This is a genomic window from Microbacterium maritypicum (genome assembly GCF_041529975.1).
GTDB lineage: Bacteria > Actinomycetota > Actinomycetes > Actinomycetales > Microbacteriaceae > Microbacterium.
Genome location: NZ_CP168030.1, coordinates 2,817,277 through 3,270,333 on the forward strand (window position 1 = coordinate 2,817,277; position 453,057 = coordinate 3,270,333).

425 protein-coding genes, 4 tRNA genes, 1 other RNA gene, 2 pseudogenes and 1 riboswitch (2 of these 433 cut by a window edge) are annotated in these 453,057 nt (G+C 68.5%); of the genes and pseudogenes, 159 read left to right on the top strand and 273 right to left on the bottom strand.

All coding sequences use genetic code 11. From position 1 onward, the window contains the following. The 8 genes from ACCO44_RS13700 to ACCO44_RS13735 form a co-directional block, all read right to left on the bottom strand. Nucleotides 1–43: transfer RNA gene (locus ACCO44_RS13700), tRNA-Gln, on the bottom strand (it extends 29 nt beyond the left edge of the window). Between the two features lie 98 nt (nt 44–141). Continuing rightward, nucleotides 142–1,647 (bottom strand): glutamate--tRNA ligase, encoded by a 1,506-nt coding sequence (gene gltX / locus ACCO44_RS13705; protein WP_372466947.1) that lies wholly within the window; start codon nt 1,645–1,647, stop codon nt 142–144. Nucleotides 1,648–1,700: 53 nt separating this feature from the next. Continuing rightward, entirely contained in the window at nt 1,701–2,390 is a 690-nt protein-coding gene (locus ACCO44_RS13710) for a class I SAM-dependent methyltransferase (protein ID WP_258133985.1), read from the bottom strand. Nucleotides 2,391–2,461: 71 nt separating this feature from the next. Next, on the bottom strand, nt 2,462–3,721 hold the full coding sequence (locus tag ACCO44_RS13715; RefSeq protein ID WP_372466948.1) for an MFS transporter: 1,260 nt from the start codon (nt 3,719–3,721) through the stop codon (nt 2,462–2,464). Then, complete coding sequence (locus ACCO44_RS13720) at nt 3,718–4,494, bottom strand: fumarylacetoacetate hydrolase family protein (RefSeq protein ID WP_029263565.1); 777 nt, start codon at nt 4,492–4,494, stop codon at nt 3,718–3,720. The genes ACCO44_RS13715 and ACCO44_RS13720 overlap by 4 nt, the downstream gene beginning before the upstream one ends. A gap of 29 nt (nt 4,495–4,523) precedes the next feature. Continuing rightward, nucleotides 4,524–5,624 (bottom strand): branched-chain amino acid aminotransferase, encoded by a 1,101-nt coding sequence (locus ACCO44_RS13725; RefSeq protein WP_029263566.1) that lies wholly within the window; start codon nt 5,622–5,624, stop codon nt 4,524–4,526. A 60-nt stretch (nt 5,625–5,684) separates the two neighbouring features. Beyond that, complete coding sequence (locus ACCO44_RS13730; protein WP_372466950.1) at nt 5,685–6,728, bottom strand: 3-isopropylmalate dehydrogenase; 1,044 nt, start codon at nt 6,726–6,728, stop codon at nt 5,685–5,687. A gap of 79 nt (nt 6,729–6,807) precedes the next feature. After that, entirely contained in the window at nt 6,808–8,343 is a 1,536-nt protein-coding gene (locus tag ACCO44_RS13735) for an MFS transporter (RefSeq protein WP_105709822.1), read from the bottom strand. Nucleotides 8,344–8,438: 95 nt separating this feature from the next. On the opposite strand from ACCO44_RS13735, the gene ACCO44_RS13740 reads away from it, so the two are divergent. Further along, nucleotides 8,439–8,981 (top strand): TetR/AcrR family transcriptional regulator, encoded by a 543-nt coding sequence (locus ACCO44_RS13740; protein ID WP_262000838.1) that lies wholly within the window; start codon nt 8,439–8,441, stop codon nt 8,979–8,981. Nucleotides 8,982–9,045: 64 nt separating this feature from the next. Here the strand turns inward: ACCO44_RS13740 and serA are convergent, their stop codons facing one another. From serA to ACCO44_RS13755, 3 genes are all read right to left on the bottom strand, one after another. Further along, on the bottom strand, nt 9,046–10,650 hold the full coding sequence (gene serA, locus ACCO44_RS13745) for a phosphoglycerate dehydrogenase (protein WP_372466951.1): 1,605 nt from the start codon (nt 10,648–10,650) through the stop codon (nt 9,046–9,048). A gap of 123 nt (nt 10,651–10,773) precedes the next feature. Then, nucleotides 10,774–11,109 (bottom strand): hypothetical protein, encoded by a 336-nt coding sequence (locus tag ACCO44_RS13750; RefSeq protein ID WP_029263571.1) that lies wholly within the window; start codon nt 11,107–11,109, stop codon nt 10,774–10,776. After that, nucleotides 11,106–11,570, bottom strand: coding sequence for a hypothetical protein (locus ACCO44_RS13755; protein WP_372466953.1), 465 nt, complete (start codon nt 11,568–11,570; stop codon nt 11,106–11,108). The genes ACCO44_RS13750 and ACCO44_RS13755 overlap by 4 nt, the downstream gene beginning before the upstream one ends. Nucleotides 11,571–11,655: 85 nt before the next feature. Between ACCO44_RS13755 and ACCO44_RS13760 the strand changes: the two genes are divergently transcribed. Next, nucleotides 11,656–12,597: a hypothetical protein gene (locus ACCO44_RS13760; protein ID WP_029263573.1), complete on the top strand. Its 942-nt coding sequence runs from the start codon at nt 11,656–11,658 to the stop codon at nt 12,595–12,597. A 13-nt stretch (nt 12,598–12,610) separates the two neighbouring features. On the opposite strand, the gene ACCO44_RS13765 is transcribed toward ACCO44_RS13760, so the two are convergent. Beyond that, nucleotides 12,611–13,273 (bottom strand): GntR family transcriptional regulator, encoded by a 663-nt coding sequence (locus tag ACCO44_RS13765; RefSeq protein ID WP_105709819.1) that lies wholly within the window; start codon nt 13,271–13,273, stop codon nt 12,611–12,613. A gap of 73 nt (nt 13,274–13,346) precedes the next feature. Here ACCO44_RS13765 and ACCO44_RS13770 point away from each other — a divergent pair, with 73 nt between their 5' ends. Continuing rightward, nucleotides 13,347–16,181, top strand: a complete 2,835-nt coding sequence (locus tag ACCO44_RS13770) for an FAD-binding and (Fe-S)-binding domain-containing protein (RefSeq protein ID WP_372466955.1) — start codon at nt 13,347–13,349, stop codon at nt 16,179–16,181. 85 nt (nt 16,182–16,266) lie between these two features. On the opposite strand, the gene ilvC is transcribed toward ACCO44_RS13770, so the two are convergent. The 7 genes from ilvC to ACCO44_RS13805 all read right to left on the bottom strand — a co-directional run bounded on the left by ilvC (nt 16,267) and on the right by ACCO44_RS13805 (nt 25,056). After that, nucleotides 16,267–17,295 carry a ketol-acid reductoisomerase gene (gene ilvC, locus ACCO44_RS13775; protein ID WP_029263576.1) on the bottom strand — a complete coding sequence of 343 codons (1,029 nt, stop codon included), beginning with the start codon at nt 17,293–17,295 and terminating at the stop codon, nt 16,267–16,269. Between the two features lie 80 nt (nt 17,296–17,375). Further along, entirely contained in the window at nt 17,376–17,885 is a 510-nt protein-coding gene (gene ilvN / locus ACCO44_RS13780) for an acetolactate synthase small subunit (protein ID WP_029263577.1), read from the bottom strand. A 3-nt stretch (nt 17,886–17,888) separates the two neighbouring features. Beyond that, nucleotides 17,889–19,691 carry an acetolactate synthase large subunit gene (locus ACCO44_RS13785; protein WP_372466957.1) on the bottom strand — a complete coding sequence of 601 codons (1,803 nt, stop codon included), beginning with the start codon at nt 19,689–19,691 and terminating at the stop codon, nt 17,889–17,891. 51 nt (nt 19,692–19,742) lie between these two features. After that, a complete protein-coding gene (gene ilvD, locus ACCO44_RS13790) occupies nt 19,743–21,461 on the bottom strand; it encodes a dihydroxy-acid dehydratase (protein ID WP_215066707.1) in 1,719 nt (572 codons plus the stop codon). Between the two features lie 9 nt (nt 21,462–21,470). After that, nucleotides 21,471–22,268 carry a trehalose-phosphatase gene (gene otsB, locus ACCO44_RS13795; protein ID WP_372466959.1) on the bottom strand — a complete coding sequence of 266 codons (798 nt, stop codon included), beginning with the start codon at nt 22,266–22,268 and terminating at the stop codon, nt 21,471–21,473. Nucleotides 22,269–22,320: 52 nt separating this feature from the next. Then, nucleotides 22,321–23,727 (bottom strand): trehalose-6-phosphate synthase, encoded by a 1,407-nt coding sequence (locus tag ACCO44_RS13800; RefSeq protein WP_372466962.1) that lies wholly within the window; start codon nt 23,725–23,727, stop codon nt 22,321–22,323. Between the two features lie 66 nt (nt 23,728–23,793). Next, nucleotides 23,794–25,056, bottom strand: a complete 1,263-nt coding sequence (locus tag ACCO44_RS13805; protein WP_372466964.1) for an MFS transporter — start codon at nt 25,054–25,056, stop codon at nt 23,794–23,796. Nucleotides 25,057–25,283: 227 nt separating this feature from the next. Here ACCO44_RS13805 and ACCO44_RS13810 point away from each other — a divergent pair, with 227 nt between their 5' ends. Next, on the top strand, nt 25,284–26,489 hold the full coding sequence (locus tag ACCO44_RS13810; protein WP_372466965.1) for a PLP-dependent aminotransferase family protein: 1,206 nt from the start codon (nt 25,284–25,286) through the stop codon (nt 26,487–26,489). Nucleotides 26,490–26,498: 9 nt separating this feature from the next. Beyond that, nucleotides 26,499–26,798 (top strand): hypothetical protein, encoded by a 300-nt coding sequence (locus ACCO44_RS13815; RefSeq protein ID WP_029263584.1) that lies wholly within the window; start codon nt 26,499–26,501, stop codon nt 26,796–26,798. A gap of 24 nt (nt 26,799–26,822) precedes the next feature. Here ACCO44_RS13815 and ACCO44_RS13820 read toward each other — a convergent pair whose 3' ends face one another. The 3 genes from ACCO44_RS13820 to ACCO44_RS13830 are packed head-to-tail and all read right to left on the bottom strand — an operon-like array spanning nt 26,823 to nt 29,443. After that, nucleotides 26,823–28,007, bottom strand: a complete 1,185-nt coding sequence (locus ACCO44_RS13820; RefSeq protein ID WP_372466967.1) for an acetyl-CoA C-acetyltransferase — start codon at nt 28,005–28,007, stop codon at nt 26,823–26,825. After that, nucleotides 28,000–28,668 carry a CoA transferase subunit B gene (locus ACCO44_RS13825; RefSeq protein WP_181156190.1) on the bottom strand — a complete coding sequence of 223 codons (669 nt, stop codon included), beginning with the start codon at nt 28,666–28,668 and terminating at the stop codon, nt 28,000–28,002. The genes ACCO44_RS13820 and ACCO44_RS13825 overlap by 8 nt, the downstream gene beginning before the upstream one ends. A 1-nt stretch (nt 28,669) precedes the next feature. Then, nucleotides 28,670–29,443, bottom strand: a complete 774-nt coding sequence (locus ACCO44_RS13830; RefSeq protein ID WP_029263587.1) for a CoA transferase subunit A — start codon at nt 29,441–29,443, stop codon at nt 28,670–28,672. Between the two features lie 105 nt (nt 29,444–29,548). Here ACCO44_RS13830 and ACCO44_RS13835 point away from each other — a divergent pair, with 105 nt between their 5' ends. From ACCO44_RS13835 to ACCO44_RS13850, 4 genes are all read left to right on the top strand, one after another. After that, the gene (locus ACCO44_RS13835) at nt 29,549–30,337 is read left to right on the top strand and encodes an IclR family transcriptional regulator (protein WP_105709813.1); all 789 of its coding nucleotides are present in this window, start codon (nt 29,549–29,551) and stop codon (nt 30,335–30,337) included. Between the two features lie 36 nt (nt 30,338–30,373). Further along, a complete protein-coding gene (locus tag ACCO44_RS13840) occupies nt 30,374–30,811 on the top strand; it encodes a MarR family winged helix-turn-helix transcriptional regulator (protein WP_372466970.1) in 438 nt (145 codons plus the stop codon). Continuing rightward, on the top strand, nt 30,808–32,037 hold the full coding sequence (locus ACCO44_RS13845) for an MFS transporter (protein ID WP_372466971.1): 1,230 nt from the start codon (nt 30,808–30,810) through the stop codon (nt 32,035–32,037). The genes ACCO44_RS13840 and ACCO44_RS13845 overlap by 4 nt, the downstream gene beginning before the upstream one ends. Nucleotides 32,038–32,112: 75 nt before the next feature. Further along, a complete protein-coding gene (locus ACCO44_RS13850; protein WP_372466972.1) occupies nt 32,113–32,595 on the top strand; it encodes a YbaK/EbsC family protein in 483 nt (160 codons plus the stop codon). A 112-nt stretch (nt 32,596–32,707) separates the two neighbouring features. On the opposite strand, the gene ACCO44_RS13855 is transcribed toward ACCO44_RS13850, so the two are convergent. Further along, the gene (locus ACCO44_RS13855; protein WP_372466973.1) at nt 32,708–34,261 is read right to left on the bottom strand and encodes an Ig-like domain-containing protein; all 1,554 of its coding nucleotides are present in this window, start codon (nt 34,259–34,261) and stop codon (nt 32,708–32,710) included. 255 nt (nt 34,262–34,516) lie between these two features. Then, nucleotides 34,517–34,589, bottom strand: a tRNA-Lys gene (locus ACCO44_RS13860). A gap of 154 nt (nt 34,590–34,743) precedes the next feature. On the opposite strand from ACCO44_RS13860, the gene ACCO44_RS13865 reads away from it, so the two are divergent. Beyond that, complete coding sequence (locus tag ACCO44_RS13865; RefSeq protein WP_372466975.1) at nt 34,744–35,541, top strand: inositol monophosphatase; 798 nt, start codon at nt 34,744–34,746, stop codon at nt 35,539–35,541. A gap of 20 nt (nt 35,542–35,561) precedes the next feature. Next, nucleotides 35,562–36,128, top strand: coding sequence for a hypothetical protein (locus tag ACCO44_RS13870; protein ID WP_372466977.1), 567 nt, complete (start codon nt 35,562–35,564; stop codon nt 36,126–36,128). 24 nt (nt 36,129–36,152) lie between these two features. Here ACCO44_RS13870 and ACCO44_RS13875 read toward each other — a convergent pair whose 3' ends face one another. Continuing rightward, a complete protein-coding gene (locus ACCO44_RS13875; protein WP_372466978.1) occupies nt 36,153–39,014 on the bottom strand; it encodes an HAD-IC family P-type ATPase in 2,862 nt (953 codons plus the stop codon). A gap of 136 nt (nt 39,015–39,150) precedes the next feature. Here ACCO44_RS13875 and ACCO44_RS13880 point away from each other — a divergent pair, with 136 nt between their 5' ends. Then, the gene (locus ACCO44_RS13880; RefSeq protein ID WP_372466981.1) at nt 39,151–39,750 is read left to right on the top strand and encodes a hypothetical protein; all 600 of its coding nucleotides are present in this window, start codon (nt 39,151–39,153) and stop codon (nt 39,748–39,750) included. Nucleotides 39,751–39,826: 76 nt separating this feature from the next. On the opposite strand, the gene ssrA is transcribed toward ACCO44_RS13880, so the two are convergent. After that, nucleotides 39,827–40,196, bottom strand: a transfer-messenger RNA (tmRNA) gene (ssrA, locus tag ACCO44_RS13885). A 141-nt stretch (nt 40,197–40,337) separates the two neighbouring features. Between ssrA and ACCO44_RS13890 the strand changes: the two genes are divergently transcribed. Continuing rightward, nucleotides 40,338–41,003, top strand: coding sequence for an SIMPL domain-containing protein (locus ACCO44_RS13890; RefSeq protein ID WP_372466983.1), 666 nt, complete (start codon nt 40,338–40,340; stop codon nt 41,001–41,003). A 6-nt stretch (nt 41,004–41,009) separates the two neighbouring features. Here the strand turns inward: ACCO44_RS13890 and hflX are convergent. Continuing rightward, nucleotides 41,010–42,296: pseudogene (gene hflX / locus ACCO44_RS13895) on the bottom strand (GTPase HflX); the annotation flags it as partial. A gap of 295 nt (nt 42,297–42,591) precedes the next feature. Between hflX and ACCO44_RS13900 the strand changes: the two are divergent. After that, nucleotides 42,592–43,239 (top strand): class I SAM-dependent methyltransferase, encoded by a 648-nt coding sequence (locus tag ACCO44_RS13900; protein ID WP_029263599.1) that lies wholly within the window; start codon nt 42,592–42,594, stop codon nt 43,237–43,239. Between the two features lie 54 nt (nt 43,240–43,293). Here the strand turns inward: ACCO44_RS13900 and dapF are convergent, their stop codons facing one another. The 17 genes from dapF to ACCO44_RS13985 all read right to left on the bottom strand — a co-directional run bounded on the left by dapF (nt 43,294) and on the right by ACCO44_RS13985 (nt 59,418). Continuing rightward, nucleotides 43,294–44,166, bottom strand: a complete 873-nt coding sequence (gene dapF / locus ACCO44_RS13905) for a diaminopimelate epimerase (protein ID WP_372466984.1) — start codon at nt 44,164–44,166, stop codon at nt 43,294–43,296. A gap of 72 nt (nt 44,167–44,238) precedes the next feature. Continuing rightward, on the bottom strand, nt 44,239–44,778 hold the full coding sequence (locus tag ACCO44_RS13910; RefSeq protein WP_105709802.1) for a dihydrofolate reductase family protein: 540 nt from the start codon (nt 44,776–44,778) through the stop codon (nt 44,239–44,241). A 56-nt stretch (nt 44,779–44,834) separates the two neighbouring features. After that, nucleotides 44,835–45,746: a tRNA (adenosine(37)-N6)-dimethylallyltransferase MiaA gene (gene miaA, locus ACCO44_RS13915; RefSeq protein WP_372466985.1), complete on the bottom strand. Its 912-nt coding sequence runs from the start codon at nt 45,744–45,746 to the stop codon at nt 44,835–44,837. Next, on the bottom strand, nt 45,743–47,290 hold the full coding sequence (gene miaB / locus ACCO44_RS13920) for a tRNA (N6-isopentenyl adenosine(37)-C2)-methylthiotransferase MiaB (RefSeq protein WP_372466987.1): 1,548 nt from the start codon (nt 47,288–47,290) through the stop codon (nt 45,743–45,745). Before miaB ends, miaA begins: the two co-directional genes overlap by 4 nt. Nucleotides 47,291–47,339: 49 nt before the next feature. Continuing rightward, a complete protein-coding gene (locus ACCO44_RS13925; RefSeq protein ID WP_372466988.1) occupies nt 47,340–47,735 on the bottom strand; it encodes a regulatory protein RecX in 396 nt (131 codons plus the stop codon). 461 nt (nt 47,736–48,196) lie between these two features. After that, nucleotides 48,197–49,246 carry a recombinase RecA gene (gene recA, locus ACCO44_RS13930; RefSeq protein ID WP_029263605.1) on the bottom strand — a complete coding sequence of 350 codons (1,050 nt, stop codon included), beginning with the start codon at nt 49,244–49,246 and terminating at the stop codon, nt 48,197–48,199. A gap of 267 nt (nt 49,247–49,513) precedes the next feature. After that, nucleotides 49,514–49,738 (bottom strand): DUF3046 domain-containing protein, encoded by a 225-nt coding sequence (locus ACCO44_RS13935; RefSeq protein WP_081859941.1) that lies wholly within the window; start codon nt 49,736–49,738, stop codon nt 49,514–49,516. Between the two features lie 20 nt (nt 49,739–49,758). Further along, on the bottom strand, nt 49,759–50,067 hold the full coding sequence (locus tag ACCO44_RS13940; protein WP_026049981.1) for a helix-turn-helix domain-containing protein: 309 nt from the start codon (nt 50,065–50,067) through the stop codon (nt 49,759–49,761). 141 nt (nt 50,068–50,208) lie between these two features. Continuing rightward, on the bottom strand, nt 50,209–50,697 hold the full coding sequence (locus tag ACCO44_RS13945) for a CinA family protein (protein WP_372466989.1): 489 nt from the start codon (nt 50,695–50,697) through the stop codon (nt 50,209–50,211). Next, nucleotides 50,694–51,272 carry a CDP-diacylglycerol--glycerol-3-phosphate 3-phosphatidyltransferase gene (pgsA, locus tag ACCO44_RS13950; protein ID WP_105709797.1) on the bottom strand — a complete coding sequence of 193 codons (579 nt, stop codon included), beginning with the start codon at nt 51,270–51,272 and terminating at the stop codon, nt 50,694–50,696. The genes ACCO44_RS13945 and pgsA overlap by 4 nt, the downstream gene beginning before the upstream one ends. Further along, a complete protein-coding gene (locus ACCO44_RS13955) occupies nt 51,272–53,983 on the bottom strand; it encodes a DNA translocase FtsK (RefSeq protein WP_372466990.1) in 2,712 nt (903 codons plus the stop codon). Before ACCO44_RS13955 ends, pgsA begins: the two co-directional genes overlap by 1 nt. Before the next feature lie 73 nt (nt 53,984–54,056). Beyond that, nucleotides 54,057–54,551, bottom strand: a complete 495-nt coding sequence (locus tag ACCO44_RS13960; RefSeq protein ID WP_372466992.1) for an N-acetyltransferase family protein — start codon at nt 54,549–54,551, stop codon at nt 54,057–54,059. A 64-nt stretch (nt 54,552–54,615) separates the two neighbouring features. Next, on the bottom strand, nt 54,616–56,292 hold the full coding sequence (locus tag ACCO44_RS13965; protein ID WP_105709794.1) for a ribonuclease J: 1,677 nt from the start codon (nt 56,290–56,292) through the stop codon (nt 54,616–54,618). Nucleotides 56,293–56,345: 53 nt separating this feature from the next. Then, nucleotides 56,346–57,323 (bottom strand): 4-hydroxy-tetrahydrodipicolinate synthase, encoded by a 978-nt coding sequence (gene dapA, locus ACCO44_RS13970; protein WP_029263611.1) that lies wholly within the window; start codon nt 57,321–57,323, stop codon nt 56,346–56,348. Nucleotides 57,324–57,374: 51 nt separating this feature from the next. Then, entirely contained in the window at nt 57,375–58,136 is a 762-nt protein-coding gene (locus ACCO44_RS13975) for an SDR family NAD(P)-dependent oxidoreductase (protein WP_372466994.1), read from the bottom strand. Beyond that, nucleotides 58,136–58,612, bottom strand: coding sequence for a dihydrofolate reductase (locus ACCO44_RS13980; RefSeq protein ID WP_029263613.1), 477 nt, complete (start codon nt 58,610–58,612; stop codon nt 58,136–58,138). The genes ACCO44_RS13975 and ACCO44_RS13980 overlap by 1 nt, the downstream gene beginning before the upstream one ends. Next, nucleotides 58,609–59,418 (bottom strand): thymidylate synthase, encoded by an 810-nt coding sequence (locus tag ACCO44_RS13985; RefSeq protein WP_105709791.1) that lies wholly within the window; start codon nt 59,416–59,418, stop codon nt 58,609–58,611. Before ACCO44_RS13985 ends, ACCO44_RS13980 begins: the two co-directional genes overlap by 4 nt. Before the next feature lie 118 nt (nt 59,419–59,536). Here ACCO44_RS13985 and ACCO44_RS13990 point away from each other — a divergent pair, with 118 nt between their 5' ends. The 3 genes from ACCO44_RS13990 (at nt 59,537) to ACCO44_RS14000 (ending at nt 61,058) form a co-directional block, all read left to right on the top strand. Further along, nucleotides 59,537–59,950: a thioredoxin family protein gene (locus ACCO44_RS13990; protein ID WP_262000814.1), complete on the top strand. Its 414-nt coding sequence runs from the start codon at nt 59,537–59,539 to the stop codon at nt 59,948–59,950. 21 nt (nt 59,951–59,971) lie between these two features. Next, nucleotides 59,972–60,547, top strand: coding sequence for a DUF4395 domain-containing protein (locus ACCO44_RS13995; RefSeq protein WP_372466997.1), 576 nt, complete (start codon nt 59,972–59,974; stop codon nt 60,545–60,547). 85 nt (nt 60,548–60,632) lie between these two features. Continuing rightward, a complete protein-coding gene (locus tag ACCO44_RS14000; protein WP_029263617.1) occupies nt 60,633–61,058 on the top strand; it encodes an OsmC family peroxiredoxin in 426 nt (141 codons plus the stop codon). Between the two features lie 15 nt (nt 61,059–61,073). Here the strand turns inward: ACCO44_RS14000 and ACCO44_RS14005 are convergent, their stop codons facing one another. From ACCO44_RS14005 to ACCO44_RS14025, 5 genes are all read right to left on the bottom strand, one after another. Continuing rightward, a complete protein-coding gene (locus tag ACCO44_RS14005) occupies nt 61,074–61,508 on the bottom strand; it encodes a hypothetical protein (protein WP_372469410.1) in 435 nt (144 codons plus the stop codon). After that, entirely contained in the window at nt 61,508–62,248 is a 741-nt protein-coding gene (dapB, locus tag ACCO44_RS14010; RefSeq protein ID WP_372466998.1) for a 4-hydroxy-tetrahydrodipicolinate reductase, read from the bottom strand. The genes ACCO44_RS14005 and dapB overlap by 1 nt, the downstream gene beginning before the upstream one ends. Nucleotides 62,249–62,326: 78 nt before the next feature. Beyond that, complete coding sequence (locus ACCO44_RS14015; protein ID WP_029263620.1) at nt 62,327–62,929, bottom strand: histidine phosphatase family protein; 603 nt, start codon at nt 62,927–62,929, stop codon at nt 62,327–62,329. Between the two features lie 69 nt (nt 62,930–62,998). Next, nucleotides 62,999–64,024: an aldo/keto reductase gene (locus ACCO44_RS14020; protein WP_105709785.1), complete on the bottom strand. Its 1,026-nt coding sequence runs from the start codon at nt 64,022–64,024 to the stop codon at nt 62,999–63,001. Between the two features lie 219 nt (nt 64,025–64,243). After that, complete coding sequence (locus ACCO44_RS14025; RefSeq protein WP_029263622.1) at nt 64,244–66,520, bottom strand: polyribonucleotide nucleotidyltransferase; 2,277 nt, start codon at nt 66,518–66,520, stop codon at nt 64,244–64,246. 361 nt (nt 66,521–66,881) lie between these two features. Between ACCO44_RS14025 and ACCO44_RS14030 the strand changes: the two genes are divergently transcribed. After that, entirely contained in the window at nt 66,882–68,192 is a 1,311-nt protein-coding gene (locus ACCO44_RS14030; protein ID WP_372467000.1) for a UDP-glucose/GDP-mannose dehydrogenase family protein, read from the top strand. A gap of 58 nt (nt 68,193–68,250) precedes the next feature. Here ACCO44_RS14030 and ACCO44_RS14035 read toward each other — a convergent pair whose 3' ends face one another. Then, nucleotides 68,251–70,152: a GDSL-type esterase/lipase family protein gene (locus ACCO44_RS14035; RefSeq protein ID WP_372467001.1), complete on the bottom strand. Its 1,902-nt coding sequence runs from the start codon at nt 70,150–70,152 to the stop codon at nt 68,251–68,253. A 179-nt stretch (nt 70,153–70,331) separates the two neighbouring features. Between ACCO44_RS14035 and ACCO44_RS14040 the strand changes: the two genes are divergently transcribed. Together ACCO44_RS14040 and ACCO44_RS14045 are read left to right on the top strand one after the other, a co-directional pair. Next, nucleotides 70,332–70,916 carry a DedA family protein gene (locus ACCO44_RS14040; RefSeq protein ID WP_372467003.1) on the top strand — a complete coding sequence of 195 codons (585 nt, stop codon included), beginning with the start codon at nt 70,332–70,334 and terminating at the stop codon, nt 70,914–70,916. A gap of 31 nt (nt 70,917–70,947) precedes the next feature. Continuing rightward, nucleotides 70,948–71,124 carry a DUF5302 domain-containing protein gene (locus ACCO44_RS14045; protein ID WP_017830923.1) on the top strand — a complete coding sequence of 59 codons (177 nt, stop codon included), beginning with the start codon at nt 70,948–70,950 and terminating at the stop codon, nt 71,122–71,124. 54 nt (nt 71,125–71,178) lie between these two features. On the opposite strand, the gene ACCO44_RS14050 is transcribed toward ACCO44_RS14045, so the two are convergent. Beyond that, nucleotides 71,179–72,618, bottom strand: a complete 1,440-nt coding sequence (locus ACCO44_RS14050) for a cation:dicarboxylate symporter family transporter (protein WP_372467004.1) — start codon at nt 72,616–72,618, stop codon at nt 71,179–71,181. A gap of 145 nt (nt 72,619–72,763) precedes the next feature. On the opposite strand from ACCO44_RS14050, the gene ACCO44_RS14055 reads away from it, so the two are divergent. After that, on the top strand, nt 72,764–74,053 hold the full coding sequence (locus ACCO44_RS14055; RefSeq protein ID WP_372467005.1) for an ATP-binding protein: 1,290 nt from the start codon (nt 72,764–72,766) through the stop codon (nt 74,051–74,053). After that, nucleotides 74,050–74,754 (top strand): response regulator, encoded by a 705-nt coding sequence (locus tag ACCO44_RS14060; RefSeq protein WP_372467006.1) that lies wholly within the window; start codon nt 74,050–74,052, stop codon nt 74,752–74,754. Before ACCO44_RS14055 ends, ACCO44_RS14060 begins: the two co-directional genes overlap by 4 nt. Before the next feature lie 58 nt (nt 74,755–74,812). Here ACCO44_RS14060 and ACCO44_RS14065 read toward each other — a convergent pair whose 3' ends face one another. Next, entirely contained in the window at nt 74,813–75,457 is a 645-nt protein-coding gene (locus ACCO44_RS14065; RefSeq protein ID WP_029263629.1) for an FMN reductase, read from the bottom strand. A gap of 1 nt (nt 75,458) precedes the next feature. Continuing rightward, nucleotides 75,459–76,685: an LLM class flavin-dependent oxidoreductase gene (locus ACCO44_RS14070; protein ID WP_372467007.1), complete on the bottom strand. Its 1,227-nt coding sequence runs from the start codon at nt 76,683–76,685 to the stop codon at nt 75,459–75,461. A gap of 111 nt (nt 76,686–76,796) precedes the next feature. Between ACCO44_RS14070 and ACCO44_RS14075 the strand changes: the two genes are divergently transcribed. Continuing rightward, nucleotides 76,797–77,939 (top strand): acyltransferase family protein, encoded by a 1,143-nt coding sequence (locus ACCO44_RS14075; protein ID WP_372467008.1) that lies wholly within the window; start codon nt 76,797–76,799, stop codon nt 77,937–77,939. Continuing rightward, nucleotides 77,936–78,814, top strand: a complete 879-nt coding sequence (locus tag ACCO44_RS14080; protein WP_372467010.1) for a serine hydrolase domain-containing protein — start codon at nt 77,936–77,938, stop codon at nt 78,812–78,814. Before ACCO44_RS14075 ends, ACCO44_RS14080 begins: the two co-directional genes overlap by 4 nt. A gap of 6 nt (nt 78,815–78,820) precedes the next feature. Here the strand turns inward: ACCO44_RS14080 and efeB are convergent, their stop codons facing one another. Genes efeB through efeU form a run of 3 tightly spaced genes read right to left on the bottom strand, consistent with a single transcriptional unit; the run spans nt 78,821 to nt 82,337 of the window. After that, nucleotides 78,821–80,125 (bottom strand): iron uptake transporter deferrochelatase/peroxidase subunit, encoded by a 1,305-nt coding sequence (gene efeB, locus ACCO44_RS14085; protein WP_372467011.1) that lies wholly within the window; start codon nt 80,123–80,125, stop codon nt 78,821–78,823. Nucleotides 80,126–80,163: 38 nt separating this feature from the next. Then, the gene (efeO, locus tag ACCO44_RS14090; RefSeq protein ID WP_372467012.1) at nt 80,164–81,396 is read right to left on the bottom strand and encodes an iron uptake system protein EfeO; all 1,233 of its coding nucleotides are present in this window, start codon (nt 81,394–81,396) and stop codon (nt 80,164–80,166) included. Then, on the bottom strand, nt 81,393–82,337 hold the full coding sequence (gene efeU / locus ACCO44_RS14095; protein WP_029263635.1) for an iron uptake transporter permease EfeU: 945 nt from the start codon (nt 82,335–82,337) through the stop codon (nt 81,393–81,395). The genes efeO and efeU overlap by 4 nt, the downstream gene beginning before the upstream one ends. Before the next feature lie 169 nt (nt 82,338–82,506). Between efeU and ACCO44_RS14100 the strand changes: the two genes are divergently transcribed. Continuing rightward, complete coding sequence (locus ACCO44_RS14100) at nt 82,507–83,511, top strand: isopenicillin N synthase family oxygenase (RefSeq protein WP_105709777.1); 1,005 nt, start codon at nt 82,507–82,509, stop codon at nt 83,509–83,511. An 8-nt stretch (nt 83,512–83,519) separates the two neighbouring features. Here ACCO44_RS14100 and ACCO44_RS14105 read toward each other — a convergent pair whose 3' ends face one another. The 4 genes from ACCO44_RS14105 to ACCO44_RS14120 form a co-directional block, all read right to left on the bottom strand. Continuing rightward, complete coding sequence (locus tag ACCO44_RS14105) at nt 83,520–83,849, bottom strand: transcriptional regulator (RefSeq protein ID WP_029263637.1); 330 nt, start codon at nt 83,847–83,849, stop codon at nt 83,520–83,522. Continuing rightward, the gene (locus ACCO44_RS14110; RefSeq protein WP_372467014.1) at nt 83,842–84,711 is read right to left on the bottom strand and encodes a hypothetical protein; all 870 of its coding nucleotides are present in this window, start codon (nt 84,709–84,711) and stop codon (nt 83,842–83,844) included. The genes ACCO44_RS14105 and ACCO44_RS14110 overlap by 8 nt, the downstream gene beginning before the upstream one ends. A 76-nt stretch (nt 84,712–84,787) precedes the next feature. Then, a complete protein-coding gene (locus ACCO44_RS14115) occupies nt 84,788–85,453 on the bottom strand; it encodes a GntR family transcriptional regulator (RefSeq protein WP_372467016.1) in 666 nt (221 codons plus the stop codon). Nucleotides 85,454–85,472: 19 nt separating this feature from the next. Continuing rightward, nucleotides 85,473–86,939 carry a chlorohydrolase family protein gene (locus tag ACCO44_RS14120; protein ID WP_372467017.1) on the bottom strand — a complete coding sequence of 489 codons (1,467 nt, stop codon included), beginning with the start codon at nt 86,937–86,939 and terminating at the stop codon, nt 85,473–85,475. 181 nt (nt 86,940–87,120) lie between these two features. Between ACCO44_RS14120 and ACCO44_RS14125 the strand changes: the two genes are divergently transcribed. The 7 genes from ACCO44_RS14125 to ACCO44_RS14155 all read left to right on the top strand — a co-directional run bounded on the left by ACCO44_RS14125 (nt 87,121) and on the right by ACCO44_RS14155 (nt 95,416). Beyond that, the gene (locus ACCO44_RS14125) at nt 87,121–88,134 is read left to right on the top strand and encodes an ABC transporter permease (protein ID WP_231481743.1); all 1,014 of its coding nucleotides are present in this window, start codon (nt 87,121–87,123) and stop codon (nt 88,132–88,134) included. A 46-nt stretch (nt 88,135–88,180) separates the two neighbouring features. Next, nucleotides 88,181–89,905, top strand: a complete 1,725-nt coding sequence (locus ACCO44_RS14130) for an ABC transporter substrate-binding protein (RefSeq protein ID WP_262000800.1) — start codon at nt 88,181–88,183, stop codon at nt 89,903–89,905. 69 nt (nt 89,906–89,974) lie between these two features. Next, the gene (locus ACCO44_RS14135; protein ID WP_372467019.1) at nt 89,975–90,973 is read left to right on the top strand and encodes an ABC transporter permease; all 999 of its coding nucleotides are present in this window, start codon (nt 89,975–89,977) and stop codon (nt 90,971–90,973) included. Further along, nucleotides 90,973–91,995, top strand: a complete 1,023-nt coding sequence (locus ACCO44_RS14140) for an ABC transporter ATP-binding protein (protein WP_105709773.1) — start codon at nt 90,973–90,975, stop codon at nt 91,993–91,995. The genes ACCO44_RS14135 and ACCO44_RS14140 overlap by 1 nt, the downstream gene beginning before the upstream one ends. Further along, on the top strand, nt 91,992–93,023 hold the full coding sequence (locus ACCO44_RS14145; RefSeq protein ID WP_262000797.1) for an ABC transporter ATP-binding protein: 1,032 nt from the start codon (nt 91,992–91,994) through the stop codon (nt 93,021–93,023). The genes ACCO44_RS14140 and ACCO44_RS14145 overlap by 4 nt, the downstream gene beginning before the upstream one ends. Further along, on the top strand, nt 93,010–94,218 hold the full coding sequence (locus ACCO44_RS14150; protein ID WP_105709771.1) for an amidohydrolase: 1,209 nt from the start codon (nt 93,010–93,012) through the stop codon (nt 94,216–94,218). The genes ACCO44_RS14145 and ACCO44_RS14150 overlap by 14 nt, the downstream gene beginning before the upstream one ends. Beyond that, the gene (locus ACCO44_RS14155; protein WP_372467020.1) at nt 94,202–95,416 is read left to right on the top strand and encodes an MFS transporter; all 1,215 of its coding nucleotides are present in this window, start codon (nt 94,202–94,204) and stop codon (nt 95,414–95,416) included. Before ACCO44_RS14150 ends, ACCO44_RS14155 begins: the two co-directional genes overlap by 17 nt. A gap of 73 nt (nt 95,417–95,489) precedes the next feature. Here ACCO44_RS14155 and rpsO read toward each other — a convergent pair whose 3' ends face one another. Beyond that, entirely contained in the window at nt 95,490–95,759 is a 270-nt protein-coding gene (gene rpsO, locus ACCO44_RS14160) for a 30S ribosomal protein S15 (protein WP_005048780.1), read from the bottom strand. A 185-nt stretch (nt 95,760–95,944) separates the two neighbouring features. Here rpsO and ACCO44_RS14165 point away from each other — a divergent pair, with 185 nt between their 5' ends. Continuing rightward, on the top strand, nt 95,945–97,237 hold the full coding sequence (locus tag ACCO44_RS14165; protein ID WP_105709769.1) for an MFS transporter: 1,293 nt from the start codon (nt 95,945–95,947) through the stop codon (nt 97,235–97,237). A 33-nt stretch (nt 97,238–97,270) separates the two neighbouring features. On the opposite strand, the gene ACCO44_RS14170 is transcribed toward ACCO44_RS14165, so the two are convergent. The 4 genes from ACCO44_RS14170 to ACCO44_RS14185 form a co-directional block, all read right to left on the bottom strand. Beyond that, nucleotides 97,271–97,825 carry a YceI family protein gene (locus tag ACCO44_RS14170; RefSeq protein WP_262000794.1) on the bottom strand — a complete coding sequence of 185 codons (555 nt, stop codon included), beginning with the start codon at nt 97,823–97,825 and terminating at the stop codon, nt 97,271–97,273. A 181-nt stretch (nt 97,826–98,006) separates the two neighbouring features. Beyond that, nucleotides 98,007–98,375 (bottom strand): FKBP-type peptidyl-prolyl cis-trans isomerase, encoded by a 369-nt coding sequence (locus tag ACCO44_RS14175; protein WP_029263650.1) that lies wholly within the window; start codon nt 98,373–98,375, stop codon nt 98,007–98,009. A 207-nt stretch (nt 98,376–98,582) separates the two neighbouring features. After that, on the bottom strand, nt 98,583–99,263 hold the full coding sequence (locus ACCO44_RS14180) for an alpha/beta fold hydrolase (protein ID WP_372467021.1): 681 nt from the start codon (nt 99,261–99,263) through the stop codon (nt 98,583–98,585). Between the two features lie 39 nt (nt 99,264–99,302). Further along, a complete protein-coding gene (locus ACCO44_RS14185) occupies nt 99,303–100,532 on the bottom strand; it encodes a PrsW family intramembrane metalloprotease (protein WP_372467023.1) in 1,230 nt (409 codons plus the stop codon). A gap of 89 nt (nt 100,533–100,621) precedes the next feature. On the opposite strand from ACCO44_RS14185, the gene ACCO44_RS14190 reads away from it, so the two are divergent. Beyond that, a complete protein-coding gene (locus ACCO44_RS14190; RefSeq protein ID WP_372467025.1) occupies nt 100,622–101,491 on the top strand; it encodes a fumarylacetoacetate hydrolase family protein in 870 nt (289 codons plus the stop codon). Between the two features lie 68 nt (nt 101,492–101,559). On the opposite strand, the gene ACCO44_RS14195 is transcribed toward ACCO44_RS14190, so the two are convergent. From ACCO44_RS14195 to ACCO44_RS14210, 4 genes are all read right to left on the bottom strand, one after another. Further along, a complete protein-coding gene (locus tag ACCO44_RS14195) occupies nt 101,560–103,020 on the bottom strand; it encodes an aspartate ammonia-lyase (RefSeq protein WP_372467026.1) in 1,461 nt (486 codons plus the stop codon). Between the two features lie 61 nt (nt 103,021–103,081). Further along, a complete protein-coding gene (locus ACCO44_RS14200; RefSeq protein ID WP_262000791.1) occupies nt 103,082–104,002 on the bottom strand; it encodes a phosphodiesterase in 921 nt (306 codons plus the stop codon). A 53-nt stretch (nt 104,003–104,055) separates the two neighbouring features. Continuing rightward, nucleotides 104,056–104,391: a hypothetical protein gene (locus ACCO44_RS14205; RefSeq protein WP_029263656.1), complete on the bottom strand. Its 336-nt coding sequence runs from the start codon at nt 104,389–104,391 to the stop codon at nt 104,056–104,058. Continuing rightward, nucleotides 104,388–105,767 carry an inorganic phosphate transporter gene (locus tag ACCO44_RS14210; protein WP_105709764.1) on the bottom strand — a complete coding sequence of 460 codons (1,380 nt, stop codon included), beginning with the start codon at nt 105,765–105,767 and terminating at the stop codon, nt 104,388–104,390. The genes ACCO44_RS14205 and ACCO44_RS14210 overlap by 4 nt, the downstream gene beginning before the upstream one ends. Before the next feature lie 156 nt (nt 105,768–105,923). Between ACCO44_RS14210 and ACCO44_RS14215 the strand changes: the two genes are divergently transcribed. After that, nucleotides 105,924–108,023 (top strand): S9 family peptidase, encoded by a 2,100-nt coding sequence (locus ACCO44_RS14215; RefSeq protein ID WP_372467028.1) that lies wholly within the window; start codon nt 105,924–105,926, stop codon nt 108,021–108,023. A 54-nt stretch (nt 108,024–108,077) separates the two neighbouring features. On the opposite strand, the gene ACCO44_RS14220 is transcribed toward ACCO44_RS14215, so the two are convergent. The 6 genes from ACCO44_RS14220 to truB form a co-directional block, all read right to left on the bottom strand. Next, on the bottom strand, nt 108,078–109,106 hold the full coding sequence (locus ACCO44_RS14220) for a 6-phosphofructokinase (protein WP_029263659.1): 1,029 nt from the start codon (nt 109,104–109,106) through the stop codon (nt 108,078–108,080). A gap of 202 nt (nt 109,107–109,308) precedes the next feature. Next, nucleotides 109,309–111,453 carry a DEAD/DEAH box helicase gene (locus tag ACCO44_RS14225; protein ID WP_029263660.1) on the bottom strand — a complete coding sequence of 715 codons (2,145 nt, stop codon included), beginning with the start codon at nt 111,451–111,453 and terminating at the stop codon, nt 109,309–109,311. A gap of 234 nt (nt 111,454–111,687) precedes the next feature. Next, complete coding sequence (locus tag ACCO44_RS14230) at nt 111,688–112,641, bottom strand: bifunctional riboflavin kinase/FAD synthetase (protein WP_372467030.1); 954 nt, start codon at nt 112,639–112,641, stop codon at nt 111,688–111,690. Then, nucleotides 112,638–113,075, bottom strand: a complete 438-nt coding sequence (locus ACCO44_RS14235) for a hypothetical protein (protein ID WP_258133965.1) — start codon at nt 113,073–113,075, stop codon at nt 112,638–112,640. The genes ACCO44_RS14230 and ACCO44_RS14235 overlap by 4 nt, the downstream gene beginning before the upstream one ends. Nucleotides 113,076–113,132: 57 nt before the next feature. Beyond that, nucleotides 113,133–113,501, bottom strand: coding sequence for a hypothetical protein (locus ACCO44_RS14240; protein WP_105709759.1), 369 nt, complete (start codon nt 113,499–113,501; stop codon nt 113,133–113,135). Next, a complete protein-coding gene (gene truB, locus ACCO44_RS14245) occupies nt 113,498–114,391 on the bottom strand; it encodes a tRNA pseudouridine(55) synthase TruB (protein ID WP_105709758.1) in 894 nt (297 codons plus the stop codon). Before truB ends, ACCO44_RS14240 begins: the two co-directional genes overlap by 4 nt. Before the next feature lie 108 nt (nt 114,392–114,499). Here truB and ACCO44_RS14250 point away from each other — a divergent pair, with 108 nt between their 5' ends. Continuing rightward, nucleotides 114,500–115,396: an A/G-specific adenine glycosylase gene (locus ACCO44_RS14250; RefSeq protein WP_372467033.1), complete on the top strand. Its 897-nt coding sequence runs from the start codon at nt 114,500–114,502 to the stop codon at nt 115,394–115,396. Between the two features lie 5 nt (nt 115,397–115,401). On the opposite strand, the gene ACCO44_RS14255 is transcribed toward ACCO44_RS14250, so the two are convergent. The 5 genes from ACCO44_RS14255 to nusA all read right to left on the bottom strand — a co-directional run bounded on the left by ACCO44_RS14255 (nt 115,402) and on the right by nusA (nt 122,305). Next, nucleotides 115,402–117,528 carry a response regulator transcription factor gene (locus tag ACCO44_RS14255; protein WP_372467034.1) on the bottom strand — a complete coding sequence of 709 codons (2,127 nt, stop codon included), beginning with the start codon at nt 117,526–117,528 and terminating at the stop codon, nt 115,402–115,404. Nucleotides 117,529–117,639: 111 nt separating this feature from the next. Continuing rightward, nucleotides 117,640–118,065, bottom strand: coding sequence for a 30S ribosome-binding factor RbfA (gene rbfA / locus ACCO44_RS14260; RefSeq protein WP_105709755.1), 426 nt, complete (start codon nt 118,063–118,065; stop codon nt 117,640–117,642). Nucleotides 118,066–118,159: 94 nt separating this feature from the next. After that, entirely contained in the window at nt 118,160–120,910 is a 2,751-nt protein-coding gene (gene infB, locus ACCO44_RS14265; RefSeq protein WP_262000787.1) for a translation initiation factor IF-2, read from the bottom strand. Between the two features lie 94 nt (nt 120,911–121,004). Next, nucleotides 121,005–121,259: a YlxR family protein gene (locus ACCO44_RS14270; protein WP_105709753.1), complete on the bottom strand. Its 255-nt coding sequence runs from the start codon at nt 121,257–121,259 to the stop codon at nt 121,005–121,007. A 62-nt stretch (nt 121,260–121,321) separates the two neighbouring features. Further along, complete coding sequence (gene nusA / locus ACCO44_RS14275) at nt 121,322–122,305, bottom strand: transcription termination factor NusA (RefSeq protein ID WP_029263669.1); 984 nt, start codon at nt 122,303–122,305, stop codon at nt 121,322–121,324. 127 nt (nt 122,306–122,432) lie between these two features. On the opposite strand from nusA, the gene ACCO44_RS14280 reads away from it, so the two are divergent. Next, nucleotides 122,433–123,788: a flavin monoamine oxidase family protein gene (locus ACCO44_RS14280; RefSeq protein ID WP_372467036.1), complete on the top strand. Its 1,356-nt coding sequence runs from the start codon at nt 122,433–122,435 to the stop codon at nt 123,786–123,788. Here ACCO44_RS14280 and ACCO44_RS14285 read toward each other — a convergent pair. Then, nucleotides 123,757–124,797, bottom strand: a complete 1,041-nt coding sequence (locus tag ACCO44_RS14285; RefSeq protein WP_262000784.1) for a TIGR00730 family Rossman fold protein — start codon at nt 124,795–124,797, stop codon at nt 123,757–123,759. The genes ACCO44_RS14280 and ACCO44_RS14285 overlap by 32 nt on opposite strands. Before the next feature lie 143 nt (nt 124,798–124,940). On the opposite strand from ACCO44_RS14285, the gene ACCO44_RS14290 reads away from it, so the two are divergent. Continuing rightward, nucleotides 124,941–125,444: a pyridoxamine 5'-phosphate oxidase family protein gene (locus tag ACCO44_RS14290; RefSeq protein WP_372467037.1), complete on the top strand. Its 504-nt coding sequence runs from the start codon at nt 124,941–124,943 to the stop codon at nt 125,442–125,444. Between the two features lie 18 nt (nt 125,445–125,462). Here ACCO44_RS14290 and ACCO44_RS14295 read toward each other — a convergent pair whose 3' ends face one another. The 3 genes from ACCO44_RS14295 to ACCO44_RS14305 are packed head-to-tail and all read right to left on the bottom strand — an operon-like array spanning nt 125,463 to nt 129,137. Further along, nucleotides 125,463–127,220 (bottom strand): proline--tRNA ligase, encoded by a 1,758-nt coding sequence (locus ACCO44_RS14295; protein WP_372467039.1) that lies wholly within the window; start codon nt 127,218–127,220, stop codon nt 125,463–125,465. Between the two features lie 42 nt (nt 127,221–127,262). Next, nucleotides 127,263–128,033, bottom strand: a complete 771-nt coding sequence (locus ACCO44_RS14300; RefSeq protein ID WP_029263674.1) for an isocitrate lyase/phosphoenolpyruvate mutase family protein — start codon at nt 128,031–128,033, stop codon at nt 127,263–127,265. A 48-nt stretch (nt 128,034–128,081) separates the two neighbouring features. Next, a complete protein-coding gene (locus ACCO44_RS14305; protein ID WP_372467041.1) occupies nt 128,082–129,137 on the bottom strand; it encodes a zinc-dependent alcohol dehydrogenase family protein in 1,056 nt (351 codons plus the stop codon). A gap of 108 nt (nt 129,138–129,245) precedes the next feature. Between ACCO44_RS14305 and ACCO44_RS14310 the strand changes: the two genes are divergently transcribed. After that, nucleotides 129,246–130,661: an RNB domain-containing ribonuclease gene (locus ACCO44_RS14310; protein WP_372467042.1), complete on the top strand. Its 1,416-nt coding sequence runs from the start codon at nt 129,246–129,248 to the stop codon at nt 130,659–130,661. A gap of 58 nt (nt 130,662–130,719) precedes the next feature. Here the strand turns inward: ACCO44_RS14310 and ACCO44_RS14315 are convergent, their stop codons facing one another. Together ACCO44_RS14315 and ispG are read right to left on the bottom strand one after the other, a co-directional pair. Beyond that, on the bottom strand, nt 130,720–131,586 hold the full coding sequence (locus tag ACCO44_RS14315) for a hypothetical protein (protein ID WP_372467045.1): 867 nt from the start codon (nt 131,584–131,586) through the stop codon (nt 130,720–130,722). Between the two features lie 15 nt (nt 131,587–131,601). Continuing rightward, on the bottom strand, nt 131,602–132,753 hold the full coding sequence (gene ispG / locus ACCO44_RS14320; protein WP_181156187.1) for a flavodoxin-dependent (E)-4-hydroxy-3-methylbut-2-enyl-diphosphate synthase: 1,152 nt from the start codon (nt 132,751–132,753) through the stop codon (nt 131,602–131,604). Nucleotides 132,754–132,813: 60 nt separating this feature from the next. On the opposite strand from ispG, the gene ACCO44_RS14325 reads away from it, so the two are divergent. Both ACCO44_RS14325 and ACCO44_RS14330 read left to right on the top strand, forming a co-directional pair. After that, nucleotides 132,814–133,440, top strand: a complete 627-nt coding sequence (locus tag ACCO44_RS14325) for a pyroglutamyl-peptidase I (protein ID WP_372467047.1) — start codon at nt 132,814–132,816, stop codon at nt 133,438–133,440. Nucleotides 133,441–133,611: 171 nt separating this feature from the next. Next, entirely contained in the window at nt 133,612–135,495 is a 1,884-nt protein-coding gene (locus ACCO44_RS14330) for a chorismate-binding protein (protein WP_372467048.1), read from the top strand. Nucleotides 135,496–135,499: 4 nt separating this feature from the next. Here ACCO44_RS14330 and ACCO44_RS14335 read toward each other — a convergent pair whose 3' ends face one another. The 4 genes from ACCO44_RS14335 to ACCO44_RS14350 all read right to left on the bottom strand — a co-directional run bounded on the left by ACCO44_RS14335 (nt 135,500) and on the right by ACCO44_RS14350 (nt 140,587). Then, complete coding sequence (locus tag ACCO44_RS14335; RefSeq protein WP_372467050.1) at nt 135,500–138,235, bottom strand: DUF4135 domain-containing protein; 2,736 nt, start codon at nt 138,233–138,235, stop codon at nt 135,500–135,502. A gap of 6 nt (nt 138,236–138,241) precedes the next feature. Further along, nucleotides 138,242–138,535 carry a hypothetical protein gene (locus tag ACCO44_RS14340; protein WP_029263682.1) on the bottom strand — a complete coding sequence of 98 codons (294 nt, stop codon included), beginning with the start codon at nt 138,533–138,535 and terminating at the stop codon, nt 138,242–138,244. A gap of 81 nt (nt 138,536–138,616) precedes the next feature. Further along, nucleotides 138,617–139,153 (bottom strand): GNAT family N-acetyltransferase, encoded by a 537-nt coding sequence (locus tag ACCO44_RS14345; protein WP_372467052.1) that lies wholly within the window; start codon nt 139,151–139,153, stop codon nt 138,617–138,619. Nucleotides 139,154–139,273: 120 nt separating this feature from the next. Beyond that, the gene (locus ACCO44_RS14350; protein ID WP_029263684.1) at nt 139,274–140,587 is read right to left on the bottom strand and encodes an RIP metalloprotease; all 1,314 of its coding nucleotides are present in this window, start codon (nt 140,585–140,587) and stop codon (nt 139,274–139,276) included. A 65-nt stretch (nt 140,588–140,652) separates the two neighbouring features. Here ACCO44_RS14350 and ACCO44_RS14355 point away from each other — a divergent pair, with 65 nt between their 5' ends. The 3 genes from ACCO44_RS14355 to ACCO44_RS14365 all read left to right on the top strand — a co-directional run bounded on the left by ACCO44_RS14355 (nt 140,653) and on the right by ACCO44_RS14365 (nt 143,752). Further along, a complete protein-coding gene (locus tag ACCO44_RS14355; RefSeq protein WP_372467056.1) occupies nt 140,653–141,237 on the top strand; it encodes a hypothetical protein in 585 nt (194 codons plus the stop codon). 124 nt (nt 141,238–141,361) lie between these two features. Then, a complete protein-coding gene (locus ACCO44_RS14360; RefSeq protein ID WP_372467058.1) occupies nt 141,362–142,036 on the top strand; it encodes a YcnI family protein in 675 nt (224 codons plus the stop codon). Between the two features lie 93 nt (nt 142,037–142,129). After that, nucleotides 142,130–143,752, top strand: a complete 1,623-nt coding sequence (locus ACCO44_RS14365) for a Mur ligase family protein (protein WP_372467060.1) — start codon at nt 142,130–142,132, stop codon at nt 143,750–143,752. A gap of 39 nt (nt 143,753–143,791) precedes the next feature. Here ACCO44_RS14365 and dxr read toward each other — a convergent pair whose 3' ends face one another. Together dxr and ACCO44_RS14375 are read right to left on the bottom strand one after the other, a co-directional pair. Beyond that, nucleotides 143,792–144,874 (bottom strand): 1-deoxy-D-xylulose-5-phosphate reductoisomerase, encoded by a 1,083-nt coding sequence (gene dxr / locus ACCO44_RS14370; protein ID WP_372467062.1) that lies wholly within the window; start codon nt 144,872–144,874, stop codon nt 143,792–143,794. A 37-nt stretch (nt 144,875–144,911) separates the two neighbouring features. Continuing rightward, a complete protein-coding gene (locus tag ACCO44_RS14375; RefSeq protein ID WP_105709739.1) occupies nt 144,912–145,868 on the bottom strand; it encodes an FKBP-type peptidyl-prolyl cis-trans isomerase in 957 nt (318 codons plus the stop codon). A gap of 123 nt (nt 145,869–145,991) precedes the next feature. On the opposite strand from ACCO44_RS14375, the gene ACCO44_RS14380 reads away from it, so the two are divergent. Continuing rightward, nucleotides 145,992–146,792, top strand: coding sequence for a lysophospholipid acyltransferase family protein (locus tag ACCO44_RS14380; RefSeq protein WP_372467064.1), 801 nt, complete (start codon nt 145,992–145,994; stop codon nt 146,790–146,792). 18 nt (nt 146,793–146,810) lie between these two features. Here the strand turns inward: ACCO44_RS14380 and ACCO44_RS14385 are convergent, their stop codons facing one another. Continuing rightward, nucleotides 146,811–147,302, bottom strand: coding sequence for an OsmC family protein (locus ACCO44_RS14385; protein WP_105709738.1), 492 nt, complete (start codon nt 147,300–147,302; stop codon nt 146,811–146,813). 67 nt (nt 147,303–147,369) lie between these two features. Here ACCO44_RS14385 and ACCO44_RS14390 point away from each other — a divergent pair, with 67 nt between their 5' ends. Next, complete coding sequence (locus ACCO44_RS14390) at nt 147,370–148,365, top strand: asparaginase (RefSeq protein WP_372467066.1); 996 nt, start codon at nt 147,370–147,372, stop codon at nt 148,363–148,365. Between the two features lie 50 nt (nt 148,366–148,415). On the opposite strand, the gene ACCO44_RS14395 is transcribed toward ACCO44_RS14390, so the two are convergent. The 17 genes from ACCO44_RS14395 to prmC form a co-directional block, all read right to left on the bottom strand. Beyond that, a complete protein-coding gene (locus ACCO44_RS14395; RefSeq protein ID WP_372467067.1) occupies nt 148,416–151,154 on the bottom strand; it encodes an FtsK/SpoIIIE domain-containing protein in 2,739 nt (912 codons plus the stop codon). A gap of 57 nt (nt 151,155–151,211) precedes the next feature. Further along, complete coding sequence (locus ACCO44_RS14400) at nt 151,212–152,009, bottom strand: PP2C family serine/threonine-protein phosphatase (RefSeq protein WP_262000765.1); 798 nt, start codon at nt 152,007–152,009, stop codon at nt 151,212–151,214. Between the two features lie 81 nt (nt 152,010–152,090). Continuing rightward, nucleotides 152,091–153,074 (bottom strand): aldo/keto reductase, encoded by a 984-nt coding sequence (locus ACCO44_RS14405; protein WP_262000764.1) that lies wholly within the window; start codon nt 153,072–153,074, stop codon nt 152,091–152,093. 89 nt (nt 153,075–153,163) lie between these two features. Continuing rightward, entirely contained in the window at nt 153,164–153,970 is an 807-nt protein-coding gene (locus ACCO44_RS14410) for a large exoprotein (RefSeq protein WP_372467069.1), read from the bottom strand. 113 nt (nt 153,971–154,083) lie between these two features. Further along, entirely contained in the window at nt 154,084–154,830 is a 747-nt protein-coding gene (locus ACCO44_RS14415) for a YaaA family protein (protein ID WP_372467070.1), read from the bottom strand. Between the two features lie 75 nt (nt 154,831–154,905). Beyond that, on the bottom strand, nt 154,906–155,166 hold the full coding sequence (locus ACCO44_RS14420; RefSeq protein WP_017830988.1) for a F0F1 ATP synthase subunit epsilon: 261 nt from the start codon (nt 155,164–155,166) through the stop codon (nt 154,906–154,908). 2 nt (nt 155,167–155,168) lie between these two features. Next, nucleotides 155,169–156,623: a F0F1 ATP synthase subunit beta gene (gene atpD, locus ACCO44_RS14425; protein ID WP_017830989.1), complete on the bottom strand. Its 1,455-nt coding sequence runs from the start codon at nt 156,621–156,623 to the stop codon at nt 155,169–155,171. A gap of 21 nt (nt 156,624–156,644) precedes the next feature. Continuing rightward, the gene (locus ACCO44_RS14430) at nt 156,645–157,541 is read right to left on the bottom strand and encodes a F0F1 ATP synthase subunit gamma (RefSeq protein ID WP_029261860.1); all 897 of its coding nucleotides are present in this window, start codon (nt 157,539–157,541) and stop codon (nt 156,645–156,647) included. Between the two features lie 19 nt (nt 157,542–157,560). Next, nucleotides 157,561–159,201: a F0F1 ATP synthase subunit alpha gene (gene atpA, locus ACCO44_RS14435; protein WP_029261861.1), complete on the bottom strand. Its 1,641-nt coding sequence runs from the start codon at nt 159,199–159,201 to the stop codon at nt 157,561–157,563. 47 nt (nt 159,202–159,248) lie between these two features. Further along, nucleotides 159,249–160,040: a F0F1 ATP synthase subunit delta gene (locus ACCO44_RS14440; RefSeq protein ID WP_029261862.1), complete on the bottom strand. Its 792-nt coding sequence runs from the start codon at nt 160,038–160,040 to the stop codon at nt 159,249–159,251. Beyond that, entirely contained in the window at nt 160,040–160,594 is a 555-nt protein-coding gene (locus ACCO44_RS14445) for a F0F1 ATP synthase subunit B (RefSeq protein ID WP_029261863.1), read from the bottom strand. The genes ACCO44_RS14440 and ACCO44_RS14445 overlap by 1 nt, the downstream gene beginning before the upstream one ends. A 27-nt stretch (nt 160,595–160,621) precedes the next feature. Then, nucleotides 160,622–160,858 carry an ATP synthase F0 subunit C gene (atpE, locus tag ACCO44_RS14450; RefSeq protein WP_017830994.1) on the bottom strand — a complete coding sequence of 79 codons (237 nt, stop codon included), beginning with the start codon at nt 160,856–160,858 and terminating at the stop codon, nt 160,622–160,624. Between the two features lie 43 nt (nt 160,859–160,901). After that, on the bottom strand, nt 160,902–161,621 hold the full coding sequence (gene atpB, locus ACCO44_RS14455) for a F0F1 ATP synthase subunit A (RefSeq protein ID WP_258134098.1): 720 nt from the start codon (nt 161,619–161,621) through the stop codon (nt 160,902–160,904). Nucleotides 161,622–161,830: 209 nt separating this feature from the next. Beyond that, nucleotides 161,831–162,349 (bottom strand): hypothetical protein, encoded by a 519-nt coding sequence (locus tag ACCO44_RS14460; protein ID WP_029261865.1) that lies wholly within the window; start codon nt 162,347–162,349, stop codon nt 161,831–161,833. Next, nucleotides 162,349–163,518, bottom strand: coding sequence for an MraY family glycosyltransferase (locus ACCO44_RS14465; protein WP_029261866.1), 1,170 nt, complete (start codon nt 163,516–163,518; stop codon nt 162,349–162,351). Before ACCO44_RS14465 ends, ACCO44_RS14460 begins: the two co-directional genes overlap by 1 nt. Continuing rightward, nucleotides 163,515–164,246, bottom strand: a complete 732-nt coding sequence (locus ACCO44_RS14470) for an L-threonylcarbamoyladenylate synthase (RefSeq protein ID WP_372467071.1) — start codon at nt 164,244–164,246, stop codon at nt 163,515–163,517. The genes ACCO44_RS14465 and ACCO44_RS14470 overlap by 4 nt, the downstream gene beginning before the upstream one ends. Nucleotides 164,247–164,298: 52 nt before the next feature. Next, the gene (prmC, locus tag ACCO44_RS14475) at nt 164,299–165,159 is read right to left on the bottom strand and encodes a peptide chain release factor N(5)-glutamine methyltransferase (RefSeq protein WP_372467072.1); all 861 of its coding nucleotides are present in this window, start codon (nt 165,157–165,159) and stop codon (nt 164,299–164,301) included. 100 nt (nt 165,160–165,259) lie between these two features. Between prmC and cysK the strand changes: the two genes are divergently transcribed. Together cysK and epsC are read left to right on the top strand one after the other, a co-directional pair. Continuing rightward, nucleotides 165,260–166,198, top strand: a complete 939-nt coding sequence (gene cysK / locus ACCO44_RS14480; RefSeq protein ID WP_029261869.1) for a cysteine synthase A — start codon at nt 165,260–165,262, stop codon at nt 166,196–166,198. A 7-nt stretch (nt 166,199–166,205) separates the two neighbouring features. Further along, complete coding sequence (gene epsC, locus ACCO44_RS14485) at nt 166,206–166,775, top strand: serine O-acetyltransferase EpsC (protein WP_029261870.1); 570 nt, start codon at nt 166,206–166,208, stop codon at nt 166,773–166,775. Nucleotides 166,776–166,796: 21 nt separating this feature from the next. Here epsC and ACCO44_RS14490 read toward each other — a convergent pair whose 3' ends face one another. The 6 genes from ACCO44_RS14490 to lysA form a co-directional block, all read right to left on the bottom strand. Then, nucleotides 166,797–167,204, bottom strand: a complete 408-nt coding sequence (locus ACCO44_RS14490; RefSeq protein WP_029261871.1) for a phage holin family protein — start codon at nt 167,202–167,204, stop codon at nt 166,797–166,799. 28 nt (nt 167,205–167,232) lie between these two features. Continuing rightward, nucleotides 167,233–168,312, bottom strand: coding sequence for a peptide chain release factor 1 (prfA, locus tag ACCO44_RS14495; RefSeq protein ID WP_029261872.1), 1,080 nt, complete (start codon nt 168,310–168,312; stop codon nt 167,233–167,235). 11 nt (nt 168,313–168,323) lie between these two features. After that, nucleotides 168,324–170,342 (bottom strand): transcription termination factor Rho, encoded by a 2,019-nt coding sequence (rho, locus tag ACCO44_RS14500; RefSeq protein WP_372467073.1) that lies wholly within the window; start codon nt 170,340–170,342, stop codon nt 168,324–168,326. 164 nt (nt 170,343–170,506) lie between these two features. Next, on the bottom strand, nt 170,507–171,469 hold the full coding sequence (gene thrB / locus ACCO44_RS14505) for a homoserine kinase (protein WP_372467074.1): 963 nt from the start codon (nt 171,467–171,469) through the stop codon (nt 170,507–170,509). Nucleotides 171,470–171,471: 2 nt separating this feature from the next. After that, a complete protein-coding gene (locus ACCO44_RS14510; RefSeq protein ID WP_105709726.1) occupies nt 171,472–172,776 on the bottom strand; it encodes a homoserine dehydrogenase in 1,305 nt (434 codons plus the stop codon). Between the two features lie 21 nt (nt 172,777–172,797). Continuing rightward, nucleotides 172,798–174,216: a diaminopimelate decarboxylase gene (lysA, locus tag ACCO44_RS14515; RefSeq protein WP_372467076.1), complete on the bottom strand. Its 1,419-nt coding sequence runs from the start codon at nt 174,214–174,216 to the stop codon at nt 172,798–172,800. Between the two features lie 148 nt (nt 174,217–174,364). Here lysA and ACCO44_RS14520 point away from each other — a divergent pair, with 148 nt between their 5' ends. Genes ACCO44_RS14520 through ACCO44_RS14535 form a run of 4 tightly spaced genes read left to right on the top strand, consistent with a single transcriptional unit; the run spans nt 174,365 to nt 177,663 of the window. Beyond that, nucleotides 174,365–175,411: a YihY/virulence factor BrkB family protein gene (locus ACCO44_RS14520; protein WP_372467078.1), complete on the top strand. Its 1,047-nt coding sequence runs from the start codon at nt 174,365–174,367 to the stop codon at nt 175,409–175,411. A 56-nt stretch (nt 175,412–175,467) separates the two neighbouring features. Next, nucleotides 175,468–176,367, top strand: a complete 900-nt coding sequence (locus tag ACCO44_RS14525; protein ID WP_372467079.1) for an alpha/beta fold hydrolase — start codon at nt 175,468–175,470, stop codon at nt 176,365–176,367. Further along, complete coding sequence (locus ACCO44_RS14530; RefSeq protein WP_262000760.1) at nt 176,345–176,929, top strand: TetR/AcrR family transcriptional regulator; 585 nt, start codon at nt 176,345–176,347, stop codon at nt 176,927–176,929. The genes ACCO44_RS14525 and ACCO44_RS14530 overlap by 23 nt, the downstream gene beginning before the upstream one ends. Then, nucleotides 176,926–177,663 carry an alpha/beta fold hydrolase gene (locus ACCO44_RS14535; protein ID WP_372467082.1) on the top strand — a complete coding sequence of 246 codons (738 nt, stop codon included), beginning with the start codon at nt 176,926–176,928 and terminating at the stop codon, nt 177,661–177,663. The genes ACCO44_RS14530 and ACCO44_RS14535 overlap by 4 nt, the downstream gene beginning before the upstream one ends. A gap of 19 nt (nt 177,664–177,682) precedes the next feature. On the opposite strand, the gene ACCO44_RS14540 is transcribed toward ACCO44_RS14535, so the two are convergent. Next, nucleotides 177,683–178,531 (bottom strand): DUF2993 domain-containing protein, encoded by an 849-nt coding sequence (locus ACCO44_RS14540; protein ID WP_372467083.1) that lies wholly within the window; start codon nt 178,529–178,531, stop codon nt 177,683–177,685. Between the two features lie 40 nt (nt 178,532–178,571). Continuing rightward, nucleotides 178,572–180,236: an arginine--tRNA ligase gene (argS, locus tag ACCO44_RS14545; RefSeq protein ID WP_372467085.1), complete on the bottom strand. Its 1,665-nt coding sequence runs from the start codon at nt 180,234–180,236 to the stop codon at nt 178,572–178,574. A gap of 92 nt (nt 180,237–180,328) precedes the next feature. On the opposite strand from argS, the gene ACCO44_RS14550 reads away from it, so the two are divergent. Then, the gene (locus ACCO44_RS14550; RefSeq protein WP_262000756.1) at nt 180,329–181,144 is read left to right on the top strand and encodes an SGNH/GDSL hydrolase family protein; all 816 of its coding nucleotides are present in this window, start codon (nt 180,329–180,331) and stop codon (nt 181,142–181,144) included. A gap of 16 nt (nt 181,145–181,160) precedes the next feature. Next, nucleotides 181,161–181,233: transfer RNA gene (locus tag ACCO44_RS14555), tRNA-Arg, on the top strand. 101 nt (nt 181,234–181,334) lie between these two features. Here the strand turns inward: ACCO44_RS14555 and ACCO44_RS14560 are convergent. The 3 genes from ACCO44_RS14560 to ACCO44_RS14570 all read right to left on the bottom strand — a co-directional run bounded on the left by ACCO44_RS14560 (nt 181,335) and on the right by ACCO44_RS14570 (nt 182,452). Continuing rightward, nucleotides 181,335–181,634, bottom strand: a complete 300-nt coding sequence (locus ACCO44_RS14560) for a DUF2188 domain-containing protein (protein WP_081860039.1) — start codon at nt 181,632–181,634, stop codon at nt 181,335–181,337. Beyond that, entirely contained in the window at nt 181,634–181,966 is a 333-nt protein-coding gene (locus ACCO44_RS14565; protein ID WP_105709719.1) for a sugar ABC transporter ATPase, read from the bottom strand. The genes ACCO44_RS14560 and ACCO44_RS14565 overlap by 1 nt, the downstream gene beginning before the upstream one ends. A gap of 141 nt (nt 181,967–182,107) precedes the next feature. Then, on the bottom strand, nt 182,108–182,452 hold the full coding sequence (locus ACCO44_RS14570) for a hypothetical protein (RefSeq protein WP_372467088.1): 345 nt from the start codon (nt 182,450–182,452) through the stop codon (nt 182,108–182,110). A gap of 277 nt (nt 182,453–182,729) precedes the next feature. On the opposite strand from ACCO44_RS14570, the gene ACCO44_RS14575 reads away from it, so the two are divergent. Then, the gene (locus tag ACCO44_RS14575) at nt 182,730–183,683 is read left to right on the top strand and encodes an HAD family hydrolase (RefSeq protein WP_372467090.1); all 954 of its coding nucleotides are present in this window, start codon (nt 182,730–182,732) and stop codon (nt 183,681–183,683) included. Between the two features lie 58 nt (nt 183,684–183,741). On the opposite strand, the gene ACCO44_RS14580 is transcribed toward ACCO44_RS14575, so the two are convergent. The 3 genes from ACCO44_RS14580 to ACCO44_RS14590 are packed head-to-tail and all read right to left on the bottom strand — an operon-like array spanning nt 183,742 to nt 185,968. Continuing rightward, nucleotides 183,742–185,127: a hypothetical protein gene (locus tag ACCO44_RS14580; RefSeq protein ID WP_105709716.1), complete on the bottom strand. Its 1,386-nt coding sequence runs from the start codon at nt 185,125–185,127 to the stop codon at nt 183,742–183,744. A gap of 57 nt (nt 185,128–185,184) precedes the next feature. Next, nucleotides 185,185–185,532 carry an SHOCT domain-containing protein gene (locus ACCO44_RS14585; protein WP_029261889.1) on the bottom strand — a complete coding sequence of 116 codons (348 nt, stop codon included), beginning with the start codon at nt 185,530–185,532 and terminating at the stop codon, nt 185,185–185,187. Nucleotide 185,533: 1 nt separating this feature from the next. Then, the gene (locus tag ACCO44_RS14590) at nt 185,534–185,968 is read right to left on the bottom strand and encodes a DUF6325 family protein (protein ID WP_372467092.1); all 435 of its coding nucleotides are present in this window, start codon (nt 185,966–185,968) and stop codon (nt 185,534–185,536) included. A gap of 226 nt (nt 185,969–186,194) precedes the next feature. Between ACCO44_RS14590 and ACCO44_RS14595 the strand changes: the two genes are divergently transcribed. Together ACCO44_RS14595 and ACCO44_RS14600 are read left to right on the top strand one after the other, a co-directional pair. Then, entirely contained in the window at nt 186,195–186,581 is a 387-nt protein-coding gene (locus ACCO44_RS14595) for an SHOCT domain-containing protein (protein WP_029261891.1), read from the top strand. A 4-nt stretch (nt 186,582–186,585) separates the two neighbouring features. Continuing rightward, a complete protein-coding gene (locus ACCO44_RS14600; protein ID WP_136025836.1) occupies nt 186,586–187,029 on the top strand; it encodes a DUF6325 family protein in 444 nt (147 codons plus the stop codon). Between the two features lie 31 nt (nt 187,030–187,060). Here the strand turns inward: ACCO44_RS14600 and ACCO44_RS14605 are convergent, their stop codons facing one another. After that, nucleotides 187,061–189,517 carry a LuxR C-terminal-related transcriptional regulator gene (locus ACCO44_RS14605; RefSeq protein WP_372467094.1) on the bottom strand — a complete coding sequence of 819 codons (2,457 nt, stop codon included), beginning with the start codon at nt 189,515–189,517 and terminating at the stop codon, nt 187,061–187,063. A gap of 148 nt (nt 189,518–189,665) precedes the next feature. Then, a complete protein-coding gene (locus ACCO44_RS14610) occupies nt 189,666–190,733 on the bottom strand; it encodes a DUF998 domain-containing protein (protein ID WP_262000750.1) in 1,068 nt (355 codons plus the stop codon). 157 nt (nt 190,734–190,890) lie between these two features. Here ACCO44_RS14610 and ACCO44_RS14615 point away from each other — a divergent pair, with 157 nt between their 5' ends. The 5 genes from ACCO44_RS14615 (at nt 190,891) to ACCO44_RS14635 (ending at nt 196,264) form a co-directional block, all read left to right on the top strand. Continuing rightward, nucleotides 190,891–191,805: a mechanosensitive ion channel family protein gene (locus ACCO44_RS14615; protein ID WP_372467095.1), complete on the top strand. Its 915-nt coding sequence runs from the start codon at nt 190,891–190,893 to the stop codon at nt 191,803–191,805. 71 nt (nt 191,806–191,876) lie between these two features. Further along, entirely contained in the window at nt 191,877–193,022 is a 1,146-nt protein-coding gene (locus ACCO44_RS14620) for an AI-2E family transporter (RefSeq protein ID WP_372467096.1), read from the top strand. Nucleotides 193,023–193,148: 126 nt separating this feature from the next. Further along, nucleotides 193,149–194,828 (top strand): SulP family inorganic anion transporter, encoded by a 1,680-nt coding sequence (locus tag ACCO44_RS14625; protein ID WP_372467097.1) that lies wholly within the window; start codon nt 193,149–193,151, stop codon nt 194,826–194,828. Then, a complete protein-coding gene (locus ACCO44_RS14630) occupies nt 194,828–195,499 on the top strand; it encodes a GAP family protein (RefSeq protein WP_372467100.1) in 672 nt (223 codons plus the stop codon). Before ACCO44_RS14625 ends, ACCO44_RS14630 begins: the two co-directional genes overlap by 1 nt. 48 nt (nt 195,500–195,547) lie before the next feature. Next, nucleotides 195,548–196,264, top strand: a complete 717-nt coding sequence (locus ACCO44_RS14635) for a GAP family protein (protein WP_372467101.1) — start codon at nt 195,548–195,550, stop codon at nt 196,262–196,264. A 21-nt stretch (nt 196,265–196,285) separates the two neighbouring features. Here the strand turns inward: ACCO44_RS14635 and ACCO44_RS14640 are convergent, their stop codons facing one another. The 3 genes from ACCO44_RS14640 to ACCO44_RS14650 all read right to left on the bottom strand — a co-directional run bounded on the left by ACCO44_RS14640 (nt 196,286) and on the right by ACCO44_RS14650 (nt 201,750). Then, nucleotides 196,286–198,877, bottom strand: a complete 2,592-nt coding sequence (locus ACCO44_RS14640) for a LuxR C-terminal-related transcriptional regulator (protein ID WP_372467102.1) — start codon at nt 198,875–198,877, stop codon at nt 196,286–196,288. Nucleotides 198,878–198,975: 98 nt separating this feature from the next. Continuing rightward, nucleotides 198,976–199,956 carry an FUSC family protein gene (locus tag ACCO44_RS14645; protein ID WP_231481856.1) on the bottom strand — a complete coding sequence of 327 codons (981 nt, stop codon included), beginning with the start codon at nt 199,954–199,956 and terminating at the stop codon, nt 198,976–198,978. A 120-nt stretch (nt 199,957–200,076) separates the two neighbouring features. Further along, nucleotides 200,077–201,750, bottom strand: a complete 1,674-nt coding sequence (locus ACCO44_RS14650) for a SulP family inorganic anion transporter (protein WP_372467103.1) — start codon at nt 201,748–201,750, stop codon at nt 200,077–200,079. A 153-nt stretch (nt 201,751–201,903) separates the two neighbouring features. Between ACCO44_RS14650 and ACCO44_RS14655 the strand changes: the two genes are divergently transcribed. The 3 genes from ACCO44_RS14655 to ACCO44_RS14665 are packed head-to-tail and all read left to right on the top strand — an operon-like array spanning nt 201,904 to nt 203,832. Next, nucleotides 201,904–202,371, top strand: coding sequence for a MarR family winged helix-turn-helix transcriptional regulator (locus ACCO44_RS14655; protein ID WP_372467104.1), 468 nt, complete (start codon nt 201,904–201,906; stop codon nt 202,369–202,371). A 26-nt stretch (nt 202,372–202,397) separates the two neighbouring features. Next, nucleotides 202,398–203,375, top strand: a complete 978-nt coding sequence (locus ACCO44_RS14660; RefSeq protein ID WP_372467105.1) for a zinc-binding dehydrogenase — start codon at nt 202,398–202,400, stop codon at nt 203,373–203,375. 55 nt (nt 203,376–203,430) lie between these two features. After that, nucleotides 203,431–203,832, top strand: a complete 402-nt coding sequence (locus ACCO44_RS14665) for a RidA family protein (RefSeq protein WP_372467106.1) — start codon at nt 203,431–203,433, stop codon at nt 203,830–203,832. 37 nt (nt 203,833–203,869) lie between these two features. Here ACCO44_RS14665 and ACCO44_RS14670 read toward each other — a convergent pair whose 3' ends face one another. From ACCO44_RS14670 to ACCO44_RS14690, 5 genes are all read right to left on the bottom strand, one after another. After that, a complete protein-coding gene (locus ACCO44_RS14670) occupies nt 203,870–204,946 on the bottom strand; it encodes a DNA polymerase IV (protein ID WP_372467108.1) in 1,077 nt (358 codons plus the stop codon). 64 nt (nt 204,947–205,010) lie between these two features. Then, a complete protein-coding gene (locus ACCO44_RS14675) occupies nt 205,011–205,403 on the bottom strand; it encodes a DUF1304 domain-containing protein (RefSeq protein WP_105709705.1) in 393 nt (130 codons plus the stop codon). Between the two features lie 12 nt (nt 205,404–205,415). Beyond that, nucleotides 205,416–206,306 (bottom strand): CPBP family intramembrane glutamic endopeptidase, encoded by an 891-nt coding sequence (locus ACCO44_RS14680; RefSeq protein ID WP_029261907.1) that lies wholly within the window; start codon nt 206,304–206,306, stop codon nt 205,416–205,418. After that, nucleotides 206,303–207,028 carry a tRNA (guanosine(46)-N7)-methyltransferase TrmB gene (gene trmB, locus ACCO44_RS14685; RefSeq protein WP_372467109.1) on the bottom strand — a complete coding sequence of 242 codons (726 nt, stop codon included), beginning with the start codon at nt 207,026–207,028 and terminating at the stop codon, nt 206,303–206,305. The genes ACCO44_RS14680 and trmB overlap by 4 nt, the downstream gene beginning before the upstream one ends. 53 nt (nt 207,029–207,081) lie before the next feature. Continuing rightward, complete coding sequence (locus tag ACCO44_RS14690) at nt 207,082–207,921, bottom strand: DUF3097 domain-containing protein (RefSeq protein ID WP_372467110.1); 840 nt, start codon at nt 207,919–207,921, stop codon at nt 207,082–207,084. Nucleotides 207,922–208,043: 122 nt separating this feature from the next. On the opposite strand from ACCO44_RS14690, the gene ACCO44_RS14695 reads away from it, so the two are divergent. The 4 genes from ACCO44_RS14695 to ACCO44_RS14710 all read left to right on the top strand — a co-directional run bounded on the left by ACCO44_RS14695 (nt 208,044) and on the right by ACCO44_RS14710 (nt 212,197). After that, nucleotides 208,044–210,086, top strand: coding sequence for a TPM domain-containing protein (locus ACCO44_RS14695; protein WP_372467111.1), 2,043 nt, complete (start codon nt 208,044–208,046; stop codon nt 210,084–210,086). 58 nt (nt 210,087–210,144) lie between these two features. After that, nucleotides 210,145–210,888, top strand: a complete 744-nt coding sequence (locus ACCO44_RS14700; protein ID WP_029261911.1) for a PspA/IM30 family protein — start codon at nt 210,145–210,147, stop codon at nt 210,886–210,888. A gap of 65 nt (nt 210,889–210,953) precedes the next feature. After that, nucleotides 210,954–211,757: an arginase family protein gene (locus ACCO44_RS14705; RefSeq protein ID WP_372467113.1), complete on the top strand. Its 804-nt coding sequence runs from the start codon at nt 210,954–210,956 to the stop codon at nt 211,755–211,757. Further along, on the top strand, nt 211,754–212,197 hold the full coding sequence (locus ACCO44_RS14710) for a hypothetical protein (RefSeq protein WP_029261913.1): 444 nt from the start codon (nt 211,754–211,756) through the stop codon (nt 212,195–212,197). Before ACCO44_RS14705 ends, ACCO44_RS14710 begins: the two co-directional genes overlap by 4 nt. Nucleotides 212,198–212,213: 16 nt before the next feature. Here the strand turns inward: ACCO44_RS14710 and ACCO44_RS14715 are convergent, their stop codons facing one another. The 3 genes from ACCO44_RS14715 to ACCO44_RS14725 all read right to left on the bottom strand — a co-directional run bounded on the left by ACCO44_RS14715 (nt 212,214) and on the right by ACCO44_RS14725 (nt 213,945). After that, entirely contained in the window at nt 212,214–212,684 is a 471-nt protein-coding gene (locus ACCO44_RS14715) for an SIP domain-containing protein (RefSeq protein ID WP_262000743.1), read from the bottom strand. 74 nt (nt 212,685–212,758) lie between these two features. After that, the gene (locus ACCO44_RS14720) at nt 212,759–213,469 is read right to left on the bottom strand and encodes a tyrosine-protein phosphatase (protein WP_029261915.1); all 711 of its coding nucleotides are present in this window, start codon (nt 213,467–213,469) and stop codon (nt 212,759–212,761) included. Then, nucleotides 213,469–213,945 (bottom strand): carboxymuconolactone decarboxylase family protein, encoded by a 477-nt coding sequence (locus ACCO44_RS14725; RefSeq protein WP_029261916.1) that lies wholly within the window; start codon nt 213,943–213,945, stop codon nt 213,469–213,471. The genes ACCO44_RS14720 and ACCO44_RS14725 overlap by 1 nt, the downstream gene beginning before the upstream one ends. A 171-nt stretch (nt 213,946–214,116) precedes the next feature. On the opposite strand from ACCO44_RS14725, the gene ACCO44_RS14730 reads away from it, so the two are divergent. From ACCO44_RS14730 to ACCO44_RS14755, 6 genes are all read left to right on the top strand, one after another. After that, nucleotides 214,117–215,043 carry an alpha/beta fold hydrolase gene (locus ACCO44_RS14730; RefSeq protein WP_372469411.1) on the top strand — a complete coding sequence of 309 codons (927 nt, stop codon included), beginning with the start codon at nt 214,117–214,119 and terminating at the stop codon, nt 215,041–215,043. A 92-nt stretch (nt 215,044–215,135) separates the two neighbouring features. Continuing rightward, nucleotides 215,136–216,656, top strand: coding sequence for an ABC transporter substrate-binding protein (locus tag ACCO44_RS14735; protein ID WP_372467114.1), 1,521 nt, complete (start codon nt 215,136–215,138; stop codon nt 216,654–216,656). A 17-nt stretch (nt 216,657–216,673) separates the two neighbouring features. Continuing rightward, nucleotides 216,674–217,624 carry an ABC transporter permease gene (locus tag ACCO44_RS14740; protein WP_029261919.1) on the top strand — a complete coding sequence of 317 codons (951 nt, stop codon included), beginning with the start codon at nt 216,674–216,676 and terminating at the stop codon, nt 217,622–217,624. Continuing rightward, nucleotides 217,621–218,490: an ABC transporter permease gene (locus ACCO44_RS14745; RefSeq protein WP_105709698.1), complete on the top strand. Its 870-nt coding sequence runs from the start codon at nt 217,621–217,623 to the stop codon at nt 218,488–218,490. The genes ACCO44_RS14740 and ACCO44_RS14745 overlap by 4 nt, the downstream gene beginning before the upstream one ends. Beyond that, nucleotides 218,487–219,278 (top strand): ABC transporter ATP-binding protein, encoded by a 792-nt coding sequence (locus ACCO44_RS14750; protein ID WP_105709697.1) that lies wholly within the window; start codon nt 218,487–218,489, stop codon nt 219,276–219,278. The genes ACCO44_RS14745 and ACCO44_RS14750 overlap by 4 nt, the downstream gene beginning before the upstream one ends. Then, on the top strand, nt 219,275–220,084 hold the full coding sequence (locus ACCO44_RS14755) for an ABC transporter ATP-binding protein (RefSeq protein WP_372467116.1): 810 nt from the start codon (nt 219,275–219,277) through the stop codon (nt 220,082–220,084). Before ACCO44_RS14750 ends, ACCO44_RS14755 begins: the two co-directional genes overlap by 4 nt. 25 nt (nt 220,085–220,109) lie before the next feature. On the opposite strand, the gene ACCO44_RS14760 is transcribed toward ACCO44_RS14755, so the two are convergent. The 5 genes from ACCO44_RS14760 to ACCO44_RS14780 form a co-directional block, all read right to left on the bottom strand. After that, nucleotides 220,110–220,721, bottom strand: a complete 612-nt coding sequence (locus ACCO44_RS14760; protein ID WP_262000737.1) for a GNAT family N-acetyltransferase — start codon at nt 220,719–220,721, stop codon at nt 220,110–220,112. A gap of 71 nt (nt 220,722–220,792) precedes the next feature. Then, nucleotides 220,793–221,182 carry a hypothetical protein gene (locus tag ACCO44_RS14765; RefSeq protein ID WP_372467118.1) on the bottom strand — a complete coding sequence of 130 codons (390 nt, stop codon included), beginning with the start codon at nt 221,180–221,182 and terminating at the stop codon, nt 220,793–220,795. Next, nucleotides 221,170–221,853, bottom strand: a complete 684-nt coding sequence (locus tag ACCO44_RS14770) for a hypothetical protein (protein WP_372467119.1) — start codon at nt 221,851–221,853, stop codon at nt 221,170–221,172. The genes ACCO44_RS14765 and ACCO44_RS14770 overlap by 13 nt, the downstream gene beginning before the upstream one ends. 166 nt (nt 221,854–222,019) lie before the next feature. Then, complete coding sequence (locus ACCO44_RS14775) at nt 222,020–222,739, bottom strand: uracil-DNA glycosylase (protein WP_262000734.1); 720 nt, start codon at nt 222,737–222,739, stop codon at nt 222,020–222,022. 2 nt (nt 222,740–222,741) lie between these two features. Beyond that, the gene (locus ACCO44_RS14780) at nt 222,742–223,524 is read right to left on the bottom strand and encodes an SDR family oxidoreductase (protein ID WP_372467120.1); all 783 of its coding nucleotides are present in this window, start codon (nt 223,522–223,524) and stop codon (nt 222,742–222,744) included. A 196-nt stretch (nt 223,525–223,720) separates the two neighbouring features. On the opposite strand from ACCO44_RS14780, the gene ACCO44_RS14785 reads away from it, so the two are divergent. The 3 genes from ACCO44_RS14785 to ACCO44_RS14795 all read left to right on the top strand — a co-directional run bounded on the left by ACCO44_RS14785 (nt 223,721) and on the right by ACCO44_RS14795 (nt 227,415). Continuing rightward, entirely contained in the window at nt 223,721–225,043 is a 1,323-nt protein-coding gene (locus ACCO44_RS14785; protein ID WP_372467122.1) for a bifunctional o-acetylhomoserine/o-acetylserine sulfhydrylase, read from the top strand. A gap of 135 nt (nt 225,044–225,178) precedes the next feature. Beyond that, nucleotides 225,179–226,111, top strand: a complete 933-nt coding sequence (locus ACCO44_RS14790) for an endonuclease/exonuclease/phosphatase family protein (RefSeq protein WP_372467123.1) — start codon at nt 225,179–225,181, stop codon at nt 226,109–226,111. Nucleotides 226,112–226,209: 98 nt separating this feature from the next. Next, nucleotides 226,210–227,415 carry a homoserine O-acetyltransferase gene (locus ACCO44_RS14795; RefSeq protein ID WP_372467124.1) on the top strand — a complete coding sequence of 402 codons (1,206 nt, stop codon included), beginning with the start codon at nt 226,210–226,212 and terminating at the stop codon, nt 227,413–227,415. A 10-nt stretch (nt 227,416–227,425) separates the two neighbouring features. Here the strand turns inward: ACCO44_RS14795 and ACCO44_RS14800 are convergent, their stop codons facing one another. The 6 genes from ACCO44_RS14800 to ACCO44_RS14825 are packed head-to-tail and all read right to left on the bottom strand — an operon-like array spanning nt 227,426 to nt 232,163. Further along, complete coding sequence (locus tag ACCO44_RS14800) at nt 227,426–228,037, bottom strand: NUDIX domain-containing protein (protein WP_262000729.1); 612 nt, start codon at nt 228,035–228,037, stop codon at nt 227,426–227,428. 9 nt (nt 228,038–228,046) lie between these two features. Next, on the bottom strand, nt 228,047–229,276 hold the full coding sequence (locus tag ACCO44_RS14805; RefSeq protein ID WP_372467126.1) for an MFS transporter: 1,230 nt from the start codon (nt 229,274–229,276) through the stop codon (nt 228,047–228,049). 9 nt (nt 229,277–229,285) lie between these two features. Then, on the bottom strand, nt 229,286–229,762 hold the full coding sequence (locus tag ACCO44_RS14810; RefSeq protein WP_372467128.1) for a GNAT family N-acetyltransferase: 477 nt from the start codon (nt 229,760–229,762) through the stop codon (nt 229,286–229,288). Continuing rightward, entirely contained in the window at nt 229,755–230,084 is a 330-nt protein-coding gene (locus tag ACCO44_RS14815; RefSeq protein ID WP_262000726.1) for a thiamine-binding protein, read from the bottom strand. The genes ACCO44_RS14810 and ACCO44_RS14815 overlap by 8 nt, the downstream gene beginning before the upstream one ends. 4 nt (nt 230,085–230,088) lie before the next feature. Continuing rightward, on the bottom strand, nt 230,089–231,324 hold the full coding sequence (locus tag ACCO44_RS14820) for a hypothetical protein (protein WP_372467130.1): 1,236 nt from the start codon (nt 231,322–231,324) through the stop codon (nt 230,089–230,091). Then, the gene (locus ACCO44_RS14825) at nt 231,321–232,163 is read right to left on the bottom strand and encodes an NAD(P)H-hydrate dehydratase (protein ID WP_372467132.1); all 843 of its coding nucleotides are present in this window, start codon (nt 232,161–232,163) and stop codon (nt 231,321–231,323) included. The genes ACCO44_RS14820 and ACCO44_RS14825 overlap by 4 nt, the downstream gene beginning before the upstream one ends. A 56-nt stretch (nt 232,164–232,219) precedes the next feature. Between ACCO44_RS14825 and ACCO44_RS14830 the strand changes: the two genes are divergently transcribed. Next, entirely contained in the window at nt 232,220–233,287 is a 1,068-nt protein-coding gene (locus ACCO44_RS14830) for an NADH:flavin oxidoreductase/NADH oxidase (protein ID WP_372467134.1), read from the top strand. A gap of 66 nt (nt 233,288–233,353) precedes the next feature. Here the strand turns inward: ACCO44_RS14830 and ACCO44_RS14835 are convergent, their stop codons facing one another. From ACCO44_RS14835 to ACCO44_RS14845, 3 genes are all read right to left on the bottom strand, one after another. After that, complete coding sequence (locus ACCO44_RS14835) at nt 233,354–234,415, bottom strand: hemolysin family protein (RefSeq protein WP_029261939.1); 1,062 nt, start codon at nt 234,413–234,415, stop codon at nt 233,354–233,356. After that, nucleotides 234,412–235,728: a hemolysin family protein gene (locus ACCO44_RS14840; protein WP_029261940.1), complete on the bottom strand. Its 1,317-nt coding sequence runs from the start codon at nt 235,726–235,728 to the stop codon at nt 234,412–234,414. Before ACCO44_RS14840 ends, ACCO44_RS14835 begins: the two co-directional genes overlap by 4 nt. Nucleotides 235,729–235,840: 112 nt before the next feature. Then, nucleotides 235,841–237,295: a GuaB1 family IMP dehydrogenase-related protein gene (locus ACCO44_RS14845; RefSeq protein ID WP_105709683.1), complete on the bottom strand. Its 1,455-nt coding sequence runs from the start codon at nt 237,293–237,295 to the stop codon at nt 235,841–235,843. Between the two features lie 161 nt (nt 237,296–237,456). Between ACCO44_RS14845 and ACCO44_RS14850 the strand changes: the two genes are divergently transcribed. Next, entirely contained in the window at nt 237,457–241,131 is a 3,675-nt protein-coding gene (locus ACCO44_RS14850) for a multifunctional oxoglutarate decarboxylase/oxoglutarate dehydrogenase thiamine pyrophosphate-binding subunit/dihydrolipoyllysine-residue succinyltransferase subunit (protein ID WP_372467137.1), read from the top strand. Between the two features lie 57 nt (nt 241,132–241,188). On the opposite strand, the gene ACCO44_RS14855 is transcribed toward ACCO44_RS14850, so the two are convergent. Genes ACCO44_RS14855 through ACCO44_RS14865 form a run of 3 tightly spaced genes read right to left on the bottom strand, consistent with a single transcriptional unit; the run spans nt 241,189 to nt 243,431 of the window. Then, on the bottom strand, nt 241,189–242,493 hold the full coding sequence (locus tag ACCO44_RS14855) for a GNAT family N-acetyltransferase (protein ID WP_372467139.1): 1,305 nt from the start codon (nt 242,491–242,493) through the stop codon (nt 241,189–241,191). 33 nt (nt 242,494–242,526) lie between these two features. After that, entirely contained in the window at nt 242,527–242,772 is a 246-nt protein-coding gene (locus tag ACCO44_RS14860) for a zf-HC2 domain-containing protein (RefSeq protein ID WP_029261944.1), read from the bottom strand. Continuing rightward, on the bottom strand, nt 242,769–243,431 hold the full coding sequence (locus tag ACCO44_RS14865) for a sigma-70 family RNA polymerase sigma factor (RefSeq protein WP_029261945.1): 663 nt from the start codon (nt 243,429–243,431) through the stop codon (nt 242,769–242,771). Before ACCO44_RS14865 ends, ACCO44_RS14860 begins: the two co-directional genes overlap by 4 nt. A 70-nt stretch (nt 243,432–243,501) precedes the next feature. Here ACCO44_RS14865 and aroA point away from each other — a divergent pair, with 70 nt between their 5' ends. Genes aroA through bcp form a run of 3 tightly spaced genes read left to right on the top strand, consistent with a single transcriptional unit; the run spans nt 243,502 to nt 246,374 of the window. After that, nucleotides 243,502–244,818 carry a 3-phosphoshikimate 1-carboxyvinyltransferase gene (gene aroA, locus ACCO44_RS14870; protein ID WP_029261946.1) on the top strand — a complete coding sequence of 439 codons (1,317 nt, stop codon included), beginning with the start codon at nt 243,502–243,504 and terminating at the stop codon, nt 244,816–244,818. 2 nt (nt 244,819–244,820) lie between these two features. After that, nucleotides 244,821–245,891, top strand: a complete 1,071-nt coding sequence (gene rsgA / locus ACCO44_RS14875) for a ribosome small subunit-dependent GTPase A (RefSeq protein ID WP_262001220.1) — start codon at nt 244,821–244,823, stop codon at nt 245,889–245,891. A 9-nt stretch (nt 245,892–245,900) separates the two neighbouring features. Then, the gene (gene bcp / locus ACCO44_RS14880) at nt 245,901–246,374 is read left to right on the top strand and encodes a thioredoxin-dependent thiol peroxidase (protein ID WP_105709680.1); all 474 of its coding nucleotides are present in this window, start codon (nt 245,901–245,903) and stop codon (nt 246,372–246,374) included. Nucleotides 246,375–246,412: 38 nt separating this feature from the next. Here the strand turns inward: bcp and ACCO44_RS14885 are convergent, their stop codons facing one another. Beyond that, entirely contained in the window at nt 246,413–246,799 is a 387-nt protein-coding gene (locus ACCO44_RS14885; RefSeq protein WP_372467140.1) for a hypothetical protein, read from the bottom strand. 230 nt (nt 246,800–247,029) lie between these two features. On the opposite strand from ACCO44_RS14885, the gene ACCO44_RS14890 reads away from it, so the two are divergent. After that, the gene (locus ACCO44_RS14890; RefSeq protein ID WP_017203224.1) at nt 247,030–247,278 is read left to right on the top strand and encodes a WhiB family transcriptional regulator; all 249 of its coding nucleotides are present in this window, start codon (nt 247,030–247,032) and stop codon (nt 247,276–247,278) included. Nucleotides 247,279–247,342: 64 nt separating this feature from the next. Here ACCO44_RS14890 and ACCO44_RS14895 read toward each other — a convergent pair whose 3' ends face one another. Continuing rightward, nucleotides 247,343–248,827, bottom strand: coding sequence for a sensor histidine kinase (locus ACCO44_RS14895; protein ID WP_372467141.1), 1,485 nt, complete (start codon nt 248,825–248,827; stop codon nt 247,343–247,345). 24 nt (nt 248,828–248,851) lie between these two features. Then, nucleotides 248,852–249,238, bottom strand: coding sequence for an Rv3235 family protein (locus ACCO44_RS14900; protein ID WP_029261951.1), 387 nt, complete (start codon nt 249,236–249,238; stop codon nt 248,852–248,854). 130 nt (nt 249,239–249,368) lie between these two features. On the opposite strand from ACCO44_RS14900, the gene ACCO44_RS14905 reads away from it, so the two are divergent. After that, on the top strand, nt 249,369–249,992 hold the full coding sequence (locus ACCO44_RS14905; RefSeq protein ID WP_372467143.1) for a hypothetical protein: 624 nt from the start codon (nt 249,369–249,371) through the stop codon (nt 249,990–249,992). Here the strand turns inward: ACCO44_RS14905 and ACCO44_RS14910 are convergent. After that, nucleotides 249,980–250,258, bottom strand: coding sequence for a helix-turn-helix domain-containing protein (locus tag ACCO44_RS14910; protein ID WP_029261953.1), 279 nt, complete (start codon nt 250,256–250,258; stop codon nt 249,980–249,982). The genes ACCO44_RS14905 and ACCO44_RS14910 overlap by 13 nt on opposite strands. A gap of 97 nt (nt 250,259–250,355) precedes the next feature. On the opposite strand from ACCO44_RS14910, the gene ACCO44_RS14915 reads away from it, so the two are divergent. Beyond that, complete coding sequence (locus ACCO44_RS14915; protein WP_105709677.1) at nt 250,356–250,976, top strand: SAF domain-containing protein; 621 nt, start codon at nt 250,356–250,358, stop codon at nt 250,974–250,976. Continuing rightward, nucleotides 250,973–252,220 (top strand): P-loop NTPase, encoded by a 1,248-nt coding sequence (locus ACCO44_RS14920; protein WP_262000717.1) that lies wholly within the window; start codon nt 250,973–250,975, stop codon nt 252,218–252,220. The genes ACCO44_RS14915 and ACCO44_RS14920 overlap by 4 nt, the downstream gene beginning before the upstream one ends. Here ACCO44_RS14920 and ACCO44_RS14925 read toward each other — a convergent pair. Next, nucleotides 252,144–253,370, bottom strand: a complete 1,227-nt coding sequence (locus ACCO44_RS14925) for a pyridoxal phosphate-dependent aminotransferase (protein WP_372467145.1) — start codon at nt 253,368–253,370, stop codon at nt 252,144–252,146. The two genes, ACCO44_RS14920 and ACCO44_RS14925, sit on opposite strands and share 77 nt — an antisense overlap. A 70-nt stretch (nt 253,371–253,440) precedes the next feature. Then, entirely contained in the window at nt 253,441–256,242 is a 2,802-nt protein-coding gene (gene secA, locus ACCO44_RS14930; protein ID WP_105710317.1) for a preprotein translocase subunit SecA, read from the bottom strand. Between the two features lie 188 nt (nt 256,243–256,430). Here secA and ACCO44_RS14935 point away from each other — a divergent pair, with 188 nt between their 5' ends. The 4 genes from ACCO44_RS14935 (at nt 256,431) to ACCO44_RS14950 (ending at nt 262,012) form a co-directional block, all read left to right on the top strand. Beyond that, the gene (locus tag ACCO44_RS14935; protein WP_029261958.1) at nt 256,431–257,051 is read left to right on the top strand and encodes a PadR family transcriptional regulator; all 621 of its coding nucleotides are present in this window, start codon (nt 256,431–256,433) and stop codon (nt 257,049–257,051) included. Next, nucleotides 257,048–257,773: an ABC transporter ATP-binding protein gene (locus tag ACCO44_RS14940; protein WP_372467149.1), complete on the top strand. Its 726-nt coding sequence runs from the start codon at nt 257,048–257,050 to the stop codon at nt 257,771–257,773. Before ACCO44_RS14935 ends, ACCO44_RS14940 begins: the two co-directional genes overlap by 4 nt. Further along, nucleotides 257,770–260,610, top strand: a complete 2,841-nt coding sequence (locus ACCO44_RS14945; protein WP_372467151.1) for an FtsX-like permease family protein — start codon at nt 257,770–257,772, stop codon at nt 260,608–260,610. The genes ACCO44_RS14940 and ACCO44_RS14945 overlap by 4 nt, the downstream gene beginning before the upstream one ends. A gap of 76 nt (nt 260,611–260,686) precedes the next feature. Then, a complete protein-coding gene (locus ACCO44_RS14950) occupies nt 260,687–262,012 on the top strand; it encodes a hypothetical protein (protein WP_105709673.1) in 1,326 nt (441 codons plus the stop codon). Nucleotides 262,013–262,084: 72 nt separating this feature from the next. Here the strand turns inward: ACCO44_RS14950 and hpf are convergent, their stop codons facing one another. The 5 genes from hpf to mtrA all read right to left on the bottom strand — a co-directional run bounded on the left by hpf (nt 262,085) and on the right by mtrA (nt 267,698). Further along, nucleotides 262,085–262,741, bottom strand: coding sequence for a ribosome hibernation-promoting factor, HPF/YfiA family (hpf, locus tag ACCO44_RS14955; RefSeq protein ID WP_029261962.1), 657 nt, complete (start codon nt 262,739–262,741; stop codon nt 262,085–262,087). A 135-nt stretch (nt 262,742–262,876) separates the two neighbouring features. After that, complete coding sequence (locus ACCO44_RS14960; RefSeq protein WP_105709672.1) at nt 262,877–263,521, bottom strand: ComF family protein; 645 nt, start codon at nt 263,519–263,521, stop codon at nt 262,877–262,879. A gap of 91 nt (nt 263,522–263,612) precedes the next feature. Then, a complete protein-coding gene (locus ACCO44_RS14965) occupies nt 263,613–265,331 on the bottom strand; it encodes a GerMN domain-containing protein (RefSeq protein ID WP_029261964.1) in 1,719 nt (572 codons plus the stop codon). After that, complete coding sequence (mtrB, locus tag ACCO44_RS14970; RefSeq protein ID WP_372467154.1) at nt 265,328–267,010, bottom strand: MtrAB system histidine kinase MtrB; 1,683 nt, start codon at nt 267,008–267,010, stop codon at nt 265,328–265,330. The genes ACCO44_RS14965 and mtrB overlap by 4 nt, the downstream gene beginning before the upstream one ends. A gap of 7 nt (nt 267,011–267,017) precedes the next feature. Next, on the bottom strand, nt 267,018–267,698 hold the full coding sequence (mtrA, locus tag ACCO44_RS14975) for an MtrAB system response regulator MtrA (protein WP_029261966.1): 681 nt from the start codon (nt 267,696–267,698) through the stop codon (nt 267,018–267,020). A 106-nt stretch (nt 267,699–267,804) separates the two neighbouring features. On the opposite strand from mtrA, the gene ACCO44_RS14980 reads away from it, so the two are divergent. From ACCO44_RS14980 to ACCO44_RS15000, 5 genes are read left to right on the top strand one after another with little or no spacing between them, the layout of a single operon-like run. Next, on the top strand, nt 267,805–269,184 hold the full coding sequence (locus ACCO44_RS14980; RefSeq protein WP_372467156.1) for a hypothetical protein: 1,380 nt from the start codon (nt 267,805–267,807) through the stop codon (nt 269,182–269,184). After that, nucleotides 269,181–269,822 (top strand): DUF4129 domain-containing protein, encoded by a 642-nt coding sequence (locus ACCO44_RS14985; protein WP_372467158.1) that lies wholly within the window; start codon nt 269,181–269,183, stop codon nt 269,820–269,822. Before ACCO44_RS14980 ends, ACCO44_RS14985 begins: the two co-directional genes overlap by 4 nt. Continuing rightward, a complete protein-coding gene (locus ACCO44_RS14990) occupies nt 269,819–271,024 on the top strand; it encodes a DUF4350 domain-containing protein (RefSeq protein ID WP_105709670.1) in 1,206 nt (401 codons plus the stop codon). The genes ACCO44_RS14985 and ACCO44_RS14990 overlap by 4 nt, the downstream gene beginning before the upstream one ends. A 44-nt stretch (nt 271,025–271,068) precedes the next feature. Continuing rightward, nucleotides 271,069–271,992: an AAA family ATPase gene (locus ACCO44_RS14995; RefSeq protein WP_372469412.1), complete on the top strand. Its 924-nt coding sequence runs from the start codon at nt 271,069–271,071 to the stop codon at nt 271,990–271,992. Then, entirely contained in the window at nt 271,993–273,300 is a 1,308-nt protein-coding gene (locus ACCO44_RS15000; RefSeq protein WP_372467159.1) for a DUF58 domain-containing protein, read from the top strand. A gap of 27 nt (nt 273,301–273,327) precedes the next feature. Here the strand turns inward: ACCO44_RS15000 and ACCO44_RS15005 are convergent, their stop codons facing one another. After that, complete coding sequence (locus ACCO44_RS15005; RefSeq protein WP_105709667.1) at nt 273,328–274,320, bottom strand: stage II sporulation protein M; 993 nt, start codon at nt 274,318–274,320, stop codon at nt 273,328–273,330. 16 nt (nt 274,321–274,336) lie between these two features. Between ACCO44_RS15005 and ACCO44_RS15010 the strand changes: the two genes are divergently transcribed. Beyond that, nucleotides 274,337–275,146, top strand: coding sequence for an RDD family protein (locus ACCO44_RS15010; protein ID WP_372467160.1), 810 nt, complete (start codon nt 274,337–274,339; stop codon nt 275,144–275,146). A gap of 33 nt (nt 275,147–275,179) precedes the next feature. On the opposite strand, the gene ahcY is transcribed toward ACCO44_RS15010, so the two are convergent. The 5 genes from ahcY to ACCO44_RS15035 all read right to left on the bottom strand — a co-directional run bounded on the left by ahcY (nt 275,180) and on the right by ACCO44_RS15035 (nt 279,913). Next, nucleotides 275,180–276,625: an adenosylhomocysteinase gene (gene ahcY, locus ACCO44_RS15015; RefSeq protein WP_372467162.1), complete on the bottom strand. Its 1,446-nt coding sequence runs from the start codon at nt 276,623–276,625 to the stop codon at nt 275,180–275,182. Nucleotides 276,626–276,667: 42 nt separating this feature from the next. Next, nucleotides 276,668–277,882 carry an ABC transporter permease gene (locus ACCO44_RS15020; RefSeq protein WP_262000706.1) on the bottom strand — a complete coding sequence of 405 codons (1,215 nt, stop codon included), beginning with the start codon at nt 277,880–277,882 and terminating at the stop codon, nt 276,668–276,670. Then, nucleotides 277,879–278,682: an ABC transporter ATP-binding protein gene (locus tag ACCO44_RS15025; RefSeq protein WP_081859840.1), complete on the bottom strand. Its 804-nt coding sequence runs from the start codon at nt 278,680–278,682 to the stop codon at nt 277,879–277,881. Before ACCO44_RS15025 ends, ACCO44_RS15020 begins: the two co-directional genes overlap by 4 nt. After that, nucleotides 278,679–279,605: an efflux RND transporter periplasmic adaptor subunit gene (locus tag ACCO44_RS15030; RefSeq protein WP_029261977.1), complete on the bottom strand. Its 927-nt coding sequence runs from the start codon at nt 279,603–279,605 to the stop codon at nt 278,679–278,681. Before ACCO44_RS15030 ends, ACCO44_RS15025 begins: the two co-directional genes overlap by 4 nt. A gap of 101 nt (nt 279,606–279,706) precedes the next feature. Then, a complete protein-coding gene (locus ACCO44_RS15035; RefSeq protein ID WP_029261978.1) occupies nt 279,707–279,913 on the bottom strand; it encodes a DUF3499 family protein in 207 nt (68 codons plus the stop codon). A gap of 77 nt (nt 279,914–279,990) precedes the next feature. Between ACCO44_RS15035 and ACCO44_RS15040 the strand changes: the two genes are divergently transcribed. Then, nucleotides 279,991–280,419 carry a hypothetical protein gene (locus ACCO44_RS15040; protein ID WP_231481666.1) on the top strand — a complete coding sequence of 143 codons (429 nt, stop codon included), beginning with the start codon at nt 279,991–279,993 and terminating at the stop codon, nt 280,417–280,419. Between the two features lie 30 nt (nt 280,420–280,449). Here ACCO44_RS15040 and ACCO44_RS15045 read toward each other — a convergent pair whose 3' ends face one another. The 4 genes from ACCO44_RS15045 to manA all read right to left on the bottom strand — a co-directional run bounded on the left by ACCO44_RS15045 (nt 280,450) and on the right by manA (nt 286,592). After that, nucleotides 280,450–281,832 carry a DUF5719 family protein gene (locus ACCO44_RS15045; RefSeq protein ID WP_372467164.1) on the bottom strand — a complete coding sequence of 461 codons (1,383 nt, stop codon included), beginning with the start codon at nt 281,830–281,832 and terminating at the stop codon, nt 280,450–280,452. Further along, nucleotides 281,829–284,858 (bottom strand): glycosyltransferase, encoded by a 3,030-nt coding sequence (locus ACCO44_RS15050; protein ID WP_372467166.1) that lies wholly within the window; start codon nt 284,856–284,858, stop codon nt 281,829–281,831. The genes ACCO44_RS15045 and ACCO44_RS15050 overlap by 4 nt, the downstream gene beginning before the upstream one ends. 120 nt (nt 284,859–284,978) lie before the next feature. After that, nucleotides 284,979–285,299 carry a WhiB family transcriptional regulator gene (locus tag ACCO44_RS15055; RefSeq protein WP_081859873.1) on the bottom strand — a complete coding sequence of 107 codons (321 nt, stop codon included), beginning with the start codon at nt 285,297–285,299 and terminating at the stop codon, nt 284,979–284,981. Nucleotides 285,300–285,461: 162 nt separating this feature from the next. Next, nucleotides 285,462–286,592: a mannose-6-phosphate isomerase, class I gene (manA, locus tag ACCO44_RS15060; protein ID WP_262000702.1), complete on the bottom strand. Its 1,131-nt coding sequence runs from the start codon at nt 286,590–286,592 to the stop codon at nt 285,462–285,464. 68 nt (nt 286,593–286,660) lie between these two features. Here manA and ACCO44_RS15065 point away from each other — a divergent pair, with 68 nt between their 5' ends. Together ACCO44_RS15065 and ACCO44_RS15070 are read left to right on the top strand one after the other, a co-directional pair. Further along, on the top strand, nt 286,661–288,076 hold the full coding sequence (locus ACCO44_RS15065; RefSeq protein WP_372467169.1) for an O-antigen ligase family protein: 1,416 nt from the start codon (nt 286,661–286,663) through the stop codon (nt 288,074–288,076). Beyond that, the gene (locus ACCO44_RS15070) at nt 288,073–289,371 is read left to right on the top strand and encodes an O-antigen ligase (protein ID WP_029261985.1); all 1,299 of its coding nucleotides are present in this window, start codon (nt 288,073–288,075) and stop codon (nt 289,369–289,371) included. The genes ACCO44_RS15065 and ACCO44_RS15070 overlap by 4 nt, the downstream gene beginning before the upstream one ends. Nucleotides 289,372–289,410: 39 nt before the next feature. Here the strand turns inward: ACCO44_RS15070 and galE are convergent, their stop codons facing one another. Continuing rightward, the gene (gene galE / locus ACCO44_RS15075; RefSeq protein ID WP_029261986.1) at nt 289,411–290,400 is read right to left on the bottom strand and encodes a UDP-glucose 4-epimerase GalE; all 990 of its coding nucleotides are present in this window, start codon (nt 290,398–290,400) and stop codon (nt 289,411–289,413) included. A gap of 148 nt (nt 290,401–290,548) precedes the next feature. Between galE and ACCO44_RS15080 the strand changes: the two genes are divergently transcribed. The 3 genes from ACCO44_RS15080 to ACCO44_RS15090 are packed head-to-tail and all read left to right on the top strand — an operon-like array spanning nt 290,549 to nt 294,035. Beyond that, complete coding sequence (locus tag ACCO44_RS15080; protein ID WP_372467172.1) at nt 290,549–292,459, top strand: glycosyltransferase; 1,911 nt, start codon at nt 290,549–290,551, stop codon at nt 292,457–292,459. Then, nucleotides 292,456–293,418: a glycosyltransferase gene (locus ACCO44_RS15085; RefSeq protein WP_372467174.1), complete on the top strand. Its 963-nt coding sequence runs from the start codon at nt 292,456–292,458 to the stop codon at nt 293,416–293,418. Before ACCO44_RS15080 ends, ACCO44_RS15085 begins: the two co-directional genes overlap by 4 nt. 2 nt (nt 293,419–293,420) lie before the next feature. Beyond that, entirely contained in the window at nt 293,421–294,035 is a 615-nt protein-coding gene (locus ACCO44_RS15090) for a hypothetical protein (protein ID WP_372467176.1), read from the top strand. A 35-nt stretch (nt 294,036–294,070) separates the two neighbouring features. Here ACCO44_RS15090 and ACCO44_RS15095 read toward each other — a convergent pair whose 3' ends face one another. The 3 genes from ACCO44_RS15095 to glf are packed head-to-tail and all read right to left on the bottom strand — an operon-like array spanning nt 294,071 to nt 296,743. Then, complete coding sequence (locus ACCO44_RS15095) at nt 294,071–294,805, bottom strand: ABC transporter ATP-binding protein (protein WP_029261990.1); 735 nt, start codon at nt 294,803–294,805, stop codon at nt 294,071–294,073. Further along, nucleotides 294,805–295,596, bottom strand: a complete 792-nt coding sequence (locus ACCO44_RS15100; protein WP_372467178.1) for an ABC transporter permease — start codon at nt 295,594–295,596, stop codon at nt 294,805–294,807. The genes ACCO44_RS15095 and ACCO44_RS15100 overlap by 1 nt, the downstream gene beginning before the upstream one ends. A 10-nt stretch (nt 295,597–295,606) precedes the next feature. After that, nucleotides 295,607–296,743, bottom strand: coding sequence for a UDP-galactopyranose mutase (gene glf / locus ACCO44_RS15105; RefSeq protein ID WP_029261992.1), 1,137 nt, complete (start codon nt 296,741–296,743; stop codon nt 295,607–295,609). Nucleotides 296,744–296,804: 61 nt separating this feature from the next. On the opposite strand from glf, the gene ACCO44_RS15110 reads away from it, so the two are divergent. From ACCO44_RS15110 to ACCO44_RS15120, 3 genes and pseudogenes are all read left to right on the top strand, one after another. Then, a complete protein-coding gene (locus ACCO44_RS15110) occupies nt 296,805–297,233 on the top strand; it encodes a GtrA family protein (RefSeq protein WP_372467181.1) in 429 nt (142 codons plus the stop codon). A 70-nt stretch (nt 297,234–297,303) separates the two neighbouring features. Then, a pseudogene (locus ACCO44_RS15115) lies at nt 297,304–297,543 on the top strand (glycosyltransferase); the annotation flags it as partial. A gap of 70 nt (nt 297,544–297,613) precedes the next feature. Further along, nucleotides 297,614–298,192, top strand: coding sequence for a hypothetical protein (locus ACCO44_RS15120; RefSeq protein ID WP_372469456.1), 579 nt, complete (start codon nt 297,614–297,616; stop codon nt 298,190–298,192). Between the two features lie 48 nt (nt 298,193–298,240). On the opposite strand, the gene ACCO44_RS15125 is transcribed toward ACCO44_RS15120, so the two are convergent. Together ACCO44_RS15125 and ACCO44_RS15130 are read right to left on the bottom strand one after the other, a co-directional pair. Beyond that, on the bottom strand, nt 298,241–299,536 hold the full coding sequence (locus tag ACCO44_RS15125) for a nucleotide sugar dehydrogenase (RefSeq protein WP_029261995.1): 1,296 nt from the start codon (nt 299,534–299,536) through the stop codon (nt 298,241–298,243). A 51-nt stretch (nt 299,537–299,587) separates the two neighbouring features. Further along, entirely contained in the window at nt 299,588–300,661 is a 1,074-nt protein-coding gene (locus ACCO44_RS15130) for an acyltransferase (RefSeq protein WP_372467183.1), read from the bottom strand. Nucleotides 300,662–300,745: 84 nt separating this feature from the next. Between ACCO44_RS15130 and ACCO44_RS15135 the strand changes: the two genes are divergently transcribed. Further along, nucleotides 300,746–302,020, top strand: a complete 1,275-nt coding sequence (locus ACCO44_RS15135) for an ArnT family glycosyltransferase (RefSeq protein WP_372467184.1) — start codon at nt 300,746–300,748, stop codon at nt 302,018–302,020. Here the strand turns inward: ACCO44_RS15135 and wecB are convergent. Genes wecB through ACCO44_RS15190 form a run of 11 tightly spaced genes read right to left on the bottom strand, consistent with a single transcriptional unit; the run spans nt 301,966 to nt 314,393 of the window. Then, nucleotides 301,966–303,027 (bottom strand): non-hydrolyzing UDP-N-acetylglucosamine 2-epimerase, encoded by a 1,062-nt coding sequence (gene wecB, locus ACCO44_RS15140; RefSeq protein ID WP_372467185.1) that lies wholly within the window; start codon nt 303,025–303,027, stop codon nt 301,966–301,968. The two genes, ACCO44_RS15135 and wecB, sit on opposite strands and share 55 nt — an antisense overlap. Before the next feature lie 9 nt (nt 303,028–303,036). After that, nucleotides 303,037–304,131: a glycosyltransferase family A protein gene (locus ACCO44_RS15145; protein ID WP_372467187.1), complete on the bottom strand. Its 1,095-nt coding sequence runs from the start codon at nt 304,129–304,131 to the stop codon at nt 303,037–303,039. Next, nucleotides 304,128–305,243, bottom strand: a complete 1,116-nt coding sequence (locus tag ACCO44_RS15150; RefSeq protein ID WP_372467188.1) for a glycosyltransferase family 1 protein — start codon at nt 305,241–305,243, stop codon at nt 304,128–304,130. The genes ACCO44_RS15145 and ACCO44_RS15150 overlap by 4 nt, the downstream gene beginning before the upstream one ends. Next, entirely contained in the window at nt 305,240–306,301 is a 1,062-nt protein-coding gene (locus tag ACCO44_RS15155; RefSeq protein ID WP_372467189.1) for a glycosyltransferase family 4 protein, read from the bottom strand. The genes ACCO44_RS15150 and ACCO44_RS15155 overlap by 4 nt, the downstream gene beginning before the upstream one ends. 1 nt (nt 306,302) lies before the next feature. Then, nucleotides 306,303–307,436 carry a hypothetical protein gene (locus ACCO44_RS15160; protein WP_029262002.1) on the bottom strand — a complete coding sequence of 378 codons (1,134 nt, stop codon included), beginning with the start codon at nt 307,434–307,436 and terminating at the stop codon, nt 306,303–306,305. Continuing rightward, nucleotides 307,429–309,225, bottom strand: a complete 1,797-nt coding sequence (locus ACCO44_RS15165) for an ABC transporter ATP-binding protein (protein ID WP_372467191.1) — start codon at nt 309,223–309,225, stop codon at nt 307,429–307,431. The genes ACCO44_RS15160 and ACCO44_RS15165 overlap by 8 nt, the downstream gene beginning before the upstream one ends. Continuing rightward, nucleotides 309,222–310,430 (bottom strand): glycosyltransferase, encoded by a 1,209-nt coding sequence (locus ACCO44_RS15170; RefSeq protein ID WP_372467193.1) that lies wholly within the window; start codon nt 310,428–310,430, stop codon nt 309,222–309,224. The genes ACCO44_RS15165 and ACCO44_RS15170 overlap by 4 nt, the downstream gene beginning before the upstream one ends. Nucleotides 310,431–310,479: 49 nt before the next feature. Next, nucleotides 310,480–311,466, bottom strand: a complete 987-nt coding sequence (locus tag ACCO44_RS15175; protein ID WP_197021044.1) for a Gfo/Idh/MocA family protein — start codon at nt 311,464–311,466, stop codon at nt 310,480–310,482. Next, the gene (locus ACCO44_RS15180; RefSeq protein WP_372467195.1) at nt 311,463–312,560 is read right to left on the bottom strand and encodes a DegT/DnrJ/EryC1/StrS family aminotransferase; all 1,098 of its coding nucleotides are present in this window, start codon (nt 312,558–312,560) and stop codon (nt 311,463–311,465) included. Before ACCO44_RS15180 ends, ACCO44_RS15175 begins: the two co-directional genes overlap by 4 nt. Next, nucleotides 312,557–313,168 (bottom strand): DapH/DapD/GlmU-related protein, encoded by a 612-nt coding sequence (locus tag ACCO44_RS15185; protein WP_372467197.1) that lies wholly within the window; start codon nt 313,166–313,168, stop codon nt 312,557–312,559. Before ACCO44_RS15185 ends, ACCO44_RS15180 begins: the two co-directional genes overlap by 4 nt. A 46-nt stretch (nt 313,169–313,214) precedes the next feature. Beyond that, complete coding sequence (locus tag ACCO44_RS15190) at nt 313,215–314,393, bottom strand: glycosyltransferase (protein ID WP_372467199.1); 1,179 nt, start codon at nt 314,391–314,393, stop codon at nt 313,215–313,217. Between the two features lie 57 nt (nt 314,394–314,450). On the opposite strand from ACCO44_RS15190, the gene ACCO44_RS15195 reads away from it, so the two are divergent. Beyond that, nucleotides 314,451–315,149 carry a glycosyltransferase family 2 protein gene (locus ACCO44_RS15195; protein WP_029262009.1) on the top strand — a complete coding sequence of 233 codons (699 nt, stop codon included), beginning with the start codon at nt 314,451–314,453 and terminating at the stop codon, nt 315,147–315,149. A gap of 3 nt (nt 315,150–315,152) precedes the next feature. Further along, the gene (locus ACCO44_RS15200; RefSeq protein ID WP_029262010.1) at nt 315,153–315,506 is read left to right on the top strand and encodes a DUF2304 domain-containing protein; all 354 of its coding nucleotides are present in this window, start codon (nt 315,153–315,155) and stop codon (nt 315,504–315,506) included. On the opposite strand, the gene ACCO44_RS15205 is transcribed toward ACCO44_RS15200, so the two are convergent. The 5 genes from ACCO44_RS15205 to ACCO44_RS15225 form a co-directional block, all read right to left on the bottom strand. Further along, the gene (locus ACCO44_RS15205; protein ID WP_372467201.1) at nt 315,490–317,379 is read right to left on the bottom strand and encodes a DUF6541 family protein; all 1,890 of its coding nucleotides are present in this window, start codon (nt 317,377–317,379) and stop codon (nt 315,490–315,492) included. The genes ACCO44_RS15200 and ACCO44_RS15205 overlap by 17 nt on opposite strands. Further along, on the bottom strand, nt 317,376–318,113 hold the full coding sequence (locus tag ACCO44_RS15210) for an ABC transporter ATP-binding protein (protein WP_372467203.1): 738 nt from the start codon (nt 318,111–318,113) through the stop codon (nt 317,376–317,378). The genes ACCO44_RS15205 and ACCO44_RS15210 overlap by 4 nt, the downstream gene beginning before the upstream one ends. Then, nucleotides 318,110–319,048, bottom strand: coding sequence for an ABC transporter permease (locus ACCO44_RS15215; protein WP_231481684.1), 939 nt, complete (start codon nt 319,046–319,048; stop codon nt 318,110–318,112). The genes ACCO44_RS15210 and ACCO44_RS15215 overlap by 4 nt, the downstream gene beginning before the upstream one ends. 81 nt (nt 319,049–319,129) lie before the next feature. After that, entirely contained in the window at nt 319,130–321,202 is a 2,073-nt protein-coding gene (locus tag ACCO44_RS15220; RefSeq protein ID WP_081859871.1) for a cell wall-binding repeat-containing protein, read from the bottom strand. Between the two features lie 100 nt (nt 321,203–321,302). Continuing rightward, nucleotides 321,303–322,376 (bottom strand): glycosyltransferase, encoded by a 1,074-nt coding sequence (locus ACCO44_RS15225; RefSeq protein ID WP_372467204.1) that lies wholly within the window; start codon nt 322,374–322,376, stop codon nt 321,303–321,305. Nucleotides 322,377–322,498: 122 nt separating this feature from the next. On the opposite strand from ACCO44_RS15225, the gene ACCO44_RS15230 reads away from it, so the two are divergent. Continuing rightward, nucleotides 322,499–324,262 carry a DUF4012 domain-containing protein gene (locus tag ACCO44_RS15230; RefSeq protein WP_372467206.1) on the top strand — a complete coding sequence of 588 codons (1,764 nt, stop codon included), beginning with the start codon at nt 322,499–322,501 and terminating at the stop codon, nt 324,260–324,262. Between the two features lie 143 nt (nt 324,263–324,405). Continuing rightward, nucleotides 324,406–324,993 carry a hypothetical protein gene (locus ACCO44_RS15235; RefSeq protein ID WP_372467208.1) on the top strand — a complete coding sequence of 196 codons (588 nt, stop codon included), beginning with the start codon at nt 324,406–324,408 and terminating at the stop codon, nt 324,991–324,993. A 204-nt stretch (nt 324,994–325,197) separates the two neighbouring features. Here the strand turns inward: ACCO44_RS15235 and ACCO44_RS15240 are convergent, their stop codons facing one another. From ACCO44_RS15240 to ACCO44_RS15265, 6 genes are all read right to left on the bottom strand, one after another. Continuing rightward, nucleotides 325,198–326,565 (bottom strand): LCP family protein, encoded by a 1,368-nt coding sequence (locus tag ACCO44_RS15240; protein WP_372467209.1) that lies wholly within the window; start codon nt 326,563–326,565, stop codon nt 325,198–325,200. A gap of 83 nt (nt 326,566–326,648) precedes the next feature. After that, nucleotides 326,649–327,116: a 5-(carboxyamino)imidazole ribonucleotide mutase gene (gene purE / locus ACCO44_RS15245; protein ID WP_372469414.1), complete on the bottom strand. Its 468-nt coding sequence runs from the start codon at nt 327,114–327,116 to the stop codon at nt 326,649–326,651. 144 nt (nt 327,117–327,260) lie between these two features. Next, nucleotides 327,261–328,385 carry a 5-(carboxyamino)imidazole ribonucleotide synthase gene (locus ACCO44_RS15250; protein ID WP_372467210.1) on the bottom strand — a complete coding sequence of 375 codons (1,125 nt, stop codon included), beginning with the start codon at nt 328,383–328,385 and terminating at the stop codon, nt 327,261–327,263. A 104-nt stretch (nt 328,386–328,489) separates the two neighbouring features. Beyond that, entirely contained in the window at nt 328,490–329,008 is a 519-nt protein-coding gene (locus ACCO44_RS15255; RefSeq protein ID WP_081859874.1) for a PH domain-containing protein, read from the bottom strand. Between the two features lie 86 nt (nt 329,009–329,094). Then, the gene (locus tag ACCO44_RS15260) at nt 329,095–329,871 is read right to left on the bottom strand and encodes a biotin--[acetyl-CoA-carboxylase] ligase (RefSeq protein ID WP_372467212.1); all 777 of its coding nucleotides are present in this window, start codon (nt 329,869–329,871) and stop codon (nt 329,095–329,097) included. Beyond that, nucleotides 329,868–331,151 carry a CDP-glycerol glycerophosphotransferase family protein gene (locus ACCO44_RS15265; protein WP_372467213.1) on the bottom strand — a complete coding sequence of 428 codons (1,284 nt, stop codon included), beginning with the start codon at nt 331,149–331,151 and terminating at the stop codon, nt 329,868–329,870. Before ACCO44_RS15265 ends, ACCO44_RS15260 begins: the two co-directional genes overlap by 4 nt. A gap of 169 nt (nt 331,152–331,320) precedes the next feature. Here ACCO44_RS15265 and ACCO44_RS15270 point away from each other — a divergent pair, with 169 nt between their 5' ends. Beyond that, the gene (locus tag ACCO44_RS15270) at nt 331,321–332,346 is read left to right on the top strand and encodes a glycosyltransferase family 2 protein (RefSeq protein WP_372469415.1); all 1,026 of its coding nucleotides are present in this window, start codon (nt 331,321–331,323) and stop codon (nt 332,344–332,346) included. A gap of 27 nt (nt 332,347–332,373) precedes the next feature. On the opposite strand, the gene ACCO44_RS15275 is transcribed toward ACCO44_RS15270, so the two are convergent. From ACCO44_RS15275 to ACCO44_RS15285, 3 genes are read right to left on the bottom strand one after another with little or no spacing between them, the layout of a single operon-like run. Beyond that, complete coding sequence (locus tag ACCO44_RS15275; RefSeq protein WP_372467214.1) at nt 332,374–333,810, bottom strand: CDP-glycerol glycerophosphotransferase family protein; 1,437 nt, start codon at nt 333,808–333,810, stop codon at nt 332,374–332,376. Next, nucleotides 333,807–335,060 carry a CDP-glycerol glycerophosphotransferase family protein gene (locus ACCO44_RS15280; RefSeq protein WP_372467216.1) on the bottom strand — a complete coding sequence of 418 codons (1,254 nt, stop codon included), beginning with the start codon at nt 335,058–335,060 and terminating at the stop codon, nt 333,807–333,809. Before ACCO44_RS15280 ends, ACCO44_RS15275 begins: the two co-directional genes overlap by 4 nt. Before the next feature lie 48 nt (nt 335,061–335,108). Next, a complete protein-coding gene (locus ACCO44_RS15285) occupies nt 335,109–336,692 on the bottom strand; it encodes a S1C family serine protease (protein ID WP_372467218.1) in 1,584 nt (527 codons plus the stop codon). A 98-nt stretch (nt 336,693–336,790) separates the two neighbouring features. On the opposite strand from ACCO44_RS15285, the gene ACCO44_RS15290 reads away from it, so the two are divergent. After that, a complete protein-coding gene (locus tag ACCO44_RS15290) occupies nt 336,791–337,993 on the top strand; it encodes an aminotransferase class I/II-fold pyridoxal phosphate-dependent enzyme (RefSeq protein WP_372467219.1) in 1,203 nt (400 codons plus the stop codon). A 30-nt stretch (nt 337,994–338,023) separates the two neighbouring features. Here the strand turns inward: ACCO44_RS15290 and ACCO44_RS15295 are convergent, their stop codons facing one another. Next, nucleotides 338,024–338,833 carry a carbon-nitrogen hydrolase family protein gene (locus tag ACCO44_RS15295; RefSeq protein ID WP_372467221.1) on the bottom strand — a complete coding sequence of 270 codons (810 nt, stop codon included), beginning with the start codon at nt 338,831–338,833 and terminating at the stop codon, nt 338,024–338,026. A 94-nt stretch (nt 338,834–338,927) separates the two neighbouring features. Between ACCO44_RS15295 and ACCO44_RS15300 the strand changes: the two genes are divergently transcribed. Continuing rightward, nucleotides 338,928–339,001 (top strand) — tRNA-Met (locus ACCO44_RS15300). Nucleotides 339,002–339,188: 187 nt separating this feature from the next. Here the strand turns inward: ACCO44_RS15300 and ACCO44_RS15305 are convergent. Further along, nucleotides 339,189–342,098 (bottom strand): UPF0182 family protein, encoded by a 2,910-nt coding sequence (locus ACCO44_RS15305; protein WP_105709616.1) that lies wholly within the window; start codon nt 342,096–342,098, stop codon nt 339,189–339,191. A 76-nt stretch (nt 342,099–342,174) separates the two neighbouring features. Beyond that, on the bottom strand, nt 342,175–343,266 hold the full coding sequence (locus ACCO44_RS15310) for a PDZ domain-containing protein (RefSeq protein WP_262000659.1): 1,092 nt from the start codon (nt 343,264–343,266) through the stop codon (nt 342,175–342,177). A 117-nt stretch (nt 343,267–343,383) separates the two neighbouring features. Between ACCO44_RS15310 and ACCO44_RS15315 the strand changes: the two genes are divergently transcribed. Next, a complete protein-coding gene (locus tag ACCO44_RS15315; RefSeq protein ID WP_372467223.1) occupies nt 343,384–344,793 on the top strand; it encodes a zinc-dependent metalloprotease in 1,410 nt (469 codons plus the stop codon). Between the two features lie 260 nt (nt 344,794–345,053). Here ACCO44_RS15315 and ACCO44_RS15320 read toward each other — a convergent pair whose 3' ends face one another. The 3 genes from ACCO44_RS15320 to nudC are packed head-to-tail and all read right to left on the bottom strand — an operon-like array spanning nt 345,054 to nt 348,224. After that, nucleotides 345,054–345,668 (bottom strand): hypothetical protein, encoded by a 615-nt coding sequence (locus tag ACCO44_RS15320; RefSeq protein ID WP_372467224.1) that lies wholly within the window; start codon nt 345,666–345,668, stop codon nt 345,054–345,056. Then, entirely contained in the window at nt 345,625–347,346 is a 1,722-nt protein-coding gene (locus ACCO44_RS15325) for an ATP-dependent helicase (protein ID WP_372467226.1), read from the bottom strand. The genes ACCO44_RS15320 and ACCO44_RS15325 overlap by 44 nt, the downstream gene beginning before the upstream one ends. Beyond that, complete coding sequence (gene nudC, locus ACCO44_RS15330) at nt 347,343–348,224, bottom strand: NAD(+) diphosphatase (RefSeq protein ID WP_372467228.1); 882 nt, start codon at nt 348,222–348,224, stop codon at nt 347,343–347,345. The genes ACCO44_RS15325 and nudC overlap by 4 nt, the downstream gene beginning before the upstream one ends. A 97-nt stretch (nt 348,225–348,321) precedes the next feature. Here nudC and ACCO44_RS15335 point away from each other — a divergent pair, with 97 nt between their 5' ends. Further along, on the top strand, nt 348,322–349,653 hold the full coding sequence (locus ACCO44_RS15335) for a hypothetical protein (RefSeq protein WP_372467230.1): 1,332 nt from the start codon (nt 348,322–348,324) through the stop codon (nt 349,651–349,653). Here the strand turns inward: ACCO44_RS15335 and ACCO44_RS15340 are convergent. Together ACCO44_RS15340 and ACCO44_RS15345 are read right to left on the bottom strand one after the other, a co-directional pair. Next, entirely contained in the window at nt 349,599–353,093 is a 3,495-nt protein-coding gene (locus ACCO44_RS15340; protein ID WP_372467232.1) for a UvrD-helicase domain-containing protein, read from the bottom strand. The two genes, ACCO44_RS15335 and ACCO44_RS15340, sit on opposite strands and share 55 nt — an antisense overlap. Next, complete coding sequence (locus tag ACCO44_RS15345; RefSeq protein ID WP_372467234.1) at nt 353,090–356,311, bottom strand: ATP-dependent helicase; 3,222 nt, start codon at nt 356,309–356,311, stop codon at nt 353,090–353,092. The genes ACCO44_RS15340 and ACCO44_RS15345 overlap by 4 nt, the downstream gene beginning before the upstream one ends. Before the next feature lie 140 nt (nt 356,312–356,451). On the opposite strand from ACCO44_RS15345, the gene ACCO44_RS15350 reads away from it, so the two are divergent. Further along, nucleotides 356,452–356,676 (top strand): DUF3107 domain-containing protein, encoded by a 225-nt coding sequence (locus tag ACCO44_RS15350; protein ID WP_029262039.1) that lies wholly within the window; start codon nt 356,452–356,454, stop codon nt 356,674–356,676. A gap of 7 nt (nt 356,677–356,683) precedes the next feature. Beyond that, nucleotides 356,684–356,971: a hypothetical protein gene (locus ACCO44_RS15355; RefSeq protein WP_105709608.1), complete on the top strand. Its 288-nt coding sequence runs from the start codon at nt 356,684–356,686 to the stop codon at nt 356,969–356,971. Nucleotides 356,972–356,998: 27 nt separating this feature from the next. Here the strand turns inward: ACCO44_RS15355 and ACCO44_RS15360 are convergent, their stop codons facing one another. Continuing rightward, nucleotides 356,999–357,712 (bottom strand): ferritin-like fold-containing protein, encoded by a 714-nt coding sequence (locus tag ACCO44_RS15360; RefSeq protein ID WP_105709607.1) that lies wholly within the window; start codon nt 357,710–357,712, stop codon nt 356,999–357,001. Between the two features lie 196 nt (nt 357,713–357,908). Here ACCO44_RS15360 and ACCO44_RS15365 point away from each other — a divergent pair, with 196 nt between their 5' ends. Further along, nucleotides 357,909–359,429, top strand: coding sequence for a DEAD/DEAH box helicase (locus ACCO44_RS15365; RefSeq protein WP_372467236.1), 1,521 nt, complete (start codon nt 357,909–357,911; stop codon nt 359,427–359,429). 76 nt (nt 359,430–359,505) lie between these two features. Here ACCO44_RS15365 and ACCO44_RS15370 read toward each other — a convergent pair whose 3' ends face one another. Together ACCO44_RS15370 and ACCO44_RS15375 are read right to left on the bottom strand one after the other, a co-directional pair. Then, nucleotides 359,506–360,393 carry a DUF817 domain-containing protein gene (locus ACCO44_RS15370; protein WP_029262043.1) on the bottom strand — a complete coding sequence of 296 codons (888 nt, stop codon included), beginning with the start codon at nt 360,391–360,393 and terminating at the stop codon, nt 359,506–359,508. Nucleotides 360,394–360,456: 63 nt separating this feature from the next. Further along, nucleotides 360,457–361,329 (bottom strand): PHP domain-containing protein, encoded by an 873-nt coding sequence (locus ACCO44_RS15375; RefSeq protein WP_372467238.1) that lies wholly within the window; start codon nt 361,327–361,329, stop codon nt 360,457–360,459. 99 nt (nt 361,330–361,428) lie between these two features. Between ACCO44_RS15375 and ACCO44_RS15380 the strand changes: the two genes are divergently transcribed. Further along, nucleotides 361,429–362,451 (top strand): endonuclease/exonuclease/phosphatase family protein, encoded by a 1,023-nt coding sequence (locus ACCO44_RS15380; protein WP_029262045.1) that lies wholly within the window; start codon nt 361,429–361,431, stop codon nt 362,449–362,451. Between the two features lie 37 nt (nt 362,452–362,488). Beyond that, nucleotides 362,489–363,910: an aminopeptidase P family protein gene (locus ACCO44_RS15385; protein ID WP_262000653.1), complete on the top strand. Its 1,422-nt coding sequence runs from the start codon at nt 362,489–362,491 to the stop codon at nt 363,908–363,910. A 24-nt stretch (nt 363,911–363,934) separates the two neighbouring features. Here the strand turns inward: ACCO44_RS15385 and ACCO44_RS15390 are convergent, their stop codons facing one another. The 3 genes from ACCO44_RS15390 to ACCO44_RS15400 all read right to left on the bottom strand — a co-directional run bounded on the left by ACCO44_RS15390 (nt 363,935) and on the right by ACCO44_RS15400 (nt 366,140). After that, nucleotides 363,935–364,585, bottom strand: a complete 651-nt coding sequence (locus tag ACCO44_RS15390; protein WP_372467240.1) for an alpha/beta family hydrolase — start codon at nt 364,583–364,585, stop codon at nt 363,935–363,937. Continuing rightward, a complete protein-coding gene (locus ACCO44_RS15395; protein WP_372467243.1) occupies nt 364,585–365,082 on the bottom strand; it encodes a DUF4870 domain-containing protein in 498 nt (165 codons plus the stop codon). The genes ACCO44_RS15390 and ACCO44_RS15395 overlap by 1 nt, the downstream gene beginning before the upstream one ends. Nucleotides 365,083–365,399: 317 nt before the next feature. Next, complete coding sequence (locus ACCO44_RS15400) at nt 365,400–366,140, bottom strand: general stress protein (protein ID WP_372467245.1); 741 nt, start codon at nt 366,138–366,140, stop codon at nt 365,400–365,402. An 85-nt stretch (nt 366,141–366,225) separates the two neighbouring features. Here ACCO44_RS15400 and ACCO44_RS15405 point away from each other — a divergent pair, with 85 nt between their 5' ends. The 3 genes from ACCO44_RS15405 to ACCO44_RS15415 are packed head-to-tail and all read left to right on the top strand — an operon-like array spanning nt 366,226 to nt 369,124. Continuing rightward, the gene (locus ACCO44_RS15405; protein WP_029273778.1) at nt 366,226–367,494 is read left to right on the top strand and encodes a magnesium transporter MgtE N-terminal domain-containing protein; all 1,269 of its coding nucleotides are present in this window, start codon (nt 366,226–366,228) and stop codon (nt 367,492–367,494) included. Continuing rightward, complete coding sequence (locus ACCO44_RS15410) at nt 367,494–368,006, top strand: DUF1003 domain-containing protein (protein WP_372467247.1); 513 nt, start codon at nt 367,494–367,496, stop codon at nt 368,004–368,006. The genes ACCO44_RS15405 and ACCO44_RS15410 overlap by 1 nt, the downstream gene beginning before the upstream one ends. Continuing rightward, complete coding sequence (locus tag ACCO44_RS15415; protein ID WP_029262052.1) at nt 368,003–369,124, top strand: Mrp/NBP35 family ATP-binding protein; 1,122 nt, start codon at nt 368,003–368,005, stop codon at nt 369,122–369,124. The genes ACCO44_RS15410 and ACCO44_RS15415 overlap by 4 nt, the downstream gene beginning before the upstream one ends. A gap of 11 nt (nt 369,125–369,135) precedes the next feature. Here the strand turns inward: ACCO44_RS15415 and ACCO44_RS15420 are convergent, their stop codons facing one another. Next, on the bottom strand, nt 369,136–369,777 hold the full coding sequence (locus ACCO44_RS15420) for a hypothetical protein (RefSeq protein ID WP_029262053.1): 642 nt from the start codon (nt 369,775–369,777) through the stop codon (nt 369,136–369,138). Next, on the bottom strand, nt 369,774–370,151 hold the full coding sequence (locus ACCO44_RS15425; RefSeq protein WP_029262054.1) for a twin-arginine translocase TatA/TatE family subunit: 378 nt from the start codon (nt 370,149–370,151) through the stop codon (nt 369,774–369,776). Before ACCO44_RS15425 ends, ACCO44_RS15420 begins: the two co-directional genes overlap by 4 nt. 90 nt (nt 370,152–370,241) lie before the next feature. Here ACCO44_RS15425 and ACCO44_RS15430 point away from each other — a divergent pair, with 90 nt between their 5' ends. After that, nucleotides 370,242–370,880, top strand: a complete 639-nt coding sequence (locus ACCO44_RS15430) for an O-methyltransferase (RefSeq protein WP_029262055.1) — start codon at nt 370,242–370,244, stop codon at nt 370,878–370,880. A gap of 96 nt (nt 370,881–370,976) precedes the next feature. Here ACCO44_RS15430 and ACCO44_RS15435 read toward each other — a convergent pair whose 3' ends face one another. The 3 genes from ACCO44_RS15435 to dapE all read right to left on the bottom strand — a co-directional run bounded on the left by ACCO44_RS15435 (nt 370,977) and on the right by dapE (nt 373,517). Further along, nucleotides 370,977–371,150: a DUF3117 domain-containing protein gene (locus ACCO44_RS15435; RefSeq protein WP_017203323.1), complete on the bottom strand. Its 174-nt coding sequence runs from the start codon at nt 371,148–371,150 to the stop codon at nt 370,977–370,979. A 94-nt stretch (nt 371,151–371,244) separates the two neighbouring features. After that, nucleotides 371,245–372,462, bottom strand: a complete 1,218-nt coding sequence (locus ACCO44_RS15440) for a hypothetical protein (protein WP_372467251.1) — start codon at nt 372,460–372,462, stop codon at nt 371,245–371,247. After that, nucleotides 372,444–373,517 (bottom strand): succinyl-diaminopimelate desuccinylase, encoded by a 1,074-nt coding sequence (dapE, locus tag ACCO44_RS15445; RefSeq protein ID WP_105709596.1) that lies wholly within the window; start codon nt 373,515–373,517, stop codon nt 372,444–372,446. The genes ACCO44_RS15440 and dapE overlap by 19 nt, the downstream gene beginning before the upstream one ends. A 65-nt stretch (nt 373,518–373,582) precedes the next feature. On the opposite strand from dapE, the gene dapD reads away from it, so the two are divergent. Both dapD and ACCO44_RS15455 read left to right on the top strand, forming a co-directional pair. Beyond that, a complete protein-coding gene (dapD, locus tag ACCO44_RS15450) occupies nt 373,583–374,530 on the top strand; it encodes a 2,3,4,5-tetrahydropyridine-2,6-dicarboxylate N-succinyltransferase (protein ID WP_372467253.1) in 948 nt (315 codons plus the stop codon). Nucleotides 374,531–374,811: 281 nt separating this feature from the next. Beyond that, nucleotides 374,812–376,215, top strand: a complete 1,404-nt coding sequence (locus tag ACCO44_RS15455; protein WP_372467255.1) for a DEAD/DEAH box helicase — start codon at nt 374,812–374,814, stop codon at nt 376,213–376,215. Between the two features lie 70 nt (nt 376,216–376,285). On the opposite strand, the gene ACCO44_RS15460 is transcribed toward ACCO44_RS15455, so the two are convergent. The 6 genes from ACCO44_RS15460 to ACCO44_RS15485 all read right to left on the bottom strand — a co-directional run bounded on the left by ACCO44_RS15460 (nt 376,286) and on the right by ACCO44_RS15485 (nt 380,702). Continuing rightward, nucleotides 376,286–377,575 (bottom strand): citrate synthase, encoded by a 1,290-nt coding sequence (locus ACCO44_RS15460; protein WP_081859847.1) that lies wholly within the window; start codon nt 377,573–377,575, stop codon nt 376,286–376,288. Nucleotides 377,576–377,765: 190 nt separating this feature from the next. Then, nucleotides 377,766–378,878 (bottom strand): succinyldiaminopimelate transaminase, encoded by a 1,113-nt coding sequence (dapC, locus tag ACCO44_RS15465; RefSeq protein WP_372467258.1) that lies wholly within the window; start codon nt 378,876–378,878, stop codon nt 377,766–377,768. Nucleotides 378,879–378,887: 9 nt separating this feature from the next. Beyond that, entirely contained in the window at nt 378,888–379,208 is a 321-nt protein-coding gene (gene fdxA, locus ACCO44_RS15470) for a ferredoxin (RefSeq protein WP_046013877.1), read from the bottom strand. Between the two features lie 9 nt (nt 379,209–379,217). Beyond that, on the bottom strand, nt 379,218–379,628 hold the full coding sequence (locus tag ACCO44_RS15475) for a hypothetical protein (RefSeq protein ID WP_029262902.1): 411 nt from the start codon (nt 379,626–379,628) through the stop codon (nt 379,218–379,220). A 40-nt stretch (nt 379,629–379,668) separates the two neighbouring features. Beyond that, nucleotides 379,669–379,983 carry an AzlD domain-containing protein gene (locus ACCO44_RS15480; RefSeq protein ID WP_029262903.1) on the bottom strand — a complete coding sequence of 105 codons (315 nt, stop codon included), beginning with the start codon at nt 379,981–379,983 and terminating at the stop codon, nt 379,669–379,671. Then, nucleotides 379,980–380,702, bottom strand: a complete 723-nt coding sequence (locus ACCO44_RS15485; protein WP_372467259.1) for an AzlC family ABC transporter permease — start codon at nt 380,700–380,702, stop codon at nt 379,980–379,982. The genes ACCO44_RS15480 and ACCO44_RS15485 overlap by 4 nt, the downstream gene beginning before the upstream one ends. Before the next feature lie 104 nt (nt 380,703–380,806). On the opposite strand from ACCO44_RS15485, the gene ACCO44_RS15490 reads away from it, so the two are divergent. After that, nucleotides 380,807–381,355, top strand: coding sequence for a helix-turn-helix domain-containing protein (locus ACCO44_RS15490; protein ID WP_372467260.1), 549 nt, complete (start codon nt 380,807–380,809; stop codon nt 381,353–381,355). Between the two features lie 47 nt (nt 381,356–381,402). Here ACCO44_RS15490 and ACCO44_RS15495 read toward each other — a convergent pair whose 3' ends face one another. Then, nucleotides 381,403–382,308: a phospholipase gene (locus ACCO44_RS15495; RefSeq protein WP_262000643.1), complete on the bottom strand. Its 906-nt coding sequence runs from the start codon at nt 382,306–382,308 to the stop codon at nt 381,403–381,405. A 183-nt stretch (nt 382,309–382,491) separates the two neighbouring features. Further along, nucleotides 382,492–384,405, bottom strand: coding sequence for a translational GTPase TypA (typA, locus tag ACCO44_RS15500; RefSeq protein WP_029262907.1), 1,914 nt, complete (start codon nt 384,403–384,405; stop codon nt 382,492–382,494). A gap of 101 nt (nt 384,406–384,506) precedes the next feature. Between typA and ACCO44_RS15505 the strand changes: the two genes are divergently transcribed. After that, nucleotides 384,507–385,313 carry a CPBP family intramembrane glutamic endopeptidase gene (locus ACCO44_RS15505; protein ID WP_029262908.1) on the top strand — a complete coding sequence of 269 codons (807 nt, stop codon included), beginning with the start codon at nt 384,507–384,509 and terminating at the stop codon, nt 385,311–385,313. Between the two features lie 15 nt (nt 385,314–385,328). Here the strand turns inward: ACCO44_RS15505 and ACCO44_RS15510 are convergent, their stop codons facing one another. From ACCO44_RS15510 to ACCO44_RS15570, 13 genes are all read right to left on the bottom strand, one after another. Then, nucleotides 385,329–385,898, bottom strand: coding sequence for a PH domain-containing protein (locus tag ACCO44_RS15510; protein WP_372467261.1), 570 nt, complete (start codon nt 385,896–385,898; stop codon nt 385,329–385,331). Between the two features lie 2 nt (nt 385,899–385,900). Further along, entirely contained in the window at nt 385,901–387,625 is a 1,725-nt protein-coding gene (locus tag ACCO44_RS15515; protein WP_262000641.1) for an ABC transporter ATP-binding protein, read from the bottom strand. Beyond that, nucleotides 387,622–388,575 (bottom strand): ABC transporter permease, encoded by a 954-nt coding sequence (locus ACCO44_RS15520; RefSeq protein ID WP_029262911.1) that lies wholly within the window; start codon nt 388,573–388,575, stop codon nt 387,622–387,624. The genes ACCO44_RS15515 and ACCO44_RS15520 overlap by 4 nt, the downstream gene beginning before the upstream one ends. After that, the gene (locus tag ACCO44_RS15525; RefSeq protein WP_029262912.1) at nt 388,565–389,494 is read right to left on the bottom strand and encodes an ABC transporter permease; all 930 of its coding nucleotides are present in this window, start codon (nt 389,492–389,494) and stop codon (nt 388,565–388,567) included. Before ACCO44_RS15525 ends, ACCO44_RS15520 begins: the two co-directional genes overlap by 11 nt. A 79-nt stretch (nt 389,495–389,573) precedes the next feature. Next, a complete protein-coding gene (locus ACCO44_RS15530; protein ID WP_029262913.1) occupies nt 389,574–391,199 on the bottom strand; it encodes an ABC transporter substrate-binding protein in 1,626 nt (541 codons plus the stop codon). A gap of 215 nt (nt 391,200–391,414) precedes the next feature. Further along, nucleotides 391,415–394,267, bottom strand: a complete 2,853-nt coding sequence (gene gcvP / locus ACCO44_RS15535) for an aminomethyl-transferring glycine dehydrogenase (RefSeq protein ID WP_372469416.1) — start codon at nt 394,265–394,267, stop codon at nt 391,415–391,417. Nucleotides 394,268–394,328: 61 nt separating this feature from the next. Continuing rightward, entirely contained in the window at nt 394,329–394,706 is a 378-nt protein-coding gene (gene gcvH, locus ACCO44_RS15540; RefSeq protein ID WP_372467262.1) for a glycine cleavage system protein GcvH, read from the bottom strand. Next, a complete protein-coding gene (locus ACCO44_RS15545; protein ID WP_372467263.1) occupies nt 394,703–395,902 on the bottom strand; it encodes a glycine cleavage system aminomethyltransferase GcvT in 1,200 nt (399 codons plus the stop codon). The genes gcvH and ACCO44_RS15545 overlap by 4 nt, the downstream gene beginning before the upstream one ends. A gap of 154 nt (nt 395,903–396,056) precedes the next feature. Beyond that, nucleotides 396,057–396,151: riboswitch (glycine riboswitch) on the bottom strand. A 138-nt stretch (nt 396,152–396,289) separates the two neighbouring features. After that, nucleotides 396,290–397,159 carry an ABC transporter ATP-binding protein gene (locus tag ACCO44_RS15550; protein ID WP_372467264.1) on the bottom strand — a complete coding sequence of 290 codons (870 nt, stop codon included), beginning with the start codon at nt 397,157–397,159 and terminating at the stop codon, nt 396,290–396,292. Next, on the bottom strand, nt 397,156–398,007 hold the full coding sequence (locus ACCO44_RS15555; RefSeq protein ID WP_029262918.1) for an ABC transporter ATP-binding protein: 852 nt from the start codon (nt 398,005–398,007) through the stop codon (nt 397,156–397,158). Before ACCO44_RS15555 ends, ACCO44_RS15550 begins: the two co-directional genes overlap by 4 nt. Further along, complete coding sequence (locus ACCO44_RS15560) at nt 398,004–398,990, bottom strand: ABC transporter permease (protein WP_105709582.1); 987 nt, start codon at nt 398,988–398,990, stop codon at nt 398,004–398,006. Before ACCO44_RS15560 ends, ACCO44_RS15555 begins: the two co-directional genes overlap by 4 nt. Next, nucleotides 398,983–399,978 (bottom strand): ABC transporter permease, encoded by a 996-nt coding sequence (locus ACCO44_RS15565; RefSeq protein WP_105709581.1) that lies wholly within the window; start codon nt 399,976–399,978, stop codon nt 398,983–398,985. Before ACCO44_RS15565 ends, ACCO44_RS15560 begins: the two co-directional genes overlap by 8 nt. A 40-nt stretch (nt 399,979–400,018) precedes the next feature. After that, on the bottom strand, nt 400,019–401,707 hold the full coding sequence (locus ACCO44_RS15570; RefSeq protein WP_105709580.1) for an ABC transporter substrate-binding protein: 1,689 nt from the start codon (nt 401,705–401,707) through the stop codon (nt 400,019–400,021). Nucleotides 401,708–401,978: 271 nt separating this feature from the next. On the opposite strand from ACCO44_RS15570, the gene ACCO44_RS15575 reads away from it, so the two are divergent. The 7 genes from ACCO44_RS15575 to ACCO44_RS15605 are packed head-to-tail and all read left to right on the top strand — an operon-like array spanning nt 401,979 to nt 409,323. Then, entirely contained in the window at nt 401,979–402,695 is a 717-nt protein-coding gene (locus tag ACCO44_RS15575; RefSeq protein ID WP_372467266.1) for an NUDIX domain-containing protein, read from the top strand. Next, a complete protein-coding gene (nadA, locus tag ACCO44_RS15580; RefSeq protein ID WP_372467267.1) occupies nt 402,692–404,029 on the top strand; it encodes a quinolinate synthase NadA in 1,338 nt (445 codons plus the stop codon). The genes ACCO44_RS15575 and nadA overlap by 4 nt, the downstream gene beginning before the upstream one ends. Next, nucleotides 404,026–405,552, top strand: a complete 1,527-nt coding sequence (gene nadB, locus ACCO44_RS15585) for an L-aspartate oxidase (RefSeq protein ID WP_372467269.1) — start codon at nt 404,026–404,028, stop codon at nt 405,550–405,552. The genes nadA and nadB overlap by 4 nt, the downstream gene beginning before the upstream one ends. After that, nucleotides 405,552–406,403 carry a carboxylating nicotinate-nucleotide diphosphorylase gene (nadC, locus tag ACCO44_RS15590; protein ID WP_372467270.1) on the top strand — a complete coding sequence of 284 codons (852 nt, stop codon included), beginning with the start codon at nt 405,552–405,554 and terminating at the stop codon, nt 406,401–406,403. Before nadB ends, nadC begins: the two co-directional genes overlap by 1 nt. A 4-nt stretch (nt 406,404–406,407) precedes the next feature. Continuing rightward, nucleotides 406,408–407,544: a cysteine desulfurase family protein gene (locus tag ACCO44_RS15595; RefSeq protein WP_372467272.1), complete on the top strand. Its 1,137-nt coding sequence runs from the start codon at nt 406,408–406,410 to the stop codon at nt 407,542–407,544. Between the two features lie 22 nt (nt 407,545–407,566). Further along, nucleotides 407,567–408,514, top strand: coding sequence for a glycosyltransferase family 2 protein (locus ACCO44_RS15600; protein WP_372467273.1), 948 nt, complete (start codon nt 407,567–407,569; stop codon nt 408,512–408,514). 35 nt (nt 408,515–408,549) lie between these two features. Then, entirely contained in the window at nt 408,550–409,323 is a 774-nt protein-coding gene (locus ACCO44_RS15605) for an SDR family NAD(P)-dependent oxidoreductase (RefSeq protein ID WP_372467274.1), read from the top strand. A gap of 13 nt (nt 409,324–409,336) precedes the next feature. On the opposite strand, the gene ACCO44_RS15610 is transcribed toward ACCO44_RS15605, so the two are convergent. Continuing rightward, nucleotides 409,337–411,385, bottom strand: coding sequence for an ABC transporter ATP-binding protein (locus ACCO44_RS15610; protein ID WP_029262929.1), 2,049 nt, complete (start codon nt 411,383–411,385; stop codon nt 409,337–409,339). Between the two features lie 167 nt (nt 411,386–411,552). Here ACCO44_RS15610 and ACCO44_RS15615 point away from each other — a divergent pair, with 167 nt between their 5' ends. After that, nucleotides 411,553–413,031 carry an MDR family MFS transporter gene (locus tag ACCO44_RS15615; protein WP_029262930.1) on the top strand — a complete coding sequence of 493 codons (1,479 nt, stop codon included), beginning with the start codon at nt 411,553–411,555 and terminating at the stop codon, nt 413,029–413,031. Between the two features lie 33 nt (nt 413,032–413,064). On the opposite strand, the gene ACCO44_RS15620 is transcribed toward ACCO44_RS15615, so the two are convergent. Continuing rightward, entirely contained in the window at nt 413,065–413,211 is a 147-nt protein-coding gene (locus ACCO44_RS15620) for a hypothetical protein (RefSeq protein ID WP_167381615.1), read from the bottom strand. A gap of 95 nt (nt 413,212–413,306) precedes the next feature. Between ACCO44_RS15620 and ACCO44_RS15625 the strand changes: the two genes are divergently transcribed. Continuing rightward, nucleotides 413,307–413,900 carry a 1-acyl-sn-glycerol-3-phosphate acyltransferase gene (locus ACCO44_RS15625; protein WP_029262931.1) on the top strand — a complete coding sequence of 198 codons (594 nt, stop codon included), beginning with the start codon at nt 413,307–413,309 and terminating at the stop codon, nt 413,898–413,900. Nucleotides 413,901–413,922: 22 nt separating this feature from the next. Here ACCO44_RS15625 and ACCO44_RS15630 read toward each other — a convergent pair whose 3' ends face one another. Next, a complete protein-coding gene (locus tag ACCO44_RS15630; RefSeq protein ID WP_029262932.1) occupies nt 413,923–414,129 on the bottom strand; it encodes a hypothetical protein in 207 nt (68 codons plus the stop codon). A gap of 69 nt (nt 414,130–414,198) precedes the next feature. Between ACCO44_RS15630 and ACCO44_RS15635 the strand changes: the two genes are divergently transcribed. Continuing rightward, a complete protein-coding gene (locus ACCO44_RS15635; RefSeq protein WP_029262933.1) occupies nt 414,199–414,726 on the top strand; it encodes a DUF6328 family protein in 528 nt (175 codons plus the stop codon). Nucleotides 414,727–414,752: 26 nt separating this feature from the next. On the opposite strand, the gene ACCO44_RS15640 is transcribed toward ACCO44_RS15635, so the two are convergent. Beyond that, on the bottom strand, nt 414,753–415,295 hold the full coding sequence (locus ACCO44_RS15640) for a Dps family protein (RefSeq protein ID WP_029262934.1): 543 nt from the start codon (nt 415,293–415,295) through the stop codon (nt 414,753–414,755). Between the two features lie 129 nt (nt 415,296–415,424). Between ACCO44_RS15640 and ACCO44_RS15645 the strand changes: the two genes are divergently transcribed. The 4 genes from ACCO44_RS15645 (at nt 415,425) to ACCO44_RS15660 (ending at nt 417,524) form a co-directional block, all read left to right on the top strand. Further along, nucleotides 415,425–415,916 carry a GNAT family N-acetyltransferase gene (locus ACCO44_RS15645; protein ID WP_372467276.1) on the top strand — a complete coding sequence of 164 codons (492 nt, stop codon included), beginning with the start codon at nt 415,425–415,427 and terminating at the stop codon, nt 415,914–415,916. A 107-nt stretch (nt 415,917–416,023) separates the two neighbouring features. After that, complete coding sequence (locus tag ACCO44_RS15650) at nt 416,024–416,323, top strand: Fe-S cluster assembly protein HesB (protein ID WP_029262936.1); 300 nt, start codon at nt 416,024–416,026, stop codon at nt 416,321–416,323. 134 nt (nt 416,324–416,457) lie between these two features. Continuing rightward, entirely contained in the window at nt 416,458–417,114 is a 657-nt protein-coding gene (locus ACCO44_RS15655; protein ID WP_372467279.1) for a hypothetical protein, read from the top strand. A 65-nt stretch (nt 417,115–417,179) separates the two neighbouring features. Next, the gene (locus ACCO44_RS15660; protein ID WP_372467282.1) at nt 417,180–417,524 is read left to right on the top strand and encodes a LysR family transcriptional regulator; all 345 of its coding nucleotides are present in this window, start codon (nt 417,180–417,182) and stop codon (nt 417,522–417,524) included. Between the two features lie 4 nt (nt 417,525–417,528). On the opposite strand, the gene ACCO44_RS15665 is transcribed toward ACCO44_RS15660, so the two are convergent. The 4 genes from ACCO44_RS15665 to ACCO44_RS15680 form a co-directional block, all read right to left on the bottom strand. Then, on the bottom strand, nt 417,529–418,104 hold the full coding sequence (locus ACCO44_RS15665; protein WP_105709567.1) for an alpha/beta fold hydrolase: 576 nt from the start codon (nt 418,102–418,104) through the stop codon (nt 417,529–417,531). Between the two features lie 157 nt (nt 418,105–418,261). Next, nucleotides 418,262–418,816 carry a GNAT family N-acetyltransferase gene (locus ACCO44_RS15670; RefSeq protein WP_372467286.1) on the bottom strand — a complete coding sequence of 185 codons (555 nt, stop codon included), beginning with the start codon at nt 418,814–418,816 and terminating at the stop codon, nt 418,262–418,264. Then, entirely contained in the window at nt 418,813–420,474 is a 1,662-nt protein-coding gene (locus tag ACCO44_RS15675; protein WP_372467288.1) for an ABC-F family ATP-binding cassette domain-containing protein, read from the bottom strand. Before ACCO44_RS15675 ends, ACCO44_RS15670 begins: the two co-directional genes overlap by 4 nt. After that, nucleotides 420,471–420,878 (bottom strand): hypothetical protein, encoded by a 408-nt coding sequence (locus ACCO44_RS15680; RefSeq protein WP_372467290.1) that lies wholly within the window; start codon nt 420,876–420,878, stop codon nt 420,471–420,473. Before ACCO44_RS15680 ends, ACCO44_RS15675 begins: the two co-directional genes overlap by 4 nt. A 258-nt stretch (nt 420,879–421,136) precedes the next feature. Between ACCO44_RS15680 and ACCO44_RS15685 the strand changes: the two genes are divergently transcribed. The 3 genes from ACCO44_RS15685 to ACCO44_RS15695 all read left to right on the top strand — a co-directional run bounded on the left by ACCO44_RS15685 (nt 421,137) and on the right by ACCO44_RS15695 (nt 422,796). After that, nucleotides 421,137–421,493, top strand: coding sequence for a PadR family transcriptional regulator (locus tag ACCO44_RS15685; protein WP_372467292.1), 357 nt, complete (start codon nt 421,137–421,139; stop codon nt 421,491–421,493). A 26-nt stretch (nt 421,494–421,519) separates the two neighbouring features. Continuing rightward, nucleotides 421,520–422,296, top strand: coding sequence for a hypothetical protein (locus tag ACCO44_RS15690; protein ID WP_372467294.1), 777 nt, complete (start codon nt 421,520–421,522; stop codon nt 422,294–422,296). 107 nt (nt 422,297–422,403) lie between these two features. Beyond that, on the top strand, nt 422,404–422,796 hold the full coding sequence (locus ACCO44_RS15695) for a hypothetical protein (protein ID WP_372467296.1): 393 nt from the start codon (nt 422,404–422,406) through the stop codon (nt 422,794–422,796). A gap of 264 nt (nt 422,797–423,060) precedes the next feature. Here the strand turns inward: ACCO44_RS15695 and ACCO44_RS15700 are convergent, their stop codons facing one another. The 4 genes from ACCO44_RS15700 to ACCO44_RS15715 form a co-directional block, all read right to left on the bottom strand. After that, nucleotides 423,061–423,591 carry a VOC family protein gene (locus ACCO44_RS15700; protein WP_372467298.1) on the bottom strand — a complete coding sequence of 177 codons (531 nt, stop codon included), beginning with the start codon at nt 423,589–423,591 and terminating at the stop codon, nt 423,061–423,063. Between the two features lie 81 nt (nt 423,592–423,672). Further along, entirely contained in the window at nt 423,673–424,341 is a 669-nt protein-coding gene (locus ACCO44_RS15705; protein WP_231481820.1) for a helix-turn-helix domain-containing protein, read from the bottom strand. Between the two features lie 189 nt (nt 424,342–424,530). Then, entirely contained in the window at nt 424,531–425,604 is a 1,074-nt protein-coding gene (gene ychF, locus ACCO44_RS15710; RefSeq protein WP_029262948.1) for a redox-regulated ATPase YchF, read from the bottom strand. A gap of 52 nt (nt 425,605–425,656) precedes the next feature. Then, the gene (locus ACCO44_RS15715) at nt 425,657–426,397 is read right to left on the bottom strand and encodes a class I SAM-dependent methyltransferase (RefSeq protein WP_372467301.1); all 741 of its coding nucleotides are present in this window, start codon (nt 426,395–426,397) and stop codon (nt 425,657–425,659) included. A gap of 59 nt (nt 426,398–426,456) precedes the next feature. On the opposite strand from ACCO44_RS15715, the gene ACCO44_RS15720 reads away from it, so the two are divergent. Both ACCO44_RS15720 and ACCO44_RS15725 read left to right on the top strand, forming a co-directional pair. Further along, nucleotides 426,457–427,050 (top strand): exonuclease domain-containing protein, encoded by a 594-nt coding sequence (locus ACCO44_RS15720; protein WP_029262950.1) that lies wholly within the window; start codon nt 426,457–426,459, stop codon nt 427,048–427,050. A 64-nt stretch (nt 427,051–427,114) separates the two neighbouring features. Further along, nucleotides 427,115–428,401: a DNA recombination protein RmuC gene (locus ACCO44_RS15725; RefSeq protein WP_372467303.1), complete on the top strand. Its 1,287-nt coding sequence runs from the start codon at nt 427,115–427,117 to the stop codon at nt 428,399–428,401. An 81-nt stretch (nt 428,402–428,482) separates the two neighbouring features. Here ACCO44_RS15725 and ACCO44_RS15730 read toward each other — a convergent pair whose 3' ends face one another. Next, nucleotides 428,483–428,773, bottom strand: coding sequence for a hypothetical protein (locus tag ACCO44_RS15730; RefSeq protein WP_262000620.1), 291 nt, complete (start codon nt 428,771–428,773; stop codon nt 428,483–428,485). A 177-nt stretch (nt 428,774–428,950) separates the two neighbouring features. Continuing rightward, nucleotides 428,951–429,937 (bottom strand): class II fructose-bisphosphatase, encoded by a 987-nt coding sequence (glpX, locus tag ACCO44_RS15735; protein WP_029262953.1) that lies wholly within the window; start codon nt 429,935–429,937, stop codon nt 428,951–428,953. A 185-nt stretch (nt 429,938–430,122) separates the two neighbouring features. Between glpX and fbaA the strand changes: the two genes are divergently transcribed. After that, nucleotides 430,123–431,151, top strand: coding sequence for a class II fructose-bisphosphate aldolase (fbaA, locus tag ACCO44_RS15740; protein ID WP_105709556.1), 1,029 nt, complete (start codon nt 430,123–430,125; stop codon nt 431,149–431,151). Between the two features lie 99 nt (nt 431,152–431,250). Here the strand turns inward: fbaA and ACCO44_RS15745 are convergent, their stop codons facing one another. From ACCO44_RS15745 to ACCO44_RS15760, 4 genes are all read right to left on the bottom strand, one after another. Beyond that, nucleotides 431,251–432,516, bottom strand: a complete 1,266-nt coding sequence (locus ACCO44_RS15745; protein ID WP_105709555.1) for a hypothetical protein — start codon at nt 432,514–432,516, stop codon at nt 431,251–431,253. A 25-nt stretch (nt 432,517–432,541) separates the two neighbouring features. Next, entirely contained in the window at nt 432,542–433,075 is a 534-nt protein-coding gene (locus ACCO44_RS15750) for a DUF6264 family protein (RefSeq protein ID WP_372467307.1), read from the bottom strand. 234 nt (nt 433,076–433,309) lie between these two features. Further along, nucleotides 433,310–434,101 carry an IclR family transcriptional regulator gene (locus tag ACCO44_RS15755; RefSeq protein ID WP_372467309.1) on the bottom strand — a complete coding sequence of 264 codons (792 nt, stop codon included), beginning with the start codon at nt 434,099–434,101 and terminating at the stop codon, nt 433,310–433,312. Between the two features lie 2 nt (nt 434,102–434,103). Then, complete coding sequence (locus ACCO44_RS15760; protein ID WP_181156177.1) at nt 434,104–435,183, bottom strand: 4-hydroxy-3-methylbut-2-enyl diphosphate reductase; 1,080 nt, start codon at nt 435,181–435,183, stop codon at nt 434,104–434,106. Between the two features lie 64 nt (nt 435,184–435,247). On the opposite strand from ACCO44_RS15760, the gene xseA reads away from it, so the two are divergent. From xseA to ACCO44_RS15785, 5 genes are read left to right on the top strand one after another with little or no spacing between them, the layout of a single operon-like run. After that, the gene (gene xseA, locus ACCO44_RS15765; protein ID WP_372467310.1) at nt 435,248–436,525 is read left to right on the top strand and encodes an exodeoxyribonuclease VII large subunit; all 1,278 of its coding nucleotides are present in this window, start codon (nt 435,248–435,250) and stop codon (nt 436,523–436,525) included. Nucleotides 436,526–436,561: 36 nt separating this feature from the next. Next, a complete protein-coding gene (locus ACCO44_RS15770) occupies nt 436,562–436,804 on the top strand; it encodes an exodeoxyribonuclease VII small subunit (RefSeq protein WP_372467313.1) in 243 nt (80 codons plus the stop codon). Further along, nucleotides 436,801–437,445 carry a DUF4245 domain-containing protein gene (locus ACCO44_RS15775; RefSeq protein WP_262000617.1) on the top strand — a complete coding sequence of 215 codons (645 nt, stop codon included), beginning with the start codon at nt 436,801–436,803 and terminating at the stop codon, nt 437,443–437,445. The genes ACCO44_RS15770 and ACCO44_RS15775 overlap by 4 nt, the downstream gene beginning before the upstream one ends. After that, nucleotides 437,442–438,125: a carbonic anhydrase gene (locus ACCO44_RS15780; RefSeq protein WP_262000616.1), complete on the top strand. Its 684-nt coding sequence runs from the start codon at nt 437,442–437,444 to the stop codon at nt 438,123–438,125. Before ACCO44_RS15775 ends, ACCO44_RS15780 begins: the two co-directional genes overlap by 4 nt. Next, the gene (locus ACCO44_RS15785) at nt 438,122–439,543 is read left to right on the top strand and encodes an aspartate ammonia-lyase (RefSeq protein WP_105709551.1); all 1,422 of its coding nucleotides are present in this window, start codon (nt 438,122–438,124) and stop codon (nt 439,541–439,543) included. The genes ACCO44_RS15780 and ACCO44_RS15785 overlap by 4 nt, the downstream gene beginning before the upstream one ends. 147 nt (nt 439,544–439,690) lie before the next feature. On the opposite strand, the gene ACCO44_RS15790 is transcribed toward ACCO44_RS15785, so the two are convergent. The 4 genes from ACCO44_RS15790 to ACCO44_RS15805 form a co-directional block, all read right to left on the bottom strand. Continuing rightward, on the bottom strand, nt 439,691–440,185 hold the full coding sequence (locus tag ACCO44_RS15790) for an endonuclease domain-containing protein (RefSeq protein WP_258133898.1): 495 nt from the start codon (nt 440,183–440,185) through the stop codon (nt 439,691–439,693). A gap of 610 nt (nt 440,186–440,795) precedes the next feature. Beyond that, entirely contained in the window at nt 440,796–442,181 is a 1,386-nt protein-coding gene (locus ACCO44_RS15795) for a PhoH family protein (RefSeq protein ID WP_029262965.1), read from the bottom strand. A 158-nt stretch (nt 442,182–442,339) separates the two neighbouring features. Next, complete coding sequence (locus ACCO44_RS15800) at nt 442,340–443,470, bottom strand: aminotransferase class V-fold PLP-dependent enzyme (RefSeq protein WP_372467316.1); 1,131 nt, start codon at nt 443,468–443,470, stop codon at nt 442,340–442,342. A 40-nt stretch (nt 443,471–443,510) separates the two neighbouring features. After that, on the bottom strand, nt 443,511–444,290 hold the full coding sequence (locus ACCO44_RS15805; RefSeq protein ID WP_029262967.1) for an isoprenyl transferase: 780 nt from the start codon (nt 444,288–444,290) through the stop codon (nt 443,511–443,513). Between the two features lie 98 nt (nt 444,291–444,388). Here ACCO44_RS15805 and ACCO44_RS15810 point away from each other — a divergent pair, with 98 nt between their 5' ends. Beyond that, nucleotides 444,389–445,120 (top strand): hemolysin III family protein, encoded by a 732-nt coding sequence (locus ACCO44_RS15810; RefSeq protein ID WP_029262968.1) that lies wholly within the window; start codon nt 444,389–444,391, stop codon nt 445,118–445,120. 46 nt (nt 445,121–445,166) lie between these two features. On the opposite strand, the gene ACCO44_RS15815 is transcribed toward ACCO44_RS15810, so the two are convergent. Continuing rightward, nucleotides 445,167–445,472 (bottom strand): hypothetical protein, encoded by a 306-nt coding sequence (locus ACCO44_RS15815; RefSeq protein ID WP_029262969.1) that lies wholly within the window; start codon nt 445,470–445,472, stop codon nt 445,167–445,169. Between the two features lie 68 nt (nt 445,473–445,540). Here ACCO44_RS15815 and ACCO44_RS15820 point away from each other — a divergent pair, with 68 nt between their 5' ends. Both ACCO44_RS15820 and greA read left to right on the top strand, forming a co-directional pair. Further along, nucleotides 445,541–445,927 (top strand): DUF4307 domain-containing protein, encoded by a 387-nt coding sequence (locus tag ACCO44_RS15820; RefSeq protein ID WP_372467318.1) that lies wholly within the window; start codon nt 445,541–445,543, stop codon nt 445,925–445,927. 96 nt (nt 445,928–446,023) lie between these two features. After that, on the top strand, nt 446,024–446,512 hold the full coding sequence (gene greA / locus ACCO44_RS15825) for a transcription elongation factor GreA (protein ID WP_029262971.1): 489 nt from the start codon (nt 446,024–446,026) through the stop codon (nt 446,510–446,512). 65 nt (nt 446,513–446,577) lie between these two features. Here greA and ilvA read toward each other — a convergent pair whose 3' ends face one another. Next, nucleotides 446,578–447,807 carry a threonine ammonia-lyase gene (gene ilvA, locus ACCO44_RS15830; protein WP_029262972.1) on the bottom strand — a complete coding sequence of 410 codons (1,230 nt, stop codon included), beginning with the start codon at nt 447,805–447,807 and terminating at the stop codon, nt 446,578–446,580. Beyond that, on the bottom strand, nt 447,804–449,000 hold the full coding sequence (locus ACCO44_RS15835) for an AI-2E family transporter (RefSeq protein WP_029262973.1): 1,197 nt from the start codon (nt 448,998–449,000) through the stop codon (nt 447,804–447,806). Before ACCO44_RS15835 ends, ilvA begins: the two co-directional genes overlap by 4 nt. 88 nt (nt 449,001–449,088) lie before the next feature. Here ACCO44_RS15835 and ACCO44_RS15840 point away from each other — a divergent pair, with 88 nt between their 5' ends. Further along, nucleotides 449,089–450,345 carry a winged helix-turn-helix domain-containing protein gene (locus ACCO44_RS15840; protein WP_105709549.1) on the top strand — a complete coding sequence of 419 codons (1,257 nt, stop codon included), beginning with the start codon at nt 449,089–449,091 and terminating at the stop codon, nt 450,343–450,345. After that, on the top strand, nt 450,342–451,262 hold the full coding sequence (locus ACCO44_RS15845; protein WP_372467321.1) for a hypothetical protein: 921 nt from the start codon (nt 450,342–450,344) through the stop codon (nt 451,260–451,262). The genes ACCO44_RS15840 and ACCO44_RS15845 overlap by 4 nt, the downstream gene beginning before the upstream one ends. Before the next feature lie 27 nt (nt 451,263–451,289). Here the strand turns inward: ACCO44_RS15845 and ACCO44_RS15850 are convergent, their stop codons facing one another. Next, nucleotides 451,290–451,856, bottom strand: a complete 567-nt coding sequence (locus tag ACCO44_RS15850; RefSeq protein ID WP_029262976.1) for a LemA family protein — start codon at nt 451,854–451,856, stop codon at nt 451,290–451,292. A gap of 93 nt (nt 451,857–451,949) precedes the next feature. Then, a protein-coding gene (locus tag ACCO44_RS15855) for a D-arabinono-1,4-lactone oxidase (protein ID WP_372467323.1) crosses the window boundary here: on the bottom strand, nt 451,950–453,057 show its 3' portion. Its footprint extends 206 nt past the window's final position; 1,108 of the gene's 1,314 nt are visible here — the last part of the coding sequence; the start codon falls outside the window, past its right edge; the stop codon is at nt 451,950–451,952.

A 453,057-nucleotide genomic window follows, 5' to 3' on the forward strand; every position in this document is an offset into this window, starting at 1 on the left:
ACGGAACCAGAAACCGCCGTGTTGCCAATTACACCATACCCCAAGGGCGAAACCGGAGCCTCGCACCGAGATTCAAGCTTACCCGAGCGACGGCGGAACACCAAAACCACCGGTGCGCACCGCCGCTCGGGCGCGTCGCGCTCAGCTCGCGAGGAATGCCGAGAGCGACCGCAGACGACGCAGGGACTCATCCTTGCCGAGCAGCTCCATCGACTCGAACAGCGGCGGCGAGATCCGACGGCCGGTGATGGCGACCCGCGGCGGCCCGTAAGCGATCCGCGGCTTGAGCTCCAGCTTCTCGATGAGCGCCGTGGCCAGCGCTTCCTGGATCTTCTCGGGCACGAAATCATCCACGGGCTCGAGGGCGCTGACGCACGCGTCGAGGACCTCGGCAGCATTCGCCGGCAGACCCTTGAGCGCGTCTTCGGCGTAGGAGACCTCGTCCTCGAACAGGAACCCGACCATGCCGGGGACCTCGCCCAGCAGCTGTACGCGCTCCTGCACGAGCGGTGCGACCCGGAAGGCCATCACGAGCTGCTCGTGCGTGGGCTCGTCGAAGAGGCCGGCCGCCGCGAGATACGGGATCGTCCGCTCGGCGAAGTCCTTCTCCCCCAGCATCCGGATGTGGTCGCCGTTGATCGATTCGGCCTTCTTCTGGTCGAAGCGTGCCGGGTTCGGATTGACGTTCTCGATGTCGAACGCCGCGGTGAACTCGTCGAGCGAGAACACGTCGCGGTCCGGACCGATCGACCACCCGAGCAGCGCCAGGTAGTTCAACAGCCCCTCGGGGATGAAGCCGCGGTCGCGGTGCAGGAACAGGTCGGCCTGCGGGTCGCGCTTGGAGAGCTTCTTGTTGCCGGTCTCGCCCAGCACGAGCGGCATGTGCGCGAAGCGCGGCACGAAGGTCGTGACACCGGCGTCGATCAGCGCCGCATACAGCGAGAGCTGGCGCGCGGTGGAGGGCATGAGGTCTTCGCCGCGCAGGACGTGGGTGATGCCCATGAGCGCGTCGTCGACAGGGTTCACGAACGTGTACAGCGGCACGCCGTTCGGCCGCACGACCACGAAGTCGGGGAACGAACCCGCGGGGAACGTGACCTCGCCGCGGATGAGGTCGACGTAGGTGACGTCCTCGTCCGGCACGCGCAGGCGCAGGGCGGGCTGGCGGCCCTCGGCGCGGAACGCCGCCTTCTGCTCGTCGGTGAGGTCGCGGTCGAAGTTGTCGTAGCCGAGCTGCTTGGCGCGGCCTGCGGCCTCGTTGCGCGCGTCGATCTCCTCCGCCGTCGAGTAGCTCTCGTACAGCGCCCCGGTGGCGATGAGCTTGTCGATCACCGCACGGTAGATGTCGTGGCGCTCGGACTGCCGATACGGAGCGTGGGGTCCGCCGACCTCGACACCCTCGTCCCAGTCGATCTTGAGCCAGGTGAGCGCATCGACGAGCTGACGGAAGCTCTCCTCGCTGTCGCGGGCGGCATCGGTGTCCTCGATGCGGAACACCATCTTCCCGCCGTTGTGGCGTGCGTACGCCCAGTTGTAGAGCGCCGTGCGGACCATGCCGACGTGCGGCAGCCCGGTCGGCGATGGGCAGAAGCGGACGCGGACGTCGGCACCACTGACAGTCGTGGTGAGGGGGTGAGGGGTAGCCATAGCCCTTCGATTCTACGGGGACGAGGTCGTCTCCGCTGGCGGGCGGTGGGCGTTCAGGCGTCCGTCGCCACGGCTATCGCCGCCCGGTGCTCGAGGGGCAGAACGCCACCTCTCCGCCGCTGCTCGACGACGAAGTCGAAGGCCGCGCGGAAACGTCGCCGATCGCCCGCATCCAGTCCGGCGTATAGGGCGCCCGCACCGGCGACGCCTCCTTCGACCGATGCCCAGAGCGCCTCGGGTCGCGCGTTCCAGGCCCACTCATGCTCCGCGACGGCGACATGGCCCAGGCCCGCCTCCCTCAGCATCCGTGCGAAACCCTCGGGCGTCCGCTCGAAGTCCTCCGCAGCCGGAAGCCTCGCGCCCGCGAACGGCTTCAGCCCGGCACGTCCCGTGATCTCGGCCCAGAGCCAGGAGGGCGACAGCGTCCAGGTGGTCGCGATGACGATGCCGCGACTCACCCGGCGCAGTTCGGCGGCCGATTCGCGTGGCGAGGCGACGTGATTCAGCACGAAGTTCGCGACGACGACGTCGAAGGTGCCGTCGGCGAACGGAAGATCGGGCAGTGCACCGTCGACCGGCTCGATCGCAGGATGCCGCCGCCGCGAGACGGCGCGCATCGACGCCTCCGGTTCGCAGGCGGTGACATCCCATCCGCCCACCGACCACGTTTCGGCGAGTGTGCCGTCGCCGGCACCGACATCGAGCAGGTTGCGGTCGCCAGGCGTGCCCAGCGCGTCACGCATCACGGGGAAGGTCCCTGCGCACAGGTCCGCGTACGAGACGGCGTATGCCTCCCCGACCCCGGCCCAGTCCTTCATCGGGTGCCGGAGCGAGCCAGCGGAGACAGGGCGACGATCGCGATCACCAGGATGAACGCGGCCACACCGAGCCCCGCGTACTGGAAGTTCGCCAGAACGACCCCGGCCAGTACCGATCCGGCTGCCGCCGAGAGGCTCATCAGCGAGTCGCTGCGGCCCTGCCGGCGGGTGCGCAGCTCCGGTGCGGACGCCTCGGTGAGCAGTGCGGCACCGGCGACCGTCGCCGCACTCCAGCCCAGCCCCAGCAGGATGAGCGCGACCATCACGCCCCAGGCCTCCGTGCCCGTGAACACGGCGAACGCCAGCGCACCGGCGAGCAGCACCTGACCCAACAGCACCACGCGCAGACGCCCCCAGCGATCGGCGAGCACGCCGAACACGGGCGACAGAGCGTACATGCCGCCGACGTGCAAAGCGATCGTGATGCCGACGAGCGCGGACACATCGGCCGGAGTGGCTGCCATGCCCTGCGCGCCATGTGCCATGTGCGAGAGGTGCACCGGCGTCATCGCCATCACGGACGCCATCACCACGTGGGATCCGGCGACCGCGAAGATCGCGTAGCGCGCTACACGAGGGCGGTCGAGCACCACGGCCCCGGTCGTCGCCGCCGCCACCTTCGCGAGACGCTGCGCAGCGAGCAGCGGATCGGGGCGGAGGGCTACGAGGTACAGCACCAGAGCCGCACACTGCGCGACGAACGAGAACAGATATGAGCCGGTCTGCGGCGGCATGCCGACCGCCTGCCCCACGATCTCTCCGGGACCGAGGAGTAAGGGCCCGGCGACCCCGCCGATGGTCGTCGACCAGACGACGATCGAGAGATCACGGCCGCGATGCTGAGGTGCTGCCAGATCCGTGGCCGCGAACCGGGACTGCAGGTTGCCCGCGTTGCCGGCGCCGATCATCAGGATGCCCGCCAGCAGCAGGGGGAAGACCCGCACAGAGGCGGCGAGGATGACGACAGCGATGCCGACCAGCGCGAACAGGTTGCCGAGGGTGAGTGCCCGACGCCGCCCGACGCGCGCGGCGAGACGCGCGAGCGGAATGGCGCACGCCGCCGCTCCCAACGTGACCGACGCCGTCGCCAGGCCGGAGAGCGCATCGTTCCCCGAGATGTCCGCCGCCAGAAGAGCGCCGAGCGACACCGTGGCGCCGAAGGCGATGCCGCCCAGCACCTGCCCGAAGGACAGCACCAGTACGGTCCGCCGCTGGACGGTCGCCTGCTGCGTCGCCGTCAGGGCGACATCGCTCATGGTGCGGGTACGGCGTCGCGCACGCTGTTGCGCAGGATGCCCAGTCCCGAGATCTCGACCTCGACCACGTCGCCGGCCTCGAACGTGCCGACACCGGCCGGCGTCCCCGTCATGATCACGTCTCCGGGCAGCAGGGTGAACACGGCGGAGGCGTACTCGATGATCGCCGGCACGGAGTGGATCATGTCGGTCAGAGGTGCATGCTGCCGCACCTCTCCGTTCACGCGGGTCTCGATGGTGGCGTTCGCCGGGTCGAAATCGGTCTCGATGACCGGCCCGAGGGGGCAGAACGTGTCGAAGCCCTTCGCACGCGACCACTGGCCGTCCTTGCGCTGCAGGTCACGCGCGGTCACGTCGTTCCCGATCGTGTAGCCCAGCACGTAGTCGAGCGCGTTCTCGGCCTTCACGTTCTTCGCGATCTTGCCGATCACCACGACGAGCTCACCCTCGTACTCGGTGCGCTCGGAGAGGGTCGGACGCACGATCGCGTCGCCGGGGCCGATCACCGAGGTGTTGGGCTTCAGGAAGAGCAGCGGCTCCTCGGGAGCCACTCCCCCCATCTCGGCGGCGTGGTCGTGGTAGTTCTTGCCGACGCAGACGACCTTCGACCGCGGGATCACCGGGGCGAGCAGCGCAGCATCCGCGAGCGGTACACGCGCGCCGGTGGTCTCGTACCCGGTGAACATCGGGTCTCCGGCGAGCACCACGAGCTCGCGCTCGTCGATGATCCCGTACATGATGGCTTCGTCGTGGCTGAACCGGGCGATCTTCATGGATCCAGCCTACCGAGCGCTCCCGCGGCTCAGGCGTCGAGACGCAGGAGCCAGCCGTGCTTGTCTTCGCGGCGACCGTACTGGATGTCGGTGAGCTCCTCACGCAGCGAGAGGGCGAGCTCGCCCAGCGGCTGCGGCTCGTCGAACCCGTCGCCGACCAGCGCACCGATCGGAGTGACGACTGCCGCGGTGCCGCAGGCGAACACCTCGACGATGTCTCCGGAAGCCACGCCTTCACGCCACTCGTCGATCGAGATCGGACGCTTCTCGACCGTGTAGCCGCGGTCCTCCGCGAGCTGCAGCAGCGAGTCGCGCGTGATGCCCTCGAGGATGCTGTCCGACTCCGGTGTCACCACCCGGCCGTCCTTGAAGACGAAGACGACGTTCATGCCGCCGAGCTCTTCGACGTCGCGCTTCTCGTTGAGGAAGACCACCTGGTCGCAGCCCTTCGCGCTGGCCTCGCTCTGTGCGAGCAGGCTGGAGGCATAGTTGCCGCCGGTCTTCGCCTTGCCCGTGCCGCCCTTGCCGGCGCGAGCGTACTCCTCGGAGAGCCAGATGCGCACCGGCTTGACGCCGCCGGTGAAGTAGGCGCCCGCAGGGCTGGCGATCACGTAGTAGGCGACCTTCTGGGCGGCGCGGACGCCGAGGAAGGCCTCCTTGGCGAACATGAAGGGCCGCAGGTAGAGGCTCTGGTCCGCCCCGGTCGGCACCCAGCGGCCGTCGACGGCGATGAGCTCGCGCAGCGACTGGATGAAGTACTCGGTCGGCAGCTCCGGCAGCGCGAGTCGGCGGGCGCTGGCCTGCAGGCGCGCGGCGTTGCGGTCGGGACGGAACGTGTGGATCGAGCCGTCGGCGTGACGATAGGCCTTGATGCCCTCGAAGATCTCCTGCGCGTAGTGCAGGACGGATGCGGCGGGGTCCAGCGGAATCGGACCGTACGGCTGCACGCGCGGGCGGTGCCACCCGCCCTTGGCGGACCAGCAGATGTCGACCATGTGATCGGTGAAGACCACGCCGAAGCCCGGATTCTCCAGCGCCTCGGCGAGACGGTCGGGTGACACAGCGTTCAGGTTCTTCATGACGAGGAACTCCAGGGGAGCCACGGTCGCCTCGGCATCGATGGTCGTCATCTCATCATCCATTCCTCGTGGGTGGGCGCATCGTCGCGCCCGTTCAGCCTACGCCTGCAGTCAGAGGCGCGCAGTGATCGCGGAGCCGATCTCCGCCGTCGTTCGTGCCGCCGTGCGTGCGGCGATGTCGGCCTCGACCGCCGCGCTCACGCGTGCGGATTCCTCTGCGAGGCCGAGGTGGTCGAGCAGCAGTGCGATCGAGAGGATCGCCGCGGTCGGATCGGCCTTCTGCTGGCCCGCGATGTCGGGCGCCGAACCGTGCACGGGCTCGAACATCGAGGGAAACGCGCCGTCGGGGTTGATGTTCCCCGATGCCGCGAGTCCGATACCGCCGGTCACGGCTCCCGCGAGGTCGGTGAGGATGTCGCCGAACAGGTTGTCGGTGACGATCACGTCGAAGCGCGAGGGGTCGGTGACCAGGAAGATCGTGGCCGCGTCGACATGCAGATAGTCGACGGTCACGTCGGGGTGCTCGGCGGCGACCTCGTTGACGACACGCTGCCAGATGGCTCCTGCGTGCACGAGCACGTTCGTCTTGTGCACGAGAGTCAGCTTCTTGCGGCGGCGCTCGGCGAGATCGAAGGCGTAGCGCACGACGCGCTCCACACCGAAGGCCGTGTTCACCGAGGTCTCGTTCGCGACCTCCTGCGGCGTGCCCTTGCGGATCGCGCCGCCGTTGCCGACGTAGGGGCCTTCCGTGCCCTCACGGACCACGACGAAGTCGATCTCACCCGGATCCGTCAGGGGACCGGGTGCGCCCGTGAAGAGCTTCGACGGCCGCAGGTTCACGTAGTGGTCGAGGGTGAAGCGCAGCTTCAGCAGCAGCCCCCGCTCGATGTTCGCATCCTTCAGACGCGGCTCGCCCGGCGTGCCTCCGACCGCACCGAGCAGGATCGCATCGTTCGCGGCGATCGATGCGAGGTCGTCGTCGGTGAGGGTGTCGCCGGTCTCGAGGAAGCGCCCGGCACCCAGCGAGAAACGGGTCTTGTCGAAGACCACGCCGCTTTCAGCGGTGACGGCGTCGAGCACCTTCTCCGCCTCGGCGATGACCTCGGGACCGATGCCGTCACCGGGGATGACGGCCAGCTTCACGACACGCGACATGAGACTCCTTGCGCACTGCACGGGGATGGACCGGCCGGGCCCGACGGGGTCGAGCGGGCCGGTCCTCCCAGCGTACTGGTCAGTGCGAGGGGGCTTTGCGCAGTGTGACGGCCGCGATGACACCGGCGAGGACCACGAGGGCAGCGCCGATCAGCGACGTCACCATCACACCGGAGCCGAACGCGGCAGCAGCCGCATCCCACAGCGCTGTCCCGAGCTGCTCCGGAAGCGCCTGCGCCGCGGTGTAGGCGCCGGCGAGGGTCTCCCCCGCCGCGTGCGCCACATCGGCCGGCAGCCCTTCGGGCAGCACGAGCGCGCCGCGGTAGAACGCGGTGATGATGCCACCCAACACCGCGGTGCCGAGCACGGCGCCGAGTTCGTACGCTGTCTCGGAGACGGCACTCGCGGCGCCGGCCTTCGCCGCGGGGGCACTGGAGAGGATCAGCTCGTTCGAGATCGTCTCCGCCGCCCCGATGCCGATGCCGAGCACGACGAAGGCGATGACGAGGGGAAGCACTCCGTGCGCGTGGGTCGTGAATGCCACGATCAGGTAGCCCGCCACCGAGAACGCGAGTCCGACCGGGATCACGATGTGCGGCGGCACGCGGCGCGAGACGGGCACGACCGAGAGGCCGGCGACGATCATCGCGAGCATGCCGGGGACGAGTGCCAAGCCCGCCATCATCGGCGACAGCCCGAGCACCAGTTGCAGGTGCTGCGACACGAAGTAGAGGAAGCCGACGAGCGCGACGACGCTGAGCAGGTTCACCAGGATCGCCCCGGAGAATGAGCCTCGCCGGAACAGCGCCATGTCGAGCATCGGCGACCGGGAGCGCAGCTGGCGACGGACGAACAGGTACCCCATGCCGAAGCCGAGCAGAGCCCATGCGCCGGCCGTGAGGCTCGGCCCGTCGACGGCCAGCGACTTGATCGCGTAGACGACGGGGATCATGGTCGCCATCGAGAGCGCGATGCTGATCAGGTCGATGCGGCCCGGGTTCGGGTCGCGGCTCTCCGGGACGAGCAGCGGTGCCGCGATCAGGAGCGGGATGAGCACGGGGACGGCGATGAGGAACACCGATCCCCAGGCGAAGTGCTCGAGGAGGAATCCGCCCACGATGGGTCCGAGGGCGGAACCGGCGGAGAACGCCGAGGCCCACACCGCGATCGCCATGCGGCGCTGGTCGCGGTTCTGGAAGATCGAGCGCAGCAGCGAGAGGGTCGACGGCATCAGCATGGCGCCGAAGAAACCGAGGAGCGCGCGGGCGGCGATGAGCAGCCCGGCCGTCGGCGCGAAGGCGGCGAGAGCCGACACGGCGGCGAAGCCGGTCGCACCGATCAGCAGCATCTTCCGGCGGCCGAAGCGGTCGCCCAGCGTGCCCATCGTCACCAGGAGCCCGGCCAGCACCAGGGGGTACACGTCGATGATCCACAGCTGCTCGGCCCCGGTGGGGGCGAGCGCGATGGAGATCTCCGGGAGCGCGAAGCTCAGCACCGTGTTGTCCACCGACACCAGCAGCACCGGCAGCATGAGGACGACGAGCGCCGCCCAGCCACGGGCTCCGACGCGGGGAGCATCCGTCTCTGTCGTCGGGATCGACGCAGTACGGGTCATGGAACACCTCTCACAGTTTCGGCGGTATCGTTAGTGAACCGTCCGGATGGTATAGTAACAGAATTCCCGCCGCTCCCCTGTGCAGAGGATCCACGATGCCCCGACCTCCCCTCGCCCGCGAGAAGGTGCTCGACGCCTTCGAAGCGATCCTCATCGAAGACGGCGAACGCGCAGCCACGCTCGACGCCACGGCCAAGGCTGCAGGGGTGTCCAAAGGCGGACTCCTCTACCACTTCGGCTCGAAGGACGACCTCGAAGCCGGACTGATGGAGCGCCTCGACAACCTCACGACACTCGACCTGGAACGGATGTCGTCCGCTGAGGAAGGCCCCGTCGCGTACTACGTGCGCACATCGGTGATGGAGGACGACGCACTCGACCGCGCACTCATCGCCGCGACCCGACTCGCGCAGGGCGGATCCGTGCCGGCAGCCGACATGCTCCGCGACACGCGGCGACGGTGGGCCGAGACGATCCGTCCGCACGTGCGCGACACGGCGAGTCTCGACCTGGTGATGCTGGTCAGCGACGGGCTCTACTTCAACAACTCGCTCGACGTGCACGGGCCCGAGCGCCTGGTCCCCCGCAGCGACGAGCTCGCCGAGCTGATCGCGCTGGTCCTGAAGGCGACGGCCTGACCGCACCGACCCACGCAAGAGGGCGGGAGCATCACGCTCCCGCCCTCTTGTCTGCAGCCGTCGATCAGACCTCGGTGATCTCGATCTGACGGAACAGGTCGGCGTCGATGGCGGCGCGCACGTCGTCGAGCAGCTCGTCGGACACCGGGGAGTCCAGCGTCAAAACGCTGAGCGCCTGTGCACCGGCCGCCTCGCGGGCGATCTGCATGCCGGCGATGTTGATGCCCGCCTCGCCGAACTTCTGACCGTAGACCGCGACGATGCCGGGACGGTCGGTGTACAGCATGACGACGTGGTGCTTCTCGATCGGCAGCTCGAGCGCGTGATCGTTGATGCCGATCAGCTTCTCGGCCTGCTTCGGGCCCGTGAGCGTGCCGGACACCGACAGCTGGGACCCGTCCGACAGCGCGCCGGCGAGCGTGATCACGTTGCGGTACTCATCGCTCACGTCGTCTTTGAGCAGGCGCACGGCGATGCCGCGCTGGTCGGCGAGGAGCGGCGCGTTGACGTAGGAGACGGTCTCGCTGACGATGTTCGTGAAGACGCCCTTGAGAGCGGCGAGCTTGAGCACGCTCACGTCATAGTCGTTGAGCTCACCGTGCACCTCGACATCGAGGCTCGTGAGCGGCGAGGTCGCCAGCGACGCGAAGATCTGACCGAGCTTCTCGACCAGCGAGATGCCGGGGCGCACGTACGGGTCGATGACACCGCCGGCGACGTTGACCGCGTCGGGCACCAGGTCGCCGCCGAGCGCGAGACGCACGGATCGGGCGACCGAGACGCCGGCCTTCTCCTGCGCCTCCTCGGTGCTCGCACCGAGGTGCGGGGTGACGACGACGTTGGGAAGATCGAGCAGCGGACGAGCGGTGCCACCCTCTGCGGGGGGCTCGGAGGTGAAGACGTCGAGGCCCGCACCGGCGATCTCTCCCGCGACGAGGGCGGCGTGCAGCGCCTCCTCGTCGATCAGGCCGCCGCGCGCGACGTTGACGACGAACGCTGTCGGCTTCATGGCCTTGAACTGCTCGGCACCGATCATGCCGGTGGTCTCCGGCGTCTTCGGCATGTGGATCGTGAGGAAGTCCGACTCGGCGACGAGCTCATCGAGCGAGAGGAGTTGCACGCCGAGCTGCTGGGCGCGCGCCGAGGTGACGTAGGGGTCGTAGGCGACGACACGCATGTCGAAAGCGGCAAGGCGCGCGGCGACGAGCGCACCGATGCGACCGAGGCCGACGATGCCGACCGTCTTCTCGAAGAGTTCGGCTCCCGTGAAGGAGCTGCGCTTCCAGGCGCCTGCGGAGAGCGAGGCGTGCGCGGCCGGAATGCGGCGGGCGAGGCTCAGGATGTGGCCGACCGTGAGCTCGGCGGCGGAGACGATGTTGGAGGTCGGCGCATTGACGACCATGACGCCGGCAGCCGTGGCCGCCTTGATGTCGACGTTGTCGAGGCCGACTCCGGCACGGGCGACGACCTTGAGCTTCGGCGCGTGGGTGAGCGCTTCCTCATCGATGCGGGTCGCCGAGCGGACCAGCACGGCATCGGCATCCGCCAGCGCCGCGAACAGCGCCTCACGGTCGGTGCCGTCGACGTTGCGGACGTCGAAGTCGGGGCCGAGGGCCTCGATGGTGGCGGGAGAGAGTACTTCGGCGATGAGCACGACGGGCTTCGGCACAGTGGATCCTTCGGGGCAGCGCGGCAGGCGGGAGTGGCCGATGCGCCGCACACCATGGGGGCGCGATCGCGTCAACTCTACCCGAGCGCTCGAGGCCCTCCGTGCCGTGTGACCGCGTGCGACTCAGGCGCTCGGCATCGTGAGGCTGAGCGCGATGAGGCTCATCCAGAAGACCGCGACGATGCCGAGTCCCGCGAGGAACACCAGGGAGAGCTCTCCGACATTGCGTCGTCGACCGATCACGAACGCGAACGCGAAGACGATGGCGGGAAAGGCGACGCCGAACAGGAGTGTCGCCCATCCCCCTCCGGTCAATCCGGTCTGCGCCATCGTGATCAGGTGTGCGACGGCGTTCCACACCGCGTAGGCGTAGAACAGCCCTGCCAGCCCGATGACGAGTCCGACGAGCCAGCGGGGCGAGCCCGCCGAGACCTGCTGAGGAGCGGAAGACGCACTCACGATCCGATCACCCCCACGGTGACGAAGGGCCAGGGAACGAGGAGGACCACGCCCGCGAGCAGCACGGCGACGCGGATCCATGCGGCCCTCCCCCGGGTCAGGACCCAGGTCGCGAGGAACCACAGCGCGGGCGCGGCGATCGCCAGCACGAACCACGGCAGGAACATGGCGTCGTCGACGAGGAACGAGGCCAGCGGCTTGAGTCGCAGTCCGCCGACGATCCAACCGATCGTGTAGAGGAGATAGACGCCGCCGACGACCCCGAGGATCAGCAGCATCATGGTGCTCATGCTCGCCGGCTCGTCGGGCGCAGCGGGAGTGACGGTGCCGTCATCCTCGACCGTCCCCACCTCTTCGCTGCCCCTGCCCACGGCGTTCCAGCCGTGCGGAAGGGCGCGATCCTGCGGCGCCGCGGCGTCGTCGCCCTCCCAGCTGAGGGCGTCGTCGGAATCGGAAGTCATCTCCCCAGAGTAGGACACCCGGTCCACTATGCTCGGGGTTGCCTTGAGCCGGTATGGCGGGCACCGGAGGGAAAAGGGGAGCACCGTGGCCGACAGCGACAACAAGAACGCCGACGTCGAGCGGCCTGCGGCGAGCAGCACGAACACCGAGCCGCCCGCCGGATGGGTCCCCACTCCCGAGGCGAAAGCGAAGGCCACCCGCTTCCGCTGGATCGCCGCCGTGCTCTGGGCCATCGCGATCATCGGCGAAGCCGTCGGCATCTTCTGGCTGCTGCGCCAGCGCGTCTACGTCGGCGAGGACGGACAGCTCCTCCGCAACCCCGACACCGGACTGCTCGAGGAGCACGGCGTCACGGCGACGTTCCCGCAGTGGGCGTTCATCGCACTCCTCGTGCTGCTCGTCGTGATCGCCGCACTCTCAATCACCGGGTCCGTGCTCTGGAAGAAGGCGAATCGCCTCGACCCCGCGCGGAAGTCCGACAAGACACGGTTCTTCGTGCAGAACCAGCTCGGCGCGATCATCGCGATCGTCGCCTTCCTCCCCCTCGTCATCCTGATCTTCCTCAACAAGGACATGGACAAGGGCCAGAAGACGACGGCCGGCATCGTCGGAGTAGCCCTCGCGGCTCTCGCCGTCGTCCTCGGCGTCGACTTCGCTCCGCCGTCGGTCGAGCAGTACACGGCCGATCAGTCCGCCGTGATCCAGCTGCTCGGCAAGGACGAGGTCGTGTGGGTCGAGGGCGGCAAGGTGTACCACGTCTGCGATGAGGTCTCCGCGATCCAGACCGGCAGCGAGATCATCACCGGCACGACGGCACAGGCCGTGGAAGCGGGCAAGAACCGGCTGACGCTGCAGTTCGCCTCCGAGCTGCGTGCCTGCGACCTTCCCGTTCCCGAGAACGACGAGGAGATCACCGAGGCGCTGCGAGCGATCCAGGCGGGGCAGGTGGACACCGTCCTCCCCGCGCCGGAATGGGCGGATTCCACGGAAGCGCCCATCGTCGTCGACGAGGCCCCGGCCGAGTGACGATCTCCGGTCGCTAGTCGGCGTCGAGCGCTTCGACGAGCCTCTCCTCGGCCGAAGAGAGATGCGCCTCGAGGAGGGCGGCCGCACGCTCGCCCTCTCCGGACTCGACCGCGTCGAGGATGTCGGCGTGCTGGGCAGCGATCACCGCAGCGTCGAGCAGGCGGCGGCCCTGCACCTGCGCCATGCACAGTCGCACCTCGTCGAGGACGCTGCGGTACATGCGACCGGTCCGCTCGCTCTGGAGGGCGTCGATGAGCGCGGTGTGGAAGCGCAGATCGGGGCCGACAGTCGCCGGGTCGGGGCCGGCCGGCATCGCGAGGATCTCGGCGTTGGCGTCGCGGGCAGCATCCGGAACGGTCCTGGTCACGGCGAGTTCGCGCAGCGCCGCGCTCTCCAGCCGTGTCCTCGTGCGGTAGACGTCGCGCACGGTCTCGGAGTCGATCCCGACGACGCGGGCGCTTCGATGCGCGGTGCGCACCAGGAGTCCGGTGGCGACGAGCTGTTCGATGGCTGCTTTCGCACTCGGCCTGGCCACCCCGAACGTCTGCGAGACGGCTGACTCCGTGAGCGGCGTGCCGGAGCCGATCTCGCCGCGGAGGATGCGTCCGCGCAGCTGAGCGGTGACGGCGTCGACCACGCCGACGATGCCGAGCGGCGCGTCCGAGCTCATGGTCATCCGGTCAGTCTAACGAAACGCCCCGCCGTCGGTACACTTGTCAGACAATCTTTCGACGGAGCAGAGGAGCACCGTGCCGACCACACTCGCCGAACCGCTGGATCCCGCACTGCTGGGCCCCACGACCGAGGTGCACTCCCGGTCCATCGACCGCTTCGCCCGGGCACACGACGCTTCGCACTACCTGCTCATCCCGGATGCGGTGCTCTCCCCCGCGGATGCCGAGGGCGTCGCCCGTGCGTTCGGCGCCGTGCGTGCGGCGGGACGCACGATGACCTTCCGCTCCGGCGGGACGAGCCTGTCGGGGCAGAGCGTCAGCGGCGACATCCTCGTCGACACGCGCAGCCACTTCCGCGACATCCGCGTGGAGGACGACGGCGCATTCGTCCGCGTCGGTCCCGGAGCCACGGTTCGCCAGGTCAACACCCGGCTGACACGCCACCGCCGCAAGCTCGGGCCCGACCCGGCGAGTGAGATCGCCTGCACGATCGGCGGGGTCGTGGCGAACAACTCCAGCGGCATGGCCTGCGGCATCACCGAGAACTCGTACCAGACCATCGAATCGATGACGATCGTGCTCCCGAGCGGGACGATCCTCGACACCGGACGACCCGACGCGAACGAGCTGCTGCGCGCCGCGGAACCGGCGATCGTCGACGGGCTCCTGGCCCTGCGCGCACGGTTGCTCGCCTCGCCGGAGCATGTCGACTTCCTCCGGCAGCAGTTCTCGATGAAGAACACCATGGGCTACGGCCTCAACGCCCTGCTCGACTTCGACGATCCGGTGCGCATCCTCGAGCACCTCATCATCGGGTCCGAGGGCACCCTCGCGTTCGTCGCCGAGGCACGGTTCCGCACGATCGAGGTTCGTCCGGCGATCGCCACCGGTCTGCTCGTGTTCGAGACGCTGTCGGCCGCCATGACCGCACTCCCCGACCTCACGCGTCTCGGCCTCGCGACGATCGAGCTGATGGATGCCGCATCGCTGCGCGTGGCACAGGGTCTGAGCGATGTCCCGGCGGCGATCGCGGCGATCGACGTCCAGGGGCATGCGGCCCTGCTCGTGGAAGTCCACGCCTCCGATGCTGCGTCCCTCACGGAGTCGAGCGCCGCCGCCCAGGTGCATTTCGAGGCCCTGCCGCTGGCCGTGGCGCCTCGACTCACGACGGACGCCGCCGAGCGGGCCGCGCTGTGGCATGTGCGCAAGGGTCTCTACACGGCGGTGGCGGGTGCGCGCCCCTCCGGCACGACCGCTCTGCTCGAAGACATCGTCGTCCCTGTCCCCCGCCTGCTCGCGACCTGTGAGCGACTGATCGAACTGTTCGCCGAGCACGGCTACGAGGGCTCGGTCATCTTCGGTCATGCGAAGGACGGGAACGTCCATTTCCTGCTCAACGAGCGCTTCGACGACGCCGACAGCATCGCCCGCTACCGCCGGTTCACGGACGACCTGGTCGACCTCGTGCTGTCCCAGCAGGGTTCGCTGAAGGCCGAGCACGGAACCGGTCGCATCATGGCGCCGTTCGTGCGCCGCCAGTACGGCGACGAGCTGACCGACATGATGTGGGAGATCAAGGGCCTGCTCGATCCCGACGGCATCCTCAACCCCGGCGTCGTCCTCTCCGACGACCCCGACTCGTACCTGCACGACCTCAAGCGCGTTCCCACGGTCGAGAACGAGGTCGACCGCTGCGTCGAGTGCGGATACTGCGAGCCGACGTGTCCGAGCAAGAGCATCACGCTCACCCCGCGTCAGCGCATCGTGATCCGCCGCGACATGGCCTGGGCCGAAGAGCAGGGCGACACCGAGCTGCTGCGCGATCTGCAGAAGGACTACGACTACGACGGCGTGCAGACCTGCGCCGTCGACGGCATGTGCGGCGTGGCGTGCCCGGTCGACATCAACACCGGCGACCTGGTTCGTCGGCTGCGGGCCGAGCAGTCGAACGCCGTCGAGGGTGCCCTCTGGGGCACGGCGGCCAAGCACTGGAGCACGGTCACCCGGGCCGGCGGCATCGCCCTCACGGTCGCGGACGCGCTCCCGGCTCCTCTCGTCCGCGGAGTGACCCGGGTGGGACGCGCCGTTCTGGGCGCCGACACACTCCCGCTCTACGCCGCGGGACTTCCCCGCGGCGGGTCGAAGCCTCCGCTCCCCGCAGCCCCGAGCGATGCGCAGGTCGTGTTCTTCGGCGCGTGCATCGGCACGATGTTCGGCGCGGAGGGCGAAGGCCAGGGATCGAGGGACGCGCTGCGCGAGCTGTTGGAACGCGCCGGCATCCCCATCGTGATCCCTGAGGAGAACGGCGGCCTCTGCTGCGGCACGCCCTGGAAGTCCAAGGGCCACCTCGACGGTTACCGGCTCATGTCCGACCGGGTGCTGGATTCCCTCTGGGAGGCGAGCCGCCAGGGCGAGCTCCCCGTGGTGTGCGACGCCGCATCCTGCACAGAGGGCCTCGATGTGATGCTCGCGCAGTCCGTGGCGAAGAGTCCGAAGTACGCCGGGCTCCGGATCGAGGATGCGACGACGTACGTCGCCCGAGAGGTGCTGCCGCGGTTGACCGTGTCCGCGAAGCTTCCGACCGTGGCCGTACACCCGACGTGCTCGACGACCGCCCTCGGGGCGACGGGGGCTCTGACCGCGATCGCGGCCGCCGTCGCCGACGACGTTTTCATCCCGGAGGGCTGGGGCTGCTGCGCCTTCGCCGGTGACCGTGGGATGCTGCATCCGGAACTCACCGCCAGTGCGACCGCACAGGAATCCGCGGAGATCGCGGCCGCGGAGGAGGAGCGCGGCGGCTTCGATGCGTTCGTGTCAGCCAACCGCACGTGCGAGATCGGGATGACCAGGGCCACCGGCCGCTCCTACCGGCACGTGATCGAGATCCTCGAGGAACTCACCCGGGCCTGACCCGCCGGGATGAAGACGAAAGAACGGGCGCCCCCCCCCCGAGGGGGCGCCCGTTCTTCTTGACTCAGGTCAGGCTGGACTCAGGTCAGCGCGCAGCGCTGCCGTCGACGTAGTCCTCGTCCTGCTGCTTCCAGGCGAAGAGCGAACGCAGCTCCTTGCCGGTGACCTCGATGGGGTGTTGCTCCTCCTTGGCGCGCAGCGCGAGGAACTCCTCGGCCCCGTTGTCCTGGTCGTCGATGAAGCGCTTCGCGAAGGCGCCCGACTGGATGTCGGCCAGCACGCCCTGCATGCTCTCCTTGACGCGCTCGTCGATGACGCGCGGGCCCGAGACGTAGTCGCCGAACTCGGCGGTGTCGGAGATCGACCAGCGCTGCTTGGCGATGCCACCCTCCCACATCAGGTCGACGATGAGCTTGAGCTCGTGCAGCACCTCGAAGTAGGCGATCTGCGGCTGGTAGCCGGCCTCGGTCAGCGTCTCGAAGCCCGCCTGCACGAGGTGGCTCACGCCACCGCAGAGCACGGCCTGCTCGCCGAACAGGTCGGTCTCGGTCTCTTCGGTGAAGGTCGTCTTGATGACGCCGGCGCGGGTGCCGCCGATGGCCTTCGCGTACGAGAGGGCGAGGTCCCAGGCGTGACCCGATGCGTCGCGCTCGACGGCGATGATGTCCGGGATGCCACGGCCGGCGACGAACTCGCGACGGACCGTGTGGCCCGGAGCCTTCGGAGCGACGAGGATCACGTCGACACCCTCGGGGGCGTCGATGTAGCCGAAGCGGATGTTGAAGCCGTGTGCGAAGGCGAGCGTCTTGCCGGCCGTGAGGTTCGGCGCGATGGACTCGCTGTAGATGATGCGCTGGTGCTGGTCCGGCGCGAGGATCATGATGACATCGGCCCACTCGGTGGCCTCGGCGACGGTCTTCACGGGGAAGCCGGCCTCTTCGGCCTTCGCGGCGGACTTGGAGCCCTCCTTCAGTGCGATGGCGACCTCGACGCCCGAGTCGCGCAGGTTCTGCGCGTGGGCGTGGCCCTGCGAGCCGTAGCCGACGATCGCGACCTTCTTGCCCTGGATCAGGGACAGGTCTGCGTCGGCGTCGTAGAAGATCTCGGTGCTCACTGTGTGTTTCTCCTTGTTCTTTGCGTTTCGTCGGGATTCGCGCGCTCCAGGAGCGGCGAAGACTGTGTTGCTCGGGATGGTCAGCCGCGCAGGACGCGTTCGGTGATGCTCTTACCGCCGCGCCCGATGGCGAGAAGACCCGACTGCGCGATCTCCTTGATGCCGAAGGGCTCCAGTGCACGGAGCATGGCGTCGACCTTGCCCTTGTCGCCGGTCACCTCGATCACGAGCGCATCCGAGGCGTAATCCACCACCGACGCGCGGAAGAGGTTCACGACCTCGATCACGTTCGAGCGCGTGGCGTTGTCGGTGCGCACCTTCACGAGCATGTGCTCGCGCTGGACCGACGTCGAGAAATCGAGCTCGACGATCTTGATCACGTTGATCAGCTTGTTGAGCTGCTTCGTGACCTGCTCGAGCGGCAGCTCCTCGACGTCGACGACGACCGTGATGCGGGAGATACCGGGCACCTCGGTCACGCCGACGGCGAGGGAGTCGATGTTGAAGCCGCGACGGGCGAACAGCCCGGCGACGCGGGTGAGGAGTCCTGGGGTGTTCTCCACCAGCAGGCTCAGCACGTGAGTCGACATGGATCAGTCCTCCTGGTCGAAGTCGGGCGCGTGCTCGCGGGCGTACTGGACGTAGCTGTTGCTGACGCCCTGCGGGACCATCGGCCACACCATGGAGTCGGCGCTCACGACGAAGTCGATCACCACGGGGCGGTCGTTCGTCTCGAGCGCGAGCTGGATGGCGGCATCCACCTCTTCCTCCTTCTCCACGCGGATCGCCAGGCAGCCGTACGCCTCGGCGAGCTTCACGAAGTCGGGGATTCGGACCGTGCCGTGCCCGGTGTTGAGGTCGGTGTTCGAGTGGCGGCCGTCGTAGAACAGCGTCTGCCACTGGCGCACCATGCCCAGCGAGGAGTTGTTGATGATCGCGACCTTGATCGGGATGTTGTTGATGGTGCAGGTCGCGAGCTCCTGATTGGTCATCTGGAAGCAGCCGTCGCCGTCGATCGCCCAGACGTGACGCTCCGGCTCTGCGACCTTCGCACCCATCGCCGCGGGCACCGAGTAGCCCATGGTGCCGGCACCGCCGGAGTTCAGCCAGGCGTTGGGGCGCTCGTACTTGATGAACTGCGCCGCCCACATCTGATGCTGGCCGACACCCGAGGCGAAGACGCCCTCGGGACCGGTGAGCTCGCCGATGCGCTGGATCACGTACTGCGGAGCGAGGAGCCCGTCGGTCGTCGGCGCGTAGCCGAGCGGGAACTCGGTGCGGAGGCCATCGAGGTACGACCACCACTCCTCGATGTCGGGCTTCGCGCTGGCGGTGGCACCGCGGAACGCGGCATCCAGATCGGTCAGCACGTCGCGGACATCTCCCACGATCGGCACATCCGCGGTGCGGATCTTCGAGATCTCCGCGGGGTCGATGTCCACGTGCACGACCTTGGCGTTCGGGGCGAAGAGCGCCGCCTTGCCCGTCACGCGGTCGTCGAACCGTGCGCCGAGCGAGACGAGGAGGTCGGCCTCCTGGAGCGCCAGCACGGCGGGAACCGTGCCGTGCATGCCCGGCATGCCGAGGTGCTGCGGGTGCGAGTCAGGGAACGCGCCACGGGCCATCAGCGTGGTGACGACCGGCGCTCCCGTGGATTCCGCGAGCTCGAGGAGCTCGGCCGACGCCTTGCCGCGGATCACTCCGCCGCCCACGTACAGCACCGGCTTCTTGGCCTCGGCGAGCAGGGTGGCTGCGGCCTGGATCTGCTTGCCGTGCGCCTTGGTCACCGGGCGGTAGCCGGGGAGATCGATCTTGGGCGGCCACACGAACGGCGCCGTCGCCTGCTGCGCATCCTTCGTGATGTCGACCAGCACGGGACCCGGACGACCGGTGCCGGCGATCTCATACGCCGCGGCGATCGCGCCCGGGATGTCGGCCGCGTCCTTCACCAGGAACGAGTGCTTGGTGATCGGCATCGTGATGCCCACGATGTCTGCTTCCTGGAACGCATCGGTCCCCATCAGCGTCGAGAACACCTGACCGGTGATGGCCAGCATCGGCACCGAGTCCATGTAGGCGTCGGCGATCGCGGTCACGAGGTTCGTCGCGCCGGGGCCGGAGGTCGCGATGCACACGCCCACCTTGCCCGAAGCCGACGCATAGCCCTCGGCCGCGTGGCCGGCCCCCTGCTCGTGCCGCACCAGGATGTGGCGCAGATCCTTGGCATCCATCAGCGGGTCGTACACGGGGAGGATCGCTCCGCCGGGCAGGCCGAAGACATCGGTGACACCGAGCAGCTCGAGCGAGCGGACGACGGCCTCGGCGCCGGTGATCTCCGGGGCAGAGGATTGACGGGCGGGCGGCCTCGGCACAGCCGGGGCGGAGTCAGCAGTCATGACTTTCCTTCTGATGATCTGTGGAGGACACCGGATGCCGGAGCGTCCGGGTCAGCCGGTGGTCGCTCCCTCGGCGGCGGACCGCACGAGGCGCGAGTACTTGGCAAGAACGCCTCGGGTGTAGCGCGGGGGAAGCGGCTCCCAGCCAGAACGGCGGGAGGCGAGCTCTGCGTCGTCGACGAGTAGATCGAGAGAGCGAGCTGCGATATCGACCCGTATCAGATCACCATCGCGCACGAAGGCGATGGGACCTGCGTCCACCGCTTCGGGTGCTATGTGGCCGATGCACAGGCCGGTTGTGCCGCCTGAGAATCGTCCGTCCGTCAAGAGTAGTACATCTTTTCCGAGTCCCGCGCCCTTGATGGCCGCGGTGATGGCGAGCATCTCGCGCATACCCGGTCCGCCCTTGGGGCCCTCGTAGCGGATGACGATGACGGTACCGGGCTCGATCTCGCCCTCCGCGACGGCGTCCATGGCGGCGCGCTCGCGCTCGAACACGCGGGCGGGGCCCTCGAACACGGCGGCGTCGAAGCCGGCCGTCTTGACGACGGCGCCCTCAGGAGCCAGCGAACCGTGCAGGATCGTGAGTCCGCCGGTCGCGTGGATCGGGTTGTCGAACGTGTGGATGACCTCGCCGTCGATCGGCTGCGGGTCGAGATCGGCGAGGTTCTCGGCGAGCGTCTTGCCCGTGACCGTGAGTGCGTCACCGTGCAGGAGGCCCTCGTCGAGCATCGCCTTCATGATCACGGGGATGCCGCCGTGACGGTCGACGTCGTTCATGACGTACTTGCCGAACGGCTTCATGTCGGCGACGTGGGGAACCTTGTCGCCGATGCGGTTGAAGTCGTGCAGGCTCAGGTCGACGTCGGCCTCGCGAGCGATCGCCAGCAGGTGGAGCACCACGTTCGTGGAGCCGCCGAGCGCCATCGCCAGGGCGATCGCGTTCTCGAACGCCTCCTTGGTGAGGATGTCGCGCGTCGTGATGCCCTGGCGGAGCAGGTTCACGACGGCCTCGCCCGAGCGGTGGGCGAAGTAGTCGCGCCGACGGTCCGCGGCGGGCGGTGCGGCCGAACCGGGGAGGCTGAGACCGAGTGCCTCGGCGACGGACGCCATCGTGTTGGCGGTGTACATACCACCACAGGCCCCCTCACCCGGTGCGATCGCGCACTCGATGCGCTTGAGGTCCTCTTCGCTCATGAGACCGGCACGGCAGGCGCCGACCGCCTCGAACGAGTCGATGATCGTGACGTCCTTCTCGGTGCCGTCGGAGAGCTTGACCCACCCCGGCGCGATCGAGCCGGCATAGAGGAAGACGCTCGACAGGTCGAGGCGGGCGCTCGCCATGAGCATGCCCGGGATCGACTTGTCGCAGCCGGCGAGCAGGACGGAGCCGTCGAGGCGTTCGGCCATCATCACGGTCTCGACGGAGTCCGCGATGACCTCACGGGACACCAACGAGAAGTGCATCCCCTCGTGACCCATCGAGATGCCGTCCGAGACGGAGATCGTGCCGAACTGCAGCGGGTAGCCGCCCCCGGAGTGCACACCCTCCTTGGCGCCCTGCGCGAGCCGATCGAGGCTCAGGTTGCAGGGAGTGATCTCGTTCCAGCTGGACGCGATGCCGATCTGCGGTTTGTCCCAGTCGGCGTCCCCCATCCCGACGGCACGGAGCATGCCTCGGGAGGTCGTGGCCTCGATGCCGTCGGTGACGACGCGGCTGCGGGGCTTGATGTCGATGGGCGCGCTATTGGAGGGATCATGCGAGGACATGACGGAAGTCTATTGCTGCGCAGAGGTGCGGGCGTCCGCGAGCGCCTCCAGAAGCGCGGCGATCTGTTGTGGAGTGTCCACACGAAGCACCGCGGCGCTCTCCCCCGGACCGACGCGCACGCCGAGGTCGCCCTCGCCGAGCACGCGCATCGCATCCTCGTCGGTCACATCGTCACCGGCGAACAGGATTCCGGTGGCGTCGAAGCGCTCACGAAGCGCCGTCATGGCCGCGTCCTTGCCCTCTGCACGCGAGGAGAACTCCAGCACGCGGTGTCCGGCCCGACGTCGCCAGTGCGGGAAGCGCTCGGCGACGAGAGCGTCGATCTCGGCGAAGACGCGCTCCTCGGTCTCGCGGTCCGCGCGGCGGGTGTGCACGCCCATGCCGAAGGTCTTGGGTTCGAACTCGGCACCTTCGAAGCGCTCGATGATCGGCTTCGCGGCTGCCCACAGCTCTTCACGCGAGCCGTCCTCGGTGACGTCGCCCGCGATCTCGGCATCTCCCTCACCCGGGAACCAGTACTGCGCGCCGTGGGAACCCGCGAGGGCGATGGCGGAGTCGTCGGTGTGTTCGGTGATGACCCGCAGATCGTGCATGCTGCGTCCGGAGACGTACGCCACGACGGTGTCGGGAAGCGACGCGAGCCGCTCCACCTGGATCGCGACCTCGGGAAGCGCGCGCGCAGCCATCGGGTCAGGCACGAGAGGCGAGGCGGTGCCGTCGAAGTCGAGGGCAACGACCAGGCGCGGCGTCGCCGCCAGGGCACTCAGGTCGTCATCGGCGGTTCCGGGGATCCAGGGGCGCGTCACAGGTTCTCCAATCGCAGGGGGTTCTTTCCCAGTATCGCGGCCCCGCGGGTGCTCAGCGTCCGCGCACCTCGGACAGCGCGGCGAGGAACGAGGAGGACCAGGCGTTCACATCATTGTCCAGCACACGACGGCGCAGTGATCTCATGCGCCGACCCTGCTCGGCCGGGGGCATCTCCACCGCGGTCATGATCGCGTCCTTGAGCCCTTCGATGTCGTGCGGGTTGACCCGCACCGCCTGCCGGAGCTCGTCCGCCGCCCCGGTGAACTCACTGAGCACGAGGACGCCGCGATCGTCCACGCGACTGGCGACGTACTCCTTGGCGACGAGGTTCATGCCGTCGCGAAGTGCGGTCACCAGCATCACGTCGGCAGCCAGGTAGAGCGCGACCATCTCCTCGCGTGGATAGCCCTGGTGCAGATACCGGATGGCGGAGTGGCCCATCGTGTCCGTGTCGCCGTTGATGCGGCTCACGGCGAGCTCGATCTCGTCACGCAGATGGACGTACGCGTCGACGCGCTCCCGGCTCGGACTCGCGACCTGCACGAGCGTGACGTCTTCGACGTTGAGTCGCCCTTCCGCGAGCAGCTCCCCGTAGGCCTTGATGCGGTGGCGGATGCCCTTGGTGTAGTCGAGTCGATCGACGCCGAGCAGGATGCGCTTCGGGTTGCCGAGGCTCGCCCGGATCTCGGCGGCACGCGCGCGAATGTCTTCGCGGGCCGCGAGCTCGAGGTAGGGCGTCGTGTCGATGGAGATCGGGAATGCCCGGGCCAGTGCCGTGCGGGTCCCCTCCCCATCGGGGACCGAGACGTTCGGTCCCTTGACGTCGTAGCGGAGCCGGCGCCGCACCGCCGTGAGGAAGTACGTGGCGTCCTGAGCACGCTGGAAGCCGATGACGTCGGCGCCGAGCAGCCCGCGCAGCACCTGATCGCGCCACGGCAGCTGGGCGTAGAGGCCGTGAGCCGGGAACGGGATGTGGTGGAAATAGCCGATCGTCACGTCCGGACGCAGTTCGCGCACCATCTGCGGGACGAGCTGCAGCTGGTAGTCGTGCACCCAGACGGTGCCCTCCTTCGCCACAGCGGCGGCGGCTGCTTCCGCGAACCGGCGGTTGACCCGGACGTATGCGTCCCACCATTCGCGGTGGTACTGCGGCGGCGCGATCACGTCGTGGTAGAGCGGCCAGATCGTGTCGTTGGCGAAGCCCTCGTAGTACTCCGCGACCTCCTGCGCACTCAGTGCGACCGGCACCAGCTCGATACCACCGGCTTCGAACGGCGTGAGCTCGACGTCGGCCTGCCCTGCCCAGCCCACCCAGGCCCCGCGCACGTTGCGCATCATCGGCTCGAGGGCGGCCACGAGCCCACCAGGAGACGTGCGCCAGACTTCCTCGCCGTCAGGTCCCTCCACCCGGTCGACCGGCAGGCGGTTGGCGACGACGACGAAATCTGCGGCGGTCAAGGGGGACTCCTCACATCAGCGGTGAAATCAAACCTACCCAGGATCGCGGAATACCGTCGCCGGAGGTCAGGCCGTCACCGACGATCGTGTACGCCGCTCGCTGCTGAGCGCCCAGTTCGCCACTCCCGCGCCGAAGGCGATGAATGCCGCGATCATCGGGAGCAGGAGCGCGGCGGACGTTCCGACGTTCTCGGCGATCTCGCCGGCCACGGCCGCGCCGATCGACTGCCCGACCACGACGCCGGAGCCCAGCATCGTCATGACCGTCGCCGAGCGACCACGCGGGCTGCGGGCGGCCCCGAAGCTGTACTGCGTGACCAGGGTGGGTCCGATGCCGATTCCCATGATCGCCAGCGCGAGCATCATCGTGCCCGGCGAGTCGACGAATCCGAGCAGGAGCGTTCCGGCGAGCAGGATGCCGGCGAAGATGAGCCACCGTGCGCGCATCGAGAACGACGGAGGAAGCCAGGCGACGCCCAACGCGAGCACCGCCGACCCGACGCCCATCACGCCGTAGAGCAGCCCGGCCTGCTCGGGTGCACCGCGGTCAGCCATGAACGACGTCAGCGAGGTGAGCATCGTCCCGAAGAAGATCCCCACGCCGAGAATGCCGAGGACGACGATGAGCAGCTGCGGCCGGAACAGCTCCGAGACCGCTGACGGGGCTCTGCCATCCGCGTCGCGGTCCTGCGACACGTGACGTCCGCTGGGGTGCAGCGCGAACGCGCCGACGAAGACGACGGTGAGCACGGCGGCGCCCACCAGCGGAGCCCAGGGAGCGAACGCGGACGCCAGGATGCCGACCAGGAACGGCCCGAAGACGAACACGGTCTCATCCGCCGCGGACTCGTAGGCCATCGTCCCGGAGACGGTCTTCGCGCGACGCGCCTCCGGCATTCGATCGGCGATGATCGTGACCAGACGTGAGCGCGAGAGCGGCGCGACCTGCGGTGCCGTGGCGCCGATCCCGACCGCCGCCAACAGCACGAAGCCGTCGGCCGCTTCCCCGTAGACCACGAAGGTGAAGAGCAGGAGCATCGCGCCGTTGGCCAGCGCGAGCACGACCAGGACCACCCGCTGGCCGAACCGGTCGGCGGCGGCGCCGAGAAGGGGTCCGAAGCACGCCGTTCCCAGACCGACGGCGGCCGAGGTGAGCCCACCCAGCGAGAGCGAGCCGCGGGCCGAGACGACGACGGTCAGGACGCCGACGACCATCATGGCGAACGGAAGTCGCGCGATGAAGGCGATGAGGAAGTAGGGGAATCCGGCGAGACGGAGAAGGCTCGGGCTCGGCTCGGTGATCTGCGGGGGTGCTGATGCGTGTGTCATGGCTCTCGCGCGTCGAAGACGCGATGTCGGGTGCCGCCGCTGTCCGCCGGGGATGCCGACGGCCGGTAGATACACGGTTTGTGCGGCCGCGGGCGAGCCGCGACGACCCCAGGATAGCGGATGGTCCCGGGAGGTGCCCGAGAGATGAGCGTTTCGGGACGGGTCTATCCTGGGCGACACCGCCGCACCGCTGTCCCCGCACTCACTCCTCCGAGGAAGAACCTCCGTTGACCACTGCCCCGCATGCCGCTGCCGCCGCACTCACCCTCCCTCCGCGTTCCCAGCGCGCAGGAAACGCCAAGACCTCGCCGGTGCGCGACCTTCTCGCGCTGACCGAGCGCCCGAAGGTCATCTCGTTCGCCGGCGGTCTCCCCGCGCCCGAGCTGTTCGACGTCGCCGGCATCCGGGCGGCGTTCGACGCGGTCCTCGACTCCCCCTCTGTGCTCCAGTACTCCACGTCCGAGGGAGACGCCCGGCTCCGGGAGGAAGTCGCCCGGCGCTACTCGGCGGACGGATTGCCCACCGCGGCATCCGACCTCATCATCACGACGGGTTCGCAGCAGGGGCTCGGCCTGATCTCGACGACGCTTCTCGACCCCGGCGACACGATCCTGGTCGAGGAACCGTGCTACCTCGCGGCCCTGCAGACCTTCGCGCTGGCCGGGGCGCGGGTCATCGGCGTCCCCTATGACGGCGACGAGCTGGATCTCGAAGCGCTGGACAGGCTCGCCGCCGAGCACAGCCCGAAGTTCTTCTACACGGTCCCCACTTTCCAGAATCCCACCGGCCGCACGCACGGGCTCGATGCCCGCCGGCACATCGCCGCCATCGCACAGCGGCGGGGATTCCGCATCATCGAGGACGAGCCCTACCGCCAACTGCGGTACTCGGGTGAGGCCCTCCCCTCGCTGGCCGAGCTCGCACCGGCGCACGTGATCAGCCTCGGCAGCTTTTCGAAGGTGATCGCGCCGGGGCTGCGCATCGGATGGATCCGCACGACTCCTGATATCCGCCCCGCCGTGACGATCGCGAAGCAGGCCGCCGACCTCCACACCTCCACCATCGACCAGGCAGCAGCCGCCCATTACCTCCTGTCGGGTCGCGGCGAACCCGCGCTCACGCGCATCCGCGAGGCGTACTCCGCCCGGCGCGACGCGATGCTCGACGCCCTACCCACCGTTCTGCCGACCGGCAGCACCTGGAACCATCCCGACGGCGGCATGTTCGTCTGGGCACGGCTGCCTGAGGGGATGGATGCCGCCGAGTCGCTCGGGCGCGCCCTGGCCCACGATGTCGCCTACGTACCCGGGGTCTCGTTCTACTCCGGAACGCCCGATCGGCGGACGCTCCGCCTGTCGTTCACGACCTACGCCCCTGACAGGATCAGGGAGGGCTTGTCAAGGCTCGGGACGACCTGGGGCACGGGAAGGTAGCGTGGGGGCATGCGCTACCTCTTCAGCACCGGACTCGTCGCTGCGATCTCTGCAGGAGTCTCGCTGTTACGCGGCACCCGCGAGCAGCCGATCACCTGGCGCTCCCTGCTGTCCTGGCTGAGCTGGGGCATCACGATGGCGCTCGCCGTCGGTGCAGTGATCGACATGAACCGCGAACGACGCGGTGTGCTCGTCGATGCCGACTCGCCGCAGTCGGTCAAGAAGGCGAAGAAGGCCCAGCGACTCCAGTTCCGCTCGCAGAAGGCACTCGCCGACACGCAGGATCACGCCAAGGACGCACGGCACTGACACCGCGCGCCCCGAGCGCATCGTTCACCGTGTGAGGATCAACGCCTCGCCCTGACCGCCGCCGCCGCACAGGCCGACCGCGGCGGTTCCGCCACCGCGACGCACGAGCTCGTGCACCGCGTGCACCACGAGTCGGTTGCCGGATGCACCGATCGGGTGTCCGATCGCGATCCCTCCGCCGTGGATGTTCACGATGTCCTCGTCCAGCCCGAGCTCGACCTGTGAGCGGGCCACGACCGCGCCGAATGCTTCGTTGATCTCCACCAGATCGAGATCCGAGGGTGCGATCCCCTGCTTCTCGCACGCACGCTCGATCGCACGCGCCGGCTGCGCCTGCAGGGAATTATCCGGGCCGGCCGTCTGACCGCTGGCGCCGACGGTGGCGAGCACCGACCAGCCCTTGGCCGCGGCCGTGCGTCGCGCGGTGACGACCACGGCCGATGCGCCGTCGGAGATCTGAGACGAGTTCCCCGCGGTGATCGATCCGCCCTCCGCGAAGGCCGCCCGCAGCGCACCGAGGGTCTCGACCGTCGTGTCGGGGCGCACCCCTTCATCCTTCGTCACGCGAACCGGCTCACCCCGGCGCTGTGGCACGTCGACGGCGACGATCTCGGCCTCGAACACTCCCGTTTCCTGGGCAGCGGCCGCGCGTTGGTGAGAGAGCGCGGCGACACGGTCCTGCGCCTCTCGGGTGAGCTCATATCGCGCGTTGTGGCGCTCCGTCGACGCGCCCATGCTCTCGCGGTCGTAGGCGTCGGTCAGACCGTCGTAGGCCATGTGATCGAGCACCTCGACGCTGCCGTACGCCCAGCCGTCGCGCGAGCCCATCAGCATGTGCGGTGCCCGCGTCATCGACTCCATCCCGGCGGCGACCACCACCTCGGCGTCGCCGGTGTGGATCATCCGAGCGGCGTCGATGATCGCGGTCAATCCCGACAGGCAGACCTTGTTCACGGAGTGGGCGGGCACGTCCCAGCCGATCCCGGCACCGATCGCCGCCTGCCGAGCGGCGTTCTGACCCGAGCCCGCCGCCAGCACCTGTCCGACGATCACCGCGTGGACGTCACCCGGATCGATGGCGCCCTGCTCCAGCGCGCCTCTGATGGCGAAAGAGCCGAGCTGAGGAGCGGTGAAGGCCGCCAGCTGCCCCTTCAGTCGCCCCTGCGGTGTGCGAGCAGCGGCGACGATGACGATGTCGTTGTCATTCATGATGCGAGGTCCTTTCGTGGAGGAGATCCGGATGGATCGTGAGCGCCGGCTCGGTCGCGGCGATGACCTCGTCCACGCTGACTCCCGGGGCCGTCTCGACGAGCGTCAGCCCCTCGGGCGTGACGTCGATCACGGCCAGGTCCGTGATGATCCGGTCGACCACTCCGCGACCCGTCAGCGGCAGCGAGCACTCGTCCACGATCTTGGCCGATCCGTCCCTGGCCACGTGCTCCATCAGCACGATCACCCGAGCAGCACCGTGCACGAGATCCATTGCCCCGCCGGGGCCCTTCACCATCTTGCCCGGGATCATCCAGTTCGCGAGATCCCCGCTCGTCGAGACCTGCATCGCGCCGAGGATCGCGGCATCGATCTTGCCGCCGCGGATCATCCCGAAGCTGGTGGCCGAGTCGAAGAACGCCGCACCGGGCAGGGTCGTGACCGTCTCTTTACCCGCGTTGATGAGGTCGGGGTCCACGGCGTCTTCGTGCGGGTAGGGCCCGACGCCGAGAATCCCGTTCTCGGATTGGAGCACCACCGTGACGTCGCTCGGCACGTGGTTGGGCACGAGCGTCGGCAACCCGATTCCGAGATTGACGTAGGAACCGTCCTCCAGCTCGGCTGCCGCGCGGGCCGCCATCTGGTCTCGTGTGAGTGCCATCTCAGGCTCCTTCCACGGCGACGGTGCGCCGCTCGATGCGCTTGGGGATGTCCGTGCCCACCTCGACGATGCGATGCACGAAGACGCCGGGAAGGTGGATGCTGTCCGGATCGAGCTCACCCGGCTCCACGAGCTGTTCGACCTGAGCGATGCAGGTGCGTCCGGCCATCGCGGCCAGCGGGTTGAAGTTGCGCGCCGCCTTGTTGAAGACGAGGTTTCCGTGGCGATCGCCGCGGGAAGCGTGCACGAGGGAGAAGTCCGTGGTGATCGCCTCCTCGAGCACGAAGTCCGCCGGCGAGCCATCGACCTCGAATGTTCGGACGTCCTTCACCGGGGAGGCGACGGCGATCGTGCCGTCCGCGTTGTATCGGCGGGGCAGCCCTCCTTCTGCGACCTGGGTGCCCACACCCGTCTGCGTGTAGAAGGCCGCGATCCCCGATCCACCGGCCCGCAGCTTCTCGGCCAGCGTTCCCTGGGGAGTGAGTTCGAGCTCGAGTTCGCCGCTCAGGAATTGGCGCTCGAACTCCTTGTTCTCCCCCACGTACGACGATGTCATCTTGCGGATGCGCTGCGCGGCGAGCAGCACCCCGAGTCCCCAGTCGTCCACGCCGCAGTTGTTGCTCACGACGCTGAGATCTTTCGTGCCCTGGGCCAGCAGAGCTTCGATGAGCGCGATCGGGTTACCGGACAGCCCGAACCCGCCGACCGCCAACGAGGCTCCGTCGGGAATGTCGGACACGGCGTGCGCTGCCGAGTCCCATTGCTTGTCGATCACGTCTGCTCCTTCGAATTCGTGCCTCACTCCAGCATCCGCTCTTCGGCCCCCGACGCAACGATCACGTCTTGCGATGTGGTCAGATACGGAGGTAGCGTCCACGATATGGAATCCACGGCCCGCTCCATCCCTGGCGCGCAGGCCATCGCTCGCGCGGCTCGTCTGCTCCGATTGGTGACCGCCGCCGGCGCGGAGGGCGCCAGCCTCCAGGACCTCGCCCGGGGCGCTGAGCTGTCACGCTCGACCACGCATCGCCTCCTCAGCGCGCTCAAGCTCGAGGGGCTCGTCGACCGCGACGCGGACAGCACCCGGTGGATGCCCGGCCCCGAGCTGTTCCTCATGGGTTCGGTCGCCGCTGCGCGCTACGACGTGACCACCCTGGCGCGGGACATCGTCCGGTCACTGGCGGTCAAGACCGAGGAGAGCGCGTTCTTCTCGGTGCGACGAGCGGACGAGACGGTGTGTCTGCTTCGCGAGGAAGGATCCTTCCCCATCCGCTCCTTCGTCTTGAGCGAGGGCGTGAGGTTCCCCCTCGGCGTCGCGAGCGCGGGTCTCGCGATCCTGGCCTTCCTCCCTGACCATGATGTGGACGCATATCTGGAGCGGCATCCCGACCTCGAGAGCGCATGGGGGCCGACACACCGGCCGCGCGCGCTGCGCACCCGATTGGCAGAGACCAAGGAACGCGGATACGCCGTCAACCCGGGCCTGATCGTCGAGGGCAGCTGGGGAATCGGCGCCGCCGTCTTCGATCGATCCGGGCGCCCGGAGTGGGCCCTCAGTCTGACCGGTGTCGAGTTCCGCTTCGGCCCGGATCGTATGGCGGAACTCGGTCGCACCCTGCTGGCGCACGCCCATCAGCTCTCCGCGAGGATAGCCAACGCCCGGCGCTGACCCTCCATACATACCATCCGATATATACTCTTTGGTATGAATCGCACGGACGTCATAGCTTCGCTGGTGCTCTCCGGCTACGCCCTGGGTCGCATAGCGGCGCAGGACGCCGGCAACGACGCGCCCGCCGCGCAGTGGCGGGTGCTGAGTCTCCTCGAGCAGGAGGGTGCCAGGCGCGTAGGCGAACTGGCCGCCGCTGCGCGCACCACCCAACCCGGCATGACCCGCCTCCTCGGCCTGCTGGAGCGCGAGGGGCTCGTGCTCCGCTCCCCCGACCCGGACGATTCGCGAGCGACTGTCGTCGACATCACCCCTCGGGGAACCGCCGCCGTCGCGGCCTGGCGCGCGGAGTTCCGCGAGATCCTCGCGCCGCGGTTCGCCGCCCTGAAGGACGACGACTGGTCCGCTCTCACCCGCGCGGCGGAGATCCTCGCCGCGCACACCGCCACGGAACGAACAGGAGAATCTCGGTGAACACCACCGCCACCCCCTCGGTGTGGAAGCAGCCGGCGCAGGTCTGGGCCGTCGCCTTCGCCTGCGTCGTCGCCTTCATGGGAATCGGGCTCGTCGATCCGATCCTCCCCGCGATCGCGGAGTCGCTTCAGGCGTCACCGGTGGAGACCGAACTGCTCTTCACCAGCTACCTGCTGGTGACCGGCCTCGCGATGCTGGTGACCAGCTGGATCTCCAGCCGCATCGGCGCCAAGGCAACGCTGCTCATCGGGCTCGCACTCATCGTCGTCTTCGCACTCTTGTGTGCTCTGAGCGGCAGCGTCGACGCCGTCATCGGCTTCCGTGCCGGCTGGGGTCTCGGCAATGCGCTGTTCATCTCGACAGCCCTCGCGACGATCGTCGGGTCGGCGTCCGGCGGCAGCAGCGCCGCGATCATCCTGTACGAGGCCGCGCTCGGCCTCGGCATCGCGGTCGGACCGCTGCTCGGTGGCATCCTCGGAGAGCAGAGCTGGCGCGGCCCGTTCTTCGGGGTCGTCGCGCTGATGGCGATCGCTTTCGTCGCCGTACTCGTACTGTTGCGTGGGCCGGGCGAGAAGCGGGTCCCGGTGCCCTTCTCGGCCCCCTTCACGGCCCTCCGTCGCCCCGCGCTCGCCATCCTCGCGGTCGCCGCACTGTTCTACAACATCGGCTTCTTCGTGCTGCTGGCGTTCTCGCCGTTCCCCTTGGGCTTCGGCGCGATGGGGATCGGATTCACGTTCTTCGGTTGGGGTGTCGCACTCGCGGTCACGAGCGTCTGGGTGGCACCGGTGCTGATGCGCCGCATGCCGCGCACGCGGATCATCCTCGTGGTCCTTCCTCTGCTGGCGCTCGACCTCGTCGCCGCCGGGCTCGTCGTCGGGAACGCGGCCGCCCTCGTCACCTGTATCGTCATCGGCGGTCTGCTACTCGGCGTGATGAACACCGTGCTGACCGAAGCGGTCATGGAGGCCACGGACCTCCCCCGGTCCGTGGCCTCCTCCGCCTATTCCGCGGTGCGCTTCCTCGGCGGCGCGATGGCTCCCCCGATCGCAGCGCTGCTGTGGCACGCATTCAACGCGACCGTGCCGTACCTGTTCGCGGCGGCGTCTGTCCTCATCGCAGCGCTGACGGTGTTCCTCGGGCGGCGCGTGCTCGCGCACATCGACGACGAGCCGGACGACGCCGCCGCTGAGGATGCCGCGGCGATCCTCGTGGGCGACGCCGCCTGAGTCGCGATGTCGGTGTCGGATCGGTCGGTGACGCCCGACCCGGCACCGACACTGGCCTCCCGATATCGTGGGGCGATGAGCGAAGAGACGCCCCTACCCGAGCGCAGCAGAGTCGTGCAGCAGCATCTTTCGGCCGCCGGAGTCGACACCACCATCCGCGTCCTGCCGGATTCCGCGCGCACTGCGGCCGCCGCAGCCGCGGCGATCGGGTGCGACGTCGCCGCGATCGCGAACAGCCTCGTGTTCATCGCTGACGGAGAGCCGGTTCTCGTCATGACCAGCGGTGGCCACCGCGCGGACCTCGCCGTACTCACCGCGAGCATCGGTGCGCGGGAAGTGTCGATGGCGCCGGCCTCCGTCGTCCGCGCGGCGACGGGCCAGGCCATCGGCGGCGTCGCACCGGCCGGGCATCCGGCGCCGCTGCGCACCTTCCTCGACGACGCGCTCCAGGAACATGACGAGCTGTGGGCCGCAGCCGGCCACCCACACACCGTCATGCCGCTCACGTTCGACCAGCTGCGCCTCATCACCGGGGGCACGGTCATCGCCGTGGCTTGAGATTGCCTTGAACTTCCCGGAGGGCGGTCTCCTGCCGCGTGACGCTCCACGCACGCGGCGGGGTCGAGACCGCGAAGCAGGTGCTCCGACGACCTCGACCCCGATGCAAGGATCAGTCCTGGGGCTCGCGCCGTCGAGCGCGCACGGCAGCCAGAGTGGTCAGCGCGATGCCGAGCAGAAGCGCGGCGCCGGCGCCCCAGAGCATGACCGCCGGCACATCGCCACCGGTCGTGGCGAGGGAATCGCCGGTCAACGGCAGCTCCATCGGAGGCGTCACATCGGTCGGCGGCGTCACGGGCGTCTCCGGCGTGGGAGGCGTGGTCGGCGGGACCACCGGCGGCTTCTCCGTCGCGGTGTTGGTGAGCGTGATCGCGAGGGTCGAACCCCCGTAGACGGTGATCTGTGCCCCGCCGTCCGCGGTCGCGCGCACTCCGGTGCCCGAGAACACCGGTGTGCCCCATTCGATGCCGTCGATGGCCGGCGGGGTGAGCTCCTCGAGCGTGACGACGGTGCCGGCGGGGAGGCGCACAGGAGCGGTCGCCGCTCCCGCGGTCACCACGACGGTCTTCTCCACCACCGGGTCGCCGTAGCTGTAGCGGACCGTGTACTCGGCGTTGGCCGGCACATCCGTCACTCCGGAGCCGCCCACAGCCTTGGTCAAGGTGAACGCACCGGTGGCGGTTCCGTCTCCGGTGCCGCCACCCGTGACCTGCCAGACCTCTCGGTCCTGCAGCACCACTCCGTTGACATTGGCGACATTGCTGAATGAGGTCCCGTCCGCCTGAGTGCTCGGTACCGTGAGGTACTTGACGAAGTACGTCCGTGCGGGATCGATCGCACCCGGGATCTCGAGGTGGAACGCCGTGCCGCCCTCGTTCCAGGCACCGGTCCAGTTCGTGATCGTCCGGTAGTCCTGCTGGTCTGCGTCGGTGCTCCAGACCGCGAGCTGGCCGTCTTGGTTGTGATGCTCTGCGACTTCACCGTTCGGCGCGGTCAGCACATCGTCGACGACGATCGACTCGACGCCGGGAAAACTCGCGCCCGGAAGCTCGAGCTGCCACGCGATGCTGCCGTCGTCCGTCTGCCATGACACCTTCTGAGGCTCCGTGGGCAGAGGCGGAAGAGGCGTGATCCCACCGCCCGGGATGTCGACGCGCGTGGTCTTGCCGTCGACGACGAACTCCACGGTCGTCTCTGAGGTCTGCTCGTCGGCGCTGGCCAGGAACCACAGCGAACCGTTGACGCCCGTGCGTCCGTTCACGTAGTCGGTGAGGGTGCAGGTCACCACCGGTGCCGCGTCGCTGCTGACGGCGCATTCGGCCACGATCTCCGTCGGGTCCTCGGTCGAGGGGACCGAGAATGTCAGGCCGGTTCGGGCGAACTCACGCGGAAGCGTGAACCCGAACGTCTCGCCGCCGAGAGCGCCATCCGGCACCGACCAGTCCGCGTCTACGCGCACCTGATCGAACTGCGCCAGAGTCTCATCGCCGTCCACGGTGGTCACCGTGATCGACGCAGGATCGATGGCCGCAGGATGGTCGTACTCGGCAGCGATGGCTGCGCCGGCCCCCACGCCCGTGACCACAGCGGTGAGTGCCGCCGCAGCGGCGGCGACGAACGTGATGGATGCGCGGCGCGATCGCGCGCGCCGATTACTTCTGTACACGGTGTTCCCCAGTTTCTTGTCGAAGCCTCACCGCCTCGGCCGTGCTGCTGCGCAGCGACGCATCCGATGGCGGTGACGCGGTTGTCCCCGTGTGAGAGACGGCCTCGACGAGAGCCCATTACGCGGTACACCGGCATTCTCTGCAAGCCCTCAGAAACCCGGACTTCGCGGGCCTGTCCGGATCGATAAGCGGACCGCGTGCACAAGAAAGCAGAAAAGCCCCAGAAACTGGCGAGAGTTTCTGAGGCTGTTCCGTGCACCCCCTCGGACTTGAACCGAGAACCCACTGATTAAGAGTCAGTTGCTCTGCCGATTGAGCTAGAGGTGCGTGGCCCGGGATAACCCCGACCGAGGAATTACATTACCAGCCGACCGCCCCCATGCGAAATCGAGGTGGGCCCGGGCGTGCCGGTGCCCGTCGCACTCGGAAACATGGCCGTTCGGCCCTCAGCGCCCGTTGTTCCGCCGACTATCCTGGGAGCGTGACCGCCTCCCCTCACGCCGATGACCTGCGCAGCGATCTCCTCCTCGCGCTCCGCCTCGCCGACGCCGCCGACGCCCAGTCGCTCCCGCGGTTCGATGCGGCCGACCTGGAGATCTCCACCAAGGCCGACAAGTCGCACGTGACCGACGCCGACCTCGCGACGGAGCGTGCGATCCGCACCATCCTCGAGACCGAGCGACCCGACGACGGGATCTTCGGCGAGGAGTTCGGCGCGCAGGGCGGGACGCATCGCCAGTGGATCATCGACCCCATCGACGGCACGGCGAACTTCCTCCGCGGCGTTCCCTTGTGGGGCACGATGATCGCTCTCGCGATCGATGGCGTCCCCCAGGTCGGTGTCGTCAGCATGCCCGCACTGGGTAGGCGCTGGTGGGGAGCCGCCGGCGAAGGCTCCTGGACCGCGACCGACGGCGAGCCCCGCCGACTCCAGGTCTCCACCGTGTCATCGCTCGACGATGCCAGTGTGAGCTTCCAGAGCATCGCGCAGTGGTCCGACGCGGGACGGCTCGACTCCCTGCTCCGAGTCGCGGCACGCGTCTGGCGCGATCGCGCCTACGGCGACGTGTACTCCTACATGCTTCTCGCCGAAGGGCGAATCGACATGGTCGCCGAATTCGATGTCAAGGAATACGACATCGCCGCGGCCGTGCCGATCATCCGGGAGGCCGGCGGGCGGATGACCGCCGCCGACGGCGCCGAGACGATATCGGCGCGCTCGACACTCGCCACCAACGGCACGCTCCACGATGAGTTCCTGAAGCTCATGCACGACTGATCCGAACCACGAGGCACAGGATGACCCTCCGCATCATCTCCGCCGCCGCAGGCGCCCTGGTGCTTCTCGTCGCCCTGACGGCGTGCGGAGCACCTGCGGGGCCGCAGGCCTCACGCACATCGGATGCGGTCCGCCCGAGCCCGGCTCCGAGCCCCGAGCCGGTGAGCTCCAGCGTCCCGGAGACTCCCGGCGAGCTCACGTGTGAATCCATGATCTCGGCGGGAACGGTTTCCGTGTTCACGGATATGGGATGGACCGCGCAGTCGAAGGAGTTCGTCGTCGGCGGGGTGGCGCTGACCGACGGGCTGCTGTGCTTCTGGGCCGACTACAGCGTCGCGTCCGACCACGGTCAGCTCTATGGCTGGGCATCTCTGAGTTCTGAGGACGCCGCGCAGGCCCAGTCCGGCCTGCTCTCCGAGGGGTGGAAGCGCGAGGACGGCCCGGACGGGGTGTACTTCACGGAGGATCCGCGATACGCGATGGGACTCGATGAAGACGGGTACGGGATGACGTATCTGTTCGGCGACGGATGGGTGCGCTTCGCGGACACGCGTCAGGGGCTGATCCTCATCGAGTGGACCGGCTGAGCGCCGCTCGAGCTCGCGACATCGCTACGGCGCCGTACTCCCCATCGAACTCTCCAGGACGGGCCGGAAACCCCGGGCGACCGGTGGTGTCCAGAGCAGGACGACGATGAGGGCGGCGGCCACGGCAGTGACGGCTGCTCCCCAGTCCCACCGGTCTCCGAAGACGAGCACGATTGCACTGAGTGCGAGCACGACCCCGAGGAAGAGCGTGAGCAACAGCCGCGAGAGCCCGCTCCCCCGGCGGATACCGGCGGCGACCGCGAACACCAGGAGACCGAACAGCGCGATGGCCGCGCCCGCGAGCGAGAACGCGGAGGCGCTCACGTCCGGGTCGTAGCGCCCGAGGAAGACCAGGATGCCGAAGCCCGTGGCGAGGATTCCGAACACGTACGAGAGCACGGCGACCGTCGTCGTGATGACGGCCGCCAGCCCACGCTCGGTACCGCTGCCCTGCTCGGGCGCCTGTGCACGCGCCGTCGTGGGCTCCTCTCTCAGGACGAGCCGACGATGCACGATGCGCACCAGTTCGATCGCCGCGATCATCACGACCGTGATCCCGGTGAGCGCGATCGCGAGGTCTTCCCCCGGATCGACGAGGACGAAGAACTGTCGCGCGAGGGGAAGCGAGAACACGGCGATGAGCAGGATGAACATCGCACCCACGACCAGCACCTTGAAGCGGTTGAGGGGGCGGGCGAGCACGGCCAGCACCCAGATGCCGACGACGGCGAGGATGACGGTCGCTCCGGTGCGCAGCTGCTCCTCGTGCGCCTCGAGACCGCGCGCGACGAAGGTGAACCACGTGAGGCCGAGCGCGACGATGATCCCCGAGGGAATGGCGAAGCTCAACGATCGCCGGAGGAATCCGGGCACATAACGCGCCGCGTTGGGCATCAGCGCGAGGAAGAACGCCGGGATGCCGATGGTGAGACCGTCGGTGATGGAGAGCTGGCGCGGGAGGAACGGGAACTCCAGCACGAACAACCCGAAGATGATCGCGAGAAGTGTGGCGTACACGGTCTTGTTCAGGAAGAGCATCGATACGCGTTCGATGTTCGCGATGACCTGACGCCCCTCCGCGACGACATCGGGCAGGTGCGAGAACTGCCCGTCGAGCAGCACCAATCGCGCCACCGCCTTCGTGGCGGGCGATCCCGTGTTCATGGCGATACCGATGTCGGCGGCCTTGATCGCGAGGGCGTCGTTGACCCCGTCACCGGTCATCGCCACGGTGTGCCCGCGACTCTGCAGGGCCGCGACCATGCGCTTCTTCTGCTCGGGTGAGACGCGTCCGAACACCAAGTTGGTTTCGAGCACGTCTGCGAGTTCGGCGTCATCATCGGGAAGGCGACGTGCGTCGAAGCCCTCCGCGACGTCCACTCCCACCTCTCGCGCGATCGCCGCGACCGTGCGCGGGTTGTCGCCCGAGATGATCCGTATGCCCACATCCTGCCGCGCGAAGTACTCGAGCGTCTGGGCGGCGTCGGGGCGCACCTGCTCCCGGAAGGTGAGGACGATGGCCGCGACCACACCATCCGGAAGCCGCTCGGAATCGACATCCGCCTCGGACAACGCCGATTCCGCGTAGCCGAGGACCAACGTGCGTCGGCCGGTCTCTGCGAGCGCGGTGACCGTGCGCCCGAGTTCGGTCTCGTCGGATGTCGCGGCATCGCCGAACACCATCTCCGGCGCACCCATCACCCAGGTCCCGGCGACCTGTTCGAAGGAGACTGCGCTCCACTTGCGTGCGGAGGAGAAGGGGATGTATTCCGCGACCGCGAGCGGGGACCCGGCCGGATACACCGCTCGCATCGATCGCGCCGTGGCATTCGCATCCGGAGAGGCGGCATACCAGCCCAGCGCCGCCGCTGCCGCCTCCGCACGCTCCGACGTGAGCCCGGAGAGTCCGTGCGCTTCGTCGAACCCTATCTCCCCCACGGTGAGGGTGCCGGTCTTGTCGAGACATACGACGTCGACCCGGGCGAGCCCCTCGACCGCGGGCAGCTCATTCACCAGAACCTGCCTGCGTGCCAGTTTCGACGCACCGACGGCGAAGGCGATGCTCGTCATGAGCACCAGCCCGAGCGGGATCATCGCCGTCAGCGCGGCGATCGTGTTCACGACGGCCTGCACCCAGGCGCCGCTGGAGAACACGGTGGCGTACCCGCCCGTGACGATGATCTGCGCGTTCAGGACGAGCAGCCCCACCGGTCCGATCACCCAGCTCACCCACTTCAGGACCCGGTTGACCGACGAGCGGAGCTCGCTGGAGACGAGCGAGAAACGCTTCGCTTCGCCCGCGAAGTGGTTGGCGTACGAGTCGGCGCCCACACGGGTCGCTTGCGCGGTTCCCTCCCCGGCGACGACCACCGCGCCCGAAAGCGCCTCGTCGCCCGGCTGCTTCTCCACCGGGTCGGACTCGCCCGTGAGCATCGACTCATCGATCTGCAGCCCGCGCGCCGTGAGTACTCTGGCGTCGGCCGGCACCTGCTCGCCGGCGCGCAGGACCAGCACGTCGTCGAGGACGACCTCGGTGGGGGCGATCTCCGCCTCCGCAGCTTCCCTGAGCACCAGAGCGCGCGGTGCGTTCATCAGTGCCAGGCGGTCGAGAGCCGACTTCGCTCGGAACTCCTGAACACAGCCGATGATGGCGTTCGCGAAGGCGGCGAGCCCGAAGAGCGCATCCTGCCACCGCCCGACCAGGAAGAGGATGAAGAAACACGCGAAGACGATGCCGTTGAACAGCGTGAAGACGTTCGCCCGCACGATGCTCCACGCGCTGCGGCTCGTGTCCGCCACGAAGGCGTTCGTCTTCCCGGTCGCGACGCGTTCGGCCACCTCCGCTCGGGTGAGACCGGTCGCGACAGTTTCGGGGGTCGATTCCACAGACCTCAATATAGGTCCCCGTCGGAACCAGCGGGTGCCGTTCGCGCCTCCCCGGCCGCTTGCCTCTGCTACTCTCTTGCTCGCTCCGAGGCCCTTCTGCTGTCGGACCGCTTCACCTCTCCCCGAAGGATGCTCCGTGCCCGACGAACGCCCTCTCCCTGCGCGTCCCACGATCTCTCGCCGCACCGTCATCGGCGCGGCGGCGTGGTCGGTCCCCGTGATCGCCCTCACGGCAGCCACACCGGCCCACGCGGCGAGCGGAGGCGCGATCGACGCAACCGGCGTGGTCCTCGCCTTCACGGGCCCGCAGTGGAGTTCCGAGTTCACCCTGAGCGGTCAGCTCGCCCTTTCGCCGGCGCCCGCCGCTCCTACACAGGTCACAGCGACCATCTCCTGGCAGGGCACCGGTGCCAACTCCGGCGCACAGGGGCTCTACCTCTACGACGGAGGTTCTCCCTCCCAAGATGGAGGCATCAGCGGGTGGACACTCCTGCAGGGCGCTGCAGACGACCAGCTGTACAGCGTGTTCGTCTTCAGCACCGTCATCGCGGCAGGCACTCTGACGGTGCCGACCGTTTCGACCTATCTCGCCGACCCTGAGGCGGCATTCATGTTCGGCGCGGAGACACCGAACGGAGGGACCTCCTTCTGGGACGGCATCATCACGATCCGGTTCTCGGCAGCGGGATACGCGGATGCTGTGCTGACGGTGCCCTATACGCAGACGGTGGAGTGACACGCCGTTCCCGCACACGAAAAAGCCCCGTGACCTCCTGGAAGGAGAGCACGGGGCTTCTTCTGTGACAACGGCTTGGTGGAGCTGGGGGGAATCGAACCCCCGTCCAACGCTGAGTCTCCACGCCTTCTCCGGGCGCAGTCTGTGAAGACGTTCTACTCGGCTCCGACCTTTGTCACAGACACCTAAGTCGACGAGCCCAGCCTGGGAAGAGTCCCACGTGACGTCCAGACGCCATCACGCAGCAAGATTCCTAAATGACGCCAGGATCCGTATCGGAATCACATACGGCCTGACGGACTATCGGGCTCGCTTATGCAGCGAGGGCGAAGTCGTTGCGCTTGGTTTCGGCAACTATTTTTTTGCAGAGAGCGTTAACGAGATAACTCTGCATCCTCGGCCCGCTTCTCGTGGATTCACAGGCGCTGTCGAAACCGATCAGCCCCGTGGTCCTTCTCTCGAAGGAGCCGCTGTCACACTATGGAATTACCATCCCGGGCGACGAACACCCGAGCATCACAGACTACAACGTTCACGGGCCATTCGCCATTCCGCAGGCGCCCGGAGCGCTGGCGTAGAGTCAGCGCATGAGCGAAGTCACCGTCACAGTCCGCGGCGAACACGAGGCGCGTGTCGCGCCGGAGCGCGCCACCATCCGGGTCAGCGTGCGGGCGGAGGGTTCCGAGCGCACGACCGTCGTCGAGCACGTGATGCGTTTGGCCGAGCCCGTACGCGGCAGCATCGCGGAGCGGGCAGAGGAGGGCAGCGTCGTCGACTGGACCAGCAAACGACTCTCCGTGCGAGCCGAGCGACCCTGGAACAACGACGGCAAGCGCCTCGCACCCGTCTTCTACGCGAGCATCGACTTCACTGCGACATTCGCAGAGGCATCGGAACTCTCGATATGGGTCTCGGACATCTCGCCCTGGGACGGCGTCGAGGTGGGCTGGGTCGATTGGCACCTCACCCGCGTGACACGAACGCAGATCGAGCGGGAGGTGGCCGCCGAGGCCGTCAGCGTCGCCGTCACCCGCGCCAAGGCATATGCGGGGGCTCTCGGTCTCGACGAGGTCACGCCGCTCGAGATCGCCGATGTCGGTCTCATCTCGAGCGGGCAGCCGATGCCGGGTGCGCCCATGATGAAGGCTCGCGGAGGCGTGGCATTCGCCGCAGATGCAGCCCCGGCCATGGAATACGAGCCGGAGGAGATCGTCATCTCCGCGACGGTCGAGGCGCGCTTCCTCGCCCGGTGAGCCGGGTCAGTTGACGACGGTGAAGGGAGCGAGTTCTGCCGCGAGGCGCTCGGACACCCTCGCGTGCACGGCGGTGCCGGCCTCTCGATGCTCCACTTCGAGGAGCATCCCCGTCTCATGGATGGCCGCCACGAGGTCGCCGCGGTCATACGGGATCACCGCGTGAACCTCGATCGCAGGCTTCGGGAGTGCTTCCTCGATGACGGCACGGAGTTCGGCGATTCCCTCACCGGAGCGTGACGACACGAAGTGCGCGTGCGGCTGGAGACCGCGGAGCACCAGGCGTTCGTCGTCGTCGATCAGATCTGCCTTGTTGAAGACGACGATCTCGGGCAGGTCACGCACTCCGACATCGCCGAGGACATCGCGTACCGTCTGCAGCTGACCGGCCGGGTCGGGGTGCGACGCATCGACGACGTGGAGCACCACGTCAGCCTCTCCGACCTCTTCCAGGGTCGAACGGAAAGCCTCGACGAGCTGATGCGGGAGATTGCGGACAAAGCCGACGGTGTCGGTCAGCGTGTAGACACGGCCGTCTTCGGTCTCAGATCGGCGCACGGTCGCGTCCAGCGTCGCGAAGAGGGCGTTCTCGACCAGGACGCCGGCACTGGTGAGCGCATTGAGCAGACTCGACTTGCCCGCGTTGGTGTAGCCGGCGATCGCCACCGAGGGGATGGTGTTGCGTTTGCGCTCCGCACGCTTCGCTTCACGAGCCGGTCCGAAGTCACGGATCTGCCGACGCAGGAGCGCCATCTTGGTGCGGATCCGCCGCCGATCGAGCTCGATCTTGGTCTCACCGGGACCACGGGACCCCATGCCCGCACCACCGGCGCCGACCTGGCCACCGGCTTGTCGGCTCATGGAGTCGCCCCACCCGCGAAGACGAGGGAGCAGATACTCGAGCTGAGCGAGCTCGACCTGCGCCTTGCCCTCCCTGCTCTTCGCGTGCTGGCTGAATATGTCGAGGATCACGGTGGTGCGGTCGATGACCTTCACCTTGACGACGTCCTCGAGCGCGCGTCGCTGGCTCGGCGCGAGTTCGGTGTCGGCGATGACCGTGTCGGCTCCGACCGCGGCGACGATGTCCTTGAGCTCCTGCGCCTTGCCGCGCCCGAGATACGTGGCAGCATCCGGGTGCGGGCGACGCTGCAGAACGCCATCGAGCACGACGGCACCCGCGGTCTCGGCCAGTGCGGCGAGCTCACGCAGCGAGTTCTCGGCATCCTCCTGCGCACCCTGCGGGTAGACACCGACGAGGACGACGTTCTCCAGGCGAAGCTGGCGGTACTCGACCTCGGTGACGTCCTCGAGCTCGGTCGAGAGTCCACCGACACGGCGAAGAGCGTGACGGTCTTCGAGATCCCATTGCGCCCCGTCCGTGCTGGCGTGCGCGGCGGTCGACTCGTCTTGCAGCGCCTGCGCTGCTCCGAACACGTGGACGTCGGAGCGCTTCTCTGCGTTCGCGAGCACGCGATCGACCGTGTCGTCGCCGTTGGAGGGTGTCGTGGTATCCGTCATCCGTTCCTTGTCTCTGGGGGTTTTGTAGCGAGCCTTAACCTTAGCCCGCGCTGTCCGGTACGCTCACCGTATGGGGTCAGACCACTACTTCACTGCGGCCCCGGCAAGCCCCGAGAATCTGCGCAGGATCCGTGTATCACTCGCAGGCCGAGAGCTGGAAGTCACCACCGCCGGTGGCGTCTTCAGCCCGGATCGGTTGGATGCCGGCACCGCAGTGCTCCTCGCCAACATGCCCCCGGTTCCCCCGGGAGGCAATCTTCTCGACCTCGGCAGCGGCTGGGGCCCCGTCAGCATCTCGATGGCCCTCGCCGCTCCACATGCCACGGTCTGGGCCGTCGATGTGAATGAGCGTGCCCTTGATCTCGTGCGCCGCAACGCCGCGTCCCTCGGGCTCACCAATATCAACGCATCGCTGCCCGACGATGTTCCCGAGCACGTCTCGTTCCGCACCATCCGCTCGAATCCGCCGATCCGCGTGGGCAAGAACGAACTGCACGGACTGTTGGAGAGGTGGATACCGCGGCTCGACGAACGCAGCGACGCCTGGCTCGTCGTGCAGCGCAATCTCGGAGCCGACTCGCTGCAGCGCTGGATCGGCTCGACGTTCCAGCCGGGATACAGCGTCTTCCGCACCGCGACCGGCAAGGGCTATCGCATCCTCAAGGTACGCAAGCACGGGACGCCGCCGACCGAGCCGATCGCGCTGTCCGGACTCTGACCGCGTCGATGCAGAGCGACCACGCCGACCGACGACGGCGTCGTACGGCTTCGGTCAGAGCAGCTCGATCTCTCCGCTGAAGACGAGTTGAGCGGGACCGGACAGGGCGACGTGCTCGCCGTCTTCTGCCGGGAACATCCGCACTCCGAGTGTTCCTCCCGGCACCTCGACCTGCCAATTGTTCGGGGCATTCTCCCCCGCCCAGTACCGCACGGCGAGTGCGGTGGCAGCCACACCGGTACCGCAGCTGAGGGTCTCACCGACGCCGCGCTCGAACACACGCATGCGGACGTGCCCGACTCCGTCGCGCACCAACGGCTCACCCGGAACGACGAACTCGACGTTCGCGCCGGCCGGCAGAATGGGATCGAGTTCCGGCGCACGGTGCAGCTCGAGCAAGGCGAGCTCATGTTCGGAGGCGATCGCCACGATCACGTGAGGGTTGCCGACGTCGATTCCGAGACCGGGACGCGTGACCGGGAGGCCGTCGACGCGCACCAGCGGGTCGTCGCCGGACAGCTTCCACCGGCCGAGGTCGACCTGGTATCCCGTCGCGCTGCGCGTCACGTCGCGCACACCGGCACGGGTACCGATCGGCAGTGTCGCTCCCGGTTCAATGGTCGCAAGCCCCGCGCGCACGAGATAGTGAGCGAAGACCCGGATGCCGTTGCCGCACATCTCGGCGATCGATCCGTCGGCGTTGCGATAGTCCATGAACCACTCGGCCGCCGGCTCCTCGGCCAGAGCCGCTGCTCCCTCAGCGATCGCCGACGAGCGCACGACGCGGAGGATGCCGTCGGCACCGATTCCGAAGTGGCGGTCGCACAGCACGGCGACCTGCTCGACCGTCAGATCGAGCGCCCCGTCGGGGTCGGCGATGATGATGAAGTCGTTGCCCGTGCCGTGACCCTTGGTGAATGCGACCATGCTCCCCAGTCTAGAGAGCGCAGCCATACGGCGAAGACGCCGGGCACCTCCTCCGCAGAACGTTCTACGAAGTCACTTCGCGGCTCCGGCCGAGACGACCGAGTATCGACCGCAGAGGAAGTTGCGGTTTCGCGCGACCTCGAGAAGCTCCAGGTCGAGCCGCCGCGGAAGGAGTGGGGCGCCGGAGCCCAGCGTCACCGGCGCGTACTGGACCCACACCTCATCCAGAAGACCTGCGTCCGCGAACTGACCCGCGAGATCTCCCCCACCGACGATCCAGATGTCCTGACCCGCGACGGCAGCGAGCATCTCGGCGTGCACGCTGCGCACGTCGTCATGCGTCAGCCGCACATCGGCACCCTCCGGGAGCGAGATCTCGCGGTGCGTGAACACCCAGGTGGGCTGACTGTAGCCCCATCGTCCTTCTTCGTGTCGCATCACCCACTCGTACGTCGACGAACCCATCGCCAGCGCGCCGATGTTCTTCTCGAAGGCGTTGTAGCCCATCGGCCCGTCGGGGTCGACGTCTTGGGTCAGCAGCCAGTCGAGCGAATGCTCGTCTGTCGCGATGAATCCGTCGAGGCTGGATGCGGTGAAGAAGTGGGTGGCCATGCACCGAGCCTCGCACCTGCCTCCGACATCGCGACGGTCGATCGCGGCGCGCTGGCTCACTCAGCCAGGAGTGCCCCCACGTCCGCCGGAGCATCCCACCACTCCAGGTCGGGATACCGCTTGAACCACGACACCTGTCGACGGGCGTAGCGGCGTGTGAGCGCCTGCGTCTCGGCGATGGCTTCCGCCGCAGTGAGGGTGCCATCGAGCTGGCCCAGCGCCTGCGCGTACCCGATCGCTCTGGAGGCAGTGGCACCCCGCTCGAGGCCCATCTGCCTCAGTGCAGCGACTTCGGTCAGTATCCCGGCCTCCCACATCCGCTCGACGCGATCATCCAGGCGGGAGACCAGCTGGGAGCGTTCGACGTGCAGGCCGATCAGCCTCGTGCGCTGCTGCCACAGCACGGGCTTCTCCGGCAGTGACGCGCCGTGGGTACTGCTCCCCTGCGCGAGCACCTCGAGGGCGCGGATGACCCGTCGGCTGTTGCGCGGGTCGACCTTCGCCGCTGCTGCCGGGTCCGCCGACCGGAGCCGATCGAGGAGAACGTCCAGCCCGTGCGACTCCAGCTCTGCTTCCAGCCCTGCACGGATCTCGGGGTCTCTCGGTGGAAAGTGGAACTCGTAAACGACGCTCGAGACATAGAGGCCCGAACCGCCGACCAGGATCGCATCGCCTCCGCGTCGGTGGATCGCGCCGACCGCCTCTCGCGCTACGGGCTGGTACCAGGCGACGGCCGCGTCCTGATCCACTTCACGAACGTCGAAGAGGTGATGCGGGATTCCGCGTCGGTCGGCGACAGGGAGCTTCGCCGTGCCGATGTCCATCCCACGATAGAGCTGCATGGCGTCGGCGTTCACGATCTCGGCCGGGTTGCCGCGGGCACGGAGAGCCTCCGCCAGATCGAGCGCGAGGTCACTCTTCCCGGTTCCTGTGGCTCCGACTATCGCCCAGAGGCGCGGTTCGCTCACACTCCGACGCGAAGGGTGGGCAGACCGAGGGATACGGCGCGCGGGCCGCCGTCGGACGCCGGAGTCGGGACCGCGCACGATTCCGCCTGCGAGCGATCCCAGGCGTCACCCCCGCGCGTTCTACGGATGCGCAGCGGCGCTCCGGTCGGATCGTCGGCAAGCAGGTGGAAGGGGGCCGCATGGGTGACGCTGACCGTGACGATGTCGCCGGGCCGCGGGAGGTCCGAGCCGGCGGTGACCTCGAAGTGCACCAGACGATTGTCTTCGGCACGGCCGGTCAGCCGGTGCGTCTCGGCGTCTTTCTTGCCTTCGCCCGTCGAGACGAGAACCTCGACCTGGCATCCGACCTGCTTCTGGTTCTCCTCCAGCGAGATTCGCTCCTGGAGTGCGATCAGGCGGTTGTACCGTTCCTGGACGATCTCCTTCGGAACCTGATCCTCCATCGTCGCGGCGGGCGTGCCCTCGCGGATCGAGTACTGGAAGGTGAAGGCTCCGGAGAAGCGGGATTGCTCGACGACGCGCATCGTGTCTTCGAAGTCTTCGTCGGTCTCCCCCGGGAAACCGACGATGATGTCGGTCGTGATCGAGGCATTCGGGATGCGCGCGCGGACACGATCGAGGATCCCGAGGAAACGCTCACTCCGGTACGACCGCCGCATCGCTTTGAGGATGCGATCGCTGCCGGACTGCAGCGGCATGTGCAACTGCGGCATCACGCTCGGGGTCTCGGCCATGGCGTCGATCACGTCGTCGGTGAACGCCGCAGGGTGCGGACTCGTGAAACGGATGCGCTCCAGTCCCTCGATTTCGCCGGCCGCGCGCAGCAGCTTTCCGAACGCCTGTCGGTCGCCGAACTCGACGCCGTACGAATTCACGTTCTGGCCGAGGAGAGTGACCTCGATGGCGCCGTCTTCGACGAGGAGGCGGATCTCGTTGAGGATGTCGCCGGGACGCCGGTCCTTCTCCTTGCCACGCAGACTCGGGACGATGCAGAACGTGCACGTGTTGTTGCAGCCGACCGAGATCGACACCCATCCGCTGTGCGCCGAGTCGCGCTTCGTCGGAAGCGTCGACGGGAACACCTCGAGCGACTCGAGGATCTCCAGCTCCGCATCGCCGTTGTGACGTGCACGCTCCAGCAGCCCGGGCAGCGACCCCATGTTGTGCGTGCCGAACACGACGTCCACCCAGGGCGCCTTGTCGAGAACTGCCTGCTTGTCCATCTGGGCCAGGCAGCCGCCGACCGCGATCTGCATACCTTCTTTACGACGCTTGACGGAGGCGAGATGTCCGAGGGTGCCGTAGAGCTTTCCGGCGGCGTTGTCGCGCACCGCGCAGGTGTTGATGATCACCACGTCAGCCTCGGCGCCGTCGAGTGCACGGACGTAGCCGGCGCTTTCCAGCGATCCGGAGAGCCGTTCGGAGTCGTGCACGTTCATCTGGCACCCGAAAGTACGAACCTCGTACGATCGCTGGCGTCCGTCTTCGTCGACGGCTGCGGACGAGGCGCTGATGATCGTCGGTTCGCTGCGCGGAATAGTCATGATCAAACCATTCTACGAGCCGTGCGGATGCGGTTGCTGCGTCGCTTGCTCAGTCCGAATCGACGAATCGGACGCCCGAGCTCGACGCACTCGGGCCAGTCTCCCGCAGTGCCTGCTTGGCCGCCTTCATCGCGACGGACCCGTTGTAGCCACGGCGAGAGAGCTGCCCCACCAGACGCCGAAGGGCGGTGTCGTTGTCGAGTCGGCCCAACGAACGTGCCTTGGTGCGGGCGAATTCGAGGGCCCGCTCATCGTCATCATCCGGCAATTCGTCGAGTGCAGCGTCGATCACGTCGCGAGGAATACCCCGTTGAGCGAGTGCGCGCGACAGAGCGACCCTCCCCTGTCCCTTCCGCTCGACCCCCGATGTCACCAGAACACCGGCAAGAGCGGCATCGTCGAGGTAGCCACGACGGCAGAAGTCGTCGATCACGTCGTCGATCACAGCGTTATCGAGCCCGTGCCCCCTCAGCGCCTGACGCGCTTCGGAGACCGAGAGAGATCGAGTCCGTAGCTTTCTCACGAGGGACTCCTCGGCCGCCGTGCGGATCTCGTCGAGCTCTCCCGGCTCCTCAGCAATTCCCTGCGCGACGGGTGGGATCCCGAGCGCGTGAAGTCTCGGCGCGGTCTTCGATGCTTCCGACCCAGCTCGGGCTGATGCCCCACGGGCGGGATGACGGTCGCTGGGAGCGCCGAACTCGGCCCGGCTTTCAGCGCGAGAGGTGCGCTCTCGCGCATCCCATGTGGACCGCCACTGGCCTGCGTCACCGGGGCCCGCGGAAGCGTCGTCTGAGAGGTCATCGCCGCCAGGAGCGACAGCAAGCGGCTCGGCCTTCTTCACGGCGCGTCCGAAGAGCGGAATGATGGGGGCGATCCGGTCGGGATCGCCCCCACGAGTGTCACTCATCAGGCCGGACGACGCTCAGCGAGCTCGTCTGCTGCAGCAGGCACGGCGGCTGGTCCGCCGATGCCGAGCTTCTGCTTGATCTGCGTCTCGATCGCCAGCGCGATGTCGGGGTTGTTGAGCAGGAAAGTCCGTGCGTTCTCCTTGCCCTGACCCAGCTGGTCGCCATCGTAGGTGTACCACGAGCCCGACTTCTTCACGATGGCGTGTTCGACGCCGAAGTCGATCAGGCTGCCCTCGCGAGAGATACCGACACCGTAGAGGATGTCGAACTCCGCCTGCTTGAAGGGCGGGGCCATCTTGTTCTTCACGACCTTGACCCTGGTGCGGTTTCCTACCGCGTCGGTGCCGTCCTTCAGCGTCTCGATACGGCGGATGTCCATGCGGACAGAGGCGTAGAACTTCAGCGCCTTACCACCGGCGGTGGTCTCGGGTGATCCGAAGAAGACACCGATCTTCTCGCGGAGCTGGTTGATGAAGATCATGGTCGTGTTCGTCTGGCTCAGACCACCGGTGAGCTTGCGCAGCGCCTGCGACATGAGTCGTGCCTGCAGGCCCACGTGCGAGTCACCCATCTCGCCCTCGATCTCCGCACGAGGCACGAGCGCCGCGACGGAGTCGATGACGATGAGGTCGATGGCACCGGAACGCACGAGCATGTCGGCGATCTCGAGCGCCTGCTCGCCGGTGTCGGGCTGAGAGACGAGAAGCGCGTCGATATCGACACCGAGCTTCGCCGCGTAGTCGGGGTCGAGCGCGTGCTCGGCATCGATGAAGGCTGCGATGCCACCGCCACGCTGCGCGTTCGCGATCGCGTGCAGCGTCAGCGTCGTCTTACCCGAGGACTCAGGTCCGTAGATCTCGACGATGCGGCCACGCGGGAGACCTCCGACGCCAAGGGCGACGTCGAGGGCGATGGAGCCGGTGGGGATGACGGCCACGGGGGCGCGCTCATCACTACCCAGCCGCATGACCGAGCCCTTTCCGAACTGACGATCGATCTGGGCGAGTGCGGTCTCGAGGGACTTCTCGCGGTCGGCGGGTGATGGCATGGTCTGCTCCTTCTGCGCGCGTGGTGCCGCCTGTAGGCTGTCGCGGCTCTCCCGGTTGGGAGGAACTCTCCGACAAGGCGTAATGGCTCTTCGGCTTGTTTCCACCGTAGGAGAGGCCACCGACATCGACGCCGAGAGCTCGCATACCGTGGAGAACAGATTCCCTGAACCACTTGTGCAGAAGACTACGCCCGCTTCGAACAGATCTTCGACGACACGCCGATCATCGCAGGCCGTGTCCCGTAACCTGCGGACACCCTCCAGGGTTCAACGCCCTCGCGGCTCCTGCCGTCCGACGCCGTGCCGACGGTTCTCCGGAACATCCATCTCTGCGCAGAGCGCCAACCAGATCTCCCGCGGCGGCGTGCCGTCCTCCAGAGCTTCGAGCGCCGTACGGCCACGCAAGGCTGAAAGCCCGAGGTCGTTCACCAATGACGAGGCTCGCGCCTGGAACTCGGTGTCGACGGCGCGAAGGAACTCGCTACGACGCATCGCTCACCCGCATGCGAAGCTCAGTGCAGCGAGAGCTGAGGCTCGACCGACGCGACGAGGTCGTCCGGAACGACATCCGGGAAGACCTGAATGCCCTCGAGTACAGAGATGCGGTCCCCGACCTCACGCATGATCGTCGAGATGGGCACGTCGAGAGCATCGGCGACGGATGCGAGGATCTCGCTCGACGCCTCCTTCTGGCCCCGCTCGACCTCACTGAGGTAGCCGAGCGCCACCGACGCTTTGCTTGCGACCTGCCGGAGCGTGCGCCCCTTCTGCAGGCGGAAGTCCCTCAGCACATCGCCGATTTCCTGTCGTACAAGAATCATCGGAACCTCCTCCCCATGTGATCGTTCGAGGTCTCCCCCGATGAGACAGCCAGTCTAGTACTCCTGACCTGCCCGAAATCTACCCCTGCACTCTGTGGTTTGAATGTGAGCACATCGGTAATAACCGACATCGGACCGTCACTATTCCTGGACGAACTCGAGCAACGTTTGGAGAGCCGCCACCACCGTCAGAGCGCGGATCGAATCACGGTCACCCTGCAGGTGCAGCGCCTTCGTCGACGAGCCGTCGGGCGTCACGATCCCGACGTGCACCGTTCCCACCGGCTGGCCGTCGGGGGAATCCGGGCCGGCGATGCCGGTCGTCGAGACCCCGACGTCAGCCGGGACTCCGTCTACGTTCACGACGCGGCGCACGCCGTCTGCCATCTGCAAGGCGACCTGCGGGTGGACCGGCCCGTGAGTAGCGAGGAGCTCGGCATCCACACCGAGGACCGTCGCCTTGACCGGGGTCGCATAGGCCACCACACCACCGAGCAAGACCGCGGAAGCCCCCGGAACCGACACGATCTCGGCGCACAGCGCGCCGCCCGTGAGCGACTCGGCGACGCCCAGAGTCCAACCGCGGCGTGTCAGAGCCGACAGCAGTGCGGCGGCGCCCGCGTCGCTCATGCCTGCTTCTGGCGCGATCCGCGTGCCTGCGCGACGATGTAGTCGATCCCGCTCGCCACCGTGAGCACGAGGACAATGACCATCAGGATGAAGGTGATCAGCGTCCAGGCATCGAGGCCGATGAGGACGTGTAGGGGAAGCAACGCCCACCCGAGTGCGACCCCCTGGAACGCCGTCTTGATCTTGCCCATCCAGGCAGCCGCGACCACATGCTCGCTCGCGACCATGAGACGGTGGATCGTGATCCCCCACTCACGGATGAGGATGATCGCGACGATCCACCAGCTGACCTCACCGAGGATGGCGAGGCCGATGAAGCCCGCTCCGGTGAGCATCTTGTCGGCGATCGGGTCCCAGAGTTTGCCGAAGTCACTGACGATGTCGTACTTGCGTGCGAGGTAACCGTCGACCCAGTCGGTGGAGATCCCGACGATGAAGATGATGGCGGCCGCCCAGCGGAGGCCGGGCTCGGGGAGTCCGTAGGTGCCACCGAACAGCAGCAGGACGAAGAAGATGACCGCCAGCGGGATGCGCGCGACGGTGATGGCGTTGGGCAGCTGCCGAGGAATCGTCATCAGTCGCGCCCCGTCAGGCCCCAGGCGTCTTCGTCGCCGCCGTCGGCCTCCACCTCGGGGAGTCCTTCATACTGGGCGGCGATCGGATCATGCGGCTGAGGCATCGGCGGAACCGGAGGGGCTGCCGGAGCCGGGGAGGCCGCCGGAGCATCGTCTCCGCGCAGCTTCGCCATCACCTGTGGGAGCTGCTCGGCCGTGGCCAGCACGTCGCGGGCCTTCGACCCCTCGGAGGGTCCGACGATCTCACGGGACTCCAGAAGGTCCATCAGGCGACCCGCCTTGGCGAAGCCGACACGCAGCTTGCGCTGGAGCATCGATGTGGAGCCGAACTGCGATGAGACGATGAGCTCGGCTGCGGCGAGCAGAAGCTCCAGGTCATCGCCGATGTCTTCGTCGACTTCCTTCTTCTTCGTCGGCTCCATCGCCTCCTGCACATCGGGTCGGTAGTCCGGCCGAGCCTGACGGGTGACGTGCTTGACGACGGCGTCGATCTCCTTCTCATCGACCCACGCACCCTGCAGACGGAACGGCTTCGACGATCCCATCGGCGAGAACAGCGCGTCGCCCTGCCCGATCAGCTTGTCGGCCCCGGGGCTGTCCAGGATGACGCGGCTGTCGGTGACGCTCGTGACAGCGAAGGCGAGACGGGACGGCACGTTGGCCTTGATGAGACCGGTGACCACGTCGACGCTGGGGCGCTGCGTGGCGAGGACCAGGTGGATACCCGAAGCTCGCGCGAGCTGCGTGATGCGGACGATCGAGTCCTCCACGTCACGAGGCGCGACCATCATCAGGTCGGCCAGCTCGTCGACCACGACGAGGAGGTACGGGTACGGCTTGAGAACTCGCTCGCTGCCCACAGGGAGTTCGACTTCGCCGGCGCGCACGGCGCGGTTGAAGTCATCGATGTGACGGAAGCCGAACGACGCGAGGTCGTCGTACCGCATGTCCATCTCCTTCACGACCCACTGCAGCGCCTCGGCCGCCTTCTTCGGGTTCGTGATGATGGGCGTGATGAGGTGCGGGACGCCGGCGTAGCTGGTGAGCTCGACGCGTTTCGGGTCGATCAGGACCATACGCACGTCAGCGGGGCGAGCGCGCATCAGCAGGCTCGTGATCATGGAGTTCACGAAGCTCGACTTACCGGAACCGGTGGAACCGGCCACCAGGAGGTGCGGCATCTTCGCGAGGTTCGCGATGACGATGTTGCCACCGACGTCTTTGCCGACGCCGATGGTCATCGGGTGCGTGCTCTTCTGCGCGGCCGGCGACCGGAGGACGTCGCCGAGCGCGACCATCTCCTTGTCGGCGTTCGGGATCTCGATGCCGATCGCGCTCTTGCCGGGGATCGGCGAGAGGATGCGGACGTCGTTCGACGCCACGGCGTAGGCGAAGTTGTTGCTCAGCTGCAGGATCTTCTCGACCTTGACGCCGTGACCGACCTCGACCTCGTACTGCGTGACCGTCGGCCCGCGCGAGAAGCCGGTGACCTTCGCGTCGACCTTGAACTGCGTCAGCACGCTGGTGATCTGCTCGATCACCTTGTCGGTGGCCTCGGAACGAAGAACCGGCGGCGGGCCTTCGACGAGGAGGCCCGGAGAGGGCAGGATGTACGGCGTGACGGGGGCCTGAGGTCCGCGGTCGCCCGGGCCCTCAGTACCGAACCCGTCGAGCCCCGGAAGCTCCGGCACCTCGCCGGTGTCGGAGGAGTCATCGAGAAGCGCCGTCGTCTGCTGCTCGGCAAGCGAATCGGCGACCGACCTGACGTCGGATAGCACCTCGGTCGCGGCGTCGTAGGGATTCTCGACGACGACCGCCTGGTCGTAGGCCGGAGTCGGATCGGAGGTCGTGAGCAATGCGGTGATGTCATCCGAGCCGAGGGTGCCCTCGTCAGGGTCCTCTTCACGGCCGGTCTTGTTGCGACGCCACCAGGGCAGCACATCGGGGTCGTCGACCTTGTCGGCGTCGTCGATCGCCGCCGCGTCCTTGGCGGGCTTCTCCGGACGCTCGGCGTCGAACATCCAGGCGTAGAGATCACCGAGACGGGAACCGATGCGGTTCGGCGGCGTCTTGGTGAGGATCAGGATGCTGAGTGCGGCCAGCAACGCGAGCACGACGTACGCAGGGATATTCGTGAGGTAAGTCAGCGGCTGCCCTACCAACCACCCGAGCAACCCGCCCCCCGTGTTCAACGCCGTGATGTTCGGCTGGGGCTGTGGTTGTCCACCGGCGACATGGCAAAAACCTGCCAGGGAGATCACGAACAGGCCGAAACCGAAGCCGATGCGTCCGTTGTCGTGAACCGACGCGGGGTGACGGAACAGCCAACCGGCCAGCACCAGCAGAAGCAGTGGCATGATGAACGCCACTCTGCCGACGAGCAGCCCCACCGAGTAGGCACTGATGTTCTCGGCCGCTTCGTTGCCGATGAAGACCCACTCGTTCACGGCGCCGAGAGCCGCGAGCAGCACGAGGAGGAACGGGAAGCCGTCGCGGCGGTCGTCCTTCTCCAGCGCCTCAGGCCCGAAGGCGCGGAAGAGCCCGCCGACGCCGTGGGCAAGTCCGATCCAGGCCTGGACTGCAACCGGAGGCTTGTCTGCCTCGTCGATGTACTTCTTGGGAGCGGGCTGGGCCTTGGTAGCCGTCTGCCGCTTGGGGCGCGACGGCGCGCTTGTCGACGCGCGCTCTGTCTTCGTGGTGCTCCTGGCCATGCTCTCACGTTACGACCAACGGCCGACATCTCCGCGTAATGACGCGGCATTCCACCGATCCTCGCGACGCCGACTACCGGGTCCGACGCGCCATGGTTTCGCGCGACTCTCCTTCCGCCACGAGGGCGAACCCCTCGGCGCGATACAGATTGCGGGCGAAGTTGTCGCGTTCGACGCTCAGGCTGATCCGCGCATGCCCCTGCGTACCGGCGAGCTCGATGACACCGCGCAGGAGAGCGCGTCCGACACCGCGTGCACGCCAGAGCGGATGCACGCCGATGATCAGCTCCGGAACGGCGACGCCGACGAAGCCGAACCCCGGCGCATTCTGCGGGAGCACGCGATACCAGGCCGCACCCACGGGCACCTCGTGTGCACCGGTGGCCACCAGCCCGTCATCGGCCATGCGCTTCCACCCCGCGAGATAGCGCCGATGGTCGGCAGAGTTCAACACCTCATGCCGCGGACGCACTCCCCCGGCGCGCCAGCTCGCCGCCTCGACGAGCATGTCGCCGAGGAACATCGCATCAGTCTGCGCCGCCCTGCGAAGGGCAAAGCCGCTGTCCATGCCGCGAGCATAGAACCGGGGTGTTACGCCGGGATGACGGCCGACCGTGAATACCGAGCGACCGTCACGCCTCGATGACGAGCGGGACGATCATCGGACGACGGCGGAGTCGCTGGTTGACCCAGCGCCCGATCGTGCGTCGCACGACCTGAGACAGCGAGTGGGTGTCGCGCACCCCGTTGCCGGCCGCCTCCTTGAGCGCCGCGACGATCTTCGGCGCGACGTCATCGAACACGGAGTCATCTTCGGCCACACCACGCGCGTGGATCTCAGGACCGGAGATGATGCGGCCGGTCGCGGCATCCACGACGACGATCACCGAGATGAAGCCCTCCTCGGCGAGGATGCGTCGATCCTTGAGGTCGGCATCGGTGATCGCTCCGACCGAAGAGCCGTCCACGTAGACGAATCCGAGATCCAGCTGGCCGACGACGCTCGCCACGCCGTCCTTGAGATCGATCACGGTGCCGTTCGAGGCGATGATCGTATTCGACTCCGGGACGCCGGTGTCCTGCGCGAGCTTGGCGTTCGCGATGAGATGGCGGTACTCGCCGTGCACCGGAAGGACGTTCTTGGGCTTCAGGATGTTGTAGCAGTAGATCAGCTCGCCGGCGGCGGCATGCCCGGAGACGTGAACCTTCGCGTTGGCCTTGTGCACGACGTTGGCGCCGAGCTTGGTCAGCCCGTCGATCACGCGGTAGACGGCGTTCTCGTTGCCCGGGATGAGGCTGGAGGCGAGGATGACGGTGTCGCCCTCGCTGATCTCGATCGCGTGGTCCATGTTCGCCATGCGGCTCAACACCGCCATCGGCTCACCCTGCGACCCGGTCGACATGTAGACGATCTGCTCGTCCGGGAGGTCGCGCGCCTTCTTGAAGTCGATGAGGACCCCGTCCGGCACCTTCAGGTAGCCGAGCTGCTCGGCGATGGTCATGTTCCGCACCATGCTGCGGCCGAGGAAGGCGACGCGGCGTCCGTTGGCGTACGCCGCGTCGATGACCTGCTGCACGCGGTGGACGTGGCTGGAGAAGCTCGCGACGATGACGCGGCGCGGCGCCTTGGCGATGACCTGGTCGAGAACCGGGCCGATGGAGCGCTCGGTGGGAGTGAAGCCGGGGACGTCGGCATTCGTCGAGTCCACGAGGAACAGGTCGACGCCCTCCTCGCCGAGGCGGGCGAACGCACGCAGGTCGGTGATGCGGCCGTCGAGCGGCAGCTGATCCATCTTGAAGTCACCGGTGGCGAGCACCATGCCGGCCGGCGTCCGGATGGCGACGGCCAGCGCGTCAGGGATCGAGTGGTTGACTGCGACGAACTCGAGATCGAAGGGTCCGACACGTTCCTGCTCGCCCTCCTTCACGGTGAGGGTGAAGGCCTTGATGCGATGCTCCTTGAGCTTCGCTTCGACCAGCGCGAGCGTGAGGCCCGAACCGATCAGCGGGATGTCGCTCTTCAGACGCAGCAGATACGGAACGGCGCCGATGTGGTCCTCGTGGCCGTGAGTCAGTACGACACCGACGATGTCGTCGAGGCGATCGCGGATCGGCTCGAAGTCGGGCAGGATCAGGTCGACGCCCGGCTGGTGCTCCTCAGGGAAGAGCACGCCGCAGTCGACGATCAGGATCTTGCCGTCGTACTCGAAGGCCGTCATGTTGCGACCGATCTCGCCGAGACCACCGATCGGGATGACCCGCAACGTCCCTTCAGCGAGAGGGGCCGGTTCTACCAGGGGAATGGACATGCTGTCTCCTCAGTCGGACACTCCGCGCGTCCGTTCGTTCGTGGGGACGCGACTCAACGCGTCGTGCCGTGCACCTTCGGCAGGGCACCACCCGCAGCCGCATTGCGGTCGGGGCGGAAGTTCGAGAAGTCGGCTCCGGGAACGTTCTTGACGAGGTCGAGCTCATCCTCGATGAGCGCGGCCTCCCATTCCTCGGGACCGACCAGGGGCAGCCGCACGCGCGGGCTCGAGATACGTCCGAGCCCGTGCAGGATGTACTTGGCGGCGACGGTTCCTGGGACGTGCGTCATGACAGCGCGCACGAGCGGCTCGAGCCGCTTGTGCTCGGCTGTCGCCGTCGCCAGGTCGCCCGCGTTCACGGCGTCGATGATCGTCCGGTACGGCGCCGCCGCGACGTTCGCCGTCACGCCGATGAGCCCGGTGGCGCCGATCGCGAGGTGCGGCAGCACGTTCGCATCGTCGCCGGAAAAGTACATCAGGTCGGTCTGGTTGAGCACGCGGCTCACCTCGGAGAAGTCGCCCTTGGCGTCCTTCACCGCGAGAATGTTCGGGTGCTTCGCGAGGCGCAGGATCGTCTCGTACTTGATCGGCACTCCGGTACGGCCCGGGATGTCGTAGAGGATCACCGGGAGGTCGGTCGCGTCGGCGACCAGACGGAAGTGCGTGAGGATGCCGGCCTGCGTCGGCTTGTTGTAGTACGGCGTGACGATCATGATGCCGTCGGCGCCGGCCTTCTCGCTGGCCTTGTAGAGCTCGATGGCGTGCGCGGTCTCGTTGGATCCACCGCCCGTGATGATCTTGGCGCGACCTGCCGAGACGGACTTGCCTACCTCGACGAGCTTGAGCTTCTCGGGGTCCGTCAGGGTCGAGGTCTCGCCGGTCGTTCCCGTCACGACGATGCCGTCCGCTCCCGCGGTGATCACGTCATCGATGTGCTTCTCGACGGCGGGCCAATCGACTTCGCCGTCGGCCGTCATCGGAGTGACGAGCGCGACGAGAACCTGTCCGAAAGGGTTGCCCGAGTGCGTCATAGACCCAGCGTATCGGTTCGGGTCGCGGTCATGCGGACGCGGTGACGCTCCTCAGACACGGCCGCGTCGCGCGACGCCCGAGGTCAGCGAACTCGGCAGCACACGCGTCAACGCCACGATCGCCTTGTACCGCAGCGACGGAATGGACACGGATTTGCCACGGGCTGCATCGCGCAATCCCGTGCGGACCACGTCGCGGGCGTTCAACCACATGAAGCCGGGCACGCCCTCCTCGCCCACGGCGAGGCCCATCCGCTCGTGGAACGAGGTGTGCGTGAATCCGGGGCAGAGGGCGGTGACGCTCACCCCGTCGCGCGCATACTCCGCGTTCGCCCATCGACTGAAACCGATCAACCAGGACTTGCACGCGGAATAGGTGGAGCGCGAGATGAAGCCGGCGACGGAGGCCACGTTGATGATGCGCCCGCCTCGTCCGCGCATGGACTGCAGAGCGGCGTGCATGAGACGCATCGACGCCTCGACGTGCACCCGGAGGTGTCGGACCTCGTCGTCAATGTCGTTGTCGGCGAAGCGGAGGGGCAGCCCGAATCCGGCGTTGTTCACGAGCAGGTCGACCGGGTCGGCGGTGTCACGCAGCCGTGCGGCGACACTCTCGACCCCCGCAGCATCCGCCAGATCGGCGGGGAGCACCTCGACGGCGACCCCGTACTCACCGCGCAGCTCGGTCGCCAGCTGCTCCAGCGCATCCGCGGAACGCGCGACGAGGATGAGGTCGGCGCGACGGCGGGCGAGCTGGCGGGCGAACTCTGCGCCCAGTCCGGCACTTGCTCCGGTGATCAAAGCGGTGGGCATCAGCGCTCGTATCCGAGGAAGCGGTAGCGGATGCCGGTGCGGGAGGTCTGCCACTCCCCCTCGTCGACGAGTCGCCACCCGGTCTTGGCCGGCGCGTACGCGTCGCCGTCGACATCGAGATCGAGCTCGGTGACTTCGAGCCGGTCGGCGTCGCCGATCACCTGACGGAAGATCTCCGCGCCGCCGATGATCCACACCCGGTCCAGGCCGCGGACGGCTTCAGCGACGGTGGCGGCGCGGCGGGCACCCTCCTCCGACCAGTCCTGCTGGCGGGTCACCACGATGTTGTCACGGCCGGCCAGCGGACGGAATCGTTCAGGGAGCGAGTCCCAGGTCTTGCGCCCCATCACCACCGGCGTCCCGAGCGTGACGTCCTTGAAGTGCGCCAGGTCTTCGGGCACGTGCCAGGGCATGCCCCCCTCGGCGCCGATCACGCCGCCGTGGGCTTCGGCCCAGATGAGCCCGACCCAGGTCATACCGCCACCGCCGCGCGGATCGGCGCGTGATGCTGATAGTCCTCCACCACGAAGTCCTCGTACCGGTAGTCGAGGATCGACTCGGGCTTGCGCGCGAATCGGAGCGTCGGGGATTCGAACGGCTCACGGCTCAGCTGCTCGCGCACCTGCTCGACGTGGTTGTCGTAGACGTGGCAGTCGCCGCCCGTCCATACGAAGTCACCGGGCTCGAGCCCCACCTGCTGCGCGATCATCATCGTGAGCAGGGCGTAGGAGGCGATGTTGAACGGCACCCCGAGGAACATGTCGGCGCTGCGCTGATACAGCTGGCACGAGAGCTTGCCGTCGGCGACGTAGAACTGAAAGAGCGCGTGACAGGGAGCGAGTGCCATGTCGGGGATGTCAGCCGGGTTCCACGCCGAAACGATGAGCCTGCGCGAATCGGGCGAACGCCGGATCTGCTCGATCACCTCGGAGAGCTGGTCGATGCTGCCGCCGTCAGGCGTCGGCCACGACCGCCACTGCACACCGTAGACCGGCCCGAGGTCGCCGGACTCGTCCGCCCACTCGTCCCAGATCGTGACGCCGTTCTCCCGCAACCAGCCGACGTTGGAGTCGCCCTGCAGGAACCACAGCAGCTCGTAGGCGATGGATTTGAAGTGCACGCGCTTCGTGGTGATGAGCGGGAAGCCCTTCGACAGGTCGAAACGGATCTGTCGACCGAAGACACTCGTGGTCCCGGTGCCCGTCCGATCCGACTTGTGCGTGCCGGTCTCCAGGACATCGCGGAGCAGGTCTTCGTAGGGCGTCGGGACGGCTGCACTCATGACAGCCACGATACCTTCCCAGCCCCGGGCACGGGCGGAGCCACCGCGTTGGGGCCGGGGTTCGTCATGCTCGGAAACATCGGCATCGGCACCCCGACGGAGCACGTACTCTCGACACATGTCGCCCGCTCTCGCCCTCGGAGTCGCCGTGGCGCTCCTCGCGCTCGCGACGATCATCGGCATCGTCCTGCGACGTCGAGACGGACGGCGACGCGATGGCGGGACGCTTCGATTCGACCCCGCGGATGTCGTGTCGGCGGAACTCGGCTCGCGCGCCACCCTCGTGCAGTTCAGCACCGAGATGTGCGCGCGGTGCCCGCAGGTCCGTCGCCTGCTGCACGACTACGCGTCCGGTCATGATGGGCTCGCGCACGTCGAGGTGGACCTGACCCATCGCCCCGATCTCTCCGCGCGCTACCGGGTGCTGCAGACGCCGACGACGTTCCTGGTCGACGGTTCCGGCGCGGTCCGCGCACGATTCCACGGGGTTCCCCACCCGCACGCCCTCACAGAAGCCGTCGCCGCCGTCTGAGGCGCGAAGACCGGAGCAGACATGAGCACTCCCGAAGGCATCGATCCCCGTGGTCCGCGCTTCGCCGCCACGATCACCGCGTTGCTCCTCCTGGTGGCGACGTTCCTGGCATTGATCGGGATATCGACGGAATCCGCGAGTGCGGGCTCATTCGGCTGGTTCGCCTATCAGCCGCTCGCGGATTCCACGTTCGTCCCCGGTGGTTTGGTGATCTCATCATCGACACCCGCCCAACGCGCGCTCGACCCGGGCTTCCTGCTCACGGTCATGATCGCCCTCCTGTTCCTGTGGGGTGTCGTCTCGCCCCGGACCACGCCGTGGAGCGTCGTCTTCCGCGCGCTCGTCCGCCCGCGACTCTCACCGCCGACCGAGCTCGAGGACCCGCGCCCGCCCCGGTTCTCCCAGGGCGTGGGGCTGTTCGTCGTCGGCATCGGTCTCGTCCTGCATCTCCTCGGCGTCCCGTGGGCGCTCCCGATCGCCACGGCAGCCGCCTTCATCGCCGCATTCCTGAACGCCGCCTTCGCCTTCTGCCTCGGTTGCCAGCTCTACCTCCTGCTCCAGCGCGCCGGCATCATCGGGCGCCCCGCCGCCGCCTGATTCCTGTTCCGTCCCGCCGGGCCCCTCGGTAGGCTGGCCGCTACGTGACCCGCACACCGAGCGGGTCCCGAGAAGCGGAGGAATCATGCCCGTCACCAGCGAAGCCGCCAGCACCTGGACCGGATCGCTCATGGAGGGATCGGGCACGGTCGCGTTCTCGTCGTCGAACCTCGGCACCTTCCCGATCAACTGGAAGGCGCGCAGCGAAGGCAGCGACACCACGACCACGCCGGAGGAGCTCATCGCGGCGGCCCACGCTTCGTGCTTCAGCATGGCGCTCTCCCATGCGCTCGCGGAGAACGGCACCCCGCCGGAGCGTGTCAACACGACGGCCTCGGTCACCTTCAAGCCGGGCGTCGGCATCACGGGCAGCCACCTGAACGTGAACGCGACGGTACCGAACCTGACGCCCGAGGCGTTCCAGGAGATCGCGGCGGGCGCGAAGACCGGCTGCCCGGTGTCGCAGGCTCTCGCCGGCATCGAGATCACTCTCGAGGCGACTCTCGCCTGAGGGACGACGCGGGGGTCAGCGCCGCGAGAGGCGGATCGCCTCGCGGATGCTGGCCCTGGCATCCTTCCGGCGCCCGGCGGCGTCCTGCACGACGCCCAGTCGGTAGCGCGCACGCCAGTCACCGCCGGCTGCGTCGGCCTCGGCGGCGTATCGCGCGATGAGCGGATCCGCGTCGGCGCGAGCGATGCGACCGCTCGGCGTCAGCTCCGTCTCCACCGGAGGCATCCCGCCTTCCGCATCGAGCAGACGTCCGAGGCGGTCCGCACCGAAGCCGAACATCATCTCGCGAACCAGCGCCCAGGCCCCGATCGGAGCAAGCACCAGCAGTGTGACACCCATGCCGATGGACACCGGAGAGCCGACCGAGATGAACATCACGGCCAGCCAGATCGCGACGGCGAGATAGACGAGCAGCGCCGCGGCCATCAGGCCGACGCCGATCCGCGACATCACGAGCGGATGCCGATGTCGATCATGTTCTCCAGGCCGACGATTACACCGGTGGCCTGAACCGCGAACGGCACGGCGAGCCGGATCCCCGGCGCATAGGCGAGCGCCGAGTCGGTGGTGTCATGCGTGAACGTCAGCGACTCGCCGGGGCCGGAAAGGATGACCTCCTGCTTGGCGACAACTCCGGGCCGCCGCAACGAGTGGATCGGCACGCTGCCGACCTGCTGCCCCCGCGCACGCTGATCCGCATGCGGAGCGCTGACAGGGCCCTGCTCCGCGCGGGCCGCCGCGATCAGCTCGGCGGTGCGCACAGCCGTGCCGCTCGGCGAATCGATCTTGGTCTCGCGGTGCGCTTCGATGATCTCGGCGGAGCCGAAGAACGGGGCGGCGGCCGCAGCCAGTGCCGACCCGAGCACTGAGCCGAGCGAGAAGTTCGGGATGAACACCGCGCCGGTGCCGGCAGCCTCGACGAGCGGACGCACGAGGGCGATCCGTTCCGAAGACCACCCGGAAGTCGCGACGAGGACGTTGATGCCCCGTTCGACAGCGGCGCGGACGACCTCGATGCTGACCTGGGGCGTCGAGGCATCGACGACGAGATCGGCCCCGTCGAGCTCGGAGAGATCACTCGACGAGGTCAACACGCGGCTCACCTCGAAGCCCTCGAGCTCATCGATCACCGCACCGATGATCGTGCCGAGCTTCCCGGTTCCGCCGACGAGGGCTACCTGCGTGGTCATGCGTCCAGTCTATTTCGCGGGACGCGGTCCGTCCGGGGGCGCGCGGGGGGTGCTCCGCCGTTCTGGAAACGAGAGTTCTCAGACGAGAAGCGCGTCGGGGATTCCCGTTCGCAGCTCCACCGGAAGATGCCCGGTGTCGTTGTGCGTGAGAAGCGTCCACGGCCGCCCCTGCTTCTGCGCGATGACGGTCAGACCGCAGTGGGACTGGTTCAACGTCATCCATCGCCACTCCGGCGCCGCGAGCACTTCGCGCACGAACCACGAGATCACGAAGTTGTGTGTGATCAGCACCTCATGCACCTCCCCGGTCTTGCGCACGAGGAACTCCTCGACCGCATCCGACATCTGCGCGCGCCCCGCTTCGATCTCGGCTTCGGTGACCGAGCCGAAGAACGGCTCGAACACCGCGGGAGTCTCTTCGGTCATCCCGGTGGGGACGCAATCGAAGAGCAGCGCGGTGGGCTCAGGATCGACCGACGGCAGACGAGCAGCGATCGCTCGAGCCGTCTCGTTCGCGCGGAGCAACGGCGAATGCCATACCGCGTCGAGCGGAAGCCCGGACAGTCGGTCGGCGATCAGCTCGGCCTGACGCTGCCCTCGGGGAGAAAGGGGTCCGTCGGCGAGACCATGCTCCGCATCCTGATGTTCACCATGTCTGACCAGATATATGTAGTGCGTCACAACTCGCTCGCTTCATCGCCAGCATCCGCCGGGCCTTGATCCCACCCTATGTCACGGGTGGGACGATGCTCAGTTGCCGGCCCGGGTCAGCTCGGCGAGGTGGCTCCGCGACAGCGAGACACCCGCGCCCTGCATGAGTTCATCGACATGTTCCGTCGCGAACGTGTTCACGATCGGTGCCGCGATCGTGCGCTGAGCGAGCAGCCAGGCGATCGAGACCGCAGCCACGGGGACCGCCAACTCTTCGGCCACCTGGTCGAGTGCGCGCAGGATCTTGATACCCCGCCGGTTCAGGTGCCCGCGCAACTGCTCGCCGCGCACGCCGCGCGAGGTCAGCGCCTTATTACGGTGGCGCCCCGAGAGGAACCCGTGTTCGAGGGCGTGAGACGGCGTCACCGCGAGGTTCTGCGCACCGGCGACGAGGCGCAGGTCGCCCTCGAACGGCTGGCGACGGATGAGGTTGTACGGCGCATCGATCACCTGGATGCGCGGGTATCCGGCCGAGGCGAGGATGCGTGCCTCGACCAGTCGCTCCGGTGACAGGCCGAAGGCGCCGACGGCACCGACCTTCCCCGCGTCCGACAGCCATTCGACGGTCGCCAGGGTGTCTTCGAGATTGGTCGTGGCATCGAGCGTCGCGTCGAGGTAGAGGACGTCGATGCGCTCGACCCCGAGCCGTGTGAGCGACCCCTCCACCGCACGTACGAGGTTGACCGAGCCCAGCCCCGGATTGTCGGCGTGGGCACCGATGCGCACGCTCAGCACCGCGTGATCGCGCCGACCGCGCGACCGCAACCACTGGCCGATGATGTGCTCGCTGCGCCCGCCGGAGAATCCGTCGGCAGTATGGATGGCGTTACCGCCGAACTCCATGTAGCGATCGAGGATTCCGTGGCTGGTCTCGAGATCGACGTTCCAGCCGAACTCGGCGGCGCCCAGCATCAGCGGGAAGGTCTCGTAGCCGGTCTCGCCGAGCGGGACGCGGATGGTCTCCCCTATTCCCGGTCCGACGATGGGGATCGGTGCGGACGGATGCTCGGCGTGCTGCTGGGCGCGATCGGCCGACGCTCCTGCGCCTACGCTGAACAACCGCATACTCTCTCACCCCCGCGTCGATCGGTGCGTGCCGACCTGCGTACCTGCTGGATCTGCACCCCCCGGTGCGTACTTCGAGGGTAAGCGAATTCATCGAACGCCCTGACCAATCCGGGGAACGGCGCGGAAACGGCCGATAACGATTTGGTCACACCGGATACGACGGAACCCGGGCCCATCCACGACGGACGGACCCGGGTTCCGGTTCGATCTCTGCGCTTACTCGGCGGCCGCGTCTTCGGCGGGCGCTGCCTCAGCGGCGGCAGCATCGTCGAGAACGGGCTCGAGCGAAAGCTTGCCGCGGTCGTCGATCTTCGTGATCTTGACGAGGATCTTCTGACCGACCGACAGCACGTCGTCGACGTTCTCCACACGCTTGCCACCGGCGAGCTTGCGCACCTCGGTGACGTGCAGCAGGCCGTCCTTGCCCGGGAGCAGCGAGATGAACGCACCGAAGGTGGCGATCTTCACGACGGTGCCGAGGAACTGCTCCCCGATCTCCGGGTTGGTGGGGTTGGCGATCGCGTTGACCTGGGCGCGAGCGGCCTCGGCCGCGGGTCCGTCGGTCGCACCGATGTAGACGGTGCCGTCCTCTTCGATGGAGATCTGCGCGCCGGTCTCGTCCTGGATCGCGTTGATCGTCTTGCCCTTCGGGCCGATCAGCTCACCGATCTTGTCGACCGGGATCTGCACGCTGATGACGCGCGGCGCGGTGGGAGCCATCTCGTCAGGTGCGTCGATCGCAGCGTTCAGGACGTTGAGGATCGTGAGGCGAGCCTCGCGAGCCTGCGTCAGCGCGCCCGTGAGCACCGACGTCGGGATGCCGTCGAGCTTCGTGTCGAGCTGGATCGCCGTGACGAAGTCACTCGTTCCCGCGACCTTGAAGTCCATGTCACCGAGAGCGTCTTCCGCGCCGAGGATGTCGGTCAGCGCCGCGTAGCGGGTCTCACCGTTGACCTCGTCGGAGACGAGACCCATCGCGATACCGGCGACGGGGGCGCGCAACGGCACACCCGCGTTCAGCAGCGACAGGGTCGACGCGCACACGGAGCCCATCGACGTCGAGCCGTTGGAGCTCAGCGCCTCGGACACCTGACGGATCGCGTACGGGAACTCCTCGCGGCTCGGCAGCACCGGCACGAGCGCGCGCTCGGCGAGGAAGCCGTGCCCGATCTCGCGACGCTTCGGCGAACCGACACGGCCGGTCTCACCGGTCGAGTAGGGCGGGAAGTTGTAGTGGTGCATGTAGCGCTTGCTCGTGACCGGTGACAGCGAGTCGATCTGCTGCTCCATCTTGAGCATGTTCAGCGTGGTGACACCCAGGATCTGAGTCTCGCCGCGCTGGAAGACCGCGGAGCCGTGCACGCGCGGGATGACCTGCACCTCGGCGTCGAGCGGGCGGATGTCCGCGAGCCCACGGCCGTCGATGCGAGCGCCCTCGGTGAGGATGCGACCACGGACGATCTTCTTGGTGACCGACTTGTACGCCGCGGAGAACTCGAGCGGAGCCGCAGCCGGGAGCGAACCCGCCTCGGTGGCCTCGATGAGCTCGGCCTTGACGCGGTCCTTGATCGCGTCGTCAGCGGTCTGACGCTCGACCTTGTCGGCGATCTGGTAGACACCGACGAGCTCGTCGTAGGAGCGGCCGGCGACGAAGTCGTAGACCTCCTGGCTGTACGCCGGGAAGACCGGGTAGACGCCCGGCTCCTTCGATGCGGTCGCAGCGAGCTCGGCCTGAGCCTTGACGAGCTGAGCGATGAACGGCTTCGAGGCCTCGAGGCCCTGGGCCACGACCTCTTCGTTCGGCTTCGTGGCGCCGGCCTTGATCAGGTTCCAGCTGCCCTCGGTCGCCTCGGCCTCGACCATCATGATGGCGACGTCTTCCGTGCCATCGGCCTTGGTGACGACACGACCGGCGACGATCAGGTCGAACACGGCCTCCGAGACCTGCTCAGCGGTCGGGAACGCGACCCACTGGTCGTCGTTCTGGCCGTTGCCCGGGATGAACGCGAGGCGCACACCGGCGACGGGGCCGGAGAACGGAAGACCCGAGATCTGCGTGGACGCCGACGCGGCGTTGATCGCGAGAGCGTCGTAGAACTCGCCCGGAGCGATCGACATGACGGTGATGACGACCTGGACCTCGTTGCGCAGGCCGTCGACGAACGACGGGCGCAGCGGACGGTCGATCAGACGGCAGACGAGGATCGCCTCCGTGGAGGGACGGCCCTCGCGACGGAAGAACGAGCCGGGGATCTTGCCGGCAGCGTAGGAGCGCTCCTCGACGTCGACCGTCAGCGGGAAGAAGTCGAAGCCCTCGCGCGGGTGCTTGCCTGCGCTGGTGGCCGAGAGGAGCATGGTCTCGCCGTCGAGGTACGCGGCGACTGCGCCCTGAGCCTGCTGCGCGAGGCGGCCGGTCTCGAAGCGGATGGTGCGGGTGCCGAAGCGGCCGTTGTCGAGAACGGCCTCGGTGGCGGTGATTTCAGGACCTTCCAAGAGGTCTCTCCTTCTTTGTTTAGACTCGCGAGTCCATGTGACGCGCGAGCGTGTTCAAAGGAGCGGAACGGAAGGGTTCGGGCGCGCGGGCATTCCCGCGAATGTCGCCTGCGCTGGCCACCAGTAGAAAGCCACCCGACATGTCCTGCCGAGGAACCCACCACAGGGGACCAGCTTCTCCGCCGCTCGCTCCATGAGTCGATATTCGATTGTGCGGTTGACACACGTCAACCTCATCCACCCTACCAGCGGACTCCGCAAAACCCACGTCGCCGCAGCGGCGCGGAGTGGACAGGCACCGGCCACGGAACGTTCACCGCGCGGATGCCACACCGTGGCGGAAGTCCGTTGTGCTGTCTCCATGCGCATGTCAGTGATCGGCTGCGGGTACCTCGGTGCCGTGCACGCCGCAGCCATGGCCTCGATCGGACACGACGTCATCGGCATCGACGTCGACGAACGGAAGGTGGCCGCACTCGACGCAGGATCCGCACCGTTCTTCGAACCGCAGCTGACGGAGCTGCTCGCCGAGGGACGAGCATCCGGTCGGCTCCGGTTCAGCAGCCGGATGGCGGATGCCGCGGGCGCGCAGGTGCACTTCCTCGCAGTGGGAACCCCGCAGATCCCCGGCGGTCACGCGGCCGACCTCCGCTACGTCGATGCGGCGATCGACGGGCTGCTCCCCCATCTCCGCCGCGGCGACGTGATCGCGGGGAAATCGACCGTGCCGGTGGGCACCGCCGCACGGCTCGCTGCGCGCGTCATCGACTCGGGCGCGACCGTGGTGTGGAACCCCGAGTTCCTTCGCGAGGGGTGGGCCGTGCACGACACGCTGACACCGGACCGGCTCGTGGTCGGCGCCGAGACGGACTCCGCGGGCACACGCGCCGTGGCGGTGCTGCGCCAGGTCTACGCGGCGGCCGTCGCGGCCGGGACGCCCTTCCTGGTCACCGACCTCGCCACGGCGGAACTGGTGAAGGGCGCCGCGAACGCCTTTCTCGCGACCAAGATCTCGTTCATCAACGCGATGGCGGAGATCGCCGAGGCCTCCGGCGCCGACGTGGCGCTGCTCGCCGACGCTCTCGGCCACGACTCGCGGATCGGTCGGCGCTACCTCGGCGCCGGCATCGGCTTCGGCGGCGGCTGCCTGCCGAAGGACATCCGGGCATTCGCCGCCCGTGCGGAAGAGCTGGGTCGCGGCGAAGCGGTCGGGTTCCTCCACGAGGTGGACGCGATCAACCTCCGGCGCCGCGAACGGGCGGTCCGGCTCGTCGTGGACGCATTGGGCGGGCTCGTGTTCGGACGTCGGATCGCTGTACTCGGTGCCGCGTTCAAGCCGTTCAGCGACGACATCCGCGACAGCCCCGCCCTCGACGTCGCCGTTCGGCTGCGTGGGCTCGGCGCAGACGTCGTCGTGACCGACCCCGCCGCTCTCGACAACGCCGCTGCCGCGCACCCGCAGCTGGGCTATGCGCGACACCGCGATGATGCTCTTCGGGAAGCCGATGCGGTCGTGATCGTGACCGAGTGGGACGAGTACCGTCGCGATCTCTCCCCCACGCACGCCGGCGGTCTGGTCCGCGGACGGATCATCATCGACGGACGCAACTGCCTCGATGCGGCGGCCTGGCGTGCAGCGGGCTGGCAGTATCACGGCATGGGGCGGCGCTGACCGCCTCCGCACGTCGGCGGTGGCTCGACGAGTCGACGCGTGCGCTGCGCCGAGCGGATCAGCCGATGTTCGCCCACCGCGCCGCGGACGAGCGCCCGAGATAGACGTAGTCCTCATGCTTCGCCACACGACCATCGCCCGCCGCGCGACCGTGCAGGCGGCGCCAGACCCAGGGAAGGGCGTGTCGCCGCCACCACGCGCCCGCACCGATCGGCTCGTGCTCGTGCAGGGCGGCATCGAGGATACCCAGCGCATCCGCATCGGGAACACCCAGAATCTCGGCCGCTCGATACGCCAGGAGACGATGGCCCCGGCTGCTCAGATGCACCAGATCCTCACCCCAGTTCGGTCGCTCGGCCAGTGCCGGATGCAGGTCCGTGTCGATCAGGATCGCTCCCGTCCGCGCCGCGATCCCCGTCAACGCCGTCGCGAACGCCGCGAAGCGCCGCGTGTAGACGGCAGCCGCCCGACGATCCGGGAGGAACGGGGTGACCAACAGCACATCCGCTCCGATCGCCCGCAGCCGCACGACAGCGTGCTCCACCTCCGCGGCGAGCGCTGCGACGTCGACACGATGCTTCACGAGATCGTTCGCGCCGATGAGGATCGAGACGAGGTCAGGATGCAGTTCGAGCGCGCGGTCCACCTGCCATCCGGACACATCGCGCACACGTTTCGACCTGATCGCGAGGTTCGCGTAGTGGAGCCCGCCCCGCGCGGCCAGCAGCAGCGCGAGCCGATCGGCCCACCCACGCAGGCCCCCATCCGGGGCGGGATCGCACAGGCCCTCGGTGAGCGAATCCCCCAGGGCGACGAAGCGGCGCCAGCGACGCGCGGTCACCGGCGGCGGGGAATCGGGCCGGGTGACGCGGCGAGCGCGGGAGGCCGCATCCACCCGCTGCAGCAGACGCGCCTCCTCGAAGTGCCCGAGCAGCTGATCGCACACGCTCGTCCAGCTGCGACTCTGCACCGCGTCATGACCGGCTTTTCCGAACGCCCGTCGCTTTCTCGCGTCGCCTGCCAGATCGGCCACTCGCATCCGCAGGTCGCCGAGGTCTCCTGGGCGGTACAGCCAGCCGTCGACACCCATGCGAACGAGATCGAGGGGCCCGCCGCGGCCGGTCGCGATCACCGGGACCCCGCTGGCGTGGGCCTCCTGCAGGGTCTGCCCGAACGTCTCGCTCTCCCCGGGGTGCACGAAGACGTCGAACGACGCCATGGCCGCGGCGAGCGCAGACCCGTCGAGGTGGCCGAGGAACACGGCATCCGGGAGCAGCCCCTCCAACCGTGCTCTGCTGGGTCCGTCTCCGACGATCACCAGGCGCGCACCCGGGAGGTCGCGGAGCGCGGCGAGGTCCTCGACCTGCTTCTCCGGGGCGAGGCGGCCGACGTATCCGATCACGATCTCGGCACCCCACGCGGCGCGCAGTCCGGGATTGCGACGAGACGGTCGGAAGCGTTCCGCGTCGACTCCCCTCCCCCAGTGGCGTACACGATCCACCCCGAGTGCGGCGAGCTGCTGAGCGGAGTCCGCAGACGGAGCGAGCGTCATGGTCGCGCGTCGATGCAGGCGCGCGATGTGCGTCTGGGCGATGCCCGTGGCCGCGGCCACCCGGTAGCGCTCCGTGTAGGCCGCCACGTCGGTCTGGTAGGCGGCGACGCTGGCGACCCCGATCCGCTCGGCGGAGAGCACCCCCCGCCAACCGAGCGCGAACGGCGAGGCGAGGTGCACGACATCCGGCTGGAAACGCCGCAGGGACGCGGCGATGCGCGGAGCGCCCGACGTGCCGACCCTGACGTTGTGGTACCCCGGAAGAGCGAGGCTCGGGATCGCTTCGATCGACACCCCATGCACCTCCCCGGGGATCCCGACTGCGGCGGGGGCGATCACGTGGGCATCGTGGCCGTGTTGCTCGAGGTGACGCAGGATCTGCAGCACCGACCCGGTGACACCGTTCATGTGGGGAAGGAAGGACTCCGTGACGATCGCTACTCTCACAGCCTCAGGATGACCGAGCGTCGCGGGCGCACGCCTCGGAAACGGCCCGCAGCACCGGATGTTCACCGGATGCTGGACGGCGGGTCACCGGCTATGCGCTCTTTGGTTCCCGTTCACTCTCTGCAGGCACAGTGGGAGACGTGACGACGGATCTGCTCGCCGAATCCCTCACCGGGCCGTGGAGCCTGGCGCTGATGGGCCTGCTCGTGCTCGGGGACGCCTTCTTCGTCGTCGTGCCGGGTGAGATCGCGGTGACCGCGCTCGGAGCGCTGGCGGTGACCACCGGAGCCCCGCCGCTCTGGGCGGTCGTCGTCTGCGCCGCGGCAGCCGCGACCGTGGGAGACGCCTGCTGCTATCTCGTCGGCCGGACCGTCGGCGTCGATCGGTGGCGGTGGATGAGGGCGCCTCGGGTGCAGCAGGCATTGGGTTGGGCACGGCACCGGTTGGACACGGGGACGGCCACCGTGCTCTTCACGGCCCGATTCGTGCCCTTCGCCCGGCTGGCGATCAACCTCGTGGCCGGGGCGTCGCGCATCCATCCGCCTCGCTACCTCGCTCTGGTCGCACTGGCCGCGACCGGTTGGGCGCTCTACCAGGCGGCAGTGGGCGCCACGATCGCCGCCATCCTGCCGGGCGGGCCGGTGATCGCCGTTCCGGTGTCGATCGTCGTCGCGCTGGGGCTGGGCGTGCTGCTCGATCGCCTCAGTCGGCGCACGGGAGGGTGACCTGCCGCAGCCGGTGCTCTAGGCTCGGGGCATGAGCACCGAAGAAGGCGCCTCCTCCTCTGAGGAGATGAAGCGCAAGTTCAAGGAAGCGCTCGAGAAGAAGAACGCGCACCACCGGCAGGGCGAGGCGCACCTGGATGGCGACTCCGCCGTGCACAGTGCGAACGCCCCGCAGACCCGGCGCGAGTTCCGACGCAAGAGCGGTTGACCGCGCGGATGCGGGAGCCCGTTCATCCGGACTCCCGCATCCCTCACCCGCTCGTCAGCTGCGTTCGGCTCGCGCCCTGGCCCGCTCCTCCTTCGCCGCCATCTCCGTCACTGCCGCCTCCCGCAGTTCCTGCACATCCGCGCCCTGCGGTGCATCCGCATTCCCGTGCGCGTCGACGCCGTCGAGCAGTGACTCGTCGAAGGGGAGTTCGCCGCTCAGCACCCGTCGCACGCGGTCGCGGTCGATCTGCTTCGTCCAGGTACCGATCAGGAGGGTCGCGACGGCGTTGCCGGTGAAGTTCGTCAGAGCTCGTCCCTCCGACATGAAGCGGTCGATGCCGACGATCACGCCCACCCCGTCGACGAGGTCGGGGCGATACGCCTGCAGACCCCCGGCGAGTGTCGCCAGCCCCGCACCGGTCACTCCGGCAGCCCCCTTGCTGGCGATGATCATGAACACGAGCAGGCCGATCTGTTCGCCGATCGACATCGGCTGCCCCATCCCCGTGGCGATGAACAGCGATGCCATCGTCAGGTAGATCGCCGTTCCGTCGAGGTTGAACGAGTACCCGGTGGGCACCGTGATGCCGACGACGGGCTTGGAGACGCCGACGAACTCCATCTTCGCGATCAGGCGAGGGAGGGCGGATTCCGACGAGGACGTGCCGACGATGAGCAGGTACTCCCGCGCGAGGTACTTCATGAGAGCGAAGATGTTCACCCGCGTCACCGCCCACAGCATCACACCGAGGATCACGACGATGAACAGGATGCACGTGATGTAGAACGCGACCATCAGCGTCCCGAGACTCCAGATCGCCGCCACACCGGTCTTGCCCACCACCGCGGCGATCGCTCCGAACGCGCCGATCGGTGCGAGCCAGAGGATCATCCCGAGGATGCGGAAGACGAGCTTCTGCAGCTGCTTGACCGCCTCCATGATGGGGGCGCCGCGCTCGCCGAGTCCCTGCAGCGCGAAACCGACGAGCAGTGCGATGAACAGCACCTGCAGCACGCTCTCCCCCGTGAAGGCCGAGAAGAAAGTGGTCGGGATGATGCCGAGGATGAACTCCTGCGTCGTCTTGGCCTCTGCCTCGACCACGTCATAGGTCGAAGACGCCATATCGAGGCCCGCGCCCGGGTGGATGATGTTCCCGACGACGAGTCCGATCGCCAGCGCGAACGTCGACATCACCATGAAGTAGAGGAGCGCGAGTCCGCCGATCTTGCCGACCGTGGCCGCTTTGGCGATGGAACCGACGCCCACGACGATCGTGCAGAAGATGATCGGGGCGATCATCATCTTGATCAGGGCGACGAAGCCGGTGCCCAGCGCTTCGAACCCTCGGCCCACCTCCGGCCAGATGAGCCCGACCGCCGCGCCGAGCACGACGGCGATCAGCACGGACACATACAGCCAGGTGTGCCGGTCCCACGCGTGCTTCCCTCGTCGCCAGTTGAACTTCGGCAGTGCGAATCCCGTTGTGAGCGCCACGGCTTCCTCCTCGATCGTCGACGTCGTCGTCCGAATGGCGGCTTCTGCACCGCCGATCGGTTCCCACGGTGATCCACCTCCCGCCGCAGCGCGAGTTGTGGTCGTATTGGTCACGGCACCTGACCATCGACGATCGGAGCAGGCGATGGCGCCCACCTCCCGCGCCCGCAGCACCGCCTCGCGCGTCTTCGTCGTGCTGCTCGTCGCGGCCGTCGTGATCGGCGCTCTCGTGGCGGTCTTCCTCGTCGCCGAGGCGCAGCGATCGATCCGTGCCGAGGCCGAGCGGGTGACGGCGGCCACAGCAGTCGCGTTCGCCTCCTCCCCACTCGTCGTCGACGGTCTGCGTTCGAGCGAACACGCCGCGGCCACCCGGGAGCTCGAGCCCTACTCGTTGGAAGTGATCGCCGGCGCCGGGCTCGACTTCATCACCGTCATGACCCTGGACGGCACGCGGATCACCCACCCCGACGACGACCAGATCGGCGGGATCTACCTCGGCACGATCCCCTCGACATCCCGGACGCTGACGGAGGAGTTCACCGGGACCCTCGGTCCCTCGATCCGGACGATCGCGCCGGTCACGACGCCGGACGGAGACCTGATCGGCTGGGTCGCCGCCGGGGTGACGACCGAGTCAATCACGGACACCCTGATCCGCCGCCTGCCTCTCACTCTCGGCATCACGATCGGGCTCATCGCACTCGGCGTCGGTCTGGCAGTCATCGCCCGGCGTGTGACCCGACGCATCGCCGGCGACCTCCCTCCCGGCCAGCTCCGCGACGCGGTGTCGTCGTACGAGTCGATCCGCACGCTGGGCGAGGCTCTGCGCGCGCAGACGCACGAGCACGGGAACCGGATGCACGCCGCGGTCGCGCTGCTCGAGCTCGGGCGCCGCGACGAGGCGATCGAGATCCTCACGGAGACGTCACGACAGAGCCAGTCGCTCGTGGATCAGGTGACCGCGCGGGGTCACGGCGATCCCGCCGTCGGTGCCCTCCTCCTCGGCAAGGCCTCGCAGGCCAAGGAGCGCGGCATCGACTGGCGGGTGCACATCGAGCCCGATACGCCCCGCACACCGCTGTCGCCCGTCGACGCCGTCTCCGTGCTGGGCAACCTCGTGGACAACGCCATGGACGCCGCCGCCGACTCCGACTCCGAAGATCGGTGGGTGCGGGTGTCGCTGCATCCGAGTGACGACGGCGGAATCGTGCTCGAGGTGTCGGACAGTGGTCCCGGCGTACCACCACTCCTCCAGGAGCGGATCTTCGATCAGGGCTACTCCACGAAGCCCGCCGATGGGAACGGCCGCGGTATCGGACTGGCGCTCGTGCGCTCCGTGGTCACGAGTGCCGGCGGTTCGGTGACGGTGAGTGACGACCCCACGATGTTCCGCGTCGTCCTCCCCCGCGCTCAGTCTCGGAGGCCGCCGACATGATCCGTACGCTGATCGTCGACGACGATGCCCTGACCCTCGAACTGCACCGGGACTACGTGGCCCGGCTCGATGGATTCACCGTCGCCGGGGAATGCAGCAGTGCCCGCGCAGCGGTGCACGCCGTGCTGAAGAACCCCGGTGCCGACGCGTTCGACCTCGTTCTCCTCGACATCACCATGCCGGACGGCTCCGGGATCGATGTGCTGCGCAGCCTTCGTGCGCGCGCCGCCGCCACGGATGTGATCGCGATCACCGGCGTGCGCGATGCCGAGAGCGTCCGACAGATGGCGGCGCTCGGAGTGCACCAGTACCTCGTCAAGCCGTTCCCGTTCTCGGTGTTCCGAGAGCGCATGGAGCAGTATCGCGTTCATCGGGAGCAGGCGCGGTCGACCAGGGGCCAGGCCACGCAGGCGGAGATCGACGCGCTGCTCGGCCGTGCGACCGGAGCGATCCCGCTGCCCAAAGGTCTGTCCGCGAGCTCGCTGAACGACGTTTCGATGGCACTGCGCGCGAACGGACCGCTGTCCGCGCGCGAAGCCGCCGATCGCCTCGGGCTCTCGCGGGTCGCGACCCGGCGCTACCTGGAGCATCTGACCGCCGAGGGGGTCGCGCTCCGCACCGCACGTCGCGGCGCACGAGGTCGCCCCGAAACCGAGTATGCCTGGAGACAGGGAGCGGACGGAGGAGAGGAGGGGGGATGAACGCGCCGCGCGCCCTTCTCGGGCGTGCGGCGCGTTTCGACGGTCAAGGGGAAGCGGATCACTCCCCCGCGAGGCCCCCGAGCATGTGCCCGAAGGAGCGTCCTTCGCCCAGGTACGTCGCCGGGTCGTAGGGGTCCGCGACCGTGGCCGCTTCCTTCCGCGCGATCGTGTCCGCGAGTTCCCGTGCGCCCTTCTCGACGCGCTTCGCGAGCGGGGCGACGTCGTCACCCGAGTCACCCCAGTCGCTCGACGCCGCGAACACGCCCGTCGAGACGGTATCGGCGTGCAGGTAGGCGAACAGCGGACGGATCGCGTAGTCGATCGCCAGCGAGTGCCGCGCGGTTCCCGCGTTCGCGCCGATCAGGACCGGCTTCCCGGTGAGCGCATCCGGGTCCAGCACGTCGATGAACGACTTGAACAGTCCCGAGTAGCTCGTGGAGAAGATCGGTGTGACGGCGATGAGCGCGTCGGCGGAGACCACCGTGTTGATCGCGGTTTCGAGCGCCTGCGGTGCGAACCCCGTGAGCATGTTGTTCGTGATGTCGTGCGCATAGTCGCGCAGCTCGATCACGTCGACGGTGGCCGCGATGTCGCGCTCCGCGAGGGCCTTCACGGTCTCGGCGGCCAGTCGATCCGCGAGCATCCTGGTCGACGACGGGTTGGAGAGCCCTGCCGCGACGACGGCGATACGACGCGTGGTCATGTCAGGCCTCCTTCCGGCCGAGCCCGAATGCTGCACCGGCGGGTGCCGGGCTGTCCTGGTACGGCGAGTCGCCGGTGAGGTTGTCACCGCGGTTCGCGCCGGGGCGGGCCTGACGGGTCGGCCCGTCACCGAACTCCGCGGCCACGCGTGCGGCGTGGGTCGGTGCGTCGGGGACGGAGGACGGGCGGTCTTTCGCCAGCTCCTTGCGCAGCACCGGCACGACCTCGGAGCCGAGGATGTCGAGCTGCTCCAGCACCGTCTTCAGCGGGAGTCCCGCGTGGTCGATGAGGAAGAGCTGGCGCTGGTAGTCGCCGTAGTGCTCGCGCATGCCGGCGTAGCGATCGATGACCTGCTGCGGCGAACCCACCGTCAGCGGCGTCATCTCGGTGAAGTCCTCCATGCTCGGACCGTGACCGTACACCGGCGCGTTGTCGAAGTACGGACGGAACTGGTTCACCGCGTCCTGCGACTTGGCCGCCATGAACACCTGACCGCCGAGGCCGACGATCGCCTGCTCCCTGGTGCCGTGACCGTAGTGCTCGAAGCGCTGGCGGTACAGCTCGATGAGGCGCTGGTAGTGCTCCTTCGGCCAGAAGATGTTGTTCGCGAAGAACCCGTCGCCGTAGTAGGCGGCCTGCTCCGCGATCTCCGGGGTCCGGATGGAGCCGTGCCACACGAAGGGGGCGATGCCGTCGAGAGGTCGCGGCGTCGAGGTGAAGCCCTGCAGCGGGGTGCGGAACTTCCCTTCCCAGTCGACGACGTCCTCACGCCACAGCTTGTGCAGCAGCGCGTAGTTCTCGATCGCGAGCGGGAGACCCTGGCGGATGTCCTGCCCGAACCAGGGGTACACGGGTCCGGTGTTGCCGCGGCCGAGCATGAGGTCCATGCGCCCGTCGGACACGTGCTGCAGCATCGCGTACTCCTCGGCGATGCGCACGGGGTCGTTCGTGGTGATGAGCGTCGTCGAGGTCGAGACGATGAGGCGCTCGGTCTGCGCGGCCAGTGCCGCCAGGAAAGTGGTGGGGCTGGACGACCAGAAAGGCGGGTTGTGGTGCTCACCGATCGCGAAGACGTCGAGTCCGACCTCTTCGGCGTGCACGGCGATCGCCGTGGTCGCCTTGATGCGCTCCTGCTCGCTGGGGGTGATGCCCGTGGTGGAATCGCGGGTGATGTCGCTGACCGACATGATGCCGAACTGCATCGCCTGCGCGCCTGACTGCTCGCTCATGATTGCTCCGTGTTCTCCGAACCGGATGACTCGCACCCGTTTCTATTCATTTGAATGTATATGTGTCAACGCGCTCACAGCAACTTTATTCCCGGGCTGTAGCCTCGAAAGATGAGCAGTACCGGGGCGGACATCGCAGGGCCCACCACAGGATCTCTCCCGCGAAAGCGACGGCGCGTGCCGTTCTGGGACAACGCGCGGTACATCTGCATCGTCCTCGTCGTGCTCGGGCATGCGATCCAGCGACTCATCTACGACTCGGACATCGCTTTCGCCTTCTACCTGGCGCTGTACGCGTTCCACATGCCGGCGTTCGCGATCATCTCCGGCTACTTCTCCAAGTCGGGCACTCCCACCAAGACGCAGATGGCGCGAGTGATCACCGACATCATCCTCCCCTACGTGATCTTCGAGACGCTGTGGACCCTCACCAAGTGGCTCGTCGAGGGTGAGGCGACACCGAACTTCACGAAGCCGAGCTGGACCCTGTGGTTCCTGCTCGCGCTCGGAATCTTCCGACTGGTGCTCCCCTATCTCGCGCTGCTCCGCTGGCCGCTGCTGTGGACCGTCGTGATCTCGATCGGCTCCGGCTACCTCCCCAACGTCGACAGCACGTTCTCGCTGTCCCGCACTCTCGGGCTCCTGCCGTTCTTCGCGCTCGGCTGGTGGCTGCGCGAGCACGACATCGTCGATCGGCTCCGACTGCTCGACTTCCGCCCCTGGTGGATCCGGGTGGCGGCAGTGGCGGTCTTCGCGGGGGTCGGCTGGGCCGCCTGGAACTGGCTGCCGCTCTGGCAGGCCGTGGATCTGCGCCACTGGCTGTTCTACGAGGACTCCTACTCCGACCTGGTCGGCGAGCAGTGGTGGGCCGGTGCGATCCGTATCGCCCTGATGCTGCTGGCGGTCTTGCTGTGCGCCGCCTTCTTCGCCCTGATCCCGCGCGGTTCGTACTGGTGGACCACGTTCGGCCAGTACACGATGTATGTTTACCTCCTCCACTCGTTCGTGCTCTACCCGTTCCGCGAGACCGGCGTGCTGCGCGACCTCGAGCCCACATGGATCTGGTTGCCGCTGGTGACGGCGCTCTCCGTGGTCGTCGCGCTGCTCCTGGCCACCAAACCCGTGCGTCGGGTGTTCCGACCCCTGGTCGAGCCGCGTCCGCGCTGGCTCTTCACCGACCCGGCCCTCACGTCACGCGAAGGACGTCGAAACGATCCGACCGGATCCCGACGACCGCGGACCGACCCGCGATGACCGTCGCCGAGGCCGTCCGCGACCGCATCGTCGAGGCGGTCGCGGCTGCGGGCTTCGACGCGCACGGACTCCACGTCCGAATCGGAGCCGATGAGGCGGAGCACCGCTGGACGCCCGATGTGCGCGAGGACGTGCACTCGGTCGCCAAGGGCGTGTGCGTGCTCGCGGCCGCGATCGCCGCCGATGAGGGCGCGATCTCCTTCGATATGCCCGTGACCGTCTACCTGCCCGACTTCGAGCTCGGCGAGGGCGTCGAACAGGTCACCCTGCGTCATCTGCTCACGATGTCGAGCGGCATCGACCTTCCCTGGTCCGAGACGCTCATGACGGACTGGCCGGACCTCGCCCGCGAGTTCCTGCGTCGGCCATCGCGCGGACGCGTGTTCCAGTACTCGAACGCCAGCACCTACACCGCCATGACGGCGCTCTCCGCGCGGGTCGGCGATGTGGGCGACTACCTGGATGCCCGACTCTTCCGCGCGCTCGGCATCGATGATGTGGAGTGGGCGCGCAGCCCGAACGGACGCATCGAAGCGGGTGGCGGACTTGCGCTGCGAACGATCGAGATGGCGCGGATCGGTCTGCTGATCCGCGACCGCGGACGGTGGCAGGGCATGCAGCTGGCGTCGTCGGGATGGATCGACGCCATGCACGAGAACGGGGTCGTCGCCGGCCCGAACCCCGGCTACGACCGCTACGCCCTCGCCGGCTGGGGTGGCCCCGGCCGCGGATGGCGGCTGCACGGCGCGCACGGCCAGCTGCTGATCTTCCTCGACGACGCGGTCGTGACCATCACCGCTGCCGATCACTTCGGTGCGGACGAGATGGCTGCCACGGTGGTCGACATCCTCGAGACCGCCCGACGCGTGGTCTGAGCCCGCTCAGGCGAACAGCTGCGCGCCCACGTAGGACCCCGGGGTCGCACCCCTCGGCACGGCCCAGATCCCCGAGCCGACGTGGCGGATGTATTCGTTCATCAGGTCGGTCGACAGCCGCCGCTGCAGCGAGATGAACTGCGCGGGGTCACGCTGATACGACAGGAAGAAGAGTCCGGCGTCGAGGCGTCCGAGCTCGTTGTTGCCGTCGACGTAGTTATAGCCGCGACGCAGGATCCGCACACCGTCGTTCTGCTCGGGATGCGCCAGGCTCACGTGGCTGTTGGCGTCGATGGCCTTGCCGTGGAAGTCGGGCGCCGTGAACTCGTCCCCTCCCGAGAGGGGCGCGCCCTCCCCCTTGTCCCGGCCGATGATCGCATCCTGCTCCGACAACCGCACACGGTCCCACGTCTCGATCAGCATCGCGATCTTGCGCGCGACGAGGTACGAGCCTCCGGCGAGCCAGGCGGGCTCGTCCTGCTCGGACACCCAGACGTGGTCCGCGAGCGCCTCGGTGTCGTCGGCGAGGATGTTGGCGGTGCCGTCCTTGAAGCCGAAGAGGTTCCGGGGCGTCGCCTGCGCGGCGGTCGTGCGCGACGTCTTGCCGAATCCCAGCTGCGACCAGCGCAGGCGGGCGCGGCCGAAGGCGATGCGGCTGAGGTTGCGGATCGCGTGCACCGCGACCTGCGGGTCATCGGCGCAGGCCTGGATGCAGAGATCTCCGTGGGACGCCTGCGGGTCGAGATCGTCGCCGAGGAACGCCGGGAGGCGTTCGAGGCCGGCCGGGCGCTGCGCGGCGATGCCGTAGCGGTCGCCGTCTTCGTTCTCGAAGAGGCCGGGTCCGAACCCGAAGGTGATCGTGAGGCCGGCCGCGGGGAGCCCCAATGCCTCGCCGGTGTCATCCGGCGGTGCCTCCGCCGGTCCGCCGACCGCTCCGCTCGCGCTGACCTCCAGCCCCTGCGACATGCGGGACGCGGCGTATGACCAGTCCTGCAAAAGGGAGATCAGGTCATCGCGGTCGCTGCGTGGCATCATGTCGAAGCTCGCGAAGTGCAGATGATCCTGCACCGGTGTGGTGATGCCCGCCTGGTGCGCACCGAAGAACTCGTAGGCGGAATGCGCGTCCTCCGCTGCGCGCGCACGTCCCAGCGCCACACCCCCGGCGAGGCCCGCGCCGGCGCCGACCGCAAGCCCTGCCACGCCACCGCCGATGGCGAGGCCGAGGAGTCCGCGTCTGCTCAGCCCGCCCGGAGCGGAGACGTCACCCGTCGATGAGGTTTCGGGCGAGGCCCCCGCTTCTGGTTCGTTCACGTCCGTGATGGTATCCGTTCGATTCCGCTCGACGCTGATCAGTCGAGGACGGTGCTGGTGAGCTGCGAGAGCGGCTCGGCCAGCGCGTTGATCAGGTCGGTGAACTCGCGCTTGTCGTCCTCGGTCAGCTGTGCGTAGGCGACGAAGCCGTCGGACAGCGAACCGTGGGCGGCGAGGGACTCCTCGAGGGTTGCGTAGCCGCCCTCGATCTCGTCGACGAGGGCCTCACCGTCGTCGCCCTGAGCCGCAGCGAAGTCCTGCACGAGGGAGAACGCCATCTTCGAGCCTTCGACGTTCGCCGCGAAGTCGTAGAGGTCCGTGCCCGACCACCAGTCCTCCTCGCCCGAGATCTTTCCGGTGGCGACCTCGTCGAGCAGCGCGATGGAGCCGTTCGAGATGCCTCCGATGCCCTGATCGTCGAGAGCCGTCGTGAAGTCGTCGGAGTGCACGTAGTCGTAGAGCTCCTGCACGTCGGCGAGCAGCAGGTCGCCGAAGTCGGCCCGCTCTGCCGGCGTCGACGGAGTCCAGTCCTGCCAGGCCGGGGTCTCGCCGTCGGCGTTCAGCGCGTCCTGCGCCGGCACCCACAGGTCCTTCTCGATGCGGTGGAAGCCCGTCCAATCCAGGCCCTCAGCAACGGCGTCGACCTCGCGATAGTCGATGCGCGGGTCGAGATCCCCGAGCGCCTCGGCGACCGGCTCGATGCGCTCGTAGAACGCGCGGGTCAGCGGGAACTGCGCGCGGGCGGTCTCGTCGTCGCCCGACTCGTAGGCTGCGACGAACTCCTCGACGGCCGGGACGAGCTGACCGACCTGGTCCTTGACGAACGCGGCGTAGAGATCGACCGCCTGCTGCTTCTGCTCGGCATCGGGCCCGTCGACCGCGACGCGATCGCCGGTGACGGTGAAGGCCGCCTTGCCGACGCCGTCGCCGAGCATCCCGGGCTTGCACAGCGTGAAGTAGTCGCCGGGCTGTGCGACGACCGTCAGAGTGCGGGACGCTGCCGGCGCGATGTTCTCGACCTCGCCGACGATGCGCAGACCGTCCTCGGCCAGCAGATAGAACTCCGAGACCTGGTCCGTGTCGTTCTTGACGTCGAAGGTCAGCGTCCCGCTCTTCGCGGTGGCCGCCGACACGGCGCAGTCGCCGGCGGTCGACGAGACGTCGAAGGCGGCGTCGGCGGCGACGTCGCTCTTCGCGACGCAACCGCTCAGGACGAGTGCTACGGCGCCCGCGGCGGCCAATGCCCCCAGGACACGGTGAGAGGTGGTCATGCTGCTCCTTGTGGTGAGAGAGAGGTCGTGTCGGATTCGGGTTCGGCCGAAGCGCGAGGCTTCGGCGTACGGCGCGAGCGGAGACCGCGGACGTACAGCGAACCGACGATGAGGATGTAGAGAGTCCAGGCGGAGACCTGCAACCAGGTCATCGCGGGCATGAAGCCGACCGTGGCCTGCAGCACCGCGGCCAGCGGACCGCTCGGGGCGATGGCCGACGACACATCGAACGCCCAACCGAACGGGAAAGCCGCCCACCCGATCGCGACCGCCCCGGTCGTGGGATCGAGCGGCGCCGCGGCCGTGAACGGGCCCGGCAGGGCGCCCGCCTCCTGCAGATCCATCAGCGCATAGGCGAGCACGCCGGCGGCGACGATGACCAGGAAGCCGCCGGTCCACGCGAAGAAGCGGCGGAGATCGAGCTTCACGGCTCCGCGGGAGATGAGCCAGCCGATGATCACGGCGGCGGCGAGTCCGAGCAGAGCGCCGAGCAGAGCGGACGGCGCATCGCCGAACGCCTGCACCATCGACCACAGAAGGAGTGTCGTCTCGATGCCCTCCCGCGCGACGGACACGAAGCCGATTGCGACGAGCGCCCAGAGGCCGCCGACCGTGAGCGCGCGATCGAGGCCGCCCTCGAGCGTCGCCTTCATGGTGCGTCCGGCACGCTGCATCCAGAAGATCATCCACGTGACCATCGCGACGGCGAGCAGCGAGAGCCCGCCGCCGATCAGCTCCTGCGCCTTGAAAGTGAGCTCGTAGGCGCCGAAGGTGAGCACTGCGCCGATACCGAGTGCGAGGGCGATCGCGAGGCCGACGCCCGCCCACATCTTCGGCAGGGCGTCCTTCCGGCCGAGGCGGCGGAGGTAGGCGACGAGGATGCCGACGACGAGCGCGGCTTCCAGGCCTTCACGGAGGCCGATGAGAAAAGTGGCGAGCACGGAGACGATTTCTGTTGCGACGACTGAGGTAAGGCAGCCCTTACCTACGAGACTCTAGCATTGCAGCGGAGTCTTGCCGGAACACTGTCGCCACCGGCAGACGAGGCCCCGGCGGTAACGCGGCGCAACAGTGGCCCTCCCGCTCGGAAAGCCGACATACCCTCGGTCCATGGCTGAACTCTCGCTCCCGATCCTCGACCTGTCCCAGCTCGACGAAGGCCCGGACGCTGCGGCTCGTTTCCGCGACGATCTCCGGGCGGCGACGCACGACGTCGGCTTCTTCTATCTCACGGGCACGGGCATCTCCCCCGAGCTGGAAGCACGGCTGCACCGTGCTGCCCTCGACTTCTTCGCCCTCCCGGAGGAGGACAAGCTCGCGATCGAGAACGTGAACAGCCCGCACTTCCGCGGCTATACCCGCATCGGCGGAGAGCGCACCCAGGGTCAGGTGGACTGGCGCGAGCAGATCGACATCGGGCCCGAGCGCGAACCCGTGGACGGCGGCCCCGCGTTCAACCGCCTCATCGGCCCGAATCTGTGGCCGGCGGCGCAGCCGGAACTGCAGGAGATCGTCACCGAATGGCACGAGACGCTGTCCGACGTCGCCCGGCGGTTGCTGCGGGAATGGGCGCAGACGCTCGGAGCCGACGAGACCTACTTCGACGATCACTTCGGTGAGCCCTCGACACTGATCAAGATCGTCCGCTACCCGGGAACACACGAGCCCGAGCCCCAGCAGGGCGTCGGCGCGCACAAGGACTCGGGCGTCCTCACGCTCCTCTGGGTCGAACCGGGCAAGGGCGGCCTGCAGGTCGAGCGCGACGGAGCCTGGGTCGACGCTCCCCCGGTGCCCGGTGCCTTCGTCGTGAACATCGGCGAGCTGCTCGAGTACGCCACCGGCGGCTACCTCAAGGCGACGAACCACCGGGTCGTGTCACCGAAGGCCCCGAACGACCGGATCTCGATCCCGTTCTTCTTCAACCCCGCCCTCGACAAGCGCCTCCCGCTGATCGAGCTTCCGCCCGAGCTGGCGGCCGAGGCGAACGGCGTCACGAAGGACCCGAGCAACCCGATCCACGCGCTCTACGGCGAGAACGCCCTCAAGTCACGCCTGCGCGCCCACCCCGACGTCGCGGCGATCCACCACGCGGACCTCGTGGATGCCACCGCCTGAGCCCACGCTCACAGGGCCTGCCCACCTCCGAGGGCGACGATCTCACGTAGCGCCTGGAGGTGTGCGGCGAAGGCGTCGCGCCCCGTCTTGGTCGAACGCACCCACGTGCGCGAGCGGCCACCGACGTTCGCCTTGCGCGCGAACACGTAGTCGGCAGCCTGCAGGTGCGTGATGGCCTTGCTCAGGGGTGAGTCACCGCACTGGAGGACATCCCGAAGCGTCGCGAAGTCGAGTTCCATCCCATCCCCCAGCGCCGCCATGAGGGAGAACCGGATGGGCGAGGCGAAATTATCATCCAGCTGGGTGCGTGGGTGAGGCCTGGAGGCCGGCTCAGCCACGGCTCGCCCGGCCGGGGACGAAGGACACGAGGGCGAAGAGCAGGATCACGACGACACCTCCGAGAACACCCGCGAGCCCCCGGTTCCCGAAGGACTCGCCCGCGAGAGTGAGCCCGACGGGGACGCACGCCGCGACGAAGAACATCGCCACATGCGGCCAACGCCAGGCGGCTCCGATGGCCGGGAGCCCCAGCGGGGTGTTGAAGGCCACGATCCACGCGAGGAGCGTCATCATCACCAGCAACGAGATCACGCTCCGGAGGACATCGTCGGGGGATCCCGCCAGCATGGTGAGTACGCCGACAGTGATACCGACAAGCACGGTTCCCCACCGCAGGGGCGCCGGCAGCGGGACCCGAGCAGGACGCGGACGACGCGGGTCCCGTGACGCGCGAAGGAGCTGCACCGCCCCGTGGCCGCCGATGCCCAGCAGGACCATACCGGCGGGGATCAGCACCGTACCGGCGGGGAGCGCGGTGTCCAACGCCACGAGTCCGAACACCACGAGGGCAGCGGCCAGCAGCACCCCTCCACCCAGGATGACCGGCCACCGCGAGCGAGTCATGCGCCACTGCATCCCGTTGCACTGAGCCATGCCGCTCGCGAGCTGCCCCCACACCAGGAAGGTGAACAGGATCGCCTGCGAGGCGATCACGTCGTCGTTCCGGAGGACGAGCGCGAATGCGACGAGGTACGCCGCAGTGACCGCCGCATTGAGGATCTGGAGCCAGGCGAGCGCGCGTCGGTCGATCGCGCGGTCGCGGCGCCCCGCCACCGCGTCAGCGGCAGCCAGATACTGCTGCGCGAGATCGGCATCCGGCGGGACGAGCGCGTCCTGACCGGGGATGGACTTCTGCTCCACGATGGACCTCCCTGACTTTCCATCCGGAAAGTTCACTACTTTCCTATCGGAAAGCGAGGGAGGGGTCAACCCGTCGTCACCAGTCGAGTGCCTGCGCGAGGGCTTCGATGATGGGTTCGCGCCCCTGATCGATGTGCGCATAGGCCTGCGCCGCCGCCACCTCGCCGCGCCCGGCGACGATGGCGTCGAGCAGTTGCCGGTGCTCCACCGCGTGCTCCTGCTCCCGTGTGGCGTGCGTGATGCCGAAGATCCACTGCATCCGGCCGAGCATGGGCCGCAGACTGCGTTCGAGGATGCGGTTGCCGGAGAGACGGACGATCTCGAGGTGGAACCCGAGGTTGGACTCCCCCAGCTCGGCCGTGTCCCCCGGCGCGAGCGCACGCTCGAGGAGTTCGCGCAACCGATCCGTACTCGCCGCTCCCGAGTGGACACGTTGCGCCGCATGCCGCGTCGCATAGGGCTCGATGCACAGCCGCGCGTCGTACAGCTCCTCGACGTCGGCCCTCGTCACCGGCGTGACACTCGCCCCCTTGTTGCGTGTCGTGACGACGAACCCGTCCGTCTCCAGCCGCTGGAGCGCCTGCCGGACGGGCACACGGGACACCTCGAACCGCTCCGACAGATCCCGCTCCTTCAGCCAGGACCCCGGGGTGAGCTCTCCGACGATGATCCGGCGCAGCACACCGCGATAGACCCGCTCGGCGAGGGCGGATCCGTCGGTGATCAGGCTGTCGGAACTCATCGCGGAACCTCTCGGGGCATCAGGCATGACGGGGGAAGACCGGAGGGAAGAGTTCGTCGGTCGTTCCGCTCCGATGGTCGCGCCCAGTGTAGGCGTTCCGCATCTGCCCGAAGAGGATCTGCGTATCGTCGCGGATCGCGTCGAGGTCGATTCCGTCGATCTTCCCGTCACGCATGACGACCCGGCCGGCGACCATCGTCAGGCACGCATCGCGCGCCGTGCCGTTCAGCACGAGTGTGCGCAGCGGGTCGTCGATGGCGCCCATCCGCACGTCGTCCAGCCGGAACGCCGTCAGATCAGCCTGGGCACCGACGGCGATCTTGCCGAGGTCCGGGCGATGGAGCGCCTTCGCCCCGCCGAGCGTCGCCGCATCGACGTATCCGGCGAGGTCGCCGGCAGCGAGACTGCCGTTCTGCACCTTCGCGACCGACACCCCGGTGTCGATGCCCCGGATGAGATCGGGCGGGAACGAATCCGTACCGAGGGCGATGTTCACCCCGGCATCGCGATAACGCTGGAACGTCTCGAGTTCGGAGCCGTAGCGGGCATTGGTCAGCGGGCAGTGCACGATCGACACCCCCGCGTCGACCAGACGTGCGAGGTCGCCGCGGTCTTCCCCGTGCACCCGCGGGTTCACGTCGAGGAACACGCCGTGCGGCACGATGAGGCGATCGTTCAGAAGGCCCGCCCTCTCGATGAGCTCTAGTGGAGTGCAGCCGTGGGCATCGAGGATGAGCTCGCGCTCGACCTCCCCCTGCAGCGCGTGCAGCCGGACGATCGCTCCGCGCTCCGCCGCCGCCGCCCCCGTCGCCGCGAGTAGCTCGGGAGTCAGCGTCTCGATGCGGCAGGGCAGGAAGACGGGCGTGAGCAGCGGCTCGCCGCGCGCGGCCAGCTCGTCATGGAACCGGATGGCGTCGGCGAGCCCGACCTCACCCTCCTCCGGCGCGAACCGCACCCGGCGTTCACCCGACGCCGTCACGACGTTCACGCCCGAGCGGTAGGAGGGACCGAGGAATCCGCGCAGCCCGAGAGCGCGCGAGAACGCCGCCATCCGGTGAAGGTCGCCCGCCGATTCGGCCCAGACCGAATGCACCTCCGAGGCGATCGGCATGTAGGAGGTGATGCCGTGCAGCGCGAGCTGCACCAGCGCGATCTCCCGGATCCGTGCACGCTCATCCTCGTCGAAGACATGCCGCCGACGGTCGAAGTAGTCCTCCGACCACTGCAGTCGGGCCGCCTGCTCACGAGTACCCCAAGCGTCCAAGATCAAGTGGTCGATGTCGGTGAGCGCGTCCAGGTCGATGAGCCCGGGCATCAGCAGGCTCTCCCCGAGTTCCAGGCGCTCATCGACGCCCGAGGGAGCCTGGTCAGCCGGGCCGGCGAAGACGATCAGGTCGTCCTCGACGACCACGGCCCCCTGCCGGAGTTCCCGGTGGGAGGTGCCGTCGAACACCAGCACGTGGTCGGCGGTGAGAAGTGTGCGCATGAGAGCCCCGATGATCTGAGATGCGATTTGGTATCCAAAAACTATCTCACGCGCTTCTGCTCTTCAAGATGTCCCCCCACAAGTACGCAGAAATCACACCGCTCTGGAATTTGGTATCCCAACCTCGTTCCCGCTGGTATACAATTCTGAGCACCCGTTCCCCGGCCCATCAAGGAAGATCGTGACCGACACCCAGACGCTGACCCCGAAGACGGAGGCGCTGCCCACCGCGCCGCCGAAGATCGCGACCGGACGCTCGCTCCTCGGGACGGCGTGGCTGCGCATCCGCCGCAGCCCCATCGCCCTCGTCTCCTTCGGGGTCGTCGTGGCGATCGTGCTCTTCGCCCTCCTCGCCCCCGTGCTGGTCGCGATCGAGGGGCAGGATCCGTTCACCACGAACACCGGCCCTGAGGTCCTCGACAACTTCAACACCCCCGGCCTGCCGCTCCCCGCCTACATGTACCCGTCCGTGGAGCACTGGCTCGGCGTCGAACCGGGACTCGGACGCGACATCTTCGCCCGCATCGCCTACGGGGCTCAGGTCTCGTTGCTGATCGCCCTGCTCTCGACGCTGGTCTCGGTCGTCCTGGGAACCGTGCTCGGGGCTGCGGCCGGCTACTTCGGCGGCAAGGTCGACATGGTCATCAGCCGCATCATCGACCTCTTCCTCGCCTTCCCGCACCTGCTCCTGGTGCTCTCGCTCACCCCGATCCTGCAATCCCGGCTGCGCGACACGCCCCTCGGCCAGGGCAGCTTCGTCCCCATCGCCTCCCTCGTGCTGATCCTCGGGTTCTTCGGCTGGGCGTACCTGGCCAGAGTCGTGCGCGGCCAGGTGCTCAGCATCCGCGAGCAGGAGTACATCGAGGCGGCGAAGTCCTACGGGGCCTCGCACCGGACCATCATCTTCCGTCAGGTCATCCCGAACGTGCTCGGGGTCGTCCTCGTCTACGCGACCATGATGATCCCCGCGAACATCTCCGCCGAAGCCGCACTGTCGTTCCTCGGCGTCGGCGTGAAGGACCCGACGCCGTCCTGGGGGCAGATGCTCAACGCCGCTCAGGCGGGCAACTGGTACCTCAGCGACCCCTGGTTCCTCATCGTGCCCGGCACCGCGCTCATCATCACCGTGCTCGCCTTCAACCTGCTCGGCGACGCCGTGCGCGACGCGCTCGATCCCAAGGCCTCCCGCAGCTGACCTTCCCTCCCCCGAACACCCGACCCCCATCGAAAGAGAACGCGTCATGAGACACCGCAGTCCCCTGCTCGCCGCTGCGACCGTGGCCATCGCCCTGGTCGTCACCGGTTGCACCAGCGTCACCGCACAGAACGGGCAATCCGCCCCCACCGGCTCGAAGGACCCGTATGCCGCGCACATCGTGCAGCCGGGCTTCGACGAGGCCGGCGGCAACGTCAACGTCCTGATGTCGAGCGACTTCATGACGCTCGACCCGGGCAACAGCAACTATGTGCAGACCGCGAACGTCGGCCAGCTCTACTACCGCACGCTGACGATGGCGAAGGAGACCGCCGGAGAGCCGCCCACGATCGTCGGCGACCTCGCGACCGATACCGGCACCGCCTCGGAAGACGGCCTCACCTGGACGTACACCCTCAAAGACGGTCTGAAGTACGAGGACGGTACGCCCATCACCGCCGCCGATGTGAAGTACGGCATCGCCCGCACGTTCGCGCGCGACGTCTTCACCCAGGCACCGCAGGAGTTGAACTCCGCTCTCGATGCCGATGACTACAAGGGTCCGTACTCGGGCGGCGGCGATCTGACAGCCGTCGAGACCCCCGACGACAAGACCGTGATCTTCCATCTGAAGCAGCCGAACCCCGACTTCGCCGCACTCGTGTCGCGCTCGAACACGGCGCCGGTCCCGCAGGCGAAGGACACGATGCTCGATTACACGAACCACCCGATCTCTTCGGGCCCGTACATGATCTCCAGCTACGACCGCGGCCGGGAGCTGAAGCTCGTGCGCAACCCCTCCTGGGATCCCGCGACCGACGAGAACCGCACCGCCCTCCCGGACACGTTCACGTTCTCGCTGTCCACCGCGCAGGCGACCATCAGCCAGCAGCTGATCTCGGATGCCGACCCGACCGCGATCACGCTCGACTCGAACGGAGCCCTCCAGGCCTCGGACACGTCACGCCTGACCGAGTCGTCCGTCGCCGACCGCACCGCCTCCGGATTGCTCGGCTGCACCGATGTGCTCAACTTCAACACCGAGACCATCACCGACCCCGACGTGCGCCACGCGCTCGCCCTGGCGATGGACCGTGCGGCGATCCAGGTGCAGTACGGCGGTGCGCGCTTCGGCAAGCTCACCAACTCGTACCTGAACGACTCGCAGGTCGGGTACGTCGCCGAGACCACCGACCTCGACATCGACGGCGCCCCGCAGCTCGACGCCGCCAAGAAGCTGCTCGAGGGCAAGGACGTCCCCGCCTCGCTCACCTACGGCTACTCGAACGCGATCGACCGGTACAAGAACCTGGGCACCGTGCTCCAGCAGAACTTCACCGAGCTCGGCATCGACCTGCAGCTCGTGCCGATCCCCGCCGCGAACTACTACACGGTGCTCGCCAGCGACGAGATGCCCGACATCGCCCGCGCCGGCTGGTGCGGCGGTGCGGCCTCCGGCTCCACCCGGACCACGGTCGACCCCAACATCGGCCCGAGCCTCGACGGAACGACATACGGCTTCAGCAACATCTCGCGCTTCTACGACGAGAAGCTCTCCGGTGACATGTACGAGCTGCGCAACACCAACGGCACCTCCGAAGAGCTGAACACGCGCTGGGCCGAGCTCTACAACGAGGCCATGGAGTCGTACCCGCTCGTGCCGCTCATCCGCACCTTCACCAACAGCGTCGTCGGTTCGAAGATCCACAACGCCCAGGTGGGGTACTTCTTCGGAAGCATCGATCTGTCCACCATCGGCGTCGAGCAGTAACGGCCGACACGACACCTCCGGAAAGGACGGGGCCGACCGCTCGATCGGTCGGCCCCGTACGGGACAGCAATGTTCGGATTCATCATCCGCCGCATGACCGCGCTGGTCATCCTCCTGCTCGTCGTGAGCTTCGTGACGTTCGCCCTGTTCCAGATCGGCCCCGCAGACCCTGCGGCGGCCGCCTGCGGCCAGGAGTGCACCCCTGAACGCATCGACCAGGCGCGCGTCGCCCTGGGCATGGACAAGCCGTTCCTGGTGCAGTACTTCACGTACCTCAGTGGATTCTTCGGCGAACGGCTCATCGGAGCCCCGGGCGCCGAGCAGGTCTGCGCCTGGCCCTGCCTGGGCAAGTCGTTCCAGACCAACGAGAACGTCACCGACGTCATCGTCCGGGCGCTCCCGTACACGATCTCCATCGCGGTCGGCGCTGTCGTGCTGTGGACCGTGATCGGCGTCGGCCTCGGCCTGCTCGCAGCCCTCCGCAAGGGCAGGGCGACGGACAAGATCATCGTCGGTGCCGCATCCGTGGGCGTCTCGCTCCCCGTCCCCGTCACCGGACTCCTGCTCCTCCTCGTGTTCGTGAGCGCGCTGCACTGGCTGCCGTTCACGAGCAATCAGATCTCGTCCCCGTTCGGCCCCACCGGACCCGGGGCGTGGTTCACGAACTACCTGCTCCCCTGGGTCGCGCTGGCCATCCTGTTCAGCGCGCAGTACATCCGCATCACGCGGAACAACATGATCGAGACCTTCGGCGAGGACTACATGCGCACCGCGCGGGCGAAGGGTCTGAGCCCCGGACGGATCACGACCCACGGGGTCCGTGCCGGCATCACTCCGATCATCACGATGCTGGGCCTGGACATCGGCGCCCTGCTCGGCGGTGCCGTCCTGACCGAGCAGATCTTCTCGGTGCCCGGTCTCGGGTTCACGGCGGTGCGGGCAGCCACCTCGGGAGACCTCCCGGTCACCATGGCGATCACGATGCTCGCCGCCTTCTTCATCATCACCGCGAACGTCATCGTCGACCTCGTGTACGCGAGCGTCGACCCGAGAGTGAGAGTCAACTGATGACCACGCCGATCCTCGACATCCGCGATCTGCGGGTGACCTTTCCCACCGACGACGGTCTGGTGCACGCCGTGAACGGCATGGACCTCGTCGTGCAGCGCGGAGAGACCGTCGGCATCGTCGGCGAATCCGGTTCGGGAAAGACCGTGACCAGCCAGACCCTGATGGGGCTCCTCAAAGGGACCAGCGCGAAGGTCACCGGACGAGTGCTCTTCGACGGCACCGATCTGGTACCGCTCAGCGAGAGCGAGATGCGGCCATACCGCGGTCGCAAGATCGGGATGATCTTCCAGGATCCGCTCTCGGCGATGCACCCCTTCTACACGGTGGGTCGGCAGATCGCCGAGGCGTATCGCGTGCACAACAGGGTGAGCGCGAAGGCCGCGAAGGCCCAGGCGATCGAGATGCTGAACCGCGTCGGCATCCCCGATCCGGTCGCACGGTACGACTCTTACCCGCACGAGTTCTCCGGCGGTATGCGGCAGCGGGCGATGATCGCGATGGCCCTCATCTGCGAACCGGAGCTGCTCATCGCCGACGAGCCCACCACGGCGCTCGATGTCACGGTGCAGGCGCAGATCCTCGACCTGATCGGATCGCTCCAGGCGGAGACCGGTTCCGCCGTGATCTTCGTCACGCACGATCTGGGCGTCGTCGCCGAGGTCTGCAAACGCGTCGTCGTCATGTACGGCGGCCAGTGCGTGGAAGAGGCCGGCGTGCACGACCTGTTCTTCCGGACCGCGCACCCCTATGCCCGGGGCCTGCTCGCATCGATGCCCTCGATGGTCGACGAAGCCGGACGCCTCACGCCCATCCCCGGCTTCCCGCCGTCGCTGCTCGACCTCCCGCAGGGGTGCCTCTTCGCCGATCGCTGCCCCGTCGCGGCCCTCGTGCCGGACGACAGATGCCGCACCGAGCGCCCCGGACTCACCCTCGTCGGCTCGGACCACCGCGCACGCTGTCACCTCGCGGAAGTCGACATCCAGACATCCGCGCTCGACCTGCAGGAGGTAGCCCGATGAGCGAGCCGCTGCTGAGCGTCGAGAACCTCGCCAAGCATTTCAGCGTCAGCAAGGGATTCCTGCGCGGGTCCTCGCAGGTGAAAGCGGTGGACGGGGTCTCCTTCACACTCGAACGCGGATCGACGCTGGGGCTGGTCGGCGAATCCGGCTGCGGCAAGTCCACCACCGGACGTCTGCTGATGCGTCTGCTCACCCCCACGTCGGGGCGGATCCTGCTGGACGGCGCCGACGTGTCCCAGCTCCGCGGGTCAGACCTGCAGCAGTTCCGGCGCCGCGTGCAGATGGTGTTCCAGAACCCTTCATCGTCGCTGAACCCGCGGCAGAGCGTCGGCGCGGCGATCGCGGCTCCCCTGCAGGCCCAGGGAATCTCCCCCCAGGAGGGCATGAAGAACCGGGTCGCGGCTCTGATGGACAGGGTGGGGCTGCGGCCGGAGCACTACAACAGGTTCCCCCACGAGTTCTCGGGCGGACAGAAGCAGCGCGTCGGCATCGCCAGGGCACTCGCGTTGGAACCCGACATCCTGGTCTGCGACGAGCCGGTGTCGGCTCTCGACGTCTCGGTGCAGGCGCAGGTCATCAACCTGCTGCAGGACATCCAGGCCGACACCGGCATCTCCTACGTGTTCATCGCGCACGATCTGTCCGTCGTCAAGCACTTCGCCGACGAGGTCGCCGTGATGTACCTCGGGCGCATCATGGAGCACGGCACCAGGGATGCCGTGTTCGGCGCCCCGCAGCACCCGTACACGCAGTCGCTGCTGTCCTCCGTTCCGAGCCCCGATCCCACCGCCGACCGCAGTCGACGGATCCGTCTCGTCGGAGACCTCCCCCACCCGTCGAACCCGCCCAGCGGCTGCGTGTTCCGCACGCGATGCCCCGTGCTCCCGCTCCTCGACGAGGAACGGCGTCGGCAGTGCGTGGAGCAGGTTCCCACCGGCGATGCCGCGTGCCATCATCTGGCTGAAGCCGCCGACCTCGCGTCGCGGCTCGGCGCCCCCGAAGAAAGGAAAGTCCATGCTGATTCGTGACGTGCGCCCCTGGGGCGGCTCCGCCTCCGATGTCCTGATCGAGGACGGTCGCATCACCCGGATCCTCCCCCATGAGGCGACGCCGGCGTCCGGTGATGACGTCGACGGACGTGGGCGGCTTCTGCTGCCCTCCTTCAGCGATGTCCACGTGCACCTGGATTCGACCCGGATCGGACTGCCGTTCCGTGAGCACACCGGTGCTCCCGGGGTCTGGGGCATGATGATGAACGACCGCGAGAACTGGCGCAACGCCGAGATCGACCTTCCCACGCGGGTGGCCGGCACCCTCGAACGCATGATCGCGCGGGGCACGACCCGCGTCCGCTCCTACGCGCAGGTCGACGTCGACTGCAAGCTCGAGAAGTTCGACGCGGTGATCGCGGCGAAGGAGAAGTTCGCCGCGCACGCCGACGTCCAGGTCATGACCTTCCCCCAGGCCGGCATCCTCCGCGAGGAGGGCACGGTCGCGTACCTGGAGGAGTCTCTCAAGCAGGGAGCGGACGTGATCGGCGGCATCGACCCGTCGCAGCTCGACCGCGACCCCGCCAAGCACCTCGACATCGTTTTCGGTCTCGCCGAGAAGTACCAGGTCGAGGTCGACATCCACCTGCACGAGCCCGGAGCGCTCGGTGTGTTCAGCACCGAGCTCGTGATGGAGCGCACACGCGCACTCGGCATGCAGGGCAAAGTCACGATGTCACACGCCTACGAACTCGGTTCTGTGAACGAGGCCACGAGCCGTCGTCTGATCGAGGAGTTCGCCGAGCTGGACATCTCGATGGCGACGGTGGCCCCCTCGACCAGCAATCACCTGTCCCTGGTGCAGCTCGTCGAAGCGGGCGTGCGGATCGGACTCGGTCAGGACGGCCAGCGCGACTACTGGAGCCCCTATGGCAACACCGACATGCTCGACCGCACCTGGCAGTTGGCCTTCACCAACGGTTTCCGTCGCGACGACCACATCGAGATGGCGCTCGCGGTCGCGACGATGGGTGGGGCGAGCATCATGTCCTCCACCTCACCGCGCCTCACGGGGGTCGAGGACCGACCCGGCCTGGCCGTCGGAGACCGGGCCGACCTGGTCCTGGTCGATGGCGAGACGCCCACCAGCGCGGTGATGGACCGGGGAACCGACCGACTCGTCATCCACGACGGCCGCGTGGTCGCCGACGGCCTTCGTGTCCTCGCGCTCTGAGCGTCGAGGCAGCGAGTTCCGCGATCGCGCCGTCGGGCTCGGCGCAGCTCTGCTGATCGGGCTCAACCTGCGCCCGGCGATCACCTCGGTCGCCGCCCTGCTCGAGCCGACGAGGGCGGCGTTCGACCTCGCACCGGTGCAGCTGAACCTCCTGGCGACGCTGCCGGTGATCGCCTTCGGCATCAGTGCACCGGTCGGGCCGCTGCTCGCCCGCCGCCTCGGTGTGACCAGGGCGCTGATCTGGACCATGGTGGCGCTCGCGGGGTCGCTCGCACTGCGGGTCGTCGTTCCCGGGGGCATGCTCCCGGGAACTTTCCTCGCCGGGGTGTCGATCATGGCTGCGGGGACCTTGCTTCCGCAGTACCTGAAGTCCCTTCGGGCGGGCGGTCTCTGGATCGGCCTGAGCAGCATGTCGTTCAGCGCGGGGGCCGCGCTCGGAGCGGGACTCGCCGTGCCGCTGAGCACGGCGGTCGGCGGGCCCGCGGTGGCGCTCGGGCTCTGGGCCGTGCCCGCTCTGACCGCCGCGGGCGCCATGGTCGGTGTGGCGCTGCGCTCGGAAGCTCCCCCACCGCCGTCGTCTCGGATGGCGCTGCCCCGGTCGGCTCGACCGACCGTCGCGCTGATCACCGCGATGTTCGGCCTCCAGGCGATGCTCTTCTTCGCGGTGGCCTCGTGGCTCCCCCGCATCCTCGGAGATCGCGGTGTGGACGCGCAGACCGCCGGCTGGCTGCTCGCGCTGACCAGCGTCGCGGGCCTCGTGCCGACGCTCGTCGCGCCGATCCTCGCTCGACGTCGCCGCGTTCTGCGGTTGTTCGGTCCGGGCCTGGGCATCGTGATGCTGGCGGCGTTCGTCTGGCTCGCTTCCGGCGACGAGTCGTACATCGCGATCACGGTCGTGCTCGGTGCCGTGCAGAGCGCGACGTTCGGACTCTCCCTCGCACTCATCGTGATGCTCGCCGCCGACGAGGCCTCGGCGGGCCTGCTGTCGGCTATCGCGCAGGGCGTCGGCTACGCGTTCGCCGGCGCGGGGAGCCTCCTCGTCGGCGTCCTCCACGACCTCACCGGCGGCTGGACGGCGAGCCTCGTGTTCATGATCGTGTGTGCCGCGGCGCTCGCCCTCGTCGTGGGGTTCGTGATCCGCTGCCGCCCGGTCGACCTGCAGGCACCGTCGGAGGTGCCTGCACTCCCCCGAGCATGACGAAGGCCGCCCCACACCGTGGGGCGGCCTTCTCAAGAATGTTCTGCGCGATTGAACGCAGGATCGCCTTGCTTTATCGACGCAGGCCGAGACGCTCGATGAGCGACCGGTAGCGGTTGATGTCGATGTCCTGCAGGTAACCCAGCAGGCGACGGCGCTGACCGACGAGCAGGAACAGACCACGACGCGAGTGGTGGTCGTGCTTGTGCTCCTTGAGGTGCTCGGTGAGGTCCTTGATGCGCTGCGTCAGCATTGCGACCTGCACCTCGGGGGATCCGGTGTCACCGGGGTGCGTCGCGTACTCTTCGATGATCGCCTTCTTGACGTCTGCTTCCAGTGCCATAGATTCGATCCCCTCTCTGCTTGTTGCGCGGCGCCCGACGCCTGATGCGAGGGCTCTCTTTATCCGCGGCCGATCGAACGGCAACCTGAAGAGTCTACCAGCCGAGGACACCCTCGCGTGACAACCGCGAGGGGCCGCTCGACCGGCGTCAACTAGGCTCGAACGGTGCAGAAGAAGATCGACGAGTGAGCGGCCGACGCGGTCACCTCATCGACCTCACCCCCCTGAAGACCAGTCCCGCCTTCGCGCGGATGTGGATCGGATCGACGCTCGCGGGCATCGGCGGTCAGTTGACGATCGTCACCGTGATGCTGCATGTGTTCGTGCTGACCGGGAGCACATTCGCCGTGTCCATGATCGCGGTCGCCGGACTCATCCCGATGATCCTCGCCGGCCTGTACGGCGGGATGCTCGCGGACGCATTCGACCGGCGCAGGGTGGCCCTGATCGCGGCGACCATCACGTTCGCCTCGACCGCACTGCTCGCCGCGCTCACGTGGACCGGCACCGAGACCATCTGGTGGCTGTATGCACTCAGCATGATCAACTCCGCCGCGAACTCGGTCGGCATGGCCACGCGCACGGCGATCGTGCCGCGCCTCATCCCCCGCGAGCAGCTGGCGGCGGCATCCGCACTCAACGGCGTCGCATTCGGGCTCACCGTCATGGCCGGCCCCGCGCTGGCGGGCCTGCTCGTGGCCCTCACCGGCTACGGCTGGACCTACACGATCGACGTCGTACTGATGCTGTCGATGTTCCTCGGCCTGTGGACGCTTCCGGTACTGCGCCCTGAGGGCGAGATCGTGCGCCCCGGCCTGGAATCGCTCGTCGACGGCTGGCGCTTCCTGCGCAAGGCGGGCAACATCCGGATGCAGTACATCATCGACATCATCGCGATGACGTTCGGCCAACCCCTCGTCCTCTTCCCCGCCCTCGGCACCGTGCTCCTGGGCGGCGGCGCCGTGACGACCGGAATCCTCACGGCGGCCGTCGCCGTCGGAACCTTCGCGTCGAGCCTGTTCTCCGGGCGCGTCGTCCAGTATCGGTGGCATGGCCGCGGCATCGCGCGGGCCGTCGAAGCGTACGGCGCTTCGATCCTCCTCTTCGGCCTGGTGCTGCTGATCGGGGCGTTCTCTCCGCCCGCCGGCGAGGATGCCCCGAACATCGGCCTGATCGTCGCCGCCTGCGTGGCACTCGCGCTCTCCGGGGCCTCCGACAATGTCAGCTCGATCTACCGCAACACGATGATGCAGGCGGCGGTTCCCGACGCGATGCGCGGTCGCTTGCAGGGACTCTTCGTGGTGGTCGTCGCCGGCGGCCCGCGCGTCGGAGCCCTGTACGCCGGGACTCTCGCCACGCTGACCACCCTGTGGTTCCCGCCGCTGCTCGGCGGCGTCCTGGTGATCGCCCTCGTCGCGATGCTCTCGCGCCGCAACCGCCGATTCCACGACTACGACGCAGAGAACCCCGAGCCCTGACGGACCCGGGGTTCGAGGAACTGCGTGACGGCGTCAGTCCTGCTGCAGCGCGCCCTGCAGGTCGAGGCTGATCGTGATGTCCTTGCCCACGAGCACGCCACCGGTCTCGAGTGCGGCGTTCCACGTGAGACCGAAGTCCTCGCGGTTGATCACGGCCTTGGCAGAAGCGCCCGCCTTGTAGTTGCCGTACGGGTCGGTGCCGAATCCGCCGAAGTCGAGCTCGAAGCTGACCGGCTTGGTGACGCCGCGGATCGTGAGGTCACCGTCGACGAACAGCTCGTCGCCCTTGACGCGCGCGCCGGTGGACACGAACTCCATCGTCGGGAAGTTCTCGGTGTCGAAGAAGTCGGCGGAGCGCAGGTGGGCGTCGCGACCCTCGTCGTTCGTGTCGACCGAGGTGACGTCGACAGAAGCCTCGACCTTGGCCTCGAGCGGGTTCTCGGGGGCGATCAAGGTCGCGCTCTTGACGCCGAAGGTGCCGCGCACCTTGGAGATCATCATGTGGCGGACGCTGAACGTCACCTCGCTGTGCGAGGGGTCGAGCACCCAGGTGCCGGGACGGTAGCCGGGAATGTCGATGCTGGTCATGGTTTCTCCTCCGGAGACATCGGCCGCTGATGCGGCTTCGGACAGGGGCCGCGTTCACCGCGACCTCTGTGACAACTTACATTCATTCGCATATATTCCCCTGAATGCGTATGTTCTTCCGATATACAACAGAGACGCCCCTCCTCCGAGGAGGAAGGGCGTCTCGGCGTACGGGTCGGGCTCAGCCGACAGCGACGAGATCGATGATGAAGATCAGCGTCTTTCCGGAGAGGAAGTGGCCGCCACCGACCGGGCCGTAGGCCAGGTGAGGCGGGATGATCAGCTCACGGCGTCCGCCGACCTTCATGCCGGGGATGCCGTCCTGCCAGCCCTGGATCAGGCCGCGCAGCGGGAACTGGATGGTCTCGCCGCGACCCCAGGACGAGTCGAACTCCTCGCCGGAGTCGAACTCGACGCCGGCGTAGTGCACGGTCACGGTGTCGCCGGGCTTCGCCTCGGCGCCGTCACCCTCGATGATGTCGCGGATGACGAGCTCCGCGGGAGCGGGGGCGCTGGGGGCATCGAACTCAGGCTTTGTGCGATCAGTCATGCCTCCATCAAACCCGAGCCCGCGGGAGGGGTCAACGCGATCGCACCTGCTCACAGCGAACACTTCGACGGGCGCAGCGGCAACAGCCTCTTGACACCCTCCACGGTCGGGTGCACCCTGATTACAGATCAACTCAGCGCCCGGGAGACTCGCAGGCATCGCCGCAGCACCGGGCGCTGAGTCTTGCCACCGCGGGGTCTCCGGGCGTCAATCGAGGTAGCCGACGAGCATCTCCGCGATCTCCGTCGGCCTGCTGAGCATGGCGCAGTGTCCGCCGGGGACCTCGTCGGCGACCACCCCGAGACGCTCTCGGGCGAGGTCGCGGAGGAAGCGCGGCGGGAAGAAGCGATCGTCCGCGAACACGATGACCCGCGTCGGCACATCGGGCCAGACCTTCAGCGGCCACGGGACCTCCATCGCCGCCGAGGACGGATGTGCGCGCTCCTGCCGCAGTGCTTCGTCCGCCAGCTCTCGCGGCACGCCGTTGTAGAAACTCACGTAGGGGTCCTCGTTACCCGTCAGTCCGCCATCGATCGCCGCCTGGGCCTCGGCGGCGGCGAGATAGCCCGACTCGGACCACCACCGCTCCGGCGGCTCACCGGGCGCCGGGATCATCCCCGCGGCCAGCACGAGGAGATCGGCCGACAGTCGCTCGGCGACCAGAGGCGCAGTGAAGGCTCCGAACGAGTGGCCGAGCACGACGACATCGCGTCGTGGCCCCACCTCTGCCACCACGGCGTCCGCGTAGTCCTCCAGAGTGAGGGAATCGTCACCGGCGGGGAGATCGGGGGCGAAGACCTCGTGTCCGCGCGCCACGAGTTCTGCGGCGACCAGATGCCAAGACCACCCGACATCTCCCCCGCCGTGGATCAGGACGAACGTGCTCATCGCGACCGCCTCCTCACAACGAGTATCCCGATGTCGGGCTCAATACGCCAGCAGTGCGGCCCTGGCGGCGCGGGTACGGATCAGCAGCGCACGCTCATCCTCGACGGCGAGCGGATCGCGCCCCGTGATCGCCCGCTGACGGACCGCGGCCAGCGCGGTCGCGTCCTTGATGAACTCGCGCATGATCGGACGCCGGTCACCCCGAAGACCGCGCGCCCAGTTGAGACCCGCCTTGCGTCCGCTCGATGTGGCGAGCATCGTGACCTCTTCGGGCGTGAACCACCCCGCGTTCGCGTACTCGGCGAGGCGCGCACGCGTGAGGCGCGCCTCTTCGCGACGGAGAGCGACGATTCCGAGGATGAAGCCCACGAAGAGCGGCACCTGCAGGGTGAAGTACAGTCCGAAGAAGTCGGCGAAGGTCGCGGACCCGTTCCAGAGTGCGTGCAGGAGGACCGCTCCGAGCATTCCCAGCAGGCCCGCACCGATCGCGGAGCTCGCCGATCCGTGTCGCCGCGCGACCAGACCGATCGCGAAGCCGGTCACCGCCGTGAACATGGCGTGTGCGAACGGGGACAGGATCGCGCGCACGGCGAAGGTGACGGTGAGCTGCTCGCCACCACCCTCGATCAGGCTGACCGCGAAGTACTGGATGTTCTCGGTGAAGGCGAACCCCGCGCCGACGAGTGCTCCGTACACGACACCGTCCACCGGACCGTCGAAGGCGCGACGGGCGAGCAGGAAGATGAGGAAGACCCCGAGTCCCTTCCAGAACTCCTCGACGATCGGCGCCTGCACCACCGCCGTGAAGGCATCGGAGGTGATGCCGAGCAGGATCGTCAGCCCCACGTCGACGAGCAGAGAGAGCCCCGCAGCCGCCAGTGCGCCCCAAGCGATCGCGAAGAACACCAGGCGCTTCGGCTCCGGTTCCCAGCGGTCGATCATCCGGACGCCGAGGAACACCACGGTCAGCGGGATGAGGGCGAGCACCAAACCGACGACGGAGGCGAAGACACCGAGCGCCCACCCGAAGTAGCCGACCAGGGCGAGCAGCAGGAAGCCCAGGAAACCGAAGAGCCAGAGCGAGATCGTGCGCCCCTTGCGCGTCGGCACCGGCAGCGCGGGCAGCGACTCGGCCGGCGACGGCGCGACCGGAGCAGGCGGTGTGTACGGTGTCGGCTGGGCCAGACGCGAGGCATAGGCCGGCTGTCGCGGGGGTGGCGGCATGTACGGCGAGGGCTGCTGCGGCGGCGGGGGTCCTCCGAAACTCATAGCCAAAGCTTATTGGGAACAAGAGAGACGCCTCGGGTATGGCTGAGTCCTCCACCCGCTCGTCGCCCGGCAGCCGGTAGCGTAGAACCATGCGGTTCGCTCACCTGCGCCGTCCTGACTCCCCGCGCACGGTTCTCGCCGTGGTGCAGGACTCGGACGCCATCCTCGTCTCTGATCTCCTGAACGACGCCCCTGCCACGCTGCAGCACCTGATCGAGGGAGGGGACCCTCTCCTCGAGCGACTGCGCGCCGCGCTGGACGCCGCAGACGCGGAGCGCCATCCGCTCGGTGACTGGACGTTCTCCTCTGCCGTGATCGCTCCCCCGGCCGTGCTCGCCGTCGGCCTCAACTATGCGGCGCACTCCAGCGAGCTGGGCTTGAAGACCGATGCGGCACCGACCGTGTTCACGCTGTGGCCGAATTCGCTCACCGGACACGAACAGACCACCTCCTGGCCGCGATCCCTCAGCGAGGCCGTCGACTACGAGGCCGAGCTCGGCGTGCTCATCGGAACCCCCGCCAAGGACGTCAGCGAGGCGGATGCTCTCTCGCATGTCTGGGGCTACACCGTGGTGAACGACATCACCGCCAGGAACATCCAGTTCTCCGAGGCACAGTGGTCGCGATGCAAGTCGTTCGACGGATTCACCCCGACCGGACCGTTCGCGGTGACCGCGGATGAGATCTCCGACCCGCAGGATCTGCATATCTGGGCGGTCGTGGACGGCCACACGGTTCAGGACGCCAGCACGGACCAGATGGTGCGCTCCGTCGCCAAGCTGATCGCGCACCTCTCGCAGTCACTCACGCTGCTGCCCGGAACCCTCATCTCGACGGGCAGCCCCGGTGGCGCCGGGTATTCGCGGGATCCACAGATCTTCCTGCGCGACCACTCCACCGTGACCGTCGGCATCGACGGCATCGGCGAGCTCACGACGCACTGCCGCATCACCGACTGAGCAGCTCGACGCACGAAGAGGGGGATGGATGCCGCGGCATCCATCCCCCTCTTGTCTTGGCGGGTGGGTCAGACCTCGATGCGGTCCTCCGGCGAGATCACCGGGATCGCCGCGGTGATCGTCTCGAGCCCGGACAGCCGAGCGGGCGAGAGCTGCTTGACGACCTCGTCGCGCGACATCAGACCGGCCTCGACGACCAGGTCCGCGACGCTCCGGTTCGTCAGGAGAGCGGTCTTCGCGAGCGCCGCAGCGGCCGCGTATCCGATGAAGGGCGTCAGGGCGGTGATGACGCCGACCGATGCGCCGACCATCGCGCCGAGACGATCGCGGTTGGCGGTGATGCCGTCGACACAGTTGACGCGCAGCGTCCACATCGCCTGGCGCATCCACGTGATCGACTGGAAGATCGAATGCGCGATGACCGGCTCGAACGCGTTCAGCTGGAGCTGCCCCGCCTCGGCGGCCATGGTCACCGTCATGTCGGCGCCCGCGACGGCGAACGCGACCTGATTGACGACCTCGGGGATGACCGGGTTCACCTTGCCGGGCATGATGCTGGATCCGGCCTGCATCGCGGGCAGGTTGATCTCGCCCAAGCCCGCCTGCGGGCCGGACGAGAGCAGCCGGAGGTCGTTGCAGATCTTCGACAGCTTCATCGCGTTGCGCTTGAGCGTCGAGGAGAACGACATGAACGAGCCGGTGTCGCTGGTGGCCTCGACGAGGTCACCGGCCGTTCGCAGGTCGAGCTGCGTGATCTCTCGCAGGTGCTTGAGCACGGCGGGGGCGTAACCGGGGTGCGTGGTGATGCCGGTGCCGATCGCCGTGGCACCCATGTTGATCTCGAACATGAGCGAGGCGTTCTCGGTCAGCCGCGTGTGGTCGTAGCCGAGAGTCGTGGCGAAGCCGTTGAACTCCTGGCCGAGCGTCATCGGCACGGCGTCCTGCAGCTGGGTGCGACCGACCTTCAGCACGTCGTGGAACTCGCGGGACTTGCCGAGGAACGACAGTCGCAGCAGGTCGAGCTCTTCGAGCAGCGAGCGCAGCGTCAGTGACAGGCCGATCTTCACGGCGGTCGGGTAGACGTCGTTGGTGGACTGGCTGCGGTTGGTGTGATCGATCGGCGACAGGAAGGCGTAATCGCCCTTCTCGCGGCCGGCCAACTCCAGCGCGATGTTGGTGATGACCTCGTTCGCGTTCATGTTCGTCGAGGTACCCGCGCCACCCTGGATGACGCCCACCGTGAACTGCTCGTGGAACTCGCCGTCGATGACGCGCTGCGCGGCACGGTCGATCAGGTCGGCGCGCTCGTGGTCCAGTACCCCGATCTCGCGGTTCGCCCGCGCACTCGCCTGCTTGACCATCGCCAGCCCGACCACGAGGTCCGGATAGACCGAGATGGGCCGTTTCGAGATCGGGAAGTTCGCGTCGGCGCGGGAAGTATGAATCCCCCAGTACGCGTCGACGGGAATCTCCATGCTCCCGAGCGAATCGGTCTCGGTGCGGGTCGGGGTAGGCGCGGCAGAAGCCATGTCACATCCTCGTGGGTCGTGGCGGGTGAGAAGGGTGGGGGATGCTCTCAGTCTACGCCGCTCACCGGCCGGGCTTGCGGGAGAACGCCTCGAGTCGCTGCTCCGGTGTGAGCGCCGCCATCCGCTCGAGCCAGTCCGCGGAGAAGTAGTCCCCGGTCGCGGCCTGCGTCACCGGCACCACCGTGTGCGTGATCGTCTCCGGGTACACGTGCACGAGCTGGAAGGCCTGGGCCGCGTCCATGCCGTTCACCTCGGCCGACGGACGCGCCACGTTCATCGTGTAGCAGGTGGCCGACGAGACACTCACCGGGACGCCGGCGAAGGTGCCCTGCGACGAGTAGTGCAGGTGACCGGCGAGGATGCCACGGACATCGGTTCCGCGGATGACCTCCGCGAGCTCATCCTGATGCCGAAGCTCCAGGATGTCGAAGAGCGGCAGATGGCTCGGGAGCGGTGGATGGTGCATCGCGAGCAGGGTGCCGTGCGGAGCGGGATCCGCGAGCACGTCGGCGAGCCAGGACAGCTGTTCTTCGTCGAGGTCGCCGTGATGCCAGCCGGGAACGCTGGTGTCGAGAGCGATGAGGCGAAGCCCGGCGAGGTCCCAGACACCCGTCACCGGATCCTCCGTCGGCTCCGCATCGAGGAGTCCTGCGCGCAGTGCCGGGCGTTCGTCGTGGTTGCCCGCGACCCAGATGAGCGGAGCGCCCAGCTCGTCCGCCACCGGCTCGACGGCAGCCCTCAGCCGGCGATAAGCGTCGGGCTCACCCAGATCGGCGAGGTCGCCCGTGACGACGATCGCCGACGGATGCGGATGCACGGATCTGATCGCATCGAGCGTTCGGGCGAAATTGGCCTCGACGTCGTACTTCCCACCGAGCCGCGCTCCCCCTGCGAGGAAGTGCGGATCACTCACGTGGATCAGCACGTGGCTTGCGGGGTCATGTCGACCGAAGGCGTACGCGTTTCCGGTTCCTGCGGACATGCCAACAGCCTAGGCCTCGACCCTGCGTCGGCATTCGACCTGCCGGCGTCGGGTCAGTGCCCGATGACGAGGAGCAGGATGCCGGCGACCACGGCCGCGGCGCACAGCGCGAAGCATCCGTACGCACCGAAGAGCGCAACCCGCTTCTGCCCCTCGGTGAGCGGGCTCTTCCGCGCCGCCTTCGCCGCCTGCTTCTCGGCGCGCTTCATCTCCTTCTCGGAGATCACGGTGATCGCATCCGTGAACTCGGCGGGGCTCACCACCGGGGCCCGACCGCTGCGCACCAGCAGACGAAGACCGAGGGCGTAGAAGGTGACGATGGCCGCCGCGCCGATCAGTGCTGCGAGGAACACCTGGAGGAACGCGATCCAGTCGATGACGACGTTCATTCCGAGTCCCCGTTCCGGTTCGCGTCCGAGTTCTTCGATGAGGAGGCGGATTTGGCACCCTTGACGCTCGCCTTGGCCTGAGCCTTCTTCTTCGCCTTGGCCTCCGCGTCCTTCTTCGCCTGGGCCTTCACCTTCTCACGGGCCTCGGCACGGGCCTTCGCCTCGGCCTTGGCCAGCTCGATACGCTGCTGACGACGCGTCGGCGGCGGCGTGTCCGGGAGCTCGATGGCCATCCCGGATTCGGCGACGTCACTCATGGCGTTCGCGGATGTGACGGCGTTGCGGCGCGAACGCATGAACAGTCCGAGGATGATCACGACGGCGATGACAGCGTCGATCGCCACGCCCCAGTTGCCGAGCCAGACGACGAGAAGCGCCGCCAGAGCGCCCACGGCTCCCGCTGCGGGAAGCGTGAGCAGCCAGCCGACGCCGATACGACCCGCCGTCCGCCAGCGGACCGTGGAGCCTCGGCGACCGAGGCCGGAGCCGATCACGGAGCCCGAGGCCACCTGCGTGGTCGAGAGCGCGAAGCCGAGCGCACTGGAGGCCAGGATCGTCGCTGCCGTCGAGCTCTCCGCCGCGAAGCCCTGCGCGGGCTTCACATCGGTGAGCCCCTTGCCGAGGGTGCGGATGATTCGCCAGCCACCGAGATACGTGCCGAGCGCGATCGTGAAGGCGCAGGCGACGATCACCCAGAGCTGCGGTTCGTGGTGCACGCCGGACTGCCAGCCGATGGTGATCAGAGCGAGGGTGATGACACCCATCGTCTTCTGCGCGTCGTTGGTGCCGTGCGCGAGTGCGACCAGCGAGGACGTGAAGATCTGCCCCCAGCGGAAACCGTCGCGACCGTCGGGCTTGCCGTCATAACGTCGCGTGATCGAGTAGGCGATCTTCGTCGCCGCGAAGGCGATGAGCCCCGCGGTGACGGGGGCGATGAGCGCAGGGAGCACGATCTTCGAGAGCACCATGCCGAAGTCGATGCCGCCGAGCCCCGCACCGACCAGGGTCGCGCCGATCAGGCCGCCGAACAGCGCGTGCGATGAGCTCGACGGAAGGCCCAGGAGCCAGGTCAGCATGTTCCAGGTGATGGCGCCGATCAGGCCCGCGAAGATCAGGGACAGGAAGAGGTCCGCCCCCGCGGAGATGATCGCGTCTTCGCGGATGATGCCGCCGGAGATCGTCTTGGAGACCTCGGTGGACAGGAATGCACCCACCAGGTTCAAGACGGCGGCGAGGAGGACGGCGGTCTTGGGCTTGAGCGCACCGGTGGCGATCGGCGTCGCCATGGCATTCGCCGTGTCGTGAAAGCCGTTGGTGAAGTCGAAGAAGAGTGCCAGCGCGATGACAAGCACGACGATGAGGGCTGCGGTTTCCACCGTTCGCTTTCGGTCGTTTGAGGAAGAAGGAGATGTCGACGTGATCGACGTGACGAACGAAGAGTTCACCGTGGGTTTGACTTCCGTTAACCGGCCCCGCTAAATCCTCCCACCCTCCCCCGTGCCGGTCAACTCGACCTGGGATAGCGTGGGACGGTGACTGACGCTCCCCTCGCTGCCCGCCGCTCCACGCTCCGCACGCACCACGGTGACACATTCGACGACCCGTACGAGTGGATGCGGGCGAAGGACTCCGCCGAGGTCATCGCGCACCTCGAGGCGGAGAACGCCCACACCGACGACGAGACGGCGCACCTGGCCGACCTGCGCGAGCGCCTCTTCGAGGAGATCAAGAGTCGCGTGCAGGAGACCGATCTGTCCGTTCCCACCCGGCGCGGAGACTGGTGGTACTACAGCCGCACCGAAGAGGGCGCCCAGTACGGCATCCACTGCCGGGCCGCCGCGGAGCACGACGACTGGACTCCCCCGAGGCTCGAGGCCGGCGTGCCGGTTCCCGGCGAGGTCGTGCTGCTCGACGGGAACGTCGAGGCCGAGGGGCACGAGTTCTTCTCGCTCGGGGCGTTCGACACCTCGGACGACGCGACGAAGCTGCTCTGGTCGACCGACTTCGAAGGCGACGAGCTGTACACGGTGCACGTGCGCGACCTCGTCTCTGGCGAGACCCTCGACGACGAGATCCCGAACACCGGCGGCGCCTTCTTCACCCCGGACGGCACCGGCGTCCTCTACACGACCCGAGATGAAGCCTGGCGGCCCGACACCCTGTGGCTGCACCGCCTCGGCACACCGGTCGCGGACGATGTCCAGCTGTTCCACGAACCCGACGAGAAGTTCTGGCTCGGCGCCGGGATCACCCGCAGCCGCCGGTACCTCGTCATCGGCGTCGGTTCGAGCATCACGAGCGAGGAGTACCTCGTCGATCTGACCGGCGACCTCACCGCGACGCCTCGCCTGGTGTGGCCGCGCCGCGAAGGAGTGGAGTACTCCATCGATCACGCCGTGGTGGACGGCGAGGACAGGCTCTTCATCCTGCACAACGACGGAGCCCTCGACTTCGAACTCGTCTCGGTGGCGGCGTCCGACCCTCAGGGCGAACGGCGCCGGGTCGTCGCCCACGAGGCGGGAAGGCGTCTGCTCGGCATGGATGCGTTCCGCGACTTCGCAACGGTCGAGTACCGCAGCGAGGGACTCGAGCGCGTCGGGCTTCTCGACTACACCACGAACACCGTCGACGAGATCCCCTTCGACGAGCCGCTGTACTCCGCCGGAGTGAGCGGGAACCCGGAGTGGCACTCCCCCTTCCTGCGACTCGGATACACGTCGTTCGTCACGCCCGGCACGGTGTACGACCTCGACCTGTCGAACCGCGAGCTGGTGCTGCGCAAGCAGGTCACCGTACTCGGCGGCTACGACCCGGACGAGTACGGCCAGCGGCGCGAATGGGCGACGGCGTCCGATGGGGTGCGCGTGCCGATCTCCCTCGTGTGGAAGCGCTCATTCGGCGAGCCCGGTGCGGGAGCACGCCCCGTGCATCTCTACGGCTATGGTTCCTACGAGCATTCGATCGACCCCGGGTTCTCGGTCGCGCGACTCTCCGAGCTCGATCGCGGCGTGATCTTCGCGGTCGCTCACGTGCGCGGCGGCGGCGAGATGGGCCGCCAGTGGTACGAAGACGGGAAGCTGCTCAGCAAGCGCAACACCTTCACGGACTTCGTCTCCTGCGGTGAGCACCTGGTCGCGACCGGTGTCACCACGCCGAGCCGACTGGTCGCCGAGGGCGGCAGCGCGGGCGGACTGCTGATGGGCGCCGTCGCCAACCTCGCCCCCGAACTCTTCGCCGGAATCCTCGCCGGAGTTCCGTTCGTCGACGCTCTGACGACGATCCTCGACCCGTCGCTGCCCCTCACCGTGATCGAGTGGGACGAATGGGGCGATCCTCTCCACGACGCCGACGTCTACGAGTACATGAAGTCGTACTCGCCGTACGAGAACGTCCGCGACGGCGTCCAGTACCCCCGCATCCTCGCGGTGACATCACTCAATGACACCCGCGTGCTCTACGTGGAGCCGGCGAAGTGGGTCGCACGTCTGCGCGAGGCCGGTGCCTCCGACGTGCTCCTCAAGTGCGAGATGGTCGCCGGGCACGGCGGCGTGAGCGGCCGCTACAACTCATGGCGGGAGCGCGCCTTCGAGCTCGCCTGGATGCTCGACACCCTCGGCCTCGCCGAGGCCTGAGACGCGACGACGAAGCCCGCCCGTTCGAACGGGCGGGCTCGTCGAGCGGAAGTCTCAGCCGAAGAGTGCGGCGGCCTCGTCGTAGCGGTAGCGCGGGACCGTGTTCAGCTCGCCCAGCGCATCGGCGAACGGCACCCGGACGATGTCGGTGCCCTGCATCGCCACCATCTGGCCCCAGGCTCCGTCGACGAGCGCGTCCGCGGCATGGAGGCCGAGTCGCGTCGCGAGGACCCTGTCGAACGCCGACGGGGAACCACCGCGCTGGATGTGGCCGAGGATCGTGGCGCGCGTCTCGATACCCGTGATGCGCTCGATCTCGGGAGCGAGCAGATCGCCGATGCCACCGAGCCGCGGCCGGTTGAAGGCGTCGAGCCCCTTGTCGCTGTATGCCTCGTCCATTCCGAGGAGCTTGAAGCCTTCGGAGACGACGACCAGGGGCGCGCGGCCGCGGTCGTGGGCGCTGGTCACGAGCTCGGTGATGTCGTCGATCGACATCGGCACCTCGGGGATGCAGATCACGTGGGCGCCGGCGGCCATACCGGCGTGCAGGGCGATCCAGCCGACGTGGCGTCCCATGACCTCGGCGACCATGCACCGCTGGTGGGAGTCGCCCGTGGTGCGAAGCCTGTCCATCGCATCCGTGGCGATGTTCACCGCCGTGTCGAAGCCGAACGAGTAGTCCGTCGCCTGCAGGTCGTTGTCGATCGTCTTGGGGACGCCGATGACCTTGATGCCGTCCTTCGCGAGACGGTCGGCCGCGGCGAGAGTGCCTTCGCCGCCGATCGCGATGATGCCGTCGATCTTGTGCCCGTAGAGGGTCTTGGCGATGTTCTCCGCTCCCCCGCGCTCGCCCTCGTAGGGGTTCGTGCGGCTGGTGCCGAGGATCGTGCCGCCGACCTTGGACAGGCCCTTCACCTCGTGGCGCGTGAGCGGCATGAAGTCTCCGTCGACCAGCCCCCGCCATCCGTCACGGATGCCGACGAACTCCAGGTCGTACGTGGTGGTGCCCTTGAGCACGATGCCGCGGATGACCGCGTTGAGTCCGGGGCAGTCGCCGCCGCTCGTCAGGATGCCGATCTTCATGCTGGTGCCTTCAGACGTTCGGGAGATGGGGGAAAGAGGCGACGCTGCCTTCGATCGACACTAGCGCCCCACGTACCCGGGCGCCATTCGAAGCCGACGAAAACCGTTGATCTTGACACCACAATCCGCCGATATCGACGAACTTCTTGATCCCGAACGTCGAAGAGGCGAAACCGACGTTAAGAACCGGAGTTCTTCACTCTTATGCCGCGCCCAGAGCCTGCCGCAGCAGGTGCATGAGAGCCGCCAGCTGCACGGGTTCTGCGGCCGACTCCTCGACGGCCTCGCCGTCGAGCGCGCGTGCCGCGAGGCCTTGTTTCTGATCGATCAGCTCAGCGATCTTGGTGTCGATCGTGTGCGCGGCGATGATCCGCCACGCCGTGACCGGCTCGTCCTGACCGATGCGGTGCACGCGGTCGATCGCCTGAGTCTGTTCGGCCGCCGTCCAGGACAGCTCTGCGAGGACGACGTTCGACGCCGCCTGCAGGTTCAGGCCGACGCCGGCCGCGGTGAGCGAGCAGACCGCGATCCCCACGGAAGGGTCGCTGTTGAAGTCGTCGATCGCCTGCTGGCGAGTCGTCGAGGTCTGGTCTCCGCGGATCGACACCGACCGGATGCCCACGGCGGCGAAGTGGGCCTCCGCACGGTCCATCACGTCGATGTGCTTCGCGAAGAAGACGACCTTGCCGACAGACCGCTGCAACTGCGCTGCATAGTCCGCCGCGAGCTGCGCCTTGGCCTGGCCGATTCGGCGGACCATCGTGAAGACGTTGTCTCCTCCGGTGCCCGCAGCCTTCGACTCCTCGAGCTCGTTCTGGGCGACGAGGCGGACGATGTCCTCGTCGATCTCCCCGGGCGCCAGTCCACGGTCTCCGCGGGCCTCGATGATGCGACGGTACCGAGCCGCGAGCCGCTCGCCGAGTTCGCGTTCGGCCTGGCGGATGCTCCGTCCGAACTCGTCGTCGAGCTGCACCGGCAGATCGGCGATCAGCTTGTCCGGCAGATCGGCGGCGACGTCCTTCTTCTTGCGTCGCACGATGCCCATCGAGATGACGGCGTCGCGTGCCTCGGGGTAGAACGCCTTGTCGGCCGGGGTGAACCCCGTGGCGTCGAGCTTCTCCATCAGCTCGGGGCCGGGCTTCTCGCCCGTGGTCCACCCCAGGAAGCGCCAGATCGCGTCGAAGTCCTCGACGTCGTTGATCAGCGGCGTGCCGGTGAGGGCGAGCATCAGGGGATCATGCCCCGGCGTGCGCTCACGCACCTGAGCAGCCAGCGAGAGGACGTTCTGGGAGCGCTGCGAAGAGAGGTTCTTGATGAAGTGCGCCTCGTCGACGACCATTCCGCGCAGACCGATCGAGGCCAGCCACGACATGTGCCGATCGAGGATCTCGTAGTTCACGATGAACACGTCGGCGAACGCGTCGATGTCGGTGCCGTCGCCCTGGATGACCGTGGCGCGGCGCTGCGGCGTCCACCGCTCGACCTCGCGCGCCCAGTTCATCTTCACGACGTTGGGCACGACGACGAGCAGCGGGTACGCACCGGCCACCGAGGCGGCCAGCACCGACTGCGCCGTCTTGCCGAGGCCGGGCTCGTCTGCCAGGAGGAAGCTGCGGTGACCCGCCTTCACCGCCTCCAGGAACCGCGACTGATGCACCATGACCTCGAGGCCCTTGGGCGAGATGTGGTCGTACTCCGGCGCCGGCGGCAGATCCATCGACGCAGCGGATCCGCCGGCTCCGGTCTCGAACGCCTTGTACAGCGGGCCCATGAGCTCCCAGCCGTCGAGGCGACGGCGCGGGGTCGCAGCCGGACGCGGCGTGAGATCCGGAGCGAGGAACGGGTTCGCCAGCTGCCGCGACTCGACCGAAGGAGGCGTGACCTGTCGCTCGGCGATCGCCGCGGGAACCGTGGAGATCTGAACGGGTGCGGCATCGGCGATGATCAGCTCCTCGGGAGCGAGCTCCGCTCCCGACTCGAGAAGCCAGTCGCGTCGCATGCGCTTGGCGACCGGCGACGTCGCCTGGTCGGCCTCGAGCAGCTGGATGAGCGACGTGTCGCGCGCGGCAGTCTTGGCGAGGATGGTGGCCACACCGTCGAGGCGCTTCAGCAGCTCAGCGCGTGCCGGGTCACCGATCTCGGCGTCCGCCTTCACTCTGGCGCGCTCCTCGCGCACCAGGAACGCGATCACCTGGAACTTCACCCGGTTCGTCGGGCCGAGCTTCCCGCGCTGCGACTTCGCCTCGATCTCGCGCACCTTGCGCGCCAGGATCGGGATGAGGGGTGCCTCATCGTCGCGACGGGACGTCTTCTTGCGCCGCGTGGCGGCGGTTGCCGTAGTCGGCATGCTCCTCCTGAGCGTGAAGGCTCCGGCTTCCCCATGAAGCCCTGAACCGTTCTCGTTGTCCGCGTGTGGCGTGAGCCAGGACCGTACGAACAGTGGGTCGTCTTCCCGTCGAAGCACGCGAGAAGCGTGAGAATCGGCGGGAGCCGACTCCATTCTATGTCATCGGACGGTCGTCCTGCAGATCGCCCACGCCGAGTCGTCGGACGACGACCGGGAAGTACCGTGGCAGGGCGATTATGCGGATGTGATGCCGAGAGCCCGAGCAGCGTCCGTGACGTCCGCACCCATCTGCTCCATCAGCTTCTCGATGCCCTCGAAGGCGACCATGCCCCGCAGTCTCGCCACGAACTCGACCGTGACATCGTGTCCGTACAGGTCGAGCCCGGTCTCCCCCAGCACGTGCGCCTCGACCTGACGTACGAGCACGTCGTCGAAGGTCGGATTCGTGCCCACCGAGATCGCGGACGGATGACGGATGCCGGTGTCGTGGTCGACGAGCCACCCGGCATACACCCCGTCGGCGGGGACGAAGGCGTCGACGATGGTCGAGAGGTTGGCTGTGGGGAACCCCAGCTCCCGCCCGCGCTTGAGGCCGTGGACGACCTCGCCGCGGACGTCGGGATAGCGCCCGAGCACCGTGGCGGCCGAAGCGACGTCCCCCTCCATCAGCAGCTCTCGGATCCAGCTGGACGAGACGCGGCGAGGGGAACCGGGAAGATACACATCGTCGACGACCTCGACGGAGAAGCCGTAGCGAGGGCCGAGTTCGCGTAGCAGCTCGGGCGTGCCCGCGCCTCGGTGCCCGAAGCGGAAGTCCTGACCGACCAGGACGGTCGACACCTGCAGCGCACCGACGAGGATGTCGACGACGAAGTCCTCCGCGCTGCGGGCGGCCATCTCCTCGTCGAATGTGAGCACGAGTGTCGCGTCGAGCCCGAGGCCGCCCAACAGCTCGAGCTTGCGCTCGACCGTGACGACGTTCTCGGGACAGCGATCCGGCCGGATGACTGCCAGCGGATTGCGGTCGAAGGTCACGGCGACCGCGCGGCTCCCGGTGGCGGCGGCGGCTTCCTTCAGCCGTTCGATGACCGCACGATGACCGGCGTGGACACCATCGAACTTGCCGATGGCGACGGCGCTCGGGCCGAATCCGCCGGAAACCTCCTCCGGGCTGCGGAAGACGATCACGCGTGCACCTCGGCCGGAATCGCGGCGTCCACGGGGCGGTGCGTGCGCAGCCACCAGATTCCGAACACCGGGAGGACCAGCGGGATGAACAGGTAACCGCGCCCGAACAGCGACCACACCGTCTCGTGCTGGAACAGCGCCGGCATCAGGATGCTCAGCAGTCCCACCACGAGGACACCGGTGAGCTCGAAGACGATAGCGACCCAGGCGACGGTGTACCACCCACGACGACGGGCCAGGACGAGCGCGAGTGTCGCGAGGATGTAGACGACCGCAGCGAGTGCGGAGAGGGAGTACGCCAGCGGTGCCTCGTCGAATCGGCGGACGATCTGCACGAAGCTGCGGCCTGTGGCGGCCAGCGCCATGACGGCGTAGACGATCACGAGGACGCGACCGATTCCGGTCATCCGAGTGGAGGGGGCGGTGGAGCTCATAGCGCATTCCATCCTAGAGCCGCGGGAGGGCACCGGACTCCGCCACGACCCCTCACGTCACGCGATCTGGACGGTCCAGATGACCTGCATGCGCCACAGCATGATCGCGATCGCGAGCGCGGCCACACCCAGGATCACCGTGCTCCACCGGCTGCGCTCCATGAGCGCCCACAGTACGGCTCCGATGGGCAGGAGCACCGCCGACACCAGGTAGACCCAGTACTCGAGCAAGTCCCCCGTCGGCGGGTTGCCGGCGAGCGGTGCGACGATCGCGACGATCACCTGGACGACGAGCAGCACCTCCACGAGCGCGAGCGCCCCGACGCTGATGTCGCTCGGTCGCCGACCACTCAGTCCGGCGACGATGCAGAAGATCCCGGCAGCGACGGCGACTGCGATCTGCGCGATCGTGAGCCACAGGATCATCGGTCGCCCTCCGGCATGTTCATGGCGCTCTTCAGATCTGCGCCCCGCTTCTCGACGATGCCCACCAGAAGGCCGTCCGGGTCGATCGCGGCACCGAGAGCGTCTGCGAGGCGGGCGGCCTGCCCTCCCAGTCGCTTGCCGTGTCGGAGGTCCCGTGCTTCTTCTGCGGACATCTCCAGCACCGGAAGGATGCGCCCCGCCGCGTCGCCTGGAGTCAGCGTCGGCGCGCCTTCGAGCGCATCGAGACCGACGGCATCCGTCACTTCGAACGGCCCGACCCGCGTGCGCCGCAGCGCGGTGAGGTGTCCGCCGACACCGAGTGCGGCGCCGAGGTCACGGGCGAGCGACCGGATGTACGTGCCGGAAGAGCAGTCGACGATCACATCGAGATCGAGAAAACCGTCCTGCTGACGCCGTGCCGACACGTCGAAGCGAGACACGACGACGTCCCGCGCGGCGAGCACGACCTCTTCGCCGGCACGCACACGATCGTATGCACGTCGTCCGTCGACCTTGATGGCGGACACCGAGCTGGGAACCTGGGAGATCTCTCCGGTCAACGCCAGGATGCCCTCGTCGACCGCGGCATCCGTGACCGCGCTCCATGCCTCGGGTTCGGCGGTCATGAGGATCTCGCCCTCGGCGTCGTCCGTCCCGGTGGTCTGTCCGAGACGGATCGTCGCCTCGTAGGTCTTGTCCGCGCCGACGATGTAGGTCAGCAGCCGGGTGGCACCTTCGATGCCGATGACGAGGAGTCCGGTCGCCATCGGATCGAGTGTCCCCGCATGGCCGACCTTCCGCGTCCCGAACGCGCGCCGCGTGCGGGCGACCACGTCGTGGCTGGTCAGCCCAGCGGGCTTGTCGACGAGAAGGATGCCGGGCGAGACCATCCCCTCAGCCTACCGACGACGCGCGCGCCCCCGGTCCGAGGCAGCCCCCGGTGCCGCACCGTGAATCGCCGGACCGACCACGGGTCACGGCTCACGTACGCTGGAGGGATGCCCGGACCGCAGGCCCCTTCCGATGTCGTATCGCGCCTGCCGACGTGGTATCGATCGACCGCTCGAGACCTGCCGTGGCGCCGAGCGGAGTTCCATGACGAGTTCGGCGCGTGGGGCGTCCTGGTCAGCGAATTCATGCTTCAGCAGACTCCGGTCTCCCGAGTCGTCCCGCACCTCGAGGCGTGGCTCGCGCGCTGGCCCACACCCGCGGCGATGGCCTCTGCCTCGGCCGCGGAAGTCGTGCACCAGTGGGCCAATCTCGGATACCCGCGTCGCGCGCTCTGGTTGTTCCGGGCGGCTGTCGAGATCACCGAGCGGCACGGCGGGATCGTGCCGCGCGACGTCGAGGCCCTGCTCGCCCTGTCCGGCATCGGCGACTATACGGCCCGCGCGGTCGCGGTCTTCGCTTACGGCGACCGTCACCCGGTCGTCGACACGAACACTCGGCGCGTCCTGGCCAGGGCTGTTCAGGGGCGGGCCCAGCCGGCACCGCCCTCGCGGCGCGACCTGGAGCTGATGGACTCCCTCCTGCCCGACTCACTGGCCGACGCCGCGGAGTTCAACGCCGCCATGATGGAGCTCGGCGCGACCATGTGCACGTCGCGGGCACCGCGATGCGAGCAGTGCCCCCTGGCCAACAGCTGCGCGTGGCTGGCAGCCGGCAGGCCGGACACCGGGGATGAACGCCGTCGCCAGGCCACCTACGAAGGCTCGGATCGACAGGCACGCGGTGCCGTGCTGCGGCTGCTGCGCGATCGGTCCCCGGAGGCGGTGCCGCTCGACCTCGTGCTCCCGGAGTGGCCGGATCCCCGTCAGCGCGACCGGGCGATCGACTCGCTCATCGCCGACGGTCTCGCCGAAGCCGACGGGATGGCCCTCTCGCTGCCGCGCTGACGAGCTCAGAGGTGATGGTCGGTGCGATGTGCCAGCACCGTCAGCTCGACCCGACTGCGGACATCGAGTTTCGCGAAGACCCGGCCGAGGTGGACCTCCACCGTACGGACCGAGAAATTGAGCATCTCGGCGATGTCACGGTTCGCCGCCCCGCCGACGGCGTACATCGCGACTTCCAGCTCGCGCGCGGTCAGCTGCAGCGACCATGCGGCTCGACACGCCGCCAGCGGATCGACGGTGGGAACGATGCTCCCCTCCTTGGCATCGAGCCTGTCCAGCCGTCCGCGGATCGTGCGCGCCCATGCCGTCGCACCGCACAGCTCGAACAACCTCTCGGCGTGCTCCAGGTGGATACGAGCCGAGGGATGATCGTCGCGGATGGCGTACTGGGTGCCGAGCATCGTCTCCACCCTCGCCCGCGCGAACGGGGAGCGGAGCGTCCGCGCCTCCTCGCGCACTTCGACGCACTCGGAACGCCAGCGACCATCCCCAGCCGTCGCCAGCCGGACGCGCAGACTCTGCGCGAGGGCGATCTCCGGCGGCTCGATGGACGGCGCGGGGGTCGATCGACCGTCCGGGTCGAGCGCGAGCTCATCGAGTGCCGGGACCGTCATGGTGGTCCGAGCCGATCCGAGATCGGCCCAGAGACGGATGGTGGCTGCAGCGTCGTCGAATGAACCGGCGAGAAACGACTGGATGCCGCGGTCGACGAGACGGTCGATCCTCGCGCCCGCCGGCAGCCCTTCGGTGAGCGATCGGGCGTACGGTCCGAGTTCACCGAGCACGGCGAGGTCGAGACGCCTGGCCAGCACCACGCCCAACCCGGCGAGTGGCAACGACACCGGCAGCACGACTGCGGCCTGGATCAACCGGTCGCGCGCAAGGCCGATGTCGCCGCGCCACACCAGCAACAGAACCTCGACGACCGCGCGATACGCCTGGACGACGGGGCTGTGCTCGAATCCCGGAACGAACGGATCCGCGTCGGCGGGCATCCCCGATCCGCCGCTCGCGAGCACGCGCAGCCCCAGGTCAACGTCCCCGCCCATCGCGGCCTGCAGCGCGCGCAGCATTCCTCCCGTCACCGGCCCGGAGCCTACGGTCGCGCCGATGTCGCGTTCACCCGCGATCAGCCAGCTCAGCGCGACGACGGGGTCCCTGAGTTCGTGCTCGGCACCGATCCGCGTGGCGCCTTCCCGGACGGCGTCGAGCCAGACACGCATCCCGCGCCGATCGCCCCGTTCCGCGCACAACACCGCAGCCAGAGCAGCCGCCCTCGTCCAGTGGCACCAGTCGTCGGAGTCGTCCGTGCACGGGCGCAGCACTCGCGGGTCGACCTCCGGCACTGAGCCCTGCTCGAATGCCTGCGCGACGAACAGACCGCCGAGGGCCTGGAGCCGCCGACGCTCCGCCGCGTGCGGGTACAGACCGCCGAACCACGCGACCGCTTCCGCAGCGAAGCCGGCGCCGACGGCCGAAGCGCCCGCCACGAGATGCGCTTCTTCGCGGGCTCCGCCGACAGCATGTTCCGCCGCCTCTCTCGCGAGCAGCAGCGCGCGTTCCGGGTGGCCGGCCTCACTGAGCTGTCGCGCGATGACCGTCAGCTCGACCGCGGTCTCGGGAGCCGCCTCGAGGGACGCGCGAGCGCGGTGCCAACCCTCGCTCACCCGGTCACCCCGACGGCGGAAGATCGCGCTCAGCCGCTCGTGGACACCGGCGATGGCTGCGGTGCCGGTGGTGGCTCTGATCCAGATGGAGAGACGGGGATCGGCGAAGCGCGAGTGGCCGGCATGCACCCGGATGTGCTCCCCCACCGGAGCTGCGGCGATCGCGGCCGCCGACCTGCCGTCGAACTCGAGGAGGGCGTCGAGTCCACCGTCCAGGCAGACGGAGAGCGCCGTCAGCAGCTCGCGATCCCTGTCATCGAACTGCGTGGCGTCGAATCTCCGCACGATCGAGGGCACGAGCGGGAGCGGGCTGGGCAGCGGGAGCCGACCGTGGCGTTGGTCCGCTGACAGGCGCTCGGCGACTTCGCGGATCGTCGGAGAATCCGCGTCCAGCTCGGCAGCGAGACGGGCGAGCACGTGCGGCACACAGCCGAGGTCGAGCTCCAGGAGCTCGTCCAGCAACACGCCCAACGCGGCGGGCGCGACGAAGAGAGCCCCCTGTGTACCCGTACCCTCGATGCCGTTCCCCCAGCTTCACGGAAGCGTTCCCGCGAAGCCGAGCGTATCAAACGGCGATCACTCCGGGTCGTCCTCCGTGCGGTACGGATCGGCGTCGCCGGCGTGAGATGCGGAAGACGCGAGTTTCGCGACGTCGGCATCGCGCTGCTGTGCCTCGCGGAGCAGCGCACCGATGTGGTCCGCGTTCTCCGGGAGGGCATCCGGGATGAACTCGAGCGTGGGCACCAGACGGGTGCTCAGCTGCCGTCCGACCTCGCTGCGCAGCATGCCGGTCGCCGAGGTGAGCGCGGCGCCGCTGGCGATGCGCTCTTCTTCCGTGCCCAGCACCGTGTAGAACACCGATGCGTGCTGAAGATCACCGGTCACACGGACGTCGGTGATGGTGACGAAGCCGAGGCGCGGATCGCGCAGCCCCTTCTCCAGCCGCTCGGCGAGGATCACGCGGATACGATCCGCGAGTCGGGCCTGTCGTTCGCCTGCCATTGTTCTCTCCCTGTCCAGGAACCCTCAGGGCGTCCTCCTCTCCGCGCTCCGGAGGAGCGGGAGCGAAGGACGCCCGAAGGTGTTTCGAAATTGATCAGCCGCGAGGCTTCTCGATGAGCTCGGTCGTCTCGATCTCGTCGCCGATCTGGATGTCGTTGTACTTTCCGAGACCGATACCGGCCTCGTAGTCGGTACGGACCTCGGTGACGTCATCCTTGAAGCGACGCAGCGACTCGATGGCGAGACCATCGGCCAGCACGACGCCGTCGCGGATGACACGAGCCTTGGCGTTTCGCGTGATCGTTCCCGATCGCACGATGACACCGGCGATGTTGCCGAACTTCGAGGAGCGGAACACCTCGCGGATCTCGGCGACACCCGACTGGACCTCTTCGTACTCCGGCTTGAGCATGCCCTTGAGCGAGCTCTCGATCTCGTCGATCGCGTTGTAGATGACGGAGTAGAAACGGATGTCCACGCCTTCACGGGCGGCGCGCTCGCGCGCCTTCGTGTCGGGGCGGACGTTGAAGCCCACGATGATCGCGTTGTCGATCGTCGCCAGGTTCACGTCGGACTCGGTGATCGCACCGACGCCGCGGTGGATGATGCGCAGCTGCACCGAGTCGTCGACCTCGATCTTGAGGAGCGACTCCTCCAGCGCCTCGACGGCACCGGAGACGTCACCCTTGATGATGAGGTTGAGCGACTCGACCTTGCCGTCTTCGAGAGCACGGGTGAAGTCTTCGAGCGAGATGCGCTTGCGGGCCTTGGCCAGCTGGGCGTTGCGCTCGACTGCTTCACGCTTCTCAGCGATCTGGCGGGCCATGCGGTCTTCCTCGGTGACGATGAAGACGTCACCGGCACGCGGCACGGAGTTCAGACCCTGCACCTGCACCGGACGCGACGGGTAGGCCTCGAGGACCTGCTCGCCGTTCTCGTCGGCCATGGCACGCACGCGACCGTAGGCCGTTCCGGCGACGATGGCGTCACCGATCCGGAGCGTTCCGGACTGGATCAGCACGGTGGCGACAGAACCGCGACCCTTGTCGAGCTTCGCCTCGATCGCGACACCGCGGGCACCCTTGTTCGGGTTGGCGGTCAGATCGAGACCTGCGTCGGCCGTGAGCAGCACGGCGTCCAGGAGCTCCTGGATACCCGTGTTGGCGCGAGCGGAGACGTCGACGAACATGACGTCGCCACCGAACTCCTCGGCGACCAGGCCGTACTCGGTGAGCTGCTGACGCACCTTCGACGGGTTCGCGTCGGGCTTGTCCACCTTGTTCACCGCGACCACGATCGGCACGTTCGCCGCCTGAGCGTGGTTCAGCGCCTCGACCGTCTGCGGCATGATGCCGTCGTCGGCTGCGACCACGAGGATCGCGAGGTCGGTGACCTGCGCACCACGGGCACGCATGGCGGTGAACGCCTCGTGACCCGGGGTGTCGATGAACGTGATGGCCCGCTCGATGCCCTCGTGCTCGGTCCAGACCTGGTACGCACCGATGTGCTGGGTGATGCCACCGGCTTCACCCTCGATGACGTTCGTCTGACGGATCGCGTCGAGCAGTCGCGTCTTACCGTGGTCGACGTGACCCATGACGGTCACGACCGGAGGACGGATCTCGAGGTCGTCTTCGCTCTCCGCCTCCAGCTCGGCCTCGAGGTCGAGACCGAAGCCCTCGAGGAGCTCCTTGTCCTCGTCCTCGGGCGAGACCATCTGGATCTTGTAGCCGAGCTCGGCGCCCAGGACCTCGAACGTCGCCTCATCGAGGGACTCGGTGGCCGTGGCCATCTCGCCCAGGTTGAAGAGGATGGTGACGAGGGTTCCGGGCTGGACCGTGTAGCCGGTCAGCGTCTCGATCTTGTCGGCGAAGTCCGCGATGGATGCGCCGCGGCGCATGCGGATGACCTCTCCGTTGCCGCGGGTGACGTTGACGCCACCGACGACCGGAGCACTCCGCATCTCGAACTCTTGCCGCTTCGCCCGCCGCGACTTGCGCTGCTTGCTCTTGCCGCCACCCTTGCCGAAGGCACCTGCGGTACCACCGCCGGGACCACGGCCACGACCGCCACCGCCACCGGGACGACCGGCGAAACCGCCGCCACCGCCGGGACGTGCACCAGGACCACCGGCACCGCCGGGTCCACCGGCACCGCCGGGACGACCGGGGCCGCCGGGACGCTGCTGGAACGGAGCGCCGGGACGACCGCCACCACCGCTACGGGGCGCACCGGGACGAGGCGAACCGGGACGCGGAGCACCCGGACGGGGCGCACCGGGGCGCGGAGCCTGCGGACGCGGGATGTTGCCCGGCGTCGGGCGCTGACCCATGCCCTGGGCGGATGCGAAGGGGTTGTTACCCGGGCGGGGTCCGGCCGGGCGCTGACCCATCCCCTGCGCGGAGGAGAACGGGTTGTTGCCGGGACGCGGAGCGCCAGGAGTCGGTGCACCGCCCTCTGCAGGCTTGGGTGCGTCCGCTGCCGCTGCTGCAGGTGCCTCTGCCACGGGGGCAGGCGCCGGTGCAGCGGGCGCGGGCGCCTCGGGGGCCGGAGCCTCCGGGGCAGGCTTGGGACCAGGCTTCGGGCCCGGGGTGGGTCCGGGCTTGGCGCCCGGCTTCGCTGCCGACTTGGCGGCAGCCGGCTTGGACGCGGGAGCAGCTTCAGCCGCACCCTTGAGCGACCCGTCGGCCTCGATCGCCGCGCGCAGCTTGCGCGCCACCGGCGGTTCGATGGTCGAAGAGGGGCTCTTCACGAACTCGCCGAGTTCTTTGAGCTTTGCAAGAGCGACCTTGCTGTCGACGCCGAGTTCGGCGGCGATCTCATGTACGCGTGGTTTACCAGCCACAATTCTCCTGTCTGAGTCGGTCCACCCAGACAGGGCAGACCACTAGTCGCGGACGGGTCTCATTTCGAGCCGTTCACTTTGTTTCCATAGCTGTTCAGCCTTTGTTTCTTGGTGGGTGCTGTTCGAAGATCCGCGTGTCCAGCTCAGTGGATACGCGCAGTGCTCGTCCGAATGCGCGGCGCCGGAGAGCGGCATCCATGCATTCCCGAGTCGGATGGACCCACGCGCCGCGCCCCGGCAGGACAGCACGGTCATCGGGGATGAGGGTGTCGTTCTGGGCCACCACCCTGAGCAGGGCGGTGCGGGGAGCACGCGTGCGACAACCGACGCACGTTCGTACGGGTTCCATCTTACACCTGCGTTTCACCCCGCCTCGCCCGCACGCCGGGCGAGGCGGAAGGCCGGAGCCGGTCAGTCGAGGACGCTGTCCGGCTGGATGTCGATCTTCGCACCCGTGAGCTTGGCGGCCAGACGCGCGTTCTGACCCTCCTTGCCGATCGCGAGTGACAGCTGGTAGTCGGGCACCAGCGCGCGGACGGCTTTGGTGCTCGCGTCGAGCACGAAGGCGCTCGTGACCTTCGCCGGCGAGAGCGCGTGCGCCACGAACGTGGGCAGATCGGCGTCGTAGTCGACGATGTCGATCTTCTCCCCCGCGAGCTCCTCCGTCACGGCGCGCACGCGGCGTCCGAGCTCGCCGATGCAGGCGCCCTTCGCGTTGATCGACGGGTCGTTCGCCTTGACCGCGATCTTCGTGCGGTGCCCGGCCTCGCGAGCCAGGGCCACGATCTCGACGAGACCGGCGGCGATCTCCGGCACCTCGAGCGCGAAGAGCTTGCGGACAAGCCCCGGGTGGGTGCGGGACACCGTGATCTGCGGTCCCTTGAGACCCTTGGCGACGCTGGTGACGTACACGCGCAGGCGTGATCCGTGGGTGTATTCCTCGCCGGGCACCTGCTCCTCGGGGGGCAGGATCGCCTCGACGGCACCGAGGTCGACGTGGATCATGCGCGGGTTCGGACCCTGCTGGATCACGCCGGCGACGATGTCGCCCTCTTTGTCCTTGAAGTCTCCGAGCACCACGTCGTCCGCGATGTCACGCAGACGCTGGCTGATGACCTGCTTGGCGGCGAAGGCCGCGATGCGACCGAAGTCGTCGGGGGTCGCATCCTCTTCGCCGATGATGGCGTCTTCCTCGTCGCGGACGACCTGCAGGATCGCGACGTGCCCGGTCTTGCGGTCCAGGTGCACGCGGACGCCTTCGGGCGTCACACCGTCGTCGGAGACGTGCTTGGAGTATGCGGTCAGGATCGCCTGCTCGATGATCGCGACGAGTTCGTCGAAGGGGATCGCCTTCTCCTTCTCGATCCCTCGCAGAAGACTCAGTTCGATGTCCATGACGGCCTCTCTATTCAGCTCTCGTCGCGCCTGTTCGCACGCGCGACATCCGTACCACGATACCCTGTGCCAACCGGCCCCTGCCACGACGGCAGCAGTTTTCCGCGCCGGAAGTCGAGGAGGACAGATGGGATCGTTCGACACCATCGTGATCGGTGCGGGGATGTCGGGTGTCACCGCCGCCCGGATGCTCGCCGATGCCGGGCATCGGGTCGTGGTCCTCGAAGGACGCGATCGCATCGGTGGCCGGATGCACACCGACCGGGAAGCGGGGTTTCCCGTGGATCGCGGCGCCTCGTGGATCCATGGGATCGACGGTTCGCCGCTGTGGGATCTCGTCCAGGCGCTTCGGATTCCGACCATCGAGTACACGGTGGGCAGTTTCCAGGTCGGCGGGCGGCCCATCGAGAACTTCGACGGAGACGGAAGACCCATGGGCTCCGATGTCACCGCTCGATGGATCGACGACGTCGACGCGGTCGATCGCCTTCTCGTCGACGAGATCGCCGCCTCCTCCCCCGGCGACACATATCTGGATGTGACGGAGCGCGCGCTCGATCGTTCCGGCCTCACCCCTGAGCGCATCGACGACATCCGCGAGTTCTTCCGCCACCGGGTCGAGGAGCAGTGCGGGGCCTGGATCGGAGACCTCGACGCGCACGGCCTCGACGAGGACGCGATAGACGGTGACGAGGTGATCTTCCCGCACGGCTACGACGAGGTGCCTCGACGCATCGGCGCGGGCCTCGACATCCGCTTCGAGACGACGGCGACGAAGATCGTCCGCTCCACCGGAGGGGTGACCGTCCATGCCGGCGACACGGCATTCACGGCGGATCAGGTCGTCGTGACGGTTCCGTTGGGCGCGCTCAAGGCAGGGTCGATCGAGTTCGAGCCGGCGCTGCCGGAGGCCGTGGCCGGTCCAGTCGCACGACTCGGGATGGGAGTGTTCAACAAGGTCTTCATCCAGTTCGATCAGAGGTTCTGGAACGAGGACAGCTATGTGCTGCGAGCGCTCGGCGAGGCCGGCGAACACTGGCATTCCTGGTACGACGTCTCCGCCGTCAGCGGGCTGCCCACCCTGCTGACCTTCGCCGCCGGACCGCTCGGACGGCGAATGCAGGAGCTCCCCGACGAGGAGGTGGTCGCCGACGTCGTGCGCGCGCTCCGCGCCCTCTATGGAGACGCGGTCGGCGAGCCCCGGGCGCACTGGGTCACGCACTGGGGCGACGACGAGTTCTCGAACGGCTCGTACTCGTATCTCGCCCTCGGGTCCACGCACCACGACCACGACGACCTGGCCGGCCCCGTCGACGGAGTCCTGCACTTCGCGGGTGAGGCCACCTGGGGTGACGAACCGGCGACCGTCGGGGCCGCCTACTACTCGGGGCGCCGAGCCGCAGAACGGGTGCTGGGCCGGACAGTCGACCTCGACGGGTTCGCGGCCCGCATCATCGAGCGGGAGCAGAAGGAAGCGCGTTGATCGCGCCGATCAGTCGGAACAGATTCCCGACCTGACGCTGATCGAGATGGAGGATCAGCCGCGGCAGCTCCAGCTGGTCGTCGTCGACGATCTCGGGTTGCCGCGGCGCGGTCCGCTCGATCCGTCCGGAGGAGAGCATCGGGGCGAACTGTTCGTTCAGCGCGTCGATCTCTTCATCCGTCGGCTCGGCGCGCAGACGGAGCACGAGCGCGTCGCCGACCCAGCGCAGTGAGTCGTAGTTGTGCCAGAACCCGGTGATCTCCGCCCGAGCGGCCTCCACGGAATCGGTGATCACCACCCGATCGAAGTCGCCTTCCGAGATGACTCCGGTCGGTGCGAGGTGGTCGTCGATGAAGCTGCGAAGACCCTGCCAGAACGTCCCACCCGGCTGGTCCAGGAGCACGATCGGCGTCGGCTCCGCCTTGCCGGTCTGCTGCAGGGTGAGCAGCTCGAACATCTCGTCCAGGGTGCCGAATCCTCCGGGGAGGCAGATGAAGCCGAGCGATTCCTTGATGAGCATCAGCTTGCGAGTGAAGAAGTACTTCATCGCGACGACCTGATCGTTGTCGGTGAGGAGGCCCTGCGCCTTCTCCTCGAACGGCAGCCGGATCGACACGCCGAGCGAGAGTGCGGGACCGGCGCCTTCGGAGGCAGCTTGCATGATCCCGGGGCCCGCGCCCGTGACGACCATCCAGCCATCGCCAGCCAGCGCCGCGGCAACGTCGCGCGCGGTGAGGTACAGGGGATCGTCCTGCCTGGTGCGGGCGGATCCGAAGACCGTCACCTTGGGCACTCCGCGGAACGGGGCGAACAGGCGGAAGGCGTCGCGCATCTCGGCCAGAGCCGCCGAGGCGATCTTCAGATCGAGGCGGTCGGCGCCGTCCTCGCCGAGCAGGATCGCCGTGCGCAGCATCCGCATCACCAGCCGTCGGTCGGCGTGCACCCCGGCCTCGTCGAGGACGGCGTTGATCTCGGAGCTGAGGGCTTCGGGCAGTGGTTCGTCGATCATGACACCAGCGTGGCACGCGTCGCGGAGAGCGCGGTCCGCAACGCCGGGCATGGTGTCGACGTCAGAGGCACGGGCGAGAGCACTGCACGGCCGCGGTGTCAATGCCCGTGCCTCGCGCTGCCCCCGCACGGCACTCTGACGACATGACCGAGATCACAGGAACCGAAGCCCTCGCCCGCGTCGCAGACCTCGTGGAAGACATCGACATCGCGATGCTCACCACCACGGACGACCACGGCAACCTCGTGAGCCGCCCGATGTCGACCCGACAGATGGACGATGCGGGCAACATCTGGTTCTTCACGGCCGAGGACACCGAGAAGGTCGAGGAAGCACAGCGACACCACGACGTGGGCCTGGCCTACTGCGACGCCAAGGGCATGCGTTATGTATCCGTCGCCGGCACGGCCGAGGTCGTCCACGACCGGACCAAGATGGAGGAGCTCTACTCCACGTCGCTCGAGATCTGGTTCGCAGACGGACTGGAGACCCCGGGGATCACGCTCCTCAAGGTGACCCCGAAGGTGGTCGAGTTCTGGGAGCCGGCGAAGGGCAAGCTCGCGCTGGCTGCCGGCGCCCTGAAGTCGCTCGTCACCCGCGACACACCAGACGACGACATCATGAACCACGGCCACATCGTCTGCTGACGACGCGGCCGAGGTCTGTCAGGAAGCGGAGAGACGCCCCACGACGTCTTCCACAGAGACCGTGTCGCGGTCGCCGGTGCGGCGATCCCACAGCTCGACCTGACCGTCGGCCGCACCGCGTCCGACGATGACGATCTTCGGCACGCCGACGAGTTCGGCGTCACCGAACTTCACGCCGGGCGAGACCTTCGGGCGGTCGTCGTAGAGCACGTCGAGACCAGCGGCCTCGAGCTGTGTGGAGAGTCCCTCTGCCACCTCGAACGCGACCTGGTCCCGACCGGCGGCGACGACCTGCACGTCGAACGGCGCGACGGAAGCGGGCCAGATCAGGCCCTTCTCGTCGTTGTTCAGCTCGGCGATGATCGCGAGGATGCGGGTCACGCCGATGCCGTACGAGCCCATCGTGACGGTGACGAGCTTGCCGTTCTCGTTCAAGACCTTGAGTCCCAGGGCCTCGGCGTACTTGCGGCCGAGCTGGAAGACGTGACCGATCTCCATGCCCCGGGCGAGCTCGACCGGGCCGGAGCCGTCGGGGGCGGGATCTCCCGCACGCACGTTCGCGATCTCCACGATCCCGTCGGCGGCGAAGTCGCGACCGGCGACGACGGAGTGCGCATGCTTCTGATCGATGTTCGCGCCGGTGATCCAGCTGGTGCCCTCGCTGACGCGCGGGTCGACCAGATAGCGGATGCCGGTGGCCGACTCCTCGCCGAGCACGGCGCCGGTCGGCGACCAGGGACCGATGTATCCCTTCACCAGAAGCGGATTGTTCTCGAAGTCATCCGCCGTGGCCGTCTCGACCGCGGCGGGCGCGAACGCCACCTCGGCGCGTTTCTCATCGACCTCGCGGTCGCCGGGGATGCCGACGATGACAAGCTCGCGAGTGCCGTCCAGGTGGGTCAGGGCGAGGACGACGTTCTTCAGCGTGTCGGCCGCCGTGAACTCCCCCTCGAGCTCGCGGTTGGTGTGCGCGACCAGTGTCTCGATCGTCGGCGTGTCCGGCGAGTCGAAGATCACCGGCGCCGCATCTTCGTCGAACGGGATGGCGTCGGGAACCTCGGTGGTGAAAGCCTCGACGTTCGCCGCATATCCGCCGGCGCTGCGCACGAAGGTGTCTTCGCCGACCGGGGTCGGGTGCAGGAACTCTTCGCTGCGGGAACCGCCCATCGCACCGGCATCCGCCTGCACGATGACGTACTCGAGGCCGAGCCTCTGGAAGATGCGCTCGTAGGCATCCCGCTGCGCCTGATAGCTGACGTTCAGGCCCTCATCCGACGAATCGAACGAGTACGCGTCCTTCATCGTGAACTCACGGCCGCGGAGCAGGCCGGCGCGAGGACGAGCCTCGTCGCGGTACTTGTCCTGGATCTGGTAGATCGTGAGCGGCAGATCCTTGTAGGACGAGTACAGGTCCTTCACGAGCAGCGTGAAAGCCTCTTCATGGGTCGGGGCGAGGAGGTAGTCGCCGCCCTTGCGGTCCTGCAGGCGGAAGAGCAGATCGCCGTACTCGTCCCAGCGACCGCTGGCCTCGTAGGCTTCCCGCGGCATGAGTGCGGGGAAATGGACCTCCTGCGCGCCCGCGGCGGCCATCTCGTCGCGGATGACCGTCTCGATCCTCGCCTTGACGCGAAGCCCCAGCGGCAGCCACGCGAAAATGCCGGCGGCCTGCGGGCGGATGTATCCGGCCCGGATCAGCAGCCGGTGACTGGCGACCTCTGCGCCTGCAGGGTCTTCGCGGAGCGTACGGAGGAAGAAGTTCGAAAGACGAGTGACCACGGAGCAAGTCTAGTGAGCCGTGACCACTCGTCTTCGACGCCGTCAGTTGAGCGCGGGCAGGTTCGCGGGCACGACGCCGCCGGCGTACAGGTCGGCCGCGAGCTCCTGGAGTGCGGTGAGCGCGACCCGCTGCGGAAGCGGACCGTAGGAGATCCGGGCGACACCGAGCTTCTCGTACTCCGACGCGGCGAGGGCGCCGGGGATGCCGATCACGCTGACCTTGCGCTCCCCGATGCCCTCGACGAGCTGACGGGTGACGTTCATGTCGAGGATGCCGGGGACGAACACGGCCGTCGCCCCGGCATCGAGGTAGGCGCGCCCGCGCTGGATCGCGTCGGCGATGCTCTCCGGGACCGAGCGTGCACCGGCGCGGACGAAGGCATCCGTCCGCGCATTGAGCGCGAAGGGCACGCCCTCGGCCTCGGCCGCTTTGACGATCGCCGCGACGGCGGCGACGGATTCATCCAGCGGCTTGAGACGGTCTTCGACGTTCGCGCCCACGACGCCGGCCCCGATGGCGAGGCGCGTGGTCTCGCCCGCGTCGCCGTAGCCGTCGTCGAGGTCAGCCGTGACCGGGACCTGGACGGCGGCAGCGATCCGCCCCACCATGTCGATCATGATCTCGCGGGGGGTCGCGCCGTCGTCGTAACCGAACGATGCGGCGATGCCGTGCCCCGCGGTGGCGAGTGCCTTCGTCTCCGGGAGGGCGGCGACCGCCCGCGCGGACACGACATCCCACACGTTCACGACGCGGAGGATCTCCGGAGCGTCATAGAGTCCGACAAGGGTCTGGGCCTTGGATGCAGTCGTCATGATTACACGCTAACGCGGGACACGGACGGTCGGGCCGACTTCGATGCATCAGGCGTTGAGTACCACCTTGAGCGCCTTGGTCTCCGCCGCACGGCTGAACGTGTCGTACGCACTCTCGATGTCGTCGAGCGCGAAGAGGTGGCTGACGAAGCCGCTCGGATCGATGCGCTGCTCCGCGACGAGTTTCGTCAGCATCCGCGCGGTGTTCGCGTTGACGAGTCCTGTCGTGATCGTGAGGTTCTGAATCCACAGCCGGTCCAGCGGGAATTCCACCGGCGCACCGTGAACGCCGACGTTGGCCACGTGGCCACCCGGTCGCACCATCTCGACCGCCATGTCCCACGTCCGGGGAATCCCCACCGCTTCGATGGCGACGTCCACGCCGAGTCCGTCGGTGAGCGCCATCACCTGTTCCCGCCAGTCGCTGTCCGAGGAGACCACCGCGTGCGTGGCGCCGAACTGCAGCGCGAGCTCCGCGCGATTGGCGTCGAGATCGATCGCGATGACCTTGCTCGGCCCGTAGAGCTGGGCCGTCATGACCGCGGCGAGGCCGACCGGACCGGCACCGACGACGGCGACGACATCGCCTGCTTTGACCCCGCCGTACTGCACGCAGATCTCGTGTCCGGTCGGCAGGATGTCACTGAGGAGCACGGCCGTCTCGAGAGCGAGCCCTTCAGGGAGCCGGTGCAGAGACGTCTCCGCGAACGGCACTCTCACGAACTCCGCCTGAGTACCGTCGATGAGGTGCCCGAGGATCCAGCCGATCCCCGATGCGCCTTCGCTCGCAAGGCAGTGCGACTGCAGACCGGCGACGCAGAACTCGCACTTTCCGCAGGCAGTGATGCAGGAGATGATCACGCGGTCGCCCACCGCCAGTCCGGTGACGGCGTCGCCGACCTCCGTGATGACACCCACTCCCTCATGCCCCAGGATGCGCCCGTCGGTGACGTCGGGAACGTCGCCCTTCAGGATGTGGAGATCGGTCCCGCAGATCGTCGTGCTCTCGATGCGGACGATCGCGTCGGTCCCCGCCAGGATCTTCGGATCCGGAACTTCCTCCCATGCCTTCTGACCGGGACCGCGGAAAACAAGTGCCTTCATGAGCTTCTCCTTCATCGAGGATTTCCTGGATCTTCTCCAGTAACATTTTACCATCTGAGGGGCAGTCGTGTCCGGGCTGATGGCCGGTACGCCGCCTAGTGTGGACCCATGCCGCAGCGCCGATCGCATGTGTCCACGTCCGCCGCTCAGACCGAGCTCGCCACGGCCCTCGCCGTCCTGCGGGAAGCTGCCGAGGCATCGCTCGGATTCCAGCCGGGGGTGCTCGCCGAAGCGGATTCGGCCACCGCGCCTCAGCCGACGCTGGATCTTCGGGACCTCTCGTTCGCGACTCTGGACCCGGAGGGCTCGCGCGATCTGGATCAGGCGTTCCAGCTGGAGCGCACCGCATCGGGCTACACCGTTCGATACGCGATCGCAGACGTTCCCGCGTTCGTCGTCCCCGACGGAGCAGTGGATGCCGAAGCTCGTCGTCGCGGGCAGACCCTGTATGCGGCGGATGGCAGAATCCCCTTGCATCCCCCCGTCCTCAGCGAGGATCGCGCATCACTCCTCGCCGGGGTCGACCGCCCGGCGTTGGTCTGGACCTTCTCTCTCGACCCCACGGGTGCGGTGACCGGGTTCCGGCTCGAACGCGCGCTGATCCGCTCTCGCGCGCAACTCGACTACGAGAGCACGCAGCGGTCGCTGGATCGGGGCGAAGACGGACCGGCGTCGCTGCTGCCCGAGATCGGCGCTCTTCGCATCGAGCAGGAGCGACTGCGGGGCGGGGCGAGCCTCAACCTCCCCGACGAGGAGGTCGTGCGCGCCCCCGATGGCACGTATGCGATCGAACGCCGCAGCCCCCTCCCCGTCGAGGAGTGGAACGCCCAGCTCTCACTCATGACCGGGATGGCGGCGGCGTCCCTCATGCTCGATGCCGGGATCGGAATCCTTCGCACGATGCCGGAACCGGATGCCGAGGCCTTCGACACCTTCCGGCACCAGACCGAGGCCCTCGGGCGGTCGTGGACGACGGGCACGTACGGCGAGTACCTTCGCGGGCTCGATCGCCGTGACCCGATCACTCTCCCGGTACTCGAAGCGGCGGCATCCCTGTTCCGGGGCGCCGGCTATCGAGTGTTCGACGGAGCCGTTCCGCAGGACGCAGTACAGGCGGCGATCGCGGCCCCGTACGCCCACGCCACCGCTCCCCTGCGCCGACTCGTCGACCGCTGGACGCTGACGATCTGCCTCGCGGTCTCGAACGGCGAACCGGTACCCGGCTGGGTGCGTGACTCGCTCGACGAGCTCCCCGCTCTCATGCAGGAGTCCAGCCAACGGGCATCCCGGTTGAACTCGGCCACGATCAACACCGTCGAGGCCGCGCTGCTCACTCCGCTTGTCGGGACGACGATCGAGGCGACCGTGATCGCGCTGCGCGGCGAGCGTGCGACGATCCAGATCGCGGAACCGGCCGTCACGGCGACAGCACCCGTTCCCCCCGGCGCGAAGCCGGGCGACGTCGTGCGGCTTCGCGTCACCCGTGCGGACATCGCCGCGGGAGAGGTGGAGTTCGCTCTGTGACGCCGCCGCCGGGGTCGTGCACCCGCGCTCCGGTGCGGATCGATTTCGTGCGCTGAGGTCAGACGACAGGGGTCGCCGTCGTCGTCATCACGAGCAGCTGGGGGTCCGTCAGATCGAGCGACACCGAGATCGACGAAAACTCGGACAGCGACCCCACATGGGTGCCACCGCACAGGATCACGGCCTCGCCTTCGGGGAGCTCGCAGTGCCAGCGACGGCGATCGACGATCGTCGGCCCCTCCGTCTCGACCCGGCTTGTGGCCCCTGCGGCGATCCACCCGGTGAGCTGAGCGTTGATCCGCTGCTCCCGGTCGGCGAGAGTCGCCGCGAAGGTCTCGGTGTCGAAGCCCGCACGGCGAAGGCTCTTGCCGAGACGGTACTCATCGACCGCGCCGTCCTCGTGGATGCGACTGGACTGATTGGCGCGCCCCTCGAAGTCCGGATTCCCGAGCGCGTCCGCACCCGGATCCTTCCGCCACAGGTCGGCGACAGCGAGATCCAGAGCAAGAGAGGCGAGATGGCAAGCCGTGTGGCCGCGGCTGAGTCCTTCACGCCGAGAGCCGTCGACGCTCAGCCGCACACGGGAGCCTTTGTCAAGCCATGCGGGAGCCGCGCCGTCGATGCGGTGAGCGACGAGCCAGGTCCACCCCTCGGTACCGCGCTTGACGGGGATGTCGCTCCCGACGGCGAACTCGCTCTCGTCGGAGACCGCAGCCATCAGCGCCTCGACGACCGGAACCGTCTCATCTCCCGCGGCGATCGCGCCGGCATCACCCGGCTGGTCGGGCCAGGTGTGGTCGACGGGGTGGAACGGCGTCGCATCGACGACGACGACCGTCCCGTCGGGGCCGCTCTCCACCCGGGTGACCATGCCCTCCCCTGTGGTGGCGCCGCCGGCGAAGGACACGATGGTGGGCGTCGACATGGATCTCCTCTGCGGTCAGACCGCGACGACCTGAGCGGTGCCGAGAGGCGCTTCGGGCCCCATCTCGGCAGCGATCCGGTTCGCCTCTTCGATCAGGGTCGCGACGATGTCCGCTTCCGGAACGGTCTTGATGACCTCGCCCTTGACGAAGATCTGCCCCTTGCCGTTGCCGGACGCCACGCCGAGGTCAGCTTCCCGAGCCTCACCGGGTCCGTTCACGACGCATCCCATGACAGCCACGCGCAGCGGCACCGTCATATCTTTGAGCCCCTCGGTGACGTCCTCGGCGAGCGTGTACACGTCGACCTGGGCACGACCGCACGAGGGGCACGAGACGATCTCGAGCTTGCGCTCGCGCAGGTTGAGCGACTGCAGGATCTGGTGTCCGACCTTGACCTCCTCCGCGGGAGGAGCAGACAGGGACACGCGGATGGTGTCGCCGATGCCCTCGCCGAGCAGGATGCCGAAGGCCGTCGCGCTCTTGATCGTCCCCTGGAATGCCGGGCCGGCCTCGGTCACACCGAGATGCAGAGGCCAGTCGCCACGCTCGGCGAGCTGACGATAGGCCTTCACCATCACGATCGGGTCGTTGTGCTTGACCGAGATCTTGAAGTCGTGGAAGTCGTGCTCCTCGAACAGCGACGCCTCCCAGACAGCGCTCTCGACGAGTGCTTCGGCGGTCGCCTTGCCGTGCTTGGCGAGGATCCGACGGTCCAGGGATCCGGCGTTCACTCCGATTCGCAGCGAGACGCCCGCGGCTTTGGCGGCTGCCGCGATCTTGCCGACGTTGCCGTCGAACTCCCGGATGTTTCCCGGGTTTACACGAACGGCGCCACAACCGGCGTCGATCGCGGTGTAGATGTAGCGCGGCTGGAAGTGGATGTCGGCGATCACCGGGATCTGGCTCTTCATCGCGATGATCTTCAGGGCGTCCGCATCGTCTTGGTGCGGCACGGCGACACGAACGATCTCGCAGCCCGACGCCGTGAGTTCGGCGATCTGCTGCAGCGTCCCGTTGATGTCGGTCGTCTTCGTGGTCGTCATCGACTGCACGCTGACGGGAGCGTTGCCGCCCACGAGCACCTTGCCCACTTTGATCTGCCGAGACTTCCGGCGGGGGGCGAGGACTTCGGGGATCTTCGGCATTCCGAGGTTCACTGCTGGCACCCCTCAAGCCTACGCCGCCAGGATGCAAGTGGGCTGGACGGACGCACCTACGCTGGAGGGATGGCGGTCGTTCTTCTCACGGGCTTCGAGCCCTTCGACGGCGCGGCGCGCAACCCCTCGGCCGATGCTGTGAACGCGGTCGCCGCCGACTACGACGGTCCGCACGAGCTCGTCGTCGCGACACTGCCCGTCGCTTTCGAGTCATCCGCGCGACGCCTCCGCGCGGTGATCGACCGGCACTCCCCCGACGCCGTCATCGCCACCGGGCTCGCCGGTGGGCGTCCGCAGATCGCGGTCGAGCGCATCGGCGTGAACCTGATGGACGCGCGCATCCCCGACAACGACGGCGCCCAGCCCGTCGATGCCGCCTGCGAACCCGATGGTCCCGCGGCCCGCTTCGCGACCCTTCCGGTCAAGCACCTGGTCCGGACCCTCACCGCGCACGGGCTGCCGGCACAGCTCTCGCTGTCGGCGGGTTCCTACGTGTGCAATCACGTGCTCTACACCGCACTGGGCGCTGTCCCGGCCAACACCGTCACAGGGTTCGTGCATCTTCCGTGGTCGACGAGCACCGCACCGGCGGAGGCTCCGCATCTCCCCGACGAGGAGTTGGCGCGTGCGGTGCGCCTCGTCGTGGATCATGCCCTCGATGCGGAGGTCGAGGAGCCCGGCGGAAGCATCTGGTGACGTCATCGCGCCGAAGCCGGCATCGGCGATGTGGTAGTTTCGGCCCCATGCTCGCGAACTTCACCTGGTGGCCCGCCTTCTAGGCGGTGTGTTCGCGTTCCCACGAATCCAGACCGCCTCCCGGGCGGTTTTTTCGTTGCGCCGAGCCGGAGCCTTGCACAGGAGACATCGATGACCCTCTCACGACTCGCCGAGCTCACCGCCGACCCGGCAGCATGCTTCGTGTTGATCGCCCGCGACGGCGCCGACACCGTCGAACTGCTCAGCGGCGACGTGGTGGATGTCGACCTGCTCGCCGACATCCCGCTCACGATCGACGGAACCTCCCGCGAGATCTTCGCCATGGTTCCCTATCGTCAGGTGCGCGAACGCGGATTCGTCGCCCAGGACGACGGCGCTCCGCTGCGATGCGTGATCGTCGACGAGCATCTCCACCTGCCGACGTCGCAGCTCCTCGCCGCGCTCCCGACCGCTCCCGTGCCGCTGCACGACGACGGGTTCGACATCGCGGATGCGGAGTACGCGGCGATCGTCGAGAAGGTCATCGCGGAGGAGATCGGTCGCGGCGAGGGCGCGAACTTCGTCATCCGGCGCGACTTCACCGCGGACATCGACATGGACGACCGGACGGCGGCGCTGACCTGGTTCCGCGCCCTGCTCACGCACGAACGCGGGGCGTACTGGACGTTCGCCGTCTTCACCCCCGGCCACATCGCCGTCGGCGCGAGCCCCGAGGCGCATGTCGTCGCCCGCGAGGGCGTCGTCACGATGAATCCGATCTCCGGGACGTTCCGTCACCCCGCAGGCGGGGCCACCAAAGAGACCCTGATCGACTTCCTCGCCTCCACCAAGGAGACCGAGGAGCTGTTCATGGTCGTGGATGAAGAGCTGAAGATGATGAGCGCCGTGTGCTCCGACGGTGGACGGATCACCGGTCCGCACCTGAAGGAGATGTCGCGGCTCACGCACACCGAGTACATGCTGCGCGGACGCAGCACCCTGGACCCGCGCGACATCCTGCGCGAGACGATGTTCGCACCGACCGTGACCGGATCCCCGATGCAGAACGCCTGCGCCGTGATCCGACGCCACGAACGGAAGCCTCGCGGCTATTACTCGGGCGTCGCCGCACTGTTCACCCCGAACGCCGACGGCGGACACGACCTCGATGCGCCGATCCTGATCCGCACCGTGTACCTGCAGGACGGGGAGCTCAGTGTGCCCGTCGGTGCCACCCTGGTTCGTCACTCCGATCCGCAGGGAGAGGTCTCCGAGACCCACGGAAAGGCCGCAGGGGTGCTGGGTGCGATCGGTGCCATCGACCGGGACCGCGTGGCCGAGGCACGCAGCGATGCCGATGCGCCGGCCGAGGAGCGTGCTCTCGCCGATGATCCCCAGGTCGCCGCGCTGCTCTCTTCACGCAATGCGCGCCTGGCCGAATTCTGGCTGAACCCGCAGGGCGAGGAGTTCACCGGCCCGTTCGTCGGACGCACCGCACTGGTCGTGGACGCGGAAGACCGGTTCACGACCATGCTCGCCCATCAGCTCCGTCACCTCGGTCTCACCGTGACCATCGCCGGATGGAGCGAGGTGCAGGATGCCGACCTCGATGCCGCCGACCTCGTCGTCGCGGGCCCGGGCCCCGGGGATCCCCGGGATCTGCAGAACCGCCGGATCGCCAGGATGCGCGAGGTGGTCGCCCGTCGCCTCGATGCAGGAGCCCCGCTGCTGGCCGTGTGCCTCAGCCACCAGATCCTCGCCGACCGACTCGGGGTGGCACTGACCCCGCTCGACGCCCCGCATCAGGGGCTGCAGAAGTCCGTCCCGGTGTTCGGGGAGAACGCCTCGATCGGCTTCTACAACACGTTCACCGCACGCGTCGCCCCCGAGACGACGACGGTCGGGCCGGCGGAGGTCTCGGCCGACGCCGCCTCCGGCGACGTGTTCGCTCTGCGCGGTGCCCACTTCGCCTCCGTACAGGGACATCTCGAGTCGATCCTCTCGCGCGACGGCATCCGCACGCTCGAGCGCCTCGTGTCGCACGCTTTCGCCTGAGCGGTCAGCCGAGCTCGTAGGACAGGGAGGCCAGCCGCACACTGGCTCGGTCGCGGTGCGCCGCGAGATAGAGAAGCTTGCCGGACAGCCCGGTGAACAGCCCGACCCTGCTCGCGTACGGCGGTTCGTCGACCTCACCGAGCGGATCGCGGATGAGCATCTCGAGCGCCTCACGACGCGTTCGATCGGCATCACGGCGTCCCCACCGGTCGATGTACGGCGCTGACTGCTGAACGATCGCACGGCCGAGGCTGCCGTGACAGAGAGACGTCCCCGTGAGAGGAGAACCCACCATCCTCTCGCGCAGTTCATCGATGCCCGACTCATGCCCCACCTGCAACCGTGACTCGATCTGGCCGGTCGCTCCCCAGCACCATGAACCGGAGAGCGCCTTCTGCGCCTGCTCCCTGTCCCCGGCAGCTTCCGCCTTGGCGAGGAGCGTCTGCTCGAGGTCGAAGCACTCGCTCACGAACGCACGCACGTCGGGATCGTCGCCCTCAGCGGCAAGAGCGAGCACGATCCCGGACATCCCGTGGGCGAGGCCCGGCTCGGCACGCCCCTTCCTCAGCGTCGTGGCGACGATCTCGACCAGCCGGTCGCGAGCCGCCGAGCCGAGTCGCGACAACGGAGCTGCGCCGCGAATCGCCCCGAGACGCTCTGCAGCGAGCATCACACCGGCGGCGCCGTTGAGATGATCGGGGGAAGCCATGCTCGGAGACAGGCCGTCCAGTGCCACACACACGACGCCCAGCCGGTCGAGCGTCTCCGCGTCGTCGCGCAACCGGGCGGCCTCCCCCAACGCGAGCGCCGCGCCGAGTGGGCCCTCACCCAGTCCGAGCGAGAGCACTTCATCCGTCGATCGTGCCCGGCTCTCGACGAATCTCTCCAGCGCGCGCAGCAGCGAGGCGCTCGTCAGACGATAGAGATCATCGGCCCGATGACTCTCCAGACCCGCAGCACCGGCGGCGAGGACGATCCCCGCCAGTCCGTCGTAGACGCCGTTCCGCGTCACGAAGATCTCGTGGCGACTCGGAGAGTGCTGAATCGACGAGATCCACCACACATGATCGCCCGTCCGCTGCGCGGTCGCACGGAGCCGGTCGACGATCTGCTCGATCATCGGAACCGGGCTCGGCATCCGTCGCACGTCCTGCGGCACGGTCCGGGGTGTCGAGTCCACGGTCCAATCCGGATCCTCGAGGCCCAGCTCGAGACTCCGTCGCAGCAGGTGGGTCTGACCGGGCACCGCGCCCCGGTCCGTGAGGGCGAGGAAGCGCTCGGTCCACAGGCCGAGTACGTCGCGTCCGGTCCCCAGGGCGTTCCCCGTGCCCGACTCGAGGCGACCTCGCCCGACATCGACTTCGAACACGGGCACGCAGCCGTCATCGAGCTGCCGTGCCTCCTCCTGCAGGATCCACGCGACCTCTGCGCTCGAAGGCGAGGCCTCGGCCGTTCGCTCGCCGTGCGGCGCCTTCACCTGGAGCAGACTGACGAACGACGCCGTGGAGCGCGTGAGGATCCGGCACCTCAGGTCGTCCCGCCGTGCGACGGCGGTGATGATGCGCTCCTGCACGTCCGGATCGCTCAGACGAGCCGACGCGTCGCCGAAGCCCTCCTCGAGATCGGCGACATGATCGGCGAACGGGGCGCGGGTCGAGCCGATGTGGGGCTGACTCCCGAACACCTGAGGCTCGAGCAGCCGCTCGTACGATGTGCGCAGTACTCCGTCTCGGCGGGTGATCCTCCGTGCCTGCGCCTGCCGCGCAGGGTCGGCGAACGCACCGAGGGCACTCGCGTCGTACGGATCGGCGTCCTCGAAGCGTTTGCCCCAGTTGGGGACGAGGAGCGTCGTGAGGAGGCTGGGGGCGTTTCGGGCGAAGTACCCGTCTTCGGCCGGCGACGAGGAGGACAGCCCGGAACCGAACGCGCACTCCGCGTCGATGACGTACGGCGCACCCCGCGCGCACTTCACGTTCTCGTAGTGGAGGTCCTGCATGCCGAGGGCGCTCGCGACCGCGATCAGTGCACCGAATCGTCGGTAGTAGACGGCACGCTCCCGGTCTGTCTCCACGTTCTCGAAGACGATGTACTCCTGCCAGCCGTGCGTCCCGCGATCGAGAGTCCGCGGGATCCTCGGCGGATCGGGCAGCTCCAGGATGCCGAGGATCTCGTCGATGAGCACATCCGGTGCGAGCGAGCGCGGCTTGTACACCAGCACCGGGCGTCCCTCGGCATAGATGCCGAGGACCGCTCCGCGCGGATGCACGTCTCCGAGGACCTTCAGGTGGCTCACGGAGGCGAGCAACTCCGCTGCCCAGGTTCCCGACGCGAGTTCGGCACGGAGATCGTCGACGAACAGGCGCGCAGCGCGGCGGAAGACGGTTCCGAGCCGCTCCGCTCTCGGAACGAGATCGCCGAGATCCATCAACTCCGCCCAGCGGTGCCCGGACTCGGCGAACTCGTCCCACATCTCACGGCCGTCGTCAGGGATGGAACGTCCACTCACCCGCTCGTACTCATCCTGCGCAGCAAGCGAGAGAAGCGTCGTCGCCTGCGAAACGAACGAGCTCGCGAACGCGCCCACCAATGCGCCCTCCGCAAGGACGTCACATGTGCGCTCGAGCTCGGACAGCTCCTCGCACAGGTCGCTCACCTGCGACCAGATCAGCAGGACGGGCCAGTTATGGCGTTCCGAGTCCCCGATGTCCTCGACCCACGCCGCGGGGGTTGGGCCTGGCATCCGGTGCTAGGCGCGCCAGCCGAACGTCACCGGGGCAGCGGGTTCCGCTGCGAATGTCGGACCGACGGCGCAATTGCACACCGTGTTGTTCTGGCAGGTGGGCCCCATGATCGTCGTGCACATCTGGGGGTTGTTGGTCTCGGTGGCGGACACGGTCGTGTCGATCGCCTCGGTGTCACGGCCGACCAAACTGCGGAAGATGGCCTCGTCGATCGTCTCCCGCCCCGACGAGATGTCGTTCGAGGCTGCGGAGTCCGACGCTTCGCGAACAGCGATCCTGAGATCAGCGATACTCGTCATTTCGTCTCTCCTTCGTTTCGACTGACTGTGCGGCAACTGCGCCGCTCTTCCCTGCCACGGTACGCAGGCACCCGCCGAGAGTCAACGAAGCGCACTGCCCTCGGCGGTCTCGTCCCGCTTCGTCTGCGTGGCGCGGCCGGCCTCCCACTCCTCGCGGAGGATGGCGTAGATCACCACGTCATTCCAGCGCCCGTCGCGCCACTGCGCGCTTCTCACGATTCCCTCCCGCGACATACCGCCAGGACGGGCCGAGGGGTTCTTCGGTGCTGCCGCCGCCGCCGTCGCCGCCTCGATCCGGTGGGTGGCGGTCGTCGAGAACAGGTAGTCGATGAGCAGCACCAAACCACTCGACGCCGCGCGCGTGCGGCGGTGCTCCGGAAGCACGAGGAGACCGATCCCCCAGCCCCGATGACGAGGAGAGCCACCGTAGTCGTACCCGGGAAACCAACTCACCTGGCCGATCGTCGCGCGATCACGCACCAGACGCATCCGACCGCCGTCCGGCGTGATCATCCCCAGCCCCGGGCTCTGCGGCCCGAACGGCGGCACCTGGGTGTAGCCGAAGCCGAACCAGTTGTTGGGCTGCCAGGCCTCGGGGTCACGAAGACGCTCCGCCATCTCCGCTTCGGACTGGGGGTCGTATGGTCGCAGTGAGTATCCGTGCATGGGTGCCTCCAGGGAGCGTTCGGTCGATCCACGCTTCACTCTGCCACCCATGACGCCGATCACGGCGACCGGCTACTGGAACAGGGACACCGGCTTCACGATGTCGGCGATCAGGAGGAGCGCACCCATCGCGATGAGCACCACCGAGACGACCACCGTGAGAGGCACGAGGCTCGTGGCGTCCACCGGCGCCGGAGGCGGTCGACGGAAGATCTTCGCCCAAATCCTGCGGATGCCGTCCCAGAGCGCGACGACGATGTGGCCGCCGTCGAGGGGAAGCAGCGGTATCAGGTTGAAGACGAACAGCGCGATGTTGAGCATGCCCAGCAAACTCAGGAGGCCCGCCCATCGATCCAGGACGGGCGCATCCACGGAGGCGACCTCTCCGGCGAGTCGGCCGACGCCCACGACGCTCAGCGGACCGTTCGGGTCACGGTCCGCGCCCGCGAACACCGATGCGCCGATGTCCCACAGGCGCGCCGGGAGGTTGAGGATCATGGTCGCCACGCGTCCGGCGGAATCGACCGCCATCTCCGGTCCGGCCGAGAGCGGCTGCTGGATGTAGCCCATCTGGGAGTACATGCCCGCGTAGCCGACCTCCTTCACCACCGGGTCGCCGTTCTCGTCCTGCAGCGGCCGGCCGCTGGCGTCCGTGATCGTGCGTTCGGCGGCGATGGGAGTCAGGCTCAGCGACTCGTCGGAGCCGTCGCGGCGCACGACGACATCCAGCACTTCGCCCGGCGAGGCCTGAATGATGGCGGTCGCATCGGCGAACGTCGACACCGGCTGTCCGTCGACGGAGAGGATCACGTCGCCGGGCTGCACTCCGGCCTCGGCAGCCGGAGACTCAGGGTCGTCAGGCGAGCACTCGGTGGCCGTGGACGCGGAAGGCACCACGCACTCACTCACCGCGGATATCGTCGTGGTGCCCTGCTGGAGGCCGATCCCGGAAAGCAGGATCGTGAAGATCACGGTCGCGAGCAGCAGGTTCATCACCGGCCCGCCGAGCATCACGATCACTCGCTTCCACACCGGCAGGCGGTAGAAGACGCGATCCTCCGCGCCGTCGGCGATGGTCTCGTCGTTGGCGGATCGGGCGTCCTGGATGAGCGACCGGAAGAGACCGGATGCGGGGCCCGAGCTCTTCGAGGGCGGGTACATCCCGGACATCGAGATGAAGCCACCCAGCGGCAGCATCTTGAATCCGTACTCGGTCTCGCCGATGCGCTTCGACCACAGACGCGGTCCGAAACCGATCATGTACTGGCCGACGCGCACGCCGAAGAGCTTCGCGGGGACGAGATGGCCGACCTCGTGCAGACCGATCGAAAGGCCGAGGCCGATCAGCATGAAGAGGATGCCGCCCAGATAGAGCAGGAATTCCACGTGCCAACGCTACTGCCCCCAGCTAGGAATCCGCCCGACGACGCGGGCGCGGCTAGGGTGGAACCGTGAATGCCCGGCAGCTGCGACTCGTACGCGCCGCCGCCGTCTCATCCGTCGCGACACTGCTCGCCGCGCTCTCGCACACGTTCGGTGGCGGTGCCGCACCGCATCCGCTGCTGATCCTCGCGGTCGCGACCCTGCTCACACCGTTCTCGGCCCTGCTCGTGGGGACCAGACAGTCACGCGGTCGCGTGGCATCCGCTGTCTTCGTGGCGCAGGCCGCGTTTCATATGCTGTTCCAGGCACTCGGATCGCCGACCGGCGCCGACACGCTCGGCGGCGTCGGCCACACCCACCACCTGAATCTCGATCTGCTCGGGCCCGCGACATCGGAGACATCCCTCAGCACGACGATGCTGCTCGCGCACCTCGCCGCCGCCGTGCTCACCACTCTGCTGGTCTGGCACGGGGAGACGCTCTTGGGGAGCATCGTGCGGTGGGTCGAGGCGATGTTCCGGCGCGCCGCCGCAGGCGCGCCCGCTCAACACCGCCGACCGCCCCGCCTGCGCTCCACTCTCCTGCCTTCGTTCGATGCCGCCGTCGCGGCTGCTGTGCCCCGTCGCGGGCCTCCTGCGCTCATCCGCGACTGATCCACACGGATCCGTCGCACCGGAGTCGGCCGCTGTCCAGGCGGAACAACCCCCTCGCCGGGTGCGCCGTCGTCGCGCGCCCGCTTTTTCGAGCATCAGCTTTTCGAGCACCAGGAGATTCTTCATGTCCCGTACCACCCGTACCCGCACCCACCGCGCAGCCCTCGCCACCGCCGGCATCCTCAGTGGTGCCGTCCTCGCCCTCGCCGTCCCGACGATGGCGGGCGCGCACGTCGGCGTCAGCCCCGATGAACTCGCCGCCGGAGACCATGGCGTACTCACCTTCTCGTTCTCGCACGGATGCGACAACTCCCCCACCACGGCCCTCCGCATCACGATGCCGGACGGACTCGCTTCTGTGGCGCCGACGATGGACGGCGACTGGAACATCGAGGTCGAGCGCGGTGACGACGGCCTCGTGAGCGCAGTCACCTACACCGCGCTGACGCCCGTTCCCACCGACCTCCGTGGAGCGGTGAGCATGTCCGTGGGGCTCGACGAGAGCACCCCGGAGACACTGGCCTTCCCCGTCGTGCAGGAGTGCGTCGACGGCGCGACCGAGTGGACCCAGCTCGCCGAGAAGGGTGAGGACCCCCACAGCCTGGACGCACCGGCACCGGTGGTCTCCGTCACCGACGCCGCGACCGACGGGCACGGTGATCATGGGTCCGCCGGATCGGCAGACGAGGCAGCGACGACGACGACCGATCCGCTGGGGATCGCGCTCGGAGCCGGCGGACTCGTCGCCGGGATCGCCGCACTGATCGTCGCCGTCCTCGCCTACCGCCGCCGCGCCTGACGCCGTCCGACTCCTTGCGCTCCCCCACGCGGGCGCGCAAGGAGTCGTGCCGCAGAGGTGTTCACCGTGCCGTCGTGAGATCATGGATCCGACATGTCGATTGAACAACAACCGAGCCTGCCTCCCGTGCTCCGCCCCGCGAACCCGCCCCGGCGTGAGCTGTCCGAACTCGCTTCCCGTTTCGCCCGCAGTGTGCGCGGTGACATCGACGGGATCGCCCTCTCCGGCATCACACTCGCCACTGCGGACCTTCGTCCGGGCGAGGCCTTCGTCGCGATCCGGGGCGTCAACAGGCACGGTGCGGATTTCGCCGCCGCCGCGGCCGAGAAGGGCGCCGTCGCCGTCATCACGGACGAGCCCGGCGCTGCGATCGCCGGATCCGCGGGGCTGCCGATCCTCGTGGTCGACGACCCGAGAGCGGTGCTCGGCGACCTGAGCGCCTGGGTGTACGGCACCGGCGCAGATGATCCGCTTCCGCTGCTCTTCGCCACGACGGGAACGAACGGGAAGACCAGCGTCTCCCACCTGCTCGAGGGCATCCTCGACCAGATCGGTGTCGTCACCGGGCTCTCTTCGACCGCCGAACGTCACATCGCCGGCGAAGTCATCGTCTCGCGGCTGACGACGCCCGAGGCCTCCGAGATGCACGCACTCCTGGCGCTGATGCGCGAGCGCCAGGTCGAGGCCGTGGCGGTCGAGGTCAGCGCTCAGGCTCTGTCGCGCCACCGTGTCGACGGCATCCGATTCGACGTCGCCGGCTTCACCAACCTCAGCCACGACCACCTCGACGACTACGCCGACATGGAGGAGTACTTCGAGGCGAAGCTCCCGCTCTTCCGGCCGGACCGCGCCAAGCGCGGCGTCATCTGCCTCGATTCGCCGTCCGGCGCGATCGTGGTCGACCGCTCCGAGATCCCCGTCGTGACGGTGGGGACGCCCTCGATCGCCGCCGACCCCGAGGCGGCGGCCGCCGCGGACTGGGTCGTCGTCATCGACGATGAGCGTGCGGCGGGTACCACTTTCACGATGACCGGCCCGGCAGGCTCCCTCACGACCACGGTCCCGGTGATCGGCCCGCACATGGCCGCGAACGCCGCGCTCGCGATCGTGATGCTCCTCGAGGGCGGCTACGACTGGCAGCGCATCGTCGATGCTCTCTCCCGCGATGAAGGCATCCGCGCCTATCTCCCCGGCCGCACCCAGCTGGTGTCCGGGGAACGCGGGCCTGCGGTGTTCGTCGATTTCGGCCACTCCCCCGACGCGTTCGAGAAGACGCTCGCCGCCGTGCGCCGCGTGACACCGGGCAAGGTGCTGATGCTCTTCGGCGCTGACGGCGACCGTGATGCGAGCAAGCGGTTCGACATGGCGCGCACCGCGGTCGAGGGCAGTGACATCCTCGTCGTCACCGACCATCACCCGCGCTTCGAGGATCCGGCCTCCATCCGGGCGACGCTGATCGAAGGTGCACGCAAGGCACGACCGGATGCCGAGATCCACGAGGCCTCGCCGCCCGAGAACGCGATCATCACCGCGGTCGCGCTCGTGGGCGACGGCGACGCGATCCTCTGGGCAGGCCCGGGCCACCAGGACTACCGCGACATCCGCGGGGTACGCACGCCGTACTCGGCGCGCGAGCTGGCACGCAGGGCTCTGCGCGCCGCAGGCTGGCCGGTTCCTGAACCCCGCTGGCCCGTTCCCTACGCCGACGAGGACTGACCCGGGAGCCGGGGCGGCAGACGTCGCTCCGGGTTCGGCTCAGCTGGCCGCGATCATCCGGTCCGCGGTCGCGCGCGCCCAGGCCTCGGCTGCGGCGAGCGTCTCCACGGTGAGCACGTCGGGTGCGTCATGGGCGTCGACGACGCGCGCGATCGTGTCGACGATGCCGAGGAACGACAGTCGACCTTCGTGGAAGGCGTCGACAGCCTGCTCGTTCGCCGCGTTGTAGACAGCGGGGAAAGTACCGCCCGCACGACCGACGGCCTTCGCGAGTGCGACCGAGGGGAAGGCCTCGCCGTCGAGCGGTTCGAACGTCCACGACGACGCCGTGGTCCAATCGAGCGGTCGTCCGACCCCTCCGACGCGGTGCGGCCAATCCAGCCCGAGCGAGATCGGGAGACGCATGTCGGGCGGTGAGGCCTGGGCGATCGTGGAGCCGTCGATGAACTCGACCATCGAGTGCACGATGGACTGCGGATGCACGACCACCTCGATGTCGTCGTAGGCGACATCGAACAGGAGGTGCGCCTCGATGACTTCGAGCCCCTTGTTCACGAGAGTGGCCGAATTCGTCGTGACCATGCGGCCCATGTCCCATGTCGGGTGCGCGAGGGCCTCCGCGGGGGTCACATCGGACAGCTCTGCACGCGTGCGACCACGGAACGGACCGCCGGATGCCGTCACGACGAGCCGGCGCACCTCGGCGTGAGTGCCGGCGAGCAGGGCCTGCGCCAGCGCCGAGTGCTCGGAGTCCACCGGGACGATCTGTCCGGGCGCGGCGGCGGCGAGAACCAGGTCCCCGCCGACGATCAACGACTCCTTGTTCGCCAGGGCCAGCGTGCGGCCTGCCTTCAGCGCCGCGAGAGTCGAGCCGAGTCCGATCGAGCCGGTGATGGCGTTGAGCACGACATCGGCCTCGACATCGCGGACGAGTTGCTCGGCCTCGTCCGCACCGAGCGCCGTGTCCTCGACCTGGAACTGCGCGGCCTGCTCACCCAGCATCTCGGCGTTCGAGCCGGCGGCGAGGCCGACCAGTTCGAACCGACGAGGATTGGCGCGGATGACATCCAACGCCTGGGTGCCGATGGAGCCGGTGGAGCCGAGGACGATGATGCGACGCATGACGCCAGCCTAGGACACGTCCTCGTCGCCGCCGTGGCTACTGCTGGACAGGCGTGGTGGCGAGGATGTCGACGACGAAGACGAGGCTCTCCTTCTGGAGCTCGTGTCCCTCGCTGGCGCCGTAGCCGTCCGACGGCGGCATCACGACGACGACCTGAGACCCGACCTTCTGTCCCTCGAGCGCCTTCTGGAAGCCCGCGACCACACCCGTGGTCTGGAACTGCGTCGGGGCGGCGTCGCGGCTCCAGCTGGAGTCGAACTCCTTGCCGTCCGACCACTTGACGCCGAGGTACTGCACGACCACGAGGTCGCCGGAGCCGACCGTGGGTCCGTCGCCCTGCTTGAGGACGGCGACCTTCGTCTCGGTCGGTGCATCTCCGTCGGGGATCTTGACGGAGGGCTTGCCATTGTCATCGAGCTTGACGGTCGGCATGCCCGGGGTCGGGTCGACGTCCTTGCCGGTCGCCACCTCGGGGAGCTGCTCGACAGCCTCGGCGTACACGACCACGCTGCTCGCGCCCTCGCCGAGAGCGCTGCCGGGAAGGGCGAGCACTATGCGCGAGCCGACCGGCTCGCACTCGAGCGCGGCGACGAAGAGCGAGGACTGATTGGTGTCGAGAAGAACAGGCAGCACGCCCCCCTCACCACGGGCGGATGAGTCCAGCACCTTGTTCGTCGTCGCATCGACGATCTGGTACTCGACCGAGACCAGGTCGTTGACGAAGACATCGTCACCATCGCCGGCGGAGACGACCGTCCGTTCGACGCCCTCGAACGCGGCATCGGCCGGGACCGTGACCTTCGTGTCCGCTCCCTTGCCCTCGACGACCACGGCATCGGAGGTCTTCCCCGGCTGCGCGTCCAGCGCGCACGCACTCGACGCGGTCGGGCTCGGCGTACCGGAGCTCGACGGCGCGGAACTGCCGGAGCAGCCTGCGAGCAGCAGAGTCGCCGCGGCGACGGTGGACAGAACGATGAGCGGACGCTTGCGCACAGTGAGACCTCGGGATCGCGGGTGGGAACCTCCATCCTGCCGTATAGCCCTTTGCCCCCGCTGGGAGGCACGGCGCGACTCTTCATTCCCACGCCGGCATGGATCCGGGAGTAACCTGCTCTGATGACCTCTGAGCAGTCCGTCGAGCCCGAATCCTCGTCACAAGAGGAATCCTCGTCGTCAGATGAGACTGCCAAGCCCCGTCACGCCGGGTTCGCCTACACCCTCGGACGCAGTCTCATCACTCCGCTGGCGCGGCTCGTGTACCGGCCGAAGATCGAGGGCCGCGAGAACGTTCCGCTGACCGGGCCCGTCATCTTCGCCAGCAACCACCTGTCATTCATCGACTCGATCGCGATCCCGGTCGCCGCACCCCGGCCCGTGCACTTCCTCGCGAAGTCGACCTACTTCGAAGGCACCGGCTTCCAGGGCTGGATGAGCAAGACCTTCTTCGAGTCGATCGGTGCCATCCCTGTGCGCCGCGGTGCCGGCCAAGCGGCTCTGGATGCTCTCGAGCTGCAGCGTCAGCTCCTCGACGAGGGACTCGCCGTCGCGCTCTACCCGGAGGGCACGCGCTCCACCGACGGCCGCCTCTACAAGGGGCGTACCGGGGTCGCGTTCCTCGCGCTCCAGACGGGCGCCCCCGTCGTGCCGGTCGGGCTGATCGGGACGGACAAGGTGATGCCGGTCGGGGCGAAGATGCCGACGCTCAAGGAGCGCATCACGGTCCGGTTCGGCGAGCCGCTGGATCTATCGCCGCACGGACCTGCGACCAGCGGGCGTGCGCGTCGCCTGGCGACCGACGAGATCATGGCAGCCATCCACGGTCTGTCCGGTCAGGAACTCGCCGGAGCCTACAACGAGGCTCCTGCGCAGGGCACGATCGAGAAGATCAAGCAGGCCCTGCCGCACGAGCGCCGTTGACGCCCGTGCCGCGCTGACTCACTCGGCGCGGACGGTCGCCTCGTGGCGCACCGGGAAGTTCATCGAGTTGGCGATGAAGCACCATTCGTTCGCCTGCGCGTGGGCGCGCTCGGCCGCCTCGATCATCGATGCGTCCGCGACGACGACCTCGGGCCGCAGCATCACCTCGACGAACGCCCCACCGCCCTTGCCGTCTTCGCGCATCATCCCGCTCGCGTCGTCGCGGTAGGAGACGACGACCACGCCGGCCGTCACGCACGCGTGCAGGTACGAGAGCAGGTGGCACTCCGAGAGCGAGGCGAGCAGGAGGTCTTCCGGATTCCACCGCGAGGGATCGCCGCGGAACGGCTTGTCCGCCGATGCGAGCAGCTCCGGCTTGCCGTCGACTTCGATGGTGACTTCGCGGCGGTAGTCCCGGTAGCCGGACGTCCCGGTGCCGGTGTTTCCGGTCCAGACCGAGGTGAGCGCGTAGTGATGTTCGCCGAGGGCGCGGGGGGTCGACTCTGCCATGTCCTCAGTCTGCCAGGGGCCACCGACCCGAGGTGAGCGATGGCGTGCCCGGCGCTAGAGTTGACGGGTGCTGGAGACTCTCACCGTTCAGGATTCCGTGGAACTCGCCGTCGTCGAACGGAGTGGATTCGTCGAATCGCGTCACGCCGGCGCAGCGATCGTGCTCTCTTCCGATGGTGACATCGTCGCCCGCCACGGCAACCCCGACGCGTTGGTCCTGCCCCGCTCGAGCCTCAAGCCCCTGCAGGCGGTGGCCTGCATCACGGCAGGTGCGGTGCTCGAGGGCGAACAGCTCGCGATCTCCACGGCGAGCCATGTCGGTACCGACCGGCACGCCTCCGTCGTTCGCGACATCCTCACCGAAGGCGGGCTGACCGAGGACGACCTGGCGTGCCCGGCGTCCTGGCCGAGTGATTCGGCGACGCGCGATGACCTCGTCCGCGAGCACGGTGAGCCGACGCGCGTGCGGATGAACTGCTCCGGAAAGCATGCCGCGATGCTGCGTGCGTGCGTGGCGACCGGTTGGCCGACCACCGGCTATCTCGACCCGTCACATCCGCTGCAGGTGCACATTCGCGATGTCGTCGAGCGTCTCACAGGCGAGAAGGTCGCCCACACGGCGATCGACGGGTGCGGAGCCCCTGTCCACGCGATGACCCTCACCGCCCTCGCGCGAGGCATCCACCGCATCGGCACCGCCTCCGACCGCTCGCCCTTCGCCCTTCATCGCGTCGCCGGTTCGCTGGTGCGAGCGGTACGGGAGAGTCCCTGGACGATCGAAGGGCCCGGCCGCCCCGACACGATCGCGATCGAGAAGCTCGGAGTCTTCACCAAACACGGAGCCGAGGGCGTCATGGTGATGGTCGCCCCGAACGGCACGACCGTCGCGCTGAAGATGCTGGACGGCGCGACGCGCGCTTCGACGATCGTGGCAGCGACGCTCCTCGAGCGCGCAGGGGGCCTGAGCAGCGCCGAGGTCGCCATGCTGGCGGAGGCGCTTCCCCTCACCGTTTCGGGCGGCGGCTCGATCGTCGGCGCGATCCGTCCCGGCGCCGGTATCTGACGCACCCGTCATTACCGAGCCGAGCCGAGCCCAGCCGAGACTCTCACTGCTCATCGCGGCGACAGTGCAGGAAGGACGACGCGACGCGGCGCTCCGGCACCACGGACGGACCAGGCTCGGCCGGCGTGGGTGCGCGCGTACGGCGGGAGTTCCCGCACGCCCGCGAGCTGACGGAGATCGGACTGCTGCTCGGCACGGATCAGCACTTCGCCCTCCCCTCGGATGCGCTGCCACAACGGCCAGTTGCGCTGCCACACCTCCGCGTCCCCCACGACGAGGCAGGGACGGTCGCGCTGTGTCGGCTCCGCCCCGGCAGCGATGACCTCGCACCCCGGATGCGCCGCACGCAGCATCTCTACGACCGAAGCAGCTCCGGCGGTCACGACGGCGGTGATCGCGCACGACGGCGCCCAGGCCGGAGGTGTGACGAGGGCAGGGGGAACCCCCGCGCCTTCCGGGACCCATGCCAGCTGCACCTCGCGATCGCCGATGTGGGCACGGCCGGGAGAGCGGTCGCGGATGTATGACGAGGCCTCTCCCCCGGCCGCGAGATGCTCCACTCGGCTCGGCATCCGAAGCAGCGCTCGTCGCGGCAGAGCATCGATCAGTCGTCCCAGCGGGCCCGCCGCCCTTGTCGCCGCCAGCACGAAGGTCGTCTCCCCGCGGCCGCGGAGAAGCTGCTCCCACCGTTGCGTGTATTGCTGACCGTACTCGGGGGGAAGAGTCGAGAGCACCCCGTCGATGTCGTCGCCGAGGACGAGCGACGGCATCCGTTCACTCCCCAACACCCACGCCGTGAGGAGGTCCCACGCCGCCTCTGGGTCGTTCGGCACCCACGCAGCATCAGGCCACTGCGCAGCCAGGGCCCGCAAGGCGGTGGAGCGGCCCGACCGCGGCGCCCCCAGCAGCACGATTCCTCGATCCTGCCCACAGCGCAAAAGCTCGAGTGGCTGGGCTTGGCGGGCGGGTTCGTCGGCTCGCCCGAGCACGATGGCATCCGGACCCAGCGCGGCAGAAGCGACGAGGTCCGCGAGCGGGATCCGTGTGGGAAGCGCGGCGAGCCACGGGCTGCGGGGCGGATCGGCCGCCGCCCACTGCAGCCCCACCGCTCGCAGATCCGCGGGACTCGTCAGCGCGATGCGGATCGCCGACGGCTCGGGTTCGGCCGGACGGCGAACGAGAGCGAGACCCCGCGCTTCCGCGCCGCCGGGGAGTTCCGCCGCGGCGTCCGTTCCGATCATGAGCCTGCTGTCCGCGGCATCCCCGACCCGCAGACTGACTCGGAGCGGACAGTTGGCCGCCAGCGCATCCCTCACGACTCCGGCAGCGCGTTGTGTGCCGAGGATGAGGTGCATGCCCAGCGCCCGCCCCCGTGCGGCGACGTCGGTGAAGACAGCCCCCAGGTCGGGATGCTCCGCCAGCAGCGCCGCGAATTCATCGACGACGATGACCAACCGTGGCATCCCCACCTCTCGAACGTCCCGAGCACCGGCTTCGGCGAGAACGCCTTCCCGGCGGCGAAGCTCGGCGGTCAGACTGGAGACGCCTCGCCGGGCGCCGCCCTCATCGAGATCCGTGATGACCGCTGCGACCTGCCGCAACCCGCGCAACGGCTCGAATGCGGTCCCCCCTTTGAAGTCCGCGAGCACGAACGTCACTCGGTCCGGCCCGTAGACCGCGGAGATGGCGGTGACCCAGCTGACCAGAAGCTCGCTCTTGCCGGTGCCCGTCGTTCCCGTCACGATGGCGTGAGGACCGTCTTCGACGATGTCGACGACCAGCTGTCCGTGCTCGTTCCGACCGATGGCGGCAGCCAGACCGTCGCCTGGGCGTGGCTGCTCCAGCTCGTGCAGAACGACGGAGTCGGGAAGCACATCGATCTCGCCGGCCGCCGACGCATGCTCGCGAGCGATGATCCCTGCTTGTGCGAGTGAGACGCACTCGACGGAGACGACGGCGGTGCCCTGAGGGGTGCGCAGCCGGGCACGTCCTGGTTCGATGATGTCGATCACCGTCGTGATCCCCGCCGGAACCTCGGCGTCGGCCGGCGCCAACCAGACCACGGCATCGGCATCCATCCGGATCGCGTCGCCCGATCCGATCCCGACACGGAAGCCACCCCTGCGCGCGCGCCGCGCATGCGGCAGCGCGTCCAGCCCGCACTCGCGGAGTTCAGCGCCCACGAGCGACAGCTGCGCCGCGCTGAAGCGAAGACTCAGTTGCAGCAGGAGCGCGCGCGCCGCGGCGGCGATCACCGGCCGCGCGCCGCGCAGACACACTCCTCCGCCCAGCGGCACGACGATGGGGGCGTCGTCGAGCACTCCGCAACGGTCGCGGAACCCACGACCACGACCGTCTTCGCCCCCGCTGCACCGGATTCCGCTCGGCGCACTCCCGGCCCCCACCACGAGGGCGGTTGCGCTATCCGGCGACTCCGCTCCACGGAGGGGAGTCTGCAGGAGACTCGCCGCGGTATCGGGGTGGCGGAGCCACCGGGTCTCACGCTCCTCCCGGTGGCGGAGTACGAGTTCGGCCTCGGCCGCCGCCCAGTCCTGCTCGGACTGCGCAGCGTCGCGCCGACGTTCACGTCGCCGGTTGCGCGCCGCGTCCGCGAACGATGCCACGATCATCAACGGTCCCAGCGCGGCGAAGCACAGCGCGAACACGGATCCGGTGATCAGCCAGAGCACGACCCCTGCGGCTATCGGGACGATCGCCGCCATGAAAGGGAGTGGAGCACGGCGCAACGGCAACGGGGCCGACGGGAGCACGATCGGGAGGGGTTCCATGCGTCCAGTGGATCGCATGCCCTTCCGGAGAACGGCGCTGTCCACAGCGCCCCGCGGCTACTCCGTCGTGTCTTCGATTGGGGAGGACGAGTCGTCCTCGTCTTCAACCTGCACGATGATGAGTGTCACGTTGTCACGCCCGCCATTCTCCAACGCCGCGGCGAGCATGGCGTCCACACTGTGGCCCGGGTCGCGGTGCTCCCTGAGGAAGTGCTGGATCCCGTAATCGGTGAGCTCCTTGGTGAGCCCGTCGGAGCAGATGACGAATCGATCGCCGGCGCGCACGTCGATCGTCACGTAGTCCGGCGCCGTGAGCTCGCTCGCACCCACCGCCCTCGTGATCACGTTGCTGTACGGGTGCCCTTCGGCCTCCTCTGGACTGAGCTTGCCCGCCGTGATCAGCTCCTGCACGACCGAATGATCTGTCGTGACCTGGACGAGGCGGTCATCGCGAAGAAGGTAGACACGGGAATCCCCGATGTTCAGGGCCACCCACTGGGCGTGATCGCCCGTGATCGCGAAGAAGACGCCGGTGAGAGTGGTACCGGTGCCCTCGTCGGTCGTTTCGGGGTGGTCGGCGATGTCGCCCACCGCCTGTTCGAGCGCTTTCTCGATCGCAGGACCGTTGACATCGCCCGCGGAGACGACGGCTTGAAGCCGCTCTACCGTGCTGCGGCTCGCGATCTCTCCACCCGCGTGGCCGCCCATGCCGTCCGCGACGACGAACAGGGGGAACTCCGCCAGGAACGCATCCTGATTCGTCTCTCGACGACGACCGAGATCGGTGACCCCTGCCCAGGACAGCAGCAATGCGCGCTGCGCAACCGTGACGCGATGCGTCTTCGTCTCAGCCACGTGCTGCCTCCGATGGATCTGCGACGGGTCGGGCGTCCGCAGGATACTCACACATCGTAGTAGAACTCCCCCGCACCGCGATCACACCCGGGCGCCCGGGTCGGCCGGCAGAGGGAACAGCTCGTCGATGATCTTCTCGTCTTCGACACTCGGACGCCACGAATCACCCGCTGCCGCGTTCGCTTCGACCTGCTCGGGTGTCGTCGCACCGGCTATGACGCTGGAGACCGCCGGCCGCGAGAGAAGCCAACCGAAGGAAGCCTCCAACATCGTTATGCCGCGCTCGTCGCAGAAGTCGCGGAAGGTGTCGATGGCATCCCAGGGCGCGTTCTCCCAGACATGGCGACGCGTGGACATGATGCGGCTCGAGGCCGGTCCCCCGTCGCGCGTGAACTTGCCCGTGAGGAGTCCGTTGTGCAGCGGGAAGTACGGGAAGAAGCCCAGGGCGTATCTCTCCACGGCCGGCAGCACCTCGCGTTCGGCCGCGCGCGCGAGCAGGGAGTAGTGGTTCTGTGCGGAGATGAATCTGCCCGAAGATCGCGCGCGGGACGTGAACTCCGCTTCGGCGATCTGCCATCCGGTGAAATTCGAGTGCCCGTAGTAGCGGATCTTGCCTTCACGCACGAGCTCGTCGAGGGCGTCCGTCGTCTCGGCGATCGGCGTCTCCGGGTCCGGCAGATGCAGCTGGTACAGGTCGATCCAGTCGGTTCGAAGCCGCCGCAGCGACTCCTCCACCGCCCGCCGGACGTAGCGGCGAGAACCACGGGCCGCGGGGAACTCGTAGCCCATGTCCCGTTCCTGGCCGAACTTCGTGGCCAGCACCACACGGTCTCGACGCCCCTCGAGGGCTTCACCCATCAGCGCCTCACTCGCGCCGGCCACCGCACCGTACATGTCAGCGGTGTCGAAGAACGTGATGCCGTTGGCGAGTGCCGCATCGATCACCTCTCTCGTGCCGGAGAGCGTCTCGGTCACCGTCCCCGCTCGACCGAAGTTGTTGCAGCCGAGGCCGGTGGATGACACGAGAAGACCGGAAGCGCCCACTCGGCGCTGAGACAAGACCATGCCCTCCACGTTAGCGGGCGTGTCGGAACGGTGACCAGCCAGGACAGCACAGAGCCCCCGACCGAAGTCGAGGGCTCTGTGTCAGATGATCACGCCGGAGGCTGAGTGGGATCGCTCGGCGGTGCCGGCGGAGCAGCGGGCGGTGCCGGCGGAGCCGCAGGCGGTGCAGTGGGCGGCGCGGGCGGAGTGGTCGGCGGTGCCGCCGGAGGTGCCGGCGGGGTGGTGGGCGGCACCGGCGGGACGGGCGCACCCGTGGCCGGAGCAGCAGGCCCTGCAGGCGGAGCGTAGCCGGGCTGAGCGGGCGGGGCGTAGCCCTGCGGTGCCGGAGGGGCGTACCCCTGCGGTGCCGGAGGGGCGTACCCCTGCGGTGCGCCGTATCCGGGAGCAGCGGCGGCGGGCTTGGGCTGAACCGGGATGCCCTGCCACACCGTGTTGTCACCGAGGAATCCGTTGTTCGCCCAGGGCGCGGGAACGATGTTCGGGTTCCAGCGCGACTTGTCGAAAGCGTTGATGCCGAGCCAGATCAAGGCACCGATACCGGGGATCAGGCCCAGGAGGATCCAGACGGCATCCTTCTGCAGCTTGAGACCCACGCGCCAGGCGACGATCACGATGACCGCGACATAGGCGATCCACGAGATGTAGTTCAGGATCGGAATGATGTTGATCACGATGGCACCGAGCATCACCCACGGCGACACATCGCCGAGCTTCGCCAGGATCATGGCGTTGTAGACGGGCACCCATGCTCGCCACTTACCCTCGACTCCGGCCTTCTCGAAGATCTTCATCAGGAACAGCGACGAGAGGACGTACCCCGCTATCGCGAAGATGAAGCCGAAGACGATCAGGATGCCGAAAACGGCCAACGAGCCTGTGTCGTAATAGTCGTACATGGTCCCCTCCGGATCCAATATTCGGCACGGGTCGCGCCGCGTGACAACCATAGCGGGGAGACCACAGGCGAGCAAAGACCCACGCGGAAGCGGTCATGCGCGGACTTGCGCGGTCACTCGTGGACGACGAGCTCCAGAACACCCGGTTGCTCCGTGTCACGCAGCACGACGCCTCGGCTCTCGGCCCAGCGCCGGAGGGAGCGGAGGGAAGCCACACGGGGCCGATCTTCGGCGAGGGCACGCACGAGCAACCCCTTGGACTTCTTGTTGAAGTGGTTCAGCGCCCGGCCGTGCTCAGTGACGACGCGGACATAGGCGGAGGGCACAGTGTCGGGCACAGGCCCCAGCGCCACATACGCCTCACTGCGCAGATCGAGCACGCAGGACGGTGACGCCTCCGCGATCGCCGCTGACGTGGCTTCCGCCCAGTGCTTCCGCAACGCAGGGAAGCGCGGCAGCGAAGTCCCGGCGGCCAGGCGATAGGTCGGCACCGCGTCCAGCGCACCGACGGGACCGAGAGGTGCACTGTGGATCCAGACGTGCTCCCCCAACCACCGACGCGACGCTGCGGTGAGACCCCGTGCATCGAGCGCATCGAAGAGCACGCCCGTGTATCGATCGATCGCGGGCATCGTGGGCGCCGTCCGCAGCCGCCGGTTGTGCGCGATCTCGCCCATCTGGCGCTCGCTCAACTTGAGCACGCGTCGCGAGACCTCGTCGTCGGCTGCGAGGTCGACGAGGGCATCCAGCACGGCGGATCGATGCGCACTCAGCGACGGCAGCGAGAGGGAGGCGATGTCGAGCGGGACATCATGACCGCCCTCGCGCTTCGTCTCCGACGGCGGAAGCAGGATCTTCATGAAACCTCGGTGAATGCAGACGCGTCCGCCTCGGGACCCGAGGGGCACCGAGGCGGACGCGTCGAAACGGAAATGCTAGGCGATGAGAGCCGCGTTGCCGGCCACGATCGTCAGGGTGTCGCCCTCCATGGAGAGGAACCCGTCCTGCGCGTTGGCCAGCACCTTCGTGCCATCCGACTGCGTGATGCGGACCTGGCCCTCAGCGAGGATGGCCAGCACCGGCTCATGGCCGGTCATGAAGCCGATCTCGCCCTCGACGGTCTTGGCGACCACGAGGCTCGCCTCTCCCGTCCAGACCTCCGCATCCGCGGAGACGAGGCTGACGTGGAGCGCCATGGTCAGCCGTTCTCCTTCTGGATCTTCGCCCACTGCTCTTCGACGTCGGAGATGCCACCGACGTTGAAGAAGGCCTGCTCGGCGACGTGGTCGAAGTCACCGCGCGTGATCGCATCGAAGGACTCGATGGTCTCCTTGAGCGGGACGGTCGAACCCTCGACACCGGTGAACTTCTTCGCCATGTAGGTGTTCTGCGAGAGGAACTGCTGGATGCGACGTGCACGCGACACGACGATCTTGTCTTCCTCGGAGAGCTCGTCGACACCGAGGATGGCGATGATCTCCTGCAGTTCCTTGTTCTTCTGGAGGATCTGCTTGACCGTCGTGGCGACGCGGTAGTGGTCCTCGCCCAAGTAGCGGGGGTCCATGATGCGCGACGTCGAGGTCAGCGGGTCGATGGCCGGGTACAGACCCTTCGAGGCGATCTCACGAGAGAGCTCGGTCGTCGCGTCGAGGTGGGCGAACGTCGTCGCCGGTGCCGGGTCGGTGTAGTCATCGGCCGGCACGTAGATCGCCTGCAGTGAGGTGATCGAGTGACCACGCGTCGAGGTGATGCGCTCCTGGAGCACACCCATCTCGTCGGCGAGGTTCGGCTGGTAACCCACGGCGGAGGGCATGCGGCCCAGCAGCGTGGAGACCTCGGAACCGGCCTGCGTGAAGCGGAAGATGTTGTCGATGAAGAGCAGCACATCCTGCTTCTGCACGTCACGGAAGTACTCCGCCATCGTCAGGGCCGACAGGGCGACGCGCAGACGCGTTCCCGGCGGCTCGTCCATCTGGCCGAACACCAGGGCGGTCTTGTCGAAGACGCCCGCCTCTTCCATCTCGTGGATGAGGTCGTTGCCCTCACGGGTGCGCTCACCGACACCGGCGAACACAGACACACCACCGTGGTCCTGCGCGACGCGCTGGATCATCTCCTGGATGAGGACGGTCTTGCCGACACCGGCACCACCGAACAGGCCGATCTTTCCACCCAGCACGTACGGGGTGAGGAGGTCGATCGACTTGATGCCGGTCTCGAACATCTGAGTCTTGGACTCGAGCTGGTCGAAGTTCGGCGCCTTGCGGTGGATGGGCCAGCGCTCGGTGACCTCGATCGTCTCACCGGGCTCGAGGTTGAGCACCTCGCCGATGACGTTGAACACCTTGCCCTTGGTCACGTCGCCGACGGGGACCGAGATGGCCTCGCCCGTGTCGCGGACTTCCTGGCCGCGGACGATGCCGTCGGTCGGGTTCAGGGCGATGGCGCGGACGAGGTCGTCGCCGAGGTGCTGTGCGACCTCGAGCGTGATCTCGGTGGACTCTTCGCCCATCGCGATCGTGGTCTTCAGCGCGTTGTAGATGTCGGGGATCGAGTCATGAGGGAACTCGATGTCGACAACCGGACCGTTGACGCGTGCGACGCGCCCGACGACCGCGGTCGCCGGCTGGTCAGCCGGAGCGGTGAGGGTCATTTTCGTCTCTTTCCTGATGGTCTATTTGCTCGAGAGGGCGTCGGCGCCGCCGACGATCTCGGCGATCTGCTGCGTGATCTCCGCCTGGCGCGCGTTGTTGCGCAGGCGGGTGTAGTCGGTGATGAGCTTGTCGGCGTTGTCGCTGGCCGACTTCATCGCCTTCTGCGTCGCGGCCTGCTTGGCAGCAGACGACTGCAGGAGAGCGTTGAAGACGCGGCTCTGGATGTACACCGGCAGGATCGCATCGAGAACGGTCTCGGCATCCGGCTCGAACTCGTACAGCGGGTAAACGGTGTTACCTGCTTCCGACTCATCGGCTTCCGTGATCTCCAGCGGGAGCAGGCGTACGGACTCGGGCGACTGCGTCATCATGCTGACGAAACGGTTGTACACGAGGTGGATCTCGTCGACGCCGCCGTCCTGTCCCCCGCGGGAGAAGGAATCGAGCAGCGTCGCGGAGATCTCCTCCGCGGTGTGGAACGACGGGGTATCGGTGTCGCCGGTCCACTCCGCAGCGGCAGCGAGGCGTCGGAACTGGAAGTATCCGACGGCCTTGCGACCGATGAGGTAGAAGACCGGCTCCTTGCCCTGCTCGCGCAGGAGCTCCGCCACCTCGAGACCCTCACGGAGGATCTGCGAGTTGAAGGCTCCGGCGAGACCGCGGTCCGACGAGAAGATCACGACCGCGGAGCGGGTGATGTTCTCGGACTCGCGGGTCAGCGGGTGATCCACGTTCGAGTGCGTCGCGACGGCAGACACGGCCCTCGTCACGGCTCGCGCGAAGGGTGTGGACGCCTTGACGCGTGCCATCGCCTTCTGGATGCGCGAAGCCGCGATGAGTTCCATCGCCTTCGTGATCTTCTTGGTCGTCTGAGCAGAAGAGATCTTCTGCTTGTAGACCCTGAGTTGAGCGCCCATATGTCAATACCTCACGCGGTTACGCGCGACGACCCTTGACGATCTTCTCCTGGTTGACGTCCTCAGCCTCGGCTGCAGCGTGCTCCTCGTGGCCGGGAGCGCCGATGCTGGCGCCCTTGCCACCCTGGAACTCCAGGATGAAGGCATCCGTCTGCTTCTCGAGCTCGGCGACCGTGGCGTCATCGAGGACGTTGGTGTCGCGGAGCGTCTCGAGAACCTTGGTGTTGCGACGCAGGTAGTCCAGGAGTTCGCGCTCGAAGCGCAGGACATCCGAGACTTCGATCGTGTCGAGCTTGCCGTTCGTTCCGGCCCAGATCGAGACGACCTGCTCCTCGACGGGGTACGGGGAGTACTGCGGCTGCTTGAGCAGCTCGGTCAGACGCGCACCGCGGGAGAGCTGACGACGCGAAGCCGCGTCGAGGTCGGACGCGAACATCGCGAACGCCTCGAGGGAGCGGTACTGCGCGAGCTCCAGCTTCAGCGTTCCGGAGACCTTCTTGATCGACTTGACCTGGGCGTCACCACCGACTCGCGAGACCGAGATACCCACGTCGACCGCCGGACGCTGGTTGGCGTTGAAGAGGTCGGACTGGAGGAAGATCTGGCCGTCGGTGATCGAGATCACGTTGGTCGGGATGTATGCCGAGACGTCGTTGGCCTTGGTCTCGATGATCGGGAGACCCGTCATCGAACCCGCGCCGAGCTCGTCGGACAGCTTCGCGCAACGCTCGAGCAGGCGCGAGTGCAGGTAGAAGACGTCACCCGGGTATGCCTCGCGGCCCGGCGGACGGCGAAGGAGCAGAGACACGGCACGGTAGGCCTCGGCCTGCTTCGACAGGTCATCGAAGATGATGAGGACGTGCTTGCCGCCGTACATCCAGTGCTGACCGATGGCCGAACCCGTGTAGGGGGCGAGGTACTTGAAGCCGGCGGGGTCGGATGCCGGAGCCGCCACGATCGTGGTGTACTCCAGGGCTCCGGCCTCTTCGAGCGCGCCCTTCACCGAAGCGATGGTCGAGCCCTTCTGGCCGATGGCGACGTAGATGCAGCGGACCTGCTTGTTGACGTCGCCCGACTCCCAGTTGGCCTTCTGGTTGATGATCGTGTCGATCGCGATGGCCGTCTTGCCGGTCTGGCGGTCGCCGATGATCAGCTGACGCTGGCCACGGCCGACGGGGATCATCGCGTCGATCGCCTTGATGCCGGTCTGCATCGGCTCGTGCACCGACTTACGCTGCATGACGCCGGGCGCCTGCAGCTCGAGAGCGCGGACGCTCTCGGTCTCGATGGCGCCGAGGCCGTCGATCGGGGTACCGAGCGGGTCGACCACGCGGCCGAGGTAGCCGTCGCCGACCGGGACCGAGAGGACCTCGCCCGTGCGGGTGACTTCCTGGCCGGCCTCGACACCGGTGAACTCGCCGAGGACGACGACACCGATCTCGTGCTCGTTCAGGCTCTGTGCGAGTCCCTTGGTGCCGTCGGCGAAGATGACGAGCTCGTTCGCCATGACGCCGGGAAGTCCCTCGACGTGCGCGATGCCGTCTGCGGCGTCGATGACGGTGCCGACCTCCGTCGCCCCGGCCCCGGAGGGCTCGTATGCTGCGGCGAAGTCCTTCAGCGCGTCACGGATGACGTCGGGGCTGATCGATAGTTCTGCCATTGTCTTCCCTTTGTATCTGGGTGCGCGGTTCCCCGCGCGAAGTCGTGTTAGCCCGCAAGCTTCTGGCGAAGGTCTGCGAGTCGTGCGGAGATGCTGCCGTCGATGACGTCATCGGCGATCTGCACACGCAGACCTCCGACCACGGCAGGGTCGATGACGACGTTGAGGGACACCTGGCCGTCGTAGCGACGAGACAGCGAGTCACTGAGACGTGCTCGCTGCGCATCGGTGAGCGGAGCCGCGGTGTGCACCGTGGCGACCACGCGACCGCGCTGGCTGGAGACGATGCTCATCGCCCGGTTCAGCAGTCGCCGCACGCGGCGCTCACGCGGCTGACGCACGAGCGACGTGATGATCAGCGTCGACGCAGCGCTCGTGGAGCCTTCGGCCAGGAGGCGCTCGACGAGCGCAGCCTTGGCGTCTTCTCCGCCGAGGCGGCTGCCCAGGGCGAGTTCGAGCTCGGGGTTGGCGGCGATCACGCGGGAGAAGCTGAAGAGCTCCCCCTCGATGTCCGCGCCCGGCTCGGCGATCGCAGCAGCGCGGATCGCGAGCTCCTCGACACCGTCGACGAGCTCACCCGCGTTGGACCAGCGCTCCGCGACGACCGTCTTCAGAACGCTCTGAGCGTCTGCGGAGAACCCGCCGAACACCGCGGCGACGACGTTCTGTCGTGCCGCGGCGGGAGCAGAGGGATCAGCAAGCGCGCCGCTCAGCTGAGACGACCCGCTCACGGCACGCGCGGCAGCGAGGAGCTCCCGTGCGGTGTCGAGAGTGACGCCCTTCGCTGCGGCAAGCGTCTGGATGGATGCCGCGAGTGCCTGAGTGGTCGCGCTGCCCATTACTGAGCCGCCTTCTCGGATGCCTCGAGGTCGGCGAGGAAGCGGTCGACGACAGCCGTCGCACGGGCGTCGTCGGAGAGCGTCTCGCCGACCACGCCGCCGGCGAGGTCGATGGCGAGCGTTCCGACCTCGCTGCGCAGCGAGACGAGAGCGGTCTGCCGCTCGGCCTCGATCTGCGTGTGCGCGGTGGCGGTGATGCGTGCGGCCTCGGTGGACGCGGCATCCTTCGCCTCGGCGACGATCTTCTTGCCGTCCTCACGGGCGGCCTCGCGGATCTCTCCGGCCTCGGTACGCGCCTCAGCGAGCTGACGCGTGTACTCCTCGAGTGCCGCCTCCGCCTGCTTCTGCGCCTCGTCGGCCTTGGCGATGTTGCCCTCGATGGCGGCGGACCGCTCGTCGAGCATCTTCGTGAGCCGGGGAAGGGCGACCTTCCAGACCACGATGAGGATGACGATGAACCAGAGGCCCGACCAGATGATGTCGTACCAGGCAGGGATGAGGGGGTTGTTCGGCTCACCCTCTGCTGCGAGGTTCGTGACAAGAGCGTTCAGCATCCTGTCTCCTTCAGAAGTCGGTGAGGATTACGGGAAGGGGATGAATGCGACGGCGATGCCGACGAACGCAAGCGCCTCGGTGAAGGCGATACCGATCCACATGAGGACCTGGAGACGACCGGCCAGCTCGGGCTGACGGGCGACGCCCTCGATGGTCTTGCCGACGACGATGCCGACGCCGATGGCCGGGCCGATGGCTGCGAGGCCGTAGCCGACAGCTCCGAGGTGACCGTTGATTTCAGCGAGAACCGTAGTAGCGTCCACGGGGTTTTCCTTTCGTTGGGTGGGAAGGCTGATGCCTGCCCGCTCAGTGCTCTTCTGCGACCGCGAGCTGGATGTAGACCGCGGTGAGGACGGTGAAGACGTATGCCTGGAGGACGGCGACCAGGATCTCGAAGAGAGTGAAGGCGCCGCCGAAGGCGAGGGTTCCGACACCGAGCGCGGCCCAGCCGCCGCCTGCGGTGAAGAAGAAGAACTGGGTCGCGGAGAACGCGAGGACCAGGATCATGTGCCCCACGACGAGGTTCATGAGAAGACGCAGCGTCAACGTGACCGGACGCAGGATGAACGTCGAGATGAGCTCGATGATCGCGACGATCGGCATCGCGGCGACCGGCACGCCCTGCGGGAACAGGGAGTTCTTGAAGAACTTGAGGCCGTGGCGCTTGATTCCCGCGTAGATGAAGGTCACGTAGCTGACCACGGCGAGCGTCAGCGGCACCGCGACGATCGCCGTTCCCGGCATGTTCAGGAACGGGATGATTCCCGTGATGTTCATGAACAGCACCATGAAGAAGATGGTGGTGAGGATCGGCAGGAAGCGATCGCCGTCCTTGCGACCGAGCATGTCGTGGGCGACGTTGGTTCGAACGAAGCCGAGCCCCATCTCCACCAGGCTCTGGAAGCGTCCGGGGACGACCTTCATGCGGCGGGTGCCGAGCCAGAGGATGAGAACCACGGCGATCACCGCGAGCAACTGGACCAGGTGGATCCGGTTGACGGGGATCGGGCCTACGTGGAAGAGGATCTCCGGAAAGAAATCGTCGATCGAAGGGCCGTGGAACTCGCCGTCGGAGGCAAGTCGGGGGGTCAGGGTCGCAGCAAGATTAAACAGCGCGGGCTCCAGCTTCGGGGCACCGGTCTAAACCGGGGCGACGATGGTCGGTGTGCAATCAGCGCAAGCGCTCGCGGGCGAGCGGCGGGCACGTTTCAACAGTATCAGAATCTGAGGGTCCCCTAAGACCGCGGGCCGCCGTCGACGGGTCCTTCGTCGATGTGATTCGCGTTGCCGGGGGCGCGGTCCTCGGGCACCTCGGTCGGCAGCGTGGTGTCGCTCACGTTCGGCAGTCGCATACGGGTGAGCACGATCACATCGATCGCGAGCGACATCAGCACGCCGGCCACGATCGAGAGGAAGAACACCATCGGCTCCAGCCACGGCTGACCCGCGAGCAGGATCATCGCGACGACGAACAGTCCGAGCTTGAGGAGCCAACCACCCAGGACGATGGCGAAGAACAGCTGCACGTAGATCGGGTCGCCGTACCAACGGTTGGCGATGAGGATGCTGATGCCGGTGATCGCCAGGAACACGGCGGCCAGCAGCACGCCCAGCAGCCCGCTGACGAGTCCCTCTCCCCCGGCGACGGCATAGCCGACACCGCCCGCGACGATCGCGAGTACCGCGGTGGCGACCGCCGACCAGATGAGGGTGCGACGCAGGATCGGCGTGCTGGAAACGGGGCTCGGGCTCATCAGGACTCCACGGGTGTCGGGTCGGTGTCGGCGGCCGCTGCGCTCTTCCTGCGGCGGGTGGGGCTCAGGGTGACGACGAGGCAGGCGGCGATGCCCACGACGCCGAAGCCGACGCCGGGAAGGTACTGGCCGGGCCAGTCCTCCCGTGCACCGACGTACATCAGCAGGACGGCGAGCGAGATGACGGCCGTCCATGCGTAGAAGATGAGGACAGCGTCGCGGTCGCGGTGGCCGAGATCCAGCATCCGGTGATGCAGGTGCTTGCGATCGGGTGAGAACGGCGACCGGCCGGCGCTCATGCGTCGGAGCACCGCCAGACCGAAGTCGAGCAGCGGCAGCAGCACCACCAGCAGCGGCAGCAGGATCGGGAGGAACGCACCGATCAGCTGCGAGCGGCCGAGACGCTCGGGGTCCAATGCCGACGGGTCCATCTGACCGGTGATGGAGATCGCCGACGTCGCCATCAGCAGACCGATGACCAGTGCGCCCGAATCCCCCATGAACAGCTTCGCCGGGCTCCAGTTCAGCGGCAGGAATCCGAGGCAGGCACCGATCAGGACCGCGGCGAGGAACGTGGAGAGGTTGAAGTAGCTCGAAGCTCCGGAGTCACGCGTGAAGATGTAGGAATACGCGAAGAACACGCCGTTCGAGATGAGACACACCCCGGCGACCAGCCCGTCGAGTCCGTCGATGAAGTTCACCGCGTTCATCACGATGACGATCGCGAACATGGTGATCGTGATGCTCAGCCAGCTGGAGACCACGATGAGGTCCCCGAACGGCAGCGACAGGATCTGCAGCCCGCCGCCCACGGTGATGAGCCCGGCGGCCAGGAACTGCGCGCCGAGCTTGATCATCCAGTCGATGTCCCAGAGATCGTCCACCACGCCGATGATCGCGATCAGCAGCGAGGCGCCCAGGATCGACCACATCGTCTGCGGGGGGATCCAGATGCTCTGGAAGAACGGATTGATCGCCGAGAACCCGAAGGCGGCGGCGATGCCGAGAAAGATCGCCACACCGCCGAGGCGGGGCGTGGGCGTGGTGTGCACGTCGCGCTCGCGGATGCCGGGGTACAGCTTGAACCGGAGGCTGAGTCGCCAGACCGCCCAGGTCAGCGCGAACGTGATCGCTGCCGTGAGGATGACCGTGGCGAGATACTGCTTCACGAATCCGCGTCCTGCGGCTCCTCCGCATGCACATGCTCCGCGTCCTGCGGCTCCTCCGGTTCGAGCAGATCGCCGAGCACCTCCTGCAGCTGCTCGCGCGTCACCGCACCGTCTCGGAGGATGCGAACAGTGCCGGGCTCGGCATCCGCACTCCGACGGACCAGAGACGTGGCGTCGACGATGGTGGACGCGATGCCGTCCTTGCTCAGACCATCGGCGAGGTACACGGCGACGCTGTCGCCCAGCATCTGCTCCGCGTCCGAGGCCGAGATGGCGGCGGGCTGGCCGGTGAGATTGGCGCTGGACACGGCGAGCGGTCCGGTCTCGGCCAGCAGCTCCAGTGCCACGCGCCCCTCCGGCATCCGCACCGCGACCGTCCCGAGCGTCTCCCCGAGATCCCACACCAGAGAGGGCTGGGCGGGGAGCACGATCGTGAGACCGCCGGGCCAGAACGCCTCGATGAGACGTTCGACAGGCTCCGGGACGGACTCGGCCAGGGCTGCGAGCGTCTCCTTCGTGCCGATCAGAACGGGCGGCGGCTGATCACGGCCGCGCCCCTTCGCATCGAGCAGCCGCTGGACGGCGGTCGGGGAGAAGGCGTCGGCAGCGACGCCGTACACGGTGTCTGTGGGCATCACGATGAGTTCGCCGCGGCCGATCGCCTGGCGCGCATGGCGCATGCCGGCGAGCAGCTGCGAGTCATCGCGGCAGTCGAAGATGGTTGACATGACGGTTCGATTCTATGCGGCGCGGGGGCTGCAGATGCTCAGAGGGAGCTGATCAGGGCCTGAGCGCCGTGGTGGTGCGGTCCCGCAGGGTGAGGTCGCGATGCGTCGCCGGAGCGCGCCAGCCATCCGCGGCGAGGATGTCCCTGATCGATTCCCCCTGCAGCTCGCCGTGCTCGATGACGAGAAGACCACCGGGGTGCAGGAGTGCGAGCGCCCGAGAACTGAGCACTCGCACGATGTCCAGACCGTCCTCTCCCCCGTACAGCGCCATCGCGGGGTCGAAGAGTCGCACCTCCGGATCCCGCGGGATCGCGGCGTCCGGCACATAGGGCGGGTTCGAGATGACGACCGATGCCGTGCCGTCGAGTTCGGGGAAAGCCTCCCCCAGATCGGACAGCACGAGCGTCAGGTTGTCGACGCCGGCGACGTTCCGGCTGGCCCACGCGTGCGCCTCCTCGGACAGCTCGGCGGCGAAGACACGGGCGTGCGGCACCTCCGTCGCCATCGCTAGAGCGATCGCACCGCTGCCGGTGCCGAGGTCCACGCCGATCGGCTCGGGCTCCGCGGAGTTCAGCAGCGCATCGATCGCATACTGCACCACCGTCTCGGTCTCCGGCCGCGGGACGAACACACCGGGCCCCACCGCCAGCTCGAGGTGGCGGAAGGGGGCGGTCCCGGTGATGTGCTGCAGCGGCTCGCGCGCTGCTCGGCGCGTCACCAGAGCCTCCAGGGCGCCCGCCGTCTCGTCGTCGACGTCGTCGCCGCGGATGACCGCGGCCTGCACCTCGCCGCGTCGCCGACCGAGCACATGGCCCGCGAGCAGCTCCGCGTCGACCAGAGGATCGGGGACGCCGACGTCGGCCAGGCGCTGAGCAGCGGCACGGACGAGCGCCGCGAGAGAGGTGTCGGACATGGGTTCCAGCGTAGAGCGCGCACGGCTGTCACAATGCCCCCGCCCACAGGGCCCTCCCCTAGGCTGGACCGGCAGCGACCCCCGCACAGGAAGGCTCCTCATGCCCGGCATCCACTCCGACATCACGACCGCTTTCGGCAACACGCCGCTCGTGCGTCTGAACCGCGTGACCGAGGGCCTCGGGGCCACCGTGCTCGCCAAGCTCGAGTACTACAACCCGGCATCGAGCGTGAAGGATCGCATCGGCATCGCGATGATCAACGCCGCAGAGGCATCGGGCGAGCTGAAGCCCGGTGGCACGATCGTGGAGTCGACGAGTGGCAACACCGGCATCGCACTCGCGATGGTGGGCGCCGCCCGCGGTTACCGGGTCATCCTGACGATGCCTGCCTCCATGTCCAAGGAGCGCCGTGTGCTGCTCAAGGCCTTCGGCGCGGAGATCGTGCTCACCGATCCCACCAAGGGCATGAGCGGTGCGATCGAGGAGACCAAGCGCATCGTCTCGGAGACGCCCGGCGCGATCTGGATCCGTCAGTTCGAGAACCCCGCCAACCCTCAGATCCACCGCGAGACCACAGCGCAGGAGATCCTCCGCGACACCGACGGTGCGGTCGACATCTTCATCGCTGGAGTCGGCACCGGCGGGACGGTGACGGGAACCGGGCAGGCCCTCAAGGCCGCGAAGCCGGGCATCCAGGTCATCGCCGTCGAGCCCAAGGACTCCCCTGTGCTCAGCGAGGGCCACCCCGGACCGCACAAGATCCAGGGCATCGGGCCGAACTTCGTCCCCGACGTCCTCGACCGCGATGTGCTCGATGAGATCATGACCGCGGAGTTCGACGAGTCGCTGCGGGTCGCCCGTGAGCTCGCCGCGAAAGAGGGTCTGCTCGTCGGCATGTCGTCCGGCGCGGCCGTCGCCGCGGCGCTCAAGGTCGCCGCGCGGCCCGAGAACGACGGCAAGACGATCGTCGTCGTGATCCCGGACACCGGTGAGCGCTACCTCTCCACCGCGCTGTTCGAGGATCTGCGCGAAGACTGAGACGTCGATGGGCATGATCGGACGAATGCGCGAGGACGTCGCGGCGGCTCGCCTTCGTGACCCCGCCGCACGCAGCTCCGTCGAGGTCGCTCTGCTGTACCCGGGGCTCCACGCCATCTGGGCGCACCGCGTCTCGCACGCGCTCTGGCGACGCCGACTGCGATTGCTCGCGCGCGCGGGCTCGCAGCTGTCGCGCTGGCTGACCGGGATCGAGATCCATCCCGGCGCGCGCATCGGCCGTCGGTTCTTCATCGATCACGGCATGGGCGTCGTGATCGGCGAGACCAGTGTGATCGGCGATGACGTGATGCTCTACCACGGCGTGACTCTCGGCGGACGGACGCGCACCTCCGGCAAACGCCACCCCACGCTCGGCGACGGCGTGGCGGTCGGTGCCGGTGCGAAGGTCCTCGGCCCCATCACGATCGGCCCCGGCTCCGTCATCGGTGCGAACGCCGTGGTCACCCGTGATGCTCCAGCGGACAGCATCCTCGTCGGGGTTCCGGCGAAGCCGCGCCAGCGCAATACCGGCGAAGACACCAGGGCACTGCTCACGGCGCCGGACTACGCGATCTGAGCGGCGCCGGGCCCGGACGGCCTAGCGGCGTGTGGTCTTGACGGCCTCCACCTTCTTGCGAAGGAAGATGAGAGGAAGCAGGACGCTGCCGAGAGCGGTGATGAGCCACACGATCACCGAGCCGAGAAGCCAGCCGGTGAGGTCGGTGATGCGCAGCCCTCCGATGGGCAGCAGCACCACGATGATGAGCGAGATCAGCGTCGAGAAGATGCCGATGCCGCCCATGAGCACGGGCGCGTAGCGCGTGGCCATCTTGCCGACCCACGGCGCGAGGACGCTCTGCAGGATCGCGAAGATCAGTATGCAGATGACGAAGCCCCACCACTTGTCCCACTCGATCTGGAACCCGTCGAGGGCGAGGTCGGCGGCGATCAGGCCGAGTCCGGCCGACACGACGTACATGAGGCCGCGGAACAGAAGTGTGATCACGGCCCGAGCATAGCGCTCGCGCGGCGCGTCAGGAGTCGGAACCGACCGCGGCGAGCCGCGCTTCCTCGTCTGCCGTGATCGCACTCTCGATCAGCGGATCGAGCGCTCCGTCCATGACCTGATCGAGGTTGTACGCCTTGAAGCCCGTGCGGTGATCCGCGATGCGGTTCTCGGGGAAGTTGTAGGTGCGGATGCGCTCAGAGCGGTCCATGCCTCGGATCTGCGATCGGCGGGCATCGGATGCCGCGGCGTCCAGCTCCTCCTGCTGACGCGCGAGCAGACGGGCACGCAGCACGCGCATACCCGCCTCGCGGTTCTGCAGCTGGGACTTCTCGTTCTGCATCGACACGACGATGCCGGTCGGCACGTGGGTGATGCGCACCGCGGAATCGGTCGTGTTCACCGACTGGCCACCCGGACCGGATGAGCGGAACACATCGATCTTGAGGTCGTTCTGGTCGATGTGGATCTCTTCGGGCTCGTCGACCTCGGGGAAGACGAGCACCCCGGTGGTCGACGTGTGGATGCGCCCCTGCGACTCCGTCGCGGGCACACGCTGCACGCGGTGCACGCCCCCCTCGTACTTCAGGTGCGCCCACACGCCCTGGGCGGGGTCGGTCGAGGATCCCTTGATGGCGACCTGAACATCCTTGTAGCCGCCGAGGTCGGACTCGTTGCGCTCGAGCAGCTCGGTCTTCCACCCCTTGGACGCCGCATACTGGATGTACATGCGCAGCAGGTCGGCGGCGAACAGCGCAGACTCCGCGCCGCCCTCCCCCGCCTTGATCTCCATGATCACGTCGCGGGCATCGTCCGGGTCGCGCGGGATCAGCAGGCGCCGCAGGCGTTCCTGTGCGGTCTGCAGCTCCTCTTCCATCGCCGGGATCTCGGCAGCGATCGACTCGTCCTCCCGCGCGAACTCGCGCGCGGTCTCCAGATCATCGGTCGCCGCGATCCAGGCCTCATACGCGGCGACGATGCGAGAAAGCTCGGCATAGCGACGGTTCACGCGCTTGGCGCGGGCAGCGTCGGCGTGCACCGCCGGGTCGGAGAGTTCCTCCTGCACCCGGCGATGCTCGTCGATCAGAGTCTGGACGGACTCGAACACGGCTCAGCCGCTCAGCGGATGTTGTTGTCGTGCCCGTGCGCACCCGAGGGAAGCGTCGGGATCGACTTCTGCATCTGCACGAGGAACTCGACGTTCGAGTTGGTCTCCTTGAGCTTGCCGAGGACCACCTCGAGAGCCTGCTGCTGGTCGAGACCGGCGAGGGCACGACGCAGCTTCCACGTGATCTTGACCTCGTCGGCCGAGAGCAGCATCTCTTCGCGACGGGTGCTCGACGCGTTCACGTCGACCGCCGGGAAGATGCGCTTGTCGGCGAGGGCGCGGGAGAGACGCAGCTCGCTGTTGCCGGTACCCTTGAACTCCTCGAAGATGACCTCGTCCATCTTGGAACCGGTCTCGACCAGCGCCGTGGCGAGGATCGTGAGGGATCCGCCGTTCTCGATGTTGCGCGCCGCACCGAAGAACCGCTTGGGCGGGTACAGCGCCGACGCGTCGACGCCACCGGAGAGCACGCGGCCCGATGCCGGGGCAGCCAGGTTGTACGCACGGCCGAGGCGGGTGATCGAGTCGAGCAGCACGACGACGTCGCGTCCGAGTTCGACCAGTCGCTTCGCACGCTCGATGGCGAGCTCGGCGACCGTGGTGTGGTCTTCGGCCGGACGATCGAACGTCGAGGCGATGACCTCGCCCTTGACCGAACGCTCCATGTCGGTGACCTCTTCGGGGCGCTCGTCGACGAGCACGACCATGAGGTGGACCTCGGGGTTGTTCTGCGCGATCGCGTTCGCGATCTGCTGCAGCACGATCGTCTTGCCGGCCTTGGGCGGCGCGACGATGAGACCGCGCTGGCCCTTGCCGACCGGGGCGACCAGGTCGATGATGCGCTGGGTGAGCTTCTCGGGGGCCGTCTCCATGCGGAGGCGCTCCTGCGGGTACAGCGGGGTGAGCTTGCCGAACTCCACGCGGGTGGCGGCGTCGTCGACCGACAGACCGTTGATCGAGTCGACCTTGACCAGCGCGTTGTACTTCTGACGACCCTGCTGCTCGCCCTCGCGAGGCTGCTTGATCGAGCCGACGACCGCGTCGCCCTTGCGGAGGTTGTACTTCTTCACCTGGCCGAGCGAGACGTACACGTCGCTGGGGCCGGCGAGGTATCCGGTGGTGCGCACGAACGCGTAGTTGTCGAGCACGTCGAGGATTCCGGCGATCGGGATCAGGACGTCGTCCTCGCCGATCTCGGTGTCGAACTCGTCGGTCGGGACGCCGCTGCGACGCTTGTTGCGCTGACGGTTGCGGTTGTTGCCGCCGGCCTGATCGTCATCGGCGGCGGGCTGTGTCTGCTGCTCCTGCGCTGCGCCGTTCTGACCACGCCCACGGTTGCGGCTGCGGCTGCGGTTGCGACCGCGGCCACCCTGCTCCTCGCCTCCGTCGGAGTCGTCGTCGCTGTTGTTGTTCTGCGCGTCGTTCTTCTGCGCGTCGTTGTTCTGCGCGTCGTTGTTCTGCGCGTCGTTGTTCTGCGCGTTGTTCTTCTGCGCGTTGCTGTTCTGCGCGTTGCGGCCCCGTGCGTTGCCGTTCTGTGCGGGCTCAGCGGCGGCGGCGTCGGATGCGGTGTCCGCAGCGGGCGCTGCATCCGCAGCTTCGGCCTCGGGGGCTGCGGTCTTCTGAGCGCCACGGCGCCCTCGGCCGGTCGACTTGGGCGCCGACTCCGCCGGTGCCTCTGCCGGAGCGGCATCCGCGGCCGGTGCCTCTGCCGGAGCGGCGTCTGCTGCCGGGGCCTCGGCGTCTGCCTTCTTGGCACGGCTGCGACGCGGTGCCTTCGCCTTGGGCGCGGCCTCCGTGGTCTCGGCCGACGCCTCGGCGGGCGCGGCTTCGGCCTTCGGCGCGGCTTCGGCCTTCGGCGCAGCCTCGGTCTTCGACGCGGGCTTCTCGGCCTTCGCCGCCTCGGCCTTCGCTGCTGCCGTGGCGGTGCTGGCGCGGCGCGGCGCCCGCTTGCGTGCCGGTGCGGCCTCGGTCGCGGGTGCTTCGGAAACCGAAGCGGACTGGTCGTTCTGGGTCTCGGAGAGGTTCTCCACGAGTACTCCCTTATATGTCATGGGGAATGAGCGTTGAACGCACACAACGGGTGCTGCGCGCGATCGCACGGGCTGACGCTCTGCGCCAGCCAGCCTCGGCACTTGTGCCACAGGGATTTGCGTGCGGGTCTTGCAAGATTTGCAATGGGGCCAGATTCACGTAGTTACGTGGAGCCCTCCGCTCGAGTCCCCACTGTACCACCACGCACGTCGACGGCGAGCAGGAGCGCCTCCCACGGGGTGTCGGTGACTCGATCGGCCAACTCCACCGCGTCTTGACGGCTGCCCGGCCCGTCGGCCAGCACGAGCACGCTGGGGCCGGCGCCGGACACGACGGCCGCGAAGCCCGCCTTGCGCAGCGCCTGCACGAGCCGCTGGGTCTCGGGCATCGCCTCGGCGCGGTAGTCCTGGTGGAGTCGGTCGGCCGTCGCGTCGAGCAACAGCTCCGGACTCTGCATCAGGGCCGCGATCAGCAGCGCAGAGCGCGAGACGTTGAACACCGCATCCGCCGTGGAGACGTGCGGAGGCTGCAGCGAACGCGCCTGCGAGGTCGACATCGTGTAGGCGGGGACGAGCACGAGGGGCGAGACGCCGCGGTGCACGAGCAGCTTCTTGTGCTGCGGTCCGCGCTCCCCCATCCACGCGATCGTCAGTCCGCCGAACAGGGCCGGGGCGACGTTGTCGGGATGCCCCTCGAGCTCGGTGGCGAGACGGAGGAGGTCGGCATCGTCGATCTCGACGTCGCCGTGGAGCAGTCCCTTCGCCGCGAGCACGCCGGCAGCGACAGCCGCACCCGAAGAACCGAGTCCGCGACCGTGCGGCACGCCGTTCTCGGCGATGATGCGCAGGCCGGGCATCGGACGACCCGCGTCGGCGAACACGTACGCGATCGTGCGGACGATGAGGTTCGACTCGTCGCGCGGGATCTCGGCAGCACCGGAACCGGTCACCTCGATCTCGAGTTCACCGGCCGACAGCGCCGTGACCTGCAGGGTGTCGTAGATGCTGAGCGCCAGGCCGAGCGTGTCGAATCCGGGGCCGAGGTTCGCGCTCGTGGCGGGCACCCGCACCTCGACGGTGCGGCCTTCGACGGGGTTGCCCTCGACGGGGGCAAGGGCTGCCGCCATCGTCACTCGCCTTCCACCCGGAGCACCGAGACGACCCGGGCGACGACCGCGCTGTCGGCGAGAGCGTCGACCGTGGCGCTGAGAGCCTGCTCCGTCGCGCGGTGCGTGCCGATGATCAGGCGGGCGGTCGGCTCGTCTTCGCCCTCGACGGTCTGCACGACCGTCGCGACCGAGACTCCACCGTCGCTGAGGATTCCGGCGACCGTGGCGAGCACGCCCGGCGCATCCGCGACCTCGAGGGTGATCTGGTAACGGGTGGTCACGTGTCCGATCGGGACGACCGGAAGGTTGGCCCTGGTCGACTCGCCGACCCCGACGCCGCCGGCGATGTGACGGCGGGCGGCGGAGACGACGTCACCCAGCACGGCGGAGGCCGTCTGGACGCCACCCGCTCCTGCGCCGTAGAACATCAGGGAGCCGGCGGCCTCGGCCTCGACGAAGACGGCGTTGTTGGCGCCGTGCACGGATGCGAGGGGGTGCGAGTTCGGCACGAGCGCCGGGTAGACGCGCACCGAGATCGACTCGGCGCCGTTGGCCTCGATGCGCTCGCACACCGCGAGCAGCTTGATGACGAAGCCCGCCGCGCGGGCCTCCTCGATCATGGACGGCGTGATCGAGGTGATGCCCTCACGGTAGACGGCCTCGAGCGGCACGGCGGTGTGGAACGCGAGGCTCGCCAGGATAGCGGCCTTCTGCGCAGCGTCGTAGCCCTCGACATCAGCGGTCGGGTCGGCCTCGGCGTAGCCCAGGCGCTGGGCGTCGGCGAGCACGTCGGCGAAGTCGGCGCCCTCGGAGTCCATCCGGTCCAGGATGTAGTTCGTGGTGCCGTTCACGATGCCCATGATGCGCACCACCCGGTCGCCGGCGAGCGAGTCGCGCAGCGGGCGGATGATCGGGATCGCTCCGGCGGCTGCGGCCTCGTAGTAGACGGACGCGCCCACACGGTCGGCGGCCTCGAACAGCTCGGGGCCGTGCGTGGCGAGCAGGGCCTTGTTGGCCGTGACGACGTCGGCGCCGGAGCCGATCGCCTGCAGGATGCTGGTGCGCGCCGGCTCGATGCCGCCGATCAGCTCGATCACGATGTCGGCGCCCAGGATCAGCGACTCGGCGTCGGTGGTGAAGAGCTCCTTGGGCAGGTCGACGTCACGCGGAGCGTCCACGTCGCGCACGGCGATGCCGGCGAGCTCCAGTTCCGCACCGGCACGGTCGGCCAGCTCGTCACCGTGGCGCAGCAGGAGCGCCGCGACCTGCGAGCCGACCGCTCCGGCACCCAGCAGTGCCACACGAAGTCGTCGGTATTCAGTCATGGTTGCTCCTTCGGAGGTGGGTCATTGGTCTCCCTCGGGGGCTTTCGCCCCGTCGATGCCCGCGTCGCGGGCCAGCACGTCGTCGACGGTCTCGCCGCGGACGATGACCGTCGAGTGTCCGTCGCGCACGGCGATCACCGGCGGACGCGGTACGTGGTTGTAGTTGCTCGCCAACGGGACGCAGTATGCGCCGGTGGCCGGCACGGCGAGCAGATCCCCCGGCACCAGATCGTCTGGCAGGTACTCGTGGTCGACCACGATGTCGCCGGATTCGCAGTGCTTGCCGACGACCCGACTGAGGCGAGGCTCACCGGACCCCGCGCGCGAAGCGAGGCGCGCCGAGTACTGGGCGCCGTACAGCGCAGGACGCGCGTTGTCGCTCATGCCGCCGTCGACGCTCACGTACCGGCGCACGGCGCCCGTCGCCACGGTCACGTCCTTGGTGGTGCCGACCTCGTAGAGGGTGACGCCCGCGGTGCCGACGATGGCACGGCCGGGCTCGAACGACAGGGCGGGAACGGGGATGCCGCGTGCGGCGCACCCCTCCGCGACCGAGGCGACGATCGCATCGGCGAGTTCCTCGATCGGGGTCGGGTCGTCGACGCGCGTGTAGGCGATGCCGAAGCCGCCGCCGAGGTTGAGCTGCGGGACCGGACCGCCTTCGAGCAGAGTGGCGTGCAGGTCGAGCACGCGGGACGCGGACTCGCGGAAGCCGGCGACGCCGAAGATCTGCGAACCGATGTGACAGTGCAGCCCGGCGAACACCAGACCGGGGATCTCGCGGATGCGCGCGACCGCCTTCTCTGCCTCCGGGAGCGGGAAACCGAACTTCTGGTCCTCGTGGGCCGTGGCGAGGAAGTCGTGGGTCTCGGCGTGCACGCCGCTGATCACGCGGACCAGCACGCGCTGGCTCGCACCGGTGCGCGCCGTGATCGCTGCGAGCCGTTCGATCTCGATGGCGCTGTCGACGATGATCGTCCCGACGCCGACCTCGACGGCACGCTCGAGCTCGGCGACCGACTTGTTGTTGCCGTGGAAACCGAGCGAAGCCGGCGCGACGCCGGCGGCGAGGGCGACTGCCAGCTCTCCCCCCGTGCAGACGTCGACGCGCAGTCCCTCGTCGACCATCCAGCGTGCGATCGTCGTGCACAGGAACGCCTTGCCCGCGTAGTACACCTGCGCGGTGGTGGAGTTGGCGGCGGCGGCGCGATCGAATGCGAGTCGGAACCGCCGTGCGCGCCCGCGCACCTCGTCTTCGTCGAGCACCTGCAGCGGCGTGCCGTAGGTGCGGGCGAGGGCGGTGGCGCTGACACCGGCGATGTCGAGTACCCCATCGGCATCGCGCACTGCGGATGCCGGCCAGACGCCGTCGGCGAGGTCATTGGCGTCATCGGGCACGGTGAGCCATTCCGGAGCGAGCGAATCGGCAGGGAGAAGCACTGATCACCAATCGTGGGAAGGATCTCGGGCGGGGTCGCACACATCGAGGTTGACCCGATTCTAGGGCACCGGCCGCGTCTCCCTGGTCATGGTGACGCGCCGCGTCAAGCCCCTGCAACAGCCCGTCTCCGCCTCCTAGGGTGGGGGCGTGGCGAACACTGAAACGACGAAAGACTCCTCCGCGCGTCCGGGGCTGATCCCCCGCATCACCGGACCGGTCATCGCGTGGGCTCTCGCGCGCCGGCCGGTACGCGCGGCGCTGTTGTACACCGAGCGCCGGGGACCGATGCTCGCCGACAGTGTCACCTATCGCGCACTGTTCAGCGTGTTCGCGGGGGTGCTTCTGGGCTTCTCGATCGCGGCTCTGTGGCTCGCCGGGAACCCGGTGGCATGGCAGGCGATCATCGACGCCGTGCAGTCGGCCGTGCCCGGGCTCATCGGCAAGGACGGTGTGATCAAGACGAAGGACCTCCAGGCTCCCGCGTCCCTGTCGCTCGCCGGGATCATCTCGCTCATCGCTCTCGTCGGCGCGGCACTCGGTGCCATCGGCTCGCTCCGCACGGCCGTGCGGGTTCTCGCGGGCACGCTGCAGGACGACATCCTCTGGATCTGGGTGATCCTCCGCAACCTCGCACTGGCCATCGGCATCGGCCTGGCGTTCATCCTCTCGGCCGCCGTCACCTTCGTCGGACAGCTGGGTGTGTCGTGGATCGCTGACTTCCTCGGGCTACCCGCGGATGCGCCGGTCGTGGCCTGGACCGTGCGCCTGCTCTCCCTCGTCGTCGTGTTCGCTCTCGACACGGCGATCATCATCGGCGTGTTCCTCCTCCTCTCCGGGGTGCGACCGTCGAAGCGGTCTCTCTGGTCGGGAGCGCTGCTCGGCGCCGTGGGACTGCTGGTCCTGCAGGAGCTGTCCGGACTGTTCGTGGGAGGCGCGACGAGCAACCCGCTTCTCGCCTCCTTCGCCTCGCTGCTCGCGCTGCTGATCTGGTTGAACTTCTCGGCGCAGGTGATGCTGTTCGCGTGCGCGTACATCGTGACGGCCGAAGAGGAGAAGTCCGATCGCGTGCACGCCCGCTTCGCAGCGACGACCTTCGTCCAACGACGCCTGCAGCGCGCCGAGGTCGACGTCAAGGTCGCCACCGCGGAACTGCGCACCGCGCAGGAGGCCGCGTCCGCCGAGAAGTCGGCCTAGCCCGCGCGTCTTCGTTGTGACCAGATCAGCTATTCTGGTCACAACGAGAGGACGACATGGACGCCCACCGCACAGTCATCGAACTCCCCCACGCCACGGTGTCAGCACTGGAGTGGCGGCCGGTCGCGGAGACCGGCATCCCGGTGCTGCTCCTGCACGGCGGCGGAGCCGACAGCGCCGAGCTCTCGTGGGGCGAAGTCGGACCGGCCCTCACGCAGGCAGGGCACCGCGTCATAGCGCCGGACCATCCCGGCTTCGGACACAGCCCCCGGGCCGACTGGCCGCTCACGCAGGAGCTTCTCGTCCGACACGTCGGCGAGCTCGTCGACACACTCGCACTCAGCGACTACGCGATCGCCGGGCTCTCCCTCGGCGGAGGGATGACGGTCGGGCACCTGCTCGATCAGCCCGGCCGCGCTCGCACCGCCGTGCTCCTGGGCTGCTACGGTCTGATGCCCCGCCTCGCCGACGGTTTCCGCGGTCGCATCACCCATCTGATGTCTTTCCTCCTACTGCGCTCCGGGCTGCTGGGCGCGATGACCCGTTCGTACGCACGGAACCGCCCCGCAATGGAGCGCGGACTCCGCGACCTCGTGCGCAACCCGCAGGCGCGCAGTCCCGAGCTCGTCGATGCGGTCCTCGCCGAAGCCGCCGGCGGCTCGAGCCTGGAGACGTTCGGCCAGTGGCAGCGCGATCAGGTGCTCTGGAATCGACTGCGAACGGTCTACACGGATCAGCTCGCGAGCATCCGCACGCCCACGCTGCTGGTGCACGGCGATCGCGACACCGGAGTCCCCCTCGCTCGCATCGAGACGGCAGCCGCGCTGCTGCCATCGGCGACCTTGGAGGTCGCGCACGGCGCCGGCCACTGGGTGCAGCGCGACCGCCCCGACATCGTCATCCCGGCGATGCTCGAACAGCTGAGGAGTGCCGATGCCCCGACCACGCGTTCCTGACCGACGCGCGCGCATCCTCGATGCGGCCCGAACACTCGTGCTCGCGCACGGCTTCGATGCCATGAGCGTCGCCGCCATCGCCGAGCGCGCCGGCATCGCCAAGGGCGCCGTGTATCTGGAGTTCGCCGGCAAGCGTGAAATCCTCGACGCCCTGCTGCTGCAGGGCAACGTGCGCATGGCCGACCGGGTCCGAAGCGAGCTGGGTGACCATCCTCGTCTCAGCGACGCCTGTCGGGCGACGGCTCGGGCGCTGCTCGACGACCCGCTGATGACCGCTGCGTTCCTCGACGATCGGGGCATCCTCGGCTCCCACGTGATGGAGGAGACCGATGGTCGCTACCGCGAGCGTCATCAGCGGGTCGTGCAGTGGTTCCGTGAGCTGCAGGAGCGCGGGCTGATCGTCACGGATGTCGATCCACGCACACTCGCTCTGGCGCTGTCGAGCACGACGATCGGACTGCTGTCGGCGGCACGACTGCTCGGTCCGCTCGACCCCGCCCTGCTGGAGGGCACGATCGACACCATCGGGCGGATGGCCGCGGCCTTCGAGACGGAGACATGATGCACCTGGAGACCTTCGGGCGTGCGGGCGAACCACCGCTGCTGCTCCTGCACGGCGGGGGCGTCGCCGGATGGATGTGGGAGCCGATGCGCGCCCACCTGCCTCCGCAGGCGCGGGTGCTGGTGCCGGACCTCCCGGGTCACGGGCGCAGCGCGGCGGAGGACTACGCCTCCCACCACGACACCGTCGAACTGCTCGCGCAGATCCTCGAGGGCGAGGGCCGCCCGGCCACGGTCGCGGGCTTCTCGCTCGGTGCACAGCTCGCCGTGCTGCTCGCGGCTCTGCGACCCGACCTCGTCGAACGGGTCGTCGTGATCAGCGCACAGGCCATGCCCCTGCGCATGACCGGACCGACTCTGGCACTGCTCGGCGCGACCGCAGGGCTCGCGAGGAACGAGAAGTTCGCGCGATTGCAGGCCCGGGAGCTCTTCGTACCGGAGTCACACATGGCCGACTACCTGCAGACATCGTCGGCCCTTTCCCGGGAGACGCTGCTCACCTCGGTCGAGGAGAACCTGCGATTCGTGCCGCCTGCGGACTGGGCGACATTCCCCGGGTCGGCACTGATCCTGGTCGGAGCCGCGGAGAAGAAGCTCATGAGGCGCTCGGCCGCGGCGCTGCACGCAGCACTCCCCCAGAGCACGATCGAGGTCGTCGACGGCTGCGGACACGGCATCCCGCTGCAGAGACCCGAATGGCTCGCGCGGCGCATCACGGAGGCACGCGGCGGATGACCGTGCTGCTCCGAGCGGTTCAGCTCGGACAGACGCCCTTCTCCTGCAGCGACGTGTCGGTGACGATCGCGCCGTCGACGTCGATGTCGATCACGGCTGCGCCGTCGACGATCTCCAGCCCGGTGAGGGTGAGTCCGGCCGGCAGCTGATCGGCGATGCACACCCGCTGCGGTTGTGTCAGGCCCTCGCCGAGCGACCCCAGCGTCGAGCCGACCTGGTCGAGGTCGATGTCGAGTCCGCCGATGCTCGCAGCGACCGGCGTGAGCTCCAGGTCGCCCTCCACGGCACCGGGCGTGAGGGTCAGAGAGAGCGGTACAGCAGCCCCGAAAACGCTGATCGAGCCGCTCACCGTCGCGTTCGGCGCCGCGAACTCGACCGACTCGACGGGCAGCTCGGTGCCGGCGAGCAGGGAGGTGAACTCCGCCTGATCGATGCGGATCGTTCCCGCGGCTCCGCCGAGGTCGCCGCCGCGCAGCGGGACTCCGGTCGCGGTGACGTCGGCCGCCCCCGTGATGCCCTCCAGCGTCACCGAGTCCGTCGACAGGTGCAGGGTGTCGAGGGAACCGCCGATGAGCTGCGGGAGCAACAGTCCCTGCGTCTCCACGTCGAGCTGCTGATCGGCGGGGAGATCCAGCTGCTCGATGACGATCGACCGCACGATCCCCGGGAGCACCGCGCGCGCGATGAACTCGGCGGCGACCACGAGCAGCGCCAACACGACCACCACGATCAGCAGCACCCACGGCCAGCGGCGGCGTGTGCGCGGAGCGGCATCGGCCTGCTGATCGGCGCCGTCCCTCGGGATCACGAGCGTCGGATGCTCGGCCGAGGCGTCCGGATACGGCAGGGTGTGGTTGTCGTCGCTCATGCCTGCCATCCTGCCGTACCCGACCGGACGGACGCGCGCATCACATGCGCTCGGGTGCGCGCACTCCGAGGAGATCGAGACCGTTGCGGAACGCCTGACCGGCGGCGTCGTTCAGCCACAGACGCGTGCGGTGCACGGTCTCGACCGGATCGTCACCCTGCGGGATCACACGGCAGTTGTCGTACCAGCGGTGGTAGAGCCCTGCGAGCTCCTCGAGGTACCGGGCGACGCGGTGCGGCTCACGGACCTCGGCGGCGAATGCGACGATGCGGGGGAACTCCTGCAGCGCTCCCAGCAGGGCGGCCTCGGATTCATGCGTCAGCGTCTCCGGCGCGAACTCCGAGCGATCCACGCCCGAGTCGGCCGCATTCCGCGCGACGTTGTGCGTGCGGGCGTGGGCGTACTGCACATAGAAGACCGGGTTGTCGTTCGTGCGCTTCTGCAGCAGCTCGGGGTCCAGATCCAGCGGCGAGTCCGCGGGCGAGCGCTCCAGCGAGTACCGCAGCGCGTCGGTGCCCAGCCAGTCGAGCAGGTCGTCCATCTCGATGATGTTGCCCGCGCGCTTGCTGAGGCGGGCGCCGTTGATCGAGACCATCTGCCCGATCAGTACCTGGACGTTCTTCTCCGGGTCTTCACCCGCTGCTCCCGCGACCGCCTTCAGACGGTGCACGTAGCCGTGGTGGTCGGCGCCGAGAAGGTAGATCTTGTTCTGGAAGCCGCGGTCGCCCTTGTTCAGGTAGTACGCGGCGTCAGCGGCGAAGTAGGTGTACTCGCCGTTCGAGCGACGGATCACGCGATCTTTGTCGTCGCCGAAGTCGGTCGTGCGCACCCAGACGGCGCCATCCTCATCGAAGACGTGACCCTGCTCGCGCAGACGGTCGACGGCCTGATCGATCAGGCTCGTGCCCGATGCATCCTTCGCGTGCAGCGTGCGCTCGGAGAACCAGACATCGAACGGCACGTTGAATCGATCGAGCGAGCTCTTGATCTCGGCGAGCTGGAACTCGTAGGCGAGTTCGAGCGCGACGGACGACTGCTCGCTCTCAGGAAGCTGCAGCAGGTCGGGACGCGCCTCGAGCACCCGGCCGGCGAGTGTTGCGATGTACGCACCGGGATAGCCACCCTCGGGCGTCGGCTCGCCCTTGGCGGCCGCGAGGATGGAGACGGCGAAGCGGTCCATCTGCGCTCCGGCGTCGTTGATGTAGTACTCGCGCACCGCACGCGCGCCGCTTGCGAGCAGCAGACGAACGATCGAGTCGCCCAGCGCCGCCCAACGGGTGTGCGCGATGTGGAGAGGCCCGGTCGGGTTCGCGGAGACGAACTCGACGTTCACGCTGACGCCCTCCTGCGACGTGTTCGTGCCGTAAGCCGTGCCGGCGTCGACGATGACCTTGGCCAGCGCACCCGCGGCGGCGGCATCGAGACGGATGTTGATGAACCCGGGGCCGGCGACCTCCGCGCTCGCGATGCCGTCGACAGCGGCGAGACCGTCGGCGATCTGCTGCGCGAGCTCGCGCGGGTTCGTACCGAAAGGCTTCGCGAGCCGCATGGCGATGTTCGATGCCCAGTCGCCGTGGTCGCGGTTGCGCGGACGCTCCAGCACGATGTCCTTCACGGAGACTCCGAGCGGCTCGCCGGGACGTCGTTCCTCGGCGATCGGAGCGAGGACGGCGAGGACAGCGGCGGCGAGGGATTCGGGGTTCATAGCCCCCTCAGTTTACGGGTCGGCGACCGGCCGTCCGACGGCGCGGGGCGCGCGGAATTCGCAATCGGCGCGCAGTGATCTACTCTCATCCCATGAAGGCCCCCGCCACCCGTCGTCGACTGCGCACCGCAGGGGTCGCCATCGCCCTCCTCCTCGCCGTCGCGGCAGGCGTCGTCGGCATGTGGCGACCATGGACGCCACCGCCCTCCGCCGCCCCCGTGGGAGCCCCGGCCGCGGCCGCCGGCACGGCCTCCGAAGCCATCGCGCCGGCTCCCCTCACACTGCCGGACCACCCGACCGTTCTGGTGTTCGGAGACAGCTGGACCTACGGCTCGGCGGCGACCGTCCCGACGCTCGGCTACGCGTACCTCCTGGCCGATCTGATCGGCGGCGAGACGATCGTGAACGGCGTCCGCGGCAGCGGTTACCTCAAGCCCGGCCTCGACGGCCCGACCTTCGGAGAGCGCATCGCGGCACTCGACCCCTCGCTCGCACCCGACCTCGTGATCATCCAGGGCTCGATCAACGACCGGGCACAGGGCGTCGAGGGTTACCGTGAGGCCGTGACCTCGGCGTGGGACGCCCTGGCCGCCACGTATCCGGACGCGGTCATCGTCGTGCTGGGACCGGCACCGCACGAGCTGCCGGTCGGGGCTGCGACCGCGCGCATCGACACGGATCTCGGCGAACTCGCCGGGGCCCGCGGCTGGTGGTACCTCTCCCCCATTGCCCGGAACTGGATCACCGAGCAGAACTACCTCGATGTGATCGACGTCGAGGTGGGGCGCAAGCATCCGTCCACCGACGGCCACCGGTATCTGGCAGAGAAGCTCGCCGCTGCACTCGAAGAGCTGCGCGCCGCGCCGGTCACCGAAGCGGGTGGGTCGGAGACGACCCCCGACGAGTGATATTGTCGATCGGTACGCCTCCGTAGCTCAGTGGATAGAGCGCCGGTTTCCGGTACCGTAGGTCGCAGGTTCGACTCCTGTCGGGGGCACACAGACCAACTGCACAACGACGAAACCCCGCCTGATCCAGGCGGGGTTTCGTCGTTGTGCACGTGGCGACGCCGACGGCTGACGCACTCCCTCACGCGGATCAGCCGGACGGGTTCTCCAGCGGGAACCCGTTCTCGTCCGTCGTGTCCGTCCCCGCCCCGGTGGAAGGCTTCTCCCCCACGACAGCCACATCATCCTCCGGCGCACCGCCGTCGGTGATCGTTCCCGTCGGCTCGCTGTCTTCGACGACGTGCTTCGCGCCGCGCTCCGCGGCGAGCGCCTCACCCTCCTCGATCGCCTCGTCGCGGCTGCTGTAGCTGCGCGAGAGTTCCGGAGCGCTCTCGACCTCATTCACCCACTGGCCGTTCTTCGACCTCGTGACTATCCGCAGCGCGTTCATCAGATGTCTCCGGTCCCGAGGTCGCCCTCGCCGTCCTCACCGATTTCGGCAAGGAGGGGGTCGTCCCCCTGGCTCTCCGGCTGCAACGCGGATCGGGGAAGGTCATCCGCGGGTACCTCGTCGTCTGGAGCAGCGAGCTCATCCGGGTCGGCGCCCGTGGCGGTCGCCGGGTCGAGCACATCGTCGGTCGCCCCTCCATCGAGCGCCGTCGTCTGCTCCCACTCGGCCTGAGCCGGGTCACGGCCGTCCCCGACGGCTGTGGCATCCGCATCGCGCAGCGGCTGCACGGCATCCGCTCCGACTTCCGAAACGCCATCCGGTGTCGATTCCATCTCTCCTCCTTCGTCTCGGCGTCTTCGTCGCCGAATCGGCGACCACGATCAGTCTCACCCGACCGGACGATGAGGAGCAGGGGGTTGAGCGCACCGGACGAAGCGGCTATCTTCCGAACCGCCCGCGCGTCACCCACGTCGTCACATCAGGGAGGAGTCGTAGCCGTCCGGCGACTCCGGCTCGTCGCCCGGCTCGAAAGCCGGTCCGGCCTTCGGCGTGAGCGCGTGCGCACGCGCGAGCAGTCGTCTCGCTGCGCCTTCGTCGTCATCGAGCTCCGGTGCCAGGCCTGCGTCGACCACGGCGATGGGAAGCGTCGTTCCGAGCGCAAGACGGACGTACGAACGCTCGCCGCCCGACCCGACGATGGGGATGTCGACGACGTCGGTACGTCGCTCCTCCGTCAACGCCAGCCAGTACTGCACCACCGCATCGGCCGTCGCGTCGCCGGTCAGATAGCTTCCGACCTGGGTGATGAGTGTCTTCATGGTCACTCCCTCGACTCGTCCGGATGCTTCGCCGCCGGGTCCGTGGCGGCGCTTTCACACTAGGTGGAGCCATCCCCGCACATGACCCCCTTGCGATTTCGGCCTCGCGGTGATTCAGTGCGGATCCTCGACCGACGGTGACCCGGCTGGAGGTACACATCGCGGCCCTGCGGTCGACGGCATCGCCCCCACCGGGTGACCGATGACTGTGCGACGACACCGCGGGTGCGACCCTGGAGGCGATTGCCGCCCACTCATCGAGACGCGAGGACCCGACATGACCGATCAAAGCTCTCTCCCCTCCTGGCGCGACACCCGCACGCGCAGAGACATCGAGGCCTTCGTCGCCTCCGTCACGGAGGGCCCGGATGCGGTGCCGGTCGAGGAGCGCATCGCCGTGTTCGACAACGACGGCACACTGTGGTCGGAGAAGCCGATGCCCACGCAACTGCACTACGTGGTCGAGCAATGGCGTACAGCGGCGGAACGCGCGCCGGAGCTCGCGGAGCGGCAACCGTACCTCGCCGCGGTGAGTGGCGACTTCGGCTGGCTGAGCGCGGCGATCGACAAGCACTACAGCGGTGACGACTCCGATCTGAAGACCATCATCCAGGCGCTCGTCGGCCTCACCGACGGGATGAGCGTGGAGGACTACGCGCTCTCTGTCGGAGAGTTCTATCGCACGGCGCAGCATCCGGCCCTGAAGCGGCCGTACGCCGACGCCGTGTACCAGCCGATGGTCGAGTTGCTTCGGTACCTCGAGCGCCACGGCTTCACCTGCTACATCGTGTCGGGCGGCGAGCGCGACTTCATGCGACCGATGACGCAGGCCAACTACGGCATCCCGCCGGAGCGCGTCGTGGGCTCGGCCTTCGGTCTCACCTGGGACGACGCCGACGCGACCGTGAAGTACTCGTCATCCCTCGCATTCTTCGACGACGGACCCGAGAAGCCGGTGCGCATCTGGAGCCGCATCGGCCGACGGCCGCTGTTCGCTGGCGGCAACTCGAACGGCGACACGGCCATGCTCGACTTCGCCCGCAAGGGACCCCGCCCCGGATTCGCGATCCTGATCCACCACGACGACCCCGACCGCGGCGACGCACCCTACGACGCGGGCGCGGAGAAGGCGCTCGCTGCCGCCGATGACGCCGGGTACACCGTCGTGAGCGTCAAGGACGACTGGGCGACCGTGTTCCCCCAGGCCGCTTCCGAGGTCGACGGCGCCTGAACGACGCAAGAGGATGCCCGGGGAGCGCGGCTCTCCGGGCATCCTCCTGCGTGGCGGCTCACGAAGCGGCGGTGACCACCGGAGATTCCGGGTCGGCGGTCTCGATCCCCATGCCATCCGTCTCGGGCGTCCCCGGGGCATCCAGGGGATCCGCCTCCGCGGTCGGGCGCCGCAGCAGCTCGATCAGGATCATGAAGACGATCAGTCCGATCGTCACGCCGACCACCGTCCCGAACGAGACGGGTCGCGTCACGATCAGGATGAGCAGTGCGAGAGCCATGCCGACGATGACGATGGGTCCGTGGAACCTATCCACCGCGAGACCGAATCGTCCGGTGGACAGGCCCCGTCGCTCCCAGGTCCCGCGCACCGCGGAGAAGCCGCTCTCGAGGACACCACGAGTGGCCCCGGCGCTGCGGCTCGAACCGGCGAGCCACGCCCACACCGCGATGAGCACGCCGACCATCGCCAGCGCGACGATCGTCGAGCTGAGAAGCGAGGTGACCTCGTCGAACAGGGCTTGTGCGGCGGCCGACGTCATGATCGACGGGCTCACGGCCCCGATGAAGAACGTCCGCCCGATGCCCATGCCTGCGGAGAGCAGGAGGAAGGCGACCGCGAACGCGGCACTGGTCCAGAAGAGCGCGCGCGGGCGGTTCCGGGCGATCAGGATGCCGGCGACCACGAGGCCGAGCACGACCCAGGGCAGCCAGAACCCTGCGGCGACGGCGATCTGGTAGACGGTCCGCACGAGCACCAGAGCGTCCGCCTGGGCGATCGGGATCGATCGGTCGATCTCCGGGATCAGATCGGCGAAGCCGACACCGCGCTCGGCCAGCACCGACTTGACCCGCTCGACGACGAGGCCGAGGTCGATCGAGAGCACCCCGTCGTCCGCCAGCTGCAGCGCGGTGTCCGGGCTGTTCTGCATGATCGCGACAGCGCGCTCGTGGGTGAAGCGCAGCGACTGCGCCCAGATATCGGCGAACTGGTCCGAGGCGACGACGTCGTGGATCACCCCGTCGACGAGGGATGTCAGTCCGCTCGCCGCCGGCGCCTCCAGGAGGGTCAGCGCCGATGCTGCGCGCGGCGGCAGATCGAGCTCGCGTAGTCCGTCGAACACCTCGCCGACCACAGCCGTGAGGTCGACCTGCTCCTGGATGGCGGCGCTGGCCTGAGCGGCGACGAAGTCCTGCACGTCCGGATCCTCGGCCAGGGGCGCGAACGTCGCCACGAACCGATCGGCGTCGACCAGCTGCAGGCGCGCCCACGTTCCCATCGCCGCGATCGGCGCGAGCAGCACCGCCACGGCGAGCACGATTCCGGCGACGATGCTCCTGCCCACCGGTCGGCGACGAGGCTTCTCGCGAGTCTCGCTCTTGAGTGTCTGGTTCTCCTGTTCGAGGAGGAGCACCCGGGCTCGCAGATCATCCAGTTCGCTCATTCGCTCTCCTCCTCGTGCGGTCGCGTCGCTCGCGTGTGCCGACGACGGCCAGGCCTCTCAACTCAGGAGCTTCTGCTTTGCCGCAGCGAACTCCGTCTCGGACAGCACGCCGGCGTCCTTCAGCGACGCCAGCTGCTGCAGCTTCGCGATCAGATCATCCGTCCCGGCCGGCGCACCCGCCTGTACCGGAGGAGCCGCATACTGGGCTGCCGCGTTCTGCGCGGCGGCGTCGACCTGCGCCTGCTGCTGAGCGGCTTCGTACTGCTGCTGCTCGTACTGGCCCTGCGCACGCTCCTGCTGATGCCGCGACATCGCACCGCCGACCGCCGACGCCGTTCCCGCCACCACCGCGGTCCTGGCGGCCAGTCCGATCAGTCCCGGGCGACCGAATCTTCTCAAGGGCATGTCATTCACCTTCCTGATCGAGGATGTCCATCATGGCGTTCACGACGGGTGCCGGCACGCGCTCACTACGGAGCACCTGACCGCCGGCGGCGGCGAGGTTCTGCGCGAGGGCCCGGGCGAAAGCGAGTTCCAGGACGACGACGGCAGCGGACTGACCGGGGGCGAGAGCGCTCGCGAGGGCCTCCACGTCCTCTTCGCCGGCCAGTCCGGCGGCGATCGGCTCGAAGTCGTCGAGTCCGAGGGAGTCGTCTTCCGTGTCGAGCTCGACGATCTCCACTTCCCCTGCCGCCGACTTCGACAGCAGGACGAAGTCGAGCAATCGCACGACCCCGCTGTCGACGAGGTCGGTCAGCGCGCGGAACGTCGCCGGGTCTGGACGATCGCCCTCGAACCCGACGAGGTAGAACTCGGCGGGGCCGAATCGGAAGTCATTCATGGAGTGTCCCTTCTCCCGGCGACGACGTACCGGGACTCTGCGGCCATGCTCGCACTGCCGCGATCGGGGCGATCGCCGCCCTCACCCCGATCGGATGAGAACCTCGTCGTCCGGCGGCTCGACCTGCCGGGCCGGGGGTCGCCCGCTAGGGGTGAGCGGCTTTCCCGCGCCCGTGGAGGCGCTGTCACTATCGCCGTACGCAGTAACTCAACGAAAGGGGTCCGAAGTGTCCATTTGGGAAAGCTTCTGGGACATCATCTGGTGGTTCTTCTGGGTCTTCGTGTTCATCTCCTACCTGATGGTGCTCTTCAACATCGTGGCCGACCTGTTCCGGGATCACGCCCTCAACGGGTGGTGGAAGGCCGTGTGGATCATCTTCCTCATCTTCGTGCCCTTCCTCACGGCGCTCGTCTACCTCATCGCACGCGGCAAGGGAATGGGCGAACGCAGCGTCTCGGCGTACCGGGAGCAGCAGCACGCTGCCGACTCCTACATCCGCAGCGTCGCCGGATCCAGTCCCAGCGATGAGATCGACAAGGCGTCGAAGCTCCTCGCGGCGGGAACGATCACTCCCGACGAGTTCGCCGCCATCAAGACGCGCGCACTGAGCTGACATCGTGGCTGAGGTGGTCGATATGTCCCTGCAGGCGCTCGGCGACGTCGAATTCGTCGTCGTGCGCCTGGAGGACGACCGCCTCAGCCCCGACATCCTCGAAGCCCTGCTCCGACAGGTGGAGAGCGGCGCCATCCGCCTTCTGGACTTCCTTCTCATCCGCCGGCTCGGCGCGGAGGACTGGCACCTCATCGAGATCGACGCCGATGAGTTCACCCTCGCCGGTCTCGGTCTGGACACCCCTGGTCTCGTCTGCGAAGACGACGCCCGGCACTTCGCATCCGGGCTCCCCATCGGCTCCCTCGCAGCACTCATCCTCGTCGAGCCGACCTGGAGTGAACGCTTCTCCCACGATGTCGACCGTCGGGGTGATCGGATCCTCGCGACCCAACCCATCCCCGCCTCGATCGCGAACACGGTTCTCGCATCGGCGCTGCGCCAGCCCTGACGCGTCGGCGGGCGAGGAACGCGGCGCGGGGTCAGACGGTCGTCCGCACGGCCTCTCGGCGGGAGGACACCCCGAGCTTCCGGTAGATGGCGCGCTGGTGGGTCTTCACCGTGTTGATCGACACGGCCAGCTCCCGAGCGATCTCGTGCAGTGTGCGCGCCGTCTGCAACTGCTGGAACACATCGCGCTCCCGCTCCGAGAGCGTCTCCACCAGCGAGCCGGCGGCGTCGTTGGCGAGGCATCGACCGATGAAGTCCTCGAACTGCGTGCCGAAATGCACGTGCTCGCCCAGCAGCTTTCGCACCGCCGCCTCACGCGGTCCGAACGGCAGCCGGATGTTCTCCCCGGAGGCGACCGCGACCGCGGCTTCGCACAACTCGTGCGCCTCGTCGTGGTGCCCGGTGTGACGGCGCAGCACGGCGGCGGTGATCAGGGTCGCGGTCTTCACGTACGACACCTCGCTGAACGCCCGCAGCGATCGCAGCATCTCCAGAGCTGCGGGGTAGTCACCGGCGCGGCGCAGCACACCGGCGAGCGTGACGTTCACGACCGGCAGGTCCGGGCAGTGGATGTACTTCCTGGCGATCCGCAACGCGCGGTCCTGTCGACCGACCGCCTCCTCGAGAACCGCGACGGACGATTCCCGAAATGCCGGCCAGGAGATACCGTGGACGACCTCGAGCGGGATGTCCTGCACGCCGATCGCCGCGCGACGGCATGTCGGGACATCACCGGTCTCAGCCGCCGTGTACGCGATCATCATCCGCGCCACGCCGGTGAAGGAACGGTCGGAACTCCCGTTGGCGATCACCGTCCCGAAAGCCCGCATCGCTTCATCGAACTCCCCCGACCAGTACGCGACGTACCCGGCGGCTGCGGCGGCGCTTCCTCCGGCGTAGGTGCTCCAGGGAAGACTCACGTCATCCTCATGATGTGCCGCGGCCAGCGATGACCTCGCATCGACGAGGCGACCCGCCCAGGTCTGGCCGAAGGCGAGATGCCCCAAGGACCGCTTCGCGAGTTCGCGATCGCCGGAGCTCTGCGCCTCCCTCGCCGCGGCCGAGAAGTACTCGAGCGGGATCATCGGGTTACCGCGGTGCCGGATCTCGGTCCACCCGAGGAGATAGTTGAGTGCCGCGCGGTCTCCGAGCTCGGTCGAATCCGCGTCGAGGAGCATCTGCCGCACCTTCGCACTCGCTTCAGCGACCTCTGACCGCTCGTCGGTGATGAACAGACGCGCGATCTGCAGGACCGCGGGCTCCGTCCCGTCGCCGGTGCGCGCGATCATCGCCTCTGCGCGCCGGAAGAGCTCGCGCGCGACGCGATGGTCGCCGAGCACATCGCTTGCGCACGCACGCACCAGGAGCACCTGCGCGTCGTCGGGCGTACGGCGCAACATGTCGATCGCCGTCTGCTCGATCTCCGCCGCGCGGGCACCGACCACGAGGCCGAGCCAGTGGTGCAGCAGCGTCTCCCTCGCGATCTCCGCATCTCCCGCACGAAGCGAGTGCGCGATCGAGGCGGTGGGGTCCGTCGCCTCGAGCGCGATGGCGGCGCGGCGATGGCAGGCCGCAGCCCGAGCGGTGTCGAGCGCGACGATGTCGGCGCACTGCTTGGCGAACGAGGTGTGCCACCGGTAGACGACGCCGTGCGGACCCTCGAAACGATCGAGGAAAAGACCGAGCCGCACGCACGTCTCCAGCAGCTCTGCCGCATCCGGACGTTCGGTCACGGCGGCGGCGAGCTCGGGAGTCAGCTCGCCGCAGACGCTGCCGTCGAGCACGAAGTCGGCGATCTCGGCCGGCAGCGCCCCGAGCACGTGTTCGCGGACGTAGGTCCCGAGGAAGCTCGACGCGCTCTGTGCGCGGGCGTCGGGTCGGGCACCGCCGATCATCATGAGCCGCACGGCGATCGGCCACCCTCTGGACTCCGCGAAGATCGTCTCGGCAGCGAGCCCGGCTCCGTCTGCGGTGCGCAGGAGCTTGACCTCCGGGGCCGTGAAGCTGAGCGTGTCCACACCGACGAAGGAAGCAGGATGCGTGAGTCGATGCCGCGAGAGGGTGACCTCGAGCAGCGTCGTCCCGACCAGCACGACCCGGAGATTCTCGGGTGCCTGCTCCGCGAGCATGCCGAGGAGCCCGGTGCGCCAGCTCTCACCGGCGCGGTGCGCGTCGTCGACGATCAGGTGCATGGGGGTGTCGAGCGCCTCGAGGGCGCCGCAGATCTCCTGATAGGCATGCTCGGGATCGTCGAGGTCCCGCGCGAGTGCGAGTGGACGCCCCGCACGCTCGGCGCCGACGAGCAGAGCATGCACGACGCCGTACGTCAGACGCGAAGGGTCGGAGTCGAAGGAACTGAGGCTGAGCCAGGCGACCTGCTCGAGCCCGGAAGCCCAGTCGGCGACCGCGGTCGTCTTGCCGAAGCCACTCGGCGCGCTGACGACCGTCAGCGGGTCGATCGCCGCTGCATCGGCGATCGCGGTGCTCACCCTTTCCCGGCGGATGGCACCCGGTTGGGGCCCCGGTGGGCGGAAGCGCACCACGGGTCCCGGCGTCGTCGATCGTACGGGGGGCGACATGGCACCAAAGCTAGTGGCGTCGGCGCCCCGCCCTCAAGGGCATCCTCCGGGTGATCTTTCAGTCCGCGAGGCCTCTCCCGGCGTCGCGTTTGAGTGCGTCGGCGGTGCGGATGAACAGGATGATCCACGTGAAGACGACCGTCCCCGCCACCAGCTCGACCGCGGTCAGGGTGTAGTAGCCGACGGCGAAGAACACCGCGAGCAGCAGGATCAGAAGGGTGAAGACGTAGCCGACGAGCAGGAACGTGCGCGAGACGCCCGGCACCCACCACCGGACGGCGATGATCAGCACCGCGTAGGCGACCACCATCCCCGAAGCCACCCCGGTGTGCAGGGCGAAGTGCTCATCCACGGGGAACACCCCCACCAGACCGAGGAAGATGCCGACGATCACGAGGCACGTGCGCACCGAGGCGGCCCCGCGCGGATGAGGCGTCGGAATCCCCTTCGTCGCGTAGCGGGCCAGCGTCGTCACCAGGATCCCGGCGACGATCAGGGTGAGGTTGAAGGCCCGGGCGGAGAGGTCGTCCGTCATGCCGAGAGCGCTCAGGTTCTCCTTCCACCACTGCGGGTCGCTCGCCGTGAGCATGCTCGCGAGCACTCCCAGCACGAGGAACACGGCGAGAACCGTGGCCAGCAGCTGCAGGTCGAGGTGCGTGGCGGAGTAGTAGGTCACGTATGCGGTCAATGCGGCCGCGGCACCGGCCAGCATCAGCACAGGTACCGGGAACACCGCAGCGCCGATGAGTCCCGCCTCGACGATCGTCGCCGCCAGGGTCCACCCGAGTAGCGCGATCATGGCGTGCGCGAAGGCGAACGCGGCGATGTCGACGATGTCGAGCACCCCGAGTCGGTCGCGCCGCGCCGGGTCGGCCGCGATGACACGCCCGAGCACGAAGACGACGATCGCCGTCACCGCCGACATCAGCGCCGCGAACTGTCCGAGCGAGTCGGGACCCGCGATCGGCGCGGACTGCAGCCGGAACACGGGCAGTGCGACGAGGGCGGCGAGGACGAACGCGAAGATCGAGATCTGGAGCCCGATGGCTTCCCGAGCGCGCTCTCGTGTGGCCCCGCGGGAGCGGGCTTCCGTGAGGAGATCGTGCCCTGCTGGCGTCGACGACATGAGCTCAGTCTCCTTCTCCGCTGCACCACCGGCGAGAGCGGCTCATCCCTTCGGGGCGATGCGGCGCCGTGAAGCGCGGCCGATGGACTCCCCGAGCAGGCCGTCCGGCCCCGCCGCACGTGTGTCGCGCCGTGCTCACCCGTTGAGGATGAGTGTCGTGGGCACCGGGGAGACGCGTCGCGCATGCTTGTCGGATGAGGTCGAGGAGCGTGGGGCAGACGTCGAGCGGACGGCGATCGTGACGCTGGGCGACCTGTTCCCGGAGGGCCTGTCGGGGTGGCAGATCGTGCTCGCGCTGCTGTCGGTGCTGATCGGCTGGCTGCTCTCGCGGCTCGCTCGCAAGGGCGTGCTGAAGTTGGCGGCGCGGACCCCGGGAATCTCCGACTCCGTCTCGCAGCTGGCTGCGCGCTTCACGCAGTACGCGCTGCTCCTGGTCGGGATCGGGGTCGGGCTGGCGTTCCTCGGGGCGAACGTGCAGCCTCTGCTCGCGATGACGGTCATCGCCGCGATCGTCCTGGTCCTGGTGCTGCGCGGTGTCGCGGACAACTTCGCTGCCGGGGTCCTGATCCAGTCCCGTCAGTCGGTGAAGATCGGCGAGGAGATCGGCATCGACGGCCCCGACGGGGTGATCCGGGGCACCGTGCAGGAGCTCAACGGTCGCTCGGTCATCCTCACGACGGTAGACGGCCGCACGGTGCACGTGCCGAACGCCGCGCTGCTCACCGGGGTCCTGGTGAACGACTCGCGTCACGGCGCGCGCCGAAGCGACGTCGACATCCGCATCGCGCGGTCAACGGGGCTCGACCTGGACGAGGCGGTCACGACCATCACGGATGCGGCGAGCGGTGTCGACGGCGTGCACGCCCGCGAACACCCGACCGTGCGCGTCGCCGCGATCTCGCCCACTCGCTGGACGCTCACCCTCCAGATCTGGCACCACCCGCTGCACGGCAGTGCCGTGATCTCCGACACCGTGCGCGGCGTCGCGGAGGCTCTCGAGGCGTCGGGGCTGCAAGCCGTGGTCATGCCGCAGCAGGGGCCCCCGCCCCTCGTGCCCCCGGAGCCGTTCTGATCGCCCGGGCCGCCGGTCCGCCGCCCGCGAGGCGACCGGGCTCCCGTCCGACCGCGGGCTACGCTGGCCGCGTGAACCCCTCGCCTGCGCCCGAGCGCGCCACCGATCGCATGCTCTCCCCCAGTCTGCGCGTGCTTCTTCTGCTCGCGGCGAGCGCGGTCACGCTGGCCGGCGTGTACTTCGCGCGTGATCTTTTCGGGCCGATCGCACTCGCCATCGTGATCGTCGTCATCTGCGAGCCGCTTCGCCGCCCGCTCGATCGGCGCGGTTGGCCGCAGTGGGCGAGCACGACCGCGGTCATCGTCGTCGCCTACCTGATACTGCTGTCGATGGGCGCTCTGCTCTGGCTCGCCGGCACGCAGTTCGCGCGACTCATCGGCGACCTGGTGTCGCAGGGCGGTCTCGAGAACACCGCCGCAGAGGTGGTGGGGTGGCTGCAGTCACTCGGCCTCGACGAGGAGGCCTCGGACGCGGCAGCCTCGGTCCTCGATCCCGAGACGCTGCTCGGCGTTGCACGAAGCATCGGCGGCACCGTCCTCAGCGTCGCGACGGCGCTGTTCTTCGTCTGCGCCTACATCATCTTCATGGCGATCGATGCGGCCCGTTACGGTCGAGCGCCCGCTCTGTTCGGCGCGACGAAGGGTGCCGCCCTCGCGCGGATCTCCCGCCTGAACTCCGGCGTCCGGCGCTATTACATCGTCAATGCCACCTTCGGCGCGATCGTGGCTGTCATCGACGGGCTGGCCCTGTGGTGGATGGGCATCCCGGCGCCAGTGGTGTGGGCGATCCTCGCGTTCGTCACGAACTTCATCCCCAACGTCGGCTTCGTGGTCGGGCTCATCCCCCCGGCGATCCTCGCCTTCGTGGTCGGGGGCTGGCCGCTGCTTCTCGGCGTCGTCGCGGTCTACAGCATCGTCAACGTGGTCCTCCAAGTGCTCGTGCAGCCGAAGTTCGTCAGCGATGCGGTCGACCTCAGCCTCACGCTGAGCTTCTTCTCCGTGATCTTCTGGACCTTCATCATCGGACCGCTCGGCGCGATCCTCTCCATCCCGCTCACCCTGCTCGTGCGCACACTGGTCCTCGAGGGCGATCCTGAGTCGACGTGGGTGCGCTGGCTCTCCGGCGACCACACGGCCCTGCCGCCGGAGCCCGAACCGGAACAGCGTCCCGTCGCGCGCGGCCGGAATCGGCGTCGCCGGGCGCGTGGCAACGGATGAAAGGGCACCCATGGTCTCGGTAAATCACCCGGAGGAGGTTGCGACCCCGGCATGGTCGCCGCGACCCCCACGATGGGATCGTGAACGCGAACGCGCTCGTCCGGAGCGCTCCCGAAGGGAGTCGACGTGCAACGTCCACTCGCGGGGCTGACGAGGCGCAACTTCCTCACGGAGCTGACCGCCGGCGTCACGCTGCTCGCCATCGCCATCCCCTTGAACATCGGATATGCGCAGATCGCCGGGCTTCCCCCGACCGCGGGACTGTACGCGTTGATCGTGCCGACGATCGTGTACGCCCTCGTCGTCTCCTCCCGTCAGCTGGTCGCCTCCCCTGATGCGGCGGCTGCCGCACTCGTCGCCTCGTCGATCGGTGGCCTCGCCGCGGCGGGCAGCGCCGATTACGCGACCCTCGCCCTCGCGCAGGCGATCATCTGCGGCGGCATGTTCGTACTCCTCGCCGTGTTCAAGCTCGGATTCCTGGCGAACTTCCTCTCGAAGCCGATCCTGGTCGGATTCGTCGGCGGCCTCGCACTGGACATCATGGTGAGTCAGGTCGCGAAGATGCTCGGCGTCAAGATCGACTCCGGCAAGGAGTTCACGGGTAAGGTCGCCGACCTCATCGGAGGTCTCGCCACCATCAATCTCTGGGCCGTCCTGATCTCGGTCTGCTCGGTGGCGGTCCTGCTGCTGGGACGCCGGTACCTGCGCGCCATCCCCTGGGCGCTGATCGTCCTCGTGGCGACGACGCTCGTGGTCGTCCTCACGGGTCTCGATCAACGCGGTGTCGCCGTTCTGGGTGAAGTCCCCGCGGGTCCGCCAGAGCTGACCTGGCCGATGATCGACTGGTCACTCTGGCTCGCGTTGATTCCGTCCGCGATCGCGCTGACACTGGTCACCACCGCTGAGGGGCTCCTGGTCTCGCGCTCCTACTCCGAGAAGCACGGCTACCCGTTCCATGCGAACCGGGACCTGTTCGCGTTCGGCATCGCCAACGTCGCTGCGGGAGCTCAGGGCAGCTTCGCCGTCGGATCGTCGACTTCGCGCACGGCCGCCATGGACCAGGCGGGATCGCGCACACAGTTCCCCGCACTGATCCTCGCCGTCGGAACGCTCCTGCTCCTCCTCTTCGGCACCGCTCTGTTGGCGGACATCCCCTCGCCCGCCATCGGTGCCATCGTCGGGGTCGCGATCATCCCGCTCCTCGGGATCCGCGACTTCATCGATCTGTGGCGCAAGGACCGGTTCGAGTTCCTGATCGGCGCGACCTGCTTCCTCGTCACCCTGTTCATCGGCTCGATCCCGGGCATCCTCGTCGCGTTCGTGCTCGCGCTCATCAACATCGCGCGACGCGCTTCGAATCCCGCGATCGACGTCCTGGAATCCAGCGGTGATCCGGGCGAGTCCCTGCTCGAGGACGCTCCTGCCGGAACCGTGACCGCTCCGGGGGTGATCGTCATCCGCCTGGCCGCCCCGCTCTTCTTCGCCAACGGGGCGGTCTTCTCCACCGCGGTGAAGGACGCCATCCGTTCGGCGGGCGACGGGGCCGTCCAGCACCTCGTCGTCGACATGGAGGCCGTGACCGATGTCGATGTCACGGGCGCCGAATCGTTCGCATCGCTCAAGGGCTGGCTCGCGGCTCGGTCGGTGTCGCTCTCGTTCAGCAGGGTCCGCCCGAACACGCTGCACCGACTGACCAGCCTCGGGTTGCTGACGTCGGAGGACGTCTATTCGACCAACCGCTCAGCCATCACGCGTCTGGTGCCGTCATCGGCCGAACGCGAATCCCTACCGAAAGAAGACCAGTGATGGGTACCGTCATCGGAGACATGCTTCCGCTCGCACTCGGCGTCGCGATCAGTCCCATACCGATCATCGCCGCGATCCTGATGCTGCTCTCTCCGAAGGCGCGAGTGACCAGCGTCGGGTTCCTGCTCGGCTGGCTCGTCGGCATCGTGGCCGCGGTCACGGTGTTCACCCTGCTGTCCTCGATACTCCCCGCGGACGACCCCGACGTCTCCCATCCGATCCGCGGTGTGGTGCAGCTCGTGCTCGGTCTGCTCCTGTTCGTCCTGGCCTTCGGGCAGTGGCGCAAGCGGCCGAAGGCCGGTGAAGAGGCCGCCCTCCCGAAGTGGATGAAGGCCATCGACACGATCACCTTCCCGGTCGCCCTGGGGCTCGGCTTCCTGCTGTCGGCGGTGAACCCGAAGAACCTGATCATGGCGGCGGGCGCCGGCACCGACATCGGCGCGGCGGCGCTTCCGGGCGGATCCATCGTGCTGGTGATCGTCATCTACACCCTCATCGCCGCTTCGACCGTCCTGGTCCCGGTGGTCGGCTATCTCATCGCCGCCGATCGCCTCCGCGGCCCGCTCGACGCCCTGCGCGGCTGGCTCGCCACCGAGAACGCCGTCATCATGGCCGTCCTGCTGCTCGTGATCGGGGTGTCCATGATCGGCAAGGGCATCGGAAGCTTCTAGACCCGTCACCGACCGGCGCGGGCGAACTCGGAGAAGAGGAGCACGGAGATGGGCGAGCTGATCCTGGATCTCATTCCGGTCGCGCTCGGCGTCGTGCTGAGCCCGCTCGCGATCATGGCTCTCGTCGCGGTGCTGCTGTCGCAGAACGCCAGGGCCAACGGGATCGCGTATCTGCTCGGGTGGTTCCTGGGCCTGGCCGGACTCATGGCGCTCTTTCTGTGGCTGTTCCCGGTGCTCCAGGTGCATCAACGCGGCGAACCGCCCCTGTGGGTGCCACTCGTCCGCCTTCTCGTCGGTCTCTTCCTCGTCGCCTCCGCCGTCTGGGTCTATCGGAAGGGCCGGGTGCACGTCCTGCAGATGGCCGCGGCTTCGACTCCGCGCGACGTCGTGGCCGCGTCGCCCCAGCTTCCTGGCTGGCTGCATTCGGTGGAGTCTTTCCGCCCCGGGCGCACGCTCCTCCTCGGCATCGGGCTCTTCGTCCTGAACCCGGTCGACGCGTCCTGCGCCATCATCGCCGCGCTCGACATCACCCTGTCCGACGTGGATCCGGCCGCGGGAGTCTGGGTCGCAGCCGCCTTCGTCGTGGTGGGCACCCTCCCGATCGCTCTCCCCGTCGTGTACGTCGTCGTGCGGGGACGGGACGCGCAGCCACTGCTCGACCGCGTCCGCACGTGGATCGCCGGCAACACACACGTGCTCAACGCGGCTCTGCTCCTCGTGATCGGCGCCCTCCAGCTGCAGAAGGCGCTCGCGGCGTTGCTCTGAGTGACCGGCTTCCTCTGTGCGCTACTCGATCCCGAGGGCGTGCGCGGCCGCCGTCACACTGTCCCGGTCCGAGACGCCGAGCTTGCGGTAGATGTTGCGCACGTGCGTCTTGACGGTGTTCGGGGAGATGAACTCCTCCTGCGCGATCTGACGCAGCGTCGCGTTGCGGCTCAACGCCAGCAGCACGATGCGTTCGCGATGCGTGAGTTCCGTGTCCACGAGCAACCCCGCGGCGATGAGACGCTCACGGACGGTGTCGGCGAAGCGGGTCCGGGTTCCTGCGGTCGCCCGCGCGCCCAGCAGTCGGATCACGGCAGGATCGGCCGCGGCGATACGGCGGACGTGCTCCTCCGACTCCGCCAGCGAGAGCGCCAGGGAGAGCGAGGCCTGTGCCCGCTCGGAGTCACCGGCATGCACATCGAGCGCGGCGGCGACCAGCCAGGCGTCCACCATCGAGGCCGGCAGCGCACACGTCATCGAGCCGTCGAGAACGGGGGCGAGCGTCTCGCGCGCCACCGCGTGCCGATGATCGTTCAGGGCCGCGATCGCGCGGAGGACCACGACCTCACCACTCGTGCCGAGTGCGCGCTCGGTGTCAGCGATGAACTGGTCCCGCAGATTCGGCTCGCCCAGGCGGTCGAAGGCGTGCACGGCGAAGGTGCCCAGCATCGCGTACCAGTGCGGAGGAAGCGGCATGTCGTCGCGAGGGACCAGCGTCTCGAGCAGCGTGGTCGCCGCCGCACGCGGGTCGGGAGCGCCTTCGGCGTTCAGCAGCGCCATCAGCCCCTGCAGACCCCTCGATATCGCCGGCTCCGAACCCGAGTCGATGATCGCGGCCGCTTCACGGAAGGTCTGTTCCGCGTCGACCGCCTGCAGGCGCTCGTACGGAACCCAGTACCGCCACACTCGGGTCACCTCGTAGAAGGGATCGTCCGGCATTCCGAGTTCGCGCCATCTGGCATCCAGTCGGGCCCCGGAGGCGAGGACATCGCGCATTCTGCCCCGGAAGAGGGCACTGGTGTTCAGGACGGCGGAGGCCTGGAGCTCCGCCGTGATCGCACCGACGGCTCGCGCCTGATCGGCAGCGGAGCGCGCATAGCGCTCGGCGCGGTCCAGGTGACCGACATACAACTCGCCCATCGCCGCCTGCAGGAACGCGTAGGTGTCGAGCTGGCTCTCTCCCGTGACCGTGTCGAACGCGCGTCCGAGCCGGTCCAGGGCTTCCTCGATCCCCCCACGTCGCACGGCGGTGTGCAGATCGAGACCCGTCAGCCACTGACGGGTCGCCGCCGACCCGTCCTGGTCGCGCACCGTCGCGAGGACGGCTGCCGCCGCAGAGGCATCGCCGCGGGCGAGCTCCGCGGCAGCGACCAGCATCTGCACGGCGGGGTCCGACCGGAGCGGAGCGGGCATCGTCCCGATCGCCTCGATCACGGCGCAGGCGTGCCCCGTCAGGATCAGTTGCATCCCGCACCGACGCAGAACCACGGAGATGCACGCCGGATCCGAGCTCTGCGTGGCGTGTCGCAGCGCAGGAAGATGCTCCTGCTGCTCGGCGAACCACTCGGCGGTTTCCTTCTCGAGGCGATCGACGACCGCCCGCCCCCGGTCCCGCAGGCGGGCAGCGAGGAACTCCCGCAGCAGCGGGTGATAGTGGTACCAGACGGGGTCGCTGCCGCGCCTCCCCATCAGCACGCTGAGCCGCACGAATCTCTCGACGAGCGCGGCGGCGGGAGCACCGGGGGCGAGTCGGTACGCGAGGTCGAGCGAGAACGCCTCCGGGACGGAGGTGATGAGGAGGAACTCCCGCAGCTCCTCGTCCAGGTCGGCGAAGACCTCCTCGAGGAAGTAATCGACCAGCGCCGGCGCATCCCCGCGGAGCGCGCTGTCGGTGATGTCGGCGTGCGCCGCTCCAGCGAGCACCATGAGGCGGAGTCCCGCGGCCCAGCCCTCGGTCCGCTGGAGAATCTTCGTGATCTCCCCCTGGGAAACCGGGATCCCGTTGGCGCGGAAGAAGGACCGCACCTCCGCGGGGGTGAACGCCAAATCGGCGTTGTCGAGGTCGAGAGCGATTCCGGCGATACGACGCCGCGCCACGCGGATCAGCCGCGTGCCGCGCCCGGAGAGGACGACGTGTGCGTTGCCGGGGACAGCCTGGACGAACGCCGACAGCATGTCGGCCAGGTCCGGTGCGCCGATCAGGTGGACGTCGTCGAAGACGAGCACGATGCGGCGGGGGGTCGCCCGCAGCACGCGCGCGAGGGACCGACCCGTGTCGCTCGATACCGCTCGGGGAACCTTCGCCAGGCTCTCCTGGAGCCGCGCATCGTCGATCCGTTCGAGCGCCGATCGGAGAAGCGAGAGATCGACGTCACCGCGCTGGAACGAGACCCACACCACCGCGGTGTCCGGTTCCGCGTCGATCATCTGGGCCCAGCGGGCGAGGAGCCTGGTCTTGCCGGCTCCGGCCGGGGCGGTGACGAGCGTCAAGGTCCAGGGCTCGTCCATCGCGGCCGTGAGCCGGTCGAGCAGTCGTGGACGCGCGACGTCATCCTCGCCCGCCTCGGTGACGAACGTCCTCGGTGCATCGTCGTCGCCGATGCTCTCCGTCATGGGAACCCCCCGGTCCATCGTTCGACGCCAGGCCAGTAGATATCCGCAGTATGACACCGCGCAGATAAGGGCTCAAGCGCTTCCGAGAGGACGAAGGTCTAGACCGAGGGCGACCTCCGTCGAAGAGCGAGCAACGAGAGGAGAGACGGCACGGCTGCCCCGAAGAAGAGCGCCAGCCCGACGCCGAGAAGTGTCTCCAGTGCCCGCTCGAGGAAGCGTGCTCCGGGCTGCTCCGTGGAGTTCACCAGGATGAAGGTCAGGGCGATGAACGTCGTGAAGCCCGGGGCCACATACCAGCGGCTCCCCTGAGTCGCACACAGGGCACCGACGACGACGCCGGCGACGAGGCCGATGACGAGATCTCCCGGCGCGAGGACTGCGAAAGCGGCGGCGGCGAAAGCGCCGACGAGCACCGAGATCGCCCGGCCGATGCTGCGCGATATGAGTTGCCCGCGCACAGGACGCATCACCAGCAGCACCGCTGCCGTCGCCCAGCCGACGTGCTGCAGATCGAGGAGGAAGCCCACAGCGGCGGCGATCGCAGCCGCGGCACCGAGAAGGAGCCCGTAGACCAGCATCGCCCGACCTCGCGGCACAGGAGCTGCGGGCGGCGGCGGGCCATCTCGCTCCGGCCAGAGCAGGGAGACGAGCCACGCGTACAGCGATCCCGCCACCATACTTCCCGCGAGCCCGACGGCTGCCGATGACCAGGGGAAGCTCAGACCGATGCCGATCATCGGCAGGACGAGGATCAGCACGAGCTGCGCCAGGCGCCCATGCACCGCATTGATGCACGCGAGCACGGCCGCGCCGAAAACCGCGACGACGGCGACGGCGGGCACGGTGGCGAGCAGCGAACCCACGAGCAGCCCGATCGCACTGAGACCTCCGACGAGGAGGATGACCGCGCGACCGCGTCGCCGAGGCGGAAGCCGGAACGCCGCCGCGGGAAGAACACCGACGGCGAGAGCGAGACCGAGCGTCGGGCTGAAGGGAGCGACGACCATCGCGGGCAGGGCGAAAGCGATACCGAGACCGAACCTCGCCCACTGCCAGGTCAGGCCGGCCTGGTCATCCACCCCGACCGCCTCGCCGACGCGATCCGAATGCCTCTCCGCATGCCCGTCCCCCTTGTTCGCCGACGGCGGTCTCCCGCCATTCGCCCTCACGGCTCAGCCTAGGCACCGCTCGATCAGCCGTCAGCGTGCATCATCGAGTTCACCAGGGTGAACGCCGCCTCCCGCCGCCGCTGGGCGATGGGCGGTGGCGGCCGTCGCCATCCCCTCCCGCACGGTGTCGTGCACGCGACCGGCCGCGCGCAGCGCCGTGAACCACGGCGTGCGTCCGGCGACAGCGGCGGCCGGTTCAGGGAGCGCGGCCAGGTGAAGCTCCGTGTCGCGCTGTGCGAGCTCCCGGTCGAGGTTCTCGAGCGCCTCGAGCACGGTGATGGTCATGACCTCCTGCTGCCTCATCCCGAGCACGAGAGCCGCGACCTCCTCTTCCTCGCCGTCGACGATCTCGAGAAGCCTGCGCTCGTTGACCAGCGCATTCGCGGTGTACAGCCCGCGCTCCAGGTGGATGCCGAGCACGCCGGCGATCCTTCCCACCACGCGGATCCTCGGGACGTTCACTTCGCGCAGCACGAGGATCAGCGTCACCACGACGCCGACGGCGACGGCCGACAACAATCCCGCGGTGAGCCCGATGATCGCGACCGACAGCGCGATCCAGAAGTCGACGCGGCTGATCCGAGCCCATCGCAGCAGCTCCGGGACGTTGATGAGCCCCGCGACCGCGACGAAGACCATGGCGGCCAGGGTGGCCTCGGGCATGAGGCTGAGGACAGGGCCGAGGAACAGGGCGACCAGGACGGCGAGCACGACCGTGACGACCGTCGCCAGCTGGGATCGCGCCCCGGCACTCTGGTTCACCGCGCTCTGCGAGAAACCACCCGCCGCGGGCATGGTGCCGAAGAACGAGCCGACGGTGTTCGCCGCACCGGTGGCGAAGAGTTCCTGGTTGCTGTCGATCTGTGGTTCGTCCGCGGTGCGCAGGCTTCGGGCGACGGCTGCGGACTCGAGAAAAGCCATGACGGCGATCGCGAGGGCACCGGGAACGAGCGCGGTGACCTGCGCCAGGTCGGGCAATCCGGGAACGGGCAGTCCGCTCGGCACGGCGGCGATGAGACTCACTCCGAGTCGGTCGATCCCGCCGAGCCAGACCAGGAGGATCCCGCCGACCACGACGACGAGTGTCCCCGGGACCTTCGGCACCCAGCGCTTCAGCACCACCAGCAGCACCACCGAGCCTGCCGACAGCGCGACCGTCGGCCAGTTGACGCTGCCGAACGCCTCTCCGACGGCGGCCAACGATCGGAAGAACCCGTGCCCCGAGAAGTTGTAGGTCTCCCCCAGCAGCTTCGGCAGCTGACCGACGGCCACCGTGGCGCCGACGCCGATCTTGAGTCCGAGCACCGTGGCCCCGCTGATGTTCTCGACGAGGGAGCCGAGTCGGCCGACCCGGGCGAGAAGCAGGATGATTCCGACCAGCAGCGTGAGCATCATCAGGGAGCCGATCGCGTCCTCCGCGCCGGCTGCGACCCCGGCGGAGACGAGGGTCGTCGCCGTGAGCGTCGCGATCGTCGAGGTCGTCGAGACGCTCATCGCCCGGCTGCCTCCGAGGGCGGCGTAGACCACCATCGGCACGATGCACGTGTACAGCCCCATCTGGACGGGAAGGTTCGCGATCGTCGCGTACGCCATCGCCTGCGGGACCACCACGGCACCGGCCGAGAGTCCGGCGACCACGTCTCGGACGACCCATCTGGTCTGGTAACCCGCCAGCGTGCTGAACAGCCAGGACGGTCTGGTCACTGCATCCTCCTGCCTCCGTGTGGTCGTCCGGCCGAGCGTACTGCGGTCGGGACTCACCATGAACCGCATCTCACCCTGCAGGGGTGGCCCTTCGCCAAGGCGGGCCACCCGCTTTAAGTTGTGCACAACTTACTTGCGTGCAATACTCATCGCATGGCCATGACCGACGAGATGGTGTGCTTCTCGCTGTACTCCGCATCACGCGCGACCACGCAGGCGTACCGCACACTCCTCGCCCCCTGGGGGCTGACCTATCCGCAGTATCTCGTGCTGGCCGCACTGTGGCTCGAAGGAGAGCAGACCATCAGCTCGCTCGGGGCGGTGATGCGACTCGACTCCGGCACGCTCTCGCCCCTCGTGCGTCGTCTGGAACAGGCGGGACTCGTCACCCGAGTCCGAGGCGAGGCCGACGAACGGGTCGTGACCGTACAGCTCACCGAACGCGGCCAGGCACTTCGCACCGAGGTCGCCCCGATCCACGGTGCGGTCGCCGAAGCTGCCGGGCTGAGCGACGACGACCGTCGGCGCGAGCTCATCGCCGAACTGCACGACATCACCGCGCGGCTCCAGCTCCTCACCGCGAGTCTCTCCGCGCCCGCCCCGGCGGACGCCACCCACTGAACCCCTCCACCCGAAAAGGAAGTCCCATGCGCGCACTCATCCACCCGACGTTCGGCGATCCCGAGCAGGTCCTCCGAATCGAAGACCGCCCCCTGCCCGAGCCCGGCGCCGGCCAGGTTCGTCTTCGGACGGTCCTCTCCCCCATCCACAACCACGATCTGTGGACCGTCCGCGGCACGTACGGCTTCAAGCCCGACCTCCCCGCGGCTTCGGGCACCGAGGCGGTCGGCATCGTCGACGCTCTCGGTGCGGGCGTCGATCACCTCGCCGTCGGCCAGCGCGTCGCGACGGGCGGTACGTTCGGCGCATGGTCGGAGTACTTCCTCGCGAACGCCGCAGGTCTGATCCCCGTGCCCGACGCCCTCTCGGACGAGGACGCAGCGCAGCTGGTCTCCATGCCGTTCAGCACGATCACCCTGCTGCGTTTCCTCGACGTGCAGCCGGGCGAGTGGATCGTGCAGAATGCGGCCAACGGCGCGGTGGGCCGCATGCTCGCCCAGCTCGGCGCCGCCCGCGGCGTCAACGTCCTCGGACTCGTCCGTCGCACCGCCGGCATCGAGGAGCTCCGGACCCAGGGCATCGAAGGTGTCATCGCCACGGACCAGGACGACTGGCGGGATCAGGTCGCGCAGATCACCGGCGGCGCACCGATCGTCGCGGGCGTCGACTCCGTCGGCGGGTCTTCGGCGGGCGACGTGCTGTCGCTCCTTGCCGAGGGCGGCACGCTCGTGGCATTCGGAGCCATGGACTCCCCCACGATGGAGATCGCCTCGTCCGACGTCATCTTCAAGCAGGCGACGGTGAAGGGCTTCTGGGGCAGCAAGGTCATGCCCAGCCTCGACCCCGGCACACGCGGCGAGCTGTTCGGCGAACTGGTCCAGCGGGTCACCGACGGCACCCTGACCCTTCCGGTCGCAGGCATCTTCGACGCCGCCGACATCGGCGCGGCTGTGCAGGCGAGCAACACCGCCGGGCGCATCGGAAAGGTGCTGCTGCGCTTCTGATCCGCATCTCGACATCGGGGTTCCGCACGTCGGAGCCCCGGTGCAGAGTGTGGGCATGGAGATCACACTCGCCAGCCCCGAAGGGCTCGTCGTCAGTCCCGCATTCAGCCACGTCGCCGTCGTGCCGCCGGGCGCGACCACGATCTACGTCGGCGGCCAGAACGGCATCGATGCCACCGGAGCGATGGTCTCGTCCGATGCCGCCGACCAATCGCTGCGCGCCGTCGAGAACGCCCGCATCGCGCTGGAGTCCGCCGGCGCCGGACTCGACGACGTGATCAGCTGGACAGTCCTGATCCATCAAGACGCCGACCTGCGCGCGGCGTACGGCGCGGTCGCCTCCAGGCTCGCGCGAGAAGGCGCACCGCCTCTGGTCACGGCGGCTCTCGTCGCCGGCCTGGGGGTTCCCGGTGCCCTCATCGAAGTGAGCGCAGTCGCTGCCGTCGTCCGAGGCTGATCCCCGGGGCCGCGGGTGCCACGTCCCGACTGCCGGCTCAGATCCTCCCTCGGACCGGCGTCCGCTCCGCGGTGTCGCCCTCGTCGGGCATCGTCATCTCCGCGCGCACGCCCAGGAGACGCACCTCCCGCTCAGTGTCGAGGGTCTTGGCAAGCGCGAGGGCGGCCGCCAAGAACTCCTCCGGATCGGTCGTCGGTGCAGAGAGCTTGCGCCCGAGCGTCTTCGTCTCGAACGGCGCGTACCGCACTTTGAGATGCGCGCGGACGACGGGTCTTCCTTCAGCGGCGCAGTCGTCGAAGGCCTGAACGGCGAGTTCCCGGACGGCGGCGGTGACCTGCGCGGTCGTCGTGAGGTTCTGCTGGTAGGTCGTCTCACGACTGTGGCTGCGTGCCACCCACGGCGTGTCGTCGACGACGCTCGGCCCGAGCCCCGAGCCGAGCCCGTGATACCAGACCCCCATCCGCGGACCGAACTCCGCGACGAGCGCCTGCTCGTCGGCGTCCGCGAGTTCTCGGACCGTCGTGATCCCGTGCGCGGCCAGTCGCTTCTGCACCTTGGAGCCGACGCCCCACAGGTCACGGGTGGGCTTGTCGCCCATCACCTCGAACCAGTTCTCCGCCGTCAGCCGGAAGATCCCGCGCGGCTTTCCGAACTCGGTCGCGATCTTGGCACGCACCTTGTTGTCCCCGATGCCGACGGAGCAGTGCAGCTCAGTCGCGGCCAGCACGGCCGCCTGTGCAGCGGTGGCGATCCGCTCCGGGTCCTCCGTCGTCACACCGAGGAAGCACTCATCCCACCCGATGACCTCGAGCACCACGTCGGGCAGCGACCGGAGCGCGGCCATCACCTCGCCGGAGGCGACCGCGTACGTTTCCTGGTCCACGGGCAGGAAGACGGCGTTCTCCGGGGCTTTGCGTGCCGCGATCTTGAGCGGCATCCCCGAACCGATGCCGTACGCGCGCGCTTCGTAGGATGCGGTCGATACGACGGCACGCTCCGTGGGGTCACCGCGTCCGCCCACGATCACCGGGAGCCCGGCGAGCTCCGGTCTGCGCAGCACCTCGACCGCGGCGATGAACTGATCCATGTCCACGTGCAGCACCCAGTCGGCCATGCAACGAGTGTGGCGGCTGGAAGCGCGCGTGTCACCCCGCTCCGGGCTCCCGGTCGGTCGGCGATCAGCCGATCGCGACGCCGATCGCGGTGACGACCACGGCGAGCAGGGGGAGCGTCCCCTGCATCAGTGCGGCACGCGCCTTCGCGCGGTCCGAGAGGATGAGCACCAATGCGGCGGCGAGCATCATCGCGGTGCCGGCGAACACCAGGGTCAGTCCGACGGTGGCCGAACCGACGATCACGAGGCCGATACCGAGCAGGGTCGTGAGTGCGAGGAAGAGGTTGTAGAAGCCCTGGTTGAAGGCCAGCTGCTTCATCGTGACGGCATCCGCCTCGCTGGCGACGCCGAAGATCTTCCTCGTCTCCGGCTCGGTCCACCGCAGCGACTCGAGCGCGAAGATGAAGACGTGGAACGCAGCGGCGGCTGCGGCGAGGACGAGACCGACGATGAGCATGTGCTGATTCTGTCAGACCAGGAAGATCGGCAGCAGCCCGGGGTTGTGCGCATGCACGAGCACCGCGAACACCACGGCGTCGAACAGCAGGTGCACGGTGACGACGTAGGCGAGCGAATGGGTGCGCAGGAAGATGTAGCCCTGCAGCAGCGCGAACGGGATCGTCAGCAGCGGACCCCACTCGCGGTACCCCAGCTCCCAGAGGAACGAGACGAACACGATCGCCTGCAGCAGGTTCGCGACCAGGTTCGGGAAGTGACGCCGCAGCAGCGCGAACACCGTGCAGATGAAGAACAGCTCGTCCCAGATGCCCACGGCGCCGACTCCGACGAAGAGCCGGGCGATGAGCTCGGGCGTGTCGACGACGGGCCAGTTCTGGTAGACGCCGCTGGTGATGAAGTAGAAGGGCAGGATCAACCACCCCAGGATCAGCACCGCCACCAGCCATCCCCACTGCAGACGACCCCATCGACGGTGCGTGCGCCACGGGAAGCTGATGGCGCGGTCGCGGTAGACGAACCGGGAGATGACGTAGGGCACCGCGACCGCACCGCCCAGCGCGAGCGTGAAACGCAGCATCGCCAGGTTGTCGAGTTCGGCGGCGAGCGGGATGACGCTGACGATCAGCAGGCCGACGGCGATCAGGGAGAGGTCCCTGGTGAGCGAGGGCGGCCGATGCACGCCGATCACCTTCGCGGTCTCCCGCCGTGCACCCATGCTCACGACCTGGTCCTCAGCCGGCCGGCCGCGTTCGAGCAGCCAGGCGACCAGGATCCCCAGGGCGAGCAGCGCCCAGCCCAGCCACGGGATCTCCAGCACGAAGAACGCCGGAGCAGCGGCACAGACGAGTAACGCCGGCACGAAGGCGAGGCGCAGCGTCGTCTCCCGCCGGACCTCGGTCACGGGCGCGCCCGGCGCCGGTAGACCAGATCGCGGATGTCGCGCCCCTTCGCGATGCCCTTGCGCTCGAACGCGGTCATCACCCGGCCGTCGAAGCGCTCGGCCCACTCCCCGTCGAACGCGCGCTCGAACAGCGGTTCGGCGTCGAGCACCTCGCGCATCTGCAGGGCGTAGTCCTCCCAGTCGGTCGCGAGACGCAGCAGGCCGCCGTCTTTCAGCGACCTCGCCGCAGTGTCGCCGAATCCCGGCCGCACCAGACGCCGCTTGGTGTGCTTCTTCTTGTGCCACGGGTCGGGGAAGAAGATCCACACCTCGCGTGCCGCAGCCTCGGGAAGGTACGACGAGAGAACCTCGGGTGCGTTCGCCTCGACGACGCGGACGTTTCGGGCACCCGCCCTGTCGGCATCGAGCATCGTCCGGGCGAGGCCGGCACGGAAGACCTCGACGGCGAGGAAGTCGTCATCGGGACGGGAGGAGGCCGCCGCGACGATCGCGTGCCCCTGCCCGGAGCCGATCTCCACATAGAGGTCGGCGGCACGGCCGTACTCCGTCGCCGGATCGAGGCGGGCCTCCGGATGCACCGAGGTCCAGGCGACGTCGCGCGGGACGTCGAGCAGGTAGTGCGGGCCGAGCTCGGTGAAGGCGCGCTCCTGCGCCTCGGACATCCGGCCGCTGCGGCGTACGAACGACACCGGCTCGTCTCGGAAGGTACGGGGTTCGGGCATGATTCCAGGGTAGTCGTCGGCGCCCCGCGCTCCCTGCGTCCGTCGGGGAGGCGTCAGCCCGCCGGGGCCGTGACGAAGTCGATGAGCTCCTCCACACGGCCGAGCAGCGCGGGTTCCAGGTCCCGGTAGGTGGTCACCTTCGAGAGGATGTGCTGCCACGCGCGGGCGATGTCGGCCTGTGTCTCATGGGGCCACCCGAAGGCCCGGCAGATCCCGACCTTCCACTCGATCCCGCGCGGGACCTCCGGCCACTTCGCGATGCCCAGGGCTCGTGGGGTGACGCACTGCCAGACGTCGATGAAGGGGTGCCCGACGATGCGGAGGTGCCGGCCGTGCGGGCCGCGCGCGATGGCCTGCGCGATCCTGGTCTCCTTGGAACCGGGCACGAGGTGGTCGACGAGCACGCCGTATCGGCGGGTGGCGCTGGGCGGCTCGGCGCTCAGCAGATCGTCGAGCAGATCGACGCCCTGCAGGAACTCGACGACCACGCCCTCGACGCGCAGATCGGCGCCCCAGACCTTCTCCACCAGCTCGGCATCGTGCCTGCCCTCGACGAGGATGCGACTGGGCAGCGCGACGCGTGCGCGCTGATCCGCGACGACGAACGATCCGGATGCGGTGCGCCGCGGACCCTGTTCCTTCGCCGCCGGCACGACGAGCCGCACCGGTGCGCCGTCGATGAGGAACCCGCCACCGAGGGGGAACAGGCGTCGACGGCCGACGCGATCCTCCAGCTCGACGTTGCCGGCCTGCACGCGGGTGACCGCGCCGCAGAAGCCGTCATCGGCGACCTCCACGACCAGATCCGCCTCCGCCGCGACCTGCGGCACCTTCTTCGCGCCGCGGTCGCGCCAGCCTGTCGCCAGCACATCCGAACCGTACATGTCGTCCATGCCTTCCAGGGTATGTGCCTCCGCTGAGGGCGAACGGCGAACCCGCCGCTGGTGCTGTCGCGTGTCGGGCTCTGTGCATAGACTCATGGCATGGGGCTCGGCTGCCGGTCGGAGGGAACACGATGACGAAACGGTGGCTCACGCTGGCCGCACTCGCGCTGGCCGCCGTGGCAGGAGCGTTCACCGCGTCCGCGGCATCCGCCACCGATCCGCTCACCCTCGATTCCGGCTACGTCACCGACCAGGCCGACGTGCTCAGCGCCGATGAAGAAGCCACTGTCGAGGCCCGGCTCGAGGAGCTGACCGCCAACTCGAACGCCGATCTGTTCGTCGTGCTGGTGGACGACTTCACCAACCCGAGCGACAACGTGCAGTGGGCCGACACCGTCGCCGACAGCAACAACCTCGGCAGCGAGCAGTATCTCCTCGCGATCGCGGTGGACGGCCGCAGCTACTACATCTCGGCGGCGCCCGACGGGCCGGTGAGCTTCGACCAGCTCGACGCCATCGAAGACAAGATGGTCCCGCTCGCCGCCGACGGCGACTGGGTCGGGGCGATCACTCTCGCCGCCGATGAGATCCAGGGAGACGGAGGTGCCGGAGCGCTCCGCGTCACCCTCATCGTCGTCGCGATCATCGTCGCCGCTCTGCTCATCTGGCTCATCGTCGCGCTCGTCCGACGCGCGCGGCGCAAGGCCGAGATCCGCCGACGCGGCGCGATGCCGGAGACACCCGACCCCGCTGATCCGTTCTCCACCCTCACCGACGAGCAGGTCGAAACGCAGGCCGGGCTCGCACTCGTGCAGGCCGATGACGCCATCACCTCGAGCAAGGAAGAGCTCGGCTTCGCGGTCGCGCAGTTCGGCGAGGGCGCCACCGAGGAGTTCACCCGCGTCGTCGACGCGGCGAAGGCCAAGATCGCTGAGGCCTTCGACCTCAAGCAGAAGCTCGACGACGAGATCGAGGACACGATCCACGACCGTCGGGCCTGGCACATCCGCATCATCCGGATCGCCGAAGAGATCGACGATGTGCTCGACGACAACACCGAGGCCTTCGATGCCCTTCGCAAACTCGAGCAGAATGCGCCGCAGGAACTCGAGAGGGTCCGCGGCGAACGCGCGGCTCTGACCCCGATCCTCGCCGCCGCCGCACCGGCTCTGTCCGCACTGTCGGCGACGTATGACCCGGCAGCCCTGAGCACGGTCGCGGACAACCCCGCGCAGGCACAGGAGCGCGCCGACCTGGCCGACCGCTCGATCGAGGCGGCCGCCCAGGCGATCGCGGCCGGCCGATCCGGCGAAGCCGCCTTCGCGATCCGCACCGCCGAGCAGTCGGTCGCACAGGCCGCCCAGCTCGCCCAAGCGGTCTCGACCTTGGGCGCCGAGCTGGCCGCCATCGAGACACAGTCGCAGGCGCTGGTCACGGAACTACAGGCCGACCTCGCCGCGGCACAGCAGCTGCCCGATACGACCGGTGCGATCGCGGCGGCCTCCTCCGCGACCGCGCAGCAGCTCCAACTGGCGCAGGCCGACCTCGCCAGCACGAAGCGCAATCCGCAGCGGGTACTCGAGGCGCTGAGCACCGCGAACGCCCAGATCGATGCGGCAATCGCCCAGGGCAGAGAAGGCGTCGAGCGCTCGCGCCGCGTGCAGCAGATGCTCGAGCAGACCCTCGCGCAGGCGAATTCCGAGATCCGTGCGGCGCGCGAGTTCATCGAGACCCGCCGCGGCACGGTCGGCTCGACTGCACGAACCCGGCTCGCCAACGCCGAGGCCAGTCTCACCCAGGCGTTGAACCTGCGCGCCACCGACCCCGAGGCGTCTCTGGCCGAGGCCAACCGCGCACTCGCCCTCGCCGGCCAGGCCACTTCCGCCGCGCAATCCGACGTCCAGGCGTACAACCCGCCCGGGTACGACAGCGGCTGGGGCAGCCCGTTCGGCGGATCCACCTCCTCGTCCGGCGGTTCCGGAATCGGCGGGGACATCCTCGGCGGCATCATCGGCGGACTCCTCGCCGGCGGTGGCGGCGGGTCGTCCCGTCGAAGCAACAGCAGCGGCTGGCGCTCCTCCGGGGGCGGCGGCTTCCGCAGCTCCGGTTTCGGCGGCGGGGGATCCCGCGGCGGTGGAGGCCGCAGCGGTCGATCCGGAGGTAGACGCTTCTGATCCGCCACACAGACATTTACGCCAAGCTCTCGAAGACGCCCTCTGAAAGGAACCACGCATGACCAAGCAGTCCATCTTCGGACGTATCTCGACCCTCGTCCGCGCGAACATCAACTCCCTCCTGGACTCCGCGGAAGACCCGCAGAAGATGATCGACCAGCTCGTTCGCGACTACACGAACAGCATCGCCGACGCCGAGTCCGCGATCGCCGAGACCATCGGCAACCTGCGACTCCTCGAGCGTGACCACGAGGAAGATGTCCAGGCCGCGACCGAGTGGGGCAACAAGGCCCTCGCCGCCAGCCGCAAGGCCGACGAGATGCGCAAGAGCGGCGACGCCACCGACGCCGACAAGTTCGACAACCTCGCCAAGATCGCGCTGCAGCGCCAGATCAGCGCCGAGCGCGAGGCGACCGGCGCCGAGCCGCAGATCGCGGCACAGACCGAGATCGTCGACAAGCTCAAGAGCGGCCTCAACGGCATGAAGGACAAGCTCGTCGAGCTCAAGAACAAGCGCAGCGAGCTTCTCGCGCGCGCCAAGGTCGCCGAGGCGCAGACCAAGGTGCAGGACGCAGTGGGCTCGATCAACGTGCTCGACCCCACCAGCGAGCTGGGCCGGTTCGAGGACAAGGTCCGTCGCCAGGAGGCCATCGCTCAGGGCAAGATCGAGCTCGCGGCGTCCAGCCTCGACGCGCAGTTCGAGAGCCTGGAAGACCTCGGCGAGCTGACCGAGGTCGAGGCGCGTCTCGCCGAGCTCAAGGCCGGCGGCAGCGCTCCCCGTCAGGCCATCGAAGGCAACTGACACCACCAGCGGGTGTCCCGGGCCGTGCGCCCGGGACATCCGCGCTCTTCTTCTCGGAGGCACCCATGGTGCGATTCCTCGTCATCCCGCAGTGGCAGGGTTCCCCCGCACCGCGCGCGATGCTCCTCGTCGACGGTGCCGCAGCCATCGCCGGAGACCTTCCCCGTGCAGCCACGACCGTGCTGGAGGTGCCGGTCGAGGCGGGTGAATCCCTCGGCACCGGGGTGCGCCGCCTGAGCGCGCTGCTGCGCACACGCGAGCTCACCCACGGGCACATCGACTCGGATACGGTCGTGATCGGCGGCGACTGCAGCATCACCGTCGCCGCGATCGATGCACTCCCCGGCGGCACCGACGATCTCGCCGTCGTGTGGTGCGACGCCCACGCCGACCTCCATACGCCCGATACCTCTCCCTCCGGAGCCTTCTCCGGAATGGCGTTGCGCGCCCTGCTCGGCGAGGGCGAGGAGCAGCTCGTCCTCTCCCCCGCGATCCGCGCCGACCGGGTGGTAACCGTGGGCGTGCGCAATCTCGACGACGCCGAGGTCGCCCCCCTCGAGGGTCTGACGAACCTCTCGGTCGACGACCTCGAACAACCCGATGCGCTGCTCGACGCGGTCAGAGCGACCGGGGCATCACGGGTCTGGGTCCACATCGACGTGGATGTGCTCGACCCCTCCGACTTCGCCGGTGTCTCCTCCTCCGTGCCGTTCGGGCTCTCCCCCGCAGCGCTGAGCACTGCCATCCGCGCGCTGCGCACCGAGATCCCACTGGCCGGCGCGACGATCGCCGGATTCGCCCCGCGAACGCCGGCCGATGCGGTCGACGACCTCGGAGCACTGCTCCGGTTGGTCGGAGCCGTGGCGTGAACCCGGCTGCGGACTGGCGTCCTGCCGCCGACGAGGCGCTGGCCCGCGGGCGTCGCCTCGACCGTCGGATCCCCGCGTTCCTGCTGCGTTCGCCGATCAGTCGCCTCGGCTACGCCTGGGGCACGGCTGTCGGGTGGCTCTGGGGTTCGCTGTGGAGCACCGGCCCCGTCGAGAGGCGGGCCGGGCTGTGGATCTTCCGGGGCATGCCGAGCTGGACCTTCAACCGTGGGGGCGTGTGCGTCGGCGGGTGCTTCCTCACCGGTGACGCCCGCCCGAGCGATGCCGTCCTGCGTCACGAGGCCGTGCACAAGGAGCAGTGGCTCCGCTACGGCTTCCTGATGCCGGTGCTGTATCTGTTCGCCGGCCGGGATCCTCTGCGCAACCGCTTCGAGATCGAGGCGGGGCTGGAAGACGGCAACTACGTGCGCCGGTCGCGCTGACGCCGCGCTCGCGTGGTCAGCGGTCGGCGGGCAGCAGGCCGAAGCGCTCGGGGGTGCGGATGAGTGCGGGCGAGACCTGCAGCGCGCTCGTCAGGTGTTCGACGATGTCGGCGGTGCCCAGGTAGCCACCGAGCAGCGTGACGCGCGTCTCGATCTCGTCGTCGCACATCATCTCGTCGGCCCACGCGCAGGTCGCGCGTGCCAGGGCCTGACCGGGGGCGCAGGCGCGGCCACTGCCGGGAGCACCGGAACGCTGCTCGCGCGCGAGCCACGTGACGGTCATCCGTCCCGGAGCCTCGATCACGCCGATATCGGCTACCGTGGGCACCTCGATGAAGATGCGGCCGGAGGCGCACAGCGGCAGCGTCGTCAGGAAGACCTCGAGCTCGGTGAGGGACTGTTCGTCCGCCGTCACCAGGTGGTGCGCGCGCTGACGTGCCGCGCGGCGTGCTGCGCGCGTGCTGCGAGTCTCGAGCGAGGTGTTCATGATGCTCTCATGGTACACCAAGTGAAGGCTTGCCTTACCTTGCTTCCTCGGGCCGGGCGCGGTCCCGATGCGCGCTACTCGGTCGGCTCGACGAGGGCGGCGGTCAGCGCGGAGAGCTCCGCCTCGGTCATCCCGTTGGCCCGCAGGTAACCCGCGGCGGAACCCCAGCGCTCATCGACCTGCTCCAGCAGACTCCGCATCACCGAAGCGGGCGACTGCGTCGCGAGGGCCACCGCATGCACCGCCTCGGGGTGCTCGGCGCGGAGGTACGCGGCGATGCGCCGCGAACGCTCAGCCGGCAGCTGCGACTCCGTGAGTGCGTAGTCGGCGATCACGGCCTCACGATCGGCGCCGACGGCGGAGAGGGCGAGGGCCACCGTGACCCCCGTGCGGTCCTTGCCGACTGTGCAGTGCACCAGGGTGGGCGCCCCTGCTGCGATGATGCGGATGGCCTCGACCAGGCGCTCCCCACTCTCCTCCAGCAGATGCAGGTAGAGATCGTCGAGGCTCGTGTCGGCTTCGAAGAACGACCGGACCGAGCCCAGGAACAGCGGGAGGTGCGTGGTGTCCGGTCCCTCGATCTCGGTGGGCTCCGCCGCCACCTCCTCGCCGTCGCGGAGGTCGACGATGTGCTGCACCGTCGCACGGAGCACGGCCGCTCCGTTCGTCGTGGCGCCCGAAAGCTGACCCGACCGCAGCAGCACGCCCGCCCGGATGCGGCCGCCCGACGTCGGGATGCCGCCGACATCGCGGACGTTGGTGACCCCGTCAACGTCGAGGATCATCACGCCTGCGCCTGCGGAGTCCGGGCGGGAACCGGATAGCGTCCGGCGATCACGACGCGGTTGAACGCGTTGATGGAGACGCACGCCCAGCTGAGCGCCGCGTACTCCTTCTCTGTGAAGACGCTGCCGACCAGGTCGTACACCTCGTCGGAGACTCCGTCCTCGGAGATGAAAGTGAACGCCTCGGCGAGCTCGAGGGCGGCGCGCTCGCGCTCGCTGAACACGCCGCTCTCGCGCCAGGTAGGGATCTGGGTGAGCGTGTCGGTGTCGATGCCGGCGGCGACGGCGCGGTCGACGTGGATGCGGGCGCAGTATGCGCACCCGTTGAGCTGCGAGCAGTGGATCATGACGATCTCTTTGAGGCGATCGTCGATGCCGTTCGCCGCGCAGATCTGCCCGACGGTCTTCGAGAACGCATCGAGCGCCTGATACGCGGTCGGCTCGGTCTTGGACAGGTGCACACGCGTCTCACTCATGACTCCATGATATTCGGCGCTCGCCCTCGCGGTCGTGGCTCGCGTCGACGACGAAGAATGCACAACGCCACACCAAAGGGCGCTATGCGCGACATAAAGCCAAGCGATTCCGGGTTCTCGCTTGTCGCATTGCTCCAGCATTTCTCCTGCATCATCGCGGAGGAGCAGAATATCCACGTGGCGATCGACATCAGCGAGTTCAGCTATCTTCCCGCACAGGCCGAAGCGCTCGGCGTTCCGCTCCCGGAAGTGGAGCGCCTCACCCTCCCCCTCGCCGATGGACGCTCGGTGAGCGCTCTGCGGTTCGGTGGGGCGGAGCCGCAGGTCACACTGCTGCACGGCGCGGGCCTGAACGCGCACACGTGGGACACCACCACCCTCGCGCTCCAGCGTCCGCTGCTCGCCATCGACCTGGCCGGCCACGGCGACTCCTCCTGGCGGGACGACGTCGACTACACGCCGCGCACCCTCGCACGCGATGTCGCAGAGTCCCTCGACGCCTGGACCTCACAGCCGCAGGTCGTCGTCGGACAGTCGCTCGGCGGACTCACCGGCGCCGCCCTCGCCGCTTCCCGACCCGATCTGGTCTCCGAGCTCGTGATCGTCGACATCACCCCCGGCATCGACGTCACCGCCGGACCGGCCGCGCTGCGCGAGTTCTACGCCGGCCCCACGGACTTCGCCTCCCGGGACGAACTCGTCGACAAGGCGATGTCGCTCGGCTTCGGCGGCAGCCGTCCCGAGACCGAGCGCGGCGTCTTCCTCAACACCCGCGTGCGACCCGATGGACGGGTGGAGTGGAAGCACCACTTCGCACACCTCGCCGCACACGCGCTCGCCGCGCACGATCCGGGTTCGGCCACCGCACCGTCGGTCCTGCACGAGACCGGGTGGGACGACCTGTCCGGGGTGAGCGCCCCGATCACCCTGGTGCGCGCCGCCCGCGGGTTCGTCAGCGAGGCCGATGCCGCAGACTTCCAGCGGCGTGTCCCCGCAGCCCGCGTCGTGAGTCTGGACGCGACGCACAACGTGCAGGAAACCGCACCGGTCGAGCTGGCCGCCCTCATCGCCGCCGCATCCACCGTTCGCGGAATATGACCTTCCGTTCCACACCCGACCCGCACCCTGCCACGCAACTCTAGGCTCGACACAACGGCACACAGCAACTGCCGCACCGAGAGGAAACGCCCATGTTCCGACGCACCCGACGCCTCGCGCTGATCTCCGCGCTCGCGGCCACCGCCGTCATACTCAGCGCCTGCGCCGGCTCCCCTGCGCCCAGCCCTTCCGAGAGCGCCGGCGAGCCCGACCCCGACGCCACCCTGCACGTCGGACTGGTCCTCGAACCGACCAACCTCGACATCCGGCACACCAGCGGCGCAGCTCTCGAGCAGATCCTCATCGACAACATCTACGAGGGCCTCGTCACCCGCACGCAGGACAACGAGATCGAAGGGCGACTCGCCACGGACTACGAGGTCTCCGACGACGGGTTGACCTACACCTTCACCCTCGGCGAGGGCATCCTCTTCCACGACGGCACCCCGCTCACCTCCGCCGACGTCGTCTCCTCGTACGAGACCGTCCGCACGGACGCCACCGTGCAGGGGAACGCCGACTTCGCAGCGGTCTCGTCGATCACGGCGCCGGATGCCACCACGGTGCAGATCGTGCTCACCGAGCCGAACCAGAACTTCCTGTTCGCCCTGACGGGTCCGGCGGGGCTGGTCTTCAAGACCGGTGACACCACCGACCTGAAGTCGGCCGAGAACGGCACCGGACCGTTCACGCTGACTCGCTGGAACAAGGGCAGCACCATCACCTTCGCCCGCAACGACGAGTACTGGGGAGACCCGGCCGGTGTCGCGCAGGTCGAATTCCAGTACATCCCGGACTTCACGGCGGGCGTCAACGCCGCACTCGCCGGCGACGTCGAGGTGCTCACCGCCGTCGATCCCAACCTCGCGCCGCAGCTCGAGGACTCCGGAGAGTTCGCGCTGACGAAGGGCCGCACCACCGACAAGGCCACACTGGCGTTCAACAACAAGAAGGCGCCGCTCGACGACGTCCGCGTGCGCGAGGCACTCCGCCTGGCCATCGACCACGATGCCCTCATCGAGGCGGTCGGCGCGGGCACGACGCTGTTCGGCCCGATCCCCGAGCTCGACCCCGGCTACGAAGACCTGTCGGACGTGATCTCGTACGACCCGGAGAAGGCCAAGGAGCTGCTCGCCGAAGCCGGCCAGGAAGACCTGGAGCTCACCCTCACGATCCCCGCGTTCTACGGGACGACGGTGCCCAAAGTGCTGATCTCCGACTTCAAGAAGGTCGGCGTCGCCCTCGACGTCAACTCGGTCGAGTTCCCGACCTGGCTCGAAGACGTGTACACGAACAAGGACTACGACCTCAGCTTCGTGCTGCACGTCGAGCCGCGCGACTTCGGCAACTTCGCCAACCCCGACTACTACTTCGGTTACGACAACGCCGAGGTGCAGGACCTGTACTCCAAGGCTCTGGCCGAGGTGGACCCCGACAAGTCCGCCGAGCTGCTGGCGCAGGCCGCGCGCATCGTGTCGGAGGACCACGCTGCCGACTGGCTGTACAACGGCGAGACCATCACGGCCGTGGCACCGATCGTCGCCGGATTCCCCGAGGACTCGATCAACTCCCGGATCAACCTCGCCGGCGTGACCGTCTCCGCAGAGAAGTAGCAAGCGGTCACCCCTCCGTGATCCGCTACGCGCTCGTCCGAGGAGCCCTGCTCATCGCAGGGCTCCTCGTGTCGAGCGTGCTCATCTTCCTCACCCTCCGGGTCTTCCCGGGAGATGTCGCTCAGCTGATCGCCGGCACGCAGGCCTCCCCCGCCGAGGTCGACGCGCTCCGGGAGTCGCTCGGGCTGAACCAGCCGCTGCTCGCGCAGTACACCGACTGGATCGGAGGCATCTTCCGGGGCGACCTCGGCACCTCGCTGCTCTCTGGCGCCTCGGTGGGCGAGGAACTGCTGCTCAAGGCCCAGGTCACCGTGCCCCTCGGCATCATGTCGCTGCTCATCGCCGTGCTCATCGCGGTGCCGTTCGGGATCCTCGCCGCCCTCCTGCGCGGCCGCCGCACCGGCACCGCCCTCAGCGTCGGCGCCCAGACGCTGGCCGCCGTGCCCGTCGTGTGGGCCGGCATGATGCTCATCGTCGTGTTCTCGGTCTGGCTCGGCTGGCTCCCGCCGCAGGGGTTCCCCCGCACCGGCTGGTCGACGCCCGGGCGTGCGATCGAGTCGCTGCTCCTCCCCGCGCTGACGATCGGCGTGGTGGAGGGGGCCATGCTCATGCGCTTCGTGCGCAGCGCGACCCTGCAGGCCGCGGGACAGGACTTCGTCCGCACGGCCGCGGCGAAGGGACTCACCCGCACCCGCGCGCTCATCCAGCACGGTATCCCTGCGGTGGGACTGTCGATCATCACGGTGCTCGGACTCCAGGTCGCCGGGATCATCGTCGGATCCGTCATCATCGAGCAGCTTTTCACCCTCCCCGGGATCGGACGGATGCTGGTCGCCGACGTCGGCACCCGCGACCTCATCAAGGTGCAGAGCGAGCTCCTCGTGCTCACCGGCTTCGTGCTGGTCGTGGGCTTCGTCGTCGACCTGCTGCACCGCGCCATCGATCCTCGACAGCGGGAGGCCGCATGACGCCGCGCTGGCTCGGCCGACTCTGGGGCACCCCGACGGGGCGCTTCGGGATCATCGTCGTCGTCGTGATCGCCCTGACCGCGATCGTGGCGCTGTTCTGGACCCCGTTCGACCCGCAGGCGTCGGACATCGGCGACCGCTGGTTGCCGCCGACTTGGCCGCACCTGCTCGGCACCGACGACACCGGCCGCGACATCCTGAGCCTGCTGATGGCGGGCGCGCGCACGACCGTCTTCGTCAGCGTCGGCGCGGGAATCGTGGCCACGCTCGTCGGCATCGCCCTGGCAGCCCTCGGCGCCCTCACCGCACGGTGGGTGCGTGAGGCCGTCGCGGTTCTCGTCGACATCCTGATCGCCTTCCCCGTGCTGCTGATCGCCATGATGATCTCGTCCGTCTGGGGCGGGTCGCTCTGGGTCGTGATCTGGGCCGTGGGGATCGGCTTCGGCGTGAACATCGCCCGTGTCACCCGGCCCGAGCTGCGCCGGGTGCAGCAGAGCGACTTCGTGCTCGCCGCCCGCGCCGCAGGTCTCACGCCCACACAGAGCCTCGTGCGACACCTGCTGCCGAACGTCGCCCCGGTCTTCATCGTGCAGCTCTCCTGGTCCATGGCCGTCGCCGTGCTCGCCGAGGCCGGTCTGTCGTACCTCGGATTCGGCGCGTCGGTGGTCGAGCCGAGCTGGGGGCTCCTGCTCGCCGATCTCCAGCGCTACATCGGCGTGCATCCGCTGTCGGTGATCTGGCCGGGGCTCGCGATCACGATCACGGTGCTCGCGCTCAACCTCCTCGGCGACGGACTGCGCGAGGCGACGGATCCGACCCTGCGGCATCGCGCCGCCGAGGTCCACACGCCGGGAGTGGTCGCATGAGCCTGTCTGTGGGCAATCTGGTGATCGAGATCGACGGGCGTCGCGTCGTCGACGGGATCTCGTTCGAGGTACCCGACGGTGCGCGACTCGGACTGATCGGCGAGTCGGGATCGGGCAAGTCTCTCACCGCGCTCGCGGTCCTCGGGCTGCTCCCCGACGGCGCGACGGCCAGCGGCAGCATCCGCTGGAACGGCATCGAGCTGATCGGGATGCCGGATCGCGAACTGGCGAAGCTCCGCGGGGACGACATCGGCATCGTGTTCCAGGAGCCCCGGACGGCGCTCAACCCCATCCGGACGGTGGGTCGGCAGATCGCGGAGTCCATCCGCATCCACGAGGGACTCGGTCGTCGGGAAGCCCGGGAGCGCGCGATCGCGGAAGCGGCACGCGTACGGCTCCCCGATCCCGAGACGATCGTGGACCGCTATCCGCACCAGCTCTCGGGCGGGCAGCGGCAGCGCGTCGCGATCGCCATGGCACTCGCGTGCCGCCCGCGGCTACTCATCGCCGACGAGCCGACCACGGCGCTCGACGTCACGATCCAGGCCGAGATCCTCTCCCTGCTGCTCGCGCTCGTCGCCGACGAGGGGATGTCGCTCGTGTTCATCACCCACGACCTCGCCGTGCTCGCGCAGGTCGCGACCGAGGGCGTGGTGCTCGAGCACGGACGCGTCGTCGAGGCCGCCGCCGTCTCGACGCTGCTGTCGACTCCGGCCTCGCCGATCACCCAGGGTCTGCTGCGGGACGCCACCGCGACTCTCTGGCGGCCGGACGGCGGTGCGGCATGAGCCTGATCGAGGCACGGGGACTCCGCCGGGACTTCATCGTCCCGAAGCGGACCGCATTCGAGCGCACGCGCACGCAGACGGCGCTGGCGGCGACCGACCTCGATGTCGTCGAGGGTTCATCCGTGGGGATCATCGGCGAGTCGGGGTCGGGAAAGTCCACGCTGGTCCGACTGATACTCGGTCTCGACCGCCCCACGTCCGGGACCGTGTCGATCGACGGACGCCCCGTAGACGCCACGGGATCCGCGAAGTCGCTGCACTGGCTGCGGCGCGAGACCGGACTCGTCTTCCAGGATCCGTACGCGTCGCTGGACCCGCGCATGACGGCCGGACAGATCGTGCGAGAGCCGCTGTGGGCGCTCGGCATCGAGGGAGACCACCGGGCGCGAGTACGCGAAGTGCTGGCGCAGGTCGGGCTCGAGCCCGAGATGGGCGACCGTTATCCACACGAGTTCTCGGGCGGCCAGCGACAGCGGATCGCGCTCGCGCGGGCGATCGTGCATCGCCCCCGAATCCTCGTCGGCGACGAGCCGCTCTCCGCCCTCGACGTGACGGTGCGCGCACAGATCCTCGAGCTGCTGATCGAGCTCCGCCGCACGACCGATCTCACCCTGCTGCTGGTGTCGCACGACATCGGCGTGGTGCAGAACCTGTGCGACGCGGTCGTCGTGATGAAGGACAGCCACATCGTCGAGCGAGGTTCGACGCAGGATGTGCTGCTGCACCCCACGGAGGACTACACGAAGACGCTGCTCGCGGCGATCCCGGTGATCCCGGCCGCTCCCCCTCGCCCCTCCGGCGACTGAGCTGCCGCGAAACTCGGGTCCGTCGTCAGCGCGCGCCGAAGAGCCTCCGACGACGTCCGGTGGGCTTGAGCACACGCCGCATGTACACCGTGCCGAGGTCGCGGCCGAACTTGTATCCGACCCGGCCCATGCGGCCGGCTTCGACGAACCCCAGCTTCTCGTGCAGCCGGATCGATGCCTCCGCCCCGCTGTCGCTGATCACCGCGACCATCTCGCGCAGACCGATCTGCTCGCAGGCATCGATGAGCGCCTGCAGCAGGGCCGCGCCGAGTCCCTTCCCGCCCGCGCCCGGACCGAGGTAGATCGAGTCCTCGACGGTGTACTTGTAGGCGTTCTTGCCGGCCCAGGGCTGCGCGAGCGCGTATCCCATCACCACGCCGGCCGGCGAGACCGCCACGAGGAACGGCAGCTCCAGGCGGGTGAGCAGCGCGTACTTGTCGCGCCAGTACGGGATGCTGCTGCGCCGCTCGTCGAGCGTCACCGCCGAGTTGCTCACGAAATGGTTGTAGATCTCGCGGACGTGAGGCAGGTCCGCCGGACGCACCACACGGATCGTGTACGAGAAGACCTCGGGCGCGACCTCGGGGCGGAGGTGGCGCGGGAGGACACGGCGGCGATCCCCCGGTTCGAACTGCATGCGCTCAGCCTATTGGGAGCACGTTCCGCGGCGGTAGATCCGGACTTCTGGGTGCCGCACGCGCGATCACGCTAATGATCTGTGAACCGCCACGGCGACTCGGGGTCGATGACTTGCACCTCATCTGCATCGGTTCGGAAGAGATACGAATCAGCCTCTTTCTCTTGCGGCAGGGGGCACAGTTCCACGACGAACTCCGCCAGAAGCGCAGATACCCGCTCGCTCACTTCGCTTCGATCGCCCCAGAAGACCAGGACATCAGTCGGATGCGGTGGATCGAGCACGACGAACTCCGGGTTGAACGTCACCTCGATCAAGACGTCTTGCGGCCGCGACTCGGTCACGAACTTCAGGTAGAACGGCCCCCAGTCCGCAGTGCGAGAAAAACCGATGGCACCACCAGCGAGGATGCGCGTCACTGCATCTGCGGTCGAACCCGTTACCCCGCTCATTGCAGCCACACGTGGAAGTTCCAGCGAACTCCGTTCCGCCCAAAATTCACCTTGATCCTTCCAGTCTGACTGACGCCTGGTCCGCGCACCCAACGCCCGCTCGGACCAGTGCGCATGCGAGTTGCGTGACTTGATAGACGCTCGCTCGCTTTCGCGCCCTGCGACCAGGCACGCCCTGCCCAACTAGCAGCGCGGGGGGACGCGACCATCTCTCGGGCCGCGCCAGCTACACCGCGCGTATACCGAGAAGCGCGAACAACGATCTGGGTTGTTTGCACCACGTCTTTCACCACTTTAGCCGCGCGCACCGCGAACGTCGCCGCTCTAGCAACCAGCAACGCGCCGGCCAGCGGTGCCCCAACGCCTGTCACCAGAAGCGCCGCCGACAACACCGTCAGCCCGATCTCGAGTGTTAGGCCCCAGTCCCATGCCTTACCAGAAAGATCACTCATCCCGATGGGATCTGTCGGCCAGACGTAGTCGTTGTCGACGCCGCCCTCGACGGGGTCGACCTGAAGGAATCGACCGAGGGCCGGCACATAGAGCCTCGCCCCCATCTCGATCATCAGGACAGTTGATTCCGCTTCAACCGGCTTCCGCGCGCCCTGATGCCATCCGCTCGCGCCATCGTTCTGCCCGGCGGCATTGGCGGCGATAGTGCCGATCGCGAACGTGGTCATATCCAACGGCTGACCGAACGGTTCGTAAAGCTGCAGTGCCCCGTGGCCAGCCCCGTCACCGGTCACCAGCGTGTGCCCGAGAAGACTCGGATACTGCCACGACGCTGACACACCGTTCGTCCCTGACGCGCTCAGCGCGACCGACACTCCCCCCGGAAGGGAGCGCCTAAATCAAACGGTCGTGCTCCGCAGGCTCGCCCCCCACCCGCCAGTCGATCGCGTCGGCACTCTGCTCCACGAGGAGGTGGTTCACGCGCGAGAACGGGCGGGAGCCGAAGAAGCCCCGGCTGGCGGACAGCGGAGACGGATGCGCCGAGGCGATGATCGGCGTCGAACCCAGCATCGGCTGCAGGTTCGCGGCGTCCTTCCCCCACAGCACCGCAACGAGCGGCTGATCACGGGCGACGAGCGTCCGGATCGCGAGCTCGGTGACCTTCTCCCACCCCCAGCCGCGGTGCGAGGCGGCGGCACCGGGCCGCACGGTGAGCACGCGGTTGAGCAGGAGCACGCCTTGATCGCTCCACGCAGTGAGATCGCCGTGTGGCGCCGGCGGGATCCCGATGTCGCTCTCCCGCTCCTTGTAGATGTTGGTGAGGCTGCGCGGCAGCGGGCGCACATCGCGATCGACCGCGAAAGACAGACCGATCGGGTGGCCGGGCGTCGGATAGGGGTCCTGTCCGGTGATCAGTACCCGCACATCCGCCAACGGACGCTGGAAGGCCCGAAGGACGTTCTCACCGGACGGCAGGTACCCGTGCCCCGCCTCCTGCTCGGCGCGGAGTCGCTCGCCGAGCTCGGTGATGGTGTCCTGAACCGGGGCGAGCGCCTCCGCCCACCCCGCGTCGATCCGCCCGTCCGCGGCGAGCTCGGCGAGAGACCGCGCCATCGTCAGTCGATGGAGCGCACGCGCAGGGGTCCGCGCGCGAGCAGGTGCTGCGCCGACTGCGCGACCGGGCGCATCGTGATCAGGTCGAGGTTGACGTGTCCCGGCGACTCCAGCGCATAGGCGATCACGTCGGCGACGTCTTCGGCGAGAAGAGGCGCTTCGACCCCCGAGTAGACGGCCTCGGCGGCGACGGCGTCTCCACCGAGGCGGTTCAGCGTGAACTCCTCCGTGTGGACCATGCCGGGCGCGACCTCGACGACGCGGATCGGCTCGCCGTTGAGCTCCTGACGAAGGACCTTCACCAGCATGCCCTCGGCAGCCTTCGCGGCGTTGTACCCGGCGCCGCCCGCATACGCCGACTGCGCGGCGGTCGAGGTCACGAAGAGCGTGTCGGCGTGGCCGTCTGCCGCAGCAGCCCGGCGCAGCAGCGGGAGCAGTCCGGCGACGAGGCGCTGCGACGCGAGCACGTTGGCGTCGAACATCCACTGCCAGTCCTCGACCGAGGCATCCTCGATGCGGTCGGTCCCCCGGGCACCGCCGGCCACCTGCACGAGCGCGTGCACCGGTCCCGACGCTTCGAGCTCCGAGACCAGCGCATCGACGGCTGCCGGGTCGGTCAGGTCGCACGCGATGGCCGAAGCACCGGTCTCCGCGGCGAGCGCAGACAGACGGTCCTCACGTCGGGCGACGCCGACGACATCCCATCCTCGTGCCCGGAGTGCGCGCACCGTCGCCGCGCCGATTCCCGAACTCGCACCTGTCACCACTGCACGTCTGTTCACCATGCCTCCACCGTACGATGTTCCGCCGAGATTGCGGAGTCCCGCACGGGGCTGTCGCAGAACCCTCTCTCCCCCGTGATTCCGGGCCTCCGCCGTGTTACGTCACATTTCCCGGTTGTTGTTGACACGGGCCGATGTTCCGTACTCTCGCTGCAACGGCATCCGCCATCCGACCTTCCGACCACTCCTGGGGGAAATCATGTCCGCACCCGAGTCCTGGCGCTTCGAGACCAAGCAGATCCACTCCGGCGCCGCCCCCGACCCGGTCACGAAGGCCCGCGCCACGCCGATCTACCAGACCACGTCGTACGTGTTCGACAGCGCGGACCATGCGGCCAACCTCTTCGCCCTCGCGGAGTTCGGCAACATCTACACCCGCATCCAGAACCCGACGCAGGACGTGCTCGAGCAGCGTCTCGCCGCGCTCGAAGGCGGCACCGGCGCACTCGTGCTCGCCAGCGGCCAGGCAGCCTCGACCTTCGCGATCCTCAACATCGCTCAGGCCGGCGACCACTTCGTCGCCTCGAGCTCGATCTACGGCGGCACCTACAACCTCTTCAAGTACACCCTCGCCAAGCTCGGCATCGAGGTCACCTTCGTCGAGAACCAGGATGATGCCGAGGAGTGGCGCCGCGCCGTCCGCCCGAACACGAAACTGTTCTTCGCGGAGACCATCGGCAACCCGCAGATCAACATCCTCGACATCCGCGCCGTCGCCGACATCGCACACGAGTCCGGCGTCCCGCTGATCGTCGACAACACGATCGCCACCCCGTACCTGATCCGTCCGTTCGAGTTCGGCGCCGACATCGTCGTGCACTCGGTCACGAAGTTCCTCGGCGGACACGGCACCACCATCGGCGGCGCCATCGTCGACGGCGGAACGTTCGAGTGGTCGAAGAACGTCGACAAGTTCCCGGGCCTCACGGTACCGGACCCCTCGTACCACGGTGCCAGCTACACCGCCGCGGTCGGCGACCCGCTCGCCTACATCATCAAGGCCCGCGTGCAGCTGCTGCGCGACCTCGGCTCGGCCATCGCGCCGCAGAGCGCGTGGAACCTCATCCAGGGCATCGAGACCCTGTCGCTGCGCATCGAGCGTCACGTGCAGAACGCGCAGGAGATCGCAGAGTGGCTCGACAGCCGTGACGACGTCGCGACCGTCAACTACTCGGGCCTTCCCTCCTCGCCCTGGTACGCCAAGGCGAACGAGTACGCTCCCAAGGGCGTCGGCGCCGTGCTGTCGTTCGAGCTCAAGGGCGGCGTCGAGGCCGGACGCGAGTTCGTGAACAGCCTGTCGCTGTTCAGCCACCTCGCCAACATCGGTGACGTCCGCTCGCTCGTCATCCACCCGGCGTCGACCACGCACGCGCAGCTCACCCCCGAGCAGCAGCTCACCGCGGGCGTCACGCCTGGCCTCGTCCGCCTCTCCGTGGGTATCGAGAACATCGAGGACCTGAAGGCCGACCTCGACCAGGCTCTCGCCGCGGCACGCGCCGTGTCGGAGGCTGCTCGCGCCTGACGTTCCACACGCACCACCACGAGGATGCCTCGGACCACGCGGTCCGGGGCATCCTCGCGTTCGCGGGGTCCGGGCACCACCCGGCCGACCCACAGGCGGGGCCGTCGAGAATGGGATCCCCGCTGTGAGGAGAGCATGATCGACGTCGAACACCGACCACCGCTCGCCCGACGCACCACGACGCGCCACGCCCGCCGTCTCGCGATCGCCGGCATCGCCGTGCTGATCCTGCTCGTGTGCGGATGGGTTCCTGGCGTGATCGGCACCGCCGTCGCCGCCGTCCTCCCCTGGCTCGGACTCGTCCTCCTCGCACTCGTGGTCATCGCGCTCTTCCTCGCGCGGCGCGTGATCGTCCTCCTCCTGGTGCCCACGCTCCTCTGGTTCCTCGCGATGGCCGCGGCGTTCCCCGGACTCCCCGGATCGGGCAGTGCGCAGAGCGAACTCACGATCGCCAGCCAGAACGTGCGCGCGCACTCCGGCAGCGCTGCCGCCTCCGCCGCAGAACTCGCGCAGAGCGAGGCGGATGTGATCGCCCTCACCGAACTCGACGGCGACAGCCTCTCCGCCGCGAGCGAGGTGCTCGCCGACGCCTACCCGCACTCCTACACGGTCGGCACGGTGGCGCTGTGGAGTCGATACCCCCTGGCGAGTGCCGAACCGCTCACTCTCGGGCTCAGCTGGAAGCGCGCGCTCCGCGTCGAGGTACAGAGTCCCGCGGGCCCGGTCGCCGTCTACGTGCTGCACGCCGCATCCGTGCGCCCCGGACAGCAGCAGGACCGCGACACGATGCTGCACGGCATCGCCGAGCAGGTCGCCTCCGACGCGGCCACGGCACTCGTTGTCGTCGGTGACTTCAACGCACCGTCGACGGACCCGAGCCTGGCTGCGCTGCGAGCGGAAGCGGACTGGGCACGGCCGACCGACGGCACCCTCGGGTTCACCTGGCCCGCCGCCTTCCCGCTCGTCCGGATCGACCAGGTGTTCGTCCGCGGACTCGATGTCGTCGCCTCGAGCACTCAACGCGCCGGGAACAGCGACCACCTCGCCACGATGACCCGCGTGCGCTGAGTCGCACGCCCCTTCGTCCGAGCCGTCGCGCGCACAGCGACACGACACCGGGTCGTAACCTGCCACCGGTGGGTCCTGGACCACGCGACAATGGAAGCATGGACTGGCAGACGACCTCCGAGGACACGGTGCCGTCGGCGCCCGTGACGGAGGCCGACGTCCGGCTGCTCCGTGCCCGCCCACCGGCGACGGGCGCGTGGCGCGACGGCGACCCGGTCGGCGGTAGGCGTTTCGCGGCGTTCGGCGCCTTCTCGACCGAGAGCGGCCGGGAGCTGCCGGGTATCCGCATCGCCTACGAGTCGTGGGGCGAACTGAATGCCGCTCGCGACAACGCGATCCTCGTGCTGCATGCGCTCACGGGCGACAGTCATGTGCGGGGTCCTGCCGGCTCCGGCCATCCGACCGTGGGGTGGTGGGAGGACATCACCGGCCCCGGTGCGCCGCTCGACACCGACCGCTGGTTCGTGATCGCTCCGAACATGCTGGGCGGCTGCCAGGGGTCGACCGGCGCGGCGAGCGTCGCCCCCGACGGCTACGAATGGGCATCACGCTTCCCCTACCTGACGATCCGCGACCAGGTGGCGGCGCAGGTGCGGCTCGCCGACGCGCTGGGCATCGACAGCTGGGCCGCGGTCATCGGCGGATCCATGGGCGGCATGCATGCCCTGGAGTGGGCGGTGACGCATCCCCAGCGCGTGCAGCGGCTGGCCGTGCTCTCCTCTCCCCCGGTGACGACGGCCGACCAGATCGCGCTGAACACCGTGCAGCTCGAGACCATCCGGATGGACCCGCGGTTCCAGGGCGGCGAGTACTACGACCTCGGAGACGGCGACGGCCCGCACCGCGGACTCGCGCTGGCACGCCGGATGGCTCTGCTGAACTACCGCAGCCCGATCGAGTTGAACCAACGCTTCCAGCGGTCGTGGCAGTCGGATGTCTCACCTCTCGGTCACGGCGGGCGCTTCGCCGTGGAGTCGTACCTCGATTTCCACGGCAACAAGTTCACCCGTCGCTTCGACGCGAACAGCTACATCACGCTCGTCGAGGCCATGAACTCGCACGATGTCGGCCGCGGGCGCGGCGGTGTCGAAGAGGCGCTGCACGCGGTCACAGCCACGACGCTCGTCCTCGGTATCGACAGCGACCGCCTGTTCCCCGTCGACGGACAGCAGCGCATCGCCCGCAGCATCCGGAACGTGATCGAAGGGGAGGCCGTGGTGGTCTCCAGCGACTTCGGGCACGACGGCTTCCTCATCGAGACCGAGGTCGTCGGCGCGAACCTGCGGCGGCTGCTCGAGAGCTGATCCGCGTCGCTCAGCCCGGAACGAACCGCCACGGCAGTTCGCCCGCCTCGAGACGCCCCTGCTCCCACGCGAACGCCTGCCCAGCGCCCGCACCGAGAACACGTGTCTGGAACAGCTGCACGGCACCGCCGGAAGACAACGCGGATGCCGCGTCGGTGAACGCCGACAGCTGATGCAGCGTGATCCAGGTCGGCGGGTACAGCATCCACTCCCCTGCACCGTGCCGCGCGAGAGCCTCGGCGGGACGGACCCAGGCGATCGCGGCCACCTCGTCTTCGGCGGGTGACGGATCGGCGGCCGGCGCCGCGGCGAGGAAGAACCAGGTGCGGATGCGCGTGGGTGCCTCGACCGGCGGATGCCATTCGGAGAACGCCACCAGCTCCTCGACGACGACCCCGACCTCTTCGAAGGTCTCCCGGATCGCGGCACGACGTGCGTCCTCGACCTCCTCGTCACCGTCTCGGAGGTCGGCCGGCTCGACCTTGCCACCGGGAAAGACCCACGCACCCGCGAATGATCCACGATCGGGACGCCGCATCAGCAGCACTTCGAAGCCGGGGTCGGCTGCGCGCAGCAGCACGACCGTGCCGGCGACGGGGAGTGAGGAATCGGGCGCGATCACCCCGTCACTCTACGACGCGACGCGTTCCCTGGCCGCGGGACGACGCGCTTCCACGCGGTAGGACAGCAGGGCGATCAGCACTCCCGCCACGGCGAGCGCGGCACCGGTCCATGCGGGAGCCGTGAAGCCCCAACCTGCCGCGATCACGAGGCCACCGAGGAAAGCGCCCAGGCTGTTCCCGATGTTGAGGGCCGAGTGGTTCATCGCCGCCGCGATCGACTGGTTGTCTTCAGCCACATCCATCAGTCGCGTCTGGATCGTCGGGCTCAGCACCGACGACACGAAGCCGACCACGAAGACCAGCAGCCCGAGCGTCACGATCCAGAAGGCCAGGACCGCGAGCAGGCCGAGGACGACGACGAGGGCCGCGAGCCCGAACAGCAGCGTGCGGCGCAGGTCGATGTCTGCGAGGTGGCCGCCGACGAGGTTTCCCGCGGTCATGCCGAGCCCCATCAGCACCAGGACGATCGGCACCGCCCAGTCCGGCGACCCGGCGACCTCGGTCACGAGAGGCGCGATGTAGCTGTAGACGGCGAAGAAACCACCGAAACCGATCGCACCGATGCCGAGTGTGAACCACACCTGCGGGATGCGGAAGACTCGCAGCTCCTGACGCATCGTGCGTCCGGGATCACCGGGGTGCTGCGGCACGAACACCGCGATGAAGACCGTCGCCAACGCGAACACGAGCGCGACGACGGCGAACGCCGCGCGCCACCCCCACTGCTGTCCGAGGAACGTGCCGAGCGGCACGCCGACCACGTTGGCGACCGTGAGGCCAGTGAGGATGAACGCCACACCCTTGGCGCGGTTCCCCGGACCCATGACGTCGGCCGCGACCAGGGCGCCGATGCCGAAGTACGCGCCATGCGGGAGCCCCGCCAGGAACCGGGAGGCGGCGACCAGTTCGAACGTGGGCAGGATGACTGTGAGCGCGTTGAAGACCGTCAGCGCGAGGGCCAGCACGATCATGACCCGGTGCCGCGGGAAGCGCGCGACGAATCCGGCGATGGTCGGCGCACCGACCACCACGCCCAGCGCGTACAGCGAGATCAGCCAACCGGCCTGGCTCAGCGCGTCTTCCTGGCTGGTGGCCCAGAGCGAGGGCAGCAGGTCGGCGGCGATGTTGGGCAGCAGACCCATGACCACGAACTCGGTCATGCCGATGCCGAAGCTGCCGATGGCGAGAGAGAGGAGCGCCCACTTCGCCGCACCCCTCGATTCAGTCGAGGGATTCACCGGTACAGCCTAGCGGCCGTCCGACGCCACGCCGTCCGTGCTCGTCCGCTCACGCCGCAGGAACACGTCGACCTCGTCCTGCCTCTCGAGGACGAAGCCGTGGCGTTCATACAGCGCCCGGGCAGGACTGCCCTGGAGCACGTTGAGGCGATGGGACACGTCGTCGTCCAGGAGCATCGTCAGGATGCGACCTCCGACGCCGGCCCCCTGGTGCGAAGGAGCGATGTAGAAGTGCTCCAGCCAGCGCGACCCGCCTTCGTCACGGAGCGCGACGGAGCCAACCTCCTCTCCGTCCACGATGATGACGCGGGTCTCCTCCGGCGCGAACGCGTCCCGAAACCGCTGCCGCACACGCACATCGTCATAGCGACCGAGCCTCGTCAGATCGGACCGGAGCACGATCGCCCGCAGTTCCGCGATCCAGTCGACGTCATCGTCGACAGCCGGACGTGTCCGGACCTCGGCAGGAGCGCGCCGATCAGTCATCCGACTCCTCGATCGCCGCCTCGAGTCGCTCGATCTTCGCCTCGAGCTCGCCCGAGTACCCGGGGCGGATGTCGGCCTTGAGCACCAGCGACACCCGCGAGCCGAACGGCATGACGGCCTCGGTGGCGCGCTTCACGACGTCCATCACCGAGTCCCAGTCCGGCCCCTCGATCTCGGTGAACATGCTCGTCGTGCGGTGCGGCAGACCTGACTCGCGCACCACGCGCACAGCCGCGGCCACCGCGTCGTGCACGGAGGCATCGGTCCGCTCGGTTCCTTCGGCGGGTGTGCCGCTCGGGGCGACGGAGAAGGCGATCAGCATGGGTTCACTCCTGGAGTTTCGGATGACGGACGGGCACGCGCAGGAGAGCGCGGATGCCGAGGACGAGCAGGACGAGGAGAAGGACGTTTCGCACCGTAAGCACCGCGACGGGAAGCGCTTCAGCGCGCAGGAGGGCGTCGTAGCCCAGCGGATACACGAGACAGGTGAGCAGACAGAGTGCGAGGACGATGACCGCGGGCGTGCGCGCTCTGGCACGGTCGAGCACGATCCACAGGATCACCGGCGCAATGAGCCAGGTCTGGAACTGGGGCGAGCCGACCTTGTTGGTGACGATGAGCAGCGTCACGAGTGTGAGGGCGAGCGGCGGGAACAACCGGGGGAAGGCGGCACCGCGCATCGCCTTCACCGCGCCGATCGCCGCGACCACCAGCACGCAGATCATCATCAACGGGGTGAGGGCCGCGGCGACGGCATCCACTCCCGGCGCCGTCACCTGGAAGGTGAGGATCTCGAAGCTGTACTCGATGCGTGCAGCCCCCGCGACAGCGAGCCAGAGGAACGGCGTCGCTGCGACCGCCTCGATCTGCAGCCCGCGCCCGGTCTGCTCGGTCAGGAACCCGAGGATCTCGGTGTCCGCGCCGAACAGGAGCAGCAGCGCCAGCACGCCGCCCGTGACGACGACCGCGCCGAGCAGCACTCGCAGCCGCGCGCGGACCGCGACGACGGCGGCCACGACGAGTGCGCCGGGCCAGATCTTGATCCAGGCGCCGGCCGTCAACAGGGCGGCGGCGATCATAGGTCGCGCGACGAGCCAGAGTCCGCCGATCACGGCGAGGGGCACGGTGATCGCGTCGATCCGGTACAGCGCGATCGGACCGAGCAGCAAGACGGCGCCGCACCAGAACCAGGCCGCGACCCGCCGCGCATGCGAGGGTGAGCGCCCGATGAGCACGCCGAAGGCGACCGCATCGAGGACGATGACCAGCACGGCCCAGCCGACGAGGTAAGCGCTCGAGACGCCGAGCACGGGAACCAGAGGCGCGGCGAGTCCGGCGGCGAGCAGCATGGGCACCAGCGCGAGCTGGGGGTAGACCCAGGTCTCGGTGATGCCGACGATCGGTCCGCCCCCGAGAGCCGCCGACGCCCACGGCTCGTACACGAGCACGACATCACCCATGGGCTGGCTCGGATACACCCACCCGAGCAGCGCGGTGAGCAGGTGGACGAGGAGGAATGCGCCCCACAGGACGAGCACCCTCGTCGTCGAGTCGCGGCTCACGCCAGGACGTCCTGGATCGCGTGCGGGAGCGCCTCGGCCACGTCCATCGCGACGATCGGGTGACCCGGGCCGCCGGCGAGCGTGCCGGCCGCGATCCGCGCGGCATGACCATGCAGCCAGGCCCCGGCGGCGGCGACCTCGGCGAGCGCCGCTCCGGGGTTCGCGGCCATGACCGCCCCGAGCACGCCGGCGAGCACGTCTCCGGTACCGGCCGTCGCCAGCCACCCCGTTCCCGCTTCGACGGCGATGACGGCTCCGTCGGGGTCGGCGACCAGCGTCCGTGTCCCCTTGAGCAGCACGGTGCCGCCGATCTTCGCGGCCACCTGCCGCGCCGCATCCGCCCGATCGTCGTCTTCGTCGTCGTGGGGCTGCACGCGGAGGCGCTCCTGCAACCGGGCGAACTCCCGTGCGTGAGGAGTGACGAGGAACGGCGCCCGTGCTCCCGGCGCGAGGTCCAGGGCACCCGCATCGATGACGACGGGGGCCGTGCCGGCGAGGATCTCGCGGAGCGCGATGCTCTCCGCGTCCGTGCGGTGCATCGGATCCGTCCCGGAGCCGATCACCCAGGCTCCGACGCGCGAACTGCCGATGTCCGCTCCCACGACGGTCTCGGGTCGCCGGGCCAGCACGGCGTCCGCCACCCGTTCCGCGCCCACGTACCGCACGAACCCCGCTCCGGACCGCCAGGCCGCCTCGACTCCGAGCACCGCGGCGCCGGGGTAGGCGGGAGATCCGGTACGCAGCGCCACGACCCCGCGCGCGTACTTGTCGTCCACCGCCGTGGGCGCACGGAACAGGCGTGCCGTATCGCTGCGTGACCACTCCCGCACCTCGATCATGACTCCACGTTAGTGCGACGGCCCGAGGCGCACGCCCGCGGGGGTAGCGTCGAACGGTGAGTCTTCTCTTCTCCCCTCTGAGCATCCGATCCGTCACCTTCCGCAATCGCCTCTGGGTCTCACCCATGTGCATGTACAGCGCCGTCGACGGCGTCGCTCAGGAGTGGCACCACGCCCACCTCGCCCAGTTCGCCTCGGGCGGCGCCGGGCTGATCGTCGCCGAGGCCACCTCGGTCGTCCCCGAGGGCCGGATCTCCCCTCGCGACGTCGGCCTCTGGAACGACGAGCAGCGCGACGCACTCACGCCGATCGTGCAGGCCATCCACGACCGCGGAGCGCACGCCGGCATCCAGCTCGCGCACGCGGGACGGAAGGCCTCGACCTGGTGGCCCTGGGCTCCCCAGCGCGGCTCCGTCCCGCAGGAGGACGGCGGCTGGACGACCACGGCGCCCTCGGCAGTGGCGTTCGACGGCTTCGCGGAACCGGTGGCCCTCGACCTGGCGGGCATCGACCGGGTGGTCGAGGGGTTCGCGTCCGCCACGCGCCGCGCGCTCGACGCCGGCTTCGACGTCATCGAGATCCACGGGGCGCACGGCTACCTCCTGCACCAGTTCCTGTCGCCGCTGTCGAACCTGCGCGACGACGAGTACGGCGGATCGCTCGAGAATCGCGCACGGCTGCTGCTCCGCGTGGTGGACGCCGTTCGTGCCACCGCCGGCGCCGAGGTGCCGCTGCTCGTGCGCATCTCGGCCACCGATCACGCGGACGGCGGCTTCACCCCGGAGGAGGCGACGATCGTCGGCGACTGGGCGGCACAGCACGGGGCCGACCTGATCGACGTCTCCAGCGGCGGCCTCGTCGCGCATCAGAGCATCGACGTATTCCCCGGATATCAGGTGCCGCTCGCCGAGACGGTGCGCCAGGGGGGCCGCATCCCGGTGTCCGCGGTCGGGCTCATCACCGCGTCGGCCCAGGCGGAGCAGGTGCTCGCCGACGGCGCGGCGGACGTGATTTTCGCGGGTCGGGAGTGGTTGCGTGACCCGCACTTCGCCCTCCGCGCCGCCCACGAGCTCGGTGCGGAGATCGCCTGGCCCCCGCAGTACGAGCGCGCGCACTGGCGCTGAGCGGGCGCGCACGCGACGAAGGCCGCCGATCCTCCCGGGTCGGCGGCCTTCGCGTATCTGTCCGGATCAGCGTCCGCGGAAGCGACGCGTCGCGTCCTGCACCTCGCCGACCAGCTCCTCCAGGATGTCCTCCAGGAACAGCACCGCGGTGGTGTTGCCCTGCGCGTCGCGCACCTTCGCGAGGTGGCGGCCCGCGCGGCGCATGACGGCGAGAGCATCCTCCAGATCCGTATCCTCCTGCACCGGCACCATGTGGTGGATGCGCTTGGCCGGGACCGGCTGGATCATCTTCGTCTCGGCATCCGGCCCTTCGGATGCGCGGAGGATGTCCTTCAGGTGGACATATCCGATCGGTACCGCTTCGTCGTCGACGATCACGTAGCGGGAGAACCCGTAGCGGGACACGGCCTTCTCGATGTCGTCCGGCGTGGTCGACTGCGGCAGCGTCACGAGATCGCCGAGCGGCACGGCGACATCCCGCGCCTTCTTGTCGGTGAATTCGACGGCGGCGGCGACCGTTCCCGCGGTGTCCATCAGCAGACCCTCACGTCGCGACTGGCTCACGATGGTCGCGACCTCGTCGAGCGTGAACGTGGAGGCGGCCTCGTTCTTCGGCTCCACCCGGAAGAGGCGCAGCACACCGTTGGCGGCCGCGTTGAGCACCCAGATCACCGGCATGAATACCTTCGACACCCACACGAGCGGCGGAGCCAGGATCAGCACGGCACGATCCGGCACCGAGAACGCCAGGTTCTTCGGCACCATCTCGCCGAACACGACGTGCAGGAACGAGACGATCAGCAGCGCGATCGCGAAGGAGACCGCATCGACGGCACCGTCCGGCCAGCCGAGCGCATGCAGCGGCACGGCGAGCAGGTGGTGGATCGCGGGCTCCGAGACGTTCAGGATCAGGAGCGAGCAGATGGTGATGCCGAGCTGCGAGGTCGCGAGCATCAGAGTCGCGTGCTCCATCGCGTACAGCGCCGTCTTCGCTGCACGCGAGCCCTGGTCTGCGCGCGGTTCGATCTGCGACCGACGAGCCGAGATCACCGCGAACTCTCCACCGACGAAGAACGCGTTCGCGATCAGAAGCACGACGAGCCAGGCGAGTCCTCCCCAATCGTTCATCGGGTGGCCTCCTCTCCCCCGTCGAGCGGACTCGGAACGTAGCGGACGCGGTCGACGCGCCGGCCGTCCATGCGGACGACCTGGAGGATGCCGCTGTCGAGCGGCACCTCGTCGCCGACCGAGGGCACGCGCTCGAGCACGCTCATGACGTAGCCGCCCACTGTGTCGTACACGTCGCCCTCCGGCACCTCGACGCCCGCGCGACGGCGCAGCTCATCGGGCCGCAGCTCGCCGGGGAAGGTCACACCCTCCCGGTTGCGGATGACTCCTGCTCTGGTGCGATCGTGCTCGTCGGCGACCTCGCCGACCAGCTCCTCGACGAGGTCTTCGAGGGTGACGAGACCCGCAGTCCCGCCGTATTCGTCGACGACGACGGCGAGCTGGTAACCGCGAGCACGGAGCTCGGAGATCAGGGCGTCGACGTGCACCGTCTCGGGTACGCGCAGGGGCTCGGTCGCCAGAGCACCGACGGGGACGTCGATCCGGCGATCACGCGGCACCGAGATGGCCGCCTTGAGGTGCACGACGCCCGTGATGTCGTCGAGATCGTCGTCGTAGACCGGGAAGCGGCTGTGGCCGGTCCGTCGCGCGAGTTGGATGACGTCGTCCACCGAGTCGCCCGCGGCGATCGCGTGCATGCTCGGCCGCGCGGTCATCACATCGGCGGCGGTCAGCCGGGAGAACATCAGGGTGCGGTCGAGCAGCGTCGCGGTGTCGGCCTCGAGCAGGCCCGCATTGGCGGAGCGTCGGACGAGCGAGGAGAGCTCCTCCGCGCTGCGGGCACCGGAGAGCTCCTCCTTGGGCTCGATGCCCATGCTCCGCAGCACGCCGTTGGCACTGCCGTTGAGCACGACCACGGCCGGTTTGAAGACTGTCGTGAAGGCGACCTGGAAGGGGATGACGAGCTTCGCCGTCGCCAGCGGCAGGGCGAGCGCGAAGTTCTTCGGCACGAGTTCGCCGAGGATCATCGAGAGCACGGTGGCGACGAGCATCGCCACGATCGTCGCGATGGGCGCGACCGCCGCCTCCGGGATGCTCCAGGCGAGGAGCGTCGGACGAAGCAGGTTCGACAGCGCCGGCTCCATCGTGTAACCGGTCAGCAGCGTCGTCAGCGTGATGCCGAGCTGCGCTGCGGAGAGATGCGTGGACGTGTGCCTGAGGGCGCCGATCGTGAGCGAGAGCCGGGATTCACCTCTGGCCTGTCGCGCCTCGAGCTCGGCGCGGTCGAGGTTGACCAGCGCGAACTCGCTGGCGACGAAGAGGCCGGTGCCGACCGTGAGAAGGAGCCCCACGCCCAACATGATGTAGTCCATCAGCGGTTCCTCTCCTGCGAGAGAGGCGGACAGTGGGGCGATGTTCTGCAACTGGGAGGGTCGTCCATTATGCGGACGATTGTACAGAAGACGACTGTGCTCGCGCTCGCGATCACCAGCTGACGGGCAGCGCCTTGCCCTCTTCGTACCCCGCCGCCGACTGGAGTCCGACCAGCGCGCGATCGTGGAACTCCGGCACGGACGACGCACCCGCATACGTGAACGACGAACGCACGCCCGAGGTGATCATGTCCAGCAGGTCCTCCACGCCGGGGCGCAGGGGGTCGAGATAGATCTTGGACGAGGAGATGCCCTCGGCGAAGAGCTCTTTGCGGGCCCGCTCGTAGGCGTCGAGTCGGCCGAAGCGCGCCTGCACCGCCTTGGTCGACGCCATGCCCCAGGATTCCTTGAACAGGCGTCCGTCGCCGTCGCGCTGCAGCTCCCCCGGCGCCTCGATCGTGCCGGCGAACCACGAGCCGACCATGACGGATGCCGCGCCGGCCGCGAGCGCGAGCGCGACGTCGCGGGGGTACCGCACGCCGCCGTCGGCCCAGACATGGGCGCCGAGCTCCTTGGCGGCCTGGGCGGTCTCGAGCACCGCGGAGAACTGGGGGCGGCCGACCGCGGTCATCATGCGCGTCGTGCACATCGCCCCCGGGCCCACGCCCACCTTGAGGATCGTCGCGCCCGCATCGACCAGGTCGGCGACGCCGTCGGCGGTGACGATGTTGCCGGCGACGATGGGCAGGCCGAGGTCGAGCTCGGCGATCGCACGCAGAGCGCGCAGCATGCTCTCCTGGTGGCCGTGCGCGGTGTCGACGACCAGCACGTCGACACCGGCTCCGGCGAGCGCCTTGGCCTTCGCTGCGACGTCGCCGTTGATTCCGACGGCCGCGGCGACGGCCAGACGCCCGTCGGTATCGACGGCCGGGCGGTACAGGGTCGAGCGCAGCGCACTGCGCGCGCTCAGGGTGCCCACGAGATGTCCGTGATGGACCACGGTCACCATCTCGACGTCGGCGTCCGTGATGACGTCGAAGGCGTGCCGCTCCGAACCGATGTCGTCCGCGTCGATGGACGGCGTCCCGCGGTGCACGAGATCTCCGAGCTGGGCATCCGGCAGAGCGGTGGCGAGTCTGGTCGCCGGGAGCACGCCGAGGATCCGGCCGACCTCGATCGGCGCGGCACCCTGCGCCACCACGATCCCGTGGCCGGCGGCGGCCGGGAGCAGACGGAGGGCGTCGGAGACGGAGGCCTCGGGCGGGAGCACGATCGGGGTGTCCCAGAGGACCGGCTGCGCCTTCACGTCGCGGATCGCGGAATCGAGATCCTGCAGCGGCAGGTCCTGGGGAAGGACGCCGAGCGCACCTCGGCGGGCGAGCACCGCCGCGATGCGCGGTCCGGTCACGGAGTTCATGTTCGCGGCGACGATCGGAAGGGTGGCCGGGGTGCCGTCCAGTGGTGCCAGATCGACCTGAAGACGGCTGGTGACCCCGGATCGCCGCGGCACCAGGAAGACGTCCGAGTAGGTCAGGTCGACGGTCGGCTGCGCTCCAGAGAACTCCATGTGTCCACGGTACCCAGATCGCAGCCGCGTGGGCGCGTCGCTTCCGACGATTCCTCGAGCGAAACACGTTAGGCTTGTTGGTCGAGAGTGTGCGGATCCGAACGCATCCTGCGTCGACGTCCGCACCAGAGAGCTTCAGCGATGAAAGAGGGCGATCGAGAGTGTCGAACCAGGTGACCGGCGTCAACGGCGACGGGGGGTTCGGAGCCAATTCCTGGCTCGTCGAAGAGCTCTACGAGCAGTTCAAGGTGAACCGCGACTCCGTCGACAAGGAGTGGTGGCCGATCCTCGAGAAGTACCACTCGGACACGTCCTCATCGGCACCCGCCGCCGCGGACACGTCGGCACATCCGGTGACCGCCCCGATCCCCGTGATCGGCTCGCAGCCGGTCGCCCGCACGACCGCGAAGCCCGCGGCCGCCGCGCCGATCCCGGCCCAGGCCCCCAAGCCCGCGCCCAAGCCCGAGTCGAAGGAAGCCGCCGAGACGGTCGAGGAGGACAAGGTCACGCCGCTGCGCGGCCTGCCGAAGACCCTCGCGGCGAACATGGACGAGTCGCTGACCGTCCCGACCGCGACCAGCGTGCGCACCGTGCCCGCGAAGCTGATGATCGACAACCGCATCGTCATCAACAACCACATGGCGCGCACCCGCGGCGGCAAGATCAGCTTCACCCACCTCATCGGCTGGGCGCTCATCCGCACGCTCGACGAGTTCCGCAGCCAGAACGTGTTCTACGCCGAGATCGACGGCAAGCCCTCGGTCGTCGCCCCGGCGCACGTCAACCTCGGCATCGCGATCGACCTGCCCAAGCCCGACGGAACTCGCGCACTCATGGTGCCCAGCATCAAGCGCGCCGACACCCTGTCCTTCACGGAGTACCTCAGCGCCTACGAAGACCTGGTCACCCGCGCGCGCGGCAACAAGCTCACCGCCGCCGACTTCCAGGGCACCACCGTCTCGCTGACCAACCCGGGCGGCATCGGCACCGTGCACTCCGTGCCGCGACTCATGAAGGGCCAGGGGTGCATCATCGGCGCCGGCGCCCTCGAGTACCCCGCCGAGTTCCAGGGCGCGAGCGACAAGACGCTCAACGAACTGGCGATCGGCAAGACGATCACGCTCACCAGCACCTACGACCACCGCGTCATCCAGGGTGCCGGGTCGGGCGAGTTCCTCAAGAAGGTGCATGAGCTGCTCATCGGCCAGCGCGGCTTCTACGACGACATCTTCGCGGCGCTCCGCATCCCGTACGCCCCCATCCGGTGGAACCCCGACATCGCGGTCGACCTCGCCGAGCGCGTCGACAAGCAGTCCCGCGTGCAGGAGCTCATCAACTCCTTCCGCGTCCGCGGCCACCTGATGGCCGACATCGATCCGCTCGAGTACCAGCAGCGGTCACACCCCGACCTCGAGATAGAGAGCCACGGGCTCACCTTCTGGGACCTCGACCGCGAATTCGTCACCGGCGGATTCGGCGGTCGGCGCGTCGCCAAGCTCCGCGACATCCTCGGAGTGCTCCGCGACTCCTACTGCCGCACGCTCGGCATCGAGTACATGCACATCCAGGACCCGGAGCAGCGTCGCTGGTTCCAGGAGAAGGTCGAGGTCAAGTACCAGAAGCCCGGCCACGACGAGCAGCTGCGGGTTCTCCGCAAGCTGAACGAGGCCGAGGCGTTCGAGACCTTCCTGCAGACGAAGTTCGTCGGCCAGAAGCGCTTCTCGCTCGAGGGCGGCGAGTCGCTGATCCCGCTGCTCGACGAGATCCTCCAGGGCGCCGCGACCGCAGGTCTCGAGGGTGCCGCGATCGGTATGGCCCACCGCGGCCGCCTCAACGTGCTCACGAACATCGCCGGCAAGACGTACGGCCAGGTGTTCCGGGAGTTCGAGGGCACCCAGACCCCCGGCAACCAGCGCGGCTCCGGCGATGTGAAGTACCACCTCGGCACCGAGGGCACCTTCGTCGCCGACGACAAGTCCGAGCTGCCGGTCTACCTCGCGGCCAACCCCTCGCACCTCGAGACGGTCGACGGCGTGCTGGAAGGAATCGTCCGCGCCAAGCAGGACCGCAAGCCGATCGGCACGTTCGCCTGGCTGCCGATCCTCGTCCACGGCGACGCCGCCTTCGCCGGGCAGGGCGTCGTGGTCGAGACGCTGCAGATGTCGCAGCTGCGCGGCTACCGCACCGGCGGCACGATCCACGTCGTGGTGAACAACCAGGTCGGCTTCACGACGACCCCGAACGACGGACGCACCTCGGTGTACTCCACCGACGTGGCGAAGACCATCCAGGCACCGGTGTTCCACGTGAACGGCGACGACCCCGAGGCCGTCATCCACGTGGCGCAGCTCGCGTTCGAGTACCGCGAGCGCTTCCACCGCGACGTCGTCATCGACCTCGTGTGCTACCGCCGACGCGGTCACAACGAGGGCGACGACCCCTCGATGACGCAGCCGCTGATGACCGACCTGATCCAGGCGAAGCGGTCGGTCCGCCGGCTGTACACCGAGTCGCTCGTCGGCCGTGGCGACATCACGGAGCAGGAGTACGACGAGGCCAAGGCGGACTTCCAGAACCGTCTCGAGATCGCCTTCGCCGAGACCCACGCGGCGGAGACCGGGGCGACGCCGATCGCACCCGACCTGCCTCCGGTGGAAGATCAGGTCGGCGCGCCCGAGGTCACCGGCGTGCCGGGTGAGGTCATCCAGCTCATCGGCGACGCGTTCGTGAACAAGCCCGAGGGCTTCACGGTGCACCCGAAGATCCAGCAGCTGCTGGAGAAGCGTCTCGACATGAGCCGCAACGGCGGTATCGACTGGGGCTTCGGCGAGCTGCTCGCATTCGGCTCTCTTCTGGTCGAGGGCACCCCGGTGCGTCTCGCCGGGCAGGATGCGCGCCGCGGCACGTTCGTGCAGCGTCACGCGACCCTTCACGACCGCGCGAACGGCCAGGAGTGGCTGCCGCTGTCGAACCTGTCCGACGCGCAGGGCCGGTTCTTCGTCTACGACTCGCTCCTCAGCGAGTACGCCGCCCTCGGATTCGAATACGGCTACTCGGTCGAGGCCCCCGAAGCACTCGTGCTCTGGGAGGCGCAGTTCGGCGACTTCGTCAACGGCGCCCAGTCCGTCATCGACGAGTACATCTCCGCCGCCGAGCAGAAGTGGGGCCAGCAGTCCAGCGTGACGCTGCTCCTCCCCCACGGCTACGAGGGCCAAGGACCCGACCACTCGTCGGCGCGCATCGAGCGATTCCTACAACTGTGCGCACAGGAGAACATGATCGTCTCCCGTCCGTCGACCCCGGCGTCGTACTTCCACCTGCTGCGCCGCCAGGCCTATGCCCGTCCTCGCAAGCCGCTCATCGTGTTCACTCCGAAGGCGATGCTGCGTCTGCGCGGCGCGACGAGCCCGGTCGAGGCGTTCACCCAGGGCCGGTTCGAGCCGGTGATCGACGACGACCGCGGTCTCGACCGCTCGGCCGTGAAGCGCGTCCTCGTGCACTCGGGCAAGGTGCACTGGGATCTGCGCGCCGAACTCGATAAGAACCCGAACCCCGAGGTCGCCCTCGTCCGGCTCGAGCAGCTCTACCCGACGCCGATCGACGACCTCAAGGCCATCACCGACTCCTACCCGAACGCCGAACTGGTGTGGGTGCAGGAGGAGCCGGAGAACCAGGGCGCCTGGCCGTTCCTCGCGCTCGCCTTCGCCGACGTCCCCGGCGACCGTTCCTTCCGTCCCGTCGCCCGCACGGCATCGGCATCGCCGGCGACGGGATCGTCCAAGGTGCACGCGGTCGAGCAGGCCGCACTGATCCGCTCGGCCGTCACGCTCGGCTGATCCATCGACGAGAAAGGGCGCCCCGACCACGGTCGGGGCGCCCTTTCTCGTTCCGGTTCAGTACCAGATGTCGAGGGACGGCACGGGGAAGGCGACCAGCGCCCGGTCGAGCGCCTCGACGGCCGCAGCGTCGCCCGAGATCCGACCGGCGGCGTGCAGAGACGCCGCGCGAACTCCCCCGGCGTACAGCGAAGACAGCGCCGACACGTCGAGCACGATGTCGGCCGGATCCCCATCCTCGGCGACCTCGACCGTCGCGTCACCGGACTCGTCGATGCGCACGCGCCAGTCGCCGTTCGCGAACCCGAGCGAGTCCTCGACGCGCAGCACCGTGTCGAGCGGAGCGGAGTAGCGTCGTGCGGTCAGCGCGGCCGGGAGATCGAGGATGCGCAGCCAGCCGTGGTCATGCACCTCCTGCTTCACGCCGCGGGAGTCGGCGACGAGCCAGGGCAGCGGATCGTCGAGGGGACGGAGGTCGGCGACGACCTCGTCGACGAGGTCGTGCTGCAGCGCGAAACGCCACAGGGCAGCGCGCGCTTCGGTGGTCTCCGCCACGAGCAGCCGCACGTCCAGGCGGAAGCGCAAAGTGCCGTTCGCCTCACTCACGGTGTATGCCATGACGCCTCGAAGCGCACCGTCCTCGTCGAGATAGCGCACGCCACGGGCCTGATCCCGATCTGCGGTCGGCGCGACGCCCGCATACCCCTCCCAGCGGCCGCGCCAGCCGGGGATCTGTCCGGCCGTTCGTCGACGCGCGCGCTCGTGGACAGCCCCGAGGTCGGCGGCGAGTGTCTCGCGGTCGACGTATTCGAGGCGTCCCGGCGAGGTCTCGCCGCCCCACCCCGCCCGTCGTGTGTCCACGGTCAGGCGCGCGACCGGAACGGCGGAGCCGAAGCCGTAGCGCCCGTAGATCGTCGCCTCCGTCACGGTGAGACCCGCGACGGCGACACCGGCTGATGCTGCGGCCCGCAGCTCCCCCTCCAGAAGGGCTCTGGCGATGCCTCGGCGCCGATGGGTCGCCGCGACGGTGACGACGCTGATCGCCCACATGTCGATCTCGCCGCCGCCCGGAAGCGTGAGCGGAGTCGCCCACGCGTTGGTGGTCGCGACCGGCAGCGCCGCTTCCGCTGCCGACTTCTCGAACACGCCGATGTTGCGTCGTGCGGCGAAGGTCTTCGTGACCTGGGCGAGCATCTCACTGCTCGGTTCTGCGCCGAGGAACCCGCGGTCGACCGCACGCTGGAATGCCACGGCGCTCGCGTCATCGGTCAGATCGACGACGCGGTACTCGAGTCCGGCGGCCGCCAGTCGTTCAGTCGAGGTGGTGTCTGCGGGCACATCCCGCGCATCGATGGAGCTCATCCATCCACACTACCGACGGGCTCGGACGCGCGGTCAGTGCTGGGCAGCCTGGGCTTCGCGGAGGCGAGCGAACACCTGGTCGCGCAGCTGCTCGGGAGCGGTCTCCTTGCATGCACGGGCGATGACCTCGGTGAGGGTCGTCGCCACGAGCGCCTCATCACGGCAGGACGGGCAGTGCTCGAGGTGCTCACGGATCTCGGTGTGCTCGGTCTTGCACACCTCGTTGCGGAGGTACTCCTCCAGATCCTGACGCGCTTTGTCGCAGCCGCAGTCGCTCATTTCTTGCTCCTCGTCTCAGCCGCGGCGATGCCCCGCTCGGCGGCGTAATCTGCCAGCAGCTCCCGCAGCATCCGCCTGCCACGATGCAGGCGGCTCATGACGGTGCCGATGGGGGTCTTCATGATGTCGGCGATCTCCTGGTACGCGAAGCCCTCGACGTCCGCGAGGTACACCGCGAGGCGGAAGTCCTCCGGCACGGCCTGCAACGCGTCCTTGACCACGGATGCCGGCATCCGGTCGATGGCCTCCGCCTCGGCGGAACGGCTGTGCGAAGCCGTCGTGGATTCCGCACCGCCCAGCTGCCAGTCCTCGAGCTCATCGATCGTGCCCTGGAACGGCTCGCGCTGGCGCTTACGGTAGATGTTGATGTACGTGTTCGTGAGGATGCGGTAGAGCCACGCCTTGAGGTTGGTCCCCTGCGAGAACGTCGACCAGGAGCCGTACGCCTTCACGAACGTCTCCTGCACGAGGTCGGCGGCGTCAGCGGGGTTGCGCGTCATGCGCATCGCGGCGGCGTAGAGCTGATCCATGAAAGGGATCGCCTGCTCCTCGAACTCGCGTCGGGGGTCGCCGACGATGTCTGCGGTTGCGGTGTCATCCATCACCGGCCAGTCTAGGCCGCTGAGGTCGATCACCTCGCGCTCCAAGGTCGCCGGCATTCTCTCTCCTTCGCTTTCAGGAGCCTGTCTTTCGCGACGAAGCTTCCCGCGTTTACTAAGGTGAGAACCGATGAGCGCCAACAGGTATTCCCCCGCCCGGGTGCAGGGCACCTATCCTGCGCCCACCACCGACGTGCCGGTGCACGCCGAGCTCACGATTCCGGGCTCGAAATCGCTGACGAATCGCGAGCTGATGATCGCTGCGATCGCCGACGGCCCCGGCCGATTGATCGCTCCTCTCCATTCCGATGACTCGGCACGCATGGTCGATGCTCTGCGCGCCCTCGGCGTCGGCATCGAAGAGGTGGAGGCCGGACACGAGTTCGGCCCCGACCTCGTGGTCACCCCGGCGAAGCTCCGTGGTGGCACGACGATCGACTGCGGCCAGGCGGGCACCGTGATGCGCTTCATCGCGCCGCTGGCGGGCCTCGCCGAGCACGACGTGCACCTCACAGCGCATGAGACCGCACTGCATCGCCCTATGGGCGGGCTGATCAGCACCCTGCGGGATCTCGGCGTCGACATCGACGACGAGGGGACCTGGGCGCTCCCGTTCACCATCCGCGGTCACGGGCGCATCCGCGGCGGTCGAGTCGAGATCGACGCGTCGGCGTCGAGTCAGTTCGTCTCCGGGCTCCTGCTCGCCGCTCCTCGATTCGATGTCGGACTCCATCTCGTCCACGTCGGCGAGCACCTCCCGAGCCTTCCGCACATCGACATGACCATCGAGGCTCTGAGCCGCCGCGGCATCCGCATCGAGCGTCCGGCGGTCGGCGAGTGGCTCGTCGAAGCCGGCGTGCCGCGTGCGAAGGAGATCGCGATCGAGCCGGATCTCTCCAACGCCGCACCGTTCCTCGCGGCAGCCCTCGTGTCCGGTGGCTCCGTCTCCGTCACCGGCTGGCCGGCGCACTCCACGCAGCCGGGGGCGCTGCTGCCGGACATCCTGCAGGCCACCGGAGCGCACGTGGGTCGACACGGCGGCACCCTCACGGTGCGCGCCGGCTCCGGCATACGCGGTCTCGACCTCGATCTCTCCGCGGCGAGCGAGCTGACTCCGACACTCGTCGGCCTCGCCGCGTTCGCGGAGTCCCCGACGACGATCCGTGGCATCGGCCACATCCGGCTCCACGAGACGGACCGGATCGCGGCGCTCATCGGCAACCTCCGCGCGCTCGGCGGGGAGGCCGAGGAGCTCCCGGACGGGCTCCGCATCATCCCCCGCCCGCTGCACGGCGGCAGCTGGGCCGCCCACCACGATCACCGGATGGCCACGACCGGTGCACTGATCGGCCTGCGCGTTCCCGGTGTCGAGATCGACGACATCGGAACCACGGCCAAGACCCTCCCGGAGTTCACGATGCTCTGGGAGCGGATGCTGCGAGGTTGATGGTGAGCTGGCTCGACGACGGCGACGACCTCGATGACGACTTCGAGGACTTCGACGAGAGCAGCATCAGGACGCGCCCGAACCCCAAGGCGAACCGCCCGCGCACCAAGCGCCGCCCCGCGCACGAGGATGCGCAGGTGGGCAGGGTCCTCGGCGTCGACCGCGGCCGGTACTCGGTGCTCCTCGGTGAGAACACTGCCGACGAGCGCATGATCACCACCACCAGGGCACGGGAACTGCGACGCATGCCGATCGTCACGGGTGATCAGGCGCGTGTGGTCGGCGACACCTCGGGCGACGAGGGCACGCTCGCCCGCATCGTCGGCATCGTGGAGCGCACCTCGCTTCTGCGTCGCAGTGCCGATGACACGGACCAGGTCGAGCGCGTCATCGTCGCGAACGCCGATCAGATGCTCGTCGTCGTCGCCGCGGCCGACCCCGAGCCGCGGGCCCGTCTCGTCGACCGCTACCTCGTCGCTGCGCTGGACGCGGGGATACGACCGCTCCTGGTCGTCACGAAGACCGACATCGCCGACCCGACGGAATTCCTCACCCACTTCGACGGTCTCGATCTGCGCGTGTTCACCAGTGCGCAGGAGGAGATGCCCGTGGAGGAGATCGGCGAAGCGCTCGTCGGGCACTCCACCGTCTTCGTCGGCCACTCGGGGGTCGGCAAGTCCACCCTCGTCAACGCGCTCGTGCCCACGGCTCTGCGAGCCACCGGACATGTGAACCAGGTCACCGGACGCGGCCGCCACACCTCCTCCTCGACCGTCTCGCTGCGCTATGAGGGGGCCGGGGGCAGCGGCTGGGTGATCGACACCCCCGGCGTCCGCTCGTTCGGTCTCGGCCACGTGGATCCCGCCAACATCCTGGCCGCGTTCACGGAGCTCGCCGCGATCGCTCAGGATTGTCCCAGAGGGTGCACGCACCTCGCGGACGCCCCCGACTGCGCGCTCATCGAAGCGGCGGAACGGGGTGAGCTCGGCGACACCGGCCGTGCGCGGCTCGATTCCCTGCAGCGTCTGCTCCAGACGTTCGCAGACAAAGCGGAGCAAGCTCCCGGCCGTTAGGCTGGAGGCGTGACCCAGCGCCTGGAACCCGGAACCGCAGCCCCTGACTTCTCCCTCCTCGACCAGGACGGGAAGACCGTGCGCCTCGCCGATCTGCACGGCCAGAAGACGGTGCTGTACTTCTACCCCGCTGCGATGACGCCCGGCTGCACCACGGAGGCCTGCGACTTCCGCGACAGCATCTCGTCGCTCCAGGGCGCGGGCTATCGAGTGATCGGCATCTCGCGCGATGAGCCCGCCACGCTCACGAAGTTCCGCGAACGCGACGGACTCACCTTCCCGCTGCTGAGCGACCCCGACCATGCGACCCACACCGCGTACGGTGCGTGGGGCGAGAAGATGAACTACGGCAAGCTCGTCGAGGGCGTCATCCGCTCCACCTTCGTCCTCGACGAGGACGGAACGATCGTCCTCGCGCAGTACAACGTGAAGGCCACCGGTCACGTGGCGCGCCTGCGCAAGCAGCTCGGTATCGACGCCTGACACCCGGCGCGGAGTTCACGCTCGGCGCGCCGCGGAGGTCACTCCGCCGCGCGTTGCTCGCCCTCGCGGCGCGCGCTCGAGATCAGCAGCACGAAGCCCACAAGCCCGGGGAGTCCGACCCCGAAGGTGAAGGCCCACGACACCGGCTGCAGCGTGAGGGAGGCCAGCGCCAGGGCTACCGCGAGCACCTGGAACACCACTCCCCCGGACCGCGCCCAGGACTTGCCGCTGCGAACGCCCATAGCGAAGGCCACCAACGCTGCGGCGCCGATGAGGGTGAGTGCGATCAGGGCCACAGCGGTCGGCAACGACGCCGCGTCACCGGCGCCGAGCCCCACCAGTTCGATCACCGCGAAGACGAGGAGTGCCGCTGCTTCCGCGGCGAGCACCGCCGCTGCAGCGAGAGCGATTCCAGGTGCGCGCACAGCATCTCCCAAGCATCGAAAGAGAACAAAACCCTTGATTTCGGGGTTTTCATGTAACAGAATAGAGAAAGTCATGTGCTCCCACAGCGGCGTGGGGCGAGCAATCACGCTCGCATCACAAATCGCGGGCATCCCGTCCGCACATCACCAGGGTAGCCGAACCCGAACTGCTGCCCGAATCCGAGAGGTCGCATCGCGACATCTCTTGAAATCCACACCGAGGAGCCCCCATGGACTGGCGCGATAAGGCCGCCTGCCTGACTGTCGACCCCGAGCTTTTCTTCCCCGTGGGGAACACCGGCCCGGCCGTCGATCAGATCGAGAAGGCGAAGACCGTCTGCGCCACCTGCACAGTCACGGAGATCTGTCTGCAGTACGCCCTGGAGACCAGCCAGGACTCCGGCGTGTGGGGCGGTCTCTCCGAAGACGAGCGCCGCGCTCTGAAGCGTCGCGCCGCACGCGCACGCCGCGCCTCCTGAACCTGCACGAAAGCGGCCTGAGACGAGGTCTCAGGCCGCTTTCGTCTGCCCTGCGTGCGGCCGGTCAGCGATCGAGCCAGCGCAGAGGGATGTCGATGACCACCTCTGTGCCCTCGCCATCGCTTCCGTGCCACTCGATTGTGCCGCCCAGCTCCCCCTGGATGAGGGTACGGATGATCTGTGTACCGAGGCCCTGACCGATCCGACCCTCGGGGAGACCGAGACCGGTGTCGCGCACGGTGACGCGGAGGTTCTCCTCGGTCCGGGCGGCGTCGATGGTGACGATGCCCTCCTGGCCGGCGAGACCGTGCTCGACGGCGTTCGTGACGACTTCGGTGAGCGCGAGAGCGAGGGGGGTCGCGTACTCGCTCGGAAGCACCCCGAACCGCCCTGTCGACTGCGTGCGCGCGCGCGTGTTCGGCGCCGAGGCGACCTCGGCCACGAGCTTGAGCACCCGGTGGAAGACCTCGTCGAAATCGACCTTCTGCGTGAGGCCCTGAGCGAGGGTGTCGTGGACGACCGCGATCGCATCGACGCGACGCATCGCCTGCGTGAGGGCATCACGGGCCTCATCGGAATGGGTGCGGCGCGCCTGGATACGCAGGAGCGACGCCACGGTCTGGAGGTTGTTCTTCACACGATGGTGGATCTCGCGGATCGTCGCGTCCTTGGTGATGAGCTCCTGCTCCTGATGCCGCAGCTCCGACACGTCGCGACAGAGCACGATCGCGCCGATGCGCGTCCCATGGTCCTTCAACGGGATCGCGCGCAACGACACCGTGACGCCTCGCGCCTCGATGTCGGTCCGCCAGGGAGCGCGGCCGGTCACCACGACGGACAGGGATTCATCGACCTGCCGGGAGGGTGGGACGAGCCGAGTGGTGACCTCGGCGAGGGACTCCCCTTCGAGCTCGTCATCGAACCCCATGCGGTTGAACGCAGACAGTGCGTTCGGGCTGGCGAACGTGCTGATCCCGTCGACGTCGATCCGGATGAGGCCATCCGACGCGCGCGGAGCGCCCCGACGCGGTGACGTCGGTGCAGTGAGGTCGGGGAAGCTGCCGTCCGCGATCATCCGGAACAGATCGTTCGCGCACTCGTCGAAAGTGATCTGCTGGCGAGACGGAGTGCGCAACTCGCCCAGGTTGGTGTGCCTGGTCACCACGCCGATCACGGTGGGCCCGGCATCTGCGCCGCGTCGTTCGCTCACGATCGGCACGGCGCGCACCCTGGTCGGGGTCTCCTCGAACCAGTCCGGCGACGACGAGTCCACGATCTCGGCCGACTCGAAGGCGCCCTGGACCTGCGTGCGCCACTGCGGTCGCACCCGCTCACCGACGATGTCACGGTAGAACAGCGTCGCTGCCCCGCTCGGCCGTGCATGAGCGACCGCGATGAAGGTACCGTCCTCCGTCTGAATCCAGATGACGATGTCCGCCGACGCGAGATCGGCGAGGAGCTGCCCGTCACCGGCGAGTCGGTGCAGCCACTCGACGTCGCTGTCGGTCAGGAGACCCTGGGCATGGGCGAGATCACTGAGGGTTGACACCCCACCAGCCTACGGTCAGATCCGTCAGAGGATGGCCAGGGACGTCGCACGCCAACGCCGATCGATGCCGTCCAGCCGGATGGCGACCGCGCGCGTACGCCCCGGCCCCGCCACCACGACGACGGCTTCGATCACGCCGTCGGTCGGCTCGGCCACGCGCAGCGACCTGATCGCGAACGCCGGTCGTGCCGGAGCGACACCCCGTGCGCTTCGCGCTCTCGCCGAAAGGTTGGCTCTGGTGACCAGGCTCCGGTAGGCATCCTCACTGAGCCATCGAGCGAGCTGATCGACCTCCCGGATCCCGGCGAGAGCCTCGAGGACGCCGGTGGTGAGACTCCGCAGGAGCGGTGCGGGATCGGGAAGTTCGCTGGTCGGCGTGGGCTGGGCGGCGAAGTACTCGTGAGGCATCATGTCGAACTCTCGGTCGGGGAGGTCTGGAAGTCCGTCAGTACAGCACCGCGTCGTCCCCCGGCGGGGGCGCATCGAGCAACTATGTGGATAACTCGTACGTGAGATCCGGCCGTCGCCTACGCTCTGTCGGGTGCACTGGGATCGTCTGTTCGAAGACCTCGAAGGCCAGCTGGCGTCGGACTGGGAGGCGGAGCGGGCCGTGCTCGACGCCGAGTCCGAGCGACTACGGATCGCGAAGCTGGACCTGCGCGGCCGCCTCCGGACGTTGTGCAGCGCCGGCACCGACGCGACGATCGACCTCGTGAACGGACGACGGCTGCCTGTCACACTCCAGGCACTCGGAGCAGACTGGCTCGCCGTGGCCTCACGCGATGTCGGCGGCTCCCGCCACACGACGGACACGGCAGCATCGGCACTGATCCTCCCTCTACACGCCGTCGCCGGCATCACGACGGACCACGGCATGATCCTGGCGAGCCTCGACGACTCTGCGACGGAGGTACACCCGCTTCGCGAGCGGATGACACTCGGGTTCGTGCTGCGGGATCTCGCTCGACGACGGGTCCCTGTGCACATCAGCGTGCACGTCGGCGACGACGCCCACGGCACGATCGACCGTGCAGCAGCGGATCACCTCGATCTGGCGCTGCATGATCCGGGGCAGGCGCGTCTCGCCGGAGCTGTGCACGGCTTCCGCATCATCCCGTTCTCAACGCTCGTCGCCGTGCGCACCCCGGGAGATCAGCTGCGGTGAGCCGAGGAGGTGCCCCAGACCTCCGGAAAGCTCGCGACCTGCGACTGTCTCCACAACGCCATGCGGCGGGCGTTCTCCGATTCCTCTGCCAGGTAGCCCTCGAGACTCGACTCCTCGACTCGCCAGCGCGGCGGCGATCCGAGTTGCGCTCCGCGGAGCCTTCCTTCATGGAGGAGGTCGATCACCTCGTCCACACCGATGCTCAGGAGTTCGGCCACCTGTGCGGGGGCGAGGAATCGCGACGCGGGCCGGGTCGGGGGTGCCATCCCCCCATTCTCCACGACGGGATCAGGAGGATCAGGCGCTCCGCGGTCCTGTGGATAACCGGCGGAGCACATCCGGGATTTCTGTGACGATATCGCCATGGCTTCCCTCTCTCGCCCTCGGCGTGCGTTCTGGGGCGACACCCGCTTCCTCGTCGGGATCGTTCTGGTCGTGCTCTCCATCACCGCAGTGTGGCTCATCGTCACCGGATCCGACCAGGCGCGGCCGGTGCTCCGAGCCGACCGCACCATCGTGCAGGGCGAGAGGCTGAGTGCGGGCGACTTCCAGGTGATCGAAGTCGGGCTGGGCCTGTCCGGCGACGACTACCTCGGCCCCGAAGATCTGCAGCCCGGTCAGGTCGCGGCGCGCACACTCACGAAGGGCGAGATCGTGCCGACGGCTGCGCTGGCTGATGCCGACCGAGACCGCAGCACCACCATCGTGGTCGAGAGCAGCACCGGGATCCCCGGCGAGGTACAGGCCGGTTCGGTGGTCGACGTCTGGTTCGCCCCACCGCTCGACGACGGGCGCACGTACGACACTCCGCGAATCCTCGTCACGGATGTGGTCGTCCGCGACGTGATCGAGTCGAACGGCATGCTGGCAGATACCGCGGCCAGGCTCGAACTCGTGATCGACAGGAGCGATACAGCCGATGTGCTCGCCGCGATCACCGGAGGCGCAGCACTCTCCGTCCTCCCGGTCGGGGCCGGCTCGTGACGGCTGTCGTCGTGGCGATCCCGGAACCGCGCGCCAGCGAACTGGCTGCGGAGTTGGAGATGGAGGGAGTCACCGTACTCGCCATCCTGCCTCTGCCCGCCGCCGATCTCGAGCTCCCTCGTGACGCCGAGGCGATCATCGTGACGGCCGCACGTGCAGTACTCACGGCCGAGCTGGTTTCCACCTGCGATCGGGCGGGAGTCCGCATCCTCCCACTCGGGGGTGCCGACAGCCGCCTGCTCGGACGACTCGGCTTGTCTGCCGCGTTGCCGCCCGAGGCGGCCGGCTGGGAGGTCGCGGCGGCGTTGCGCGCCGATGCCGACCACGTGAGCGCACCTCGATCACGCCATCCGCACCGGGTCATCGCCGTGTGGGGGCCGCACGGCGCACCGGGCCGCTCCAGGATCGCCATCGAGCTCGCGGTGGAACTCGCACGGTCCGGCCGCACCACCGCCCTGGTCGACGCCGATACGGTCGCTCCATCACTCGCGCTGCTGCTCGGGCTCAGCGACGACGCACCCGGGATCGCTGCGGCCTGCCGTCGTGCCGAGCGAGGCACCCTCGACGCGACGGAGCTGACTCGACTCGCCACGACGGTCGCCACCGGCGGCGGCGAGGCGGTCGAGGTGCTCGCCGGTATAAACCGCCCGAGCCGGTGGCCGGAGCTGGGGGCGGCCCGTCTCCGAATGGCTTTGGGCGCGTGTCGGGAGTGGCGGGAAGAGACGGTCGTCGATGTGGCGGGAGCCTTCGATGCAGACGACGAGGTGACCTACGATATCGCCGGCCCTCGACGCCATGCCGCGACGTCGGCGACGCTGAGCGAAGCCGATCTGATCGTCGCCGTGGCCGCAGCCGATCCTCTGGGTATCAGCCGATTCCTCCGGGATCACGCAGAAGTCCGCCGGCTCACCGCGCCGACGCCGGTTTCGGTCGTCGTCAATCAGGTCCGGCCGGGACCGCTGGGGATCGATGCCCGCGGGCAGGTGCGACGCACGCTCGAGCGGTTCGCGGGAATCACGGACGTCACATTCCTCCCGTTCGACCAGCGCGCTGCCGATGCCTCGTTGCTGCATGCCCGCCCGATGACGGATGTCACACCGCGCTCGACGCTCGTCGCCGGCATTCGAGGGCTCGCGGCGACGCTGTCTCCCGTCGACGCGGAGCCCGCTACTGCCGGTAGCTCGCGAGGAAGTTCCCGAGTCGCTCGACGGCTTCGCTCAATACTCGGGGCTCGGGGAGCGTGACGAGTCGGAGGTGGTCAGGGGTCGCCCAGTTGAAACCCGTCCCCTGCACCAGGAGGATGTGCTCCGAGACGAGCAGGTCGTAGACCAGGCGGGCGTCGTCCCGGATCTCATGCACGTTCGGATCGAGACGCGGGAACGCATACAGTGCTCCCTGCGGCTTGACGCACGAGACCCCCGGGATCGACTCGAGGCCTTCCCACGCGATGTCACGCTGTTCGCGCAGGCGACCGGTCGGGGCGATCAGCGCGTCGATGGACTGTACGCCCGACAGCGCCGCCTGCACCGCGTGCTGGGCGGGAACGTTCGGACACAGTCGCGTCGACGCCAGCAGCGTGATGCCCTCGATGAATCCCTTGGCGTGGCCCTGCGGCCCGGTGATGACCATCCAGCCCGAGCGGTAGCCCGCGACACGATAGGTCTTGGACAGCCCGTTGAATGTCAGGCAGAGCAGATCGGGAGCGAGGGTCGCGGTGGGGATGTGCACGGCGCCGTCGAACAGAATCCGGTCGTAGATCTCATCCGACAGCAGCAGGAGCTCATGTTCACGAGCGATCTGCACGAGCCCCTCGAGGATCTGGCGCGAGTACACGACGCCGGTGGGGTTGTTCGGGTTGATGATGACGAGAGCTTTGGTGCGCGGCGTGATCTTCGAGCGGATGTCCTCGAGATCGGGCTGCCACTCGTCATCCTCATCGCACAGATAATGCACGGGCGTGCCGCCGGCGAGGCTGGTCATCGCTGTCCAGAGGGGGTAATCCGGGGCCGGGATGAGCACCTCGTCGCCCTCGTCCAGCAGCGCCTGCATCGTCATGGTGATGAGCTCGGAGACGCCGTTGCCGAGATAGACGTCGTCGGGGTCGAAACGGGGAAAGCCCTCGATCTGCTCGTAGCGGCTCACGACCGCGCGGCGGGCCGAGATGATGCCCTTGCTGTCGCTGTAGCCATGCGCGGACGGAAGCGACGCAAGCATGTCGTGCACGATCTGATGAGGAGCATCGAAGCCGAAGATCGCCGGATTCCCGGTGTTCAGCTTGAGGATCTTGTGGCCTTCGGCCTCCAGACGCGCCGCCTCGACGAGCGCGTTTCCGCGGATCTCGTACAGGACGTTCTTGAGCTTCGACGACTGGTCGAAGTTGCGCGTTGGTGTCATCGACCAAGCCTACAGCGACGAAAGGAGGGCCAATCCACCCGGACTGGCCCTCCTCTCCTCTGCGCGGGAGCTACTTCTTCTTCTTGCCCTGGGCGCGACGCTGCTCGCGGTTGCCGGCGGCCGGAGCCTCCGCATCGGTGCGCTGTCCGAAGGCGCCTCGTGGCGCCTCTTCCGGTTCGGTCTGCGGGGCCTGAGCGCGAGCCGCCGCCTGACGGACCCGATCGGTGGCCGCCTGCTGGACCTGACCGCGATCGTTGCGGACCTCGACTTCGCCTGCATCGTTCGCTGCGGAGTACTCGAGACGCTGCTCTCCCCCGTCGGAAGCGAGCCCCTTGGCCTCGACCTCGGCGGTCTGGGAATCTCCGGCCCGACGCACCTCGACCTCGAGGTTGTAGAGGTACCCGACGGATTCCTCCTTGATCTGCCCCATCATCGATTGGAACATCGCGTAGCCCTCGCGCTGGTACTCGATGAGCGGATCGCGCTGAGCCATCGCGCGCAGGCCGATGCCGTCCTTGAGGTAGTCCATCTCGTAGAGGTGGTCACGCCAGCGGCGGTCGAGCACCTGGAGCACCACGCGACGTTCCAGTTCGCGCGTCGCAGCCTCGCCGAGTGCCTCCTCGCGAGCCTCGTATGCGATCTTCGCGTCGGAGAGCAGCTCGCGGGTGAGTCCGTCCGCCGTGATCCCTCCCTTGCGCCCCGCAGCCTCCGAGACGACCTCGTCGATCGTCACGCCGACCGGGTAGAGCGTCTTGAGCTCGGTCCAGAGCGCGTCGAAGTCCCAGCTCTCGTTGTGCCCCTCACCGGTGTGGTCGCGGACCACGCCGCTGATCGCATCCTCGATGAAGTGCTGCACGCGGTCGGCGATGTCATCGCCCTGCAGGATGTGTCGACGGTCGGCGTAGATCGCCTCGCGCTGACGATTCAGGACGTCGTCGTACTTGAGGACGTTCTTGCGCATCTCGGCGTTGCGCGACTCGACCTGGGACTGGGCGCTGCGGATCGCTCGGGAGACGAGGCCCGACTCGATCGGCACATCGTCCGGGAAGTTCGTGCGGGCGAGGATCGCCTCCGCGGCACCCGACTGGAACAGACGCATCAGGTCGTCGGTCAGGCTCAGGTAGAAGCGGCTCTCACCGGGGTCGCCCTGACGCCCGGAACGGCCACGGAGCTGGTTGTCGATGCGACGCGACTCGTGTCGTTCGGTGCCCAGCACGTAGAGCCCGCCGGCCTCGATGACCTTCTCGGCCTCCTCGGCGACGATGCTCTTCATCGACTCGTAGGTCTCATCCCACGCGACCTCGTACTCCTCGGGCGTCTCGACGGGGTCGAGCCCCTTGCCCTTGAGCTCCTGGACCGCAAGGAACTCGGCGTTTCCGCCGAGCATGATGTCGGTGCCTCGGCCGGCCATGTTCGTGGCGACGGTGACGGCGCCCAGACGTCCGGCGCGGGCGACGATCTCGGCCTCGCGTGCGTGGTTCTTCGCGTTGAGGACCTCGTGCTTGACGCCCTTCTTCGCGAGCAGGCGCGAGAGGTACTCGCTCTTCTCGACGCTCACCGTTCCGACCAGCACCGGCTGGCCGGCGGCATGACGCTCGGCGATGTCCTCGACGACCTGCGCGAACTTGGCGGTCTCGTTCTTGTAGACGAGGTCGGACTGGTCCTTGCGGATCATCGGCCGGTTGGTCGGGATCGGGATGACGCCGAGCTTGTAGGTCGACATGAACTCCGCGGCCTCGGTCTCGGCCGTACCCGTCATACCGGCGAGTTTGTCGTAGAGACGGAAGTAGTTCTGCAGCGTCACCGTGGCGAGAGTCTGGTTCTCGGCCTTGACCGGTACGCCCTCCTTGGCCTCGATCGCCTGGTGGATGCCCTCGTTGTAGCGGCGTCCGACCAGGATGCGGCCGGTGTGCTCGTCGACGATCATGACCTCGTCGTTCATCACGACGTAGTCGGTGTCCTTCTTGAACAGCGCGAGTGCCTTGATCGAGTTGTTGAGGAACGAGATCAGCGGGGTGTTGGCCGACTCGTAGAGGTTGTCGATGCCGAGGTAGTCCTCGACCTTCTCGATACCGGGCTCGAGCACGCCGACCGTGCGCTTCTTCTCGTCGACCTCGTAGTCCTCGCCGACCTCGAGCGTGCGGGCGATCTTCGCGAACTCGGCGAACCAGCGGTTCGCCTCGCCCGAGGACGGGCCCGAGATGATGAGCGGCGTACGAGCCTCGTCGATGAGGATCGAGTCGACCTCGTCGACGATCGCGAAGAAGTGCTCACGCTGGACGAGGTCTTCCTTGCGCCACGCCATGTTGTCGCGCAGGTAGTCGAAGCCGAACTCGTTGTTCGTGCCGTACGTGATGTCGGCCGCGTACTGCTCCCGGCGGACCGCGGGCGTCTGGCCGGAGACGATGATGCCCGTGGTCATGCCGAGGGCACGGAACACACGCCCCATCAGCTCGGCCTGGTAGCTCGCGAGGAAGTCGTTGACCGTGATGACGTGCACGCCCTTGCCGGCGATCGCGTTCAGATACGCGGGCAGGGTCGCGACGAGAGTCTTGCCCTCACCGGTCTTCATCTCGGCGATGTTGCCGAGGTGGAGCGCGGCACCACCCATGATTTGCACGTCGTAGGCGCGCATGCCGAGCGTGCGCTTGGCTGCCTCTCGTACCGCGGCGAAGGCCTCGGGCATGAGCTGGTCGAGCGTCTCGCCCTTCTCGAAGCGCGCGCGCAGCTCGACGGTCTCATTGCGCAGTTCGTCGTCGGTGAGCTTGGAGATGTCCTCTTCCAGCGCTCCCACTGCCTTGACGACCTGATTCAGGCGGCGGATGACCCGCCCCTCGCCCGCACGCAGCAGCTTCTCAAGAGGATTGGCCACGGATGTCATCTCCCTGTCAGTGGGTAAATCGCCGGCCGCCGGTGAACCCGACGCCAGGCATGCTTTGCCATGTTACCGGCCTGTGACCTGCACGTCGCCTGCACGAGCCTTCCACGAGAAGATCCGAATAGTTGCCGAGTATGCATATACTCGGTATTGCATTCATCTCGACAACCAGGGAGCCCACCATGTCGGTACGTCAGAGCCTGCTCGCGATCCTCGATCAGGGCCCCTGCTACGGCTATCAGCTGCGGCACGAATTCGACCGTCGCACCGGTTCCACCTGGCCGCTGAACGTCGGACAGATCTACAACACGCTCGAGCGTCTCGAGCGTGACGGCCTCGTCGAGCGCGGGGATGCCGACGAGCAGGGTCATGTGTACTGGCAGATCACGGATGCCGGCTCCGCCGAGGTCGCGCAGTGGCTCTCCTCCCCCGTGGTGCGGACGCAGGCGACGCGGGACGAGCTCGCGATCAAGCTCGCCGTGGCCGCGACGCTTCCCGGAGTCGACGTCGCAGCGGTCATCCAGTCGCAGCGCACGGCGTCGCTGCGACAGCTGCAGTCCCTGCAGCGGGCGAAGTACGCCGGCGGTGACGCCGACGGTCCGGAGGAGCTCTCCTGGGCGCTGGTCGTCGATTCGATGATCTTCGCCGCGGAGGCCGAGGTGCGGTGGCTCGACCACACGGAACAGCGCCTCGCCCTGCACCCGCGACAGGCGATGGCGCTCGAACTCGCGACCGAGCGCCCCAAGCGCGGGCGGCCCGCGAAAGCTGGTGCTCCCTTCGCGGATGCGGCTCCCTCACTGTGAGCGCCGAGACGGTCCTGCGACTGGTCGGGGTGACGCAGCAGTACGGGAACGGCGCGACGGCGGTGTCGGCACTCTCGGGTGTCGACCTGGAGGTTCGCCGCGGGGAGCTCGTCGCCGTCATGGGTGCCTCCGGCTCCGGCAAGTCGACTCTGCTCGCCATAGCCGGCGGTCTCGCTCGACCCACCACCGGTGAAGTCGTCATCGAGGGCGCGTTCCTCAGCGAACAGAGCGCCGCGGAGGTCGCCCGCCTGCGTCGACGTTCCCTCGGTTTCGTCTTCCAGGACTTCAATCTGATCCCCACGCTCACCGCCATCGAGAACGTGACACTCCCGCTGGAACTCGACGGCTTCCGCACCCGGGTCGCCCGCCGCGCGGGGAAGGACGCTCTGCAGTCCGTCGGCCTGGCGGACAAGCTCGACTCCTATCCGGACGATCTCTCCGGAGGTCAGCAGCAGCGCATCGCGATCGCTCGCGCCGTGGTCGGCGGACGACGACTCATCCTCGCCGACGAGCCGACGGGCGCATTGGATTCCGTCACCGGCGAACTGGTGCTCCGGATGCTCCGCGGACGAGTGGATGCGGGTGCGGCGGGCATCCTCGTCACGCACGAGGCGCGCCATGCGGCATTCGCCGACCGGATCGTGTTTCTCCGGGACGGGAGGATCGTCGACGAGACCCGGCGCGACGACGCCGAGGTGCTGCTGAGCGGGACGGGCCGATGACCGCGACCGTCGAGCGACCGGAGACGAGGACGTCCGACCGCCCCTCCTCGTCCGTCCGACGGCCGGGAAGACGCGCCCGCTGGCGCGTCGCCGCCCGGCTTGCGCACCGGCAGCTGCGACGCACCCTGCTGTCGAGCGCCCTCATCGGCACGCTCGTCCTGCTCCCGATCGCAGCCATGACCGCCTACGCGGTCATAGGGGCGAGCATGATCGGCACCCCGCAGGAACGCGTGACCGCGGAACTGGGACAGATGGAGGCATGGGTCTCGGTGGGCGGTATACCGGACAGCGGATTCTGGCAGTCCCCCATCGACCCCACGTGGACGGGATATCCCGACAACTCCGGCAATACCCCCGAGGGGACGCCGATCGCCGATCCGACCGCTGCGCTGCCGTCCGGCACCGAGGCGATCCGGGTCGTCGAGTCCACCGTGCGTGTGCAGACTCCCGACGGCGTGACCGGGATGCCCGCGTGGGGAGGCGAGGTCTGGGATGAGCGCTTCGAGGGACGGTACGAGCTTCTCGACGGGGCGACCGCGCGGTCCGGCCGCGAGATCATGGCGACCCCGGCCGCACTCGAGCGGCTCGGGATCGCGATCGGTGACGAGGTCGTCGTCACCGACGGCGACCGCAGCTACACCGTCGTCGGAACCCTGGACTCGGCGGTCCTCTCCGATGCGACCTCCGCGCTCTTCCTGCCGGCGAGCGCCGGACTCTCGGGCGACGCCCGCTGGTATCTCCCCGACCTGTCGCTCAACTGGCCGGAGGTCGAGAAGCTGAACGAAGACGGTGTGGTCGCCTACTCGCGGTCGGTGATCCAGGAGCCGCCGGTCCTCTCGGACAAGACGAGGGGCGGGTGGTCCGGAGCAGACGACGGCGCCCTGTGGACGGTGCTCATCGTACTCATCGCCGGCGGGCTCTTCGCCGCGTACGTCGTCGTGATGCTGGCGGGCGCCGCCTTCGCGGTCGCCGCACGCCGCCAGCAGCGGTCTCTCGCCGTCGCCGCGAGCGTGGGAGCCGCGCCGGCCGACCTCCGCCGGGTCATCCTGCTCCAGGGCACGGCCCTGGGCCTCATCTCCGGCATTCTCGGTCTCGCCCTCGGCGTCGGGGCAGCCGCGGTGACGATGGCACTCCTCGCCGACGGATCGGCCACCCAGTTCTGGGGCTTCCACGTGCCGTGGCTGATCCTGGCGGGGATCCTGACCTTCTCGGTGCTGGTGGGAACCGCATCCGCAGTGCTTCCCGCACGCACGGTCGCCCGCACCGACACCCTCAGTGCGCTGCGCGGCGCGCGTCGTCCGCAGAGACCCCGTGCGTCGCGACCGATCTGGGGATCGATCCTGCTGATCCTCGGCGTCGCGCTCACGATCGGCAGCGCGTTCGCGATCCTCGCCATCGAGGTCACGGATCTGCCGTGGGACTCGCCGCTGCGGGCTATTCCTCCGTTCGGCATCGTCATCGGGCCGATCCTCGTGCAGATCGGCATCTTGCTCTCCGGTCGCTGGCTGCTGTGGATCACCGCCAAAGCGCTCTCGCCCGTCAGCGTCGCCGCTCGCATCGCCGCCCGCGACGCCGCGGCGAACTCCTCACGCACGGTTCCCGCTTTCGCTGCGATCGCCGCGACCGTCTTCGTCGCGGTCTTCGCCATGAGCCAGACCTCCATGCAGAACGCGTGGACCGCGCGGGATTGGGCCTACCAGGCTCCGGTCGGCACCCTCGCCATCGCGATCCAGCCGACCGGAGCGGAGTCGACCGTCGACTCCTCCGTCGCTTCCGAGGCGACCGACGCGGGAATCGCGCTCGCGGACAGCGTGGGGGCGTCCGGCACGGCCGTGATCGCCCGCCAGCCCGAGGTGTGGGGCTACGCGAACTCCCTCGACATCCCCGCGGACGAGACGAGGGTCATCGCCGTGATGCCGGACCGTCATCTTTTCGACCCGGAGGTCGAGAACTCGTTCACGGCGAACGGACAGAACCGACCGAACCCGATCGCGGTGGTCTCGGTGGACGAGCTCGACGAGGCCCTCGGCATCACGGTGAGTTCCGCACAGCGCGCCGCCTACCGAGACGGCGCCGCGATCGTCACCGACCCGCAGTACGTCACCGACGGCACGATCGACGTCGGGGCCTGGAGCGGCCGCGATGTGTACGACGGGAAGGCGCCCGACAACATCTGGACCGCATGGGAAGACGGACCATCACGTGGCGAGCCGCTCTGGGAGCGGAAGGTCGACGCCATCGCACTCGAGCTCCCCCACCAGGCCGTCGCGGTAGCGGTCGCCCCGGAGACGGCGGCGGAGTTCGAGATGGCGACGCGTCCCAGCATGGTGATCGCCGCGTTCGACGCCCCCGTGCCGGTGGAGGTACGCGACCGCGTGCAGGAGAACGCCGATGCGCTGGGCACAGCAGACTGGATCCTCTCCCCGTACTTCGAGAACGGCCCGCCCGACGACTCGCTGTGGATCGTGCCGATCCTGAGCGCCGTGGGTGTCCTCGTCCTCGGCGCGAGCGGGGTGGCCCTGAGCCTGGCGCGGTTCGAGCGCCGCCCCGACGACGCCACGCTCTCCGCGATCGGCGGCACGAACGGGCTCCGTCGCCGGGTCGGCCTCTGGCAGGGACTCATCATCGCCGGGTTCGGTACTCTCGCGGGTGCGGTGGCCGGGGTGCTCCCCCCGATCGGGTTCGCGATCCAGTCGCGAGGCGTTCTTCTGATCCCCGACATCCCCTGGGGCGTGCTCGCCCTGCTTGCGGTCGCCCTGCCTCTCGCGATCGCCGCGGTCAGCTGGCTCATCCCCCCACGGCGCGCAGAGCTCACGCGACGTACGGCGATCGCCTGACGTGCCCTGAGCGAACAGCGCCTGCCCGGAGCGGATGCTCAGCCACCGCCGGTACGCGAGAAACTAGGATCGACCTATGGCTGGAATTTGGGGCAGACGCAAACGCGAACAGGAAGAACTCGCCGCACAGGACGCCGATCTCGCACGTCGCGCCGAGCAGGCGCTGGTCGGCGCCGACGAGCGGATTCGCACGACGTCGGACGAGCTCTCCTTCGCCGAGGCCGAGCTGGGTGAATCGCTGACCGCCGACCTGCGCACGGCTCTCACCGCGGTGCGCACCCATCTGCGCGAGGCATTCCAGCTCCACCAGCTGAACCATGACGAGATCCCCGACACGGCCGAGGAGCTGCGCACGCGGAATGCGCGCATCCTGCAGCTCTGCGACTGGGCTCAGGACCTTCTCGACGAGAAGACCTCCGTCCTCGCCGAATCCGTCGCCAAGGTTCGCCGAGCACCCGAGATCATCGCGCAGGTGCGGGCGGATGCCGCCGCGCTCAGCACCCGCATCCCCCAGACCAACGAGGCCGTCGCACGCCTCTCGGCTCGCTACGCCGATTCCGCGATGCACCAGATCACCGCCAGCGCCGCCGAGGCCGAGCAGCTCATCCGCTTCGCCACCCACAGCGCCGACATCTCCGAACGCCGTCGTGCAGCCAAACAGAACGAAGAGGCGAATGTCGCCCTCGAGACAGCGACCGAGGCCACCCGGCGCGCATCCGCGCTTCTGGATGCGGTCGAGGACTTCGAGATCGAGGCACTCCGAGCAGAATCCACCCTCGCCGAAGTCGTCGCCGACTCGCGCGGCGACCTCATCGCGGCACGCAACGCCCCGTCGGTGCCGGCCGTCGCCGAAGCGGTGGCCGCGCTCCAAGCCGCCCTCGCCGCTCTCACACCGGCCGGTCAGCCCAATGACCCGTTCGCCGAGCTGTCCCAGTTGCGCGACGCCAACTCCGCGCTGGACGAGGCGATCGCCAAGGCCCGGCACCGCGCCGAGAATCCACTCCCCAGCCTCGCCCAGGTGCAGCATGCGATCGACGACGCCGACCGTCAGCTCGGCGTCGCGCGCGGCCTCATCGCCGGCCACCGCGGCTGGATCGGTGCCGACGCCCGCACGCGCCTGGCCGAGGCCGAGCGCCTCCGCGTCGATGTCTCCGATCTCCTGCCAGCGGAGGACACGCGCGAAGCCGCCCTGGTGCAGGCCCGTCGGGTCGCGCATCTCGCTTCCGAGGCTCTCCAGCTCGCCCAGCGCGACATCGATTCCTCGCGTCCGCGCGATCAGGACTGGGGCGGCGGTGGCGGCTGGGGCGGCGGGCCGCGGCGCGGTGGTGGCGGCGGCGACCTCGCATCCGGCATCCTCGGCGGACTCGTGATCGGCAGCCTCCTGGACGGCATCTTCGACTGACGACCCGCACCTGCGTCCTCAGACGCCAGAACGGCCCGGTCCCGCGAGGGACCGGGCCGTTCTGCGACTCCGTCAGGAAGCGAGCGCCTCAGACGGCGGCGCCTGCGTGCTCAGTGCGATCACGCCGTAGTCCCAGCCCTTGCGTCGGTACACGACGCTCGGGTGGTCGGTGCGGACATCGACGAAGAGGAAGAAGTCGTGTCCGACCAGTTCCATCCGATCGACCGCCTCTTCCACAGTCATCCACTCGGCGTCGAAACTCTTCGTGCGGATGACGACGGGCGAGTAGGTCTCGTCTTCCGGCTGCTGCACCGGCACGTTGCCCGTCGCGACGGCATGAAGAACATCCGCGGATGCCGGCTGGACGTCGATGCCTTCCAGCGATCCGCTGCCCTTCTCGAAATGGGCGCCGCGCGGGTGCTGTCGGCCATCGACACGCTTCTCCTTCGCACGACGAAGTTGCTCGGACATCTTGTCGATGGCGAGGTCGAGAGCCACGAACTTGTCGCCGTCCGTCGCCTCCGCGCGGACGACAGGCCCCTTGCCCACCAGCGTCAGCTCGACGGTCTCGTCCGGGATGCGGCCGTTGCGATACACGCGGTGGGTGACTTTGACGTCCAGCCGTTGCGCCCGTGACGCGAACATCTGGACCTTGGCGATCTTCTCTTCGACAACGGTTCGGAAGCGATCGGTGATACCCACTCCGACGCCAACGATGCTTGTTTCCATTGCTGCCTCCTTGTCCCGGTCCTCCCGGCCAAGGGCGGACCGTGGTCGCCTTGTGTCACCCCACCGTAGTCCGACCGTCGACGGATGTCACGGGGTTGCGACCCTGTGTCGCCGGTGCGTTCTCGATGAGGTTCCTCAGAATCCCGATCGATGCGGCGTGGCGGCGAGCGCGACCGCCACCACAGTGCGAAAGCCGGCCGCTCGGAGCGCCCTGGCTGCCTCGTCGAGCGTGGCACCGGTGGTGACGACGTCGTCGACGAGCACGACCTCGGCGCCCCCTCCCCGTCCCCGTGCACGCATCGTGCCGCGAACGTTCTCCTCGCGCTCACGCGCACCCAGGCCACGCTGGTCGGCCGCTGCGGCCACGACCGCGAGCAGCGGCTGCGGCTGTGCGTGTGCACGACGGATCAGCAGCTCGGGGACGCGATAGCCACGGCGGCGGAACGCTCTTCGCGCGGTGGGGACCGGCACGATCCAGGTCATCGGCGTCACGAATGGGGAGAGCACCGTCGCGAGCGCCGTGGCCAGCGGCCGCGCGAGATACGTCTCACCCTCACCCTTGAGCCGGCGGATGCAGCGTGCCGCGACCCCTTCGAACTCGAGCGCGGCGTGCACAGGCAGACCTCCCGGCGTCAGCGAGGATCGCGGGCGCGGTGTCAGGTCGCACCGGCACCGCGGACACAGCAGCGTTCCCGGCTGGTCACAGCCTGCGCACGTCGCCGCCAGCAGGAACGCCGCCAACTCCGTTCCGACACCGAGGAGACGAGAAGATGTCCGCATCCGACGATTCTGGGGCCGCGCCCTCGACCATGCAGACGAAGAAGCCGCTGCCGCCGAGAACCGCGACCATTCCCCTGGCGTGCAGGAAGAGTCACTCTCCGACGCGCGTGGCGAGCACCGAGACGTCGGACGCCACCTCGCGCCACGCCGACCCCGCATGGGCGAACAGCTGCCCGCCGGCGCCGAGGATGCGAACGCCGGCAGCGGTCCGCGCACCTGCGGCCGAGACGGCGTCGCCCGGAGCGGCCTCCGAGGTGCCGGGTCCGCCCACCGTCTGGGTGATGAGCCGGGGGCTGACCGGATCCACCAGCACACCCAGCCGATCCGGCCCCAGCCACACCAGACCGGTCGCCGGCTCGTCGATCTGCACCAGCTGCTTGGCATCTCCGAGTTCCACCGGGAGTCCCGCCGAGTCGCGGACGACGGCGGCCACGACGACCCAGCGCTGCTTGCCGACGGTGACCACCGCTGCCACGCGGCTGCCGTCTCCGGCGACGCGCAGGTCCGAGATCGCTGACGCCGTCGGCCATGCGTTCCCGATCGCGTGCGCGGCGATATCGCTCCCCCAGGCCTGCAGGGCCGCCGGGTCTCCTTCAGGAACGGTCCAGGTGTAACCGTATGGATCCAGGGACGGTTCGATGAGCCCCGGTGGCGCATCGAACTCGTTGCGGCTTCCATCGCCCACCCGGTACACCCGCCCGTCACCGAGCTGGACGGCCGCGATGGAGTCGTCGAGTGCCACATCGATCGATGCGATGGGCTGCGGCATCGCAGCGATCTCGGTACTGATCCCGGCGATCGGGGAGATCTCGTCCCCCACGATGCGACCGAACGCGCCGTTCTGCAGCACGAGCGTGCCGATCTCCGCCGACGGCTCCACGACGTCGACGACCCCGGCGTCGACGCTACGGCCGTCCACGGTGAACTGCACGCGGGTGACGGCGACCCCCGCGGCCCGGAGAGTGGCCTGCAACTGCGTGCGCATGCGAGAGAGCGTGGTCTCGTCGAGCGCGGTCGCCGGACGGGTGAGGGCGACGTCGGCCACCTGCCCGGTGATGAGGACGGCATCCTGGGCAAGCTGCACGTCGGCAGGGAAGGCGTTCTGCACGGCCGGGTCGAGCCAATCGCTGGGAGCACCGCCGATCAGGGCTTGCGTCACCGTCGTCGCCGGACTCTGCCGCCGCGGGAACCACCGCATGTCGGGTACCAGTCGCGACCAGCTGAGGTCGAAGTACTGGAGCGGATACCCCTCGAAGACGTTCTCGAACCGCGGCTCATCGATCACGATCCCGTCGAGCGCTTCCGTGATGCGCCATTCGCCGTCCTCCATGCGCTGCAGCGTGAACGGCATGGTGGAGGCTCCGAGCGCTTCCGAATAGGTGTTGGCATCGTCGACGCTGGCGACCAGATCGAGCAGGACCTGGACGTCGGCCGAGTCCGCATCCTCGACGTCCGCGGGAGGAACGGTCGAGGTGATGGTCCGCGTGTCCGTTCCGGTGTCGATCGACACCCCCGCCGCCGGCCGCCACGTGCGCTGCAGGTCGGGAGCGAGGAACTCCCGCGCCGTCGCCCAGTTGTCGGACGTCGTGATCCCCGCTTCGAGGAATCCCTCGACGATCTCCTCGGGACCGGCGCCCTTGATCGGCCCGGAGGCCACGGGGAGGAAGTCGACATCCTGCGTGGACTCGCCGAGCTCGAGCCCCACCGAGACCCCACCGCTGGTCGGAAGCCCGGCACAGGCCGAGAGCAGGAGCGCCACGAGGGCCACCGCGCCGCCGCGCAGCGTCCTCGTCCACCTCGTCCGATTCATGATCTGTCACTCTCGTCGAAGAGCTCGGGAGGAGGCTCGGCCAGGGAGATCGGCTGGGTCGCATCCCCGAGTTCGGCGAGGGGCTCCTGCGGTTCGATCGGGACGGGGCTCGGGCCGTCCAGCACACCGTCGTGACGAGGGATGGTGAGGACGAAGTTCGTGCCGACGCCCAGCTCCGACCAGACGGCGAGCGTACCGCCGTGCAGCGTGGCGTCGCCGAGCGCGATGGACAGTCCCAGCCCGGTCCCTCCGATCGTCCGCTGACGAGAGGGATCAGCGCGCCAGAATCGGTCGAACACCCGTTCCGCGTCGTCCGGCTCCATTCCCATCCCGAAGTCTCGCACGCCCGCTGCCACCGCATGCTGGTTGCTGTCGATCGTGATGACGACCGGGCGCCCCTCACCGTGCTCGATGGCGTTGCCGATCAGGTTGCGCAGCACTCGCCGCACGCGCCGCGGGTCCATGTCGACCGGCGAATACCCGCCGGGGGCGACCAGCCTCAGCTCCGTGCCGTGTCCCTCCGCGAGCGGTCGCATCTGATCGATGATGTCCTCCGCCAGATGCGCGAGGCTCGTCGCCTCCAACTCGAGCTGCACCGACCCCGCATCGTACCGACTGATCTCCAGCAGGTCGGAGAGCAGTGTCTCGAACCGCTGCACCTGCGTGTGCAGCAGTTCAGCGGTGCGTGCGGTGGTGGGATCGAACTCCTCGCGCTGGTCGTTGAGCATGTCGGCGGCGAGCCGGATCGTGGTGAGCGGAGTGCGGAGCTCGTGCGAGACATCGGAGACGAAGCGCTGCTGCACCATCGACAGCTCACCGAGCTCCTTGATCTGCGCCTCGATGCTGTCGGCCATCGCGTTGAAGGACCGACCGAGCACGGCGAGTTCGTCCTCGCCGTGCACGTCGATGCGCACTCCGAGCTCGCCCGCAGCGAGACGTGCGCTCGTCTCCGCGGCCTGCACGATCGGGGAAGCCACCGCCCGCAGCACGATCCACGAGATCGCGGCGACGATGGCCCCCAGCCCGATCCCGGCGATCCACAGTGTGCGCTGCACGAACACGAGGGTCTGATCGGCATCGCCGAGGTCGTAGGCGAAGTAGATCTCGAAGGGTCCGGCCTCGGGCACCTGCAGCTGCTGCCCCACGACGATGCCGGGAACCGCCGCGCCGTCCGCCACCGGGAGCGCCACCGACTGCCACGCCTGGCGATCGTCGAGCTTGACCACCCGGGCGCGGAGGTTCGGGCTCAACAGGCTCTCGTTCAACCCCGCCTCGAAGCCGTTCAGCCGCGCGGTGTCCGCGCCGGTGTCGATCTTGTAGCCCGCGAGCTGATCGGTACTCGATGTGCGAGCGAGCGTGTCCTGGATGCCGGCCCAGAGGCTCGAGAGCGCAGCGGGATCATCTCCCACCTCCGCCACGTCGAGGATGCGCTGGGCCTGGTCGACCGCGCGGCGTGCGTCTTCGAGAGCGACCGTCTTGCGGGAGATGAAGAGGTCGTTCTGGATCACGAGAGCCATCGTCACGCAGGTGATGAAGATCGCCAGCGAGGTCGCGAGCAGTGTGATGGACAGAGTGCGGAACCGCAGCGAGCGTCGCCACAGGGTGCCGAGCATCGTCGGCCAGCCGCGCCAGTCGCGCAGGACAGCGACCGTCGCGGTGGTCGCTGTCGTCGCGGCCATCGTGCTCCTAGCCGACGCTCCCGGCACGGTAGCCGACGCCACGCACCGTCATCACGATCTTCGGGTTGTCCGGGTCGAGCTCGACCTTCGCGCGGAGGCGCTGCACGTGCACGTTCACCAGCCGGGTGTCGGCCTTGTAGTGGTACCCCCACACCTGCTCGAGGAGCATCTCGCGGGAGAACACCTGCTGCGGCTTGGAGGCGAGTGCGACCAGCAGCTGGAACTCCAGCGGTGTGAGCGCGATCGGCGCCGTGCCACGACGCACCTCATGGGCGTCGACATCGACGGTGAGGTCCCCCACCCGCAGTTGCTCGCTGGTGGTCTGCGGCGTCGGACGCAGTCGGGTGCGGATCCGGGCGACGAGCTCCTTCGGGTTGAAGGGCTTGACCATGTAGTCGTCGGCGCCCACCTCGAGTCCGCGGACGACGTCCGCGGTGTCGCTGCGCGCCGTGAGCATGATGATCGGCACGCCTGATTCCGCGCGTATGCGGGTGCAGATCTCGATCCCGTCCATCCCGGGCAGCATGAGGTCGAGCAGCACGAGATCGGGCCGCTGCGAGCGCCACTCGTCGACGGCTCGCGCGCCGTCTGCGCAGAACACCGGCTCGAATCCCTCGGTGCGCAGCACGATGCCGATCATCTCGGCGAGCGCTGTGTCATCGTCGACCACGAGAATGCGTGAGGTCATAACTGTTACCTTATGGCACCGAGTCCCGCCGACCCCAGGTCTGCGCACCACGTGTGCGGTGTGACACGATGGAGCCACCATGGAGGGAGTGCCTTTGAGTGGCCAGATGTGGACGCCCGCGCCGAAGAAGGGGATCATCCCCCTTCATCCGCTGACGTTCGGGATGCTGCTGGGCAGGGCCTTCGCGGCGCTGCGACACAACCCGAAGGTGCTGTTCGGCTTCGCCGTCGTGATCCAGCTCGTCGCGACCGTCATCACGGCGTCCGTGATGGGGGTCGTCCTGTTCACGACATTCTCCCGCCTGGAGACCGTCTCCCCCTCCTCGCCCGACTTCGAGGCCGTGCTGGCCGGGACCATCGGCATCAACCTCATCGCCGGCCTCGGCGTCGGACTGGCCTCGATCGCCTTCACGGCCATGATGCAGGGCGTGGTCGCCGCGGAGATCGGTTACGCCGCCGTCGGCGTCAAGGCCACGCTGCGAATGCTCTGGCGCCGGATGGCGCCGGCGTTCTGGCGTCTCGCCGGTTTCGCGTCGCTTTCGATGATCGCACTGTTCGGTGTCCTCGCGATCGTCGTGACCATCATTGCCGCGTTCGTGGCCGGTGGTGCGGGGGGAAGCGTCGAGCTCATCGGGATCGTCGTCCTCGTCGTGGTCCTCCTCGGACTCGCCGCGATCCCGCTGTCCGTCTGGCTGACGACGAAGCTGCTGCTGGTGCCGTCGATCCTCGTCCTCGAGCGCGCACGGTTCCGCGACGCCTTCGTGCGCTCCTGGCGACTCACCCGGGGCCGTTTCTGGGTCGCCTTCGGGGTCACCTTCCTCGTCAGCGCCATCATGGGCGTCGCGGCGCAGGTGGTCAGCATCCCGGCCACGCTGCTGAGCAGCCTTCTCGGGTCGGTCATCGCGCCGACGGGCGCCGAAGATCCGAGCGCCATCGTCGGTTTCGTCCTCGCCTTCCTCGCACCCCAGATCCTGCTCCTCGTCATCCAGGCGATCACCCTCGTCGTGCAGAGCACCGGTTCGGCGCTCGTCTACCTCGACTGCCGGATGCGGTACGAGGGGCTGGACCAGACGCTCATCGCTTATGTCGAGCACCGTAATCTCGGGAGGGCGGACGAGGAGCTGGGCGACCCGTTCATCGTCGATCCCGCGCGAGCCGTCAGCTCGGCGCCTCCGCCCCGGCAGGTGCCGGACCACGTTCTGATGGCACAGGGCGCCTACCCGCAGCCATACCCGGGACAGTCGTATCCGCAGCAACCGCAGGCATACGCACCGCAGCCGCAGCCGTACCCCGGACAGTCTTACGGGCATCAGCCGCACGCGCCGCAGCAGAACGGCGTGACGACGACCGCACCCGCGCCGGTCGCGGATGCACCCGGGGCGTTCCCACCGCCGCCGCCCCCTGCGGCGAGTGCCGTCACGCCTCGCCCGACGCCCGGCCCCGCTGACGGAGGCTGGGCTGCTCCCGGCAGCGACGACACGGCATGATCTCCCGGTTCGACGACCTGTTCATCCCCGACGGGGATGAGGCACGCCGATGGGCGGAAGACGAGCTCGCCAACCCGCGGTATGCGGATGCGAAGCCCACGTGGTTCGATCTGGTCGCGCGGGACATCGGCCGCTTCCTCGCCGATCTGTTCAGCTCGGACAACGGGGCGAACATCGGCCCGTCCGCCCTCATCATCGTGACGGTCGTCATCGTGGCGGCTCTCATCGCGGCCCTCGTCATCTGGGGTCGGCCGCGCAGCTCCCGTGCCGTGCGACGTGCACGGGGCGACCTCCTCGGCGAGTCCGATGACCGCACGGCAGCGCAGCTCCGGTCCGATTCCGAGCGCAGTGCCCGTGCCGGCGACTGGAACACGGCGACGATCCTCCGCTACCGCGCGATCGCGCGCAGCCTGCTGGAACGCGATCTGATCGACCCCGCTCCCGGTGCCACCGCGCAGTCGATAGCCCGCGACGCCGGCGCCGTCTTCGCCGACGAGGCCCCGGCCCTGCGCCGCGCGGCCGTGGCGTTCGACGACGTCCGCTACCTCGGCCGCCCGGCGACGGAAGAGATCTATCAGGACCTCGCGGCAACCGACGAGCGTCTCCGCACCCGTCGGCTCGAGGCGGTGCCCGCATGACCGCAACCGAGCAGAGCGGTGTCCCGGCGACGGCCGAGCGCCGACCGCGCAGGACGAAGTCCATCGTCGGCTGGCTGATCCTCGTCGTCCTCGTCGTGCTCGTCGTCTTCGTCGCCATCCGAGTCAGTGCTGCACCGCCGGGCGAACACGGAGCTCTCGATCCCGAAGGGCGTGATGACTCCGGCGCCCTCGCCCTCGCGGAGATCCTGCGTGACCAGGGGGTCGAGGTCGACATCCACCGATCACGGGCGGAGGCACGTGCCGCCGTCGACGGGGGAACCACGCTGGTGATGGCGAACCCGTACACGCTGACCGATGGCGCCCTGGAGACGCTGATGGAACCGGCGGATCGCGTCGTCTTCCTCTCGACAAGCTCGCACCTGATGAGCGCACTGCGCATCGGCGAGAACGCCCCGGGCACACGCGCGGCCGTGACGGCAGGATGCGATGTCCCGGAGTTCGCCGAGGTCGGCACGATCCGGGCCGATCGACTCTTCGCGCCCGCCGCCGAAGTTGAGGGGTGCTTCGGCGATGCCGACGGCGCCGCCGTGCTCATCGACGACCGCGGCGGTGACCGCGTCGCCGTCGTCGAGGGCACCAGGCTCTTCAGCAACGCGTACCTGGCGGAGAACGGCAACGCCGCCCTGGCGCTCGCGCTGCTCGGGCAGACCGAGCGGGTCGTCTGGTATGTCCCGAGCTTCAGTGACTCCGACATCGAGGGCAAGTCGGTCGACACGCTGGGGAGCCTCACACCGCCCTGGGTCACTCCGGCGATCCTCCTGCTGCTGCTCGCCGGGGTCGCCGCGTCGATCTGGCGCGGTCAGCGTTTCGGGCCCCTGGTCGCCGAGACCTTGCCGGTGACGGTGCGCGCGTCCGAGACGATGCACGGTCGTGCACGCCTCACGGCCAGAGCGGCCGACGCCGCGCACGCTGCAGAGGCCCTTCGCGACGGCGCGCAGCGGCGCCTCGCCCGCCGACTGGGCCTGGCCGTGCATGCCGGCGCAGACGAGGTCGCCGACGCCGCGTCCGACCGGCTCCGGATCCCTCGGGGAACACTGCAGACGCTGCTGGCGGGACCTCTTCCCACCGACGACGCCGCCCTGGTCGACCTCGCTCGGCGTCTCGATGAGCTCGAGGCGGCCGTGGAGACCAGCACCCGCCGACCGACCATCCATCCCACAGAAGCCGAGGGAACCACGTGACCGTTGAGAACCACTCCACCGACGACGCCGCGCTTCGTCAGGCCATGCACCGGGTGCGCACCGAGGTCGATAAGGCGGTCATCGGCCAGGCCGGCACCGTCACCGGCCTCCTCGTCTCGCTGCTCGCACGCGGCCATGTGCTCCTGGAAGGAGTGCCCGGCGTCGCCAAGACGTTGGTGGTCCGCTCGTTCGCCCGCGCCCTCGGCCTCGACACGAAACGCGTGCAGTTCACGCCGGACCTGATGCCGGGCGACGTCACGGGTTCCCTCGTGTACGACGCACGCACGGGTGAGTTCGACTTCCGTGCCGGCCCGGTCTTCACGAACATCCTGCTCGCGGACGAGATCAACCGGACGCCGCCGAAGACGCAGGCCGCCCTCCTCGAAGCCATGGAGGAGCGCCAGGTTTCGGCCGACGGCGTCAGCCGCTCGCTGCCCGACCCCTTCCTCGTCGCCGCGACGCAGAACCCGATCGAACACGAGGGCACGTACTCGCTGCCGGAAGCGCAGTTGGATCGCTTCCTGATGAAGCTCGTCGTCGGTATGCCGGAACGCGATGCCGAGGTGTCGGTGCTCCGCCGGCACGCCGAGGGCTTCTCCCCGCGCGAGCTGACCGGCGTCGAGGCCGTGGTCTCTGCGGACGAGATCCGCGCGGCGCAGCAGGCAGCCGCCGCGGTGGACGTCACCGACGACGTGCTCGGCTACGTCGTCGATCTGGCGCGAGCGACGAGGCAGTCCCCCTCCGTGGAACTCGGTGCCAGCCCGCGTGCGTCGACCGGCCTCCTCGCCGCGGCCAAGGCCTGGGCGTGGTTGAACGCCTCCACCGCGGTGACCCCCGATCATGTGCAGACGATGCTGGTGCCCGTATGGCGGCACCGGCTCCAGCTGCGGCCCGACGCCCAGATGGAGGGCGTCTCCGCAGACGCGGTGCTCACCTCGGTGGTGCAGCAGACCAGGGTGCCGATCTAGGTGTTCATCACCGGTCGTCTCGCCGTCGCTCTCGCCGTCGGCATCGTCCCGCTGGTCCTCGCCGGGCTCGCGGGTTACCCGGCGTACGCGGTGCTGGGCGCCTGGATCGGCCTGTGCATCCTGCTGGTGGTCGTGGACGTCTCTCTCGCCGCCAGCGCCCGGTCGGTGACCGTGAGTCGCCGCGTGCCGAAGCGCGCCCGACTCGGCGAACAGGTCCCGGTGAGTGTCGCCGTGCACAACCACGGCACCAGGGCGCTGCACGCGGTGCTCCGCGACGCCTGGCAGCCCACGGCCGGTGCTCCCGCGGAGAGACAGCAGCTGCAGGTCGCCCCGGGCGAGCGAGGCCGCGTCGCCATCCCCCTCACCCCCCGCCGACGCGGCGAACTGGTGAGCGAGTTCGTGATGATCCGCTCCCGCGGGCCCCTCGGCCTCGCCGGTCGGCAGGCACGGCATCCGGTCCGCGGCGCGATCCGGGTGCTTCCCGCCTTCACCTCGCGAAAGCACCTGCCCTCGCGCCTGGCGCGACTGCGCGAGCTGGACGGCAACACGAGCATCCAGGTCCGCGGCCAGGGAACCGAATTCGACTCGTTGCGCGAGTACGTCCGGGGCGACGACGTGCGTTCGATCGACTGGCGCGCGACCGCCCGCGCCGGCACCACGATGCTGCGCACCTGGCGCCCCGAACGCGACCGGCATGTCGTCATCATCATCGACACCGGTCGGACGGCGGCCGCACGCGTCGGCGACGGCACCCGCGTCGACGCCGCTCTGGAAGCGGCGCTGCTGCTGGCTGCACTCGCCGCTCGCGCGGGTGACCACGTGCATCTGCTGATGTACGACCGCGTGGTGCGCGGCCGGGTCACCGGCGTGGACGGCGCGGCACTCCTGCCGGCGATGAGCGACGCCATGGCGCCCGTGGACGCGCGCCTGGTGGACACGGACTGGCACGGTGCCTTCGCCGCCGTGCGCACGCTCACCACGCGGCCTTCTCTGATCGTCGTGCTGACCGCGCAGGACGCGGCAGAATCCGCTCGAGGGTTCCTCGGCGCCTTCCCGAACGCGTCACGTGCGACCACCGTGCTCGTCGGATCGGTCACCGATGACGGCATCGCTGCGCTGGCGCGCGAACGCGGTTCCCGCGAAGAGGTCTATCTCGCTGCCGCGGCGGAGCGGACGCTTCGTGACGCCGAGAACGTCGCGGATGCGATCCGCAGAGCCGGTGGCGAGGCGATCGCCGCCGACCCGGAACAGCTTCCGCCCCGCATCGCCGACCGCTACCTGGAGCTGAAGGCGGCGGGCCGGCTCTGACGACTGCTGTCCTCGACCCGTCCGCGGTCAGCCGGCGATGAGGCGCGGCGTCCCGGCTTCGTACTCGACGAGGTCGCCCGTCTCGCCCCGTCGATGCGCGCGGCCGCCGACGACGAGCATGTAGATGAGGAACACGGCCAGGGCGGCAGCGCCGATGCCGATCTTCACCGGCCACGGCAGCCCCCAACCGGTGACGAAACCCTCGACGAGTCCGGCGAGGAACAGGGCGAACACGAGGCCGAGAGCGACCGTCGCGAGTGAGCGCCCCTCTTCGGCCAGCGCTTCCCCACGGGTACGGTGCCCCGGAGCCACCCAGGCCCAGAACACGTGCAGACCGGCGGCCGCTGCGACGAAGATGCAGGTCATCTCGAGCATGCCGTGCGGAAGGATGTAGAGCACCATCAGATCGGCCTTGTCGTGCGCAGCCATCACCGCGCCCGACGTACCGAGGCCCATGGCGTTCTGCACGAGCATGTACACCGGCCAGATCCCCGTGACGCCGAAGAGCACGCACTGCATGGCGATCCAGGCATTGTTCGTCCAGACCATGCCCATGAACTCGGCAGCGGGGTTCTCGGTGTAGTAACCGGTAAAGCTCTCATCGGCATACTGTTCGAGCTGGTCGGGTGGGCCGAGCGTCGCGATGAGGGCCGGGTCGCTCGCGATCCACGCCGCTGTGCCGACCGCGACGGCGATGAAAGCGAGAGCGATGACCAGTGTCGTCCACCGCAACCGGTACAGGGCGGCCGGAAGCTGCAGACGGAAGAACCGCGCGGTCTGGGTCAGGATGCTGTCGGAGGCTCCGGTGAGGCGCAGCCGGGCGCGGACCAGGATCGTGGAGAGGTAGGCACCCTGCGGAGAGTCGCCGACCGACGTCTTCAGCTCGGCGAGATCTGCAGAGGCGGCGCGGTACCGCACGATCAGTTCGTCCACCCCGGCGCCGTCGAGCCGGGCGCGGCTGAGTTCCTCGAGCCGTTCCCATTCCGCACGGCGAGCATCGGTCAGCGCATCGGCATCCACCTGATTTACTGTACTCATGTCCGTCCCGATCGACGTCTCCGACGAGGTGCTCTCCGGCGAGGCCGTCGCGATCGACGTGCAGCCGGTCGGCTTCCTCCTCCGCGCGCTGGGCGCCGCGATCGACATGCTCCTCGGATATGCGGTGTTCATCCTCTGGCTCTTCCTGCGCATCTGGCTGCTCGATGCCGGGGTGCTCAGCGATGCCACCGACCGCATCGCCACGGTCGCGGCGATCGTCGTGAGCTTCGTGGTGCTGCCCATCACGATGGAGGTCGCCCTGAAGGGCCGCAGCCTCGGCAAGCTCGCCGTCGGAGGGCGGATCGTCCGCGTGGACGGCGGTGCGGCCGGGTTCCGGCACGCGTTCATCCGTGCGCTTCTCGGCGTCCTCGAGATCTACATGACCTTCGGCGGCGTCGCCGTGCTCACCGGCGCCTTCACGGCGCGCTCCCAGCGCCTGGGCGACCTGGTCGCCGGCACGTACAGCCAGCGCGTCCGCACCCCCGCACTCCCCACGCACGTGCCGGTGCTGCCGCCAGCCCTGGCCGGCTGGGCGCAGATCGCCGATGTGGCGCGCATGCCCGACCGGCTCGCGCGCCGGATCTCGCAGTTCCTCGTGAGCGCGCCGCGGATGGTCCCCGCCGCTCGAGCGCGGGTGGCGCACGACCTGCTCGCCGAGGCCACACCCTTCGTCTCCCCGATGCCTTCCGCGCCGCCGGAACAGGTACTGGTGGGCATCACGGTGCTCCGCCGGGAGCGGGAGCGACGCGCGCTGGAGAACGCCGACCATCGAGCCGAGCGGCTCACCGGCCGGCGCGTCGGCGTCTGATCCGGCTGGCGGGATGCTCAGTCTCGCGATCGCTCAGTAGCGGTAGTGCTCGAGCTTGTACGGTCCGTCCACCGGAACACCGATGTACGCCGCCTGCTCGTCGCTGAGAGTCGTGAGCTGCACTCCCAGTGCGTCGAGGTGGAGGCGTGCGACCTTCTCGTCGAGCGCCTTCGGCAGGACGTACACGCCCGTGGGGTAGGCGGCGATGTTCGTGTAGAGCTCCAGCTGGGCGAGCACCTGGTTGGTGAATGAGGCGCTCATGACGAACGACGGATGCCCCGTGGCGTTGCCGAGGTTCATCAGGCGCCCCTCGCTGAGCACGAGGACGCTGCGTCCGCTCGGCAGACGCCACTCGTGCACCTGCGGCTTGATCTCGACCTTCTCGATGCCCTCGATGGCTTCGAGGCCCGCCATGTCGATCTCGTTGTCGAAGTGGCCGACGTTGGCGACGATCGCAAGGTGCTTCAGCGCCAGAAGGTGCTCGGTCGTGACGACATCGCGGTTGCCGGTGCCGGTCACCACGATGTCGACCTCGCCCGCGACGTCGATCAGGCGCGCCACCTGGAACCCGTCCATCGCCGCCTGCAGCGCGCAGATCGGATCGACCTCACTGACGATCACCCTGGCACCCTGTCCGCGCAGAGCCTCGGCTGCCCCCTTGCCCACATCGCCGTACCCGCACACGAAGGCGACCTTGCCGCCCATGAGCACGTCGGTCGCGCGGTTCAGCCCATCCGGGAGGGAGTGACGGATGCCGTACTTGTTGTCGAACTTGCTCTTGGTCACCGAGTCGTTGACGTTGATGGCCGGGAAGAGCAGCTCCCCGGAGGCGGCGAGCTCATAGAGACGATGCACGCCGGTGGTGGTCTCCTCCGTCACCCCGATGAGCCCGGCCGCGAGCTTCGTCCAGCGATCGGTCGACGACGCGAGCGACCTGCGCAACAGGTCGAGGATGACCGAGTAGTCGTGCGAGTCGGAGTCCGTCGTCGCCGGGACAACGCCCGCCTTTTCGAACTCGACGCCCTTGTGCACGAGGAGCGTGGCGTCGCCGCCGTCGTCGAGGATGAGGTTCGGACCGTCGAATCCCGTCGACGACCAGTCGAAGATGCGGTCGGTGCACGCCCAGTACTCCTCGAGCGTCTCCCCCTTCCAGGCGAAGACCGGCACCCCCGCTGGGGCGTCGACCGAGCCACTCGGGCCGACCACGACGGCGGCAGCCGCCTCATCCTGCGTGGAGAAGATGTTGCAGCTCGCCCACCGCACCTCCGCCCCGAGCGCCACGAGCGTCTCGATGAGCACCGCCGTCTGCACCGTCATGTGCAGCGAGCCGGCGATCCTGGCGCCCTTCAGCGGCTGCGCCGCACCGAACTCCTCCCGGAGGGACATCAATCCCGGCATCTCGTTCTCGGCGAGGCGCAGCTGGTGACGGCCGGCTTCGGCGAGGGACAGGTCGGCGACGCGGTACTCGAGCTCAGGCATCCTCACATTCTTCCACCCGACGCCACCCGCCCGGTGTGTGCGTCAGAAGCGGATCGCGTCGATCACCTTGACCCGCAGCGCGACGAGAGCGGGGATGAAACCCGACACCGCGCCGACGATCACCGAGGCGACGAGTCCGATGAGTGCAGCCCGCATCGGGAACGGCGGCACGTCCTGGATGCCGTAGAACATCGAGGTGACGATCCAGTCCGAGCGCAGCACCGCGACGACGATCGCGATCCCGATCACTCCGGCGACCGTCGTGGCGACGAGACTCTCCAGGAACACGGCGAAGAACACCCGCCCCGAACTGGCGCCGAAAGCACGTCGGACCCCGATCTCACGCACGCGCTGACGCATCGCGACCAGCTGGATGTTGATCAGGCTCAGGGCCCCGAGCGCGAGGATCAGGGCGGCGATTCCGCCCGTGATCATCTCGAACGTGGCCTGCGCATCCATGGCGCCCGATTGAGCCGCCCAGTCGGTGCGGCTCACCGAGACCGTCTGCCCCTCCGGCAGCCCTGCGCGCAGATCCATCGCCAGCACCGGTCCGATCTGGTCAGCCTGCTGAGCGCCCACCCAGACCTCGTACTGGGTCGTCGCATCCGGCGGCAGGGCGTCCACGCGAGAGCGATACGCATCGTAGAGCAGGTCGACCCGCAGCTCCTCGTCGCCGAAGCCCTGCCGAGGAACGATGCCGATCACCTGATAGGTGCCTCCGGCCGGACCATCGAACACGACGGTCGGATGCTGCGTCAGGGGCACGCGTCCCAGACGCTCCCACAGCGCCTCCGTGATGACCACCGGCGGGGCCATGGCCTCCAGATCGGAGTCGAGGAACCAGCGCCCCTCGAGAAGCTGCTCGCGGTGGATCTGCGAATAGGCGGGATCCATGATGCGCGCGGGGACCGGAGTGACGCCCTCCGGCAGCTGCGCATCCAGCATGACCCCCTGCGCGATGCGCGCCGTGTGGCTGAAGCCGAATCGCTCCGAGACCCGGCTGAAGCGGGCGTCGAAGTCATCGGCGTCCACAGGGGTGCCGTCGGCCGTGCTCGCGGCTACGACGATCGTGGCCGCGCGCCCTCCCCAGCGGTCGGACTGCTCCGCCTGGAACTGTCGCTGATACTCCGAGATCGCCACGACTGCCGTGAGTGCTCCGACCGACACGGCGATGCCGATCAGGCTGAGCAGCACCCGGAGCTTGTGGACGCGGATCTCGGCCCACGCGTCGGAGAGCGCGCCGAGGAAGCCGGTCACGACACGACCTCGGATGCGGGCGCCGCTGCCACGGGCGGTGCCGGCGCCACGGTCACGGGCGGTGCCGGAGCGGAGGGCACGGAAGCCGCGAGGGTCGAGGCTTCGAACGCGCGACTGAGGTCCGCGGTCTCCAGGCGTCCGGCATCCAGGCGGTAGTGCCGGCGCGCGCGGGCCGCGACGTGGAGGTCGTGCGTGATGGTGACCAGCGCGGCGTCCGTCTCCGTGGCGACCTCGTCGAGGAGCGACATGACGGATGCGCCGGTGTCGATGTCGAGCGCGCCCGTCGGCTCGTCCGCGAGGATCAACACGGGCCTGCGCACCAGTGCCCTGGCGATCGCGACCCGCTGCTGCTCACCGCCGGAGAGCTTGTCGGCGATCTGCCCGACCCTGTGCCCGAGTCCCACCCGCTCGAGCATGTCCGCGGCGATCTGCCGACGGTTCCAGAACACCTTCCCCTTCGCGTGGCCGAGGGGCATCATCACGTTGTCGAGTGCGGTGCGCCCCGGCAGCAGGTTGAACTGCTGGAAGACGAAGCCGACGTTGTCGCCGCGCAGCCGGTCCAGACGCCCCGACCGCATGCGACGAACCTCCCGTCCCTCGAACGACACCGAGCCCGACGTCGGCGAGTCCAGCATCCCGAGGATGTTGAGCAGCGTCGACTTGCCGGAGCCGGAGCGGCCGACGATCGACACATGGTCACCGGCACCGACCTCGAGCGTGATGCCGCGGAGGATCTCGAGCCGCGAATCGTCTGCCAGGAGGACGCTCTTGGTGACGTCCTCCAGAGCGACCAGACTCACCAGCTCATCCCGCTGTCGCACTGCTCCACGCCCGGCGAGACCTCGTAGCAGAACTCCTCGACCGGGGCGACGAAGCCCGGGACGAACTGACGGATGCTCTCGCCCTCCTCCAGACCCTCGGTGACTTCGACGATCGTCCCGTCGTTCACACCGAGCTTCACCGCGCGCTCCTCGGGTTCTGCCCCGTCGGCCGCATCGACCCACACGTTCCCGGAGCCCGCGCCGCCCTGGACGGCGGTGACCGGGATCACGAGCGCGTCCTCGACCTGGCCGAGGGCCAGGTCCATCGTCGCGGGGAGTCCGGCGAACACGGTCTGACCGGCGGGGATGGCGCAGCGCACGCTCGCGGTGCCCTCTGCCGTCACCTGCACACGGACGCCGGTGCAGGCGAACGGTGCCGGACCACCCGTGATGGTGACCGTGCCCTCGGTCGGCGCGTTGACGAGGCGGTACAGCTGCACAGGGTCGACGGTCGCGAGGAGGTGGTACCGCGCGGGGGTGAGACTGAAGATCTCGGTGCCCACCGAGGTCGGCTGCCCCTTCACGAGCGCGATCTCGGACACGTCGCCGGCCTCGGGCGCGAGCACATCGATGTCCTTGCGGGGATCTTCCTGACGGATGGTGAACAGCTTCTGGCCGGCCGACACCGCGGCGCCCTCACTCACGTGGACGGCGGTGACCGTGCCGTCGATCTCGCTGCGAACCGCGAAGATCTCATCGCGCGCGACGTTGCCGGTCAGGCTCAGCGCGTTCACGACGGATCCGCGCTCCACCGCCACGATCGGGTCGGTGATCGTCGCTTCCGGGCTGACCATGCTTTCGGCCCGGTCAGGGAAGAAAGCGATCTTGACGAGTGCTGCGGCGCACGCGCCGATGACCACGACGAGAAGCAGGGGGAAGATCCAGCGACGCCAGACGATCACGAGTGCCTTTCCGGCAGCGCCGCCCTGGCACGCCTGGAGTCAGCGTACCCAAAAAATGATTTCCGGGTATAGCAAAGGTGACCGCGTGTCGGGGGCCTTCCTCAGGCCCGAAGCGCCTCGTGCCGCACGACGAGCCAGCCCGCGGGCACCGAGAGCCGATCGGCGTGCGGGGAGCACAGATCATGCGCCTGCGGGTCGTTCGCGGCGCCGAGCGGACCGAGCGCCGCCATCTTGTCCCCATAGTCGTAAGTGAGGGTGGCCACGGCTTCTCGCGCGCAGCCGACCTTCGAGCACAGTCGTCCGTCCATCTCCGCCAGCGTACGGTCGCGCGCATCCGAGCCGGGGATGCCGCGCCGCACACGTCGGCACGGCCTAGACTTTCGACATGCCCCGTCGCCGCACCGCTCACGCCCCCGCCGCACCACGGCGCGGCGCGCGACACGGCCGCCACGGGCGTCTGGGTCGCAGCGAAGTCGTGCGCCCGCCGCTCGCGCCGCTCGACGGCCGTCTCGATCGCTTCGACCTGACCGTGGGCACTGCCGTCGAGTTCCTACGCGGGACGTGGCCAGAGCTGCAGGACGTCAGGTTCGAGATCGGGGCGATTCCCGCATTCGACGCTGCCGATGCGGTACCGCGCTGGTACCTCGATCGGGAGAATCGGCGCATCGTGCTGTTCCGGCTGCCCATCGAGCGGCTCCTGCCCCCGGGGCACGACGACGCTCCGCACCGCCGGATGGCGATCGAGAGCGCCGTGTTCCGGGCCGCCGCGGAGTACGTCGGCCGTGAGCCGTGGGACCTCGGCCACGAGCACTGAGCTCGCGGGGTCTTCACCCCCGGGAACTGATCAGGGGTAGACCGCGATCGCCTTCTCGACACCGGCACTCGGCTGCACCGGCAGCACGGCGAGCGCGCCCGAAGCGGTGAGCGCGACCGCGGCGTGCACCGGGCCCGTCGACTGCATCCGATAGGTCGCACCGGGCTCGACATCGATCCCGGCCGTCGCGCCTGCGGCGATCAGGACTTCCTGGGATGCTCCGCCGTCAAGCGGCTCGATCGTCACCGTGGCGTCCTCATCCGACGAGTTCGCCAGCTGGAGTCGGCCCGGCGGGCCCGACGGCACCGCGAACACCACCTCGCCGTCGACCTCCGGTGCCGGGGTGACCCACGCGAAGTCGGCATCACGGCCGAAGCCGTCCTGCTGGCGCAGCGCGGCCACGACCGGTGCCTCCGAATCGACCTCCACGGTGTAACGGCCGGGTTCGAGACCGCTGAGCGAGACCTGAGCGGGGAGATCGGGTTCGAGCGGAACCGTGAACTCGTCCGCTGCAGAACCGGCACCCTCCGCGACGACCCGGACCTGAACACGTGCGTCCGCGCCGGGCGAGAGCAGGCGCAGAACCGCCATCTCGTCGTCGTCCCCGTCAGAGGCGAACACCTCCACTCCGGTGAGCACCAGCTTCTGCTGCGCGCCGGGCACCGCGTCCTGCAGGTCCATGCCGGCGGGGTCGAGCACCTGGGTGAGCGACGACTGCAGCACCGCACGGACCGGAGCCCCGGTCGCATCGACGCGGACGACGGGCGCGGTGTCGCCGGCGGCGATCGACGTGAGCGGCAGCGCGGTCTGCGTGCGCGCGGGCACGATGACCGTGCGTGCGCTTCTGGTCTCGCCGTAGACCGACAGCGTCACGGTCGAGGGGACCTCCGCGGCATTGGTCAGGGTGACGATGTCCTCGGTGCCGGTGGCGGTGCTCCCGCCGACGAGCCAGGAATTCAGTCGGGGAACGCCACAGGCGGCGGCCGCGAATCCGGAGAGGTCGTCCGTGGCGAGAGTGATCGACTCCGCGGCGGCGATCAACGGTGCTGAGCGTCCTTCGACAGCGCCCGTGAGAACGCGCACCTCGCCCGCGTCGGGAAGATCCTGCACCGTCAGACCCGCCGAGGACGGATCGCCCGACGTTCCGCCAGCCGTGAGGGTCGGCGACCCCGCAGAGCTCAGCGCCAGCGGATCCATGGCGTCCCGTCCGAGCGCGCGCAGGTCGCCGTTGCACACCAGGACGCTGTCTCCGGGGAGCGGCGTGACGTCGACGCGGGCGGCATCATGCCGGATGACCGGCCACGGTGCGTGGACCGCGGCGACGATCCCGACGACGCAGGCGGCGATGACGGCGACTCCGGTGGCGAGGCGAGCACCCGTCGCGGCGACCTTGAATGCACGCGAACCACTCATCGGTCCCCCTCCCCTGTCGTCTCGGCTCTCTCGTCGTCGCCCCCGTCGGATTCCGCGTCGACGGATTCCGAAGGATCCTCGGCGATGGGATCGGGCTCGGCGATCGGAACCAGCGCCTCGTCATTCAGCGCGGCCTCGTCCTGCGGCTCCTCGATCGCTCCGACCGGCGTCTGCTCCTCGAGCGAGACCTGGTCCTCCGCGTGCCGGGGCAGGATCATCGGCTCATCCGGCGCGCGGCCGACGATGCGGGATTGCGCTCGCGCCGCGCGACGCGAAGCCCTGGTCGGGATCGACAGCAGCAGCGCCACGAGGACGGCCAGCAGCTGGATCGTCAACACGAGGCGAGCGGTTCCCTCCTGAGCGGAAGTCAGTGTCGGTGGCGCAGCGATCTCGGCCTCCAGACGCCAGAGCACTCCGCGATCGCTCTCGCCTGCATGAACCAGGCCGGCACGCTGATCGATCGAGGCGACGGCCGCGGTGCGCAGAGCGCGAGCCTTGTCTCCTTCGCTCCCGGACAGCTCCGAGAGCAGCACGTAGCTGATCCCCTTCGCAGCCAGCTCGCCCGGAGCATCGAAGTCGCGGGCGGAGAGGAGATCGACGGCGAGCGTCGCGATGTCGTCCCCCTGCGGCTCGACGGCGGTCGAGACCATCGTGGTCTGGGATCCGAGAGTCTCGCTCGCCCCCCAGACCACCTCGACCGCGAGTCCTCCGTCGTTCTGCGGAGTCATCACGAGCGTCGCGAGCGGACGGTCCCCTGCGGCTTGGGCGGCGACGTAGGCGGGCAGCGTCGATTCGGGGCCGTTCGTGAGGACCGACCGACCCAGGTGGAGGGCGCTGAGCGCCGGTACGGCACAGATTCCGAGCGCCACCGCTGCGACGACGGCGGAGAGGACCCGCAGCCTCGGAAGCGTGATGGCGGTGTCCAGCGTGACGAGCGCGGCCCCCACGACCCCGACCCAGGCCAGGCTGAGCCCTGCGCCGGGCCAGATCGCCACTCCGGTGCCCTGCGCGAAGCTCACCGTGATGCCGACGGCGAGGAACGCCGTCGCGAGGCCTGCCAGAGCGACGACGAGCAGTGTGATGCCCGCGCGCCACCGGGGGGCGACGGCCGCGCCGAGGGCGAGCAGGGCCATCGGCGCACACAGCACCGGAGCCCACGCCGCGATCGGCGCGGGAACGAACCACGACCACCCCGCGAGGTCCATGGTGGGGAATCCGGTGGCGAGCGCCAGCCGACCCGCGGCGTCGGCGGACGCCTGTGGTCCCGCCCACACCAGTCCGGGATCGCCCAGGATCGCCAACGGCGTCCCGTGTGCGAGCTGCCAGAAGACGAGTGGAGCGAACAGTGCGGCCGTCGGCACGAGCAGCCACAGCAGACGTCCGGCCCCACGGAACTGCGCGGTGCCGAGCACGATACCCACCGCCACGACCCACAGCAGCGCGAGTGCGGGCGCCAACGACGGAGCACAGGCGATCACGGCGGCGAGCAGGAGGGAGGCGCTTCCGGCCGCACCCCAGGAGCGGTGCGCCACCACGGCGGAATGGAAGAGCCATGGCAGCAGGAGGTGCACCAGCACGGCGCTCGGGCGGCCGTCGACGAGCGCAGTGAGGAAGGTGGGCGCCAGCGCCCACGCGACACCGGCGAAGATACGAAGCCCCGACCGGTCGGTCACTCGCGTCGCAGCGAACCAGCCTCCGAGGACGGCGAGCGGAAGCGCGAGAATCCACAGCAGCACCATCACGAACGACGGTCCGGCCGGCCACAGAGAGCCGAGCACAGCCACGACCGCGGCGAACGGGTCTGCCGGGCCGACGAGGCCAATCCCCGTGCCGCGAGCGCCCCACGCCGCATCGCTCCAGAGCGCCGAGACGGTCTGACGCAGCGGCAGGAGCGCGCCGCCGCCGAGGGCCGGCCACGCGAGCAGGGTCGTGAAGGAGGCGATGCTCACGACGAGCGCCGCGAGCACGGCCCAGGCACCGCCGCCGGAGAAGAAACGGAGTTCGCTGACGGCACCGCCTTCACTGCCATGCCCGTCATCGAGACGCCGGCGCAGATCGGACGACGTCACCCGCAACGGCGCGATGCTCGCCCAGGTGGAAGAGCGGAAGGCGCGGATGCGCGAGCGGGACCGCGCGACCGCACCGACGCGCAGCATCGCGGTGAGGGCCGCCCCCCACTCGGGGAGCACCGCTTCCGGCCGCTTGCCGACGAGATGCGTGATGGAGCGCCACAGCGCGAGCGGGAGCAGACTGAGCCAGTGCAGCGGCACCGCGCCCGCCGGGGCGTATGCGAGTCGCCGGTGCAACTGCGCCAGCCGGGTGACGTAGGCGCGACGGGATCGGCCGGAGGGCAGCGCGGCGGGACCGCCCGGCGCCGCGGAGACCCGCGCACTCGGTGAGAGCACGAGCCGACCGCCGCCCAGGCGCGCACGGACGCCCAGATCGAGGCCTTCGTCGGCGCCGGCGAGCGCGGGATCGGGTCGCAGCGCGTCGCGGACCTCTCCGCGGATGAGGACGCCGCGCACGTCGGAACCGAGCGCGTCGTCCATGCGGTCGTGCTGTCCCTGGTCGAGTTCCCCTGCCGCGAGTTCGACCGAGCGACCGAACGTCGTCATGCTGACACCGAGTGAGACGATCTCCCGATCGTTGTCGGTCGCGACGAGCTTGGGCGCGACGATCGCCGCGGAGGGCGAACGCTCGAGCGTTCCCCGGAGCCGCTCCAGCGCCCGCGGATGCGGAGCCGTGTCCTGCGCGAGCAGCCAGATCGCGGAGCCTGCGTTCACACGGGGACGCGCGAGCTCCACCGCCTCAGCGAACGAGGTCGTCGTGCGAGCTTCGATGATCCCCTCGACGACGGCCGCGACGGCTTCGCTCTCGCGCAGGGAAGATGCATCGCCGCACATGACGAGCGTCACTGCCTCGGCGGGCGAGGTCTGGGAGCGAACGGCTTCGAGAGTGCGGAGGAGTTGCGCGCGGGACGAGGATCCGGGGCGCGCGACGATGATTGCGTGAACTCGGGCTGGCATGACGTCGTCAGCCTATGCGTGTCAAGACCTGCCCTGGAGCAGTGGACGCGGCGCGCCTGCGAAGCGATGCGGCCGCAGCCCGCGGCGACCGGCTCAGCCGATCAGCTGGCGCGACGCCGATCAGCTGGCGCGACGCTTGAGCTTGCGGCGCTCGCGCTCGGAGAGTCCGCCCCAGATGCCGAAGCGCTCATCGTTGTTGAGCGCGTATTCGAGGCATTCGCCACGCACGTCGCAGGTGGTGCAGATCCGCTTGGCGTCTCTGGTCGATCCGCCCTTCTCCGGGAAGAAGGCCTCAGGATCCGTCTGCGAGCAGAGGGCGTCGGCCTGCCAGGCGAGGGCGTTGTCGTCGTCGGCGGCGTCCGTGCGTCGCACCCCGGGAACACCGAGGTTGATCGGATCGACGAACCAATTCTCCGGTACGTCGGAACGGTATCCCGTCATCTCGATCTCCAACCCTGTCTCCGCCCCCCGGCGGGCCGTGCGCATGACTAATTACACCCGTGTCATTCGCTCCGGTCAAGTCGCGGATCGTAAACCCTCAATACGGTCTTGAAGGTTCATGACGATCCATCGGCGTGTCGCGGCGCGGCGAGCGCGCGGCGTTCAGCGCCCCGGTCCGGCCACGAACGCCTCGCCCTCGCCGGACACGGTGAGCATGCTCTCGTCGCCGCCCGCGAAAGCCACGCTTCCCACGGGGACCTGCACTTCCTCGCCGGACGAAGAGGTGACCGTGATGGCCCCTGCGGTCGCGAGCACCATCGTCGGTCCCGAGACCTCGACCGTGATCGGAGCACCCTCCACCGTGACCCTGCTGAGCGCGAAGTCGGGCACGGGAACCGGATAGACCGTGACCGCGTCCCCCTCCGCAGGCCGCAGCACCGGGACCTCACCGGGCGTCGGGTCGAGGATCGCCAGCAGCTCGGGGACGTCGATGCGCTTGGGAGTCAGCCCGCCGCGAAGCACGTTGTCGCTCGCCGCCATGATCTCGACGCCGAGACCTGAGAGGTAGGCATGCAGAAGACCGGCGCGCAGGAACACGCCCTCTCCTCGTCGCAGCACGACATGGTTCATCAGCAGCGCCACGACCACCCCAGGATCGCCCGGGTAGTTCGCCGCCACGCCCGCGATGGCACTCAGCGTCGTGCCCCACTCCCCCGTGTCGGTTCGCTCCGCTGCCCGCACCACCGCGGCGATGATCTCGTCGACCTCTCGCTGCACGTCGCCTCCGAGCAACCACCCGATGGCATCCCGCAGCTCATCGGCTCCGCCCCCGAGACGGGCGCGGAGCTGTGCGACGCCGTCGCTGTCGTCCAGCAGGTCCAGCAGAGCGAGCGTGTCCTTCACCGGGCGCAGGCCGCTCAGCGATTCGAACCGCTCGCTGAGAGCCACGATGAGTTCGGGTTTGTGGTTGTCGTCGCGATAGTTGCGCTGCGGGTCGTCTGCGGCGAGCCCGCTCTCCCTCGCCCAGCCGTCGCGCGCCTGCGCGATCGTCGGATGCACCTGGATCGAGAGCGGCCCGCCCGCGGCGAGCAGCTTCAACAGGTACGGGAGCGTGCCGCCGGTGATCTGATCGAGGGTACCGCCACCCGCGACGTCCGCGGGGTCGCCGGGATGATCCCCGAACCACACCTCCGCCTCGGGGGCACCGGTCGGCGTGCGCCCTTCGAGTCCGGCGAGGAGGGAGTCGGATCCCCAGGCGTAGTCGCGGGGTGCGTTCGTGAGGCTCAGCAGCATGCCACCAGCGTAGAGCCGCGCTGCGGCGTTCAGGCACGCGCCGAGCGCGGCGCGGTAGCCTGAACGCGATGGCCCAGTACACCAAGCACCCGGTGACAGCCCCGCCCTCGGCGCCGGAGCGCGAGTCGACGGGGCACCTTCTGCTGCGCGGTTATGTGATCCTCGTGCTCATCGTGACCTTCGCGCACACCGCGGTGTACAACCTCATCGGCATGGAGGGCGCCGCCGTCACCCTCGTCGTCTTCACTCTCGCGACGCTCGGCATCGGTATCCCGATGCTCGCCCGGAACCGCCCGCAGCCGTTCCGCTGGCGTCGCCTGCCGTGGACGGCGATGGGATACGCGACACTCGCCCTGGTCTCGGTCGCGTGGTCCCAATGGCGAGGACCGACACTGATCACCTGGGTGCTGCTGGCGGCCGTCACCGTGAACGGGCTGTTCATCGCCCACGTGCTCACCTGGCACGAGATCATCCGGGCCCTCTCGTCCGCCTTCAAGTGGATCCTCGGGCTCTCGCTGGCGATCGAGCTGTGGGTCTCACTCGTCCTGCACGGGCCGCTGCTGCCGAACTTCGCGACCGTGCCGGAGGGGGAGATCGACCCGCAGTGGTACTGGGTCAGGGACAACCTCTTCGACGGCGGACGGATCCAGGGCATCGTCGGCAACGCGAACCTGTTGGCGATCATCTCGCTGTTCGCGATCATCACCTTCGGCGTGCTGTTCGCCGCTCGCGCCCGCTGGCGCACGACGCTCGCCCTGTGGATGCTGCTCGCGGCGTACTTCCTCTTGCGTACGTCGTCGGTCACCGCCCTCGCATGCGCGGCCGCCGCCGCGCTGGTCCTCCTCGTGGCGCTGCTGATGCGCCGCGCCCGCACCCCGGGCGCCCGCACGCGCATCTATGTGACGGCCATCGGCGGCACAACACTGGCCGCCGCCGCCGTCTGGATGCTGCGCGAACCGCTGCTCGGACTGGTCGGGCGCAGCTCCGACCTCACCGGCCGCTCCGACCTGATCTGGTCGAAGGTGCTCGAGCGGGTGCGGGAGCACCCCCTGTTCGGCAACGGGTTCTCCAGTCCGTGGATCCCGACGGACCCCGCCTTCGACCACTGGATCGTGGATCACGGCATCACGGTGTTCCACGCCCACAACATGTGGCTCGACGTGCTGTTCCAGCTCGGCGTGCTGGGCGTGATCCTGATGGGCATCGCGTACCTGAGCCTGCTGTGGCGCTCCTGGTTCTTCGCGGTCGACCGGCCCCGCTGGGATCTCCACGCCCGACGTCCCTTCTCTCCGCTGACCCTGCTTCCGAGCCTGTTCACCGTGGTGCTGCTGGTCCAGGGCTTCTCGGAGTCGACGCCGATCATGCTCTGGGGGTGGATGCTCCTGGTGCTCCTGTCCTTCAAGCTGAAGTCGGTGCCGCTGGTGGGCGTCGGGGAACGCGACCTGGTCTTCGAACGCGGCACGCGGCAACGGCGGGTTCCGTGACACCGGTCCGGCCGTTGGTCCGCCTGCTCGGCTCCGTGGAGCTCGCGCGAGCCTTCACGCTCACGGCGCTCACCGCCATCTTCGGCTCGTACGCGATCGGACGGATGACCTCGACGGTCACCCTGGCCACGATCATCGCGGTGCTGTGCGTGCTCGGCGCCGCGATCCTCTGGGTGCGCCGCGACGAGCTCTCCCCGCTGCGCATCGCTCCCTCGTCGCTTTTCGCCTTCCTGGGCTGGGCCCTGGTGAGCATGGTGTGGACGACGGACCGCTCGGACACGTTCTTCGGATGGATGTCGCTGTTCGGGTACGCATTCCTCGCGATCACCATCGGCCATATCCGCGACACACTGCAGACCGTGCGCGCCATCGGCGACACCCTGCGTGCACTGTTGGCCCTCTCCCTCGGGGTCGAGATCCTCTCCGGCATCCTGCTCGACGTGCCCTTCACCTTCCTCGCGATCCAGGGCGACCTCGCCGCCGGCGGCCCGGTGCAGGGCCTGTTCGGCAGCCGCAATATGCTCGGATTCGTCGCGGTGATCGCCCTGATCACCTTCGTGATCGAGTGGCGCACGCAGTCGGTGAACGCTCCTCTCGCGGTGGTCTCGGTCGGCCTCGCCGGGTCTCTGGCGTTCCTCTCGGCCTCTCCCACCGTGCTCGTGCTCGCGGTCGCGGTCGGCATCGTGACGCTCGCCCTCACGATCGTGCGGCACACGTCGCCGGCGCGGCGAAACCTCGTGCAGTGGATGCTCGGCGTCCTGGTGGCGCTCGCACTCACGATCGCGTTCGCGTTGCGCCATCAGATCATCGCCCTGCTCGATGCCGGATCGGACTTCTCGATGCGCGCGTCGCTCTGGAACACGATCCTCGACTTCGTCGCCCTCAAGCCGATCCAGGGCTGGGGGTGGTTCGGCGACTGGGCGCGCGGCGAGTACCCGTTCACCTACATCAACTTCCAACTCGACGACCATCACCAGAGCGCGCTGAACGCGTTCTTCGACGTGCTGCTCCAGCTCGGGGCCGCAGGGCTGGTGCTCTTCCTGCTCCTCGGCGGGGTCGCACTGATCCGATCCTGGCTGGTCGCGAGCGTCCGGCGGTCGGTGGTCTACGCGTGGACGCCGATCATCCTCGTCACTCTCGCCGTCGACTCGATGTTCGAGAGCTTCACGCTGGTCGGAGCAGGGTGGTTCATGCTCGTGCTGTGTGCGCTGCGCGCGGGGCAGTCGCGCTCCTGGCGCGAGAACATCGACGCCGCCCACACGGGTGCGATCTCGACGCTGCGTTCGCTGGAATAGCCGACGAATCCTCTCACGGGACGAATCACCTCTTGCACCTCAGAGCGTGGCGCGCAGTTTCTCCGCCCAGGCGATCGCGTCGCGGACCCCGTCGTCGACCGACCGTTCGGCGTGCCACTGGAGCACCGCCGCAGCGCGGTCCACGATCGCGAATGCACCGGCCTGATCGCCGGGGCGGCGGTCGGTCTCCGTCACCGGAAGCGGCTCGCCCGTCACCCGCTCGAATGCCGCGACGAGTTCGCGCACCGTCACGCCGTCTCCCGTGCCGAGGTTGATCACCTGGTAGGGGTCGTCCGGCGTGGCGACCTCATCGAACTTCTGCACGGCCGCGACATGCGCGAGAGCGAGGTCCCAGACGTGGATGTAGTCGCGAAGACCGGAGCCGTCGCGGGTCGGCCAATCCGTGCCCGTGATGGTGAAGGCCTCCCCCGCCACGCGCGCCTGCATGATCTTTCCCAGCGCGTGCGACGGCGTCGGGTTCTGCAAACCCGTCCGCAGCCGCGGGTCGGCACCGATCGGGTTGAAGTAGCGCAGCGCGATCGCGCGGAAGTCCCCCGCCGTCGCGGCGTCATCGAGGATCTGCTCGACCATCGCCTTGGTCTTGGCGTACGGGCTCGACGGCGCGAGCGCGCCACCCTCGTCCACGCCGTCGCCCGTCTCACCGGCATAGACGGATGCCGAGGAGCTGAACACGATACGCGGGATACCGGCGTCGCGCAGACGCCGCAGCAGCGCGATCGTCTTGCCCACGTTGGCGTCGTAGTACCCGAGCGGGTCGGCAACCGACTCCGGCACCACGATGCGGGCAGCACAGTGGATCACGGCGTCGATGTCCGGATGATCCGCGAGCAGCGCCTCCACCACCGAGCCGTCGGCGATGTCGCCGACGTAGAGGTTGCGGCCCTCGCCGAAGGATCGAAGCCCCGTGGAGAGGTCGTCGAGGATGACGACGTCGATTCCGGCCTCGATGCATGCCGTCGCGACGGTTGAGCCAATGTAGCCGGCACCGCCGGTGATCAGTACCTTCATCGCGGTCAGTCTACCCAGCGCATCCGAGGGGGCACGGGGCGACTCTCCGCAGATGCGAAGGTCATCGACGGTAGGCTACTCACTGCTCGTCGAGTCCCGCACTGTCCTCTGACAGTGGCCTGCGGCACCAACATCGGAGAACCTGCCAGTGGCCCACGTCCTTCAGAACGTCGTCTTCCCACTTGATCGCGACCCCGACCTTCTTCCGCTCTACGCCGACCCGGAGACCTGGTCCGTGATCGAGGACGAACCCGTCCGCGTCTCGAACCGCGCTCACCTCGGGAACATCCTCGGGCGGCATCGCGCCCGGATCGTGGCGGGGCGGCGTGTGTCGATGGGAACGTACTTCAACGCCTTCCCCGCGTCGTACTGGCAGCACTGGACGAGCGTTCGGCAGGTGCAGCTCACGGTGCGCACCACGGGTCCCGCGACGATCCTCGTGTACCGCTCCAACGGTTCCGGCGTCCGCCAGCGCGTGGCCACCCGCGAGGTGACGGGCGAGGCATCGACGTCCTTCGACCTCGAGCTCACACAGTACAGTGACGGCGGCTGGATCTGGTTCGACATCGTGGCCGATGAGAAGCCCGCCGTGCTCGAGGGCGCGGAGTGGACGACCGACCAGGAGCCGAAGCGCACCGGCAAGGCCTCGCTCGGTATCACCACCTACAACAAGCCCGACTACTGCGTCGAGACCCTGCGGGCACTCGCCGCGTCGCCGGACGCTCTGGAGTTCGTGGATCGCATCTTCCTGATCGATCAGGGGACCCAGCTCGTCGCGGATCAGGAGGGCTACGGCGACGTCGCCACGAGCCTCGGCGAGACGCTCCAGGTGATCCGTCAGGACAACCTCGGCGGATCCGGAGGATTCGCTCGGGCCATGCACGAGACGCTCCAGCGTCCGGAGAGCGACTTCGTGCAGCTCCTCGACGACGATGTGCGGCTCGAGCCGGAATCACTGCGCCGCTCCATCGTCTTCGGTCAGTACGCGACGACGCCGGTGCTGGTCGGCGGTCACATGTTCGACCTGCTCGACCGCCCGAAACTGCACGGCTGGGCCGAGGTCGTCGACGAGCATCCGTTCATGTGGCGCAACCTGTATCAGGAGAAGATGCCGCACGACTTCGGCGTCTCGAACCTGCGGCAGTCCACGCTCCTGCACATGCGCATGGACGCCGACTACAACGGTTGGTGGATGTGTCTCATCCCCCTCGATGCGATCCGCAAGGTCGGCCTCTCCCTGCCCGCATTCATCAAGTGGGACGACGCCGAGTTCTGCCTCCGCGCCGGCGAGGCAGGCTTCCCGACCGTGTCCATGCCGGGAGTGGCGCTCTGGCACGTCTCCTGGGTCAACAAGGACGACACGATCGACTGGCAGGCGTACTTCCACGCCCGCAACCGGATCGTGGCGGGGCTCCTGCACTCGAACGCGCCGAGGGGCGGTCGACTGCTCGTCCACAGCCGCCGCGTCGACCTCAAGCACCTCATGATGATGCAGTACTACCCCGTGGCACTGCGTGCACAGGCACTGCGCGATGTCCTGTCCGGACCCGAGCACATGCGTCGCAACCTGGCGACGGCCATGCCCGCCGCCCGTGCCCTCGCCGCCGACTATCCGGAGACGGTCGTGCACCGTGACCCGTCCGCCGTGCTGCACGCGCGTCGCGGCCGCCAGGTGTACAAGCAGCTCCCGAAGAACGACCTGGACAGCCCGAAGGGGATGCGGTTGCGGTTGTTCACCCTCTCCACGCTGACCTCGCACTTCCTCCACCGCCCGAACCCGGCGAACATCGCACAGCCCGAGGTCGAGTTCGGCAAGGAAGACGCGCACTGGTGGCGCGTCCCGGCGTTCGACAGCGCACTGGTGAGTGCCGCCGACGGCTCCGGAAAGAACATCTACACGCGTGATCGCGCGAAGTACCGGCGGATGCTGCGTGACACGGTGCGGCTGCATGCCGAACTCCGCCGTCGCTGGCCGGATCTGCAGAAGCAGTACCGCGAGGCGCTGCCCGATCTCGTCTCACCCCAGTCCTGGCAGCAGATCTTCGAGGAGAAGGCATGACCGCGGCGCCCGCTGCATTCGACCCCACGGCCGCGACGATCGTCATCGTCACCTTCAACCGCTCTCACCTGCTCTCGGGTCTGCTCACGAGCATCACCGCGATGGACCCCAAGCCCGGCCACGTCGTGATCATCGACAACGCCTCGGCAGACGACACCACCGACGTCGTCGAATCGTTCCGCGAGGACATCGGCACCGAGATCGTGTACCGGCGACTCGAGAAGAACACCGGCGGCTCCGGCGGCTTCAGCGAAGGCATGCGCACCGCGTACGAGCTCGGCTCCGAGTGGATCTGGATGATGGACGACGACGTCGAGGTGCTCACCGAGGGGCTCGCGAAGATGGGCGCCTGGAGCAGCCGGTTCAAGAGCATCCAAGGGCGCCGCTTCGACTACGACGGCAGCGAGTTCTACTGGCAGTACCGCATCGCCGAGCGCATGGGCATCCCCATTCCGTTCGCTCCGTCCGGCTTCGACGAGACGGGCTACAAGGAGATGAACAGCGGATGCTTCGAGGGCATGTTCATCCATCGCTCGATCGTGCAGCAGATCGGCTTCCCCGACCCGCGGTTCTTCATCTACTGGGACGACCAGATGTACGGGTGGCTGGCCTCGCGGCTGACGACCGCGGTGATCGTCGACGAGTTCGTGCTGCGCCGCACCCGTGAGATCAAGCAGTGGGACATGGGCATCCGCCACATGAACGCGTCCAGCAATGCGTACCGCTACTACATCATGCGCAACCGCGGATTCATCAAGCAGTACTACCGCGTCCACGGCGTCTACAACCCGGTGCTCTTCGGCCTCGGCACCGCGGCGACGTTCTTCAAGGAACTCATCCGGCTCGTGTTCGTCGAGAGGACCGTGCGCGGCACGAGCAACCTCTTCCGCGGCATCCGCGACGGCGGCAAGGCCGGCCGGGACCGCAGCTGGCAGCCGATGCCTCCTCTGGAGGGGTGACGATGGACGATTCGCAGCCGGAACTGCGCTGGGCACCTCTGCCTCCGCAGCCGAGGCGGACCGGACGGATATGGCTCATCGTCGGCCTCTCGGTCGCCGCTCTCGCGATCGTGGGCCTGCTGCTGTTCTTCCTCCTGCCGCGGGGCGACGCCCCCACCCCGTCGGAGTCCGCATCGCCGACGCCGACGGAGTCGACGACTCCAACTCCGACGACGACGCCGACGCCGACGGCCACGCCGACCGCCACCACCGCCGCTCCCGAGCCGGAGCCGACACCGGCCCTCACGCCTCCCCCGGCGACCGACCCCACCGTCGAGGTGTTCCGCGGACAGGTGAGCGGATGGCTGAACTCCGCACCCCGCGGGCTCGACATCATCGCGGGCGCCAGCGGGCAGGACGCCCTCCCCGTCGTCGACACGCTGCAGCAGGACGCGCAGCGACTGTCGGATGCGCAGGCGCCTTCATCCATCGCCTCGAAGTGGTACGACGGTGTGACGGACTACGCCCAGCGTCTCACGCAGCTCCAGGCGGCGATCACGAACGATTCCGGTGTCCCCGCTGCCGTGGATGCGGCACGGAAGTCCGTCACCGCCCTCCGGAGCCTGGTGGGTCTGTGAGCGGACCGTCGATCAGCTCGTCGAAGCGCTGATCGCTACACCGCGTAGTCGGCGTTGTAGCGGTCCAGCACCTCGGCGATCGGCGCATCCAGCGCCAGCGCGCCCTTGTCGAGGTAGAGTCCGCGGGTGCAGAACCGTCGGAGATCGCGCTCGTTGTGGCTGACGAAGAACAGCGTCCGTCCCTCGGCCAGCAGCTCGTCGATGCGCTTGTAGCACTTGTCGCGGAAGGCCTTGTCGCCGACGGCGAGCACCTCGTCCACCAGCAGGATCGGTTCGTCGAGCTGGGACACGACGGAGAACGCGAGCCGGACCTTCATGCCGTTCGAGAGGTGCTTGTAGGGCGTCTCCTCGAAGCCGGCGAGCTCCGCGAACGCGATGATGTCGTCGTAGCGACGGGATACCTCGTCGCGGGACATCCCGTGCAGGCCGGCCGTCAGCCGCACGTTCTCACGCACGGTGAGGTCGCCCACGAATCCGCCGGTGATCTCGATCAGGGGGGCGACGCCGCCGTTCACGGAGACGGTCCCCTCGTCGGGGAGCAGAACCTTGGCGACCAGGCGGAGCAGCGTGGATTTGCCCTGCCCGTTACGTCCCACCACGCCGATCGATTCCCCCGGTTGCACAGTGAAGGACACATCACGGAGCGCCCAGAACTCACCGGGACGCGAACGTCGCGAGGAACCGGAGAAGAGGTCCTTGAAACTGCGTCGGCCCCTCCGGTTCCGGCGGAACCGGACTCCGAGACCCTGCACTTCGATCGCCGCCGACATCACAGCTCCTTCAGCACAGGTCGTTCGAGGCTCCGGAAGGTCCACACACCGAGAGCGAGGATGACGATGCACATCACGGCACTGATGACCACCGGCACGGTCTGCCACAGGTCGGGGAAGAAACCGACCCGGTAGAGCGTGAAGATGCCCGCGAGCGGGTTGAACGCCCCGATGGTGTCGAAGGGCGCCGGGAGATCACGGAAGCTGTAGATGACGGGCGACGCGTAGAACAGGGCGCGGAGAATCAGCGCGGTGGTGCGCTCGAGATCCGAGTACAGCACGCAGAGCGGGGCGACCAGGAGCCCGAGTCCGACCAGCAGCATGATCTGCAGGAGTACCGCGACCGGGAACCAGAGCAGCATCCAGTTCACATGAGCGCCGCTGAACACGGCGAAGAGGACGAGCACCGGAATCGAGAGCAGGAACTCGATCCCCTTGCTGAGCACGATGCGGTTCACCCAGATCGAGCGCGGGATCGCCGTGGACCGCACGAGCCGCGCGTCCTTCTTGAACGCCCGGGTGAAGTCGGACACCGAGGTGTTGAACCACACCCAGGGCAGCAACGCGACGATGAGGAAGACGATGTACGGATCTTCGCCGACGCTCCTGTTGAAGACCTGCGTGAAGACGAACCAGTAGATCGCGCTCATGACGAGCGGATCGAGGATCGACCACAGGTAGCCGAGGGAGCTCGTCGCGTACCGGACCTTCAGGTCGCGGGCGGACAGCAGCCACAACGAATGCAGATAGCGCCGGGGCGTCCCGGGCGCCCCGACAGCAGCGTGACTCACGATGTCGAGTCTAGGAGAGAGTGTTGTTCCAGAGCGACAGCGCCGAGCCGATGGCCATGTGCATGTCGAGGTACTGGTACGTACCGAGCCGGCCGCCGAAATGGACCGCCTTCTCCCCCTTGGCGAGTTCGCGGTAGGCCAGCAGCCCTTCCCGGTCGGCCGGGGTGTTCACCGGGTAGTACGGCTCGTCCTCGCGCTCGGCGAAACGCGAGAACTCGCGCATGATCACCGTCTTGTCCTGCGCGTAGACGTCCTTGCGCTCCGGGTGGAAGTGCTTGAACTCGTGGATGCGGGTGTACGGCACATCCATGTCCGGGTAGTTCATGACGCTCGTACCCTGGAAGTCGCCCACGTTCAGCACTTCCTGCTCGAAGTCGAGCGTCCGCCAGCTCAGCGCCCCCTCGGTGTAGTCGAAGTAGCGGTCGACCGGTCCGGTGTAGACGACCGGGAGCTGACCGACGGTCGCCTTCTTGCTGAGCGGCTGCGCGTCGTCGAAGTAGTCGACGCCGAGCTTGACCTCGATGTTGGGGTGGTCCGCCATGCGCTCCAGCCACGCGGTGTAGCCGTCGGTGGGAAGGCCCTCCCAGGTGTCGTTGAAGTAGCGGTTGTCGTACGTGTAGCGCACGGGAAGGCGGCTGATGATGTCGCCCGAGAGCTTCTGCGGATCGGTCTGCCACTGCTTCGCGGTGTAGTCGCGGAAGAAGGCCTCGAAAAGGGGGCGCCCGACGAGGGCGATGCCCTTCTCCTCGAAGTTCGCGGCCGTCTTGGCATCGAACTCGCCCGCCTGCTCCTTGACCAGTGCACGCGCCTGGTCGGGCGTGTACGCCGACTGGAAGAACTGATTGATCGTGCCGAGGTTCACCGGCATCGGGAAGACCGTGCCCTTGTGCGTCGTGTAGACGCGGTGGACGTAGTTCGTGAAGCTGGTGAAGCGGTTGACGTACTCCCACACCGTCGCGTTCGAGGTGTGGAAGAGGTGCGCACCGTAGCGGTGGACCTCGATGCCGGTCTCGGGCTCCGCCTCGCTGTAGGCGTTGCCGCCGATGTGAGGGCGGCGGTCGATGACGGTTACCTTGCGGCCGGCTTCAGCGGCGCGCTCAGCGATGGTGAGGCCGAAGAAACCCGACCCGACGACGAGAAGATCCATGCACCAATCGTATCGGCGGCGACTGCCCGAACCTGCGCGTGTCGTCTGAGAGACTGGAACCATGCCGAATCGAGTCGGCGGTGCCGTGCGCCGCATCTGGAGCCACAGCGCGGTTCGCTACCTCGTCATCGGCGGATTCTGCTTCCTGGTCGATGCCGGATTGCTCTGGATCGCTCACGACCTCCTCGGCGTGCCGCTCGCCATCGCCACCCCCGTCGCCTTCCTCGCTTCGTTCGCCGTCACCTACACGCTGCAGCGGGTCGTCGCGTTCGCCTCCGATTCGAAGGTCGTGCCCAGCGTCGCCCGCTACACCGCGCTGGTGATCTTCAACACGATCGCGACGACGGCGATCGTGTGGTTCGTCGACTCGCTCGGTGGCGGATGGTTCGTCGGCAAGGTGCTCGCCGTGATCGCGACCACCGTCTGGAACTACTTCGCCTATCGTTACTGGGTGTTCACCAATCCACCGGCTCGGAGTTCGGATGTATAAGAATGCGGTCATCGCGGCCGTCGTCCCCGCGTACAAAGAAGAGAAGATGATCGCGAAGGTCATCCAGACGATGCCGGACTACGTCGATCACATCGTGATCGTCGACGACTGCAGCCCGGACGGGACCAGCGACGTCGTCCGCAGCATCGAGGATCCCCGCGTGACGCTGATCCGTCATGAGGAGAACCAGGGCGTCGGCGGTGCGATCATCACCGCGCACCGGACCGCGATGGACCTGGGCGCGGATGTCAACGTCGTGATGGCGGGCGATGCGCAGATGGACCCCGATTACCTGCCCACACTGCTGGACAAGGTCACGGACGGCGGCTTCGGGTTCGCCAAGGCCAACCGCTTCTACTCCCCCCGAGTCGTTCCGCGGCATGCCGGGGTATCGAGTGTTCGGCAACGTCGTGCTCTCCTTCTTCACGAAGCTGGCTTCCGGCTACTGGAACCTCTTCGATCCGCAGAACGGGTACACGGCGATCCGCACCGAGGCTCTCGCACGGGTGCCGCTCGAGCGCGTCGCGAAACGCTACAGCTTCGAGAACGATCTGCTCATCCACCTGAACATCCTCCAGGTTCCGGCGACCGACGTGCCCATTCCCGCGGTGTACGGCGACGAGGTCTCCAGCATCCGCTTGAGCAAGGTCGTCCCCGAGCTTCTGCACCGGTTGACGGTCGGCTACTGGTCGCGGATCTGGTACCGCTACGTGCTGTGGTCCTTCTCCCCCATCGCGCTTCTGCTGTTCATGGGCCTGCTGCTTTTCGTCGTCGGGCTCGGCATCGCCGTCTGGGTGATGTTCCAGATCGCGAGCTCGGTCGTGGCGACCGCAGCCACGGTCATGCTCGCGGCGCTCCCGCTCATGATCGGGACGCAGATGCTGATCAGCGCGCTGCAGCTCGACATCCAGGCGACGCCCTCGACGCCGACGTACTCGCCGTTCGACGCCAGGGTATGAAAGAGCGGGCGGCCGACAGATGCCGGCCGCCCGCTCTTCCTCACAGCGCTAGGCCGCCGTGCCGACCACGATGCGGGGAGTGCCCGTCCATCGCTCAGCGTCGGTGGCCGCGCGACCGTCGACGAGCAGCTTGACTCCGGGCAGCTGTGCGGGAGCGAGCTCGCGGTAGTCGGCGTGGTCGGTCTGCAGGATCGCGAGGTCGACCTCTTCACCGATCTCGTAGGGCTCGAAGCCGAGGCCGCGCAGTTCTTCGTCGGTGTAGAGCGGGTCGTGCACCCGCACCTCGGCGCCACGATCCCGTAGCGCCTTGACCGTGGGGAAGACTCCCGAGAAGGCCGTCTCCTTGACGCCTCCGCGGTAGGCCGCGCCCAGGACCACCGCGCGCTGACCGGAGAGCGACCCGAGGATCCCCTCCGCCTGTGCCACGAGACGCTCCGGCATCGACGCGTTGAGCTGACGGGCGACCCGCACGATGTCCGCGTCGGGATCGGTCGCCAGGTAGAGCCGCGGGTAGACGGGGATGCAGTGTCCGCCGACGGCGATGCCGGGCCGGTGGATGTGGCTGTACGGCTGGGAGTTGCAGGCTTCGATGACCTTGTAGACGTCGATGCCGTGGGATGCCGCGAAGAGGCCGAACTGGTTGGCCAGGCCGATGTTCACGTCACGGTAGGTGGTCTCGGCGAGCTTCGCCATCTCGGAGGCCTCGGTGCTCCCGAGGTCCCAGACGCCATTGGGGCGGGGCAGGTCGGTGCGTTCGTCGAACTGGAGGACGGCCTCGTAGAACTCGCGCGCACGGCGGTTTCCCTCGGCGGAGAGGGCGCCGATGAGCTTCGGGTACTTGCGGAGGTCTTCGAAGACGCGCCCGGTGAGCACACGCTCCGGCGAGTAGGCGAGGAAGAAGTCCTCGCCCTCCGTGAGGCCCGATCCCTCTTCCAGCATCGGCTTCCAGCGGTTGCGCGTCGTCCCCACGGGCAGCGTGGTCTCGTAGGACACGAGGGTTCCCGGGGTGAGGTGCTCGGCGAGCGACGCGGTCGCCGCGTCCATGTACTTGAAGTCCGGCTCCCAGGTCTCGTCGTTCACGAAGACCGGCGCCACCAGCACGACGGCATCCGCGCCGGGAATCGCCTCGGCGTAGTCGGTCGTCGCACGCAGACGACCGGCGGGGATGAGCTCGGCGAGTCTCTCCTGGAGGTGCGCCTCGCCGGGGAAGGGCTCGCGCCCGGCGTTGATGGTGTCGACGGCCTTCTGGTTGACGTCGACTCCGATGACGTCATGGCCGGATGAGGCGAACTGGACGGCGAGGGGAAGCCCGATCTTTCCGAGGGCCACGACGGCGATACGCATGGGGTCCAGTCTACGGGGCGGCAGAGGTCCCAGAGCGCTCGGCGACCGCGGTCAGAAGATGCGCCCGATCACCGGCACACGACGCAACGGCACGACCAGCGCGAACGACAGCACGACCACGATGAGCCACACCAGAACGGCCGACACGACGGACGTGGTCGCGGCATCGGCGAACCAGGGCACGGACCGCACGGCGATCAGGAGCGCGAAATGCACGAGGTAGACCCCGAAGGTCGCCTCCGACAGGGTCCGGATGACCCGCCCCGTACCGGCGCCGACGTCACCGGAGAAGAGGCTGTTGACGAAGACGAAGAGGGTGACGGCGATCACGACCGTGACGGGGCCGAGATAGCTCTGCGGAAGCAGCGCTGCGAGCAGCGACGCGGGGTCGACGGCACCCGCCTGAAGGATCGTCCACCCGATCGCCACTGCCGCGATCGCGCCGCACGCCCACAGGCGCGCACCGGTCAGACGGAGATCACGCAGCGCGTATCCGGCCACGAAGTAGCCGACGTAGGGCAGCCACTGCGTGAGTGCGCTCAGGATGATCGGCGAGGGGCTCCCTGCCCACGCCAGCAGTGCCGATGTCGAGTACGTCGCGACAGTGACCAGGATGAGGACCCCTGCGAACATGAGCGCCCGCCGGCGGCCGCCGTCTCTGAGAAACGGGCGCAGAACCGGCGCGATGGCGTAGAGACCGACGATGAGCCAGAGGAAGTAGAGGTGTGTGTAGGGCTGTCCGCGCAGGACGAGCGCGAGCATCGTCGCCGCGCTCTCGTCGAGCCCGCTCATCCACTGCCGCACGACGATCAGGTAGAAGACCTGCCAGAAGATGAAGGCCGGCGCGAGGCGGACCAGACGCTGACGGTAGAACGCGGTGGGACCGGCGGCATGCGGCCGCGCATCGAGTAGCAGGGCGCCGCTGATCATGACGAAGACCGGGACCGCCCAGATGAATCCGGCGTTCAGCGCGACCGCCACCCACCACGAGCGCGAGCCCTCCAGCTCGGGAGACGAGCGCAGAGCTCCGAAGGTGTGGATGCTGACCACGCCGATGATCGCCACGATGCGAAGGATGTCGAGTCCCCAGCGTCGGTGAGTGAGAGTACCTGGAAGCGATGTCACCCCCGTACGCTATCCCGTCCACGACGCGCGCATCGAAACCGCCGAGCCGCCACCGCGAAACCTCCGTGCTAGCGTGATATCGCCATGGCACACTCTCCCGCGCGCACCTGGTTTCTGCGCCACCGCAGCACGCTCCTCCTGTGGACGATCCTCGCATCGACGTTCCTCCTCACGTACGCCACGTATGTGCGGTGGTACCGGATGTTCTATCCGGACTCGCGCTACTACCTCGCCATGGCGTACCTCTTCCTCGGGAACGACCCCGAGACGGCGCGGCAGCTCACCGTGGACTACGCGGGCCCGCGCAACATCGACGTCCCTCCCGTGGAGGATCTGTTCGGATGGGGCCTGGTGCAGCCGCGCGTGGTGCTCCCGACCCTCAGCGCCCCGTTCATCGCACTCTTCGGTCCGGCCGGCCTCGCCGTCATCCCCCTGTTGGCGACGGCCGCACTCATGGTCATCGCGGTGATCATGCTCCGTCGTCGCTTCGGCACCCTCGTCGCGCTTCTCATCGGCCTGCTCCTGAACACGTCGATGTTCCTCGTCTCCATCGGAACCGGGATGCTCACCGAGGGCCTCTCGGCGCTCTTCACCGCCGTCGCACTGCTGCTCGCGTGGCGTTGGCTGGAGAAGCCCCGACCCTGGATGTTGATCGCGATCGGCGCGGTCACGGTGCTCTCGGCCTTCACCCGCCAGGCGACCCTGATCATGGCCGGGGCTTTCATCGCCGCGTGGGTCATCGGCTCACTGATCGAGCGTCGCAACAGCCGCATGATGCTCCCCGCGATCATCGTGGGCGCGGCGACGATCGGCTGCCAAGTCCTGCAAACGCTCATCTTCCCCTCGTTCTCGCAGCTGGACCAGTTCCTCATGCAGGCCGGCGCGAGCTCGCTGGGCGAAGCCCTCCTCAACGTTCCGCGCATGGCATTCGACATCGTCAGAGCTGATGTCGTGACGATGCTGCGCGGCGATCGTTCGTTGCTCGTGCTGATCTGCCTCGCGGTCGCGGGCATGATCATCTTCTGGCGACGCGTGGAGTCGCACCTGCTGCTCGGCGCCATCGCCGCCACGGCGATCTACAACATCACGAACGGCACGCCGACGCAGTTCCGGTACGCGACTCCCGGGCTGATCTTCTGGCTTCTCGCCGCCGGGATGCTCGTCAGCGCGACCGTGACCTGGGTGCAGCGATCGCGGACCAATCCGACCGGCCTTCCGGGCGCGCCCGACGATTCCGAGCCGGAGGCGTCCGAGTCGGAAGGGGCGGCCGAGCCTGACCGCAGGCCTCAGCCGGACGACGGGCCTCAGCCGGCGGACAGCACCTCGACGACGCGTCGCGCCGCGGAGCCCTCTCCGTAGGGAGCCTCGTCGGTCGGCGACGGGGCAGGACGTGCGACGGTCTCGGCCAGTACCGAGGGATCCGAGACCAGGGCGTTCCAGCCGAGCTGCACGGTTTCGACCCACTCGGTCTCGGTGCGCACGGTCGTGCACGGCACGCGCAGCAGGAAAGCCTCCTTCTGCAGTCCACCCGAATCGGTGACGACGTGTCCGCTGCTGAGCACCGCGGCGATGAGGTCCCGGTACGCGAGCGGACGGTGCACCCGCAGGTTGCCCTGCTCGAGGTCGATGTCGGCTTCTGCTGCCTTGGCCACCAGCCGCGGGTGCGCGAGCAGGACCGTGGGAGTGGCGAGCGCTCCCAGAGCCTCGATGATCTGCGCGAGACGTACCGGATCGTCGGTGTTCTCCGCACGGTGGATGGTCGCGACCTGGAATTCGCCGGGCGTGAGTCCCAGCTCGTCGATGAGCACGGAGGGCTCGCCCGAGAGCTCGTCCCTGGTCGAGTAGAGGACGTCCGTCATCACATCGCCGACCAGGACCGAACGGGCCTTGAGGCCCTCGTCGGCGAGGTGCGCCATGGCGACCTCGGTCGGCGCGAGCAGGATGTCCGCCGCGTGGTCGGTGAGAACACGGTTGTGCTCCTCGGGCATGCGACGGTTGAACGATCGCAACCCGGCCTCGAGATGCGCGACGGGTATGTGCATCTTGACGGCGCTCAACGCGGCCGCCACCGTCGAGTTCGTATCACCGTAGACCAGCACCCAATCCGGTGCATGGGCGTCGAAGACGGCATCGAGCTGTCCCAGCATCGCCCCGGTCTGCACACCGTGACTCCCCGAGCCGACACCGAGGTGCACGTCGGGACTCGAGATGCCGAGCTCGGAGAAGAAGATGTCCGAGAGCATCGGATCGTAGTGCTGACCGGTGTGCACGATGACGTGTTCCACTCCGGCCTCACGCGCGGCGCGGTCGATGGGGGCGAGCTTGACGAACTGCGGGCGGGCGCCGACGACGCTGAGGATCTTCACCCTACGATCCTATGCGGCGCGCGCCGCCCGTCGCGCCCGGCGCTGTGCGAGGAGCGAGGCCGAGAGGAAACGCAGCGGAGCGTCGCGGTCGAGGGTGCGGTGCAGCGACGGCGTGAGCATCGCGCGGGGCTGCGCGTACCGCCGTCGCCGTTCGACGAGAGCGGCGACGTCTTCGACCGCGGCTCGCGCCCGCAGCCGATCGATGAGTTCGACGTCGAGACGCGAGAGCGAGCGCAGCGCCGACGGCGCCGACCTGAGCAGCGTCTCCAGTGCGTTCGCCGCATCGCTCACGACGGTGGCGTCCAGCTCGCGTCGGCCGAGCGCCCCGAGCACGTGCACGCGGATGAGTTTTCGGACCACAGCCGCCCGAGCCGCCTCGCCGAGAGCGCCCCACATGTCCTCGGCGACGAGCAGCGGCGCGAAGGCGAGTTCGGTCGCGAGCGTTCGAGCGGATTCGGTGACACGGTCTACGGCATCGTCGCCGACGAGATAGGCGTCACCATCGCCCGCGGCGACCACCTTGCGAGCACCGAACCACAACCGGAGGCTCGGTGCGATGTCCTCCCCCGTCTCCAATCCCTCCACCGGGCGTGCCTGTTGGCGGAGGTCGGCCGAGAAGAGGCCCATCGTGCTCGTGCGGTAGCTCAGACGATCACGCACGGGGTCCAGCACGACGCGACCGGGACGGCGCGGCGGCGTGGGAAACCCCTCCCCGACGGCGGGGAGCAGCATCGCCGGCAGGACGGCATCCGCCCCTCGTGTCTCGGCGCGGCGGACCCAGCCGTCCAGAGCGCCCGGGCTGAGTCGATCATCAGAGTCGATCTTCGTGAACCACGGAGCGGTCACCCGGTCGAGGGCGAAGTTCATCGGTCCGGCCGGCGACGGGATCCCGTCACGGAACCCGACGACGTCGACCCTGGCGTCCTCGGCGTACGGCCCGAGCGCCGCGCGGATGCGCTGCTCCTCGATGTTGTGCGCCACGACGAGAAGTCGCACCGGCACGTTCGTGTGCTCGAGGACGCTCCGCGCCAGTCGGCGTACCGGCCGCGACTCGGAGTGCACGGGGACGAGCACATCGACCTGTGCGGACGTGACCATCGTCATCGGCCCGCAATCGTGTCGATGGCGCTCTTCCACACCGGCATCTGCGCTTCGGCGGACAGTTCGCGTGCCGCGTCCGCGGCCGCCGCCTTGAATCCGTCGACGCGCTCCGGGGTGAGGGCATCGAGCGCACGTGCCACGGCGTCGGCCGAGAAGTCATCGGCGACGACTCCCAGTCCGTGGCGCGTGAGCGTGGCGGACATCTCCGGCGACGGTCCGATCACGAGCCCGAGTCGCGCCTGCACGTACTCGAAGAACTTGTTCGGCATCGCATACGCGTTGTTGTAGTTGGTGGGCGCGAGGATGTGGATGCCGACGTCGTAGCCGGCGAGGGTGTCGATCAACGAGTCGAAAGGTACCGGCTCATGCATGCGGACCGCCGGCACCCGTGCTGCCGCTGCCCGGAGCTCCTCCAGGTACGCCGGATCATTCGGTGGGAGATACAGGTCGAGGGTGACATCGGCCGAGGTCCGCTCCATCGCCTCGATGAGCGTGCCGAGTCCGCGATTGCGCAACGCCGCACCGGCGTGGACGACCCGGATCGGTGACGACGTCGGGTGAGGTTCGCGCTCCGAGTAGGCGGGCGCGTTCATCACGAGCTTCGTGTCGAAGCCGAACTCGCGTCGATAGCGGGCGGCGATGGCACGGCCGACGGTCGTGGTGGAGGATGCTCGCGAGACGAACTTCCGCAGCTGCCAGCGCAGAAACGGAGCGACGAAGAGCCGGAAGGTCAATTTCTCCGTGTGCAACGTGGGCGCATACTCGTGCAGATCGACGTGGAACCCCTTGGACGGCTCGAGCTCGGCGGCCACACCGGCGGACTCCACCTCATTGGCGAGGATCACGTCGAATCGATGGCCGCCGAGATGCTCGCGCGCCCACGCCAGCGCCCGGTTTCCCCAGTACGCGCGGCGGTACTGTCGGGCGATCATCGCCACGCGGGGATAGCGCCAGACCGCGAGCTCTTCGGGGATCTCGAAGTGCTCGACGCTTCCCTCCGGCTTCGGCCCGTAGCCGCAGGTGACGATCTCCCAGTCGTCTCGGAACAGCTCGATCTGACGCCGCACTCGCGGGTCCGACTCGATTCGGGAGAACGAGAGGACGAGCAGCTTCATCTTTGTCTCTTCCTGTCCAGCGCCGTCTCGTAGACGGCATCGAAGGCGGCACTGCGCGCGTCGTCCGAGAAACGGAACTCCGCGCTGCGGCGGATCTCTTCGCGGTCTCGATCCAGAACGTCTTCGACGGCGGCCGCCCACTCCGTCGCGTCCGTCGTACCGACCAGTGCCCCGTCTTCGGGGCGGACGTACTCGGTGTGGCCGCCGTCATCGCCCACGACCACCGGAAGTCCATGACGGAGCGCTTCCGCGATCGCCACCCCGAAGGTCTCCCCTTCCGTGGGAAGGAGGAAGACACGAGCCGAGCCGAGCAGGCGTGAGATCTCGGCGGGGTCTACGTTGCCCCGCAGCTCCACCCTGTCCCGCACCCCGAGTTCGGCGGCCCGGGCGAGCACGCGATCGCGCTCGGGGCCGTCGCCTGCCCAGATGAGACGAGGATCCCGCCCCCGTGCCACCAGCGCCGCGACGGTTTCGACGGCGAGCACGGGGCGCTTCCGGCCGATGAGTCCGCCGACGCCGACCATGAGGAGGTCCGTGACGTCGCGTGGCGGTTCGATCGGCGCAGCCACGGCGTTCGGCACGACGACCGTCGGGCCGGTGCGCGTGCGGCGTACGGCGACGGCGAGCTGCTCGCTGACGGCGACCACCACGGCAGGGTACTCGAGCAGTCGCGCCATCCAGCCCCCGACCACGCGCACCGGGAGAGGCGCGGTACGCGGGCTGAGCAGGCCGGACCAGTGCTCCGTGTGAACCCAGGGAACAGACAGCCCCCGTGGCACGGCAGGCAAGGCGGAGATCGCATGACTGTGCACGATGTCGACACCGGCGGCACGTTCACGGATGGCTCGACGCGCGCGACGAATCCCCCGGAGCGACGCCGCCGCATACGGGATGCGCTCGACGGCCGCGCCGTCGAGCGGCAGATCGGACGACGTGCTCAGATGCAGCACCGACACCTCGTGGGACCGCCGGAGAGTCTCGACGTCGCGTTGCACGAACACGCCGGTCTGCGGATTGTCGACGGTGGGGTACCACGGGGTGACGATGAGGATCCGCATCTCAGCTTCTCTCGCGCCCGGCGATCGCGTCGAGGTTGCGCCGCCAGACCTGGACCTGTTCCTGCGCACCCAACGCGTGGGCGCTCGCGTGCGCGCGCTCCTTGTATCCGCGAACGTCCTCGACGGTCAGCGCATCGATCGTGCGTGTGAGGTCTGCCGCACCGAAGCCATCGGCGACCGCGCCGAAGCCGTACCGCTCCACGTACTCGCGCATCTCGGGCGAGGGACCGATCAGAACGCCGAGACGCGCCTGCACGTAGTCGAAGAGCTTGTTCGGCAGGGCCCACGTGTTGTTGAAGTTCGTCGGCGGAAGCAGATGGATGCCGACGTCGTAGGCATTGATCGTGCGGATCAGGTCCGCGTACGGCACGGGGTCGAGGATCCTCACCCGCGTGCTGCCGGCCGTGAGGGCGCGCAGCTCCTCGAGGTAATCCGGGTGGTTGGGGGTCAGGTACAGATCCAAGGTCGCGTCCGCGCGCGACGCCTCGACTGCCTGGATCATCTCGTCGAGGTTGCGGTTGCGCAGGCACGCGCCGCTGTGCACCAGGCGCAAGGGCGCCTCGACCGGAGTCGGAGTCAGGTCCGCGAAGGGGGCGGCGTTCGTGACGAGCTCCGGCCGGAAACCGAACTCCTTCTCGTACTCGCGGATCAGGCCGTTGCTCACGGTCGTCCAGCTCGCGGCCTTCGACACATACGTCCGGCAGATCCACTCGTGATACGGCTTGATGCGCCGAGCCCATGCCGCGTGCTCCTCGTTCAGACGCGGGGTGTACTCGTGGAGATCGGCATGGATACCGAGGCGTGGCCGGAGCCACTGCGCGACACCGACCGCTTCGGGTTCGTTCGCGAGGATGATGTCGTACTCACCGCGGGGCAGATGCTCGCGGACCCACTTGACCGCCGAGATGCGCCAGTAGACGGCGCGGTAGGCGTGGAGCGTGATCAGACGCCCGTTGTAGTCCTGGTAGTCGGCAGACCGCGGCACCTCCCAGTGGGCGGCCACCCCCTCGGGTGCGGGACCGTATCCGACCGTGGTGAGTTCGAAGTCGTCGCGGAAGGCGACGACCTGCTTGAGCACTCGCGCGTCGGAGACGATCGGCGAGAACGAGATCAGCAGCAGGCGCGGCTTAGTCATCCGACGGGTCTTTCGTCAGACCGGCCAGCGCGGCCTGATGGGCGAACTCGGGCTCCTGCGCGATGACCTCGGCGAAGGTGCCGCGAGCGCGGACCTCTCCTTCGCGCAGGAACCACACCTGATCCGAATGCCGGATCGTCGACAGCCGGTGCGCGACCGAGATCACGGTGATCTCTGCGCCGAGCGCATCGATGGAGGCCGTCACCGCGGCTTCCGTGCGCGTGTCGAGGGCGCTCGTGGCCTCGTCGAGGACGAGCACCAGCGGCTCCGCGTAGAGGGCGCGCGCAATGCCGAGACGCTGGCGCTGGCCACCGGAGAGCTGCAGCCCTCGGTCGCCCACGCGTCCGTGGATGCCGTCCGCTCTGGCTTCGACGACGTCGAGCAGCTGCGCCTTGCGCAACGCTTCGCGCACGCGGGTCTCGTCGAAGTCATCCGTCCAGGTCAGGGCGACGTTCTGTGCGATCGTGGCGTCGAAGAGCGCCACGTCCTGCGGGACGTATCCCACGCGCCCGCGCCACGCAGCCATGACATCGGTGAGGTCCTGGTCCCCCAGCGCGATGTGTCCTGCCGTCGGGGTGAGGAGTCCGAGAAGCAGATCGACGAGTGTCGACTTCCCGGCCCCGGAGGCCCCGACGATCCCGACCCTGGTGCCGAACGGAATCGATCCGGTCACGTCGGCGAGGGCCGGCCGGGGCGCGTTGGGGAAGGTGAACCCCACCCCGTGGAAGTTCAGCTCGGTCGGAGTCCCGACGATGGGGTCGTGCCCGATGTGCTCGGAATTGTCGCGGTAGCGCCGCGACGACTCGATGTCGCGCAGCACGGCCTCCACATGGGGGATGTTGGCGGTCATCATCGAGACGAGCGACTGGAATCCGGTCAGCGAGGGGACGAGACGGAACCCGGCGACGCCGAAGAGGGCGATGGCCGAGACGGCGGCCTCGAATCCCGAGAAGAGCATCGCCGCACCGCCCACGAGCAGGAAGCCACCGACGATTCCCGCGTCCAGGACGAAGCGCGGCACCGAGGAGAGGAAGTTCAGATTCGCCCGTGCCTTGGCCGACACGCTGCGATCCGCCTGCACTACACGGGCGACCTCATCAGACTTGTTGCGCAGCGTGATCTCCTTGAGGGCGGACACCATGTCCGTCATCAGCGCGGCCACCCGGAAAGAGTAGTCGCGGTTCACCCGCCCGGCGGTGACGGTGCGGCGTGAGAGCACCACGTACAGGAGCAGGGCGATGAGTCCGAGATAGCAGACGGTCACGAGCGCGGTCAGCGGCTGCATGATCACGATGACCACCACCACGAGAAGCGATGTCGTGAGCAACGCGGGCAGACTCATGAACGGCAGCAGGAAGCCCGACGTGACGTTGGCAATCCCGACATCCGCGAGACGGACGAGATGCGTCGTGTTCCGCTGGAGCCTGTCGATCCACGGTGCGTGGATGTAGCTCTGGAAGAGCTGGTCGCCGATCTCGAGCTCGAAACTGGCGAGCCGTCTGGTCGCGAACCACTGCATGATCAGCGACGCCGTCGACTTCAGGATGATGAGCCCGGAGACGAACACGATGATCCAGATGTAGCCGTCGGGGCCGATCGCCCCGACCACCGGCAGCTGCACCGGCGACCCGGCGAGCATCGACGACAGGGAAACGGCCAGGATCATGAGTGCTGCCACATCCAGCGCGGCGAGCAGCGCGGAGAGCAGCACGAAGGTGTTGATGTAGCGACGAGCCGATTCGGGGAGATTCGGCATGATGTCGCGATAGGTGGAGAAGATCGCTTTCATAGGACTTCCTCGCTCCAGGGAGCGGTCACGCCGAGGAAACCGGCGAGAGCGAGCGCCGAGCGCCGCCCGTCATGGACTCGGCGCACGAACGCGGGGCCTTGAGCTGCGAGCGTGCGGAAACTCTCGGGATCCGCGCAGATCTCGCGCAGAGCATCTTCCAGCGTGTCGGGGTTCGCGAAGACGCACGGCGGAAGCGCACCGGCTTCCTCCGCCTCGCCGACAGCCAGATCGGTGAGGTACGTGACGACGACGCGCCCGGCGGCCATGGCCTCCACGGCGGCGACGCCGTAGTTACCCATGCGCAAAGCGTCGATGACGATGTCCGCTGAGCGGTACAGATCAGGCATCTCGTCCGCCGGCACCGCGTGCGCCTCCCGGTACTCGATCAGTCCTTCGGCCTCGAGACGCGCGGCTGCTTCGCGCACGGCCGTCGTGCCTTTGACGATTCCGCTGCTGGGCACATGCATGACGACCGGCTTCGCCCGGGTCAGCGGAGGCTCGGTGCTGGCCCAGCGATCGGGATCGACCACGACCGGGAGCCAGCGGGCCGGAGGCAGGTGTCGCGCGAGGGTGGCCGTCGAGTAGAACGTCGGGAGGGCCAGTGACGACGCGAGTGCGCTGCGGACCTGCGCGCTCTGTTCCAGCAAGGGCGTCTGGTCCCACTCGTCACCGTGGAAGGGCGAGTAGGGGTTGTCGGACCGATGCACGCTCGGAACCCGCACGTCCGTGCCGTGGGCGATCAGCCCCACCTGCAGGCCGGCATCCTTCATCGCGGCGACCTCCTTCCGGACATCGCCGTCGAAGAGTTCACCGAAGATCGGGCGGACCGCCTCCACGAGTACATGGGAGAAGCCGCGCACGACAGCGTCGAACTGCGCACGCTGCCACCGGCGGCTTTTCAGGAACACGGCCGTGGGCAGTGCGTAGTCGGCGGGGAAGCCGAAGTCGCCCGTCGGATTGCGATACTGCATGTTCACAGCGCCCACCCCGGGGAGGAGCTCGGCGGCTCGCGCCCACCGGAACGCCTGCCCCGCGAAGTTCACCGGCGCGATGTACAGCCGGACGTCGCCGTCCGGCGCGACCACAGGCGCGGGGACGTCGGAGGCGTCGAAACCGTAGCGAGAACCGGCGATACGGAGCCGGACCCCTTCCGGAAGCGCGTCGAGGACACGGCCGGCGCTCCGACGCACGAAGGAACCGCTCATCGTGCCACCGAGTCGGAAGGCGTCTGGCCACACGGCATGGTTCGCCGACTCACAGCCTCACGGAGTCGCCGTCGCGCGCCGACTCGAGTGCGGCTTCGACGACCACCAGTGTGCGAAGGCCCTGCTCCATGGTGACGACGTCAGTCCGCTGGCCGAGGACGGCATCGCGGAACGCCTCGTGCTCGACGCGCAGCGGCTCCCGCTTCGCGAAGGCGAAACGGGTGACGTCCCCTTCGGAGACACCGCGGAACGAAGAGACGGACTCCCATTCCAGCGGAATCGTCCCGTTCGCGTAGAAAGTCAGGTCGCCGGTGGAGGTGTCGGCGAGGAACGCGCCCTTCTCTCCCGTCACGACCGTCAGCCGCTCCTTCATGGGGCTCAGCCAGTTCACGATGTTGTTGACGATGACGCCCGACGTCGTGCGTCCCGTGATGGTGATCATGTCCTCGTGCTCGCGGCCGCTCTTGAACGCCGTCTGCGCGAAGATGCGCTCGTAATCGCTCTGCACGACCCACGCCGTGAGGTCGACGTCGTGCGATGCCAGGTCCTTGGCGACCCCGACGTCGGCGATGCGCGAGGGGAACGGCCCCTGCCGGCGCGTGACGACCTGATACACGGCTCCGAGTTCGCCGGCTTCGATGCGGCGTCGCAGTTCCTGGACCGCGGGGTTGAAACGCTCTATGTGACCGACGGCTCCCACCAGACCGGCCGACGCGAATGCGTCGACCATGCGCTGGCCGGCCTCGACGCTGTGCGCGATCGGCTTCTCCACCAGGGTGTGCACACCCGCGGCTGCGAGCTTCAGGGCTGCGTCCTCATGGAATCGCGTCGGGACCGCGACCACGGCGATGTCGATGCCCGTGGCGATCAGTGCTTCGATGTCGGGGAGGATCTGGAGATCACCGGCGACGCCGTGAGGGTCGCCCCCGGGATCGGCGATCGCCACCAGTTCGACGCCGTCGATCTCCCGGAGGACGCGTGCATGATGACGCCCCATCATCCCCACGCCGAGCAGGCCTGCGCGCAGAGTCATCAGGCACCCGCCTTCGCGATCGCGTTGACGGCCGCGACGATGCGTTCGAGATCATCCTGGGTCAGGGACGGGTGGACGGGCAGAGAGGCCACCTCGCGGGCGGCGCGCTCGGTCTCCGGCAGGTCGAGACCCGGGGCGAAGTGCGTCAGAGACGGCAGTCGGTGGTTCGGGATCGGGTAGTACACCCCGGCGCCGACGTTGTACTCGTTCTTGAGTGCGGCGACGAAGCCGTCGCGGTCCTCGGGTACGCGGATCGTGTACTGGTGGTAGACGTGCACGGCGCCGTCCGCGACCGGAGGCACGACGACGCCCTCGAGATTGGCGTCGAGGAATGCGGCGTTGGCCTGCCGGGTCTTCGTCCAGGCATCGACCTTGGTGAGCTGCACGCGTCCGATCGCAGCGTGGATGTCCGTCATACGGGCGTTGAAGCCGATGACCTCGTTCTCGTACTGACGCTCCATGCCCTGGTTGCGCAGGAGCTTGACCTGGCGGGCGAGCTCGTCGGTCGCCGTGGTGACCATGCCCCCCTCGCCGCTCGTCATGTTCTTCGTAGGGTAGAGGCTGAACATCGCGAAGTCGCCGAACGAGCCGACCGGGCGTCCGTCGAGCGAGGCGCCGTGAGCCTGCGCCGCGTCCTCGTACAGCGCGACCCCGCGGTCAGCGGCGAGGGCCTCCAGCTCCCGCATGCGGGCCGGGTGGCCGTACAGGTGCACGGGGAGGATGCCTTTGGTCTTCGGCGTGATCGCGGCCGCGACCGCCTCGGGGTCGAGCGAGAACGTGTCGGGCTCGATGTCGACGAAGACCGGCGTACCTCCGGTGAGGGCGACGGAGTTCCCCGTGGCCGCGAAGGTGAACGACGGCACGATGACCTCGTCACCGGCACCGACGCCGGCCGCGAGCAGGCCGAGGTGCAGGCCCGCGGTGCCGGAGTTCACCGCGACGGAGGGGCGCCCGGGCACGAAATGCGCCGAGAACTCCTGCTCGAACGCGGCGACCTCGGGGCCCTGAGCGACCATGCCGCTGCGCAGGACGCGGTCGACGGCCTCCCGCTCTTCGTCGCCGATGATGGGCTTCGCGGGGGGAATGAACTCGCTCACACGGTCTCCTTGCTCAATGTGCCTTCTGATTCGATGTATCTGTCGCCGGTGCTCGGGCAGACCCAGATGTCCGCGTCGTCGGCGGGCTTCAGCGGGATCCCCGCTTCGCCGACCCATCCGATGCGCCGCGCCGGCACGCCGACGACGAGCGCGTATGCCGGGACATCCTTGACGACCACCGCACCGGCGGCGACCGTCGCCCAGGCGCCGATCGTCACCGGAGCGACGCACGTCGCTCGGGCGCCGATGGACGCACCCTTCTCGATGGTCACGCCGACCGGCTCCCAGTCGTGGGCGCTCTTGATCGACCCGTCGGGGTTGATCGCCCGGGGGTAGGTGTCGTTGGTGAGCACCACGGCGGGCCCGACGAACACGCCGTCGCCGAGCTTCGCGGGTTCGTAGACGAGGGCGTAATTCTGCACCTTGCAGTTGTCGCCCATCTCGACGCCGGTGCCGATGTAGGCGCCGCGTCCGACGATGCAGTTCTCCCCCATCCGGACGCCCTCGCGCACCTGCGCAAGGTGCCAGACGGCGGAGCCGTCGCCGATGACGGCGTCAGGGGACACATCTGCGGATTCGACGATCCGCACGCGAGAGGTTTCAGTCACGGGGGCTCCTAGCACGCCGCCGAGAACTGGCAGCACTGACGAGATTCTACTTGGCGCTGCGCCGCGAACCTCGACGCGCGCCGCGAACGACGTCCGCGGCCCGCGCGCCCACTGTGCGTAACGACGCGTTGTCGACGGCCCAGGCGACACGCGCCGGCCTCGCGCGCTCGGTGGTTCCGTCCGTCCACTCGGCGAGCAGTCGCCGCATCGCGGAGGCGACATCGCGAGCGTCGAAGCCGACTGCTTCGCCGAGACCGCCGGCGCGCACGACCTCTCCGCCGGTTTCCGCGCCGGCGAAGAGGACGGGCGTGCCGACCGCGGCGGCCGCATACGTCTTGGTCGGCCGGGCGAAGTCGTAGCCGATGCCGGGCACGATGCTCACGAGCGCCGCCACCGCCCCTCTGAGCCACGAGGCGGATTCCCCGGGTCCGACGAGTCCGCCGAAATGCACCCGGCCCGGCGCGACCTCCTCCGCGAGCACCTTGAGTTCGGGTTCCACGGACCCCTGCCCGAAGAACCGGATGTGGACGTCGGCCTCGGTGATCTCCGCCAGCGCACGGATGAACACCTCGGGCTGCTGCCACTCCGACATGGTCCCCGTGTAGACGAAATACGGGACCTCCACCGACGGGACCGATACGTCGGGGGAGAACAGATCGGTGTCGATGCCATTGCCGACACTGATGACCCTCTCGGGATGGCCGCCGATGTCTCCCAGTCGTTCCGCGACCTCCGGCGACACGGCGATGGCCGACGCAGCGCGTCGCAGGACGAAGCTCTCGACGGCGCGCATGACCGCGATCACCGGTCGAGGCGCCTCCATGGACGCCACCGCGTCGGTCCAGACATCGCCTGGGTAGTACACCAGGACGCGTCCGGTGAGGAGTGAGACAAGCGCGGCGACGAGTCCGGTCGTGGGCGGTGCCTCCGCGACGATCACATCTGCGCGATGCCGCAGCAGACGGAAGAACAACGGAATGTCGAAGGAGAGGTACTGCACATACCCGCGGATGGCTCCGGTCCGATCACGAAGGACCCTGGCTCGCCGAACGGTGACGCCCGGCTCGTCGGAGATCGTCATCCCCTGGGGAGGCCGCGTCGTGAGCACCACGACGTCGGACTCGGGTGCGAGAGCCCGGACGAGTGCGTCCATCCGGAAGCTGGCGGCTGTGACTTCCGGCGTGTACAGCCGCGTCGCGACGACGACCCGTCTTCTCCTCGGCATCCTGCCCCTGTAGCTCGGTTGATGAAGGTCCGTTCGGACACCTGACACAATAGAACCATGTCCTCGAGCGTCCCCGCGCCTCCCTCCCCCGACCGCAGCGCCTGGGTCGTCATCCCCCTCTACAACGAGGCGAGCGTGATCGGCGGCGTGGTGGAGAGCCTGAAGCCGTTCTTCGCGCACATCGTCTGCGTCGACGACGGCTCTCGTGACGGATCCGCCCGCGAGGCGGCGAAAGCGGGCGCCATGCTCGTGCAGCATCCGGTCAACCTGGGCCAGGGCGCGGCGCTGCAGACCGGATTCGACTTCGCACTCGCGCATCCCGAGTGCGAGTACATCGTCACCTTCGACGCCGACGGCCAGCACCGCATCGAGGATGCCATCGGCATGCTGCAGCTCGCACGCGACGAAGATGTCGCCATCGTGTTCGGATCCCGATTCCTCGACGACCGCACGAATCCCGGCTGGATCAAGAAGGTGATCCTCAAGACGGCCGTGTGGGTCACCAACCTCACCACCAGCCTCAAGCTCACCGACGCCCACAACGGACTCCGCGTCATCCGACGCGACGCCGCAGCGGCGATCGACCTCCGGCAGGACCGGATGGCGCATGCCACCGAGATCGTGCTGGAACTCGGCCGGACCCATCTCTCCTGGAAGGAGTATCCGGTGGAGCTCCTGTACACGGACTATTCGAAGGCGAAGGGCCAGAGCGTGCTCAACTCCGTCAACATCCTCGTCGACCTGGTGGTGAGGTAGCCCATGTGGATCCAGATCCTCCTGATCTCCGCCATCGTGGTGCTCGCGGTGTTCATGATGCGCCGGACGGGCGCAGACAGTCACCTCGCGATCCGTCGACTGCTCATGGGCCTGTTCGTGATCGCCGCAGTGCTCTCGGTGCTCTTCCCGCAATGGCTGAGCTGGCTCGCGCAGCTCGTCGGCGTCGGTCGCGGCACCGACCTCGTGCTCTACGCGCTGATCGTGATGTTCCTCGCGTTCGTGTACTCACAGTACCGCCGCAACGTCGCCCAGCAGCGGCAGCTCACGCTTCTCGCCCGCAAGATCGCCCTGCTCGAGGCGTCAGAGAACGAGAAGCACCCTACTCACAACCCGTGACCTCGTAGAGGACGGCATCGCCGACGCGGTCGACCTCCGTGAGGATCGAGGAGTCGTCGAGGCCGTGCAGGCCGTCGAAGGTCGTGTAGTGGTTCTCGAACAGCACACGGTCGCCGAAGTCGAGGGCGTGCGTCACGCCGAGTCTGTCGATCGCGTCGCACACGGCGGGCCCGCCCTCCACCAGGTACCTGGCCAGGGTCGACGCGTCATCGCCGTAGCGCCCGGTCACGTGAGGGAAGACCACGTCGTGCCCGGTGAATGCGAACAACAGGCCGGCTCCGGTCAGCGGGTCGCCGATCACGACGGCGTCGTCGGGCAACTCGTCGTCGATCTCGTCGAACAGCGCCACTTCGTCGGGTGAGAGCCCCTGCGACGCCTCGCTGAACTGGAAGCTCACGCTGCGCATGTAGCCCACGTCGTTGCGAAGTCCCACGAGGTGGGTCGCCCCTGCGACGGCGACGATCGCGACGACGGCGACCACGAGGCCCCTGCGTCCTGCCGGCCACCAGCCTCGGATCCATTCGACGACGACGGACGCGCCGAGCGCGGCGAGCGGCAGTCCCCACACCGCGATGAGCGCTCCGACGCGGGTCGTGTCGTCGTACCAGACGCCGACGAAGACACTGCGGATCGATTCGACCGGGAACCAGGTCGCCATCAGGAAGAAGAAGATGCTCACGGCGTAGGACCCGAGGATCCACCACGTCCGGTCCTTCACCACGCGCCAGATACCGATCGCCGCCAGCGGCCCGAGCAGGAGCCCCGTCGACCTGCCGACCGGGCTGAGGAATGCGACCTCGCCGAGAGCCTGCCCCAGAGAGGAGGTGGGAAGCCACTCGTGCGTCGTCACATTGGCCACGATCCAGACCACGGCGAGTGCGACCGCCCCCAGAATCACCGAGAGTGCGACGACGACCCGTGTCGTGGTTCCGCCCGCGCGAGCTGTGCGCCACGCCAACCAGACGAGGTAGGGCACGAGCAGCACCACCGCGCCGAGAAGTGCGGAGGGATGCGCGAGGGCGACCGCACCCGCGGCCGCGAGGGCGACGAGGATGCGCAGCGTCCTCCCCGCCCACGAGAGCGCCGGCGCGAAGGCGATCAGGACGACCGCGAGGAAGATCGGGATCAGCGCGGTGCCGAGCAGGTTGGGATAGAGGACGCCCCAGTTGAGGAAGCCGAGGGGGAAGACGCTGAAGCCCAGACCCACGAGCGGAGCCCACGTGGTGGCAGCCGGGCGGGACGGGAACGCCACGGCGGTCAGGCAGGCGAGGGCGACGGGCCACACCAGCGCGATCACCGCGACGGTGGTCACGTTGGTCGCCGCGACGATGCTGCCCGCGGCCGGCACGACGAGACTGACCAGCGCGTGCCAGAGGGTGGGATAGAACGACGTCGCGGCGCCGGGCACCACCATCGTCATGTGCAGCGGGGAGGCGTCGCCGGTCTCAGCGATGAACTCGACGGCGTTCAGATGGAACAGGCCGTCATAGAGCTGGGAGGGGTTGCCGGGAGCCCCGATGCCCAAGGCGACGATGCCGATCCAGGCGACAACGGCCGCGGCGAGCGCGATCCATGCGCCCCTCCCCGCACGGGGCGCGGCGTCGACCGCGCGCCGGTCGAAGAACCGGAGCGCCGCGGCGACGACCCAGATGACGACGGTGACCACGGCTACGGGAATCAGTCCCCAGCGCATCCCCAGCAGCGGTGCGAGGAGAGATGCGGCGGCGAGCACGCCGAGGGAGACGGCGATCGCCACACCGACACGCACGATTCCCTGCACGCCGCGAAGGCAGAGTCCGACGGGCAGCCCCGGGACGATCAGAAGAGCGGCCGCGACGAGCAGCGCAGGGATCTGGCCGATCCAGTCGCTCACGCGTCCACCAGGGCGATGGCGCCCTCGACCTCACCGTCGTAGACGACCTCGCCTTTGTTGATCACGATGCCGCGAGTACACAGCTCACGGACCATCTCCATGTCGTGGCTGACGACGACGAGCGTCTTGCCCGCGGCGATGAGCTCTTCGAACTTGAGTCGGCACTTCTCCCGGAACGGCGCATCGCCGACGGAGAGGATCTCGTCGACGAGGAGCACGTCGAGCTCGACGTGGATCGCGACCGAGAACGCCAGCCGCATGAACATCCCGGAGGAGTAGTGCTTGACCTCCTGGTCGATGAACTGCTCGATCTCGCTGAACGCCACGATCTCGTCGTAGCGCGCCTCGATCTCGTGCCTTTTCATGCCCAGGATCGCAGCGTTGAGGAAGACGTTCTCGCGTCCGGAGAGTTCGGGATGGAAGCCCGCGCCGACCTCGATGAGACCGGCGACCCGACCGCGGGTCAGGACCTGTCCCTCATCGGGCTCCATGACGCCGGACACCAGCTTGAGAAGTGTGGACTTGCCCGATCCGTTGAGCCCGAGGATGGCGACGGACTCCCCCTCGCCGATGACGAGGTCCACGCCTTTCAGCGCTTCGAACTGGCTGGTGAGCTTCTGCCGCTTGATCCAGGCGACGACGGTGTCCTTGAGGGAGAACGCGTGGTTGAGCGTGAACCGCTTGCGCACGTCGTCGATGATGATGCTCGGCCTGATCGCCGTCTGTTCACTCATAGGTCCTGTGCGAACTTTCCCTCGAGGCGGCGGAAGACGAACTGTCCGATCAGCAGGGTGGCGACGGCGATGAGGAACGTCCACAGCGTGTTCCAGCCCAGGTTCGGCGGCAGTTCGATCATGCCCTTACCTGCGTATCCCGCGGCCGAGATCATGCCCTCGCTCGCCGGGCGCCAGAAAGCGTAATGGAAGAGCTCCACGCCCTGGGTGATCGGATTGAGGAGGTACAGCTCCACGAGCCACGACGGCCAGTGCAGCCGGTCGACGACCGCCTGTTCGACCATGGTCCACGCGTACAGCACGGGTGACGCCCACGTGGCGAGCAGCAGCATCAACTCCACGATGTTCTCGGCGTCGCGGAAGCGCACGTTGACGGCGCCGAAGAAGAGGCCGAGGCCGAGGCTGAACACCATGACGATGATCATTCCCGCGAGCACGGCGAGGATGCTCAGCACCGAGATGTGCGCGATCCATCCCATCAGGAGGCAGACCACCAGCAGCAGCCCGACCTGCGGGAGGAAGTGCACGAACGCGACGATCACGGCCGAGACCGCGAACAGCTGGCGCGGAAGGAACACCTTGCGCACCAGCGGGGCGTTGCCGACGATCGACGTGGTCGCGTTCTTGAATCCCTCAGAGAACAGGTTGATCACCACGATCCCCGAGAACAGGTAGACCGCGTAGTTCGGAATCCCCTTGTCGAGATTCATGAAGATGCCGAGGACCACCCAGAACACGAGGAACTGGGCCGCGGGTCGCACGTAGGACCAGGTCCATCCGAGCACCGAGTTGCGGTACCGCGTCGTGACGCCCGTGCGGACGAGAAGGTTCAGCAGATAGCGCCACCGCACCACGTCGATGAGCCCATGGCTTTTGCCGGGGATGTCGAAGTCGGCTCGCGGGATGATGGCGTAAGGATCGGGTTTGATCGTCACAGGTGTTCCATCCGGGAAAGGAGCAGCCTTCATACTAGCCGGGGCATGCTGAGGATCTGCGCTGCCCACGCGCAGACGATCTCAGCATCGACGAAGCTGGCCGATGCCCTCCGCGGAGAGCACTCCCGTCCCGCCGACCAGGGTGACGGTCGTCGCTCCCCTGGTGCGCAGGAACTCCGCCGCCTGGGGGAACATGCAGGTGCTCTGCGAGAGCACGAGCGGGACTCCGAGCCTGCCGGCGAGGGCGGACCCGGTGAGGGCGTCCGGGAACCCGTCACCGGTGGCGACGAGCACACGCAACGCCGTCGAGGGGAAGTACGCGTTGTTCACGGCGATGTTCGTCAGGTATCGATCCGTGCCGGAGAGCCGGTTCACCTTGAAGCCCTGGCCCTGCAGCTGGGCGACCACCGAATCCTTGACGACGCCGACGCCGCCCACGACCGTGATGTTGGCGGCCCCGATCTTCCGGAGCGTCGCGATCGTCGCGGCATCGGCGCTGTTGGCGAGTCCGTCCACGAGCAACACCGGAATACGTCCTGCTCCTCCGGCGGCCGCCGCGCTGAGAGCGTCCGGGAAGTCGGCACCGGTCGCCAGGAGCACGTTGGCGCTCGCGCCCGAGCTCTCGACGATGGCGCGCGACGTCGAGTATCGGTCGGCGCCGCTGATCCGCTCGATCTTGGCAGCCGGCACCGCGGCCTTCGCCTGCGCCGCCACCGCGTCCGATACCACGCCCACCCCGCCGACGAGGACCACCCGGGTCGGTGCGAGCCTCTTGAGTTCCGCCGCGACGTTCGCCGGGATGGCTCCCGGGGTCGTGAGCAGGAGCGATGCCTGCGCCTTGCTCGCCGCCGCCACCGCTGAGAGCGCGTCGGGGAAGTCGAGGCTCGTCGCGAGGAAGACCGTCCTGGTCCCGGTCGGCCACGCGGCACGGGAGGCTTCGACCGCGGTCTGTTCTCGGCTGGTCCCGGAGATCCGGTCGACCTTCACCGTCGTCGCGGTGTAGGCGGCCGACTGTGCCGTCGCATCGACGTAGCCGGCACGCTTCGCCGTCAGCTTGACCTCGAGCTTCGTACCGCTGTCCGCGACGGTCAGGTTGTACGACCGCCCCGTGGCACCGGGGATCGCCGTCCCGTTGCGGAACCACTGGTAGACCGTCGTGGTGGGCGCGGGCGTGAAGACACCCGTCGCCGTGAGGGTCTGACCGGGGATCACGTAACCGTTGACGAGCGGCTTGCCTGCCGTGAAGGTCAGCGTCCGCGTCGGACCGAACCAGTCGGTGAAGTAGTTGTAGAAGTTGCGGTTGCCGTAGGCCGAGCATCCGTCACCCTCGCCGTAGCCGGCGCGCAGGGCGGCCGCGTTGGGCTGGTACGGCGTGTAGTAGTAGAGAGCCGACGTCGCCTTGTTCGCGACGTACACCGGCGCGGAGCCGCAGGACGCCTTCGGGTTGTACAGGATGTTCCACGTCTTCCCCGGTGCGTACCACTGGAACCACTTGCCTTCCATATAGATCTGCATCTGGCGGGCGGCGCCGTAGATCTGGTGGAAGAAGCCGATGAAGTTCGGGTCGCACGGCGCGGTGTCGGGGCATCCCTGACCGAGCGCGATCCGGTAGCGCCAGGCGCTCGGCCACGTGTGGGTGATGAGACCCTGCTCCTTCTGGAGCATCACGATCAGCACCTGCGGGTTGATGTTGCAGGCCTGCGAGACGCGATAGATGATGCGCGCGGCCGATTCGTTCGCGGCGCCCGTGTATCCGCTGCAGTACTGGTCTGCCGGGCGGGTGACCGTGGTCATCCGGAAGTCCTTCAGGCAGACGATCGCCTCGTTGTTCTCGTCACGACCACCCAGGCAGCGCGCGACCTTGCCGTTGAAGAAGGTCTGGATCTGCGCCTCGGTCATCGTGCTCTTGTTCGTGAACACGGCGTCGCTGATGAGGTTGCCCGGAGTGAAGCCGGTGAGGCTGCTTTTCGCGATCCCCGTTTCGACGGGGGCGGCGGAGGCGTTCGCGGCTGCCGCCACGGGCGACGCGACCGTCGCCTGAGCAGCGGCGGCGGGAACGACCGTTCCGAGAACCAGGGCGGAGACAGCGAGGAAACAGGTGAGGAGTGGGGCGGTCCTCAGGGTGTTTCGCGAGCGTGGGGCACGTCGAGACATGTGACCAGTGTGACGGAAGTTGCAGGATGATGCCACTGTTGCGCCTCTTTGGCCACAGCACTCCGGCGTGTCGCGTCGATGCGCAGGTGGCTCCCAGCCCTCAGAGGTCGGCGTGCAGACCCCAGAGCCGTTCGGCCGAACTCGCCCAGGAGAAGGCCCTGGACCGATCCGCCGCCAGGACGCGCAACCGGTCCGCGGCGGCGTCCGTGGCCTCCACCATGGCGTCCGCGATCTCCTCGGCTGCGACCAGCATGCCCCCGTCGGCGATCACGTCCCGGTGCGAGCCGCTGTCGACGGCGACGACGGGGATCCCGAGGGTCATCGCCTCGACCGCGCGCCATGGCCACCCGGCGGAACTGCTCGTCGTGGCGAACAGCGATGCCCCGGCCAGCACGGCCGCACGGTCTGCAGTATCCAGCGCGCCTCGGATGTGCGCGCGCCGCTCGGGGAGCCCTGCAGCCGAAGCGAGCTCGGCGTAACGGGGTTCCGCACCATCGGGAGCGCCCATCACGACGGCATCGATTCCCGCCGCCGCAGCGCCGCGGAAACCGTCGTGCAGATCGGCCGCCGATCCCGCCAACACCACGTACTGCGCGGGCAACGTCAGTGCCGCTCGCCGGTCGGCGGCGTCTGCGGGCGCCGCGAATCGACGGGGCGGAGCGCCCGCGACCACGCGGACGCGATCCCCGAGGCGTGCGAGTTCTGACAGCCGCTCGGCGACGGCATGCGACGGCACGACCACGGCGTCGGCATGCTTCACCGCGCGCCGCAGCATCCCGCGCTGCCAGGCGACGAGGCTCTTCGACAACTGCTCCGGTGCGTCCCAGGCGCGCAGATCCCACAGCGTGACCGTGGTCTGGTCGTTGTCGTGTACTCGGTCGTGTCGCACGAGCGGGGCCATCAGCGTCGGCGAGTGGATCATCCCTCCGCCGACCCCCGGAGCGATCCCGAGCTGCCAGGAGGCGGCCAACTCGCGGCGCCCGAGCCCGAGGGTCCGCACCTCGCCGACGCCGGCGACCGAAACCTCCGCGCCCGCAGGGACGATGGCGTCCACGGTGCACCCCGAGGGTGCCGTCGCGATCAGGCCGACCGTGAGATCGAGAGCGGCGGAAGCCTGGTCGGGGTCGACGACATGCACGAGCTGATCCAGAACCACACGCAGCCGAGCACCCATGCGATCAGGCTATCCTCGCCGCGCAGCTCCCCCGTGGAGCGCACCACCCGTGCCGCGCGAATGTCAGCGTTCCCACAGTTTTCGCCCACCGCCGCACCAGCGGTTCATGCTTGAATGCTCGGGTGAGCGATGGTCGTCTTCCCGTCCGACGCCGATGGATCGGGTGGACCGTCGGCGTTCTCCTGTCGATCCTCCTCATCGCGATCGGCTGGGTGACGATCCGCGGGATCGGCGCGGTCAGCGACCTTCAGCAGGTCGCCAATGGCGCCACGCAGCTGAAGGCATCGATCGCCTCAGGTGACCTCGAGGAAGCGGAGCGGGTCTCCGGGAGCATCGCACGCAATGCGGCGTCCGCCGACGAACTCACCTCGGACCCCGTCTGGCAGGCCTTCGGCGCTGTGCCGTGGCTGGGACCGAACTTCCGCGCGGTGAGCGAGATCGCCGAGATCGCGCACGACGTCTCGACGAACGCGCTCACACCGCTGCTCGATGTGGCAGGCGGGCTCGATCTGGCAGGTCTGGGCGTCGAAGGCGGCACGATCGACCTCGCCCCTTTCGCGGAGATCGAGAAGCCGCTCGGTACGGCGAGCACTGCGCTCAGCGCTGCGGAGCTGCAGGCCAAGCGCATCGATGCGGGCGCGACGCTGCCACCCCTCGCCGACGCCATCGGTGAGTTGCGATCCGCGGTGACGGGAGCCGCGTCGGTGGTCGGCTCCCTGCACGGCGCCTCCGTGCTGCTGCCGACCATGCTCGGCGGCGAAGGTCCGCGCAACTACGTCCTGGCCATGCAGAACAACGCCGAGTTGCGCTCCTCCGGCGGGATCATCGGCTCGATCGCGCTGCTGCACGCGGAGAACGGCACGATCACGCTGCAGAGACAGGCGTCGACCCGGGACTTCCCGCCGCTGGACACCGCTCTGCCGCTCAGCGAGTCCACGATCGCCCTGTTCGACGACCGCCCCGGTCGCTACCTCCAGAACATCACCGCCATCCCGGACTTCGCCGAGGCGGGCGAGATCATCGCGGCCCGCTGGACGGGTCGCTTCGGCGGGACCGTCGACGGCGTCATCGCCGTGGACGCCGTCGTCGCGGAGCACCTCATGAAGGCGACCGGAGACCTCGCTTTCGGACCCTTCACGGCCACAGCGGACACCGTGACGGACATCCTGCTGTCCCAGATCTATGCGGCGGTCCCCGATCCCGCCACGCAGGACGCGATCTTCGCGCAGGCGGCGGGAGGCCTGTTCAGCGCCGCACTGTCCGGCGGCGACCCCCGGGCTCTCATCGGGGCGCTGGCCACATCGGCGGACGAGAGTCGTATCCGCATCTGGAGCGCACACCCGGAGGAGGAGGCCGTTCTCGCCGCCTCCGAACTGGGCGGAACGATCCCCACGGACAGCGACGACGCGACCTACGTGGGCGTGCTGATGAACGACACCACCGGCGGGAAGATGGACTACTACACCCGTGCATCCATCACGACGTCGGTCGGCACGTGTCAGGGCGCTCCGACCACGCAGGTGCGCGTCACGTGGACGAATACGGCCCCGGCGGACGCCGCGACCTCGCTGCCCGCCTATGTCACGGCCGACGGGTTCTACGGCGTCCCCGCCGGCACGGTGCGCACGCTGATCGCGGTGTACGGCCCCGAGGGCGCGACGCCCGCCCATGTCGACCGCGACGGCGAAGAGGAAGGCGTGCAGACGGCCATGCTCGGCGATCGTTCCGTGGTGCAGCACGAGGTCTCCCTCGCCCCCGGCGAATCGACGACGATCACGGTCGAGTTCGAGGGCACGGGCGCCGGCGCGCGATTCACGGAAGTGCGGCATACACCGCTCATCGAGGCTCCGGACACCGCACGGAAACCGCTGAACTGCGCAACGTGACATTCCGCGCTCGATAGGGTAGCGTTGAGCCACTGGGGAATATCTGGAGTCTGCAATCTTGCCGTGGGGGCAAGACGACTCCACGCAGTCGGATGCAGGGGTGTATCCGGATGCGATTCCGCGTGAAATTCTGGGGAGAAATCATGCTGAAAAAACTGGCTGCAATCAGCCTTACCGCCGGCGCGCTCGTATTGATGGCGCCCGCCGTCGCATCCGCTGCGCCATCGACTGTTCCGGCCGCGTCTTCCGACTCGTACACGACGCCTCCCGGCGTCAAGGTCGGCGACCCGGTCATCGACATCTGCGAAGTCTCGACCATCGTGTTCGGACCCGGGTACTTCCTGCCGTCCGAGAACGTGAGCGTCTCGGTGTCCGGCCTCAACGCCGGTAATGCCGCAGTCTCGGGCAACACCGCCGCGACCGACGGCAGCCTGACGCTCACCTTCCGCCCGCCTTCTGATGGAGAGGGCTCCTACGCCGTCTCCTTCGCCGGCTCGCGCTCGTACACCGCGACGATCACGGTCGCACACGGTCATGATGCCGCTTCGACGTGCGACCACGATCCTGGGGTCGCACCGGCAGGCGCGGAGATGCCGCTCACGGGCGACGGATTCGAACTCGCCCTCACCGGCGGAAACGTCTCGCCGTGGGTCCTCGGAGGCGGCGCCGCGGCGCTCGTCGCCGGCGGTGCCCTCGTCGCGGTCGGAGCGTCTCGCCGCAAGCGCGCCTAGGTCCGGCTGCCGCCTCGCGCGGTGGTCGACTGGACGACGGTGATCCCTCCCCCTCCGATCACCGTCGTCTGGTGCATCCGGTGGCACCCACCGGAAGCCCACGGCTCGCCCCTTCTGGGACGGGAGAGCCGTGGGCTTTGTCGCGCGCTCGCGGGACGGTCCGGACGTCCAGCACCGTCTCCGGTCGACGCGGGCTCGCGGTCGTCAGGGAGCGGGGCTCGGCGTCTGCGTCGGCGGATGCAGCGACGTCGCGATCAGGTCGTGGATGAAGCCGTAGTCAGGTTCGTGCTCGTCCACGCCGAAGTCGGGCGTGAGCTCGATCGACGTCACCTGCTGCTCCTTCGCCTTCAGCATCAGGTCGAAGAACTCCGGCAGCTTGTCGGAGGGCAGATCGGTGCTGATCAGTGCCGTGCCCGCCGCAGCCACCTCATTGAATCGGGTGAGCACGGTCTGCGGAGTGAACTGAGCGAGGATCGCCTCCTGGAGCTCACGCTGACGCTTCATGCGATCCCAGTCGCTGGTGGTGTAGCGGGATCGGGCGTACCACTGAGCCGTGTCGCCGTTCATCCGCTGCGTGCCCGGCTCGATCCAGCCGATGGCCCATTCGTTCACGTCGGTGCCCGTCCAGCCCTCGGGGGGTCCGCCCTTCGGAAGACGCTCGGTGACATCGATCTCCACGCCGCCCAGAGCATCGACGAGCTCCGCGAAGCCGTGCATGTCGACGAACACGTAGTACGGGATCTCAATGCCGAGGACTCCCTCCGCCGCGTCCTTGGTCGCCTCGATCCCCGGGTCGGAGCCGTGGGCGACGGCGTCGGGATAGAGCCCTGCTCCCCCGTCGTCGCGGCACACCTCGGCCGCGTTGCGCACGTGGTTCATCCACCCGTTCCAGCCGCACGTCGATGAGCTGTGCCCTTCGAAGCCGTTCGGATAGAGCTCCTGCATCGGGCTGCCCTCGCTGAACGGGGCGTTCGGGAGCTCGCGCGGGATGCCGGTGATGGTCACGGCGCCGGTGTCGGCGTTCACCGACACGACCGAGATGCTGTCGAACCGCATCGAGTCGCGTCCGTCGCCGCTGTCGGCGCCGAGCAGCAGAATGTTGTAGTAGCCGTCGCTCGGCTGCACGCTCGGGCCGCTCTGACCGAAGATCGAGCCGATCGTGCTGCGCACCGAGCCCACCGCGGTCGCCGCATACGCGGCTCCCCCGCCGACGAGGCCCAGCAGCAGCAGGGCGACGACGGGGATGGCGAGGCGCGACGGCCCGGGGAGCTTCACGAGGCGCACGAGACGCAGGGCGTCGAATGTCAGGACGATCCAGAGGACGACGTAGGCGACGAGAAGCACCTGCACGATCGTGAGGACGGCAGCCGAGAAGAACCCGCCGCCGATCGTGAGCCACAGCAGGACAGGGCGCGCGAACAGCGCGAGGCCGACAGCGACGATCGCGAGGAGCCAGGCGAGCAGAGTGGCACCGAGGCCGAAGCGACCGAGTCGACGATTACCGGCGAGCACCTGGGCCGAGCCCGGCAGCAGGAGATTCAGCGCGACCAGCCACCAGCCCCGCTTCGCCATAGTCCCCGGATCGGAGAGGTCCGGGTGCCGCAGCGGCCGGGTCTCGATCAGTGGGCGCCCTGATGCGCGCGGAGGCGCAAGGGTCACAGTGACCCCTTCAGCCGTTCGTTCTTCTCCTCGACCTGGGCCTCGAGCTCGCGAGAGTACGCCTCGACACGGTCGGCGAGGTCGGGGTCTGCCGTCCCGAGGATCCGTGCCGCGAGGAGTCCCGCGTTGCGCGCTCCGCCGATGGACACGGTGGCGACCGGGATCCCGGCAGGCATCTGCACGATCGAGAGCAGCGAGTCCATGCCGTCGAGGTAGGCGAGCGGCACAGGGACACCCACGACGGGAAGCGGGGTCATCGAGGCGAGCATGCCCGGAAGGTGCGCTGCACCCCCGGCACCCGCGATGATGACGCGGACTCCTCGTGACCGCGCGTCACGCGCGTACGACATGAGCTTGTCGGGCGTGCGATGCGCCGAGACGACCTCGACCTCGTGCGGGATTCCGAAGTCCGTGAGGGCCTGAGACGCATCGCTCATCACGCGCCAATCGGAGACGGATCCCATGACGACGCCGACAAGAGGAACGGCGGAGGAGTGCAGTGGCTCGGTCACCAGATCAGGCTACGGTCTGCCGCTGGGAGAAACCCCGAACGCCGCGCCTCTTCGCGCGCATGTCTCGCGCCGTGTGACGCCGAGAGCGAGCGCTGCTCAGTCGAAATGGGCGGCAGCTGCCCGCGCCACGTACACGGCATCGTCGAGGTCATCGTCGACGACGTTCACATGCCCGACCTTCCGGCCGGGTCGCGGAGCCTTGCCGTACGTGTGGATCTTCGCCTGCGGGTGCGCAGCCATCGCCGCACCGAAGCGCTCATCGAGCGTGCCCGCCACCGGTCCGCCGAGGATGTTCACCATCACGGACCAGGCGGAGCGGGGCGCGGTGCTTCCCAGCGGAAGATCGGCGACCGCCCGCAGATGCTGCTCGAACTGTCCGGTGACAGCGCCGTCCTGGCTCCAGTGCCCGCTGTTGTGCGGGCGCATCGCGAGCTCGTTGACGAGTATGCGTTCGTCGTCGGTCTCGAACAGCTCCACGGCCAGCATGCCTGTGACGCCGAGCCCGTCCGCGATGGTGCGACCGATCTCCTCGGCGACCTCCACGAGGCGGTCCGCGGCAGCGGGCGCCGGGGCGATGACCTCGGCGCACACTCCGTCTCGCTGCACCGTCTCGACCACGGGGTACGCGACGACCTGCCCACTCGGGCGGCGCGCCACCTGCTGGGCGAGTTCGCGCACGAAAGGAACGAGCTCCTCGACGAGGAGCGCGTCGTCTTCGGCGAGAGCATCGAGCCAGTCCTGCGCTTCGGCGGCGGCACGGACGACCCGCACGCCCTTTCCGTCGTATCCGCCGCGGGGTGTCTTCACGACGCCCGCACCGGCATGCGCATCGAGGAAGTCCTGCAGCTCGGCGATGCTCCGCACGGGAGCCCAGTCGGGCTGCGGCACACCGAGTTCGGCGAGCCGGGCTCTCATGACGAGCTTGTCCTGCGCGAACTGCAGGGCATCGGGGCCCGGATGCACCACGACCCCGTCGGCGACGAGCGCTCGCAGGACGTCTTGCGGAACATGCTCGTGGTCGAACGTCACAACGTCGACGTCCGCCGCGAAAGCGCGCACGGTTTCGAGGTCGCGGTAGTCACCGATCGCGGTGGCCGCGAGCGCGGCCGACATCCCCTCGCCCTCGGCGAGCACTCGCAGGTCGAGACCGAGCTCCACCGCAGGTGCGATCATCATCCGGGCCAGCTGTCCTCCGCCGATCACACCAACACGCAACGCCATGTGCCGTCTCCATTCGTCTGCACCCATTCTCGCGCACCGGGGCGGGCGGAATCGACACGCTCGGGGTCAGCGGACGAGGGCCCGCCCTGCGGCGAGCAGCGAGCTCACGATGGGTTCGGTTCGTCGCCGCCGGCCTGCGCGTCGCGATGCGCCAGGATCTGCCCGACCTCGATCTGGTCGGCGAGCGTCTCGTGCACGAGGGTGACGTTCGGGACGTTCGCGAGTCGGAGCGGCGCATCGACGCCGTTGGAGAGGGTGATGTTGCCCGAGCCCCACAGCCGCTGGAGCGGACCACGGCGAACCGCGATCGTGTATCCGCGGGCGTGGGACATCTCGCGGCGCCCGCGAGCGCCGATGCCATGGTGCGCGATGACCCGCCTGGTCGTGACCGTCGTGCTGCGCGAGTACCAGATCACGAAGGGGATGACGACCGCGAGGATGACCAGGAGACCGGCTGCGGCGAGCAGCATCCAGTCCTCGAAGCCCGCGGGCAGGTTGCCGTAGAAGTAGGCCGTCGCACCGAAGGTCGCGATGAGCACGAGTGCCGACCAGAACAGCCGACGCGCGTGGCTCCGGAAGCGCGCGATCAGCAACTCCTCCGAAGGCGTACCGGGCGGCGGCATCAGGGGCCGCCCGCCGAGCGTCACAGGCTGGGTCACACCACCATTGTGCCTGTGATCGCCGACATAGCCGTCTGGACGACGGCGTGTCAGTTTCCGGCAGGGCGGACGTGGACGACGTCACCGGCGGAAATCGCCTGCTGCTCGCCGTCGACGGACACCACCAGGCGCCCCTCCGGATCGAGTGCTGTGGCCACGCCCTCCAGGATCCGGCCGGCCGGCAGAGACACGCGGACCGCCTGCCCGATCGTCGCGCATCGGGCGGTCGCCGCCGCATGCAGCCCGCTCCTGCCCGCGTCACCCGTCGAGACGAGCGCGGACAGCAGATCATCCAGCGCGGTGAGATACGCCGCCAGGAGCCGATCCTCTTCGGCCTCGACGTCGAGGGCCGCGAACGACGTGGCCGTCGGCACCGGAAGCTGCTCGACCGTCATCGCCGTGTTCACACCGGCGCCGACGACCACCGCATCCCCCGTCGCCTCGGCGAGGATGCCGCAGATCTTGCGTCCGTCGACCAGTACGTCGTTCGGCCACTTCACCCCGACGTCGTGCTCCGGCAGCTGCGCTGCGACCGCGTCCGACATCGCCACCCCGGCGGCGAGCGGAATCCAGCCTCGTGCCGCCGGGTCGAGCGGCAGAGCGCGCAGAAGCACGGAGACGGCCAAGGCCGTGCCCGCCGGGGCGACCCAGCTGCGGTCGAGGCGGCCTCGGCCCGCGGTCTGGTCGCGCGTCACGATGGTCGACAGATGCGGCCAACCGACGACATCCCCCGCGTGCGCACGAAGATCGGCGTTCGTCGACCCGGTTCGCTCCCGCACCTCGAGTCGAGGGACGATCGGATGCGCCAGCGAGAAGTCCACGCTCATACTTCCTCGTCGTCGACTTCTTCGTCGTCGTCGTCCTCGTCCTCGCGGATCGCCCCGACCTCGTGGGCCTGCCACCGCTCCCACTCCTTCATGAGCCCGTCGACCGCCGCGTGGAACTTCTCCGTGGCCACTCCCAGTGTCGTGTCACCGAAGTAGTGCTGCACCCACATCCGCAGACGAGCGGTGGCTGCCTCGTCGGCTCGCACGCGTTCGACCTCCGCGACGATGTCGTGCGCGGCCTCCGCCGTCAACCATTCGCAATCAGCCAGATAGCCCTGCGTGTCGATGGAAGCACGTTCGTCGGTCGGACGCGTGATCATCAGCGGCTTCCCCGCGGCCAGACGGTCGTAGACCATCGCGGAGATGTCGACGATCGCGACATCGGCCGCCGTCAGCTGCCAGCCGAGCTCCGGTGCATGATCGTAGACGTGCTGCGCCGTCGGGTCCGCCGCGTTCGCGGCAGCGATCGCCGCGATGATCCGCCGGTGGGCAGCCCCGTACGCCTCGTCCACGACACCGCTACGCGGGTGGGGACGGTAGATCACCCGATGCGCGCCGGTCGCCAGCAGTCGCGTCACGAGCGCTTCGCCGTGCGTGGCGATCGACCCGTAGTGGGCACTCGGGCGGTCCCCCTCCCATGTGGGCGCGTAGAGGACGACGGTCCGCTCGTCCGGCACGAAGGGGAGCGTTCCCGAGTAGTGATCCGCCTGCGGCCGGCCGATCTCGATGGTGCGGCGATCCACGTCATAGTCCCACAACGTGCGCGACAGCCGATCACGCGCAGCCTGACCGGCCACGAAGGCGTAGTCGTAGGCCTTGTACTGATTCGTGGTCATGTACATCTTGTCGGACTCGCCGTGGTTGATGAACACGTGCCACCGCCGCCCGTAGCGGAACATCTGGAAGTTGCGGGTGTTCTGGTTCACGTACAGCACCACGCGGATGTCCTGCGTCGCGATGAACCGTTCGAGGTCGCGGACCTTCGGCACGAAGGCGACGGGAGGGGAATCCTCCTCGAGCAGCCTCTCGGTTCCGGTCGCCTGACGCGAGAGCACGACGACGGGCCACCGCTTCGCGAGTTCGGCGAGCGGGCGGTACCACTGACGCATCTGGTACATGTTCACGGCACCGTCGGCGAAATACACCGCCACCTGGAAGTGGTCGGTCGGGAGGGGTTCGCGTTCCGAGAGCCGCCGACGCACGCGTTGCACGGCGGTGCGGGATGCGAGCGCCCGCGTCAGCAGTCGGTACGCCTTCTTCGCATCAGACAGTGCACCCATCCCTCCAGAATAGTTCGTCGGGGCGGCGTCGTCCGGCGCCTGCGGACGGATCCGGCGCCGGAAGGGCGATAGTCCGCGTCCTCCTCAGGATCAGTGGGAGCCACCGTGACATGATCGTCATGTGCCAGCCGACGAATCAGCCGCTCCCCTGCCCGGGGTGTCCTTCGTGATGCCGGTGCTCAACGAGCGCGCCTACCTCGAGCACGCGATCGAATCCGTGCTCGCCCAGGACGTCGATGTCCCCACCGAGCTCGTCCTCGCGCTGGGGCCGTCGAACGACGGCACGACGGAGCTCGCTCAGCGCCTGGCTGAGCAGGACGAGCGTATCCGGCTGGTCGACAATCCCGCGGCGCACATCCCCGTCGGACTCAACGCCGCGATCCGAGCGAGCCGCTATTCGACGATCGTGCGCGTCGACGCGCACTCCGAGCTCTCCGCCGGCTACGCCGCCCGGGCGCTCCGGACCCTGGAACGCACCGATTCGGCCAATGTGGGCGGCGTCATGCACGCCGAGGGACGCACACCGTTCCAGAAGGCCGTCGCCCGCCTGTACAACTCCCCCGTCGGACTCGGCGGAGGCGCGTACCACGGCAGCTCCCAGGAGGGCGAGGCCGAGTCCGCCTATCTCGGCGTCATGCGACGCGAGGTCCTGGACGAGGTCGGCCTGTTCGACGAGTCGATCCGGCGTGGCGAGGACTGGGAGCTCAACCTTCGCATCCGTCAGGCCGGGCACCGTGTCTGGTTCGACCCCGAGCTGTCCGTCACCTACTGGCCCCGCGAGAGCTGGATCCGTCTGGCGCGCCAGTTCCGCGCGACCGGCGCCTGGCGCGGCGAGCTCGTGCGTCGGTTCGGTCGCCGCAACGGCATCCGCTACTTCGCGCCGCCTGCGCTCGTGCTCCTGGTCCTGCTCGCCCTCGTGACGGGGATCCTCCAGCTCACCGGAGTGCTCGGCGGCGCGGTCTCGCTGATCGTCTCCCTCCTCGTGTACGCACCCCTCGCGCTGTATCTGCTCCTCGTGCTGGGCGTCGCTCTGGCGCCGCGTGGCGGCGGTGTGCGCCAACGGCTGTGGACCACGCTCGTGCTGCCGACCATGCATCTGTCCTGGGGAATCGGCTTCCTCGGCGGCGTGCTCCGCGGAGCCCGCGACACCGTCGACGCCTCTCGCCTCGGCACTCGCAACACTCCGCTGCCCTGAACCGCTCCGGCGGCGAGGCCGGCGACGTCAGAGCGTGACGAAGCCGAGATCGAGGATGCGGTCGACGACACGCTGAGCAGCGTGGCCGTCGTCACGGGGGTTGAACTGTCGGCGCCACGCCGCATACCGCTCGGCGAATGCGGCGTCGTGACCCGCGTCATCGAGGGCGGCGGTGAGCTCTTGTTGCGTGCGCACCAGGGGTCCCGGCGCGCGTTCGGCGAGGTCGAAGTAGAAGCCGCGCAGCTGTCCACGGTAGTGATCGAGGTCGGGCACCAGAAAGTACATCGGCTTGCCTGTGACGCTGAAATCGAACATCACCGAGGAGTAGTCGGTGATCAGCGCGTCGGCGGCGAGCAGCAGCCGCGCGGTCTCCGGATATCCCGTCACGTCGATGACGCGCGCGCCGTCGCGGTCGCGGCCCTGTTCGAGCGTCCGGGAATGGCCGCGCACGAGCACCACCGCGTTGGCCTGACGTGCCAGGAGTTCGGGGTCGATGAAGTCGACCATCTCGGTGCGGTCGTCTCGCCAGGTCGGGGCGTAAAGGAGCACCCTCTCTTCGGCCCCGATGCCCAGGGAGCGGCGGATCGCAGCCGGGTCTTCCGAGATCAGCGTGTCATTGCGGGGGTAGCCGTCCACCCAGATCGGGCGCCCGAAGAACGCGTATGCCTTGCGCAGAATGCGTTCCGAGTAGGCGTTCTGCGCCAGGAGGACGTCCCAGCGGCGGGACTCCTTGACCACCGCCGCCATGCGTCGCGGATCGAAACCCGGCCGGTGCAGCGCGAGCCGCTTCAGCGGGGTGCCGTGCCAGGTCTGCAGGACCTTCTGACCCGGCTTGCGGGCGAAACGACGCCGCAGCCAGTCGTTGACGACGAGCAGACGCGCCGCTCCCCGTGCATGCCACCACTGGGGGCTCCCCTCGACGACCGCGATCGCGCCCTCCGGGACCTCGACCGAGAGGTCGACGACGCTCCAGTAGCGCCGCACCTGCGGAGCACGAGTCGCGAGCTCGCGGTCGATCGCGCGAGGATTGCAGCCGACGCTGCGACCGTAGAAGCTCTCGAAGAAGACCGCGTTCTCGGTGCCGCCGCTCTGGGCGACGTAGCGCTCCTCGAGCGTCGACCTGCCTTCCACCGTCTCGTACACGGGATCGATCGGCGCGGCGATGCGGACCGTGCTGCCGTCGACGGCGATGCGCACGCCGGTCAGGACGACAGGATCGATCCTCAGCTCCTGCAGGTCGACATCCGAGATCCGCAGCTCGTACGTTCCGGTCGGTAGCGGGAGTGACGGGCCGCCCCAGCGCGACGCCTCCAGCGGGAACGCGGCCTTCCACGTCTTGCCGCCGCCGCTGATGCGGGCCTCGACCCGTGCGCGCGGTCCGACCAACACGGCTTCCGCCGGTCGTGCCCCGGTCCCTGCGACGACCAGCGCCTGTGCCGTGTCGTCGATGCGGGCCGTTGTCATGCTGCTCCCTTCGGCGCGGGAATCCCCCGTGCGCGGATCACGTCATAGACGCGCTCGGTGTTGCGCCCGTCTCGATACGCGTGCATCCCCGCGCTGAGCGTAGCGGACCGCACGGACGCCGCGTCGTACACGCGACGGTCGGTGAGCAGATGCTCGAGCTGCGCGAGCAGCCCCGTCCAATCCGCGGCCGCGTCCTGGCCCGCGACCTCTTCGTATCGACCGTAGAAGCCGCGTGTGCGCGCGTACTGCTGGGCGTCGGGCGCCAGGAAAAGGACCGGCATCGGCAACAGCCCCACGTCGTAAGCGAGAGAGGAGTAGTCGGTGACGAGCACGTCCACCGCCGGCAGCACGGGCGTGACGTCGGCGATCACGGTCGAGCCCAGAGCGCGGACCCGCCTGCTCGGCAGGGGCGGCGCGTAGCCACCTTCCCCCAGCGGGTGCGAACGCACGAGGAGAACGGCGTCCTGCGCTTCGAGGAGGCGGATGATCTGAACCCACTCCGCCGCAGACGGAACGGCGGGGTCGGGAGCGCCGTCCCGCCAGGTCGGCGCGTACAGGACTGTGCGCGCGGACACGGGGATGTCGCCGACGACCCGGCGGAGAAGTGCGGATGCGGCGCTGCGCCGCTCCTCCCCCGAACCCGCCGAGAGGACATCGACGCGAGGCTCGCCGGTCACGACGACCCGGTCGTCGCCGAGACCGAATGCGGACTCCAGCCTGCCCCTCGCGCGATGGGACGCGGCGGGCAGCACACGGATCCGCTGCGCGGCGGCGCGGTAGAGCACCGCGATCGCGCGACGCAGCAGCTGCGCACCGGGGACTTTCGGCACCTCGGTCGTCGCCGGCGAGTCCAGCCCGATCCGCTTGAGCGGGATGCCGTGCCAGAGCTGGACGACGAACGCGCCACCGTTCGCATAGCGGTTGACATCGCCCAAGCCGTGAGTGACCACCAGCACACCGGCCCTGGCGGTCGCCCACCAGCCGCGTAGGCCGCTCTTGCGGGCGAAACGGATGCCGAGAGCGGCCGCCTCGCGGTCTTCGCGTTCGGATGACGTGAGCCAGAACGTGTCATGGCCCGCCGCTGCCGCGTGCTGCTGCATCGCGAGCGCACCGTCGCCGATCCCGGCACCGCAGCCGAACACCCAGCGCCGCCCTCGCGGGAGGAGAAGAGTACCGATGCGTCCGACGGCATACAGCGGGATCCGGAGCAGTTTGGCCGCGTTGCCGGTGCCGAAAGAGAAGGACGCCACCCCGCGAGCCTATCGCGCGGGGTGGCGTCCCTCGCTGTGAGGCTCGGGTCAGCCGGCCAGTTCGCCGAGGGTCACCTCGACGTCGTAGTCCTTGCCGTTGCGGACATATGTGACGGTGGCCTTGCTGCCGGCCGCTGCCGCACGCACCTGCGCGGTGAGGTCGGTCGCGCTGGTGATCGGCACCCCGTTGAAGGAGGTGACGATGTCGCCCTTCTCGATGCCGGCTGCGGCAGCAGCCCCGCCCTCGTTGGCCTTGGCGATGTAGGCACCGGCGACGGTAGCGCCCTCGATGCTCGATGCGTCCTGGACGGATGCGTTCAGCAGACCGTGGGTCGCTGCGCCGTCGGCGATGATCTCCTCGGACACTCGCTTGGCGATGTTCGAAGGGATCGCGAAGCCGATGCCGATCGAGCCGGACTCCTCGGAGCTGCCCGAGCTCGCGATCGCCACGTTGATGCCGATCAGCTCGCCCTTGCTGTTCACGAGCGCTCCACCGGAGTTTCCGTGGTTGATCGCGGCATCCGTCTGGATGACGGCGATCGAGATCGACTCCGAGGTCTGCTGCTGCTCGCCGCTGCCGGGGATGTCGAACTGGAACGGCCCCTGGCCCTGGCCCTCGGGAGACTGCTCCTGCGGCGCGTCTTCGGCGGACGAGTCGGGCAGAGCGGAGGACGCGATCTGGATGCTTCGGTTGAGCGCGCTCACGATGCCGGTCGTCACCGAGTTCGCCAGGCCCAGCGGGGCACCGAGCGCAACGGTCGTGTCGCCGACGTTGAGCTTCGACGAGTCGGCGAAGTCGATGGGCGTGAGTCCCTGGGCGTCCTTCAGCTTGATCACGGCAAGGTCGTAGATCGGGTCGGTGCCGACGACGGTGGCCTCGTAGATCTTCCCGTCCGACGCGGTCACGCGGATGGTGGGATCTGCCGCTGCACCGCCGAGGGTGACGACGTGCGTGTTCGTGAGCACGTAGCCGTCGTCGCTGATGATCACGCCGGAGCCGCTGCCGGCTTCCTGCGAGCCGGCGACCTCGATGGTGACCACGGACGGCAGTGCGGAGGTCGCGACCGCGGTGGTCTCGTTGACCGAGCCGGGGTTGTTGACCGTCACGGTCTGCGGCCCGGTCGCCGTGCCGGAGGACGGGGTGTCCTGGAGCCCGTTCAGCAGCGCACCGCCGCCGAAGCCCGCGACGCCGCCGACGAGTGCGGCCGCGACGATCAGCGCCGCGAACTTCGTGCCCCCGCGCGACTTCTGCTCCTTGGTCTTGGTGCCATCGCCGACGAGCGGCTCCGCGCCGTACGGCTGCGTGGGCTGCGTGTGCGACGCCGTCGGGATGCCGAAGGCCGCGCCCGAAGCGGTGCCCGTCGCCGGCGCAGATGGCGCGCTGAATGCGTGCGGCACCGGCGCGACCTGCGGCGCGGGCGACACGTGCGACGTGAACGTCGACGGCACCTCGTGCCCCTGCACCGGTGCACCGGGCATCGGCGCGGCGGTGGCGGGCGCGGCGGATGCCGACCCGGTCGTGTCAGCGGCGGCAGGCGTCGCCGGCTGAGCGGCGACCTCTGCAGCCTCGGTGGACGGCACGGCGTCGTTCGACGCGGGTGCCGAGTGGTCCTGGGTGTTGTCTTCGTTCATGGTGTGTGCTCCTTCAACGACCACTTCAGAATGACGCCTGTGTCTGTGTGTTCCTTATGTCGACGATGAGTTTCAGCTATGGCCTTAGCCTGTTCTTCATGAGTGTCATTCCCGGCGCATGGCGGCGCACGGCGGCCGGTGCAGGCCTGCTCGCCGCAGACGGAACCGTCGCGCCCACCATCTTCGCAGAGATGTCCGCCGCCGCAGCCCGTACCGGGGCGATCAATCTCGGACAGGGCTTCCCCGACGAGGACGGACCATCGGAGGCGCTCGAGGCCGCCCGCAGCGCGATCGCCCACGGAGCCAATCAGTATCCGCCGGGTCGCGGCATTCCCGACCTGCTCGCCGCCATCAGCGAGCACCAGCGGCGCTTCTACGGCCTCGACGTGGACCCGGCCGACGAAGTGATCGTGACGGCCGGCGCCACCGAGGCGCTCACGGCGACGCTGCTCGCGCTGATCGACGGTCCCGACGACGAGGTGGTCGTCTTCGAGCCGTACTACGACTCGTACGCCGCGGCGGTGGCGCTGGCGGGCGCACGACTGCGCACTGTCCCCCTCCGCGCTCCCGACTTCCAGCCCGACCTCGATCAGCTCGCCGCGAGCGTGACGGACCGCACCCGGATCATCCTCGTCAACGATCCGCACAATCCCACGGGTGCGGTCTTCGGTCGCGACGTGCTCGAGGAGGTCGTCCGGCTGGCCGCACGGCACGACGCCGTCATCGTCACCGACGAGGTCTACGAACACCTGGCGTTCCACGCGCCGCACACCCCGATCGCCACACTCCCCGGAGCGGCCGAGCGCACCCTCACCATCTCCTCGGCGGGCAAGACCTTCTCCGCGACGGGATGGAAGATCGGCTGGGTCCACGGGCCCGCCGACCTCATCACCGCCGTCCTCACCGTGAAGCAGTACCTCACGTACGTGAACGGCTCCCCCTTCCAGCCGGCTGTCGCGGTGGGGCTCCGCTTGCCCGATTCGTACTTCACGGATGCCGCGACGGCACTCGCCCGCAAGCACGAGATCCTCGGCGAAGGACTGCGCACCGCAGGATTCACGGTGTACGCCCCGCAGGGCGGCTACTTCACGGTGGCGGACGCGACGGCGCTCGGCGGCGCGGACGCCGCAGCATTCTGTCGTTCTCTGCCGGAGCGCGCCGGAGTCGTGGCGATCCCCCTGACGGCGTTCGTCTCCGAACCCCACCGGCACGAGTACTCGGGCCTGGTGCGCTTCGCCGCCTGCAAGCGCGTCGACGTGCTCGAGGAGGCGGCTTCGCGGCTGGCGCGGTTCTCCGCCTGACCGGCTCTCCGCTCGCAGCGGATCACGCCATCAGCGCGGTACGACCGCGTATCTCCGCGCGCGCAGCGAGGGATTGCTCCGGCGCACCCGCTCGATCGCGACGGCCTCCACGACCGCGACCGCGATGCCGGGGGCTGTCCCCACCCCCGCCAGGACCACGCCCTGCGGGTCGATGACCTGCGAGTGGCCGACACCGATCGGCGTCGGGTGATCGGCCGCGACCACGTAGACGGTGTTCTCGATCGCGCGCGCGGCGAGCAACGTCGTCCAGTGGTGCTCCTTGAGTGGACCTCGGACCCACTCGGCGGGGACGACCAGGACGTCGGCCTGCGCGTCGACGAGAGACCGGGCGACTTCGGGGAACCTCAGGTCGTAGCAGGTCATGAGCCCGAAGCGGAGTCCGCCGAGCTCGAACGTCGCGGCCTCCCCCACTTCCCCGGGTTCGATCCAGTCGGACTCGGTCTGCCCGAAGGCGTCGTAGAGATGCTGTTTGCGATAGACGGCGAGGATGCCGTCACCGCGCACTGCGACGACAGCGTTCCGCACTCGATGCCCATCGGAGGCTCGCTCGACGAGGCCGGCGACGATCACCACCGCGCGGTCGGCGGCCAGCGCGGTCAGAGTCTCGACGAACTCGCCGTCGAGACCCTCCGCATTCGCGGCGAGGGTGTCGTCCATCGGGTCGACGAAGTAGCTCGAGTACTCGGGGAAGACGATCAGCTTCGCGCCCCGCGCGGCAGCGTCGGCAGTCAGTTCCGCGATCTGCGCGAGGTTGTCGGCTCGGGAAGCGGTCGGCGCGAACTGGCACACGGCGACGGCGACGGCAGGGGTCTCAGGCATATCCCCATCCTCTCGCATCGACACGCCCGGGGCGTCGCGCAGGGCGGCCCCGATTGGCCGGGCCCCGGGATCCGTGATAAGTTACTTCTTGTGCCGCGGGGTGGAGCAGTTCGGTAGCTCGCCGGGCTCATAACCCGGAGGTCGCAGGTTCAAATCCTGTCCCCGCAACAAATGAAAGGCCCTCTGACTCGGAGAAATCCAGGTCAGAGGGCCTTTCGCTTTGCCCGGATGAGTCCGATGATTGCGAGGACGAGTCCGACGATTGCGGCGACGAGCCCGAGGATCACATCGGCCGGAGACGAGAATGGGCGCCCCCGAGGGGGCGCCCATTCTGCTCTCCGTGACGAAGGGGTGATCACTCCCCCGCTGCGGACTCCAGCTGTAGCAGCTTCTCGACCGCCGCGGTGAGGCGCTCGTCGGCCTCGGCGAACTTGGCGAGGTCACCGGCCTTCAGTGCCGCTTCACGGTCGATCAGGGCCTCCTGCGCCGAGGCCAGGGCGTCCGCCTCGGCGTTCGTCGGCTGCGTGGGCTCTGTCGGCGTCTCTCCGGTCTCCGGATCCTCTGTCCCGGGTTCGGTGGGTTCGACCTCGTCGTCACCACCGGTCGCACCGGAGTCACCGCCGAAGAGTGTGTCGAGCGCCTCGGTGAGGGTGTTCTCGAACGCGACCCGGTCACCGAAGGCGACCAGCACCTTCTGCAGACGCGGCAGCTGCGTTCCCTCGGACGACTGCACGTAGACGGGCTGCACGTAGAGCAGACCGCCGCCGACGGGCAGCGTCAGCAGGTTGCCGTAGATCACCTCGGACTCACCCTGCTGCAGCAGGTTGAGCTGGGGAACCACCGACGTATCGGAGTTGTAGGTGTTCTGCACCTGACCGGGACCGGGAACCGTGGTGTCGGTGTCGATCTCGAGCATGCGCAGCTGGCCGTAGCCCTCTGCCTTCTTGCCCTTCTCGGAACCGGCATCCGAGTCCACCGCGAGGTAGCCCATCAGCACGTCACGGCTTCCGCCCGCGCCCTGCGAGTTCGGGATGAACGTCGAGAACATCGAGAACCGCGGCGAATCCTGGCCGGGCATCTGCATCGTCAGGTAGTACGGCGGCTGCAGCATCGCCTCGCTGCGCGGGTCGTTCGGCGTCTGCCAGCGGTTGTCCTGCTGAGCGAACGAGCCGGCCTTGTCGACGTGGTAGACGCCGAGGACGTCACGCTGCACCTTGAACAGGTCGGTCGGGTAGCGCACGTGGCTCATCAGCTCGCCCGACATGTCGCTGATCGGCTTCAGCGTCGACGGGTAGATCTTCTGCCAGGTCTTGAGCACCGGGTCTTCGTCATCCCATGCGTAAAGCGTGACGGAACCGTCGTAGGCATCGACCGTGGCCTTGACCGAGTTGCGGATGTAGTTGATGTCATCGATGGCGAGCGTCGGTGACGGGACGTTGGAGTCCGCGATCGCGTCGGACAGGCTGACGCTCGTCGAGTACGGGTACGTCGAGCTGGTCGTGTAGCCGTCGACGATCCACACGATACGACCGTCCACCACGCTCGGGTACGGGTCGCTGTCGAGCTCGAGGTACGGAGCGACCTTCTGCACGCGGGTCTTCGGGTCACGGTCGTACAGGATCTGCGATTCCTCGTTCACCAGGTTGGAGAACAGGATCTGCTCCGACTGGAACTTCAACGCGTAGAGAAGCTTCGTGAACGTGTCGCCGATCTGCGGACCGCCGCTGCCCTCGAACGTGGTCTTCGTCTCGCTCGAGCCGTCCTTGCCGCGCGGGTAGTCGATCTCCGCCGGCTCGGAGCCGTCGGGAGCCCCGACGATCGAGTACTCGGGCGAGTTCTCGCCGAAGTAGACCCGCGGCTCGAAGTTCTCTCGGTCGGACAGGAACCCGGAGGTCGGGATGCCGCGCTCGAGGAACACGGGCTCACCGTCGGTCGTCCGCTGGTTGCCCGCGGCCGCGACGAGGCCGTAGCCGTGGGTGTAGACGGCGACACGGTTGTTCCAGTTGTCTCCGTCGCCGAGACCCGACATGTCGAGGTCGCGCACGGACACCACGGTGTCCTGCATCTTCCCGTCGATCTCGTACCGGTCGACGTCCATCGTCTTCTGGAATTGGTAGTACCCGCGGTACTGCTCGAGCTGACGGACGGTCGGCGGGATGACCTTCGGGTCCATGATGCGTGTGGACGCCGTGGTCTCCGCGTCGGCGCGCAGCTGGCCGGCCTCGGCATCGGTCTTGGCGGCGAAAGGCGTCGTCTCGAGGTTCGCGACCCCGTACGCCTCCTTCGTGCCGTCGATGTTCCGCTGGTAGTACTCGGCCTGATAGGCGTTCTGGTTCGGCTTCACCTGGAAGGTGGTGACCACCCAGGGGTAACCGACGCCGACGACCAGTGCGGCGACGATCAGCAGTGCCGTGGCCGCGAGCGGGAAGCGCCAGCGGCCGATGACGGCCGTGACGAAGAAGAGGATCGCGACGACGCCGGCGATGATCGCGAGGATCGCGAGGCCGGGGATGGTCGCATTGACTCCCGTGTACGCGGCACCGGTGATGCGGTCGTCGGGCTGCACCAGCGTCTTGTACTGGTCGAGCCAGAGGCTCGCCGCCTGCACGAGCAGGTAGAGCCCCGCGATGACGGCGAGCTGGATGCGAGCGGGCTTGGAGATGCGCAGCTCACCCTGGCCGATGCGCACCGAGCCGTAGAGGTACGACACGAGCGCCGTGACCAGAAGCGACAGCAGCAGGACGGCCGAGACGAACGCGAGAAGGATCGAGTAGAACGGCATCGCGAACATGTAGAAGCCGGTGTCGATGCCGAACTGCGGGTCGACACTCGAGGTGGCGACGCCGTTGGCCCACAGCCACACGGTCTTCCACTGCCCTGCGGCGGCGAACCCGGCGAACAGTCCGAAGAAGATCGGCATCCCCCACATCGCCAGACGGCGCAAGGGTTCGATGACCTCCTGGTATCGGTCCAGCTGCGAGCTGAGTCGCACGTAGACCGGGCGCAACCGGTACGCGAGCTGGATCGCGACGAACAGGGGCACGGCCATCCCGAGGAAGCCGACGACGAACATCACCGCCGTGGCGATCCACTGCGTGGTGAGAACCCCCGTGAAGCCCACCTGATCGAACCACAGGAACTCGGTGTACAGGGAGGCGAACACGAAGAACACCGCGATCAAGGCGGCGATGATCACCAAGGAGATGCCGAGAATACGTCGGGACGTTCGAGGCGTGGCCGGATTCGATGCTGAGGGTGAGGTCACCCTTCCATCCTAGGCATCGCTCACTGTGCGCGGGCTGTCATCCCGATCACGGCGAGGTCACGGCCGCTCTCGAGGATCAGCCGGCGACGCGTTCGCAGGTGGGCAGCGAGGCGACGTCGCCGTCGTCCGCGATGACCTCGAGCGCCGCGAGCGACTCGTCGAGCGTGGCCGTGCGGATCACCTGCAGCCCGTCGGGAACGTGCCCGACGACCTCGTCGCAGTTGGCCTCCGGGGCGAGGAAGTACTCCGCTCCGGCGTCACGCGCACCGTACAGCTTCTGTCGGATACCGCCGATCGGTCCGACCGTGCCGGCGGCGTCGATCGTTCCGGTGCCGGCCACATTCTCCCCACCGTTGAGCTCGCCCTCGGTGAGGGTGTCGATGATGCCGAGCGCGAACATCATCCCGGCGCTCGGGCCGCCGACGTTGTCGAGCTGGATCGTCACGTCGATCTCGAAGTCGTAGTCGGTGCGGAGCGTGACGCCGATCAGCCAGGTCGTCACTCCCCCCTCGGTGTGCTCCTCCGGGGTCACCTCGACGCTCTGCTCCTCGCCGTCGCGCAGCACCGTGAGGGTCACCGGGTCTCCCCCGGCCTTCTGGATCGCGGCCCGCAGCTCCGTCGCCGACTCGACAGCCGTGCCGTCGATCCCGGTGATCACGTCGTCGGCTTCGAGGGTGCCGTCGGCCGGAGAGTCGGCGACCGCATCCACGACCACGACCTCTGCGCCTGTGTCGTAGCCGAGCTCGTTGAGCGCGGCCGCCGTCGCCTCGTGCTGCGAGTCGACCATCAGCGTGGCGTTGCGCTCGTCGCGCTGCTCGGTCGTGACCCCCTCGGGGAAGACCGAGTCCAGCGGCACGACAGCGCGCGACGAGTCCATCCAGGCCAGCGCCAGCTCGAACCAGCTCGGGGTGCGCTCCCGGTTGCCGACGACTTGCACGGTGGTGAGGTCGAGGGTGCCCGCGGTCTCGAACGTCTCGGCGCCTTCGACCTTGATCAGGGGAACCTCGTCGCCCTCCTTGTCCGTCGCGGTGCCGAGGGTGTCGTAGACCGGACCCGGCCGCTGGATCACGTACGGCGACGGCAGGAATGTCAGCACGACGAGGGCGACGAGTGCGACGACCAGCGCCCAGACTCCGAGTCCGAGCTTTCCAGACCGCGTTCGATCCACTGCATTCCTCCGTCGTTCGCGGGCGGCGTACACCGATCTGCCCGCATCGGGTTCGCGCGCAGAAACCTGTGACTAGCGTAGAGGCCACGGCTTCAGACCTGCTGAGAGGCGAGCGACATGGCAGACAACGACCCCACCCCCGAGGACTTCCAGGAGTTCCTGCGAAGGATGCTCGCGAACCAGGGCGGTGGCGACATCGACCCCGAAGCGCTTCGAGGTGCCTTCGAAGGCATGGACGGCTTCACCCTCGACCCCGCGATGATGCAGACGATCATGTCGCAGCTCCAGGGCGCGTTCGGCGGCGACCCGTGGGAGAACGCGCTGCGGCAGGCCCTGTTCATCGCCAACCGCGACGGACAGGGCATCACCGAGGGCTCCCGCACCTCGCTCGCGGATTCCTTCTCCCTCGCGAACCTGTGGCTCGGCGAGGCCACCACGATCTCCGAGCTCTCCGAGGCGCCCACTGCGATGACCCGCGGAGAATGGGTCGAGAAGACGCTGCCGGTGTGGAAGGAGATCGCCGACCCGGTGTCGACCAGCATCGCCGACGCGCTCACCTCCGCACTCGATACGCAGGTCCCCGAGGAGATGCGCAGCGTCGTCCAGGGCGCGGGCAAGCTCATGCGCGGCCTCGGCGGCTCGGTGTTCGCCGCCCAGTTCGGCCAAGTGCTCGGCAACCTGTCGCTCGAGGTCGTGTCCGGAGGCGACGTCGGGATCCCCGTGCTCCCCGCGGGAACGGCCGCCGTCATCCCCCAGAACCTCACGGCATTCGGCGACGGCCTCGAGATCCCGGAAGACCAGATCGCGCTCTATCTCGCCACCCGGGAGCTCGCCTATGCCCGGCTCTACCGGCACGCGAAGTGGCTGCACCTGCACGTGATGGCGCAGATCACGGACTTCGCTCGGGGTGTGACCGTCGACGTGGACGCCCTCGAAGACGTAGCGAGCAGGTTGGACCCCTCCGACCCCGAGGAACTGCGCGCGGCCATCGAGGGCGGCGCGCTCCTGCCCGTGCAGAGCGAAGCGCAGCGCGAGGCCCTGACCCGACTCGAGAACCTCATCGCCACGATCGACGGCTGGGTCGACGTGGTGACCGCTCAGGCGACGTCCCGCCTCCCCGATGGCGCGCGGATCGCCGAGGCCGCCCGTCGCCGCCGCGCGGTGGGCGGACCCGCCGAGGACGCGCTCGGCGCGCTGGTGGGGCTGAAGCTGCGACCGCGGCGCATGCGCGAAGCATCGGCCATGTGGCAGGCCGTCACCGATGCCGTGGGCATCAGCGCCCGCGACTCCCTCTGGGACTATCCCGACCTGATGCCCACGGCCGAGGACATCGACGACCCGAGCGCGCTCGTGGCCCGACTGCAGGCCGTCGAACGCGGCGAACAGCCCGTCGCGGACGAGTTCGACGAGGCGCTCGCCCGCCTGCTCGACGGTGACGACTTCTCGGAGGAGACACCGTCCGATGGTGGCGAGGACGGCGCCGAGGATGATGGCGACGCCGCCCCGGAGGGGGACCGCCCGGTCTGAGGATCCGACCACGACGGGGACGGAAGGTGTCATCACCTCTCCTCCCCCGTCGGGGACACGCGCGGCAGTTGTCCACGGATGCCTCGACAACTCCCCGCGGGCGGCGGCGTCCCTCCAGAATCGGAGAGATGCCTCTCACACCGCCGATCCTCACGCGCCTCGACCCGAGTGCACCGCTGCTGTGGCGGGACGAGCACACGCTGCAGCTCGGTGACGACGACGGACTGCGCGTCGAGGCGGATGCCGCCTGGGTGGAGCTCCTACTCAGCCGCCTGCGCACGGGTTTCCGCCGCGGATCGTTCGACGTGATCGCGCACGCCGCCGGGGCCCCGCGCGAGGCGGCGAGGGCTCTGCTCGCGCGCCTGGAACCCGCACTGCTCGATGAGCCGACCGCGCCCCGCACGGCCTGGGTCGAGAGCATCGGCATCGACGACGGGCGCACCGAACACCGCATTCGGGAGGCGCTCACGGATGAGGGTGTCTCCCTCGTCGATCCCGGGCGACGACCGGGCGTGGGCGTCGTACTCGTGCGAGGCGCCGCGGCGGCTCTGCAATTCGCGCGCCACCTGCGCGAAGACACCCCGCATCTGCCGGTGTCCTTCGAGCCGGGCAGGGTGACCGTCGGGCCGCTCGTGGTCCCCGGCGAATCCGCGTGCCTCGCCTGCCGCGATGCGCACGCCACCGCCCTCGATCCGGCATGGCCACTCCTGCACACTCAGATGATCGACCGCGACCCCGGCCCGATCCGCGCCGCGCAAGTCGCCGAGGCGGGTCGCCTCGCCGCCCTGCTCCTCGCCGGCGACCGAAGCGCTGACGGGCGCGTCGTGCGCGTCAGCGCGGACGGTTCCCGCGTGTGGCGTTCGGTGACATTTCACGAAGAATGCCGGTGCCGCGGCCTGTGGTCCCCATCTCAGCGAGGAACCTCGACGGAGCACGCTCCCCCCGTCCTGCCGATCTCGACCAGGACAGCGAGAGCGTTCGCGCGGCCCGCGTGACGCCCACGTAGGCCAGACGCCGCTCTTCGTCGACCGATTCGAAGGTCGTCGCGTAGGAGATCGGGAGTGAGCCCTCGGCCCAGCCGGCGAGATGCACATGCGGCCATTCCAGGCCCTTCGCCGCGTGCAAGGTCGAGAGGGTCACCGTCCGCATCGTGGGCTCGTGCTGGTCCTTGGCCCGCGCCATCAGCGCATCGCTGAAGCTGCGCAGGGTCGCGTCCGGTCCGGCTTCCTCGGCGAGCCGCAGGATGGCGCGCCGCGCCTCCCAGCCGCCGCGCTGCGCCCCACCGGCGGCCGGTGGCTCGTCGGTCAACCCGAGCTCGCGCAGCACCCGTTGCACCCCGGGCAGGAACCCCTGCTCGGTGGGCGCCACCGCCGCCGCACGCAGCGCCAGGATCGCCTGACGCACCTCCGGCATCGAGAAGAACCGGGTCCCGCCCAGCACCGTGGTCGCGACGCCCTCGACGGCGAGCGCCTGCTGCAGCATCGCGGACTGCGCGTGCGCACGGTACAGCACGGCGATCTCCGAAGGCGATGCTCCGGCCGCGATCTGCGCAGAGATGGCGGCGGCGATGCCTGCGGCCTCTTCGCCCTCGGTGTCATAGGCGGTGACGGTGGGGGCATCCGCGGTGAACTGCTCTCGCGCCGGCACGAGCTCCAGCGCGCCGGGACGGCCCTGCATCAGCGCGTTCGCGACGGTGAGGATGGGGGGCTGGGAGCGGTAGTTCGTCTCGAGCCGCACCACCGTGGCATCGGGATGACGTCGTTCGAACTCGAGCAGGAACCGCTGCTCCGCCCCGGCGAAGGAGTAGATGGTCTGGCTGGCGTCGCCGACGACGCAGATGTCGTGTCGGTCGCCGAGCCACAGCTCCAGCAGCCTGTTCTGCAGCGGCGAGACGTCTTGGAACTCATCGACCGTGAAGTGACGGTACTGCTCGTGGACGGATGCCGCGACCCGCGGTTCTGCCTCCAACATGCCCGCGCACGCGAGCAGCACATCCTCGAAGTCGAGTTGACGGCGATCGTCCTTCAGCGTTTCGTAGCCGCGCATGAGCTCGACCAGCTGACCGGCGTCGACGCCGCTGATCGGACGCCCGAGCGCGGCGTACTGCTCGATCGAGAGCATCGAGACCTTGCGCCATTCGATCTCGGACGCGATGTCACGAAGGGTGGCCGTGCTCGGGCGGAGCCGCATCGCATCGGCGGCCTGACCCAGCATCCGCACCTTGTTGTCGATGATCGAGGGCGCGGGCGAGCCGGCAAGCGTCGGCCAGAAGAAGTTGAGTTGCGCGAGGGCGGTCGCATGGAAGGTCCGAGCCGCGACGCCCTCGACGCCGAGCGCCCGCAGACGCCCCCGCAGTTCGCCTGCCGCCTTGGCGGTGAAGGTGACGGCCATGACGCGCGACGGCGAGTACGCCCCGGTGTCGACGCCGTGCGCGATGCGATGCGTGATGACACGCGTCTTCCCGGTACCGGCTCCGGCGAGCACCACGACGGGTCCGCGAAGGACGGATGCTGCAGCCCGCTGCCGCTCGTCGAGGGCATCGAGTGCGCTCACGCGTGTTCCTCGTACCAGTCGACGATCAGTGCACGGGCGATCGACGCGTGACCAGGAAGCCCGACCGGACCGTCTCCCGCGAGGGCGGAACCGATCTCGGCACGCGTGAACCACCGCACATCGATGATCTCCTCGCCGTCGGCGAGCGCCGTGGACTCCTCATCGACGACGGCGCGGAACCCCATCATGAGCGACCGCGGGAACGGCCACGCCTGTGACGAGATGTAGCGCAGCGACGACAGGCGCACGCCGGACTCCTCCTCGATCTCGCGGTGGACGGTCGACTCCAGCGACTCCCCCGCCTCGGTGAAGCCGGCGAAGCACGAGTACATGCGGCCGCCCCAGTTCGCGTTGGCGCCGAGGAGCAGGCGTTCCCCGTCACGGCTCTCGACGGCGACGATCACGGCCGGATCCGTGCGCGGGAAGTGCTCCCGCCCGCACACGAGGCAGCGTCGCGACCATCCGCCGTTGCGCAGCTCGGTGCCACCACCGCAGGTGGGGCAGAACGGTGCGTCGCGGAGCCACCCGGCGAGCGCGACGGCACCGGTGAGCAGCTCCGTCTCCTGTCCGTCGATGCGACCGCCGAGATCGCGCAGCCCGAGCCACACCTCGTCGGGAGCGGTGTCGAGCGCATCGGTCTCCGGCGGGGCGGCGGCGAGGAGCAGCACGGTACCGTCGGCGTCGCGTCCGAGGAGAGCCCAGGTCGCCTCGACCACGGTCTCGGCGGGCACCCGCAGGAGCGTCGAATCGACGACTCTGACCCGCCCCTCGCGGACGACGATCACCCGGGTGGCCGGGTCGCCACGGAGGCGGCCGATGACGTCCGGCTCGTCGCGGAGTTCGGCTGCACGGTCGAGGGACGGGCGCGGAATGGTCATCGACTCCCTCTTTCACGGGCGTGGCGGAGGCGGGACCGCCCCTGAGCCGACCTACCCTGGGGGCATGGGACGCTCTCCTTTCACTCTAGCCGCGGCAGTGACCGCTGCTCTGCCCGGGGCGGAGGTCACGGGCGCCCGCAGCTTGAGCGCGGACGGCGACGCGCGGTTCGACTCGGCGGTGGCCTCACTTGCCGACGGTCGTGAGCTCGCGATCCGTGTCGCAGACGATGACGACACCGCGCGTGAGCTCGCTGCCGAGGCACTCGCGTTGCGTGCACTGACCGACGGCGCACGGGCGATGCTCCCCTTCCGCGCCCCGGCCTACATCGGGGAGACGCGACTCGGCGACGCCCGCGCCCTCGTGACCGAGCTCCTTCCCGGATTCCAGATCGAGGCCCCGCTGGTGCCGGCCGGGCGTGGCGCCGCCGAATCCATGGGGTCGTCGATCGCCGCCGTGCACGCCCTTCCGACCTCGGTCGTCCGCGGTTCCGGGCTCGCCACTCGCAGCGCCGAGGAGAGCCGCGCGGAACTGGAGCGCCTGATCGACACCGCCGCGGCCACGGGCCGCGTTCCGGCTCGACTCACGGTGCGCTGGCGCGATGCCGTCGCCGACGACGAGCTGTGGCGTTTCGAGTCCACCGTCATCCTGGGGGGCGTCCAGGCGACCTCGTTCCTGTTCGAAGACGACCCCGAGCGCGGTCCCGAAGTGGTCGGACTGGTCGGATGGCATGGACTCTCCGTCGGCGATCCGGCCCTCGATCTCTCCTGGCTCTCGGCAGCCCCGGACGCCGCCGCCGACGTGCACGCGGCATATGCCCGTTCGGTCGACCGGGCACCCGACAGCGGCCTGGAGGTGCGCGCGCGCCTGCTCGCGGAGCTCGAGTTCGCCCGATGGCTGGTCCACGGCGATTCGATGCGCCGACCGGACATCGTCGACGATGCCGCCGCCCTGCTGGACGCACTCGCCGAGGGCATCCGCGACGACGACCTGAACGTCGTCGACTCTCGCGGGGTCGGTGTCGACTCCGCCCTCGATGCCCTCGACCGTGTTCCCCAGGACACCGCCGCAGAGATCGATACATCGATGCACACCGACGCGTACAACCCGGAAGAGCTGTGGGCCAACGCCCCCGACGAGTCGGACCCGGCGCAGACCGAGACCGCGCCCCACGAAGCACTCCCGGGCACCGCGACCGGCCGTCGCGCCGACGAGAGCGCGCACCGGGCGGAGATGCTGAACATCGAGACCGAGGACCTCTCCGGTGTCGCGAGCCTTTTCGCCGGCACCAGCGGAGTCGCCGGAGCACGCGAGGACTCGCACCCCCTCGCCCCGCGCGAGGACACGGATGACGACGCGGACGATTCCGACGAGGCTCAGCGCGCCGCGCGCGCGGCACTCCAGCGATGGAAGAGCTCTTCCTCCGAATAGACGCGGTCGCCCCGGATGATCAGATCGTCCGCCACGTAGTACAACGCCACGTCGATCTCCTCGAGCGGCACCTCGAATCGCCGATGATAGGCCAGGCGGTAGAGCGCGAGCTGCAGCATCCGTTCGTCGCGCTCCTGCGGTGTGCGCGGCGCCCGACCGGTCTTCCAGTCGACGATCTCGATGCGGCCGCCGCGGTCGGCGCGCCGGTACACCGCGTCGAGCTTGCAGATCACGATGTGCGCCTCTTCGCGCTCGTGCGAGCCGGGCAGTCCGGATCCGAGGGCGAAATCGATCTCGATCTCCACGGCGATCGGCTTCAGCCCGCCCCATTCGCTGCGCTCGAACGTCGCCTGCAGGACAGCGAGATCAGCGGCGTCGGCGGCTGCACCCGACCCTTCGCGTACGGGGTCTGACCCGGTCTCGTCCTCGTCTATCTCCCAGAGCGCCTCGTCGACGCGACTGCCGACTCCGACGAGTTCGGACCGCTGCTCCACCCAGGCATGGAACAGGGTGCCGAGCCGCGTCTGCCGATAAGGGCGTTCCGGCATGGGGCGCACGATCGACGACAGCGTTCCCGAGAAGTCGGTGACATAGTCCTTGAATCGCGAGGCGGGGACGCGCGTCGGGGCCTCGGCATCGGTTCCGCGCTGGCGGGCGGCGCGCTCAGCCAGCAGCCGTTCGAGCTCGATCGTCGGCTCGGCCGTCCCGGCGCGCATCGCCTCATCGACGGCTGTGGCGGCTGCGGTGACGACCGTCCTCCGCGCTCCCAGCGGATCGAGTGGCCAGCGGAGCGTGGACCCGGGGCCGTCGTACGGATTGTCGTCCGGGTCCACCGTCTCGATCGGCTCGAGGCCGCGCACCTCGATCGCCTCGACGAGGAAGGGACTCGGCGTGCGCGGGGCCTTCTGACCGGCCCAGTGCGCACCGCTGAGGAGCAGATCCGTCCGCGCACGGGTGACCGCGACGTACGCGAGGCGCCGCTCCTCCTGCTGCTGATACGCGCGGTAGGCGTCCTTGAACCTCTTGAGCGCACCTCCGTGCGGATTCGCTTTCGTCGCACCGCCGGAGAGCGACGCCTGCGCGAGCTTCTGCCGCTTCGCGGGGTCGGCCTCGCCGCCCATGGCCTCGGCGGGGTCCCACTCGAAACGCGGCAACGCGTCCCTGTCGCCGCGCAGCGCGAACGGCACCACGCCGAACCCGAACCAGCCGGAGGTGTCGGAGACCCGGCTCGGAAGCTCGTCGGCGACCAACCGGACCACCGCGACCGCATCCCACTCCAGGCCCTTCGACCCGTGGATGGTCAGCAGCTGCACGACACCGGCCTCCGGCGGCTCCGGCCGCGGCATCAGCTCATCCGTGCTCTCGGCCTTGTCGAGCCAGGCGAGCAGGCTGCCGATGCTCCCGCGCTCGTCGGCGGCGAGGAACGCGCGCACCTCGTCGGCGAAGGCACGCAGCTGCGTGGCCGCGATGCGTGCAGGCCCCCTGGTCTCGTTGGCCGCGAGCTCTATGTCCAGGCGGAGCTCGAGCTCGATGAGCCGGATCAGCTCCGGGATCGGCTGCGACGAGGCGCGTCGGAGCCGTTCCAGCATCTCCCCCGCTGCTCTGACCCGCGCCCGCCCGTCGGGGGTGATCGATTCGAGCAACCGGTAGTCGTCGCGCACGGCGCGCACCACGTCGACCGCGTCGATGATCGACACCGCCTCGTCCGCGCCGCGGGAGGAGCGCAGCCGCGCGCGCACCTCCTCCGGCAGGGGCGCCATCGCGGTGTCGCGCTCCGACAGCGTGCGCCCCAGGTCGTACAGGGCCGCCATGTCGGCGACGCCGACGCCGAACCGGGGGCCGGTGAGCAGGCGGATCAGCGCGGACCCCGCCGTGGGGTCGTGCACGACGCGAAGGGTCGAGACGACGTCGACCACCTCCGGTGTCGCGAGGAGTCCACCGAGGCCGAGGATGCGGTGCGGGATGCCGCGGCCGGCGAGCGCGACCGCGAAGGTCTGCATGTGCCGCTTGGAACGGAACAGGATCGCGCCGGTGTGGGGTGTCGTCGCGTGACCCGCACCGGCCGCGCGCGCATCGTGCTCCGTCCGCCGTTCGGCGAACCAGTCCGCGACGGCCGCGGCCTCCTCGTCGACCGTGAACGGGAATCGCACGGCGACGGTGCCTTCCCCCGCCCCGGGGCGGGGTTCGAGAGGCGGGACATCCAGCCCCGGGCGCTGCAGCGGCTCGAGTACCCGGTTCGCGATGTCGAGGATGCCGCGGTCGTTCCGCCAGCTCGTCATGAGGCTGTACGTCGTCGCTGTTCCCATTCCCGAGAACGTGCCGGAGAAGGCGTAGAGGTTGTCGGCGCTCGCACCCCGCCAGCCGTAGATCGACTGGTGCGGGTCTCCGACCGCCATCACCGCGGAATCGCGGAAGAGCTCGGCGAGGAAGCGCGTCTGGATCACCGAAGTGTCCTGGTACTCGTCGAGGAGCACGACGCGATGCTGCTCGCGGAGCTCTGCGCGGACATCGGGAGCGGACTCGACGATGTCGTAGGCGCCACTGACCTGATCGGCGAAGTCCAGCACGCCACGACGTTCCTTCTCGTCGATGTAGTCACGCACCAGGCGTGCGAGCGTCGGCAGACTGAGCAGGTTGACCGCCGCCTTCTCGACATCGCCGTTGCTTCGATACGGCTCGAACGCGAGGGCCTGCTCCCCCGCGATCCGCTCGGCCAGGGCGAGGTCGACGCGATGATCGAGGGCGTCACCCGCGAGCCGCTGCACTGCGTCGATGATCGTCCCGAGCGCATAGTCGATGTTCTCCAGCTCGGGCAGATCGCTGCGGAGCACCACTTCCCGCGCGAGCATCCAGGAGGCTGCCTGGCTGAGCATCGCGACGTCGGGATCCCGCCCGATCCGTGCCGCATGTTCCCGGACGATGCCGTCGGCGAACGCGTTGTAGGTCGAGACGCGCGGCCGGACCATGAGGTCTTCCGCCGATCGGGGCGTCGCCGGATTCCAGCCGGTGCCGTGGTGCGCGGCCAGCTCGTCGAGCACATGCGTGCGCACGAGCTCGCGCTGGCGGCCCGGCACCGCCTCATCGACACGACGAAGTGCACCGGTCCGCACGATCTCGGGCAGATGCGGCAGGAGTCCCCGGCGTCCGTATTCGTCGATGACCGCGAGCCGGTGTCCGATCCGTTCAGCGAGCTCGCCCGCCGCCTTCCGCGTGAACGTCAGGCCGAGGATCTCATCTCTGCGCACGTGTCCGTTCGCGACCAGCCACACCACGCGCCCCGACATCGTCTCGGTCTTGCCGCTGCCGGCACCGGCCACGACCAGCGCCGGCTCCGGCGGAGCCTCGATCACGCGTTGCTGAGCAGCTGTGGGCGAGGGCTGGCCGAGCGCGGCGGCGATGTCGGTGGCGGAGAGGCCTTCGCCGCCGTTCCACGCCGTCATGAGCTCACCGCCGGCACCGTGTGGATTCGGCACGGATGCACGCGGCGCTGCGTGTCTGCGCAGTGCGACTCCACCTGCGCGGTGAAGCTCGATGCCGACATACCGCGCGCCGCATCCGATACCCGCCGCAGGAAGGCGGAGCGCGACTCGTCGCTCAGCGTGTGCTGATGGGCGATCCGGTAGTCGCTCTTGGCGAGCGTCTTGGAGACGATCACGAGCCGCGCACCCGCCAGAGACGCCGGCGGGGCACCCTCGACCAGCCCCTCCTGGACCGCCACCTGATAGGCGGCCAGCTGTGCGTGCTCGGCGACGCCGGAGTCGGATTCGGGGTCGTTCTTCCCGGTCTTCAGGTCGACGACGACCACGGGCCCTTCCGGTCCGCTCGACATCCGCTCCCAACCGCGTCCGCGAGCATGGGAGTGCTCGCCGGCCGCCGGCGGATAGGCCTCCACCCGGTCGATGTACCCGTGGATGACGGCCTGATTCGACCGGTCCTCCCCGACCGGGTGCACCGTCGGCACGGCATCGTCTCCCGCTTCGGCGGCCACGTCGACGGCGAAGCGGAACTCCATCTCGCTGCCGATCGCGCGGCCGCCCTCGCGGCGCACATCGCCGAGATAGGTGTGCAGGCGGCTCACGAGCACGTCTGCGCGCCGCCGCTCCTTGCGGCCGATCCACTCGGTCTCGAAGTCGAGTTCCGGCCAGTGCTCCTCGACGATCGCGCGCATCCGCTCCAGGTCACCATCGGGAACGCGCTCCATCGCCTCGTGCACGATCGTGCCGATGCCGGCGGTCGGAGGCATCACCGTGTCGCCACCGAGGGCCGAGACGACCCAGTTGAGGCCGCACTCCTCATAGGACTCCATCTTCGATGGCGAGACCCGTGCGCCGGTGACCGCGAGGTCGCGCAGCGGAGCATCGGTCGAGGTCGGGGTCATCCCGTACCACTCCGCGGGGTCGGCGCCGGGCACCCCCTCGCGGGCGAGCACGGCGAGCTGCCCGGCGGCGTCTCGCCTGAGCGAGTCCGTGTGGGCGGTGGTGAGGCTGCGTCGATGCCGCGCGACCAGTCCGCGCAGGGTGAGCGGATGCTCCGCTGACGCGTGCCGTTCCGGTGGTTCCGGGGCCGGCAGGAACCCGAAGAAGGGACTCGGCGTGAGGTCGTCGTCATCGACCGCCGTGATCAGCAGGCGGTCTCGCGCACGGGAGACCGCGCGGACGAACAGGCGGAGTTCGTCGTGGAGCGCCGCCCGCCGGCGATCCAGCACACCGACGGGTTCGGTGCTGGTGCCGGTGCGAGCCGCGTGCATCGCATCCGCAAGCCGCCATGTCTGCAGCAGACCACCGCGCAGGCGCACGTTCGGCCAGATCCCATCCTGAACCCCCGCGACGACGACCGCGTCGAACTCCGTGCCGAGGGCCGTCGCGGGGGTCAGGAGCGTGACTCTGCCCGGGCGGTCGGGCGTCGACAGCGAATCCTCGGGGACCTCGCTGTCGAGGATGTCGCGCACGAAGGTGTGCGGCTGCTCCTCGGGAGTACGCTCGACGAACCTCTTCGCCGCGTCGAAGAGCGCGACGAGGGCGTCGAGTGAGCGCGCCGTCTCGGCGCCGGTCGGCAACTGCGAGATCTCGCGCCAGGCGACCTGGAGCCGGCGACCGTCCACGGCGCGGGCCTGGTCCCACACCCGCCACAGCAGATCGTGGATCGTCTCCCCCTCGGCGGCCGCTCTGGCCGTGGCTTCGATCGTCTCGGCGAAGCGCTCTGCCGTACGCGACTCCGGCGCGTCGATGAGGGTCAGGTGCGCAGGGTTGGCCATGGCCTGCCGCAGCAGTTCTCGCGCGGGCGTCGCGCCGCCCTGTTCGAGCTCGATATGCCGGAGCCGGGCACGGAGGCGCCGCAGTCCGATCGCGTCCATCCCTCCGAACGGGGTGCGCATGGCCTCTTCGAGCGCCTCGGAGGTGCGTTCCTCGATCGGGGTCAGCGCCAGGCGCACGATGCCGACGATGTCTCGCACGATGCCCTCGCTGCCGAGCGGACGCTGCACTCCGGCGGCGCGGGTGGGGATCTCTCGGGCGGCGAGTTCGGCCTCGAGGGTCGTCACCTGTCGGGTGTCGTGGGCGATGACGGCCATCCGTTCCCAACGGATCCCCTCAGCGAGATGCCATTCCCGCATCACTCCGGCGATGCGATCGAGCTCCTCGTAGGGCGAGGGTGCGACGAAGGTCGAAACCCGGGCGTCGATCTCCTCCGATGTCACCGGCACGGGAGCACGCCGGTGCTCCACCCTGCCGGAGACCCCGATCGCCTGCGTCACGGTCCGTGTGAGCGCGGTGAGCGCCGGCTGCTGACGATGCGCACCGTCGAGCACATGCACATCCCCGAGCGCGCCCGCGAGCTGGGCGAACAGCTCCGGGCTGGCCCCGCGGAAGGAACCGGACGAGATGTCGGGGTCACCGAAGGCCAGAACGGCGATGCCGCGGCCACGGAGGCTCTTGACCATCGCGACCCCACCCCGAGTGAGCTCCTGCGCGTCGTCGATCAGCACCACGCGCAGGGGCGCCAGGGGACCGAGCGTCGGCGCGTCCGCCCGCTGCAGGATCGTGCTCGCCTCACTGAGAAGATCCGCGGCGTCGCGGTGCGCCGAGCGCAGCGCATCGAGCACCGTCCGATATTCGACCAGGAACTCCGCCGCCGCGGTCCAGACATCATTGCCCGACGCACGGAGCTCTTCGGGGTGCACGCCGATCTCGGTGCACTCCGCCAGGAACGCCCGCAGCTCGGAACGGAATCCCTTCGATGCGCGCACGGAGGCGCTGAGGGCATCCGGCCAGGCGATGCGCCCGTCTTCCATGTCACCGACGAGCAGTTCCGCGATGATGCGGTCCTGGTCTGCGCCGGTGAGCAACGCAGGCGGTTCCGCGCCCTCGCGCACCATCGCCCCGCGGACGAGCTGGAAGGCGAAGGACCCGAGGGACCGCGCCAACGGGCCGGGGGTGGCCTGACCGATGCGCACGCCGATGCGATCTCGCAGCGCCGTCGCCGCCTGACGACTCGGGGTGAGCGCGAGGACCTCTTCGGGTCGCAGCCCTTGTGCGTCGAGCAGATGCACCACACGGTCGACGAGGGTGCGGGTCTTCCCCGTTCCCGGTGCGCCGATGATGACGCCCGATGCCGACGGCTCCGCAGCGATCACAGCTCGCTGCGCGGCATCCGATGTCATGTCCTCCACGCTATCCGGACGCGCGGACATCGGCGTGCGTCCTCGTCTGTGCGCTCAGGGCGAAACCACCGCGGTCGGCCGATCCGGCGCGAGGCGCGCGGGGTAGAGTTGGGCCAGTCCCCGATCTTCAAGGAGCACGCGTGGAAATCCGCATCGGCATCATCAACACCGGCCGTGAACTGAGCTTCGACACCGGCGTGAGCGCGGACGAGGTCCGCACCCAGGTCGCCACGGCGCTGGAGCAGAACGCGACGCACGTGAGCTTCGCCGACGTGAAGGGCAACTCGTACATCGTCCCGACCGCGAACCTCGCCTACATCGAGCTGGGCACCGAGGAATCGCGCCGCGTCGGCTTCGTCGCCTGATCCGACGATGTACATCCTCCTCGCACTCGTCGGAGCGTGCGCACTGGGAATCGCGGTGCACTTCCTGATCGCCGACCGCGAGCTGCGCGGGGTCGTCCTCGCCCCCGCCATCGCGACGGCGGCATCGGCGATCCTCTACACGGGCCTGCAGTGGCTGGGCGTCGGCGAGGACAGCATCTGGCTGTGGGTCGCGAGCGTTCTCGGCGCCGTCGCGATCGCCGCCGTCGGTACCCTGGCCATCACGGCACTGCGCAAGCGCTCCGACGCGACGGCCAGGACCGCACTGGGCATCTGACCCGGACACCCCGGCCCGCGAAGGTCTCTACGACGCGAGTCCCATCGCATCCATGCGGCGCGCGTGCGCTCCCATCAGCTCGGTGTACACCGGCTCGATGCGCGCGTCGTCGACGTCGAGCAACTCGGGTCGCAGCGCGGAGCGGCAGACGAGGATCGTGTCTCCGACCAGTCTGCGCGCCCACATCGACAGCAGCGAACGCCACTCCTCGTCGCTCTCGATCGTCTCCTGGATGATCGCGACGATCTCGTGGCCGGCGTCGTCCTCTCGCAGGATCTGCGCGACCCGGCGGCCGGTGTCGCCGTAGCTCGAGGCGAGCGCGAGGTAGAAGTCGTCGAGCATCCCCGCGGTGATGTAGACCGCCAGCAGGGTCTCACGCGGACGCGCACCGATCGTCTTGCGTCGGAACGCATCGAGGTGCTCGCGGAACGGCAGCATCACCTGTGTGGGATCCCCGCCGCGTTCCGCGATGACCTCGACGATGCCGCGGTGCTTCGTCAGCGCTGCCCCGGCCGCGCGCGACAGCGACTCCTTCTCGGACAGCTCCGGCGTCGCTCGGATGAGCCGGGTGAGCGTCTCGAAGTACCCCAACTGCAGGTAGGCCGCCTGGCCGAGGAAACGATCCAGTTCGGGGGCGAGTTCGGCGAAGTCGACGCGCGTGGCATCGCTCTGTTCCCCTCGACTGCGCAGGGCGAGGGTACGCCGCGGCGCGTCTTCGCGCTGCCAGAACCACTTAACCACGAGGTCTTCCTCCCGAGTTCGCCACGTCGTTCACAATACCCGCGCCACGACCTCCTTCCGGGTCCCGACGACCCCTCGGGTAGGCTGGGCGTGTCCCCGCCGTCGGAGCGGGGCCCCGCGCCTGTGGCACAAGAGACGGCGTGGCTCCGTTTACGTGGCGATCCCCCAGGCTCGCCGGACAGGCAATCTGAATAAAGTGACAACTTTCGCCGATCTCGGCATCGATCAGGACATCGTCGACGCGCTCGCCGCCAAGGGCATCGTCGACGCGTTCCCGATCCAGGAGCAGACCATCCCCCTCGGCCTTCCCGGCCAGGACATCATCGGCCAGGCGAAGACCGGAACGGGAAAGACCTTCGGGTTCGGCATCCCTGTGGTCCAGCGCCTCGGCAAGGACCCGGAGCACGGCGTCAAGGCGCTCATCGTGGTGCCGACCCGCGAGCTCGCGGTGCAGGTCTACGAAGACATCGACCTGCTCACCAGCAACCGTTCCACCAGCGTCGTCGCCATCTACGGCGGCAAGGCTTACGAGGGACAGATCGACCAGCTCAAGGCCGGCGCGCAGATCGTGGTCGGCACCCCCGGTCGCCTCATCGACCTCGCAGGCCAGCGTCTGCTCGACCTCTCGAACGCGACCGAGGTCGTGCTCGACGAGGCCGACAAGATGCTCGACCTCGGCTTCCTCGCCGACATCGAGAAGATCTTCCAGAAGGTCCCGGCGGTCCGCCACACGCAGCTGTTCTCGGCGACCATGCCCGGCCCGATCGTGGCACTCGCCCGCCGCTTCATGTCGAACCCGATCCACATCCGCGCGAACGACCCCGACGAGGGCCTGACGCAGGCGAACATCAAGCACCTCGTCTACCGCGCGCATTCGATGGACAAGGACGAGATCATCGCCCGCATCCTGCAGGCCGAGGGCCGCGGCAAGACCGTGATCTTCACGCGCACCAAGCGTGCGGCACAGCGCCTCGTCGACGAACTGGGCGACCGCGGCTTCAACGTCGGCGGCGTGCACGGCGACATGGGCCAGGATCAGCGCGAGCGCTCGATGGCCGCGTTCAAGGCCGGCAAGCGCGACGTGCTCGTCGCGACCGACGTCGCCGCCCGCGGTATCGACGTCGATGACGTGACCCACGTGATCAACCACACCATCCCGGACGAGGACAAGACGTACCTCCACCGCGCGGGCCGCACCGGCCGCGCGGGCAAGACCGGTATCGCGGTCACGTTCGTCGACTGGGAGGACCTGCACAAGTGGGCCCTCATCAACCGCGCCCTCGAGTTCGGCCAGCCGGAACCGATCGAGACCTACTCGTCGAGTCCGCACCTGTTCGAGGACCTCGACATCCCACAGGGCACCAAGGGCCGTCTCGTTTCGGCTCCGAAGACCGAGTCGGTCAAGACAGAGCGCACGCGCCGTCCCGAGCGGGCTGCGGATGCCGCGGCTGAAGGCACCGACGAGGGTGGCACGCGCCGCCGTCGCCGCCGCCGCAACAGCACCACCCCGGTCGGTTCGACGTTCACCGAAGGCGCCGCCGAGCCCACGTCGGGAGAGGGCCAGTCCGCGCCGGCAGCCGACCGTGGCGCCGAGGGCGCCGGCACGCACGATGGTGCGGGCAAGGAACACCACGACGGCAAGCCGGCCCCGGCCCGTCGTCGCCGGCGTCGTCGCGGCGGTTCCGGCGCAGGAGCGGCTCCGGTCACCGGAGCCTGACAGACCTCAGCACCTCACGAAGGGCGCGTGAAGCGGACGACCGTCCGGTTCACGCGCCCTTCGTCGTGCACCCGGGTCACACCGGTGCCTGAGCGGCCTGCCCACGTTGCAGCAACGCGGCGGGTACCTGCGGCGGATACACCCACGCGACGAGGACGACCGAGATGATCATCAGCAGGAACCACGAGGTCAGCTTGCTCGGAGACACCGGCTGCCAGCCCTCGGCCTGGTCCGGATACGCCCACGCACCCGCCCAGGTGCCGATGTTCTCGGCGAGATAGATGAACACGGCGACGCCAGCGAAGACGGCCAGGAGCGGTAGCCGGATCGTGCGACGCCACACGCGGGCGTGCATGACGGTGGGCAGCCACAGCAGCACGACGCCGACCAGCAGCACCCAACGCGCATCCCACCACCAGTGGTGCGCGAAGAAGTTGACGTAGATCGCGACCGCGAGGATCGCCGTCATCCACCGACGCGGATACCTCTCGAAGCCCAGGTCGAAGAGGCGGTAGACGCGCACCATGTACGACCCGACCGCGGCATACATGAAGCCGCTGAACAGGGGCACCCCGCCGATGCGCAGGAAGCCGTCCGCGGCGTAGGCCCACGATCCGACATCGGTCTTGAACAACTCCATCACGGTGCCGGTGATGTGGAACAGCACGATGACCCACAGCTCTCGACCGCTCTCCAGCCGGAAGGCCAGCATCGCGAGTTGGATGAGCACCGCGGCGATCGTGAGCGCATCGTTGCGGGCGAGCGCCGCATCGTCGGGGTACCAGAGCCGCGCTGCGACGATCGCGACGAGCAGTGCCGCCCCGAAGATGCACGCCCATGCCTGCTTCAGCACGAACACCGCGAACTCGATCAGGCCGGCGCGGATTCCGTGCGCCGGGGCGCCGCGGAGGAGCTGGTGAGCGATCGCATCGACGCGCCGCTCCAGGGAAGTCGCTCGCTGCATGCCTCGGACGGTATCGGTCGCCGTCGACAGCCGGCCGGGAGATGACCGACAGAATGCCGAGGATCAGGGATAACGCGGGGAGATGCCGGTCCCGCGTGCTATGAGCCGCGCGACCATCTCGTCGGACGTGGTGTTCTCGCCCGGACGGTTGGGTTTGCCGCTGCCGTGATAGTCGCTGGAACCGGTGATGATGAGGTCGTGCTCGGCGGCGATCTCGCGGAGCTTCCGCTTGCCGGCCTCGGTGTTCTCGCGATGGTCGATCTCGAAGCCACCGAGGCCGGCGGCGATCAGTCGTTCGATGAACGGCACCGGCATCATCCGGTCGCGGCCCGACGTCACGGGGTGCGCGATGACGGCCACTCCCCCGGCCTGGGTGATCAGACGTACGGCGGTGAGGGGATCCGGCGCATAGTGCGGCTCGTAGTACCCCTCGCGCGGGTGCAGGATGCCGTCGAACGCCTCGGTCCGGTCGCGGACGATACCGCGGGCGATCAGCGCGTCGGCGATGTGGGGGCGCCCCACCGTCGCGTCCAGGTTCGTCTGCGCGACGACGTCCTCCCAGTCCAGGTCGTAATCCCGGCCGATGTTCCGGACGATCCGCTCGGCACGGCCGATCCGGTCTCCGCGGATGCGATCGGTCTCGGCGCGCAGGGCCTCGTTCTCGGGGTCGAAGAGGTAGCCCAGCACATGCACGCTGCGCCATTCGTGCTTGGCCGAGAGCTCCATGCCGGGGATGAAGGTCATTCCGAGCGCGACGGCCGCATCGCCCGCCTCGGCCCACCCGGTGGAGCGATCGTGGTCGGTGAGCGCGGCCGTACGGATCCCGTGCGCATGAACCTGCCGCATCACCTCGGCCGGAGACTCCGTGCCGTCGGACTGGTGCGAGTGCAGGTGCAGGTCGGCGGGACCGGTGAACCCGGCGGACGGAGTGGCCATCCTCCGAGCGTACCGAGCGCGACCGTCGCCGGGCGCGGAGGCGCACGGAGAGGATGTCGGGGCAGGGACTTCACAGGCGGCGCTTCTAGGCTGGAGGGGATGTTTCGACTACTGGGGATCCTCTTCACCGTCCTGCTCGCGATCGCGACGGCGATCGTGGTGTGGCCGCAGTTCTTCCACCTCGAGCAGACCTATCCCTTCGCCCAGCTCGTCTCCGTCCGCGGCCTGGTTCTCGGCGGCTTCCTCATCATCGTGGTGCTCGCCCTCCTGCTGTTGTTCGCGCGTCCGCTTCGCGGGTTCGCCGCGTCGGTGCTGATCGTCGCCCTGCTGGGAGCGAGCGCCACCGCACTGATCGGAGCCGGCAGGGGCTTCGGAGCGACCGCCCTTCCGGAGAAGACCGACAGCAGCGTCCGAGTGCTCACCTGGAACACCGCGGGCGAGGCCGTGTCGGCCGACGTGATCGCACAGCGGATCCTCGACCAGGGCGCGGACGTGGTCGCGCTGCCCGAGACCACCGAAGAGGTCGGTGAGCGGATCGCGATCATGCTGAGGGAGCAGGGGCACCCGATGTGGGTGCACCACGTGCAGTTCCGCCCCGATGTACAGGACGGACCGCAATCCTGGCAGACCACGGTCCTGGTCGCCCCCGACCTCGGCGAGTACTCCGTCATCGAGTCGGCGAAGGACGGCACCAGCAACACGGGTTCCGTGCCCAGCGTCGTCCTGATGCCGATCGACGGCGAAGGTCCCACGATCGTCGCCGTGCACGCGGTCGCACCGCGCATGGAAGAGATGCAGCAGTGGCAGACCGATCTGCAGTGGATCGCCGACCAGTGCCCGCAGGGGGACTTCATCCTGGCGGGAGACTTCAACGCGACGATCGACCACATGGCCGGTCTCGGCGTGGAGGGCGGCGACATCGGCTACTGCCGTGACGTGGCTGCGCGCACCGGCAACGGAGTCACCGGCACCTGGCCGAGCTCGCTCCCGCCGCTCGCCGGTGCGCCGATCGACCACGTGATGGCCTCGCAGAACTGGACTCCGACCGGCTCCGTCGTCCTCGACGACGCCGGCGGCAGCGACCACCGCGCGCTCGTCGTGCAGCTGGAGCCCGCCGGCTGAACTCCCGTGCACTCCCTGCAGATGACAGACTGGAGGGATGAGCACCGGAGAGCGCGACACGATCGCAGAACCCACCGTCGAAGCATCGGCCGAGAACAGCACCACGAACCGCAAGCAGCCGTTCCCCCAGGGCTTCCTCGACACCATCTCCACCGGCTGGGCCGAGCGCCCGGAGACCCTCCCGGCTCCCCGCGCACAGGCCCCCTACGCCGCCGTCCGCCGTGCTGCCGTCTCGGCCGCGTTCCCCGGCAAGCGCCTGGTGATCCCCGCCGGCTCCCTCAAGCAGCGCAGCAACGACACCGACTACGTCTTCCGGGCGCACTCCGCCTTCGCGCACCTCACCGGATGGGCGTCGGACGCGGAGCCCGACTCGGTACTGGTCTTCGCACCCACCGACTCGGGACATGACATCACGCTCTTCTTCCGTGAGCGTGCCGACCGGACGACGACCGAGTTCTATGCCGATGCCACGGTCGGCGAGTTCTGGATCGGCCCCCGCCCGTCCCTGGCCGGCGTCGCCGCCGACCTCGAGATCGCGACCGCCCACCTGGACGAGCTCGAGGCCGTCGCGGGCGAGCTGGTGCTCGAAGAGGACGACGCGCTGACCCGGTTTGTCTCCGAGTTGCGCCTCATCAAGGACGAGTTCGAGATCGCCGAGATGCGCCGTGCGGTCGAGATCACGGCCGACGGGTTCGACGACATCATCCGCGAGCTCCCCGCCGCCGTCGCCCACGCCCGCGGCGAGCGCGTCGTCGAAGGAGTGTTCCACCGCCGGGCTCGCGAAGACGGCAACGGCGAGGGCTACGACACGATCGCCGCGTCGGGGCCCCACGCCTGCTATCTGCACTGGACGCGCAACGACGGCACGGTCGCCCCCGGCGACCTGATCCTGGTCGATGCCGGTGTCGAGGCCGACAGCCTGTACACCGCCGACATCACCCGCACGCTTCCCGTCTCCGGGACGTTCACCGAGGTGCAGCGCCGCGTGTACGAGACGGTGCGCGAAGCAGCGGACGCGGCCTTCGCGGCAGCCCGGATCGGTGTGCGGTTCCGCGATGTGCACGGCGCGGCCATGAAGGTCATCGCCGAGCGCACCGCCGAGTGGGGCCTGCTTCCGGTCACCGCCGAGGAGGCGCTCGATGCGGACAAGGGTGGCCAGCACCGCCGGTACATGGTGCACGGCACCTCGCACCACCTCGGCATCGACGTGCACGACTGCGCGCAGGCACGCCGTGAGATGTACTACGACGGCATCCTGGCCCCCGGCATGGTGTTCACGATCGAGCCCGGCCTGTACTTCCAGATCGACGACCTGACGGTTCCGGCCGAGCTCCGCGGGATCGGCGTGCGCATCGAGGACGACATCCTCATGACCGAGGACGGCCCGGTCAACCTGTCGGCGGACATCCCGCGCACGGCCGACGAGGTCGAGGCGTGGATCGCCCGGCTACAGGGCTGACACGGCACGTCGCCGAGTTCGCCGCTAACGGCGTGTGAACTCGGCGACGATCGGCGCGAGAGATGCGCCGAGCTCGGAGGCGGGACGCTTCTGTCCCTTCACCTCGAAGGTGTGGCCGCCGCCCTCGATCCAGACGACTCGGGCATCCTGACAGGACGCGACCGCTTCTTCGAACTGCGAGATCGGCTGGATGAAAGGGTCGTTCGTGCCCTCGACGAACAACTGCGGAACCGCGATGGCCGGCAGATGCTCCACGCGTGGCTTCTCGGGCCTGCCCGGTGGGTGCAGCGGATAGCCGAGGTACGCCAGGCCGTCGACGACGAGACCGTCCGCGATGGCCATCGATGCCATGCGTCCGCCGTAGGACTTACCCGTCGCCCACACCGAATTTCCCGGTTCCTGCGCGCGAGCGAACGCCACAGCGGCCCGCCACGTCGACGTCGCGTGCGCCGCGGGCCCGGGCATCTTCCTCCCCTGCTCCACATACGGGAAGTTGAAGCGCAGGGTGGAGAAGCCGAGTCCGCCCAGGGCCTCCGTGAACCCCGTGAGGAACGGATGGTCCTTGCCGGTGCCGGCACCGTGCGCGACGAGCACCGTCACGCCGTTCCCGCCGGAGAACCAGTCCGCGCTGACCACGGTCGGCCCCGTCGGGAGATCGACCTGGATCGTCGTCATCAGGCGCGCGCGAAGGGGATGGCGAAGGGGACGCGCATGACGCCTCCCGACGACACCCGCACCGTGCCGATGATCACGAGCACGACGTGCAGCAGCGAGACGGCGAAGTACAACGTGATGGGGATGCCCAGCGGGAAGAACCCGGTGGAGGCGTTGCCCTGAGAGGTCACGGTGATGAGCAGCACGAAGTGCATGACGAGGAGCACCGTCGACACCATCAGGTAGGTCAGTCCCCAGTTCAAGGCCGACCGCGCGTTCTCCGCAGCGGGTCCGCCGGTTCGACGCGCCGATCCCCCGCTGACAGCCATCGCGAGGCCCGACGCGAGCCCTCCGATGAACGGGAACGGGATGAGGACCAGGAAGCCGAGCGCCCACGGGAGCAGACCGCGTGCCGGCGCGACCGCAGGGGGGAACTGCCTGGGGTGACCGGGAGCGGGATACGTCTGCGACGGATAACCAGGTCCTGGGTACGCCGGCGGGACATACCCGGGCGGCACGGCAGCAGCCTGTTGACCGGGTGCCTGATGCGCAGGTGCCTGGTACGCGGGGGCTGGGTATCCGGGTGCCGGGGTTCCGGGAGGCGGGTATCCCGGCGCCGGATATCCCGCGGGCGCCGTGGGGGCAGCGTATGCCTGAGCAGGCGGTGCGGGCGGCGCAGGGGGCACCGGCAGCGCAGTCGGCGCCGGGGGCACAGGTGGTGCAGACGGCGTCGGGGGCGCAGGTGGCGCAGGCGGCGCAGGCGGTGCAGTCGACGCCGGGGGCGCAGGTGGCGGCGGCGGAGAGAACTCGCCCGGCTCGGGAGACTCGGGGAGCGTCATCGTCGGTCACCTTCCGGCGCATCCGAGCCGGGCGCGATGCCGGGTTCGGGAGCGGGCAGCGGGGAGATCGGCGCCGCCTCGTCGGCAGCGGGCGCCGCCGGGCCGGCCTCGGGGGCGGGATCGCCCTCCGGCAGCTGCGGTTCCGCGACGGGATCGGCGGGACGCGGCGGGACCACGGGCTCCGCGGGCTCGGGAGTCGCCGCACCGGGCGTGATCCGCTCGCCGTACCGCGGCGGCTCGTCGAGGTTCACGGGCGGCCGCACGGGCGCTGTCTTCGTCGCGCCGAGCACCTGACGGGCCTTCGCGAGCGATGCCGTCTGCACCGTGACCTCGTAGTGGTCGGCCGCGAACTGCGTGACGCTCGCGAAGTCGCGCCGGCGACGCACGATCGCGTAGGTGACGAGACTCAGGAGCATGCCGAGTGCGACGCCGATGAAGACGAAGCCGACGAAGAGCTGGATCGGCACCTCGGGGTTGCCGATCACGAGGATCGCCGACAGGAACAGGCCGATCAGGACGCCGTTGACAGCACCCGAACGCGCGGCCGCCGCATACCCCAGCTTTCCGGTCACACGCTCGACCGTGCGCACGCTCTGCCCGACGATCGCGATGTCCCGTGCCGGCACCTCCCCCGCGATCAGCTTCGACACCGTCTTCTGCGCGCTCTCGTAGTCGCGCGTCGAAGCGACCATCTCGCCGGTCTCGGTGCCGCTCGCGGGGCGGTTCAGCATACTCATCCGGCTATTCTTCCACGCGTACCGGTCGACGGCCCGAGGCGCGACCATCCCGCCCTCGACCGGACCCGCCGACTACTCTGGAGAAGTGAGCACACAACGGGTTTTCGCCGCGCGCCTGGCCGGGTGCGCCGTCTTCGACCCCCTCGGCGACCGGCTCGGCAAGGTCCGGGATGTCGTCGTCGTCTACCGAAGTACCGCGGCCCCCCGCGTGATCGGTCTCGTCGTGGAGATCCCGGGGCGACGCCATGTGTTCCTCTCGATCGGCCGGGTCACCTCGATCCGGTCCGGACAGGTCATCACCACCGGCCTGATCAACGTGCGGCGCTTCTCTCCCCGCGCCGGCGAGGTGCGCGTGCTCGCCGAGATGCTCGGACGGCGCGTGAGCTTCGCGGACGGCAGCGGCACGGCCGTCATCGAAGACGTCGCGATCGAGCCGAACCGCCTCGGCGAATGGGCGATCAGTCAGTTGTTCCTCCGCCGCCCGAAGACCAGCGCCTCGCCGTTCGCGAAGGGTCCGACCACGTTCGCCGCCTGGAGCGAGGTCGCCGAGCAGCGTGCACCGGGTGAATCGCAGTCCGCCGAGCAGCTCGTCGCCTCGTACTCGGAGCTGCACGCCGCCGACCTCGCCAACACCCTTCTCGATCTTCCGCAGCAGCGCATGATCGAAGTCGCCGAGGAGCTGTCGGACGACCGTCTCGCCGACGCCCTCGAGGAGATGCCCGAGGACGAGCAGGTGCACATCCTCGATCGTCTCGGCGACGAGCGCGCTGCCGACATCCTCGACCAGATGGAACCGGACGACGCCGCCGACCTGCTCGCCCAGCTGGCCCCGGACCGACTCGAACAGCTTCTCGAGCTGATGGAGCCGGAAGAAGCCGAAGACGTCAGGATGCTGCTGCGCTACGGTCCCGACACCGCGGGTGGCCTGATGACCCCGGAGCCGATCATCCTCTCGGCCGACGCCACCGTCGCGGAGGCGCTGGCCCTGATCCGCCGCCACGAGCTGCACCCCGCGCTGGCCGCCGCCGTGTTCGTCACCCTGCCGCCGTTCGAGACGCCGACCGGGCGTCTGCTCGGACTCGTGCACTTCCAGCGGATGCTGCGCTACCCGCCCCACGAGCGACTCGGCGCGATCCTCGACGACAGCCTCGAGCCCGTTCCCGTCACCGCATCCGCCGCCGAGGTGGCGCGACTGCTGGCGAGCTACGATCTCGTCTCGCTGCCGGTGATCGACGCGGCCCACCGCCTGGTCGGTGCGATCAGCATCGACGACGTGCTCGACTACCTGCTCCCCGACGACTGGCGATCGCACGACAGCGATGACACCTCGTCCTCCGCGAAGGAGGCCCGCTGATGCCCCGGTCGCCGCGCCTCGACGCCCCCGGCCGCAGCACGACGAGGCCCCGCACGACCTCGCGCGATCGGTTCGGCCGGTTCACGGAGTGGGTCGCCCGTGCGATGGGGACCCCGGCGTTCCTGGTCATCCTCAGCCTGTTCTGCGTGGTCTGGATCGTCTGGAACACCCTGATGCCCGACGAGCTCCGCTTCGACGATGCCGCCCTCGGCTTCACCGCCCTGACGCTCATGCTCTCGCTGCAGGCCTCGTACGCCGCGCCGCTGATCCTCCTCGCGCAGAACCGCCAGGACGATCGCGACCGCGTGCAGATCGAGCAGGACCGCCAGCGCGCGGAGCGCAACCTCGCCGACACCGAGTACCTCGCCCGGGAGATCGTGGCGCTGCGCATGTCGCTCGAGGAGCGCAACGCGCAGGTCGTGACGCGCGACGTGCTGCGGCAGGAATTGAAGGCTCTGCTCGCCGAGCTCGAAGACACCGGGGACAAGCCGACGGCAGGCGCCGCATCGTGACCGGGGCCGACCTCGTCCGTGCCGCAGTCTCCGCGGTGACGGACCCGGAGCTGCGCCGCCCCATCGGCGAGCTCGACATGGTCCGCGAGATCGCCGTGGACGGAGACCGCGCTCAGGTCGGCATCGTCCTGACGATCGTGGGCTGCCCTGCGGCGGCGCGCATCGAGTCCGATGTGCGCGAGGCTGCGGCATCCGTCCCCGGCATCGCCGCGGTCGACGTCGAGGTGGGCGTGATGACCCCGGCCGAGCGCAAGGCGCTGACCGAGAAGCTCCGCGACGGCAGGCCCGCCCGCCAGATGCCCTTCGGTCCCGACTCGCTCACCCGCGTGATCCTCGTCTCCAGCGGCAAGGGCGGCGTGGGTAAATCGACGGTCACCGCCAACCTCGCCGTGGCGCTCGCCGACGAGGGACTGTCGGTCGGCCTCGTCGATGCCGACGTGCACGGATTCTCGATTCCCGGGCTCCTCGGCATCCCCGCCGGGACGCAGCCGACTCGTATCGACGACCTCATGCTGCCCCCGGTGGCGCACGGAGTGAAGACCATCTCGATCGGGATGTTCCTCCGCGACGGAGAGGCGGTCGTGGCGTGGCGTGGACCGATGCTGCACCGCACGGTGCAGCAGTTCCTCACCGATGTGTTCTTCGGCGATCTCGACGTGCTGCTCATCGACATGCCGCCCGGCACCGGCGACATCGCCATCTCGATCGGCCAGCTCCTCCCCCACGCGGAGGTCCTCGTCGTGACCACCCCGCAGACCGCTGCCGCGGAGGTGGCGATCCGCAGCGGACTCGTCGCACGGCAGACCGGTCAGCGGGTGATCGGGGTCATCGAGAACATGGCGGCGTACGCGCTCCCCGACGGCACGGTCATCGATCTGTTCGGCTCGGGTGGCGGTGCGGCGGTCGCCGAAGCGCTGTCCGAGCCGGGTACCACGGTCCCGCTGCTGGCCTCCATTCCCCTGAGCCCCGCGCTCCGTGAGGGCGGAGACGCCGGCATCCCGATCGTCGCCGGCGCGACGACGGATGCCGCGGCCACGACGATCCTCGATCTCGCCCGCACCCTCGCTCGGCAGGGGCGTGGCCTGTCCGGCCGCTCGCTGCCGATGACGATCGGCTGAGTGCGGCTCTCCTACGGCTCCGGGAACTGCGTCCAGGACGCGTGCGCGCGCTCGGCATCTCGCGTGCTTCTTCGCCTGGTGACGCGTCGGCGGACCAGGATGACCACGGGCAGCACCACGGCGACGGGAAGACAGAACACCGCGCCGAACGCCAGCAACGTCCCCACGGCGAAGTCGTTCCCGCCCGTGCGGCCGAGACCGATGGCGCCGCTTCCGAAGGCGTCCCCGGCGACGAGGAACTCGCCGTCGTAGGTGTCGAGCGAGTCGGCGCAGGTGACGGTGTGGACGCCCGCGCGGACAGCGGTGAACTGCGTGTGCTGCTCGAACCCGCGCTTCGGGGTCATCCACCAGAGCGTGTCGTCCCACGACAGCGAGGGTCCCGCGCGCTGAGAGAGCTCGGCGCCGTCCGGACCCGATACCGAACACTCCAGCGTCCCGAGCATCGCGGAGACACCGCTGCCCCAGATACCGACGCGCTCGCCCTCCTGCAGCTCGACCGTCGCCCCGCGTCCCAGCGGAACCGGATCGGCGTCACTCACGGAAGCGGCGACGGGCAACACCCAGAGCGTCCAGATCAGGACGCCGATGCACGCGCACAGAGCGGAGAACCCGAATGCCACGGCATCGCGATCGGCGAGCCGCCCTCGGGTCACGTGGCTTCGGGATCGAAGGGCGGCCGGTTGCTCGCGCTGAACTCCTGCGGGAGCGCACGGGGAGCGACAGGCTCCGCGATCGTCTCCCGCGCCTGCGTCGGCGTCGTCGTCGGCTGCGGCTCCTCGAACAGCGCGTCGCGGATGATGCGGCGGGGATCGTACTGACGGGGGTCGAGCTTGCGCCAGTCCACATCGTCGAGCTCCGGACCCATCTCCTCACGCATGCGGGACTTGGTCGAGCGGAGGTACTCGCCGGCCTTTCGGACCATGCGCGAGAAGCCCTCGGCAGCTCGCGGGAGACGCTCCGGGCCGATGATGAGGACCGCGATGAGACCGATCAGCAGCAGCTTCTCGAAGGTGAGCCCGAACGTCATCTCTACAGGCTACCGTCGCGCCTGCGGTCCGCGGGTACACCGAGCGAATACTCTGGAGGGAACCACTGGGCAGGCAGGGAGAAACAGGCCATGAGCGAGCACGACGCGAACGCGCGATTCCTTCGCGAGTCCATCGTGGAACCCGACTCCATCGCACGCGCACGCGCACACGCGGTCGAGCTCGGCGCGATGCCGATCAGCACCGTCGTCGGTTCCCAGATCGCCGTGCTCGCCGCCGCGACCGGCGCACGCTCGATCGTCGAGATCGGCACCGGTGCCGGCGTCTCCGGACTCTGGCTGCTGCACGGAGCGCCGCAGGCCGTGCTTACCTCGATCGACAACGAGCCCGAACACCTCGCGGCAGCGCGACAGGCATTCGCCGACGCGAAGGTACCGTCCACGAAGGTCCGCTTCATCACCGGGCGCGCCATCGACGTGCTCCCCCGTATGAATGAGTCCTCGTACGACATCGTGCTCGTCGACGCCGACCCCGACCACATCATCGAGTACGTCGAGCACGGACTCCGCCTCGCCCGCACCGGCGGCCTGGTGCTGGTGCCGCGGATCCTCGGCGGCGGCCGCGTGGCCGACCCGGTGCAGCGTGATGAGGTCACGTCGGCCTACCGCTCGCTGGTGCAGGAGACCCAGGAGTCCTCGGCCGTGTTGGCGACCGTGTCGCCCGCAGGTGAAGGACTGCTCCAGCTGATCAGGCTCGCCGACCGCGACTGAGAGTCGCCTCGCCCGGGTACGCCCCGGAATCGACAAAGGGCGGTGGATCCGAGGATCCACCGCCCTTTCGGTCCGCGGATGCGGACCTCAGATCGTTCAGGCCGGTGCCACGACGGCGGCAAGCACGTCGTGAAGTTCCTTGGCCTCAGCGTCGTTCACGGAGACGACCAGACGGCCGCCGCCTTCGAGCGGAACGCGCACGATGATGAGTCGTCCTTCTTTCACGGCCTCCATGGGTCCGTCTCCGGTCCTCGGCTTCATCGCTGCCATCGTGGCTCCCTTTCCTCCGGTGGTATGGAATGAGTTTATCGGGTGTCACCGGGACCTGGAGGTCACCGAGCAACAATTGGGTCGCCCGACACCGTCAGGGCACCTGCCAGAACGTGCTCCCGAGCGCATACACGTGGTAGATCCAGAGCCATTGGCCCAGGAGGCAGAGAGCCACCACACCGACGCGCCACCACCGCGATCGAGGAACCGCGACGGCGCCCCAGAGCGGGCTGAGAGGCAGCAGCAGGCGGAACGTGCTGGACTGTGGGAAGAACACCGCAAGGAGGTACAGCAGATAGCTGGCGCTCCACAGGCGGAGGTCGCCGCCGAGGGCGCGCACCTGGGGCGAGCGCAGGAGGGTGACGGCGGCCGCCGCGACCAGCAGCACGAGCGCCACTGGGCCCCACCACTGGGGCATGCCCCAGAGTGCGAACCAGAACTGCGACGCCTGAACCCATCCTTCGAACGGCAGGAAACCGTCGACGCCGCCGACGATCCAGTGCCGGCGCCACGCGAGTTCTGTCGCGAGATAGGCACCGGGATCGCCCGTGACGACACCGGCGATCAGTTGCCAGGCGAAGCCCGCCGCGGTCGCGAGCGCCCCGAGCGCGACGATGTGCGTGATCTCCCGCCCGGAGAGGGGTTCCTGCTTCCGCCGGAACCAGCGCACGACGCCGTGCAACCCGAGGTACAGGGCGAAGGCGAGGATCCCGGGGCGGGTGAAGGCCATCACCGGGATCAGGAGGTAGAGCCGGCCGTATTCGTGTCGGATCGTCGCGTCGAGCGCGAGGAACAGCAGCAGCAGGAACAGGGTCTCCGCGTAGCCGACCTGGAACATCGCGGCGATCGGCCCGGCAGCGAAGAACACGACCGCCCAGAGCGCGGCGGAAGCGCCGATGCGGTCGCGAAGCAGGCGATGGAGCGCAAGGCACGCGAGATACCCCGCGGCGAGCGAGATCAGGAGAGCGCCGACTCCCCAAGATCCGAAGAGGAAGCCCACCGCCTTCGCCGCAAATGCGAACACGGGCATGAATGCCCAGGCGTTCTCGGCGACGTCGCCCGACTCGGTCCGGGGAAGCTCGGTCGGATAACCGGACTCGGCGACGAGCCAGTACCACTGGGCATCCCACCCGAGGATGAAGTCTTCGAGTCCGGCATCGGCCCCGAAGCGCGAGAACGACGTCGACAGCGAGGCGGCGATGAGCAGGAAGATCGTCGTCACGGCCCGGGCAGCGAGGTAGACGACCGCGATCCGCAGCGCGACCGGCGTCTGCGCCCACCGGCGAACCGTGCTCAGCGCGAGGTGAGCCATGCGCGCAGGCCCCGCTCCACGGCGTCGATCTGCGCGAGCGGCACGCGCTCCTCGTCGTGGTGCGCGAGGTGCGGGTCGCCGGGACCGTAGTTCACCGCAGGGATGCCGAGCGCCGAGAAACGGGCGACGTCGGTCCAGCCGTACTTCGGGCGAGGCTCGGCGCCCACAGCCGCAACGAACTGCTGCGCGATCTCGGCGTCGAGTCCGGGGCGCGCACCCTCGGCTGCATCGGTGATCTCGATCTCGAAGCCGGCGAGAACCCCGCGCAAGTGCGCTTCGGCGTCCGCCGCGGACTTGCTGGGAGCGAAGCGATAGTTGACCTCTACCTCGCACGCGTCGGGGATGACGTTGCCCGCGACGCCGCCGGCGATGCGCACGGCGCTCAGGCTCTCCCGATACAGAAGGCCCTCGACCGGCACCTCCCTGGCGCGGTACTCCGCGAGCCGCGTCAGGATCGGAGCAGCACGGTGGATCGCGTTCTCGCCGATCCACGCTCGTGCACTGTGCGCGCGAACGCCGGTCGTGCGCACGATCGCGCGCAGCGTGCCGTTGCATCCACCCTCGACCTCGCCGTTGGAGGGCTCGCCGAGGATGGCGAAGTCCGCCCGGAACAGGTCGGGTCGCACGGCGGCGAGCAGGCCGAGGCCGTTCTTGGACGCCTCGATCTCCTCGTTGTCGTACCACATCCAGGTGATGTCGATCGCGGGATCGGTGAGCTCTGCGGCGAGCTTGAGCTGCACGGCCGTGCCCGCCTTCATGTCGACGGTTCCCCGCCCCCAGAGGTAGGGCACACCGTCGATCTCGATGTCCCTGGTCGGGAGGTTCGCGTTGATCGGCACGGTGTCGATGTGTCCGGCGATGGCGACGCGCTGAGCGCGCCCGAGTTCGGTGCGGGCGACGATCGTGTTGCCGTGGCGGAAGACCTCGAGGTGGGACAGCGGGGTGATGGCCGCCTCGATCGCATCGGCGAGGGTCTTCTCGTCGCCGGACACGCTCGGGATGTCACAGATCGCACGAGTGAGGTCGACGGAGGACGCGGTCAGATCGAGCACCATGGGTCAAGCCTACTTACCCCGTCATGCGTGAAGTCCCTCGCCTCCCGGCGCGATAGCGTGGAGGGATGAGCGACGCACGCACTGTATGGGGTATCGGCCTGACCACGATCGCCGGCGACGGCACGGTCCTCGATGCGTGGTACCCGGACGTGCGCACGGGATCTGCCGCTGCAGACGATGCCGCCGTCGCCGCGCTCGAGCCCCTGGTCGGCGCCGACGAGCGACGGAACGTGACCGTCGAGATCATCCGGCTCCAGATCGACCTCGACGAGGCTCCCGGTTCCACGGCGGACGCGTACCTGCGGCTGCATGCCCTCTCGCACCTCGTCGTGCGCCCCAACGAGCTGAACCTGGAGGGCATCTTCGGCCACCTGCCGAACGTCGCCTGGACGAACGCCGGCCCGGTGCTCCCCGCCGACGCCGCCCGTCTGCGGCCGCACCTCCAGCGCGCCGGCATCCAGGTGCAGGGACTGGACAAGTTCCCGCGCCTGACCGACTACGTGCAGCCTGCGGGCGTCAGGATCGCCGACGCCTCGCGCGTGCGGCTCGGCGCACACCTCTCCCCCGGCACCACCGTGATGCATGAGGGCTTCGTCAACTTCAACGCCGGAACGCTCGGCTCCTCCATGGTCGAGGGACGCATCTCGCAGGGCGTCGTCGTGGGCGACGGCAGCGACATCGGCGGCGGTTCTTCGATCATGGGCACGCTCTCGGGTGGAGGCACTCACCGGGTGTCGATCGGTGCACGCACCCTGCTCGGAGCGAACGCCGGCATCGGCATCTCCCTCGGCGACGACTGCGTCGTGGAGGCGGGCCTGTACGTGACCGCCGGGACGAAGATCGTGCTGGTCGACGGCCCGGTGACGCCGGACGGCGTACGGAAGACCGTGAAGGGCGGAGAGCTCTCCGGCCAGGACGGACTGCTCTTCCGACGGAACTCCCTCAGCGGCGCCGTCGAGGCCGTGCGCCGCGCCGGAGTGGGCGTGACGCTCAACGAGGCCCTCCACGCCTGAGAGCCGCCCGCGCGCCTTCATCGTCAGCCCGCGACCCGCGCGTGGAGGCGGCATGCAGCCGACGGCATGCACGCACTGGTAGACTGACACCGTTGTCCGCACCGCCGGTGCTGCAACATCGTCGTCGTCATGGGGTCTCCGAGGACCGAAGCGAGCAGAACTGCTCCCACCACCAGCATGAGCTGGCATTTCGAACGGCGAACCGATGCGCAATTCCTGCGCCGTCGCCCACCTCACCCCTTATCTCGCGCCGATCACTCGTGCGCTGACGGAGTTTCTGCATGTCTACTTTCCTTGAACTCGGCGTTCCCGCCGAGCTCGCCGCCGTTCTCGCCGATTCGGGCAAGACGGAGGCCTTCGCGATCCAGCGCGACACCCTTCCCGACTCCCTCGCGGGACGCGACCTCCTGGGCCGCGGACGCACGGGCAGCGGCAAGACCATCGCCTTCGCCCTGCCGCTCGTGGCGCGCCTCGCCGCATCCGGCGGTCAGCGCCGCGCAGGTCTCCCGCGCGGACTCGTCCTCGCTCCGACCCGGGAGCTCGCGACGCAGATCGCCGCGACCATCGCCCCGCTCGCCGAAGCTGCCGGTCTGCGCGTCACGACCGTCTTCGGCGGCGTCAGCCAGCGTCCGCAGGAGCAGGCGCTGCGCGGCGGCGTCGACATCGTCGTGGCCTGCCCCGGTCGACTCGAAGACCTCATGAAGCAGCAGGTCGTGCGCCTCAGCGCGATCGAGGTCACCGTGCTCGACGAGGCCGACCACATGGCCGACCTCGGCTTCCTCCCCGGCGTCACCCGCATCCTCACCGCAACGCCGGCCGGTGGCCAGCGTCTCCTGTTCAGCGCCACGCTGGACCGCGGCATCGACACCCTCGCCCGCCGCTTCCTCTCGAACGCGGTCAGCCACGAGGTCGATGAAGAGAGCGTGCCCGTGGGCGAGATGACCCACCGCGTGCTGGTCGTCGACTCCACCGACAACAAGACCGCTCTCGTGAAGGAGCTCGCCTCCGGCACCGGACGCCGCATCCTCTTCACCCGCACCAAGCACCAGGCGAAGAAGCTCGCGAAGCAGCTGACGGCTGCCGGGATCCCGGCCGTCGACCTGCACGGCAACCTGTCGCAGAACGCTCGCGAGCGCAACCTCGGTGCGTTCTCCGCAGCACCGGAAGACGGCGGAGTGCGCGTCCTCGTCGCGACCGATGTCGCCGCCCGTGGTGTGCACGTCGACAACGTCGACCTCGTCGTCCACGTCGACCCGCCCGTCGAGCACAAGGCGTACCTGCATCGTTCCGGACGTACGGCTCGTGCCGGCGCGGCCGGCACCGTCGTGACCGTCGTGCTTCCCGAGCAGCGTCGTGACGTGAAGGACCTTCTGCGCAAGGCGGCCATCTCGGCTCCGCTGGAAGATGTCACGACCGCTGCCGTCACCGCCCTGGTCCCCGAGCGCGCCCCGCACGTGCGCCCGGCTCCCGTGCAGGCTCCGCAGCAGCAGCAGCAGCGCCAGTCGTCCAAGCAGCGTCCCGCCGGTGGCGAGAAGAGCGGCGCGGCGAACCCGCCCGCGCGTCGTCGTCGCCGCCCCCGCGCCGGTGGCGCCGGCGGCCAGGGCAGCGGCTACCAGGGCGGCGGTTACTCCACGCAGAGTGGCCAGTCCCGTCAGGGCGGTGGCCGCAGCTCGCAGGGTCGCTGACCCGCGGACGCAGCTCGACTGAAAAGCGCCCCTTCCGCTTCGGCGGAAGGGGCGCTTTCTCGTTGTGCGCTCAGCGAGTCGGGAACGACCGCTCAGGAGACCCCGTGTACAGCTGCTGCGGACGGCCGATCTTGGTCTGCGGGTCGAGCTGCAGCTCGCGCCACTGGGCCAGCCAGCCGGGCAGACGGCCGATGGCGAACAGCACCGTGAACATCCGGGTCGGGAAGCCCATCGCCTTGTAGATGACACCGGTGTAGAAGTCGACGTTCGGGTACAGTCGACGCTCACGGAAGTAGTCGTCGGCGAGGGCGAGTTCCTCGAGCTCCTTCGCGAGGTCGAGCAGCGGGTCGGTGACGCCCAGCGACGAGAGCACCTCGTCGGCGGCGTCCTTGACCAGCTTGGCCCGCGGGTCGTAGTTCTTGTAGACGCGGTGCCCGAAGCCCATCAGCTTCACGCCCTCTTCCTTGTTCTTCACCCGCTCCACGAAGCGCGAGACGCTCTGGCCGGAGTCGCGGATCTGACCCAGCATGGTCAGGACGGCCTCATTGGCACCGCCGTGCAGCGGACCGGAGAGTGCCTGGATGCCGGCGGAGACCGAGGCGAACTGGTTCGCGCCGGTGGAGCCCACCAGGCGGACAGTGGAGGTGGAGGCGTTCTGCTCGTGGTCTTCGTGGAGGATTAGGAGAAGCTCGAGAGCCTTCGACATGACCGGGTTGACCTCGTACTCCTCGCTGTGCACGCCGAAGTTGAGCTTGAGGAAGTTGTCCACGAAGCTCAGCGAGTTGTCAGGGTACAGGAAGGCCTGGCCGACGCTCTTCTTATGCGCATAGGCCGCGATCACGGGCAGCTTGGCGAGCATGCGCACCATGTTCAGCTCGACATGCTCGGGGTTGTGCGGGTCGGTCTGCCCCTCGTAGTACGTCGAGAGGGCGGCGACCGCCGACGAGAGCACCGACATCGGGTGCGCCGTGTGCGGCAGAGCCGAGAAGAAGCGCTTGAGGTCTTCGTGCAGCAGCGTGTGGCGACGGATCTTCTCGTCGAACTCCGCGAGCTCGGAAGCCGAGGGCAGTTCCCCGTAGATGAGGAGCCAGGCGACCTCGAGGTAGCTCGTCGATCCGGCCAGCTGCTCGATGGGATATCCGCGGTAGCGCAGGATGCCCTTGTCGCCGTCGATGAACGTGATGTCGGACTTGGTGGACGCCGTGTTGACGAAACCGTAGTCGAGGCCGGTGTAGCCGGTCTGCCGGGTCAGCGTCGAGAAGTCGATGCTGTCGTGGCCGGCCGTACCGCGCAATACCGGGAATTCGGCGGTCGTATCGCCGATCGTCAGCTTCGCCGTCTGCTCTGCCGCTGCGCTCACGCGGTCCTCCTCCTGGCGTCCGACCCCGCTGGTCGCGGTGTATCGGACAAGATCTTGATCAAGTCGGAACTGGCGATCTCACGGCGCTGTGGCACCAGGTCGAGACACGACCGAATCGCCTTTACAGCCTAGTAGGCACACAGGCCTACTGTGACATCCGCCAAACAGATGCGATCTTCACGGAGAAAACCTACAGAGCCGAAGCGCTGAGCCGGCGCGCGGCTTCTCGCACTCGCTCGGTGGGAGCGGTCAGCGCGAGGCGTACATGCTGCGAGGAGTCCGCGCCGTAGAACGGTCCAGGACCGGCGAGGATGCCGAGGTCGGCGAGGCGGCCCATCGACTCCCAGGCATCGCGCCCCTCCGTCGCCCAGAGATACAGTCCGGCCTCCGAACCGTCGATGCGGAATCCGGCGGCCTCCAGCGCGGGGCGCAGTGCTTCTCGCCTGGTGCGGTACAGCTCTTTCTGGGCGGCGACATGCTCGTCGTCACCGAGCGCGACCGCCATGGCGTGCTGCACGGGCGCCGGCGGCATGAGTCCGAGGTGCTTGCGTGCGGTGAGCAGGTCTCCGACGACGCGCGCGCAGCCGGCGACGAACGCGGCTCGATAGCCGGCGAGATTCGACTGCTTGCTCAGCGAGTACACGCTGAGCAGGTTCGCCCTGCTACCGCCGGTCACGCGAGGGTCGAGGATCGAGGGGATCGGCTCCGTCGCCCAGATTCCGTCCCAGCCCAGCTCGGCGTAGCATTCGTCACTCGCGAGGACGGCTCCGAGTTCGCGCGCACGGCGCACGGCTGCAGCGAGCTCGTCGACCGTCCAGGTCCGGCCGTCGGGGTTGCCCGGGGTGTTGATCCAGATGAGCTTGGTGCCCTCCGGCCACTCGGCGGGATCGTCGGCCGGGAGCGGAGTCGCGCCGACCACGCGGGCGCCGACCTCGTATGTCGGGTACGCCACTCGCGGATGCACGACGACGTCGCCCGCACCGAGTCCGAGGAGCGTGGGCAGCAGCGCGACAAGCTCCTTGGAGCCGATAGTCGGCAACACGTTGTCGACGCGGAGGTCGGGTACTCCCCGGCGCCGCGCGTACCACTCGACGATGGCTTCGCGCAGCGTCGGCGTGCCGACCGTCTGCGGGTAGGCGTGCGCATCGGTGGCCTCGGCCAGCGCACGGCGGATGAGCTCGGGCGTCGGATCCACCGGCGACCCCACGGAGAGGTCCACGAGACCCTCGGGATGCTCAGCGGCGCGCGCACGGAAGGGGACGACGGCGTCCCACGGGTAGTCGGCGAGGTCGCGGACGCTCACAGAAGACGCCTACTCGCCCTGGGGCGGGAGCGCGGCGATGATCGGGTGGTCGAACGTGTAGACGCCGACCTTGGCGGCGCCTCCGGGCGAGCCGATCTCGTCGAAGAACTCGACGTTCGCCTTGTAATAGTCCTGCCACTCGTCGGGCAGGTCGTCTTCGTAGTAGATGGCCTCGACCGGGCACACCGGCTCGCAGGCGCCGCAATCCACGCACTCGTCGGGGTGGATGTACAACGACCGTTCCCCCTCGTAGATGCAGTCAACGGGGCACTCGTCGATGCAGGCGCGATCCTTGACATCGACGCACGGGAGGGCGATCACATACGTCACCCCTTCAGTCTACGACTCGTGGCGCTCGGGTTCCTGCGCGGCAGGTGCGACCGTGCGGACGGGAACCCGTGAGAAGGAGGGCCAGGCGATCACGAGCAGCACGATTCCCGCGACCAGGTAGGTCCAGATCTGCCCACTGAGCGAGTCCGGGACGACGACGGATCCGCCGGGCCCCACGCCGGAGATCAGCACCAGCATGCCGATCATGCCGAGTCCGGCTGCCACCGCCGCTCCCCTGTCGTGTGTGAGCGCTCGTACGGCGACGAGGATCGCCGCGCAGGCGATGGCGGCCACGATGAGCCCCACCGGGATCGGCCCCCACATCACGCTGTGCGCGATCGTGCCGGCGATGCCGTAGACGCCGCCCACCAGGGCCGCAGCGACCCACGACAACACTCTCGACACCCAGCTCACGCGCACCCGTCGATCTTACCGGCGCCGCCTGTGGCCGAGCAGTCGCTCAGGAGGCGAGACCGAAGAGCCGCAGGAGCGCCGCGACGAGCGCGGCCGCTGCCACGACGACGAGGAACGACTGCCGAAGCCACAGGAGCCCTCCCGCGACCAGCAGGGCGGGCACGCGCGCGTCCACCGTGATGGCCTGGCCGTCGCCGAGGGTCTGCACCGCGACGAGTGCGGCCAGGAGCGCCACGGTCAGCAGGTCGGAGATGCGAGCAGTGCGAGGCGCTTCGAGGACCTTGGGCGGCACCAGGTATCCGGCGGCTTTGAGCGCGACACAGATGAGCGCGGCGAGGAGGATCGCACTCCACAGGCTCATGGCGCCCCCTCCGTTCCGACGCGGGCGTGATCCTCCGGCGGCGTCTCGCGGCGGCCCAGCCAGTTGAACCAGCCGACGGCGATCGCGACGACCGCCGCGACGAGCACCGGGAGACCCGGCATGAGGAAGGGGGTGAACGCCGCAGCGACCACCGCAGCCGCCACGCCCACCACGATGGCCTGCCGCTGCCGGAGCCGCGGCCAGAGCAGCGCGAGGAATGCGGCAGCAGCAGCAGCGTCGAGACCCCAGGTCCGGGGGTCGCCGAGCACGTCACCGACGAGCGCACCGACGAGAGTCGTGATGTTCCAGCCCACGAAGATGCCGATGCCGGTCACCCAGAAGCCCACCTGACGCAGCCGCGGGTCGCCCTGTGAGATCGCCACGGCCGTCGACTCATCGATCGTGAAGTGCGCGGCGGCAGCCTTGCGCACCGGCCCTCCGCCGACGATCGGCGACATGCGCATTCCGTAGGCCACGTTGCGCACGCCGAGGAGGGCGGCGGACGCGACCGCGGAGGGCAGAGCGGCGAGGCCTCCGGCGGTGAAGACGCCGATGAACGCGAACTGCGATCCTCCGGTGAACATCAGCAGGCTGAGGACGCACGTCTGCCAGACGTCGAGTCCGGACGCGACAGCCAACGCTCCGAAGGAGACGCCGTAGGCGCTGGTCGCGAGCACGACGCCGAGCGCCTCGCGCCAGACCTCACGCTCGGCGGTCATCGCACGCCCTGCGGGTCCTTGTTCGCTTCGCTGAACACATGACCATAATTCTGAACAGTCGCGAACGGATAGTCAAGCGAACGAACGTTTGACATGATGAACGCATGGAAGACCTTCGCACGCGCATCGCCCGCACTCTGCGCCGAGAACGAGAGGCCGTCGGCCTGTCGGTCTCGGAACTCGCGCGCCGCGCGGGTGTGTCCAAAGCGACCGTGTCGCAGCTCGAGAGCGGAGCGGGCAATCCCAGCGTCGAAACACTGTGGGCCCTCGGAGTGGCCCTCGAAGTGCCGTTCGCCGTCCTCGTCGACCAGCAGAGCAATGCGCCCACCCTGATCCGCGCCGACGACCTCGCCGGCGTCCCCTCCTCCGCGGCCGCCTACAGCGCGACACTGCTGTCGGCCAGCCCTCCCGGCGCGCGCCGCGACATCTACCTGATCCAGGCCGAACCGGGCGATGCTCGCCGCTCCGACCCGCACCACCCGGGCACCATCGAGCACGTCATCCTGGTCTCCGGCCAAGCACTGATCGGACCGGTCGACGAGCCGGTGCTCCTCAACCCCGGCGACTACCTGACATATGCCGGCGACGCCCCGCACATCTTCGAAGCGACAGCCGTCGGTACGAGCGCGGCGCTCATCTCCGAGCTCCGCTGAGGCTCACCCACCGCCGGCGACAGGCGACGGGTCGGGGCGTCACGGCATCAGTACCAGTTCATCGCCTGCGAGTGCGACCAGGCGCTGCACGGGGTTCCGTAGGCCGCCGAGATGTACTCGAGGCCCCAGGCGATCTGCGTGGCGGCGCTGGTCTGCCAGTCGGCTCCCGCCGATGCCATCTTGCTGCCGGGCAGCGCCTGCGGAATGCCGGTAGCCCCGCCGTCGGCGTTGTATGCCTGGTAGTTCCAGCCCGACTCCTTGGTCCACAGGGAGTCCAGGCACGAGAACTGATCCCCGCCCCAGCCGTACCGGCTCGACATCTGCTGCTGCGCGGAGGCCTTCGCGCCCTCGACGGTGTTGGCGGACGCGAGCGCCGCGGCGGCCGCCCGCTCGGCAGCTGCATGCTCTGCCGCCGCCTTGGCCGCGGCTGCAGCGGCTTCCTCCGCAGCCCGCTTCTCCTGTGCCGCGGTGAGCGCGGCACGCAGATCCTCCGTGTCCGAGACGACCTTCGCGAGCTCCGACTCCACGTCGTCGGTGACGATGCCCACGAGGAGCAACGGGGTCACCTCACTGTCGGAGAGCTTGTCGATGCCGCTCTCGAGCTCGGTCGTGTCGACCGATGTCGAGACACCCACATCGAGGCCGGATGCTGCGACGTCGGCGCTCACCGCCTCGGCGGCCGCGACAGCGCTCCGGGCCTCCACGCGCGTAGACGAAGCGTCTGCGGTGATCTGCGCCAGCGGCTCGGCACCGGACAGTGCGGGCGCGGCGACGGCGATGGCCGGGCTCATGGCGGCCGCGGCAGAGGTGGAGGCCAGGCCCACGCTGAGCGTGATTCCGACCAGGGTGGCGGCGGTCACTCCGAGGATGGCCATCGGGCGGCGGGCGGTGACGGCGGCGCGGGCGGACGCCGCGTCCGAGGCACGCCGAAGCGCACGGGTTTTCTGAAGCATCGGGTTCGACTTTCGGGTTGTCGTACGCCCTCGCAGGAGACTCATCGGGAGCTCGTCCCGGGCGCAAGCCAACGAGTCTGCACCATCAACCTGAGTGAAAACCATCCCTGACCTGGGATTTACATGAGAAGAGGGCCTCGCGCACGCCTTTCGGCGGCACGAGGCCCTCTTCTCGGAGCAGACTCAGGCGCTGGCGTCCTGGCGCTTCAGACGCGCGGTCTCGCGAGCACGGGTGTTCGCATCGAGGTTCACCTTGCGGATGCGGACGACCTCGGGCGTGACCTCGACGCATTCGTCGTCACGTGCGAACTCGAGGCTCTCCTCGAGCGTCAGCTGGCGCGGAGGAGTCATCGACTCGAAGGTGTCGGAGCTCGCCGCACGCATGTTGGTGAGCTTCTTCTCCTTCGTGATGTTCACGTCCATGTCGTCGGCGCGGGAGTTCTCGCCGATGACCATTCCCTCGTAGACCTCCTGCGTGGGCTGCACGAAGAACGACATGCGCTCCTGCAGGGCGATCATCGCGAACGGGGTGACGACACCCTGGCGGTCGGCGACGATCGAGCCGTTCTGACGCGTCGTGATGGAGCCGGCCCACGGCTCGTAGCCGTGCGAGATCGCGTTCGCGATGCCGGTGCCGCGCGTGGTGGTGAGGAACTCGCTGCGGAAGCCGATCAGGCCGCGCGACGGGACGACGAACTCCATGCGCACCCAGCCGGTGCCGTGGTTCGTCATGTTCTCCATGCGACCCTTGCGGCCCGCCAGCAGCTGGGTGATCGCGCCGAGGTGCTCCTCCGGCGTGTCGATCGTGAGGTGCTCGAACGGCTCGTAGGTCTTGCCGTCGATCTTCTTCGTGACCACCTGCGGCTTGCCGACGGTGAGCTCGAAGCCCTCGCGGCGCATGTTCTCGACGAGGATGGCGAGGGCGAGCTCTCCGCGGCCCTGCACCTCCCACGCATCCGGACGTCCGATGTCGACGACCTTGAGCGAGACGTTGCCGATGAGCTCCTTGTCGAGACGGTCCTTGACCATGCGAGCGGTGAGCTTGTGGCCCTTGACCTTGCCCATGAGCGGGGAGGTGTTGGTGCCGATCGTCATCGAGATGGCGGGGTCGTCGACCGTGATGGCCGGCAGCGGACGCACGTCCTCGGGGTCGGCGATGGTCTCGCCGATGGTGATGTTCTCGAAACCGGCGATGGCGACGATGTCGCCGGGGCCTGCGGAATCGGCCGGGTAGCGCTCGAGTGCGCGTGTCTTCAGGAGCTCGGTGATGCGCGCGTTCTGGTGCGTGCCGTCGGCACGGACCCAGGCCACGGTCTGGCCCTTCTTGAGCGTGCCGTTGAAGACGCGCAGCAGCGCGAGGCGGCCGAGGAACGGGCTGGAGTCGAGGTTCGTGACCCAGGCCTGCAGCGGGTGCTCGTCGTCGTAGGACGGCGCGGGCACGTGCTCGAGGATCGCCTCGAACAGCGGCTCGAGGTCGTCGTTGTCGGGCAGCGAGCCGTCGGCGGGACGGTTCTGCGACGCGGCGCCGGCACGACCGGAGGCGTAGACGACCGGCACGTCGAGCAGCGCGTCGACGTCGAGGTCGGGCACGTCGTCGACCAGGTCGGAAGCGAGGCCCAGCAGCAGGTCGTGCGCCTCTTCTTCGACCTCGGCGATGCGCGCGTCGGGACGGTCGGTCTTGTTGACGAGCAGGATGACCGGCAGCTTCGACTCGAGCGCCTTGCGCAGCACGAAGCGGGTCTGGGGCAGCGGGCCCTCACTGGCGTCGACCAGCAGCACGACACCGTCGACCATGGACAGGCCGCGCTCGACCTCGCCACCGAAGTCGGCGTGACCGGGGGTGTCGATCACGTTGATCGTGATCTCCTTGCCGCCGGCGTGCTTGCCCTTGTACGTGATCGCCGTGTTCTTGGCGAGGATCGTGATGCCCTTCTCACGCTCCAGATCGTTGGAGTCCATGGCGCGCTCATCGACGTGGGCGTGTTCGCCGAAGGAGCCCGTCTGACGCAGCATGGCGTCGACGAGAGTCGTCTTGCCGTGGTCGACGTGGGCGACGATTGCGACGTTGCGGAGGTCAGAGCGGAGGGCGTGCGCCATGCAGGTGTCCTAAAGAGTGTGGGATTTTGCCGGGAAGCCGACGTTCCAGGATAACGCAAGCTCAGGGCGTGTTCCTGAAAACAGGTCGTAGCATCGAGATCGTGACCCGACCGCAGGCCTCCGGAGACCTTCCCGAGCTCTCCCCCGCCCCCTCTCGCGCACGGCTGTGGTGGGAGATCGCGATCGTCCTGGCGCTCGGGCTCGGGCAGTCCGCCGTGTACGCGATCGTGCAGCTCGCCTACCGCCTCACCGATGAGATCCCGATCGCCGATCAGGTCGCGAAGCTGAATCCCTCACGCAGCGACCGGGAGATCTTCGACCTCATCTACCAGGTGCTCGCGATCGGTTTCTCGCTCGTCCCCGTGCTGCTGGTGTGCTTCCTGCTCTGGCAGTCGCGCCGACCGCACCTGGGGCAGCTGGGGCTGGACGGCACCAGGGCGGGGCGCGACATCGGTCGCGGCGTCCTGCTGGTCCTGGCCATCGGCGTGCCCGGCATCGGCCTCTACCTCGCCGGTCGCGCGCTCGGGATGACCGTGGCGATCGACCCCGCCGGCATCGACGCCTACTGGTGGACGGTGCCCGTCCTGCTGCTCGCTGCCGCACGGGCCTCGCTGCAGGAGGAGTTCGTTCTGCTCGGATATCTCTTCACGCGGCTGAAGCAGCTCGGCTGGGGGCCGTGGTCGATCATCATCGGCACATCGGTGCTGCGGGCCAGCTACCACCTGTATCAGGGCTATCCCGCGTTCTTCGGGAACCTCGCGATGGGTCTGCTGTTCGGGTGGCTGTATCAGCGCTCAGGGCGCCTGATGCCGTTCCTGGTCGCGCACTTCCTGATCGATGCGGCCGCGTTCGTCGGCTACCCGTGGGCGGCAGCGCTGTGGCCCGACCTGTTCGGACTCCCCGGCTGAGCCGAAGAGTCGCGGTCAACCCGCGTTCGCCACGAGGACGGCCAGCACGGCCCAGACGACGATCACGACCAGCGCGATCGTGGCCGGACGATCCCAGCTGCGTCGGATCGGGGCGTCCGCAGTGGCGGGGGCGGCTTCCCAGCGCCCCTCGATCTCGGTGAGCGCGCGGATGCCTGCGGGCATCTTCTCCTCGCCGTCGCCCCCGCGAGCGGGCATGCGGATCGGGCCGGCCTTGGCCGGTCCCCCGTAGCAGGCGAGATCCTTCCCGTCGTCGAGCGAGAAGATCAGCTGCCACCGCAGGTCGACGGCGCGCACGCGCTGCCAGCCGAACGTGATGCGGCGGAGCAGGTTCTGCACCACCACACCGTCGTCGTCGATGCGCACGGCCGAGGCGAAGGAGCTCACATACACGAGCCAGAGCACCAGCAGCACCCACGGGGCGAGCAGCAGCATCGGCCCCCACCCGGCCCGCAGGACGGCATCGCCCAACAGGAACAGGGCCAGAAGCGAGCCGATCACGAGCGCGGCGGGACCGGAGGGCGCACGGAATGTCCGTACGCCCTCCGACCTGTCGTCCGTCGTCACCGTCAGTGGCTCCCGAGGGTGATCGACGCGCCGGGAATCGCCTGGAGCAGACGCTCCGTGTACTCCTGCTGCGGGTTCGCGAAGATGTCGTCGACCGTGCCGTGCTCGACGACGCGCCCCTGCTCCATCACACAGACGCGATCCGCGATCACCCGCACGACCGCGAGGTCGTGGGTGATGAACAGGTACGTCAAGTCGAGCTCGGACTGGAGTTCGGCGAGCAGGTTCAGCACCTGCGCCTGCACCAGCACGTCCAGCGCCGACACGGCCTCGTCGAGGACGACGATCTCCGGCTTGAGCGCGAGGGCCCTGGCGATGGCGACGCGCTGACGCTGACCGCCCGAGAGCTCGTTCGGATACCGGTCGGCCACACTCGACGGGAGCGCGACCTGGTCCAGCACCTCGAGAACGCGCTTGCGGCGCGAGGCGGAGTCGCCGACCCCGTGCACGCGCAGCGGCTCCGCCACCGTGTTGCCGATGTTGTGCAGCGGATCCAGCGAACCGTACGGGTCCTGGAAGACCGGCTGCATCTCGCGACGCAGTGCCTGCAGCTCGGGCCGTGAGAGCGTGTCGGTGTCCCGACCGTTCACGAGGATCGAGCCCGACGTCTTCGTCTCCAGACGCAGCAGCATCTTGGCGGCGGTCGACTTGCCGGAACCGGATTCGCCGACGATGGCCATCGTGGAGCCCTTGGGCACCTGGAAGGACATCTTGTCGACGGCCGTGAAATCGGTGGAACGGAAGCCGCTCCCCCGGATCTTGTAGACCTTCGTCACATCTCGGAACTCGATCACCGGCTCGGCAGGAACCGCCTCGGTGTGGGCGATCGATGCGAGATCGACCGTGCCCGTGGACTCCGTGAGCACCTCGGCGAGAGGGTCGACGTGACCCGTGACCGCCGTCTGGATGCGCTTCGACGCCAGGCTCGGCGCCGCGGCGACCAGCCGCTGGGTGTACGGGTGCTGCGGGTTCTGCAGGATCTCGAGCGCGGGACCCGATTCCACGATGCGACCGCGATGCATCACGACGAGGTTCTCCGCCCGCTCCGCGGCGAGGCCGAGGTCGTGGGTGATGAACAGGACCGCGGTGTTGCGCTCCTTCGTGAGGGTGTCGAGGTGATCGAGGATCCGCTTCTGCACCGTGACGTCGAGCGCGCTGGTGGGCTCGTCGGCGATGAGCAGTTTCGGATCGGACGACAGCCCGATGCCGATGAGCACCCGCTGGCGCATGCCGCCGGAGAACTCGTGCGGGAACTGCCGCAGACGCCGATCGGCATCCGCCAGTCCCGCCTCCTTCAGCACCTGGATCGCCTGCTTGCGTGCAGCCTTGCGGCCGTCGGCCTGCCCGTTGGCGAGGATGGTCTCCTCCACCTGGAAACCGATGCGGTGCACCGGGTTGAGGCTGTTCATCGGGTCCTGGGGAACCAGGCCGATGAGGTTGCCGCGCACATGCTCGATCTCGGAGCGCCCGAGCTTCGTCAGGTCGCGACCCTCGAATTTGACGGCGCCACCGGTGACCTGCCCGCTGCCGGGCAGCAGGTTGATGATCGCGTGCGCGGTCGTCGACTTGCCCGAGCCGGACTCACCGACGATCGCCATAGTCTCGCCCGGGTAGATGTCGAAGCTGACGCCACGCACCGCTGGGACGAAACCGTCCTGCGTCTTGAACGCGACCTCCAGGTTCTCGATCGACAGGAGCGGGACATCGGGGTTGTATTCGGCGGTCATCGCAGTGCCCTCGCCTTCGGGTCGAGCGCGTCTCGCACCGTCTCGCCGAGCATGATGAACGACAGCACGGTGAGGGAGAGAGCGATCGACGGATAGATCAGCGGCATGGGGTCGGTGCGCAGACGCGTCTGCGCGGCCGCGATGTCGTTACCCCAGGAGATGAACTCCGGCGGCAGACCGACGCCCAGGAAGGACAGCGTGGCCTCGGCCGTGATGGCCGCGGCCAGACCGACCGTGCTGAGCACGATCACCGGGGCGATCGAGTTCGGCATGACGTGCGAGAACATCGTCCGCACCCGGGATACCCCGAGCGCTTCGGACGCCATCACGAAGTCAGCCGAACGCACGCGCAGGATCTCGGCGCGCAGGATGCGCGCCACCGAGGGCCATCCGAAGAAGCCGATCGCGAGGGAGACCACGAGGATGTTCCGGTTGTCGAGGAACATCGACATGATGACCACTGCGGCCAGCACGTAGGGGATCGCGAAGAACATGTCGCCGATGCGCATGAGGAGCGAATCGATCCAGCCGCCGAAGAAGCCGGCGAACGCACCGATCACGATGCCCATGGCAGCGATGATGATCGTCACCAGGATGCCGACCGACAGCGAGGTCCCTGCGCCGTGCACGACACGGGAGTACACGTCACAGCCCTGGAAGGTGTACCCGAGCGGGTGCCCTGCGGAAGGGCCGTCGTTCGAGAACTTCAGGTCGCACTGGAAGGGGTCGACCGGAGCGAACAGGTCGGGGAACGACGCGATGATGACCAGCAGCACGACGAAGACGCCGGCGGTCCAGAACATCCAGCGACCACGGAGGTCGCGCCACGCATCGAGCCACAGGTTGCTCTTGCGCTCGCTGACACGGACGGCATCGACGGCCCCGAGGCCGCCCTCGTCTGCCTCGGCCACATAGTGCGCCATGCGGCGGGTGGGAGTGTTATCGGACATAGCGGATCCTCGGGTCGAGCACACCGTAGAGCAGATCGATGAACAGGTTGACCAGGACGTAGATCACGACGAGCACGGTCACGATCGAGACGATCTCCGGCCCATCGTGCTGGTTGATGGCCTTGAAGAGCTCGTTTCCGATACCGGGCACGTTGAACACGCCCTCGGTGACGGTGGCGCCGACGATCAGGATGCCGAAGTCGGCAGCGAGGTTCGTCGTCACGGGAATGAGCGAGTTGCGCAGCACGTGCACCGGGATGACGCGCCGCGTGGGGAGGCCCTTGCCGAACGCCATCCGCACGAAGTCCTGCTGACGCGTCTCGATGACCGAGTTGCGCGTGAGCCGCACCACGTAGGCGAAGTTCAGTGCGGCGAGCACGATCGCCGGGAGTATCAGGTCCGACCAGGGCGCACCTCGTCCGACCGTCGGTCGGAACAGATGCAACTCGATGGCGAGGAAGTACTGCGCGATGAAGGCCAACACGAACACCGGGATCGAGATGAGCAGAAGGCTCACCAGCATCGAGGCGTGGTCGAAAAGGCTGTTCTTGCGCAGGCCGGAGATGAGACCGACGACGACGCCGAAGAGCAGCTGGATGACGATCGCCAGCAGCGCGAGGCGCAGCGTCACCGGGAACTTCGCGGCGAGGATCTCATTGACGCTCTGGCCGCGGAAAGTCGTTCCCAGGTCGCCCTGGAACAGGTCGCCGAGGTAGATCAGGTAGCGCGTGAAGAACGGCTGGTCCAGGTGGTACTGCGCCTGCAAGGCGGCGTACTGCGCATCGGTCGGTGTCTTGTCACCGAACAGAGCGAGAATCGGGTCACCCGGTAGCAGGAAGACCATCGAGAAGATCAGGAAGGTCGCCCCGAGGAAGACGGGTATCGCCTGAAGAAGGCGACGAATGATGTAGGCAGTCATAGGCGTGAACTCAACCGCGCCGTGCGGGGCGACGCTTGCGCATCGCCCCGCACGGCGGGTTCAGATCAGAGCGGGAGTGTTACTCGCCGGCCTTGGTGATCTCGTACACGATCGGCCAGCTGTCCCAGCCGTACTCGACGTTGTCGACGAGCGTGGAGAAACCGGCGTTGGTCGAGCGGTACCAGAGCGGCAGGACGGGAAGGTCCGTGAACAGGACCTCCTGCGCCTGCTCGAAGAGCTTGTTGCCCTCTTCGACCGACGGCGCCGTGGAGCCCTTCTGCACGAGCTCGTCGTACTCGGGGTTCGAGTAGTCGCCGTCGTTGGAACCGGCACCCGTGATGAACAGCGCGCCCAGGATGTTGTACGCACCCGGGTAGTCGAACTGCCATCCCGAACGCGTCGCCGCGTTCAGCGAACGGTTCTTGATCTCCTCGCGGAGCGTCGCCAGGTCGGGGAAGGACTGACCGGCGGCGTCGATGCCCAGCGTGTTCTTGAGCTGGTTGGTGACCGCGTCGACCCAGGGCTGGTGTCCACCGTCGGCGTTGTACGCGATGGTGAACGTGCCGCTCCACGGGGCGATGGCGTCGGCCTGAGCCCACAGGTCCTTCGCCTTGTCGGCGTCGGCGTGCGTGACCTCGGAACCGGCGATCTCGTCGTTCCAGCCCGCGATCACCGGGGAGGTGAAGTCGACGGCCGGCGTGCGGGTACCCTCGAAGATCACGTCGGTGACCTGTTCGCGGTCGATCGCGTAGGAGATGGCCTGACGACGCAGGTTGCCCTCTTCGTCGTTGCCGAAGTGAGCGAGGCGTGCCGGGATGGTCAGGCCTTCCCAGATCGCGGCCGGCTGGTCGACGGCGCGGTCGCCCAGGTCGTCCTTGTAGGTGGCCAGAGCCGTCGGCGGCACGCCGGGGTTGATCACGTCGAGGTTGTCCGAGAGCAGGTCGGTGTACGCAGCCTCGGCGGTCGCGTAGCTGACGAAGTCGACTCCACCGTTCTGCGGCTTGCGGGGACCGTCGTAGCTCTCGTTCGGGAGCAGCGAGATCACGGAGTCGTGCTCCCACTTGTCGAGCACGTACGGGCCGTTGCCGACGGGAGCCTGGCCGAACGCCTCAGGGTCATCGAAGAACGACTCGGGGAGCGGCGCGAACACCTGGTAGCCCAGAGTGGTCGGGAAGTCCGACTGCGGAGCGGCGAGCTCGACCGTGAACGTCGTGTCGTCGACGACCTCGAGAGCGAGGGAGTCTTCCTTCACGGCGTCGGCGCTGTAGCCGGAGAAGTTGGCGAACCACCACTGGTTCTCGAAGGCGGGGTCGGAGGCGGCATACTGCCATGCCTCGACGAAGGACTCCGCGGTCACGGGGGTGTCGTCGCTGAACTTCTCACCCTCCTTGATCTTGATGGTCCAGGTCTGGTTGTCTTCCGACTCGATCGACTCGGCGAGGTCGTTGGCGAGGGCGCCGTCGGCTTCGTAGTAGACGAGACCGGCGAAGATGTTCTGCAGAACGAGTCCGCCGCCGACCTCGTTGGTCACGGCGGGGAGGAGCGGGTTCTGAGGCTCGTTGCTCTGAACCGTGACGATTCCGGTCGACGCTTCGCCGCCTTCTTCGCCACTGCCGTTGTCGCCGCCGGATGCGCAGCCTGCGAGCGCGATCGCGCCGACGGCCAGCAGAGCGGTGCCCGCGAGGGCAGTCCTGTTTCTTTTCACTTTTGTCCTCCTGTGGACACGGGGATTCTGCGCGCTCACCATCGAGCAGGCAGGGATACCTGAGCGTAACCCGCACCCGCGTCGCCCCCGCCCTCAGCTAACGAACTGTTACTGAGTGGTGACCATACGTAACAAGGCCGAAACACCGGGAAAAGAGAGACGGTGCCGCACCCACAGCAGGGGTGCAGCACCGTGTGCTCACATGAGCATCCGACTCAGGCGAAAGCCTCCACCGGCGGGCAGGCGCAGACGAGGTTGCGGTCGCCGTACGCCTGGTCGATGCGGCGCACCGGCGGCCAGTACTTGCCTGCGACGAGGGCGCGCACGGGGTATGCCGCCTCTTCCCGCGAGTACGCGTGGTTCCACTCCCCCGCGATGAGCGAGACCGCGGTGTGCGGCGCGTGCACGAGCGGGTTGTCGTCGGCCGGCCAGCGACCGGCGGCGACCCCCTCCGCCTCGGCCTTGATCATGACCATGGCCTCGATGAAGCGCTCGATCTCGTCGAGGTCCTCCGACTCGGTCGGCTCGACCATCAGCGTGCCCGCGACCGGGAACGACATGGTCGGGGCGTGGAAGCCGTAGTCGATGAGGCGCTTGGCGACGTCGTCGACCGTGATGCCGGTGGCCTCCTTGAGCGGACGCAGGTCGAGGATGCACTCGTGAGCCACCCGCCCGTTCTCGCCCGTGTAGAGCACCGGGAAGTGCGCGCCGAGTCGCTCTGCCATGTAGTTCGCGGAGAGAACGGCCGCTGCGGTGGCGCGACGCAGTCCGTCGGCACCCATCATCCGCACGTACGCCCACGAGATCGGCAGGATCCCGGCAGAGCCGTAGGGCGCTGCGGAGATCACACCGCCCTCGAACGTGTACCCGCCGAAGTGCTCCGCGCTCTGGGCGAGCGGGTGCGAGGGCAGGAACGGCGCGAGGTGGGCCTTCGCCGCCACCGGACCGATGCCGGGGCCGCCGCCGCCGTGCGGGATGGCGAACGTCTTGTGCAGGTTGAGGTGCGAGACGTCGCCCCCCAGGTCGCCGAACCGCGCATAGCCGAGCAGCGCGTTGAGGTTCGCGCCGTCGACGTAGACCTGCCCGCCCGCGTCGTGCACGGCTGCCGTGATGTCGACCACCTGCTCCTCGTACACGCCGTGCGTGGAGGGGTAGGTGATCATCAGGGCCGAGAGGTCGTCGGCGTGCAGCGCGATCTTCGCGCGCAGATCGTCGAGGTCGACGTTGCCGAGCTCGTCGGTCGCGACGACCACGACCTTCATGCCGGCGAGGACGGCCGACGCCGCGTTCGTGCCGTGCGCCGAAGACGGGATCAGGCAGATCGTGCGGTGCTGGTCGCCGTTGGCGTGGTGGTAGCCGCGGATCGCGAGCAGCCCCGCGAGTTCACCCTGCGAGCCCGCGTTCGGCTGCAGCGAGACCGCGTCGTACCCGGTGACCTCGGCGAGCCAGCCCTCGAGCTGATCGATGAGCTCGAGGTATCCCTGCACATCGGCCGCCGGAGCGAACGGGTGGATGCCCGCGAACTCGGGCCACGTGATCGCCGCCATCTCGGTGGCCGCGTTGAGCTTCATCGTGCAGGAGCCCAGCGGGATCATGCCGCGGTCGAGCGCGTAGTCGCGGTCGGCGAGGCTCTTCAGATACCGCATCATGGCGGTCTCGCTGCGGTGTGCGTGGAACACCCGGTGCGTGAGGTACTCGTCCTGACGCTCCAGGTTCGACGGCAGGGCGTTGCTGCCACGCTGCAGGAAGCCGAACGCACGCTCCTGCGCGCCACCGAAGACCATCGCCACCTGATGCAGCTCGGTCACCGTGGTGGTCTCATCGACCGAGATGCCGATCGTGTCGGCATCGGCGACGCGGAGCAGGATGCCGTATCCGTCGCGCGCCTGCGCGGCGTGCTCGGCCGCACGCCCCGGCACCCGCACCGTGACCGTGTCGAAGAACGCGTCGTGCACGACCTCGGCGCCCGCCTCGGTGAGCCAGGTACCGAGCAGGGCCGCCTTCGTGGCGGCTTCTGAGGCGATCGCACGGAGCCCATCCGGGCCGTGATAGACCGCGTACATCGCCGCCATCACGGCCAGCAGCACCTGGGCGGTGCAGATGTTCGACGTCGCCTTCTCACGGCGGATGTGCTGCTCGCGCGTCTGCAGAGAGAGACGGTACGCGGGCTTGCCGTCGGCATCCACCGACACCCCGACGAGCCGGCCCGGCAACTGACGCTCCAGGCCCGAGCGGACGGCCATGTAGCCGGCGTGCGGCCCGCCGAAGCCCATCGGCACTCCGAAGCGCTGCGTCGTGCCGACGGCCACATCCGCGCCGAGTGACCCGGGCGACGCGATCAGTGTGAGCGCGAGCAGATCCGCCGCTGCGACGGCCAGTCCACCCGCGAGGTGCGCGGCGTCGAACACGGCGGACGGATCCCAGACCCGACCCGATGCGCCCGGGTACTGGACGAAGACACCGAAGAGATCACCGGGAAGCTCCTCCCCCGCAGCGAAGTCGACGGACACGATCTCGATCCCGAGGGCTTCCGCGCGGGTCGCGAGCATCGCCCTGGTCTGCGGCAGTGCGTCGGCGTCGACGGCGAACACGTTCGACGACGACTTCGAGGCGCGCCGCGCCAGCAGCATCCCCTCGACGACGGCCGTGGACTCGTCCAGCATCGAGGCGTTGGCCGTGGTGAGCCCCGTGAGGTCGGAGACCATGGTCTGGAAGTTGATGAGCGCCTCGAGACGACCCTGCGAGATCTCCGGCTGGTAGGGCGTGTACGCCGTGTACCAGGACGGATTCTCGAGCACGTTGCGCTGGATCACCTGCGGCGTGATGGTCCCGTAATAGCCGAGGCCGATCATCGGGCGGTTCACGGTGTTGCGGGACGCGAGGGTCCGCAACTCTGCGAGCGCCTCGGTCTCACTCGCTGCCGCGGGGATGCGAGACGGCGTTCCCCCCTCGGCTTCGGGAGACGGACCGGTGTAGATCGACGCCGGCACGGCCTGACGCATCAGCGCCTCGACCGGGCTCAGCGCGTCGTCCGCTCCGGCGGTGTCGAGACCGAGGGCGGCGAGCATCGTGCGCTGCGCAGCATCCGTGGGTCCGATGTGACGATCGGCGAAAGTGACCACTGGTGAATCAGCCCTCCGTCAGCGCGACGTAGGCGTCGCGGTCGAGCAGACCGTCGAACGCACCGGCGGCGACGGTGACCTTGAGCAGCCAGCCGCCCTCGAACGGTGCGGAGTTGACGAGCGACGGGTCGTCGACGGCCGCGTCGTTGATCTCGACGACCGTGCCGGTGACCGGCGCGTAGAGCTCACCGACCGACTTCGTGGATTCGATCTCTCCCACGACGGAGCCGGCGGTGACCTCGGTGCCGACGGCGGGGAGCTCGACGAACACGACGTCGCCCAGCTTCTCGGCGGCGTAGTCGGTGATGCCGATCGTCACGGTGTCGCCGTCAGCGGCGATCCACTCGTGTTCTTCGGTGTAGCTGAGGGCGGCGAGGTCGGTCATTTGGTCCTCCGATAGAAAGGCAGGGCGGTCACGGTCGCGGGGATCTTCGTCCCCCGCACATCAAGGAATACTGCGGTTCCCTCCTCAGCGGAAGAAGGGTGCACGTAGGCCATCGCGATCGGATGGCCGAGAGTCGGGCTGAGGGCTCCGCTGGTGATCTCGCCGAGCTTCTCGCCTTCGCCGTCGACGACGGCGTAGCCGGCGCGCCCGGCGCGCTTGCCCTCGGCGACGAGGCCGACCAGTACGGGAGCGTCGGATGCTCCGGACTGCTCGACGGCGACGAGCGCCTCCTTGCCGACGAACTCGTCCTTGGCAGTCACGACGACGCGTCCGAGGCCGGCCTGGGCGGGCAGCGTGTCGAGGCTCAACTCGTGTCCGTACAGCGGCATGCCCGCCTCGAGGCGAAGGGTGTCGCGCGCCGCGAGACCGGCGGGCACGAGACCGTGCGGTTCGCCGGCCGACATCAGGGCGTCCCACAGTGCGGGGGCGTCAGCTGCCGCGACGAGCAGCTCGAAGCCGTCCTCGCCCGTGTAACCCGTGCGGGCGATGAGCAGGGGCTCTCCGAGGAAACGTGCGTCGGCCCACGCGTAGTACTTCTGATCGGCCCAGGGACTGCTCAGCTCAGTGATGCCGGAGGTCGCAGCGAGGATCGCCTCGGCGGCAGGCCCCTGAACCGCGAGCAGCGCGTAGGAGTCCGACACATCCTCCACATCGACGCCGCGGTCACCGAGGAAACCGGCGAAGCTGCGGTCCTCCCCCGGCGTGAGCGGCGGCTGCTCACGCTCGAGGAGCGAGGGGAAGTCGCGGACGCGTTTCGCGAACGCGGAGTCCACGAAGCCCCGGTTGCCGGCGTTCGCGATCACGAGGTAGCGGTCGTCGGCAAGCCGGTACGCGATGACGTCGTCGACGATGCCGCCGTTCGCGGCCAGCATCAGCGAGTACTTCGCCTTTCCCACCGGCATCGCGGAGATACGTCCGGCGAGCGCGAAATCGAGGAACTCGGCTGCCTTCTCGCCCGTGACGAGGAACTCCGCCATGTGCGAGATGTCGAAGATACCGGCGGCCTGTCGCACGGCGTGGTGCTCGGCGAGGTCGGAGGTGTAGCGCACGGGCATCTGCCAGCCGCCGAAATCGGTGAACGACGCGCCGAGCGCCTCATGGCGTTCACGCAGCGGGGTGTAGCGGGGGTCGGACATGGAGTTCTCCCGGGCTGTGACGGGCGGAACGGCGGCATCGCCGCTCCTCGGAACTCCCCCTCTGTCATAGGCCTGAGAGCTTCACCCATGCACGGAGGCGGGGTTTTCACCGTCGGCGGATCCGCAGTCTCGCGGGATCGCTTTTCAGAGTGGCCGGAACCGCGCGGTACGCGTACCTGAGAGATTGGCGGGGAGGCTTGCTCCTTCGGTGCCCGGCTGCGTTCGCCGGGGCTCTCCCGCGTGGTTCATTCGGCCTGTCTTCAATTGTGGGTTCAGTCTAGCCCGTCCGGTCCCTGGCGCCGGATTCCGGGGACGCGCGTTCGAATCGCGCGAATGGTCCCACTCGGGGCTCCGAGAGGGCCATTCGCGCGATTCGAAGCGAGGCTGTCAGTGCGCGATGCCGAGCTCGGCGCGCACCTCGTCGCGGAGGCGGCCGAGGTTGTCGGGCTCGGGTGCGGCGCCCAGGAGCGTCTTGGTGTACTCGTGCTGCGGGTTGAGGATGACCTCGTCCGCAGGCCCGCGCTCCACGACGTCGCCCTTGTAGAGCACCATGATCTCGTCCGAGAAGTGTCGGGCGGTGGCCAGGTCGTGGGTGATGTAGAGGACGCCGAGGTTCTCCTCGCGCTGTAGGTCCGCGAGGAGGTTCAGCACCCCGAGACGGATCGACACGTCCAGCATCGACACCGGCTCGTCCGCGACGATGAACCGCGCCCCGGGGGCCAGCGCCCGCGCGATCGCGACGCGCTGACGCTGTCCACCGGAGAGCTCGTGCGGGCGACGGTCGGCGTAGCTCTCCCCCGGAGTGAGTCGCACGCGCTCCAGCAGCTCCACGGCCCGCTCCCGCACCTCGCCACGAGACAGCTCCGGGTGGTGCAGGCGGATCGGCCGCTCGAGGTGATGCACGATCGTGTGGAAAGGGTTCAACGACGCGAACGGGTCCTGGAACACCATCTGCACATCGGCGCGGTAGCGTTCCAGCGCCCGGCCGCGGGTTCCGGACGGTTTCCCGTCCAGCAGGATCTCCCCGCTGGTGGGGGTCTCCAGCTTCATGAGCATCCGCGCGATGGTCGATTTCCCCGACCCCGACTCGCCGACCAGGGCGACCGTCTTGCCCGCCTCGATCGTGAAGGACACGTCTTTCACCGCGTGCAGGATGCTCGTCTTGAAGCCGGAGCGCAGGGGGAAGTCCTTCACCAGGTTCCGGGCCTCCAGCCGCGCCGGCTGAGCCGCGGTGGGTGCGGTCGGGTTCGCGCTCATCGGACGCCCTCCTGGCTGACACCGGTGCGGACGAAGTCGCCGCGTTCGCCCTTGAGCGACGGGAAGCTCGACAGCAGCCGTTTCGTGTACTCGTGCTGCGGGGTCCGGTAGATCTCCTCCGCCGTGCCCTCCTCGACGATCTGTCCCTGCAGCATGATCGCGATCCGGTCGCTGATCTCGATCAGCATCGGCAGGTCGTGGGTGATGAAGATCACCGCGAACCCGAGCTTCTCGCGCAGCCGCATGATCTCGCGGATGATCCCGCGCTGCACGACCACGTCGAGCGCGGTCGTCGGCTCGTCCATGATCATCACCTGCGGATCGAGGGCGAGGGCCATCGCGATCATCATCCGCTGCCGCATGCCGCCCGAGAGTTCGTGCGGGAAGCTCGTCAGGCGGTTCGGGTCGACGCCGACCAGGGTGAGCAGCTCTTCCGCCCGTGCGGTCTTCGCCTTCTTGCCCATACCGGGTCGATGCGTGTCGAAGATGTCGAAGATCTGCGCTTTGACCGAGATCACCGGGTTGAGCGAGTTCATCGCCCCCTGGAAGACCATCGAGATCTTGTCCCACCGGAACGCCCGGAGGCCCTCGCCGTCGAGACCCACGATGTCGATGTCATGACCGTCGCGGTCATGGAAGACGATCTCCCCCGCCGTCATCAGCGCCGGCGCCTTGAGGAGTCGGTTCATCCCATAGGCCAGGGTCGTCTTGCCGCAGCCGGACTCTCCCGCGAGACCCAGGATCTCGCCGCGGTTCAGCGTCAGCGACACATCGCGCACGGCTTTCACCGGCGGGTCGACCTCGTACTCGATCGACACGTTCCGCGCCGTCAGCACCGGCTCGCTCATGCGGTGACCCCCTTGGTCTTCGCGGCCTTGCGCACACGGCGCGCGGCGTCGGGCGCGTTGCGCAGCTTCGGGTTGATGACCTCGTCGATCGCGAAGTTGATCAGTGCGAGGCCGGCGCCGAGGATGGCGATCATGATGCCCGGCGGGACGAACCACCACCACGCTCCGCGGCCGAGCGCCTGGCCGGACTGCGCGTCGTTGAGGATGGTTCCCCAGGTGATCGAGTCCGTCGGCCCGAGCCCCAGATAGGAGAGCCCGGCCTCGCCGAGGATCGCGAAGATCAGAGCGAAGAGGAACTGCGCCGTGAGCAGCGGCAGGAGGTTCGGCATGATCTCGACCAGGATCACACGCAGCGACCGCTCGCCGGCCACCTTCGAGGCGTAGACGTAGTCGCGGGTGCGGAGGGAACGGGTCTGCAGGCGCAGGACGTAGGCGGCGCCGGCCCAGGAGGTGATGCCGAGGAAGATCGCGACCAGCTGCCAGGTGCGCTGCGGCACGAAGGAGGCGATCACCATGACCAGCGGCAAGGCGGGGATGACGATCATCACGTTGGTGATGAGGGCGAGTCCGTCTTCACGCCAGCCGCCCAGGTATCCGGCGAGGACACCGAAGACGAGCGACAGCACGATCGCGATCACGCTGGCGATCAACCCGACCATGAGCGATCCCTGCGCACCGATCGCGAGCTGGGCGAACATGTCGTTGCCGAGCTTCGTGGTGCCCAACCAGTGCTCCGCCGACGGCGGCTGCAGTGCAGGGTTCGCCGTGCTGCGCGGATTCTGCGTGAAGAACGGCGCGATGATCGCGAACAGCACGATCGCGAGCACGAGGAGCGAGCCGACGATGAACTTCGGCGATGTGCTCGGCAGGATGCGCCGCTTGCGGCCTCGGCTCTGAGTGGCGAGCGAGACGGTGCTGGCCGGCGCCGTCATGGGCGCGTCCTCGACGGTCAGGAGACCGGCGGTGTTCTGCGGATCAGACATTCTGGCGCGCCCTCGGGTCGATGAAGCCATAGACGAGGTCCATGATGAAGTTGGCGGCGAGCACCGTGATGGTGATCACCAGGAACAGGCCCTGCATGAGTGCATAGTCGTTGTTCGTGACGGCCTGGAACATCAGCTTGCCGATGCCGGGATACGTGAACACCTGCTCCATGACGATGGAGCCGGAGACGACGAAGCCCAGCGTGATCGAGAATCCGGCGATCGACGGGATCGCCGCGTTCCTCGCGGCGTAGGTCGTCATGATGCGGCGGTGCCGAAGACCCTTGGCCTCGGCGGTGAGGACGTAGTCCTCGGCGAGTGTGGCCACCATCATGTTGCGCATGCCGAACAACCAGCCGCCCACGGAGCTGATCACGATCGTGATCGCCGGGAGGAGCGAGTGCGCGAACGCGTCGGAGAAGAACGCCCAGGTGGGCTCAGGCCCGTCCGGGAAGTCGAACACGTCGTAGCCCCCGAAGATCGGGAACCAGCCGAGGCCGACCGCGAACACCGAGACCAGGATCAGCGCCAGCCAGAAGTACGGGATGGACTGCAGCACGGTGGTCGCAGGGATGACGTGGTCGACCCAGGTGCCCCGCTTCCATCCGGCCCACGCACCCAGCGCGACACCGAGGACGAAGGAGATGACGGTCGCGGTGCCGACCAGGACGAGTGTCCAGGGCAGCGCTCCGGCGATGAGCTCACTCACCGGCGTCGGGAACTTGGTGACCGAGATCCCGAGGTCGCCGCGGAACATGCGGCCCCAGTACGCGAGGTACTGGTCCCAGAGCGAGGAGTCGTCGCCACCGAGCAGGAGCTTGATGTTGCGGATCGTCGTCTCCGAGATCTCGCCGCCCGCCCGCTGCATCTTGGCGATCATGATGTCGGCGGGGTTCCCCGGCATGAGACGGGGAAGCAGGAAGTTGAGAGAGATCGCGGCCCACAGCGTGAACGCGTAGAACCCGATTCTTCGTGCATAGAACTTCATGTCACTCTTTCCTGACTTCCTGCTTCCCGTCTCCTTTCGACTACTTGGCCGGCTGCAGCTGCGTCAGGACGTAGCCTGCCGCGATCGCACCCCAGGACGGCGGGAAGGCGTAGAGGTCCTCCTCCGTCGGCCAACCCGTGAAGTCCTTCGTGTTGTAGAACGTCTGGGTCGCGTTGATCACCAGCGGGATGTAGGGCAGGTCGCGGACGATCTCGGTCTGGATCGTGCCGTACAGCTCCTTCTTCTCCGCCTCGTCATCGGTGCTGATCGCGGCCTGCACCGCAGCGTCGACCGTCGGGTTGTTGTACCGGCTGAAGTTCCAGCGACCCGCCGGGACCTCGGTGCCGACCGGGCTGGTCGACTGCACCGCGGTGCCGCCGAACCAGTCACGGTAGATCTGGAACGGGTCTGCCACCGACGTGCCGATCATGCCGCCGACGATGAGCTGGAACTCTCCACCCTGTCGGGAGTCGGAGAACTCCTGCCACTGCACGGTGGAGACGTTGATCTTGATGCCGGCCGCGGCCGCCTGCTCGGCGATCAGCTTGGCGGCGTCGTTGTAGTCCGTCCAGCCGTCGACCGAGGTGAGGGTGAGCTCGAGAGGCACGCCGCCCTTCGCATAGAAGTCGCCGTCCTTCGTGTAACCGGCGGCCTCGAGGATCGCACCCGCCTCTGCGACGTTCGCTTCCTGGGGGCTGACCTCGTTGGCGGGATCCGCGACCCACTTCTCGTCACGGGGCAGCAGAGCGTACGTCGGCGAGATGTCACCGGTGAGCCCGACGAACGCCTTGTCCTTGATGGTGGCGCGGTCGATCGCGACGTTGAGCGCCTGACGCACGGCGACGTCGGTCTGCGGACCGGTGCAGCCGAGCTCGGCGTTCGAGCAGGTGTACAGGACTGTGGGGTCCTGCGGGGTGTTGATCCAGTCGATCTTTCCGTTGCCGGTCACATCGTCCGGGTTCGGGATGAACATGCCGGTCCAGTCGAGCTCGCCGGCGGCGAGCAGGTCCTGCGCGGTCTGGTTGTTGTCGACCGCGATGTACTGGACCTTCTTGACACCGAGCTTGTCGGCGTCGCGGAAGTTCTCGTTCGCGACGATGGTGTAGGACTCGCTGGTCGTCTTCTCGACGACGTATGCGCCCGAACCGACGGGCTCCTCGTTGGTGAAGTTCGCGAAGTCCTTGACGTCCGCCCAGATGTGCTCGGGGAGGATGTAGGTCGAGCCGAGGCGCTGGAACTCCGTCGTGTACTGCGCGGACGAGTACGTCAGCACGACGGTGGTGTCGTCGGTGGCCTCGGCGGAGACCAGACCGTTGCCCTCGGGATTGTTCGCCTCGTACTTGAACGAGAACGCGACGTCCTTCGCGGTGAGGGGCTCCCCGTCGCTCCACTTGAGGTCGGGCTTGATGGCGATCGTGATCACCGTGCCGTCCTCGTTGTACTCGAAGGTGTCGCCGATCAGGCCGACGGGCTCGGTGTCAGCCGTCTTGTTGTAGAAGAACAGCGGCTCGTAGATGGGGCCGAGCGCGCCGTGGAGCACGGTGGGCGCGAACGGGTTGTAGTTCGCGGCGATCGGCGTCTGGCTGCCGGCCCAGACGCGAAGGGCGCGGTCGCTGTCGGCATTGCCGTCGTCGCCGCCGCCGGTGCCGCAGGCGGTGAGGCCCATGGCGAGGACGGATGCTCCGGCGATCGCGGTGAGCGCGATTCTGCGCTTTCCGTTTCGGATCATTTCTCTTGTTTCCTCTCGGTGCTGCACTGCAGGAGGGATCGCTCCGGATGGAGCGGAACCCCGACTGTGGGGTTCGTGGGCCCGGGGAGGTGGCCGATCGGCCTCTTCCCGGAGGGGGTTTGTTAGGACAGTAACCTAACAAACCCTGTGGCGGCGAACAACCCTCCTGGAACGCGCCAGATAACGTTTCGGCCTCGACGCGAGAAGGCGTCATGTGCGCGCACTAAGGGTCTCGATGACACTAAGATCGAATCCGGAGGTTAAGGTGTCTATGACTCGAAGCGGGGACATCCGGGTGGCCGTCTCGACGGTCATCCTGACGCTGCGGCGCACCGACGACGGACGCGCGGTCCTCGCGCTGCCCCTCGTCCTGCGCACCCGCGAGCCCTTCGCCGACCAGTGGGCGCTTCCCGGTGGCTGGCTCACCGCGACCGAGTCGCCCGTCGACGCCGCAGCTCGCACCCTCGCCGAGACGACGGGTCTCGCCCCCAGTTACCTGGAGCAGCTCTACGCCTTCGGCGCTGTCGACCGCTCCCCCACCCGAGTCGTCTCGATCGTGTACTGGGCGCTGCTGCGTCAAGACGACGTGACCGCGCAGATCTCCGCCCACCGGGCATCCGGTCATGCCCCCGAGAACGTCCGGTGGTTCGACATCGATCAGTTGCCGCAACTGGCCTTCGATCACGCCAAGATCGTCGAATACGCCCTCTGGCGCCTGCGCAACAAGGTCGGCTACAGCCGGGTCGCACAAGGCTTCCTGCCCGCCGAGTTCACGCTGGCGGAGCTGCGCGAGGCGTACGAATCGATCCTCGGGAAGAGCCTCGATCCCGCCAACTTCCGTCGTCAGGTGGAATCCGCGGGCAACCTGCTCCCCACCGACCGCTTCCGCACCGGGAGCCACCGTCCTGCACGTCTGTACCGCGACAACACCGATGTCGAGCTGGCCGACCGCGGCCCCCTCGGTCCCGAAGAAACGAGCACCCGATGAGCATCACCTTCGTCCCCGCGCCCGCCGTTCCGCCGCTGGACGCCTCGGTGGACCACGCCATCCAGGCGATCGTCGCCGGCACATCCACCGACCCGACCTGCGCCACCGACCTGGCCGCGGGGCCGTGGGACTTCGACTCCCGACCCGGATACGGACCCGGCTCCTCGATGGGTGACGTGATCCCCACGGGATCCCCACGGCAAGGTGAACTCCCCGTCGCATATCGGGAGGCGTCGGAGGACGAACTCGACGCACGCATCCGCGCGGCGAAGGCCACTCTCGGCGATCGGGTCGTGATCCTGGGCCACTTCTACCAGCGCGAAGAGGTAGTGCGGCACGCGGACTACGTCGGCGACTCCTTCCAACTCGCCACGGCAGCCAAAGGCAGAGCAGACGCCGAGGCGATCGTGTTCTGCGGCGTGCACTTCATGGCCGAGACCGCGGATCTGCTCTCGCAGCCCGAGCAGGCCGTGATCCTGCCGAACCTCGCCGCCGGATGCTCGATGGCCGACATGGCCGACATCGACCAGGTCGAGGAGTGCTGGGAGCAGCTGGCAGACGTCTTCGGCGATCTCGACGCCCCCGACGCGGACGGCCGCGTGCCCGTGATCCCCGTGACGTACATGAACTCCTCGGCGGCGATCAAGGGCTTCGTCGGACGCCACGGCGGGATCGTGTGCACTTCGTCCAACGCCCAGACCGTTCTCGAGTGGGCCTTCGAGCGCGGCCGGCGGGTGCTGTTCTTCCCCGACCAGCACCTGGGGCGTAACACCGCCAAGGCGATGGGCGTGCCGCTCGAGCAGATGCCGATGTGGAACCCGCGGCGAGCGCTCGGCGGCTCCTCGGCCGCTGAGCTCGTCGATTCCCGGGTGATCCTGTGGCACGGCTTCTGCTCCGTGCACCGGCGCTTCACCGTCGGGCAGATCGACCAGGCCCGCGCCGACCACCCCGGCGTGCGGGTGATCGTGCACCCGGAATGCCCGATGGAGGTGGTCGACGCGGCGGACGAGGCCGGCTCGACCGAGTACATCCGCCGAGCGATCGACTCCGCGACCGAGCCCACGACGTTCGCCATCGGAACCGAGATCAACCTCGTGCGCCGGCTCGCGGCGCAGTACCCGCAGCACGAGATCTTCTGTCTGGACCCGGTCGTCTGCCCCTGCTCGACGATGTACCGCATCCACCCCGGCTACCTGGCCTGGGTGCTGGAGGAGCTCGTCGCCGGTCGCACACCGAACAGGATCACGGTCACCGGCGACGTCGCCGAGCCCGCCCGAGTGGCGCTGGAGCGGATGCTCGCTGCGAAGCCCCCGGTGAGTGCGAGCACACGATGAACGTCCTGGTCGTCGGCTCGGGCATCGCCGGTCTCACGGCGGCACTCCACGCGCACGAGGCCGGACATGCGGTGACGCTCGTCACCAAGGGAGCGCCCGGGGACGGGTCGACCGGCCTCGCCCAGGGAGGCGTCGCGGGCATCTACGGGCCCGACGACTCGGCGCAGCAGCATGCCGCCGACACGATGGACGCCGGTGCCGGGCTCTCGGATCCCGCGGCTGTCGACGTGCTGGTGGCCGAGGGCGCCGAGCGGATCGCGGAGCTGATCGCCCGCGGCGTCGGGTTCGATCGGACGGCCGAGGGGGCGTTGCAGCTCGGACGCGAGGCGGCCCACCGCCATGCACGCATCGTGCACGCCGGCGGGGATGCCACGGGCGCGGCGATCTCCGCGGCACTGATCGCCGCCGTGCGACGCACGGAGATCTCCGTGGTCGAGCATGCTCTGCTCACCGAGTTGGTCGTGGCCGAGGGGGCCGTGCGTGGCATTCGTGTGCTGCGCGACGGGGACACCACCGAGCTCCACGCCGACGCGGTGATCCTCGCGACGGGCGGCGCGGGCCGCCTCTACGCGCACACGACCAACCCGACCGGCGCCACCGGTGACGGCATCGCCGTGGCCCTGCGCGCGGGCGCGGCTGTCGCCGACCTGGAGTTCGTGCAGTTCCATCCGACGATCCTGGCGTCGGGTCCGGCGTTCCTCATCTCGGAGGCCGTGCGCGGGGAAGGTGCGACCCTGCTCGACGACGCCGGTCGACGCTTCACGTTCGACAGTCACCCCGATGGTGAGCTGGCCCCTCGCGATGTGGTCTCCCGGGCCATCGCACGGCAGGCGTCCGCGCAGGGGCGGCCGGTGCGCTTGGACGCCACGATGCTCGGGGCCGAGACCCTCGCCGCGCGCTTCCCGACCATCGATCGGGTGACGAGGGAGCGTGGATTCGACTGGTCGCGCGAGCCGATCCCGGTGACCCCCGCCGCGCACTACCTGATGGGCGGTGTCGTCACCGATCTCGACGGCCGCACGACGCTACCGGGACTCTTCGCCGTCGGCGAGGTCGCCCGCACCGGCGTGCACGGGGCGAACCGTCTGGCGTCCAACTCCCTGCTCGAGGGGGCCGTCTTCGGCGCGAGGGCCGCTGCTGCGCTGACGATGCCCTGGCGTCTCGTGCCGGTGCCCGCACCCCCTGCCGCTGTCCGGCCGCCGATGGAGGACCGCGGATCGGATACGCCGGAATTCAGCCGCGCCGCGCTGCAGCAGCTGATGTGGGATGAGGTCGGGCTGCTCCGCACCCACGACGGCCTCGCACATGCACTGGCCATCGTGCGCGCGTGGACTGCATCTTCGTCGCGGCCGACCACGACCGTCGAGCACGAGGACGCGAACCTGCTGCTCCTCGCTGAAGCCACCGCCTCCGCCGCGCTGGAGCGCACCGTCTCGGTCGGCGCCCACCACCGAGTCGACGCCGCAGCCTCCGCGGACGCCGCGCCGTCCCGCCCCCGCTCATCGATCCTGGAGACCGTCTGATGCTCACCCGCTCCACCCTGACCCGCGTCGTCGGCGCAGCCCTCGAGGAGGACGCGCCGTGGGGCGACCTCACCAGCACGACGCTGCTTCCCGTCGAGGCGACAGCCACCGCCGACCTCGTCGCGCGCGAGGCAGGGGTGTTCAGCGGCGGTGAGGTCTTCACTGCCGCGTTCGCCCTCACCGATCCGACCCTGGTCGTCGATCTGCACGTCGGCGACGGCGACGACTTCACCGCGGGCGACGTCCTCGCCTCGGTCTCCGGATCGGCGCGCGGCATCCTCACCGCGGAACGCGTCGCCTTGAACTTCACCCAGCGGATGAGCGGCATCGCGACGCTCACCGCGTCCTACGTCGCGGCTGTCGACGACACCCGCGCGCGCATCGCCGACACGCGCAAGACGACCCCGGGCCTCCGTGCGTTCGAGCGGCACGCCGTCGAATCCGGCGGCGGCCGCAACCACCGGTACTCGCTGTCCGACGCCGTGATGGCCAAGGACAACCACCTCGCCGTGCTCACCCGTTCCGGCCTCGACCTCGCCTCGGCGCTGCGCGACGCTCTGTCCCGTCTGCCGCACACCACGCACGTCGTCGTCGAGGTCGACCGCCTCGACCAGATCCCTGCCGTCCTCGACGGTGGCGCCCACACCGTGCTGCTGGACAACTTCTCGCTCGACGATCTGCGCGAAGGTGTCGCCCTGATCGGCGACCGGGCCACGGTCGAAGCGTCGGGAGGGGTGAACCTCGACACCGTCGGTGACATCGCACGCACCGGCGTCGACGTGATCTCAGTGGGGGCGCTGACGCACTCCGCGCGCGCTCTCGACCTCGGCCTGGACCTGCGGATCGACTGAGCCCGTGCTGTACCTCGACCACGCCGCGACATCCCCGGTGCGACCGGAGGTGCTGGAGGCGATGCGCCCGTACCTGACGGGCGTGTTCGGCAACCCGTCCAGCCACCACACCGCGGGAGAGGCTGCGGCGAGCGCCCTCGACGAGGCCCGCGCCCGGGTCGCACGCGTCCTGGGGATGCGTGCCGGTGATGTCGTGTTCACCGCAGGCGGCACCGAGGCGAACAACCTCGCGGTCAAGGGCATCGTGCTCGCGGCGCTCGAGGCAGGGCGACGACACCTGGTGATCTCCCCGATCGAGCACGAATCGATCCTGGAGTCGGCCGAGTATCTGAAACGCTTCCACTCCGTCGACGTGACCCTGCTGCCGGTGGATACCGGCGGACGGATCTCTGCGGATGCCGTCACCGCGGCGATCCGCCCCGACACCGCGCTGGTCTCGGTGGGACACGCGAACAACGAGATCGGCACCGTTCAGGATGCAGCGGCGCTGTCGGCCGTCACCCGCGCCGCTCGCGTTCCGCTGCACCTCGACGCCGTGCAGTCGGCCGGATGGCTTCCCCTGCACGAGCTCGGTGCCGATGCAGTATCGATCGCCGGGCACAAGCTCGGCGCCCCCAAGGGGATCGGCGCACTCGCCGTGCGCGGACGTGTGCCCATCGAGCCTCTGCTGCACGGTGGCGGTCAGGAACGCGGGCGGCGCTCGGGCACCGAGAACGTCGCCGGGGCTGTGGCGCTCGCGACCGCGCTGGAGCTCGCGGAGCAGGAACGGGCGACCGTGACGGCGCGGGTGGGTTCGGCCACCGCGCGGTTCATCTCCCTCGTGCTGAACAGCGTTCCGGAAGCCGCGCTCACCGGCGACGCCGTGCGCCGTCTGCCCGGGACGGCGAGCTTCACGTTCGCCGGCACCAGTGGAGAGTCCGTGCTGCTGGAGCTGGAGCGCCGCGGGGTCATCTCCTCCAGTGGCTCGGCGTGCGCGGCCGGCAGCGACGAGCCTTCGCACGTGCTCCTCGCGTGCGGTGTTCCTGCCGAAGTGGCCCAGACATCCGTCCGGTTCACCTTCGGGCGGGAGGAGCTCCCTGAGGACGCACCCGAGCGGCTGGCTGCCCTCGTCGCGGAGTCCGTGCGTGCGGCGCGAGGCTGATGCACAGCCATAGACTCGGCTGGTGACCGCTGCCGCCCCGATCGTGACCGTGATCGTCCCCGGACGCGACATCGCCGCCTTCGCCCCCGCCGCACTCGACTCGCTGCGTGCACAGACCGAGTTGCGATGGCGCGCGATCCTCATCGACGACGGTTCGACCGACGACACCGGTGCGATCTTCGACGCGGCGGCCGCCGCCGACGACCGGTTCACGGCCATCCACCACGCCGCATCCCGCGGCCTCGGCGCCGCGCGCAACGTCGGCCTCGACCTCGTGGACACGCCCTATCTCGGGTTCCTCGACGGTGACGACGAGCTTCTGCCCCACGCGCTCGCGCGGATGACGGGCACACTCGAAGCGACCGGGAGCGACTTCGTGGCGGGCGCCTACGTGCGCTCACGCTCGCAGGGAGCAGCGTATGTCGCCGGGCGCGTGCAGCCCTGGGTGGCGGCGGCGACCTCGCCGGAGCGCCTCGGCACCGCACTCGCGGCACACCCGCGGGCGGTGTCGAACATCGTCGCCTGGTCCAAGGTGAGCCGCACCGAGTTCTGGCAGGATCTCCGCTTCCCCGAGAGGGTCGCGTACGAGGACCAGGTGGTCGCCCAGCTCATGTACACCCGGGCGCGGGCCTTCGATGTGATCCCCGATGTCGTCGTGCAGTGGCGGCTGCGTGCCGACGGCACCTCGATCACGCAGGGCAAGGCCCAGCTGCCTGTACTGAAGGACTACCTCGCTGCGCTGCGCGGCGGCATCCGTGTGCTGCACGAGGCGGGTGCCCGAGGCTCGGTAGTCGCGCGGCTCGAGCTCATCCTCGCCATGGACATGCCGTCCCTGCTCGACATCGCGAGCAGCCACCCCGACCCGGCATACGCCGCCGAGGTCGACGCCTTCATCGCAGAGCTGCGGGCACTCCCCGAGTTCGCCGATGCCTCCCCCGATCCCACCATCACCGCCGCACTCGCGTGGTGACGCCGCACAGCTGAACGAACGATCCGGATGACCGCATGAACGATTACCTCGCCTCCCTCTTCTCGCTCGAGGGCCGCACCGCGGTCGTCACCGGCGGCAGCTCCGGCATCGGCCGCGGCATCGCCACGGCACTCGCCCGGTCCGGTGCCGCCACGGTCGTCGTCGCGCGCGGCGAGGCCCGCATCGAGGAGACCGTCGAGGAACTCCGCGCGCACGGCTGCCGCGCGGCCGGAGTCGTCGGCGACCTCAGCACGCGGTCGGGCATCCGTGCCCTCGCGGAGGCCGCTGTCCAGCCGTTCGGGGAGCCCGACATCCTGGTGAACTCCGCGGGCATCAACATCCGTCCGCCGTTCGCGGAGATCACCGAAGACGACTGGGACGCGACGATGACCGTCAACGCCCTCGCGCCCTTCCTGCTCGGTCAGCGCTACGCGCAGGGCATGGCGGAGCGCGGCTACGGCAGGCTCATCCACATCAGCTCCCAGCAGGCGCATCGAGCTTTCGTCGGCAGTGGCGTCTACGGCGCCTCGAAGGGGGCGGTGGAGTCGCTGATGCGCTCCGAGGCCGAAGCATGGGGAGGGACCGGAGTGACCAGCAACACGCTGGTACCCGGGTTCGTGCTGACGCCGCTGAACGCCCGTCTGCAGCAGGACCCGGCGAAGATCGCCGAGCTGGCCGCCCGCACGATGATCGGCCGCAACGGGCTCCCGAGTGACTTCGCCGGCGCGGCCGTCTTCCTCGCTGGAGCCGGTTCGGGCTATGTCACCGGCCACTCCCTGTTCGTCGACGGTGGACTGTCGGTGCACTGACACCCGGAGCGGTTCAGGGTTCGGGCGGGTAAACCCGTTCGTCGGGGCGGGGCTCGGCGAGCAGCGGCACCGCCGCGGTGATGGCCGCGACGGCATCGGCGCCGGCGGAGTCCGCGGGTGCTCGATCTGCACGGCGGTCGGTGAGCGCGGCCCCGACTCCCCCGGTGACGGCCGCTTCGACCGCGGCCTCGGTGTCGAGCACGCGCGATGCGGCGACCTGCTGCGCGGCGAGCTCCGCATACAACCCACCCCGCGCGAGCAACTCGGAGTGGGTTCCCGACTCGACGATGCGCCCTGCCTCGAGCACGTGGATCACATCGGCACCCATCACGGTGGACAGGCGGTGCGCGATGGACAGCGTCGTGCGCCCCTTCGCCGCCTCGTCGAGCGCCTCCTGCACCACGCGCTCCGACACGGTGTCGAGGGCCGACGTCGCCTCATCCAGGAGAAGTACCGGCGGATCCTTCAGCAGCACGCGCGCGATCGCGATGCGCTGCTTCTCCCCGCCCGAGAGCCGGTACCCGCGCTCACCGACCACGGTGTCGTATCCCTGTTCGAACCCGGCGATGATGTGGTGGATGTTGGCCGCGGTGCACGCGGCGATCAGCTCCTGCTCTGTCGCATCCGGCTTGGCATAGCGGAGGTTCTCGCGGATCGTCGCGTGGAACAGGTAGGTCTCCTGCGACACGATGCCCACGTGGTCGATGATCGACTCCTGCGTGAGCGTGCGCACATCGGCGCCCGCGAAGAGCACCGAGCCGCCCTTGGCTTCGTACAGCCGCGGCGCGAGGTACAGGATCGTCGTCTTGCCCGCACCCGAGGGGCCGACGAACGCCACGTGCTGCCCGGGTTCGGCGACGAACGAGACGCCGTCCAGCGTCGGTCGGGCATCGGCCGAGGCGTCCGGGTAGCGGAAGAGCACATCGGCGAACTCGAGCCGCCCCTTGGGGCCCGGTGCCTCGTCGACGGTGATCGCATCCGGAGCGTCCTGGATCTCGGGCACCAGGTCGAGGTACTCGAAGATGCGGGCGAACAGCGCCGAAGATGTCTGCAGATCGAGCGAGACCCGCATCAGGCCCATCAGCGGCATGAGGAGCCGCGCCTGCACCGTGGTGAATGCGACGACGGTTCCCGCCGTGATCGCCCCGGTGCCCCCGGCGATGAGATAGCCCGAGACGAGGTAGATGACCGCCGGCACGCTGGCCATGAGCACCTGCACGACCGCGAAGAAGCCCTGACCACTCATGGCCCTGCGCACCTGAAGAACGACCTGGTTGCGGTTCTCGGCCTGATAGCGCTCCGACTCCGTGCGCTGACGGTTGAACGACTTCGAGAGCAGCATGCCCGAGACGCTCAGCGTCTCCTGCGTGATCGAGGTCAACTCCGACAGGGATTCCTGCGTCTCTCCCGCGATCCGCGCCCGCACCTGGCCCACCTTGCGCTGGACGAAGATGAGGAACGGCATCATGATCACGGCGATGAGGGTGAGGCGCCAGTCGATCAGGATCATCGCGACGAGCGAGGCGATGACGGTCACGACGTTGCCCAGGATGCTGGTGACGGTGTTGGTCAGCACGCCGGAGACGCCGCCCACGTCGTTCTGCAGCCGGGACTGGATCACTCCTGTCTTCGTCCGCGTGAAGAATCCGAGCTCCATGGCCTGGAGGTGCTCGAAGAGCTTCACCCGCAGGTCGCCGGTGACGCTGTTGCCCACGGTGGAGGTGAGCCAGGTCTGCGCCACACCGAGGACGGCGGAGAGCAGGAAGAGCCCGACCATCGCGGCGACGAGCCAGGCCAGCAGCTCGAGATGCGGCCCGCCGCCGGCGACCGGGAACAGCGCGTCATCGAAGATGCGCTGCACGATCAGAGGCGGGATGACGGCGATCGCCGCGCCGACGACCACGAGCACTCCCGTGAGGAAGATGCGCGCGCGGTAGGCACGGAACAGGGAGACGACCCGTGAACCGAGGCCGCTGATCCGCGGCGCCTCGGCATTCAGCTTCCGCTGCGTATCCTCATCGACCCCGCGGAAGCTCGCTCCTCCACCTCGTCCACCGCCCATGCTCATGGCGCCAGCGTACTCAGCCCCCGCGACATCGAGGCCGCCCGGATCTGCCGACAGCGGATTTCTGTGAGTTCGGAATGAAATGTCCGCACCCGCCGTTACGCTGAAGGACTCTTGCGAACTCTCGCGATATCTCCATTTCTTCTTCGCCCAGGAGGCCGCCCATGTCTGCCGTCGATACCGGCTCCATCTCGACGACCCCCGCACCGGCAGCGGGTGAGATCTCGCGCAAGGACATGCGCGTGATCTGGCTGCTGCTCGTCGCTGCGTTCGTCGCCATCCTCAACGAGACCACGATGGGGATCGCGATCCCGCATCTGAACGCCGATCTCGGCATCCCGCCCGAGCTCGGCCAGTGGCTCACCAGTGCCTTCATGCTGACGATGGCCGTCGTGATCCCGACCACCGGTTTCATCCTGCAGCGCTTCACCACGCGGCAGGTCTTCATCGCCGCGATGATCGCGTTCTCGCTCGGCACGCTCGTCGCGCTGGTCGCTCCCGGTTTCTCGATCCTGCTCGTGGGGCGCGTCATCCAGGCCGCCGGTACCGGCATCATGATGCCGCTGCTGATGACGACGATCATGAACGTCGTTCCGCCGCAGTCCCGAGGTCGGATGATGGGCCGCGTCGGCCTGGTCATCTCGCTCGCCCCGGCGATCGGACCCACCATCGCCGGTGCCGTGCTCGAGACACTGAACTGGCGCGCGCTCTTCGCGATCATCCTCCCGATCGCGCTCATCGCGCTCTTCATGGGCGTGAAGTGGATGACGAACCTCGGCGAGACCCGCGTCGTCCCGCTCGACGTCCTCTCGATCCCTCTCGCGGCGCTCGGCTTCGGCGGCATCGTGTTCGGCCTCAGCCAGTTCGGCGGCGAAGGCGGATCCGGCGAGACCACGGGCATCATCGCTCTGGTCGTCGGCGCGGTGTCGCTGGCGCTGTTCGTGTGGCGTCAGCTCATCCTGCAGCGTGTCGACGACGCACTGCTCGACCTGCGCGTCTTCCGCTCGAGCAACTTCACGTTCTCGGTGATCATCATGACGATCCTGGCGCTGTCGATGTTCGGAACGCTGACCCTGCTGCCGCAGTACCTGCAGAACGTCGCGGGGCTGAACGCCCTCGAGTCCGGCCTGATCCTGCTCCCCGGCTCGGTGCTGATGGGTCTGCTGGGTCCGGTCATGGGTCGCGTGTACGACGCGCGCGGCACGCGGCCGCTGCTGATCCCGGGCACGATCCTCGTGTCGGCGGCGCTGTTCTTCTACTCCACGGTCGGCGAGCACACCGTGTGGTGGGTGCTCATCATCGTGCAGGCGGCCATGTCCGTCGGACTGGCGATGTCGTTCACGCCCCTGTTCTCGGCCTCGCTCGGTTCGCTGCAGCGGTCGTTGTACTCACACGGTTCCGCTGTGCTGAACACGCTCCAGCAGGTCGGCGGCGCGGCCGGTGTCGCTCTGCTGACGGTCACCTACTCGGCGATCCTGCACGCCGGCGAGGGCGAAGGCCTGTCGCGAGCAGCGGCCGGAGCACCGGGCGCGCGCATGGCGTTCCTCATCGCCGCGATCATCTCGCTCGCCGCGGTGGCGCTCAGCCCGTTCGTCCGCAAGCCCGCCGACGACGCCGGCGAGGGCTTCCACGGCGGCCACTGACCCCGAGCGCTCGCACGCGACGGCGTCTGCCGACTACTCGGCCTTCGGGGCGGGGAAGTGGCAGACGCCGTTGCTGCAATAGCCGGCGGCATCGCCCTCGAGCAGGTCCAGGGCTCCCGGGAGCGGCTGCAGCCCGATGGGCGCTTCCTGCTGCACGGTGTCCTCCGGCGTCTTCTTCATCCCTCGATCGTACGCCTGCTCCGAGGCGGTGGCGCCGAAGCCGCACGCCGGGTGCGGACAGCGGCTCGACAGCCGTTCTCCCCTACGGTTGATCCATGCTCAAACGACTCCTCGCCCGCATGTTCTGGGCGTTCAGCAGATGGACGCTCACGAGCGAGGCAGCCCCCACACGCCCGACGGTGCTCGTCGGCGCCCCGCATACCAGCAACTGGGACTTCGTCCTCATGCTCGCGATCGCCTGGCGACTCGGCATCGACGTGCACTGGCTCGGGAAGAAGAGCCTCTTCCGCGGCTGGCGAGGTCCGCTCATGCGTGGTCTCGGCGGCATCCCCGTGGATCGCGCGGACCCGGCGCGTGTGGTGAACGATGTCGTCGGGCAGGTGCACGCCGGAACGGTCTTCGGGCTCGTGGTCACCCCGGACGGGACCCGTGGCGGCAACGAGTACTGGAAGTCGGGCTTCTACCGCATCGCACGCGAGACGGGGATGCCGGTCACACTCGGCTTCGTCGATCGCACGACGATGACCACGGGCCTCGGTCCCACGATCGACCTCACCGGAGACGTCGCCGCGGACATGGACCGGATCCGAGCGTTCTACGCCGACAAGGCCGGGGCCCGACCCGAGCGTCGCACCGAGCCGCGGCTTCGCGAGGAGCAGCCCGCCCCGGGAGCCGACGCCCGCGAGTGAATCTCCGCGGCTGCCGCGTGGATCAGCCCGCCTCCTCCTCGGCGTGCGCGCGGGCGTAGTCGAGGTCTTCCTCGGTCAAACCCTCCACCATTCCCACGACCGCTCCGGTGATGACGCGGATCTCCTCGCGGACGTCTTCGTCGAGGTGTGGAGAGTCGCCGTCGAGAACAGAGCGGCGTGCGTCCTCCGAGAGTTCGGACCACCAATCGCTGATGGGCGGGAGCGTCATGATGCCTTCTTTCGATCCGTCGGTGCAAGAGCCTGGACATCGTGCGAGCGGCGGCACGACACTGTGATCATGACATCGGATCCTCCGCGCAGCGACCACGAACTCGATGACCGCAGGGACGGACGTGACGAGACTGCGAACGAACGCGCGGACCGCAACTGGGAAGAGCTCCTGCAGGAGCTCCGCGTGATGCAGACGGGGACCCAGATCCTCACCGGGTTCCTCCTCGCCGTGGCATTCCAGCCGAGGTTCACCGAGATGGACGAATTCCAGCGTGACCTCTACGTCGTCCTCGTCGCCCTGGCCGCGATCGCGACCATCCTGGCGCTGGCTCCCGTGGGAATGCACCGCGCTCTGTTCGGACACCGCCGCAAACCCGAGCTCGTGCGGATCGCCGCCCGGATCGTCAGGATCGATCTGATCGTGATCGGAGCGCTGACGATCGGGGTCACGATGCTGATCGTCGACTTCACGGTCAACCGCACGGCCGGGCTCGTGGCGTTGATCTCGGCGCTCGTGCTGGTCGTCGCACTGTGGGCAGCGTTGCCGCGAATCATGCGCGGCCGACCCCGCGCCCCCGGAGCCGAGACGAACTGATCCCGATCCGAGGGGCAGGGGCGGTCTCAGCGACCGGCGGGGCTGCGGTTCTCAGCGCTGACCATCCAGGCGAACTGCTCGAGTCGCTCGATGACCGCGTGCAGGAGATCCGCCGACGTCGGGTCTTCCTCGTCGACGGCGTCGTGCACGTCGCGCATCGTCCCGACCGCCGCCTCCAGTCGTTCGGTCACCAGATCGATGGTCTCGGTGGTCGAGACCTCCCCCGCGGGGAACGCGGGCAGAGTCGTAGTCTTGGCGATGGTGGCGCTGCGCCCGTCCGGAACCGCATGCAGGGCGCGCATCCGCTCCGCGATCGTGTCGCTGAACGCGCGCGCATCGTCGATGATCTCGTCGAGCTGGCGATGGGTGTCTCGGAAGTTGCGGCCCACGACGTTCCAGTGCGCCTGCTTGCCCTGGATCGCCAGTTCGAGCAGGTCCACGAGCACCAGTTGCAGGTTGCTCGCGAGCGCGGGAGAGGCAGTGAAGCCCTTCTCCGCATTCTGCTGGCGCGTGGTCTTCACGGCACCCTTCGTCGAGCTGCCGCTCTTCTTCGTCTTCGTTTCAGCCATGTCTGTGACCTCCTGCCGGTGAGGATAGCCGGGACGGGTACGTCGCCCCGAGGGGGTTGACACCGGAAGTCCGGAGCCCGAGTGTGGCGACCAGACCCGAACGTGAGACACAAGGAGAAGCCCCGCATCGTGACAGAACAGAACGACGAGAAGGACCGGAACATCGTCATCTCGCACATCAGCGAAGCGGATGCCGGTGAAGTGCTCACCGTGCAGCGCGCGGCGTTCGTCTCGGAAGCCGCGATCTACGGGAGCGTGGACATGCCTCCCCTGACGCAGACCCTCACCGAGCTGGAGGCGGAGCTGCGCTCGGAGTCCGGCTTGGCGGCGCGCATCGACGGACGCCTCGTGGGCGCGATCCGATTCGTGGAGAAGGACGGGATGCTCCTCATCGGGAGGATCGCGATCGCCCCCGACATGCAGGGCGAGGGCGTCGGGCGGACTCTGCTCGATCACGCGGAGCGCGCGTCCAACGCGCAGGTCGCCGAGCTCTTCACCGGCAGCCTGAGCGAGGCGAACATCCGCCTCTACGAGAGGTGCGGCTACGTCGAGCACGAGCGCGTGCCGGACGGCGACGGCACGGAGCAGGTGTTCCTGCGCAAGAACCTGCGAGGAGGATAAGAGCCTCCTCCGAATCGGCACAAGGGGGTTGAGGTGATCGTCCGAGTTCGGCATCGTAGCCCGGACATGTTGCGACCGTGACATGCCCCGAACGGAAGGAGAGTCTCGTGCTCACCCTCACCGACAACGCCTCCGCCATCGTGACGACGCTCGTCAGTCGCCAGACCGACGCCCCGGATGCCGGACTGCGCATCCACTCGTCCGAACCTCAGAACGCGGAGGGCGGCGCGCGTCTCGCGGTGCTCGTCGCCGCAGATCCGGAGCCCCAGGACCAGGTCGTCGAAGTCTCCGGCACCCGGCTCTTCCTCGATGAGTCCGCCGTCGCCGCACTCGACGACAAGATCCTCGACGCGGGTGTGGACGACGAGGGCTCCGTGTCGTTCGCGGTGCTCCCTCAGGTCGCCTGACCGAAGGATTCCGGATGCCGCGGCCGATTCGGTCGCGGCATCCGTCGTGTCACGGCACCGTCCGTCCTCACGATTCCATCTCGACGACACGCACTTGCACGAAAGGTTCGCAACTGGACGCTACGCTCCGAACCATGCCACGTGTTCTCGCACCTGTCCTCGTCCTCACGGCCTCTGCGCTGCTGCTCCTCGGATGCAGCTCCCCGACGGCGGCCCCGTCCGCGTCACCCGCAGCCACGCCGTCCACGTCCGCGTCTGCGGAGCCCGAGGTCGAACCCCAGCTCGTCGTCACGCTCGACGGCCTCTCCTTCACGGACGACGGAGGCACCGCGACTGCGGAGTATGCGGATTCGGATGCGCTTCTCGCCCTGCTCGAGGATGCGACGGGTGAACTGCCGGAGCCCGAACCGGTCGAGGGGATGGAGGGCTACGACGTCGAGATGCAGGCCTATGTCTGGGACGGTCTGCGGGTGCTCACCGACACCTCCGGCGCAAGCCCTGCGTCGATCGCGGTCACCGCGGCGGAGGTCGACGGGATCCCCGTGATGACGGAGGAAGGGCTCCAGGTGGGGTCGAGCAGGGCAGACCTCCTCGACGCAGGCGCCTGGGCACTGGTCGATGAAGAAGACACAGCGACCGCCACCGAACTAGGCCTGGGCCGACAGGAGGTGCCGGACACGCAATCGCTGACGCACCCCGGATCCGTCGGTATCCTCTACGTGCTCTTCCTGTTGGAGACGGACGCCGTCACACAGATCCAATCTCCCGCGAACGACTTCAGCGACGTCTGACCGGCGGCTTCCACCGCGTAACCTGGAGTGGCTCGCAATCCCGTGCGAACAGTCGAAGGGCCACCGTGAAGATCTCTCTGCTCCGCCGTTTCGTCGTCCTCGCGGAAGAGCTCCACTTTCCGCGCGCGGCCGAGAAGCTCGGCATCCCACTGGCCTCGCTGTACACCTCGATCGACAAGCTCGAGGCCGAGGTCGGCCATCCCATCATCCACCGCGAAGGGCAGACCCGGCTGACGCACGTCGGTGAGCTCTTGCTGGTCGAGGCGAAGGCGGAGGTCGCGGCCGCTCCCGCGCCGGTGAAGAACGCCCCCGCACCCGCCGGCGGCAAGGCGAAGGCCTCGAAGGGCAAGGGCCGAACGCCCGCCGTGAAGGGTCAGCCGAAGCCTTACAAGAAGCGGCAGGGCCGCTAGGGGCTCAGTCCCAGTCGAGGTACTCCTCGATCACGACCGCGGTCTCGATCGGGTGCGTCATCGGGAAGTGATGGTCTCCCCCGTCGATGCTCTTCACGCTCGCACGCTCGGGTGCCGTCGACTGCAGCTGCTCACCGTTGGCGAACGGCGTGACGTTGTCTTTCGTCCCCTGAATGATCAGAACGGGCATCACCGGCGCGAGGGGGATGTCGAGTTCTTCGACGCCGAGCAGCGCCAGTCCGTTGACACTGTCCGCGTGCGCGACGGCGAAAGCACGTGCGACGGTGCCGCCGAATCCGTGTCCGCCGATCCAGGTGTCGCCGAGGCCGACGTGGTCGATCACGGCGAGCGCATCCTCGACGCGCTCGTCCAGCGACACCTCTTCGCCCTTGACCTCGGCGCGGTGACCGATCCGCAGCACGTGGAAGCCCGCCTCTTCGGCGAGGTAGTGCGCGACGACACCGAGGATGTCGGCCGGGAGGTCGCGCTCCTGGATCAGGACGAGCTTGACGGGTCCGTCGCCCTCATCGACGAAGGGGATCGCGCGGCCGTCGGGCTCGAAGATCTGGGTGTCGGTCATCGGCGTGAATCTCCTCGTGCCGTCGGTGTCAGGAACTCAGACGAAACCTCCACGGCGGACGCCTGCGACCGGACCGCGACCGGAGCCGCCGTCCACCAGCGTATCCCGACCCGGCGGCCACCGAGACGAGGACTGCCGGAGCATCTTCGCCCGACGACTACCATGCTCGCCCGCGAAGATCTATCGAGCCTGCGGGCCACGTGCGCGGATTCGGGCCGAGCGCGAGGGTCAGGATGGGAGGCCCTGAGGGCTGCGTGGTGGGCTGACCCGTGCGATCGATAGAGTGCTCGACCGCCGAGATTCGGCGCCATCCGCACGATTCATAGAAGGAGACGACCTCCTCGCGGCAGCCGAGGTAGCCGAACTCGATCCCGCCGGCATCCGTCATCGACGCGGCCGCGTGTATCAGGAGCCGAGCACCGACGCGCTGCCCACGTGCGCGTGGGGAGATCAGCACCCCGCCGACTCCCGCGACCATGACCTCCGCCGCGCCGACGCCGATCGTCCGTCGCGCCCAACCGACGTGACCCACGATCTCATCGCCGGCGCGCGCGATCAGGTGATGGTCATGGGGCGCGTAGCCGTAGGGCTGATCCGGATCCCAGGCCCCGAACTCTGCGGAGTACTCGGCGTCGAACAACTCTCGCAGTCGCGCCACGTCATTCGTGGTCAGGCGGCCGTGCGGGACGCTGTCGATGACGAGGGCCGTCATGCTTCGGCGACCTGCCCGGCCTCCACCCGCCAGTGCCGGTCGGTGTGCACCGTGGCGAGCATCCGCCGGTCGTGCGTGACGAGCAGCAGGGTTCCCTCGTACGACTCGAGCGCCTGCTCCAGCTGCTCGATCGCGGGCAGGTCGAGGTGGTTGGTGGGCTCGTCGAGCACGAGCAGGTTGATGCCGCGGGCCTGCAGCAGGGCGAGCCCTGCCCGCGTGCGCTCCCCCGGCGACAGTTCATCGACCGCGCGCGTCACGTGATCGGCCTTGAGCCCGAACTTCGCCAGGAGCGTGCGCACCTCGCCCGATGCCATCTCCGGGACGAGCTCTTCGAACGCGGCCGCGAGCGGTTGCGTTCCGACGAGCTGCGCACGGGCCTGGTCGATCTCGCCGATCTGCACGCTCGCGCCGAGGCTCGCCGTTCCCTCATCGGGAAGCTGCCGCCCCAGCAGCCCGCGGAGCAGCGTCGACTTTCCGGCACCGTTGGGACCGGTGATGCCGATGCGCTCCCCCGCGTTCACCTGCAGTGACACGGGTCCGAGTTGGAAGGATCCCTGCCGGAACACCGCCGAGCTCAGGGTCGACACGACGGAGCTGGAACGCGGGGCCGAGCCGATCGTGAACTCCAGCTGCCACTCCTTGCGCGGCTCCTCGACCTCTTCGAGCCGGGCGATCCTGCTCTCCATCTGACGCACCTTCTGCGCCTGCTTCTCGCTGGACTCGGCTGACGCCTTGCGTTTGATCTTGTCGTTGTCCGGCGCCTTCTTCATGGCGTTGCGCACACCCTGGCTCGACCACTCCCGCTGCGTGCGTGCGCGGGCGACGAGGTCGGCCTTCTTGTCGGCGAACTCGTCGTACTTCTCCCGCTGGTGACGGCGCACCGTCGCCCGCTCCTCCAGGTACGAGTCGTAGCCACCGCCGAACACCCGGTTGCTGTTCTGCGCGAGGTCGAGTTCCAAGACCCTGGTCACGCAGCGGGCGAGGAACTCGCGGTCGTGACTGACCAGCACGACACCGCCCCGAAGACCGCGGACGAAGGCTTCCAGGCGCTCGATCCCGTCGAGGTCGAGGTCATTGGTCGGCTCGTCCAGCAGCGCGATGTCGAAGCGAGAGAGCAGCAGCGCGGCGAGGCCCACACGGGCGGCCTGCCCACCCGACAGCGAGGTCATCATGGTGTCGGCGGGCTCATCACCCAGGTCGAGTCCGAGGTCGGCGAGCACGGCGGGGAGGCGTTCGTCGAGGTCGGCGGCACCGCTGGCCAGCCACCGATCCAACGCCGTGGAGTAGGTGTCGGCGGGGTCTGTGCCCGGAGCCGCGAGCGAGGGATCACCGAGGGCCGCGGCTGCGGCATCCATGTCCCTGGTCGCCGCCGCGCATCCGGTGCGGCGGGCGATGTAGTCGACGACGCTCTCTCCGACGAGGCGCTCGTGCTCCTGCGGAAGCCAGCCGACGAACGCATCCGCGGGAGCGAGCCTGATGGTGCCGGCCTGCGGCTGATCGACGCCGGCGAGCAGCTTCAGGAGGGTCGACTTTCCTGCCCCGTTGGCTCCGACGAGGCCGACGACGTCGCCGGCCGTGACGGTCAGGTCGAGCGAGTCGAACAGGGTGCGGTGGCCGTACCCGCCGGCCAGCCCTTGGGCCACGAGTGTTGCGGTCATCCGTCAATCCTGTCACCCGCGGGGTGGTGCGCGGACCGGGTCGAGGAGAAGCAGCCTGCGTCCGTTGCCTCCTTCTTCCGCCACGGCAGGAGCGCTGCGAGCAGCAGCGCCGGACCTCCGACGAGCGTCCACGGCCCTGGGCCGGCGGGCGAGAGGACGATCTCGGGGTGCACGCGCAGCACGTTGAACGCCATCAGACAGCAGAGAGCACCCACCACGGCGATGATCACTCGCCCGACGCGCCCGCCTCCGCGCCGCGAGAAGAGCCAGGCGACGACCGCGACCGCCCACAGCACGAGGCTGACTCCGACGCCGAAGATCAAGAACATCGGCCAGGACGCGTCCGCGTCCGCCGCGAAGCCGACGGCGTTGGTCGCCGTATGCGCCACGCCCAGGCCGGCCAAGGCGAGAGCGCCGATACCGCCCGATATGCGGCGGGAACGGAGGAACCCGACTGCCCGGGTCTCGGCGGTGCTGCTCGTGCTTGTGCTTTTGCTTGTGCTTTTGCTTGTGCTTGTGCTTGTCGATGAGAGCATGCCCCCACGCTGGCGCGTCCCGCATGAGTCGACCATCGCTCGGAGGTATCAGTGCCCTCCTCCGCGCGGGTGAGATCAGAAGCGGCACTATTTGCAGATCTGACTAGTCCGACGTACGCTCTAGTCATGACTCCGGAAGAGTGGCCGAGCGAGTGGATGAGAAGCGTGCTGGGCGTGTGCGTGCTGCGGACCCTCCTCGATGGCCCGAACTACGGGTACGCGATCACCCAGAACCTGACCGCAGCCGGACTGGGCACCGTCAAGGGCGGCACTCTCTACCCCCTCCTCGGGCGCTTCGAGGAGTCCGGGTTCGTCGAAGTCGAATGGCGTCCCGGCGACGGCGGCCCCGGCCGGAAGTACTTCTCGCTGACAGATCAGGGCCGCGCACATGCCCGGTCGATGGCCGAGCTCTGGGCCGACTTCACGAAGACCACCCGCGAGCTCACCGACGGAGCGCTCGAGAAGCGCCGGGAACTGACATGACCACCGGGAACCGAAAGGCAGCACCGATGAACCTGAGCGACAGGACGGGCTTCGGCTCCGTCGACACCTACACGCGACTGGCGCCGAGTGTCGAGCGGGACTGGATCGAGCAGTTCGTGCTCGAGCAGCGTCTCCTCGGCGTTCCGGGATCGCGGATCGGGGACTCCCTCGTGGTCGTGGAGAGTCATGTGTCCGAGTCGGGCGAGAGCGCCCTAGCCGCATTCGGCGAACCCCGTGCGTACGCCGCCGAGGACGCCCCGGAGCAGCCTCAGCAGTCACCTCAACGAATCGATCGCGAATGGGGCATCGCTCTCGTTCTGGGCCTCTTCGGCATGCTGCTCACCACCTTCAGCGCGCAGGCGGCATTCGCGGGCGAATCCGCTCTTGCCGTGACCGTCGGGCACCTCGTCCTGCTCGCGATCGCCTCGGGGGCGCTCGCGCTGCTCCTCTTCGCGTCGCACGTGCCTCTGCGGATGATCGCCCAGCATCCGGTACGGAGCTGGATCGGCTGGATGGCGCTGCTCATCGTGATGGTCGGCGCACTTCTCCTGCTGCCTCAGCAGATCGGAGAGGTGAGCGTCTGGATCGCCTCGGCCATCGGCGTGGTCCTCCTCGCCGCCGGTTTCCTCCTGCAGATGCGCGCCTACCTCGGCGGTCGGGTGCAGGACGATCCCATCGTCGGGCCGGGCGAGCAGCCGGAGAGCGCCAGCGCAGGCCTGGTGACCGTCTTCGTCTTCCCGCTCGCGACCGTGGTCATGATCGGCTTCTCCTGGCTGCTCCAGCAGATTCCCGGGATGTTCTGACGAGCTCCCGGCCGCACGCGGAGGGCCTCGGACTGGGTATTCTGCCCGTGCGGGGCCCTTCCTCGGCTCCGACAGCAGCTGCCTTGATCAGAACTCTGGAGACGAGCGTGACGGAGACGTACCCGATCCAAGCCGACCTCGCATCGACACTCGGCGCAGAGCGCGCAGAGCGACTGCTGACGAAGCTCGACGACTACTCGAATCAGCCGAACGCGGTGAAAGGTGCGGCGAAGAGGCCGAGCGCCCCCGAGATCGAAGCGGCCGCGCATGCGGCGTTCGCGGCAGCGACCCCGGAGGAAGCCGACTTCGAGCTCGACTCGATCGGCATCTGGGGACTTCTGACGCTCGCCGCCCGAGCCGACGTGACGATCCTCGACCGTCTTCCCGCATCGCGGGCGGATAACCCGAAGGTGGCCTCGATCCGGCGTGCGGCCACGAAGTATCGGAAGGGTCTGACAGACGCCGAGGCCCCACAGCCTGTCGCCGACTCCGCGGAATAGACGAGGTCCGAGACGATCCCCCGGACCTGCGATCCCCCCTCAGTTGTTGAAGCGGAACTCCACCACGTCGCCGCAGATACCAACCTCTGGATTACGCGGCCACCCTTGACCGATGCGGGCCTCAAGTCAGGCCGGCCACCACACCTTCAGCCTGTTCGGCCATCGCAATCATCCGCCGCCGCGACCAGCAAAGCACGGCCGAGCGCGGGAAACTTTTGGAGGGCCCAAACGTGGCCGATCCCTCCGATGACGAGGTTGCGCTTCTCAGGCCTTCGGGTCGCGCAAGGCGGTCATTGCTTCTAGCAGCGTGTCGTGGATGTAGGCGAGCTCGGGCGAGACCTCTCCCCATTCGCCGCTTTGCTCCTCGACTGTCCAGTCCTTCTCGCCCGACGATTCTTCCCAGACCATCTCGCCGTGCTGCCAGATCCACCAGATGTTCGCGCTCGAATCCTGGACCCGAGCGAAGCTGGTCCCGAAGAAGTCAGTCGGCTTCGTGATGAGCCGTGCGTCGCGGGCGAGGGCACGCTCGAGCACCGCATCGAGGTCATCGACGTAGACCTGGAGAAGGCTCGGGGTGAAAGGCCAGTCCGGCTTGCGCTCGGCGAACATGATGGTCGTCGTGCCGACGCGCACCTCGGCCTGCAGCAGCAGGCCGTCGTCATCGACGGTGCGCGCCTCCGCGCGTTCCTCGCCATCAAAGACTTCGACGACAAATTGAGCGAGCTGATCGGCGTCGCTCGTGATAATGAAGGGGTTGACCGTGGCATAGCCCTCGGGTGTGGCGGGTGCTGACATCTTTTGCTCCTGTACTGGTGGTGGATGCGATGTCCACAGTCCATCACTGAGTGAAGGTCACGGTATTGAACATTTCCGCCATCATCGGCCGGACAGCACCTGGGCCGGCGTTTGGCCGTGGAAGGCCCTCAGCGAACGACTCAGGTGAGCCTGGTCCGCGAAACCGCAGCGTGCAGCGCACTCGATCGGCGGCACGCCCTGCATCAGCAGAGCAAACGCTTCACGCGCCCGAGACAGTTGCTCGATCTGCTTGCGCGTAAGCCCAGTCGCGGCGCGAACCCGGCGCTGCCGGTGCCGCTCCGAGTAACCCGCGTCATCGCCGGACAGCATGCGCCGGACATCGTCGTCGCAGCGCAACACGTCGAGCTCCAGAAGACGATCGGTGAAGGCCTCGATCTCCGCGAACTCCGGGAACGGCACAGCATGCTGCGCAAGTGTTACGTGCCCGGCTTCGACAACGAGCTGCTGCTCCCCGCCGAGCAGGAGGTGCTTGCTCACTCCAGGCAGGACGACATGAGCCTTCAGCTGAACACCCCAGCTGTGCTCCCCGATCGTCGAACGGATCCAGCGGTGACCCAGAGTCGGACCCGACAGTCCAGCGAGCAACTCTCCCCCCGGGCCGCGGGCGAACCACAAATCCCAGTACTCCACCGCCGGGACGAGGTAGCGCTCGTCCTTCGTCGCCCGCGCTTGCCACACGCACTCCAGTACGGACGAGTCGGGATGATGCTCCTCGTACATGCGCTCCATCCGCGGCTCCTCCCCTCTGAGGACATCCTCTTGAGCATTTGAGTCAGCTCTGGGTTTCGCTCCGATCCGAAGAGGATCACCGCTATGCGGGCGTTGTACTCGATCTATGGGTGGACAACACCCTCACGCACCACCGATCAGCCTACGTGACTGCCTGATGGAAGCCACGCATCCGAGGGGAGTCAGACGTTAAAGCGCAAAGCGGAATTCAACCACGTCGCCGTCCTGCATGACGTAGTCCTTGCCCTCGAGGCGAGCCTTGCCCTTGGCGCGAGCCTCGACGACGGAGCCCGTCTCGACCAGGTCCTCGAACGACACGATCTCGGCCTTGATGAAGCCCTTCTCGAAGTCGGTGTGAATCACACCGGCCGCCTGCGGGGCCTTCGACCCCTTGGGGATCGTCCACGCGCGAGCTTCCTTCGGACCAGCCGTGAGGTAGGTCTGCAGCCCGAGGGTGTCGAAGCCGATGCGGGCGAGCTGGTCGAGCCCCGACTCGTCCTGGCCGGTCGACGCGAGCAGCTCGGCGGCGTCCTCCGGGTCGAGGTCGATGAGCTCGGACTCGATCTTCGCGTCGAGGAAGATGGCCTTGGCGGGCGCAACGAGGGCGGCGAGCTCCGCCTTGCGGGCGTCGTTCGTCAGCACGGCCTCATCGACGTTGAAGACGAAGATGACAGGCTTCGCGGTCAGGAGGCCCAACTCGCGGATCGGCGTCAGGTCGATGCCCGCGACCGACAGCAGCACGCCACGCTCCAGGGCATCCTTCGCCGCGTTCGCGGTCTCGAGAACGACGGGCTCGATCTTCTTGCCGCGGACTTCCTTCTCGTACCGGGTGATCGCCTTGTCGACGGTCTCGAGGTCGGCGAGCATGAGCTCGGCGTTGATCGTCTCCATGTCGGAGGCGGGGTTCACCGTGCCGTCGACGTGCACGACGTCGTCGTCCGAGAAGCCGCGCACGACCTGAGCGATGGCGTCGGCCTCACGGATGTTCGCGAGGAACTTGTTGCCGAGCCCCTCACCCTCACTCGCACCGCGCACGATGCCGGCGATGTCGACGAAGGACACCGCTGCGGGGAGGATCCGCTCGCTGCCGAAGATCTCCGCGAGCTTGTCGAGGCGCGGGTCGGGCAGGTTCACCACGCCGACGTTGGGCTCGATCGTCGCGAACGGATAGTTCGCCGCGAGCACGTCGTTCTTGGTGAGTGCGTTGAAGAGGGTGGACTTGCCGACGTTGGGCAGGCCGACGATGCCGATAGTGAGAGCCACGGGGCACGAGTCTACCTGGCCCCACCCCCATCGCCCTGCGGAAGGCTGCTCCTCAGTCGCGGACGGCGCGGTAGGCCCGTGTCACGTACGGAAGGTCGATGGTCGTGTCGCCGTGCAGATCGAGCTCGTCGAACAGCGCGTCGAGGTCGTGCCGGATCCGAGCCTTCTCATCCTCGGAGGCGGTGATGATGTAGCTACGCGACGCCGCCATGCGGTGCAGCAGGTCGCGCGTGATGGGGCGGACCCACTCCCAGCGCTCCTGCTCGAGGCCGCCGAACGGCGCGGCGACGACCGGATCCCCCTCGGCGAGCATGTTCTCGGCGTGGCTGCCGTGCATGATCTCGGTCAACCGGCGCACCCAGTCGACCCGATCGTCGCGGATGTTCCAGATGACACCGAGCACTCCCCCGCTGCGTACGACCCGACCGATCTCGGCGGATCCGGCGACGGGATCGACCCAGTGCCAGGCCTGCCCCAGGACGACCGCGTCGACGCTGGCATCCGGAAGGGGCAGCCGCTCTGCCGACCCCACGAAGGTCGGTACGCCCGGCACGGCACCGCGCAGCGTCGCGAGCATCTCGGAATCCGGATCGATCGCGACGACCTCGGCATCCGGCGCGTGCGCCAGTACCCGGGTGAGCTTTCCCGTCCCGGCACCGACATCGGCGATGCGGCGGGTTCCGTGCGGCATCCGCTCGAGCATCCACGCCACCGCATCGAAGGGGTATTCGGGTCGTCCGACCTCGTAGTCCGCGGCCTGTGCTCCGAACGACGTCGCCATGTCCTCAGCCATGCGGCCAGCCTACGGCGAGTCTCCCGCTTGGTCGCCGACCTCGGGGTGAGAGTGGAGACGTGCCACTGGACTTCACTGCGATCGACTTCGAGACCGCGAACTCCAGCCCCGCCTCCGCCTGTTCCGTCGGACTGGTCCGTGTGCGCGGCGGCGAGGTCGTCGCCACCACCGGATGGTTGATCCAACCGCCGCCCGGTCACGACGAGTTCCAGGAGTGGAACGTGCGGATCCATGGCATCCAACCGGAGGATGTGCTGTCGGCTGCTACGTGGGTCGACCAGTTCGATCGACTCTGCGCCTTCGCGGGGGCCGACGTGCTCGTCGCCCACAACGCCGGCTTCGACCTCAACGTGCTGCGCCGCGCCTCGGAGGCGACGGGGCAGCTCTGCCCGCCGTACCGCTCGCTCTGCAGCCTGCAGGTCGCACGGAAGACGTATGTGCTCGATTCCTATCGCCTGCCCGTCGCCGCAGCCGCCGCCGGGTTCGAGGAGTTCGCGCACCACGATGCCCTCGCCGATGCTCGTGCCTGCGCGCAGATCGTGATCGATGCGGCCGCCAGGGCGGGTGCCGCCGACGTGTTCGCGCTCGCCGACGCGCTGAGCCTGCGCGTCACCGCACCCGTCGCGCCTGCTCTGGAGCGCGCCGTCGCCTGAGCCGACACACCGCTCCCGTGCGCGGCGACCTCGTAATGTCCGATGCCGGCCGCATCATGAACACATGGATGCTCTGGCTGTGGTTCTCCTCCTCGTCGCCCTCGCGGCGGGTGTCGCTATGGGCTGGTTCCTGCACGCAGGACGTGGGGCCGCTGATCTCGCGCGCGCTCAGGCCGAGCTGGCCGCCGCGCGCGACGACCGCGACCGCCAGTACGACCTCTACCGCGATGCCGTCGAGCACTCACGGAACGAGCAGCGAGCCGAGGCGCAGCGCGTGCAGCAGCAGAACGCGGTGCTGACGGCGCTGGCTCCGGTGCGGGAGAGCCTGCAGCAGATGCAGACCAAGGTCACCGCGATCGAACGCGAGCGCCACGCCCAGTTCGGCACGCTGGAGGAGCAGCTGCGACGCGCGCAGGAGTCCGACGAGGCGCTGCGGGCGACGACGGAGTCCCTCGCCGGAGCGCTGCGCTCGACAGCCACTCGCGGAGTGTGGGGCGAGACGCAACTACGCCGTGTGGTGGAAGCGGCGGGGCTCACGCGTCACATCGACTTCGATCTGCAGGCGACGATCTCTTCCGACCGGGGCCAGGGTCGGCCCGACATGGTCATCCGTCTCGCCGGCGGCAGCTCCATCGCGGTCGACGCCAAGGTGCCGCTCGACGCGTACCTCGAGGCTTCGGCGCTGTCGGCGGGTGACGCCCAGGAGCCGCAGCGGCGCGCCCTCATGCAGAAGCACGTGAAAGCTGTCCGCGCGCACATCGATGCCCTGGCCAAAAAGGCGTACTGGGCAGGACTCGACGCGAGTCCTGAGTTCGTGATCTGCTTCCTGCCGAGCGAGTCGCTGCTCGCCGCGGCCATCGACGAAGACCCGACACTGCTCGACTATGCGTTCAGCCGACGAGTGGCGCTCGCGTCTCCCGTGAACCTCTGGGCCGTCCTGAAGACCGTGGCATTCACATGGACGCAGCAGGAGGTGTCGACCGAGGCACGTACGCTGCTCACTCTCGGCACGCAGCTCTACGACCGGTTGGGCACTCTCGCCGGGCATGCCGACGATCTGCGCCGCGCCCTGGAGCGCACGGTTGACAGCTACAACCGCTTCGCCGGCTCGCTCGAGACGCGCGTGCTCGTGACGGCGCGGCAGTTCCCCGGCGTCGACGCCGCGGCTCTCGCATCCGTTCCGGCGGTGACGGAGGGCACGGGACGACGGTTCACCGCTCCCGAGCTGATCGCCGCAGACGAGCACGGGGACGAACCCGTCGCCGAAATGCCAGGAGCCACGGATCACATCGGAGCGGCATCAGTGCGCGCGGACGTGGGCGAGGTACGGGTTCGTCTCGACGAGATCTAGGGGCCACCGACGCTGTGCACCGCCGTCACGCCTGCACTGCGGCCTACGGCGTAGCGCGCGGACGAACTGTCGAGCAGCGCCTCAGGCGATACCGGGTACGCCGCTGAGCAGCAGGATCACAAGGCCACTGGTGGCGAGGAAAGCTCCGATCATCCACCAGGCGCTGATCTCATGGCCCTCGTCGCGGCGGACGCGGAACAGCACGTCAGCGCGGCGAGCCGGATCGGCGACCGCCGCCGGTGGGGTGGTGACGGACGGGGTGGCTGCGACGCCCGGCTCGGCGTCGGCGCTCACTCGGAGAATTCGCCCGGTGTTCGTCGTGATGATCTTCGTCGCGGCGGCATTCGAGCCGCTCGTGTGCTGCGTTGTCATCCGTTCGCCCTCCTGTGCCTGCGGTGCCTGACGGCTCCGTCCACGGCGACAAACCCAGTGACAATTGTGACACGGCGCTCCGGAAAGCGTGGCTCACGCCACCCCAGCCCTATACCGGCTCGATAACGATGCCGTCGTCGTCGGCCGGGAGAACGCGCCCTCAGAGGGGCCTGTGAATCAGAGCCACTTCGAGACGAGGTGCTCCGAGGCGATGCGCCGGAGGGTCCCGGAAGCACCGCGGAGCACGACGCTCTCCGTGTACACATAGCCCCGCTCGCGGCGGACGCCGGCAACGAGCTGGCCGTCGGTCACGCCCGTCGCGACGAAGATCGTGTTGTTGCCCTGCACCAGGTCGTCGGCCTCGTAGACCCTGTCCATGTCGAGCCCGGCGTCGATCCCGCGCTGACGCTCGTCGTCGTCACGCGGCCACAGGCGCCCCTGGATGTGTCCGCCGAGCGCCTTGATGGCGCATGCCGTGACGATGCCCTCGGGGCTGCCTCCGACGCCGACGCACATGTCGGTGCGCGCATCATGCCGGGCGGCGTTGATCCCACCCGCGACGTCACCGTCGCTCATCAGTCGGGTGCCGGCGCCCGCATCGCGGATCTCCTGGATGAGTTGCTCATGACGCGGACGGTTCAGTACCGACACGACGATCTCGTCGACGGGCTTGTCGAGCGCACCGGCGAGCTTGCGGATGTTCTCGCCGATGGGGAGCCGGATGTCGACGACACCGACGCCTGCGGGTCCCGTGACGAGCTTGTCCATGTAGAAGACGGTGGAGGCATCCAGCATCGTGCCCCGGTCGGACACCGCGATCACGGACAGCGCGTTCTGCCGACCCGCTGCGGTGAGGGAGGTTCCGTCGATGGGATCGACTGCGATGTCACACAGCGGTCCGCGCCCGGTGCCGACGACCTCGCCGTTGAACAGCATGGGTGCGTTGTCCTTCTCGCCCTCGCCGATCACGACGCGGCCTTGGAAGTCGACGGTGCCCAGGAACGCGCGCATCGCGTCGACGGCCGCCCCGTCGGCGGCCTCCTTCGCGCCTCGACCGATGAAAGGGACCGCGCGGATGGCCGCAGCCTCCGTCGCTCGCACCAACTCCATCGCGAGGTTACGGTCGGGACGAAGAGGGCTCAGATCCGCAGTCAGACTCACCATGCGGTCAGCCTAGCTATCGAAGCGAGCGAACAGCCCGGTTTTCCGCCTCTATCCCGCGAAGGAATCGCGATTCTTAACGCCTGGGCACGAGCGACCGTGCGAGCGGTGCGGCCGACCTTCGATACGACTCCGGTGGCCCCGATAGAGTGGCACCTGTCCCGGCTTCCCTTATCGCAGGAGTTCTCATGCCCGTCGCCACCCCGGATCAGTACGCCGAAATGCTCGACCGCGCGAAGGCCGGCGGCTTCGCGTATCCCGCATTCAACGTCTCGAGCTCGCAGACGATCAACGCCGTCCTCCAGGGGCTGACCGAGGCCGGCTCCGACGGCATCATCCAGGTCACCACGGGTGGAGCCGACTACTTCGCCGGCCACACCGTCAAGGCACGCGCCACCGGCGCTCTCGCCTTCGCCCGCTTCGCGACCGAGGTCGCCAAGAACTACCCGATCACCGTCGCGCTGCACACCGACCACTGCCCGAAGGACGCCCTCGCCGGCTTCGTCGAGCCGCTGATCGCAGCCTCCGAGGACGAGGTCAAGGCCGGCCGCAACCCGATCTTCCAGTCCCACATGTGGGACGGCTCGGCGGTTCCCCTCGCGGAGAACATCGAGATCGCGAAGGACCTTCTCCCCCGCATGAAGAACATCAACGCCATCCTCGAGGTCGAGATCGGCGTCGTCGGCGGCGAAGAAGACGGCGTGCAGCACGAGGGCTCGAACGACGCCCTCTACACGACGTTCGCGGACGTCGACCAGGCCGTGCAGGCCCTCGGTCTCGGCGAGCAGGGCCGCTACATCGCCGCCCTCACGTTCGGCAACGTGCACGGCGTGTACAAGCCGGGTGGGGTCAAGCTGCGCCCGGAACTCCTCGGCGAGATCCAGGCCGAGGTCGCAGCGAAGTACAACACGGGCGCCAAGCCGCTCGATCTGGTCTTCCACGGTGGCTCCGGCTCGACCGACGAGGAGATCGCCCTCGCGGTCGCGAACGGCGTCATCAAGATGAACATCGACACCGACACGCAGTACGCCTACACGCGTGCGATCGCCGACTACATGTTCAAGAACTACGACGGCGTGCTGAAGGTCGACGGCGAGGTCGGCAACAAGAAGCAGTACGACCCCCGCGCCTGGGGCAAGATCGCCGAGTCGGCGATGGCCGCCCGCGTGGTCGAATCGACCCGTCAGCTCGGTTCGTACGGCCAGTCGAAGAGCTGATCCGTCGCGACTTCGATGAGAGATGCCCCAGCCGGTCGGCTGGGGCATCTCTCATTTCGCAGCGTGGCGCGGTCGGCCAGCCGGGCAGCCGGGCAGCCGTCAGCCTCGGCCGCGGCGGATCCGGACGATCGAGATCGCTGCATCGATCAACGCATCGATCACGAGCAGCAACCCGAGGGTCCTGCCCGCTCCCCGCACGCGAGACGTGACCCACGCTCCCGCGGCGAACTCCCCGAACGACAGGGCGAGGCCGACCACGGGACGGCGGCGGAGAGCCTCGCCGAGCCGCGCGAGCGGGCGTTCCCGACGGGTGAGAGGCGTGAATTCCCCGACCCCGGCGATCGCCGTCTCCCGCACCGCGGTCCACCACCCCACCGGCAGGAACCGTCGTTGCGGCCGTGCGGTCGCCCCGCCGAACGCGGCGTCGATCAAGTCCGGCGCGACGCCGAAGGCGGCCAGGAAGGCTCGCTCGCGGGACTCGGCACCGATCACACCACCCAATGCCTCGGGAATCAGTGCGCGGTGGGCGGCATCCACATCGAGCCTGACGGCGGCGGCCAGCTCCAGGAGCTCATCGCGGCTCCCGTCACCCTCGGTGAGCAGTCGACGGTAGATCTCCGCAGTCTCGGGAACACGGATGGCGTCGATGTCGAGCACGGGTAGGGTGTCGCGTTCCGCATCCGTCCAGAACGGCACCGGACCGCCGTTGCCCGTGGTCACCTCGAACCACACGTCGGCGTCCGCGCGATTCAGCTCGATCACGGGCACCTCCGCCCTGGAAGTCGACCAATCACCGGTCGGCTCCGAGGTCTCGAACTGCTGAAGCGACCAGTCGCCGGACTCCCGGTGATCGACGGGCATTCTGCGCGCCGTCGCCAGGATCCTCGCGATGCCGGGGCCGCGGTGCGAGAACGCGGAGACCCTCACCGCCGAAGCCGCGAACAGTGCGGAATCGATCGCGGCATCCTCCGACTCGTCGGCGCCCACCTCGGCCGAATCGTCGATGAGCTCGTCGACCAGTTCCTCCACCGGATCGAAGCCGAACGCCTCGTCCTCATCCACGTCCACGTCCACGTCCAGCCAGAGCGTCAGGCCCTCCGCCTCGAAGGCTGACTTCAGCTCGCTCGTCGACAGGGTCGACTCGACCGTGTCCTCCTCGCTGAGCGTCAGGACGTGGCCGTCGTCCGTCACCGGGATCGCGAGTACGGCCTCCTCCCGGTCATCCCACGCGGCTGTCGCATCGCGCATACCGGCGGGAACACGCAACAGGGAGAGGATGTCTCGGGCCGATGGCCGAGGGTCGGAGCCGTCGCCACGATCCACGGAGGCGTAGGAGAGCTGGATGCCGAAGCTGTTCTGAAGCATCCTTCGACAGTACGTGCTCCCGCGGCTACTGCCCGACGGTCGCGAGGTAGGCCACGAACGCCGGGTCGTTCATCATCGGCACCGAGATGCAGATCGTCACGACGATCATCGTCGCCAGCGCACCCGCGACCGGCACCCACCAGCTGATCCGTCGACGCCGCAGACGTCGGATCGACAGCCCCGCCGTGATCGACCATCCGACGGCGAGCACGATGGCCGCGATCGTCCCCCAGATCCGCCCCTGGGCGAAGTTCGTGAACTCCCCCTCGATGCCGAGGATCTTCATCGTCTCGTTCATCACGGTGGGCAGATCGAGATACGACAACCCGGTGATGATGATGTTCACCAGGCCGTAGGCAAGCAGCGCGATGGTCACGAAGCGGTCGACCGGGTGCGGACGTGCCGCCGGGGCGCTCGCGCTCGGATCGGGCACCGTCGGGCCTGCGGCCGGCGGTGCCGGCGGGGCGACGACGACCTCGTCGAGGGGCGGCAAGCCGGCGGCTCGCCGCTGCTCCTCGGGCGTGGCGAGTTCGCCGTACTGCGGGCGCTGATCGGTCATCCCGCCATGCTAACCGTCCCGACCCTGGGCGATTCACAGCGAGGGCGCGTGAAAACGATAGCGGCCCCGGAGAAGTGGGGACTTCGCGGGGCCGCGGACGTGAAGCGCTGGGGACGCTTCTCATCCAATTTGATCACCGGCGCTGGGGACGCCTGTGGTGATCAGTAGCGCTGATGCATGCCGCTACTCACCTGATCATAGGAAAACGTGTGCCCGAGCGCCAGGGGTCAGACTTCAGATAGTGAACTCCGCGCCGTCGGAACCCGCGTCGAAGTTGTCGGCGCCGAGTTGCAGCGAGAGCCGTCTGGCCGTTCGCTGCAGCGTCGCCACCAGCTCGCTGTCCACCACTGCGCGGTCGGCCGGCAACGAGATCGCGAGCGACGCGGTGACGCCGGGGGCGATGACCGGCACCGCCACACAGGTCGCGCCGATCACGTACTCCTCATGATCCACCGCCCACCCGGGCGAGTGCTCCAGCTGGGTCAGCAGTGTCGTGCGATCGCTGATCGTGCGCGGCGTGAGCTCCTCCAGGCGATGTCGGGAGAGGTAGTCCAGTCGCTCATCATCGGGCAGGTCCGCCAGGATCTGCTTCCCCAAAGCCGTCGCGTGCGCGCTCGACTGCAGTCCGACCCACAGCTCCACCCTCGGGTTGCGCACCGCGTCGACGATGTCGACCAGGTGCATCTCTCCATCAGCGAACCGGGAGAGGTACGCGGTCGCCCCCACATCCTCCGTCACGTCCCGGAGGGCGGCTCGGACTCGAGCCAGGAAGACACCCCGCGAGTCGATCTGCTGCTGGAACGAGGGGAACCGGGCCCCGAGCACCAACCCGTCGGGTTCGGAGTTCAGATACCCCTCGTGGACGAGGGTGCGCACGAGATTGTATGTCGTGCCCGGTGTCAGCCCCGTAATCGCCGCCAGCATCTTGGTCGGAAGCGGCCGAGGTGAATTGGCGACGATGTCGACCAGCCGCAGCGCGCGCTGTACCGACCCGATGAGGGTCGGCTCCGCTTCCGCGGCGCTCAACGCTACGCGCCTCCTCCAGTGGCGCGACCGCCGAGTGCGCGATCGTCACGCTGACCGGAAGCATCGTGTCGAAGCTCCTTGGGCAGGGAGAACATGAGGTCCTCCTCTGCGGTCTTGACCTCTTCGACATCACGGTACCCGGCGTCGCCGATCGCATCCAGTACCTCGCGCACCAGTACCTCGGGCACGGATGCACCACTCGTGACGCCGACGGTCTCGACGCCGTCGAGCCACTCCTGCTGGATCTCCTCCGCGTAGTCGACGCGGTAGGCGGCCTTCGCGCCGTACTCGAGCGCGACCTCGACGAGGCGCACGCTGTTGGAGGAGTTCGACGAGCCGACGACGATCACGAGGTCGGCACCGGCCGCGACCTTCTTGATCGCGACCTGGCGGTTCTGCGTGGCGTAGCAGATGTCGTCGGACGGCGGGTTGTGCAGCTCGGGGAAGCGCGTGCGGAGGCGATTCACCGTCTCCATCGTCTCGTCGACCGAGAGAGTGGTCTGCGAGAGCCAGACGACCTTGTTGGGGTCCTTCACGACGACGGTGTCTGCCTCTTCCGGGGAGTTCACGACCGTGACGTGCTCCGGGGCCTCGCCTGCCGTCCCCTCGACCTCTTCATGACCCTCGTGACCGATGAGCAGGATCTCGAAGTCGTCGCGGGCGAATCGCACGGCCTCGCGGTGAACCTTGGTGACCAGAGGGCAGGTCGCATCGATCGCGTGCAGTCCACGATCCGATGCGGCGTTGACGACCGCCGGGGAGACGCCGTGCGCACTGAAGACGACGTGCGCGCCCTCGGGGACCTCGTCGACCTCTTCGACGAAGATCGCGCCCTTCTCCTCGAGCTCGGTCACGACATGGATGTTGTGCACGATCTGCTTGCGCACATAGACCGGGGCGCCGTAGCGTTCGAGCGCCTTCTCGACGGCGACGACGGCGCGGTCGACGCCGGCGCAGTATCCGCGCGGCGCGGCGAGCAGGACCCGCTTGCGTCCGGCCACCGGGTTATCCTGAAGCCGTCCGGCCGCCGCACGAACACGTGGGAGACGGGGGACGGGGAGATGCACGGCAGTCGAAGTCACCCTTGGATTCTACCGCCGCGCGGCTGTGCGGGGCCGGAGAGACCAGGGTCAGGAACGGGAGCGGATGACAGTCTTCGAAGCGACGACGGGCCAGGGTGAGACGCCGCCCGCCGATTCGGTCGCCCCTCGCGATTCCACAGCCGATGCCCCCACCTCGGTCACGAGGCTCAACGCGACGATCCGCGACTTCATCGCCCGCTGGAACACGGTCTGGGTCGAAGGTGAGATCACGTCCTGGAACGTGCGCGCCGGCAACGTCTTCGCACGGCTGAAGGACACCCGCTCGGACGCGCAGATCTCGATCCGCGTGTGGTCGAGTGTGCGCGGACGCATCCCGTCCGACATCGGCATCGGCGATCACGTCGTCGTCGCGGTGAAGGCCGACTACTTCGTCAAAGCCGGAGACTTCAGCTTCGCGGTCTCCGCGATGAAGCACGTGGGGCTCGGCGATCAGCTCGAGCGTCTCGAGAAGCTCCGTGTGCAGCTGCGTCAGGAGGGTCTGTTCGACCCGGCCCGGAAGAAGCGCCTGCCGTTCCTCCCGCACGTCATCGGGCTGATCACCGGCGAGCGCTCGGACGCCGAGAAGGACGTGCACCGCAACGCCGAGCTGCGCTGGCCGCAGGTGCGCTTCCGCACCGAGTACGCCGCCGTGCAGGGTGATCGCTGTGTGCCCGACACCCTGGCGGCCCTCGCGAAATTGGACGCGGACCCCGAGGTCGACGTCATCATCATCGCCCGCGGCGGCGGTGACTCGCAGACGCTCCTCGGCTTCAGCGATGAGCGTCTCGTGCGGGCGGTGTCCGCGGCGACCACTCCCGTCGTCAGCGCGATCGGACATGAGAACGACCACCCCCTCCTCGACGATGTCGCCGACCTCCGCGCATCCACCCCGACGGATGCGGCGAAGCGCGTGGTCCCCGACGTCGGAGAGCAGCGGGCTCTGATCGCGCAGCTGAGATCCCGCGCGACGTCGCGCCTCACGCAGCGCCTCACGCACGACATCGCACAGCTCGAGCAGCTCCGCTCCCGCCCGGTCCTGCGCTCCCCCGCGCCGATCATCGACGCGCGCGCGCAGGAGCTGTGGCTCCTGCTGTCGCGTGGTCGTGACAGTCTCACCCGGCAGCTCGACCTCGCCGGACGTCGCACCAGCGAGCTGCGCGCCTCCCTGCGGGCGCTCTCCCCCGCGGCGACCCTGGCTCGCGGCTATGCGATCGCGCACCTCGAGGGCGGCGTGATCCTTCGCGATGCGGCGGATGCGCCGGCAGGCAGCGCCCTGACGATCACGGTCGATCGTGGATCGGTGGCTGCCCGCTCGGAGGGCGAGATCCCTGAGAACGACTGAGCCGGGCCGACACGACGCACGACGTAGGATGGAGGGGTGAGCGCCCTGAACGACATCCCCGTGGAGACGCTGTCGTTCGAGGCAGCCCGTGACGAGCTCGTGAAGGTCGTCGCCGAGCTTGAACAGGGCTCTCCGACCCTCGAGCACTCGCTCGCCCTCTGGGAGCGCGGCGAGGCGCTGGCCGCTCGCTGCGAGGAGTGGCTGCTCGGCGCGAAACGCCGTCTGGATGCCGCTCGCGCAGCCGCATCGGACGAAGAGACTCCTGGCGGCGACGCATGAGCAAGCAGCCTCCGATCATCGCCGAGCTCGGACGCCCGGAGACGCCTGACGAGACCGCCGCCCGCAAGGCGGCGTCGAGTAAGGCCTACCGATCCAGCCAGACCTTCCGCAACCTCATCGCGGCGCTGCTGGTCACAGTGGCCGTCGTCGCCGTCATCATCTTCGCGGTGCCCCGGGGCGAGCCTGTCGAGCGCAAGCCGCTCGACGTCGCGGCCGTGGCCGAAGGCGTGGAGTCCTCGATGGAGCGCCCCGTCCTCATCCCCGAGCTCGGCACCTTCTGGCGCGCGAACAATGCGGAGATGCAGGGTGGCGCCACGGTCGTCTGGGAAGTGACGCTCGCCCCGAAATCCGACACCGAGCGCGGCTTCGTCAAGGTCGCGCAAGCCTTCGACGCCGACGCGTCCTGGGCCCCGCAGCGACTGAACGGCATCGCACCCACGGACACGGTGCGCATCGGCGGACTCGACTGGGACGTCTACAAGCCCGGCAGCGCCGAGTCCAACGCGAACGTCACCTACGCCATCGGCACTCAGGCGGGCGACGACTACATCCTGCTCTACGGCGCGCGCTCTGCAGACTCCACCGCGGAGCTCGCAGAATCCCTCATCCCGCAGATCCGCGACATCTCGGAGGCCTCATGACGCACCCCCTGACCCCGGCCGCAGCCTGGCAGCAGATGCAGGAGGGCAACCGCCGTTTCGTCGCGGACGAACCGCGTCACCCGAACCAGGATGTGCTCCGACGCAAAGACCTGGCGGCGGCGCAGCACCCCGTCGCCACACTGTTCGGCTGCTCGGACTCACGTCTCGCCGCGGAGATCATCTTCGACCTCGGCCTCGGCGACCTGTTCGTCGTCCGCAACGCCGGCCAGGTCATGGGCGAATCGATCGTCGCGAGCCTCGAGTACGCGGTCGCGGTGCTCGAAGTGCCCCTGATCGTGGTGCTCGCCCATGACTCCTGCGGCGCGGTTCGCGCGGCGATCGACGGCACCGCGATCGACGCCGCTCCCCTGCCGCCGCACATCTGGAAGCTGATCGCCCCGATCGTCCCCGCCGCGCGGAAGGTCCTGGCAGAGAGCGGCGGCGGCACCGTCGCCGACATCGACTCGGAGCTCGTCGGCATCGAGCATCTGCGCAACACCGTGCGCGACCTGCTGCAGTCGTCCGAGATCATCAGCAACGCCGTCGCCGAAGGCCGTCTGGGCATCGTCGGCGCCAACTACCGTCTGGCCGAGGGCGAGGCGGTGCCCGTCATCACGGTCGGGCTCGACACCGACGTCACCAAGGGGATCGACCCCGAAACCAAGGAGGGTTCTGAATGACCGACACCGACCAGCGCAGCGGCGAGAATGCGCAGGGCTACCGGATCGAGCACGACACCATGGGTGAGGTGCGGGTCCCCGTGAACGCGCTCTACGGGGCGCAGACGCAGCGCGCCGTCGAGAACTTCCCGATCTCGGGCAAGGGCCTCGAATCGACGCAGATCGCCGCCCTCGCCCGGATCAAGAAGGCTGCAGCGCTCGCCAACAAGGAACTCGGCACGCTCGACGGCGCCATCGCCGACGCGATCGCCCAGGCCGCCGACCAGGTCGCCTCCGGCGCGCACGACGGCGAGTTCCCGGTCGACACCTACCAGACCGGTTCCGGCACGTCGTCGAACATGAACATGAACGAGGTGCTGGCCACCCTCGCAACCGGCATCCTCGGTTCGGCCGTGCACCCGAACGACCACGTGAACGCCTCGCAGTCCTCGAACGACGTGTTCCCGACGTCGGTGCACATCGCCGTGACGCAGGCCCTCATCGACACACTCATCCCCGCGCTCGACCACCTCGCCGTGGCCCTCGAGGCGAAGGCGGAACTGTGGAAGGACGCGGTCAAGTCCGGCCGCACGCACCTCATGGACGCCACGCCCGTGACCCTCGGCCAGGAGTTCGGCGGCTACGCCCGTCAGATCCGCCTCGGCATCGAGCGCGTGCAGTCGGCCCTCCCGCGCGTCGCCGAGGTTCCCCTGGGCGGCACCGCCGTGGGCACCGGCATCAACACGCCCCTCGGCTTCCCGCAGAAGGTCATCGCGCTGCTCGCGGCTGAGACCGAGCTGCCCATCACCGAGGCGAAGGATCACTTCGAGGCGCAGGCCAACCGCGACGGCCTGGTCGAGGCCTCCGGCGCTCTGCGGACGATCGCCGTCTCGCTCACCAAGATCAACAACGACCTGCGGTGGATGGGCTCCGGCCCCAACACGGGTCTCGGCGAACTGCACATCCCCGACCTCCAGCCCGGCTCCTCGATCATGCCCGGCAAGGTCAACCCGGTCGTCCCCGAGGCCGTGCTGATGGTGTGCGCGCGCGTGATCGGCAACGACGCGACCGTCGCCTGGGCCGGAGCATCCGGTTCGTTCGAGCTCAACGTCGCGATCCCGGTGATGGGCACGGCGGTGCTCGAGTCGATCCGGCTGCTGTCGAACGCCTCGCGCGTGCTCGCCGACAAGACCATCGACGGCCTGCAGGCGAACGTCGAACGCGCCGCCGCTTTCGCGGGCATGAGCCCGTCGATCGTCACCCCCCTGAACAAGCTCATCGGCTACGAGGCTGCCGCGAAGATCGCCAAGCACTCGGTCGCCAAGGGCATCACCGTGCGCGACGCCGTGATCGACCTCGGCTACGTCGAGCGCGGTGACCTCACTCTCGAGCAGCTCGACGAGAAGCTCGACCTGCTGTCGATGACGCACCCGGGCTGACCCGCACGAAACGACGGATGCCGCGAGGACTCGTTCCTCGCGGCATCCGTCGTTTCCGGTCCACAAATGCATGACCGTGTTCCGGGTGCATGAGAACCCAACAGGAACATTCATGCATCTGGCAAGAACTCATGCGGATGGTGCGGGTCAGACCCGCGCACGGCCGAGTGCTGCCATCACGGCCGCCACAACCACATCCCAGGTGTGCAAGATCATCGCGTAGTCGAAGCGAAGCGTCTCGAACCCGAGGCGTGATGCCGCGGCATCGCGCATGAGATCCCGGTGACGCTGACTCGGTCCGTCGTGGTTCTCCCGACCGTCTGCTTCCAGAATCACCCGCCCCTCGATGACGAAGTCGACTCGTCCGACTCCTGCGACTGCGACCTGCGTTCGCACCTCGACTCCGATGAGGTGGAGCCTCAGCCGTACCAGCGATTCCAAGCCGCTCTCCGCATCGGGCCGCGCAAGATCGACGAGCCAGCGCGCGGAAGCAGGAAGAGCCGCCCGGACCCTCGCGCGTGCCGCGGCTGTAAGCATCCGCTTGTTCCATGCCGACTCGAATGCAGCGAAGAAGAACTCCTCGCCATAGCAGGCGAATGCGTGCAGAAGCGCGACATCGATCGGAGCGATTCCGATATCCATACGTCCTGGGGTGAAGTGGGCGACGCAGCCGCACCGCTCCGGATGATGACGTCGACCACCGAGACCCATCCACACGTGCACCTCTTTCGGCATCTCGAGCGTCCACACTTCTCGAGCGCGCAAAGCTCCACCGCATGTGAGGGCGCCACCGTGCGCTGCTGCCGAGACCACTTCCGGTGCGGCGTCAACCGACGCGAAAACCCCGGGCCGCACCCGAACGATACGTCCGGCCCTGCACTCGACGCCCAGCCGCGAACGCGAGCAGCCGAACGCCTGAAGTCGGGTGCCGCGCGCGACCCCTCCGAAGTGCCCGAGGACGGAGCCGACGTCGATCATCGTCTCATCCTGGATGCACGTGACCATTGCTCTCGCACGCCGGAGTGCAATCCGTGGAATCACGTTTCTCAAACCACGGCTGTGCAGTCCCGGACCACCCGGTCCGCCCCCGGATGCATGAGGATTGCACGAACGCAGGATGTCCAGCGCCCGAACGGTCATGCATCCGGTCGCCACTCATGCATTCGGCGGAAGGCGAGATCCCCGCGCACACGACGGCGGATGCCGCGGTCTCAGCCCGCGTGGCATCCGCCGTCGTCGCCGTCATGCGTCGTCAGCTGAGCTCTCCGCCCTCCAGGAGCTCGGTGACGAGGGCGGCGATGGCCGAGCGCTCGGAGCGGGTCAGGGTGACATGTCCGAAGAGCTCATGCCCCTTCAGCGTCTCGATGACACTGGCGATCCCATCGTGCCGGCCGACGCGGAGGTTGTCCCGCTGACCGACGTCGTGGGTGAGGATGACCCGCGAGTTCTGTCCCATGCGGCTCAGCACGGTGAGCAGCACGTTCCGCTCGAGGGATTGGGCCTCATCGACGATCACGAAGGCGTCGTGCAGAGAGCGTCCACGGATGTGCGTGAGGGGCAGCACTTCGAGCAGTCCGCGCTCGACGACCTCTTCGATGACGTTGCCGGAGACGACCGAGCCGAGTGTGTCGAACACCGCCTGCCCCCAGGGGCCCATCTTCTCGCCCTGGTCGCCGGGAAGGTAGCCGAGCTCCTGGCCGCCGACCGCGAACAGTGGTCGGAACACGATGATCTTCTTCTGCTGCTGGCGCTCCAATACGGCCTCGAGCCCGGCGCACAGTGCGAGCGCCGACTTGCCGGTTCCCGCGCGACCGCCCAGGGAGACGATGCCGACCTCCTGGTCGAGCAGCAGGTCGATCGCGATCCGCTGCTCCGCCGAACGGCCGTGCATGCCGAAGATGTCGCGGTCGCCGCGCACCAGGCGGAACTCGCCGTCACCCGTGACGCGCCCGAGAGCGGATCCGCGCTCGGAGTGGATGATCAGCCCCGTGTTCACCGGGATCCCCCGAGCCTGGTCGCTGATACCGACTTCGCTCTCGTAGAGGTCGCTGATGTCGTCGCCGGAGAGGTCGAGCGTCGCGATGCCGGTCCATCCGGAGTCCACCGCCTGCTCGGCGAGGTACTCCTCGGCCCGGAGCCCCAGCGATGCGGCCTTCACGCGCATCGGCAGGTCCTTCGAGACGATCGTGACGTCCTGGCCGTCCTGCGCGAGGTGCATCGCGACCGAGAGGATGCGGGTGTCGTTGTCGCTGAGCCGGATGCCGGCGGGGAGTACCGAGGAGTCGGTGTTCGCCAGCTCGACGCGGAGCGTGCCGCCCTCCCCGACCTCGACCGGGAAGTCCAGGCGTCCGTGCTCGATGCGCAGGTCGTCGAGGTGCCGCAGCGCCTGCCGTGCGAAGTATCCGATCTCCGGGTCGTGACGCTTGCCCTCCAGCTCCGTGATCACGACGACCGGGACGACGACCGAGTGCTCGGCGAAACGGAAGAACGCCTGCGGATCGCTCAGCAGAACGGAGGTGTCGAGCACGTAGGTGCGCAGATCCTGATCCGGATCGGCGGACGACGATGCCCGGCTCGACGTCTTACGGGTGGACTGCTGCGCGGTGCTGGTGGCCTGCTGCGCTGTACGTGTGGTCACGACCCACTCCCGACCCGGGGAATCCCGGCTATTCGAACGAGTCGACCAGGGGGTCACGAGCCGCGAACCTGAGGCCGACCCGAACGGGCGCCTTGCCCGATGCCTAGAACGTACGACCGCCCAGGGGATTAACCCGAACTCGACACGCCAGGGATTCGTTACGCGCTGATGAACGTCTCGTTGCCGAACGTGTGCAGGGCGTCGTCGAGGAGCTCGAAAGTGGCAGCATCCGTACCCGCGTGCGGGGCGACCCGCACCGAAGCACCTCGGGCCGTCACGACGATTCCTGCGTTGGCGAGCGCTGCGGCGAGGCGTGCAGGTTCCTCCGGTGCCAGCGCGACGATGCCGGCCCGCTCCACGCGCTCGCGCGGCGAACTCACCTCGATCCCATGGCGGTCGGCGATCTCGATGACACGGTCGACGTTCTCGGCGAGCCGCTCCTCGATGGCGGCGACCCCGGCATCGCGCATGTCCCGCACGCCGATCGCGAGGCGCCCGGCCGCGAGGGTGTCCGGCTGGCTGACCGTGTAGGCGCTCGCGGATGCCGCCGGCCCCGGCAGCTCATCGACGAACAGTCCGGTCGCCGTCGTTCCGGTGATCCCGGACAGCACGGGGACGATCCGCTCCCGTGCACGCGGCGCGAACCAGGCGAAGGCGCTGCCCCTGCCCGCACGCAACCACTTGTATCCGTGTCCGACGACCACGTCGGCGGCCGCGTAGTCCACGTCGATCACGCCGAACGACTGCACCGCGTCGACGATGAGCAGGCGGTCGGGGCCGATGACGTCACGCAGTGCGGCGAGGTCGGCCCGGTATCCGGTGCGGAAGTCGACGTGACTCACTGCCAGCGCGACGACCTCGTCGTCGAGCGCCTCGGCGACTGCCTCCGGCGTCACGCGTCCGTCGTCGGGCGTGATCCACCGGGGCGATACCGCGCGGTCCGATGCGGTCGCGGCCCGCTCGAGCGTCAGGCTGACGCTGGGGAACTCCGCCGTGCTCGCGATGACCGCCCCGGAGATGCCGTACAGCGCGTGCATGAGTCCGTGCGTCGACGAGGGCTGCAGGGTGACGTCGGCGGCGTCTGCGCCGAGGAGCTCCGCGACGAGCTCCTGCGCCTGGCCGACGCGCTCGGCGACCAGCGACAGGGAGGAGGGGCGCCCGCTTCCCAGAAGGTCGGCATCGGCGAAGACCTCTTCGCGCACGGAGGGGGACAGCGGACCGAATGCTGCCCAGTTCAGGTAGCCGGACTCGTTGTCGAAAGTGTCGACGTAGTCCTGGAAAGTGCTCACTGCGTCATTGTGGCACGGTGCCGAGCGCGCCGCCCCGGCTTCAGCGACCGAACCGTCGGTCGCGATCCGCGAAGTCGCGGATGGCGCGGAGGAAGTCGACCTGTCGGAGATCGGGCCCGAGTGCCTCCACGAAGTAGAACTCGCTGTGAGCGCTCTGCCAGAGCAGGAAGTCGCTCAGCCGCTGCTCACCGCTCGTGCGGATGACGAGGTCCGGGTCCGGCTGTCCCCCGGTGTAGAGGTGTTCCCCGATCATCTCCGGGGTGAGGTGGGCGGCGAGATCCTCCATCGTGCCGCCCGATGCCTCGTGCTTGGTGATGATGCTGCGAACGGCGTCGACGATCTCGTTGCGGCCGCCGTAGCCGACGGCGAGATTCACGTGGAGTCCGCTGTGGTCTTTGGTGCGCGCTTCGGCGTCGGCGAGCACTCTGGCGAGTTCGGGCGGCAGGATGTCGGAGCGTCCGACGTGCTTGACCCGCCAGTTGCCCTCCTGAGAGAGCGCCTCCGCCAGCTCGGCGATGATCTCGATGAGGTCGGCGAGCTCCACGGAGTCCCGCTTTCGCAGGTTGTCACTGGACAGCAGATACAGCGACACGACGCGCACGCCGAGTTCGTCGCACCAGCCGAGGAACTCACGCATCTTCGCAGCCCCGGCCCGGTGGCCTTCTGCCGCGCTGTCGAACCCGAGCTGGCGCGCCCATCGCCTGTTGCCGTCGATCATCATCGCGACGTGATGCGGGACGGAAGCGGGATCGAGGTGGCGACGCAGCCGACTGGTGTAGAGCCGATACAGCGGCCCTCGCACCGGATTCTCGCGTGATATCACCTCCCTACGCTACCGTGCCCCGGCTTTCGCCACTGTGTGCGGACGCTGAGGATCATGTGCTCGTCGAGGTATGCGCGTCGGCTTAGAGTGAGCACGTGAGCACTCCCGAACAGTCCGGTCCCGACGTCCCCGAGCTCCCGCTGCACGCTGCCGGGGAAGTCGATGCCGCGGTGGAGATCCGACCCACGTGGCGAGGGTGGATCCACGCGGGCACCTTCCCGGTGGCGGTGGTCGCCGGCGCGATCCTGATCCTCGTCGCCGACGGGGCCGCAGCGAAATGGGCCTCCGCGGTCTTCATGGTCACGTCCATGCTGCTGTTCGGCAACTCGGCGCTTTACCACCGGTTCGACTGGAAGCCGAAGGTCAAGGTGCTCCTGAAGCGGATCGATCACGCGAACATCCTGCTGCTGATCGCCGGCACCTACACGCCGCTGGCCGTGCTCGCGCTGCCGCCTGCGAAGGGAGTGCTGCTCCTCTGCCTCGTCTGGGGAGGGACCCTCGTCGGCATCCTCTTCCGCGTCTTCTGGATCAACGCCCCCCGCTGGCTGTACGTCGCGCTGTATCTGCTGCTCGGCTGGGCGGCGGTGATGTACATCGGCGACCTTCTCGCGGCGAACGTCGCGATGATGGTGCTCGTGATCGTCGGCGGGCTCCTGTACACGGGCGGCGCGGTCGTCTACGCCCTCAAGAAACCGAACCCCTGGCCCGGCCACTTCGGCTTCCACGAGATCTTCCACGTGTGCACGGTGCTCGCGTTCCTGTGCCACTGGACCGCGTGCCTGCTCATCGCCATCGCGCCCCTGTCGCCCTCGCTCGGCGCTCCGTAGTCACCGTCACCCGTCCTCACTCGGGCGCTCCGGAACTCGTGGGCGCTCAGCGTGCAGGCGGTTCTTCACCCTCGTCGTGTGTGCTCGAGCCGTCGACCTCGGTCGATCCCGTCGCGCTCGTGTCGGCTTGTGCTCCGGCTGCGGCGCGGGCGGCCTCCTCGGCGTCGAGCTCCTCGCGCACCTCGTCGCGATACCGGACGCGGCGGATCCGACGGTTCATGTCCCAGATCAGCAGGATCACGGCGATCACGATCACCACGATCACCGCGAAGCCCACGAACCCCGGGGTGACGGACACCGGATCGACGGTCATGCTGGGCGTCGGCATCGGGGTCTCGGTCAGAGCGAGCATGAATCGGCCTTTCGTACGCAGGTCGCATAACCTGGTACCACCAGCCTAACGACCGGGAAGACCCACCTGTGACGACCGCACAACAGCTCGACGAACGCTATGGACGAACCCGACGGCGTCGGTGGCCGTGGATCGTCGGCGGCGGCCTCGCGCTGCTCGTGATCGGTGCCTTCAGCTGGATGACCGTCGCGCAGTCCATGGCCTCCGTGGACGCCGACGATCTGGGCTTCACGCTCGTCGACGAGCACTCGGTGGAGGTGAGCTTCCAGGTCACCGGCGTGCAGGGCCGGGACGTCGTGTGCGCTCTCGAAGCCCTCGATGAGGAGTTCGGCGTGGTCGGCTGGACGATCGTCGAGATCCCCGCCGGGGACAGTCACTCACAGGCGAAGTCGGTCACCATCCCGACGGTCGCCGAGGCCACGACAGGTTTGGTGAACACCTGCTGGGTCGCCTAGACTCGTGGCAGACATACGACGCCCCGGCACGAGCCGGGGCGTCTTGGCATATCCCCCGCAGCACGCCGGAGGGATCCCGAAAGAAGGAGCTTCGCCATGTCCACCGATGCTCAGGTTCCCTTCCTCACGCAGGAGGCTTACGACCGGCTCGTCGCCGAGCTGGAGCACCTGTCGACCGTCGGTCGCGATGAGATCGCCAAGCGCATCGAGGCGGCTCGCGAAGAAGGCGACCTCAAGGAGAACGGCGGATACCACGCCGCGAAGGATGAGCAGGGCAAGCAGGAGGCCCGCATCCGCACCCTCGAGGCTCTGCTGAAGACCGCCAAGGTCGGCGAGGCTCCCGCCAGCCGCGGGATCGTCGAGCCCGGCACCGTCGTCACGGCTCTCGTCGCCGGCGGCGAAGAGGTCTTCCTCCTCGGCAGCCGGGAGATCGCGGTCGGCAGCGACCTCGACGTCTACAGCGAGGCCAGCCCGCTCGGTCAGGCCATCCTCGGCCTCAAGGTCGGCGAGAAGTCGGCCTACGAGGCGCCCAACGGGCGTTCCATCAGCGTGGAGATCGTGAACGTGGAGACTTACGCGGGCTGACCACCCACGCAGAAGCGCCCCCGCATCCTCTCGGACGCGGGGGCGCTTCTGCGTGGGTGGGAAGGTCAGTCGGCGACGAGGATGGGCTCGAAGCCGGCCCGCCGCAGCGTGTCGAGCGTGTGCTCCGAGTGCTCGGGGCCACGCGTCTCGACGCTGAGTTCGAGGATGACCTCGCTGATCTGGAGTCCGTGACCATGACGGGTATGCATCGCCTCGATGACATTCGCCCCCGCCTCGGCGATGAGCTCGGAGACGCGGGCGAGCTGGCCCGGACGGTCGGGCAGTGGGACGCGGATGGTGAGGTATCGGCCCGATGCCGCAAGCCCGTGCGAGACCACGCGCTGCAGGAGCAGCGGATCGATGTTGCCGCCCGACAGCACCGCCATCGTCGTGCCGGTGCCGGAGACCTTGCCGGCCAGGATCGCCGCGACGCCGGCCGCACCGGCCGGTTCGACCACGACCTTCGCCTGCTCCAGCAGGATCAGGATCGCCCGAGCGAGGTCGTCGTCCGAGACCGTGACGACCTCATCGACGAGCTCCTTGATGATGTCGAACGGGATGGCGCCGGGGCGCGCGACCAGGATGCCGTCGGCGATGGTCGGACGGGTGACGATGTCCACGGGCTCGCCCGCAGCGAGCGACGGGGGCACAGCGGCGGCGTTCTCGGCCTGGACGCCGATGATGCGGACGGTGCGCCCGAGTTCGGCGGCACGCGCTTTCACGGCCGCGGCGACGCCCGCGATCAGGCCTCCGCCACCGATGCCGAGGACCACGGTGTCGACATCCGGGGCGTCCTCGAGCAGTTCGAGTCCGAGCGTCCCCTGCCCGATCACGACGTCGCGGTGGTCGAACGGGTGGATCAGCACCGCACCGGTACGCTCGGAGAACTCCGCCGCCAGACGCAGCGATGTCGCCACGGTCTCACCCTCCAGCACGACCTCGGCGCCGTACCCGCGGGTGGCGAGGAGCTTGGGAACCGGAACCCCCAGCGGCATGAAGATGGTCGCGGGGATGCCGAGCGCCTGCGCCGCGAGCGCGACACCCTGGGCGTGGTTGCCGGCGGATGCGGCGACGACGCCCCGCGAGCGCTCCTCAGCGCTCAGGCGTGAGAGGCGGTACGCGGCACCGCGGATCTTGAACGAGCCCGTGCGCTGAAGATTCTCCATCTTCAGCAGGACGGTGCCTCCGTGAATGTCGGAGAGGGCTCGCGACGGCAGCGTCGGCGTGTGCGAGATCACCTCAGCCAGACTCTGAGCCGCTAGCTCGAACTCGGTCAGGCTGGGGACTGCACTCATCGATTCCTCCGTCTCCGCTCGCGCGGTACTGTGCTCCAGATAAGGTCTCCGCTGGGCCCGACGCCGGTGCGCCAGGAACCAGAACTGATGGTCACGGCCGCGACGTTCACGAAGGCCGCAAGCGGAACGGCGAACAGTGCTCCGGGGATGCCGGCGATCATCGCGCCGCCCGCCACGACGAGGACGACGGCGAGCGGATGCACCTTGACCGCGGAGCCCATCATGATCGGCTGCAGGATGTGGCCCTCGATCTGCTGGACCGCCAGCACGACCACGAGCATCCACAGTGCGATCCACGGCCCGTTGTAGACGAGAGCCAGGAACACGGCGACGGCGCCGGTCGCGACCGCACCCACGATCGGGATGAAGGAGCCGAGGAACACCAGGACGGCGACCGGAAGCGCGAGCGGCACCTGCAGCAGGAACGCCCCGAGGCCGATGCCGATCGCGTCGATGGTGGCCACGAACAACTGAGTGCGGGCGTAGTTCACGATCGTCGCCCAGCCGTTTCGGGCGGCACCGTCGACGGCGGGCCGCGCCTTGCGCGGGAAGATCCGAAGGGTCCAGCGCCAGATTCCTGCGCCGTCGGCGAGGAGACAGATGAGGATGAACAGCGACAGCAGCGCACCGGTCGCGACGTGTCCGACCGTCGTGCCGATGGCCAGTGCGCCCGTCCAGAGCGCCTGCGTCTGCTCGTCGAGGAAGTCGAGGCCCTGCTGCAGGTAGTCGGCGATCTGGGTGTCGGAGAGGTTCAGGGGACCTTCGTGGAGCCAGACCTGGAACTGGTCGAACGCCTCGGTCGAGCGTGCCTGCACGTCGGGCAGCTGAGCGCGCACTTGCCAGACGACCAGCCACATCAGTCCGGTCACGATGGCGGCCGTTCCGATCAGCGAGATCGTGATCGCCAGCCAGCGTGGGAATCCGCGTCGCAGCATCCACGAGAACGCCGGCCACAGGAGTGCGGTGATGAGGATGCCGACCATGAGCGGGATCACCAGGAGCTTCAGCAGCATCACCAGCCAGATGAAGACGCCGATCGCTGCGGCGATGATCAGCAGCCGCCAGGAGTAGCTCGCCGTGATGCGCAGCGGCAAGGGCACCGCCTCATCGGCATCGGTCGTCACGGTGCGGTCGGTGGAGACCGGGCGCGGACGGAAGAGATCTCGCAGCCGGGGGCGCTGGTCCTCGCTCATCGCCCAAGTCTACGGTCAAGCCGTATGCCGTTCGACGCATCCATCGCTGAAGAGCGGAGATGTCGGTGCCCGGCGATACGCTGACGGCGTGACCGAGACCCTCAGCTCCCCGCACGCCCGGCGGATCGCCCTCGCCGCTCAGGGGTTCACCCGATCCCGACCCGCATCGGTCACCGCGCGCCACGTGCACCGCGTGATGGATCGGCTCGGCGTCCTTCAGATCGATTCGGTGAACGTGTTCGCGCGGTCGCATTACCTGCCGCTCTTCTCGCGTCTCGGCTCCTACGACCCGACACTGCTCGACAGGGTCTTCCTTTCCCGCACCACCCACTACGTCGAGTACCTCGCCCACGAGGCGACGTTCATCCCGGTGGCGGACTGGCCGCTGTGGCGATTCCGCATGGACGACTTCCGGCGGAAGTGGGCGGATGAGGACTCGTGGATGAGCAACAACGCGCGCACGGTGCAGTGGGTGCAGGACGAACTCCGCGCCAGGGGTCCGCTGCGTCCCGCCGACCTGCGCGACGACGCGCCGCGAGAGCGCGGAACATGGTGGGACTGGGACGAAGCCAAGCTCGCGCTCGAACACCTCTGGCGCACGGGCGATGTCGCCGTGAGCGGCCGCCGGGGCTTCGAGCGCACGTACGCGCTGGCCGACCAGGTGATCCCCGACGTTATCCGATCGCGGGAGATCTCCCGAGACGAGGCGATCCTGGAGTTGACGCGCCGTGCGGCTCGCTCGAGCGGTGTTGCGACGCAGTCCGACCTCGCCGACTACTACCGCATCCGTGACCGTGCCGCGGTCGCCCGATCGATCACCGAGCTCGTCGACGCCGGCGAGCTGCAGCCGGTGCAGGTGCGCGGCTGGGAACGCGGAGGCCGTCCGCTGCGCGCGTGGCGGCATCGCGATGCCGTGCTGCCCCGCAAGATCGAGACCGCGGCCGTTCTGACTCCGTTCGATCCGGTGGTGTGGTTCCGCGACCGGGCGCTGCGCATCTTCGATCTCGACTACCGCATCGAGATCTACGTGCCGGCCGAGAAGCGCCGGTTCGGCTACTACTCGCTGCCCGTGCTCGTCGGCGACCGCATCGTGGCGAGGGTCGACCTGAAGGCTGACCGCGCCACCTCGACACTGCAGGTGCAGTCCGCGTGGTGGGAGCCGCAGGCCCGGCCGGGCGATGCTGAGCCGGTCGCTGCGGAACTGGCCCTCGCCGCCGCCTGGCAGGGTCTGGAGCGCGTGTCGGTCTCTGGTTGGGGTGATGCCACGGCCGCGCTTCATGATTCGCTGAGCGGCGCGGGCGCGCAGGTGCACAGACACGTGCACGCCAGAGAGAGTGCCCCGTGAGCCGGCGGCGCTGGTGGCTGATCGCCAGTGCGGTCGGTGTCGTCGTGCTCGTCGCCGGGGGCCTGTGGATCTGGCAGGCGACCGGCCGCCCCGCCACGGCGGAGGAGGCGGCGGCGGAGTACCTGCGCGCACTCGAATCCGGTGACCCCGCGGCGGTGGAGGCCACTGGTGCCGTGATGCAACGGGAGACCCTCGACGCGTTCTCCGACGCGACGGCACTCGTGCACGATGCGGAGGTGATCTCCGTCAGCGGAGACGACAGCGCGCCGGTCGGTGGTGTGACGGCGACGGCCGAGATCACGTTCCGCCTGGCCGACGAGAAGCACACGGCAGCGCTCACACTCTCCCCCATCGACGGGCGGTGGGTCGTGGATGAGTCCGGGCGGGGCACCGTGACCGCCCGCCCCTCGGTCGGCTCGTTCATCTCCATCGGCGGGCAGACGCTGCCCGCGGGCGAAGCCACGACATTGCTGCCGGCGAGCTACACCGTCGCCGCCGCACCGGTGTCGCTGCTCAGCGGAGAGACATCGGTGGCCGTGCTCCCCGGCGACGAGACGGCCGTCGACATCGATGTGTCGGTACGCCCCGAGGCGACAGCCGCCGCGCAGAAGCAGCTCGACGAGCACCTCGAAACGTGCGCGGAGCCCGGCACCGCCGCGCCCGAGGGCTGCGGCATCCGCATTCCCTGGGGTACCGAATTCCGCGCCGTGTCAGAGTTCCGCTACCGCATCGAGAAGCTACCGACGCTGGCCCTGTCCGGCAAAGGATTCGGGGCGGAGGGGGGCGTCCTCGTCACCACAGTCACCGGAACCGGTCAGGACGGCGCGAAACGTGAGGCCACCTACCGGACCGACTCGTGGAGTCTGCGCGGCGACGTGTCGTTCACCGCAGAGGGCGTGGTGCTCAGCGCCTGGTGAGCGGGCCCCTGGTGAATGCGATTCGAATCAGAACTGGACGCGAGGCGGCTCGGAGATCGCGCTGCTGTCGGCGACCTCGAAGAACTCGCGCTCGGTGAAGCCGAGCCCCTTGGCGAACAGGTTGTTCGGGAAGACCTTGATCTTGGTGTTGAGTTCGCGCACGCCACCGTTGTAGAACCGGCGCGCAGCCTGGATCTTGTCTTCGGTGTCGACCAGCGCCTGCTGCACCTGGAGGAAGTTCGTGCTCGCCTGCAGCTGCGGGTACGCCTCGGCGACCGCGAAGAGACTGCGCAGCGCCTGCTGGAGGTGTCCCTCGGCGATGCCGGCCTCACCGGGACCGCCGGCCGACAGCGTCTCGGCGCGCGCACGAGTCACGTTCTCGAAGACCGCCTTCTCGTGGGAGGCGTATCCCTTGACCGTCTCGATGAGGTTGGGGATGAGGTCGGCTCGTCGCTTTAGCTGCACCGTGATGCCGCTCCACGCCTCGTCGACGCGGACCTTCAGCTGCACCAGCGAGTTGTACGTGGCCCACAGATAGATGCCGGCGAGCAGGATCACTCCGACAACGATCAGTACCGGCACGAGCCATTCCATCAGAGGCCCACCCTTCCTCGTGTTTCTCTCATCCTAGACGCGCACCCTGCACGTGGACTGGGCGCGCGGCGTGGATTGCGGCCTCGAGCCGGGTCAGGCTCCGAGAACCCGTTCGAGATAGCGGTTCGTGAAGCGCCGCTCGGGATCCAGGCGGTCGCGGAGCGCGACGAAGTCGTCGAATCGAGGGTAGCGCTCGCGCAGCGCCTGGTCCGTCAACGTGTGCAGCTTGCCCCAGTGCGGCCGTCCGCCGAACTCGAGCATGATCTCCTCGACCGCGTTGAAGTACTCCGTGGGGTCGGCGCGCCAATACCGGTGCACGGCTATGTAGGCGCTCGGCCGCCCGTGCGCCGTCGACAGCCACAGGTCGTCGCCCGCCGCGAAGCGCACCTCGATCGGGAACTCGATCCGCCACCCGCGCTGAGCGATGAGGGCGCGGACCGCCTGGAACGCCGGCACGACGTTCTCGGCCGGGAGCGCGTACTCCATCTCGCGGAAACGCACGGTGCGGCTCTGGATGAGCACCCGATGCGACAGCTCGGTGTACTCACGGTCCCCGGTGAGCTTGACCGCCAACCTGCTGAACGGCGGAGTCACCGCAGGCACCACCTGCCCCGCAGCGCACACGACGCGGTAGACCCCGTTGGAGAGGAGCGTCTCATCGATCCACCTGCCCACGACCGGGAGCGGCTTGCGCACCGTCGACTCCGGCAGTCGCGTCTGACGCTTCGTCAGCGCCACCTCGGTGTGCGGGAACCAGTAGAACTCGAAGTGGTCCGACGAGGCCACGCGCTCCTCGAGTGTGGCGAGCACGTCGTCGAGGGGCGCCGGCTCGTCGATGGCGTGCATCACGAACGCCGGCGCGCACTGCAGCGTCACCTCGACGATGATGCCGAGCGCGCCGAGCCCGAGCGCGACGGCAGGCAGCAGCTCGCTCTCGTGTTCATCGTCGATGCGGAGGAAATCTCCGGCGGCCGTGACCATGGTGATGCCGACGACCTGGGTCGCCAGGCCGCCGAACCGGGCACCGGAGCCATGGGTTCCGGTCGAGATCGCTCCCGCGATGGACTGGCGATCGATGTCGCCCAGATTCTCCATGGCGAGCCCATAGGGGGCGAGGAGTCCGGGGATGCGGTGCAGACGGGTTCCTGCGAGGAGGGTGACGCGGCCGCTGGCTGCATCCGCCGATACGAGTCCCTGCAGG

Excerpts from the sequence above, each read along its gene's own strand:
- gltX (WP_372466947.1), bottom strand. The coding sequence starts at position 1,647 with ATGGCTACCCCTCACCCCCTCACCACGACTGTCAGTGGTGCCGACGTC.
- ACCO44_RS13710 (WP_258133985.1), bottom strand. The coding sequence starts at position 2,390 with ATGCGTGACGCGCTGGGCACGCCTGGCGACCGCAACCTGCTCGATGTC.
- ACCO44_RS13715 (WP_372466948.1), bottom strand. The coding sequence starts at position 3,721 with ATGAGCGATGTCGCCCTGACGGCGACGCAGCAGGCGACCGTCCAGCGG.
- ACCO44_RS13720 (WP_029263565.1), bottom strand. The coding sequence starts at position 4,494 with ATGAAGATCGCCCGGTTCAGCCACGACGAAGCCATCATGTACGGGATC.
- ACCO44_RS13725 (WP_029263566.1), bottom strand. The coding sequence starts at position 5,624 with ATGACGACCATCGATGCCGAGGCGACCGTGGCTCCCCTGGAGTTCCTC.
- ACCO44_RS13730 (WP_372466950.1), bottom strand. The coding sequence starts at position 6,728 with ATGTCGCGTGTCGTGAAGCTGGCCGTCATCCCCGGTGACGGCATCGGT.
- ACCO44_RS13735 (WP_105709822.1), bottom strand. The coding sequence starts at position 8,343 with ATGACCCGTACTGCGTCGATCCCGACGACAGAGACGGATGCTCCCCGC.
- ACCO44_RS13740 (WP_262000838.1), top strand. The coding sequence starts at position 8,439 with ATGCCCCGACCTCCCCTCGCCCGCGAGAAGGTGCTCGACGCCTTCGAA.
- ACCO44_RS13755 (WP_372466953.1), bottom strand. The coding sequence starts at position 11,570 with ATGACTTCCGATTCCGACGACGCCCTCAGCTGGGAGGGCGACGACGCC.
- ACCO44_RS13765 (WP_105709819.1), bottom strand. The coding sequence starts at position 13,273 with ATGACCATGAGCTCGGACGCGCCGCTCGGCATCGTCGGCGTGGTCGAC.
- ilvN (WP_029263577.1), bottom strand. The coding sequence starts at position 17,885 with ATGTCGACTCACGTGCTGAGCCTGCTGGTGGAGAACACCCCAGGACTC.
- ACCO44_RS13785 (WP_372466957.1), bottom strand. The coding sequence starts at position 19,691 with ATGACTGCTGACTCCGCCCCGGCTGTGCCGAGGCCGCCCGCCCGTCAA.
- ilvD (WP_215066707.1), bottom strand. The coding sequence starts at position 21,461 with ATGTCCTCGCATGATCCCTCCAATAGCGCGCCCATCGACATCAAGCCC.
- ACCO44_RS13805 (WP_372466964.1), bottom strand. The coding sequence starts at position 25,056 with ATGACACACGCATCAGCACCCCCGCAGATCACCGAGCCGAGCCCGAGC.
- ACCO44_RS13815 (WP_029263584.1), top strand. The coding sequence starts at position 26,499 with ATGCGCTACCTCTTCAGCACCGGACTCGTCGCTGCGATCTCTGCAGGA.
- ACCO44_RS13820 (WP_372466967.1), bottom strand. The coding sequence starts at position 28,007 with ATGAATGACAACGACATCGTCATCGTCGCCGCTGCTCGCACACCGCAG.
- ACCO44_RS13825 (WP_181156190.1), bottom strand. The coding sequence starts at position 28,668 with ATGGCACTCACACGAGACCAGATGGCGGCCCGCGCGGCAGCCGAGCTG.
- ACCO44_RS13835 (WP_105709813.1), top strand. The coding sequence starts at position 29,549 with ATGGAATCCACGGCCCGCTCCATCCCTGGCGCGCAGGCCATCGCTCGC.
- ACCO44_RS13840 (WP_372466970.1), top strand. The coding sequence starts at position 30,374 with ATGAATCGCACGGACGTCATAGCTTCGCTGGTGCTCTCCGGCTACGCC.
- ACCO44_RS13850 (WP_372466972.1), top strand. The coding sequence starts at position 32,113 with ATGAGCGAAGAGACGCCCCTACCCGAGCGCAGCAGAGTCGTGCAGCAG.
- ACCO44_RS13870 (WP_372466977.1), top strand. The coding sequence starts at position 35,562 with ATGACCCTCCGCATCATCTCCGCCGCCGCAGGCGCCCTGGTGCTTCTC.
- ACCO44_RS13890 (WP_372466983.1), top strand. The coding sequence starts at position 40,338 with ATGAGCGAAGTCACCGTCACAGTCCGCGGCGAACACGAGGCGCGTGTC.
- ACCO44_RS13900 (WP_029263599.1), top strand. The coding sequence starts at position 42,592 with ATGGGGTCAGACCACTACTTCACTGCGGCCCCGGCAAGCCCCGAGAAT.
- dapF (WP_372466984.1), bottom strand. The coding sequence starts at position 44,166 with ATGGTCGCATTCACCAAGGGTCACGGCACGGGCAACGACTTCATCATC.
- ACCO44_RS13910 (WP_105709802.1), bottom strand. The coding sequence starts at position 44,778 with ATGGCCACCCACTTCTTCACCGCATCCAGCCTCGACGGATTCATCGCG.
- miaB (WP_372466987.1), bottom strand. The coding sequence starts at position 47,290 with ATGACTATTCCGCGCAGCGAACCGACGATCATCAGCGCCTCGTCCGCA.
- recA (WP_029263605.1), bottom strand. The coding sequence starts at position 49,246 with ATGCCATCACCCGCCGACCGCGAGAAGTCCCTCGAGACCGCACTCGCC.
- ACCO44_RS13935 (WP_081859941.1), bottom strand. The coding sequence starts at position 49,738 with ATGCGTCGTAGCGAGTTCCTTCGCGCCGTCGACACCGAGTTCCAGGCG.
- ACCO44_RS13940 (WP_026049981.1), bottom strand. The coding sequence starts at position 50,067 with ATGATTCTTGTACGACAGGAAATCGGCGATGTGCTGAGGGACTTCCGC.
- ACCO44_RS13945 (WP_372466989.1), bottom strand. The coding sequence starts at position 50,697 with ATGAGCGACGCGGGCGCCGCCGCACTGCTGTCGGCTCTGACACGCCGC.
- pgsA (WP_105709797.1), bottom strand. The coding sequence starts at position 51,272 with ATGACGATTCCTCGGCAGCTGCCCAACGCCATCACCGTCGCGCGCATC.
- ACCO44_RS13955 (WP_372466990.1), bottom strand. The coding sequence starts at position 53,983 with ATGGCCAGGAGCACCACGAAGACAGAGCGCGCGTCGACAAGCGCGCCG.
- ACCO44_RS13960 (WP_372466992.1), bottom strand. The coding sequence starts at position 54,551 with ATGGACAGCGGCTTTGCCCTTCGCAGGGCGGCGCAGACTGATGCGATG.
- ACCO44_RS13965 (WP_105709794.1), bottom strand. The coding sequence starts at position 56,292 with ATGTCCATTCCCCTGGTAGAACCGGCCCCTCTCGCTGAAGGGACGTTG.
- dapA (WP_029263611.1), bottom strand. The coding sequence starts at position 57,323 with ATGACGCACTCGGGCAACCCTTTCGGACAGGTTCTCGTCGCGCTCGTC.
- ACCO44_RS13975 (WP_372466994.1), bottom strand. The coding sequence starts at position 58,136 with ATGCCCACCGCTTTGATCACCGGAGCAAGTGCCGGACTGGGCGCAGAG.
- ACCO44_RS13980 (WP_029263613.1), bottom strand. The coding sequence starts at position 58,612 with ATGACCTGGGTCGGGCTCATCTGGGCCGAAGCCCACGGCGGCGTGATC.
- ACCO44_RS13985 (WP_105709791.1), bottom strand. The coding sequence starts at position 59,418 with ATGAGTGCAGCCGTCCCGACGCCCTACGAAGACCTGCTCCGCGATGTC.
- ACCO44_RS13990 (WP_262000814.1), top strand. The coding sequence starts at position 59,537 with ATGTCGCCCGCTCTCGCCCTCGGAGTCGCCGTGGCGCTCCTCGCGCTC.
- ACCO44_RS13995 (WP_372466997.1), top strand. The coding sequence starts at position 59,972 with ATGAGCACTCCCGAAGGCATCGATCCCCGTGGTCCGCGCTTCGCCGCC.
- ACCO44_RS14000 (WP_029263617.1), top strand. The coding sequence starts at position 60,633 with ATGCCCGTCACCAGCGAAGCCGCCAGCACCTGGACCGGATCGCTCATG.
- ACCO44_RS14005 (WP_372469410.1), bottom strand. The coding sequence starts at position 61,508 with ATGTCGCGGATCGGCGTCGGCCTGATGGCCGCGGCGCTGCTCGTCTAT.
- dapB (WP_372466998.1), bottom strand. The coding sequence starts at position 62,248 with ATGACCACGCAGGTAGCCCTCGTCGGCGGAACCGGGAAGCTCGGCACG.
- ACCO44_RS14020 (WP_105709785.1), bottom strand. The coding sequence starts at position 64,024 with ATGCGGTTGTTCAGCGTAGGCGCAGGAGCGTCGGCCGATCGCGCCCAG.
- ACCO44_RS14030 (WP_372467000.1), top strand. The coding sequence starts at position 66,882 with ATGCGCATGTCAGTGATCGGCTGCGGGTACCTCGGTGCCGTGCACGCC.
- ACCO44_RS14035 (WP_372467001.1), bottom strand. The coding sequence starts at position 70,152 with ATGAACGGTGTCACCGGGTCGGTGCTGCAGATCCTGCGTCACCTCGAG.
- ACCO44_RS14045 (WP_017830923.1), top strand. The coding sequence starts at position 70,948 with ATGAGCACCGAAGAAGGCGCCTCCTCCTCTGAGGAGATGAAGCGCAAG.
- ACCO44_RS14055 (WP_372467005.1), top strand. The coding sequence starts at position 72,764 with ATGGCGCCCACCTCCCGCGCCCGCAGCACCGCCTCGCGCGTCTTCGTC.
- ACCO44_RS14060 (WP_372467006.1), top strand. The coding sequence starts at position 74,050 with ATGATCCGTACGCTGATCGTCGACGACGATGCCCTGACCCTCGAACTG.
- ACCO44_RS14065 (WP_029263629.1), bottom strand. The coding sequence starts at position 75,457 with ATGACCACGCGTCGTATCGCCGTCGTCGCGGCAGGGCTCTCCAACCCG.
- ACCO44_RS14070 (WP_372467007.1), bottom strand. The coding sequence starts at position 76,685 with ATGAGCGAGCAGTCAGGCGCGCAGGCGATGCAGTTCGGCATCATGTCG.
- ACCO44_RS14075 (WP_372467008.1), top strand. The coding sequence starts at position 76,797 with ATGAGCAGTACCGGGGCGGACATCGCAGGGCCCACCACAGGATCTCTC.
- ACCO44_RS14080 (WP_372467010.1), top strand. The coding sequence starts at position 77,936 with ATGACCGTCGCCGAGGCCGTCCGCGACCGCATCGTCGAGGCGGTCGCG.
- efeO (WP_372467012.1), bottom strand. The coding sequence starts at position 81,396 with ATGACCACCTCTCACCGTGTCCTGGGGGCATTGGCCGCCGCGGGCGCC.
- ACCO44_RS14100 (WP_105709777.1), top strand. The coding sequence starts at position 82,507 with ATGGCTGAACTCTCGCTCCCGATCCTCGACCTGTCCCAGCTCGACGAA.
- ACCO44_RS14115 (WP_372467016.1), bottom strand. The coding sequence starts at position 85,453 with ATGAGTTCCGACAGCCTGATCACCGACGGATCCGCCCTCGCCGAGCGG.
- ACCO44_RS14120 (WP_372467017.1), bottom strand. The coding sequence starts at position 86,939 with ATGCGCACACTTCTCACCGCCGACCACGTGCTGGTGTTCGACGGCACC.
- ACCO44_RS14130 (WP_262000800.1), top strand. The coding sequence starts at position 88,181 with ATGAGACACCGCAGTCCCCTGCTCGCCGCTGCGACCGTGGCCATCGCC.
- ACCO44_RS14135 (WP_372467019.1), top strand. The coding sequence starts at position 89,975 with ATGTTCGGATTCATCATCCGCCGCATGACCGCGCTGGTCATCCTCCTG.
- ACCO44_RS14140 (WP_105709773.1), top strand. The coding sequence starts at position 90,973 with ATGACCACGCCGATCCTCGACATCCGCGATCTGCGGGTGACCTTTCCC.
- ACCO44_RS14145 (WP_262000797.1), top strand. The coding sequence starts at position 91,992 with ATGAGCGAGCCGCTGCTGAGCGTCGAGAACCTCGCCAAGCATTTCAGC.
- ACCO44_RS14150 (WP_105709771.1), top strand. The coding sequence starts at position 93,010 with ATGCTGATTCGTGACGTGCGCCCCTGGGGCGGCTCCGCCTCCGATGTC.
- rpsO (WP_005048780.1), bottom strand. The coding sequence starts at position 95,759 with ATGGCACTGGAAGCAGACGTCAAGAAGGCGATCATCGAAGAGTACGCG.
- ACCO44_RS14170 (WP_262000794.1), bottom strand. The coding sequence starts at position 97,825 with ATGACCAGCATCGACATTCCCGGCTACCGTCCCGGCACCTGGGTGCTC.
- ACCO44_RS14175 (WP_029263650.1), bottom strand. The coding sequence starts at position 98,375 with ATGACTGATCGCACAAAGCCTGAGTTCGATGCCCCCAGCGCCCCCGCT.
- ACCO44_RS14180 (WP_372467021.1), bottom strand. The coding sequence starts at position 99,263 with ATGAGCACGTTCGTCCTGATCCACGGCGGGGGAGATGTCGGGTGGTCT.
- ACCO44_RS14185 (WP_372467023.1), bottom strand. The coding sequence starts at position 100,532 with ATGAGTTTCGGAGGACCCCCGCCGCCGCAGCAGCCCTCGCCGTACATG.
- ACCO44_RS14190 (WP_372467025.1), top strand. The coding sequence starts at position 100,622 with ATGCGGTTCGCTCACCTGCGCCGTCCTGACTCCCCGCGCACGGTTCTC.
- ACCO44_RS14195 (WP_372467026.1), bottom strand. The coding sequence starts at position 103,020 with ATGGCTTCTGCCGCGCCTACCCCGACCCGCACCGAGACCGATTCGCTC.
- ACCO44_RS14200 (WP_262000791.1), bottom strand. The coding sequence starts at position 104,002 with ATGTCCGCAGGAACCGGAAACGCGTACGCCTTCGGTCGACATGACCCC.
- ACCO44_RS14205 (WP_029263656.1), bottom strand. The coding sequence starts at position 104,391 with ATGAACGTCGTCATCGACTGGATCGCGTTCCTCCAGGTGTTCCTCGCA.
- ACCO44_RS14220 (WP_029263659.1), bottom strand. The coding sequence starts at position 109,106 with ATGAAGATCGGCATCCTGACGAGCGGCGGCGACTGCCCCGGACTCAAC.
- ACCO44_RS14225 (WP_029263660.1), bottom strand. The coding sequence starts at position 111,453 with ATGCCGACTACGGCAACCGCCGCCACGCGGCGCAAGAAGACGTCCCGT.
- ACCO44_RS14235 (WP_258133965.1), bottom strand. The coding sequence starts at position 113,075 with ATGAGCTCCACCGCCCCCTCCACTCGGATGACCGGAATCGGTCGCGTC.
- ACCO44_RS14240 (WP_105709759.1), bottom strand. The coding sequence starts at position 113,501 with ATGATCCTGTGGCTCACGATCGCGCAGATCGCAGTCGCCGTCGCTGCC.
- truB (WP_105709758.1), bottom strand. The coding sequence starts at position 114,391 with ATGGTCTCGCCCGGCATCCTTCTCGTCGACAAGCCCGCTGGGCTGACC.
- ACCO44_RS14250 (WP_372467033.1), top strand. The coding sequence starts at position 114,500 with ATGCCCGGACCGCAGGCCCCTTCCGATGTCGTATCGCGCCTGCCGACG.
- rbfA (WP_105709755.1), bottom strand. The coding sequence starts at position 118,065 with ATGGCAGGCGAACGACAGGCCCGACTCGCGGATCGTATCCGCGTGATC.
- ACCO44_RS14270 (WP_105709753.1), bottom strand. The coding sequence starts at position 121,259 with ATGGAACCCGTACGAACGTGCGTCGGTTGTCGCACGCGTGCTCCCCGC.
- nusA (WP_029263669.1), bottom strand. The coding sequence starts at position 122,305 with ATGGACATCGAACTGAGTCTTCTGCGAGGGATCGAGAAGGAGAAGGCG.
- ACCO44_RS14280 (WP_372467036.1), top strand. The coding sequence starts at position 122,433 with ATGGGATCGTTCGACACCATCGTGATCGGTGCGGGGATGTCGGGTGTC.
- ACCO44_RS14285 (WP_262000784.1), bottom strand. The coding sequence starts at position 124,797 with ATGATCGACGAACCACTGCCCGAAGCCCTCAGCTCCGAGATCAACGCC.
- ACCO44_RS14290 (WP_372467037.1), top strand. The coding sequence starts at position 124,941 with ATGACCGAGATCACAGGAACCGAAGCCCTCGCCCGCGTCGCAGACCTC.
- ACCO44_RS14300 (WP_029263674.1), bottom strand. The coding sequence starts at position 128,033 with ATGACGACTGCATCCAAGGCCCAGACCCTTGTCGGACTCTATGACGCT.
- ACCO44_RS14305 (WP_372467041.1), bottom strand. The coding sequence starts at position 129,137 with ATGAAGGCACTTGTTTTCCGCGGTCCCGGTCAGAAGGCATGGGAGGAA.
- ACCO44_RS14310 (WP_372467042.1), top strand. The coding sequence starts at position 129,246 with ATGCCGCAGCGCCGATCGCATGTGTCCACGTCCGCCGCTCAGACCGAG.
- ACCO44_RS14315 (WP_372467045.1), bottom strand. The coding sequence starts at position 131,586 with ATGTCGACGCCCACCATCGTGTCCTTCGCCGGCGGCGCCACCACAGGG.
- ACCO44_RS14325 (WP_372467047.1), top strand. The coding sequence starts at position 132,814 with ATGGCGGTCGTTCTTCTCACGGGCTTCGAGCCCTTCGACGGCGCGGCG.
- ACCO44_RS14330 (WP_372467048.1), top strand. The coding sequence starts at position 133,612 with ATGACCCTCTCACGACTCGCCGAGCTCACCGCCGACCCGGCAGCATGC.
- ACCO44_RS14335 (WP_372467050.1), bottom strand. The coding sequence starts at position 138,235 with ATGCCAGGCCCAACCCCCGCGGCGTGGGTCGAGGACATCGGGGACTCG.
- ACCO44_RS14340 (WP_029263682.1), bottom strand. The coding sequence starts at position 138,535 with ATGACGAGTATCGCTGATCTCAGGATCGCTGTTCGCGAAGCGTCGGAC.
- ACCO44_RS14345 (WP_372467052.1), bottom strand. The coding sequence starts at position 139,153 with ATGGCGGAGCGTCTTCGTGACCCCGAGGCCTGGCAGCCCAACAACTGG.
- ACCO44_RS14360 (WP_372467058.1), top strand. The coding sequence starts at position 141,362 with ATGTCCCGTACCACCCGTACCCGCACCCACCGCGCAGCCCTCGCCACC.
- ACCO44_RS14365 (WP_372467060.1), top strand. The coding sequence starts at position 142,130 with ATGTCGATTGAACAACAACCGAGCCTGCCTCCCGTGCTCCGCCCCGCG.
- dxr (WP_372467062.1), bottom strand. The coding sequence starts at position 144,874 with ATGCGTCGCATCATCGTCCTCGGCTCCACCGGCTCCATCGGCACCCAG.
- ACCO44_RS14380 (WP_372467064.1), top strand. The coding sequence starts at position 145,992 with ATGACCTCTGAGCAGTCCGTCGAGCCCGAATCCTCGTCACAAGAGGAA.
- ACCO44_RS14385 (WP_105709738.1), bottom strand. The coding sequence starts at position 147,302 with ATGGCAGAGTCGACCCCCCGCGCCCTCGGCGAACATCACTACGCGCTC.
- ACCO44_RS14395 (WP_372467067.1), bottom strand. The coding sequence starts at position 151,154 with ATGGAACCCCTCCCGATCGTGCTCCCGTCGGCCCCGTTGCCGTTGCGC.
- ACCO44_RS14405 (WP_262000764.1), bottom strand. The coding sequence starts at position 153,074 with ATGGTCTTGTCTCAGCGCCGAGTGGGCGCTTCCGGTCTTCTCGTGTCA.
- ACCO44_RS14410 (WP_372467069.1), bottom strand. The coding sequence starts at position 153,970 with ATGTACGACTATTACGACACAGGCTCGTTGGCCGTTTTCGGCATCCTG.
- ACCO44_RS14415 (WP_372467070.1), bottom strand. The coding sequence starts at position 154,830 with ATGAAGATCCTGCTTCCGCCGTCGGAGACGAAGCGCGAGGGCGGTCAT.
- ACCO44_RS14420 (WP_017830988.1), bottom strand. The coding sequence starts at position 155,166 with ATGGCGCTCCACGTCAGCCTCGTCTCCGCGGATGCGGAGGTCTGGACG.
- atpD (WP_017830989.1), bottom strand. The coding sequence starts at position 156,623 with ATGACCCTCACCGCTCCGGCTGACCAGCCGGCGACCGCGGTCGTCGGG.
- ACCO44_RS14430 (WP_029261860.1), bottom strand. The coding sequence starts at position 157,541 with ATGGGCGCTCAACTCAGGGTCTACAAGCAGAAGATCTCTTCTGCTCAG.
- atpA (WP_029261861.1), bottom strand. The coding sequence starts at position 159,201 with ATGGCAGAACTATCGATCAGCCCCGACGTCATCCGTGACGCGCTGAAG.
- ACCO44_RS14440 (WP_029261862.1), bottom strand. The coding sequence starts at position 160,040 with ATGGGCAGCGCGACCACTCAGGCACTCGCGGCATCCATCCAGACGCTT.
- ACCO44_RS14445 (WP_029261863.1), bottom strand. The coding sequence starts at position 160,594 with ATGCTGAACGCTCTTGTCACGAACCTCGCAGCAGAGGGTGAGCCGAAC.
- ACCO44_RS14460 (WP_029261865.1), bottom strand. The coding sequence starts at position 162,349 with ATGAGCCCGAGCCCCGTTTCCAGCACGCCGATCCTGCGTCGCACCCTC.
- ACCO44_RS14470 (WP_372467071.1), bottom strand. The coding sequence starts at position 164,246 with ATGTCAACCATCTTCGACTGCCGCGATGACTCGCAGCTGCTCGCCGGC.
- prmC (WP_372467072.1), bottom strand. The coding sequence starts at position 165,159 with ATGTCCGACACCTCTCTCGCGGCGCTCGTCCGTGCCGCTGCTCAGCGC.
- cysK (WP_029261869.1), top strand. The coding sequence starts at position 165,260 with ATGCCCGGCATCCACTCCGACATCACGACCGCTTTCGGCAACACGCCG.
- epsC (WP_029261870.1), top strand. The coding sequence starts at position 166,206 with ATGGGCATGATCGGACGAATGCGCGAGGACGTCGCGGCGGCTCGCCTT.
- thrB (WP_372467074.1), bottom strand. The coding sequence starts at position 171,469 with ATGGCGGCAGCCCTTGCCCCCGTCGAGGGCAACCCCGTCGAAGGCCGC.
- ACCO44_RS14510 (WP_105709726.1), bottom strand. The coding sequence starts at position 172,776 with ATGACTGAATACCGACGACTTCGTGTGGCACTGCTGGGTGCCGGAGCG.
- ACCO44_RS14525 (WP_372467079.1), top strand. The coding sequence starts at position 175,468 with ATGGACGCCCACCGCACAGTCATCGAACTCCCCCACGCCACGGTGTCA.
- ACCO44_RS14530 (WP_262000760.1), top strand. The coding sequence starts at position 176,345 with ATGCCCCGACCACGCGTTCCTGACCGACGCGCGCGCATCCTCGATGCG.
- ACCO44_RS14535 (WP_372467082.1), top strand. The coding sequence starts at position 176,926 with ATGATGCACCTGGAGACCTTCGGGCGTGCGGGCGAACCACCGCTGCTG.
- ACCO44_RS14540 (WP_372467083.1), bottom strand. The coding sequence starts at position 178,531 with ATGAGCGACGACAACCACACCCTGCCGTATCCGGACGCCTCGGCCGAG.
- argS (WP_372467085.1), bottom strand. The coding sequence starts at position 180,236 with ATGAACCCCGAATCCCTCGCCGCCGCTGTCCTCGCCGTCCTCGCTCCG.
- ACCO44_RS14550 (WP_262000756.1), top strand. The coding sequence starts at position 180,329 with ATGAAGGCCCCCGCCACCCGTCGTCGACTGCGCACCGCAGGGGTCGCC.
- ACCO44_RS14560 (WP_081860039.1), bottom strand. The coding sequence starts at position 181,634 with ATGAACGCGCTGCGGATAGTCACGAGGTCGAAGAACGGCCAGTGGGTG.
- ACCO44_RS14565 (WP_105709719.1), bottom strand. The coding sequence starts at position 181,966 with ATGGAATCGACACCGGATGGCGTTTCGGAAGTCGGAGCGGATGCCGTG.
- ACCO44_RS14570 (WP_372467088.1), bottom strand. The coding sequence starts at position 182,452 with ATGAAGACACTCATCACCCAGGTCGGAAGCTATCTGACCGGCGACGCG.
- ACCO44_RS14575 (WP_372467090.1), top strand. The coding sequence starts at position 182,730 with ATGACCGATCAAAGCTCTCTCCCCTCCTGGCGCGACACCCGCACGCGC.
- ACCO44_RS14580 (WP_105709716.1), bottom strand. The coding sequence starts at position 185,127 with ATGAGCGAACTGGATGATCTGCGAGCCCGGGTGCTCCTCCTCGAACAG.
- ACCO44_RS14585 (WP_029261889.1), bottom strand. The coding sequence starts at position 185,532 with ATGCCCTTGAGAAGATTCGGTCGCCCGGGACTGATCGGACTGGCCGCC.
- ACCO44_RS14590 (WP_372467092.1), bottom strand. The coding sequence starts at position 185,968 with ATGAATGACTTCCGATTCGGCCCCGCCGAGTTCTACCTCGTCGGGTTC.
- ACCO44_RS14610 (WP_262000750.1), bottom strand. The coding sequence starts at position 190,733 with ATGTCGTCGACGCCAGCAGGGCACGATCTCCTCACGGAAGCCCGCTCC.
- ACCO44_RS14630 (WP_372467100.1), top strand. The coding sequence starts at position 194,828 with ATGGGTACCGTCATCGGAGACATGCTTCCGCTCGCACTCGGCGTCGCG.
- ACCO44_RS14635 (WP_372467101.1), top strand. The coding sequence starts at position 195,548 with ATGGGCGAGCTGATCCTGGATCTCATTCCGGTCGCGCTCGGCGTCGTG.
- ACCO44_RS14640 (WP_372467102.1), bottom strand. The coding sequence starts at position 198,877 with ATGACGGAGAGCATCGGCGACGACGATGCACCGAGGACGTTCGTCACC.
- ACCO44_RS14655 (WP_372467104.1), top strand. The coding sequence starts at position 201,904 with ATGGCCATGACCGACGAGATGGTGTGCTTCTCGCTGTACTCCGCATCA.
- ACCO44_RS14660 (WP_372467105.1), top strand. The coding sequence starts at position 202,398 with ATGCGCGCACTCATCCACCCGACGTTCGGCGATCCCGAGCAGGTCCTC.
- ACCO44_RS14665 (WP_372467106.1), top strand. The coding sequence starts at position 203,431 with ATGGAGATCACACTCGCCAGCCCCGAAGGGCTCGTCGTCAGTCCCGCA.
- ACCO44_RS14670 (WP_372467108.1), bottom strand. The coding sequence starts at position 204,946 with ATGGCCGACTGGGTGCTGCACGTGGACATGGATCAGTTCATCGCCGCG.
- ACCO44_RS14675 (WP_105709705.1), bottom strand. The coding sequence starts at position 205,403 with ATGCTCATCGTCGGTCTCGTCCTCGCCGCAGCCGCCGCTGCGTTCCAC.
- trmB (WP_372467109.1), bottom strand. The coding sequence starts at position 207,028 with ATGCCCGAACCCCGTACCTTCCGAGACGAGCCGGTGTCGTTCGTACGC.
- ACCO44_RS14690 (WP_372467110.1), bottom strand. The coding sequence starts at position 207,921 with ATGGACGACATGTACGGTTCGGATGTGCTGGCGACAGGCTGGCGCGAC.
- ACCO44_RS14695 (WP_372467111.1), top strand. The coding sequence starts at position 208,044 with ATGACGAAACGGTGGCTCACGCTGGCCGCACTCGCGCTGGCCGCCGTG.
- ACCO44_RS14700 (WP_029261911.1), top strand. The coding sequence starts at position 210,145 with ATGACCAAGCAGTCCATCTTCGGACGTATCTCGACCCTCGTCCGCGCG.
- ACCO44_RS14705 (WP_372467113.1), top strand. The coding sequence starts at position 210,954 with ATGGTGCGATTCCTCGTCATCCCGCAGTGGCAGGGTTCCCCCGCACCG.
- ACCO44_RS14715 (WP_262000743.1), bottom strand. The coding sequence starts at position 212,684 with ATGAACACCTCGCTCGAGACTCGCAGCACGCGCGCAGCACGCCGCGCG.
- ACCO44_RS14720 (WP_029261915.1), bottom strand. The coding sequence starts at position 213,469 with ATGATCCTCGACGTTGACGGGGTCACCAACGTCCGCGATGTCGGCGGC.
- ACCO44_RS14725 (WP_029261916.1), bottom strand. The coding sequence starts at position 213,945 with ATGAGTGAGACGCGTGTGCACCTGTCCAAGACCGAGCCGACCGCGTAT.
- ACCO44_RS14735 (WP_372467114.1), top strand. The coding sequence starts at position 215,136 with ATGTTCCGACGCACCCGACGCCTCGCGCTGATCTCCGCGCTCGCGGCC.
- ACCO44_RS14745 (WP_105709698.1), top strand. The coding sequence starts at position 217,621 with ATGACGCCGCGCTGGCTCGGCCGACTCTGGGGCACCCCGACGGGGCGC.
- ACCO44_RS14750 (WP_105709697.1), top strand. The coding sequence starts at position 218,487 with ATGAGCCTGTCTGTGGGCAATCTGGTGATCGAGATCGACGGGCGTCGC.
- ACCO44_RS14755 (WP_372467116.1), top strand. The coding sequence starts at position 219,275 with ATGAGCCTGATCGAGGCACGGGGACTCCGCCGGGACTTCATCGTCCCG.
- ACCO44_RS14760 (WP_262000737.1), bottom strand. The coding sequence starts at position 220,721 with ATGCAGTTCGAACCGGGGGATCGCCGCCGTGTCCTCCCGCGCCACCTC.
- ACCO44_RS14770 (WP_372467119.1), bottom strand. The coding sequence starts at position 221,853 with ATGACCACGTTCGCGATCGGCACTATCGCCGCCAATGCCGCCGGGCAG.
- ACCO44_RS14775 (WP_262000734.1), bottom strand. The coding sequence starts at position 222,739 with ATGGCGCGGTCTCTCGCCGAGCTCGCCGCGGACGGGCGGATCGACGCG.
- ACCO44_RS14780 (WP_372467120.1), bottom strand. The coding sequence starts at position 223,524 with ATGGTGAACAGACGTGCAGTGGTGACAGGTGCGAGTTCGGGAATCGGC.
- ACCO44_RS14785 (WP_372467122.1), top strand. The coding sequence starts at position 223,721 with ATGTCCGCACCCGAGTCCTGGCGCTTCGAGACCAAGCAGATCCACTCC.
- ACCO44_RS14790 (WP_372467123.1), top strand. The coding sequence starts at position 225,179 with ATGATCGACGTCGAACACCGACCACCGCTCGCCCGACGCACCACGACG.
- ACCO44_RS14795 (WP_372467124.1), top strand. The coding sequence starts at position 226,210 with ATGGACTGGCAGACGACCTCCGAGGACACGGTGCCGTCGGCGCCCGTG.
- ACCO44_RS14810 (WP_372467128.1), bottom strand. The coding sequence starts at position 229,762 with ATGACTGATCGGCGCGCTCCTGCCGAGGTCCGGACACGTCCGGCTGTC.
- ACCO44_RS14815 (WP_262000726.1), bottom strand. The coding sequence starts at position 230,084 with ATGCTGATCGCCTTCTCCGTCGCCCCGAGCGGCACACCCGCCGAAGGA.
- ACCO44_RS14825 (WP_372467132.1), bottom strand. The coding sequence starts at position 232,163 with ATGATCGAGGTGCGGGAGTGGTCACGCAGCGATACGGCACGCCTGTTC.
- ACCO44_RS14835 (WP_029261939.1), bottom strand. The coding sequence starts at position 234,415 with ATGAACGATTGGGGAGGACTCGCCTGGCTCGTCGTGCTTCTGATCGCG.
- ACCO44_RS14840 (WP_029261940.1), bottom strand. The coding sequence starts at position 235,728 with ATGGACTACATCATGTTGGGCGTGGGGCTCCTTCTCACGGTCGGCACC.
- ACCO44_RS14845 (WP_105709683.1), bottom strand. The coding sequence starts at position 237,295 with ATGGAGTTCTCTGGAGCGCAGCCGACCGTCGACCTGACCTACTCGGAC.
- ACCO44_RS14855 (WP_372467139.1), bottom strand. The coding sequence starts at position 242,493 with ATGAGCTCCATCGATGCGCGGGATGTGCCCGCAGACACCACCTCGACT.
- ACCO44_RS14860 (WP_029261944.1), bottom strand. The coding sequence starts at position 242,772 with ATGAGCGACTGCGGCTGCGACAAAGCGCGTCAGGATCTGGAGGAGTAC.
- ACCO44_RS14865 (WP_029261945.1), bottom strand. The coding sequence starts at position 243,431 with ATGCCGGCGACCTTGGAGCGCGAGGTGATCGACCTCAGCGGCCTAGAC.
- aroA (WP_029261946.1), top strand. The coding sequence starts at position 243,502 with ATGAGCGCCAACAGGTATTCCCCCGCCCGGGTGCAGGGCACCTATCCT.
- ACCO44_RS14890 (WP_017203224.1), top strand. The coding sequence starts at position 247,030 with ATGGACTGGCGCGATAAGGCCGCCTGCCTGACTGTCGACCCCGAGCTT.
- ACCO44_RS14900 (WP_029261951.1), bottom strand. The coding sequence starts at position 249,238 with ATGATGCCTCACGAGTACTTCGCCGCCCAGCCCACGCCGACCAGCGAA.
- ACCO44_RS14910 (WP_029261953.1), bottom strand. The coding sequence starts at position 250,258 with ATGGCACCCCCGACCCGGCCCGCGTCGCGATTCCTCGCCCCCGCACAG.
- ACCO44_RS14915 (WP_105709677.1), top strand. The coding sequence starts at position 250,356 with ATGGCTTCCCTCTCTCGCCCTCGGCGTGCGTTCTGGGGCGACACCCGC.
- ACCO44_RS14925 (WP_372467145.1), bottom strand. The coding sequence starts at position 253,370 with ATGACACCAACGCGCAACTTCGACCAGTCGTCGAAGCTCAAGAACGTC.
- ACCO44_RS14935 (WP_029261958.1), top strand. The coding sequence starts at position 256,431 with ATGTCGGTACGTCAGAGCCTGCTCGCGATCCTCGATCAGGGCCCCTGC.
- ACCO44_RS14945 (WP_372467151.1), top strand. The coding sequence starts at position 257,770 with ATGACCGCGACCGTCGAGCGACCGGAGACGAGGACGTCCGACCGCCCC.
- ACCO44_RS14950 (WP_105709673.1), top strand. The coding sequence starts at position 260,687 with ATGGCTGGAATTTGGGGCAGACGCAAACGCGAACAGGAAGAACTCGCC.
- hpf (WP_029261962.1), bottom strand. The coding sequence starts at position 262,741 with ATGGAAACAAGCATCGTTGGCGTCGGAGTGGGTATCACCGATCGCTTC.
- ACCO44_RS14960 (WP_105709672.1), bottom strand. The coding sequence starts at position 263,521 with ATGCGGACATCTTCTCGTCTCCTCGGTGTCGGAACGGAGTTGGCGGCG.
- ACCO44_RS14965 (WP_029261964.1), bottom strand. The coding sequence starts at position 265,331 with ATGAATCGGACGAGGTGGACGAGGACGCTGCGCGGCGGCGCGGTGGCC.
- mtrB (WP_372467154.1), bottom strand. The coding sequence starts at position 267,010 with ATGGCCGCGACGACAGCGACCACCGCGACGGTCGCTGTCCTGCGCGAC.
- mtrA (WP_029261966.1), bottom strand. The coding sequence starts at position 267,698 with ATGACCTCACGCATTCTCGTGGTCGACGATGACACAGCGCTCGCCGAG.
- ACCO44_RS14980 (WP_372467156.1), top strand. The coding sequence starts at position 267,805 with ATGTGGACGCCCGCGCCGAAGAAGGGGATCATCCCCCTTCATCCGCTG.
- ACCO44_RS14985 (WP_372467158.1), top strand. The coding sequence starts at position 269,181 with ATGATCTCCCGGTTCGACGACCTGTTCATCCCCGACGGGGATGAGGCA.
- ACCO44_RS14990 (WP_105709670.1), top strand. The coding sequence starts at position 269,819 with ATGACCGCAACCGAGCAGAGCGGTGTCCCGGCGACGGCCGAGCGCCGA.
- ACCO44_RS14995 (WP_372469412.1), top strand. The coding sequence starts at position 271,069 with ATGCACCGGGTGCGCACCGAGGTCGATAAGGCGGTCATCGGCCAGGCC.
- ACCO44_RS15010 (WP_372467160.1), top strand. The coding sequence starts at position 274,337 with ATGTCCGTCCCGATCGACGTCTCCGACGAGGTGCTCTCCGGCGAGGCC.
- ahcY (WP_372467162.1), bottom strand. The coding sequence starts at position 276,625 with ATGCCTGAGCTCGAGTACCGCGTCGCCGACCTGTCCCTCGCCGAAGCC.
- ACCO44_RS15035 (WP_029261978.1), bottom strand. The coding sequence starts at position 279,913 with ATGGACGGACGACTGTGCTCGAAGGTCGGCTGCGCGCGAGAAGCCGTG.
- ACCO44_RS15040 (WP_231481666.1), top strand. The coding sequence starts at position 279,991 with ATGCCCCGTCGCCGCACCGCTCACGCCCCCGCCGCACCACGGCGCGGC.
- ACCO44_RS15045 (WP_372467164.1), bottom strand. The coding sequence starts at position 281,832 with ATGAGTGGTTCGCGTGCATTCAAGGTCGCCGCGACGGGTGCTCGCCTC.
- ACCO44_RS15050 (WP_372467166.1), bottom strand. The coding sequence starts at position 284,858 with ATGCCAGCCCGAGTTCACGCAATCATCGTCGCGCGCCCCGGATCCTCG.
- ACCO44_RS15055 (WP_081859873.1), bottom strand. The coding sequence starts at position 285,299 with ATGACGGGATACCGTTCCGACGTACCGGAGAATTGGTTCGTCGATCCG.
- manA (WP_262000702.1), bottom strand. The coding sequence starts at position 286,592 with ATGCTGCTGAGCCTCACGAACGCACCCCGCGACTACGCCTGGGGATCC.
- ACCO44_RS15065 (WP_372467169.1), top strand. The coding sequence starts at position 286,661 with ATGGCCCAGTACACCAAGCACCCGGTGACAGCCCCGCCCTCGGCGCCG.
- galE (WP_029261986.1), bottom strand. The coding sequence starts at position 290,400 with ATGAAGGTACTGATCACCGGCGGTGCCGGCTACATTGGCTCAACCGTC.
- ACCO44_RS15085 (WP_372467174.1), top strand. The coding sequence starts at position 292,456 with ATGACCGCGGCGCCCGCTGCATTCGACCCCACGGCCGCGACGATCGTC.
- ACCO44_RS15090 (WP_372467176.1), top strand. The coding sequence starts at position 293,421 with ATGGACGATTCGCAGCCGGAACTGCGCTGGGCACCTCTGCCTCCGCAG.
- ACCO44_RS15095 (WP_029261990.1), bottom strand. The coding sequence starts at position 294,805 with ATGTCGGCGGCGATCGAAGTGCAGGGTCTCGGAGTCCGGTTCCGCCGG.
- glf (WP_029261992.1), bottom strand. The coding sequence starts at position 296,743 with ATGGATCTTCTCGTCGTCGGGTCGGGTTTCTTCGGCCTCACCATCGCT.
- ACCO44_RS15110 (WP_372467181.1), top strand. The coding sequence starts at position 296,805 with ATGCCGAATCGAGTCGGCGGTGCCGTGCGCCGCATCTGGAGCCACAGC.
- ACCO44_RS15120 (WP_372469456.1), top strand. The coding sequence starts at position 297,614 with ATGCCGGGGTATCGAGTGTTCGGCAACGTCGTGCTCTCCTTCTTCACG.
- ACCO44_RS15125 (WP_029261995.1), bottom strand. The coding sequence starts at position 299,536 with ATGCGTATCGCCGTCGTGGCCCTCGGAAAGATCGGGCTTCCCCTCGCC.
- ACCO44_RS15135 (WP_372467184.1), top strand. The coding sequence starts at position 300,746 with ATGGCACACTCTCCCGCGCGCACCTGGTTTCTGCGCCACCGCAGCACG.
- ACCO44_RS15145 (WP_372467187.1), bottom strand. The coding sequence starts at position 304,131 with ATGACGATGGTCACGTCCGCACAGGTCGATGTGCTCGTCCCCGTGCAC.
- ACCO44_RS15150 (WP_372467188.1), bottom strand. The coding sequence starts at position 305,243 with ATGAAGCTGCTCGTCCTCTCGTTCTCCCGAATCGAGTCGGACCCGCGA.
- ACCO44_RS15155 (WP_372467189.1), bottom strand. The coding sequence starts at position 306,301 with ATGCGGATCCTCATCGTCACCCCGTGGTACCCCACCGTCGACAATCCG.
- ACCO44_RS15160 (WP_029262002.1), bottom strand. The coding sequence starts at position 307,436 with ATGACTAAGCCGCGCCTGCTGCTGATCTCGTTCTCGCCGATCGTCTCC.
- ACCO44_RS15165 (WP_372467191.1), bottom strand. The coding sequence starts at position 309,225 with ATGAAAGCGATCTTCTCCACCTATCGCGACATCATGCCGAATCTCCCC.
- ACCO44_RS15170 (WP_372467193.1), bottom strand. The coding sequence starts at position 310,430 with ATGAGCGGTTCCTTCGTGCGTCGGAGCGCCGGCCGTGTCCTCGACGCG.
- ACCO44_RS15190 (WP_372467199.1), bottom strand. The coding sequence starts at position 314,393 with ATGCCGAGGAGAAGACGGGTCGTCGTCGCGACGCGGCTGTACACGCCG.
- ACCO44_RS15195 (WP_029262009.1), top strand. The coding sequence starts at position 314,451 with ATGTCCTCGAGCGTCCCCGCGCCTCCCTCCCCCGACCGCAGCGCCTGG.
- ACCO44_RS15200 (WP_029262010.1), top strand. The coding sequence starts at position 315,153 with ATGTGGATCCAGATCCTCCTGATCTCCGCCATCGTGGTGCTCGCGGTG.
- ACCO44_RS15210 (WP_372467203.1), bottom strand. The coding sequence starts at position 318,113 with ATGAGTGAACAGACGGCGATCAGGCCGAGCATCATCATCGACGACGTG.
- ACCO44_RS15220 (WP_081859871.1), bottom strand. The coding sequence starts at position 321,202 with ATGTCTCGACGTGCCCCACGCTCGCGAAACACCCTGAGGACCGCCCCA.
- ACCO44_RS15225 (WP_372467204.1), bottom strand. The coding sequence starts at position 322,376 with ATGGGTGCTCGGCTGCGTGTGGTTCTGGATCAGCTCGTGCATGTCGTC.
- ACCO44_RS15235 (WP_372467208.1), top strand. The coding sequence starts at position 324,406 with ATGCTGAAAAAACTGGCTGCAATCAGCCTTACCGCCGGCGCGCTCGTA.
- ACCO44_RS15240 (WP_372467209.1), bottom strand. The coding sequence starts at position 326,565 with ATGGCGAAGCGGGGCTGGTGGCTGGTCGCGCTGAATCTCCTGCTGCCG.
- purE (WP_372469414.1), bottom strand. The coding sequence starts at position 327,116 with ATGGGATCCGTCTCCGATTGGCGCGTGATGAGCGATGCGTCTCAGGCC.
- ACCO44_RS15250 (WP_372467210.1), bottom strand. The coding sequence starts at position 328,385 with ATGGCGTTGCGTGTTGGTGTGATCGGCGGAGGACAGCTGGCCCGGATG.
- ACCO44_RS15255 (WP_081859874.1), bottom strand. The coding sequence starts at position 329,008 with ATGCCGCCGCCCGGTACGCCTTCGGAGGAGTTGCTGATCGCGCGCTTC.
- ACCO44_RS15260 (WP_372467212.1), bottom strand. The coding sequence starts at position 329,871 with ATGAGCGTGGACTTCTCGCTGGCGCATCCGATCGTCCCTCGACTCGAG.
- ACCO44_RS15265 (WP_372467213.1), bottom strand. The coding sequence starts at position 331,151 with ATGGGTGCACTGTCTGATGCGAAGAAGGCGTACCGACTGCTGACGCGG.
- ACCO44_RS15270 (WP_372469415.1), top strand. The coding sequence starts at position 331,321 with ATGCCGGTGCTCAACGAGCGCGCCTACCTCGAGCACGCGATCGAATCC.
- ACCO44_RS15275 (WP_372467214.1), bottom strand. The coding sequence starts at position 333,810 with ATGACAACGGCCCGCATCGACGACACGGCACAGGCGCTGGTCGTCGCA.
- ACCO44_RS15285 (WP_372467218.1), bottom strand. The coding sequence starts at position 336,692 with ATGAACGAAGACAACACCCAGGACCACTCGGCACCCGCGTCGAACGAC.
- ACCO44_RS15290 (WP_372467219.1), top strand. The coding sequence starts at position 336,791 with ATGAGTGTCATTCCCGGCGCATGGCGGCGCACGGCGGCCGGTGCAGGC.
- ACCO44_RS15295 (WP_372467221.1), bottom strand. The coding sequence starts at position 338,833 with ATGCCTGAGACCCCTGCCGTCGCCGTCGCCGTGTGCCAGTTCGCGCCG.
- ACCO44_RS15315 (WP_372467223.1), top strand. The coding sequence starts at position 343,384 with ATGGCAGACAACGACCCCACCCCCGAGGACTTCCAGGAGTTCCTGCGA.
- nudC (WP_372467228.1), bottom strand. The coding sequence starts at position 348,224 with ATGACCATTCCGCGCCCGTCCCTCGACCGTGCAGCCGAACTCCGCGAC.
- ACCO44_RS15340 (WP_372467232.1), bottom strand. The coding sequence starts at position 353,093 with ATGACGGCGTGGAACGGCGGCGAAGGCCTCTCCGCCACCGACATCGCC.
- ACCO44_RS15345 (WP_372467234.1), bottom strand. The coding sequence starts at position 356,311 with ATGACATCGGATGCCGCGCAGCGAGCTGTGATCGCTGCGGAGCCGTCG.
- ACCO44_RS15355 (WP_105709608.1), top strand. The coding sequence starts at position 356,684 with ATGTACATCCTCCTCGCACTCGTCGGAGCGTGCGCACTGGGAATCGCG.
- ACCO44_RS15370 (WP_029262043.1), bottom strand. The coding sequence starts at position 360,393 with ATGCAGCGAGCGACTTCCCTGGAGCGGCGCGTCGATGCGATCGCTCAC.
- ACCO44_RS15375 (WP_372467238.1), bottom strand. The coding sequence starts at position 361,329 with ATGGCCACTCCGTCCGCCGGGTTCACCGGTCCCGCCGACCTGCACCTG.
- ACCO44_RS15380 (WP_029262045.1), top strand. The coding sequence starts at position 361,429 with ATGTTTCGACTACTGGGGATCCTCTTCACCGTCCTGCTCGCGATCGCG.
- ACCO44_RS15385 (WP_262000653.1), top strand. The coding sequence starts at position 362,489 with ATGAGCACCGGAGAGCGCGACACGATCGCAGAACCCACCGTCGAAGCA.
- ACCO44_RS15390 (WP_372467240.1), bottom strand. The coding sequence starts at position 364,585 with ATGACGACGATCCAGGTCGATCTCCCGACGGGGCCGACCGTGGTCAGC.
- ACCO44_RS15400 (WP_372467245.1), bottom strand. The coding sequence starts at position 366,140 with ATGAGTATGCTGAACCGCCCCGCGAGCGGCACCGAGACCGGCGAGATG.
- ACCO44_RS15410 (WP_372467247.1), top strand. The coding sequence starts at position 367,494 with ATGCCCCGGTCGCCGCGCCTCGACGCCCCCGGCCGCAGCACGACGAGG.
- ACCO44_RS15425 (WP_029262054.1), bottom strand. The coding sequence starts at position 370,151 with ATGACGTTCGGGCTCACCTTCGAGAAGCTGCTGCTGATCGGTCTCATC.
- ACCO44_RS15430 (WP_029262055.1), top strand. The coding sequence starts at position 370,242 with ATGAGCGAGCACGACGCGAACGCGCGATTCCTTCGCGAGTCCATCGTG.
- ACCO44_RS15435 (WP_017203323.1), bottom strand. The coding sequence starts at position 371,150 with ATGGCAGCGATGAAGCCGAGGACCGGAGACGGACCCATGGAGGCCGTG.
- ACCO44_RS15440 (WP_372467251.1), bottom strand. The coding sequence starts at position 372,462 with ATGGCTCACCTCGCGCTGAGCACGGTTCGCCGGTGGGCGCAGACGCCG.
- dapE (WP_105709596.1), bottom strand. The coding sequence starts at position 373,517 with ATGGTGCTCGATCTGACCGCGTCCTCCGTCGACCTCACTCGTGCGATC.
- dapD (WP_372467253.1), top strand. The coding sequence starts at position 373,583 with ATGAGCGACGCACGCACTGTATGGGGTATCGGCCTGACCACGATCGCC.
- ACCO44_RS15455 (WP_372467255.1), top strand. The coding sequence starts at position 374,812 with ATGTCTACTTTCCTTGAACTCGGCGTTCCCGCCGAGCTCGCCGCCGTT.
- ACCO44_RS15480 (WP_029262903.1), bottom strand. The coding sequence starts at position 379,983 with ATGAGCCTGTGGAGTGCGATCCTCCTCGCCGCGCTCATCTGTGTCGCG.
- ACCO44_RS15485 (WP_372467259.1), bottom strand. The coding sequence starts at position 380,702 with ATGACCGCCGAGCGTGAGGTCTGGCGCGAGGCGCTCGGCGTCGTGCTC.
- ACCO44_RS15490 (WP_372467260.1), top strand. The coding sequence starts at position 380,807 with ATGGAAGACCTTCGCACGCGCATCGCCCGCACTCTGCGCCGAGAACGA.
- ACCO44_RS15495 (WP_262000643.1), bottom strand. The coding sequence starts at position 382,308 with ATGCTTCAGAAAACCCGTGCGCTTCGGCGTGCCTCGGACGCGGCGTCC.
- typA (WP_029262907.1), bottom strand. The coding sequence starts at position 384,405 with ATGGCGCACGCCCTCCGCTCTGACCTCCGCAACGTCGCAATCGTCGCC.
- ACCO44_RS15515 (WP_262000641.1), bottom strand. The coding sequence starts at position 387,625 with ATGACCGCCGAATACAACCCCGATGTCCCGCTCCTGTCGATCGAGAAC.
- ACCO44_RS15520 (WP_029262911.1), bottom strand. The coding sequence starts at position 388,575 with ATGTCCGATAACACTCCCACCCGCCGCATGGCGCACTATGTGGCCGAG.
- ACCO44_RS15525 (WP_029262912.1), bottom strand. The coding sequence starts at position 389,494 with ATGACTGCCTACATCATTCGTCGCCTTCTTCAGGCGATACCCGTCTTC.
- gcvP (WP_372469416.1), bottom strand. The coding sequence starts at position 394,267 with ATGCTCGCCGCCCTCGGTCTCGACACCGCCGGAGCGGACGACGCGCTG.
- gcvH (WP_372467262.1), bottom strand. The coding sequence starts at position 394,706 with ATGACCGACCTCGCCGCCCTCAGCTACACCGAAGAACACGAGTGGATC.
- ACCO44_RS15545 (WP_372467263.1), bottom strand. The coding sequence starts at position 395,902 with ATGTCCGACCCCCGCTACACCCCGCTGCGTGAACGCCATGAGGCGCTC.
- ACCO44_RS15550 (WP_372467264.1), bottom strand. The coding sequence starts at position 397,159 with ATGAGCGCGAACCCGACCGCACCCACCGCGGCTCAGCCGGCGCGGCTG.
- ACCO44_RS15555 (WP_029262918.1), bottom strand. The coding sequence starts at position 398,007 with ATGAGCGAGCCGGTGCTGACGGCGCGGAACGTGTCGATCGAGTACGAG.
- ACCO44_RS15560 (WP_105709582.1), bottom strand. The coding sequence starts at position 398,990 with ATGTCTGATCCGCAGAACACCGCCGGTCTCCTGACCGTCGAGGACGCG.
- ACCO44_RS15565 (WP_105709581.1), bottom strand. The coding sequence starts at position 399,978 with ATGAAGTTCTATGCACGAAGAATCGGGTTCTACGCGTTCACGCTGTGG.
- ACCO44_RS15570 (WP_105709580.1), bottom strand. The coding sequence starts at position 401,707 with ATGATCCGAAACGGAAAGCGCAGAATCGCGCTCACCGCGATCGCCGGA.
- ACCO44_RS15575 (WP_372467266.1), top strand. The coding sequence starts at position 401,979 with ATGACTCGAAGCGGGGACATCCGGGTGGCCGTCTCGACGGTCATCCTG.
- nadA (WP_372467267.1), top strand. The coding sequence starts at position 402,692 with ATGAGCATCACCTTCGTCCCCGCGCCCGCCGTTCCGCCGCTGGACGCC.
- nadB (WP_372467269.1), top strand. The coding sequence starts at position 404,026 with ATGAACGTCCTGGTCGTCGGCTCGGGCATCGCCGGTCTCACGGCGGCA.
- nadC (WP_372467270.1), top strand. The coding sequence starts at position 405,552 with ATGCTCACCCGCTCCACCCTGACCCGCGTCGTCGGCGCAGCCCTCGAG.
- ACCO44_RS15605 (WP_372467274.1), top strand. The coding sequence starts at position 408,550 with ATGAACGATTACCTCGCCTCCCTCTTCTCGCTCGAGGGCCGCACCGCG.
- ACCO44_RS15610 (WP_029262929.1), bottom strand. The coding sequence starts at position 411,385 with ATGGGCGGTGGACGAGGTGGAGGAGCGAGCTTCCGCGGGGTCGATGAG.
- ACCO44_RS15615 (WP_029262930.1), top strand. The coding sequence starts at position 411,553 with ATGTCTGCCGTCGATACCGGCTCCATCTCGACGACCCCCGCACCGGCA.
- ACCO44_RS15620 (WP_167381615.1), bottom strand. The coding sequence starts at position 413,211 with ATGAAGAAGACGCCGGAGGACACCGTGCAGCAGGAAGCGCCCATCGGG.
- ACCO44_RS15625 (WP_029262931.1), top strand. The coding sequence starts at position 413,307 with ATGCTCAAACGACTCCTCGCCCGCATGTTCTGGGCGTTCAGCAGATGG.
- ACCO44_RS15630 (WP_029262932.1), bottom strand. The coding sequence starts at position 414,129 with ATGACGCTCCCGCCCATCAGCGATTGGTGGTCCGAACTCTCGGAGGAC.
- ACCO44_RS15635 (WP_029262933.1), top strand. The coding sequence starts at position 414,199 with ATGACATCGGATCCTCCGCGCAGCGACCACGAACTCGATGACCGCAGG.
- ACCO44_RS15640 (WP_029262934.1), bottom strand. The coding sequence starts at position 415,295 with ATGGCTGAAACGAAGACGAAGAAGAGCGGCAGCTCGACGAAGGGTGCC.
- ACCO44_RS15655 (WP_372467279.1), top strand. The coding sequence starts at position 416,458 with ATGCCACGTGTTCTCGCACCTGTCCTCGTCCTCACGGCCTCTGCGCTG.
- ACCO44_RS15665 (WP_105709567.1), bottom strand. The coding sequence starts at position 418,104 with ATGACCGACACCCAGATCTTCGAGCCCGACGGCCGCGCGATCCCCTTC.
- ACCO44_RS15670 (WP_372467286.1), bottom strand. The coding sequence starts at position 418,816 with ATGACGGCCCTCGTCATCGACAGCGTCCCGCACGGCCGCCTGACCACG.
- ACCO44_RS15675 (WP_372467288.1), bottom strand. The coding sequence starts at position 420,474 with ATGACCGCAACACTCGTGGCCCAAGGGCTGGCCGGCGGGTACGGCCAC.
- ACCO44_RS15685 (WP_372467292.1), top strand. The coding sequence starts at position 421,137 with ATGACTCCGGAAGAGTGGCCGAGCGAGTGGATGAGAAGCGTGCTGGGC.
- ACCO44_RS15690 (WP_372467294.1), top strand. The coding sequence starts at position 421,520 with ATGAACCTGAGCGACAGGACGGGCTTCGGCTCCGTCGACACCTACACG.
- ACCO44_RS15700 (WP_372467298.1), bottom strand. The coding sequence starts at position 423,591 with ATGTCAGCACCCGCCACACCCGAGGGCTATGCCACGGTCAACCCCTTC.
- ACCO44_RS15705 (WP_231481820.1), bottom strand. The coding sequence starts at position 424,341 with ATGGAGCGCATGTACGAGGAGCATCATCCCGACTCGTCCGTACTGGAG.
- ACCO44_RS15715 (WP_372467301.1), bottom strand. The coding sequence starts at position 426,397 with ATGGCTGAGGACATGGCGACGTCGTTCGGAGCACAGGCCGCGGACTAC.
- ACCO44_RS15725 (WP_372467303.1), top strand. The coding sequence starts at position 427,115 with ATGGATGCTCTGGCTGTGGTTCTCCTCCTCGTCGCCCTCGCGGCGGGT.
- ACCO44_RS15730 (WP_262000620.1), bottom strand. The coding sequence starts at position 428,773 with ATGACAACGCAGCACACGAGCGGCTCGAATGCCGCCGCGACGAAGATC.
- glpX (WP_029262953.1), bottom strand. The coding sequence starts at position 429,937 with ATGGTGAGTCTGACTGCGGATCTGAGCCCTCTTCGTCCCGACCGTAAC.
- fbaA (WP_105709556.1), top strand. The coding sequence starts at position 430,123 with ATGCCCGTCGCCACCCCGGATCAGTACGCCGAAATGCTCGACCGCGCG.
- ACCO44_RS15745 (WP_105709555.1), bottom strand. The coding sequence starts at position 432,516 with ATGCTTCAGAACAGCTTCGGCATCCAGCTCTCCTACGCCTCCGTGGAT.
- ACCO44_RS15750 (WP_372467307.1), bottom strand. The coding sequence starts at position 433,075 with ATGACCGATCAGCGCCCGCAGTACGGCGAACTCGCCACGCCCGAGGAG.
- xseA (WP_372467310.1), top strand. The coding sequence starts at position 435,248 with ATGACAGTCTTCGAAGCGACGACGGGCCAGGGTGAGACGCCGCCCGCC.
- ACCO44_RS15775 (WP_262000617.1), top strand. The coding sequence starts at position 436,801 with ATGAGCAAGCAGCCTCCGATCATCGCCGAGCTCGGACGCCCGGAGACG.
- ACCO44_RS15780 (WP_262000616.1), top strand. The coding sequence starts at position 437,442 with ATGACGCACCCCCTGACCCCGGCCGCAGCCTGGCAGCAGATGCAGGAG.
- ACCO44_RS15785 (WP_105709551.1), top strand. The coding sequence starts at position 438,122 with ATGACCGACACCGACCAGCGCAGCGGCGAGAATGCGCAGGGCTACCGG.
- ACCO44_RS15790 (WP_258133898.1), bottom strand. The coding sequence starts at position 440,185 with ATGGATATCGGAATCGCTCCGATCGATGTCGCGCTTCTGCACGCATTC.
- ACCO44_RS15815 (WP_029262969.1), bottom strand. The coding sequence starts at position 445,472 with ATGCTCGCTCTGACCGAGACCCCGATGCCGACGCCCAGCATGACCGTC.
- greA (WP_029262971.1), top strand. The coding sequence starts at position 446,024 with ATGTCCACCGATGCTCAGGTTCCCTTCCTCACGCAGGAGGCTTACGAC.
- ilvA (WP_029262972.1), bottom strand. The coding sequence starts at position 447,807 with ATGAGTGCAGTCCCCAGCCTGACCGAGTTCGAGCTAGCGGCTCAGAGT.
- ACCO44_RS15835 (WP_029262973.1), bottom strand. The coding sequence starts at position 449,000 with ATGAGCGAGGACCAGCGCCCCCGGCTGCGAGATCTCTTCCGTCCGCGC.
- ACCO44_RS15850 (WP_029262976.1), bottom strand. The coding sequence starts at position 451,856 with ATGGAATGGCTCGTGCCGGTACTGATCGTTGTCGGAGTGATCCTGCTC.